Source organism: Nostoc sp. MS1 (genome assembly GCF_019976755.1).
In the GTDB taxonomy this organism is placed as follows: domain Bacteria; phylum Cyanobacteriota; class Cyanobacteriia; order Cyanobacteriales; family Nostocaceae; genus Trichormus.
In genome coordinates, this window is record NZ_AP023441.1 from 692,056 (window position 1) to 1,153,428 (window position 461,373).

The 461,373-nt window shown below is 40.6% G+C and carries 393 protein-coding genes, 3 tRNA genes, 9 pseudogenes and 1 riboswitch (1 of these 406 only partly in view); of the genes and pseudogenes, 189 read left to right on the forward strand and 216 right to left on the reverse strand.

Annotated features, from left to right (window positions below; all coding sequences use genetic code 11):
- Positions 1 to 431: 431 nt before the first annotated feature.
- Together NSMS1_RS02995 and NSMS1_RS03000 are read left to right on the forward strand one after the other, a co-directional pair.
- A complete protein-coding gene (locus tag NSMS1_RS02995) occupies positions 432 to 1,703 on the forward strand; it encodes a type IV pilus twitching motility protein PilT (protein WP_224090860.1) in 1,272 nt (423 codons plus the stop codon).
- Positions 1,704 to 1,970: 267 nt separating this feature from the next.
- Positions 1,971 to 2,735 carry a circadian clock KaiB family protein gene (locus NSMS1_RS03000; RefSeq protein WP_224090862.1) on the forward strand — a complete coding sequence of 255 codons (765 nt, stop codon included), beginning with the start codon at positions 1,971 to 1,973 and terminating at the stop codon, positions 2,733 to 2,735.
- A gap of 61 nt (positions 2,736 to 2,796) precedes the next feature.
- Here the strand turns inward: NSMS1_RS03000 and NSMS1_RS03005 are convergent, their stop codons facing one another.
- The 3 genes from NSMS1_RS03005 to NSMS1_RS03015 all read right to left on the reverse strand — a co-directional run bounded on the left by NSMS1_RS03005 (position 2,797) and on the right by NSMS1_RS03015 (position 4,152).
- Complete coding sequence (locus tag NSMS1_RS03005) at positions 2,797 to 3,009, reverse strand: hypothetical protein (RefSeq protein WP_224090864.1); 213 nt, start codon at positions 3,007 to 3,009, stop codon at positions 2,797 to 2,799.
- Positions 3,010 to 3,148: 139 nt separating this feature from the next.
- Entirely contained in the window at positions 3,149 to 3,367 is a 219-nt protein-coding gene (locus tag NSMS1_RS03010) for a hypothetical protein (protein ID WP_224090867.1), read from the reverse strand.
- A 77-nt stretch (positions 3,368 to 3,444) separates the two neighbouring features.
- Positions 3,445 to 4,152: a Coq4 family protein gene (locus tag NSMS1_RS03015; RefSeq protein WP_224090869.1), complete on the reverse strand. Its 708-nt coding sequence runs from the start codon at positions 4,150 to 4,152 to the stop codon at positions 3,445 to 3,447.
- Between the two features lie 106 nt (positions 4,153 to 4,258).
- Between NSMS1_RS03015 and NSMS1_RS03020 the strand changes: the two genes are divergently transcribed.
- The gene (locus NSMS1_RS03020) at positions 4,259 to 4,903 is read left to right on the forward strand and encodes a TetR/AcrR family transcriptional regulator (RefSeq protein WP_224090871.1); all 645 of its coding nucleotides are present in this window, start codon (positions 4,259 to 4,261) and stop codon (positions 4,901 to 4,903) included.
- A 61-nt stretch (positions 4,904 to 4,964) separates the two neighbouring features.
- Here NSMS1_RS03020 and NSMS1_RS03025 read toward each other — a convergent pair whose 3' ends face one another.
- Positions 4,965 to 5,393, reverse strand: a complete 429-nt coding sequence (locus NSMS1_RS03025) for a hypothetical protein (protein WP_224090873.1) — start codon at positions 5,391 to 5,393, stop codon at positions 4,965 to 4,967.
- Between the two features lie 227 nt (positions 5,394 to 5,620).
- A complete protein-coding gene (locus NSMS1_RS03030; RefSeq protein WP_224090875.1) occupies positions 5,621 to 6,166 on the reverse strand; it encodes a PadR family transcriptional regulator in 546 nt (181 codons plus the stop codon).
- A 336-nt stretch (positions 6,167 to 6,502) separates the two neighbouring features.
- On the opposite strand from NSMS1_RS03030, the gene NSMS1_RS03035 reads away from it, so the two are divergent.
- Positions 6,503 to 6,913: a hypothetical protein gene (locus NSMS1_RS03035; protein ID WP_224090877.1), complete on the forward strand. Its 411-nt coding sequence runs from the start codon at positions 6,503 to 6,505 to the stop codon at positions 6,911 to 6,913.
- A 191-nt stretch (positions 6,914 to 7,104) separates the two neighbouring features.
- Here the strand turns inward: NSMS1_RS03035 and NSMS1_RS03040 are convergent, their stop codons facing one another.
- From NSMS1_RS03040 to NSMS1_RS03055, 4 genes are all read right to left on the reverse strand, one after another.
- Positions 7,105 to 7,398: a hypothetical protein gene (locus tag NSMS1_RS03040; RefSeq protein WP_224090879.1), complete on the reverse strand. Its 294-nt coding sequence runs from the start codon at positions 7,396 to 7,398 to the stop codon at positions 7,105 to 7,107.
- Between the two features lie 356 nt (positions 7,399 to 7,754).
- Positions 7,755 to 8,186, reverse strand: coding sequence for an NUDIX hydrolase (locus NSMS1_RS03045; RefSeq protein ID WP_224090881.1), 432 nt, complete (start codon positions 8,184 to 8,186; stop codon positions 7,755 to 7,757).
- Between the two features lie 7 nt (positions 8,187 to 8,193).
- Positions 8,194 to 8,646 (reverse strand): DUF3531 family protein, encoded by a 453-nt coding sequence (locus tag NSMS1_RS03050; protein ID WP_224090882.1) that lies wholly within the window; start codon positions 8,644 to 8,646, stop codon positions 8,194 to 8,196.
- A gap of 95 nt (positions 8,647 to 8,741) precedes the next feature.
- Complete coding sequence (locus NSMS1_RS03055; RefSeq protein WP_224090883.1) at positions 8,742 to 9,680, reverse strand: Sll0314/Alr1548 family TPR repeat-containing protein; 939 nt, start codon at positions 9,678 to 9,680, stop codon at positions 8,742 to 8,744.
- 295 nt (positions 9,681 to 9,975) lie between these two features.
- Here NSMS1_RS03055 and NSMS1_RS03060 point away from each other — a divergent pair, with 295 nt between their 5' ends.
- Positions 9,976 to 10,650, forward strand: coding sequence for an ABC transporter ATP-binding protein (locus tag NSMS1_RS03060; protein ID WP_224090884.1), 675 nt, complete (start codon positions 9,976 to 9,978; stop codon positions 10,648 to 10,650).
- Positions 10,651 to 10,790: 140 nt separating this feature from the next.
- On the forward strand, positions 10,791 to 11,528 hold the full coding sequence (gene rsmG, locus NSMS1_RS03065; protein ID WP_224090885.1) for a 16S rRNA (guanine(527)-N(7))-methyltransferase RsmG: 738 nt from the start codon (positions 10,791 to 10,793) through the stop codon (positions 11,526 to 11,528).
- Between the two features lie 209 nt (positions 11,529 to 11,737).
- Here the strand turns inward: rsmG and NSMS1_RS03070 are convergent, their stop codons facing one another.
- From NSMS1_RS03070 to NSMS1_RS03085, 4 genes are all read right to left on the reverse strand, one after another.
- Positions 11,738 to 12,166: a hypothetical protein gene (locus tag NSMS1_RS03070; RefSeq protein ID WP_224095046.1), complete on the reverse strand. Its 429-nt coding sequence runs from the start codon at positions 12,164 to 12,166 to the stop codon at positions 11,738 to 11,740.
- A 618-nt stretch (positions 12,167 to 12,784) separates the two neighbouring features.
- The gene (locus NSMS1_RS03075) at positions 12,785 to 14,794 is read right to left on the reverse strand and encodes a S9 family peptidase (RefSeq protein WP_224090891.1); all 2,010 of its coding nucleotides are present in this window, start codon (positions 14,792 to 14,794) and stop codon (positions 12,785 to 12,787) included.
- Between the two features lie 126 nt (positions 14,795 to 14,920).
- Positions 14,921 to 16,651, reverse strand: coding sequence for a DNA mismatch repair endonuclease MutL (mutL, locus tag NSMS1_RS03080; RefSeq protein WP_224090893.1), 1,731 nt, complete (start codon positions 16,649 to 16,651; stop codon positions 14,921 to 14,923).
- Positions 16,652 to 16,729: 78 nt separating this feature from the next.
- Entirely contained in the window at positions 16,730 to 18,370 is a 1,641-nt protein-coding gene (locus NSMS1_RS03085; protein ID WP_224090895.1) for a DUF6798 domain-containing protein, read from the reverse strand.
- Between the two features lie 606 nt (positions 18,371 to 18,976).
- Here NSMS1_RS03085 and NSMS1_RS03090 point away from each other — a divergent pair.
- Together NSMS1_RS03090 and NSMS1_RS03095 are read left to right on the forward strand one after the other, a co-directional pair.
- Positions 18,977 to 19,114, forward strand: a complete 138-nt coding sequence (locus tag NSMS1_RS03090) for a hypothetical protein (protein WP_224090897.1) — start codon at positions 18,977 to 18,979, stop codon at positions 19,112 to 19,114.
- Positions 19,059 to 22,049: a DUF4912 domain-containing protein gene (locus NSMS1_RS03095; RefSeq protein WP_224090902.1), complete on the forward strand. Its 2,991-nt coding sequence runs from the start codon at positions 19,059 to 19,061 to the stop codon at positions 22,047 to 22,049. Before NSMS1_RS03090 ends, NSMS1_RS03095 begins: the two co-directional genes overlap by 56 nt.
- A 59-nt stretch (positions 22,050 to 22,108) precedes the next feature.
- Here the strand turns inward: NSMS1_RS03095 and NSMS1_RS03100 are convergent, their stop codons facing one another.
- From NSMS1_RS03100 to NSMS1_RS03120, 5 genes are all read right to left on the reverse strand, one after another.
- The gene (locus NSMS1_RS03100) at positions 22,109 to 22,555 is read right to left on the reverse strand and encodes a hypothetical protein (RefSeq protein WP_224090903.1); all 447 of its coding nucleotides are present in this window, start codon (positions 22,553 to 22,555) and stop codon (positions 22,109 to 22,111) included.
- A gap of 11 nt (positions 22,556 to 22,566) precedes the next feature.
- Entirely contained in the window at positions 22,567 to 23,460 is an 894-nt protein-coding gene (locus tag NSMS1_RS03105) for an ABC transporter ATP-binding protein (protein ID WP_224090904.1), read from the reverse strand.
- Between the two features lie 60 nt (positions 23,461 to 23,520).
- Positions 23,521 to 24,294, reverse strand: a complete 774-nt coding sequence (locus tag NSMS1_RS03110; RefSeq protein ID WP_224090905.1) for an ABC transporter permease — start codon at positions 24,292 to 24,294, stop codon at positions 23,521 to 23,523.
- A gap of 108 nt (positions 24,295 to 24,402) precedes the next feature.
- Positions 24,403 to 25,851, reverse strand: coding sequence for a BamA/TamA family outer membrane protein (locus tag NSMS1_RS03115; RefSeq protein WP_224090906.1), 1,449 nt, complete (start codon positions 25,849 to 25,851; stop codon positions 24,403 to 24,405).
- Between the two features lie 167 nt (positions 25,852 to 26,018).
- Positions 26,019 to 26,771, reverse strand: a complete 753-nt coding sequence (locus NSMS1_RS03120; protein WP_224090910.1) for an ABC transporter ATP-binding protein — start codon at positions 26,769 to 26,771, stop codon at positions 26,019 to 26,021.
- Positions 26,772 to 27,007: 236 nt separating this feature from the next.
- Between NSMS1_RS03120 and NSMS1_RS03125 the strand changes: the two genes are divergently transcribed.
- Positions 27,008 to 28,699 carry a potassium channel family protein gene (locus NSMS1_RS03125; protein WP_224090912.1) on the forward strand — a complete coding sequence of 564 codons (1,692 nt, stop codon included), beginning with the start codon at positions 27,008 to 27,010 and terminating at the stop codon, positions 28,697 to 28,699.
- Positions 28,700 to 28,889: 190 nt separating this feature from the next.
- Here NSMS1_RS03125 and NSMS1_RS03130 read toward each other — a convergent pair whose 3' ends face one another.
- The 7 genes from NSMS1_RS03130 to hisF all read right to left on the reverse strand — a co-directional run bounded on the left by NSMS1_RS03130 (position 28,890) and on the right by hisF (position 38,017).
- Positions 28,890 to 31,730 carry a BPTD_3080 family restriction endonuclease gene (locus NSMS1_RS03130; RefSeq protein WP_224090914.1) on the reverse strand — a complete coding sequence of 947 codons (2,841 nt, stop codon included), beginning with the start codon at positions 31,728 to 31,730 and terminating at the stop codon, positions 28,890 to 28,892.
- 13 nt (positions 31,731 to 31,743) lie between these two features.
- A complete protein-coding gene (locus tag NSMS1_RS03135; protein WP_224090916.1) occupies positions 31,744 to 32,259 on the reverse strand; it encodes a PIN domain-containing protein in 516 nt (171 codons plus the stop codon).
- 10 nt (positions 32,260 to 32,269) lie between these two features.
- Positions 32,270 to 33,628: an AAA family ATPase gene (locus tag NSMS1_RS03140; protein WP_224090917.1), complete on the reverse strand. Its 1,359-nt coding sequence runs from the start codon at positions 33,626 to 33,628 to the stop codon at positions 32,270 to 32,272.
- A 13-nt stretch (positions 33,629 to 33,641) separates the two neighbouring features.
- On the reverse strand, positions 33,642 to 36,278 hold the full coding sequence (locus tag NSMS1_RS03145; RefSeq protein ID WP_224090918.1) for a site-specific DNA-methyltransferase: 2,637 nt from the start codon (positions 36,276 to 36,278) through the stop codon (positions 33,642 to 33,644).
- A gap of 504 nt (positions 36,279 to 36,782) precedes the next feature.
- Positions 36,783 to 36,855: transfer RNA gene (locus NSMS1_RS03150), tRNA-Ala, on the reverse strand.
- 91 nt (positions 36,856 to 36,946) lie between these two features.
- On the reverse strand, positions 36,947 to 37,138 hold the full coding sequence (locus NSMS1_RS03155; protein WP_067768637.1) for a hypothetical protein: 192 nt from the start codon (positions 37,136 to 37,138) through the stop codon (positions 36,947 to 36,949).
- 105 nt (positions 37,139 to 37,243) lie between these two features.
- Positions 37,244 to 38,017 carry an imidazole glycerol phosphate synthase subunit HisF gene (gene hisF, locus NSMS1_RS03160; RefSeq protein WP_224090923.1) on the reverse strand — a complete coding sequence of 258 codons (774 nt, stop codon included), beginning with the start codon at positions 38,015 to 38,017 and terminating at the stop codon, positions 37,244 to 37,246.
- Between the two features lie 154 nt (positions 38,018 to 38,171).
- On the opposite strand from hisF, the gene ruvB reads away from it, so the two are divergent.
- From ruvB to NSMS1_RS03185, 5 genes are all read left to right on the forward strand, one after another.
- Positions 38,172 to 39,272: a Holliday junction branch migration DNA helicase RuvB gene (ruvB, locus tag NSMS1_RS03165; RefSeq protein ID WP_224090925.1), complete on the forward strand. Its 1,101-nt coding sequence runs from the start codon at positions 38,172 to 38,174 to the stop codon at positions 39,270 to 39,272.
- 105 nt (positions 39,273 to 39,377) lie between these two features.
- On the forward strand, positions 39,378 to 40,184 hold the full coding sequence (locus tag NSMS1_RS03170) for a tetratricopeptide repeat protein (protein WP_224090927.1): 807 nt from the start codon (positions 39,378 to 39,380) through the stop codon (positions 40,182 to 40,184).
- A gap of 316 nt (positions 40,185 to 40,500) precedes the next feature.
- A complete protein-coding gene (locus tag NSMS1_RS03175) occupies positions 40,501 to 42,018 on the forward strand; it encodes a hypothetical protein (RefSeq protein ID WP_317986571.1) in 1,518 nt (505 codons plus the stop codon).
- Between the two features lie 39 nt (positions 42,019 to 42,057).
- Positions 42,058 to 43,104, forward strand: coding sequence for a DUF1822 family protein (locus NSMS1_RS03180; protein ID WP_224090929.1), 1,047 nt, complete (start codon positions 42,058 to 42,060; stop codon positions 43,102 to 43,104).
- 684 nt (positions 43,105 to 43,788) lie between these two features.
- Complete coding sequence (locus tag NSMS1_RS03185; protein ID WP_224090931.1) at positions 43,789 to 48,438, forward strand: eIF2A-related protein; 4,650 nt, start codon at positions 43,789 to 43,791, stop codon at positions 48,436 to 48,438.
- Between the two features lie 48 nt (positions 48,439 to 48,486).
- Here the strand turns inward: NSMS1_RS03185 and NSMS1_RS03190 are convergent, their stop codons facing one another.
- From NSMS1_RS03190 to NSMS1_RS03210, 5 genes are all read right to left on the reverse strand, one after another.
- Entirely contained in the window at positions 48,487 to 50,352 is a 1,866-nt protein-coding gene (locus tag NSMS1_RS03190) for an alpha-amylase family glycosyl hydrolase (RefSeq protein WP_224090933.1), read from the reverse strand.
- Positions 50,353 to 50,505: 153 nt separating this feature from the next.
- Entirely contained in the window at positions 50,506 to 51,411 is a 906-nt protein-coding gene (locus tag NSMS1_RS03195; RefSeq protein WP_224090935.1) for an ABC transporter permease, read from the reverse strand.
- Positions 51,412 to 51,531: 120 nt separating this feature from the next.
- Positions 51,532 to 52,614, reverse strand: a complete 1,083-nt coding sequence (locus NSMS1_RS03200) for a spermidine/putrescine ABC transporter substrate-binding protein (protein WP_224090937.1) — start codon at positions 52,612 to 52,614, stop codon at positions 51,532 to 51,534.
- A 45-nt stretch (positions 52,615 to 52,659) separates the two neighbouring features.
- The gene (locus tag NSMS1_RS03205; protein ID WP_224090938.1) at positions 52,660 to 53,034 is read right to left on the reverse strand and encodes a four helix bundle protein; all 375 of its coding nucleotides are present in this window, start codon (positions 53,032 to 53,034) and stop codon (positions 52,660 to 52,662) included.
- 45 nt (positions 53,035 to 53,079) lie between these two features.
- Entirely contained in the window at positions 53,080 to 54,213 is a 1,134-nt protein-coding gene (locus tag NSMS1_RS03210; RefSeq protein ID WP_224090939.1) for an ABC transporter ATP-binding protein, read from the reverse strand.
- A gap of 245 nt (positions 54,214 to 54,458) precedes the next feature.
- On the opposite strand from NSMS1_RS03210, the gene mrdA (NSMS1_RS03215) reads away from it, so the two are divergent.
- Together mrdA (NSMS1_RS03215) and mrdA (NSMS1_RS03220) are read left to right on the forward strand one after the other, a co-directional pair.
- Positions 54,459 to 56,291, forward strand: coding sequence for a penicillin-binding protein 2 (mrdA, locus tag NSMS1_RS03215; protein WP_224090943.1), 1,833 nt, complete (start codon positions 54,459 to 54,461; stop codon positions 56,289 to 56,291).
- 206 nt (positions 56,292 to 56,497) lie between these two features.
- On the forward strand, positions 56,498 to 58,309 hold the full coding sequence (mrdA, locus tag NSMS1_RS03220) for a penicillin-binding protein 2 (RefSeq protein WP_224090945.1): 1,812 nt from the start codon (positions 56,498 to 56,500) through the stop codon (positions 58,307 to 58,309).
- A gap of 11 nt (positions 58,310 to 58,320) precedes the next feature.
- On the opposite strand, the pseudogene NSMS1_RS03225 reads toward mrdA (NSMS1_RS03220), so the two are convergent.
- From NSMS1_RS03225 to NSMS1_RS35305, 4 genes and pseudogenes are all read right to left on the reverse strand, one after another.
- Positions 58,321 to 58,731, reverse strand: a pseudogene (locus tag NSMS1_RS03225) (four helix bundle protein).
- Between the two features lie 53 nt (positions 58,732 to 58,784).
- On the reverse strand, positions 58,785 to 60,308 hold the full coding sequence (locus NSMS1_RS35295; protein WP_317986572.1) for an ATP-binding protein: 1,524 nt from the start codon (positions 60,306 to 60,308) through the stop codon (positions 58,785 to 58,787).
- On the reverse strand, positions 60,268 to 62,043 hold the full coding sequence (locus NSMS1_RS35300; protein WP_317986573.1) for a CheR family methyltransferase: 1,776 nt from the start codon (positions 62,041 to 62,043) through the stop codon (positions 60,268 to 60,270). The genes NSMS1_RS35295 and NSMS1_RS35300 overlap by 41 nt, the downstream gene beginning before the upstream one ends.
- Positions 62,044 to 62,062: 19 nt before the next feature.
- Complete coding sequence (locus NSMS1_RS35305) at positions 62,063 to 62,434, reverse strand: chemotaxis protein CheB (protein ID WP_317986574.1); 372 nt, start codon at positions 62,432 to 62,434, stop codon at positions 62,063 to 62,065.
- Between the two features lie 224 nt (positions 62,435 to 62,658).
- Between NSMS1_RS35305 and NSMS1_RS03235 the strand changes: the two genes are divergently transcribed.
- From NSMS1_RS03235 to NSMS1_RS03250, 4 genes are all read left to right on the forward strand, one after another.
- The gene (locus tag NSMS1_RS03235) at positions 62,659 to 64,002 is read left to right on the forward strand and encodes an adenylosuccinate synthase (RefSeq protein WP_224090946.1); all 1,344 of its coding nucleotides are present in this window, start codon (positions 62,659 to 62,661) and stop codon (positions 64,000 to 64,002) included.
- 96 nt (positions 64,003 to 64,098) lie between these two features.
- The gene (gene rplY / locus NSMS1_RS03240; RefSeq protein WP_224090955.1) at positions 64,099 to 64,398 is read left to right on the forward strand and encodes a 50S ribosomal protein L25; all 300 of its coding nucleotides are present in this window, start codon (positions 64,099 to 64,101) and stop codon (positions 64,396 to 64,398) included.
- 142 nt (positions 64,399 to 64,540) lie between these two features.
- Positions 64,541 to 66,088, forward strand: a complete 1,548-nt coding sequence (locus NSMS1_RS03245; RefSeq protein WP_224090957.1) for an AAA family ATPase — start codon at positions 64,541 to 64,543, stop codon at positions 66,086 to 66,088.
- Positions 66,089 to 66,311: 223 nt separating this feature from the next.
- Complete coding sequence (locus NSMS1_RS03250) at positions 66,312 to 66,830, forward strand: hypothetical protein (RefSeq protein ID WP_224090960.1); 519 nt, start codon at positions 66,312 to 66,314, stop codon at positions 66,828 to 66,830.
- A gap of 272 nt (positions 66,831 to 67,102) precedes the next feature.
- On the opposite strand, the gene NSMS1_RS03255 is transcribed toward NSMS1_RS03250, so the two are convergent.
- Together NSMS1_RS03255 and NSMS1_RS03260 are read right to left on the reverse strand one after the other, a co-directional pair.
- On the reverse strand, positions 67,103 to 67,507 hold the full coding sequence (locus tag NSMS1_RS03255; RefSeq protein ID WP_224090962.1) for an ExbD/TolR family protein: 405 nt from the start codon (positions 67,505 to 67,507) through the stop codon (positions 67,103 to 67,105).
- Entirely contained in the window at positions 67,491 to 68,144 is a 654-nt protein-coding gene (locus NSMS1_RS03260) for a MotA/TolQ/ExbB proton channel family protein (RefSeq protein WP_224090963.1), read from the reverse strand. The genes NSMS1_RS03255 and NSMS1_RS03260 overlap by 17 nt, the downstream gene beginning before the upstream one ends.
- Positions 68,145 to 68,591: 447 nt before the next feature.
- Here NSMS1_RS03260 and NSMS1_RS03265 point away from each other — a divergent pair, with 447 nt between their 5' ends.
- From NSMS1_RS03265 to NSMS1_RS03275, 3 genes are all read left to right on the forward strand, one after another.
- Positions 68,592 to 68,942: an AMIN domain-containing protein gene (locus NSMS1_RS03265; RefSeq protein WP_224090964.1), complete on the forward strand. Its 351-nt coding sequence runs from the start codon at positions 68,592 to 68,594 to the stop codon at positions 68,940 to 68,942.
- 26 nt (positions 68,943 to 68,968) lie between these two features.
- Complete coding sequence (locus NSMS1_RS03270; protein WP_224090965.1) at positions 68,969 to 70,108, forward strand: PepSY-associated TM helix domain-containing protein; 1,140 nt, start codon at positions 68,969 to 68,971, stop codon at positions 70,106 to 70,108.
- 83 nt (positions 70,109 to 70,191) lie between these two features.
- Entirely contained in the window at positions 70,192 to 72,762 is a 2,571-nt protein-coding gene (locus tag NSMS1_RS03275; RefSeq protein WP_224090966.1) for a TonB-dependent siderophore receptor, read from the forward strand.
- On the opposite strand, the pseudogene NSMS1_RS03280 reads toward NSMS1_RS03275, so the two are convergent.
- Positions 72,759 to 73,025: pseudogene (locus NSMS1_RS03280) on the reverse strand (response regulator); the annotation flags it as partial. The gene NSMS1_RS03275 and the pseudogene NSMS1_RS03280 sit on opposite strands and share 4 nt — an antisense overlap.
- Before the next feature lie 160 nt (positions 73,026 to 73,185).
- Here NSMS1_RS03280 and NSMS1_RS03285 point away from each other — a divergent pair.
- Entirely contained in the window at positions 73,186 to 74,871 is a 1,686-nt protein-coding gene (locus tag NSMS1_RS03285) for an NAD(P)H-quinone oxidoreductase subunit 4 (RefSeq protein WP_224095057.1), read from the forward strand.
- Between the two features lie 151 nt (positions 74,872 to 75,022).
- Here NSMS1_RS03285 and NSMS1_RS03290 read toward each other — a convergent pair whose 3' ends face one another.
- From NSMS1_RS03290 to NSMS1_RS03300, 3 genes are all read right to left on the reverse strand, one after another.
- Positions 75,023 to 75,631: a DUF4276 family protein gene (locus NSMS1_RS03290; protein ID WP_224095059.1), complete on the reverse strand. Its 609-nt coding sequence runs from the start codon at positions 75,629 to 75,631 to the stop codon at positions 75,023 to 75,025.
- Complete coding sequence (locus NSMS1_RS03295; protein ID WP_224090968.1) at positions 75,628 to 76,776, reverse strand: AAA family ATPase; 1,149 nt, start codon at positions 76,774 to 76,776, stop codon at positions 75,628 to 75,630. Before NSMS1_RS03295 ends, NSMS1_RS03290 begins: the two co-directional genes overlap by 4 nt.
- Positions 76,777 to 76,977: 201 nt before the next feature.
- Positions 76,978 to 78,354, reverse strand: coding sequence for a 1-acyl-sn-glycerol-3-phosphate acyltransferase (locus tag NSMS1_RS03300; RefSeq protein ID WP_224090970.1), 1,377 nt, complete (start codon positions 78,352 to 78,354; stop codon positions 76,978 to 76,980).
- 181 nt (positions 78,355 to 78,535) lie between these two features.
- Between NSMS1_RS03300 and NSMS1_RS03305 the strand changes: the two genes are divergently transcribed.
- Both NSMS1_RS03305 and NSMS1_RS03310 read left to right on the forward strand, forming a co-directional pair.
- A complete protein-coding gene (locus NSMS1_RS03305) occupies positions 78,536 to 80,350 on the forward strand; it encodes a proline--tRNA ligase (protein ID WP_224090972.1) in 1,815 nt (604 codons plus the stop codon).
- 488 nt (positions 80,351 to 80,838) lie between these two features.
- A complete protein-coding gene (locus NSMS1_RS03310) occupies positions 80,839 to 81,456 on the forward strand; it encodes a GerMN domain-containing protein (RefSeq protein WP_224090974.1) in 618 nt (205 codons plus the stop codon).
- Between the two features lie 63 nt (positions 81,457 to 81,519).
- Here NSMS1_RS03310 and NSMS1_RS03315 read toward each other — a convergent pair whose 3' ends face one another.
- The 3 genes from NSMS1_RS03315 to efp all read right to left on the reverse strand — a co-directional run bounded on the left by NSMS1_RS03315 (position 81,520) and on the right by efp (position 83,329).
- Complete coding sequence (locus tag NSMS1_RS03315) at positions 81,520 to 81,864, reverse strand: ArsR/SmtB family transcription factor (RefSeq protein WP_224090976.1); 345 nt, start codon at positions 81,862 to 81,864, stop codon at positions 81,520 to 81,522.
- A 211-nt stretch (positions 81,865 to 82,075) separates the two neighbouring features.
- Positions 82,076 to 82,618: an acetyl-CoA carboxylase biotin carboxyl carrier protein gene (gene accB / locus NSMS1_RS03320; protein ID WP_224090978.1), complete on the reverse strand. Its 543-nt coding sequence runs from the start codon at positions 82,616 to 82,618 to the stop codon at positions 82,076 to 82,078.
- Positions 82,619 to 82,771: 153 nt separating this feature from the next.
- Positions 82,772 to 83,329, reverse strand: coding sequence for an elongation factor P (gene efp / locus NSMS1_RS03325; RefSeq protein ID WP_224090980.1), 558 nt, complete (start codon positions 83,327 to 83,329; stop codon positions 82,772 to 82,774).
- A 248-nt stretch (positions 83,330 to 83,577) separates the two neighbouring features.
- Here efp and NSMS1_RS03330 point away from each other — a divergent pair, with 248 nt between their 5' ends.
- Positions 83,578 to 84,684, forward strand: a complete 1,107-nt coding sequence (locus NSMS1_RS03330; RefSeq protein WP_224090982.1) for a peptidylprolyl isomerase — start codon at positions 83,578 to 83,580, stop codon at positions 84,682 to 84,684.
- Between the two features lie 63 nt (positions 84,685 to 84,747).
- On the opposite strand, the gene NSMS1_RS03335 is transcribed toward NSMS1_RS03330, so the two are convergent.
- The gene (locus tag NSMS1_RS03335) at positions 84,748 to 85,320 is read right to left on the reverse strand and encodes a Uma2 family endonuclease (RefSeq protein WP_224090984.1); all 573 of its coding nucleotides are present in this window, start codon (positions 85,318 to 85,320) and stop codon (positions 84,748 to 84,750) included.
- 123 nt (positions 85,321 to 85,443) lie between these two features.
- On the opposite strand from NSMS1_RS03335, the gene thiL reads away from it, so the two are divergent.
- Positions 85,444 to 86,427, forward strand: coding sequence for a thiamine-phosphate kinase (thiL, locus tag NSMS1_RS03340; RefSeq protein ID WP_224090990.1), 984 nt, complete (start codon positions 85,444 to 85,446; stop codon positions 86,425 to 86,427).
- Positions 86,428 to 86,474: 47 nt separating this feature from the next.
- Here the strand turns inward: thiL and NSMS1_RS03345 are convergent, their stop codons facing one another.
- Both NSMS1_RS03345 and nadD read right to left on the reverse strand, forming a co-directional pair.
- Entirely contained in the window at positions 86,475 to 87,488 is a 1,014-nt protein-coding gene (locus tag NSMS1_RS03345; protein WP_224090998.1) for a type I glyceraldehyde-3-phosphate dehydrogenase, read from the reverse strand.
- Positions 87,489 to 87,603: 115 nt separating this feature from the next.
- On the reverse strand, positions 87,604 to 88,230 hold the full coding sequence (gene nadD, locus NSMS1_RS03350; protein ID WP_224091000.1) for a nicotinate (nicotinamide) nucleotide adenylyltransferase: 627 nt from the start codon (positions 88,228 to 88,230) through the stop codon (positions 87,604 to 87,606).
- A gap of 395 nt (positions 88,231 to 88,625) precedes the next feature.
- Here nadD and murC point away from each other — a divergent pair, with 395 nt between their 5' ends.
- From murC to NSMS1_RS03370, 4 genes are all read left to right on the forward strand, one after another.
- The gene (gene murC, locus NSMS1_RS03355) at positions 88,626 to 90,086 is read left to right on the forward strand and encodes a UDP-N-acetylmuramate--L-alanine ligase (protein ID WP_224091004.1); all 1,461 of its coding nucleotides are present in this window, start codon (positions 88,626 to 88,628) and stop codon (positions 90,084 to 90,086) included.
- A 96-nt stretch (positions 90,087 to 90,182) separates the two neighbouring features.
- Positions 90,183 to 91,178 carry a UDP-N-acetylmuramate dehydrogenase gene (gene murB / locus NSMS1_RS03360; RefSeq protein ID WP_224091010.1) on the forward strand — a complete coding sequence of 332 codons (996 nt, stop codon included), beginning with the start codon at positions 90,183 to 90,185 and terminating at the stop codon, positions 91,176 to 91,178.
- 171 nt (positions 91,179 to 91,349) lie between these two features.
- Entirely contained in the window at positions 91,350 to 91,694 is a 345-nt protein-coding gene (locus NSMS1_RS03365; protein WP_224091013.1) for a YbaB/EbfC family nucleoid-associated protein, read from the forward strand.
- Between the two features lie 166 nt (positions 91,695 to 91,860).
- Positions 91,861 to 92,346, forward strand: a complete 486-nt coding sequence (locus NSMS1_RS03370) for a low molecular weight protein-tyrosine-phosphatase (protein WP_224091015.1) — start codon at positions 91,861 to 91,863, stop codon at positions 92,344 to 92,346.
- Between the two features lies 1 nt (position 92,347).
- Here the strand turns inward: NSMS1_RS03370 and NSMS1_RS03375 are convergent, their stop codons facing one another.
- Positions 92,348 to 93,601, reverse strand: coding sequence for an ABC transporter substrate-binding protein (locus NSMS1_RS03375; RefSeq protein ID WP_224091018.1), 1,254 nt, complete (start codon positions 93,599 to 93,601; stop codon positions 92,348 to 92,350).
- 15 nt (positions 93,602 to 93,616) lie between these two features.
- On the reverse strand, positions 93,617 to 94,300 hold the full coding sequence (locus tag NSMS1_RS03380; RefSeq protein WP_224091021.1) for a response regulator transcription factor: 684 nt from the start codon (positions 94,298 to 94,300) through the stop codon (positions 93,617 to 93,619).
- A gap of 539 nt (positions 94,301 to 94,839) precedes the next feature.
- Between NSMS1_RS03380 and smpB the strand changes: the two genes are divergently transcribed.
- Complete coding sequence (gene smpB, locus NSMS1_RS03385; protein ID WP_224091024.1) at positions 94,840 to 95,307, forward strand: SsrA-binding protein SmpB; 468 nt, start codon at positions 94,840 to 94,842, stop codon at positions 95,305 to 95,307.
- Positions 95,308 to 95,483: 176 nt separating this feature from the next.
- Positions 95,484 to 95,783 carry a WGxxGxxG family protein gene (locus NSMS1_RS03390; protein WP_224091026.1) on the forward strand — a complete coding sequence of 100 codons (300 nt, stop codon included), beginning with the start codon at positions 95,484 to 95,486 and terminating at the stop codon, positions 95,781 to 95,783.
- 177 nt (positions 95,784 to 95,960) lie between these two features.
- Here the strand turns inward: NSMS1_RS03390 and NSMS1_RS03395 are convergent, their stop codons facing one another.
- The 4 genes from NSMS1_RS03395 to NSMS1_RS03410 form a co-directional block, all read right to left on the reverse strand.
- On the reverse strand, positions 95,961 to 97,394 hold the full coding sequence (locus tag NSMS1_RS03395) for an IctB family putative bicarbonate transporter (RefSeq protein ID WP_224091027.1): 1,434 nt from the start codon (positions 97,392 to 97,394) through the stop codon (positions 95,961 to 95,963).
- A 162-nt stretch (positions 97,395 to 97,556) separates the two neighbouring features.
- Positions 97,557 to 98,558: an aspartate carbamoyltransferase catalytic subunit gene (locus tag NSMS1_RS03400; protein ID WP_224091028.1), complete on the reverse strand. Its 1,002-nt coding sequence runs from the start codon at positions 98,556 to 98,558 to the stop codon at positions 97,557 to 97,559.
- 145 nt (positions 98,559 to 98,703) lie between these two features.
- Positions 98,704 to 100,053, reverse strand: a complete 1,350-nt coding sequence (gene mgtE, locus NSMS1_RS03405; protein ID WP_224091029.1) for a magnesium transporter — start codon at positions 100,051 to 100,053, stop codon at positions 98,704 to 98,706.
- 481 nt (positions 100,054 to 100,534) lie between these two features.
- Positions 100,535 to 101,398: a DUF6671 family protein gene (locus tag NSMS1_RS03410; RefSeq protein ID WP_224091032.1), complete on the reverse strand. Its 864-nt coding sequence runs from the start codon at positions 101,396 to 101,398 to the stop codon at positions 100,535 to 100,537.
- 393 nt (positions 101,399 to 101,791) lie between these two features.
- Here NSMS1_RS03410 and NSMS1_RS03415 point away from each other — a divergent pair, with 393 nt between their 5' ends.
- From NSMS1_RS03415 to NSMS1_RS03435, 5 genes are all read left to right on the forward strand, one after another.
- Complete coding sequence (locus NSMS1_RS03415) at positions 101,792 to 102,592, forward strand: SDR family oxidoreductase (RefSeq protein ID WP_224091035.1); 801 nt, start codon at positions 101,792 to 101,794, stop codon at positions 102,590 to 102,592.
- A gap of 103 nt (positions 102,593 to 102,695) precedes the next feature.
- A complete protein-coding gene (locus NSMS1_RS03420; RefSeq protein ID WP_224091038.1) occupies positions 102,696 to 103,616 on the forward strand; it encodes a TauD/TfdA dioxygenase family protein in 921 nt (306 codons plus the stop codon).
- 102 nt (positions 103,617 to 103,718) lie between these two features.
- Complete coding sequence (locus NSMS1_RS03425) at positions 103,719 to 104,315, forward strand: glutathione S-transferase family protein (protein WP_224091047.1); 597 nt, start codon at positions 103,719 to 103,721, stop codon at positions 104,313 to 104,315.
- An 84-nt stretch (positions 104,316 to 104,399) separates the two neighbouring features.
- A complete protein-coding gene (locus tag NSMS1_RS03430; protein ID WP_224091049.1) occupies positions 104,400 to 105,353 on the forward strand; it encodes a DMT family transporter in 954 nt (317 codons plus the stop codon).
- 178 nt (positions 105,354 to 105,531) lie between these two features.
- Positions 105,532 to 106,182, forward strand: coding sequence for an HAD family hydrolase (locus NSMS1_RS03435; RefSeq protein ID WP_224091054.1), 651 nt, complete (start codon positions 105,532 to 105,534; stop codon positions 106,180 to 106,182).
- 110 nt (positions 106,183 to 106,292) lie between these two features.
- Here NSMS1_RS03435 and NSMS1_RS03440 read toward each other — a convergent pair whose 3' ends face one another.
- Positions 106,293 to 106,463, reverse strand: a complete 171-nt coding sequence (locus NSMS1_RS03440; protein ID WP_224091055.1) for a hypothetical protein — start codon at positions 106,461 to 106,463, stop codon at positions 106,293 to 106,295.
- Positions 106,464 to 106,816: 353 nt separating this feature from the next.
- Between NSMS1_RS03440 and NSMS1_RS03445 the strand changes: the two genes are divergently transcribed.
- A protein-coding gene (locus NSMS1_RS03445) for an IS630 family transposase (RefSeq protein WP_411908649.1) occupies positions 106,817 to 107,928 on the forward strand; the annotation gives its coding sequence in 2 pieces (ribosomal slippage) (positions 106,817 to 107,237 and positions 107,237 to 107,928; 1,113 coding nt in all).
- Between the two features lie 109 nt (positions 107,929 to 108,037).
- Here the strand turns inward: NSMS1_RS03445 and NSMS1_RS03450 are convergent.
- From NSMS1_RS03450 to NSMS1_RS03480, 7 genes are all read right to left on the reverse strand, one after another.
- On the reverse strand, positions 108,038 to 109,420 hold the full coding sequence (locus NSMS1_RS03450) for a transposase (RefSeq protein ID WP_224091059.1): 1,383 nt from the start codon (positions 109,418 to 109,420) through the stop codon (positions 108,038 to 108,040).
- Between the two features lie 95 nt (positions 109,421 to 109,515).
- Positions 109,516 to 109,725, reverse strand: coding sequence for a hypothetical protein (locus NSMS1_RS03455; RefSeq protein WP_224091061.1), 210 nt, complete (start codon positions 109,723 to 109,725; stop codon positions 109,516 to 109,518).
- Positions 109,709 to 109,945 (reverse strand): hypothetical protein, encoded by a 237-nt coding sequence (locus tag NSMS1_RS03460; protein ID WP_224091064.1) that lies wholly within the window; start codon positions 109,943 to 109,945, stop codon positions 109,709 to 109,711. Before NSMS1_RS03460 ends, NSMS1_RS03455 begins: the two co-directional genes overlap by 17 nt.
- Positions 109,945 to 110,187, reverse strand: a complete 243-nt coding sequence (locus tag NSMS1_RS03465; RefSeq protein ID WP_224091065.1) for a hypothetical protein — start codon at positions 110,185 to 110,187, stop codon at positions 109,945 to 109,947. The genes NSMS1_RS03460 and NSMS1_RS03465 overlap by 1 nt, the downstream gene beginning before the upstream one ends.
- Before the next feature lie 24 nt (positions 110,188 to 110,211).
- Complete coding sequence (locus NSMS1_RS03470; RefSeq protein WP_224091067.1) at positions 110,212 to 110,670, reverse strand: hypothetical protein; 459 nt, start codon at positions 110,668 to 110,670, stop codon at positions 110,212 to 110,214.
- Entirely contained in the window at positions 110,667 to 110,891 is a 225-nt protein-coding gene (locus NSMS1_RS03475; RefSeq protein ID WP_224091068.1) for a hypothetical protein, read from the reverse strand. The genes NSMS1_RS03470 and NSMS1_RS03475 overlap by 4 nt, the downstream gene beginning before the upstream one ends.
- A gap of 186 nt (positions 110,892 to 111,077) precedes the next feature.
- The gene (locus NSMS1_RS03480) at positions 111,078 to 111,257 is read right to left on the reverse strand and encodes a hypothetical protein (RefSeq protein ID WP_224091069.1); all 180 of its coding nucleotides are present in this window, start codon (positions 111,255 to 111,257) and stop codon (positions 111,078 to 111,080) included.
- A 617-nt stretch (positions 111,258 to 111,874) separates the two neighbouring features.
- Between NSMS1_RS03480 and NSMS1_RS03485 the strand changes: the two genes are divergently transcribed.
- The 4 genes from NSMS1_RS03485 to NSMS1_RS03500 all read left to right on the forward strand — a co-directional run bounded on the left by NSMS1_RS03485 (position 111,875) and on the right by NSMS1_RS03500 (position 113,780).
- A complete protein-coding gene (locus NSMS1_RS03485; protein ID WP_224091070.1) occupies positions 111,875 to 112,297 on the forward strand; it encodes a hypothetical protein in 423 nt (140 codons plus the stop codon).
- A gap of 126 nt (positions 112,298 to 112,423) precedes the next feature.
- Positions 112,424 to 113,074 carry a hypothetical protein gene (locus tag NSMS1_RS03490; RefSeq protein WP_224091071.1) on the forward strand — a complete coding sequence of 217 codons (651 nt, stop codon included), beginning with the start codon at positions 112,424 to 112,426 and terminating at the stop codon, positions 113,072 to 113,074.
- Positions 113,071 to 113,484 carry a hypothetical protein gene (locus tag NSMS1_RS03495; protein ID WP_224091072.1) on the forward strand — a complete coding sequence of 138 codons (414 nt, stop codon included), beginning with the start codon at positions 113,071 to 113,073 and terminating at the stop codon, positions 113,482 to 113,484. The genes NSMS1_RS03490 and NSMS1_RS03495 overlap by 4 nt, the downstream gene beginning before the upstream one ends.
- 56 nt (positions 113,485 to 113,540) lie before the next feature.
- On the forward strand, positions 113,541 to 113,780 hold the full coding sequence (locus NSMS1_RS03500; protein WP_224091074.1) for a hypothetical protein: 240 nt from the start codon (positions 113,541 to 113,543) through the stop codon (positions 113,778 to 113,780).
- A gap of 210 nt (positions 113,781 to 113,990) precedes the next feature.
- Here the strand turns inward: NSMS1_RS03500 and NSMS1_RS03505 are convergent, their stop codons facing one another.
- The 3 genes from NSMS1_RS03505 to NSMS1_RS03515 all read right to left on the reverse strand — a co-directional run bounded on the left by NSMS1_RS03505 (position 113,991) and on the right by NSMS1_RS03515 (position 115,383).
- Positions 113,991 to 114,140, reverse strand: a complete 150-nt coding sequence (locus NSMS1_RS03505) for a hypothetical protein (protein ID WP_224091076.1) — start codon at positions 114,138 to 114,140, stop codon at positions 113,991 to 113,993.
- A gap of 166 nt (positions 114,141 to 114,306) precedes the next feature.
- On the reverse strand, positions 114,307 to 115,005 hold the full coding sequence (locus NSMS1_RS03510; RefSeq protein WP_224091079.1) for a tyrosine-type recombinase/integrase: 699 nt from the start codon (positions 115,003 to 115,005) through the stop codon (positions 114,307 to 114,309).
- A 90-nt stretch (positions 115,006 to 115,095) separates the two neighbouring features.
- Positions 115,096 to 115,383, reverse strand: coding sequence for a hypothetical protein (locus NSMS1_RS03515; protein ID WP_224091081.1), 288 nt, complete (start codon positions 115,381 to 115,383; stop codon positions 115,096 to 115,098).
- A 155-nt stretch (positions 115,384 to 115,538) separates the two neighbouring features.
- Between NSMS1_RS03515 and NSMS1_RS03520 the strand changes: the two genes are divergently transcribed.
- From NSMS1_RS03520 to NSMS1_RS03545, 6 genes are all read left to right on the forward strand, one after another.
- Positions 115,539 to 115,844, forward strand: a complete 306-nt coding sequence (locus tag NSMS1_RS03520) for a glucose-6-phosphate dehydrogenase (RefSeq protein ID WP_224091082.1) — start codon at positions 115,539 to 115,541, stop codon at positions 115,842 to 115,844.
- 16 nt (positions 115,845 to 115,860) lie between these two features.
- A complete protein-coding gene (locus NSMS1_RS03525) occupies positions 115,861 to 118,191 on the forward strand; it encodes a hypothetical protein (protein WP_224091088.1) in 2,331 nt (776 codons plus the stop codon).
- A 113-nt stretch (positions 118,192 to 118,304) separates the two neighbouring features.
- Entirely contained in the window at positions 118,305 to 118,634 is a 330-nt protein-coding gene (locus NSMS1_RS03530) for a hypothetical protein (RefSeq protein WP_224091090.1), read from the forward strand.
- 9 nt (positions 118,635 to 118,643) lie between these two features.
- A complete protein-coding gene (locus tag NSMS1_RS03535; protein WP_224091092.1) occupies positions 118,644 to 119,021 on the forward strand; it encodes a hypothetical protein in 378 nt (125 codons plus the stop codon).
- Positions 119,022 to 119,070: 49 nt separating this feature from the next.
- Positions 119,071 to 119,346 (forward strand): hypothetical protein, encoded by a 276-nt coding sequence (locus NSMS1_RS03540; RefSeq protein ID WP_224091095.1) that lies wholly within the window; start codon positions 119,071 to 119,073, stop codon positions 119,344 to 119,346.
- A 13-nt stretch (positions 119,347 to 119,359) separates the two neighbouring features.
- A complete protein-coding gene (locus tag NSMS1_RS03545; protein ID WP_224091097.1) occupies positions 119,360 to 120,208 on the forward strand; it encodes a hypothetical protein in 849 nt (282 codons plus the stop codon).
- On the opposite strand, the gene NSMS1_RS03550 is transcribed toward NSMS1_RS03545, so the two are convergent.
- Positions 120,200 to 120,349 carry a hypothetical protein gene (locus NSMS1_RS03550; RefSeq protein WP_224091098.1) on the reverse strand — a complete coding sequence of 50 codons (150 nt, stop codon included), beginning with the start codon at positions 120,347 to 120,349 and terminating at the stop codon, positions 120,200 to 120,202. The two genes, NSMS1_RS03545 and NSMS1_RS03550, sit on opposite strands and share 9 nt — an antisense overlap.
- A 189-nt stretch (positions 120,350 to 120,538) precedes the next feature.
- Between NSMS1_RS03550 and NSMS1_RS03555 the strand changes: the two genes are divergently transcribed.
- The 4 genes from NSMS1_RS03555 to NSMS1_RS03570 all read left to right on the forward strand — a co-directional run bounded on the left by NSMS1_RS03555 (position 120,539) and on the right by NSMS1_RS03570 (position 124,683).
- Positions 120,539 to 121,387: a hypothetical protein gene (locus NSMS1_RS03555; RefSeq protein ID WP_224091100.1), complete on the forward strand. Its 849-nt coding sequence runs from the start codon at positions 120,539 to 120,541 to the stop codon at positions 121,385 to 121,387.
- Positions 121,388 to 121,401: 14 nt separating this feature from the next.
- A complete protein-coding gene (locus tag NSMS1_RS03560; protein WP_224091102.1) occupies positions 121,402 to 122,094 on the forward strand; it encodes a hypothetical protein in 693 nt (230 codons plus the stop codon).
- A gap of 204 nt (positions 122,095 to 122,298) precedes the next feature.
- Positions 122,299 to 123,282: a RimK family alpha-L-glutamate ligase gene (locus tag NSMS1_RS03565; protein ID WP_224091103.1), complete on the forward strand. Its 984-nt coding sequence runs from the start codon at positions 122,299 to 122,301 to the stop codon at positions 123,280 to 123,282.
- A 21-nt stretch (positions 123,283 to 123,303) separates the two neighbouring features.
- On the forward strand, positions 123,304 to 124,683 hold the full coding sequence (locus tag NSMS1_RS03570; RefSeq protein WP_224091105.1) for a collagen-like protein: 1,380 nt from the start codon (positions 123,304 to 123,306) through the stop codon (positions 124,681 to 124,683).
- A gap of 70 nt (positions 124,684 to 124,753) precedes the next feature.
- Here NSMS1_RS03570 and NSMS1_RS03575 read toward each other — a convergent pair whose 3' ends face one another.
- The 4 genes from NSMS1_RS03575 to NSMS1_RS03590 form a co-directional block, all read right to left on the reverse strand.
- Positions 124,754 to 125,326 carry a nitrate transporter gene (locus tag NSMS1_RS03575; protein WP_224091107.1) on the reverse strand — a complete coding sequence of 191 codons (573 nt, stop codon included), beginning with the start codon at positions 125,324 to 125,326 and terminating at the stop codon, positions 124,754 to 124,756.
- A 287-nt stretch (positions 125,327 to 125,613) separates the two neighbouring features.
- On the reverse strand, positions 125,614 to 126,186 hold the full coding sequence (locus NSMS1_RS03580; RefSeq protein WP_224091109.1) for a TIGR04376 family protein: 573 nt from the start codon (positions 126,184 to 126,186) through the stop codon (positions 125,614 to 125,616).
- Between the two features lie 155 nt (positions 126,187 to 126,341).
- The gene (locus NSMS1_RS03585; RefSeq protein ID WP_224091112.1) at positions 126,342 to 127,790 is read right to left on the reverse strand and encodes an NYN domain-containing protein; all 1,449 of its coding nucleotides are present in this window, start codon (positions 127,788 to 127,790) and stop codon (positions 126,342 to 126,344) included.
- A 63-nt stretch (positions 127,791 to 127,853) separates the two neighbouring features.
- Positions 127,854 to 128,693: a D-alanyl-D-alanine carboxypeptidase family protein gene (locus NSMS1_RS03590; RefSeq protein ID WP_224091114.1), complete on the reverse strand. Its 840-nt coding sequence runs from the start codon at positions 128,691 to 128,693 to the stop codon at positions 127,854 to 127,856.
- 247 nt (positions 128,694 to 128,940) lie between these two features.
- Between NSMS1_RS03590 and mnmG the strand changes: the two genes are divergently transcribed.
- The 4 genes from mnmG (at position 128,941) to NSMS1_RS03610 (ending at position 134,690) form a co-directional block, all read left to right on the forward strand.
- Positions 128,941 to 130,863: a tRNA uridine-5-carboxymethylaminomethyl(34) synthesis enzyme MnmG gene (gene mnmG, locus NSMS1_RS03595; RefSeq protein WP_224091117.1), complete on the forward strand. Its 1,923-nt coding sequence runs from the start codon at positions 128,941 to 128,943 to the stop codon at positions 130,861 to 130,863.
- Positions 130,864 to 131,183: 320 nt separating this feature from the next.
- On the forward strand, positions 131,184 to 132,560 hold the full coding sequence (locus NSMS1_RS03600) for a hypothetical protein (protein ID WP_224091120.1): 1,377 nt from the start codon (positions 131,184 to 131,186) through the stop codon (positions 132,558 to 132,560).
- Between the two features lie 229 nt (positions 132,561 to 132,789).
- Entirely contained in the window at positions 132,790 to 133,326 is a 537-nt protein-coding gene (locus NSMS1_RS03605; RefSeq protein ID WP_224091122.1) for a methanogen output domain 1-containing protein, read from the forward strand.
- Positions 133,327 to 133,349: 23 nt separating this feature from the next.
- Entirely contained in the window at positions 133,350 to 134,690 is a 1,341-nt protein-coding gene (locus NSMS1_RS03610; protein ID WP_224091127.1) for an ATP-binding protein, read from the forward strand.
- 63 nt (positions 134,691 to 134,753) lie between these two features.
- On the opposite strand, the gene NSMS1_RS03615 is transcribed toward NSMS1_RS03610, so the two are convergent.
- Positions 134,754 to 136,559 carry a PAS domain-containing sensor histidine kinase gene (locus tag NSMS1_RS03615; RefSeq protein ID WP_224091130.1) on the reverse strand — a complete coding sequence of 602 codons (1,806 nt, stop codon included), beginning with the start codon at positions 136,557 to 136,559 and terminating at the stop codon, positions 134,754 to 134,756.
- A 726-nt stretch (positions 136,560 to 137,285) separates the two neighbouring features.
- On the opposite strand from NSMS1_RS03615, the gene NSMS1_RS03620 reads away from it, so the two are divergent.
- Positions 137,286 to 138,734, forward strand: coding sequence for a S8 family peptidase (locus NSMS1_RS03620; protein ID WP_224091135.1), 1,449 nt, complete (start codon positions 137,286 to 137,288; stop codon positions 138,732 to 138,734).
- Between the two features lie 116 nt (positions 138,735 to 138,850).
- Here the strand turns inward: NSMS1_RS03620 and NSMS1_RS03625 are convergent, their stop codons facing one another.
- The 3 genes from NSMS1_RS03625 to NSMS1_RS03635 form a co-directional block, all read right to left on the reverse strand.
- Positions 138,851 to 140,617: a serine/threonine protein kinase gene (locus NSMS1_RS03625; RefSeq protein WP_224091138.1), complete on the reverse strand. Its 1,767-nt coding sequence runs from the start codon at positions 140,615 to 140,617 to the stop codon at positions 138,851 to 138,853.
- 156 nt (positions 140,618 to 140,773) lie between these two features.
- Entirely contained in the window at positions 140,774 to 141,484 is a 711-nt protein-coding gene (locus NSMS1_RS03630; RefSeq protein ID WP_224091140.1) for a D-alanyl-D-alanine carboxypeptidase family protein, read from the reverse strand.
- A 98-nt stretch (positions 141,485 to 141,582) separates the two neighbouring features.
- Positions 141,583 to 143,313 carry a protein kinase domain-containing protein gene (locus NSMS1_RS03635; protein WP_224091148.1) on the reverse strand — a complete coding sequence of 577 codons (1,731 nt, stop codon included), beginning with the start codon at positions 143,311 to 143,313 and terminating at the stop codon, positions 141,583 to 141,585.
- 164 nt (positions 143,314 to 143,477) lie between these two features.
- Between NSMS1_RS03635 and NSMS1_RS03640 the strand changes: the two genes are divergently transcribed.
- Positions 143,478 to 145,844, forward strand: coding sequence for an ATP-binding cassette domain-containing protein (locus NSMS1_RS03640; protein WP_224091149.1), 2,367 nt, complete (start codon positions 143,478 to 143,480; stop codon positions 145,842 to 145,844).
- A 151-nt stretch (positions 145,845 to 145,995) separates the two neighbouring features.
- Here NSMS1_RS03640 and NSMS1_RS03645 read toward each other — a convergent pair.
- From NSMS1_RS03645 to psbZ, 11 genes and pseudogenes are all read right to left on the reverse strand, one after another.
- Positions 145,996 to 147,602 (reverse strand): annotated as a pseudogene (locus NSMS1_RS03645) (protein kinase domain-containing protein).
- A gap of 208 nt (positions 147,603 to 147,810) precedes the next feature.
- Positions 147,811 to 149,595, reverse strand: a complete 1,785-nt coding sequence (locus NSMS1_RS03650; protein WP_411908659.1) for a protein kinase domain-containing protein — start codon at positions 149,593 to 149,595, stop codon at positions 147,811 to 147,813.
- Positions 149,596 to 149,753: 158 nt separating this feature from the next.
- A complete protein-coding gene (locus tag NSMS1_RS03655; protein WP_224091153.1) occupies positions 149,754 to 150,299 on the reverse strand; it encodes a GIY-YIG nuclease family protein in 546 nt (181 codons plus the stop codon).
- Between the two features lie 17 nt (positions 150,300 to 150,316).
- Entirely contained in the window at positions 150,317 to 150,835 is a 519-nt protein-coding gene (locus tag NSMS1_RS03660; protein ID WP_224091155.1) for a hypothetical protein, read from the reverse strand.
- 28 nt (positions 150,836 to 150,863) lie between these two features.
- Entirely contained in the window at positions 150,864 to 151,451 is a 588-nt protein-coding gene (locus NSMS1_RS03665; protein WP_224091158.1) for a hypothetical protein, read from the reverse strand.
- Positions 151,448 to 152,608, reverse strand: a complete 1,161-nt coding sequence (locus tag NSMS1_RS03670; RefSeq protein ID WP_224091160.1) for a hypothetical protein — start codon at positions 152,606 to 152,608, stop codon at positions 151,448 to 151,450. The genes NSMS1_RS03665 and NSMS1_RS03670 overlap by 4 nt, the downstream gene beginning before the upstream one ends.
- 141 nt (positions 152,609 to 152,749) lie before the next feature.
- Positions 152,750 to 154,015, reverse strand: a complete 1,266-nt coding sequence (locus NSMS1_RS03675) for a glutamate-5-semialdehyde dehydrogenase (RefSeq protein WP_224091162.1) — start codon at positions 154,013 to 154,015, stop codon at positions 152,750 to 152,752.
- 4 nt (positions 154,016 to 154,019) lie between these two features.
- Positions 154,020 to 154,427, reverse strand: a complete 408-nt coding sequence (locus tag NSMS1_RS03680; protein ID WP_224091164.1) for a hypothetical protein — start codon at positions 154,425 to 154,427, stop codon at positions 154,020 to 154,022.
- Positions 154,428 to 155,081: 654 nt separating this feature from the next.
- A tRNA-Gly gene (locus NSMS1_RS03685) sits at positions 155,082 to 155,153 on the reverse strand.
- Between the two features lie 300 nt (positions 155,154 to 155,453).
- Positions 155,454 to 156,023 (reverse strand): 6,7-dimethyl-8-ribityllumazine synthase, encoded by a 570-nt coding sequence (ribH, locus tag NSMS1_RS03690; protein WP_224091167.1) that lies wholly within the window; start codon positions 156,021 to 156,023, stop codon positions 155,454 to 155,456.
- Between the two features lie 195 nt (positions 156,024 to 156,218).
- The gene (psbZ, locus tag NSMS1_RS03695; protein WP_067769496.1) at positions 156,219 to 156,407 is read right to left on the reverse strand and encodes a photosystem II reaction center protein PsbZ; all 189 of its coding nucleotides are present in this window, start codon (positions 156,405 to 156,407) and stop codon (positions 156,219 to 156,221) included.
- 182 nt (positions 156,408 to 156,589) lie between these two features.
- Here psbZ and NSMS1_RS03700 point away from each other — a divergent pair, with 182 nt between their 5' ends.
- Positions 156,590 to 159,295 carry a CBS domain-containing protein gene (locus NSMS1_RS03700; RefSeq protein WP_224091177.1) on the forward strand — a complete coding sequence of 902 codons (2,706 nt, stop codon included), beginning with the start codon at positions 156,590 to 156,592 and terminating at the stop codon, positions 159,293 to 159,295.
- On the opposite strand, the gene NSMS1_RS03705 is transcribed toward NSMS1_RS03700, so the two are convergent.
- Entirely contained in the window at positions 159,296 to 160,018 is a 723-nt protein-coding gene (locus NSMS1_RS03705; protein WP_224095061.1) for a Uma2 family endonuclease, read from the reverse strand.
- A 375-nt stretch (positions 160,019 to 160,393) separates the two neighbouring features.
- Between NSMS1_RS03705 and abc-f the strand changes: the two genes are divergently transcribed.
- The 5 genes from abc-f to NSMS1_RS03730 all read left to right on the forward strand — a co-directional run bounded on the left by abc-f (position 160,394) and on the right by NSMS1_RS03730 (position 165,949).
- Positions 160,394 to 161,992: a ribosomal protection-like ABC-F family protein gene (gene abc-f, locus NSMS1_RS03710; protein ID WP_224091180.1), complete on the forward strand. Its 1,599-nt coding sequence runs from the start codon at positions 160,394 to 160,396 to the stop codon at positions 161,990 to 161,992.
- 240 nt (positions 161,993 to 162,232) lie between these two features.
- Positions 162,233 to 162,559 carry a DUF6825 family protein gene (locus NSMS1_RS03715; protein WP_224091182.1) on the forward strand — a complete coding sequence of 109 codons (327 nt, stop codon included), beginning with the start codon at positions 162,233 to 162,235 and terminating at the stop codon, positions 162,557 to 162,559.
- A 122-nt stretch (positions 162,560 to 162,681) separates the two neighbouring features.
- Positions 162,682 to 164,367 carry an ABC1 kinase family protein gene (locus tag NSMS1_RS03720; RefSeq protein ID WP_224091187.1) on the forward strand — a complete coding sequence of 562 codons (1,686 nt, stop codon included), beginning with the start codon at positions 162,682 to 162,684 and terminating at the stop codon, positions 164,365 to 164,367.
- Positions 164,368 to 164,389: 22 nt separating this feature from the next.
- Positions 164,390 to 165,109 carry a Stp1/IreP family PP2C-type Ser/Thr phosphatase gene (locus NSMS1_RS03725; protein ID WP_224091193.1) on the forward strand — a complete coding sequence of 240 codons (720 nt, stop codon included), beginning with the start codon at positions 164,390 to 164,392 and terminating at the stop codon, positions 165,107 to 165,109.
- Between the two features lie 642 nt (positions 165,110 to 165,751).
- Positions 165,752 to 165,949 carry an NblA/ycf18 family protein gene (locus NSMS1_RS03730; protein WP_067769502.1) on the forward strand — a complete coding sequence of 66 codons (198 nt, stop codon included), beginning with the start codon at positions 165,752 to 165,754 and terminating at the stop codon, positions 165,947 to 165,949.
- A gap of 469 nt (positions 165,950 to 166,418) precedes the next feature.
- On the opposite strand, the gene NSMS1_RS03735 is transcribed toward NSMS1_RS03730, so the two are convergent.
- The 3 genes from NSMS1_RS03735 to NSMS1_RS03745 all read right to left on the reverse strand — a co-directional run bounded on the left by NSMS1_RS03735 (position 166,419) and on the right by NSMS1_RS03745 (position 170,317).
- Positions 166,419 to 167,981 (reverse strand): serine/threonine protein kinase, encoded by a 1,563-nt coding sequence (locus NSMS1_RS03735; RefSeq protein ID WP_224091196.1) that lies wholly within the window; start codon positions 167,979 to 167,981, stop codon positions 166,419 to 166,421.
- Positions 167,982 to 168,329: 348 nt separating this feature from the next.
- Positions 168,330 to 168,770 carry a hypothetical protein gene (locus NSMS1_RS03740; RefSeq protein ID WP_224091198.1) on the reverse strand — a complete coding sequence of 147 codons (441 nt, stop codon included), beginning with the start codon at positions 168,768 to 168,770 and terminating at the stop codon, positions 168,330 to 168,332.
- Positions 168,771 to 169,138: 368 nt separating this feature from the next.
- Positions 169,139 to 170,317 (reverse strand): anhydro-N-acetylmuramic acid kinase, encoded by a 1,179-nt coding sequence (locus tag NSMS1_RS03745; protein ID WP_224091201.1) that lies wholly within the window; start codon positions 170,315 to 170,317, stop codon positions 169,139 to 169,141.
- Positions 170,318 to 170,784: 467 nt separating this feature from the next.
- Here NSMS1_RS03745 and NSMS1_RS03750 point away from each other — a divergent pair, with 467 nt between their 5' ends.
- Positions 170,785 to 175,824 (forward strand): choice-of-anchor I family protein, encoded by a 5,040-nt coding sequence (locus NSMS1_RS03750; protein WP_224091211.1) that lies wholly within the window; start codon positions 170,785 to 170,787, stop codon positions 175,822 to 175,824.
- A gap of 294 nt (positions 175,825 to 176,118) precedes the next feature.
- Here the strand turns inward: NSMS1_RS03750 and NSMS1_RS03755 are convergent, their stop codons facing one another.
- Both NSMS1_RS03755 and NSMS1_RS03760 read right to left on the reverse strand, forming a co-directional pair.
- Complete coding sequence (locus NSMS1_RS03755) at positions 176,119 to 176,718, reverse strand: MBL fold metallo-hydrolase (protein ID WP_224091213.1); 600 nt, start codon at positions 176,716 to 176,718, stop codon at positions 176,119 to 176,121.
- 243 nt (positions 176,719 to 176,961) lie between these two features.
- Positions 176,962 to 181,191, reverse strand: a complete 4,230-nt coding sequence (locus NSMS1_RS03760; RefSeq protein ID WP_224091214.1) for a hypothetical protein — start codon at positions 181,189 to 181,191, stop codon at positions 176,962 to 176,964.
- 655 nt (positions 181,192 to 181,846) lie between these two features.
- On the opposite strand from NSMS1_RS03760, the gene NSMS1_RS03765 reads away from it, so the two are divergent.
- From NSMS1_RS03765 to NSMS1_RS03775, 3 genes are all read left to right on the forward strand, one after another.
- A complete protein-coding gene (locus tag NSMS1_RS03765; RefSeq protein ID WP_224091215.1) occupies positions 181,847 to 182,545 on the forward strand; it encodes a Crp/Fnr family transcriptional regulator in 699 nt (232 codons plus the stop codon).
- Between the two features lie 12 nt (positions 182,546 to 182,557).
- Positions 182,558 to 183,301, forward strand: coding sequence for a DUF2232 domain-containing protein (locus NSMS1_RS03770; RefSeq protein ID WP_224091216.1), 744 nt, complete (start codon positions 182,558 to 182,560; stop codon positions 183,299 to 183,301).
- A gap of 70 nt (positions 183,302 to 183,371) precedes the next feature.
- On the forward strand, positions 183,372 to 184,631 hold the full coding sequence (locus NSMS1_RS03775; RefSeq protein WP_224091217.1) for a nicotinate-nucleotide--dimethylbenzimidazole phosphoribosyltransferase: 1,260 nt from the start codon (positions 183,372 to 183,374) through the stop codon (positions 184,629 to 184,631).
- Positions 184,632 to 184,746: 115 nt separating this feature from the next.
- On the opposite strand, the gene NSMS1_RS03780 is transcribed toward NSMS1_RS03775, so the two are convergent.
- The gene (locus NSMS1_RS03780) at positions 184,747 to 185,121 is read right to left on the reverse strand and encodes a hypothetical protein (protein WP_224091222.1); all 375 of its coding nucleotides are present in this window, start codon (positions 185,119 to 185,121) and stop codon (positions 184,747 to 184,749) included.
- 721 nt (positions 185,122 to 185,842) lie between these two features.
- On the opposite strand from NSMS1_RS03780, the gene NSMS1_RS03785 reads away from it, so the two are divergent.
- Both NSMS1_RS03785 and NSMS1_RS03790 read left to right on the forward strand, forming a co-directional pair.
- Positions 185,843 to 186,991, forward strand: a complete 1,149-nt coding sequence (locus NSMS1_RS03785) for an extracellular solute-binding protein (protein ID WP_224091224.1) — start codon at positions 185,843 to 185,845, stop codon at positions 186,989 to 186,991.
- Between the two features lie 79 nt (positions 186,992 to 187,070).
- A complete protein-coding gene (locus NSMS1_RS03790) occupies positions 187,071 to 188,051 on the forward strand; it encodes an aldo/keto reductase (RefSeq protein WP_224091226.1) in 981 nt (326 codons plus the stop codon).
- A gap of 89 nt (positions 188,052 to 188,140) precedes the next feature.
- Here the strand turns inward: NSMS1_RS03790 and NSMS1_RS03795 are convergent, their stop codons facing one another.
- Both NSMS1_RS03795 and NSMS1_RS03800 read right to left on the reverse strand, forming a co-directional pair.
- Positions 188,141 to 188,911, reverse strand: a complete 771-nt coding sequence (locus tag NSMS1_RS03795; protein WP_224091228.1) for a LemA family protein — start codon at positions 188,909 to 188,911, stop codon at positions 188,141 to 188,143.
- Positions 188,912 to 188,920: 9 nt separating this feature from the next.
- Positions 188,921 to 190,162: a TPM domain-containing protein gene (locus NSMS1_RS03800; RefSeq protein WP_224091230.1), complete on the reverse strand. Its 1,242-nt coding sequence runs from the start codon at positions 190,160 to 190,162 to the stop codon at positions 188,921 to 188,923.
- A 306-nt stretch (positions 190,163 to 190,468) separates the two neighbouring features.
- Between NSMS1_RS03800 and NSMS1_RS03805 the strand changes: the two genes are divergently transcribed.
- A complete protein-coding gene (locus NSMS1_RS03805; RefSeq protein WP_411908660.1) occupies positions 190,469 to 191,683 on the forward strand; it encodes a DUF4336 domain-containing protein in 1,215 nt (404 codons plus the stop codon).
- Between the two features lie 62 nt (positions 191,684 to 191,745).
- Here the strand turns inward: NSMS1_RS03805 and NSMS1_RS03810 are convergent, their stop codons facing one another.
- The 6 genes from NSMS1_RS03810 to NSMS1_RS03835 all read right to left on the reverse strand — a co-directional run bounded on the left by NSMS1_RS03810 (position 191,746) and on the right by NSMS1_RS03835 (position 197,413).
- Positions 191,746 to 192,420, reverse strand: coding sequence for an ABC transporter ATP-binding protein (locus NSMS1_RS03810; protein ID WP_317986575.1), 675 nt, complete (start codon positions 192,418 to 192,420; stop codon positions 191,746 to 191,748).
- 28 nt (positions 192,421 to 192,448) lie between these two features.
- Entirely contained in the window at positions 192,449 to 193,717 is a 1,269-nt protein-coding gene (locus NSMS1_RS03815) for an ABC transporter permease (protein WP_224091234.1), read from the reverse strand.
- Between the two features lie 95 nt (positions 193,718 to 193,812).
- A complete protein-coding gene (locus tag NSMS1_RS03820) occupies positions 193,813 to 195,360 on the reverse strand; it encodes an efflux RND transporter periplasmic adaptor subunit (RefSeq protein ID WP_224091236.1) in 1,548 nt (515 codons plus the stop codon).
- 217 nt (positions 195,361 to 195,577) lie between these two features.
- On the reverse strand, positions 195,578 to 195,940 hold the full coding sequence (locus NSMS1_RS03825) for a hypothetical protein (protein WP_224091246.1): 363 nt from the start codon (positions 195,938 to 195,940) through the stop codon (positions 195,578 to 195,580).
- Positions 195,941 to 196,207: 267 nt separating this feature from the next.
- Entirely contained in the window at positions 196,208 to 196,705 is a 498-nt protein-coding gene (locus NSMS1_RS03830) for a Spy/CpxP family protein refolding chaperone (protein WP_224091248.1), read from the reverse strand.
- Positions 196,706 to 196,783: 78 nt separating this feature from the next.
- Complete coding sequence (locus NSMS1_RS03835) at positions 196,784 to 197,413, reverse strand: TetR/AcrR family transcriptional regulator (RefSeq protein WP_224091250.1); 630 nt, start codon at positions 197,411 to 197,413, stop codon at positions 196,784 to 196,786.
- Positions 197,414 to 197,644: 231 nt separating this feature from the next.
- Here NSMS1_RS03835 and NSMS1_RS03840 point away from each other — a divergent pair, with 231 nt between their 5' ends.
- A complete protein-coding gene (locus tag NSMS1_RS03840) occupies positions 197,645 to 198,523 on the forward strand; it encodes a tetratricopeptide repeat protein (RefSeq protein WP_224091252.1) in 879 nt (292 codons plus the stop codon).
- Positions 198,524 to 198,793: 270 nt separating this feature from the next.
- Here the strand turns inward: NSMS1_RS03840 and NSMS1_RS03845 are convergent, their stop codons facing one another.
- The gene (locus NSMS1_RS03845) at positions 198,794 to 199,195 is read right to left on the reverse strand and encodes a response regulator (RefSeq protein WP_224095065.1); all 402 of its coding nucleotides are present in this window, start codon (positions 199,193 to 199,195) and stop codon (positions 198,794 to 198,796) included.
- Between the two features lie 227 nt (positions 199,196 to 199,422).
- Here NSMS1_RS03845 and gyrA point away from each other — a divergent pair, with 227 nt between their 5' ends.
- Both gyrA and NSMS1_RS03855 read left to right on the forward strand, forming a co-directional pair.
- The gene (gyrA, locus tag NSMS1_RS03850) at positions 199,423 to 201,927 is read left to right on the forward strand and encodes a DNA gyrase subunit A (RefSeq protein WP_224091254.1); all 2,505 of its coding nucleotides are present in this window, start codon (positions 199,423 to 199,425) and stop codon (positions 201,925 to 201,927) included.
- A 93-nt stretch (positions 201,928 to 202,020) separates the two neighbouring features.
- Positions 202,021 to 202,683: a Uma2 family endonuclease gene (locus NSMS1_RS03855; RefSeq protein ID WP_224095067.1), complete on the forward strand. Its 663-nt coding sequence runs from the start codon at positions 202,021 to 202,023 to the stop codon at positions 202,681 to 202,683.
- Positions 202,684 to 202,841: 158 nt separating this feature from the next.
- Here the strand turns inward: NSMS1_RS03855 and NSMS1_RS03860 are convergent, their stop codons facing one another.
- The 7 genes from NSMS1_RS03860 to NSMS1_RS03890 form a co-directional block, all read right to left on the reverse strand.
- A complete protein-coding gene (locus tag NSMS1_RS03860) occupies positions 202,842 to 203,675 on the reverse strand; it encodes a class I SAM-dependent methyltransferase (RefSeq protein WP_224091258.1) in 834 nt (277 codons plus the stop codon).
- Positions 203,676 to 203,790: 115 nt separating this feature from the next.
- The gene (locus NSMS1_RS03865) at positions 203,791 to 206,709 is read right to left on the reverse strand and encodes a hybrid sensor histidine kinase/response regulator (RefSeq protein WP_224091259.1); all 2,919 of its coding nucleotides are present in this window, start codon (positions 206,707 to 206,709) and stop codon (positions 203,791 to 203,793) included.
- Between the two features lie 104 nt (positions 206,710 to 206,813).
- A complete protein-coding gene (locus tag NSMS1_RS03870) occupies positions 206,814 to 209,072 on the reverse strand; it encodes a methyl-accepting chemotaxis protein (RefSeq protein WP_224091260.1) in 2,259 nt (752 codons plus the stop codon).
- Between the two features lie 55 nt (positions 209,073 to 209,127).
- Positions 209,128 to 209,625 (reverse strand): chemotaxis protein CheW, encoded by a 498-nt coding sequence (locus tag NSMS1_RS03875; RefSeq protein ID WP_224091262.1) that lies wholly within the window; start codon positions 209,623 to 209,625, stop codon positions 209,128 to 209,130.
- Positions 209,626 to 209,641: 16 nt separating this feature from the next.
- On the reverse strand, positions 209,642 to 210,028 hold the full coding sequence (locus NSMS1_RS03880; RefSeq protein WP_224095069.1) for a response regulator transcription factor: 387 nt from the start codon (positions 210,026 to 210,028) through the stop codon (positions 209,642 to 209,644).
- A 12-nt stretch (positions 210,029 to 210,040) separates the two neighbouring features.
- Complete coding sequence (locus NSMS1_RS03885) at positions 210,041 to 211,081, reverse strand: response regulator (protein WP_224091264.1); 1,041 nt, start codon at positions 211,079 to 211,081, stop codon at positions 210,041 to 210,043.
- A gap of 672 nt (positions 211,082 to 211,753) precedes the next feature.
- On the reverse strand, positions 211,754 to 213,058 hold the full coding sequence (locus tag NSMS1_RS03890) for a glutamate-5-semialdehyde dehydrogenase (protein WP_224095071.1): 1,305 nt from the start codon (positions 213,056 to 213,058) through the stop codon (positions 211,754 to 211,756).
- A 159-nt stretch (positions 213,059 to 213,217) separates the two neighbouring features.
- On the opposite strand from NSMS1_RS03890, the gene NSMS1_RS03895 reads away from it, so the two are divergent.
- From NSMS1_RS03895 to NSMS1_RS03905, 3 genes are all read left to right on the forward strand, one after another.
- Entirely contained in the window at positions 213,218 to 215,245 is a 2,028-nt protein-coding gene (locus tag NSMS1_RS03895; protein ID WP_224091267.1) for an FAD-dependent oxidoreductase, read from the forward strand.
- 163 nt (positions 215,246 to 215,408) lie between these two features.
- Complete coding sequence (gene clpS / locus NSMS1_RS03900; protein ID WP_224091269.1) at positions 215,409 to 215,735, forward strand: ATP-dependent Clp protease adapter ClpS; 327 nt, start codon at positions 215,409 to 215,411, stop codon at positions 215,733 to 215,735.
- Positions 215,736 to 215,740: 5 nt separating this feature from the next.
- A complete protein-coding gene (locus NSMS1_RS03905) occupies positions 215,741 to 216,064 on the forward strand; it encodes a DUF2103 domain-containing protein (RefSeq protein ID WP_224091271.1) in 324 nt (107 codons plus the stop codon).
- 58 nt (positions 216,065 to 216,122) lie between these two features.
- On the opposite strand, the gene NSMS1_RS03910 is transcribed toward NSMS1_RS03905, so the two are convergent.
- The gene (locus tag NSMS1_RS03910; protein WP_224091273.1) at positions 216,123 to 216,455 is read right to left on the reverse strand and encodes a hypothetical protein; all 333 of its coding nucleotides are present in this window, start codon (positions 216,453 to 216,455) and stop codon (positions 216,123 to 216,125) included.
- Between the two features lie 702 nt (positions 216,456 to 217,157).
- On the opposite strand from NSMS1_RS03910, the gene NSMS1_RS35310 reads away from it, so the two are divergent.
- From NSMS1_RS35310 to NSMS1_RS03930, 3 genes are all read left to right on the forward strand, one after another.
- A complete protein-coding gene (locus NSMS1_RS35310) occupies positions 217,158 to 218,624 on the forward strand; it encodes a protein kinase domain-containing protein (protein WP_317986576.1) in 1,467 nt (488 codons plus the stop codon).
- A 121-nt stretch (positions 218,625 to 218,745) separates the two neighbouring features.
- Positions 218,746 to 219,471, forward strand: a complete 726-nt coding sequence (locus NSMS1_RS03925; RefSeq protein ID WP_224091277.1) for a hypothetical protein — start codon at positions 218,746 to 218,748, stop codon at positions 219,469 to 219,471.
- 186 nt (positions 219,472 to 219,657) lie between these two features.
- Positions 219,658 to 220,344 (forward strand): L,D-transpeptidase, encoded by a 687-nt coding sequence (locus NSMS1_RS03930; RefSeq protein WP_224091278.1) that lies wholly within the window; start codon positions 219,658 to 219,660, stop codon positions 220,342 to 220,344.
- Positions 220,345 to 220,698: 354 nt separating this feature from the next.
- Here NSMS1_RS03930 and NSMS1_RS03935 read toward each other — a convergent pair whose 3' ends face one another.
- The 4 genes from NSMS1_RS03935 to NSMS1_RS03950 form a co-directional block, all read right to left on the reverse strand.
- Positions 220,699 to 221,151 carry a DUF3592 domain-containing protein gene (locus NSMS1_RS03935; protein ID WP_224091280.1) on the reverse strand — a complete coding sequence of 151 codons (453 nt, stop codon included), beginning with the start codon at positions 221,149 to 221,151 and terminating at the stop codon, positions 220,699 to 220,701.
- A 295-nt stretch (positions 221,152 to 221,446) separates the two neighbouring features.
- Positions 221,447 to 222,874, reverse strand: a complete 1,428-nt coding sequence (locus NSMS1_RS03940; RefSeq protein WP_224091282.1) for a 1-acyl-sn-glycerol-3-phosphate acyltransferase — start codon at positions 222,872 to 222,874, stop codon at positions 221,447 to 221,449.
- Between the two features lie 65 nt (positions 222,875 to 222,939).
- Complete coding sequence (locus tag NSMS1_RS03945) at positions 222,940 to 223,398, reverse strand: DUF2127 domain-containing protein (protein WP_224091284.1); 459 nt, start codon at positions 223,396 to 223,398, stop codon at positions 222,940 to 222,942.
- 79 nt (positions 223,399 to 223,477) lie between these two features.
- Positions 223,478 to 223,550 (reverse strand) — tRNA-Ala (locus tag NSMS1_RS03950).
- A gap of 59 nt (positions 223,551 to 223,609) precedes the next feature.
- On the opposite strand from NSMS1_RS03950, the gene NSMS1_RS03955 reads away from it, so the two are divergent.
- From NSMS1_RS03955 to NSMS1_RS03985, 7 genes are all read left to right on the forward strand, one after another.
- The gene (locus NSMS1_RS03955) at positions 223,610 to 224,512 is read left to right on the forward strand and encodes a rhodanese-related sulfurtransferase (RefSeq protein ID WP_224091286.1); all 903 of its coding nucleotides are present in this window, start codon (positions 223,610 to 223,612) and stop codon (positions 224,510 to 224,512) included.
- Positions 224,513 to 225,049: 537 nt separating this feature from the next.
- A complete protein-coding gene (locus tag NSMS1_RS03960) occupies positions 225,050 to 225,481 on the forward strand; it encodes an ester cyclase (RefSeq protein WP_224091289.1) in 432 nt (143 codons plus the stop codon).
- 55 nt (positions 225,482 to 225,536) lie between these two features.
- Positions 225,537 to 225,767, forward strand: a complete 231-nt coding sequence (locus NSMS1_RS03965; RefSeq protein WP_317986577.1) for a hypothetical protein — start codon at positions 225,537 to 225,539, stop codon at positions 225,765 to 225,767.
- Positions 225,768 to 225,929: 162 nt separating this feature from the next.
- Positions 225,930 to 227,999, forward strand: a complete 2,070-nt coding sequence (locus NSMS1_RS03970; RefSeq protein ID WP_224091290.1) for a flotillin family protein — start codon at positions 225,930 to 225,932, stop codon at positions 227,997 to 227,999.
- A gap of 525 nt (positions 228,000 to 228,524) precedes the next feature.
- A complete protein-coding gene (locus tag NSMS1_RS03975) occupies positions 228,525 to 230,693 on the forward strand; it encodes a PAS domain S-box protein (RefSeq protein ID WP_224091292.1) in 2,169 nt (722 codons plus the stop codon).
- A gap of 85 nt (positions 230,694 to 230,778) precedes the next feature.
- On the forward strand, positions 230,779 to 231,024 hold the full coding sequence (locus NSMS1_RS03980) for an AbrB/MazE/SpoVT family DNA-binding domain-containing protein (RefSeq protein WP_224091294.1): 246 nt from the start codon (positions 230,779 to 230,781) through the stop codon (positions 231,022 to 231,024).
- On the forward strand, positions 231,011 to 231,400 hold the full coding sequence (locus NSMS1_RS03985) for a PIN domain-containing protein (RefSeq protein WP_224095075.1): 390 nt from the start codon (positions 231,011 to 231,013) through the stop codon (positions 231,398 to 231,400). Before NSMS1_RS03980 ends, NSMS1_RS03985 begins: the two co-directional genes overlap by 14 nt.
- 28 nt (positions 231,401 to 231,428) lie before the next feature.
- Here the strand turns inward: NSMS1_RS03985 and NSMS1_RS03990 are convergent, their stop codons facing one another.
- The gene (locus tag NSMS1_RS03990) at positions 231,429 to 233,438 is read right to left on the reverse strand and encodes an outer membrane protein assembly factor (RefSeq protein ID WP_224091296.1); all 2,010 of its coding nucleotides are present in this window, start codon (positions 233,436 to 233,438) and stop codon (positions 231,429 to 231,431) included.
- Positions 233,439 to 233,621: 183 nt separating this feature from the next.
- Here NSMS1_RS03990 and NSMS1_RS03995 point away from each other — a divergent pair, with 183 nt between their 5' ends.
- Positions 233,622 to 235,001: a lipid-A-disaccharide synthase-related protein gene (locus tag NSMS1_RS03995; protein WP_224091307.1), complete on the forward strand. Its 1,380-nt coding sequence runs from the start codon at positions 233,622 to 233,624 to the stop codon at positions 234,999 to 235,001.
- A gap of 169 nt (positions 235,002 to 235,170) precedes the next feature.
- Here NSMS1_RS03995 and NSMS1_RS04000 read toward each other — a convergent pair whose 3' ends face one another.
- From NSMS1_RS04000 to NSMS1_RS04010, 3 genes are all read right to left on the reverse strand, one after another.
- Positions 235,171 to 235,845 carry a carbonic anhydrase gene (locus NSMS1_RS04000; RefSeq protein ID WP_224091309.1) on the reverse strand — a complete coding sequence of 225 codons (675 nt, stop codon included), beginning with the start codon at positions 235,843 to 235,845 and terminating at the stop codon, positions 235,171 to 235,173.
- 247 nt (positions 235,846 to 236,092) lie between these two features.
- Positions 236,093 to 236,386 carry a P-II family nitrogen regulator gene (locus tag NSMS1_RS04005; RefSeq protein WP_224091312.1) on the reverse strand — a complete coding sequence of 98 codons (294 nt, stop codon included), beginning with the start codon at positions 236,384 to 236,386 and terminating at the stop codon, positions 236,093 to 236,095.
- Between the two features lie 2 nt (positions 236,387 to 236,388).
- On the reverse strand, positions 236,389 to 237,369 hold the full coding sequence (locus tag NSMS1_RS04010) for a sodium-dependent bicarbonate transport family permease (RefSeq protein ID WP_224091313.1): 981 nt from the start codon (positions 237,367 to 237,369) through the stop codon (positions 236,389 to 236,391).
- Positions 237,370 to 237,635: 266 nt separating this feature from the next.
- Here NSMS1_RS04010 and NSMS1_RS04015 point away from each other — a divergent pair, with 266 nt between their 5' ends.
- Positions 237,636 to 238,823: a tetratricopeptide repeat protein gene (locus NSMS1_RS04015; protein ID WP_224091315.1), complete on the forward strand. Its 1,188-nt coding sequence runs from the start codon at positions 237,636 to 237,638 to the stop codon at positions 238,821 to 238,823.
- 121 nt (positions 238,824 to 238,944) lie between these two features.
- Here the strand turns inward: NSMS1_RS04015 and NSMS1_RS04020 are convergent, their stop codons facing one another.
- Both NSMS1_RS04020 and NSMS1_RS04025 read right to left on the reverse strand, forming a co-directional pair.
- Positions 238,945 to 240,111 (reverse strand): pyridoxal phosphate-dependent aminotransferase, encoded by a 1,167-nt coding sequence (locus NSMS1_RS04020; protein ID WP_224091320.1) that lies wholly within the window; start codon positions 240,109 to 240,111, stop codon positions 238,945 to 238,947.
- 105 nt (positions 240,112 to 240,216) lie between these two features.
- The gene (locus tag NSMS1_RS04025; RefSeq protein ID WP_224091322.1) at positions 240,217 to 240,837 is read right to left on the reverse strand and encodes a Uma2 family endonuclease; all 621 of its coding nucleotides are present in this window, start codon (positions 240,835 to 240,837) and stop codon (positions 240,217 to 240,219) included.
- Between the two features lie 168 nt (positions 240,838 to 241,005).
- On the opposite strand from NSMS1_RS04025, the gene NSMS1_RS04030 reads away from it, so the two are divergent.
- Positions 241,006 to 242,604 carry an acyl--CoA ligase family protein gene (locus NSMS1_RS04030; protein WP_224091324.1) on the forward strand — a complete coding sequence of 533 codons (1,599 nt, stop codon included), beginning with the start codon at positions 241,006 to 241,008 and terminating at the stop codon, positions 242,602 to 242,604.
- A gap of 197 nt (positions 242,605 to 242,801) precedes the next feature.
- Here NSMS1_RS04030 and secA read toward each other — a convergent pair whose 3' ends face one another.
- The 7 genes from secA to NSMS1_RS04065 all read right to left on the reverse strand — a co-directional run bounded on the left by secA (position 242,802) and on the right by NSMS1_RS04065 (position 251,230).
- A complete protein-coding gene (secA, locus tag NSMS1_RS04035) occupies positions 242,802 to 245,594 on the reverse strand; it encodes a preprotein translocase subunit SecA (protein ID WP_224091326.1) in 2,793 nt (930 codons plus the stop codon).
- 342 nt (positions 245,595 to 245,936) lie between these two features.
- Complete coding sequence (locus NSMS1_RS04040) at positions 245,937 to 246,479, reverse strand: cytochrome C (protein WP_224091327.1); 543 nt, start codon at positions 246,477 to 246,479, stop codon at positions 245,937 to 245,939.
- 56 nt (positions 246,480 to 246,535) lie between these two features.
- The gene (locus NSMS1_RS35420; RefSeq protein WP_411908683.1) at positions 246,536 to 246,874 is read right to left on the reverse strand and encodes a type II toxin-antitoxin system RelE/ParE family toxin; all 339 of its coding nucleotides are present in this window, start codon (positions 246,872 to 246,874) and stop codon (positions 246,536 to 246,538) included.
- A 16-nt stretch (positions 246,875 to 246,890) separates the two neighbouring features.
- Positions 246,891 to 247,148 (reverse strand): hypothetical protein, encoded by a 258-nt coding sequence (locus tag NSMS1_RS04050; RefSeq protein WP_224091330.1) that lies wholly within the window; start codon positions 247,146 to 247,148, stop codon positions 246,891 to 246,893.
- A 35-nt stretch (positions 247,149 to 247,183) separates the two neighbouring features.
- Entirely contained in the window at positions 247,184 to 248,092 is a 909-nt protein-coding gene (locus tag NSMS1_RS04055; RefSeq protein ID WP_224091331.1) for an AAA family ATPase, read from the reverse strand.
- 123 nt (positions 248,093 to 248,215) lie between these two features.
- Complete coding sequence (locus NSMS1_RS04060; protein WP_224091332.1) at positions 248,216 to 249,706, reverse strand: FAD-dependent oxidoreductase; 1,491 nt, start codon at positions 249,704 to 249,706, stop codon at positions 248,216 to 248,218.
- A gap of 162 nt (positions 249,707 to 249,868) precedes the next feature.
- Positions 249,869 to 251,230: a cysteine desulfurase-like protein gene (locus NSMS1_RS04065; RefSeq protein WP_224091333.1), complete on the reverse strand. Its 1,362-nt coding sequence runs from the start codon at positions 251,228 to 251,230 to the stop codon at positions 249,869 to 249,871.
- Positions 251,231 to 251,456: 226 nt separating this feature from the next.
- On the opposite strand from NSMS1_RS04065, the gene NSMS1_RS04070 reads away from it, so the two are divergent.
- Both NSMS1_RS04070 and moaA read left to right on the forward strand, forming a co-directional pair.
- Positions 251,457 to 252,530, forward strand: coding sequence for a Rieske 2Fe-2S domain-containing protein (locus NSMS1_RS04070; protein WP_411908661.1), 1,074 nt, complete (start codon positions 251,457 to 251,459; stop codon positions 252,528 to 252,530).
- A 228-nt stretch (positions 252,531 to 252,758) separates the two neighbouring features.
- The gene (gene moaA / locus NSMS1_RS04075) at positions 252,759 to 253,745 is read left to right on the forward strand and encodes a GTP 3',8-cyclase MoaA (protein WP_224091334.1); all 987 of its coding nucleotides are present in this window, start codon (positions 252,759 to 252,761) and stop codon (positions 253,743 to 253,745) included.
- A gap of 35 nt (positions 253,746 to 253,780) precedes the next feature.
- On the opposite strand, the gene NSMS1_RS04080 is transcribed toward moaA, so the two are convergent.
- The 4 genes from NSMS1_RS04080 to NSMS1_RS04095 all read right to left on the reverse strand — a co-directional run bounded on the left by NSMS1_RS04080 (position 253,781) and on the right by NSMS1_RS04095 (position 257,883).
- Entirely contained in the window at positions 253,781 to 255,034 is a 1,254-nt protein-coding gene (locus NSMS1_RS04080) for a DNA double-strand break repair nuclease NurA (RefSeq protein WP_224091335.1), read from the reverse strand.
- Positions 255,035 to 255,160: 126 nt separating this feature from the next.
- Positions 255,161 to 255,946 carry an HAD family hydrolase gene (locus NSMS1_RS04085; RefSeq protein WP_224091336.1) on the reverse strand — a complete coding sequence of 262 codons (786 nt, stop codon included), beginning with the start codon at positions 255,944 to 255,946 and terminating at the stop codon, positions 255,161 to 255,163.
- A 158-nt stretch (positions 255,947 to 256,104) separates the two neighbouring features.
- Positions 256,105 to 256,950: a metal ABC transporter permease gene (locus NSMS1_RS04090; protein ID WP_224091337.1), complete on the reverse strand. Its 846-nt coding sequence runs from the start codon at positions 256,948 to 256,950 to the stop codon at positions 256,105 to 256,107.
- Between the two features lie 135 nt (positions 256,951 to 257,085).
- On the reverse strand, positions 257,086 to 257,883 hold the full coding sequence (locus NSMS1_RS04095) for a metal ABC transporter ATP-binding protein (RefSeq protein WP_224091339.1): 798 nt from the start codon (positions 257,881 to 257,883) through the stop codon (positions 257,086 to 257,088).
- Between the two features lie 93 nt (positions 257,884 to 257,976).
- Here NSMS1_RS04095 and NSMS1_RS04100 point away from each other — a divergent pair, with 93 nt between their 5' ends.
- The 3 genes from NSMS1_RS04100 (at position 257,977) to NSMS1_RS04110 (ending at position 260,288) form a co-directional block, all read left to right on the forward strand.
- Positions 257,977 to 258,954 (forward strand): metal ABC transporter substrate-binding protein, encoded by a 978-nt coding sequence (locus NSMS1_RS04100; protein ID WP_224091341.1) that lies wholly within the window; start codon positions 257,977 to 257,979, stop codon positions 258,952 to 258,954.
- A 181-nt stretch (positions 258,955 to 259,135) separates the two neighbouring features.
- On the forward strand, positions 259,136 to 259,483 hold the full coding sequence (locus NSMS1_RS04105; protein WP_224091343.1) for a hypothetical protein: 348 nt from the start codon (positions 259,136 to 259,138) through the stop codon (positions 259,481 to 259,483).
- 67 nt (positions 259,484 to 259,550) lie between these two features.
- On the forward strand, positions 259,551 to 260,288 hold the full coding sequence (locus tag NSMS1_RS04110) for a hypothetical protein (RefSeq protein WP_224091349.1): 738 nt from the start codon (positions 259,551 to 259,553) through the stop codon (positions 260,286 to 260,288).
- A 288-nt stretch (positions 260,289 to 260,576) separates the two neighbouring features.
- On the opposite strand, the gene NSMS1_RS04115 is transcribed toward NSMS1_RS04110, so the two are convergent.
- Entirely contained in the window at positions 260,577 to 261,653 is a 1,077-nt protein-coding gene (locus NSMS1_RS04115; RefSeq protein ID WP_224091353.1) for a YhcG family protein, read from the reverse strand.
- Positions 261,654 to 261,780: 127 nt separating this feature from the next.
- Between NSMS1_RS04115 and NSMS1_RS04120 the strand changes: the two genes are divergently transcribed.
- Entirely contained in the window at positions 261,781 to 263,127 is a 1,347-nt protein-coding gene (locus NSMS1_RS04120) for a GTP-binding protein (protein ID WP_224095086.1), read from the forward strand.
- Positions 263,128 to 263,457: 330 nt separating this feature from the next.
- Entirely contained in the window at positions 263,458 to 263,736 is a 279-nt protein-coding gene (locus NSMS1_RS04125; RefSeq protein WP_224091355.1) for a Calvin cycle protein CP12, read from the forward strand.
- Positions 263,737 to 263,846: 110 nt separating this feature from the next.
- Here NSMS1_RS04125 and NSMS1_RS04130 read toward each other — a convergent pair whose 3' ends face one another.
- The gene (locus tag NSMS1_RS04130) at positions 263,847 to 264,566 is read right to left on the reverse strand and encodes a hypothetical protein (protein ID WP_224091357.1); all 720 of its coding nucleotides are present in this window, start codon (positions 264,564 to 264,566) and stop codon (positions 263,847 to 263,849) included.
- Between the two features lie 320 nt (positions 264,567 to 264,886).
- Between NSMS1_RS04130 and NSMS1_RS04135 the strand changes: the two are divergent.
- Positions 264,887 to 265,180, forward strand: a pseudogene (locus NSMS1_RS04135) (transposase); the annotation flags it as partial.
- A gap of 284 nt (positions 265,181 to 265,464) precedes the next feature.
- Here NSMS1_RS04135 and NSMS1_RS04140 read toward each other — a convergent pair.
- Entirely contained in the window at positions 265,465 to 266,280 is an 816-nt protein-coding gene (locus NSMS1_RS04140) for a TlyA family RNA methyltransferase (RefSeq protein WP_224091358.1), read from the reverse strand.
- Between the two features lie 90 nt (positions 266,281 to 266,370).
- Here NSMS1_RS04140 and NSMS1_RS04145 point away from each other — a divergent pair, with 90 nt between their 5' ends.
- On the forward strand, positions 266,371 to 266,715 hold the full coding sequence (locus NSMS1_RS04145; protein ID WP_224091361.1) for a hypothetical protein: 345 nt from the start codon (positions 266,371 to 266,373) through the stop codon (positions 266,713 to 266,715).
- Positions 266,703 to 266,993, forward strand: coding sequence for a type II toxin-antitoxin system RelE/ParE family toxin (locus tag NSMS1_RS04150; RefSeq protein WP_224091363.1), 291 nt, complete (start codon positions 266,703 to 266,705; stop codon positions 266,991 to 266,993). Before NSMS1_RS04145 ends, NSMS1_RS04150 begins: the two co-directional genes overlap by 13 nt.
- A gap of 54 nt (positions 266,994 to 267,047) precedes the next feature.
- Here NSMS1_RS04150 and NSMS1_RS04155 read toward each other — a convergent pair.
- From NSMS1_RS04155 to apcB, 3 genes and pseudogenes are all read right to left on the reverse strand, one after another.
- Positions 267,048 to 267,215: pseudogene (locus NSMS1_RS04155) on the reverse strand (S4 domain-containing protein); the annotation flags it as partial.
- 40 nt (positions 267,216 to 267,255) lie between these two features.
- Positions 267,256 to 271,590, reverse strand: a complete 4,335-nt coding sequence (locus NSMS1_RS04160) for a pentapeptide repeat-containing protein (protein ID WP_224091364.1) — start codon at positions 271,588 to 271,590, stop codon at positions 267,256 to 267,258.
- A 645-nt stretch (positions 271,591 to 272,235) separates the two neighbouring features.
- Complete coding sequence (gene apcB / locus NSMS1_RS04165; RefSeq protein WP_224091366.1) at positions 272,236 to 272,745, reverse strand: allophycocyanin subunit beta; 510 nt, start codon at positions 272,743 to 272,745, stop codon at positions 272,236 to 272,238.
- 360 nt (positions 272,746 to 273,105) lie between these two features.
- Between apcB and glnA the strand changes: the two genes are divergently transcribed.
- Positions 273,106 to 274,530 carry a type I glutamate--ammonia ligase gene (gene glnA, locus NSMS1_RS04170; protein ID WP_224091368.1) on the forward strand — a complete coding sequence of 475 codons (1,425 nt, stop codon included), beginning with the start codon at positions 273,106 to 273,108 and terminating at the stop codon, positions 274,528 to 274,530.
- A 472-nt stretch (positions 274,531 to 275,002) separates the two neighbouring features.
- Positions 275,003 to 275,842: a hypothetical protein gene (locus tag NSMS1_RS04175; RefSeq protein ID WP_224091370.1), complete on the forward strand. Its 840-nt coding sequence runs from the start codon at positions 275,003 to 275,005 to the stop codon at positions 275,840 to 275,842.
- 129 nt (positions 275,843 to 275,971) lie between these two features.
- Here NSMS1_RS04175 and NSMS1_RS04180 read toward each other — a convergent pair whose 3' ends face one another.
- Positions 275,972 to 276,175 carry a hypothetical protein gene (locus NSMS1_RS04180; protein WP_190465743.1) on the reverse strand — a complete coding sequence of 68 codons (204 nt, stop codon included), beginning with the start codon at positions 276,173 to 276,175 and terminating at the stop codon, positions 275,972 to 275,974.
- A gap of 358 nt (positions 276,176 to 276,533) precedes the next feature.
- Between NSMS1_RS04180 and NSMS1_RS04185 the strand changes: the two genes are divergently transcribed.
- Positions 276,534 to 277,433, forward strand: coding sequence for a ferritin-like domain-containing protein (locus tag NSMS1_RS04185; protein ID WP_224091372.1), 900 nt, complete (start codon positions 276,534 to 276,536; stop codon positions 277,431 to 277,433).
- 473 nt (positions 277,434 to 277,906) lie between these two features.
- Here the strand turns inward: NSMS1_RS04185 and patX are convergent, their stop codons facing one another.
- Both patX and NSMS1_RS04195 read right to left on the reverse strand, forming a co-directional pair.
- On the reverse strand, positions 277,907 to 278,122 hold the full coding sequence (gene patX, locus NSMS1_RS04190) for a heterocyst-inhibiting protein PatX (protein WP_224091374.1): 216 nt from the start codon (positions 278,120 to 278,122) through the stop codon (positions 277,907 to 277,909).
- Positions 278,123 to 278,236: 114 nt separating this feature from the next.
- A complete protein-coding gene (locus NSMS1_RS04195) occupies positions 278,237 to 279,997 on the reverse strand; it encodes an FAD-dependent oxidoreductase (RefSeq protein WP_224091376.1) in 1,761 nt (586 codons plus the stop codon).
- Positions 279,998 to 280,280: 283 nt separating this feature from the next.
- Between NSMS1_RS04195 and NSMS1_RS04200 the strand changes: the two genes are divergently transcribed.
- On the forward strand, positions 280,281 to 281,321 hold the full coding sequence (locus NSMS1_RS04200; protein WP_224091378.1) for a M50 family metallopeptidase: 1,041 nt from the start codon (positions 280,281 to 280,283) through the stop codon (positions 281,319 to 281,321).
- 1 nt (position 281,322) lies between these two features.
- Here NSMS1_RS04200 and NSMS1_RS04205 read toward each other — a convergent pair whose 3' ends face one another.
- Entirely contained in the window at positions 281,323 to 282,816 is a 1,494-nt protein-coding gene (locus NSMS1_RS04205) for a serine/threonine-protein kinase (RefSeq protein WP_224091379.1), read from the reverse strand.
- Between the two features lie 158 nt (positions 282,817 to 282,974).
- Here NSMS1_RS04205 and NSMS1_RS04210 point away from each other — a divergent pair, with 158 nt between their 5' ends.
- From NSMS1_RS04210 to NSMS1_RS04225, 4 genes are all read left to right on the forward strand, one after another.
- Complete coding sequence (locus tag NSMS1_RS04210) at positions 282,975 to 283,427, forward strand: helix-turn-helix domain-containing protein (RefSeq protein WP_224091381.1); 453 nt, start codon at positions 282,975 to 282,977, stop codon at positions 283,425 to 283,427.
- A 59-nt stretch (positions 283,428 to 283,486) separates the two neighbouring features.
- On the forward strand, positions 283,487 to 284,053 hold the full coding sequence (locus NSMS1_RS04215; RefSeq protein WP_224091383.1) for a PIN domain-containing protein: 567 nt from the start codon (positions 283,487 to 283,489) through the stop codon (positions 284,051 to 284,053).
- A 55-nt stretch (positions 284,054 to 284,108) separates the two neighbouring features.
- Entirely contained in the window at positions 284,109 to 285,155 is a 1,047-nt protein-coding gene (locus NSMS1_RS04220) for a zinc-dependent dehydrogenase (protein WP_224091385.1), read from the forward strand.
- A 109-nt stretch (positions 285,156 to 285,264) separates the two neighbouring features.
- Positions 285,265 to 286,545, forward strand: a complete 1,281-nt coding sequence (locus tag NSMS1_RS04225; RefSeq protein ID WP_411908662.1) for an inorganic phosphate transporter — start codon at positions 285,265 to 285,267, stop codon at positions 286,543 to 286,545.
- A gap of 168 nt (positions 286,546 to 286,713) precedes the next feature.
- On the opposite strand, the gene NSMS1_RS35010 is transcribed toward NSMS1_RS04225, so the two are convergent.
- The gene (locus tag NSMS1_RS35010; protein ID WP_317986579.1) at positions 286,714 to 288,138 is read right to left on the reverse strand and encodes a calcium-binding protein; all 1,425 of its coding nucleotides are present in this window, start codon (positions 288,136 to 288,138) and stop codon (positions 286,714 to 286,716) included.
- 1,018 nt (positions 288,139 to 289,156) lie between these two features.
- Between NSMS1_RS35010 and NSMS1_RS04245 the strand changes: the two genes are divergently transcribed.
- Together NSMS1_RS04245 and hetR are read left to right on the forward strand one after the other, a co-directional pair.
- Complete coding sequence (locus NSMS1_RS04245; protein WP_224091393.1) at positions 289,157 to 291,487, forward strand: EamA family transporter; 2,331 nt, start codon at positions 289,157 to 289,159, stop codon at positions 291,485 to 291,487.
- A gap of 1,151 nt (positions 291,488 to 292,638) precedes the next feature.
- Entirely contained in the window at positions 292,639 to 293,538 is a 900-nt protein-coding gene (hetR, locus tag NSMS1_RS04250) for a heterocyst differentiation master regulator HetR (RefSeq protein ID WP_224091396.1), read from the forward strand.
- Between the two features lie 512 nt (positions 293,539 to 294,050).
- Here hetR and NSMS1_RS04255 read toward each other — a convergent pair.
- From NSMS1_RS04255 to NSMS1_RS35015, 6 genes are all read right to left on the reverse strand, one after another.
- Complete coding sequence (locus NSMS1_RS04255) at positions 294,051 to 295,253, reverse strand: LL-diaminopimelate aminotransferase (RefSeq protein WP_224091398.1); 1,203 nt, start codon at positions 295,251 to 295,253, stop codon at positions 294,051 to 294,053.
- 88 nt (positions 295,254 to 295,341) lie between these two features.
- Complete coding sequence (locus NSMS1_RS04260; protein ID WP_224091400.1) at positions 295,342 to 295,677, reverse strand: thioredoxin family protein; 336 nt, start codon at positions 295,675 to 295,677, stop codon at positions 295,342 to 295,344.
- 137 nt (positions 295,678 to 295,814) lie between these two features.
- Positions 295,815 to 296,594 (reverse strand): PspA/IM30 family protein, encoded by a 780-nt coding sequence (locus NSMS1_RS04265; protein WP_224091402.1) that lies wholly within the window; start codon positions 296,592 to 296,594, stop codon positions 295,815 to 295,817.
- 160 nt (positions 296,595 to 296,754) lie between these two features.
- Positions 296,755 to 297,459 (reverse strand): PspA/IM30 family protein, encoded by a 705-nt coding sequence (locus NSMS1_RS04270; RefSeq protein WP_224091404.1) that lies wholly within the window; start codon positions 297,457 to 297,459, stop codon positions 296,755 to 296,757.
- A 234-nt stretch (positions 297,460 to 297,693) separates the two neighbouring features.
- A complete protein-coding gene (locus tag NSMS1_RS04275) occupies positions 297,694 to 299,046 on the reverse strand; it encodes a hypothetical protein (protein ID WP_224091406.1) in 1,353 nt (450 codons plus the stop codon).
- Positions 299,046 to 299,177 carry a hypothetical protein gene (locus NSMS1_RS35015; protein WP_263432558.1) on the reverse strand — a complete coding sequence of 44 codons (132 nt, stop codon included), beginning with the start codon at positions 299,175 to 299,177 and terminating at the stop codon, positions 299,046 to 299,048. Before NSMS1_RS35015 ends, NSMS1_RS04275 begins: the two co-directional genes overlap by 1 nt.
- Positions 299,178 to 299,236: 59 nt before the next feature.
- On the opposite strand from NSMS1_RS35015, the gene NSMS1_RS04280 reads away from it, so the two are divergent.
- Both NSMS1_RS04280 and NSMS1_RS04285 read left to right on the forward strand, forming a co-directional pair.
- Entirely contained in the window at positions 299,237 to 299,806 is a 570-nt protein-coding gene (locus NSMS1_RS04280) for a DUF721 domain-containing protein (protein ID WP_224091408.1), read from the forward strand.
- A 357-nt stretch (positions 299,807 to 300,163) separates the two neighbouring features.
- Complete coding sequence (locus tag NSMS1_RS04285) at positions 300,164 to 300,478, forward strand: hypothetical protein (protein ID WP_224091410.1); 315 nt, start codon at positions 300,164 to 300,166, stop codon at positions 300,476 to 300,478.
- 173 nt (positions 300,479 to 300,651) lie between these two features.
- On the opposite strand, the gene menB is transcribed toward NSMS1_RS04285, so the two are convergent.
- Both menB and NSMS1_RS04295 read right to left on the reverse strand, forming a co-directional pair.
- Positions 300,652 to 301,485, reverse strand: coding sequence for a 1,4-dihydroxy-2-naphthoyl-CoA synthase (gene menB / locus NSMS1_RS04290; protein ID WP_224091412.1), 834 nt, complete (start codon positions 301,483 to 301,485; stop codon positions 300,652 to 300,654).
- Positions 301,486 to 301,691: 206 nt separating this feature from the next.
- The gene (locus NSMS1_RS04295; RefSeq protein ID WP_224091414.1) at positions 301,692 to 303,293 is read right to left on the reverse strand and encodes a peptide ligase PGM1-related protein; all 1,602 of its coding nucleotides are present in this window, start codon (positions 303,291 to 303,293) and stop codon (positions 301,692 to 301,694) included.
- A gap of 540 nt (positions 303,294 to 303,833) precedes the next feature.
- On the opposite strand from NSMS1_RS04295, the gene NSMS1_RS04300 reads away from it, so the two are divergent.
- Positions 303,834 to 304,772, forward strand: a complete 939-nt coding sequence (locus NSMS1_RS04300; protein WP_224095091.1) for a phosphoribulokinase — start codon at positions 303,834 to 303,836, stop codon at positions 304,770 to 304,772.
- Positions 304,773 to 304,894: 122 nt separating this feature from the next.
- Positions 304,895 to 305,626: a RadC family protein gene (gene radC, locus NSMS1_RS04305; protein ID WP_224091416.1), complete on the forward strand. Its 732-nt coding sequence runs from the start codon at positions 304,895 to 304,897 to the stop codon at positions 305,624 to 305,626.
- A gap of 556 nt (positions 305,627 to 306,182) precedes the next feature.
- Here radC and NSMS1_RS04315 read toward each other — a convergent pair.
- The 3 genes from NSMS1_RS04315 to NSMS1_RS04325 all read right to left on the reverse strand — a co-directional run bounded on the left by NSMS1_RS04315 (position 306,183) and on the right by NSMS1_RS04325 (position 308,224).
- The gene (locus NSMS1_RS04315) at positions 306,183 to 307,256 is read right to left on the reverse strand and encodes a WD40 repeat domain-containing protein (RefSeq protein ID WP_224091417.1); all 1,074 of its coding nucleotides are present in this window, start codon (positions 307,254 to 307,256) and stop codon (positions 306,183 to 306,185) included.
- 93 nt (positions 307,257 to 307,349) lie between these two features.
- Positions 307,350 to 307,646, reverse strand: a complete 297-nt coding sequence (locus NSMS1_RS04320; protein WP_224091418.1) for a hypothetical protein — start codon at positions 307,644 to 307,646, stop codon at positions 307,350 to 307,352.
- A gap of 407 nt (positions 307,647 to 308,053) precedes the next feature.
- Positions 308,054 to 308,224 carry a chlorophyll a/b-binding protein gene (locus tag NSMS1_RS04325; protein WP_224091419.1) on the reverse strand — a complete coding sequence of 57 codons (171 nt, stop codon included), beginning with the start codon at positions 308,222 to 308,224 and terminating at the stop codon, positions 308,054 to 308,056.
- A gap of 314 nt (positions 308,225 to 308,538) precedes the next feature.
- On the opposite strand from NSMS1_RS04325, the gene ald reads away from it, so the two are divergent.
- Complete coding sequence (gene ald, locus NSMS1_RS04330) at positions 308,539 to 309,630, forward strand: alanine dehydrogenase (RefSeq protein ID WP_224095092.1); 1,092 nt, start codon at positions 308,539 to 308,541, stop codon at positions 309,628 to 309,630.
- Positions 309,631 to 309,706: 76 nt separating this feature from the next.
- Here the strand turns inward: ald and phnE are convergent, their stop codons facing one another.
- The 3 genes from phnE to NSMS1_RS04345 form a co-directional block, all read right to left on the reverse strand.
- Positions 309,707 to 310,489 carry a phosphonate ABC transporter, permease protein PhnE gene (gene phnE / locus NSMS1_RS04335; RefSeq protein ID WP_224091427.1) on the reverse strand — a complete coding sequence of 261 codons (783 nt, stop codon included), beginning with the start codon at positions 310,487 to 310,489 and terminating at the stop codon, positions 309,707 to 309,709.
- Between the two features lie 63 nt (positions 310,490 to 310,552).
- Positions 310,553 to 311,278, reverse strand: coding sequence for a phosphonate ABC transporter ATP-binding protein (locus NSMS1_RS04340; RefSeq protein ID WP_224091428.1), 726 nt, complete (start codon positions 311,276 to 311,278; stop codon positions 310,553 to 310,555).
- Positions 311,279 to 311,433: 155 nt separating this feature from the next.
- Positions 311,434 to 312,408: a phosphate/phosphite/phosphonate ABC transporter substrate-binding protein gene (locus NSMS1_RS04345; RefSeq protein WP_224091429.1), complete on the reverse strand. Its 975-nt coding sequence runs from the start codon at positions 312,406 to 312,408 to the stop codon at positions 311,434 to 311,436.
- Between the two features lie 474 nt (positions 312,409 to 312,882).
- Between NSMS1_RS04345 and NSMS1_RS04350 the strand changes: the two genes are divergently transcribed.
- Positions 312,883 to 313,293 carry a hypothetical protein gene (locus tag NSMS1_RS04350; RefSeq protein ID WP_224091430.1) on the forward strand — a complete coding sequence of 137 codons (411 nt, stop codon included), beginning with the start codon at positions 312,883 to 312,885 and terminating at the stop codon, positions 313,291 to 313,293.
- A gap of 195 nt (positions 313,294 to 313,488) precedes the next feature.
- Here NSMS1_RS04350 and NSMS1_RS04355 read toward each other — a convergent pair whose 3' ends face one another.
- Positions 313,489 to 313,686: a hypothetical protein gene (locus NSMS1_RS04355; RefSeq protein ID WP_224091434.1), complete on the reverse strand. Its 198-nt coding sequence runs from the start codon at positions 313,684 to 313,686 to the stop codon at positions 313,489 to 313,491.
- A 651-nt stretch (positions 313,687 to 314,337) separates the two neighbouring features.
- Here NSMS1_RS04355 and NSMS1_RS04360 point away from each other — a divergent pair.
- From NSMS1_RS04360 to NSMS1_RS04375, 4 genes and pseudogenes are all read left to right on the forward strand, one after another.
- Entirely contained in the window at positions 314,338 to 316,866 is a 2,529-nt protein-coding gene (locus NSMS1_RS04360; RefSeq protein ID WP_224091435.1) for a mannose-1-phosphate guanyltransferase, read from the forward strand.
- Positions 316,867 to 317,092: 226 nt separating this feature from the next.
- Complete coding sequence (locus NSMS1_RS04365; protein WP_224091436.1) at positions 317,093 to 318,694, forward strand: PAS domain S-box protein; 1,602 nt, start codon at positions 317,093 to 317,095, stop codon at positions 318,692 to 318,694.
- Between the two features lie 37 nt (positions 318,695 to 318,731).
- Positions 318,732 to 319,524 (forward strand): annotated as a pseudogene (locus tag NSMS1_RS04370) (IS5 family transposase).
- A 32-nt stretch (positions 319,525 to 319,556) separates the two neighbouring features.
- Positions 319,557 to 319,778, forward strand: a pseudogene (locus NSMS1_RS04375) (sensor histidine kinase); the annotation flags it as partial.
- A gap of 94 nt (positions 319,779 to 319,872) precedes the next feature.
- Here the strand turns inward: NSMS1_RS04375 and thiC are convergent.
- Both thiC and NSMS1_RS04385 read right to left on the reverse strand, forming a co-directional pair.
- Positions 319,873 to 321,246 (reverse strand): phosphomethylpyrimidine synthase, encoded by a 1,374-nt coding sequence (gene thiC / locus NSMS1_RS04380; protein WP_224091437.1) that lies wholly within the window; start codon positions 321,244 to 321,246, stop codon positions 319,873 to 319,875.
- A 6-nt stretch (positions 321,247 to 321,252) separates the two neighbouring features.
- Positions 321,253 to 321,349: riboswitch (TPP riboswitch) on the reverse strand.
- Between the two features lie 195 nt (positions 321,350 to 321,544).
- Entirely contained in the window at positions 321,545 to 322,312 is a 768-nt protein-coding gene (locus tag NSMS1_RS04385; RefSeq protein ID WP_224091438.1) for a Uma2 family endonuclease, read from the reverse strand.
- Positions 322,313 to 322,448: 136 nt separating this feature from the next.
- On the opposite strand from NSMS1_RS04385, the gene NSMS1_RS04390 reads away from it, so the two are divergent.
- The 6 genes from NSMS1_RS04390 to NSMS1_RS04415 all read left to right on the forward strand — a co-directional run bounded on the left by NSMS1_RS04390 (position 322,449) and on the right by NSMS1_RS04415 (position 331,106).
- Entirely contained in the window at positions 322,449 to 323,039 is a 591-nt protein-coding gene (locus NSMS1_RS04390) for an rRNA large subunit pseudouridine synthase E (protein ID WP_224091439.1), read from the forward strand.
- A 252-nt stretch (positions 323,040 to 323,291) separates the two neighbouring features.
- Positions 323,292 to 325,217 (forward strand): serine/threonine phosphatase, encoded by a 1,926-nt coding sequence (locus NSMS1_RS04395; RefSeq protein ID WP_224091440.1) that lies wholly within the window; start codon positions 323,292 to 323,294, stop codon positions 325,215 to 325,217.
- Positions 325,218 to 325,373: 156 nt separating this feature from the next.
- Positions 325,374 to 326,639, forward strand: a complete 1,266-nt coding sequence (locus NSMS1_RS04400; RefSeq protein ID WP_224091445.1) for an FHA domain-containing serine/threonine-protein kinase — start codon at positions 325,374 to 325,376, stop codon at positions 326,637 to 326,639.
- A gap of 119 nt (positions 326,640 to 326,758) precedes the next feature.
- Positions 326,759 to 329,437, forward strand: coding sequence for a DEAD/DEAH box helicase (locus tag NSMS1_RS04405; RefSeq protein ID WP_224091447.1), 2,679 nt, complete (start codon positions 326,759 to 326,761; stop codon positions 329,435 to 329,437).
- A gap of 33 nt (positions 329,438 to 329,470) precedes the next feature.
- On the forward strand, positions 329,471 to 330,214 hold the full coding sequence (locus NSMS1_RS04410; RefSeq protein ID WP_224091449.1) for a hypothetical protein: 744 nt from the start codon (positions 329,471 to 329,473) through the stop codon (positions 330,212 to 330,214).
- Between the two features lie 46 nt (positions 330,215 to 330,260).
- Complete coding sequence (locus NSMS1_RS04415) at positions 330,261 to 331,106, forward strand: Rpn family recombination-promoting nuclease/putative transposase (protein WP_224091451.1); 846 nt, start codon at positions 330,261 to 330,263, stop codon at positions 331,104 to 331,106.
- A 92-nt stretch (positions 331,107 to 331,198) separates the two neighbouring features.
- Here the strand turns inward: NSMS1_RS04415 and NSMS1_RS04420 are convergent, their stop codons facing one another.
- From NSMS1_RS04420 to NSMS1_RS04430, 3 genes are all read right to left on the reverse strand, one after another.
- The gene (locus NSMS1_RS04420) at positions 331,199 to 331,966 is read right to left on the reverse strand and encodes a ChaB family protein (RefSeq protein ID WP_224091453.1); all 768 of its coding nucleotides are present in this window, start codon (positions 331,964 to 331,966) and stop codon (positions 331,199 to 331,201) included.
- A 130-nt stretch (positions 331,967 to 332,096) separates the two neighbouring features.
- Positions 332,097 to 332,636 carry a Dps family protein gene (locus tag NSMS1_RS04425; RefSeq protein WP_224091455.1) on the reverse strand — a complete coding sequence of 180 codons (540 nt, stop codon included), beginning with the start codon at positions 332,634 to 332,636 and terminating at the stop codon, positions 332,097 to 332,099.
- A 255-nt stretch (positions 332,637 to 332,891) separates the two neighbouring features.
- Positions 332,892 to 333,251: a hypothetical protein gene (locus tag NSMS1_RS04430; RefSeq protein ID WP_224091457.1), complete on the reverse strand. Its 360-nt coding sequence runs from the start codon at positions 333,249 to 333,251 to the stop codon at positions 332,892 to 332,894.
- Between the two features lie 941 nt (positions 333,252 to 334,192).
- Between NSMS1_RS04430 and NSMS1_RS04435 the strand changes: the two genes are divergently transcribed.
- Positions 334,193 to 334,438, forward strand: coding sequence for a hypothetical protein (locus NSMS1_RS04435; RefSeq protein WP_224091459.1), 246 nt, complete (start codon positions 334,193 to 334,195; stop codon positions 334,436 to 334,438).
- Complete coding sequence (locus NSMS1_RS04440; RefSeq protein ID WP_224091461.1) at positions 334,419 to 334,709, forward strand: hypothetical protein; 291 nt, start codon at positions 334,419 to 334,421, stop codon at positions 334,707 to 334,709. The genes NSMS1_RS04435 and NSMS1_RS04440 overlap by 20 nt, the downstream gene beginning before the upstream one ends.
- Before the next feature lie 267 nt (positions 334,710 to 334,976).
- Here the strand turns inward: NSMS1_RS04440 and NSMS1_RS04445 are convergent, their stop codons facing one another.
- Entirely contained in the window at positions 334,977 to 340,529 is a 5,553-nt protein-coding gene (locus NSMS1_RS04445; protein WP_224091462.1) for a translocation/assembly module TamB domain-containing protein, read from the reverse strand.
- A 575-nt stretch (positions 340,530 to 341,104) separates the two neighbouring features.
- Here NSMS1_RS04445 and NSMS1_RS04450 point away from each other — a divergent pair.
- From NSMS1_RS04450 to NSMS1_RS04465, 4 genes are all read left to right on the forward strand, one after another.
- Positions 341,105 to 341,800 (forward strand): hypothetical protein, encoded by a 696-nt coding sequence (locus NSMS1_RS04450; protein WP_224091465.1) that lies wholly within the window; start codon positions 341,105 to 341,107, stop codon positions 341,798 to 341,800.
- A gap of 41 nt (positions 341,801 to 341,841) precedes the next feature.
- Positions 341,842 to 342,576, forward strand: coding sequence for a class I SAM-dependent methyltransferase (locus NSMS1_RS04455; RefSeq protein WP_224091467.1), 735 nt, complete (start codon positions 341,842 to 341,844; stop codon positions 342,574 to 342,576).
- A 23-nt stretch (positions 342,577 to 342,599) separates the two neighbouring features.
- Positions 342,600 to 343,967: an FAD-binding oxidoreductase gene (locus NSMS1_RS04460; RefSeq protein ID WP_224091473.1), complete on the forward strand. Its 1,368-nt coding sequence runs from the start codon at positions 342,600 to 342,602 to the stop codon at positions 343,965 to 343,967.
- A 219-nt stretch (positions 343,968 to 344,186) separates the two neighbouring features.
- Entirely contained in the window at positions 344,187 to 349,562 is a 5,376-nt protein-coding gene (locus NSMS1_RS04465; protein WP_224091474.1) for an ATP-binding sensor histidine kinase, read from the forward strand.
- Positions 349,563 to 349,672: 110 nt separating this feature from the next.
- On the opposite strand, the gene NSMS1_RS04470 is transcribed toward NSMS1_RS04465, so the two are convergent.
- The 10 genes from NSMS1_RS04470 to NSMS1_RS04515 form a co-directional block, all read right to left on the reverse strand.
- On the reverse strand, positions 349,673 to 350,212 hold the full coding sequence (locus NSMS1_RS04470) for a hypothetical protein (protein ID WP_224091475.1): 540 nt from the start codon (positions 350,210 to 350,212) through the stop codon (positions 349,673 to 349,675).
- A gap of 71 nt (positions 350,213 to 350,283) precedes the next feature.
- Entirely contained in the window at positions 350,284 to 351,801 is a 1,518-nt protein-coding gene (locus NSMS1_RS04475) for a TrbI/VirB10 family protein (protein ID WP_224091476.1), read from the reverse strand.
- A 150-nt stretch (positions 351,802 to 351,951) separates the two neighbouring features.
- Positions 351,952 to 352,647 (reverse strand): hypothetical protein, encoded by a 696-nt coding sequence (locus NSMS1_RS04480; RefSeq protein WP_224095096.1) that lies wholly within the window; start codon positions 352,645 to 352,647, stop codon positions 351,952 to 351,954.
- A gap of 119 nt (positions 352,648 to 352,766) precedes the next feature.
- Entirely contained in the window at positions 352,767 to 353,582 is an 816-nt protein-coding gene (locus tag NSMS1_RS04485) for a hypothetical protein (RefSeq protein ID WP_224091478.1), read from the reverse strand.
- A gap of 61 nt (positions 353,583 to 353,643) precedes the next feature.
- A complete protein-coding gene (locus NSMS1_RS04490) occupies positions 353,644 to 354,687 on the reverse strand; it encodes a hypothetical protein (protein WP_224091480.1) in 1,044 nt (347 codons plus the stop codon).
- 73 nt (positions 354,688 to 354,760) lie between these two features.
- On the reverse strand, positions 354,761 to 355,540 hold the full coding sequence (locus tag NSMS1_RS04495) for a hypothetical protein (protein ID WP_224091482.1): 780 nt from the start codon (positions 355,538 to 355,540) through the stop codon (positions 354,761 to 354,763).
- An 18-nt stretch (positions 355,541 to 355,558) separates the two neighbouring features.
- Positions 355,559 to 358,306 carry a hypothetical protein gene (locus tag NSMS1_RS04500; RefSeq protein WP_224091484.1) on the reverse strand — a complete coding sequence of 916 codons (2,748 nt, stop codon included), beginning with the start codon at positions 358,304 to 358,306 and terminating at the stop codon, positions 355,559 to 355,561.
- The gene (locus NSMS1_RS04505) at positions 358,254 to 358,631 is read right to left on the reverse strand and encodes a hypothetical protein (RefSeq protein ID WP_224091486.1); all 378 of its coding nucleotides are present in this window, start codon (positions 358,629 to 358,631) and stop codon (positions 358,254 to 358,256) included. The genes NSMS1_RS04500 and NSMS1_RS04505 overlap by 53 nt, the downstream gene beginning before the upstream one ends.
- 79 nt (positions 358,632 to 358,710) lie before the next feature.
- On the reverse strand, positions 358,711 to 359,256 hold the full coding sequence (locus NSMS1_RS04510; protein ID WP_224091489.1) for a hypothetical protein: 546 nt from the start codon (positions 359,254 to 359,256) through the stop codon (positions 358,711 to 358,713).
- A 1,094-nt stretch (positions 359,257 to 360,350) separates the two neighbouring features.
- Entirely contained in the window at positions 360,351 to 361,733 is a 1,383-nt protein-coding gene (locus tag NSMS1_RS04515; RefSeq protein WP_224091491.1) for a DUF642 domain-containing protein, read from the reverse strand.
- A gap of 554 nt (positions 361,734 to 362,287) precedes the next feature.
- Between NSMS1_RS04515 and NSMS1_RS04520 the strand changes: the two genes are divergently transcribed.
- Entirely contained in the window at positions 362,288 to 362,839 is a 552-nt protein-coding gene (locus tag NSMS1_RS04520) for a nucleotidyltransferase family protein (protein WP_224091493.1), read from the forward strand.
- 51 nt (positions 362,840 to 362,890) lie between these two features.
- Here NSMS1_RS04520 and NSMS1_RS04525 read toward each other — a convergent pair whose 3' ends face one another.
- Together NSMS1_RS04525 and NSMS1_RS04530 are read right to left on the reverse strand one after the other, a co-directional pair.
- Positions 362,891 to 363,664: an SDR family oxidoreductase gene (locus NSMS1_RS04525; RefSeq protein ID WP_224091495.1), complete on the reverse strand. Its 774-nt coding sequence runs from the start codon at positions 363,662 to 363,664 to the stop codon at positions 362,891 to 362,893.
- 98 nt (positions 363,665 to 363,762) lie between these two features.
- Complete coding sequence (locus NSMS1_RS04530) at positions 363,763 to 364,581, reverse strand: nuclear transport factor 2 family protein (protein WP_224091504.1); 819 nt, start codon at positions 364,579 to 364,581, stop codon at positions 363,763 to 363,765.
- Between the two features lie 83 nt (positions 364,582 to 364,664).
- Between NSMS1_RS04530 and murG the strand changes: the two genes are divergently transcribed.
- Positions 364,665 to 365,738, forward strand: coding sequence for an undecaprenyldiphospho-muramoylpentapeptide beta-N-acetylglucosaminyltransferase (gene murG / locus NSMS1_RS04535; RefSeq protein ID WP_224091505.1), 1,074 nt, complete (start codon positions 364,665 to 364,667; stop codon positions 365,736 to 365,738).
- 311 nt (positions 365,739 to 366,049) lie between these two features.
- Positions 366,050 to 366,925 (forward strand): PEP-CTERM sorting domain-containing protein, encoded by an 876-nt coding sequence (locus NSMS1_RS04540; protein WP_224091507.1) that lies wholly within the window; start codon positions 366,050 to 366,052, stop codon positions 366,923 to 366,925.
- Between the two features lie 221 nt (positions 366,926 to 367,146).
- Here the strand turns inward: NSMS1_RS04540 and NSMS1_RS04545 are convergent, their stop codons facing one another.
- A complete protein-coding gene (locus NSMS1_RS04545) occupies positions 367,147 to 367,914 on the reverse strand; it encodes a D-Ala-D-Ala carboxypeptidase family metallohydrolase (RefSeq protein WP_224091508.1) in 768 nt (255 codons plus the stop codon).
- 356 nt (positions 367,915 to 368,270) lie between these two features.
- Here NSMS1_RS04545 and NSMS1_RS04550 point away from each other — a divergent pair, with 356 nt between their 5' ends.
- Both NSMS1_RS04550 and NSMS1_RS04555 read left to right on the forward strand, forming a co-directional pair.
- Entirely contained in the window at positions 368,271 to 368,711 is a 441-nt protein-coding gene (locus NSMS1_RS04550; protein WP_224091510.1) for a hypothetical protein, read from the forward strand.
- A 124-nt stretch (positions 368,712 to 368,835) separates the two neighbouring features.
- Positions 368,836 to 369,078 (forward strand): DUF6737 family protein, encoded by a 243-nt coding sequence (locus NSMS1_RS04555; RefSeq protein WP_224091513.1) that lies wholly within the window; start codon positions 368,836 to 368,838, stop codon positions 369,076 to 369,078.
- Here NSMS1_RS04555 and NSMS1_RS04560 read toward each other — a convergent pair.
- Together NSMS1_RS04560 and NSMS1_RS04565 are read right to left on the reverse strand one after the other, a co-directional pair.
- The gene (locus NSMS1_RS04560) at positions 369,067 to 369,732 is read right to left on the reverse strand and encodes a response regulator transcription factor (protein ID WP_224091514.1); all 666 of its coding nucleotides are present in this window, start codon (positions 369,730 to 369,732) and stop codon (positions 369,067 to 369,069) included. The genes NSMS1_RS04555 and NSMS1_RS04560 overlap by 12 nt on opposite strands.
- Positions 369,638 to 371,200, reverse strand: coding sequence for a sensor histidine kinase (locus NSMS1_RS04565; RefSeq protein WP_224091516.1), 1,563 nt, complete (start codon positions 371,198 to 371,200; stop codon positions 369,638 to 369,640). The genes NSMS1_RS04560 and NSMS1_RS04565 overlap by 95 nt, the downstream gene beginning before the upstream one ends.
- Positions 371,201 to 371,550: 350 nt before the next feature.
- Between NSMS1_RS04565 and NSMS1_RS04570 the strand changes: the two genes are divergently transcribed.
- From NSMS1_RS04570 to ptsP, 6 genes are all read left to right on the forward strand, one after another.
- Entirely contained in the window at positions 371,551 to 373,218 is a 1,668-nt protein-coding gene (locus NSMS1_RS04570) for an alpha-amylase family glycosyl hydrolase (protein ID WP_224091523.1), read from the forward strand.
- A gap of 272 nt (positions 373,219 to 373,490) precedes the next feature.
- Positions 373,491 to 374,024: a translation initiation factor IF-3 gene (gene infC, locus NSMS1_RS04575; protein ID WP_067769129.1), complete on the forward strand. Its 534-nt coding sequence runs from the start codon at positions 373,491 to 373,493 to the stop codon at positions 374,022 to 374,024.
- A 282-nt stretch (positions 374,025 to 374,306) separates the two neighbouring features.
- Positions 374,307 to 377,336 carry an MFS transporter gene (locus tag NSMS1_RS04580; protein ID WP_224091524.1) on the forward strand — a complete coding sequence of 1,010 codons (3,030 nt, stop codon included), beginning with the start codon at positions 374,307 to 374,309 and terminating at the stop codon, positions 377,334 to 377,336.
- A 265-nt stretch (positions 377,337 to 377,601) separates the two neighbouring features.
- Positions 377,602 to 378,675, forward strand: coding sequence for a dihydroxyacetone kinase subunit DhaK (gene dhaK / locus NSMS1_RS04585; RefSeq protein WP_224091525.1), 1,074 nt, complete (start codon positions 377,602 to 377,604; stop codon positions 378,673 to 378,675).
- 1 nt (position 378,676) lies between these two features.
- The gene (dhaL, locus tag NSMS1_RS04590) at positions 378,677 to 379,324 is read left to right on the forward strand and encodes a dihydroxyacetone kinase subunit DhaL (protein WP_224095098.1); all 648 of its coding nucleotides are present in this window, start codon (positions 378,677 to 378,679) and stop codon (positions 379,322 to 379,324) included.
- 197 nt (positions 379,325 to 379,521) lie between these two features.
- Positions 379,522 to 382,002 carry a phosphoenolpyruvate--protein phosphotransferase gene (ptsP, locus tag NSMS1_RS04595; RefSeq protein WP_224091530.1) on the forward strand — a complete coding sequence of 827 codons (2,481 nt, stop codon included), beginning with the start codon at positions 379,522 to 379,524 and terminating at the stop codon, positions 382,000 to 382,002.
- A gap of 139 nt (positions 382,003 to 382,141) precedes the next feature.
- Here ptsP and NSMS1_RS04600 read toward each other — a convergent pair whose 3' ends face one another.
- Positions 382,142 to 382,492, reverse strand: a complete 351-nt coding sequence (locus NSMS1_RS04600) for a hypothetical protein (protein WP_224091534.1) — start codon at positions 382,490 to 382,492, stop codon at positions 382,142 to 382,144.
- A 249-nt stretch (positions 382,493 to 382,741) separates the two neighbouring features.
- Between NSMS1_RS04600 and NSMS1_RS04605 the strand changes: the two genes are divergently transcribed.
- The gene (locus NSMS1_RS04605) at positions 382,742 to 383,644 is read left to right on the forward strand and encodes a DMT family transporter (protein ID WP_224091536.1); all 903 of its coding nucleotides are present in this window, start codon (positions 382,742 to 382,744) and stop codon (positions 383,642 to 383,644) included.
- Positions 383,645 to 383,708: 64 nt separating this feature from the next.
- On the opposite strand, the gene NSMS1_RS04610 is transcribed toward NSMS1_RS04605, so the two are convergent.
- The 4 genes from NSMS1_RS04610 to NSMS1_RS04625 form a co-directional block, all read right to left on the reverse strand.
- Entirely contained in the window at positions 383,709 to 385,451 is a 1,743-nt protein-coding gene (locus NSMS1_RS04610; protein ID WP_224091538.1) for a WD40 repeat domain-containing protein, read from the reverse strand.
- Between the two features lie 105 nt (positions 385,452 to 385,556).
- Positions 385,557 to 386,501, reverse strand: a complete 945-nt coding sequence (locus NSMS1_RS04615; RefSeq protein ID WP_224091540.1) for a hypothetical protein — start codon at positions 386,499 to 386,501, stop codon at positions 385,557 to 385,559.
- Positions 386,502 to 386,689: 188 nt separating this feature from the next.
- Positions 386,690 to 387,223 carry a dual specificity protein phosphatase family protein gene (locus tag NSMS1_RS04620; protein WP_224091542.1) on the reverse strand — a complete coding sequence of 178 codons (534 nt, stop codon included), beginning with the start codon at positions 387,221 to 387,223 and terminating at the stop codon, positions 386,690 to 386,692.
- Positions 387,224 to 387,399: 176 nt separating this feature from the next.
- Positions 387,400 to 388,233: a dienelactone hydrolase family protein gene (locus NSMS1_RS04625; protein WP_224091543.1), complete on the reverse strand. Its 834-nt coding sequence runs from the start codon at positions 388,231 to 388,233 to the stop codon at positions 387,400 to 387,402.
- Between the two features lie 466 nt (positions 388,234 to 388,699).
- On the opposite strand from NSMS1_RS04625, the gene NSMS1_RS04630 reads away from it, so the two are divergent.
- Positions 388,700 to 392,269, forward strand: a complete 3,570-nt coding sequence (locus NSMS1_RS04630) for a CHAT domain-containing tetratricopeptide repeat protein (RefSeq protein ID WP_224091544.1) — start codon at positions 388,700 to 388,702, stop codon at positions 392,267 to 392,269.
- Here the strand turns inward: NSMS1_RS04630 and NSMS1_RS35020 are convergent, their stop codons facing one another.
- Both NSMS1_RS35020 and NSMS1_RS04635 read right to left on the reverse strand, forming a co-directional pair.
- Positions 392,270 to 392,398 carry a hypothetical protein gene (locus NSMS1_RS35020; protein WP_263432559.1) on the reverse strand — a complete coding sequence of 43 codons (129 nt, stop codon included), beginning with the start codon at positions 392,396 to 392,398 and terminating at the stop codon, positions 392,270 to 392,272.
- Between the two features lie 1,215 nt (positions 392,399 to 393,613).
- Positions 393,614 to 393,919 (reverse strand): hypothetical protein, encoded by a 306-nt coding sequence (locus NSMS1_RS04635; protein ID WP_224091545.1) that lies wholly within the window; start codon positions 393,917 to 393,919, stop codon positions 393,614 to 393,616.
- On the opposite strand from NSMS1_RS04635, the gene nifB reads away from it, so the two are divergent.
- On the forward strand, positions 393,913 to 395,349 hold the full coding sequence (nifB, locus tag NSMS1_RS04640; RefSeq protein WP_224091546.1) for a nitrogenase cofactor biosynthesis protein NifB: 1,437 nt from the start codon (positions 393,913 to 393,915) through the stop codon (positions 395,347 to 395,349). The genes NSMS1_RS04635 and nifB overlap by 7 nt on opposite strands.
- Positions 395,350 to 395,452: 103 nt before the next feature.
- Complete coding sequence (locus tag NSMS1_RS04645; RefSeq protein ID WP_224091547.1) at positions 395,453 to 395,761, forward strand: ATP-binding protein; 309 nt, start codon at positions 395,453 to 395,455, stop codon at positions 395,759 to 395,761.
- A gap of 124 nt (positions 395,762 to 395,885) precedes the next feature.
- On the opposite strand, the gene NSMS1_RS04650 is transcribed toward NSMS1_RS04645, so the two are convergent.
- The 5 genes and pseudogenes from NSMS1_RS04650 to NSMS1_RS04670 form a co-directional block, all read right to left on the reverse strand.
- Positions 395,886 to 398,480 (reverse strand): tetratricopeptide repeat protein, encoded by a 2,595-nt coding sequence (locus NSMS1_RS04650; protein ID WP_224091548.1) that lies wholly within the window; start codon positions 398,478 to 398,480, stop codon positions 395,886 to 395,888.
- An 86-nt stretch (positions 398,481 to 398,566) separates the two neighbouring features.
- Positions 398,567 to 398,989 carry a hypothetical protein gene (locus NSMS1_RS04655; protein WP_224091550.1) on the reverse strand — a complete coding sequence of 141 codons (423 nt, stop codon included), beginning with the start codon at positions 398,987 to 398,989 and terminating at the stop codon, positions 398,567 to 398,569.
- Between the two features lie 14 nt (positions 398,990 to 399,003).
- On the reverse strand, positions 399,004 to 400,044 hold the full coding sequence (locus NSMS1_RS04660) for an effector-associated domain EAD1-containing protein (RefSeq protein ID WP_224091551.1): 1,041 nt from the start codon (positions 400,042 to 400,044) through the stop codon (positions 399,004 to 399,006).
- Between the two features lie 302 nt (positions 400,045 to 400,346).
- Positions 400,347 to 401,424 (reverse strand): annotated as a pseudogene (cas6, locus tag NSMS1_RS04665) (CRISPR-associated endoribonuclease Cas6).
- A 188-nt stretch (positions 401,425 to 401,612) separates the two neighbouring features.
- Positions 401,613 to 402,674 carry a DMT family transporter gene (locus tag NSMS1_RS04670; RefSeq protein ID WP_224091553.1) on the reverse strand — a complete coding sequence of 354 codons (1,062 nt, stop codon included), beginning with the start codon at positions 402,672 to 402,674 and terminating at the stop codon, positions 401,613 to 401,615.
- A 330-nt stretch (positions 402,675 to 403,004) separates the two neighbouring features.
- Here NSMS1_RS04670 and NSMS1_RS04675 point away from each other — a divergent pair, with 330 nt between their 5' ends.
- From NSMS1_RS04675 to NSMS1_RS04685, 3 genes are all read left to right on the forward strand, one after another.
- Entirely contained in the window at positions 403,005 to 403,364 is a 360-nt protein-coding gene (locus NSMS1_RS04675; protein WP_224091555.1) for a hypothetical protein, read from the forward strand.
- A gap of 226 nt (positions 403,365 to 403,590) precedes the next feature.
- A complete protein-coding gene (locus NSMS1_RS04680) occupies positions 403,591 to 405,006 on the forward strand; it encodes an NAD(P)/FAD-dependent oxidoreductase (RefSeq protein ID WP_224091557.1) in 1,416 nt (471 codons plus the stop codon).
- Between the two features lie 33 nt (positions 405,007 to 405,039).
- Positions 405,040 to 405,555 (forward strand): DoxX family membrane protein, encoded by a 516-nt coding sequence (locus tag NSMS1_RS04685; RefSeq protein ID WP_224091558.1) that lies wholly within the window; start codon positions 405,040 to 405,042, stop codon positions 405,553 to 405,555.
- A gap of 296 nt (positions 405,556 to 405,851) precedes the next feature.
- Here the strand turns inward: NSMS1_RS04685 and NSMS1_RS04690 are convergent, their stop codons facing one another.
- The 3 genes from NSMS1_RS04690 to NSMS1_RS04700 form a co-directional block, all read right to left on the reverse strand.
- Entirely contained in the window at positions 405,852 to 406,313 is a 462-nt protein-coding gene (locus NSMS1_RS04690; protein WP_224091562.1) for a GNAT family N-acetyltransferase, read from the reverse strand.
- A 41-nt stretch (positions 406,314 to 406,354) separates the two neighbouring features.
- Positions 406,355 to 407,029 (reverse strand): response regulator transcription factor, encoded by a 675-nt coding sequence (locus tag NSMS1_RS04695; protein ID WP_224091563.1) that lies wholly within the window; start codon positions 407,027 to 407,029, stop codon positions 406,355 to 406,357.
- A gap of 118 nt (positions 407,030 to 407,147) precedes the next feature.
- On the reverse strand, positions 407,148 to 408,275 hold the full coding sequence (locus NSMS1_RS04700) for a sensor histidine kinase (protein ID WP_224091564.1): 1,128 nt from the start codon (positions 408,273 to 408,275) through the stop codon (positions 407,148 to 407,150).
- Between the two features lie 276 nt (positions 408,276 to 408,551).
- Here NSMS1_RS04700 and NSMS1_RS04705 point away from each other — a divergent pair, with 276 nt between their 5' ends.
- From NSMS1_RS04705 to NSMS1_RS04730, 6 genes are all read left to right on the forward strand, one after another.
- The gene (locus tag NSMS1_RS04705) at positions 408,552 to 409,043 is read left to right on the forward strand and encodes a DUF2808 domain-containing protein (protein WP_224091565.1); all 492 of its coding nucleotides are present in this window, start codon (positions 408,552 to 408,554) and stop codon (positions 409,041 to 409,043) included.
- Positions 409,044 to 409,255: 212 nt separating this feature from the next.
- Positions 409,256 to 409,825 (forward strand): hypothetical protein, encoded by a 570-nt coding sequence (locus NSMS1_RS04710; protein ID WP_224091566.1) that lies wholly within the window; start codon positions 409,256 to 409,258, stop codon positions 409,823 to 409,825.
- Entirely contained in the window at positions 409,809 to 411,023 is a 1,215-nt protein-coding gene (locus NSMS1_RS04715) for an NRAMP family divalent metal transporter (RefSeq protein ID WP_224091567.1), read from the forward strand. The genes NSMS1_RS04710 and NSMS1_RS04715 overlap by 17 nt, the downstream gene beginning before the upstream one ends.
- A gap of 57 nt (positions 411,024 to 411,080) precedes the next feature.
- Positions 411,081 to 411,440: a hypothetical protein gene (locus NSMS1_RS04720; protein ID WP_224091568.1), complete on the forward strand. Its 360-nt coding sequence runs from the start codon at positions 411,081 to 411,083 to the stop codon at positions 411,438 to 411,440.
- Complete coding sequence (locus tag NSMS1_RS04725; protein WP_224091569.1) at positions 411,440 to 411,766, forward strand: hypothetical protein; 327 nt, start codon at positions 411,440 to 411,442, stop codon at positions 411,764 to 411,766. Before NSMS1_RS04720 ends, NSMS1_RS04725 begins: the two co-directional genes overlap by 1 nt.
- 289 nt (positions 411,767 to 412,055) lie before the next feature.
- On the forward strand, positions 412,056 to 412,862 hold the full coding sequence (locus NSMS1_RS04730) for a hypothetical protein (RefSeq protein WP_224091570.1): 807 nt from the start codon (positions 412,056 to 412,058) through the stop codon (positions 412,860 to 412,862).
- Between the two features lie 19 nt (positions 412,863 to 412,881).
- Here the strand turns inward: NSMS1_RS04730 and NSMS1_RS04735 are convergent, their stop codons facing one another.
- The 5 genes from NSMS1_RS04735 to NSMS1_RS04755 form a co-directional block, all read right to left on the reverse strand.
- A complete protein-coding gene (locus tag NSMS1_RS04735; protein WP_224091572.1) occupies positions 412,882 to 414,180 on the reverse strand; it encodes a DNA cytosine methyltransferase in 1,299 nt (432 codons plus the stop codon).
- Positions 414,181 to 414,286: 106 nt separating this feature from the next.
- Positions 414,287 to 416,269: an amylo-alpha-1,6-glucosidase gene (locus NSMS1_RS04740; protein ID WP_224091573.1), complete on the reverse strand. Its 1,983-nt coding sequence runs from the start codon at positions 416,267 to 416,269 to the stop codon at positions 414,287 to 414,289.
- 79 nt (positions 416,270 to 416,348) lie between these two features.
- Positions 416,349 to 416,843 carry an NADPH-dependent FMN reductase gene (locus NSMS1_RS04745; protein WP_224091574.1) on the reverse strand — a complete coding sequence of 165 codons (495 nt, stop codon included), beginning with the start codon at positions 416,841 to 416,843 and terminating at the stop codon, positions 416,349 to 416,351.
- Complete coding sequence (locus tag NSMS1_RS35425; RefSeq protein WP_411908663.1) at positions 416,824 to 417,084, reverse strand: SDR family NAD(P)-dependent oxidoreductase; 261 nt, start codon at positions 417,082 to 417,084, stop codon at positions 416,824 to 416,826. The genes NSMS1_RS04745 and NSMS1_RS35425 overlap by 20 nt, the downstream gene beginning before the upstream one ends.
- Positions 417,085 to 417,126: 42 nt before the next feature.
- Entirely contained in the window at positions 417,127 to 417,654 is a 528-nt protein-coding gene (locus NSMS1_RS04755; RefSeq protein ID WP_224091576.1) for a DM13 domain-containing protein, read from the reverse strand.
- Positions 417,655 to 417,860: 206 nt separating this feature from the next.
- Here NSMS1_RS04755 and NSMS1_RS04760 point away from each other — a divergent pair, with 206 nt between their 5' ends.
- Positions 417,861 to 419,141 carry a GAF domain-containing sensor histidine kinase gene (locus NSMS1_RS04760; RefSeq protein ID WP_224091577.1) on the forward strand — a complete coding sequence of 427 codons (1,281 nt, stop codon included), beginning with the start codon at positions 417,861 to 417,863 and terminating at the stop codon, positions 419,139 to 419,141.
- Between the two features lie 14 nt (positions 419,142 to 419,155).
- Here the strand turns inward: NSMS1_RS04760 and NSMS1_RS04765 are convergent, their stop codons facing one another.
- Positions 419,156 to 419,758 carry a Crp/Fnr family transcriptional regulator gene (locus NSMS1_RS04765; protein WP_224091578.1) on the reverse strand — a complete coding sequence of 201 codons (603 nt, stop codon included), beginning with the start codon at positions 419,756 to 419,758 and terminating at the stop codon, positions 419,156 to 419,158.
- Between the two features lie 372 nt (positions 419,759 to 420,130).
- Here NSMS1_RS04765 and NSMS1_RS04770 point away from each other — a divergent pair, with 372 nt between their 5' ends.
- Complete coding sequence (locus NSMS1_RS04770) at positions 420,131 to 421,171, forward strand: ATP-binding protein (protein WP_224091579.1); 1,041 nt, start codon at positions 420,131 to 420,133, stop codon at positions 421,169 to 421,171.
- A gap of 31 nt (positions 421,172 to 421,202) precedes the next feature.
- Complete coding sequence (locus tag NSMS1_RS04775) at positions 421,203 to 421,736, forward strand: DsbA family protein (protein WP_224091580.1); 534 nt, start codon at positions 421,203 to 421,205, stop codon at positions 421,734 to 421,736.
- A gap of 27 nt (positions 421,737 to 421,763) precedes the next feature.
- Here the strand turns inward: NSMS1_RS04775 and NSMS1_RS04780 are convergent, their stop codons facing one another.
- Complete coding sequence (locus NSMS1_RS04780) at positions 421,764 to 422,498, reverse strand: SDR family oxidoreductase (protein ID WP_224091582.1); 735 nt, start codon at positions 422,496 to 422,498, stop codon at positions 421,764 to 421,766.
- Positions 422,499 to 422,620: 122 nt separating this feature from the next.
- On the opposite strand from NSMS1_RS04780, the gene NSMS1_RS04785 reads away from it, so the two are divergent.
- From NSMS1_RS04785 to NSMS1_RS35025, 3 genes are all read left to right on the forward strand, one after another.
- Positions 422,621 to 423,544 carry a LysR family transcriptional regulator gene (locus NSMS1_RS04785; protein ID WP_224091584.1) on the forward strand — a complete coding sequence of 308 codons (924 nt, stop codon included), beginning with the start codon at positions 422,621 to 422,623 and terminating at the stop codon, positions 423,542 to 423,544.
- Between the two features lie 302 nt (positions 423,545 to 423,846).
- Positions 423,847 to 424,476 (forward strand): response regulator, encoded by a 630-nt coding sequence (locus NSMS1_RS04790; protein ID WP_224091586.1) that lies wholly within the window; start codon positions 423,847 to 423,849, stop codon positions 424,474 to 424,476.
- Positions 424,477 to 424,790: 314 nt separating this feature from the next.
- Positions 424,791 to 424,919 (forward strand): hypothetical protein, encoded by a 129-nt coding sequence (locus tag NSMS1_RS35025; protein ID WP_263432560.1) that lies wholly within the window; start codon positions 424,791 to 424,793, stop codon positions 424,917 to 424,919.
- On the opposite strand, the gene xisF is transcribed toward NSMS1_RS35025, so the two are convergent.
- The gene (gene xisF, locus NSMS1_RS04795; protein ID WP_224095107.1) at positions 424,916 to 426,460 is read right to left on the reverse strand and encodes a fdxN element excision recombinase XisF; all 1,545 of its coding nucleotides are present in this window, start codon (positions 426,458 to 426,460) and stop codon (positions 424,916 to 424,918) included. The genes NSMS1_RS35025 and xisF overlap by 4 nt on opposite strands.
- A 105-nt stretch (positions 426,461 to 426,565) precedes the next feature.
- Between xisF and nifS the strand changes: the two genes are divergently transcribed.
- The 4 genes from nifS to nifD all read left to right on the forward strand — a co-directional run bounded on the left by nifS (position 426,566) and on the right by nifD (position 431,588).
- The gene (gene nifS, locus NSMS1_RS04800; RefSeq protein WP_224091587.1) at positions 426,566 to 427,768 is read left to right on the forward strand and encodes a cysteine desulfurase NifS; all 1,203 of its coding nucleotides are present in this window, start codon (positions 426,566 to 426,568) and stop codon (positions 427,766 to 427,768) included.
- Between the two features lie 196 nt (positions 427,769 to 427,964).
- Complete coding sequence (gene nifU, locus NSMS1_RS04805; RefSeq protein WP_224091590.1) at positions 427,965 to 428,867, forward strand: Fe-S cluster assembly protein NifU; 903 nt, start codon at positions 427,965 to 427,967, stop codon at positions 428,865 to 428,867.
- Between the two features lie 260 nt (positions 428,868 to 429,127).
- Positions 429,128 to 430,015, forward strand: coding sequence for a nitrogenase iron protein (gene nifH, locus NSMS1_RS04810; protein ID WP_224091592.1), 888 nt, complete (start codon positions 429,128 to 429,130; stop codon positions 430,013 to 430,015).
- 130 nt (positions 430,016 to 430,145) lie between these two features.
- A complete protein-coding gene (gene nifD, locus NSMS1_RS04815) occupies positions 430,146 to 431,588 on the forward strand; it encodes a nitrogenase molybdenum-iron protein alpha chain (protein WP_224091597.1) in 1,443 nt (480 codons plus the stop codon).
- Between the two features lie 200 nt (positions 431,589 to 431,788).
- Here the strand turns inward: nifD and NSMS1_RS04820 are convergent, their stop codons facing one another.
- From NSMS1_RS04820 to NSMS1_RS04860, 9 genes are all read right to left on the reverse strand, one after another.
- Entirely contained in the window at positions 431,789 to 432,883 is a 1,095-nt protein-coding gene (locus NSMS1_RS04820) for a HEPN domain-containing protein (protein WP_224091598.1), read from the reverse strand.
- A gap of 190 nt (positions 432,884 to 433,073) precedes the next feature.
- Positions 433,074 to 433,322: a hypothetical protein gene (locus tag NSMS1_RS04825; RefSeq protein WP_224091599.1), complete on the reverse strand. Its 249-nt coding sequence runs from the start codon at positions 433,320 to 433,322 to the stop codon at positions 433,074 to 433,076.
- Between the two features lie 125 nt (positions 433,323 to 433,447).
- The gene (locus tag NSMS1_RS04830) at positions 433,448 to 433,612 is read right to left on the reverse strand and encodes a hypothetical protein (RefSeq protein ID WP_224091600.1); all 165 of its coding nucleotides are present in this window, start codon (positions 433,610 to 433,612) and stop codon (positions 433,448 to 433,450) included.
- The gene (locus NSMS1_RS04835; protein ID WP_224091602.1) at positions 433,596 to 434,084 is read right to left on the reverse strand and encodes a type II toxin-antitoxin system VapC family toxin; all 489 of its coding nucleotides are present in this window, start codon (positions 434,082 to 434,084) and stop codon (positions 433,596 to 433,598) included. Before NSMS1_RS04835 ends, NSMS1_RS04830 begins: the two co-directional genes overlap by 17 nt.
- A 71-nt stretch (positions 434,085 to 434,155) precedes the next feature.
- Positions 434,156 to 434,404, reverse strand: a complete 249-nt coding sequence (locus tag NSMS1_RS04840) for a hypothetical protein (protein ID WP_224091604.1) — start codon at positions 434,402 to 434,404, stop codon at positions 434,156 to 434,158.
- A 143-nt stretch (positions 434,405 to 434,547) separates the two neighbouring features.
- Positions 434,548 to 436,734 (reverse strand): DNA methyltransferase, encoded by a 2,187-nt coding sequence (locus NSMS1_RS04845; protein WP_224091606.1) that lies wholly within the window; start codon positions 436,732 to 436,734, stop codon positions 434,548 to 434,550.
- A gap of 129 nt (positions 436,735 to 436,863) precedes the next feature.
- Positions 436,864 to 438,207, reverse strand: a complete 1,344-nt coding sequence (locus NSMS1_RS04850; RefSeq protein ID WP_224091607.1) for a cytochrome P450 — start codon at positions 438,205 to 438,207, stop codon at positions 436,864 to 436,866.
- A 67-nt stretch (positions 438,208 to 438,274) separates the two neighbouring features.
- Positions 438,275 to 438,853, reverse strand: a complete 579-nt coding sequence (locus NSMS1_RS04855) for a hypothetical protein (RefSeq protein ID WP_224091608.1) — start codon at positions 438,851 to 438,853, stop codon at positions 438,275 to 438,277.
- A 114-nt stretch (positions 438,854 to 438,967) separates the two neighbouring features.
- Positions 438,968 to 439,345 carry a hypothetical protein gene (locus tag NSMS1_RS04860; RefSeq protein ID WP_224091609.1) on the reverse strand — a complete coding sequence of 126 codons (378 nt, stop codon included), beginning with the start codon at positions 439,343 to 439,345 and terminating at the stop codon, positions 438,968 to 438,970.
- Between the two features lie 164 nt (positions 439,346 to 439,509).
- Here NSMS1_RS04860 and NSMS1_RS04865 point away from each other — a divergent pair, with 164 nt between their 5' ends.
- Entirely contained in the window at positions 439,510 to 440,109 is a 600-nt protein-coding gene (locus NSMS1_RS04865; protein ID WP_224091610.1) for a hypothetical protein, read from the forward strand.
- A 108-nt stretch (positions 440,110 to 440,217) separates the two neighbouring features.
- On the opposite strand, the gene NSMS1_RS04870 is transcribed toward NSMS1_RS04865, so the two are convergent.
- Positions 440,218 to 440,778, reverse strand: coding sequence for a Uma2 family endonuclease (locus tag NSMS1_RS04870; RefSeq protein ID WP_224091611.1), 561 nt, complete (start codon positions 440,776 to 440,778; stop codon positions 440,218 to 440,220).
- Positions 440,779 to 441,088: 310 nt separating this feature from the next.
- Here NSMS1_RS04870 and NSMS1_RS04875 point away from each other — a divergent pair, with 310 nt between their 5' ends.
- Positions 441,089 to 441,751 (forward strand): hypothetical protein, encoded by a 663-nt coding sequence (locus tag NSMS1_RS04875; protein WP_224091612.1) that lies wholly within the window; start codon positions 441,089 to 441,091, stop codon positions 441,749 to 441,751.
- A 1-nt stretch (position 441,752) separates the two neighbouring features.
- Here the strand turns inward: NSMS1_RS04875 and NSMS1_RS04880 are convergent, their stop codons facing one another.
- Genes NSMS1_RS04880 through NSMS1_RS04890 form a run of 3 tightly spaced genes read right to left on the reverse strand, consistent with a single transcriptional unit; the run spans position 441,753 to position 443,951 of the window.
- Positions 441,753 to 442,226, reverse strand: coding sequence for a DUF3368 domain-containing protein (locus NSMS1_RS04880; protein WP_224091613.1), 474 nt, complete (start codon positions 442,224 to 442,226; stop codon positions 441,753 to 441,755).
- Positions 442,223 to 442,492 carry a UPF0175 family protein gene (locus tag NSMS1_RS04885; RefSeq protein WP_224091614.1) on the reverse strand — a complete coding sequence of 90 codons (270 nt, stop codon included), beginning with the start codon at positions 442,490 to 442,492 and terminating at the stop codon, positions 442,223 to 442,225. Before NSMS1_RS04885 ends, NSMS1_RS04880 begins: the two co-directional genes overlap by 4 nt.
- Before the next feature lie 40 nt (positions 442,493 to 442,532).
- Positions 442,533 to 443,951: a site-specific integrase gene (locus NSMS1_RS04890; RefSeq protein ID WP_224091616.1), complete on the reverse strand. Its 1,419-nt coding sequence runs from the start codon at positions 443,949 to 443,951 to the stop codon at positions 442,533 to 442,535.
- Between the two features lie 110 nt (positions 443,952 to 444,061).
- Between NSMS1_RS04890 and NSMS1_RS35430 the strand changes: the two are divergent.
- From NSMS1_RS35430 to NSMS1_RS04950, 13 genes and pseudogenes are all read left to right on the forward strand, one after another.
- Positions 444,062 to 444,211: pseudogene (locus NSMS1_RS35430) on the forward strand (nitrogenase molybdenum-iron protein subunit alpha); the annotation flags it as partial.
- 200 nt (positions 444,212 to 444,411) lie between these two features.
- The gene (gene nifK / locus NSMS1_RS04895) at positions 444,412 to 445,950 is read left to right on the forward strand and encodes a nitrogenase molybdenum-iron protein subunit beta (RefSeq protein WP_224091626.1); all 1,539 of its coding nucleotides are present in this window, start codon (positions 444,412 to 444,414) and stop codon (positions 445,948 to 445,950) included.
- A gap of 113 nt (positions 445,951 to 446,063) precedes the next feature.
- Positions 446,064 to 446,393 carry a Mo-dependent nitrogenase C-terminal domain-containing protein gene (locus NSMS1_RS04900; RefSeq protein WP_224091628.1) on the forward strand — a complete coding sequence of 110 codons (330 nt, stop codon included), beginning with the start codon at positions 446,064 to 446,066 and terminating at the stop codon, positions 446,391 to 446,393.
- Positions 446,394 to 446,728: 335 nt separating this feature from the next.
- Positions 446,729 to 448,171, forward strand: coding sequence for a nitrogenase iron-molybdenum cofactor biosynthesis protein NifE (gene nifE, locus NSMS1_RS04905; RefSeq protein WP_224091630.1), 1,443 nt, complete (start codon positions 446,729 to 446,731; stop codon positions 448,169 to 448,171).
- The gene (nifN, locus tag NSMS1_RS04910) at positions 448,171 to 449,514 is read left to right on the forward strand and encodes a nitrogenase iron-molybdenum cofactor biosynthesis protein NifN (protein ID WP_224091632.1); all 1,344 of its coding nucleotides are present in this window, start codon (positions 448,171 to 448,173) and stop codon (positions 449,512 to 449,514) included. Before nifE ends, nifN begins: the two co-directional genes overlap by 1 nt.
- Positions 449,515 to 449,548: 34 nt before the next feature.
- Positions 449,549 to 449,962, forward strand: a complete 414-nt coding sequence (nifX, locus tag NSMS1_RS04915; RefSeq protein WP_224091634.1) for a nitrogen fixation protein NifX — start codon at positions 449,549 to 449,551, stop codon at positions 449,960 to 449,962.
- Positions 449,959 to 450,435 carry a NifX-associated nitrogen fixation protein gene (locus NSMS1_RS04920; protein WP_224091636.1) on the forward strand — a complete coding sequence of 159 codons (477 nt, stop codon included), beginning with the start codon at positions 449,959 to 449,961 and terminating at the stop codon, positions 450,433 to 450,435. The genes nifX and NSMS1_RS04920 overlap by 4 nt, the downstream gene beginning before the upstream one ends.
- Before the next feature lie 151 nt (positions 450,436 to 450,586).
- Entirely contained in the window at positions 450,587 to 450,802 is a 216-nt protein-coding gene (locus tag NSMS1_RS04925) for a CCE_0567 family metalloprotein (protein ID WP_224091638.1), read from the forward strand.
- Complete coding sequence (gene nifW, locus NSMS1_RS04930; RefSeq protein ID WP_224091640.1) at positions 450,799 to 451,116, forward strand: nitrogenase-stabilizing/protective protein NifW; 318 nt, start codon at positions 450,799 to 450,801, stop codon at positions 451,114 to 451,116. Before NSMS1_RS04925 ends, nifW begins: the two co-directional genes overlap by 4 nt.
- Positions 451,117 to 451,126: 10 nt before the next feature.
- Complete coding sequence (locus NSMS1_RS04935) at positions 451,127 to 451,930, forward strand: HesA/MoeB/ThiF family protein (protein WP_224091646.1); 804 nt, start codon at positions 451,127 to 451,129, stop codon at positions 451,928 to 451,930.
- Between the two features lie 215 nt (positions 451,931 to 452,145).
- Entirely contained in the window at positions 452,146 to 452,517 is a 372-nt protein-coding gene (locus NSMS1_RS04940) for a HesB/IscA family protein (protein WP_224091647.1), read from the forward strand.
- Positions 452,518 to 452,732: 215 nt separating this feature from the next.
- Positions 452,733 to 453,032: a 2Fe-2S iron-sulfur cluster-binding protein gene (locus tag NSMS1_RS04945; protein WP_224091648.1), complete on the forward strand. Its 300-nt coding sequence runs from the start codon at positions 452,733 to 452,735 to the stop codon at positions 453,030 to 453,032.
- Between the two features lie 115 nt (positions 453,033 to 453,147).
- Positions 453,148 to 453,399 (forward strand): FeoA family protein, encoded by a 252-nt coding sequence (locus NSMS1_RS04950; protein ID WP_224091649.1) that lies wholly within the window; start codon positions 453,148 to 453,150, stop codon positions 453,397 to 453,399.
- 122 nt (positions 453,400 to 453,521) lie between these two features.
- Here NSMS1_RS04950 and NSMS1_RS04955 read toward each other — a convergent pair whose 3' ends face one another.
- Entirely contained in the window at positions 453,522 to 453,731 is a 210-nt protein-coding gene (locus tag NSMS1_RS04955) for a molybdopterin-binding protein (protein WP_224091651.1), read from the reverse strand.
- Between the two features lie 699 nt (positions 453,732 to 454,430).
- On the opposite strand from NSMS1_RS04955, the gene NSMS1_RS04960 reads away from it, so the two are divergent.
- The 4 genes from NSMS1_RS04960 to NSMS1_RS04975 all read left to right on the forward strand — a co-directional run bounded on the left by NSMS1_RS04960 (position 454,431) and on the right by NSMS1_RS04975 (position 457,417).
- Positions 454,431 to 455,027 carry a CBS domain-containing protein gene (locus NSMS1_RS04960; RefSeq protein WP_224091652.1) on the forward strand — a complete coding sequence of 199 codons (597 nt, stop codon included), beginning with the start codon at positions 454,431 to 454,433 and terminating at the stop codon, positions 455,025 to 455,027.
- Between the two features lie 262 nt (positions 455,028 to 455,289).
- On the forward strand, positions 455,290 to 455,754 hold the full coding sequence (locus NSMS1_RS04965; protein ID WP_224091653.1) for an ankyrin repeat domain-containing protein: 465 nt from the start codon (positions 455,290 to 455,292) through the stop codon (positions 455,752 to 455,754).
- Entirely contained in the window at positions 455,741 to 457,027 is a 1,287-nt protein-coding gene (locus tag NSMS1_RS04970; RefSeq protein ID WP_224091654.1) for a nitroreductase family protein, read from the forward strand. The genes NSMS1_RS04965 and NSMS1_RS04970 overlap by 14 nt, the downstream gene beginning before the upstream one ends.
- 15 nt (positions 457,028 to 457,042) lie before the next feature.
- Entirely contained in the window at positions 457,043 to 457,417 is a 375-nt protein-coding gene (locus NSMS1_RS04975) for a hypothetical protein (RefSeq protein WP_224091655.1), read from the forward strand.
- An 86-nt stretch (positions 457,418 to 457,503) separates the two neighbouring features.
- On the opposite strand, the gene NSMS1_RS04980 is transcribed toward NSMS1_RS04975, so the two are convergent.
- Positions 457,504 to 457,968 carry a hydrogenase maturation protease gene (locus NSMS1_RS04980; RefSeq protein WP_224091656.1) on the reverse strand — a complete coding sequence of 155 codons (465 nt, stop codon included), beginning with the start codon at positions 457,966 to 457,968 and terminating at the stop codon, positions 457,504 to 457,506.
- Between the two features lie 44 nt (positions 457,969 to 458,012).
- Here NSMS1_RS04980 and NSMS1_RS04985 point away from each other — a divergent pair, with 44 nt between their 5' ends.
- Positions 458,013 to 458,465: a hypothetical protein gene (locus tag NSMS1_RS04985; protein WP_224091657.1), complete on the forward strand. Its 453-nt coding sequence runs from the start codon at positions 458,013 to 458,015 to the stop codon at positions 458,463 to 458,465.
- A 96-nt stretch (positions 458,466 to 458,561) separates the two neighbouring features.
- On the opposite strand, the gene NSMS1_RS04990 is transcribed toward NSMS1_RS04985, so the two are convergent.
- The 3 genes from NSMS1_RS04990 to NSMS1_RS05000 all read right to left on the reverse strand — a co-directional run bounded on the left by NSMS1_RS04990 (position 458,562) and on the right by NSMS1_RS05000 (position 460,026).
- The gene (locus NSMS1_RS04990; protein WP_224091659.1) at positions 458,562 to 458,786 is read right to left on the reverse strand and encodes a DUF433 domain-containing protein; all 225 of its coding nucleotides are present in this window, start codon (positions 458,784 to 458,786) and stop codon (positions 458,562 to 458,564) included.
- Positions 458,787 to 458,891: 105 nt separating this feature from the next.
- The gene (locus tag NSMS1_RS04995; protein ID WP_224091660.1) at positions 458,892 to 459,464 is read right to left on the reverse strand and encodes a Uma2 family endonuclease; all 573 of its coding nucleotides are present in this window, start codon (positions 459,462 to 459,464) and stop codon (positions 458,892 to 458,894) included.
- Positions 459,465 to 459,603: 139 nt separating this feature from the next.
- Positions 459,604 to 460,026, reverse strand: a complete 423-nt coding sequence (locus tag NSMS1_RS05000) for a hypothetical protein (protein ID WP_224091661.1) — start codon at positions 460,024 to 460,026, stop codon at positions 459,604 to 459,606.
- A gap of 312 nt (positions 460,027 to 460,338) precedes the next feature.
- Between NSMS1_RS05000 and NSMS1_RS05005 the strand changes: the two genes are divergently transcribed.
- On the forward strand, positions 460,339 to 461,373 hold the 5' end (the start) of the coding sequence (locus tag NSMS1_RS05005; RefSeq protein WP_224091662.1) for a filamentous hemagglutinin N-terminal domain-containing protein. Its footprint extends 1,371 nt past the window's final position; 1,035 of the gene's 2,406 nt are visible here — the first part of the coding sequence; it begins with the start codon at positions 460,339 to 460,341; the stop codon falls past the right edge of the window.

Sequence of the window (461,373 nt, forward strand, 5' to 3'; positions counted from 1 at the left end):
TGCTTAACATTTCTTATGGAAAATCTCCTTGTCTCTCATAATTTACTGGTGACGCTACACAAGTTATGCACAGATAATTTTGCTGTTATTTGCTAGCGATTTATGGCGAACTCAGCTAAAAATCTCTCATTTACAGTAATTTAACTTATCTCGTTAAAACTGAAAGCATAAAAAATGACGTGCCTATCTACACATATTTGCTGATGCTGTGAGTAGAAAGCTTAGGTTAAACAAGTCTATATGGCTATATAATTTCTTTTTCCTATTTCATGGTTAAAAAAAATACACAAGCAAAAAGAATATTGTAAAGAAATGTAACTTAGAGATTTTCAGCAAGTCGGCTTCTTTAATGCCGCTTTCCAAAGCTATTAGCATCTCTAAGGGAATTTTTTTGTTGTTTTTAGTCGATAAATCCCAAAACGTAAAGATATATGACAGAAACCGATTCTTCATCCACTTCCAATGCTGTGACTGCACGTAACGTAGTGCCAGTACCACCGCCACCCCCACCACCATCATTAATCACCCAACGCCAATATACACAAACGTTGGATATGTCACCGGCAAATAGGGGTGCTACACCTCCTCCACCTGTTGATGCACATCGTCCAGGCTCATCAATTTCTATGCCAGAGGAAGATACACCTCTAACTTTGGCACGGATTATTAGAGAAGCTTTTGATAATGGTTATTCTGATATTCATTTGGGAGTTGGTGAAACACCCCGATTTCGTAACCGAGGTGAAATAGCGCCTACTGATTATCCAGAAACTGATAAAGAGACTTTCATTGGTTGGTTACGGGAGGTGATGAGTGAGTCAGAAATTCAACGCTTCCAAGAACATTTAGAATTTGATGGTGCAACTCAGTACGAATTTGCCCGTGTACGGATTAATGTCTTTGATACTCTTAGAGGCTATGCAATGGTACTGCGGTTGATTCCGCTCAAAATTTTATCTATTGATCAGTTGAGATTACCGGCAATATTCCGGGATATCTGCCACTATCACAAGGGTTTAATTTTGGTGACAGGGCCTACTGGTTCTGGTAAATCAACTACAATGGCGGCGATGATTGATTATATCAATCGTGAAATGCCCAAACACATCATTACAATTGAAGACCCCATAGAATTTGTTCACCAAAGTCGCAAGTCGTTGGTGAAGCAACGGGAAGTAGGAATGCACACCCGTAAGTTTGATAATGCTTTAAAGGCAGCTTTGCGGGAAGACCCAGATTTGATTCTGGTGGGGGAAATGCGGGATAAGGAAACGGTGAACACTGCATTAAAGGCGGCGCAAACTGGTCACTTGGTAATGGGAACTCTGCATACTAATAGTGCGGTGAAAACGATTGAACGTATTCTCAATTTGTATTCTGGTGAAGAACAGGATGCAATGCGAGTGGCGTTAGCCGAGTCTTTGGTAGCAGTTATTGCTCAAGGCTTGTGTCGGACAACTGATGGTAAGCGGGCTGCGTTCCACGATATCCTGATTAATACGGAAGCGATTAAGGAATGGATTAAAGACGGTAAATACGACGAAATTTCCGAATTGATGAAGCAAGCCAGCTTTGATGGCATGATTACCATGAATCAGTCGTTGTACAATCTCTATCAAGAAGGTCGCATCACTGAAGAAACCGCTTTGGAAATGTCACCAACTCCTAACGAAATGGCTCAGTTCCTCCGGGGTCGGGTTTAAGAACTAGGGGAAGAAGAGAAAAGGGAGAAGCCTTTCCCTTTTTTCTTTCTGGGCAAATTGTTTTCAGGACATACGCAACTGGCACAGCGATCGCTTTTAATAGTTCTCAGGATGCTCTTACACAAATTAGTAATAATATAGGACTGACCCAGCCAGTCCATTAGTTATTAGTTATGGGTCATAAGTTCAGCTTTTTTACTATGAACTGTTGACTGTTGACTATGGACTGTGGACTATTGACTATGGACTGTTGAATTTTGGGATATTGTGACTAAATCGACTCTAGAAAATTTATCCACACCTCAGTTATATAAAGGTATTGCCCTGTTTACGCCTGGAGGCGATTTAATTTACTGCATCGATCCTCATAAACAAGGTCGATGGCATTCTCATTTGTGTGCAGCTTTGCAGGAAATTTTAGATTTATCCGAACCGCCTCATTTTTTAGCGCCTTGCTATACGGCAACAGTTGACCATTGGTTAGATCCTAAAACTCAGCAGGTAAAAATATTTGCTGAAGCTTCTTTGGCTGTGCTGAAACATCAAGCTGTTTTGAACGCTATTTTTAATACAGGTGATTTGGTTTGGCAACCTGCTCCTTGGCAAGAGGGTTTGTGCGATCGCCTGGTATTATCAACTTATCGCTCCTCATTTCCCCAACTCTGGGAAGACCATGATTTAATTGTTAACTTAGACCTTTCTCAACAGGCTCCCAAATATCATCCACCAGTAATGACAGTACAAAAAACGCAGATAAAAACATACGTTCTGCGTTTGTTTGTGGCTGGACATAGCGCGAACACAGAACGTATATTGAAAAATCTGCATGAATTGTTGGAGCGATCGCTAGGTTATCCTTACACAATGAAGGTGATTGATGTTTTAACTAATCCCGAACAAGCAGAAATTGACCAAGTTAGCGCAACTCCCACCTTAGTAAAAGTGTGGCCTCTTCCTATTCGGCGGATGGTTGGTGATTTAGACAACGCCGGCAAAATTTTACAGATGTTAGGTGCGATCGAGCAAGTGTAGATTGCTTAAGTCATAGTTAAATAAATACAGCAAGGCTCTGAAGTCTGTAAAGGGTAACATTTTAGCCTTTACCATCTTTCCACGAACTCTGCTTTTGTGTCACATATTCGTTAATTTCTGTCTGACTTAGCCGTCTAATCTTTGCTTGCGGTCTAATTTTTTGTAGGAAACCATTCTGACTGCAATAGGAAGCACTGATTTTTCTATATATGTAAGCAGTAGTCATACCGGAGAAGCAAAAGTATTCTCCTGTACGAAGTTGTTGAAATGTCATAAAGGCATTTTGAGCTACTAACCTATTTTATACGTATTCTCTCTATTTGTCTTGAATGACGACCTTTGAGCTTTTACGTAAATTAATTTTACATTCAGATAATTGATAAACAACTCAAAATGCCAGTATACAGTTATTTCTAAACCCAAAATTCTGGTTGAGCTAATTCAAGGGCGATCGCCAAAATTTTAGCAAAATCTACTTGATAAAATAGCCACCAAAAGCGCAGTTTTTGCCGTACCTTCTCATCACCACAAGATAAGATTACTCGCCTAGCCTGTCTGAATAAAGATAACCAAGGATAGGTATTACGTAGAATACGAAACCAAATATAGAAACACTTATCGGTATTATTCATAATCTAAATATTTGTATTTAAGTGACAAATAAAAGCCTAAAAATTCCCCTGAAGAGATAATTCTTCAATATTATTAATTACGAGTTAGCCTTAAAGGGTTGAATATTTAATTCTTTCTGCCACTGTGATAAGGGTTTCTCCCAAGATTCTTCCCATTTCTGTGCAAATAAAGGTTTGGCTTGTAATCCCATCATCCAACCTTTTTCAATAGTCTTTAAAAGTTGAGGTAAATCTTCTGGTGTTAGCAAGGTTGTGCTAATTAAAGCGTTAGCAATTAACATACTGGCTAATGGTAGCCGAAATTGCGCTAGATAAAATGCTTGCAATCCAATTTCTTCAAGAGGACTAGCGCTAAATCCTGTAATGAGATGCCAAATATCATGAGTTTGTTGCCAACGATACTCAATGTAGGCTGTGTCTGAATTGATAATAATCTCCGGATCAATACGTTCAAAGCCCGATTGTTTGAGTGTGGAAGCATAACAATAACCTAAAGAATCAACAGGATATTGCAAAAGTTGCTCTAAATCATGAACTGGTGGTTGGTAACGTTCTTGAATCAAATTAGCTATATCAGGATTGATCTGCATTGTTTCTGCTGCCAGTTCAAAAGCCCGACTGTGAATTAAGATGCTACTAAGTTCATCAACTGCATTTAAGTCACCTTCTGTTGTCAGTAAGCTAATAAAGCCTTTCATCGCCGTCAAAAACTGAAAATTCATCTGGCGTTGTATTTCTGAGTCCACTTTTACTGGCTGAACTACGCAAGAATTTATGGCTTGCATGGCAAAAACTCCTAGTTGATTGAAAATTGAATGTTAATATGAACAATGCTCATGTTTATAAAATACGAACAATGTTCATGTTTTGTCAAGAGTGAAATTAAACTTTATGACAGATAATCAATCCAGTAACTCTAAGATGCGCCGTAAACCCCAGCAAGCGCGGAGTCAAGAGCGAGTGAATGACATCCTAAGTGCAGCTGAGGAGTTATTTATTGAGATGGGATACGAGCAAACGACGACAAGAGTGATCGCAACTCGTGCTAAAGTACCTATCGGTTCGCTGTATCAATTCTTTCCTGATAAAGAGGCAATTCTGAAAGCCTTGGCTGTGCAATATTTTCAACAGGAGTATCAGTTGTTTGCCAAACTGCACACCAAAGAGGCAGAAAGTTTACCTGTGGCTGTTTATGTTGATCGGGTGATTGATGCGTTCGATCACTTCATGAACAGCCATCCTGGATACCGTGCTGTATATGAACAACTGCTGAACTTGATGACATATTCAGCAATTGAAGCAATGGAGAATTATGAATATCGGATTGTGGATGAGCTGGCTGCTTTCTTTGCCAGACTCAATCCTAAGTTAGATGGGGAAAAATGCCAAGCGATCGCTTTAGTAGTAGTGAAAGTAGTGGGTGACTTACTATGGCTGGCTACAAGTCAGCACCCAGAAAAGCGTCAATTACTGTTAGCGGAAACCAAGATATTAATGTTAGGTTATCTAAACAATTATTTAGACAATTCTATTTGAATTTATATGTGTTTAGCAACAGAGAATTTGCTTAAACACGATTTTGAATATTGAATCATTCTTAGTATCTGCTACTGGGTAAAAGAAGAATATCTACAAGTTCTCCTACTGTCAAACCCCAGCCAGCTAAAACAGTCAATATCCAGAATGAATCTATTTTTTTAAAGCCAGCAAAGCGTAGTTCTAAATCGGCTAGAAGGGTCGTTGTTATAGGTATGAGAAACAAGCTCAATAACATAGACCAAGTGGCAATTAGAGCAATAGATGCGCTTAATGATATGACTACTACTAGAGTGCGAGAGCCAAAAGAAACTAAACCTTCCAACCAAACAATACTTCTACGAACTAAAGCTATAGCAACAGTAGCAATGAAAGCTCCTACTAACCAAATAATGTGATGTACTGCCAAATACCACCCCAGAACAGCATAAGCTAACCATAGAAGCACTAAAGGCATCAGAGGGATTTTGTGAGAGTAACCGATATTCATAAGCTGGGATAATTGTAAAAATAATAGACTTTGATTTAATATGTTAATCAAATTAAACCTAATATATGAATGGCTAAAAGGAGGATTTTTTTATAAAAAATCTTCTAACTTTAGAGAAATTCAGAAAATTCATTAAATTGCAACATATAATAACATTTGTTTACGAGGCAATTTTTATTTCTAGAATAATGGCTATGTCAATCAAACAAAATATATAAGCAAAAAATTTAGTTATCAAGATTTTCGGTAAGCGTAGCAATGGCCGACTTGAGCCAGTCAATATAAACTTGCTCACGACGCATAACTAATTCCCACAGTAGTTGATGTATTAATTGCTCACGAGTAGCAGGCTCATTGTCAACAGATAGTAACTTAATTGCTTCATAATCGTTAATTTTTTCATAATGCGCAGCTAGTTGTTGTGCTAGAAGATTAGCGATCGCTGCATTAGGTAACTCAGCCGCAAAGAATAATTGTACAAGTAAAGTATCTCTAACCGTGGGTAACGGCTGGGGAGATTTTAGCCAGCGCACAAGCTCTGTTTTGCCCAATTCTGTGAGAGTATAGACTTTACGGTTAGGGCGATCGCACTGAATCTCCACATGATAATTAATCCAACCCTGCTCAAATAGCTTATCGAGGGTTTTATAAATCTGTGCTTGATCTGCTGGCCATAGGTGCGCGATACATTGATCAAAACAACTAGTTTTGAGATCGTAACCTGTCATATCTTGCTTTTGCAGGAAACCGAGAATTACATATGCGAGGGACATAAACGGTTTTCCGAAAATAAAGTAGTGAAAACTATAATTGATAGCTCCTATATTGATTATGCTAATATATGAATATTCATATATAAAAAACAAATGACTAAACAAAAGCATTCTCAACGTTAAGATTTACTTTATTAAGTGCAGGCAATGCGTCTAGGCGAGATGGAGAGGTGTACAGAAGGTAAATCCATCAGATAAAAACCACCTTTGTTAACTGGACTATTAATTTATGACATTGCACTGAATAAAGTATTGATAGAGATGAGAAGTTGTTTGTCATGTAACCCTGAACAGAATTGCAGCTATTAAAAATATCGTAGTGGAGGATAAATCCCCTTGACTTCCAACACACTTTTACAACGAATAAATCAACATCAGCACCTGAAGAATTTACGCAATAAATTACTCAAGTTGCACAAAGTTTTACTAGACGCTGAACGTATTACATACGAACAAGCAAGCGGAAGAATATCAAGTGGCGAGTTTCTGCAACTAGTAATTAACCATGAACAATTTGCTTGGCTGCATAGCATTTCTGAAGTGATTGTTCAAATTGATGAAATACTCACCGCAGATGAACCGATATCACCAGATAACATCAAAAATTTGCTGGTTGATATCCGCACCTTACTCTCACCCTCAGAATATGGAAACACATTTGCTCGAAAATACTATACGGCACTCCAAGGTGAGCCAGGAGTAATCTTAGCACACGCAGAAGTGTCAGAGTTGCTTGCTTCTGCTTGATCAAGGGGAAACCAGATGGGGGAGATGGGGAAGTAGAAAAAACTATGGACTAATGACTATTGACTAATAAGCAAATTAAAAAGCACTATCAAATTTTTGATAGTGCTTTTCTCTATCTATAGGAAGAGTACATTAAACCAGTCTGCTGTGTAAGATATCCATGATTGAGTATCTATGTCATCTCAAACAATTTAAGGATTATCGTGTCCTTGATGATTATTTGAGTGTCTGTCGGTTTCCAGTAGTCGAGAGATAAATACATCTGGTTTTCTGCTGATCACAGAAACGACTTTATCAATCGCAACTACTTCACTGATTTTGACAACCATTTCCCACAAAGTATCTTCCTCTGTATCTTTGTTGTGGGTTCTGTGTTTGAACCACAACAAGTCATCCCAAACCCCAATAATGGTTGCGTAATACCATTTATCGCGTATCAATATCCAGATATCTTTCTCTAGGTAGGTTTGTAGAATAGATTTCACAATTACTCTAGTAGTAGTAAAACGATGAGCTAAATAGTATTTGGCTATGCAAGGGTAGCGCAATAGTAAAATTGCGTAATTATTAACATATTTGACTAACAATAATACCCACTACGGACTCTGTTGATGGCAGTTCAACAAAAAATATAAAGTAGAGAATTGACTTAAAAGCTATTATCCATCAGGGTTGTAAAATTACTCTATACTTTATCTATCTACTAACTTGCAGATAAGCTTACGTAGGAACTTATAAATTTTTGCTTGAAGTGGTAATTATACTTTTTTGTTGCTTATCACTATTTATGTATAAGCATAAATAAACAGTATATTAAACAATATTATGCGTAATAGCGTGCTTATAAATAATTAAAAAATGCTTCCGGTACTAATCTGAGTTCACCGGATTTGAAACGAGCAATATCTATCCACATGGCTCTATGTTTGTGATTTTCCGATTCATGAAATACCAAGCTCTGCAATTGATAAAACTTGGGATCAACAAAATCACATTGGTAAAGTTGGATAATTTCATGTCCCTTTCTGCCATTAAATATAAACAGGTTTTCTATACAACCTAAATAGCGAATATTCGTTAATTCTGCCTGAATTTCTTCGTAAAATTCTCTTTTTAAGGCTGCTAAACTGGTTTCGCCAAAATCTATACCACCGCCTAAAGCACGATAAAATGTTGAATGCTTTGCTGGGTCGTATCCTTCAGAAACAAAAATGCGATCGCCATGTTGAATCAGCCCTAAGACTATTACCCGAATTTCGCCATGTCTATTCATTTTTAAATCAATTATCGTAGATGGAGTAAGAGCTACTGTCACTATCTTCGACAGGCCAATCTTCATTTTCGCCGCCAACGTAGAATTGTTCAATAGTGACGTATTCTTGACTAAGCTGAGTCAGAGCGTTGATTAAGATATCTAGTGCGATCGCATCACTAGTTCCCAAATCAAACCAACATCGCGCCCATTGTCCTTGATACTCAAACTCACCCATGTTGTGCATCAGCGCCAGTAAGCTTCTGTCATAACCTTGGGAGTCATAAGTCATGTAATTTAAATCAACCCCAGTCTCCTGTACCTGAAGATTTTCAGCATTAAATGCGCCTAATTTCCCCAGATAAAACCAAGAATTAAACACCTCCTCTATATACTGTCTTTCCCGTTGAGAAGGGATAGTGCTAAATTTTAGCCACATCCACACACTAAATTGGTCAAATTCACGAAACTGGATCTGCATCTTGATTAATATTCAACTCACTTCAAATAAGCATATCAGGGGAGAAATCAATTCAAAATTCAAAATTAAGAATCTATCTCCTGTTCCTTGCTCAATTATCGGGCTGAACCATTGAGGCTATTAACAGCACCATTGCGTTCGCTTTCGATTTGTTGTACTAATTTTTTGGGTAGTTGTGACCTTTTGGTTAAGGCTTTGTCAAAATTGGCGATCGCATCTTGAAGTAGTTGTTGGCTTTTTTCTCGTCTACCCTGTTCCTTGAGGATTTGGGCTTTAAGATAGTATAATTCTGGGTTTTCGGGTGCTGCTTTGATGGCTCGATTAACATAATCTAAAGCTTGGGGATACTGTTTTAAATCACGGTAAGCAACAGCAATCCCGCGATTAGTTAAATACTCAGGCGCAGCATTTGTTTGGAGGCGATTAATTGCCTCATCTGGGTTGGCAAAGGGTAAGCTAACAGATAGCATCAAGTCCATATAACCCCTGAGCAAATTCAGTTCGGGATCTCTGGGAGAAATGGCTTCTGCTTGATCCAGATGATCATAAACCAACCTTAGCCGACTCAAAGCTTGGGGTGCGCCTCTGAGGGTTCCTTCACGGGTAATAATTGCGGCCCCTTCTAAAAAATGCCCTACACCTGTGTATATATTGCCGCGTAATTCGTCAGTTTTGACTAACTTCTGCCCAGCTTCTAAAGTTCTTCTCCCATAATTATCCAGCCCTGCCAAATCTCCATTAACGTATGCTAAAGATGCTTTCATCGCATATGCTAGAGGTTCATCTGAGGCGCTGGATATTGCTTGGCTGAGGTATCGCTCTGCGGTAGGATAATCACCTTGTTGGAACACCGCTTTAAAAGCAGCTTCTGTTTTGTCGTCAATGTTACGTGGATTTTGACTACGGAAGGGATCGCCAGCCCATGAAGGATTGATTGCCAAAGTTAAGGCGATCGCTACACCAAAACTTGCCTGAGCTACTCTAGTTAATCGGGATAATATGATTGGATAAGGGGAGGAAAAATTCTTTGTCATGGTCAGCCTCAGAATAATTGCGGTTGAAAAAGTTGTATATGTTACTTAAAATACAAAACAATTTAGTTATAATTTGCGTAAATTGCCGTTAAAATACCCCTTAAACTTAGACTTTAGTAATAATATCAAGTTCCCAAAATTACTATAGTTATCGTTTTTGGGAAATCTGTCACAATGGAACAATCAGGATAATTCTTGCCACGAAATAAAATCTTGCCGAATTTTCCAGTAGTTGTTCTAGTTGTAGTTAATCTTAATTAGTGAGTTCCTTGCCAACTTTTGGTAATCTTAATAAATGCTCTATCTCCGAAATTTGATTTACCATCCCACAGCTTGCCCAACAGCGATTCTCAAATCCATCAACTTAGAACTACCTCCGCAAAAACTGGGTTTGATTATCGGCCCAAGTGGTTCTGGTAAAAGTACCTTATTAGAAATTTTATCTGGACTAGCTGAACCTACATCTGGCGCAGCCTTTTGGCGAGAACAAGAACTCATAGCCGAACAACTTCAACAATTAGCGGGAATAGTATTTCAGTTTCCTGAACGACACTTTTGTGGTGGGACGATTTTAGAAGAATTACGTTTAGGACATCCTGAACTGGGTACAGAGCGAGTTAGGCAAGCATTAAGCGAAGTAGGATTAGATCATTTATCTCTGTCTGCTGCACCTTACGCTTTAAGTGGTGGTCAACAAAGGCGACTAGCCTTAGCAGTACAATTAATTCGCCAACCCAATTTATTATTACTAGATGAACCAACAGCCGGCTTAGACTGGTCAATGCGTCGGCAGTTAGTAAACTTACTAGCCAAACTCAAACAAGACTGGACACTACTAGTAGTAACACACGATGCCGGTGATTTGCTGGCGATCGCAGATTATTGTTGGACACTCAACCACGGCGAACTACAATCAGTAGACCCCGCAACGCTAGAGTCTAAGGCAAAGGAACCACAGCCTGCGGCGTAGGTGGGGAGTGGGGAGTAGGGAGTGGGGAGTGGGGGAAGAAAAGGTAGACAAGGTAGACAAGGGAGTAACCCACCCCTAGCCCCTCCCAGGAGGGGAACAGGGAGCAGAACTATGGACTGTTGACTATTGACTATGGACTAATGACTAACTTATTGCCAGAAATGGCACAAATTTGGCAGCAAACTCTTAATTGGCAACCGACTGACTCACAGCAGGCGCAATTTCAGCAGCTTTATGAGTTAATTTTGGCAGGGAATAGCCAGTTAAATTTAACTCGCATTACTGAACCTCAAGAGTTTTGGGAAAAACATTTGTGGGATTCGCTGCGAGGAATAGCGCCACAGCAACAATTTATCTCCTCTCTCCAAGCGGATGCGTCTGTAATTGATATTGGTACAGGTGCGGGGTTTCCTGGTGTTCCTGTGGCAATTATTGCACCTAACTCTACAATTACCTTGGTAGATTCAACGCGCAAGAAGATTAATTTTATCGATAAAATATTGAGTGAACTGGCTCTTAGTAATGCCAACACTCTTGTTGCTAGAGCAGAAGAAATTGGTCAACAACCACAGCATCGCCAAAAATATGATATTGCTTTAATTCGTGCAGTTGGTACTGCCTCAGCCTGTGCAGAATATACTTTACCTTTATTAAAGCAAGGCGGTTTGGCTGTAATTTATCGCGGTACTTGGACGGAAGAAGAAACGACAGCTTTAGAAAATGCAGTCAAGCAGTTGGGTGGAAAAGTTGAATCAATCGAAAACTTCACAACTCCCTTAACTAACAGCATCCGCCACTGTCTGTATTTGCGTAAAGTAGGAACCACACCAGCTAGTTTTCCTCGCACTGTTGGTATACCCACTCAAAAGCCACTGTGAGCTTAAAATGCCCCCATTTTAAAAATTGCTAATAAATCTTTTGTACTCATATGCGCTCGCTCTTTTGATGATGGGGTGGATGTAGACAATCGCAAATAAGATTCATAGTTAAATTATCTAGAAAATTAACTGCGATCGCCAAGCGTATAATTACAAATTCTCTCATCAAAGCGATGGCGTTCCGCCCAGCGTAGCTGATCGCATGGTTTTTAGCTAGTCACTGCTTGTTTATTTCCATTTCCGTTACTGTCTATACTGGCAACAAATGAGGGTTGCTGTGAACTAGAACTTGGTGACTCGCCTCGGAGTCTCTTGCGGCGTTGATTTTTGGGAACTCCTCCCGCCATGCCATACTCTACACTGCTTCTACCATATTTAACGCCCACTCCCATCAGCATATGCTCTGTCATATCTCCTAATTCACGCTCTGTTTCCAGCATTTCCCGGTACAACTTATCCAGGTTAGCAAGAGCGCTGTTGTATGCGTTTTCTTTAGCTTGCATTGTATTAATTAGTTTTGAGAAGGCAGATAGGGTAAGTCCATTACCTAAATCTAAATTTAGATCAATTGAGTTCATCCCAGATGCACGCCGTACTGCTTTTTTTAATATTGGAGAGCTTCTTTGTCTACGCATGATACACACTGTGTAAGATATTACGGTTGATATTATTTACTTTAAAAAATCTCCGTATCGATCAGCCTGAGAAGATTTTGGCAAATCTGCAACAGCTTTTGCTACAAGCGATAGTATTTATAAATACGCGAATTACTGAAATGAGAAGGTAATTTAACTAAATGAATAAACAAACTGCGGTTTGCTTGCGGAAAACACCAAAATGAGAAAGTATTTTAACTAAATGAATAAACAAACTGCGGTTTGCTTGCGGAAAACACCAAAACGAAAAAGTATTTTAGCCAAATGAGTTAATAAACTGCGGTTTGCTAACTGAATTTATAGAAATGAGAAAGTAATTAGATATCTTGAGAAAGATACAACGATATTTTTACCTATTCTATTAAGAAACACCAAAAAATAAATTATCTCAAATTGATGGTTTGCTAGGGTGCGTCAGTATGAATAATATTTGAGTGCATATAGTTTGGCTCAAAAATAAGAGATGTAAGTGGAAGGACTAAATTAAACCTAACTTGAGATTATCGGGTTTCGACTTCGCTCAACCCTCGTCTAGTCAGCTTATCGAGCATTGAGCGGAGTCGAAATGCGTCTTATAAATAATTATGTCCATCTACTTAGTTAAGGTGTGAGATATTTATCGTACCAAGCTAAATAACGCTCTAGGACATCACGTTGATAACTTGGTTTGCTGATACCGTGAGACTGTTCAGGATAAACTACTAATTGAGTATCAATTCCTAGACTTTTGAGTGCTTGATACATCTGTTCAGAGTTATGTAGGGGTACAGAAAAATCTCTATCACCTCCCATAAATAGTGTTGGTGTAACAATGCGGTCAGCGTGAAGAAAAGGGAAAGAAATTCGTAGCCATACTTCAAGGTTCTTCCACGGTACACCAAGCTCTTGTTCATAGTCATCAATATACTCATCAGTACCATAGGTTGCTAAAATATTTGATTCACCAGCCCCACTGACTGCGGCTTGAAAGCGGTTATCTTGAGCAATAGTGTAATTGGTCAACATTGCGCCGTAACTCCAGCCACCAATTCCTAAGCGTGATGGTGCAGCAATTCCAGTAGTAATGGCATAATCCGCACCAGCAATAATATCTTGAGCGTCTTTGTTTCCCCAGTCTGCATAAATTGCTTTGGAAAAGGCTTCTCCTCTACCTGAACTACCCCGTGGGTTAACACCCACAACGACATAGCCGTGAGCTGCAAACAGTTGCCAATTAAACATAAACTGGTTTGTAAACTGACCGACAGGCCCACCGTGCAGCATTAGCAGTGTTGGGTATTTCTTCCCTGGCTGATAATTAGGTGGCTTGACAAGAAAGCCATGAATTTCTGTACCATCTTTACTTCTAAAGCTGATTTCATCTGTAGCTGCTAAATTTAACTGCGCTAGTAACTGATCGTTTTGGTGTGATATTAAACGCAAATTTTTACCCTTAAAGGCAAAGACTGCATTTGGTTGTTGTGGCGTTGAGGAAAGTAAAGCAATTTTGCCGTCGCGTCCTAAATCAAATTTACTAATCTCTCGTCTTCCTGCAAAGAATCGCTCAATTTTGCCACCAGTTACAGGTATTTTTGCTAGATGAACATTGCCATCATCTTCGATTAAAAATAGTATTGATTTACCATCTGTAGTAAAGCGTGGCTTGGCAACATTGCGATCAAGGTTGGTAGTCAGTAGACGAGGAGTACCACCCTTGGCGGGGATAATTGCAAGATGGTGAATTGCGTACTCAATAAGTTTGGGTGAACCTCCTTGCAAATAAGCAATTGACTTACCATCTGGACTCCAAACCGGACGACTATCCCAATCAGGAGCGGAGTCAGGGCCAATAAAGGTAGTTAGCTGACGGGCTTTGGCTCCCGATTGGGCAGCGATTGCATACAGATCCCAATTGTTATTGCGATCGCTCTCTTGACTACGGTTGCTCACAAAAGCAATATTTTTGCTATCAGGTGACCAAGCAGGTAAATACTCATTAAATGAACCTGGAGTGAGAATATCTGCTTTGCGAGTTGCTAAGTCCAATACATAAAGATGTTCACGACTTTTACCGATAAAACCCGCACCGTCTTCTAAGAAGTGAAATTGATCAATAACAATCGGTGGTGGGGTTTTCTCCTGAGAAGGTGTTTCTGGATCTGGTTTCTCAGCAATTACCGCTAGTTGCCGACTGTCAGGAGACCAGACAAAATCAGTAACATCACCAGCAAAGTTTGATATTTTCTCGGCTTCACCACCTGCTAAGTTGAGCAACCAAATTTGCTGTATTCCCGATTGACGGCTGGAGCGAAAAGCCAGATATTTCCCATCTGGGCTAAACCGAGGATTGTATTCACCATCGTTACTGTTAGTTAACTGTAATGTTTGAGAGCCATCCCAAGAAGTCATGTAAATATGGCTATCTCTGGTATCATTTTTCAGATCGGTGTTAGTTACGGTATAAACAATCCAGTCTCCAGAGGGAGAAAGTTGGGGATCGCTAATTTGGCGAAAGGCAAATTGATCGTCGAGTGTTAACAGGCGTTTTTCTTGGGCTTGAACCTGAATATTAATAGCGCTCATCGTTACTAAAACACTGCAAGCCAAAGCAATATTTGTGAGCTTTTTCATTATATTTTTGGGACAGATACCTAATTTCTTGTTAATGTCATTACCATATGCGGGGGCAATGACGTATTTAATAATACATTGCCATGCTCTATTTTTTATGGCTGGAATTTTTAGTATTCTTTTGGCTCAAATACCGTGGCTTTTACCTATCACCCAATGACGGCGGAAAAACCGCGATAAGGCAGACTCATCTAAGGATAGATAAATTGGGCGACCATGTGGGCAGGTACGGGGGTTGCGGGTGCGCTGCCAATCGTCTAGGAGTTTTTGCATTTCTGGTAAACTCATGGGTGTACCGTTGCGGATGGCACTGCGACAAGCGACGGCAACTAAGGCAGTTTGTAAATCGCCTCCCCAACTGAGTTCTAAAATGGCTTCGGCGCAGTCTTCACGTTGTTGTAACATTGCTGGTAAGTTCCGCACTGCCCAGAGTTGTTCACCGAAAGGTTCGATATCTAAGCCTATGCGTTGTAATTGGCAAACTTGCGCTGGGGATAATTGATAAAGAATAATTGGTGGTTCTACGGAAACTAATTGCCAATTATCAGACAATTGTTCGTATAACACTCGCTCATGGGCAATGTGTTGTTCTACTAGCCACATTCCCCCAGGATGTTCCGCAACTATGTAAGTGTTGCTGACTTGGGCGACGGCTTTTAAGTAGTTCTGAGTGTTGTCTGCTGTATCTGAGTTTTGGGGTGTGAAGTTGTAATTCCCTTTCTCTTCCGCAGCTTTGAGTAGTTGACTTACTCGCGTTGTATGCACAGATTCTTTGATGTTGGCAGAACTAATACGCAAGGCTTGGTTAATTGCTTGAGTAATTTGTTCTTGCCAGTAGCTTAAATCGTTGAGATAAATTTCTGTTTTGGCTGGGTTGCGGTTCCAGTTGATTTGGTCGGGGGAAATGGTGAGATGAAGAAAACAAACAGGATAGCGATCGCGTGGTAATGTTCTATGAAACGCTGCCAAAATTGTTTGTTCTATTTCCGGCGACTTAACCATTCTACCGTTCATTGCAACCCGCACCCAGTCTGGACGATGGCGATGGCAACGATCTGGTAATCCTACTACTAAGGAGACTGTTGACTGTTGACTGTTGACTATTGACTGTTGACTGTTGACTGTTGACTGTTGACTATTGACTGTTGACTGTTGACTATTGACTGTTAAGGGTATTTCTAATTTGACTTCTTGTAAGTCGCCTGGGCGTATTTGGTTGAGGAATTGGGGGATTAATTGTCCTAGAGAGGTGGCGGGGGAAATAGTGAACCAGATGCGGTCATTTTGCCAAACTTGCCAAGTGGTTTGAGGATGACAAAGGGCGATTTGTTGAATTGTGGCTTGTACAGCTTTCATTTGCTGTGTTGTTGGGGGTAAGCCTTGACGACGCGCTGCACAATTAGCAAACAAGTTTGATACTGTGACTACTGTACCAGGTGCGATCGCTGTCGCTTCTACTTGTAAAGCTTTCCCATCATCGCCATAAACTACCCGCCAACCTACACTTTCTGGAGCGCGACTAATAATTTCTAAATCTGCTAAGGTCGTTAAACTATGTAACGCTTCTCCACGAAATCCCAAGCTGTTGATTTTCCACAAGTCTGCACTAGAACGAATTTTACTGGTGCTATGGGCTGAAGCAGCTTGTTGTAAATCATCTAGATTCATGCCGCAACCATTATCTGCGACACGGATACGCCACTGTTGTGGCCATAAATAAACTACAATTCTTGTCGCCCCTGCATCTAAGGAATTTTCTACCAATTCTCGCACCACGGATGCAAAGGAGTCGATTACCTCGCCTGCTGTGATGAGATATACAACTTCTTGGGGTAGAGCTTGGATAGTAGATGCCATAAGTTATAGTTTATAACTTTTGGTGCAGTAGTTTGGGTAATTCGTAATTCGTAATTGAGTTTCTCTAGGCTTGAGTTACTAAACTCTATCACTCTGTTTATAAATTACGTAAGATTGATTACGGTAAGCAACTGGCAGATTTAGTTGGTGTTGAACTTTAGTTACTATGTATGGGGATTTATATTTAACCATTAAAGCTTTTACTTGGTCGGTAGTTAGGCGCTCATAAGCTTCAGTAAGCGTTTCTGGACTGGTGGATGTTAATTTATCAACGCCAACTAAATCACATATTCGTGCATACCATTCTTGGATACCAGATGCAGTTTGAGGCAGAAATTTCCATTTAGCGATGATAGGGCGTTCTGCAAGCCAAGTAAAGTTGAGTAAATCTACAGGTGATGAGATAACAGTAGCATCTTTGGCGGTATTATTTTTTACCCAAGCGTATATATCTTGTGATTCTGGAGTTTCTTCAGTTAATTTACTAGGAAACTGCTTTACATAGTTAATATGCGTTGGTAAGGGCAGAGATAGAGAAACAACATTTATAGATAAAAGCAAACAGCAGATAATGAAAAACTCTTTTTGTTTTGTTTTAACTGTAAAAAAGTGTTGCACAGCACGAGTAAATAATAAACAAGTAAACAGGGGTAACATAATGTCCCCTAAGCGAAAAGGGTAATACTGTAAAAAACGTCCTTGAGAGTCAAAGGGTGCGATCGCCAATCCTAAAACAAAAGGAATCAGACTAATCAAAGTAAACTCAAGCAGTTCTATACAAGCGTTTCTCTGTGTTGATCGCTCCTTGGATGGGCGATAAAGGCAGATAAAAGCAACGCTAATTGGTAGTATCAATAGATAGCCTATCAGCATCAGCCACCAGACTTTATACCAGTGCTGAGGATTTAAGTGATGGGGCAAACGCAGAAATACATATATATAAGATGATGCTAAATTCCCTGTGGGTTTGGGAGTCAACAATTGTTGAATCACAGCCGGCAACACAAATATACTGCCTGTGAAGTACATCAATAGCATCCATCCCCATTCCTTCATCCTGGGAAAACGGGTTTTATATCTAACACAGAACCAACCAATTGCTGTGAGGAATGTATAACCACCTACCAAAACATGAAATGAAGTTGCTAACCCCAGTAGTAAGGCCATCAAGCTATAACGCCGCTTTAGCAGCAATGCGATCGCTAACATGACTAAACCATAAGCGACTGCTTTAGTTTCAAATCCTCCTACTAACCATTCACCAGCTATAGCACCTTGGTTGTCTGTCAGAAATAGTGGCAACGCCAGAAGTAACGCCACCAAATGTAACCCTATCTGCCGCGCTATTAGTACCAATCCCCAAGCAACTAAGCCATAGCAAATTAGCCTTCCTACTATGGAAGTGGTGAGGAATCCCCAACTAACTATTAGCCTGCCGAACAAACTTTGAAATAGCACCCTATAACTAGGGGATTGGTTTAAGTACCAATCCCCCGGAATCCATGTTGGTTCAACATATTGTTTTGCTAGAGGTAATACGTCTACTTCATTCCATGCACTCATATTGTCGCCTAGCAAGAGCCTGAGACAAAGGAATGTCAGCACAATGATAGTGCTTAAGCCTATTGGTAATAAACTTTGCCGATACCAGGATTTTTTTGAGCCTAGTCCTATGAGGTTTTCCCCATACCGAGGCTTTTGTAAATTTTGTTGACTCATGGCTAATATTTTGCTGTTCAACAACAATATAGGTTTTATACTACATAACACCATTGCAGAGAAACTATTTTTCCGTGTATAAGTTTTTATTTATTTTTGCTTTCAATCAATAGTTTTTAACTAACATGAATTATTTCGTCTTAATAACTATGTCTTTAGTTAGATGTAAATATTGTTTAATTAATGTAAATTTAGAGGTTTTTGTTTTTTCAAGCTAAATAAGTAGTTTAGTTACACTAATCAACATGACAGCAAATTATTAGCGTTCTCATCAAGGTAGATTTAATTCAAACATTTTTAATACTTAAAAAGCAAAACTTTTGCTGTTGTAATTACTGAATAATTGACACTATAAATAGTATTTTTTTAGTAAAAAAAATTTTTTAATATTTAATTTTATTTATTTTATTTAATTCAATACTTGGCTATTTCTCGTCTACATTGTGCAAATATTTAAAACTTTATGTATATTAATACACCAAGTAACCAAACAACCTGAGAATAAATATTGACACCAGATGTATAATTAGCGCGAGTTGTCCTGTATAACAAGATAAATTTAAAACTTATCGGTTTTGCGTTCCCCGTACCTGGATAGGAGCATATGTGGCAAAAAGAAAAAAAAGACACTGGCATAGTGAATCTAGTATTATTGTTGACCTTAACGACCGCGCCGATCGCAACAAATATGTTATTGTCAGCGCCGATGCTGGCACAATCGGCAAAAGAAACACCAGCTTTTAAGCTACCGCAAACCGTGGAAAACGGTACGACACTGCGGATTGATGGCTCAACTAGCTTAATAGCAGTCAATCAAAGCCTGAAACAGAGTTTTGAGCAACAGTTCGCTGGAACTAGAGTAGACTTAGCTACTAATGGTACTGAATCTGCGCTCAAAGGCGTGTTAGATGGCAGCATTGATGTAGCGGCTCTTGCTCGTGGTTTGACTCCACAAGAAAAAGCCCAAGGTTTGGAACAGGTGAGATTGCACCGTGAAAAGATTGCCATCATTGTGGGCGAAGAAAACCCCTTCAAAGGCAGCTTAACAGATAGGCAATTCGCCAGAATTTTTCGGGGACGCATTACCAATTGGTCAGAAGTAGAAGCGCCAGCAGGAAAGATTCGCTTTATAGACCGACCAGACACCAGCGACACCCGCCAAACCCTAAGCAGCTACCCAGTGTTTAAAGCAGCTAAATTTGCCACAGGCTCTACTGCTACTCAGGTGAGTGAAGATAGCACTGCCGAAATCGTCAAGCAATTGGGTAAGGACGGGATCAGCTATGCCAGAGCCAATCAGGTATTAAAATTGCCTGGAGTGCGGGTTCTCCAGTTACACGAAACTACACCTGATGACCCAAAATATCCCTTTTCCCAACCGCTAGTATATGTTTATAAAAAAAGTCCTAAGCCATCTGTAGCGGCTTTTCTTGGCTTTGCTTTAGCATCACCTGGGCAAAAGGCGATAGAAACAGCAAGAGTAGCTGAAGCCGAAGCGATCGCCAAAGGTGAAACTCAAGCACCGCTAACAGCAACTAATCCCACTAGCACACCTGGGGCTACAACTTCTCCCGTAGCCGGAACTGAACCGTTCCTCAATTCTTCTCCTAATGCTAATGTTTTTCCTAATGCGGGTACAACTAACAATAATGCAGGTACAACTAATAACCTCACACAGCCTGGTGTAGTTGCTCCTCCAGAAGCGCCTCAATTGGATCGTTCGTTGTTGTGGTGGTTATTGTTACCTGTAGGTGCGATCGGTGGATTATTCTTATGGTTTATTAAGCGTCCATCCGCAACCACAGCATTAGAGAGTACCCCAGAACCCAGTGAGGCGGAAACTCAGAGTGATGCTGCATCTATATCTGAGCCATTAGTAGAAGTTCAAGACAATACCAACAACACCATAATTCAAAACCACAACCCAACGGTAATTCAATCCACAAATACCACGACGATTCAAGAGCCGAACAACCCAACTTTCATTCAAGCCGCAAATACCACGACGATTCAGGAGTCAGACAACAACCCAACTTTCATTCAAACTACTGCTCAAGAGTCGAATAAAATCAATTTAGGTAGTTCCCAAATGACAATTCCGCCTGAACTGGAACAATCACCTTGGGATATGGAAGCACCGGCGGCTGTTGTCAATACTTCCTATCCTCAAATGATTGAAGTACCAAAAACTCCTACTCATGTAGAGCAGCAAACAGCAGATGTCGTCACTCAGATTCAGGAAACACCACCTGTTGAGGAGAACCATCAGCAATTAATAGCAGAAGAATTACCGCAAGCACCAGCAAATTCAGATAACGAAGAAACTGAACTGGCTCCTGTAGCTAACGAAGATACAGAGATCGTAGACTCTCTCCCAGATTTGCCAGATTTCCACGCTATTTTCGCTGATGCAGTAGATGAGGATACGGTAGAACAGACGGTTTATCAGGAACTAATTGATGAAAATGGACAATTAGCAGCTATATTGCCGACATTTAACGATATTCCCGAAGATGCGCTCAATTCAGTAGCAGATGCAGCCGAAATTCATGAAAATGGCATGTTGGATGAAGGAGAATATCTAACTCCATCTAGTGTAGGAACTTTAACCAGTGGCGCAGTCTTAGCAGGCGTAGGAGCGCAAGCTTGGGTAGGAAGCAATCACATTGAGGAAGTTGTGACATCCCAGGTGTCAGCAAATGCTAACGTTCCTGATACAAGTCTACCCACGATATCACCAACAACTGAGTTGGAAAATGGGGAAGAACCAAGTAGCGTTGTCCTTAAACCCCGGAATTCTGAGTGGGCTTACGTTTCTTGGTACGTTTCACCTCATGATCAGCAAAAGCTGCACAATCAAGGCATCTCAGAATTAGCACTACGACTTTATGATGTGACTGAGATTGATTTGAGTTATCAACAACCCCAGCAGGTACAGCAGTATCAATGTGAGCCGGGAACAAGCGATCGCTATGTTCAGATTCCCGCAGGCGATCGCGACTATATAATAGACCTGGGTTACGTTATCCGGGGAGAGTGGGCGAATATCGCTCGTTCTGGTAGCGTTCGTGTCTTCAATAGTCCCTATACAGATCCCCTATTGGCTAATTTGCCAGGATTAGATGCAGCTAGTAGCGTTGTCTTCACGCCTCGTTCTCCCAAATGGGCTTATGTAAGTTGGGATATTTCCCCAGGACATCAGCAATTACTCAGAGAACATGGAATTACTCAGTTAGCACTACGGCTTTATGATGCCACTAATATTGACCTGAGTTACCAACATCCTCAGTTAGTGCAGCAGTATGAGTTTGATGAAATCACCTGCGATCGCTACGTGTCAATTCCTCATAGCGATCATGATTACATGACAGAAGTGGGTTATGTAACCACAAACGGGGATTGGGTAACTATAGCTCGTTCTGCGATCGTGCGTATTTACAATAATCCTCAAGGAGATTTTTGGTTTGTAGCCGATAGCGAATTAATTATTCACGGAGCTACAGATCCCGATGCGACTGTAACTATTGCAGGTAAGCCTGTCACTCTCAAGTCTGATGGAACGTTCCATTTGCGCGTTCCCTTCTCAGAAGACTTGCTAGATTATCTCATTACAGTAACTAATGGAGAACAAAGAAAAACCATCCACAAGAAATTTACTCAAGAAACCTCAGAAAGCTAAAACTTGAGAATATCGTAGGGTGTGTTACGTCCCAGACTAACGCACCCAGATTTTTCTATCTATGCAGCTATTCTAAAAAACCACTTCCTCCCCACCAAACATACAAATAAATTGAGAACAAAAGGTGGAAGCAAAACTATCAAACAATAACCAATAGCATTCCATCCAAACTCTGTAAATTGCCAGCCAGAAGTATTGGTGTAAAGTAAAGTATTCTTCCCTTGCGGTAAGGTTAATACATATTTAGTAATATATACAATTCCCCAACTCCAAACTAAGCAAAAAACTATTCCTCCCATCAATGAACAGATAATACACCGCACCAAAGAAGCGTTTCGCCAAAGTGGGATAAGACATAATACATAACAAAATGCGGCAAACGAGAATGGCACATTTAAAAAAGGAAGTATAACATCATCAGGAGATGTGAGCGCCACAAACATTTCTTGAGAAAGCTTGAGAAAAAAGACATTTAAGAAAGCAAATAAGGCTATTTTTAAATACATTACAAATATTACTAATTTCGTTGTGTGATTTCCAAATAAATATACTCTAATCGCACAGGTTGCCGAGAGATAGCATCGATATGTATACCTTCAAAACGATCAATTATTTCTTTTAAATCTAAAGATTCTGGTAGCCAGAAAGCCAATTCTTTATCATAATATCTATGTGTAAAACCGTAGGTTTGAGCGCGAGCGATCGCCTCTGTCTGTTGTGTAGTTTGCATCAGTAAAACTTCCTGCGCAGGAATTAAATTACGTAACTCTGCTAAACTACCTTCAATTAAAATTCGCCCTTGTTTGAGAATGCCAATTTTTTGACAAAGCCTTTCTGCTTCATCTAGTAAATGAGTTGTCAATAAAACTGTAATACCTTGAGATTTGAGTTGTCTAATTAACTCCCAGACTTCATACCGTGATTCAATATCTAAGCCTGTAGTTGGTTCATCAAGTATTACTAATTTTGGTTGATGTATCAACGCAACAGCAATATTTAATCGCCGTTGCATTCCTCCACTTAAAGTTTCTACCGGGCTTTTTGCCCTATCTAATAAATTGACAGATGCTAGAACTTCCTTAATTTGTTTCTCAGTAGTATTCTTATTTAAACCATAAATCTCTGCAAAAAATCGGAGATTTTCAGCACAGGTTAACGTTTTATATAATAAATTTTCTTGAGGTGCAATACCAATTAGCTTTTTAGTTGATTCAGAAATTGGTTGACCATCAATTTTGACATTGCCACTATCGGCTTTAAGTAAATTACAAATAATATTAATTGTTGTAGTTTTACCTGCGCCATTTGCACCTAATAAACCGTAAATCTCTCCATTAGAAACATTCAAATTCAGATTTTGTAAAACCTGACGTTTCCCGTAAGATTTATTTAAATTACTAATTTTTAGCATTTTTATAAACTGATACTAAATTTTAAAGTAATATTTAATAAATATATTAATTACGAATTATTATAGTCTTTTTTCTACAATTAACATTCTTTGATAGGATAACCAACCACCTATAACCATAACCACAGCAAAGAGTAAAAGGAAATTAAAATGTGAGGTAATTTTATCAAGTGCTACGTTCTGAGATGATACAGCAACAAGAGCCTCATTCATGTGATATATAGGATTAAATCTAGCAATATTTAACAGACTTTGTGGAAACAATGTTGTTGGTAAAAACGCCCCACCTAAAATTAGCAAAGGAACGCCAAAAGCTGCTACTAAAGAATTGACATCTTCAATTCGCCTAGCCAATTGCGTACCCAAAATAAAACCCAAACCAACGTAAGCAGCAATACTTAGAAAAATAATGCTCAAACCTAATAAAATTGAACCCTTGAAAGTTGCACCCCAAAAAGCTGCGATCGCATAAATTAATAAAGCCTGACCGATACCAATGCAACTATGCGCTAGAAAAATACCCAGAAAATAGGATATTCCACTCAAAGGAGAGATAAAAAGACGTTTGAGAGTTTGCTGTTCCCTTTCCGCAACCACAGTAGACACCGTACCACCCAAGCAACTAAAAAACAAAGCTGCACCCACCAAAGTTGAGGGAGCAGCATAAGAAAAAGCATCAGCAAGAGATAATTGCGCTCGTTCGGCTAAAATAAACCCGCTCAAAGTCAGCACAGAAATTGGGAAGATACTCCAAAAAATCAAACTGCGCCTACGGCGTAATAGTTCAATTAAAATGCGTTTGCTAACTGCGATCGTTTCACGCCAGTATTTCATAGGGAGTGGGGAGTAGGGAGTGGGGAAGATGGGGGAGATGGGGGAGATGAGGAACAGGGGAGAAGAAACTAATGACTAATGACTAATGACTAATGACAACTGACCAATTTAAAACTTTTGTCCAGTAGTAAGTTCAAATCTGATTTCTCCTTGGTCGTTCACTCCTAAGTCGCCGCGAAATAAGCCGAAGGAGGAGTTGAGGCGAACTCCTACGCCGTAGCCAAAGCCGCTTCCTGGTTTATTTCTGACTTCACCCGGTTCTCCGATAACTGTTTTACCTGAACCAAAATCTGAGGCGAAATCAGTAAACACAACTCCGCCAAGTGACTCCACTATAGGGAAACGATACTCTACAGAAGCTAAACCATAACTGCGACCACTGGCGAGTTTTCCTGAACTGTAACCACGTACAGAATTGATTCCACCTAAGTTAAAAGCATCAGCCGGGGGGAAATCTCCAAAAATTGTCCCTAGTTGCAAATTGACTGCCACCATTTCTGGATTATCTATGTAATTCTGTTTACCTAACCATGTGACTGGGAGATATTGAATATAGTTTCCCTGGATGCGATTACTAAAAATGTTACCCAGACCTAAAGGTATGGCTTGTTCTGTGCTGAGGGTGAGAATAGAACCTTGTGTCGGGTTGGAGCGGCGATCGCGTAAATCTCTAGTCACAGCAAAGGATAATGTAAATAGGTCATCAATCCCTTTACCACTTACAGAAAGAGGATTACCAAATTCATCAACCTGAGCGACATTGTAATCTTTATCACGTAAGCTAATGCGAGTATAGTTAAGCCCTAAAGCTGCATCCCACTCATCAAAAGAACGCAGTACAGCCACAGAACCACCAAATCTACCTTCCCTGGTTCTGTCGCCGTTAGGTAGTTTCACTTCATCATCAAATGTAGCGGATATGCGGCGATCGCGGAAAGCCCTGACACTATAACCTAAACGTTCTGGTTCCCCCGGACGATAAGGACTAATAAATTGGCTACTAAATTGCACATCCTTACCGCTAACTTGTATATTTGTCGCCAGTTGGTCATTCAAACCACTAATATTGGCATCCCTATAACCTACCTGACCATATAAGCCGATATCATCATTAATACCAGCGCCAAAATTCCAACTAGGATAGCGGCGTTCTTTAATATCATAAATAACACTCACCCCAAAAGGACTGTCTTCTCGATAAGCCCTAACATCAGTGAATGATTCTAGCTTCCTCAATCGTTGCAAATCCGCCTGTAGTGCTTGATCACTATATATCTGACCAGGCTGGAGTTTTAACAAACTCAAAATAAAATCTTTTTGAGTGCGTCCTTCTACAGGTTGTCCTTGGTCATCAACTGACTGGTTGTTGTCATTAAGAAAGCGAATTTGCACATCCTTAACAATTATTTGAGAAAATTCATCCGCTTCAGGAACGCCCACATAATCCCCATATTTGGCATATCCATCAATAAATACAGGAACATTAGCCAGTACTGGCTGGCATTCCCAACTCACTAATAGCCCCACCACCAAAATTACAACTATTGGAACACGCATATTGGCAACTAATTAGTGTTATTAATTTTGCCTCATTTTGGTCGGTATAAGCAACTAATTAGTCATTAGTCCATAGTCAACAGTCATTAGTTTTTCTCCTCTGTTCCTCTGCTCCCCTACTCCCCCCTCTTCCTCATCTTTCGGCTTTAGCCGCAGGCGATGACGAACTATTCTGTTAATTCTTCTGGAGTCAAGTGAGAGTTGACAACTTGTCCGTCTTTAAACCAGACGATGCGCTTAGTTTGACGAGCAACTTCTGGTTCGTGTGTCACCATAACTACAGTAATGCCACCATCATTCAATTCTGTGAAAATATTTAAAACTTCTTGGGTGGTGCGCGAATCGAGTGCGCCTGTGGGTTCGTCTGCTAAAAGGACTACAGGACGATTAACAATAGCACGGGCGATCGCAACTCTTTGTTGTTGTCCCCCCGATAGTTGAGTGGGTTTGTTGTTGAGGCGTTTTTCTAAGCCTACACGAATCAAGGCTTCCGTAGCGCGATCGCGTCTTTCATTTGGGTTGACATCAGCATATACCATCGGTAGCATGACGTTTTCTAAAGCTGAGAGTTGCGGTAGAAGATGGAATTGTTGAAATACAAACCCTAATTTTCTATTGCGGATATGTGCCAAATCTGCATCATTCATTTGCGCCACATCCACATTATCTAAATAATAATGTCCTCCCGTTGGACGATCTAAACAGCCAATAATATTCATCGCTGTAGATTTACCAGAACCAGAAGGCCCCATAATCGAACAATACTCACCCTCATTGATCACCAAATTCACATCATTTAAAGCTTTGACTTCTGTTTCGCCAGTACCATAAATTTTAAAGATGTTTTCTAAACGAATAATTGCTGATTTTGGTACAGGATTAGGAACTAAGGAGTCAGTGAAGGAAATAGTCTTTGCCATAATCATTCAGTTATTAATTTAAGGATAAATATTTATCAGCTATTAAACATTTATTATGTTTATCTTGTCTAACCTACATCAGCCAAAAATAGTGCTTGTGTTTCCACTATAGCTTGGATAAAATCAACCATCTTTCCAAACACTTTTCCTCAAGTGTTTTCAGTTACAGTTCTGTCAACCATCATTAAGCCACAATGTTTTGAAAGCCTGTTTCTGTCAGATGTTCCCTGCTATACATGAAACCCCGAATTATTGTTTGTGGCTTAGGACGAACTGGATATAAAATCTTCCGTTTGCTGAGACAGCAGGGTGCGTTTGTCGTCGGTATTCATCACAAACCCATTCCTGGCGAAGCTGGAGGAGATGTAATTGTTGGTAATCTACATACGGTTGCTACTCTTAGTGCCGCAGGTATTAATCAAGCAAATACTTTAGTGATTGCTGGCTCGGATGATGAAGTGAACTTAGCAATTATGATGCAGGCCAGGGTGTTAAACCCGCATATTCGGATTATTAACCGCTTTTACAATACTAATTTAGGCGATCGCTTAGATCAAACTCTGAGCGATCACTTGAGTATGAGTGTAGTGGGTTTAGCTGCACCGTTATTGACTTTCGCCGCTTTAGGAAATCAAGCGATCGGGCAAATTAAGTTATATGAGCAGACTTGGCCTGTTCAAGAAGAATATATTGATGAAAATCATCCGTGGTGTGGTCGTAAGTTAAGTGATTTATGGGAAAATCCAGCACGAGTAGCAATTTATTATTTACCCATAGAAGGGGAGATAAATTTGGTAGAGGCTGTACTAGGTGAACAATACTTAAAAGTAGGCGATCGCTTAATTGTTGCTATCCAACCCCGTATCCGTTCTACCCGCAAATCCCTAATTAAAAAATTTCTCAAAGTTATCACCAGCCTACGGCAATTTCAACAGCATGGGCAATCAGTCATCGTAGGTGCAATTCTCTTACTAGCAATAGTTATGATTGCCACTATCACCTATATGTCTACTGAATTGAGCCTATCTATAGTAGATGCTCTCTATTTTTCTGTAGGCATGATTACTGGTGCTGGTGGTAATGACAAAGTTGCAGAAAATGCTCCCAACAGTATCAAATTATTCACCATCGTCATGATGCTAGTTGGGGCGGTAGTGATTGGTATTTGGTATGCCATGCTCACCGATTTTGTTTTAGGTACACGTTTTAAGCAATTTTGGGATGCAGCTAGGATTCCTCAACGTCATCATTATATTGTCTGTGGTTTGAGTGGTATCGGTAGCAAAATCGTTCAGCAACTCCATACCAGTGGTTATGAAGTAATAGTCATTGAAACTGACTCCAACAACAAATATGTTAACTCTGTGCGTGGGCTAGGGATTCCTGTCATTCAAGGTGATGCCAGCTTCCGCACCATACTTAAAACCAGTAATGTAGATAGTGCCGCCGCCGTGCTGGCTGTGACTACAAATGATGCTACTAATATAGAAATTGCCCTCAAAGCTAAAGGTTTAGCCCCCAAAATCCCTGTAATTGTCCACTATGCTGATCCTGATTTTGCAGGTATGGCAAAACAATTATTTGACTTTGAGGCTGTGTTAAGTTCAGCCGAATTAGCAGCCCCGGCGTTTGCAGCTGCGGCTTTAGGCGGACGCATCCTGGGTAATGGCATCACAGCCGATAAACTGTGGGTAGCCTTTGCTACTTTAATTACACCTTCACATCCCTTCTGTGGTCATTTAGTTAAAGATATAGCTATGGTCGCTGACTTTGTGCCTTTGTATGTAGAAACAAATGGTATAAGGATTCAGGGTTGGGATTTACTAGCGACCTATCTTAGTGAAGGTGATGTTTTATATTTAACAATGCCAGCAAATCAGTTATATAAACTGTGGCGTGATGAACGGGCTTGTGGAGTTGGAGATTAGGAATTGGAGCCAAGGAACAACTGATGAATTTTCTTAGCACCTTCTTAACAAAAAGTTAGATAATTTTTTCTTTAAAGTAATCACTTCATAGGTGAATAGGTGGTGTTAATATGTCTTAATTCATTTTTACTGAAATGGAACATTTTATACAATACATTCACTTAATTATATTCAGGCTAAAGAGTGAATCTCATTTTGATAAAGAAACTGCCCTATCTAAAATCATTTTAATGTCAGATGGATGTCTTGATATATCTTGTTGCCAAAAACCAAAGCCACCATGCTGATTAACTGCTTGAATCCACTGTTTTAAAGATGAAGTTAAAACTTCATCTTTTACTGTATACTTACCTTTAGTTTCTAGAATTAAGAAACTTCCAGTTCTTAAGCGAATAATAAAATCTGGTCTATACTTATGAACCGCTCCTTCAAATATGTAGAAGATTTCAAATCCAAGATGGTCATTTTTAACCCAAGCTTCAACATTAAAGTTTCTATCTAATTCAAATGCTTGACTAGCTTCCCATGTACTATCGAAAACACAGCAATTTATGTGTGATTTTTGCGTATATTCACATGGCTTACCTGTATACCATGAGCGCATATCACCCGTAGAGCGAATTGGATGAATTGGGTCAAAAACAGGTTCAACTACTTCTGTATTTTCTAAATATATAGCATTCCATATATGTTTAATTATTTTACTTAAATTAAGAGTAATAATAATCCGCCGTCGAATTTCATCTAAATTCAATAAAGGTGGATTAATTCTGATTAAATCTGATTGAACAACGTCTTCAACTAATCTAATCAACTTGCCTAGTAAATATTCTCGATTACCTTTCCATCCAGGTTTCATCTGATCAAAAATATCGCTGGCAGTCTTAAAGACAACTGTCTGCATCCGAAATTCGCGATTTGAATCTTCCAGATTAATATCCTTAATTTTTGTAACATCTGGTTTACCATCAACAAGTGGCGCTAAATCTGCTCTTGTACTCGTGTCAGAAGCCTCTAACTCTAAAGGCTCAACTTGACTTAAATCCAGCTTAAGTTCAGGTTTAAAAATGTATTCAACTCGGATGATATTGGGAAAGCGAATTTCAAATTGTTGCTTTTCTGGATCAGGTTTTATTTCTGTTTTAGGTTTAGGAGGTAAAGGTGTTTTTTCTTGACTTGATTCATGGGGAATAAATGTAAAGGGAACGCCAAAAATATTGACATACTCCGGTTCAAGTAAGTTTGTTTCTGGGTTAAGATCGTAAGCTGTTCTTCTCAAGCCTCTACCTACAACTTGTTCGCAAAGAAGTTGGCTGGTGAATGCTCTAATACCCATAATGTGAGTTACATTTTTAGCATCCCATCCTTCAGATAGCATTCCCACTGAAATAACATTCTGAATTTGTTCTCCTAGTTTACCAACTTGACCAACCGTATCAACCTTTATTCTTAAAAGCTCTGCTTGTTGCTGTTTAGTTAACTTGAGCGTACTCTCTTCATTAGATGTATCATCTTCATTAATATCTAAAGTAATATATTGTATTTCATAACTTTCTTCTTGAGACTCTGCCATTTTCAAAACACTAGAATCTATTTGGAGAGTACGTTCTGGAATGCAAAGTTCTTCTATTTGAATTTTATGATGATTGAAGGCATACCTAATCCGGGCTGCTGTTTCAGTACGATTAGCAACCGAAATCATTACTGGTGGAACTTTATGTCCAGCTTGCTCCCAAGCTTTAGCTGTTTCTAACCAGTCCTTACCTAATAAATAGTAAGCATTAGTGAGTAGATCAGGTAAAGGTTCATTTGGTTTTGCTTTGCGATTCAAATCGTCTTTAACTTCAATATCATTATATATATGATAGTAACGTGATTTATAATCTTTCAAATTAAGTCTACCATCATCACGAATTACAACACGAGGAGTCTTAACTAAGCCTGACTCGATAGCGTCATTTAACCCGAAATCACTAACAATCCAGCCGAACAAAGTTTCCTCCAAACTTTTCTTCCCAGAAGGTACAAAGGGTGTAGCAGAGAAATCAAAACAGGTGAGTATTCCTCTAGCTCTATGGATGCGATCAAGCCCACCAATCCATTTCGTTGCTTCCTCAATATCCTCTTTGCTAATACCCTTTATTTTGGATTCAGCAGCAATACGCCAAGCATGATGTGCTTCATCATTAATTACTAAAATATTTCTAAAACTAGCAAGTTCACCTAAAACATCTCTAACATAAGCCTCGTCACTTTTTGCTCCACGCTTATCTACACTCTTTTTCTTAGCAATTTGTTCGTTAGTTTCCCACTTGAGAGCGTGCCAATTCTGAACTAAGACCTTACCCTGACGCAGCTTATCATACATACCAAGAGGAACAATGTTAAAAATCTCATAATAATTGGTTTTGCTAGATGGAATGATAACTTGTAGGCGATTCTTAACCGTGAGTCCGGGGGCGACAATAAAGATAGCTTTGGAAAAACGAGGATCTCTTGTATAGGTGACTTTATTGAGGATTTGCCAGGCAATTAGCATTGCCATAACAGTAGTTTTTCCTGAACCTGTTGCCATTTTGCAGCAGAGACGTTGAAATTCTCCACCATCAGAGGGAATATCAATACCAACCTTTTCAGATGCTGGAGATTCCACTAACCAGATTAAGGTTTTTATTGCTTCTAATTGGCAAAAGAAGAACGGAAAGTCACGTTCTTCTAAATTGTTCCAATGTTCTAATAAACGCTTCGTAACACCTGTAACACCAGGATGTCCATTCTCACACCAATTTTTGACACGCTGACGTATTTGGTTAACTAAAGGTATTTCAACAAATTTACCAGGATCATCAAAATATTTTGAGTTTTCCGAAGCTATGGTGTAACCTGCGGGTCTTCTACCTTCTATAAGTTGAAACAGACGAGTTTGGTAATTATATTGCAAATACTTTTTTGGCTCCTCGTAAGGGGAATTTATAATAAGCGGGCGAATTTCTGATCGGGTTAACATAGCTTTTTCAATAATCCCTAACAAGGACTCATCATCTTTAATTCGTATTTATACAGTAAGTAGTATGTGCTGTTTGAGAATTCATTAAGTTAATTTTTTTAAGACGATTTCTTTTAATTTCTTTATTTATAGCTGTCGCATTATTCAAAATATCTACTTCATCATTAGTAATTAAATCAGCAGTAGTTAAAGCAGCGGTTGCTACAAGGCAACGATCAACACTCTTGGTTTTATCATTAATAATTTTGGCTATGCCGGTTCTTAATTGCTCTGATGGTTCAATATCTATTATATTTTTTTGTTTGATTAAAATCCAGAACTCAAGGGTATGTTTCTCAAACCTTTGCTCGTCCATATTTTCGATTACTTCTATAAGCTTCCTTTTATACTCAATATCGATTTTACCTGCTTTGTCAATTTGCAGTTGATGTGTAAATGCAAGTCTAGCAAGTAGTATGTCAATATGCCTACCTGTATTCCTTTCTGGATTTAGTATATGTATAAATACACTAGTGTCGATTACAATTGGTATTAATTTAGTATTATTTGTCATTTTTTCCTAATTATATAATATCAATGCTGAGAGCTTCTAAAATATCTGCTCCAAAAAACTTCATAGGAAGTCCTTTTTCAATACTTCCATCTGAGTTAATATCTAAATTTTTTATTTGCACAGAATTATCTTTGATATAAAAATATGCAACTGTGACATCTTTTGAATCCAATTCTCCTGTTGCAATCAGCTTACGCAACCTAATAATGATATTTTCACTATGAGTTTCAATTATGGACGGAACACCTCTTTGTGTCCATAATTCGGCAAAAAAAGAACCCATTTCGAGTTGTGCAGTGGGGTGAATTTGAGCTTCCGGTTGTTCGACAATTAGTAACTGTCCTCGGCTTAGTAAAGCTCCTTGTACAAATATTGGTATACATTGACTAACACCAAAGCCAAAATCAACTAGATAAGATTCTGCACCAGTTAGCTTATTTTTGGCTCGGAATTCAGGAATAAAACCCTTTACTTGAGATTTAAATTTAACTTCCTCAATATCAACAACAGATTCAATATGTCGTAAAACAAAAGCTGCTCTTTCTCCACCCTCTGTAAGCAAACGTTGTAAATGAGGCATAGCGTATTCACCTCTATGTCCAACATCATCCAGGGGGGGACTACCTAATATGACACTTCTTTCTGATTCTTCACGAACAGGTGATAAATGCCGCATGGATATAATTTCATTTCTTATACCATCCAGATAGAGATTATCAAAGGCAGATTTGAGTATCTCTACGGGATCATTTGGAAGAGGAAAGTTAAGAAACCTAGTGCGCCTAATATTTGTTTCTTCTTTATAGATAACTTTTTTTCCACCAATTTTACAACTAACAGTGTGTTGAGCTTGTTTACCAGTATATGGAATACTTCCGTAAATGCAAAAGTCAGCCATTAGATCATTTGTAGTTATTTGTGAATCAACTTTTATACTAGTTACTTTACCTGGAATTTCTTCAGTTTTAAAAGTTAAATTTGTGTTTAAATTAATTGATAGATTAATGCTATTATCTTCTAATTGTGGTATGGCTTTACTTTCTTGGAGTTTTTCTCTAATTTGTTGGATTCTAATATCAGGTAAGTAATTTGTTTTGATATTTAAAGTAAATTGCATTACCTTACTACGAGTCTTTGTATTTTTTAAATCTTTAAAAGTTCCTAGACTAACATGCCGACCCTCAGTAGAAAAAAACTCACCTTCATTAGATTCACTAGATTCTAGAGTCTGCTGGAGCATAAGCAAAAACTTAATAAGTGTGGATTTACCAGCACTATTACGTCCAATTAAAATTGTAATTGGTCTGATATGAACATCTATATCTTCTTGAAATGCTCGGAAATTTTTTAGTTTAATATTGGTTAGCATATGTAAAATTAAACTAGTTACTATTTGTAAATCTAATTATTTTTAGCGATTCGATTCCTCTATCATCAACTATTTTCACGGCAACACGTTGATATGTGCCTATCTCAAAAGGTAATGAAATAGTTCCTCGATATGACTCAATTAAATCTTCATCAATCTCGGCTTTAAGATTCCTAGCAAGACGTGACCAGCCATCTTTCTCTCCTGCCATTGGAAAGAAAACCTGACTAGGAAAAACACTTCTGCCGTCATAATCAGTATCAAGCATCCACATGGCAATTTTTTCGACATTACCAGATTCAATATTTCCAGTTCTGGTATTGTAGTAATCGAAGCCATGAATTTCTACTTCCCATTTACCTGTATCTTCTCCTCGATGAATACGACGAAGTGCAACATCGGGTTGACCAATTAGCCAAAAACTCTCGTTACTAGCACGTTTTTTCTTTAGGTCTTGTGTTAGTAAATCCGCGTTCATTTGTACCTTGAGCAGAGTGACACCAGACCAGTCAGTTTCATCAATTTCTTTTGCAGCTTCGGGGTCAAATTGAAAGGCAGCAAAAATAACTAACTTGGGTTTGGGACGCAGAGTTTCCGCTTCTTGAAGTGCCATTTCTACTTGGCGTTGATCTAGAGGAGCAAATTCTGGGCCAAATGAAATTACAGCACGCATAGGTTTCTCTTCACTACTACTGATGCTTTGGGATGTATTATCTTCTTGATAAATAGGTTTAGTTTCAGCATCAGCATGGAGCCAGCGCTTACCTGAGAAAGGCTCTACAGTTGAAAAGAAAATATATTGACCGTTTTTGCCTCGAATTCCAGTTTTTAATAGCTCATCTCGCCATTCTGCCTGTCTTATGGTTTCCCCAGAACGAGCAATAGATTGATCGGCAATTGGAGTATCGGCTAACCCTTCAATATCATCCAGGGGTTTAACAGTTGGTGCAGGAACAGACTCAACTGTAAATAAACCTGTAATTCTTACTTTTGATTTATCTACTAGAGGTTGGTCGTAAAGAGTTACTTTGGCAGCGTGTTTTTGAATCACTTCCTCAATTTCTTTCCTTGCCATTTCTTCTTTGATTTCTGGGTTGTTGGCAATGGATTTCAGCGTAATACGTGATACTGTTTTATATTTAAAATCTTCGCCTGAACCTTCTTTGATATCCGCTAATTCATAATAATCAAAAATTCCAGTCATCAACCTTTGTTTTGCAAGAGTAATAGATACACGAGAAGTATCGCAAGTAATCCAACGTCTTCCCCAGCGTTCTGCAACATATGCTGTAGTACCGCTACCACAGGTTGGATCTAATACCAAGTCTCCTGGATCAGTTGTCATCAAAAGACAACGTTCTATTGCTCTATAATCAGTCTGTAAAACATAAATTCTCTGTTCGCCAAATCCACCTGGTCTTAAATCTAACCAAGTACTATTTAAAGTTTTGTATGGAAATTCATCATGATAGACTTTCCATCTTAGTGATTTCCCAATAGGATGTAATCTTCCAGCAGCCGCTAAACGATTTAAACCTGTGATATTGGTTTGCCAGCCATATCTTGCAGGTGGCTCATACTCAACATTATTAAAAGTGTATTTAAATGAATTATCGCTGCCACGTCTTTGAGAAAATGTTGGCCATAGTCTACAAATACGACCTTTTGGTAATTCTTGTTTCCCCGTTTTTTGTGCTAAAGAAAGGTCAATAAGTTCTCCATTTTCTGTCTCAACGCAAATATATCGCTCGTTGGGATTTTCTATAGCCTCACTTTCTGTAAATAATTCTTTATACTTTACCTTGCTGATATCTTTTGCATACCATAGCAAGAAATCATTGACACCTGGCAATAATTTAGATGACTGATTGCTTGCTTTCATCAAAACAATTTCCATACAAAAGTTATCACTGCCAAATACTTCATCCATTAAGCACCTAACTCGATGGACATTTGTATCACCTATTTGCACAAAAATAGAACCTTCTTCAAGAAGTAAATCCTTTGCCAGTAATAAACGATCGCGTAAATAAGTTAAATAAGAATGAATGTTGAACTCCCAAGTATCTCTAAATGCTTTGATAGTCTCTGGTTCTTGGGTTAGATCCTCATCATTGCCATCTTTTACGTCTCGTTTATTTACAAATGGTTGAAAATTTGAATTATATTGACTTCCATAGGGCGGGTCGATATAAATCATTTGCACCTGCCCTGCCATGCCTTCCTTTTCTAATAGTGAATTCATCACTAAAAGGGAGTCTCCAGCAATTAAGCGGTTTGTCCAGTTATGTTTGTGTTTATAAAACTCAATAGCTTGTCGAATTGGTAGATTTTCTTCTGGGGTTTGAAATAAGGACAGTTGTTTAACCTTTTCATCCTTGCGCTTTCGCACTGCTTCAATAATCGTGCGTGGGTCTATACGTTCATGGACGTGCAGCGAAACTGTAGGCACTTCAAAACTAGTATGCTCTGCTTTCCCAGCCCAATCTAGCTGAGGATCAATGTGAGGATCGTAGGCATACTTTTTAGCACTCTCTTCTGGGTCAGTGTCTGGGTTCACTAGCCCAACTGGGGGATTATTTGCTCGTTCCTTATTTTCGTGCTTATATTGCTCAATTTCTCTCTGCTCTGATTTCCTCTGCCTTGCCATATCGATTTCCTTGCCTCAGAGCTTCTAATTTACAATTTAATTGCCTTGTTATACCAGTTCTTTAAAATTTTTACGATTTAACTTTTCTATTAGTTTACTGTGTTAATGAATTTTTCCAACCAAATGCGTATTATGGGTGCATATTACGACTATTGCTATTTCTAACAAATCAGTTTCCAAGTAATGAAATCATAAGAACTTTACTTGTATTGCTGATTATAGTTATAAATATCCTTCTTTCTGTTAATACCTAAGTTAGCTAAGTTTACAACCTGTAATTTTAAAACCTTATGATTAGTGCAACGCGACAGGAGGTAAGTGTAAATTTCTGATGTATAAGATTAATTTAATTAAATTAATAACTAAAAGTAAAACGACAAATATCTTTTTACAATATTTCTGCCAACTTTAAAAAATTGCAGTCCAAATATTGCCGATTTACAATTGAAGCATAAGATTTCCTTTAAAAAGTTTGATACTTTTAGACACACAATAAGTAATAAATGGAGTTAAGCGGATTCGAACCGCTGACCCCTTCAATGCCATTGAAGTGCTCTACCAACTGAGCTATAACCCCTTACAGTCCGTCATCTATACTAATTTATATTTTATATTTTGTCAAGTTACCTCGACATGATTAAATCATAATAGTCATTTATGGCTACGGTTTACCTGACTTGTAACAGATAGCTCATACAATGACCCATCAAAAAATAAACGACTAGCATAGCCGCAGCAGCAAGCGCAACTAATGTCCCTGCCAACATGAGAGAAAATTCTTTGTTGGCTACTGCCTTCTCCATCAGGTGCAGCGACCAAGCCACGAGTGCTACATCAAATAATAATATAGGTATCAACATGTTTTTTAATATTTATTCATACTTATAAATCAATCTTAACATCCTTTTAGAGAACTGTATCTAACCTTAGATAGATGTGGTCTTATTTCAATAATGTCTTCAGAATTAGGCAAACAAGCGGACGGGAACTTGACGATCGCGCAAATAATTCTTGATTTCTTCTACGCTGAGTTGCCCGTAATGTAGAAGTGAAGCCAATAAAGCCGCTTCTGCTTTCCCCTCGGTTAATGCGGTATATATATGTTCACAGTTACCAGCACCACCGGAAGCAATAACTGGTATTTCTACAGACTCAGCAATTGCCCTTGTTAACTCAATATCATAACCAGCTTGCGTACCATCCGCATCCATACTGGTTACTAATAACTCCCCTGCACCACGTTTTGCGACTTCCTTAGCCCATGATAAGGCATCCAAGCCCGTATTTTCCCTACCCCCTCGCACGTAAACATCCCAACCAGGATTATTAGGATCGAGCCTTCGTCTAGCATCAATTGCCACAACTATGCACTGATTACCAAAGCGATCGCTTGCTCGATCAATTAAGTCTGGGTCACGTACAGCCGCAGAGTTAATACTAACCTTATCAGCCCCGGCGCGTAACAAAGCTTTAACATTTTCTAAGGATTGAATCCCACCGCCTACAGTCAGGGGAATAAACACTTGTTCAGCTGTGCGGTAAACCACATCGATGATAGTATCCCGGTCTTCATGAGTAGCTGTAATATCAAGAAACACTAACTCATCCGCCCCAGCTTCGTTGTAAACCTTCGCCAGTTCTACGGGATCACCGGCATCCTTGAGGTTAACAAAGTTAACTCCTTTAACAACCCGTCCCGCCTTAACATCTAAACAAGGTAAGATTCTTTTAGATAACATAATTATTTTTTTACGTTTGAGTAATTGTCCGAAACCTAAATTTTAAATTGACGTGTGTATTTCCTCACCAAAATCTTCGCCCCAGTTTCTACTAGCACTAATACGGCGGGCATTGAGCGTAAACAGTTCTAAACTTAAAGTTGCAAGCTAAATTATGGCGATAATCTCCTCAAAAAAACAGCCTCCAGAACCAAACGGACAACCAAACAAACGCCGGGAGTCAGCACCAGCAGCCTCCAAAGAAAATATTTTGCAGCCAGAAGCGGCTATTGATGAACAGGATAAGCAAGAAGAAAGCATTCGTCCCCAGAAATTTGCCGACTACATCGGGCAGAAAGACCTCAAAGATGTACTGGACATAGCCATCAAAGCAGCCAAGTCCCGTGGTGAAGTTTTGGATCACTTGCTACTGTACGGCCCGCCAGGATTGGGTAAAACAACAATGGCAATGATATTAGCTTCGGAGATGGGAGTCAATTACAAAATCACCAGTGCGCCAGCTTTAGAACGTCCAAGGGATATTGTGGGGTTATTAGTGAACTTAAAACCCGGTGATATTCTATTTATTGATGAAATCCATAGACTATCGCGGATGACAGAAGAAATTCTTTATCCGGCAATGGAAGACTATCGCTTAGATATTACTGTAGGTAAAGGTTCTAGCGCCCGGATTCGCAGTATACCCTTGTCCAAGTTTACCTTAGTGGGGGCTACAACCCGTGTCGGTGCATTGACCTCACCATTGCGCGATCGCTTCGGCTTAATTCAAAAACTCCGCTTCTACGAAGTTGACGAACTCAGTAAAATAGTCCTACGTAGCGCCAAACTACTGCAAACCAACGTCAGCGAAGATGGTGCAGTAGAAATCGCCCGGCGATCGCGGGGAACACCACGGATTGCCAATCGGTTACTTAAGCGTGTCCGTGATTATGCCCAAGTCAAATTATGTCCAGAAATTACCCAACCCATCGCCGCCGAAGCATTACAGTTATTTCAAGTAGATCCCTGCGGCTTAGATTGGACAGACCGCCGTATGTTAAGTGTAATTATTGAACAATTTAACGGCGGCCCCGTAGGCTTAGAAACCATAGCCGCCGCCACAGGTGAAGATACTCAAACCATTGAGGAAGTATACGAACCCTATCTTATGCAAATCGGCTACCTCAGTAGAACCCCACGCGGCCGCATAGCGACGAAAGCCGCATACAAACATATGGGTTTTACACCACCTAATGAACAGTTATCTTTACTGTAGTCATTAGTCATTAGTCAAAAGGCAGGAGGCAGAAGACAGTTGTTTTTTCTCTTCTGCTTCCTTCTCTCCCACAACTCTCCACTCCCCATTCACTACTCCCTAATAATGATGAAGTTAATTAGTGTTGTTCTGTGTTTGTTACTTGTATTTGGCTGGGTTAAACCAGTCATGGCACAATCTCAACAACCCTTGATTACTCAGGAACAAATAGAACAAGGTGAGGAATGGAAAAATCAAGCATTCGCCGCTACAAATAAGGGTGATTTTGTCACTGCGGAACAATATTGGACAAAAATTATTGACAATTTCCCGACAAATCCTGGTGCTTGGAGTAACCGGGGTAATTCACGAGTGAGTCAGAATAAGCTACAAGCTGCACTCACAGATTACAACAAAGCCATAGAACTAGCGCCGAATGTCACTGATCCTTTTTTGAATCGTGGTACAGCTTTGGAAGGTTTGGGAAAATGGGAAGAAGCGATCGCCGATTATAATCATGTGTTAGAACTCGACCCTAATGATGCAATGGCTTATAACAATCGGGGAAATGCCAAAGCTGGTTTAGGAAAATGGGAAGATGCGATCACTGATTATAAAAAATCTTTTGAAATAGCGCCTAACTTTGCCTTTGCCCGTGCTAATTATGCCATTGCTCTGTATGAAATTGGGCAAAAAGACGAGGCAATTCATGAAATGCGGAATATTCTTCGCAAATACCCCAGTTTTGCTGATGTACGTGCTGCTTTGACAGCTGCTTATTGGGTGAATGGACAACAAGGGGAAGCAGAAAGTAATTGGGTTGCGGCTTATGGTTTGGATAGTCGCTATAAGGATATGAACTGGGTGAAAAATGTGCGTCGCTGGCCTCCGAGTCTGGTGGCTGCTTTGGATAGGTTTTTGCGGTTGGAATGAGAGTAGAGTTTGAACCACAGAGACACAGAGGAACAGAGGGTTTAAAGGATTAGTCTTTGGATTCCTTGTTTGATGAGAGAGACGTTGAAGTTATTGGTCATTAGTCAACTGCATAAGTTGAAACGCCTTGCTTGTATTCATGACTGAACAAAAAATTCCTCTGATTAAAGATTATGAAATCTGATTGAGCCTAGACTTTTATCTTTTAACTTCTCGTTTGGTGTTGTGGTTCTACAGCAGTTAGCGGATTAAAAAGCAACAGCCTTTTAGCCTGTTACCTGCTATGTAAACCACAATTTGAGCGCATGAGTTCAAAATGCTGACATTTAGTTATTTAATGCAAGTATGTGACTCAAAATTTCAGCAAATGCGAGGCGAAGCAGTAACTATGAATGCTGCATCAATGTCAAGGTATTGGACGATTTGGCGAATCAATCTTGCTAACCCGCAGGTAGGATATAAACTGTTCGACTTGTCTTTAGCGCGAGATTTTTTTCAGCAACTAGTTAATCATCGCCCAAATGATGATATCCAATGTACTTTGCTAGGTGATTTCTACGCTCATCATCCGACTGGAGGGGATGTAATTCATCGTGGTTTGGCTGGTTTGTGTTTACGGTGTTATGTTTCCTACCCTATCGTTAAAGCCTGTCAAAAAATTGATAGCCTTTTCAGTGGGGAAAAATCATTCAGTTATCAAGATTTATTAAGCTGTGTGCTGGATGATGACGGTAACAAGTTAGTGATTTTGGATAGCGATCGCAAAATTCAATTAGTATTAGATGAACGTGGAGTTCCACAAATCACAACTTATAAGTTGTTTACGGTGGAAATTTTACGTAAATTTAAGCATGACTCGCAGTTAAGCATGAGCCTAGATAATTGGGCATATTTGCAAACAAAACAAAACCCAGAACTGAGGAAATTTTTATCAGAATTTGGTTTTCAATCTCATAGTGATTGGTCATTATTAAATAGGGTCAGAGCTAAACAGCTAGAACGCACAACCGTGCGATCGCGCCAATTAATTGCCGCATTTCATGCAGTTTATCGGCGAGATAGACGGGAGAGAAAACAGATAGAAATGGGTAAATGTCCAGACCCTACTAATGCTCAGTTGCAGGAAATGATATCTTGCTTACAACAAGAAAATATTATTTTCAATACTACAGATGAGTTAAAAACTGAACTGAAACAAGTAGCCAGCCAACTACGACAATATGATATTTGGAGTTGTCGAGAACCTTTAGAAATTCCAGACTATGATACTGGTGTATACACCTTAAGAAAAGATTTACCTACAGTTTCTTACGATGAATCGAATTTAGAACAACAAGAAGTTCTAGAATTTTTACATCAACAATTCCAAGTGATTGTATCTGAGGCGATCAGTCAAGAAATTATTAATACAATTACTAAATTACAAAATAGTAAAAGTTATGCTCCCTTTGCTCAGAAATATCTGTCTGGGTTACAACTATATTATTGTGATTATAAATCCTTGAAAGAAATTGCCCCACTTTTAGGGATGACAAGCTGGGATCAAACACGACGCATCTTAAATCCCGGCGAACTGTTGAATAAGGTACGTGCATTAACAGTGCAGAAGCTACTTGATATTATCTTACAAAAAGCCCATGCTAAAGGTTTAACCACAATTCCCCCTGAACCTGAATATCTTAAAACCTTGGTTGAGGAAATTGAAAATTTTGTTGATGTAGAAGTTTTTATTGAAGCAGGAGAAGAAATTAGAGCAGGAAAAAACCGTTCTTTAAATAGCTTGTATGCTCAAAAACTCCGGTGTTATTTGTCAAGCCTATTAATTGCTAGCTAGCAAACTTAACATATTTCAGTGATTGTGAGGATGAAACTAATGATGACAACCCATGAAAGTTCAAACAACTTAAGATTTTTATTACCGGAATTAATCTGGTTAGAATCAGAACACTTTGACGTAGCCAGAAACCTGAGTCAGCAGGTAATAGGTGAATTTCAACAGTGGCAAGCTTACCTTAATGTACTAGCAACATTAGGATTTTCTCAATGGCTGCATCAACATCTACCAGAGCAAAATATTCATCAAGATAATCAAATTATTGATAATTTTAATCATCTTCAATTGGGCGAGTTTAAGTTTTATTTAATTGTCACAGAACATCTACTAGATGAATTAGTGATTATCCCTGAAGATAGGATTATTAAACCGAGTTCAGTTGCTCATATATATGTAATTATCGAAGTTTTAGAAGAACAAGCGGGAATAATTATTAGAGGTATTCTTCGTTACGACCAGCTGATCAGTTATCGAGATAGGATGAATTTGCCACCCAGGAATAGTTGTTATCAAATTCCCCTAGTAGAATTTGACACAGAACCTAATCATATTTTATTCTACTGTCGTTTTTTGTCCGCTCAAATGATTCCTTTGCCGCAAACTGAAACTATCAACAACACAGAAAATTTGCCACAATTATTAGCTAACGCTAAAACTAAATTAAGCCAATGGCTACAAGGCATTTTCCCAGATGAGTGGCAGTTAATTGATACACTAATTAATCCTGAAGTTAATTTAGCTTTGAGTACCAGAACTAACGTCGAGACTATCAAGCGAGGTAAAATTCTTAATTTAGGAATGCAACTCGGTAGCTATCCTGTGGTTATGTTAGTTAATATTCAAGCACAACCGGAAGAAAAACTACGTGTATCAATTCAGTTACATCCAACAGCCGGGGCAAAATTTTTAAGACCTAACCTCAAACTAACTTTATTATCAAAAGCAGGAAAATTGCTATGTGAAGTGACATCCAGAAGTCACGACAGTTATATCCAGCTAAATCCTTTTCATGGAGATAAAGGAAAACAGTTTAGCGTTGAAGTTAGTTTAGATATTATCAAAATCAGAGAATCTTTTGAATTATAGTATAGCAGAGAATAGGAAACAAGTCTAAATCTTTTTGCTTTCGGAGTTCTTCGCCTAGACGGTTAAGATAAGAATAATTAACCGCAGATAAACACCGATAAAACAAGATATTTAATCCATACAAATCAATATTATTTCCCAAAATTAAATATAACTTTTCTTAATCTACTAGGGGACTATAGCAATTCCCAAGCACATTAAATACACCCCACCCGCGCTATCGCGCACCCTCACGCCACTTGCTACAACGGGGGGAACCCCACGCCAGTTTGCTCTCTGCGAGACGCTGCGCGAACAAGTCGGGAAACCCGCCCACGCAACTGGCTCCGCAACGCAGTGGCTCCCCTTGGCAAGGGGAGGGTTAGGGAGGGGTGATTTTGTACCTCACCAGAATGGGAAACGCTATAAGTAAGTAGCCGTAATGAACTGGGTAAACCTCTGCGTTACCCTGCGCTTTCCTCTACGTTTTAAAATACTTGTTCTGTACCTCATTCAAGTAAGAATTTATATGAATATGGTATTTATACTTAATTTCTAAAAGCACTGCGTTAGCCAAGTCAAAATGGGCAGCAGGAGAAAATAACTGATAAATGCTCATAAAGGTATCTAGCGTAAATACCCAAAAAGTTATAAATTCAGCTTGTAGGTAAAAGCCCTTATATACGTCATCATAAATAAATATATATGAGCAAGACAGTTGTCATAAATTTAGGCAATGGTGACTTGCACGCTGGATTTCCTTGTGTGACAGCTCAAATTTGGTCAGCAAGTCATTATGCACCAGAACAGTTTCTTGGTAGCCTACCATCTGCGCCAGACTTGGTGGAACTATATAGAGACTGGCACGCAAATTATCAAGCATTGTGTACTCGTCAACCTATGCGTTCTGCCGAGTTAGAAGAAGATGACCTACTAGAAATAGAATTAGGAGCAATCACTAACGTTTCTCTATTCGATTTTGGCGAATTGTGCAGACAGTTACGAGATAATATTAATACATGGCTAAAGTCCGTAGAATTTCTGGAAATTGAAAGACAATTGCGATCGCAACTGAGTCGCCATGAAGAAATTCGCGTCATTCTAGAAACCAACGATGACAGCTTGCGGCGGCTACCTTGGCATTACTGGGATTTTATTCGTGATTATCCCAAAGCAGAACCAGCACTTTCCAGACCAGATTACCATCGTCGAGACACAGCCCAACCCCTGTGTAATAGAAATCGGGTGAGAATTTTGGCTATTCTCGGCAGTAGTGAAGGCATTGACTTACAAGCAGAAGCCGATTTCTTACGGAACTTAGAAAATATTGCCGAAGTTGTCCAGCTACACCAACCCTCACGGCAAGAGTTTAACAAACAACTGTGGGATGCTTCAGGTTGGGACATCTTATTTTTTGCAGGTCATAGTCAAAGCGAAGGTAACACAGGCAGAATTTACCTTAATGACGCTCCCACCAATAATAGTCTCACAATTGCCCAATTAGAAGAAGCCCTCAAAGCTGCGATCGCCAGAGGATTAAAGTTAGCAATTTTCAACTCCTGCGATGGACTAGGTTTAGCGAATGCTTTGGGAGAACTGCACATTCCCCAAGTAATTGTCATGCGAGAACCAGTGCCAAATTTTGTTGCCCAAAAATTTTTTCAAAATTTCCTAGAAGCTTTCGCCATCGAAGGACAACCTTTATACTTAGCAGTGCAACAGGCACGCAGACAATTACAAGGGTTAGAAGATAATTTCCCCTGTGCTTCGTGGCTACCTGTAATTGTCCAGAACCCATCAATAGAACCACCGACATGGGTGCATTTAGGCGGTATTCCCCCTTGTCCTTATCGGGGTTTATTTGCCTTCCGCGAAGAAGATGCAGATTTATTTTTTGGTAGAGAAGACTTTACCGCAAATTTGGTTAAGGCAGTAAAAAGAAAGCGGCTGGTAGCTGTAGTAGGTGCGAGTGGTAGTGGTAAATCGAGTTTAGTATTTGCTGGGTTAACTCCCCAATTGCGCCAAGACTTGAACGTCCATATCATTTCCTTCCGTCCAGGGAAAAATCCCTTTGCCGCCTTGGCAACTGCATTAGTGAATTTACAACAACTCTGTCCCTACATTTCCTTAGAAAATATACTAGGGTTGCCAGAGGATAATACTAATACTCGCCTAGTAGAATTAGATTTAGCGATCGCCTTAGAACAAAATCCCGAATTACTACACACCATCCTAGAAAAGTTTGTCCAGCATCAATTCGGGGCGCGGATCATCCTCATTGCCGACCAGTTTGAAGAACTTTACACCCTCTGCCCAGAGGAACAGCGTCATCTTTTCCTAGATTTATTACTCAGTGCTTATAACTTCACACCCGCTTTCACCATCGTCTTAACTTTACGGGCTGACTTTTACAGCTATGCCCTATCTTACCGCCCCTTCAGCGACGCTTTGCAAGGAGCATTGTACAACCTGGGGCCGATGAACCAAGAAGAATTACGTCAAGTAATTGAACAGCCTGCCCAACAAATGCAGGTAGGGCTAGAAACAGGATTAACCAATAAATTAATCAGCGAAATCGATAAACAGCCAGGACATTTGCCCTTACTGGAGTTTGCCCTTACTCAGTTATGGTCAAAACAGCAAAATCGGCTCTTAACTCATCAAGCTTATGAAGAAATTGGCGGTGTAGAAGCAGCCTTAGCCAACCATGCTGAGTCTGTGTTCGCCCAATTACCCAAAGCCGACAGGAAAAGGGCGCAACAAATATTTATTCAATTGGTGCGCTTAGGAGACGAAACAGAGGCTACCCGGCGCTTGGCAACTCGTGAAGAAATCAAGCCGGAAAACTGGGATTTAGTTACACATCTGGCTTCTTCCCGGTTAGTAGTTACTAACTGCAACGAGTCCACAGACGAAGAAACCGTAGAAATCGTCCATGAAGCGTTAATTAGAAACTGGCAACGATTAGAACATTGGCTCATAGTCGATAGTGACTTTCTGCGCTGGCGAGAACAATTGCGTTTAGCAATTCGCCAATGGGAAAATACTGGACATGATCAAGGTACATTATTACGGGGTAAACCCTTGATAGATGCCCAAGAATGGCAGGTGCAACGCTGGCAAGAACTCAGTATCCACGAAATCAAGTTCATTGAATTGAGTTTAGAACTGCGGGAACTAGAGTTTAAACAGCAGCAACACCGACGTAAACTGACGGTATCCTCTCTATTTGCTGGCTTAATTTTAGCCATCAGTCTAGCAGGCTTTGCTTGGTGGCAAGAACAAAAGGCACGTATCAGCGAAATTAAAGCTATTACAGCATCAGCCGAATCTTTACTAAGTGCTAATCGAGAGTTTGATGGTTTAATTGCCAGTATCAAAGCTGGTAGCCGCCTTAAAAACACTGTAGGAATTGATGCCAACACACGCACGCAAATTACGGAAACTCTACTCCACGCTATCAACTTTGTCAGAGAGAAAAACCGTCTAGTAAAACATCAAGGGATACTAGAAAGTGTCAGCTTTAGCCCTGATGGTAATGTCCTTGCTACCGCCAGCAGAGATAGAACCGTCAGAATTTGGAATCGAGAGGGTAAACAACAGTCAGTCACATTACAAGAATCTCAAGGAGAGGGTTTCAATAGTGTGGCTTTCAGCCCTGATAGTAAACTCATAGTTACAGGCAGTTGGGACAAAACAGCGAAAATCTGGAGTCGAGATGGTAAAATCTTACACACCCTAAAGGGGCATAACAAAGGGGTATTGGAAGTAGCCTTTAGTCCTGATAGTCAGTTAATTGCCACAGCTAGTTGGGACAACACTGTGAGACTCTGGAGTCGAGACGGGAAACTCCTACATATTCTCAAAGGACATACGAATAAAGTCAACAGTGTCACTTTTAGCCCTGATGGTAAGTTAATTGCCAGTGTCGGCTGGGACAAAACCGTGAGACTGTGGAATCTTGAGGGCAAAGAATTAAGCAGCTTCCCCGCCCATGAAGATATGATTTGGAGCGTCGCCTTTAGCCCAGATGGGAAAGAAATTGCTACCGCCAGTGGTGATAAAACTGCCAAAATTTGGAGTTTGGCTGGTAAAGAACTGCAAACCCTCAAAGGTCATCAAAATGGCGTGAACAGTGTAGCATTCAGCCCAGATGGTAAAATGATTGCTACAGGCAGTGGTGATAAAACTGTCAAACTGTGGAACCGTAACGGTCAAGAAATACAAACCCTCTACGGCCACAATGATGCCGTCAATAGCGTCGCCTTCAGCCCAGACGGTACATCCATCGCCACAGCTAGTAATGACAAAACAGCTAAAATCTGGCAACTCAATAGCCCCCACAGTATAATTTTTCGGGGTCATCAAGATGAAGTCTTTGACCTAGTATTTAGCCCGGATGGTAAGTCCATAGCTACCGCTAGTTGGGATAACACCGCCAAACTTTGGAGTGTGGGCAAAGATAAACTTCAACAACTGCACACATTTAAAGGGCATCAAGGCAAGGTCAATAAGCTGAGTTTCAGTCCAGATGGAAAGTTAATTGCTACGACTAGTTGGGATAAAACTGCCAAACTCTGGAATCGAGACGGTAAATTATTGAAAACTCTATTAGGACACAAAGATACAGTCTGGAGTGTCAACTTCAGCCCCGATGGTCAATTAATTGCCACAGCCAGCGAAGATAAAACTGTCAAAATCTGGAATCGAGACGGGACATTGCGGCGAACTCTCACAGGACATACGGCTGTGGTTAATAGTGCAGTGTTCAGCCCTGACGGTCAGCGCATTGCTACGGCTGGTTGGGACAAAACAATCAAAATTTGGAGTATTGACGGCAAAGAACTGCAAACTTTATATGGGCATACAAGTGGTATCAACAACGTCACCTTCAGCCCGGATGGTAAGTTAATTGCCAGCGCCAGTTGGGATAATACTGTAAAAATCTGGAGTGTTGACGGTAAACTTCTGCATACATTAATAGGGCATAACAATGTAGTTCATAATGTTACCTTCAGCCCCAATGGTAAATTAATAGCTACTGCTAGTGGTGATAATACTGTAAAAATCTGGAGCGTTGACGGTACTCTCTTGCGTACCATACAAGGCTACCAAGATAAAGTCTGGAGCGTGCGCTTTAGTCCTGATGGCAAGATGTTAGCCAGTAGCAGCAGATATGACATTTTCGTATTGTATTTATACTTGGATGATTTAGACCATCTACTTGGGCGCGGTTGTAGTTGGGTGCGAGGTTATTTAGATAATAATCCTCATGTCAAACCCGATGAAAAAAGTTTTTGCGATCGCCAGGGTACAGTTAGCTATTTATCACCCCAAGCGATCGCAAAGCCATAATGCAAGTAACATATTTAAGACTCTCAAATAGTGGGAGTCTCAAATATGTTATTTCACCAAAATTTGGACTTCCATCGGTTGTAGTGTCACTTTCATCGCTCTAATTGGCCCATAACTCTTTTGACCATTAGGTTCTGTGATGTTGACACCGCTTTGCTCTGTGACTTTTTCTGGTTGAGTAAATGTAGTTTTATTGCTATATAAAACCTTGTAAGTCGGGTTTTGTGAATTGAGATTGTAATCAACAATCACATAGATAGACTGTTGAGTTTCTGTGTGCGTATTCGCCACTACAACCACTTCTTGCTCATTGAGAATGCGTGTGAAAGCCACCACACCAGATTTGAAGGGTGAAACGCCATAATTAATGCGATCGCCAGATATAGGACGAAAATATTGCCGTCCATAACGCAGTGCTGGATGGGTTTTACGGTACTGAGTTATTTCAGCAATTGCTTTATAGAAGGGATGGTCAGTATTAAAGCCGCCTCCTGGCTTACCCCATAAAGCTTGACGTACCACCAAATCACCAAATGGGATATTATCAACCGCACCATTGAGTCCCTGCTCTGTGCCGTAGTATATACAGGGTATACCTTGCAAAGCAAACAAACAAGCGATCGCTAAAGTTACTTGGTCATCAAACTTTTGTGGTTCGTCTGGGTTGCTGTAATAAAAGCGACTCTTCAAATCATGATTATCGAAGAAGGTGACAAAAAATCTACTTACCTCTCCGTTAGAGCTGATAATACCTCGCAGACTTTCTCTGCGTCTGATATACACATCAGCCAATGCTTTTGGTTCTTTAAGTCCTTTAAACACACCGGGTAATTGGAAGAATAAAGGAAAATCCAGCGCCGCATCAATACCCAATAAATCACCAGGTTCGGCTGCATTGCGACCCACAAAGCGAGTAATTTTTTCCTCTGTATTGTCCTCATTCGCCCAGATTTCACCATAGGTAAAGAAATTTCTCTTACCTAAACTTAAAGCAAATTCGTGCATCGCATTACCAAAAACTCTCGCAAAATCTGGCTCAATAAACCTCAAGGTATCAATACGAAACCCATCAATATCAAACTTGGCAATCAAATATTGATGAATACGGATGAGAATATTCTGTACTTCTGGATTAGCAGTTACGAACTCTCGCAAGTCACTAAAATCGCCACCTTGTTCAGTATCATCTCTAGTTCCTCTCCTGCGGAAAAACTCAAGCTGGCGAAGTTCCTTGGGCCATACAGCCGCATCGGGATTAAGTTCTTGAACGTCATTAACCTCGGCATTTCTCCATTCTGGCGTGCCTTCTTGATCATGCCAGATCACATCATAGGGCTTATTTGGTTCATCAATAAAGGAAAATGATTCCACCTTTTGCTCATTAATTAAATAGGTGAAAACATTACCAGCATGATTAAGTACAATATCAAAAATTACATAAATTCCGCGTGCATGAGCCTCATCAACTAATCTTTGTAATTCCGCTTCTGGGTTATTTTTATCAGAAGCAAATCGCGGATCAATTTGTAAGAAATCTTGAATACCGTAACCGTGATAACTACGTTTATATTGACAATTTTTCAAAGGAGGAGTTATCCAAATTGCTCCCACTCCTAACTTTTCTAAATAATCTAATTGCTGACGAATACCTTCAAAAGTCCCACCTTGGAAAACCAAACCTTCATCACCTAAAGCATTCCAAGCTTTCTTGGGTGGACTGGATGGATTATTAAAGCGGTCTACCATAATAAAATAAATCCAAGTATCCCGCCAATCTGCTGGTGATGGAAAAGGGGTAGGAATTTCTTTTACCTGATCACCAACTTGCACAGATTTTTTACCATTCCTCAGTGCCTGATCTCTAACTTGACTGAAGATATCATCAATTTCTTGAGAGTAGATTGATTGAAGCATACTCTTTCCTTAAGTATCCAAGATACTATTTCTGTCAATCAATAGGTATAAGTATCTTGAAGTTATGCACTTAAGTAGTCATTAGTTATTAGTCATTAGTCCATAGTCCATAGTGATTCTCTCCTACTCCTCTGCTCCCTCATCTCCCCACTCTCACTGCTTAGGTGTAGCTTCGCCAAATTTGAGCAAGAGAGCGATCGCAATACTCACAGCTAAAATTAATGTCATACTCAAAGCTGAACCAAAACCCCAATTTTGGGTAACGCCGAGGAATTGGTTATAAACTAGCCGCGCAGCCGTCATACTGGAAGCACCACCTAGCAACTCAGGATTGATAAAATCGCCCAAGGCAGTAATAAAAACCAGTAAAGAAGCAGCCATAATACCTGGAGATATCTGCGGAACTGTGACTTTCCAAAATGTTTGCACAGGATTTGCACCCAAATCTGCGGCTGCTTCTAGTAACCGCTTATCCAATTTTTCTAGGGAAGCGTAGAGAATCAACACCATGTAAGGCAGTAAGCTGTAACTCATGCCAATTAAAACAGCTGGTGTACGGTTGAGTAAGTCTAAAGGGGGTAAACCTACGCTAGTAAGCAAGCTGTTTAATAAGCCAGTGGGACGGAGAATAGTTATCCAAGCGTAAGAACGGAGTAGAGAAGAAGTCCATAAGGGTAGAACAAAGCCCAATACCAGAAAATTTCGCCAACGCTTGGGGGCAATTTGGGCAATCCAATATGCCACAGGAAAACCTAAAATCAGACAGATGGCCATAGTCCCAAGTGATAACCATAGCGATCGCAATATAACGTGCAAATATAGTGGATCAACTATACGAATGTAGTTATCAAAGCCTCTAGGATTAACAATATCCCCAGGTCGAATATTCGGTACTAAACTCAACTGAAAAATTATCAAAGTTGGCAGTACCAATAAAAGTAATAACCAAATACCAGACGGTGCTAACAACACCAAAGGTTGAATAAAGTTGAACCTGGGACGGTTTAATTTACTCAGTCTGGCAATATCATCAGGAACATCACTAATTTCTGTAGTCATACCAATTCAAAATTCAAAATTCAAAATTCAAAATTAAATCAATATCATGCTTTTAGTAGACAATACCCACCCTAATTAATTCTTTACTCTGCCTCCTGCCTCCTGCCTTCTGTCAACTGACTAACCACTAGTCAATTGCGTCCAATAACGTTCATAAACGTCTTCAAATTCTCCCACAGGGCTAATGCGTTCGCATTTTTCTAAAATTGCGGACGGGGGATAGAAATTTTCGTTATCTTTTATTTGTTTAGGTAATTGTTCAAAAGCTGCACTATTAGGGGTGGCTATTTTTAATCTTTCGCTAACATTAGCTGCTACTTCTGGTTGTAAAATAAAATTTATCCAGGCATAAGCCCCATTTACATTAGGCGCAGATTTAGGAATAACAATTGTATCAGTCCATAGAGAAGAACCACTGCGAGGAATCACGTATTTCAACTTAGAATTTTCTTTGATAACTTTGATAGCATCGGCTGAATAACACATCGCTAATACTAAATCACCCGCCAATATTTGATTTCTCCAAGCATCAGTATCAAAAGCTGCGATCGCGGGTTTGAGAACAGTTAACTTTTCATAAGCTTGTTTAATTTCATTCTCATTTTTCGAGTTATAAGAATAACCCAACATCCGCAAAACTGCACCCATGACTTCCCGCACATCATTTAATAAAGTCATGCGCTTATTGAGGAACTTTTGATTTTGCCAGAGATAATCCCAATCTTTGGGCGGTTCTTTAATAACTTCCGAATTATAAATTAACCCTGTAGTACCCCAACTAAAAGGTATGCTATAACGATTTTTAGGGTCATAGCTAGGGTTTTGGAATTGTGGTAATAAATTATTTAACCCAATTAGGCGATCGTGTTTTAATTCTATTAATAAACCTTTTTCTACCATCTTCTGTACCATATAGTCTGATGGATAAATCAGACTATAACTACCACCCCCGCCAGCTAAGAGTTTAGCCAGCATCACCTCATTAGAATCATAAACATCTACCAGCGCCTTCAACCCAGTTTGAGAGCTAAAAGTTTGTAATAATTTTTGGTCAGAATATTGTGTCCAAGTATAAAGATATAATTGATCGCTACGCCCGGAACCCGCAGCCGCACGCACATCTGCCAATCTCCAGCCACAACCCGCTAAAGATAAACTAGAAAGTGCTGTTATTCCTTGTAAAAATTTTCTTCTATTAGTCATTGGTTATTAGTCATTAGTCATTAGTCATTAGTCATTAGTCATTAGTTAAGAATCTTCTGGATAATTGCCGATTGATTTTAGATAAGCATTCAATTGTGGTGCTAATTCATTGATAATCAGTTTTAGTGTATTTACCTGTTCATTAGTTAACAAACTACGTTTATATGCTCGTCTTAACAAGTGCTGAGTTTCATATAGAGAACCTCTTGCTATTTTGATAAATCTTCGATTTTCTTGATAACTTCCTCTGCCCACACCCTCTGCTATATTCGCACCAATACTATCTGCTGAACGGATAATCTGTCTACCTACTGTTTCTCTAGGTAAATATTCCCACTTCTCCACAATTTTCCATATATCATCAGCTAATCTCTCTGCGGATTTATAGACACGTAATTCTTGAAACCTCCTACTAGACATATTTCTCTCACTAATAACTAATGACCAATGACCAATGACCAATGACTATTGACTAATAGCCAAACAATCATTCTCTCCCCACCAAGCATAAATTGGTGTGTCATAGCCTGGTAAATTGCCTAGAGTATTAGGTTGTAAAACATTAATATTAATACCGTTAGTTAACTCCACAACATAATTAACGTGCGTCCCTAAATACATGATATTTACTAATCTTCCCTCAAAGCAGTTATTGACTAAACTGGGTTGATAAAGGGAAAGTTGAATTTTTTCTGGTCGAACACTGACGACTACAGATTTTAATAATTCAGTTGGTGTGTCCTCATTACGGGCGACAACAATTGTCAGTCCGGTTTTCGTGACAATTTGCACATACTCTGCTTCTAATGCTGTGATTTCGCCACTGAATAAATTGGTATCACCAATGAAGTCAGCGACAAAAGCGGTTTTGGGGTGTTCATAAATTTCGCTGGGTGTGCCAATTTGTTCAATTTTCCCCTGATTCATTACCGCGATGCGATCGCTTAACGATAACGCCTCCTCTTGGTCATGCGTCACCATGATAAAAGTTAACCCCAGGTCTTTGTGTAAATTCGATAACTCGACCTGCATTTCTTTACGTAGTTTCAAATCCAACGCCCCTAATGGTTCATCCAGCAACACCACAGCCGGACGATTTACCAAAGCCCTAGCCAAAGCCACACGCTGCTGCTGACCACCAGAAAGCTGACTAGGAAAACGCGATCGCAAACTTTCCATTTTCACCAGTTTTAAAGCTTCCTTAACCCGGCTTTCAATTTCCGATTTACGGAATTTTTTTAAACGTAATCCAAAAGCGATATTGTCCCAAACGTTAAGATGATTAAACAGGGCATAGCTTTGAAACACAGTATTTACTGGCCGCCGATACGGGGGAACATTAATCATCGGTTGACCCTGAATCAATAACTTGCCAGCATCAACCTGTTCAAATCCGGCAATCAAACGTAACGTTGTGGTCTTGCCGCAACCAGACGGGCCTAAAATACTAAAAAACTCCCCTTGCCTGACATCCAAATCTATTCCATGCACTGCTGGTTCTTGGTTAAAAAACTTGAACACATTACGCAGTTCAACATCAAGCGGTTGAAGCGTTTTCATGCCCTTAAGATTCTGCGTCACAGTTTGAGCCATATTCATTAGTAGAATGCCGTGATATTCAATAATCTTGTGATTAATGTATTCTATTCAACACTTATTGTCTGTGGTTTATTTTAGTCTGCCCAAAACAATAGTTTAGTCATTGGTCATTGGTCATTAGTCATTAGTCCATAGTCAACAGTCAACAGTCATACATACCAAATTGTTACAAACTCAATAGCTCAAGTATTTTTCGGGAATTATTATAGACATCATCCCTATATTCTTAAATTTTTATTTAACTTATGGCTTTATTACCCTCATTTCTACCGAACCACAAAAAAGATACACGTACAGTAGGGCGTGGTTCTCAGTCTATATTTTTGATTGGATTTACTTTTCTTGCCCTTGCCGGAATCGAGGCTCGTCTGGCATATTTACAAATTGTCGATGGGCATGACTTTCACCAACGCGCTGAAGCTAACCGGATTCGGATGATTCCCAAGCATCCAGAAAGGGGTAATATTTTTGACCGTAATGGTAAATTACTCGCTAGTACACGTTATCCTCGGTCTGTGTATTTGTGGCCGATGGCCCATACTAAACCTTCATGGTCAGTTGTCGGCCCACGCCTATCTAAGATTTTGGACATTCCTCAAGAAGAGATGGAAAAGAAACTACAAGAGGCTGGCCCCAACTCTTCTTCACTCATCCGTATTGCCCGTGACTTAAATGAAGCACAAGTGACGGCTTTAAAAGAATATGAAAGCGAATTACCAGGAGTAGAAATTAACACTGAGGCAGTGCGTTATTACCCACAAGGACAGGAACTAGCCCATGTACTGGGTTATACGCGAGAGTTAACGGCTGAACAGTTGCAAAAAAGGAAAGATGAAGGCTATCGCCTGGGTGATGTCATTGGTCAAATGGGAGTGGAAAAAGCCTATGAATCAATGCTGCGGGGTGAATGGGGTGGTCAGCAGGTGGAAGTAGATGGTGCGGGTCGACCGATTCGGGTTTTAGGAGAAAAAGAAGCAAAAGCAGGCAAAGACCTACATTTAACTATAGATTTGGATTTACAGATAGCCGCCGACAAAGCTTTAGGAAATCGTCGGGGTGCAATTGTCGCCCTTGATCCTAATAATGGTGCAGTCTTAGCAATGGTGTCTCATCCTACCTTTGACCCAAATATTTTCTCTAAGCAGAAACTATCTCAGAAAGATTGGGAAAGCGTCCAAGGTAAAGACCATCCTCTAGTAAATCGTGCTTTGAGTGCCTTCCCTCCTGCTAGTACTTTTAAAATTGTCACTACAACCGCCGGACTAGAATCGGGCAAATTTTCGCCTGACTCCATCTTGCAAACCTACGGTTCTATTAATATAGGTGGTGTGAATTTTGGCGAGTGGAATCATGCAGGATTTGGCCCCTTGGGTTTCCCTCGTGCGATCGCCATGAGTAGTGATACATTCTTCTATCAAGTTGGCAGAAAAGTCGGCGGCCCCACCTTAATCGAATGGACTCGCAAATATGGCTTTGGTCAAAAAACAGGGTTAGAGTTTGTCAACGAAGAATCCAGAGGTTTAGTTCCCGATGAAAATTGGAAGCAAAAAGTCTGGAAAATGCCTTGGACTATAGGCGACACAATTAATATGTCAATTGGTCAAGGTGCTTTACAAGTGACTCCCTTGCAATCAGCAATTATGTTTTCAGTTCCCGCCAATGGAGGCTATCGAGTCAAGCCGCACTTACTCAAAGACAACGAACAAGCCAAAAGCTGGCGAGAATCTCTCAATATGAAATCAGCCACCATTTCAGTTCTGCGTGACGGACTGCGGAAAGTGATAAGTGAAGGTACAGGTAAACGTCTAGATGTACCCTCAATTCCCCCCGCATCAGGTAAAAGCGGTACGGCAGAAGCTGGCATTGGTCGCCCCAACCATACATGGTTCGGCGCTTATGCACCCAGTAATAAACCAGAAATTGTAGTAGTCGCTTTTGGTGAAAATTCTGGTGATCATGGTGGCACAGTTTGCGGGCCGATGGTCTTACAAGTTTTAGAAGCTTATTTTCAGCACTACCATCCAGGCCAATACGCCAAACCCCAACAGCAATCAGAACAGAAAACTACTGGGGATTAGTTAGTTGACAGTTGACAGTTGACAGGAGTAACAATTCTTTAATTTTGAATTGATTACTCCCTCATCTCCCATCAATGGTATCCATTGAAAATAACTTATCAACATTAACTGGGCTTAGGTGCAATTACTCTGAATACCTGCATGGCGATGTAGGACAATAAGTGGCATACAAATCTTATTATTATTTGAGCAAGTAATTTAGTTTTATGACTTTATTGCAACCATCTCCACTTTTAGGTAAAAAAGACACCCGGACTGTAGGCCAGGGCTTTCAACCAATATTTTTAATTATATTTACTCTGGTGATGACGGCTGGAATCAGCGCCCGTTTAGTATACTTACAAATTATTGAAGGTTCTAAGTTTAAGCAAAAAGCCGAGTCGAATCGGGTGCGGGTGATTCCTAAACAACCAGAAAGAGGTAATATTTTTGACCGTAATGGTCAACTTTTGGCTAGCACCCGCTATCCTCGGTCTATTTACCTTTGGCCGATGGCGCATACCAAACCCTCGTGGTCGGTTGTTGGGCCGCGTCTGGCGCAGATTTTGGACATTCCCCAAGAAGATATTGAGGAGAAATTAGAAGAAGCTGGTGCTAACTCTTCTTCTCTTATTCGGATTGCCCGTAATCTTGATGAAGCCCAAATCACAGCCGTCAAGGAATATGAAAATGAATTGAAAGATGTAGAAATCCATACGGAAGCTGTGCGCTATTATCCCCACGGTAGGGAATTAGCTCATGTGTTGGGTTATACAAGGGAATTAACGGCTGAACAGTTACAAGATAGAAAAGCTGAGGGTTATCGTCTGGGTGATGTCATTGGCCAAATGGGCGTGGAAAAGGCTTATGAGAAGCTATTACGGGGTGAATGGGGTGGTCAACAAGTGGAAGTAGATGGGGCTGGTAGACCACTACGTGTTTTAGGGGAGAAGCAAGCTAAGGCTGGTGATGATATACACTTGACGATAGATTTGGATATGCAGAAGGCGGCGGAGAAAGCTTTAGGCGATCGCAATGGTACTATCATTGCCATTGACCCTAAAAATGGTGCAGTCTTAGCAATGGTGTCGCACCCCACCTTCGACCCAAATATCTTTTCTAAGCAAAAACTCACGCAAAAAGACTGGGAATCTGTACAAGGTGAGGAACACCCCCTAGTAAATCGCGCCTTGAGTGCTTTCCCCCCCGCCAGTACCTTCAAAATTGTCACTAAGACGGCTGGGTTAGAATCTGGTAAATTTGCACCAAATACCATATTACCTACCTACGGTTCCTTAACTATTGGTGGCACTACATTTGGTGAATGGAATCACGCAGGCTTCGGCCCATTGGGTTTTGTCGGGGCGATGCAGTGGAGTAGTGATACATTCTTCTATCAAATTGGTAGGGGAGTTGGCGGCCCCACCTTAATCGAATGGACTCGCAAATATGGCTTTGGTCAAAGAACAGGTTTTGAATTTGTTTCTGAGGAATCTAGAGGTTTAGTACCCGATGAGAAATGGAAGCAGAAAGCTTGGAAGATGCCCTGGACTATAGGCGACACAATTAATATGTCGATTGGTCAAGGTGCATTATTAGCCACTCCCTTGCAAGTTGCTGTTATGTTTGCCGTACCCGCCAATGGTGGCTACCGTGTCCAACCACATTTACTCAAAGATAACGAGGAAGCTAAAAGCTGGCGAGAATCTGTACACCTAAAGCCAACAACTATCAAACTTTTACGCGAAGGCTTACGTAAGGTAGTATCTGACGGTACAGGTAAAGTCTTAAATCAACCTACAATTCCCCCAGTCGCAGGCAAAAGCGGCACAGCCGAAGCCTGGAAGCGCAAAGTCAAACAAAATCATGCTTGGTTCGGTGCTTATGCGCCTGCTGACAAACCAGAAATTCTCATTGTTGCCTTCGCCGAACATTCTGGCGGCGGCGGTGGTAGCATTGCCGCACCCATGATTCTGAAAGTAATGGAAGACTATTTCCAACGCAAATATCCCGGCAAATATCAAAAACCAGGTAAATAATTAGTAAGAATTCAGGAGTCAGAATTCAGAATAGAATTAGCATAGCTTGTTAGTAGCCTACTAACTTCCTCAAGTTGAAGCATTGATCCTGAAGTGTCACCGGCAGTCGCTCATGGGGGAAACCCCCAAGACTGCGCTGCCTCACCATAGTCAAGGTCTTTTGAAAGAATTAGATAGTAGCGACATTCTTCTAAAGAACCTTGTGCAATGTTCAGAAACCGTACTTTATCTGCTGCTCCCTTTTTCTTAAATCCTTCTGCTATATTTGCTGCAATAGAGATTGCTGCTCGTCTAAATTGGGAAACAAGCCCATATATTTCCGATTTAGGGAACTGACCAGTAAATTGATATACAAATAAAACAAACTGGTGTGCTTTTTGCCAAACTATCAAATCTTGAAATGTTTTGGCTGGTTGTCTCATTTATTCTGACTCCTGAATTCTGACTCCTGAATCCTTACAATAATTATTATCTTTTACGTATTTTTACTTCGTCTAGCTAAATTAGCAACCATAAATACCAATTGGGTTAGCTTAACGGGTTTAGGAATGTGCGTTTGAAAACCTGCTCTCCTACACTCTTGGATATCAATACTACTGGTATACCCTGTCATTGCTGCTGCGGGAATTTGTCCCCCAGCCTCAGCACTAAGAGAGCGCACTCGCCGGATCAAGCTATAGCCATCTTGGTTCGACATCCCAATGTCAGACAATAGCACATCATACATCTCTGGTTGGCTTGTGAGTACTGAGAATGCTTCATCAGCAGATGCGACAGCCGTTACTTCAGCCCCGTGATTTTGTAGCATTATCTTCGTTAACTGACGTATAAAGGCATCGTCATCTACAACAAGTACATGCAAACCTTCTAGGGAAGGAATGTTATCAACAGAGCTTTCCGCGTCGCCGGAAATATCTATTACCTCTGGATCACAAGAGCTAAAATCCCCTTCAAGATTGATGTTTAGTGGTAGCCTAACGATAATAATTGTCCCTAAGCTTACACCTGGACTTTCCGCCTGAACCGTGCCACCATGAAGTTCCACTAGATAACGGACAAGGGACAGCCCTATGCCCAATCCTTGATTAGCACGAGTTTTGCTACTGTCAGCCTGGCGAAACCGCTCAAAGACATAAGGGAGAAAGTCATTAGGTATGCCAATACCTGTGTCACTAACTCGAATCTGGGCTTGGGAATTAACTTGCTCTAGTGTGACAACCACACTTCCCCCAGAAGGAGTAAATTTGATGGCATTAGAAAGCAAATTCCAGATTACCTGCTGCAATCGCACCCCATCCCCCAGTACTTGTCCAATTAGGGGTTGCAGGTGGCATTCAATTTGAATATTTTTCGCTTCTGCCGATAATCTGACTATCTCAAGGGCTGTCTCAATTACAGACCGTAGATCAATTGGACAAATATTCAGACGGAGTTTGCCAGTCGCAATACGGGAGATATCTAGAAGATCCTCAATCAATTGGACTTGCGCTTTAGCACTTCGCTGGATCATGTCAAGTCCATAATTTATTTGAGCGGTATCAAAGTTTTTTTTCTGGAGTAAATCAGACCATCCCAGAATATTGTGGAGGGGGTTGCGAACTTCGTGGGATAGAGTAGATAAAAACTCATCCTTAATTCGGTTAGATGCCTCTGCTTCCAAGCGGGCTGACTGCTCTTTAGCCAATAGTTGGGCGCGTTCTTCCTCAAACAACTTCTGCTGTGTAATGTCATGAAGTGCCAGCAGAATCATCTGCCCATTTCCTTCTCGTAAGATTTTATAACCATTGAGCAATATAGTTTTTTGCCCAATTTTTTCAAAGACTTGTTGTACTTCAAAACCTTCAATCTGAGTATTATGGGTGAGAATGTCTTCTAGGAGCGATCGCAGTTGGGGAATGTTCCACTCACCGTTTCCTAACTCAAAAATCAGTTGCTGTTCTGTATAAGCGGGCGTTACCTTAAACGTTCGATAAAACATTGCTGGAAAGGATTTCTTCATTTGCCACTTTCAGGTGTTGAGTAGTGGCTTCATACTCCTGACTAATCAATTGCAAATATTCTTGAGTGGCAGCAAGCTCTTGCTTAGTTGCTGCCAGTTCTTGTTGAAGTCGCAGTATCTCCTCTGTATCTGCTGGTTCTACATTTCCAGGTTTGATGCTCAGTTGTTGATTTAATAGAGCAGGTACATCTTCAAATAAAACAACAAAGCAGCAACTATCCACTGAATCAGGCTGAAATGGAATTACTTCAACATTAACTTTCCTGGATGGCTCACTCCCTTGCATCTGTATCTGTTCCTTTCTCACAGAAACATTCTGCCTTTTTGCCTGATGAATCGCAGTCCGCAACTCTTCCAGCAGTCCTTTTCGTGCCATTTTGAACAAATTAAAACTGGGATTTCCAAGGGCAGGTTTCAGATAGGGACTGGTTTCCCCTCGAAATTGCAGAATGTCCATGTTGTCGTTAATCATCACGCCAACTGGGGCATAACGATTCAAAAGAATTTGGTCAGCCTGTTTATTTAAGTCAGCAATATCCCAATTCTTATAACTCATGGACTTATCAGCAGCTATTTTCGCTACAGGATAGTTGCTGGTTGCAAAGTTAAAGTTAAGGGGAGTGGATATTAATTTTTTGGTATAAATATTGTTTTTTCTGTCTACTAAAGTAAATGAGTTGGAAAATTCTCCTGCACTCTCGGCGATACCTAACATCAAAAACCCTGTGGGCTTGAGGCTGTAATGAAAAATTGGCATCACCTGCTTTTGCAAAACAGATTCAAAGTAAATCAGTACATTACGACAACTAATAAGATCCAGATTGGAAAATGGCGGTTCACTGATGAGGTTTTGTTTAGCAAAAACACAAAGTTCCCGAATCGGCTTGCTGATTTGATAACCGCTCTCTACTTGATTAAAAAAGCGTCTTAGCCGTTCTGGTGAGACATCAACTATTTGGCTGGGTTTGTAGATACCTAAGCGGGCTTTGTCAATTACTATCTCATTAATGTCTGTAGCAAAAATTTGAATAGTCGGTTTGGGAAACACATTCTCCAAAAATTCCATTAGAGAAATTGCAATTGAATAAACCTCTTCCCCCGTTGCACAGCATGATATCCAGACTCTAATTGGTTCATTAACTGACTTGCCCTTAGATATTACCGGAAATACCCGCTCTTTCAAAGCTTGATAAGCTTCTGGATCACGGAAAAAACTGGTGACACTGATTAATATTTCGTAATACAGTGCTTGCACTTCGTCTGGATGATTTTGCAGATACTGCACGTAATCTTCTAAACTTTGCAGGTTATACAGCACCATCCGTCGAGCAATTCGTCGCTTTAAAGTCGTTTGCTTATAATGCGTAAAGTCAACACCAGTGGATGTTAAAACCATTGCAAAGATTGCCGACAAAGCAGTCTCACTTTTAGAAAGTGGCTCAACTGTTTGTGAAGATATCGGGCGGGTAACGTTGGGATGACGAGCAATCTTTGCTAGTTCCTCAGCAATTTTTTGTGGTGGTAAAATGAAGTCGACATCACCAGTAGCGATCGCAGTATTCGGCATACTACTAAATTGTGCCGATGCTTCACACTGAGCAAAGGTAATACCGCCAGCCGCCTTAATTGCTTCTGATCCTTGTGCGCCGTCTCCATCACTCCCAGATAGGACAACACTGATGGCTTTGCTTCCTAGTTCTGCTGCCAACGAAGCAAAAAAAGCATCAGCAGGCATATATTTCCCATGAATTTTCTCACGGGGGCATGAGTTGCAACACCCCTTGAGCCAATGTCATCTTTGTGTTCGGCGGAATGATATGTACTTGGTTCGGTTCGACAAACATCCCATTCTGCACTTCACGGACGGGCATCTGAGTCGTCTTCGCCAAAATCTCAGTTAACAGGCTCTTCTGATTTGGATCTAAGTGCTGAATCAGCACAAATGCCATCCCAGTATCGATAGGCAAGTGATGCAGTAGCTGTGTAAATGCTTCTAACCCTCCCGCAGAAGCCGCAATTCCGACTATAGGAAATAATTCATTGCCTTTATCTTGCTGCTTCTTTACCAATGGTTCAACAGCAATAGAATCCGATGGTGATGACTCAGAAGATTGGTTAGAGTTCATTGTATTAGCGAATACAGTAGAACATTTAGATTTCTACGGTATTCAATAGTTGTACACTCAGTGTAGCAAAGTTTTTTGCCTAACTTACATCTGTAATAGTATTAGCCCTATTAACTGTTGTGTATTAGGAAACTGTTATCAACTGTCAGCAAACTCTTGACATTCGTCGCCAATTATGTTGATAATGGTTCTTTGTGGAAACTTTACCTCAATAAAATAAACACTTGGCTAACGTCATTGTAATAGGCGCTCAATGGGGCGATGAAGGAAAAGGTAAAATAACTGACTTACTCAGCCGCTCCGCAGATGTGGTAGTACGCTATCAGGGGGGTGTCAATGCTGGACACACAATTGTAGTCAAAGGTCAGACCTTTAAACTGCACTTGATTCCCTCTGGAATTTTGTACCCCGAAACGGAATGTATGATCGGCTGTGGTACAGTCATCGATCCACAAGTTTTGATAAAAGAACTCGACCAATTAGAAAGTTTAAATATTTCTACTAAAAATCTGCTCATTTCTGAGACAGCCCATGTCACTATGCCATATCATCGGCTAATTGACAAGGCATCAGAGGAGCGGCGCGGCAGCCATAAAATTGGAACCACTGGTCGAGGGATTGGCCCTACCTACGCCGATAAATCTGAGCGTACAGGGATTAGGGTTTTAGACTTGATGGACTCGGCAGCGCTGCGCGACCAGTTGGAATGGACAATCAATTATAAGAATGTCATTTTAGAAAAGCTGTACAATCTGCCACCCCTAGATCCTGAAGAGGTAATCAAAGAATATCTAGGGTATGCAGAACGCTTACGTCCTCATGTTGTTGATACATCGTTAAAAATATACGATGCCATTCAACGGCGGCGCAACATATTATTTGAAGGCGCACAAGGTACACTCCTAGACTTGGATCATGGGACTTATCCCTATGTCACCTCCTCCAACCCGGTAGCTGGGGGGGCTTGCGTAGGTACAGGGCTAGGCCCGACAATGATAGATAGGGTAATTGGAGTGTCAAAAGCCTACACAACGCGAGTTGGTGAAGGGCCATTCCCCACAGAATTAGATGGGGAAATAGGCGAATTACTTTGCGATCGCGGTGCGGAATTTGGCACTACCACCGGACGTAAACGGCGCTGCGGTTGGTTTGATGCAGTTATCGGTCGCTATGCTGTGAGAATCAACGGCATGGACTGTATGGCTATCACCAAACTAGATGTCCTGGACGAATTAGAGGAAATCCAAGTTTGTGTAGCTTATGAAATCGACGGTGTACGCTGCGATCATTTTCCCACTAGCGCCCGTCAATTTGCTAGATGTCGTCCCATCTACAAAACCGTTCCAGGCTGGCAAGTGCCAACAAGCCATTGCCGCACCCTGGAAGACTTGCCTCAGCAAGCACTAGACTATCTCAAATTCCTAGCAGAGTTGATGGAAGTTCCGATCGCGATCGTCTCATTAGGCGCAAGCCGCGATCAAACCATCATCGTTGAAGACCCCATTCACGGGCCAAAACGCGCTTTATTGCACCCCGACGGCACACCAGCTTCCTTACTAAGTGCCTAGTCAAAAGTCCAGAGTCCAGAGTCCAGAGTTTTGTGACTAATGACTATTGACTAATGACTATTGACTAATGACTAAAAACAACTGACAACTAAAACTATGCCTTTGACAGTCGAAACAAAAAAACGCCCAGAAGGCAGCAAACCAAACGCTTTGCGCCGCTCTGGACTCATCCCCGCTAACCTTTACGGACACAACGGTAGAGAATCAATTTCTTTGGTAGTTGATGCCAAAGTAGTTGAAAGATTACTTAAATCTGCTGCTGTGAGAAAAACCGAAATTGAACTCAACATCCCCGAACTACAGTGGACTGGTAAAACAGTTCTACAAGAAGTTCAGGTGCATCCAGCCAAGGGTACACCATATCACATCAGCTTTCTTGCCACTGCCAAAGGCTAAAGCAAGTACAAAATTTGTGATAATTGCTGATGAACCAGGGCTTAAACCCTGGTTTTTTGTTTTGTAGTGAGGACTTTAGTCCTCTCTGCATCATCAGGACTAAAGCCCTTACTACGAACTTACTACAAACTTAAAAATTCCCATGACAGAAACAAATCTTCCAGCCTTCATCCAGCAGATGTTACAACCTGGATTCTACCCCCATGAAGTAACACAACCAATTCAACTAATCCAAACTCACGTTTCCTACGTCCTCATCACCGGGGAATATGCTTATAAACTGAAAAAGCCAGTAAATTTTGGCTTCTTAGATTTTTCCACCTTAGAAAAACGCAAACATTTTTGTGAGGAAGAACTGCGCCTAAATAAACGCGGTGCAGCCGAACTATATTTAGAAGTTTTACCCATCACCTTGTCGGATGACCAATACATATTAGGCGGAACGGGTGAGGCTGTCGAGTATGTGGTAAAAATGCGCCAGTTTCCCCAAGAAGGTTTATTCAGTGAACTTTTTGCCCAAGGTAAGCTAACCGAGTCCCACCTAGAAGAATTAGGCAAGATAGTTGCTCAGTACCATGCTAAAACTGAGACTAACGATTATATTCGTAGTTTTGGTGAAGTACCTCAAGTTAGAGAGGCGTTTGATGAAAATCACGAGCAAACCGAGAAATATATTGGTGGCCCTCAGACGCAGTTACAATTTGACGAAACTAAAGCATATACAGAGAAATTTTTTGCCGAGAGACAAGAATTATTCCAGCGCCGAATGCAGAATAACTATATTCGGGAATGTCATGGAGACTTACATCTGAGAAATATCTGTCTATGGGGCGATAAAATTCTCCTGTTTGATTGTATTGAATTTAACGAGCCTTTCCGGTTTGTGGATACCATGTTCGATGTCGCTTATGCTGTGATGGATTTGGAAGCACAGCAACGTCCAGACTTGAGTAATGCTTATTTGAATACATATCTAGAACAGACTGGCGACTGGGAAGGCTTAGAAATTCTGCCTATTTACCTAATTCGTCAATCCTACGTCCGGGCTAAGGTGACTTCATTTTTATTAGATGATCCTGGTGTGCCAGCGAATGTAAAGGAGGAAGCAAGCAAAACAGCCTCCATATATTACAAGCTGGCATGGGAATACACCAAACCCAAACAAGGAAAACTTATTTTAATGTCGGGGTTATCTGGTTCTGGGAAAAGTACGACGGCAAAATATTTAGCCCGTCAACTCAACGCAATTCAGATTCGCTCAGATGCAGTCCGTAAGCATTTGGGGGGCATTTCTTTATCAGAACGTGGCGGTGATGATTTATATACGCCAGAAATGACCCAAAAGACCTATGCGCGGTTATTGAACTTGGGGATTATACTAGCTAAACAAGGCTATACAGTAATTTTGGATGCTAAATATGATAAGCAAAGTTCACGTGAGGAGGCGATCGCCCAAGCCAAAGAATATCAACTGCCTCTGCAAATAGTTTACTGCACCGCACCCTTAGATGTTGTGGAAGAAAGGCTTACTAAGCGTACTGGCGATATTGCTGATGCTACAGTTGATTTATTAACTTCCCAACTCAAGCAAACTGAACCCTTTACTGGTGTAGAACTATCCTACGTGAAAACTTGGGACACGACTCAACCACCACAGACACAATTGGAACAGGTAATTCGTAATTCGTAATTCGTAGTTCGTAATTCGTAGTTCGTAATTCGTAATTTACCGAGAGTGCATTTACGGGGAGAACTGTAGGACAAAAATTTTCTATCACTTCTCCCAAACAACGCAACAGATAACTCTCAGAAAAGTCTTGCTAAACCTGAGTTTCTTAATTACGTTAGCGGAGCGGGGCGTTAGCCCATTACGAATTACGAATTAGTATTACTCCTACCCCTTTAGTTCATTTATGGCTAAAAACAACAACCTATTTAACTTCACTCCCGAATTTATTTCTCAACTTATATTCGGAGCATTTTTAATATTTATTTTAATCTCCACAGGTTCGCCAGTATCCTTAAGCATTTTTCTGGGAATCATGGGTGGTTTCGCTTTAGGCTGGTTTACTAATTCTAGTAAGAATAGCCCCCAAGCACCCGTAGTTGCTTCTTCGGATGGTATTGATGCTGGTTTAAAATATTGGTTATTTTTATTACTTGGGTTTTCAATGATGGGATATTCTGCACCCATGAGTATCTTACTAGGTGGTATAGGTGCTATCGGTGGAGGCTGGATTATTGCTTGGTGGAGAAGTAAGGAAGAAACTAGAACGCAGTTACCTGCTGATGCTAACCAAGAAGCCGACAGTGATGAACCTAGTGACAGAACCACTAGGCGACAAAGAATATCAGTCCGACGCTATCGTCGCAGGCCTGGAGGTTTCAGCATCCCATTTTTCGGTAATAATCGCAACAATAATGGTGAATAATATCAAGTTCGCTTAAATACTGATCATATCTTGAGAATTGGTAATTGGTAATTGGGGATTGGGGATTGGTGATGGTTTAAAACAATTACCTCTTAGCTATTGCGCAAAGTCTGAACAGAGGAAACCTCCGCTCAGAACTTTGTAATAGAACCAATAACCCAACAAAACAACCATGTTATGGGTAATTAGCCGAACTTGATATAAATTGTGTGTGTAAGCGGATGGGGTGTTGTAGGGGCGCACAGCTTGCGCCTCTAGATGACAAATTATATTTATTGTTTTTGAGTAGCGATCGCTAATTTTGCTCCCGGTACTTGACGCACCTGATCCATCACTGCCACTACTTTACCGTGTGCCACTTTTTCATCAGCATTAATAATTACTAAGGCTTCTTGGTTCACACCAACCAAATTACGCAACTGTTGAGCCAGAGAATCTATGAGAATTGGTTGACGATTTAAACTTACTGCTCCTTGTTGGTCTACAGTGATAGTAATTTTTGCGGGTACTTGCTGTTGTTTTGCTGTTGCAGCTTTGGGTAAATTGACTGGTAAACCTTCTGAGCGAGTTAAGAACAATGTTGACATGATAAAAAATGTCAATATCGCAAAAATCACATCAATCATCGGCACAATGTTAATCTGTGCGGGAATATCTGGTTCATCTTGTAGGCGCATAGGTTCTTTCTCCTCTCTCGTAGCGTCGGCGATAAAGCAATTCTAATTGACCACCATACTCTTGAAATAGTGCCATTTGCCGGGAGTAAAGTCCACGAAAGGTATTAGCGAAGAAAAGTGTAAAGATAGCTACTATCAATCCTGCTGCTGTAGATACTAGCGCCTCACTAATCCCGGCTGTTACACCTGCTGTCTTTGTACCACCCACATCACCAATATCTAAGGAAGCAAAGGAATTAATTAAACCTAATACTGTACCCAGCAAACCGAGTAGGGGTGCTAAACCGATAATTGTATCGAAAATATTTTGAAAGCGTTTGAGTAGAGGTATTTCTGCTTGGGCTTCGCTTTCTAGTGCTAGTCGAAATTCTTCTGGTGTAGGTTCTTCTAGTTCTAACGCTGACAAAAATATCCGTGCTAGTGGTAAGTCTATATTCTTCTTGAGTTTCTCAATGGCTCCAACTACATTCTCTAGTCGATACAGATTCAAAACTTCTCTAACCACACGCTGTTGACGGTTGCTAACTTTCAGCCAAAACTTAACTCGTTCCGCAATCAGTGCGATCGCCAACACAGAAAAGCCCAACAACGGCCACATTACCACGCCGCCTGCTGCAAACAGATTTTGTAGTCCCATAACGCCTCATCATTAATCAAAAACCAGATTAGCAGAATCCTCTAGCAAATTGATACTCTTTGTCAAGAGAAGATCAAATATAACGATAATTTCTATCAACTTAATGGTATTGTAATTATCATCAATTCAATCACAAGTCGCAGCAATGCTTATCTCCAGAGTACTTTAAACAGCTACCTGCATACTTTTTATGCTTATTGGCATTTTAAGATTATTGTAATAGTGAGAATAGCTAGCAATAAATTTCTAGCATTCTCTAGCACAAGCTTAGATTCTGTGAACACTCAAGTATTCAAGGCTTCGCACTTCATCTAAGTTGGAAATTTTTTTCAAAATTAATTGATAATCTTTAGTTTTTAGCTGTTAAATCCAATCACACTATTGACAATAACAAATCTGAAAAAATCACCATTTGAGAGATAAAGCACGGACAAGTCATAGAAATTTATGAGGAATTATTTTTATCAAGTGATATTAATTACTAACACCGTCATGCTATTAACAGCACAGTCCATAAAGGCTCAAGAAATCCCAGTAACGCAAGTCAGGCTACAAAATACAGCTTCTGGCATTGAGTTATTTTTGCAAACCTCAAAACCGGAGTTGTTGCAAATAAATGGCAAAACCGAAGGTAACACATACATCGCTGATATTCCCAATGCACAACTGCGTCTCTCATCTGGTAGTGTATTTCGCCAAGAAAACCCAATTCCAGGAATCAGTGCGATCGCAATTACTAATCAAGATGCCAACACTATCCGTATCACTGTCATAGGTTCAGTTTCTGTCAACGTCTGATTTAGTTTCAGGTAGGAGAATTAGCTATGAACAAGAAACAACTTCGTGATGCTACATTCTATATCCACCGATATATGGGTTTGGTTGTCGGTTTGATATTGGTTGTGATTGGGTTGACTGGTAGTTTGCTAGTTTTTGAACCAGAAATAGAAGACTTTTTAGTCGCACAGAAATATGGTCATATAGTTCCCCAAGGACAACCTGTGTCCATTGACGAGGTTGTGACAACTATCAATAAGGAAATTACTAAACAACCCGGCATGAAAATAGGCTCGATAATCATGCCTCAAAATGCCACTTCTCCTTATCACGGCAGACTTTGGGATAAAAATGATAAGCTCACTCAGATGTTTATCCATCCCTACAAAAATGAGGTGATGGGTGTGATTCATCAAGATGCCAATATTCTGCGTTTGGCTCTACATCTGCATTATGAGTTGTTCGCAGGGAAACTAGGGCAAATCATTGTCGGTTTGACTGGACTGTTTTTATTCTTGTTGAGTGTGACAGGCATCATTCTTTGGCCTGGTTGGAGAAGGCTGATTTCTGGTTTCAAAATCAAATGGAAAGCTCATCCTAAACGAGTCAATTTTGACATTCATAAAGTAACTGGGATTGTTGTTGCGGTATTTTTTAGTTTGACAGGAATTACTGGCTTTGCTTGGAACTTTTATGATTTCTCTGTGCCATTTATCTATGCAACTACTTTCACCCCTCAACCACCAGAATTAATATCTAAACCTGTTCCTGGTAAAAGTCCTGTGGCTTTATCAAAGGTGCTTGCAAATGCAGATGCAGCCATACCCAACGCTCAGACAATTTATATAGGTTTGCCAAGTAAACTAGAGGGGATTATTAGAGTTGGGAAACGACAAGCTCATGAAACCTCTTATTACGGTGAAAGTGAAATTACCTTAGATCAATACACCGGTGAGGTTTTGAGAGTTGTTGATAGTCGTAAAGTAGGCTTAGGCGATCGCATTCTCATCTGGTTTACTCCCCTCCACTTTGGTACATATTGGGGAATTTATAGCCGCATCCTCTATGTATTTGTTGGGCTTGCACCCTTAATTCTGTTCGTGACTGGTTTCGTGATGTGGTGGTATCGCCATCGTGTTAAGGCAAACAACTCTATAGATACATCGAAAGCCTTGCAACGATATTAAAAGTTTTCTTCATTTAAACAGCTAAACAGCAAATAGTATTTGATTTTCGTGTGAGTGTGAAGTTACCCAAAAAGGCATTAACCATGAATAAGAGAAAATTTACAAATTCTGTATTTTGTATTCATTTATTATCAGTTGCTAGTTTATTAGTGGTACTGAATACACCATCAGTATCCGCTAAAGAACTCAAACAATCTTCACTTCGTCAACTTCGTGTAAATACCACACATTTACTAGCACAAACACCAACTCCAGCAGTAGTTATTCAAATTACCGGAGTCAAGATAAATTCAACTACTACAGGCTTTGAAATAATTCTCGAAACTAAAGAGGGCAAAAAACTACAAATTAATAGCAATACTGAAGGTAATAGTTATATTGCCAATATTGCTAATGCACAGTTGCAAGGTGATAGTTTCCGTCAAGAAAAACCAGCGCCAGGAATAGCAGAAATAACTGTATTCAATCAGGATGCAAACACAATTCGCGTTACACTTGTAGGTATAGCAACTGCACCAACTGTAGAATTATTTGACAGCGATGAAGGTTTAATTATTGGCTTTACAAATGTTGCATCTACCACCAAACCACAACAGCAAACTCAAGCTACACCAGAACAACCCACAACTGAAACTATACCCAAGGAACCAACGGCTGAAAATCAAAAACCTATTGAATTGGTCGTCACAGGAGAACAAGATAACTATCGTGTAGAAGAATCATCAACCGCGACTAAAATTGATGCGCCATTGCGTGATATTCCCGCATCTGTACAAGTCATACCTAGACAAGTTATCGAAGACCGTCAGGTAGTAAGGTTAAATGAGTTAGCCAATAACGTTAGTGGTGTGCAGTTGCAATCAGGATATGGTGGTCTTTCTTCTCAAGGCTACTTTATCCGTGGTTTTGAATCAGGTTTTGAAACTCTGCGTAATGGTTTTAGAGATTTTGGTTTCCTCAGCCCTCGTGATGTTGCCAATGTGGAGCGAGTAGAGTTTCTCAAAGGCCCTGCATCAGTATTGTATGGTAGTGCTAACAATCCTGGCGGTGTCGTCAATACTATTACCAAAAAACCCTTGCCAGAGCCTTTTTATCGGGCAGGTATGACTATCGGTAGTTACGATTTTTACCGCCCTACTCTTGATCTAACTGGGCCTCTGACAGAGGATAAATCTGTACTTTATCGGTTAAATGCAGCTTACGAAAATGCTGGTAGTTTTAGAGACTTTAATGAGAATGAAAGTGTTTTTATTTCTCCTGTAATCAGTGTGAATATTAGCGAGCGAACCAATATCACATTTGAATACGAGTACCAAAACTATCAATACATTTTTGATCGCGGTTTACCTCCTAACAGAATCTCTTTTGATGTTCCTATCAGCCGTTCTCTTGTTGAACCAGATTTACCACGTTCAGAATTAAGGTCTTCATCATTCACTTACAATTTTGAACATCAATTTAGTGATGACTGGAAATTTCGCCAAGGTTTTAGCCTGATCAGTGTCAATGGGGTGACGCAAACGATACAAGATACAGGCTTAGAACCAGATGGTCAAACATTTCGACGTAGGTATCGCAAGGTTAACGAAGACCAAGAAAACATCTCTTGGCAAAATGAAATTAGCGGTAAGTTTAATACTGGTTCTATTAGCCACAACTTTTTAGTTGGTTTAGAACTAGCTAGTTACGATTTCTCTTACGAGTTCTTTCGTGCTTCTATTGCTCCACTAAATATCATCAATCCAGTTTATGGCGCTCAAAGAGGAGATTTAACACCAGATTTTTTTGAAGGTTATGGTGGCGATAATGTGGCTGTTTATTTTCAGGATTTAATTACGCTGACACCAAATATCAAACTGTTAGCGGGTGGTCGTTTTGATTGGGTAGATTCTACTTATCAAGATTTGTCCGCTAATAGTTTTGATTTAAAAACATCAGATTCAGAATTTTCTCCGCGTGTTGGCATTGTTTACCAACCCAGTGATACTACTTCAATTTATGCAAGTTGGACAAATTCGTTTAATCCACAATTTTTTGGGCGCAGTCGTACAGGTGAACAATTTAAACCAGAGACGGCAGAACAATTTGAGGTGGGAATTAAACAAGAATTGTTCAACAAACGTCTTTCTGCAACTTTGGCATATTTTGATATTACAAAACAGAATGTTTTGGTAACTGACCCTAATGATGTTGATTTTCAAATTCAGACTGGTGAACAAAAAAGCCGTGGTATTGAGTTAGATGTTGCAGGTGAAATTATCCCTGGATGGAAAGTGATTGCTACCTATGCTTATATAGATGCCTATGTTAGTAAGGATCGGGATCAAGATTTAGTTAACGATCGCCTACAAGCTGTACCCTACAATAGCGCTAGTTTGTGGACAACCTACGAGTTCCAAAAAGGGAGTTTACAAGGCTTAGGATTTGGGCTGGGATTAGTTTACGTTGATGAGCGCGAAGCAACCCTGCCAAATTCCCTCAAAATTCCTTCCTATATCCGCACCGATGCTAGTATCTTCTATCGCCGAGATAACTGGCGTGCAGCAATTAACATCAAAAATCTATTTGATACGGAATACTACGAGTCGCAACGGTTCTACTTAGTTCCTGGTGCGCCGTTGACTGTTTTGGGAACAGTATCTTTTGATTTTTAGTTGTGTCGGGTAAGATTAGCGATCGCCGCAATTAAAATGTCTGCGTCTACAGGTTTGGAGATATGCTGTTGAAAGCCTGCTTTTAGGGCTTGTTTCTGGTTGATTTCTCGCGCATAGGCAGTAAGGGCGATCGCTTGAATCTGCCCTCCTTGTTCTGGTGCTAAGGCTCTCACTTTTTGCATCAGCATATAACCATCCATATCTGACATCCCAATGTCGCTAATGAGTACATCGGGCTGATGATTGATTAAACTAGTCAATGCCTTCTTTTTGACCGTCAACAGCTTATCTATGATACTCATTACTTTTTTACTATTGGATAACTTAGACTCAATGCAAACCTGCGGTAAATATTTATAAAAAAAAGTTAACAAAGTTTAATACAATATATTCATTCACCAATAAGTATTTTTGCTCAATAACATGATAGCGGATGGATTTCCTTGGCTGACCGCGATTATATTGCTACCACTCGTTGCTGCTGGATTTATTCCCCTGCTGCCTGACAAAGAAGGCAAGCTCGTGCGATGGTACGCCCTTGGTGTAGGAATCGCGGACTTTATATTGATGTGTTACACCTTTTGGCAGCATTACGATGCCAGCAATGCAACGTTTCAACTAGTGGAGAAATATGATTGGGTTCCTCAGTTAGGTTTTAGCTGGGCAGTCTCAGTTGATGGAATTTCCATGCCACTCGTGTTGCTGGCTGGGTTTGTGACGACGCTTGCGATGTTTGCTGCATGGCAAGTTAATCTTAAACCACGTCTATTTTATTTCTTAATGTTGGTGCTGTATTCTGCCCAAATTGGGGTGTTTGTAGCCCAAGACTTGTTACTTTTCTTTATCATGTGGGAACTGGAACTGGTTCCGGTTTACCTGCTTGTCTCAATTTGGGGCGGTCAAAAACGCCGCTATGCTGCAACAAAATTCTTACTCTACACAGCCGCAGCTTCTATTTTCATCTTAATTGCAGGGCTGGCAATGGCTTTGTATGGCGACAACACTACCTTCGATATCGTCGAACTGGGTGCAAAAAATTATCCTCTGGCGTTAGAGTTGCCACTTTATGCGGGATTATTAATTGCCTTTGGCGTAAAACTAGCGATTTTCCCCCTACACACTTGGTTGCCTGATGCCCACGGTGAAGCTTCAGCCCCCGTATCGATGATTTTGGCCGGTGTGTTGTTAAAAATGGGTGGATATGGTCTAATCCGCCTGAATATGGGTTTGTTGCCTGATGCACATATTTACTTCGCCCCAGTCCTGGCAACTTTAGGTGTTATCAATATTATTTACGGTGCTTTGAACTCCTTTGCTCAAACCCACATGAAGCGCCGCCTCGCCTACTCTTCCGTTTCCCATATGGGATTTGTATTGCTGGGTATTGCTTCCTTTACCGATGTAGGTGTGAGTGGGGCAATGTTGCAAATGCTTTCTCACGGTTTGATTGCGGCTGTACTATTCTTCCTGGCTGGTGTTACCTATGATCGCACCCATACAATGGCTATGGATAGTTTGGGTGGTATCGGTCAAGCTATGCCCAAAGTGTTCGCTTTGTTTACCGCCAGCGCAATGGCATCGTTGGCACTCCCTGGAATGAGTGGCTTTGTCAGCGAACTGAAGGTATTTATTGGTGTCACCTCCAGCGACGTTTACAGTCCCACATTCTGCACTGTGATGGTGTTCCTGGCCGCAGTTGGTGTTATCCTCACACCAATCTATTTGTTATCTATGTTGCGACAAGTATTTTACGGCACTGGTGCAGAACTCAGTTGCAACATTAACAATCAAGCTTACGAAAATTTAGAGGATGAAGGTACAGCTTGTTTTGGTACAGACTGTCTCTTACCTGGAGAAGCTGTATATAGAGACGCTAGCCCACGGGAAGTATTCATTGCTCTCAGCTTCTTGGTATTAATTATTGGTGTGGGTGTATATCCCAAGATTGCTACTCAGATGTACGATGTGAAAACTGTAGCGGTGAATAATCAAGTGCGGCAATCATATACACAAATCGCCCAAAGTAACTCCAAAATTTATGCGAAAAGTTTCTTCGCTCCTAAAATCGCCGAGCCTGAATTAATGGCTGTTTCCGGCATCGTTAAGTAACGTCATTAATTCTCAATCGTAGCAAAAATTAGGCGATCGCTTCTTTGTGAGGCGATCGTTTTTTTTGCATTGACCAATTACCCATCCCCACAAAAAAGTTCGTAGAGAGGACTTTAGTCCTCTCTAAAAACTTGATGGTTAACATTAAAAATTAGGGAATTTTTTCACTCTCATCACAAAGACAAATTATCTGATTCACAAAAGCTTTTAATTCTGGACAAGCCTGGATAGCAATCATCAGATTGTTGTCCTTCAAAATTTTTCTTCCATGAATAGGTTTGTTATAATCTTCGCGACTTCCTAATTTAAAAATCTCCTTAATCCAGTAAGAAGGAGGTTTTTGATGATTCACAGTCTCCGGGGAACCACTTGGAGCAGAGCGATTATGTTTTGCTAAGGATTGGATAGTATTCCAGTATGGAAGAAGCCATGCTTCAAAATCGTGTAATGCTGTGTGTGCGTAAAATTGAGGGTTATTACCTACCCAATTGATCATTTTAGCTTTAGCATCAGCCGCATCTTGAAAATCATTAGTTCCTGTGTAAACATCTGTTAGGGCAATTACAGCATCATAAGCATCTTTACCAGTTAATAAATTTTCAACTACACGCCTAAGTTTTTCTTCTTTAGGAATCCTACCATTTTGGGAAATAAATTTAAGTCTTGGCATTCTTTGCCCTAGACGAGTTTGAAGAAACTCACGCAGTTTTTCTCTAAAAGCTATCTCCGTAGCCCCTTCAACTAAAATAGCAATCTTCATGGACGACCACCGATCAAATTCATTTTCCAAACTTCATCAAGGCTGTAATCTGCCAACCACTTATCCAAATCAAGCGTATCCGCCCAAGTCATCCTTGCTTCACCTTCTTCAAGGTCACAAATTAAAACCTCATGTGGCTCAAGAAATCCAATCAACCGATCTGAATGCGTTGCTACTATCAGCTGCGTGTGTTTTGAAGCTTCTCTCATTAAATATACTAAATGCCTCAGAAGTTCAGGATGTAAACTGACTTCTGGTTCATCAAGTAGCGTGATTGTTGTTAAGCTTTGGCTTTGTAAAAGAGTAACTAACCACAGAAAGCGCAGTGTTCCCTCTGATAACTCATGCAGATACATGGGCTGAGAAAAATTTCTATCTGTCCAAGTCATGGATATAGTTCCTGCGGCAACAGGTGGAAAGTTTAATCGCTTAAAATCTGGAAATGCTGTAGAAAGAACATCTTCAAGCATTTCAAAGCGCTCTCTATCAGTTTCTCGAAGGTCATACAGACAGGAAACTAAATCCTCACCACTTGCACCAGGAAGCTTTGCAGGACGCATTGCTTGAGGTAAACGAATAGGACTTTTATTTGAAACATCTAGTGACCCATAATAAGTACAAGAAGCAAGGCTTTTTCTCAAGTTTTCTGGTTCACGATACATCTTAGGAACTTGGGAAAGTGATGTTTCCAGATAATTATGTTCCCAGTTTGGTCTTAAAAGCCTGTTATCTTCTTGACTAAAATACTTAATATCTAAACCATAAGATTCAATATATTTGAATGGCTCTTGTGCAAATGGATTGCGTTGCTGTGTTAAAGTTTCTTCACTAATGTCATAGGACAATCCTTTGGGAGATAGGGTTAAACTATACTTGAGAGGTTCTCTCTCTGGTACGCTCATTGAAACTGAAATTTTGAGTAACTGTGCTTTGCCTCTAGTCAAAATTTCGTTTAATCCACCTTTATCCTGCAAAGTCTGTTGTAACTTACCATTAGCTGAAGCAGCCAGTGTTGAAAGAACATCCAAGAAAGAAGTTTTTCCTGCACCATTTGCACCAATCATAACAGTCAGATTTCTCATTTCCATTTCGACTTGCCGAAGGCGACGGAAACCGCTTATCGATATATTTTCAAATCTATCCATATATCTAACCACTAAAATTGACAGTAATTAAACTTATTTAAGATTAACTAACATTTGAGCTATGCTCAGTATATACAGTAAGAGCTTAAAAAAGCGGATATTTCTATATTTAAGTGCAGTTGATAGTACATACTGATTAGTATTTTACTAGCCGCAGTTATGGTGTGTTTGATCTAAATTTAAAAGATTAAAATTTGTTAATTAAATTAAACTTTCCATTGCTTGTTGTAAATCGTTGGTTAAATCAGCAACGGCTTGTCTTGCACCTAAGCGACTCTCTTTATATTTAGGATACAATTCTGTAACAGATAGCGGTTCACCGATGGTAAGTTTGACTTTTTGCTTGCCTAGTTTGGGACGATTGAAAGATTTTCCACCTTTAATCTTTGCTAACATCTGCCAGACAATTAAAACAGTTTCGGCAAATCTTTCTACTGTGGGTTTTTCGCGGATATAATTACCAGAAACTGCTACAAAACTTTCCACTAATCTCATGTGCCACATTCTCGCATTAGCTTCTTCCGCAACACGATCGCCTAATGCTCTCTCAACAGCAGATAATCCTTTTGTATCCTTATAATCATCCCTAAATATATAATTCCACCCAGCCTGTTCTACCCGACGACAGCGATCGCTAAAACCTCCCTTAGATTGTAAGTTAAAATGCTGTTCGGCTATTTGTAGGGCTGCATTTAACAAAGCTTGTAACCGCAATTTTAACGCTTCGTTGCGATCGCCATTTACCTCCTCTGTGGCTGGAGACAGCTTGAGATGATAAAATTTGGTGTAAAACTCTTCCATCAAAGAAAGTAAGTGTTCAGCCAAAGTTAACAGGCGCGGATATAGTGACTCTAAATCAGGAACTTGGGTGTTAGCTGTTGTATCTACAGGTAAACCACTAGCTATAGATAACTCATCTAGAAGTTGAGCGATCGCATTCCAAGGTGCATCAACGTAACTATATTTAATCCCAACTGGTACAATTAAAACCTGTTCAGTGCGTCCAGCTTTTTGCAAGTCTTCAGCACACCAAAAACCCATTTGAGCAATTCCTGGTTCTAATGGGCTAATCTTCTCCGATAAACCATTAGTAGCACCTTCTGGTGCAGCCGCCATCGGAAATCTACCATTGGCGAACAAATCCCGCGCCGAACGTAACCCAGTCCAGTCAGCCTTACCCCGTTGTATAGGAGTTCCCCCCAATTGTGACGCAATCCAGCCAACATATTCACCCGCCCAAAGCGGAATACCGCGATCGTAAATAAAATGAGCGTGAATAGGAGATTCTAGTGCTATACTTTGCTGTCGTGCTACCCTTGGTACGATTTGTGAAAGCAAATAAACCAAAGAAAATGGATCTTCTGTCTGCGGATGGCGAAACGCCAATAAAAAGCGGATTTTCTTCTCTTGAAACTCCCGATAGAGCTTCACTAAAACCTCAACATTGTCTGCTTCAATGTGGTTAATGGCTGTTTGAGTACGTATCCACGTTGGTAAAAACAGATGAACAAACCGCAGAAATAGAGGATTAAAAGCTGGGGGGATAAATTCGAGAGGTGGTTGTGCTTGGTAAATCATGGGAGATGAGGGAGTGGCGAGTGGGGAGTAGGGAGTAGGGGGAGATGTGGAAGTGGGGGGAGATGAGGGAGAATTGCTTTGGACTGTTGACTATGGACTAATGACTAATGACTATGGACTAAATTCATACTTTATACTCGAAATTTCGTAATTTTATAACTAGGAGAAAAGGAATATAACGATGCGACTGTCACAAATGTTATTCGTTACACTGCGGGATGATCCGGCTGATGCGGAAATTCCTAGCCATAAGCTGTTATTGCGTGCAGGATATATTCGTCGCATCGGTAGCGGTATTTATGCTTATCTCCCTCTGATGTGGCGGGTGTTGCAAAAGGTTTCCCAAATTGTGCGGGAAGAAATGAACGCTACAGGCGCACAAGAATGTCTCCTACCTCAATTACAACCCTCAGAATTGTGGAAGGAATCAGGACGTTGGGATACTTATACTAAAGCTGAGGGGATTATGTTCTCCCTAATTGACCGTCGTGAACAAGAATTAGGGTTAGGACCGACGCATGAGGAAGTAATTACGACAATTGCTCGTGATATGATTCGCTCTTACCGTCAGCTACCGCTAAATCTATATCAGCTACAAACCAAATTCCGCGATGAAATTCGTCCCCGGTTTGGTTTGATGCGCGGACGAGAATTTATCATGAAGGACGGCTATTCTTTCCACACCGATGAGGAAAGCCTGAAGAAAACCTATCAGGATATGTACCAAGCCTACAGCAATATGCTACGGCGTGCAGGTTTAGCGTTTCGTCCTGTAGAAGCTGACTCTGGTGCAATTGGTGGTTCCGGTTCAACAGAATTTATGGTGTTGGCGGAAGCCGGGGAAGATGAAGTTCTCTACACCTATGATGGAAAATACGCCGCTAACGTGGAAAAAGCCGTTTCCTTACCTGCGGATGCTGAGACATCACAATTTACAAGTTTTGAAAAGAGAGAAACACCAGGAACAGAAACAATTGAAAAAGTTACTCAATTCTTGAAGGCTTCTCCTACTCAAGTAGTAAAAAATGTTCTCTATCAAGCTGTTTACGACAATGGTTTAACAGTTTTGGTATTGATAAGTATCCGTGGTGATCAGGAAGTTAATGAAGTTAAATTACAGAACGAACTAACTAAATTAACTCCTAATTATGGTGCTAAAACTATCATTAGTTTAACTGTACCCAGTGCAGAAACTCAGCAAACCTGGACGAGTAAATCTTTACCATTAGGTTATATTGCACCAGATATTGCTGATGATTATATTGCTGGAAATAAACAGATTCATCCAAAATTTGTCCGGTTCGTTGATAAAACAGTCGTTGATTTAAAAAACTTCATCACTGGCGCAAATGAATCTGGTTATCACGTTGTTGGTGCGAATTGGGGAGAACAATTTACACTACCAGAAATTGTTGTAGATGTGCGCAAAGCAAGACCAGGCGATCGCGCTGTTCATGACTCAACACAACTCCTAAAAAGCGCTAGAGGAATTGAAGCCGGTCACATCTTCCAATTAGGTACAAAATACTCCGAAGTTTTAGGCGCAACTTATACCAATGAACAAGGAGAAGAAAAACCCCTCGTTATGGGTTGCTATGGTGTCGGAGTATCCCGATTAGCCCAATCAGCCGTAGAACAGTCTTATGATAAAGATGGCATTATCTGGCCAGTCGCGATCGCTCCTTATCATGCAATCGTGACAATTCCTAACATTAACGATGCTCAACAAGTAGAAATTGCCGAGAAGCTTTACACCCAACTGAATCAAGCAGGAGTAGAAACCTTATTAGATGACCGCGATGAACGCGCCGGGGTAAAATTTAAAGATGCCGATCTAATTGGCATTCCTTATAGAATTGTTACAGGACGAGCGATCGCTAACGGTAAAGTTGAAGTTGTAGAAAGGGCTACTCGCCAATCTCAAGAAATACCCATTGATGAAGTTATTACTACACTCAAGCAATGGATTAGAGCAGCGACAGAAAACAAAAGTTAAATACTGATGGATGCAAATTAATCAATAGGCTATTATGCTTTGTTGACTGCTGACTGTTAACTGTCAACCATCAACAGTTAACAGTCCACTTTTGTTCTATATTTCCTGTATTTCTAATTTAATTGTTAAGAATCTCCAGAAAAAACTAAGATTTCCAGATTTACATAATTTGACAGGTGACGAATCCAAATGCAAATTCTAGAATTAAGAATAAAGTTTCTAGAATGAGAAAGCGCAGCATTTGGATTTACAGAGCTATCCTTTAGGTTTTTTGGGAAACTCTCCATTTATTAGCATCGTCCTTAATCAGGCTACTCTTCATCACAAGACTATCATTAGGAATTATCGGTGAAGAAAAGCTATGGTTGAGGTAAAGGGTATAAGGGTGTAGGGGTGTATGTTTCTCAATTTTTATACTCTTATACCCTGAACTTAAAAAATTATTGTGTAAATCCTGTTTTAGCCCACAGTCAGGAAGGTTTTAAATTATGAATAACCAACAAGGATCAAATCGTATATCTTCAGGTGTGATTGCAGCAGTCTCAGCAGCAGTTATAGCAGTCGGTGGTGGTGTAGCTTGGATGACTTCCAAGACACCAGATTCTTCCACATCATCAAATCCATCCCAAAGCGTCCAGCAACCGAATCAACCAACAAACAGACAGCCAACTAACAATAATGAGCAAACAGCTAATGTTTACTGGCTGCAATCAAAAGGTAACAACATTGACTTAGTACCCCAGCAAGTGAGAGTAGCTGCTGTGCAACCAAACCAAGTCTTAGAAAAAGCTTTCGAGAATCTATTAGCAGGCCCAACAGAAGGCTCAGATTCTACTACCATTCCTAAAGGAACCAAGCTGTTAGGGCTAAAAGTAGAGAATAACGAGGTACACGTTAATTTATCAGAAGACTTTACCAGTGGTGGTGGTAGTACCTCAATGATGGCTCGTGTAGGTCAAGTGGTTTATACTGCTACAACATTAAACCCCAATGCTAAAGTTTACATTGATATCAATGGAAAACGATTAGATACACTAGGTGGTGAAGGTGTAGTATTAGACCAACCCCTCACCCGCGACGGCTTCAAGAAAGATTATCCAATTTAGTCAACAGTCAACATTTTTTGACTATGGACTATGGACTATGGACTATGGACTATAGACCATAAACTAATTTTTATTTAACACCCTAAAGTTACGGGCTTGCTGTTCTAACCTTGTAGCTAGGCGATCGCAAACCCGATTACATAACTCAAAAATCATCTGGTCTTCTACCCTGTAGTAAGCGCTAGTCCCTTCGCTACGACGGCTAAGGATGCCTGCTTGCCACATTACTTTCAGGTGTTTAGAAACATTAGCCTGCGAAGTCTGGGTTGCCTCTACCAACTCTTGTACACATTTTTCTTCATCCCGTAATAAGTGCAACAGCCGCAGACGCATCGGCTCACTTAACAGGCTGAAGTATTCGGCTACTTGTTGCACCACTTCTTGAGATACATGCAAGGCTTGTTTCATCAGGATTGACCCGCAGGACTGACTGTTTTACAAATGATTCATTGCTATAGGTCAGTTGTTAGTTATCAATTTCAGGGCTGGTAATGGGTAATGGGTAATAGGTTAATATTTCTTTCCAATTACCCATTACCAATGACCAATTACCAAATCCAACAACCATACATAACTAGCAACTTAGTTTTAGTAATGACTCACTTATATAGATTAATACTTAATCAGGTTTAATTCTCATTAATGGCTGGTTATATTCTACAGGTTCGCCATTTTGGATAAGAATTTCGACAACTTGTCCAGAAACGTCAGTCTCAATTTCATTCATCAGCTTCATGGCTTCGATAATGCAGACCGTTTGCCCTTGACGCACGCGATCGCCCACCTCCACAAATGGCGATTCACCCGGAGCCGGAGCGCGGTAGAATGTTCCCACCATTGGCGAAGGCACTTCCAGCAATTTCGGGTCATTTATTTTGGCACTTGGTGGTGTGCCAGCACCCCCATTATCTGAAGTACGGCTTGTCCCCACCTCCAATGCTGGAGTTGGGGCAGCCTGAGTGACAATCGGTGCTACCGATGGCAATCCCGAACCAACCACACCGCTTAATGTTGCTGGAGCAACCGGCACAATTTGATTGGTAACACTAACACCTTTACGAACTGTTAGTTCAAAGTCATCACTTTTAAGAGTTACTTCTGCAATATCTGTTTGTGCAATAGTTGTCAGCAGTTGACGGATTTCATTAAAGTCCAATGGCACAGTTTTTATTACCTCGACCAGTCCGTAAATTAAGAATTTTTAATACCAATCACTCAAAATTCAGAAAATGAATTTTGAATTGGCTCAGTGTGGCAGGGATTTAATCCCTAAATAGGGATTGAAATCGGGAGTTGTTCTCGGATGAGATTAAACCTATTCCCTGCCTAAATATTTATCTTCCCGTGTATCAATTTTGATACGTTCACCTTGAGAAATAAACAAAGGAACCATCACAATTGCACCAGTCTCTACAGTTGCAGGTTTAGTACCACCTGTAGCTGTGTCGCCTTTAACACCTGGGTCTGTTTGTATAACTTCCAAAACTACAGAGTTAGGAAGTTCAACTTCCAGCACTTGCTCACCCCAGCGAATCACGTTTACTTCCATACCTTCCTTGAGGTATTTGACGCGATCGCCAATTTGTGTAGCACTGAGTCGTCCTTCTTCATAGCTTTCCATATCCATAAAGACGAACTCATCGCCCTCTTTATAGGTATGCTGCATCGTAATTTTTTCCAAAGTAGCTTGTGGAACAGTTTCCCCTGCCCGGAAAGTTCTTTCTAAAACCTTGCCAGATTGCACATTTTTAAGAGTTGTCCGCACAAAGGCAGAACCCTTACCAGGCTTAACGTGAAGGAAATCAATCACTCGCCATACAGACCCATCGAGGACAATGGATACACCGGGTCGAAAATCGTTACTAGAAATCATGAAGCTTTCAAGTTTTGGAAGACAATCGGCATTTATTGTACCCTTCAAAAGGAGTCATTAGTCCATAGTCATTAGTCATTAGTCATTAGTCCATAGTTATTATTTTTCTTCTCTACTACCCCTACTACCTACTCACCACTCCCTACTCCCTACTCCCTACTCCCTACTCAGCACTCATGCTCGTACTGTGGGAAGATGATTGATGGGTTACGCCTAGTTAACAATCTAATGCTACATTGAGCTATTCCATGTTGAATTTATTAAAATCCTGGCTGAAGAACAGCCTCATGGCAATACTGCTAGTAACAATATTTTTAGGCATAAGTACAGCTGGCTGGACTCCCTCCAGTAACGCTGCTTTACCATCGGGAAATGCAATTACTGACGGTAGAGCTTTGTTGCGGTATGCACTCCCGATAGATAACAAGCCGGTACGCGAACTGCAAGCCAGTTTAGAAGACATTTCTAACCAACTGCGTGCCAATAAACGCTGGGGTGCTGTCTCCAAAGACCTGAGTAAAGCATCCCGCATTCTTGATAAACCTTCACAAATCCTAACAAGCGTTCCGGAAGAACGCCAACCCCAAGCCGAAACTTGGCTAAATGAATTAAAATCTGGTGTAGCCAAAGTTCAAGAACTTGCTCAGACAAAAAATAAAGAACAAGTTCTCATAGAGAGAGGGAAACTGTTAAATTTAGTCTCTCTCTTGGAAGAATCAATGGTCAAGGAATTTCCCTTTGAAGTTCCCGAAGAATACAGCAACCTTCCCCAACTCAAAGGACGCGCCACTATAGCCATTAAAACCAACAAAGGCGATTTAACCGTTGTTGTAGATGGTTACAGCGCCCCTGTCACGGCTGGGAATTTTGTAGATTTAGTACAACGAGGATTTTATAACGGTTTAGAGTTTACCCGTTCTGAAGAATCTTATGTTTTGCAAACAGGAGATCCCCCAGGAAAAGAACAGGGTTTCATTGACCCCAAAACTGGTAAATATCGAGCTATTCCTTTAGAAATTCTTGTAGAGGGTGAGAAAAAGCCAACTTACGGCATTACCTTAGAAGATGCTGGCCGTTACCTAGATATGCCAGTATTACCATTCTCTTCCTTTGGTGCGTTAGCTATGGCTCGTCCTGAAAGCGAAGTTGATGGCGGTTCTTCTCAAGTCTTCTTCTTCCTATTTGAACCAGAACTCACCCCAGCCGGACGCAATTTATTAGATGGTCGCTACTCAGTTTTTGGCTATCTCATTGAAGGTAAAGACATCTTAGATACACTCAAAGCCGGCGACAGAATCGAATCAACTACCGTAGTTCAGGGTATAGAAAACCTAGTACAACCCCAATCAGCCTAATATATCAAGTTCGTAGTAAGCACTTTAGCGCTAATACCCAACTAAAGGCTTACTACACCTACCCTAACCAAGCTTCCCCGCATTCAAAACTTGCTCGACAGTTATCGTTAAGTCTGGAAAAATCCGCGATACAATCTTCTGGTCAGCAGTCAACACAGTCTCCTCGTAAAACCCTTCTTCCAGCAACAATACAGAAATTTTCGCGTCTAGTGGGTCAACAACCCAATATTCTAGAACTCCAACCGCCGCATACTCAGACCGCTTATGGCGATAGTCCCGCTTGATTGAATCTGGACTGACAACCTCTACAATCAGTAATGGTGGTGTCTCAAACACGGCTGAAACCTTGAGCAATTCTCTTGCTTGCTCTTGTGTTACCACACACAAATCAGTCAACCGAGATTTATTTCTACCTGTCCTCACCCCAGTTTCTCTGAAAGCTAACCAAGGCAAAGTCAACCTTCTAATTTCTGCTTTGAGAACAGTATCCAAAAAATCAACAATTAAGAAATGTTCAATCGTCGCGGGATTCATTAATTCCAGCTTGCCATCCACCAGTTCATAGTGAAAACCACTGCCATCATCATAAGTTAAATACTCTTCAAATGTGAGATTTGTTACTGGTGTAGTGAGCATCCCAACAGACCCTAGACGATACCATTATCGTAACTTGAGGGAGTGGGGAGTGGGGGCAAAGACAAGGGAGACAAGGGAGAAAGAACTACTAACGACTGTCAACTGTCAACTGTCAACTGACCAATGACCAAAGTAAAAGATATTGGCGAACAAGGACTACTAGAAAGATTACAAAGCTTCTGTCCACCAGATGTTATTGGCGATGATGCGGCGGTATTGGTGACAGAAGCCGGACAATCTTTGGTAGTTACCACAGATATGCTCGTTGATGGTGTGCATTTTAGCGATGCTACAACTTCCCCAGAAGATGCGGGATGGCGAGCGGCGGCGGCAAATTTGTCAGATTTGGCAGCAATGGGTGCAACTCCCTTGGGGATCACTGTTGCACTGGGGCTTCCAGGGGATTTGAGCGTTAGTTGGGTAGAGAGTTTATACCAGGGGATGACACAGTGTCTGCAACAATACCATACCCCGATTGTGGGTGGGGATATTGTGCGATCGCCTATCACCAGTTTATCCATTACTGCTTTCGGTCAAGTCCAACCCAATAGGATTATCCGCCGTTCTGCCGCTCAAGTCGGAGATGCGATCGTAGTCACAGGTGTTCATGGAGCCTCCCACGCGGGCTTAAAACTGCTGTTAGACCCCCAAATAGGTAAAGACCTCTCCATCCCAGAAAAGGCAGCTTTAATCAAGGCACACCAGCGTCCCCAGCCACGATTAGATGTCCTCCCTCATCTTCCCCTAATCCCTATCGCTGGTATGGATAGTAGCGATGGTTTAGCAGATGCGGTACTACAAATTTGTCGAGCCAGTGGGGTTGGTGCTGTGCTAGAAAGCTCCCAAATTACCTTACCAACAGCTTTTGACCATTGGCTAACACCAGAACAAGCCCTGAACTATGCTTTCTACGGTGGCGAAGACTTTGAACTAGTGCTGTGTTTGCCACCGGACGCAGCCACCACTCTAGTAAAAAAGTTGGGTCAAGGCGCAACCATCATCGGCACGATTACATCAAGTACCGATGTACTAATACATCATCAAAACACAAAAATCCCTGACCAAGTTCTCAGTCTTAGCCAGGGATTTCAACACTTTAGTCAATAGTCCAAAGTCCATAGTCAATAGTCAAAAACTGTTGACTGTTGACTAACTTAAACCCATTTCTCAGCCACTAATTCTGCCAAGTCGAGAACGCGCTGGCTATAACCCCACTCGTTGTCATACCAAGCCATAACTTTTACTAAGTCGTTGCCCATAACTAGGGTCAAGCTGGCATCAATGATGGAGGAAGCGTCTGTTCCTTGATAGTCGGAGGATACTAATTGCAGTTCGCTGTAGTCGAGAATGCCTTTAAGTGGGCCTTCAGAAGCATCCTTAAGAGCTTGGTTAACTTCTTCAGTAATAGTACGCTTCTCAACCTGAACTACGAAATCTACCATTGAGACGTTCGGGGTAGGTACGCGCAAGGCAACACCATTGAGTTTGCCTTTGAGTTCTGGAATAACTAATGCTACTGCTTTCGCCGCACCGGTGGAGGTAGGAACGATGTTGATGGCCGCAGCTCTTGCCCGGCGTACATCACGGTGAGAAGCGTCTAGTAAGCGCTGATCACCTGTGTAGCTGTGGGTGGTGGTCATTGTGCCTTTGATAATCCCGAATTTATCGTTGATTACCTTAGCAATGGGAGCTAGACAGTTAGTTGTACAGCTGGCATTACTAATAACGTTGTGTACGTTGTGATCATACTCATGATGGTTTACACCCATTACAAAAGTTCCATCCTCGTTTTTACCGGGGGCTGTGATCAGAACTTTCTTGGCTCCAGCATTAACGTGCTTTAATGCACCTTCTTTGCTAGTAAATACGCCTGTTGCTTCGATAATTAAATCAATTTCCCATTCTTTCCAGGGCAAGTTTTCTGGATTGCGATCAGATACGCATTTAATGGTTTTACCGTTAACGATGATAGAGTTGTCATCAGCCGTAATGTCAACATCCTTTAACTTCCCAAGCATGGAATCATACTTTAGGAGGTGAGCATTAGTTCTTGGATCTGATGTGTCATTAATAGCTACAAGGTCGATATTGGTATTTTGTCTTCCCAGCCAGCAACGTGCAAAGTTACGTCCGATGCGCCCGAACCCGTTGATTGCGACTCTAATCACAGTGTCTTGCCCTCTGTATTTATGCCTATAAGTTGATATCTTTGACCCCAATCATATCGCAAAGGGGGAAGGTATTTATAACCATAAAGTGTTAAATCCAAAAAAAAACACATTTTTATTCACAATCTTCTGAGTAGAGGTCGTGACTCATGATGTAGGAGCGCACATTTTCTGGGACTAAATAACGAATTGACTTACCTGAGCGATAAAGTTTACGAATTAGGCTTGACGAAACTCCCATTAAAGGGATATTCAATAAGTGCCAGTGAATAGCAATTGACTGCTCCCCTAGTTTTTGCTTCACTTGCTTGCAGATTAACTCACTTTGAGCTATATTCTCACCACCTAGCAATCGGGGTGCGATTAACCAATCACACATTTGCGCTAGTTCGTGTCCACGGTACCAACGCGGTAAGGTTTGGAAGGTATCCAAGCCTACTATCCAGTACCAGTGAGTATTTGGGAAACAAGCAGATAAGTCGATCAAGGTATTGATCGCATAGGAAACGCCTGGGCGATTTTTCTCCACACAGGAGACAGTAAACGCCGGGTGATCTTGTGTAGCTAATTGCAGCATTTCCCAGCGATGTTTAAAATAAGATGCTTTTTTATGAGGAGGATTTGATGAAGGAACCCAAATTAATTTTTCAATTGGGATTTGTTGCAAAGCTGTTTCGGCTATGAGTAAATGTCCCCAATGAATAGGGTCAAATGTACCGCCAAAAATTGCCAGATGCTGCATAGTGATATCTTGGCTGGGTGCAATTGAAAATGATTTTCATCGGCAACATCATAATTTTAATAAAATTCATGCCGTAGCTCGATGGAATATTAAAAGCAATTTCGCTAGGAATATGGTTATGTAGGCTATACCAGTAAGGAACGGAATAGTATGTATTTCACATTACAAGAATTTCTTTCCCGATGTGACAAAAATTTACTGAATAATCATAAAAACAGTATAGAAATAGCAAAAACCTCTAACCAAGGTAAAATCATTCTCAATTTTACAACTCCTATAGAAAATCATCCTTGAAAAACCTATCGGAGTAGTTACAGTAAAAATACAAATCCTGTTATGATACCCGTGTTATTTGTGATGTATGGTGTGGTGTGGTGTTAAGAGGAGTAATCTAAATGAGTAATAGTGTAGATTTTGCTGGTAGACCGTTTCATTTCATCGGAATTGGCGGGATAGGAATGTCGGCTCTGGCATACGTTTTAGCTAAACGTCACTTGCCAGTATCAGGTTCTGACCTCCGACCGAATCATATTACGCGCAAATTAGAATCTATCGGCGCACATATTTTTAGTAGACAAGAAGCTAGTAATCTTGAGTTCTTTGGGACTAAAGTTGAATCTAAGGAAGTAGAATTAAATTCACAAGAAAAGTTTCCTGGTGGCAATTCAACATTGCCCCAAGTAATTTGTTCAACCGCAATTAACTCTAATAATTTAGAATATCAAGCAGCAATAAAATTAGGATGTCCGATTTTCCATCGCTCAGATGTACTGGCTGCTCTAATTGCCGAGCATCATAGCATTGCTGTAGCAGGAACTCACGGTAAAACGACAACTAGTAGCATGATTGGGTATATGTTACTAGCAGCAGGTTTAGACCCGACAATCATTGTCGGTGGAGAAGTCAACGCCTGGGAAGGTAACGCCAGAATTGGTCAAAGTCCCTATTTGGTGGCTGAGGCAGATGAATCTGATGGTTCTTTGGTAAAACACTCTCCAGAGATTGGCATTATCACTAATATTGAATTAGACCATCCTGACCATTACGACACTTTAGAAGAAGTAGTTGCTACTTTTCAGCAATTTGCCAACGGCTGCAAAGTTCTCATTGGCAGTATCGATTGTGCGACAGTAAAAGACCGCCTAAAACCTACAATTACTTACAGCCTCCATCAAGATACAGAAGCTGACTACAGCGTTACCAATATCGACTACCGTGCTGATGGCACTACGGCTTTAGTCTGGGAAAAAGGCAAAGCTTTAGGTGTGCTGAACTTAAAATTACTAAGTCGCCATAACCTGAGTAATGCTTTAGCTGCCGTAGCTGTTGGTCGTCACCTGGGTTTAGAATTTGGCGAAATCGCTAAAGGTATCGCCAGTTTTGAAGGTGCAAGACGACGCTTCGAGTTTCGCGGCGAAGTTGATGGTATCACCTTCATTGATGATTACGCACACCACCCTAGCGAAATTCGGGCTACCTTAGCCGCAGCCCGTCTCCAAGCTAGACCAGGACAAAGAGTGGTTGCTATCTTCCAACCTCATCGCTATAGTCGTACCCTGACTTTTTTAGAAGAATTTGCCGAGTCCTTCGGTCATGCTGATTTAGTAGTCCTGACCGATATTTACAGTGCAGGCGAACCCAATTTAGGACAAATCAGTGGTGAACAGTTGGCAGAGAAAATTGCTCAACAGCATCCGCAGGTAGTTTATCAACCAACTATCTCCACAGTGTGCGAGTACTTAATCAAGACTCTGCGCCCTGGTGATTTAGCCCTATTTCTGGGTGCAGGAAATCTCAATCAAGCAATTCCAGAAATTATTACCACACTTTGCACACCTGCAACAGCCACGTTGTAAGGATACTCACAAGTGTCTGTTTAGTAACAGTTTTATCAAAAAAGCCGTATAAATACGGCAGATAAATGTAAAAATTTCACAAATAATTGACGTAAGATGAAAATTTCCCAGGCAGTTGGAAACGCCTGCACAGTTGATGCTTCCAATGTAGAGACACAGGATAGCGATCGCGCAACAAATAGTAAAATTATTTACTTACCCGGTACTAATTGCGAGATTAAATCCCAAGCTTTGTTATCTGCATATACTTCCTATCGGGTTGGGGGAGCGGCTGAACTATATGTCGCCCCTCGTGATGTAGAAGGGTTGCAAGCCAGCCTCCAGTATGCAAAAGAACATGATTTAAGAGTAACAACTTTAGGTGCTGGTTCTAATTTGTTAGTGAGCGATCGCGGTATCTCTGGTTTAGTCATTGCTACCAGACATCTGCGTTACAGCCACTTTGACCACCAAACTGGTCGGATAACCGTAGCTGCTGGAGAATCAATTCCCAGCCTCGCATGGGAAGCGGCAAAACACGGTTGGCAAGGCTTAGAGTGGGCTGTAGGTATTCCTGGTAGCGTTGGTGGTGCGGTAGTTATGAACGCCGGAGCGCATAATAGCTGCATCGCAGATATATTAGTGAGCGCTCAGGTACTTTCACCAGACGGCACAATAGAGACACTGACACCAGAAGAATTAGGCTATACATATCGTACTTCGTTATTACAAGGTAGCGATCGTGTAGTTACCCAGGCGACCCTCCAATTGCAACCAGGCTTTGACCCCGCCTTTGTCACAGCCACAACCAGACAACATAAACAGCATCGGTTAAGCACCCAACCTTACAACTTCCCCAGTTGTGGTAGTGTGTTCCGCAACCCCAAACCTTATGCGGCTGGTTGGTTAATTGAACAATCTGGCTTAAAAGGCTACCAAATCGGCGGCGCACAAGTAGCTAATCTCCATGCCAATTTTATTGTCAATCGTGGAGGAGCCAAAGCCAATGACATCTTCAGCCTCATTCGCCATATTCAGCAAGAAGTCCAAGAACGCTGGTCAATCTTGCTAGAACCAGAAGTCAAAATGCTGGGCGAATTTCAGGCGGCTTAGGATGTTAGGTACTCAATCAGTGAACAGCCCATGTTAGCTGTTCACTGCTAACTGATAACTAATAACTGATACATCTATTCCCTAAGATTTTGGTAAAAAAATAAGCAAATTGCCTACCGCATCTATAATTGAATTTGATTTGTTATTGAACGCACACGCGGACTATTAATTATGACAGGAAAAGGATTTGGTGGCTTTGGCCTGGGAAAAATGAAAGAACTGGCCGATGCTTTCAAGAAAGCGCAGCAAGTTCAAGAAGGCGCAAAGCGACTCCAAGAAGAATTGGAGCAAATGGAAATTCAGGGAGAATCTGGTGGTGGTCTAGTCAAAGTAATCGTCAGTGGCAACCAGGAACCAAAGCGGGTAGAAATTTCCCCAGATGCTTTAGCACAAGGGGCAGATTTACTTTCCGATTTGGTAACGGCTGCAATGAAAGATGCTTACAACAAGTCTACAGCCACAATGCGGGAGCGCATGGAAGATTTAACCAGTGGCTTAGAATTACCTGGATTTTAGATATTTAGTCATTAGTCATTAGTCATTAGTCATTAGTCCACAGCTTTGTAGACTAAGAGTTGCGACTATTGACTTTTGACATTTTTAGGGTAAATTTTTACACTATTTTTTGTATAGAAACTTAATTAAAGATTTTGTTTTAATTAGGAATTACGAATTATTACTTATGCCTTACAAACTATTATTTGTCTGTCTGGGAAATATTTGTCGCTCACCCTCGGCAGAAAATATTATGAATCATCAAATTGAGCAAGCAGGTTTGAGCGACAAAATTGTTTGTGACTCTGCTGGTACTTCTAGCTATCACATCGGTAGCTCTCCTGATCGACGAATGAGTGCAGCCGCAGTGGCGAAGTTAGGAATTACATTGCGTGGTCGGGCTAGGCAATTTATTAAGTCTGATTTTCAAGACTTTGATCTGATCCTCGCAATGGATCGAGATAATTATGATGATATTATCGCACTTGATCCAACAGGGCAATATCACCATAAGGTGCGTTTGATGTGTGAGTTTTGCTCACGCCACGAATTAAAGGAAGTTCCAGATCCCTATTATGGTGGAACGGAAGGATTTAATCAGGTAATTGATTTGCTGGTTGATGCTTGTGAGGGTTTGCTGCAATACGTCACCAGTCAAGAATTAGAAACTTGATTTATTTGATATTTAAAAAAGCAAATTTGCCATTAACACCGTTTGCATCCATCTTCAATTGGGCTACGTAAAACTCTTTTTGAATTACCTCACCTACTGGCGTAAAAGCTATTTCACCTAGAGGAGTTTGATAGGTTAATTTAAGTAGTTCTTGATTTAATTCTTTACGCAACTCAGGTAAGGTTAAATCATTAATCTGCCTTTTTTTGTTTAAAGATTGTAGTGCTTCTACATATACTTGTAAAGCAGCGAAAGATTGGGCGCTGACTTGGGATGGTTCTTTACGGTACTGCTCGATGTAGGCTTTGCGAAATGCTGTGTTAATTTCATTTTTGTATTCTGGACTATAAGCTTGGGCAATAATTACGCCATCACATAGCTTTCCACATACTGAAAATATATGTGATGTATTGAATCCATTGCCACCGATAATTGTGCCTTTATAGCCAAGTTCTCGTAATTGTTTGACTAAATTACCCCCATCAACAGCCAGCCCAGAAATAATCGCTAAATCTGGTTTTAAATTAATTGCGCTACTAGCTTGAGTTTGGAAATCGGTATCTGTAGTTTGAAATTTTTGGACTGTAATTAAATCTAACCCTAAATCTTTAACTGTCTTCTGAAATATTTCTGTTTCTGACTTATTAAACGCATCATTTTGTGCGTAAAATACCGCTACTCTTTTGATATTAGGGTTTTGTTTGAGTGCTGCTTTCACTGCATAAGGGGCGACGACAGCAACCGAAGAAGAAATACGGGCAACATAATCACCAATTTCGGGAATACCTTTAGCTGTATTTGATGCACCAATGACTGGAACTTGATTACGTTCTGCTATGGGGTCAGCGCTAAATGCTTGTTGTGATAGGGTAGGACCAATAATGCCTACAACGTTATTTTGATTAATTAATGTTTGGAAGGCATTAATCGCGCCGACTTCATCACCACCAGTATCTTGAAATATTAATTTAATTTGTTTACCGTTAATACCACCTTTATTATTAAAATACTTTTCAGCAATTTTTACTCCGTCAGTTCCCTCTTGACCAAGTAAAGCTACGTTACTTGTTTGGGCAAAGGCGATACCAATAGGAATAGTGTTAGCTTGAGTTGTTTTAGATGTGGGATTATTTGCTGACTGTACATTAGTACTATTACTTCTACCACAAGCTGTTAATAGTACAGAGCAAATAACTAATAATGGTATGTAATGAGAGATACTAACGCGGGACTTAAGGGCGATCGCATTTTTCATAGCAATTCAATTTGATTACTCTACTAAACCGTGGGTCATAGCAAAGCGTACCAGTTCAGCTCGATTACTGGTAGCAGTTTTTCTCAATAAACTACTAACGTACTTTTCCACGGTTCTGGAACTTAGGTGTAATTGATTGCCAATTTCAATATTAGATAAACCGTGAGTTAGCATCTCTAATACTTCCTGTTCTCTTACAGTCAAAGACGAGAGTAATTGCGATTTGTCTACATGGGTAAATACAGAGTGATGATTCTCGACAGTTTTTGTGGGGAGGGCATTGGCTGAACTGTCTTTATGAGAAAATCTGTATTCAGATTGGATGATTTGCGATCGCTCTAATAAATTCCGAATTGCTGCTGCTAACTCCTCTAACTCAAAAGGTTTAGGTAAATATAAATCACATCCCGACTGATAACCGAGAATCCTTTCCTGAGTTCTGGTACGTGCTGTTAATAAAATTACAGGTAGTAAACGGAATGGGGGTTGTTGACGTACCTGACGTACCAACTCATAACCATTCATTCTCGGCATCACAATGTCGGTAACAATCAAATCAGGATGGTATGTTTCTACCATCGCTAAAGCTTCTTGACCGTCATTAGCCGTAATTACTGAGTAGCCAGACAGTTCTAAATAGTCACTAATAGACAGACGAGTGCCCAGATCGTCATCCACCACAAGGATCGTCAAGGGCATGGAACGTACACCCCTAGCATTATTTTTTACTGAGATTATCTCTACAAGCTCCATCTATGAACACCCACAACATAGTGTTCTCATGTTTCATACTATGACAGGATTAACAGCTAATGAATACTATAAGAGTAATTTATAAAGAAAATATTAAATCAATATTCAGGATAACGAATTTAAGTGCTGCTTTCATCCCTCGCCAAGCAAAACTACAGACTAATATGGATAAATCAATCTTCGTAGCCATAGTATAAATTATAACTTATTTTTATAGCATTCATAATTTAAGGGAAATTTTTGTTGGCAAGGGAGAAACGCTAAATTATGTAGATATTACTCAGACTTAGTTCAACATTTATTATATTGGTTTAATATGCCCTGGCGAATCCACCATAAAATCCTATTTAATTTCTGAAAACTCTTAGTCGTTGTTGAGTGTCAACTACCAAGAGAAACAGTTATAACTCATTTAGGTTGACTATGGCTGATTCACCAAAATTATTTTTGCAGTAAGTTTAATTTTAAAAGCGGTCTGATTTTCAATGAGCGATAAGAGCGAAAGTTACAAAGTTATTAGCGATAACCGACAAGCCCGTTACTTGTACGAAATTCTGGAAACGTATGAGGCTGGTATTCAGTTGACGGGAACAGAAGTTAAATCAATTCGTGCAGGGAAAGTAAATCTACAAGATGGCTATGCTATATTGCGGGATGGTGAACTATGGCTAATTAACGTTCATATCTCTCCCTATAACGCTAGTGGGCAGTATTTTAATCACGAACCACGCCGGACACGCAAGCTACTATTACACCGTCAGGAAATTCGTAAGCTGATAGGCAAAGTAGAACAGCAGGGTTTGACATTAGTACCTTTGAAAATGTACCTCAAACGCGGCTGGGTGAAAATTAGTATTGCTCTTGGTAAAGGTAAGAAGCTCCACGATAAGCGAGACGACCTCAAACGCCGCCAGGATCAGCGCGACATGCAAAGAGCCATGAAAAATTACTAGTTTTTCTTGTGGCTTGATTACTACAGTAGAGTTAGATGGCGATCGCAATTAGCGAAAGATTGTATATCTTCAGGTGAATTAACAAAACCCCCACTTTATAGCCCCAGGTTGATTCGACTTAATTGCAGACCCGATACATTGGTGAGTAACTTTGGAAGCAACAAGGAACTCTCACCATGAAAAACGCTTTAACCAAGACACTTGGCGCTGCTGTACTGAGTTTAGGTATGGCCTTACCTTTAAGTTTACCTGCAAACGCGCAAACAAGCACATCCCCTAGCACAGATGGCGGTACAACCGGTACAACCACAACCACAACCTATGACCGCACTGCAAATAACGATGGTTTTGACTGGGGTTGGTTAGGTCTACTCGGTTTACTAGGTTTAGCTGGTTTAGCTGGTAAAAAACGTGATGATGAACCCACCCGTTACCGCGATCCTAGTGCGCCTGGTGCTAGTACCTACCGTGAGTAGATAGTTAGAACATACAAGATAGTTGACAAAGTTTGCCGTACATATAGGCACGGCGGTAGATAAGTACCGCGTTGACACTGATAAATCATGCCGTGCCTCATTATTTCGATTCAAAATTAAGAGATTTAAGCTCAACCTCAGATTTTCGGGAATTTCATGTTGCTCTACTTCTCTTAATTACGAATTGTTATCTGTAATTTGCTCGTTCTGTGTCAAATAACTTTCTTGATTGTTATCAACTAAAGGTGTCCAGTAACTAGCAATTAAAGCAACCACTAGCCACCAGAGGGTATTAACTTCAGGACGAAACCAAATGGTGTCTACTGTACCGTGAGCCAGCATTCCTAACAAAGCGGCTAATGCACCGATTAACCAAAAGCCCTGGATATTGGCTGATTGACGTAATCGGTTTAACTGCACAAGCGCTGTGTTGACGGTGACTATAATTAACCAAAGAAAACAGGCTATACCAATAAAACCCATCTCTACAGTTACTTCCAGGAAAATGGAATAGGCACTCAAAGCAGTATAACGAGGGCGCTGATAAAGAGGGTAGATTTTATTAAAAGAATTGTGACCAGGGCCGATACCAATAATGGGGCGATCGCGGATCATCTCAAATACAGCATCCCACACATTGCGACGGAAATTATTACTACTATCGGCGCGATCGGCAAAGATACTTAAAACCCGTAAGCGAACTGGCTCAACAAATATGAAGGCTAACACCAATACCCCAAGTAAACTTCCCAAAAGTATGGGTATTGACCAAATTCGCCAAAAAGTCGGCATTCGCAAACCCCACCAATAAATTAGCAACACAGTTGCCGTTAAAATTGCTACTACTAGTGCAATCCAACCACCACGGCTATAAGTAAAAATCAGGCAAGCAGCGTTAATACCTAGCATTGTCAATGCCAAAGCTTTTTTCATCCAGCCTTGCCAAACAAAAATTGCCATGAGGCTAAAAACTACCGCAGGTAACAGATACCCAGCTAATAAATTCGGGTTGCCTAAATAACTGTAAACCCTGGTTGTTTTAGAAAGTGTAGACTCAGGATCTACCCAAGTAGCTAGAGGTGGCGCACCAAAACGCCATTGTCGCATCCCATAGAAACTGACAACAAGCGAAGTGCCTAAGTATATATTAATAATCCACGATCGCAGGCGAGGCGATCTTAGCACCCTAGCACAAAGGGCAAATAGCAGTAAGTATAGCGTCAAAGTGAACAAGTCATTTAACGCTGCTTTTTTTACTGGTGATAATGCCGTTGCTGTAGCCGCAACTCCCCAATAGAGCAACACTAACAGGTGTATGGGAGTGACTAGGGTATTATTGCCAGTAGCAGGTTCATCGGATAAAGTTAACAGTAACCAAAATGCTATACAAGCTATAAGCAAGACCCCGATCAAGGTACTAGAGACAAAAGGGGCTAGGAGATATACCAAGCTGAGTAACACAGCTGCTATGGCATCTCCCCACCGCAGCAAGAAGCTGGTTTGTCTCCAAGAGGATAACAGTCCCACCAGAGAACGGTATAGGTAACTTGTACCGAGAAACTGTTTGACGGGTACAGAGGATAAAGTAAATCGTTGCCAGACTAAATTCATAAAACAAGCTGCACTTGATGCAAGTTCTTAGGGAACCTGGACTTAATCTTAATGCGGCTCATTATAACTAACAACAATGTCATGTCCGCTTGAGGACTTATCATATCTGTGAAGGGCGGTAATGGGTAATGGGGAAGAAATATAATTTAGCGTAAGTTCTGGTTAAGTTTTACCGCTACCTATGAGGTACAACAAAGCCATGCGTACAGCTACGCCACTCGTTACTTGAGATTGAATTAAACTAAATTCTGGATCATCCATCAAATCGGAACTAATTTCTACACCACGGTTAACTGGGCCAGGATGTAAAACTTTCACATGTGGCTGAGATAGTTCTAGTTTGCTGCGGGTGATGCCGAATAATTGATGGTACTCGCGTAAGCTGGGCAGTAAATGGGCAGTCATCCGCTCTTTTTGCAGACGTAGCGTCATGACAAAATCAGCATCTTGTAAAGCTGGTTCTAATTGCCAATGAATAAATAATTTACCGGGTGGTACTGTTTCTTGCTCAAAAATATAGTCGGCAAATAACTTGGGTAATAAAGTAGGTGGTGCAGCTAGATGTACTTGAGCGCCGCTTGCAACTAAACTCCAAATATTCGACCTTGCTACGCGCGAATGAAGGATATCACCAACGATCGCAATTTTTTTCCCCTGTAAAAGTTCTAGCCGAGGATTAGCAGGGTCAATTAAACTACATATAGTAAATAAATCTAGCAATCCTTGGGATGGGTGTTCATGTTGACCATCACCTGCATTGAGGACGCTAACACGGACACCTAAACGATCCATTTCTTGTGCGATCGCATTTGGTACTCCTGCTTCCTTATGGCGGATCACCATAATATCAGTACCCATCGCTAAATATGTCTTGGCTGTATCTAAAATTGTCTCTCCCTTAGTCATGGAAGAAGTAGATGCAGCAAAGTTCAGAGTATCCGCGCTTAGGCGTTTAGCAGCAAGTTCAAAACTGCTACGAGTGCGGGTAGATGGTTCAAAAAATAGATTCGCCACTACCTGTCCTTGCAAAGCTGGTACTTTCTTCGTGCGTCGTGATAACACTTCTTGAAAACTAGCCGCAGTTTGTAAGACGGTATCGTATTCAGCCGCAGTGAAGTCAGCTAAAGAAAGGACGTGATGGCGATTCCAATTCGAGGTAGGCATAAATCAATTGACAGTTGACAGTTGACAGTTGACAGTTGACAGGTTATTTCCACGGTTCACTGTCCACTGACAATTGTCAATTGTCCACTGTTCACTGTTCACTGTCCATTGTCAATTGTCCATTTTCAATTGTCCATTGTCCCCATCAAGTTGTGAAATGAAAGACATTCAAGGCTGTGGAAATTAGGGTGAGGAAGGTTAAGAAGCCGATGGTGTCTAGCAATGTGGTGACTAGGGGGCCGCTAACTAGGGCGGGGTCTAGTTTCAGGCGTTTTAATGCCATTGGTAATAAAGTACCAAGGGTAACAGCTACCATTGTGTTAGTTGCCATGACTCCTCCGGCGACTACAGCCACCCAACGGTCTTGAGGTTTTGCCCAAATTAGGGACAATGCAAACATTGTTATACCTAAAACTACCGCCGTGCCTAAACCTGCAATAAGTTCTTTTCGCAGGATTTTCATGGTGTCTTTGGGTGTGACTTCACCTATGCCTAAGCCACGAATGGTAACTGTTAATGCTTGAATGCCAACTGTACCGCCTGTATTGGAAAATATGGGCATGATTACGGCTAGTAATGGTACGGCAGAAATGATTGGCTGAAAGGGAGCGATCGCACTGGCTGCGCCAATATACAATGCCATAATCCCTAATAACCAGGGTAAGCGGTTACGGATGGTGAGTAGTGGCGGAGATAAGGCGGCTTCATCACCGCCTACACCTGCTAATTTTTGAATATCTTCTGTAGCTTCTTCTTCTAAAATATCAACTACGTCATCAATGGTAATGATACCGACTAATCGCTCTTCCCTATCAACTACAGGGATGGCGATTAAGTCGTAGCGTTTCATGACTTGCGCTACTTCTTCTTGGGGTGTATCGGTTTTGACTTTAACTACGCGATCGCTAGATATATCACGAATCCGCACTTCGGGAAAGGTGAATAATAGTTGCCGCAAGGAAACCACTCGCACTAGTTTGCGGTTGTCGTCGGTAACGTAGGCGTAGTAAATCGTTTCTTTATCTTCGTCTTGGCGGCGAATTTTGCTCAGGGCTTCTCCTACTGTCAAGCCTTCGCGCAACCGGACGTATTCTGTAGTCATCACCCGCCCGGCTGTACCTTCGGGATAGCCGAGAATGGTGGCGGTAGCTTGTCTTTGTTCTGGACTTAGTTCCTTTAATAAGCGCTTAATTACCCCAGCCGGCAGTTCATCGAATAGTTCTGCCCGTTCATCAGGACTCATATCCTCTACAAGTTGGACTACTTGCGCGTCATGTAGGGAGTTAATTAATTCTTCTTGAATTTCTGTTGGTAAATACTCAAATACATCAATTGCTTGATCTTTGTTAAGTAGCCGAAAAGCGATCGCTCTTTGCTTTTCTGGCAACTCAGCAATATAGTCTCCTACATCTACGGGTTGTAACTGATTTAGGTCGCATTTAAGCTGGTTTAAGTCAGCAACATCTAACGCATTGCGAACATCCTGTGTGAGCATGATTCTACTTACCTCCTATTGTCTCCCCCGCGCTGGGAGACTAGCTCGCCAAGCTCAGAGGAGGATAATACTGCCGTCTTGTGGACTTTTGTCCATAAAAATTTCAAAAATTGAACTCGATAGTAAATTAGGGCATTACTTAAGCCTTCATCCTAACTCGGAATTTGACTTTCCGATAGTTAGCTTGTGAAATTGTGCAAAATCTTGGAAGTTCCACACAATATTTAGCCAATTATTACCCTAAAGCTTGCTAGTTATTGTAAATTTTACTACTGTTACAATTTGTGTCAAGTCGTTCCCAAGATTTACTTTCAAACTTCATAAAAACCAAACATTTATCACTTAAGTAATAAGCATTTTTTCGCAAGGCTGAGAACTTTCAAAGCCATACTTCAGTAACTATACTGAACCCGGTTCTAGTAATTTCTGTAAACGTTAGAATCACTGAAATATGAATTTAATATCAAGCTAAATTATAGATTTAAGGATTGCAGTACATACACTGAGCCGGATCAGCAAATTCTTGACCATTAGGAAACAGCTTGTCTTGCCTAAAACCGCACTTTTTACATTGGTAAATTACTCTGAGCGTGAGGTTAGTAGGCGTTTGACACAGTTCACATGGTAAGCCTGGGATTCTTTCTGTAATTTCAAATCCAGGTGTATTACATTGCGGGCAACAACTACTGATTTTCTTGAGTAAACTATGGGTTGCTTTTGCAATATTTTTCATGCGGGTGGGGTTGTACATTGCCCGCATATCTGTCTCAATATTTACCTTACCATCGGCTGAGTTATGCAAGGCAAAAGTAACAGCCTCTATTAAATCTATCTCTTTAAGAATACCTTTAATTATCTCATTACATCTTTTTTCTGGGCTTTCAAACCAAACAACTAACCCATGTTCAGGAAAACCACTTTTTTGAGCAAAAACAAATGCTTCATCGAGATTTTTTATAACTTGGTGGTTAAAATTAGTATCTGTTGAAAATTCTTCACCAATAATTTCTAGGTTATGAATTTTATCTATGAGAATTACGATTTCTCGATTAGAAGAAATATAAGGAACTAATGGATGAGGGGCGAAACTACCTTCACTGGCGATCGCTAAACTTTCGCCTGTTAATTCTAAAGCTTTCTCGGCTTTTATTCTTGCTGCTTCTATTTGCGTACCTGGGCGTTTAACTTCTCTGGTAAACGTGCCGAAAATATCTGTATTAAAATTTTGCGGTACTAAAGTTTTTACACCTAATGTCTGTTCTAATAGGGGAGCAATTACTTTTTCTTTTTGGTGCATTGTCGCCAATACAGCTAGGCGATCGCTAAATAATTGCTGATAATTCATCCTCTGTTTATCCCTGTTAGTTATAGATACATTCTCATCATTCTAAAACAGTTAATTATTCTAATTTTATAAAAATTTTGGTTCTTTTCACCGCTTGATTATAGATGTGCTTGTGTCAGAGTAAATATTCAATAAGTGAAGCAATAAGCGGTGTAAGTCTTCCTCCTACCTCCTGTATAGCCTACGGCAAAGCTTCCGCAAACTGACTTCTTAAGATACAAACGACACAAATCTTTGATGAGGGTGCTTGCTTCCTCATGGTTATCTATGATAGTTTCTTATAACCTTTAAGTACTATAAATCGACTAAGTTACCGTAGTTAATGAATTAAAAGTCTAAGGGGAAAGCAAATGTCAGATTTCCAATCCCTAATTTATTGGAGTGTAGTTACCTATGAGCTTAGAACTAAACCTAACAGGTAAAACAGCGATAGTTACAGGAGGAAGTGCGGGGATTGGATTGGCGATCGCCAAAGCTCTTTATAGTGAAGGTGTGAATGTAGCGATCGCAGCTCGTAACCCAGAGAGGCTAGAGAATGCCGTTAGTGCTATCCAATCCTTACCCACACCAGGGGCAAAAGTAATTTCTATCAATGCTGATTTAACTCAAGCAGAGAGTGTTAATCAAGTCGTATCAACCACCTTGGCTCAGTTTGGGCAAATTGATATCTTGATTAACAACGCAGGTTCGGCTCGTGCTGGCTCATTCCTCGAACTGAGCGATGATGTATTTCTAGATACTTGGAACCTAAAGTTACTCGGCTACATTCGTTTGGTTAAAGCCGTTGTTCCCCATCAAAAAGACCGCCGTGATGGACGCATCGTCAATATTATCGGTGGTGCTGGACGTACACCCCGCCCCAGCTTTCTTCCTGGTGGCACAACCAACGCCGCCCTCCTCAACTTTACGCGGGGCATTTCCAAAGAACTAGCCGAGTACAACATTCGCATCAATGCCATATCCCCAGGCGCTACAGCTACAGAACGGGCTGAACATTTAGCCGAACAAAACGCCCAAGCCCGTGGTATCACGGTTGAGCAAGCCAAGGCAGAAACCTTACAAAGCATTCCCCTCAAGAGAATCGCCCAGCCAGAAGAAATTGCTGCACTGGCATTATTTTTAGTGTCCGACCTCGCGGCATCGATTACAGGTGCAGAGATTCTTGTTGATGGTGGAAGTACACCGGGGGTTTAAAAATTCAAAATTCAAAATTCAAAATTCAAAATTTTTTAAGTTTTGAGTTTTTACTCTCCCATATATATGACCTAGTAGTACGAAAAATTGGAGAAATAAAAACATGGGTTCACAATATTTTGATATCAAACCAATTGCTGGACGTATCGGTGCAAAAATTATTGGTGTTGATTTGAGTAGCAATCTCAGCGATGAAATCATCAGCGATATTCGCAAGGCTTTAGTTCAATATAAAGTCATCTTCTTCAGAGGACAAAACCTTGATGCTAAGGGACAAGTAGCGTTTGCGCGTCGGTTTGGGGAAGTGACGACAGCACACCCCACCGTCCCTTCTCTTGCGGATAACCCAGAAGTTCTTGACCTGAACTACGGCAAAACGGTGGCTCGTGCGAATAACTGGCACACTGATGTTACTTTTGTAGACCGTCCACCTTTGGGTTCGGTGTTACGGGCGCTAGTTATTCCTCCGGCTGGCGGTGATACCATCTGGGCAAACTCTGTAACTGCATACGAAGATTTACCAACTCATCTGCGTAATCTTGCTGATCAACTCTGGGCAGTACATAGCAATGCCTACGACTATGCGGCCGCCGTAGTTGATCTACCAGAAGAAATCAGAGCTTACCGGGCTGTCTTTACCTCAACTGTGTACGAAACCTTACACCCGGTTGTGCGCGTGCATCCTGAGTCTGGCGAACGTGGCTTATTTATCGGTGGTTTTGTTCGCCGGATTCGTGGGTTATCTCAGGATGAGTCCAACGAAATTATCAAACTACTGCAAGCTTATGTGACTCGTCCAGAAAATACAGTGCGGTGGCGTTGGCAAGAGGGGGATGTAGCTTTTTGGGATAACAGAGCTACACAACATTATGCGATCGCTGATTACGGCAACCAAGCGCGTCACGTCCAGCGTGTGACCATCGTTGGCGATATCCCAGTGGGTATTGATGGGAAACAGAGTGAAGCCATCAAGGGAGATTCTTCTGCATATAATCGCCGGGAAGCAGAACCAGCTTTAGTTTAAAGGCTAGTGTCTGAGTGCTGAGTGTGAGAGAGTATTTAAGTAAATTTTCTCCTCTGCTTTTATACTCTCTACTCTTCACTTTCACAATTACAAGTTGCCTTTATGAAACTTCTTTACACAGAAAAATCTCAATACGCTCGCATAGTCAGGGTTGCAATTATTGAACTAAATTTAGCTGACCGAATAGAATTGCAGAAAGTCACAGTACGCGACCCCAAAAGCGAAATACTCAATTACAACCCAGCAGGTAAAGTACCAACTTTAGTGACTGATGACGGATTTATCTTGAGCGAAACGCGAATTATCGTCAATTATCTCAATCAATTGAATCCAGAAATTAGAATTGTCTCAGATTATTCTGATGGATTTTACCAGCAGCTTGAAGGCTTTACCACCGCATTCATTGATGGTATTAGTATTTGGACAAGAGAACGTTTATTTCGTGCCGAGAATGAGCAATCGCCTAATGTAATAGAGTTAGAGCGATCGCGTGCTTTAAAAATTCTAGATTACTTTGAGAAAATTGCCGATAAACTTGACCAAACTCCCAAACTAGCTCATATCACTCTCGCCTCTGCATTAGGATTAGAAATTCGTCTACCTGAACTGCAATGGCGAACAAATTATCCCAAAGTCGCCCAGTGGTATGATGAATTTTCTCAGCGACCATCCCTACAAGCAACAAAGCCAGAGTCATAATGATAATTAGTAATTCGTAGTTAAAATTCCAATTACGAGTTATTTCCATTTGGGATAATAATTACGGATTATTAATTACAAATCATGCTGACAGTTTTACTATCTTCCTTTGTGTTGACGTTTCATAACGTCACTGTGCGAGTTTTGTTTTCCGAACATCTCGTATTAGGTCTATTTGTATTAGGTGGATACGTAAAACCAGATTTACAAAATTCCTTCCTGTTAATGTTTATGCGAATGCTGCTAGTGGTTCCTCTCATGGCGGCTTTAGCATTTAAGTTATATCCATCTGCTGGGAAGGAATTTCAAGAGTTATTTTCCAGGGAACGCTTCGATGTTCTTATCCAAGCGCTTGGTTGTGGGATATTAATGTTTATTTATATTGCTGCGCTCTATGTTGCTATTGGTTTGATTCCCACAGGAATTGCTTTGACATTATTCTTTACCTATCCTGTATTTACGGCGCTGCTGGCTTGGAAATTTTTTGGCGATCGCCCTAGTGTGTTCCGTTGGCTAGTCATGGGGATTATTCTTATCGGTGGTGTGTTGACAATTCCCCAATCCTCTAGTAGTTACAGCAGTAATAATATTGCGATCGGCACTTTCGCCAGCCTTAGTGCTGGGGTGGTTTACGCCTTCTATAATGTCATCGCTCAAAAATGTATGGAACGATTTCATCCAGTTCCATTTACTTGGATTAGTTTTGCCTCTACTTTGCTGCTTTCTGGTGTTAGTTTACTGCTTTTTTCTCCGGCTGATTCTCAATTTGACTGGACTCCCCTTTGGATTGGAAGTATTTTTTCTGGTATCGTTAGTTTTATAGGACACACTCTAAATAATTCAGGGATTCGCATGATTGGGGCAACAAAAGCTTCTATCGTCGGTTCTAGTAGTCCAGCTTTGACAGCGTTAGTTGCATGGGCAACCATTAGCGAGACTTTAAGCCTGATTCAGAGTTTAGGAATTGTTGTAGTCACCTTGGGAATTGCATTGTTAAGCGGAGAAGGTTTTTTCCGTAATCTAAAAAATGGTAGTTAATTATTGACAAGTCGGGGATCTAAGAATATATTTCTTAATTACGAATTAAGTAGAAAGACTAAATTAAACTTAACTTGATAGCGCCGGGTTTCGACTGCGCTCAACCCTCTTCTAATAAGGTTAACGAGCATTGAGCGTAGTCGAAATGCGTCTTATAAATAATTGTGTCCAGCTATTTATGTCCGTTTCCGCTATTTTATTTGATTTAGATGGTACTTTAACTGACCCAAAACTGGGAATCACTCGTTGTTTTCAGTATGCGCTTTCAGAATTAGGTTATAAACCACCGGATGCTGATGAATTGCTTTGGTGTATTGGCCCTCCTATTCAAGAGAGTTTTGCTCAACTACTAAATACTGCTGATCCTATTGTATTGAAGGAAGCGATCGCACTTTATCGGAGGCGTTATTCCACAATAGGTTTGTTAGAAAATACTCTGTATCCTCAGATTACCGAAACACTCAAGGATATTCATAGTTCTGGTTATAAAACTTTTGTAGCTACTTCTAAACCTTATATTTATGCTAATCAAATTATTGAATATTTTGGTTTATCGTCGCTCTTTGATGAGGTTTATGGTAGTGAACTTGATGGAACAAGGGCTATAAAAGGTGAGTTAATTCATCATATTTTACTCACAGAAAATCTGGCATTTGCTGATGTTGTGATGGTAGGCGATCGCAAACACGACATGATAGGAGCCAAACTGCATAATATAAGTGCGATCGGTGTCACCTACGGTTATGGAACTGAGGAAGAATTAAGGACTTATGGTGCTGATGAAATTGCTCATTCTCCAGCAGAAATTACCGAATTAATTATTTGTTGATCGCTGAGAAAAATTGCTTTTTATCAACAGATGTAGAGTTTGTATATAATCCAAAATTAGATGAAACAGAGCAAATTAATGTAGTCATTATTTTCTCTTGTCTGCTATATTTAGGCTCTATATTCTGCAATTACTTCAATTAGACCAACAATATTTTCGTTCAACTGTTCGAGTTCTTCTGCTGGAATCCACCATTCTGTATGATATGAAGCTCCTACTTGATGGACTTCATATTTATCCATAAATTCTTTCTTGACTTGAAAGCGTGTTACATAACCCACACCACTATCTCGAATATTCCATTTAGTAGCAATCTCTTTGGCATATTCTTCACTCTAGTCCAGTTAGTGATGTTAAATAACTCCCCGTGAGGGGAGTCATTATGATCATGAATTATTAGTCATAAGTCGTTAGTTATTAGCCCCAAAAGTCTGGGTATTCTCTTGGATCTTGGTAATCAAGGTCACAGTAGTCTGGACTTGTCAACCAATCGATACATTGATGAGCAACATCAAAAGCATCTTCCATAGTGTTCCAGCCGGATTCGCAAGGCGGGCTATCCCTAGTAGTCTGCCAAGGTAACTTTGCTAAGTAAAACCTCTAATTGGTAAAATAGCCAAAAACGGGGTGTAACATGGCGAAAAAGTACATTGTTGACTTGAATGAAGAGGAAGTTTCTCAGCTACAAGCAATAATTAAAAAAGGTAAACACAAAGCAAGAACCATAACCCGTGCAAACATTCTTCTAATGGCTTCTGAAGGAGAAACGGATCAAGCGATCGCTAGCATAGTTAGAGCGCATGTTGCAACAGTGCAACGAATACGAGAAAAATTTGTCATTGGGGGGTTAGATTTTGCTTTAAAGGATGAAGTTCATCCACCAAAACCTAAAAAGTTAGATGAAAAACAAGAAGCATTTTTAATTGCCACTGCTTGTTCCAATCCACCAGTTGGAAGAGTACGTTGGACAATGCAATTATTAGCGGATCATTTAGTGAACGTTGGTATCATAGATTCAATTTCGGACGAAACAGTGCGTCAAACTTTAAAAAAAATGAAATCAAACCGTGGTTAAAACAACAGTGGTGCATTCCTGAAGTTAACGCAGAATATGTTTTCCGAATGGAAGATGTGTTGGATTTATACAATGAGCCTTATGATCCTAAACGTCCTGTAGTCTGCTTTGATGAACGTCCCTACCAACTAGTAGAAGAAGTAAGACTTCCTTTGCCACCAGAGCCGGAGCAGCCTGAACGTTATGATTTCGAGTATAAACGTAACGGGACAGTAAATTTATTTGCGTGTTTTCAACCCTTGGCAGGTTGGCGGCATATCGAAGTTACAGAACGTCGAACTAAAGTCGATTTTGCTAAACAGATGAAAAATTTAGTAGATGTTTGCTACCAAGATGCTGATGTTATTCGTTTGGTAGTTGATAACCTGAATATTCATACTCCCAGCGCATTATATGAAGTTTTTCCACCAGAAGAAGCACGTCGAATTATTCAAAAATTAGAGTTTCACTATACTCCTAAGCACGCTTCTTGGTTGAATCAAGTAGAAATTGAATTATCTGTTTTATCCCGCCAATGTTTAGAACGGCGTATTCCTAATGCAGAAACATTAACTTCTGAGATTGCCGCTTGGGAGAAACAACGTAATCAGCAAAAAGCCAGTGTCTATTGGGGTTTCCAAACCAAAGATGCTCGCCGAAAAATGCAGCGTTTATATCCAACTCTAACCTAGCAAAGTTGTCTTGGCAGACTACTAGCTGAATAATAAATGCGGAAGTTCCAAGTATCTGTTAAAGGTTCGTAATCAACCTCAATTTTGTAACCCTTATAAACTTGGCTTATCATACAGTCCGCTTCAGTTCCTTAAATAGCAGTCGTAGACCGTAAGCAGCAGTTTGACTAATAACTAAATTGCCAAAACCACGTTTAATTTCACGCTCCTTAACATCTGAAGTTTTATCAGCAAGTGACCCCTCAAGTGATAGCTGCATATTTTGCAGTGTCAGGTTGAGGATAGCCTCAATCTGTGGTTGCTGGTCTTTGGGCAGCATGGGCAATAATGATTCTTTGAGCGATCGCCGCAGTTCATCCATTGCTTTTTTCTGAGTTCTAGCCAAAGCTTTGGCTTTCCACAGTTCGGGGTTGTCTTGAAACTGGGATTTACGCTGATCGTAAAATTCACCCAATTTTTGACCAACATCATTCTGTGGTCTAGCGTGAGCCGGGGCAATGCGGTTATAAACCCATAAGTACAGCTGTGAGCGACAAAGTTGTGACCCGCCGGTCTTGTGAGATTCCTTATCACCAGATGATTCCTCATCTTTGGCCATGCCCAGCCGCCTTTTAAATCTCCCCAGTGATTCAAATTTGGTGATGGGGTAAATTTGGGAAATAAAAAGTGCTTGTTGCCTGTCACCTATTCCGAAGCGAGTCATGACTTTACGATAGTTCATAAACTCTGGAACGCTTAGTAGTTGCCCAATTTCAGCTTCTATCTTATTTTCCCAATCACGCAGGTCACACAACAGATTTGCTAGGGTACGGGAGAAGTCGGAAATATTGACCCCGTATTTTGGGGCGATGGATTTGGCGTAAAGTCGGTCGTAATACTGGGATTTACGCTTAGTGTTTCTTTCTTGGCCGGCGAGCCATGCCCACAAAGGAACCATACCATCATCAGCGACTTTACTAGCTGATAGTGCAGCTTCGGGGAACTCTTTAGCTAACTGTTGGCGAACTCGGTTAATTGGGGCTGATTGGATACGATTGATTGACTGAAGCTGTAACCATAGTTCTCTCAATCGCGCCACATTTCCAGCATTGAAATGTAAGAAGAACTCGTCATTATGCCAATGGGTGAAGGCATAAAGAGCGAGGGCTGCTGCATCAGCTTGGTCATTCTTGTCGGGAAGTTTATTTTGTTTGCGGAAATGTTTAACTTCCGCATGACCTACCCAGCGAACTTCTATCTTTTCAATGCTGCAAATGTGCGCCCAAATCCAACTGTAATGTATACCTGTTGGTTCTAGGATAATGGCATCAGGTTTTAATTCAATTAGTTGAGTTACACCTGTAATATTCGCGCTGAATGTTAACGGGTCATTATCCTTCGGTCGGCGGTTTTTTCTGAAGTATTCCCGAAAACTTTTCGGGAGGGTTTCTTCAGTATCAAGCAACCAACCAACGACGCTACTCTTGCAAACGTCTAAGCCTAGTATTCTCATTTCAAGGTTCTGTTAATGGGTATTTTTGCAGCATAAACCGTGCTAAAATGAGTCACGAATCACCCAAATTAGTGTTTAACAATTCACTCTTAAACTCAAGCACGGAGGAAATATTTAACAGCAGTGGATTCATGAAGAATAGAAACCTTTGGGGTCATTTCATTTGAAAAATCCGTGCTGCTGCTAACATTTCCACTCTGATTTCTCAGAGACGAATTGAGTTGCGCGACCCAATCCGCGACTAGGGCAATTGCCCTAGTTTCGGCTACGGGGTCAAGGTAGCCATCATCAGGCAGTTTCTTCATCCTCCTCTTGTGGAAAGATTAACTCTTCATCAAGAGTTTCTGTAATTCTTGCTTGTGCTGGTTCAAGTATTTTTTTAATTGCTTGATCAGCATCGTAATTGCCATACTCTTCTTGCACCATTCTTTCTAAAGCCTCTTCAATTTTGGCTTTAGCTTGTAGTAGTAAGTGGTAGGCAATGTAGTAATCCCATGTTGCAATTTCTGTGCGATTTTCAGTCATTATTCGTAAATTTCCTCATCGTTAAAGCGTTCGGCTTTGTGTTCTAAATAATCTTTAATAGTTAACTCGATTTGCTCAGGAGTTAACTGATCGCATTGAATATTAGCTTCTTTTATCAGTCTTAGCGCCCAATATTCAACTGTTTGATTAGTAGCTTGCGCTAAGTACCTAACAGCAGCACCTAATGCCAGAGTATTAGTTACGTAATCCTCTTTTCTCATTAAAAAGTCTTGGTCATTCATGTAAATAATTCCAAATGTTTATAATCAATATCTGCTCAGAAAATCATCAAGTTCACCATTAGTTACTTGCTCATAAGTGGCAATGACAATAGATGGTTTATCGTCTCCTACTGCCTGCACCCTAGCTGTGATGTTTCTTGCTTGTAATGCTGCTTGTACTTCGGGCGATGCCAGGGCTGATTGTGCATCAATGTAGTCACGCGCAGGACAGGGAAAGACAATTTCACTTACATCAGATGGTGCATCATTAATAAATTGCAACATCCATTTTTTGGCTTGTTCAATTGGTGCTTCGGGAATGTAAAACTCGACGGTGAGATTTCGCTGTATCAGCATTCGCTGTATATCAAAACTCCTCAGTGCTTGCTCAAATAAAGTTAAATTTGCTTGGTCTGCTGCTGGGATTCGGACTACTTCACCCGGCTGCGCGAGTCTAATTTGCTGTTTGATGATTTCTTTACCGCGTTCAATGGGTTGGCTCATGTTACGCTCCTGTGAAAACGTTGGGCTGCTTCTAGCCATGTGGATCTAATGGCTGTGGCATTGTCACCAAAAAAACTTTGAGTGTCGCCATTGTGCCAAGTGATAACAGCGATGGGGTTAGGTAAGTCCTCAAACTGCACTTGGCGGACTTGAGCTAGGTTTAACCAGCCGGCTGTAGGGGTTTTACAAGTAAACACTGTGGGAACTGATATGATTTGCATAGAATCTACGTCGCTGTGGATTCGGAAATTTTGCGATCGCCTAACTTCTCCTAGTCAGCGATCGCTTTAAAATACCAAAAGTGCTATTTTTTACATTGGTAGTTGAACGATTTTATTTAAGCGATCGCACTCCCACCGGAACTGCGTAGGCGCAGCCCGCCGGAGGCATCGCTTCAAAATTTTGGGCTATTTTTGGTTAACCACCGGATGGTCAAACATGACCTGATATTTTCCTCCACCCTGGCGGAGTAGACTGGCGTAAGCATCAGCATCAGTTCGTGATCGTAATCGAGCAACACAGATATTCTCGCCAGTATGCAGACATTGAAAAATTGCCCACGGTCTTATTTCGTCGCGGTAAGTCATAATATTTGTTTTCCTTTTTCAAGAAATGACCAGCACAAGCTACCAGCAAGTGCTGGTTTTGTTTATCTACCTAAAAAGCGTTTATAGAGGGCTACTAAATGGGAGGAAACGCCGGAAGGGTGTTTAAGCATCCGGCGAAAACTTCATTTACCAATTAAAAATGCTGTAGTAACTCTTTGGGGAACCTCCTTACTAAGGGTGATGGGAGAAAAGCCGGCGGGTCTAGTCACCGGCCATGACTATCAAAATAGACCTTAGAAAGCATCAATCGATTCAGTTAGTGTTGTACCTCCATTACTAAACGGCATAACTGTACTGGCGCAGTGGTGAAGCGGGACTACGCCGAATTGCTGTGTACACTGCACATTGGTCACTCAGCACTAATGACTAATGACCATTGACTATTGACTTTTAGGTTGTTTCCGCACCGGGGGCAGTTCGCCTAGTGGCGCGGTGGTGGCTCCTGAATATGCCCTCACGGGCCCGTAGGCAATTGGGTGAGGGGGGAGCTTTTAATACGTGAAAAATATACTCTTTTATTTTTCACGTATGATATATTCTTGTCAAGAGGTAACAGCAATAAATCACGTACAGAAAATAAATCACGTATAATTGACATGAAAAATAAAGTATCAACCGATGGGAAGAGCCAGAAAAGTAGACCAGTCCGAGGACTTGGTAAACGCAACAGTCCGCATTCCTCTAAGGGAATGGGAGAAAATAGACCAGAAGGCCAAACAGATGGGTATGACCAGAACGGATCTGCTGAGGGCTATAGCTCAGGAGAAAATTTATTTAGTAGAATCGAATCCCTTATCGGAGGAGGAGATTTCGATCCTGGAAAAGTGTTAGAAGCCGTTCGCATGATCAGGGATGCACATTTATCTTATGTACGCGCACACAAGCAACGGCTGAAAACAAGACTTGATGAGGCTGAACATAACGAAACTGATTTCATGAAAGCCTGCGACCTAGTAGAGCAGAAAATCCAGGGTTTCATAAAAACGGAAACAACTTCTGAAACTGAAGAAAATTCTTAAACCGTCCTGCCTATAAGGGTAAGGACGGTTTTGATTTTTTGCGATCGCAATCACTACACCGCGATTCACAGTTAAAAAGTTAAGACCACCCATAGCGATGGGTGGTGTCTAGCATCTATTCGGATTATGACAGGAAATAGGAAATTACAAAACCAGGGAAGCTGGACACAGCAGCACGATGCTTACTGTCTAGAACATAAACTCACCCCAGCCGCCAAACTGTTGTGGCAATGGCTAGTCCGCCAGGGCATCGGCGACGAAACAGAACCAGACCTAGCAGAATTTAACAAGTTTGTAGAAAAACACCGGGGCAAAGGTTACACCAGACCAACGCTCAAAGATGCCCTAGCCCAACTTGTTGAGTGTCGAGTGGTGCAGCTAGTTAAACAATTTACGTGGCGACTTGTACGAATAATCACAAGACCCCTTGATTGGCTACAACCGAAAAAAAATTTACGCTCTTCAAAAGAAACTTTCACTTCACAGCCCTCAAACCCTACTAACGCCGACGAAACCCCTAACAGCAGCAGCAATTCTTCTACTAATGGCGCTTCCCGTGAGGAGATTCTCGCAGTCTGTAACGAAGCTGGTATCTTTTATCACCCAGATAAACCAGCCAAAATATTCAACTACAGCATCGAGGATATACAGTTAGCCATCGGTGTCTACAAATTGCGATCGCTAGAGGAGCGAATATTTAACCCGCCAGGATGGTTAATTCAGTGCCTAGAGTGGCGGTACTGGGAGGATATGAATCTTGTGTGGGGTGGGGTATGAAAGAACAACTCACATTATTTGATTTGCAACAGTACACCACACCAGTAATTAATAGTGCTTACGATAACGCTTGGTATAAACCGGATTCAGTAACTAACACTGTTCTGGAGCAAACTAACGACGGCTGTAAACCTGATTGCAATGTTCTGGAGCAAGCAACAACTAACACAAACAAATCTGCTCCAGAACAGTCTCATTGGGTAGAAAAGTATACTGTAGTTCGTTATGGGAGTGAGCATTATTATTACCGTTACCTGTGGATGGAGGGCCGGAAGCTGCACCATGTTCATATCCCCGGCGGGAATGTTAGGAGTGCGATCGCAATTGGCAGGAAGGAGAAAGTTGAGAGTGCGATCGCGGACGGTGAAACCCCCCAGACAATAGAAAAACTCATTCGCTCCTGGCGGTAATTAGTCATTAGTCAACAGTCAACAGTCTATAGTCCCTACACCCTTACACCCCTAACATGGAAAATAATCAACAGGATGAATTATCGCTTGCTATCGCCGCAGGGTATGAGTTGGGAAAATTTGCAGATTTTCTTAGAACAATCAACCCAGAGTTAACCACAACTGAAGCTTTATTTATAACTATTCAGTTCACCAAAGAATTGCCGGCGCTCGTCAAAGCCAACCCATCTGTATATGCCATTCTGGAAAAAGCAGCGTGGAATGTGACGATGGCTCGTAAGAAAGAGAATAATTAATTACATAACTTTGTATAGTTAACGCTCGAAGTTATATAACCAATGCTCGGAGTTATGTAATTAGTCATTAGTCCATACTCCCCAATCCCTACTCCCCTATCTCCCTCATCTCCCCCCACTCCCCTAGTGTCAGGTATTCTCAATAATGTGATTTTGGGCGATCGCCGTTTTATGGGCCTGCGCGACGAGGGTAAAAGTATTAATTTTTCGTTAGTTAATCAATGAAAAGTGTTTAAAAGCAAAATTATTGTTGAGACTGACTGTTAATAAAGTGGTGAAAATGAAAAATGCGATCGCAATCCATCGCGCGATGGCGTAACCGCCCGCCGGAGGCGATCGCAAATTGTTCTCAGATTGCATTAAGGCTCAATCTTAATTGAGGGCGGGTAAATTTGGTCAACTTCATCCCAAGCATTGTTAGCCAGTGCCTCAAGTGCTTTGGCCAAATCTATAGGATGGTCAAAAGCTCCGGCTTGGAACTTCTGATAAAAAACTTGGATTTTTCAAAAAAGTAATTCTTCGCTGCTCATAGTGTGGCGATCGCTCCTTTAACCTCATCGATGTCAATGTCAATGTATGGGTCTAAACCCTTGTCGTCGCGGTGTCCGGTAATTTTGCGAATCACAGATTTAGATGTGCCATTCTTCCGCAGCCGATTAACCAAACTTCGGCGGGTGCTGTGGGTGCTAATTCCCTTGGCACTCATACCAGACCGTTCCACAGCCCGTTTGAGAATGTCATAGGCATTGCGTAAACAGATAGGTTTAGTCCCGCACCTGGAAGGGAACAACCACTCAGACTCCCCAGGCTCAAACCGTTCTAAAGATTCGCGTAAATTGTCATGTACAGGAATTTCCACAGATTCAGCTGTACCGTCTGGCCTGTGCTTCCTAATGATGGAGGGAAAAATCAGTATTGCCTTGGGCCGTCCCCGGCTGTCGTAGACATCGCTAACCTTCAGCTTGATTAATGCCCCCCAACGTTCACCCGTGTACCAAGCTAGGTCAAGAAGCAATTTATATTTTTGAGTTTTAATCTGTTTACGCAATTTTGAATATTCATCATTAGAGATGACAGCAGCTTTTCCTTTTCTGTTAATCTTGGGCATATCAAAACCGAACTTTGAATATTCCGCTTTTACCCAGAAAATAGGTAAAAGCGGAATTTTGTAGATATTCACTAATAGTAAATATTTGGCTAATCCTAGTTGTAGTAATAGTTTCACGTCATCAGTGAATATTCCACTTCTACATAAAACTGGAAGAGTCACACAACTAGAAAAATTGTGTGACTCTCAAAATCATCAATTATATTTTTAGGCTCTATCGCGTATTAAATCTGAGTATACTTTTTCCCAATACCAACTTTCATCTTTACCAGAAAACCTAGTCCTGGCTGAACTGATTAAGCGATTGCATATATCTTTATCACCATTCACCAAGTTTAATACCTTTTGTTTAAGAGCTTCGTTTACTGTTTGTTGTGGTTGTGGTTGTGCTTGCGCTTGTGATTGCGGTTGAGGTTTTCTAACCGTTTTAGAAGGTTCGGCTTTGTAGTTGTTTGTCAAGCCCCAAAACTGAGGCGGAGTTGTCCGATATTGCATAAAATTTAGCAGTCAACATTAAATCTATAATGCAGGATGTATCCTATTAGCTAAATCAGGATACACCCTGATTTTTTGTGAACTTTTGATGAAAATACTGATTTTTATTCTTAATTTTAGAGGTTATAAAAAATCAGCAATTTAATTTAATTGAAATGACTGCTATTAATATCGCTACAGACATACCTTCAAACATCAACACATTAGAAAAATTAGCTGTATGGTGTGGTTTAGCACTTGCCAATATCAATCCTTCTTTAACAAGTGTTGAAGGCGTTGGATATACGGAAAGATGCGCTCAAGCTGGAGTATTTTACATACAAGCTGATAATAAATATCGCGCCCTCATCCGTAATTCTGTGCAAATGTCGCCTGATTATTTGGCAGGCGGCGCGAAATTGTGGACTTATGCACAAGAGCTTAGTAACACAGCACTTCCAGCTACATTCAAATCAAATTAATTTCTAAACTACTGCTGTGGAATTTCAATATCAAGAAGTAAATCAGGGTTATACATCCCCTGATTTTTTATTTAATTTTGAACCTGGCGGGCAGGTTTCCCCACGATACAACGCACCTCCACCACCTGGGTCTGTTGAAAATCTGACGGCTGAATATTTATTAAAACAACAACAATTAAGTGATGCGGTAAGAAATCAACATAAAATTGATAATCTCTACGAGCGCATCATGAATGAAGCGCCGCGCCGAGATGTTGAGGTACTGCCACCAGAAACGCCGGGCGAGTTCTTCGACCCCAACCGGACAAGAATGAAGAATATAACTCCGGTGGATCAGGCTCAAGAAATTGCCGAACTGCTAGAGCGACAAACTAAGCGCCCGGCTACTGTTCCCACAACTGCCGAACCTCCAGCCGTACCCAACTATAAAACCATTCCGTTAACAGACCCGCTTGCTACACCTCCAACTTACACGCCACGAACACCAGTAGGAGGAGGCAACCCAGCACCGACCGCCAAACCTAGAGGACTGCCAACCCCGGCTGGCAGATTCGCCGCGCCTCTAGTTGGCGGTGCGATTGATGCAGGATTTAGACTTGCAGCCGGACAACCAGCTGGACAAGCCTTAGCTGGTGCTGCTGCTTCTACTGCTGGTTCCCTCGTTGGTGCAACACTTGGTGCTGGTCTAGGGCCTGTTGGTATGTTTGTGGGTGGCATAGTCGGCGGATTTGTCGGCGGTGCAATTGCAGATGTAGTGTACAACGCAGCTTTCCCCACACCAGCGCAACCTCAACCTGTTCCCTACAGCGCACCAGCGCCATTTTACGGCGGTCAAGAACCCGACAGAATGTATTCTGTCAATGGGGCTTATATTTCTAGTAGTGGTAATTTAGTTGATTTAGGTGATTCACCCTGGTTGCCCGGCCCGATTGGGGGAATGTTTAAGGGCATCGCTGATAATAAATTTGGTATTGGTGTATATCATGGCAACAGTGTATATTTCTTTACATCACTAGATTTAAACGAAACATCACTACCGACAGCACAGCAATATTATGAAAGTTATGTTTCACCCCTGATACTGGACATCACCCCACAAGACGGATTACCAGACCCAGGCAACCCACCAGCACCAGCGCCGCCGCCAGATAACCGACCTTATGAATTTCAAAGTGGCGGCGAATCTGACCTAGCACCACCTACCGGAACACCAGGAGCGCCAAAACCGCCCACTAATTACGCTCCAGGCTCAACAACTCCTAAAGGTACACCCAGAGGAGATAGTAGTAACTTTGTCCCTCATGGATTTCCTGCGCCCAAGCTCAACCCTAACCCTAACTTTACACCTAGTAACTTAGGTGGTAACTTTCCTGGTTTAAACCCTAACCCAGCGCCCACACCTAACCCACCAGGACTAGAGCCATTTAACTTTAAACTTTTAGGTCCACCAAGCAACCCTACACCCGGAGGAAGTGGAACACCGACCCCACTTACACCGCCGCAATCTACACCCGGCGGTTTTCCCCAACCAATCCCGAACCCTTCACCACCAGATAAAAATAAAGATTTACCACCAACAGTCCCAATCGGAACTGGCAACCCTAACCCACCAACACCAACCCCCACCACATCACCAACAACTGGAACACCAATATCAACTGATATTTGTGAATCACCTTGCATCAAATCGCTTGAAGCAGCTTCTATATTTTGGGTGGATCTGCAAGTACCTGTTATTAGCTGTGAGCAAGATGAAACTGGTATATGGACACCCAAAACAAGCAGTCAAACTATTAAAGTTATTGCCACTTTTCAAGGCAATGAAATACTTAAAAGTCAGACGCAATTTCAAGAACTTGCAAAAATTAATACTGAACTTTGCAACGCTAAGAACGGATCTGACAATGCTATTCTTACATTGCCCGAACGCTATCAAATACCTGTGGATGGTCACATTCCACAAATTATTTATGTATTTCGAGAAGTGCGTGACGATGGCACGTGGGGCGAAAGAATGTACCCGATGACTGTACCACATCCTAAAAGTATAAATCCGCCTGAGCAGCGACCACTGCCCGATTACAAAAAAGGTTCTTGGGAACTCATCTTAACTTTAAAAGATAATACTAAGGTCTTCATCAATGCTTTATCAATGGAAGAGTGCCAAACGATGATTGACCAAGTTAAACCGCTAATTGCAGATGCTTTTCTAGAAAGTTCATCACAAAAAATCGGACAGCGTAAGGGACAGCAGCTATTAGAGATTAAAGTCCGTATTTTCAAGGTTGACTACTTTGAAAAAGGAACCAAGAATGCAAAACCAAAATGGTCTAAATATTTTAGGTAAATGTTTTACAAACACTTCCGTAAAACATCAGACTTCCCAGGGGCTTAACCCCCCCTGTGAAAAAACATCCAAAAACTAGTTTAGTTTAGATTAGCAGGAATTAATACAATTTTATGCCAAAGATACCGCACATTATTACAATTGATGGTCAGAAATACGCTGCCCTTTTACCAGATATTTACGGGGATATCAAAACAGTAGTAGGAATTGAAGCAGCACCAAAACCTGATAATACGGTGTATGCAGGTAAAGCTAAAATCAGTGAGTTTATTCAGTCTGGTGATTTAGTACGGATTAAATGCCGTTTAGAAAACAAAAAATACAAAACTGTCCTTTGTGTAGCTCCAAAATTAGCATCAGCGATGGGTGGATTGCTGCCTAAGAAAGTTGGCGGACAGGATGTTCGCTCAACTAATATTCAACGACGCATGAGATTAGGATAATTTTAAAATATGCCATTACCTGTATTACATAAGGTTACATTTGGCGCAGGAGCTAGCGATTTTTACTATATCAAAACTTCTGACGCTTACGAAGGGATTAAAAATCAAACTGGAATTGAAAAAGTTGCCGACCCTACAGGAACAGAAGAGGTTATACCAGTTAAAGAATTAATGCGAACTGGCATTATTTGGCGGATTGGTATCCGTTATAAAGATTCAAACGGAAAGCGAAAATCTAGCCATCTATTAGTTGTTCGTGGCAAACTTCAAGGAATATTTGCTGATGAAGCAGCAGGCAAGCTTGAAGATAAAGATTACAAGGTGTCTGGAGTTGTTAAAGGCAAAATTGAACAAGTAGCAGGCATTCGTAAAGCTTCATTCTCTTAATTAGCTCTCTATTATCCCTACTAATTAGTTTAGTAGGGCTATACATTTTATGAAAGTTGATACTTTATTAGCCATCGGCGGGTTTATTCTCGCTCTTGGAGGAAATATCACCTGGGCAATTATTATGATTGCAAATGCCCAGAAGAAAGCATACGCAGCAGAACGAGACTTCAACCATCTTAAGAATAATCAAAAAGATATTTCTGATGGAATTGCAATGGGATTTGACGAGATAGAACGCCGATTTGATTATGTTGATAAAGAGTTAATTGAACTGAAATCATGGTTAATTCGTGGCTTTCCTACAAATCAAAATCATCAATAATTAAACATTGTTTATGGCTTGGCTAGAATCTATTCATTTAAGTTCTGTTCCCGGTCAATGGGTCACAACACCAGTTATTGTTGATGATTTAGTAAAAATCAATCACAATACATCAGGACTGAATAACTCATTTTTTACTGGCACAATTGCACAATGCGAATTAGATGAAAATAACGAATTAATCGTCTATGACGAGCGCATTATTAAAGCTGATAGTGATACCCATCTTTTCAAATTTGAGAAACCAGAAGCACTTACTAACAGACGGATTGCCTTCAAAGCTGACCCCTACGCATTACTCGCAGCCGGTCAAGTTTGGAACTGGAATTTAGAAATATCTGAATACTTTGAGCCAGTCGTTTTAAATTGGGCTTCTAACGGTGATACGAATGGCATCTTGTATTATCTTGGGACAAATGCTAAAACCCAGGATTGGGTAAATCCCCATGTTTCAGGTAAAGTTGTTTGTTCTATTTCTAGTGGCGGAAATGGAAACATTGCAACTTTAGCTGATAGACAACTGCAAGGAAACTATACTCCTGATGTTGCTAATTCTTGGGTAGGGGTCAATTTAAAAGATGTCAAATTAAAATTGACTCGCTACGCATTTAGACATGATGTAAACACTGGATATTATGCCCGTTCGTGGCGCTTGGATGGTAGTAACAATGGCATTGACTGGATTACATTAGATAATCAAACCAACAATACCCAGATAAATGCTGCTGGTGCGTGGGCGAGTATTCCTATAAATATCACCACTGCTTACCAGCAATTTAGAATCACCATGACAGACCGCAATAGCTCATCGTCTTATGAGTTTTGCTGTAGCGAACTTGAATTTTATGGCGAACTAGCGTAAACGCTCTGGGGATTCATTTGTGACTGGGTAGAAAATTGGTTGTTCTGCTAGTCGCGGGGGCCATTTAGTATATCCACTTTGTTCTACCAGTGCTAACTCTTTTGGGCCTGTGGGACGATATAAAGTAACTGTTTTTTCCATTTTGTAGTATTTATGTAATACATTGTCATATTATAGTCGCTAGTTGCTGGTTTGTAATCTGTAAAGAAGAAACTGGGGAGTTAAGGCGATCGCAAAATCACCATTCACAATATCACCCTGGAGGGTACTGTCTACCTATAGTTATCAGAAGTTAGCTTAGATATGTAATTTCCCAGGTAGATAAACACCATGACAGATAGTATTGATGTATCCCCAGTTCTCGGCAGACCAAGATTTAATCTTGTTTCTACATTTGAACTATTAGTTAAACCAATTACGCCTGTTACTGCTCCAGGTTTTGAAGCTGTAGCTAGAACAATTGTTCAAGGTTATTTCTTGACTATTGCTAATACCAGCAGTACTGATATTAGAATCAGATTACAATTTGCTGCAACTACTCCAGAATTAAATTTAGCAGACACAGTAACTATCAAAGATGTTACAGGTAAAGATGAATTTCAAGAACTAATTCCTACTAGTAATCCTAAAAAATACATTTACGATCTTAGTATTCCTGCCCATGACACAGCGTTAGTTACTCTACTACCTGATGTCACCAAACCAGAGATATTAAAAGCCAAAAATCTGGAAATTCGTGGTTATGTAGAAATTGCTCTAGTTTCCTCGACCGCATCTCCTATCGATTTGTTATTAACACCTGAACATCGTGGCACATTCGTACCCGATAGCCTCAAACCTCCCGTTCCTGATTTTGACCAGTTAGCGTATGCTTTGCCTACTGCAAATGGTAGTAGCAAGTTTACTTTGACTGGCCCAGCTAAACTTAACAAAGAATTTAAGAACGAAGTCAAGGAAATTAAAGAGCTTGAGAAGGCTGCTGAAAACAAACTCCCTGAAACAGGGCCAGTTGAATCTCCAACTGTTCCCAGTGAACTACAACGGGTACTCGGTATGATGGCTCAACGCCTTGATGAAATAGAACAACGCACAACAGGTAATGGAAATGGGAACGGACGCTCATTTATTGAGGCACAAGAACGTCCTAACGTTGGTCAGCGAGTAGTTAATCATCAATAGGGGAAGTAAGCATAGTGTTAGTAATTGTCGCCAGTCGTCACGACAAAGCCGCCGAGGCACTGGCAGTTAGTTGGGCGGCTCACGATGCTACCCTGTTGACAGCCGAAGATTTGTCAGTGGCGGGATGGCGGCATTACTTGAGTTCTTCTGTTGATTCTACAGTAGTGGTTGGTGGGCAGGCGATCGCCACTGCCAAAATTACCGGGGTTCTCATCCGCCTGCCTTACCTTCCTGAACAGGAGCTACTACACATCGTCCCAGAAGACCGCGCTTATGTAGCGACAGAAATGAATGCTTTTCTCGTCTCCTGGTTATCAGGGTTGCAATGTCCAGTTTTAAACCGACCAACGCCAACATATTTATTAGGGCCTAACTGGCGACAGCAGCAATGGGTGTATGCAGCAGCGCAAATTGGTATACCCGTGCGTCCCGTGCAGAGAAAAGCTGTATTATCTACTCCTATCCAAACTCAGGTTTTAGAAAAACCACCCGTAAGCGTGACAGTTGTTGGTAATCGTTGTGTAGGTCAAGTAGATGATAAACTGGCAACTCATGCCAAACGCCTCGCTCGTACAGCAAATGTTGAATTATTAACTGTGCAGTTTACCAGCCGTGAAGCCAATGCAGAGTTGATAAATGCTGAGTTGTGGGCTGATATTTCTCACCCAGAAATAGCTGATGCGATTTTGGAGTGTTTTGGTGATTAGTCATTAGTCATTAGTCCATAGTCATTAGTTATTCTCCTCTGCTCCTCTGCTTCCCTATCTCCCCTCTTCCTCATCTCCCCCTCATCTCCCCTTTCTCCCTCATCTTCCCCCTCTCCCACCCTATGGGTTCGCGTAGCGTCTCGTAAGAGAAGCAAGCGACATCTCTCCTCACTCCCCCATCCCCAAATGGAGCATATCTGTGAAATGCTAATTTTATTATGGGGTCTTCCTGAAGACTCACCTTTGGCGGCTGTTTACTCAGAATTGATGAGTCTGGGTGTGCCTACGGTACTGCTTAACCAACGAGATATTTTAGATACGGAAATTGAGATGTCTGTGGGGGAAACAGTCCAAGGAGTAATTCGGACTCGACAGCACACAATTGACTTAAGTACAGTCACGGCTGCTTATATTCGCCCTTATGACTCGCGCCGCTTACCGCAAATAGAGCAAGCTGGTGTTAATAGTTTGGCTTGGCAACATGCGATCGCCTTTGATGATACTTTTTTATGTTGGACGGAAATTACACCCGCTTTAGTAATTAACCGTCCCAGCGCGATGGCTCCCAACGGTTCAAAGCCTTACCAATTAGCGCAAATTCGCCAGCTAGGTTTTCCAGTACCGGAAACTTTAGTCACGACAGACCCCGATGCGGTGCAGGCTTTTTGGCAAGAACATGGCAATATTATCTATAAATCAATCAGTGGTGTTCGCAGTAAGGTATCACGCCTCAACCCTGAACATTTAGAGCGGTTGGCTAACGTTGCTTGGTGTCCAACTCAGTTCCAGCAGTATATCCCAGGTCAAGATTATCGGGTTCATGTTGTAGGTACAGAAGTTTTTGCCAGTGAAATCATTTCCCAAGCAGATGATTATAGATATGCCACGCAAGATAATGAGTCTACAGATATCCTTGCTTACGAGTTGCCCCAAGAGATAGAGGAGAAATGTAGAGTATTGGCAAAAGCGATAAACTTGCCTCTGTGTGGTATTGATTTACGCCGCACACTGGATAGTAAATGGTATTGCTTTGAAGTTAATCCTTCCCCTGGTTTTACCTATTATGAGTATGCTACCAATCAACCGATTAGTAGAGCGATCGCTAATTTACTCGCATTTGGTATAGACAGGGCAATTACTGAGAACAATGGGAGCAAATCACCACTAATCACCGTCAGCAATACTTAGATACAATCTCGATTAATTCCCATGCTCAAAGGTTTGAGAAGTCAATTACCACTGCTATTAACATTCTGCTTATTTACTAGCTTATTGCCTGCTTCTGGCTCAGTGTTATGTTCTGCTGTTGCCTACGAGAAATATGAGACATCTGGTAGTAACGGCACTGATGGACGAAGTGGCAGAAATGGCCGTGATGGCGATAACCGAACTGTGTTTATTGATGGTTCATCAGTAAAGCTTGACTTAGCTGGTGAAGATGGCGAAGATGGTGAAGACGGTGAACGAGGTAGCAGACCTTATTGCGGCAACCAACCCAATAACCCCAACCATGATATTTATGCACCTAATGGTGGCGCTGGTGGGAATGGTGGTAGGGGTGGAAATGGCGGTAATGGTGGTTTAGTGACTGTCTACTATACAAATTTGGCAGACTTACGCAAGATTTTCGTCCGTGCAACCCCTGGAGATGGTGGACGAGGTGGCCGGGGTGGCAATGGTACATCCGGTTGTAATTGTCGGCGGCGGAGTTGGGAAATAGAAACCTGTAAAGGAACTCCGGGTAGTGCTGACTATAAATGTACAAAGAAACGCTACAGGTGTCACGATGGGAAAGATGGGGCTGATGGTAGCGATGGGGGAGATGGCAAAAATGGCAGCTTAGGAACCCTAAGTATTATTAACAGTAAGGAACCTTTAGCAGCCGAAACTCCCAGTGTGACTATAAATTTAGCTGAACTTGCGGATAAAAAGCTAAATCTTTCCAAAAATAAATGGAATGTCCGCCAAGGTGCGACTGCTTTACTTGCCCCAGGTTCTGTCATTGCTGATGAGTATCGAGAATTTACCCAACGTTTAGAAGAATCTTTTCAGATAGTTTGGCAAGAGAAGCAGCCCATCACTAGTTTTGCTAATCAAACTTTGACAGTCACTTTAAACGACAATAAACAAGTAGAAGTCAATTTTCCTGAAGATTTATGGCTTGCAGGTAGCACAAGTAGCCAAGGTAATTTGACTACATTTACTGTAAACAATGCCATTCCCAGAAAAGATGTAACAAGATTAGCAGTAGCAGAATTTGCCGATGCTGGACAAAATCTCAACTTAAAAATAGTAGATTTAGCTGCAAAATCCGATGCGCTTCAGACTCAGTTTCGCGTCAAATTCCGAGCAAGAGATAATTCTGGTGGCTTTTCTGACTACAGAACTGTCTACGACGGAGATATTCCTAGTGAATTAGTAACGCGCGACTATAACCGTTTTATTCTGGCTTTAGGCAAGCTAAAAATTCCCACCGAAACCCTCAGTCCTGGAGTAAATGTTGACGTAGAAGTAATTGCCACCCGTTCTCTAGGAAATCGTTCTGCCAAGCAAACAATTAGTTGGCAAGGAGCGATTCGGAAAAGATAATTACGAATTAAGTAGGCGTTAGCCTTCTCTACGAGACGCTACGCGAACCGGCAGGGTATTACGAATTATCTTATGATTGCTTTTTATTATCTGTTACCATCTGAGCTAGAAGATAACCTGTGTAGTCAATAAATTGGTCTAGTAAAAATGCAATAATGCCAATGTAAATTATTACCTCAATTATGTAATTGGTATTACCTGATTTATAATTATTCCACAGGAAACCACCTAGCCCTTTAGAAGCTAGTAACATTTCTATGGCAATAACTGTAAACCATGCAACCCAAATACCAACTTTCAACGCATGAGTTGTATGGAATATAACTGCGCGAAAGTTATTATTTTGTCTACGAAAATGTTGTATACCTATAGCAGTATTGATAATAATCGTCCACAGGCTGGCAAAAAAAATTACTACTGATACTGCTGATTCATTCTCTTGAAAAACTAAGAGTGTAATAGGTAATAGCGCAATAGGAGGTATACTATTTGGTATCTGAAATATCCGCCGCATGAATTGATATACAGTAGCATTGATACCTATTAGATAGCCAATGAAACTGCCGAATATAGCGGCTGGAATGTAACCTACAAATAGTCTCTGTAGGCTAGTTAAAACATCTAAAAATATACTTTGATCCATGCCTCAGTTCTTATTTGAAACGTCTAGAAAATACTGTGGCAAGCAAAAAAAGGCAAATAAATTGACAATCAAGATAAATTAAAGAGGTAACTTAAATATATCAGGAAATAGAATTTTTTATAAAAAAATAAATAAAATCTAAATATTTAATTTTTTAGAAGTAAAAATGTATTTAATGAACATTTATATTTGTTAAATTTGTTCTTTAATATACATAATTAGTTAAAAATAAAATTGGTAATAGATTCTTACCTATTACCAACCCTAAAGATCATTGTTAGTGAAACTTATTTTCCTAAATTACGCTTTATTTGCTCTAATTCGTCTTGTGTTTCCCAACGGCGGAACTTTTCTTCTAAGTCATCAAAGCTACTGCTAGAACTGGTGGTATTCGACCAACCATTAGTTTCTATACGCTGTTGGGTTTGGGCTTTAGCGCGTGCTGTTTGCGCTTGTGCAGCTTTTGTTTGCACTTCCTGTCGTCTAGCTTGTATCTTACCTAGTAATTCTTTGGATTGCTGTATGCGTTCTTTTAGCCCTTGCATCTGTCCCCAACGCTGATTACCTTCGCGCAAAAGGGCAGCTTCTCTCTCTTGTGCTGGCCCGACTAAATCTTGCCTACCAGCGTTTTTGGCTTTTTCGACGCGGATGTGCCAACGCTGGATTTCTTGGGCTGTGGCGAGAATGTCTTCTTGCGATCGCTTCTCTTGTAACTGTAAATCTGCTATCAGTTTTAAAGTATCTTCCTCTTGCTGACGCAGTTGTTCTAACAGCGCCTCCAACTCCAAATGCGGATTATTACGCAAGAACTCCTCTAAACGGTTTTCTAGAAACCGACTCAAATCATCAAATAAGCCCACTGTCAGAACTCCAGAGGTTAGATGCGTTACTACTATATTGTAGTCTTATCATCGTTGGAGAAAAAGAAAATCGTGTAAATAGTATTTACAGTGTTGTATCTGTTACTTAATTTACCTCATCTATATATAGATATAAATTTTAGTAGATTTATTGCCTATCGACCGTTTTTAGTTCGTCCAACAGTATCAGCAGGTAGATTTGTTTTCAACATTAGCTTATTGTTATTACCAGCTACGCATATCTCTGTTCCCTCAACTACCTTTTTAAAGAAAGTTGACAACTTTTTACAATTTTCCTCTTGTGATCTTTTTTCATCAAAGTCAGGAATTTCCGCTTTTAACAAGCTATGAACTTGAGCGATAGGTATACCATCTTTCCCAATTTTATTTTCTTTTTTCAACCTCTGTAAAATCAATTTCGTTTTAAGGAAAATGTCATCATTTGTATTTTTGACAAACTCATTGGAATTAGTAATCGGCAATTCATCAGTTTTCCCTTGCAGAGAAGGTAAAACTATAAAATAGTCACAGATAGACTGAAAAAATCTGTTAATCTTTCCTTCGTAAGCACAGCCAATTACTGTTTTTCCATATTCATGTAGCTTTTTAGCTAAAGAAGCAAACCCACCGTCACCTGAGACAATCACAAATACTTGTATATAAGGACGTAAAATTACTAATTCCATCACATCAATAGAGAGTTGGATATCTGCGGCATTTTTGTTATGTCCAAAATCGAAAATTTGAATTGCTGCAACACCAAGTTGTTGAATTTCATCTTTTAGAGGCTTCAGCCTGCTCTCGCTCCAATCTGCGTAAGCACATTGAATTGCCACTTTTTTGAAAATATCAATTTTCTTTAACTTATCTCGCATCTCTTTAAAAGAAAAATTTATTTGAGAATTGTTTTTACTAAAACTTAGATTCTCGATATCATAAAATATAGCTGTATTAAACTCGCTATTATTGGATGAATTAGCAAATTGAAGACTACTAGTATTAATTTTACTCTGTTTTATTTTTTGCAACTCAATCATTAAAGATGGGATTTCATCTGTTTTCATAAACTTAGTCTCTTGCTGTTTTAACTCTATTAGTTCGTTTCTCAAAATTTCTATTTGTAGTTCAGCTTGTTTTATTTCCTCTGGGGATTTCTCAAATATAGTGTTGAAATAACTTATGCTTTGATGAGCTTCCTGTTTTAGTTCAGCGATGCTTATAGACAAAAGCTGCTGACGTTGTTGATAAGCTGCTAATAAAGATTGCTGTATGTGATACCAATCTTGAGGAAAATTTTCATAAGTATAAACCTGTAAAGAAGTTTCATAACCAGCGATCGCAATCTCTAAATTAGTAGTAGGATTACCATGCTTAAAAGAGTGAATAGTCTTACTAAATTCATAAATAATCTTAGCTATATTTATAGCTGTATTTGGTCGCTGCTTAAACTGTTCGATAGCCCATTTTCGTAATGTTAAAGCCAAATTTTCATTAATTTTATCTATGTGTTGAGATAAAAGTGTGTATAAGCTCTGTTTCTGATGGGTTGTCTTTAACAGTTCAATTAATAAAGCTTGATACTGGTTATTAACTTCATTTGACATAGCTATATTCCTTGACAATACAATTTTGATTTAGTATTCCCAAGTTTGCATCATCTTTAACACTTAAATAGGTGTTAACCAATAGCTAATTCCGCGAACAACTTTATTTTTTAACCCCAAATCTGATAACTTATCTGCACTGACACCAAGATAAGTCCAGTGTGGGACATCATTTTCTACAGTTTGAAACCAGCCGTTATCATTAAGAGCTTGTCTTTGTTTTGCATTAGATACTCGTAAATCAATTGCTAATCCCCACAAATGTTGTGATGCTCCTGGTGGCGCGACTACTCCAAGAATTGCTGTTTCTTTGCCTTCGCGGACTTTATCTAAAGTATTTTGATTAGCATATTTGCGCCAAAATCTTAAATTGGTAGCATAATTACGAGTACAATCACTAGCACCATAGCCAGATTTGAGGGGAATATTTTGTTGTGAACGTGCTTTATTTAAAGCATTTGCTGCTGCTTTCTGGAGATAACAATTGTTAGTTCCGGTAACTTTATCTATTTCTAATGTATTTTGATATGCTTGCGTTTCCTGATCATTATTGAAAACTACAGTAGGTGGAAATTTAACGGTTGGTTCTGGATCTATAAAAGCTGCACCGTAGGCGCGGAGTAAGATATATTCATAACTCCCAGGTTGGGGAAGTGTGGGAAAATGAGTAGCGATCGCACTTAAATAACGTTCTTGATCAGTCTGCGGAATATTAGGGCTAGGCGTGGGTAAAATTGGTTGGTTATGTAGTTCAAGACAAGCTACGGAAGCATTAATCTCACAAGCATTCAATGTTTGATTATTTAAACTACTAAAATGATTAATTGAGCTACTTGCAACTAATGTAAAAACTATTAAAATGCTAAGACAAATAAATTTTATTTTTTTATTTCGTCGCTTCATGGTATTACCAATATTAGATAAAGATAAAAAAACGCATAACTTTATTTATAACAAAAACATTTATACAATGCTGTTAAAGTTAGAGAATGATCTATTATGTAACTCATTCCATCAATAATTAATATGCAATCAGAAACAAAAAGTTGATGAACTAGATTAAGTTTTATCTAAAAATATCACCTCCATAAAATTACTGGCTAGATAGGTTAAAATCGAAAATAACTCTCAGCTTGTTAATCCTGTACGTATGACCATGCACAATTCAATAGAATTTCAAGACGCTTTTGATGTCATTGTCGTCGGTGCAGGTCACTCCGGTTGCGAAGCAGCACTTGCTACTGCCCGTCTCGGTTGTCGTACCCTGTTACTGACACTCAACTTGGATAAAATTGCTTGGCAACCCTGTAACCCGGCTGTGGGTGGGCCTGCCAAATCCCAGTTGACCCATGAGGTGGATGCTTTGGGTGGGGAAATCGGCAAGATGGCAGACCGTACATACCTGCAAAAGCGTATCCTCAACTCTTCACGGGGGCCAGCTGTGTGGGCATTACGCGCCCAAACTGACAAGCGGGAATATGCGGCTGTGATGAAAAATATTGTCGAGAACCAAGAGAATTTGAGCATCCGGGAAGCGATGGTGACGGACTTGGTGCTGGGTAAAAATGATGAAGTTATTGGTGTTGAAACTTATTTTGGCGTAGCTTTTGAGTGTAAAGCCGTAATTTTGACTACGGGTACATTCTTGGGTGGAAAAATTTGGGTGGGTAATAAATCCATGCCAGCCGGACGCGCCGGGGAATTTGCGGCTGAGGGATTAACCGAAACTCTTAACCGTTTGGGATTTGAAACCGGGAGGTTAAAGACTGGGACACCCGCACGGGTAGACAAGCGGTCTGTTGATTACAGCAAAATGCAACTCCAACCAGGTGATGCAGAGGTGCGTTGGTTTAGCTTCGACCCAGAGGTTTGGGTGGAACGGGAACAAATACCTTGTTATATGACCCGTACCACAGCCGAAACCCATCGCTTAATTCGGGAAAACTTGCACCTATCGCCTGTGTATGGTGGTTGGGTAGATGCTAAAGGCCCCCGTTACTGTCCAAGTATTGAAGATAAGATTGTCCGCTTTGTTGATAAAGATAGCCATCAAATCTTTATTGAACCAGAAGGGCGAGATATTCCCGAATTATATATCCAAGGGTTTTCCACAGGGTTGCCGGAAAATTTGCAACTACAGATGTTACGTAGTCTCCCTGGTATGGAAAAATGCGTAATGTTACGGCCTGCTTATGCGGTGGAATATGATTACTTGCCTGCAACTCAGTGTTATCCCACACTGATGACGAAGAAGATTGCAGGCCTGTTTTGTGCTGGGCAGGTCAACGGAACTACAGGTTATGAAGAAGCTGCTGCCCAAGGAATTGTGGCAGGTATTAATGCAGCACGATATGTACGGAATCAGGAAATGATTGTGTTTGCCCGTGAGCAAAGTTACTTGGGTACTTTGGTGGATGACCTGTGTACAAAGGATTTACGCGAACCTTACCGGATGCTGACTAGCCGTTCCGAGTATCGCCTGCTGCTGCGTTCTGATAATGCTGACCAGCGCCTAACACCTTTAGGTCGAGAAATTGGCTTGGTAGACGATCGCCGTTGGGAACTATTTACTCGCAAACAAGCCCAAATCACCGCCGAGAAAGAACGGCTGTATGCTACTAGGGTGAAGGAAAATGATGAAGTAGGTAAAGCGATCGCCTCTGATACCCAACAAGCAATCAAAGGTTCGATTACCTTGGCTGACTTGTTGCGTCGTCCTGGCTTCCATTATGTAGACCTTGATAAATACGGGCTAGGAAACCCCACCCTCACCCAAGCTGAACGAGAAGGCGCTGAAATCGATATCAAATATTCCGGCTATCTCGCCAGACAACAAAGCCAAATCGAACAGATTGCCCGTCAAGCGCAACGCCCGTTACCAGGGGATTTGGACTACACAAAAATTGACACTCTTTCTAAAGAAGCAAGGGAAAAACTCAGCAAGGTTAAGCCTTTGACCATTGGTCAAGCTGCCCGGATTGGTGGGGTGAATCCAGCTGATATTAACGCTTTGTTAATTTATTTAGAATTGCGTCAAACTAAGAACCAGTCAGGATTAGCAGCTTTAACTTAACTTCATCTTCATTAAGGGTGAGTATAGTAGAAGGGGGGATGGGTATGATAGATGACAAGCGATTAAAACTGGCATCATCAACTGATCCCCGTTTTACGTTGGATTTAATACACTGAGGGCTTTTGCATCAGCATGAGAAATCAACGATTGGAAGGGTACAAATCAGTGAACTGTGAAAGTAACCTGACAACTGACAACTGTCACACCCCTTCCAAAGCAAAAATTCTCATCGCTTAAGTCCTAACTCATTTAAAAAATCCTAATTTCCAGGTAGTAGGGGCAACGTTGCCCCATCCTGGCTACTACCACCCAAAATGCTTATGTTACAAAAAGTTAGTAACCATCTGATTATTCCAGACGCTTCAGAAGACTTAATTGTCAATGAGCCTTGGTCAATAGAATTTTACGCTGATGGCTTGATGGATGAGCTTTTTGCTGATATTGATGAGATTCTGGATGTAAACTTGCCTCACCTCACTAACACCAGAGGTAGACAAATACGCCAAGCATCTTCAGTCAGCAGGACGAAAGAAACTGCCGCCAGCGATTGGTTCCTTAGTTCCAGCAACCCGTCCCATCAACAAACTTTAGAATATGAAAATTTGCGTACAGTGGATGTACCGCAGATTGTTTTGCCAACTACCCTCAACCGGATGCAGACAGTATCCCCCGTCCTGAGTAAAGGGGGTAAGGTTGTAGTTGATAGTCAAACTGCCAAACCACTAGCAAAAATCCGTCAGTCATCTCAATTTGGTTTGAGCAAACTTTTGATTGTCGGGACAACGATTGGTGTAGCGATCGCAGGTGTACTATACATAGTGCAATCTGGACTTTTATTGCGCCTCACCTCCAGACTCACCCAACCAGATGTTTATGTTTCCTCATCACAATTAGCTCCACAAGTAGATGTAGAGGGCGACTTAGCTCAGTATATGCTGGGAGCGTTGGCAGTTATAGACAAATCCGATGTGGGGAATCAACAACCAGCGCGTGCAGAAATGGGCAACAGGATAGCTTATAACCCTACAGCCTTGGCTTTAAATAACACTCAGCCACCTGTTGGTAATCTCCCAACACCCCTTACCGCTAACAATACACTCCCAGCACCCAGCCGCCCCAACGTTGTTGAGCGGATTTATATCCCCGTGTATCAAGCGCCCTTACCAATGCGCTATGCTCCACCACCAATTCCCGGTACTCCTTTATCACCTATTGCAAATAATTTGGGAACAACCCAACCTAATGTAGTGAAAAATACTTTAAATCAAGTACAACCAACAAGTAAGCCTGCAAGCGTCAATATGTTAGCTTCGGCTGTGCGTTCAGAACTGAAACCTGTACCTGTACGCAATGCTCCAATCAATGTGCAAACATCACCTAAATTACTACCTACATTGCCCGTTGTGCCATTTGGTGCAAGCTTACCAACACAGCCTAATACTGGTGGAGACGCTGTACCCGTAGCCGCGCTGACAGTGAACGCTCCTACTCCAGCCCCCAGCCATACCTTAGAAGGTTTATTAGAGTTAGGCAATAAATCTGTCGCGTTGTTTCAAATTAATGGTGCTAGTCGTCGTGTCAGTATTGGTGAAACCATAGGTACTAGCGGTTGGACTTTAGTTGAGGTGAACAACGGCGAAGCTATTGTGCGGCGTAATGGTGAAGTGCGATCAATTTATGCAGGACAGAAATTGTAGGAGGCAGTAGGAGGAGTTTTCAACAGGGTGAACCATATATATTTACTTGTTTGATTTTGTTTAAGTCCCGATATTAGCCTAAATTGATGTGAGTTTTGCAGTTAGTAGGGGAAAACTAAACTTAGCTAGGTGTCAATAGTACTTAAGGAAGAGATTTCGAGTTGTTGCTGACTTTTCTTTTACCAAATGCTATTGATTAGCTTCTATGTAAGTTTTCAGGAACTCCACTATGATTCAAACATCTTCGCTCGACCATCAAGTACAATCTTTAGAATTGCCAATTGAGCGCGATCAATTTCTCCGCACTATCATTCGAGAATTGGCTGGAACTTTACAAGATGTTGTTGGTATTGAAGAAGCAGCAGGATTTTTGAATGTAGTCGGCTATCGGACAGGACAGCATGTTAATCAGATATATCATAACGGGTTGCAACTATCTAATCTTTCGCGTGAGCAGGTAACGGCTGTCCTTGTAGATTGGAAACGCCGGATTCAAGGTGACTTTTACGTAATTGAAGAAAGTGATGAGAAGATAGTTTTAGGCAATCGCAAATGCCCCTTTGCCGAACAGGTACAAGGGCGCGAAGCTATGTGTGTCATGACATCTAATATTTTCGGTGCGATCGCAGCTGATAATCTCGGCTATGCCAGAGTTGAGTTACAAGACACAATCGCTAGAGGCGCAAAGGAATGCACAGTCGTTATTCATCTTCAACCTAACGAATCATTAGATGGGTTTGCAGGACAAGAATACTTCAAAGCATAATAGCGCTGCCGTACTTCAAACTCATGACACCCGATCAATTTTTAACCTTTGCTCAGGTTTTGCCAGAACCTCTGCTGCTTGTAACTAGTGCAGGGGAAATTCTTGCAGTCAATCAAGCTGCTACTAAACTGTTTAGCAAAACCAGTAAAGCACTGATTGGTCAGCATTTGAGTGAATTTGTCACTGAATGTCCAAATAAGGTGAACGAATATCTTCGAGTTTGCGCCCAAAGTCGGCAAATGATTTGGGGCGCTTTTACAATTCACCAAGCTGTGGGAGAAGGAATTGCTTGTCGTACTCAAGGCGCAGTAGTCCAACCGCGATCGCCAGACAGTCCAGCTATTAATTTACTACGGTTAGAAAAGCGCAAAAGTAATGAATTTGTTGTGCTGAACCAAAAAATTCATGCTTTGAGTCAGGAGATTCAACAGCGTCAGCGCATTCAGCTAGAACTGGCGCAATCAAATGAAACCTTAAAACACACTCTAATTAAATTACAAAACGCTCTTGAAGCTGTCCAAAAAGAAAAGATGTCTGGTTTAGGACAGTTAGTTGCAGGAATTGCCCATGAAATTAATAATCCAATTAGCTTTATTCATGGGAATCTAACATACGCCAGTGAATACTATGATGATTTACTAAACTTAATTCACCTTTACCAGCAAGAATATCCCCATTCCAGCAAAGTTATTCAAGAGGCGATTGAAGCAATGGAACTTGATTTTCTTCAACAAGATATCAAAAATTTACTCTGTTCCATGAAAATGGGTTCCCAACGTATTGCTGAGATTGTAAAATCCTTGCGAAACTTTTCTCGTTTAGACGAAGCAACTTTCAAACTAGTTGATATTCATGAGGGTTTAGAGGCGACATTGATGATTTTACAAAGCCGTCTCAACCCCTGCACTCAGTATTCTCATATTGAAGTGATCAAAGAATATGGTGAATTGCCTTTAGTGTTTTGTTCTCCTGGGCAAATCAATCAAGTATTTATGAATATTTTGAATAATGCGATTGATGCTTTAGAAGAAGCTGAACAATTGCGATCGCAGCATAGCCCATTGTCAGAATTAACACGAAATTATTCTAGTCGGATCTGGATTCGCACAGAAAAACTCAGCGATCGCAACATTGTCATTCGCATCAAGGATAATGGTAATGGTATTCCCGCCGAGATTCATCATCAAATATTTAACCCCTTCTTTACTACTAAGCCCGTTGGTAAAGGAACAGGGTTAGGATTATCAATTAGTTACCAAATCATCGAAAGCCATAATGGGCGAATCAATATGATGTCCAATCCAACTTGGGGAACGGAATTTAGTATTGAGTTGCCTATTATTGAGGAATCCGAACCTATGTAAATTTACGTAACTATTACAAATTACCAATTACCAATCCCTTGGAAATAGAAGTGATATATCAACCTACCCATCTAATATTGGCAAAGTAAACCAGAATGTTGCTCCTTTGTCTAAATCACTTTTGACACCAATTTCGCCACCGTGAGCAGTAATAATTTGTTTACATAGATATAAACCCAAGCCTAAACTTAATGAATTACGATTACTTCCACCACGATAGTAAAGGTCAAATAAGCGATCGCTCTGTTGTTGACTAATGCCGATACCATTATCCTTGACGGTACAGTAAATCATTTCGCCTTGGGGGATGGCATTAATAGTTATCTCTAAACCAGGGGGATTGTGTTTGATCGCATTGACAATGAAGTTAGAAAATACACGCCATACTTGCGTAGGATCGGCATTTACTAATGGTATATCTGCGGTGATTAAATTTATGAGCGTGGTTTGATTATTTACTAGCATTGGCTCTAAATCTGCGATCGCCCCTTCTACCACTTCCCGTAATTGTACAGGCTGACATTGCAAACTCAAACCTTGTATCTCGCCAATATGGGCTTCTAGTAAAGAGTTAATCAGATTTAACTGGCGATCGCTACTTTGCAGCATCCTCTCTAAAATAGAGCGAGGTACAGCAATTGAGGACTGAGAATTAGTAACAATATCTGTCTTCTCCTCATCTTCCTCATTCAACAAATTCCTCAACACCATCACAGTCCCCAACACCGGGTTACGTAAATCATGGGAAACGGCATGGAAAAATACTCTCAGGGCTTCTTGGGCTTGTTTGCGTTGAGTAATATCTTCAACTAAACCTTCGTAGTAAAGTAATTTCCCTTGTTCATCACAGACAGCATAGGCTTTCTCGGAAATCCAAACAATGCTACCATCTTGCCGATAAATCTGCGACTCAAATTCCGGTACTAGTCCAGACTCTTCCATTAACCGGACAAACTCGGCACGACGTTTCGGGTCAACATATAATTGATGTTCGATATCTGTAAAATTTGCCGTCACTTCATCAGGGGAATTATAACCATATATACGGGCTAAAGCTGGATTGGCTGTAATGTAACGTCCATCAGGGCTACTTTGGAAAATACCTTCAATTGCATTTTCAAAAATGCTACGGTATTTAGCTTCCGCTAACCTTAACTTATCATTGGCTAATTCTAATTCTTTACGGGCATAAAACTCTGAACGTTGCAGGCGATCGTATAGATAAACACCAAGGTCACATATAATACAAAACCAAAAGATATAGAGAATAAAGGTGACATTGTATATTTCTGGATGTTCAGGTAGAGGAGTATTCAGCCTAAGAACCGTATTTACACCAAAATAGTAAGCTAAAATTCCTAGCTGGCAGACTAAATGGAGACTCCAGCGCACAGGCATGAAGGTAGCTTGGCTCAAAAATAATAATGACCAGCCTGCGGTATCGGGTAGGGCAAAACCTTTAAGAGTGGCGAATAATTGTGATGCCAAACTCAGCGACCAAGATGAGCCTAAAAATAGTACCCCTGGATGACGATGACCAAACCTGGTTTTACGCAGGGCAAAACAAACCAGTAAACTCAACAACATTGCTGCATTGATGATTAACCTTTGAGTTCTCATCACCTGGGGGAGTAAATGAAACTCTTGGAGAGGAAAGAACAAGTCGTAGATATCCCTAAGAGTAAACGACAATAGGCAGCCTAGCACTAGCCATAGCCACAGATGTAACCTCTGCCATAAAAAACGATGCCTAATTACCTGCCACTCTTGTTGTTGAGAGTGTAGGTCAACAGCTTGAATTTCACCCGTACTAGGTGCAGAAATAGTTTCTCTCCACCGCCGTTGCAACTTTCTCAACAAGGTAGTCATTAGAGTTTTGCTAACCTCACCCATAGCGTTGTAGGTTTTTCCTGCTTCCAGACAGTAATAATACCAATTGGTAATACGTAATGCGTAATGGGCTACGCCCTGCTACGCTAACGTAATTCGTAATTAACAAACTTCAGTAGGTGAAAATCAATAATTTTATTGAACTCAAGTAAGGAGCAGAAGTATATAAGGTTTCCTTCTGACACAGAGGCTTTAATCATCACTATTTAACCGGAATTGATATTATCCATAGGATGGTGTGTATTCAAAACAGCTACATCTATACGTAGGTTATATTTTTAGAGTTTTCCAAGGTAAATGCGATGACCTCCGGTCGGTCGGAGACCATCGCACCAATTTTCATGCGTAAAACCATCAATATTTAATACTAATTACGCCCATTTATCCATTCTGATATTTATTGTTTACAAAGTTGAGTCAAACAATAAATGAGTTGATATTTGCCGCCCATTTTATTGTCATGAAAAACTCAAAATCTAGATTTTAATTTTAATTAGACAAGCTTTTAATGACTAGGTTTTAGGAAAAATTTAAAAAATCATAAAAAATATTTTGTTGGTTTTTGTAAAACACAAAGCAATTTAATAGATTAACTCATAGTAATTATTGACTAGGAGGGCAAAATCATGCGTGTAAATATTAATTGTCCAGAATTAACAATTAAAACCACAAAAAACATTAACGTTAGTTGAGGAGCAAATACCTATGCCCATAAATAAGAATAATCACAATCCACTTACAAATGACGGGCTAAATTCTCTTTCTTTCTCCTCATCTGATGCTTTTAGTACAGAAAATAATTATGTTTCCAACTTAGGAAGTCGTAGTAGTAGCTACACATCAAATGATGCTACTTCTAATGCTACTAGTACCTATAATTCTAGTAACGGTTATGGCTTAATTAATGCAGCCACAGCCGTATCTGAAGCAGCTGGTCAAAGTCCATACAGTGATGTTCCTGCCCTTGGTGGTAATAGTTGGGGATTAGATATGATTAAAGCCCCAGAAGTTTGGGCGCATGGTTATACAGGTCAGGGCGTAACTGTGGCTGTGATAGATACTGGCGTAGACTATAATCATCAAGATTTAAAAAACAATATATGGACGAATACTAAAGAAATTGCCGGAAATGGTATAGATGATGATGGCAATGGTTATGTAGACGATACTAACGGTTGGAATTTTAACGACAACAATAATAATACCCTCGATAATAATGGGCATGGAACTCATGTTTCTGGAATTATTTCAGGGGCAAATGATGGAGTCGGTGTAACTGGTGTTGCTTACAATGCCAAGATTATGCCAGTCAAAGTTTTAGATGAATCTGGAGAGGGTTCTTATAATTCGATCGCTAATGGAATCCGCTACGCCGCAGATAATGGAGCTAGAGTAATTAATCTGAGTTTAGGTGGTGATTACTCTAATCAGAATCTCCAATCTGCTCTTGAATATGCCGATAGTAAAGGGGCAATTGTTGTCATGGCATCTGGTAATGATGGTAAATCACAACCAGGTTATCCTGCCCGCTATGCAGATAAATTAGGTATTGCCGTTGGCGCTGTAAATAGCGAAGGTGACTTAACCGATTTCTCTAATCGTTCTGGTAGCAATGAACTGTCTTATGTTACAGCCCCTGGACAGAACATTTATTCGTCTATACCAAATAATGAGTATGCCAATTATAGTGGTACATCTATGGCTACTCCCTACGTTTCCGGTGTAGTAGCTCTGATGTTGAGTGCTAATCCTAATTTGACTGTAGCCCAAGTGCGTGAAATTATTACCAGCACAGCAGGTAACACTGAAACCAACGCCACACCAACCACACCTACAACCAGCCCTGGCTTTGGTTTTAATCCTAGTGATTTCTTAGGACTTATTGGCTCTCCAAGCAATAATAAACCCACACCTACACCAAATACACCTACAAGCAGTCCTGGTAGTGGCTTTAATTTTGTCTCTATCATTGGTGGCTTATTGACAGGTTCACCGTCAAATAACACATCAACTAACACTTCTAGCTATAGCCAGAAATCTTTCTCACAAAGCAATGCTTACACTACAGATTCCCCAATTCTCTCTACATCATCAAATAGTTACGTAAGCACCGACGAGCTTGACAGTCTAGTTAAAAAATTGGTTATTAGTTAATTAGTCCATAGTCCATAGGCAGGAGTTAATGATCATTTCCCTTCCTTCCTTGTCTTCCTTGTCCCCCTCACTCAGCACGCGCTAAACGCGCCGCTTTCGCTAATAGCACTCATTACTCAACACTGCTTCGCTGACGCAGGACTAACAAAATCGTGTAAGTCAGTTTCCCAAACGCTGATGTAAATTAAATCACAGCTCTGACGGACAATTTGCCCTTTAACGCCGCCTACGGTAAAAGTGAAATTATCTGACTGACGTTGTTGTATTTGTTGTAAACCTTGCCTAATTCTGGCGTTAGATTGACCGCTTAACATACCATCTAACGTAGTTTGCATCACTTCGGGGTCTACGGACTGGGCAAAAGCTACTTCAGTTTGACGTAACGCTCCAGAGTTACGATCAAATAAATAGCCTAAGTCAACTTGGTTTGGTACTAAGCGATAGACTACAGCACGGGTATTGCGCCACACGCCTCTTAAATCTCTATTTGGTTTTCCGAGTGCGGCTTCTACCCTGCTTCTTGCTGTACCTGTAGGAAAGGCGGGAACGTTGGGACTGTTTGTATTTGCTTTTTTTCTTGGTAAATCAGCTTGGGGTGTCGGTTCTGGAACGGGCTGATTTTCTATTTGTGGTGTTGGGGTGGGTTGTGGTGCGGGAGTATTTGCAGTTGTAGGTGTGTTTTCGGGGATGGGTGCAAATACTTCTGGTGGGTTAGAGTTTGTTTGACGGTTTTCTGTTGGCGTTGGTGTATCAAAAGCCACTGGTTGCTGAGTAGAATCAGGCGAAGAAAAGGATGGGGTTGGTTGGGGTGAAACAGATGGTGTATCAGGTAGGGAAGTTGGGGCGGAAGAAGGTTCGTTGACGATCCGTGTATCTGATTGTGGCTGGCGTGAGAGAGTAGAAATAGCTACGCCTGCTATTAAACCACCCACTACCAAGCTACCAACTATCCAAGCAGACTTTTGACGACTACGCTGCTGAGGTTGGATAGCCGGAACAGCTAGATGTCGGGTTTGTTGGGTTGGTATTGTGGTGGGAGTTACAGTATGTTCAGATGTCAGATGAGGCGATAAAGCATACAGCATTTTACTAGCGGTACTGTAGCGATCGCCTGCTTGTGGTTTAATGGCTTGATTTAGCACCTCTACTAATTGTGGCGAAATATGAGGTGCAAAGTTCTGCCATACAATCTCCCCAGTTTGGGGGTTAGTTGGCAATTCATCAGGACTTTTACCAGTTAACAAATAAATTGCTGTCAAACCCAAGCTGTAAATATCTGTAGCGTAAACTGGCCTACCTACGGCTTGTTCGCTGGGCATATATCCGGGTGTACCTATGACGAGTGATCGCGTCACATATCCTGGAGAACCAACAACTGAACGAATCGTTTCTTTAACTGCACCAAAGTCAATCAACACAGGCTTTTGGTCAACAGTCCGCAGAATAATGTTATCTGGTTTGATATCTCTATGAATAATGCCTTTGCTGTGGACGTAATCTAAAACTTTTAGCAGACTCAACAATATAGCTCTAACAGTTGCCTCACTTTGAGTTCCTGTGTCTGCAACTAGATTTCTCAGAGTTTGTCCATGAATCCATTCTTGCACCAAGTAAAACTGCCCATTCTCCAAAAAGTAAGCGTAGAGTCTGGGAATTTGATCACTATGTTCGCCTAAATACTCTAGAGTTGCTGCTTCCCGCTCAAACCGTTGTTGAATTATTTGATAGGTTGGAGGGTCATTGCTGACCGGCTTGAGTTGCTTAATCACACAACGACGGCGAGAAGGCATATGGGTATCTTCCGCCAATAAGGTTTCCCCAAACCCCCCAGCACCGAGTACCTGAATAACTTGATAGCGATTGTTCAGCAGAATAGATGTCATGCGAATTTTAAATTGTCCGCCCTTTCTCAATGTACATCACGATGTGGCGATAGGTTATGTTCCTATTTGGGGGTATGGCAGGAGGAGGGAGATGAGGGAGACAAGGGAGAAAATACTTCCTTACTCACTCCCAACTCAGAACTCAAGATTGATCATCTATTTTCTGGCATTAGCAAATAGTGCTGCTGCATTTGTTGAACCTACATAACGCCAATGCCAAGGCTCAAAACTTACTCCTTGGGGATTATTTGCTGGGAAAGACAACTCAAAGCCAAATTGACGAGCATGAACAGTTAACCAACGATAAGCTTCTGTTTTTTCAAATGCCAAAGTCAAATCCTGTTTGGGCAGTTTTCCATCTGCTACATCTACAGCAAAACCTGTATGATGTTCGCTATGTCCAGGAGGTGCGCTGATTTTAGCTGCTTTTTCAACAGAACCAAGGCGTTTAATTTGGTTGTCAAATAATTTTTGTTGTTGTTCTATGGTGCGGAAACCAGAAACAGGAATTATCCATACACCTTCTTCTCTAGCAGCATAAATCATCTTCATCAATGCTTGAGCCGCTTCTGGATGAAGTGATTCAAATCTTTGTTCTGTTCCCGTAGCGTAGCTACCGACAATTATCATTTGATTGACATCAGCTTGTGCGTAACTCAAGTGACCATAACTAGGCTGGTTGTTGAGTGGTCTTTGATTGTTAGCTGGTGATAGTTTGTCTATACTAATTGGTTGAGAGTTAGTGGTGATACTAACACTTGGTAATTGTGGTGAAATAGGCTGGGAATTAGAAGTAATTACAGTGGGTGTAGGAGGATTTGTAGTGGGTTGTACCGCAGGATTCGGACTTGATGATCGAATTAGCATAGCTCCAGAAACTACAATAATAAATGAAACTACTGCGGCAATCCCCATCATACGGAGAAGATAGGAATTTTTACTGTTTCTTCTCATAATTAATATATTTAGTCTGTAAAATTAGTTTTGGAAGCTATCTTCCATTTGTTATCTACAAGTTGCAAATTATAGCGAACTACCCTAGTTTTAAAATCTGTCTGGCTAGGAACAACGTTTCCATTTTTATCATAAAGTGTTCTATCTTCAGTTACCTTGACTGTAATTGCTGCTTGGTTAGCATTGGCGGAAAATTCATCTACACTATCAATTCTTTGCAGACCATATTTATAGTAATGACCATCATTTTTTAGAGAATTAATCGAACCATCTGCTCCGGCAATATTTTCATATTCTTCGCCTGTGGTTAATTCATTAGCTGGTTGCGGGTCGTATGGCGGAGCAAACATTACTCGCTTGGCAATTAACCATTTATTAATTAGTTCTTTTGCGTCTTCTTGGGTAATTGTTGTTTCTTCAACCGCAGTCTTTGTAGGAGTAATTACAGGGGTATTTTCCTGCTGTTTAGGAGAATTAGAAACAATTGGTTCGGAAGAATTACTTACTGATGGGGTGGGTGAAGGTTGAATATTATTGGGAGTATTTGTTGAAGAATTTGGTTCGGTTTGACTAGAATTTGCTTGGGTATTTGAACTTGGTAGAGTTGATGCAGATGGTGTTGGTGAAGGAGTAGATTGGGTAACAGTTGTTGTAGAATCTTGTGGCTGAGATAACTGTCCTCTAATTAACCACAAACCACTAACAACAAATGTACCAATAACACTACCTATAATCACTGCTTTTTGCCAATCCCTCATTCCTTGCTTGGGTTGAGTTGGGGGTTGAGAATAGCTGTGCTGATGTGGTACTGGTGCTGGTGGTTGGGTGACAACAGTAGGTTGTTGCGGTGGTACGGGTGCGGGTGGTTGAGAAACTACTGTAGGAGTCGCTACAGGAATTGTTGGGGGAATTGGTGTAGCACTATGCTGTAAGGACTCTAACATTTCTTTGGCGCTGGCGAAGCGATCGCGTGCGTGTGAGGCGATCGCTTTATCTAAAAAAGTTGCGAAACTGGGAGTTACGCTTAAAGCATACTGTCGCCACAATAAATCCCCTGTAGCCGGATCGATTTCTAGTTGCTGCGGAAATTTTCCAGTCAACAGATAAATTGCTGTTAGTCCCAAACTATAGATATCACTAGAAAATACTGGTCTTCCTGCCAATTGTTCACTCGGCATAAATCCTGGTGTACCAATTACAATTGATCTGTCAGAGTTACCAGAAGCAGTCATTACTGTTCCCATTGTCTCTTTGACTGCACCAAAGTCAATTAACACAGGTTTACCATCACTGTGGCGAATCAAAATATTGTCCGGCTTGATATCTCTATGAACTATCCGCTTACTGTGGACGTAATCAAGAATCGGTAGAATACTGATGATAATTTCTTTGACAGAAGCTTCACTCAACAATCCTTGTTGTAACTTCTGTTGTAGAGTTTCGCCTTCGATATATTCTTGGATTAAGAAAAACTCGTCATTTTCTACAAAGTAGGCGTATAGCTTAGGTATCTGATTACATCCATCACCTAATTCTTCTAAAATTGCTGCTTCCCGCCGAAACCGTTCTTGTACCAACTGATAAATCTGCGGGTTATTAGCCACAGGTTTGAGCTTTTTAATTAAGCACCTGCGTCCTGATGGCATTTGTGTATCTTCTGCCAAAAATGTTTCGCCAAATCCACCAGCAGCTAAGACGCGAATGACTCGGTAGCGATTGTTTAATACAGTTGGTGTTTGCATTCCGTTCACACCGGATTAATTGATTTCTTCGGATGATTGATTATATACTTCATTGCAGAGTATTTATATTTCGCATATTTGTTAGTAAATATTTATATTTATCACAAAAATATATTTAAGTAGCTTGCCAAAAAGTCAATAAATATTTACAAAATGAAAATTTAATGAATATTAATAAAACTAGTAACAAAATTAATCCTTATTTAATTTTAGAAAAACAAGGTAGTACAGTTAACTTTGAACTAGAACAACCACAGCATAGAATTGGACGCGATCGCACTATTGCGGATCTACTTGTGCCAGAGGAATGGCAAGTAGTAGGGCGATGTCACGCTATCCTGAAAAAAGATGGGCAAGACTACCGTATTTATGATGGCGATGGAACAAAACCTAGCACCAATGGGTTATATATCAATCAAATTCGTATCACTCCTGATTCTGGTTATTCCCTTAAGGATGGGACAGAAATTCGCATTGGTCAAAATCCCCAAAACCAAGTTTTATTGAAATACCATAATCCAGGTGCAAAGGTAGCAAATACTACAGGGAAACCACAGAATATTACCTTAAAAAATCGCTCAGTTTTGCTAGGACGCGACCACGACGCTACCCTCACCTTAGATGCACCAACGGTTTCTCGTCGCCATGCCACAATTGATACAGACCCTCAAGGACGCTACATTCTCCGCGACTATAGTACCAATGGAGTCTTCGTCAATGGTAAACGAGTCAACACTTCTGTAGTATTACAGTCGGGTGCGATGATTCGTATTGGGCCATTTACCTTGGTTTTGCGTGGCGATGAATTGCAAATTCTCGATCAAGGTAATCAAATTCGCTTAGATGCTTGCGACTTAGTTATTCAAGACAAAGACAAGCGGCGTTTAGATGATATCTCTCTAGCCATTGAACCAGGACAGTTTGTGGCTTTGGTGGGTGGTAGCGGTGCTGGGAAGTCAACCTTAATGCGGACATTATTAGGAATTGAGCAAACAACCGCAGGTGTAGTGTATTTGAATGGGGAAAATCTGCGGAAGAATTTTCACCTCTACCGCACCAATATTGGTTATGTACCCCAAGACGATATTATTCATCCAGAACTAAAAGTGGCTGAAGTGCTTACCTACGCCGCCAAGCTACGACTACCACCAGATACTGATGTGGCTAAGGTAGTGGAAAAGACTTTACAAGATGTGGAAATGTCGCATCGTCGTCATGCCAAGGTATCACAACTGAGTGGCGGACAACGTAAGCGGGTAAGCATAGGGGTAGAATTACTAGCCGATCCTAAGTTATTTTTCTTGGATGAACCGACATCAGGACTTGATCCGGGGTTGGATAAAAAGATGATGCAGTTGTTACGGAAATTAGCCGACCAAGGAAGAACGGTGATTTTAGTGACACACGCAACAGCTAATATTAAATTGTGCGATCGCGTGGTATTTTTAGGACAAGGTGGCAGGTTATGTTATTTCGGTCCTCCCCAGGAATGCTTACAGTTCTTTGGCGTTAGAGAAGACTTTGCAGATATTTACAATCAACTAGAAAAGCCAGAAAATGTTATTGACCAAGCCACCAAATTTCATAAATCAGATGATTATCGCCGTTATATTGAAAATCACCTGAGTCGTGGCAACCCAACATCACCATTACATACTTCTTCTCAACAAAAGCATCGGGTTTCTTGGTGGAAACAGTTTAGTATTTTGACCCAACGTTATTTTCAAATTCAAAAGCGAGACATCATTAACCTAGCCTTAGCACTGTTAACTGCACCAATCGGTATTAGTTTAATGACACTCGCTATTAGAAATAAAAACCCATTAATTCTAGGAAATGAACCAGATGCTAGTTTAGCTCCATTAGCTTTACGGGTATTATTTGTTTTCACCTGCGCCGCCTTGTGGGTAGGTCTTTCCAGTTCCTTACAAGAAATTGTCAAAGAATCAGCAATATATCTCCGAGAACGGCTGGTGAACTTGAGTTTATTTGCTTATCTGACTTCCAAAGTTGCTATTCTTTCTACCCTAGCGGTATTACAAACATTATTAATAACAACTATCATTGTGCTTGCTTTTAAATCCCCACAACCAGAACTTATTTCTTGGCAAATAGGTTTGGCAATTACTACATTTCTCACTCTTTTTACTAGCATTAATCTCGGTTTACTTGTTTCCACATTTGTAAAAAATAGTAGTCAAGCAAATAGTTCTCTGCCATTACTTTTACTACCACAAATCATATTTTCTGGCGTTCTATTTAAAATGGAGGGTGCAGGCCGGATAGTTTCTTGGTTAATGCTCAGTCGTTGGTCAGTAGGAGCTTACGGCGCTTTAGTCAATATCAATTCTCTAGTTCCTGAACCGATTAAATTACCAGATGGTAGCACCGTACCCCAACCATTTGAGCCAACACCAATTTATGATGCCACATGGTCTAATTTAGGTTTAAATTGGGGATTTTTATGTTTGCATAGCATTATTTATTTAACGTTGACATTTTGTTTACAAAAACGCAAAGATATTTTTTGATAACCAATCAGCTAATTAATTACGATATGGTTGGTTTAGTTGGTAATGGGTAATCGGTAATAGGTAATAGAAAATCCGAAATGATATAACTTGCTTTTGCATAGCAAAACTACGAATTACGAATTACGAATTACGAATTACGAATCACGAATTATTTAGCTCCACTCACAACCCATCTATTATTTTCTCCATCCCATAATAAGGAGAAACGCACAGAACTAGGCGTTTGTTTGCCATTTTTCAAAAAATATCGCAACTTAGCGTTAACTGTGGCTGTGTCTGCATTAGCTTCTTCTGTCGTTACTTGTTCAACCTCTACATTTTCCACTTGTCCACCCCACCAGTCGAGGTAAGAAAGATAACCATTCGGGTGCAGTCGGCGATTATTTTGAAAGCTGGGGGTTAGTAAATTCCACGCCGCACTATATTCACCCCGGTTAATAGTTGCATAATAGTTCTGTACCGCCGCGTCTGGTGAAGGTCGATTGACTTCTGGTTGGTTTGTTGCTTCTGGTTGGCTTGCATTAGGGGTTTCTTGTGGTGTGGTTTCCTGGGGAACTGATGTATTAGGTTCTGTATTGCTTGAAGATGGCGACTCTGTGGGTGTGGCTGAGGGTGTTAAATTTATAGGAAATGGCACACTTGTTGGTCGTGTGGGGTTTTGGCTGACATCTCTGTTTGTGGTTGTGTCAGGTGTGGTAGTTGGTGAAGCACTGGGTGATGGTTCCGCAGTTGGGGTTGTGGTGCTGGCTGTAGTTTCGGTAGGCGTAGATGTTGACTGAGTTACTTGTTCATTTGGTCTTGTGAGGGCAAAACCAAGGACAACAGAAGCACCAATTAAACCACCAGCAATTAAACTACCAAGGAGGACACCTTTATTACCGTTGTGGCGATTTACAGGTTGGGGTGTGGGTGCACTGTAGCGGGAAAGTTAACCACGCCTAATTGCAAGGCTTCTAACATTTCTCTAGCGGTAGCAAAACGTTCTCGCGGATGGTAGGCGATCGCGCGGTCAATCACACCTGCTAAAGTAGGACTTATGCTCAAGGCGTATCTATGCCAGACAATTTCACCAGTACGGGGGTCGGTTTCTAATTCCTGCGGCTGTTTCCCCGTCAGCAAATAAATTGCTGTCATCCCTAAACTATACAAATCACTTGAATAAACTGGTCTTCCAGCTGCTTGTTCGCTCGGCATATAGCCGGGTGTACCAATGACAATCGAGCTGGTAGGATTACCTTGAGAATTAACAACTGTTCCCATTGATTCCCGTACTGCACCAAAATCAATCAATACAGGTTTACCGTCACGATGACGCAGAATAATATTGTCTGGTTTGATGTCGCGGTGAATGATGCGTTTTGAGTGGACGTATTCGAGAACAGGTAATAAATTGACTAAGATTTCTTTTACAGCACTTTCGCTAAATATCCCTTGCTGCTGGACTTTGGCTGTGAGTGTATCGCCTTCTACCCATTCTTGCACTACATAAAATTGGGTATTCGATTGAAAATAAGCATACAGAGTAGGGATTTGGTCTATATGACTACCCAAATCTTCTAAAATTGCGGCTTCTCGTTGAAAACGCTCTTGTACTAGCTGGTATACTTGTGGATTATTATGAATCGGTCTTAGCAATTTGACTACACAGCGACGGTTAGAAGGCATTTGGCTATCTTCAGCTAAGAAAGTTTCGCCAAAACCACCACTACCCAAAGTCCGAATCACCCGATAACGATTGTCAAGCAGCGTTTCCATAAATTAGCACAGAGCAGAACAAGTAATAATTGTTATATAGTTTAGTTTTATCTGTTGTCAGTAATTACTTCAAAAATATTATTTAAAATAATTTGAGCCTTTTTTCAGCAGTTAACTAAATCAGCATTATTTCATTATTAATTCACTACACATTTATGGAAATTGATTACGTAAATTCCCCCTAGTTATATAATTATTAGTACAGCAATTAATTCTGTATGCGTGCTTTCATCGCTTTGGTTTGTAGCTGTTTTAACTTTTGTTGGGCTTCTTCTTTGGTTTTGACTGTAGCCAGATAGATTAATGTGCTGTTGCGTGATAGATAAGCATCACGGACTACTTGGCGTGCCTCAGTTAAGGAGTTAGGGTTTTGATTGTCTATAACTATATGATATAGCCCATCTGCTGAGGGAGTTATTTCCTTATTAGACAAGGACAAGTCATTACCTGCGGTAGTTTTGTCTATATTCAACGAGTCTGTAAAGTATCGACGGTTATACCGATTTTGATATGCCGCAATATAATCTACATTCTGCTGCTCTAATTTTGTTAATAATTCTATTGGAAATTCTTTAGGCGAATAAATTGGTTTATACCAAGGTTGATTATTAAAATAGTCTTGTAAACCCTGGTTATCAAAACGGCGACCGTGGCGAGCAAAAATACTATTTCGCATAATATCTAAGGTGTAACCGTCTTTACCAATTAAATCTGCATCAGTTACACTCCTTTCAGAAAGCCAGAAATAATTATTATCCGTTGTATTTATATCTGTTGATGGGGAATTAACAAAAGGAGTAGGAGCAGAATCAATATTTTGCGTGTCAGATGCAGAGGGAACAACAGGTGTTGGGGTTACTGGAGGTTGTGAAACGATATTTGTGGGAGAGGGTGTAGTTACTGGCGTTGACGTAACTGGTGTCTGAGTTACAGATTTTACCGACTCACTAGTGTTTTTCTCGGCTATTGGTTGGGATGGTCTTGTAAAAATAAATCCCACAATTACCGATACACCAATTAACCCACCTGCAATTAGACTACCAAAGAGGATGCCTTTCTGATTATTGCCGGAAACCTCTACTTTGGGAGCTATGGGAAGCGTTGGTGTTGGTGGTTTAGCTACTACTGGTGGAGGTGCAAAATAAGGTTGTGTGGGTGGAATAGGATTACTCTGACTCTGTAAATCATCTAACATTGCTCTAGCTGTCGAATAGCGATCGCGGGGATGATAGGCGATCGCTCGATCAAGTACACTAGCTAAAACCGGACTAATATGACTGGCGTAGTCTCGCCACATAATTTCACCTGTTTGGGAGTCTGTTTCTAATTGTTGTGGCTGTCTCCCAGTTAAGAGATAAATTGCTGTTAGACCTAAACTATATAAATCACTCGAATAAACTGGTCTTCCGGCTGCTTGTTCGCTCGGCATATATCCGGGTGTACCAATTACAATTGAACTGGTAACATTACCTTGAGAATTGACAACTGTTCCCATCGACTCGCGTACCGCACCAAAATCGATTAGTACAGCTTTGCCGTCACGATGACGCAGAATAATATTGTCTGGTTTAATATCACGGTGAACAATCCGCTTAGAATGGACATATTCCAACACTGGTAACAAATTTACTAAAATCTCTTGCACAGCAGTTTCCGACAATAACCCCTGCTGTTGTAATTTAGCTGTGAGTGTATCCCCCTCAACCCATTCTTGCACTAAATAAAATTGACCATCTGCGACAAAATAAGCGTACAATGCGGGAATTTGGTCAGTTGCACCGCCTAACTCTTCTAAAATCGCTGCTTCCCGTTGAAACCTTTCTTGGACTATCTGGTAAATCTGCGGGTTATTTTGTATTGGTCGTAGCTGTTTTACCACACACCGCCGCTTAGAAGGCATATAAGTATCTTCAGCCAGATAGGTTTCTCCAAACCCACCAGCACCCAATGTGCGGATAACTTGATAGCGATCATTCAACAGCTGTATTGTCATAACAGGCTTAAAAGACTAGCTAGTCTAATATAGCTGTTGTCATTAGTCATTAGTCCATAGTCAACAGTCCATAGTTATTAATTTTCATCTCTTGTTTCCTGTTCCCCTCCTGGGAGGGGTTAGGGGTGGGTTACTCCCTCATATCCCCACAGCAAATATTATTTCAAATCTAGTAAACCTTCTTCTTTTAATTTCGGATTAAACCGCAATTGAGTTTTTAATCCGCGTAATTCTAAAGTTTCTAAAATATCTGTTTCTACTCGTCGAGCTACATTTTTGATAATTTTAGTTTGTGTGAGTTCATCATTGGTAGGTTTGTGATAATTTGCCTGTTCTTCATCTGTCATGAAGGTTTTCACATCTACAGGCTGCGTCCATTTCTCTTTGTCTTCTCCATTCCCCGCCGGCGTATCAACATTTTCAGCTATCCAAGCCTTTTCAATATTTTCCAAAACTGTACGGCTAGGACGTTCAATAGTTTGTACTTTCACCCAATAGCATTGTTGTGGCTGTCGTACTAAATGCTGTCTCAAACTCAGGTAAACATCACGAGAATAGCCAACAAATTGCAGGGATTTTTCTTGATTAAAAACTGCATATACTCCAATCTTCCCCTGATAAATTTCAGGTAATTGGCCATTTTCATCAATATAAGGAATATATTCAATATTAGCTAAATTAGTAATATTAATTTCGGTAGTCATAAAATAGTGTGTCTTTGCTAAGAACTACGAGGACGTTGAGGAGTATCTAAACCATATAGAAATAAGTGGATAATTTCCAACGGTGACATTGGAGGACTAGGAACCATGAAATCATCACTACCAGGATGTAGATGAAATCTCATCTCTCTGCCTTCATTGTTATGTTCAGGAAGATTCAAGTCAAATCTTAAGAATTGTATTGGTTTCTCATCTAAAAACCGGATTTCACAAGTAAATCCAATAATCTCAGCAGGTTTATAATTTTCGTCAACTAGAATTGCAAAATCAAACCAACATCCATCAATTATTTCAAAATGAGGAATAGTTTTATCACGGTGAAAATTTCGCTCTCCTCCAGTAATTTCAATAATTCCTTTACTTGGCGGGGTGATTTTTAGAAGCTTATGAATTTGATACAGTTCCGTTCTAAGACGACCCTCATCTTGTGCTGTGTTTAAACATTTGAAAATTTCAGTTCGCAATGCTTTAGCGCTTTTTACTTGGAAGGGAGCAGTATTAGATAAACGTTCTTGCACCTGGTAACAGATTTGCTCCCAATTATTTTTATTGCTCAATTAAATCCCCCCGTTCAAGAAGGACAAGCCATTCAGCATATTCAGGATCAAGTGGCAGAGTTTGCGCTTCAGCCATTTCAATTACTTGAGTGTCAGTTAAACCTGACCATTCTCGCAGACTTTCTAATCTTGCTTGACGTTCTTTAATGCTGAGTAATTCTGTGTCTTTTAAGAAATTAAATACTCTAAAACCAAGCCAACTAGCAATATTAGGAGCATAAGAAAACATGGCTTTTGCTGATTCTGGAGATAGAACCAAAACTACTCCACGTTTTCTCATCAGTTTGCTTCTCTGACAATCCAATTGAAACCATTGATGATTATCCCACGATTCAAAAGTACCAAGAATTAAATAATCTTCATTTTTATTAACTATTTGCTCTACTAAATCATTAGCAAAAATCTTGCCGGAAATGCAGCCTACTTCACATTCTGCAAAAATAGTAAGTGAGTCATTTAAATCATCGACTAATTGCTGATAATCTGGTTGAGGAAAAATAATTGCCGACCAAGTATTTCCTTCTGGTTGTGAAGCAACTCGCTGTAGAAACTCATCAATAGAAACTGATTTGCTCATGAAACTATAGATTTATCGGCGTTATTTTCAATTACTGTCCGAATAGCCGGATGAACGCTGTGGCGTAATTTAGGATATCTATACTCTAGAATTATGCGTCTTACTAATAAACGTAAATCTTCATTAGTTCTAGGGATAAAATTTTCTGTATTCATAGTCTGTTCAATAATTTTTAATTCATTATCAGAAATTCCTAATAGCTGTTGTCTACTAAAAGAATCAACTGCACTTAAAACATGATTTGCTATTACATTATCGTTACCTGATAAATATGCTTCTTCGATTGATATTTGGATCAGATTAATAAAGTCACGTAAGACACCACCAGAAAAATGAATAAGTGCTTTAATAGCTGATGCTTCTATAAAATTTTCAGATGAACGATTATGAATAATTTTTTCAAAAAATTTATAAGCATTTGCATCATTATCTACATCAAAAAAGGGCTGATAATAAAAGTAATCTAAGGTCTTCTCTATTTTTTCTCGATAATCAATATAAATTGCCGTTAAAGGCCCTACTAATACTAGACCAATTCCCATAGATGATATTGCTTTTGCATCTGAAGACACAATTCGTATAAATGTTTCAGTATCATCCAGTCTATCCAATCCATCAAATATAAAAACGATATTTCCATATTTTAAGGATGCAGCTTTAGCTAAATCACGTACTGCGTTTACTAAATATATATTTATTCCATAACCCTGTGATTTCTTAGGAAGAATACCTTCTATTTTGATTGAAGATGGATAGACATCAATATTATAATCATAGCATTCATAACCATATGCTAAGTCACGAATTAACTTAATATTGGCTAAGATACTTTTATCTTTACTATCTTGCATAAGTTTTGCAAGTTCCAGACCAACAATCGCAGTCAGAACGCCAATAGATATTTTAGATATATCTGTGTATAAGCTGATATCAATATAAATAGCATGAATATCTTCTATTTCATTAATTTTTTGACAAGCAACTAATAATTGAGTTGTTTTGCCAGAACCAATACCTCCTATCAAAAGATGGGAAGAAAAGGGACGTAAAGCTACTCTCGCAGAGATATCATCTACAAGTAAATTTACTGGCGCTTGTACATAATAACCACTTTCAATAGCTTTTGATGGCTCTGCTGCTCCTTCAAAAGCCGCCATTCTTTTTCTAAAAAGCTGGAGTCGATTGGACATATCATCTAAACTCTCGGTTGGTAAAGTTTGACCTAGTATTTACAGTCACTTAAATATATTGAATTATGATTGTAAATCTAGATAAATTCTAATTGTTAATTACAAGTTTTAAAACCTGCCATTCCCCTGAATAATATGCTTGAGGGTAGTCAGAGTTTCTAAGCTAATAAATCCTCTACGATGTCCTTTTTGATTGGACATTCCTAAAAAGACTGAATCACCCCGTGATGGGTTACGGGAGAAGCGGGGAGAGGTGTTGATATAGGTGGCGGCGCTGTTAACTCCTAAAGCAAATTGGCGACTTTCTTGATAGGATTCAGTGGCGATCGCATCAGCATGACCGCTACTGTATCGATTTATCCAGGCGATCGCATTCTCTAAGCTATCTACCAGTTTAAATGCTACTGTCTTAGTTAAATACGGGTTGCCCCATTCGTTATCTTTGGCTAGTTGCAATTGGGGAAAGGCTTCTACTAATTCTGCATCACCTCTAATCTCGAAACCTTTTTCTTTGAGGCTATTCCACAATACTGCTAACGATGAAGGCATGGCTTGGCGATGAATTAACACCTTTTCGATGGCGTTGACGGGATCTGGTTCACTTTCATGGCTATCAAGGATCATCCAACGCACTATTTCTAAGCTGCTATTTAACGACCAATACAGATAACAGTTACCCATCGCTGACTTTAACACCGGACAAGTAGCCTGACGCACTACCTGCTGTATCAAACTAGAACGTCCGTAGGGAATGACTAAGTTGATATATTGGTCTTGGGTAATTAAATCGCGCAGAGAACCGCCGTGTTCTGTGGTTACTAGTTCCACACAGCCGGCTGGTAGTCCAACTTCGACAATGGCGTTTTGCAATGCTTCAGCGATCGCCGCGTTGGAATGACTCGCTTCTGTACTACCCTTAAGGATGATACTATTGCCAGTTTTAATACACAACCCGGCGGCGATCGCCCCTAAATCGGGAAAGGCTTCATAAATAAAGGCAATTACTCCCAATGGCATTAATTGGGAATAACTTTGAGAGTCTTCTGGTTGATAGTCGGCGTTTCTCACCCGTCGTAATGGGTCAGATATTTCTCCTAACCTTTGGAGAATTTCTACTGTTGTCTCCAACCTACTGGGAGTTAGCTTTAACCAATCTAAAATCAACTCTGGCACAGCCATTTCCCGGCTTGCTTCTAGATCCAAGGTATTTGCTTCTAAGATGTCATCAAATGCCTGTTCTAGTGCTTGTGCCATCGCCAGAACAGCGCGACTACGGTCTATCCCCTTAGTAGTGCCTAACTTCAGGGAGGCGTGAAAAGCACGCTTGGCGCTTTTCATGGGTTCGGGACAATCATCTACGGCTGCAATGGTCATTTAATTATCGTCTGTAAGTAAGCCAGACCATGAGTGCCGGCAAAAGAACCAACAATAGCGCCACCATTGCCCAAGCGATGAGACTAGAACCATTGGCCATTCGCAGTGCTAATGGTAGCCATATAATCACTAGCACGAAAATACTGCCCAAGGCTATAGGTAAGTATCTTTCTCCCAATTTCGAGTGGACGAGGTTCCAACTACTGCCATTCCAGCGCCAAGCGCGTTTGTAGGGATATGTGCTAGAAAGTTCTTCTAACACATGACCATTATCTTCTACTACAAAGATGCGCTGACAGCGATCGCAACCAAAAGCTTCTGTCAGCGTAATCGGCACTAATTTGCCTCGACGACGGCAAGGACAAGGATATTCACTATTTAAGTCGATTTTTTCGGGTTTTTTAGATTGCACAAGCGTTTTTAGCAATTAAAAATATAAAAATTTTTTTGGGCATTTGGGAACTTAGCACTCATAACTTTTCCAGTTAATTGGGAATGTATGAGCGTGCAGATAAAAACCAAGTGAATTGCTTGTTTAACAATTTCTGTATTTTCATATCTAAAATTACAAAAATAATGTATTGATATCTGATTAGTTATTGATGGTGCAAGCATAGAGGGTACATTTTTAGCTTACGTGGCGGACTCTCCCAAGACAACCCATTTGAGATGTATTTATTCTAAAAAAACAGGTTTGAGTAACACTTAACAGGGCTAAGAGCCTTTTCAAGTAAGGATTTGATGATTGATGCCCTTATCTATCAGCCGACTGCCATAACTTAATTTTTTTTAAGTTGTGCGTTCACTGCCATGAACTAAGTCCGGCTATCGGCGATCAGCCACCTGTTGCTAGCGCTGCTTACCCCATTAAAGGCGATCGCTAGAAGAAAACCTTCTGTTCCCCTAACTAGTCTTCAACATGCCCAACTTTTACGATGCACCCGATAATACTGCTACCTACTTAAGTATTATCTTCTAGTTTAATCTACTATCTATAATAAACTGCTAGTCTACCCTGATAAACACAGCAGTCAATTGACGTAATATTATGTTTAATTTTCTTAAAAGCGGGTAACGCGATTCGAACGCGCGACATTCACCTTGGCAAGGTGACGCTCTACCACTGAGCTATACCCGCAAACCTCACATATACAAATATGGCAGATTAATTTTTATTTGTCAACTGTTTAAACTTGTAAATTTTTCTGGTTGAAGGGTGGAGATGGCAGTTGACAGTGGACAGTTGACAGCGCTGCACTGAGCTTGCCGTTCTCTACGTTCTCTGCGAGACGCTTACGCGAACGCGGAGCGTGTCGTAGACAGAGGCTGCGCCAACGCGTAGCGTCTCTGTTCGCGCAGCTTTCCGAAGGGAAAGAGAAGTGTTGACATGACAGGTTAAGTTCACTGTCCAGTCCACTGTCCATTGTCCATTGTCCACTTACTCAGAAGACTCTGCGGTCAAGTTACCGATGTTAGCATTGGGAAAAGCGGCTGGTAGAGATTGGGTGCGGGAATATGGATCTGTTAGGTTAGAACGTAGCTGACGCATGAGGCTAGCCATTTCTAGAGCATTCATGGCATAATCCCAGCCGTGATTAGCTTTAATGCCTGCTCTTTCTAAAGCTTGCTGCATCGTATCTACCGTTAAAATGCCAAAAATCACAGGTACTCCTGTCTGGAAACTCGCAGCCGCGATCCCCTTTGCTACTTCTGAGGATACGTAATCGAAATGGGGTGTTTGTCCGCGAATGACTGCACCAAGACAAATTACCGCGTCATAACGATGAGTAAGGGCTAATTGACGAGCAACCAAAGGCACTTCAAAACTACCAGGAACCCAAACATAATCTACCTGATTACCTTCGGGATCAGGGTCTACACCGTGGCGTTTCAAGCAATCTTGGCATCCTTGCACCAGCTTTGTGGTTACAAGGTCATTGAATCGACCAATCACTATTGCTAAACGCAAAGGTTCTGTTTGGGTAAAGGTTCCCTCGAAAACTGCCATGTCTCTACCTGAAATCTACTATACTTCTTGTCAATATACATTTGTTCTTTAAAGATGGAAGAGCAGAAGAACACAATTAGGTAAGGACAACAAGAAAAATTAGCCAATTTCTCTTGTATCTGATACCTGTGATAGTGGATCTTCTGCTCTTGTAGTCTTAATATTGTTTAACTAAATCCTAGACAAATTATTTGCCTAGACCACGAAAAAGTTTAATAGCCCTACTAGTAACACTAGAGCAATCCAAACACCAGAACCAACCCAGAGGAGCTTTTTCGATTCAACCCAGTTTTGTGGGGTAGCATAAGCAACAGGTACGCCTATAACCAGCACAAAAGATAGTAAAACAAGTGATACCAGGGCAAATTGGAATATTATGGTCATTTTGACTTCTCCCAAGACAGCGACATACTAAAAGGAAGCACTAAAAATAGAATATCGTAACTGGCGACACTGACAGTTTTTCTTTATTTGTAAGCTAGCAGAAATTGCGACAATTAGTTAATAGTCCATAGTCAATAGTTCATTGTTGACTGTTGACTGTTGACTGTTGACTAATAACTCTTATGGATTTAATTCTTTGCCACACTACAGCAGATTTTGATACCTTGGGCGCAGCCGTAGGGTTAACTTGTCTATTGCCGGGAAGTAAGATTGTGTTGAGTGGTGGCGCACATCCACCTGTACGCGATTTTTTAGCGCTGCATCGGGATGAGTATCCGTTAATTGAAAGACGTTCGGTAAATGCTGAAAAAATTCGATCGCTAACGGTGGTGGATGCACAACAGCGCGATCGCCTGGGTAAACCTGCTGAGTGGTTGGATTTACCTCAAGTCAAAACGATTACCGTTTACGACCACCACATGGGACAGGATTCAGATATTCCTGCTACCCAATTTCATATTGCCCCAGTAGGTGCAACGACGACATTGATTGTGGAGGAGTTACAGCAACAGCAAATCAACCTTAACCCCTCCCAAGCCACAGTCATGGCTTTGGGTATTCATGTCGATACGGGTTCTTTGACCTATGACCAATCAACCCCACGGGATGCGATGGCTTTGGCTTGGTTGATGGAACAAGGCGCTAGTTTATCGGTAATTTCCAGTTACCGCGACCCTGGTTTATCTCCTCAATTGCAGAAATTGTTAACCGAAGCCTTGGAAAAATTGGAGTATCTTTGCTTGCGTGGTTATACTATTGCTTGGGTGACTTTACAAACTGAGGGATATGTCCCAGGATTATCGAGTCTGGCATCGCAACTGATAGAGTTAACAGAAATTGATGCTTTGCTTTTGGCAAACGAACACCCCTTAAATAAGGATGATGTGCGGTTGACTGTGATTGGGCGATCGCAAATTCCTGGTCTACACCTTGACAAATTATTCCAATCGTTCGGCGGTGGCGGTCATTCCCAAGCTGCATCACTCAATTTACGCGGTGTCGATAGCCAAGATATTCTGCAACAACTTCTTAAAGGTGTCAAAGCTGGTATTCCTCATCCGCCTACAGCTAGGGACTTGATGTCCTCCCCAGTTCGCACAATTCGCCCAGAAACTACCATTGCCGAGGCACAACGAATATTATTACGTTACGGTCACTCTGGCTTATCTGTGGTCGATTCCCAAGGGGAACTGATAGGTGTGATTTCTCGCCGCGATTTAGATATTGCCCTACACCACGGATTTAATCATGCGCCAGTCAAAGGCTACATGACCACCAATGTCAAAACAATTGCCCCAGACACGACATTGCCACAAATTGAGTCGTTAATGGTGACTTATGATATTGGTCGCTTACCAGTGTTAGAGAACGAGCAGTTAGTAGGTATTGTCACTCGGACTGATGTGTTGCGGGAACTGCATCAAGGAGAAGGCGGAGAGGCAGAAGGGCAGAGGGGCAAAGGAGAAAATATTGTTAAGTTTTCTAGCTTGGAACAATTACGCGATCGCCTCAATCCCCAACTCTGGCAATTACTCACCACCGCTTCCCAAGCAGCCGAGAAAAGGGGTTGGCATCTTTATTTAGTGGGTGGTGCAGTGCGAGACTTACTGTTGGCAGAAGCCGCAGCCAACAGTCTTATGATTACAGATATTGATTTGGTAGTTGATGGTTTTCACAAATCGGCCGATGTGGGTGCAGGTGTGGAACTAGCAAAAGCACTGCAAGAAATTTACCCAGCCGCCCGTTTAGAAATTCACGGCGCTTTCCAAACGGCTGCCTTGTTGTGGCACAAAGACCCCGAATTAGATTCATTATGGGTAGATATTGCCACCGCTAGAACAGAGTTTTATCCTTACCCAGCAGCCAATCCCGAAGTTGAAGCCAGTTCTATTCGCCAAGATTTATACCGCCGCGACTTTACTGTCAACGCCCTCGCCTTGCGCCTCACCCCTCCCCGCGCTGGCGATTTACTCGATTTCTTCGGCGGATTACTAGATTTAAAAGCCAAGCAAATCCGAGTCCTCCACGCCAACAGCTTTATCGAAGACCCCACCCGCATCTATCGGGGTGTGCGCTTTGCGGTGCGTTTTGGCTTTACTCTTGAACCACGTACCGAAGAATACATCCGCTATGCCATTAATAGTGGCGTTTACGATCGCACCGCCCAAACCAACACCAAAACCCCAGCCCTACAAACTCGCCTCAAAGCTGAATTAAAGCACATCTTAGAAGCCCCCTACTGGAGATCGGCTTTACAGTTACTCGATAATTTAGGGGCTTTGCAGTGCATCCATCCCACCCTCAGTTTAGATGATGAACTTAAACGTCAACTGCGTTTACTAGAAAGCTATTTGAGGCGATTTGATCCGCAACAAAATTTAATTCACTGGCAAATGCGCTTAGAAGCCATCATTGCCCACCTCTCACCACAGTATCGCGGTAAAGTCGCCAAAAATCTACAATTACAAGAAGATAGTATTAAGCACTTACAAAACCTAGCTAAAGCGAAAAGCGAGATTGAAGAATCTTTACCTAATTATCAACGTCCCAGCCAAATAGTGCAATTACTCCGCAAATATAACCTAGAAATATTGATTTTAATTGCCTTACAAAGTCAGCGAAAAATTAGGCGGCAGATATGGCATTACTTAACTGTTTGGGCTAATGTCCAGCCAATATTAAATGGTAATGACCTGAAGAAATTAGGTTATAGTCCAGGGCCGCAATATAAACAAATGCTAGAGGATTTATTAGCCGCTACATTGGATGGACATATGAAAAATCAACTAGAAGCACAAGAGTTTTTAGCCAAGCACTATCCTCGATAATTAAATTGTGTCTGGATCAATATTCAACTCCCGCAACTTTGCCGCCAAACGTTCAGCTTTTTGTTGTGCTTGTTGTGCTTGTAGCTGTGCTTGCTGTACTTGTAGGTGTGCCTGTTGTGCTTCTTCTTCTGGTGTGGGTACTAATTCACCATCCACTGTAAAAAACCGTACTAATCCTTGATGAACTCCTAGATATAACTCTAACTGCTGACTCCACAAATACCCTTGCTCATTTGCTTGTAAAGGTTCATATTTTCCATCTAATATATGAAACCCGGCAAATTCTTGTGTATAAGGATCAAACCAAAAATAATCTGGTGTACGAAAGGTATCTTGATAGATGGTTTTTTTTAAACCTCTATCTGTTTTAGCTGTTGAGTCAGACAATATTTCTAAAATCACGTTGGGATATTTACCATCTTCTTCCCACACAACCCAACTTTTGCGAGTTTTACGTTCAGTTCCCAACACGACAAAAAAGTCCGGGCCTCGAAAGTATTCTGATTTAAGTTGACGTGGACTATAGTAAATAGTCAGGTTTCCCGCCGCATAGAAATCATTTCTATCTCGCCATAACCATTCTAGACATTGTAAAAGTAAGATTATTTGTCGTAAATGTAGTTCCGTTTCCAAGGGCGGTTCGTCACTCCATAAGTCACCAGGGGGAAATATTACATCTTGCGAGATGTCTTTTTGTGATTCTAATTCGTGGGCAATGGTCATAGAATCAATTGGCATCAATTATTGGTGCGATTATTTTAGCATTTATCATCATGTTGATTAACCATAGAGAGAATATGTTGACTTTGCGAAATCCTCTTGTGCTACACTGTAGTTTATAATCAAACCTCCAATGAGATAGCTGCAATGAAGTAGTCATGAAGTAATGTTGCGTCTCGGCAACAAATGTCAAAACCGAATCAGCAAAACATATTTGACAGGTTACTTCCCCATAGTCATGAGCTAACAGACTTTTTATAACTGATATCTACATTTAGCCGCTTGTTGAGTTTTTGCGGCTGGATTTTTTGTTTGCCTAATCTACCCGTGATTTATTACAGAGACGGGTGGTATTTCGCCAATTGAGGTTTGAGAATAATGCAGAAAAAATCAATATTAATAGCTGAAAATTTAGCTCACGAACTCAGCTTAGAAAGGACTTTGTTTCAAGGGATAAATATAAGTATTGAGCAAGGTAATCGCATTGCTTTAGTTGGGAACAATGGTGTCGGTAAATCAACACTTTTGAAAATACTTGCAGGTCAAGTTCATACCCAAAGAGGTTCTGTAAAGAAATATGGTTCTGTCTACTATTTACCTCAAATTAGTACTATTAAAGAAGCAATCAATACAGATACATTGTTAAATTTTTTAAGTACTATTTCTGATGAATGGTGGCAGATTCAAGATATTTTTCAGACGAGGTTTAATACCGAGATTGACCTACAGCTACCAGTGAATAATTTAAGTGGTGGTGAACTAACAAAGTTATTTTTGGCGATTGGTTTATCTAAGGAACCCGATTTATTATTACTTGATGAACCAACCAATCACATGGATTTACAAGCATTAGAAAGCTTGAGGCAATTTCTAGTAAATTTCTCTGGTTCATTTGTGATTGTTTCTCACAAGCCGTTTTTCCTCGACCAAGTTACAGATGTTACTTGGGAACTAACACCAGATGGCTTAAAAGTTTACGGTGGTAATTTTTCTTACTACCGAGAACAGATGCAGATAGAATTAGATGCAGCCATGCGATCGCACGAAGTAGCTAGGAAGGAACTCAAGCGTGTCCAAACTACGGCGATGCAGGAACAGCAGCGTGCAGCACAAGCTCAACGCAATGGTAGAGCTAAGTTACTCAATGGTAGTATCGACAGAATGGCAGCCGGACTAATTAAAAGTAAAGCCGAGTCTTCCGCCGGAACAGCTAAAACCAAACATGAGGCGGCTGTAGCTAAAGCTACTCAAAAAGTTGCAGAGACTAAGATTAAAACCCACAAGGTAACGAGTATCCAATTAGAGGAGAAAAATCACAAACGCAGAAACTTAGTTAACATTGAAGGTGCGAATCTTTGGGTATCAGAACGCCTACTGATTGAGAATATACTATTAAATATAGTCACTGGCGATCGCATTTCCATTATCGGTGCAAATGGTTCTGGAAAATCCTCGCTTATCAAGGCAATTCTAGGAACAGACAACACAACTGTCCTAAAATCTGGTGAGGTTTTCCTTGCACCCAGTCTCAAGGCTGTGTATCTTGACCAAACTTACCAATTAGTCAACCGCCAGCAGACAATTTTGGAAAATATGCAGACTGCTAACCCCAGTCTCAACTATCAGCAGCTACGCCAACAGCTAGGACACTTCTTGTTCAAATACGATGATGTCCACAAAAGTGCTTCCGTATTGAGTGGTGGTGAATTAGCTAGACTAGTGATCGCAATTATTAGTATTTCAGAAATTGACCTATTAATTCTCGATGAGCCAACCAACAACCTGGATATAGAAACCACTGAGCAAATGATATCAGCCCTTAACGAATATCAAGGTGCAATTTTGGTTATCTCCCACGATATCGACTTCCTGAGCCGCATTAATATCACCCAAAGTTTTCAACTAAAAGCACAAACCTTGCAGATGACAACATATCTACCCAGTCAAGCAGAGCAATACTACCACGAATTACTGTAGTGTTTGTAGTAAGGACTTTAGTCCTTCTCCCCTAAAAACTAAAGTTTTTACTACAAACAAAAATTTTAGATTTTTTTCATACTTGACCCAGTATTTATAATTAGATAATTATATGTCTATATAGTTACAATTATTTAGATGTCCAAACGGCTAAATCAACATAACTACACCAGAAAGAAGGAAGCCGTAAAGCATACAGGCAAGTTATAATTCTCTTGCGGATAAGCGTAACAAAAATTTATGAGTAATCCTCTCGTACAAGCATTTTTCGTGGGTAGAGCTGTAGCCGAAGTGATCAACGAGCGTCTAGAAGTCGCTTTTACTGATGCTTTGAGTGAAATCGGTAAATTTGATGCGGAAGCTAGAGAGCAACTACGTCAATTCACTGACGAAGTATTAGAAAGGGCAAACCGAGCCTCTGCTGCGACTGGCGCAGGACAAACAACTACAGGTAGCGGACAAACTGTCTCTGAATCAGTTGACTTACAAGCCAACATTGACGAGTTAAGAGCAGAAATCGCCCTATTGCGTAATGAGTTACAACGTTACCGCAGCAGTTCAGTATAGATTTAGTCATGAGTCATTAGTCAAGACTTACAGACAAATGACATTTTACAAAAAACGGTTTAGGGATCAGAGTGTCTTTTCTTCCAGGTGATTCAGTAACAAACCAACGGTACGCGCAAGATATGGAAACTACTTATTCAGATAAGGCTTACCGTTGGAATCGAGAAAACTACTCTAGCAAGCGGCGCTTTGTGGACATTTGGTCTTTTGTCTTGACCTTAATGTTCAAGCTTTGGCGATACAACAAATCTTGGAGTTATCCTGGCGGTGTTACGGAAGCAAAACAGGCTGCGCGGCGTAAGGCTCAAGCAGTCTGGATTCGTAATACTCTATTAGATTTGGGGCCGACTTTTATTAAAGTCGGGCAGTTATTTTCTACCCGTGCAGATATATTTCCTAGCGAATACGTAGATGAGTTAGCCAAGCTACAAGACAAAGTACCGGCATTTAGCTATGAGCAAGTAGAAAAAACTATTGAGCAAGAATTAGGTAAAAAAATTCCCGAACTATTCCACAGTTTTGAGCCGATACCTCTAGCAGCCGCTAGTTTAGGTCAGGTACACAAGGCTGTGTTACATAGTGGGGAATCTGTGGTTGTGAAAATACAGCGACCCGGATTAAAAAAGTTATTTGAGATAGATTTACAAATTCTTAAAGGTATTGCCCGATACTTCCAAAGTCATCCTAAATGGGGCAAGGGACGCGACTGGATAGGGATTTACGAAGAATGTTGTCGCATTCTTTGGGAAGAAATTGATTACCTTAATGAAGGGCGTAATGCGGACACTTTTCGGCGGAATTTTCGAGGTCACGACTGGGTAAAAGTGCCTAAAGTTTATTGGCGTTATGCTTCGCCGCGCGTCCTAACGTTGGAATACTTGCCAGGAATTAAAATTAGTCAATACGAAGCCATAGAGGCCGCAGGGTTAGATAGAAAAGTACTAGCTCGTCAAGGCGCTCAAGCCTACCTCATGCAGCTACTAAATAACGGCTTTTTCCATGCCGATCCCCACCCAGGAAATATTGCCGTTAGTGCCGATGGCGCGTTGATTTTCTACGATTTCGGCATGATGGGGCAGATTAAATCCAATATCCGCGAAGGGCTAATGCAAACGCTGTTTGGCATCGCTCAGAAAGATGGCGATCGCGTAGTCCAGTCTCTCGTAGATTTAGGCGCGATCGCTCCCGTAGAAGATATGGGGCCTGTGCGGCGTTCGGTGCAGTATATGCTCGACCACTTCATGGATAAGCCCTTTGAGAATCAATCCGTCGCGGCGATTAGTGATGATTTATACGAAATAGCTTATAATCAACCATTTAGATTTCCTGCAACTTTCACCTTTGTGATGCGTGCTTTTTCCACCCTAGAAGGGGTAGGCAAAGGCTTAGATCCAGAGTTTAACTTTATGGAAGTTGCCCAACCTTATGCAATGCAGATTATGACCGATATGAATGGTTCAGACGGCAATAGTTTCCTGAATGAATTAAGCCGCCAAGCAGTCCAAGTTAGTACCACTGCTTTTGGATTACCACGCAGATTAGAAGATACCCTAGAAAAATTAGAACGCGGGGATATGCGAGTGCGTGTGCGTTCTATAGAATCAGAAAGGCTCCTGCGGCGACAGGGAAATATTCAAATTGGCATCACTTACGCTTTGATAATCAGTGGATTTACGCTTTCAGCTACTATTTTGTTAGTAAATCATTATGTATGGTTAGCAGTGGTAGCTGGTTTAATTGCCGCAGCCGTTTCAGTAACACTGATTCGCCTGCTTCTGCGCCTCGACCGTTACGACCGTATGTATTAATCTTTGTTAGCAGTAAAAATTTATGAAACTGATCTTCACGGGTCTAAGTGATCCGGGGCTTATTCGTTCCAATAATCAAGATTATTACTATATCGACCCGGAAGGGCGATTTTTCATTGTTGCTGATGGTATGGGGGGTCATGCAGGGGGTGAAGAAGCCAGTCGCATCGCTACAACCGAAATTCAAGCATATTTGACATCTAATTGGGATGCTCCTGAGCCATCGCCTAAATTACTAGAACAAGCTTTATGGCGTGCTAACACAGCCATTGTCCAGGATCAGCAAAATCATCCTGAACGGGCTGATATGGGTACTACAGTCGTCGTGGTCATGTTCCGTGGCGAGCCTTGGTGCGGTCATGTTGGTGACTCCCGCCTGTATCGCTTCCGCCAGACACAGCTAGAGCAAGTTACAGAAGACCATACCTGGGTAGCAAGAGCCATCCAAGTCGGCGACATCACCGCCGAGGAAGCCAGAGTGCATCCATTCCGCCATGTGTTATCCCGTTGTTTGGGTCGAGAAGACCTACATCAGGTCGATGTACAACCCCTAGATGTGAAAGCAGGCGATCGCTTACTCTTGTGTAGTGATGGTCTCACAGAAGAATTAGCCGATAATGCGATCGCCGATCAGCTGCAACACACCTCCATCCTAGAAAAATCCGCCCACTCCCTAGTAGAAGCAGCCAAAGAACAAGGCGGTCACGACAATATCACCGTCGTCCTAGTCGCCCTTGAATAGTCAACAGTCACCACAGTTACGGTCTAATGACCAATGACCAATGACTAATAACAAATTTAGTAAATATACTCAGCAATTTGTTCAACCTGAGCATTTTTCCTATTTACAACTTGATACAAATACTTTTAGTCCCCAAAATTCCCAATTGGCGGCTTAGTTTACCTAAAATTTGTTGGTTGACATCTTGCGCATAATAAAGTATGGCGCATATAATGCGATCTTAATACTAAATGATTTCTTATCCTGCCGTTAACTTTCTCATTCACAGAAGTTTACGGCTGGAGGAATCATCTTAGGTAAACATTACGCTTTTACGTTACATATTCTCTTATGAGTTTTGTTGATAGTTAACTGTTAACTGTTAACAACCCAGTAAAGAAGGATATGTAAAGTTAGAGTCGTAAAAAACAAGGTAAACTTACCCGAAATCTGTCAAAACAGACTTGGGTACTATATCACTAGGCTCAAGCACAGAGCCAAAAACAGCAGAAAATTACCCATTAAGGATGTAGGCAATCTGTCAAATAATTGTTATCTTTCTTAATACAGAGGAACAATTAGGGCAGGTACTATCACAAGTCCTATTCCTGTGGGACTTCTGTAACCGACATAACTTCTACACTTGTCTATTAGGAGTCTGTTATGAACCAACCTATTGAACTGTCCTTGGAACAACAATTCAGCATTCGCTCATTCGCAACTCAAGTACAAAACATGAGCCATGACCAAGCTAAAGATTTTTTAGTCAAGCTTTATGAGCAAATGGTTGTCCGCGAAGCCACCTATCAAGAATTACTCAAACATCAGTGGGGCTTAGATTCTGGCTCCACTATGGCATAGAGAAATTTGTGTCGCAGTGGGCGACCTCCTTCTCTTGCTCAGTTCCCAGGAGGAAAGGAGCTGGGGATGCTGGGGCGTCAACTTTCGACAAAATCAACTCAACACTGAAACTAATAACCCAAAGCTAAAAGCGGCAATTACTTTAGCCGTTGTGTAGTATTTAAACTTAATCTCGTTTGACGCTTCGTGTATTAATTTTGTTTGTGCTAGTAAATTTTATCTATGGACATGATTGTTAGTCATTGTGTACTTACAGGCATTAAACTTTCAAACGCCTTAAGTAAATAAAACCTGCTTAACGTTTAATCAGGAGTTTTTGATTTACTAACACTGTTGATTATTATATTTATTACCAATAAGGCTTACAACCTAAATATATATATATTTCATAAAAGTTTACATATTGCGTAATAATTTGCAATATTACTGATGTAGGGTCTAAACATAAGAGCAACGTAATTCATCTACCTTAACCGTACAGGTTAACTGGAGTATCTGTATTAATAGCCGCCAACTTAGCTAATACTTGGGGCTTAATCTTTTGATATTCTCCTTTAAGCAGGTTTTTACTCATTCGGGGATCACCAGATGACACAAATGTTCTTGCCACAGCTAACCACTGTTGCAGTCGTTGACGTTGAATCGGCGCAACAGTGGCTGTTAAAACATGAGAACAACGGTTTGGTGATTCCCTGGCAAAGAATAGTAACCGATAGTCACCAGTTTTAATTAACAAACTGACTATTTCTTGAGCCATAGTAGTTTTGAGGTCAAGATAGTAGGGCAACCATTTAGCTCCATATTGACGGTTATGGATTACTGTGATCCATAACAGCATAGGATGAGGCGCTGTGATAAATAAAAATTGATTGTAACGGGTACAACTGAGGCGTTTATAGATTTCAGCTTCCGATAGCATTATCCACAAAGCTGGTACAGTTTCGCCGTTGACGTTGATAGGCTGAGGAAAAACTATATCAGCGATTGGTTTATTTTGAGGCCAAGAAGTATTATGAGTAACTTTTTCTTTAGGTAAAGATGGCTGGGAATCTACATTTACCTCTGGTTGAGCCGCAGCGTTAAGAGTTAAGGTAGCGGTGGGTTGATACTCGTTTTGATTATCCTGCCTAAATGAGTATTTACTCAGTTGCTGTTCCACAGAATCTAAAACTTGCAAAATCTCACCGATATTCTGAGGACGTTCTTTCGCTGTCTTAGCTAAACATCGCATAACTAAACTTTCTAGTACTTGGGGAATTGCTAACTCAGAACTAATATCAGCAATAGTACGTGGCGGTTGCAGGTGATGAGTTTTGTACCACGCACCAAAAGAATGGGTAGGTGCGACTAGCGGCATTTTGCTTGTGAGCATTTCAAACATCATCACACCTAAACTGTAGATATCCGATCGATTATCTAATTCTTTGCCCTCCATCTGTTCGGGCGAAGAATAAGCCAATGTTCCCAGATAAAATTTTGTTTGGTCGCCATTAGACTGTAATAATTTAGCAATACCAAAATCTAAAACTTTAACCAATTCTCCAAAACTGGGGTCTTGAATTACCAAAATATTACTAGGCTTGATATCACGATGGATAATTGGGTAAACCTTGCCATCAACAGGAATACCATCATGAGCGGACTGTAAACCCAAGCAAATTTGTCGCGTAATACTTACAAACCTGGATAAAGATAGATTTTGTTTGCGAATTACTTGGCTGAGGCTTTGCCCTTGTAGATATTCCATGACATAGAAAGGTACTTTATTTTCATCTACGCCATAGTCCATCACTCGCACAACATGAATACTTCTTTGCCCAAGTAAAGCACAGGTTTTCGCTTCTTGCTCGAAGCGTTCTTGCAAACGCATTTTCTCATTGTGCATCGATAAGGCAAGAAATTTTACCGCAACAGGAACACCTCCCAACAAAACATCCTTAGCACAATAAACTTTACCCATCGCTCCAGAACCAATTAACTCCTGAAGCTGGTATCTATTGCCAAGAACACGATTTATGTTGGGGTCTGACATATAAATTTGACTCCAATATTTAACAAAGGGAAAGGGAAGGCGGAAGGATTTTTACCTTAATTATTTTTAAACTTGATTGTTATGTAACTTATTACACAACAATTAAGCTACCTCTTTTTTAGTCTTTAGGCAGTAGCTTCTAACCCCTATGTTCAACTTAGAGAAATAGCGGTAGATGTATCCTGATATTTTTTCATAGGATTTTTATTTACTTTTAGTCTTCCCAAATTTAAGTAATTAAATAACTTAAACTACACAAAAACTTTAAGAAAATACGGGAGATGAGGGAGTGGGGGGAGATGAGGGAGAATAACTATGGACTATGGACTATGGACTATGGACTATGGACTAATGACGCTCCAAACTGGCTTCCATTGTGTTGCTTAAAAAATGACCAGACATAACACCACTACTTAAGTAGTAAGAGTCTTCGGATATGCGGTGCAGGGTTTCAAATCCGCTACGACGTTGCCGATCGCTCATTACCCAATAACGCTGTACAATTGTCTCGACCCCAATCCAGCCTTCACCCTCAACCTGCCCCAAAATACTGTGTTGGAGTAAAAAAGTATATTGGCGTTCTCCTTGATGCAAACGCCCCTTATACTGTAAGGACATCTCTGGGCGATCGCTACCTGGAAATACAAGTTTGGCTGCCATAGTAAACCAATTATCCCGATTCCAAGCCACCAAGATCATGCCCTTAACATTGATGGGCAGACCATTCCGTTCTAACCAACTGCCTTGGATTGTCCAACGTCCTGGTTCCAATAAAAAAGTATGACCCACCTTGTATCTTCCTCGCCTTGATCGAGTAGTCCTTAGACTATCAACCATATATTCTGGAAGGGGAAAATGTCATTAGTCATTAGTCATTGGTCATTAGTCCATAGTCCATAGTCAACAGTCATTAGTTTTTCTCCCCCACTCCCGGTTGGTGAATCTCGACTCCGCTCGATTATCGCGTAGCCGTTCGCGTTAGCGCCTCGCAGAGAACCACATCTCCCCCAATACGGTTCGGATAAGCATTTTGAACTAATAATTAATTGGTTTGGGGAAAAGGTTAAAGGGTAAGGGTTAAAGGTTTTTTCTTCCCTTTTCCCCTTCGCCTTTCCCCTTTAACCGAACCGTATTGCATCTCCCCCCACTCCCCGACTTCACGCTAGATGAATTTCTCCCAACAAAACTTCTGCTGGTGCGCCTGTGGCTGTGGGTAGGTTGCCGGGAAGACCTAGTTGTCGCCAGTAGGCTAAAATGGCGAAGGCGATCGCTTCTTTAAAGTCTGCGTTTAAGCCTGCTTCGTCTGTGGTGAGGACGGGAATTGTGTCTAAGGCTAGTTGTAGTCTTTGTTTTAAGTACAGGTTACGGCTACCACCACCACATAAATATACACGTTGTGGCATTTGAGGTAAAAAGGTGCGGTAACTGTGAACAATGGACGCTACCGTTAGTTCTGTGATTGTTGCTAACATATCTGCTGGGCTGAGTTGGTATGGTTCCGCGTCTTGGAAACATTGATTTAGGTAAGCTACACCAAACAACTCCCGACCTGTAGATTTAGGTGGTGGTAAATGAAAGTATTCTTGAGTCAGCCATTGTTCTACTAGGGAATAACATGGAGTTCCACTGGCTGCCCATTTACCGCCTTCATCATAAGTTTTAGTACCACTACTGAGACGTTCTACTGCTAAATCTAATAGGCTATTGCTTGGGCCAGTATCCCAAGCGCGAATTTTTGAAAGCCAGTTATCGGTACGAGGTGGGATGTAAGCGACATTACCGATGCCACCTAAATTTTGAATACAACGACTCTCATGAGGATGGCTTAGTAAAAAGGCATCAACTCTGGGAACAAGGGGCGCACCATGACCACCAATGGCAATATCTGCAACACGGAAATTACTGACAGTGGTAATTCCTGTTAAATAAGCAATTAAATCACCCCGGCCAAGCTGGAGGGTGTAGCCAAGATTCTTTTTCCCTACTTCCCTTGCTTGTGGTGGTCTATGATACACAGTTTGACCGTGAGAACCGATTAAAACTGCTGGCTGATGACCTTCTTGAATTTTTTGGGCAGCTTGGGCAAAAGCTTGGGCGATCGCATCATCTATTTGCGCTAATTCCAACATAGAAATAGCTTCACCTGCACAAATTGCTAATATGCGTTCTCTTAAATCCGCAGGGTAAGGATATGTTTCTCCTGCTAACAACTCGACTTTAATATCTAAATCTGTACCAGAAATCTCTACTAGGGCTGCATCTATACCATCTACAGATGTGCCACTGATTAAACCTATAACGCGCTGGGGAAGGGCAGATGCTTCAGTGAGAGACATGAGACTATTTATAAGTGTTGCTAATAGCAAGCTGTAGTTTAAGAGATGCTTGTCTTTTTGTCAAAATAAGTGGGGAGTGGTGATTAGAGAATTTTTATTTTTCTCATATCTCATCACCTTCATTTTGCCCATCCCTTTCATCTCTCCTTATACCATCACCTATATAATTAGGTTTTTGTAAAGATTCAGTATATCTCCTTACAATTAATTCCTTTTAAATCTTTTATTAACTTTTTCTTAATTTTAATATGTAAACTTCTTTAAAGAAAACAACTAAAAAATACATCAACTATTTGTAATTCTACATAAATATCCTCAGTACACAGGGAAATCTGCTGTGCTGTCTTTTCATGCGCAATTTCTTTTTACAGCGATCGCCTCTACTTCATCCTTTTTACTTGCGATTTATGTAGGGTTACACATCACACCACCAAATACAAATACCAATCTTTAACGGAGAATTATTCATGGCCTTAACAGTGGGAAGCATTGCCTTTGTTGGGTTTAACGCAGATGGCAATGACAATCTTGCGTTTGTGGCACTAACCGACATTAATCCAGGTGAGGTGCTGATTTTTGAGGACAACGAGTGGAACGGTACTAGCTTTAATGATACTAACGAAGGTGCATTTAGCTGGACGGCAACAAGTCTAGTTGCGGCTGGTACGATTGTGCGGATTGACAATATTGGCTCAGGTACTATTACCGCCAGCACTGGGACTGTTGTCACACCTGTATCTGGACGGGGAAGTAATCGCGGGATTGCTGCTGATAACGAAGTGATTTATGTTTATCAAGGCAGCGCTACATCTCCCACCTTTATTACTGCGATCGCCAACAGTGGATTTACGGCTACAACAGGACTGTTGACGAATACAGGGTTAACTGCGGGAGTCAATGCCCTTGATTTATCGACAGTTGACACAGGGGCAGATATTGCCGCTTACGTAGGGACTCGCAGTGGAGAAGCTAGCTTTAGTAGCTATCTGTCACTCATCAATAATGCGGCAAATTGGGTTACTCAAGATGCGTCCGGTGATCAGAGTTTTGATAATATTACCCCAGATTTGACTTTTAGCGCCGTTGCCTTTACTGTTGGTTCTACTACCCCCTCAGTTAATCTTTCAGTCAGTGGGAATACAGGCTCGGAAGCTGGTCAAACGGTAATTACTATCACAGTTACCGCTTCTAGTGCTGTGGTAGATGATCAAACTATAACCCTTGGGGTGTCAGGAACTGGAATTACCGCAGGTGACTACAGCCTTAGCAACACAATCATCACAATTCCTAATGGACAAACTTCGGGTGCTGTGACCTTTACTGTTGTGGATGATGCGTTGGTTGAAGGCCCGGAAACGGCTTTGCTGACAATTAGCAATCCCTCTGGGGGTATTGTTCTGGGAAATACCACAACTCAAAACATCACAATTACAGATAATGATACCCCAGTAGTACCTACGGTAAGTATTACCGCAACTGATGCTAGCGCCGCAGAATCTAGCACCACTGTTAACACGGGTAGCTTTACCCTCACCCGCACTGGAGACACCACTGCCGCCTTGACTGTGACTTACACAGTTAGCGGTACAGCTACTAATGGTATAGATTATAACGGGTTGACAGGTTCATTAGTCATTCCCGCAGGTCAAGCATCTGCCACCATTACTATTACTCCGGTTAACGATGCCACAACCGAAGGGAATGAAACGGTTATCCTTTCTTTAGTGGATGGAGTCAGTTATGACTTGGGTGCAGTTAACAATGCTACTGTTACCATTGCCGATAATACCACAGGTACATTAAGGAAGGTTGGTAGCTTTACTAGTGCCAATGGGGCGGAGATTCCCGCCTTTGATCCGGCAAGCGATCGCCTATTCGTGGTAGCAGGTAGCACCGTCGAAATCTACAGCATCAGTAATACAGGAGCTTTGACAGCATCAGGTAGTTTAAATCCTGGGTTTACTGTACCTGCTGATAACGAAATTATTCCCAACAGCGTGGCAGTTAAGAATGGGACGGTAGCTGTAGCCTATGCCATTCGTAATACTACAAATAACGCTCAACTTCTTGGAAGAGTTAGCTTCTTTAATGCGGCTGATGGTACTTTCTTGAACTCCGTGGAAGTGGGCTACCTACCAGATATGCTCACCTTTACCCCCGATGGTACGAAGGTGTTAACTGCCAATGAAGGGGAACCCAATAGTTACGGACAAGCCAATTCTTTTGATCCAGAAGGGTCAGTTAGTATTATTAACTTGGCGAATGGGGTTGCTAATGCCACTGTACAAACTGCTGGCTTCACTGCCTTTAATAGTCAAATTGATGCTTTGAAGGCAGCAGGGGTGCGGATTTTTGGGCCAGGTGCTACCGTCGCTCAAGATGTGGAACCAGAATACATCGCTTTTTCTGGAGATGGGACAAAAGCTTATGTGACATTGCAAGAAAACAACGCCCTAGCAATTGTCGATATAGCCACGGCAACGGTGACACAGATTATACCTTTGGGGAGAAAAGACTACAGCCTGCCAGGAAATGGCATAGACCCCAGCGATCGCGATAATGGGATTAATATTCGTCAGGTTCCAGTCTTTGGATTGTATCAACCGGATGCGATCGCCAGCTATACGGTCAATGGGCAAACCTACTACATCACTGCCAATGAAGGTGATTCCCGTGATTATACTGGTTTCAGTGAAGAGGTAAGGGTTGGTAGCAATAGTTATGTTCTCGATCCCACTATCTTTCCTGATGCGGCAACTTTGAAGCAAAATGCCAACTTGGGACGATTAACAGTGACGAATGCTACAGGAGATACCGATGGGGATGGGGATTTTGACCGGATTGAGGCATTTGGTGGGCGATCGTTCTCTATCAGGGACAGCAACGGCAATCTAGTGTTTGATAGTGGTGATCAGCTAGAGCGAATCACTGCTGCCCAAGTACCCAGTTTATTCAACTCTGATGGTAGCTTTACCTCTCCCAACTTCGATACCCGCAGCGACAATAAAGGCCCCGAACCTGAAGGAGTGGTTATTGGTGTAGTCAATAATCGCGTCTACGCCTTTATCGGACTTGAACGCACGGGAGATATCATTGTTTACGAAGTTACCGACCCAACTAGACCACAATTTATTGAGTACATCAATACACCAGAAGATATTGCTATTGAAGGTTTAACCTTTATTTCAGCTGCTGATAGCCCCACAGGCAAACCTTTGTTGGTGACAGCGAACGAAGTTAGTAGAACTGTAGGTGTATTTGAATTTACACCCCCCGTTCGTATCAGTGATATTCAAGGCACTACCCACATTTCCCCCTTCAATGGTCAGGCTGTAAGAAATGTTCAAGGTATTGTTACGGCGATCGCATCCAACGGTTTCTACATCCAAGACCCCAATCCCGACAACAATATAGCAACTTCCGAAGGGATTTTCGTCTTTACTAATAACTCTCTCATACTCAGCGCCCGGAGAGTGGGAGAAGCTGTCTTGGTGAGTGGTACGGTTTCCGAGTTTCGTCCTGGTGGTAGTGCTAACAACTTGACTGTTACCCAAATCGGCAATAACAACAGTGTGCAATCCTTGAGTGTGAGTGCTTGGACAACTGCACCTAACACCACTATTACCCCGACTATCTTAGGTAGTGGCGGACGGACGATACCAACTCAGGTAATTAACAACGACTTCACCACCCAAGGCAATGTGGAAACAGGGGGAGATTTCGATCCAATTAATGAAGGTATCGACTTCTACGAAAGCTTGGAAGGAATGTTAGTCCAAGTTAACAATCCAGTCGCTACTTCCCCGACAGCTAACTTTGGTTCCTCGGAAGAAATTTGGGTACTAGCCGATAATGGGATAAATGCCACTAGCCGCACTGCACGCGGTGGTAGCTTGATTACACCTAGCGATTTCAACCCAGAACGGATTCAAATTGATGATTTAATCAACGGGTCTACTACCTTGCCGAGTGTGAATGTAGGGTCGCAACTCAGCACGATTACAGGTGTAGTCAATTACGATTTCAACAATTATGAAGTATTAGTGCCATCTGCCCCAACAGTGGTACAGCCATCACCATTACAAAAAGAAGTCACAAACCTAACTGGTAGCACCACTCAATTAACAGTTGCTACCTTTAACGTAGAAAACCTCGACCCTGGTGATGATGGGGCAAAGTTTAACGCCCTAGCTGCTGCAATTGTCAACAATTTGCGATCGCCCGACATTATCAGTTTGGAGGAAATTCAGGACAACAACGGCCCCATCAACGATAGTGTAGTTGATGCCAGTGTCACATTCCAGAGATTGGTTGATGCCATTGTTGCGGCTGGCGGCCCCACCTACGAATATCGGCAAATCAACCCTGTTGATGACCAAGACGGCGGAGAACCAGGGGGTAACATTCGCGTCGGCTTCCTGTACAACCCTAACCGGGTTCGCTTTGTGGAACGTTCTTTACGACGGCTAACAGATACTAACTTGGAAGATGGAGATGCTTTCGCCAATAGCCGTAAACCATTGGTGGGTCAGTTCTTCTTTAATGGTGAAATAGTCACAGTTGTAGGGAATCACTTTAATTCCAAAGGCGGTGATCAACCCTTATTCGGCCCCAACCAACCCCCCGCCCTCAGCAGCGAAATTCAACGCAATCAACAAGCCACCATCGTCAGCAATTTTGTTCAGGGCATTCTCACCACTAATGCCAATGCTAATGTGATTGTGGCGGGTGACTTGAACGACTTTGAGTTTTCCCAACCAGTCAGCATTTTAGAAAGTGGTGGATTAAATACTCTGATTGAAACCTTACCAGAGAATGAGCGTTATACCTACAACTTCCAAGGCAACGCGCAAGCACTAGATCACGTCTTGGTGAGTGAGAATTTATTCTCCCTGTTGGATGGCTATGATGTGGTTCACATCAACTCTGAGTTTGCGGATCAAGTCAGTGACCATGATCCGGTGGTTGCCCAATTTAATATTGAGGCAGGTATCACTTTAAATGGTGGTAATGGTCAAGACACCCTTAATGGTAGAAGCGGCAACGACACGATTAACGGTGGTAATGGTAATGATGTCTTGTATGGCAACCGAGGAAACGATACCTTAATAGGTGGTAATGGTGATGATGTCTTGTGGGGTGGAGCTGGTGCTGATTCCCTCAACGGTGGCAATGGTAACGATGTCTTAATTGGGGGATTAGGTAAGGATATCCTAACGGGTGGTCATGGTAGCGATCGCTTTGTCTACAATGCCTGGAATGAAGGTACAGACACCATAACTGATTTCCAAACCAGCCAAGACATTCTGGATTTAAGGGTTGTGTTTCAATCCTTGGGTGTAACTTCCGTTACCAGCGACTTCCTGCAATTCTCTCAATCTGGTAGCAAGACTTTGGTACAGATTGACCAAAATGGCGCAGTTGGTGGGGCGATTTTTAGTACATTGGTAGTCTTAAATGGAGTGAGTGCGAATAATTTAGCGATCGGTACAAATGTGCTAGTGTAATACCACTTGGACGAATAATAGCTAAATATGTAGAGGAGTAAGGGTATAGGTGTTTAAACCCTTACTCCCCTACATCTAGTCTAAACAGATAATGTTGATGCGTAAGTAAGTCGGTGAGAAAAAACAAAACTAAGTTAAGAAAGGTAAACAAAGCTATAGCCCTCTTCCCTCCTGCCTTGTCTTCGACACGCTCCGCGAACTGCCTCCTGCCTTGCCATAGCGATAATCTTTAACACTGAGCTACTTAATCTTAATTACGTAATTACGAATTAGTAAAATTCCTAGTGAGTATCGTTACAACGTTGCTAATAATTCTTTTAAGCGATCGCGTCCATCTCTAAACACTGACCAACCATCGCCGACTAACACAGCTTCTACTTTTTCCAAAGCTGCTAATCTTCGCACCGATGCTACAGCTTCTTGCTTATTCTGCAACTTCTCATCAGCTAAAATTCCCAAACTACCTGCTTGATACGCCCGTACTAAATCGCCAGTAATTAAAGTTGTTTCTTCCAACAATAACGCCAACTCACCAGGAGTTTTAGAACCTTGAAGTTCGATGACTTTTAATCCGGGAACAATTTCATCGCCATCAGATAACCAGCGATCGCAATATATAGGAAAAAAATCTTTTTCGGCTGCTGGCCCGGCTACTTTGGCATATGTTTGATCGACAATTTCCTTGGCTGATCTAATATGGTCGGAGTTGGTGAGGATAATCCAATGCACACCACCAAGCGATTCTAAATGTTTCCAATCATGATTTGATAAGGCTACCGGGTCAATCAAAATGTTGCCATCGGGACGAATCCAGGCGAACCCATTAAAATCAATATTTCTTGCCGGGTTGAAAGTAGACCAGCCATAAAGATCAGGACGGTGCAGGGATTTCATAATAACTCTGGTTCTATACCTTCACTAATGATTGATTAGCCAGCATCATTAATTTATCAGTTAACAGTTGACAGTTGACAGTTGTCAGTTCGCGGAGCGTGTCGAAGACAAGGCAGGAGGTAAAAGACGGTAATTAAAGGCTTTTCCCTTTCTTTCCCATCTCCCTCATCTCCCTCATCTCCTTGTCTCCTCCCTCTCCTCATCTTCCCCCACTCCCAACTCCCAACTCCCCACTCCCTCTTTCTATACAGAAACAAAATTCACCGTATAAGGTTCTTCTAATGACTGTTGGGTGCTGGCTTTAATAGCATCAAGGTAACGGTAGAGTGATTTTAATTGTTGGGAATTGGGTCGGTAGGTGAGATTGCCTTGTTTTTCAAACAGAGGAATGTTAGCGATCGCGCGATAATCAAAATTGTCTAGAGATGTTTGAGTTAGCCAACTAGACTCAGGCTGTGCAGGGATTAAGCCAGGGGGTAGTTCTCCTTCTAGGAAAGCTAACAGTCTTTGCTGACAAATACTGGTATTAATACCACGTCCCTCAAATAAATGCAGCACTTCGCTAAAAGATAACGCCCTGTCTGGTAATAGTCGCAACAATTCTGTAAACAGGAAGTAGTCGGTGTATTGATGTCGAGAATCTTCCAAGACTTGGGAATGTAAGGGTAGTAAAGCTAAACCACAAGCTACACGGCTACAGTTAGGCGCACCGTTTTCTCCCAGGTATGAGTCTTGAATAATTTTGGCATTGGGGAGTTTTTGCCTCAGCCATAGGTTGACAACCCCTAAATTAGCCACGCCACCAGTGATAATGGCTTGATTAATGGCTTCGGTGGGAATACCACGGGCTACTAATAGTTTGTTGAGTTCGCGGTTCAAGCGCCGGGCAAAGGGGATAAAGACTTGGCTTTCTAATTCTCGACGCTGTAATGTCCACCTTTGGTCTGCTAATTCTAGGGTGAAAGATTCTTGATGCTGCAAAATCAACTTTAATGCCAAGGCTGCATCAAGGACGGCTTGACCTAAAAGAGAACTTTCTAAATGCTGCTGGAGGCGAATCCGGGCGGGAATATCGGGTTCTCCCAATCGGGGCAATTCTAATTCTTCCAAGCCCAGACTTTGCCACTGCATCCGGTCTAAACCAGGGACAGAAGGTTGCCATTGCCAAGGGTTACTGGTTATTTTCTGGCTATCTTCTGGGTTTTCCCAGCGAGATTTGCGGTATTTGGGTGATAAAAGTAACTGACAAATAATATCCTGCTCCAGTCCTTTGCTCGCGTAGGCAAAACTGTGAAGCATAAAATTGTTATAGCTCAGTTGCGACAGATTCTCAGGAATATCTACCAGAGCCATTTCTGTGGCAGTAGCGCCAATATTCATGATTAAGGTATTACCCACCAGGGAGTGGTCGCTAGTTTTGGCTGGAGATAAACCTTGGGGAGTGCTTAATTTAACAGCTTCTCCATTACTACCATCAATGAAACTGAGAAGACTAGCGATCGCTTCTTCTACAAAGAATACTTGTTGCGGGTGTTGGACTAATTTACTTGTGAGTAAAGCTTCCCGCACATTGAAGCGATATTGTTCTGACCAACTGGAAGGACAGTTACAAATAATCCCCGCAATATTACTGACGATATTATGAAAAGTGCGTTGATTAAGACCGACAGCCGTAGCAATTAAGCCTTGGGTGGTACTGTAGCGGTCGGCTTTGAGGGTCAAGAGTAATTTAGAGAGCGATCGCACCACCCAAATTAAAGGCCCAGCCGAAGATTCATTAAATTGCAGTACAGGTTCCCATTTTTGCTGTTCATTCTTATAAGGGATAGCTACCTGTAAATAAGGCTTCAATTGGACTGAATAAAGATGATTCTTGGTATCAGCAGCCTCTTTATCTGGGGTAGTCTGAGTTACAGAAGCAGTCGGTAAGTAAACTTCTGCTGGTAGTCGGAAAGATTGTTGGAAGGAATTTGCTCCTGGTTGAGTTTCCGTTGACCAAAAGATAGGATAAACCACACCAGTAGAGCGATTTAACAAAGCCGCAGAAATTCCTGTAGTTCCTAAATCAATGCCCAAATACCAAGATGAATCGGAACTACGGGATGTAGTCTCAGTGTGATTATTTACCGTGTTAGTTGGTGCAACAGCAGCAGTTTGACCAGAGTTGGATACTTCTGCTTTTTTTTCAGTGTGGGAAGTAAAAGTTAAAACACTGTTTACCTGGGGTTTAGAGGCTGTCTGTGAAGCAACAACATTACTTTTTTCAGTAATTTTCTGTTCAGGTGGTGATTGTTGAGTTTCAAATAAAGCCTCTACAGAATCGGAAACAGGTGTTTTTTCCGTAATTTTTGGTTCAGGCGGTAGTTGTTGAGTTTCAAATAAAGCCTCTACAGAATCGGAAACAGGTGTTTTTTCCGTAATTTTTGGTTCAAGTGGCAATTGTTGAGGCGTAAATAAAGCCTCTAAAGAATCTGAGTTAGTTGCTGATTCTGGCTCATCAAATTTAGCTAAATCTTGATGTAATTTTAGCCACTGCTCCTGATTAAGAGAAATATCCGGTGGACTTGCTAATTGAGTTACTTCCGTAGAAAGTAAATTTTCCTGTGGTGAAGCGGGAATATAATTATCTGATGACTGCTCAGGCTCCGTATGGGGAGGAGAAACTTCTGGCTTTGGCGTAATTACAGTTACACTTAGTTTTTCCGTATCTGTTAACAACAAAGAAACATCAGATGGCTGTTCTTCCTCTGTAAAATCTATGTCCACCAATGATGTAACTGTATCGGTGATAGTTGGTTGTGCAGTCACAATTCCAGTAGTTCCAACTGGCGATATAGTAGCACTCGGTTGAGTTTCTGGAGTTAAGTCGGTAGAGATTGGTGGCGAAGCTTGGGGTTCTGGCGTTACATCAGTAGGTAATGGCGGCGCTTGGGTTTCTGGTTTTGGCGTTACATCAGTAGGTAATGGCGAAATCTGGGTTTCTGGTTCTAGCGTTACATCAGTAGGTAATGGCGAAATCTGGGTTTCCGACTCGGAAGTATCATTAAAATCGAACAGATTTGTCTGAGATTCATCAAACAATAACGAAGTTATTGCTGAGTCTGTCGATGAGTCAGTAACTTGTGGTGACAAAACTGATATTTCTTGAGGATCGGTAAAATCAAACAAATCATCTGATTGATCAAACCATGCCTCCGGCATAATTGCTGCTGTATCTTGCTCTGTTAGAGAGTTACTTGTGTTTACTGGGGGATGATCATCAACATTCAGATCCAGTAAATCAGGGGTAATTAAATCTGGGTTGAGTTCAAGACTAGCATTAGTAAAATTATCACTACCAAACAAACTGGCGTAAATTAGATCAACTTCATCATTAGCCAATTCCCAACTATTAGGAAGCAAAGTAGTGAGGTTGTTAGGACTCTCTAAAGTGAAAGGTTCATCAACACCAAGCTGCATTAGCACTGCATCTAGCTCATCTGTATCGAGTTCTTCGCTTTCGGCTGGAGGAGCTAATTCTTGAGTTGGTGTGGTGCTGTTAGACTCTGCTGGTGGGGAAACTTCTATAACAGTTTGAGCCGGAGTTGGTGATGGCTGTGTAGCTGTAGGTGGGGTATCGGGTTGGGGAACAGGCGGCTGGAAATTGGCTAACTGTTGTAGATTCTGTGTCCAATTGTTGAGGAAACTAGCCATCAACTGTTCACTTTGTAATCCTGTGCTGTGCATTCTGGCGATCGCTTGCGACAGGGATTCGTGATAAGTATTAATATTACGCTGTAACGCTTCAAAAACAACGTTAACAGTACCATCAAGCGATAACAAGTGTTGATCTAACTCTTTGGTTAATTTTGATAACCTTTCTCCCTGTTCTGATGACTCCCAACTTGGCGCAACTGCGGGTGATAATTCCAATCTGCTGCCATTCACAGCATTAGTATAAGTCTCAGGATTAATCCCACCTTCAGCAATATGGACGTTCATAACTGGCACTAAGCGACTCATCAGGACTTGTAAAAAGTCTGTAATAATCTGCTCTTGGTTAGCTAACTGCTGACTTAAGGAGTAATTTTGTAATCGCTTCTGCTCTAGTTGTCTAATTTCTTGTGCTAAAATTGTCCGCTCTTGCAACAGTGCTGTAATTTCTCCTTGCAAGGGCTGGATTAATTCCGATAATTCACTTTTAAATTGTTGGAATACAAAATTATTATCTTCTTGGGGTTGATTATTTTGCAGTAAAGGCTGATTTTGACCTTGACCCACAAACTTTGTCACCAAAGGCGTATGACTGCTGGGTTCATTCTCCAATGTTTCAATATCTTGGAGACTGACCAAAAAATTGCGGACTCTTTCTAAAACCTCTTTTGGCTCTTGCGCCTGACCAGACAAAAGCCTAGACAGGCGCTTGCCATTGCTGTTGAGTAAATTGTCAATATCTGCAATCAGTTTTTGAATTTCATCAGTGCGGGAAGTCACTTTAAATTACCTTATCTAGAAATTTTAGGTTAACTGGTTTAGAAAATTAATTTACAATTACTTTGTCATTGGTCATTAGTCATTGGTCATTAGTCATTAGTCAAAAAAACTCTGGACTATAGACTATTGATTCAGCACTCAGCACCCAGCACGCGCTAAACGCGCCGCTACCGCTAACAGCACTCGAATGATGTTACAGTCTGTGGGACTTCATAGTATGAAAACATAAAAAAATCCAAACCGCCAAGAAACTGCTTAGTGTGTAACACTACTTTGCTTATCAAACAAAATGCCGGGGCAAAGACTAGAATTAGGAAATAACCAATATAGAACCCGATTACGAGTAGCGCAAAGAAAGCATCTGCTACCTTTTTAAAATATTTTTGCGATCGCTGGCTTATTCCTTTGATTTTTAATTTAGTTGGATTTTTTACCAATAACTGAGTTTTTAGTCCAAATTCGCTAATTTTAATATTATTTAGCTATTTCTCCGTCCGCAAGAAAGCGTAGCAGCCTCTAAAAGCGTGACTTAGTTTTCATCTATAGGATAAGATTTTAAAAACATTTATGTAATAACTAGTACTCAATAGCTTAGGCTAAGGTATAGCTCTTTAATTTTGTTTTCACATAGCAGCTTAATCATCATAGTGTCCTAATGGAAGACCGATATAGCTTGCAGTCCCCTACTAATCCCTGGATGATCTCGGCTCCCTTTTTTCAAGGGCTACCAGAAACTGCTGTAGAAATAGCTCTCAATCATATTGTTACACGTACACACCCAGCTAATCAGGTCATTCTACTAGAAAATGACTGGGGCGGAGCTGTATATTTTATAGTCGAAGGTTGGGTAAAAATCCGCACTTACAATCTAGAAGGAAAAGAGGTCACACTAAATATTCTTGGCACAGGAGAATTATTTGGGGAAATGGCTGCCCTAGATGAAGTACCCCGTTCTACGGATGTGATCACTCTAACTACTACAGTAATTGGTAGTATGCCTTCCCAAGATTTTATCAAACTGCTGCATACAGAACCTTTGGCGGGCGTGCGTTTATCACAGTTGATGGCTCGGCGCTTGCGTCAAGTAAATCGGCGGTTGCGCTTGCGAGAATCTGATAGTCAATCTAGAGTGGCAGATACTTTGCTATTTTTGGCAGAAGGTCAAGGAAAACGGGGGCAAACAGGAACCGAAATCCCTAATTTGCCGCATCGTGAACTGAGTAGTTTGAGTGGTCTGGCACGCGAAACTGTCACTAGGGTCTTGACAAGGCTGGAAAAAAAAGGCTTGATTAAGCGAGATCAAGACACTATTTGTATCCCTGATTTGTCAGCCTTAGAAAAGATGTTAATCTAATCAATTTTCCCGATGAGTATTTTAGATTCTCTGCCAGATGAGCCAGAGGAAGATACATCCCCTGAATCTCAAACCGAACATAACTCAAAATCAGATAACCCAGAACCAAAGCAAAACACCTTACTATCTCCCCAACTGAAAGTTGATGCTCCCTTAAGGATGGTAGAGACGGCTTTCTTAGCAAGTGCTTCTGGCTTAATTTGGTTTATCAATTTCTACTTTCCCCTTGGCCCGGTGTTGCGGATATTTTTCCCCGTGCCGATCGCTCTAGTTTACCTACGTTGGGGTAGACGAGCGGCATGGATGGCGGCTGTAACTTCTGGTTTACTGTTGTCTGTGCTGATGGGGCCAGTCCGTAGCTTGTTGTTTGTCATGCCTTTTGCCTTTATGGGTGTGCTACTCGGCGCAGCATGGTATCGTCGCACTCCTTGGATTATTTCAATTACTTTAGGTACGCTATTAGGTACTTTAGGTGTCTTTTTCCGATTGTGGTTATTATCGGTGTTGTCCGGGGAAGACCTATGGATTTACTTAATTACCCAAGTAACAGAACTGATAGAGTGGATATTCTTGAAGTTGGGATTGTTAAATACTCCTAGTGTATTTTTAATTCAGCTTGGGGCAGTAGCATTAATTGTCATCAATAACTTTATCTATCTGTTTGTTGTACATTTAGCTGCCTTGCTGCTTCTAGACCGTTTAGGAAATCCCATTCCCCGCCCTCCCCATTGGGTACAAGTTTTGATGGATTATTAAGGTTTAGTCAGTAGTCCATAGTCCATTGTTGACTGTTGACTGTTGACTAATGACTGTTGACTAATGACTAATGATCAACATTTATACTCAAATCGAACAGGGTGAGGCTTGGTTGCGACGATATAGCGATCGCTCACCCCTATTTACTTGTATTCTCGGTTTTACGGAAACTGGGTTAATTCCCGGCATTTCGGCGGCTGGCTTGACTCCAGAAGATCGAAAGTACACGGCTTGCGCTGATGCTGAGTTTTTATACTACGGTGCAGCACATCAGCCCCAATATCCTCTCCCACCCCTGACAGCAGGTGCATCACCTGTTCTCATTTCCCGTGCCGTAGTAGAAGAACTCAACATTCCTGTTTATTTATTTAATGCTGGGTTACTTCAGTCACCCGCTATACCAGTGATTGATTTAGATGGCTGTGCTGCCAAATGTTTAAGTACAGGCGCAGCAATGGATTTAACAACTGTACACCACCTGTTTGAGCAAGGTCTGCTTTGGGGCGATCGCTTGGCTACTCAAGTTCCCCAAGGATACGTAATTCTCAGCGAATGTGTTGTTGGTGGTACTACAACCGCTCTGGCAATTTTAACTGGCTTAGGGATAGAGGCAGCCGGCAAAGTCAACAGCAGTCATCCAGTCTGTAACCATGAGCAGAAGTGGCAAGTGGTGCAAGAGGGTTTGAGGAGATGGAGGAATGAGGGAGTAATCAATTCAAAATTCAAAATTCGTCTTGGAAAGTTTGCTCAACGGGGGGAACCCCCGCACCGCAACTTTCCGCAAAATTCAAAATTAAGAATTTCTCCCCACTTCCCACTCCCTACTCCCCCCTCCCAAGTTGACCCGTTAAAGCTAGTTGCCGCAGTTGGCGATCCTATGCAGGTGGTTGTGGCAGGAATGGCGATCGCGGCTAGTCGCAGTTGTGGTGTGATGTTGGCTGGGGGTACGCAAATGTTAGCGGTTTATGCGTTGGCGAGTGCGATCGCTCAAACCTATGATTTATTCTGGCAACCTACAGCCGTGGTCGTAGGCACAACTCGATGGGTAGCCGAAGACCCTACAGGCAGCACTGTAGAATTAGCCTTGAATATAGGTAAAAACAGCCAATATCCTCAAATGACAGTACCCCCACTCTTAGCCACCCAGTTGAGTTTTGCTGATTCTCGTTATCCCCAACTCCAAGCCTATGAAAAAGGCTTTGTCAAAGAAGGCGTAGGTGCTGGCGCTGCCTGTATAGCCGCTAATCTTTACAAGAATTGGCAACAAAATCAACTTCTACAAGCCATTGAAAGCCAAATTCAACGGTTAGAGAAGGGGAGTGGGGAGTAGAAAGTGGACAATGGACAGTGAACTTAACCTGTCAACTGTCAACTGACCTAACATCAAAAATACCGGACTCATTAAGACCCCGGTAAGATTGGAAGACTGATTTTTGACTAATTAGTTAATGGATTCTTTCTCTAAGTAATTGTTCTTCTAAAGCAGCAATACGATTGTAGGCTGCGGTTAATTGGGCTGTTAGTCGTTGTATTTGAATTTCTGGTGATAATATTTTTTCTCCACTTTGACGACTCATATCTAGATAAACGCCGTCAGTTAAAACGTCCTTATGCTCTAGTTCCTGATTAAAACCGATATGTCCTTTGAAATGGTAGTTGCTTGTCTCACTATTCTCCAGATAATTTTCTTTTGCTTCTGTTCTGGCTAAGGAACATTCCGAAAAAGCTTGAGCGACTTTTACGTCAAGCTGCTCAATAACCTGGTAGAGGGCATCCAGCTTATGACTCAAAGTCAGGATCTGTTGTTGTAATGGCTCCATTTAATACCCTCGTCCGCACATTTTCTCTATGTTATTCAATTTACTGCCGATGTTAAATATACTTATGAATTATTTAATGATTCCAATCTTCGTTTGAATCATTAAACATATTTATTAATTTATAAATACAATTCAATAATTTATATTACCTTTGCTCATTTTTTAATTAAAAAGTGTTAAGCACAAATCAATTTTTATCTCAAACGCTTTCTGTGTAAGGGTTATATCTATCGAATATAACAAGCTAAGTATCAAATAATTTAGATAAACAATTTTATCTAACCAATATTTATAGCTAGTATTGATGAAATTGTATTAATAAATACCTTATCGTGTTGATAATAAAGTTGAGCTATGAGGAAACTATAACAATGTTCCGTCTGCTAGTAATTGCATTTGTAGAAACTGCTTGAGAGGTGAGATAAGTCCGAGCAATTAATTGATATTTCCAGAAATGAAAAATAATATTCGACAATTAAGTAGCTATGGGTCTATGGTGACTAACTCAAGTAAATAAAATTCTTCCTATAAAAACAATCAATTTGGCTTTATATTCGTTGAATTTATCAAAATCAGGACTATTTCTGGGGTTTACTCTTGCCTATCTTCCTTTAATGTAGATACAGCACTTTTCATTTGTATGAGTACACTCTATTCTCTGCCCCGATAAAACTTGACGGTATCCACTGAAAAACGCTGTATTATGTATAAACTTAAAGTAATGAATCGTCGGTCTTTTTTGTTAAGCCTGGGTGGTATGACGCTATCACAACTACTCGTAGGCTGTGCTGGCAATAATCAAACAAAACTCAACGTTCAATTATTGAAAGGTTCTATTCCTAGTCAGGTAGTTGATCAATTTACCCGCAGTCTCAAAGAAAAAGCCAACTTAAAATTTGCGCCAGTTGAACGAATAGAAGCGTTATATAAACGATTATTAAGTTGGCAGCAAAACCCAAAAGCCACAGATGACCCAGAATGGTTGCGCTTTGTGCCATTTAGAAATTCTCAAAATTTTGCTGTGGCTGACTTGGTAACATTGGGGGATTATTGGTTAGAAACGGCAATTCAAAGGAAGCTGGTTAAACCATTAGAAGTAGCACAGTTAAAAAATTGGTCTAGTTTAGATCCCAAATGGCAGAACTTAGTTAAACGTAACGAACAGGGTATTCCCGATCCCAATGGGAAAATTTGGGCTGCGCCTTATCGTTGGGGTACTACAGTAATTATCTATAACCGCGATAAGTTCAAAGATTTGGGATGGACACCGCAAGATTGGAGCGATTTGTGGCGTAGTGAATTGCGATCGCGTATTTCTCTACTAGACCAACCAAGAGAAGTAATTGGTTTAGTCTTAAAGAAACTAGGAAAATCATACAACACCCAAGACCTAGCCACTGTTCCCGATTTAGAAAAAGAACTGCAAACATTAAATAAGCAGGTAAAACTCTACAGTTCCAACACTTACCTAGAAACACTCCTCATGGGCGATACTTGGCTGGCGGTTGGTTGGTCAAGTGATGTAGCGTCAGTATTGGCACGTTATCCCCAACTGAGTGTAATTGTTCCCCGTTCAGGCACAGCCATCTGGGCAGACTTGTGGGTCAGCCCTAAAGAAACCGCGAAGGATGCCTTATCATCACGATGGATTGATTTTTGTTTACAGCCAAAAACAGCCAAGGAAATTGCTTTGTTAACTAAAGCCAATTCACCAATTACCACTAATATTGCAGCGTCTGATATCCAAGAATCCTTTAGTAGTTTATTACTAAATAGCCAAGAAGTATTCGCCAAAGGTGAATTTTTACTCCCCCTACCACCAGAAGCAACCAAACAATACGAATCGTTTTTCACCAAAATGAAGGGGTAAACCAACAGTCAACAGTCAACAGTCAACTGTTAACCACAATTACCCGATAATGAACTGAGAAGGACATACGAGGGTGACAATGCAAACTAACCAAGAATTATCACTCCCCAAGATGGGTTGTGGAACTTGGGCATGGGGAAACCAACTGCTTTGGGGATATAACGAAAGCATGGACGGGCAATTACAAGCCGTCTTTAACCTCTGTGTAAACAATGGTGTTACCTTGTTTGATACGGGTGATTCTTACGGAACGGGAAGATTGAACGGTCGTAGTGAGTCGCTGCTGGGACAATTTTCTAAAGAGTACCAAGGTGTCAATCAAGAGAATATTTGCATTGCCACTAAACTGGCTGCTTATCCTTGGAGATGGACACGCCAGTCTATGATAAATGCTTGCAAGTCCTCTGCTGGTCGTCTGGGTAGAAATGTTGATTTAGTACAGATGCACTGGTCGACGGCAAATTATGCGCCTTGGCAGGAAGAAGGTTTATTAGATGGTTTAGCTGACTTATATGAACAAGGTTTAGTCAAAGGTGTAGGGCTATCTAATTACGGAACTAAGAGACTGCAAAGGGTACATCAAAAGTTTGCAGAGCGAGGAGTACCGATTAAAACTTTGCAAGTACAGTATTCATTATTATCTACATATCCTGTCACCGAATTGGGATTGAAAGATGTTTGTGATCAACTGGGTATACAATTAATTGCCTATAGCCCTTTGGCTTTGGGGATACTGACTGGCAAATATTCAGAGAAGGGGCCTTTCCCCCCTGGTGTGCGGGGTTTATTGTTTAGACAGTTGTTACCTGGGGTACGATCGCTCCTACAATGTTTAAGAGATGTGGCAGCATCGAGAAATAAAACCATGTCTCAAGTAGCGCTGAACTGGTGTATTGCTAAAGGAACTATCCCCATTCCCGGCGCAAAATCCATACAACAGGCGCAGGAGAATATCGGTGCTTTGGGTTGGGAATTAGACTTTGGTGAAGTCGCTGAGTTAGATAAAGCTGCTGCTAGTTCAGATAAGAAAATGGTGCAAAATATTTTTCAGACTAAATAGGATTTTTGTTGACTGTTGACTGTTTACCCTGAGCGTAGCCGTTCGCGGAGCGTCTCGCAGAGAAGGGTTGGCTGTTGATAGTAAATTAATTAAGGCAGGATTTTAGGAACTTGGGTATTATTAGCTTGGAAGAATTTATGCTTGTCAAAACCGAAAGTATTAGCTACCAATGAGTTAGGGAAATTTTGAATCTCTCGATTATATGCTTGTACTGCTTGGTTGTAACGCATCCGTTCTACAGCAATGCGATTTTCAGTCCCGGCTAGTTCGTATTGCAGATTGATAAACAACTGGCTGGAACTTAATTGATTATTAGCAGCAGCATAGTTTTGAAAAAGGGCGATCGCTTGATTAATTTGCGCGATCGCATTAGCTTTTTGTTCTGGGGTGGCTGCTTGCACATAAGCCTGTCGTGACTGCACCAATAAAGAGATTAAATCTTTCTCCTGTTTGGCGTAAGCTTGTGTCACATTGACTAAGTTGGGTATCAAATCAGCACGGCGCTGGAGTTGGTTTTCCACTTGCGCCCAAGCAGCTTCTACTCTGGTACTACTACTCTGTAGAGAATTATAAGTCCAAGCAGTCCAGACTGTTAAAGCGGCAACTATACCTGCACCAAAGATAAGTAGTCTTTGGCGTAGGTGGGCTAATTGCTTTTGTTTCTCAAGTTGTTGCTGATGTTTTGCTTGGACTTCTTGGATGGCTTGCTGAATCAACTCCGGCGGAATATTAACTTCTTTTCCGGCTGCTATTAATTCACCAGGGGAATAACTTTGACTTTGCTGCGCGTAGTAGCGTGAGGCTAACTCTAGCACCTCCGGGGCAATCTCTTCGGGGATTCTCTTGTCTGCATTATTCATTGTTTTTACCTACCAACTACCACCAGCACCACCGCCGCCGCTACTTCCACCACCAAAACCACCGCCGCCGCCTCCACTAAAACCACCACCACTAGAACTACCACCACCCCAGCTACCAGAACTAGGAGGTGGGGGAGGTGGTAAGCGCGGAATTACTTCCTCTATTTTTTTGTGATAGGCACAACTATGACATTTATCAGTTATTAATCTTTTGCCAACATTGTATTGTGTGGGGCTAACGACGGTTGTTTCAGTGCGGGTAACAGTCAGTTCCTCACAATGAGGACATCGCCTAAATCGAGATGAACGGGATTCTAAGGCAACTATATTAAAGCCTGTGTCTGTGAGTTTCTCGCTACAGCTTGGACATTTCCATCCGTTAAAGCTGACACTACCTAAATTTTGTGCTATTTTTTCGACTTTGTTCAGGTGTTCCTCAACTGTAGCTGCATCTACTTTTACCATTGGTTGTTGACAATCAGCACAGCAAAAGCTGTAATTGCCTTGTTTTCTCCTTGTACGTCCTGAAGGAGGAATGAGAATTTTCTTTTTCCTTCCTAAATAAGTAGCCGCACCGCCAACTCCTAGTATAGATGCGCCTACAACGGCTACGAATACCCAAGGGTTGGAGTTATTTTCCGGTTGAGAGGTTTGGGGGTTGGAGGTGAGTGGCGATCGCGTTTCGCTCACCGTAGGCGATGGCGAAACGCCCACCGTAGGTGATCGCTCAGATTCTAGAATAACTACTAAGGCTTTAGTTCCCGCCAGTGTACCACCTGCAAAATCCTTTTTTTTGAATCGCGGGATAATTTGACTATCAATAATATCGCCTACTTTCGCATCGGGTAAAATTGCTTCTACACCGTAACCTGTTTCAATTTCGACACGGCGATCGCTAACAGAAATTAAGAATAATACGCCATTATCTTTACCTTTCTTTCCAACTCCCCAATAATTGAACAGTTGGGTGGCAAATGCTTTGGGACTATCAGCCGGAGAAGTTTTTGGCACTGTTACCACTGTCATTTCTGTGCCGTTTTTCGCCTCAAGTTGAGAAATGAGTTGATTAATTTGGCTTTCAGTTTCATTATTGAGGATGCCTGCCATATCAGTTACCCAAACACCACGCTGTCGAGGATTGGGAACTTCTTGGACAGTCAAAGCCAAGCTAGAAAGAGGAGAAAGAAACAAGACAGAGGAGAATAAACCCACTGCCAAAATCTGTTTTGGTTTTAATAAATTAAATTGCATATCCTTCACCTTTAGCAAAAACTGTCTAGCCTCTAGAAGCAAAATCAGCTTTTGTTTTTAGGTTTTACTTTAGAGCGTTATGGTATATACTTTGATACTAATTCTTTGAACCCAATTTCCCAATTTTGTTAGGAAAATAAACAATAATCAAAGCAAAATTAACGCTAGTAAAGAATTTATTGTTGAGGGTGTATCTAGATCCTCACCTGAGATTACTCGTCTGTTGCCACCACAATTTGCTAAATTCCAAGTTTTGGAGTGCAATAAGAATAGTTTAAATTTGGCTCATTTAGGGGTGGTACAGTGGTGCGGAATGATACGTTGGAACAAATTAATTATAGAGACTGGTCATGGTCTTACTGGTTTACTTTGCCACTGTATCCATACGGTAAACGACGGACACTCAGACAAGAGGTAATTAAAAATACTATTTGGACTTTCGACCAGATACAGGGAGTTTTTTACGTAGTTGTCCCTATTCGCATGACTGTAGTCAAATTGGAGAAGGGAGGACTACTAGTATATGCACCTGTTGCGCCTACACCTGAATGTATTCGCTTGGTTAATGAGTTGGTAGCAGAACACGGTGATGTGAAATATATCATTCTGCCAACTATTTCTGGACTGGAACACAAGGTATTTGTCGGCCCCTTCGCTAGATGTTTTCCCCAAGCACAGGTATTTGTCTCCCCAAATCAATGGAGTTTTCCTCTTAATCTTCCCCTCAGTTGGTTGGGTTTACCTCGTAAACGCACTCATATACTCCCAGAGGATAGTAGCCTAGTTCCCTTTGCTGATGAGTTTGACTACGCAATTTTAGATACAATTGACCTTGGCCCTGGTAAGTTTGCAGAGGTAGCATTTTTCCATAAGCGATCGCATACTCTGCTTGTAACCGATTCTATCGTGTCTGTATCCGCAGATCCACCAGCGATTGTCCAGTTAGACCCCTATCCCTTACTATTCCACGCTAAAGATAAAGCCTCAGATATCGTTGCAGATAATCAAGCCAACCGTCGCAAGGGATGGGAACGTATAACATTATTTGCCTTATATTTCCGTCCCAGCGCCTTAGAAGTACCTAGTTGGGGCGAAGTATGGAAGGAAGCCTTAAAAGCGCCAGAACGCTCTTATAGAGCTTATTTTGGCTTATTTCCGTTTAAATGGCAACCAGATTGGCGGCGATCGTTTACAGCTTTGCATGGTGATGGACGCTTATTTGTCGCGCCAGTGCTTCAAACTTTGATTCTTAACCGCGCACCCAGAGAAACTATTAATTGGGCTGATAAGGTAGCAAGTTGGGATTTCCAATGGATTATTCCTTGCCATTTTGATGCCCCAATTAAAGCAGAACCCCATCAATTCCGCCAAGCATTCTCCTTTTTAGAAAAGCAGATGGCTGCGGGTAGCTTAAGTACTAGCACTTATCCTTTACCAGAAAAAGATTTTCAACTGTTGCAAGAAATTAATAGTGGTTTATCTAAAAGTAGGATTGTACCACCCGCGAAAGGGCAAGTATAATTGAATCAATACTTTAAATATAGAGTATAGTATTGATTCATTAATTAAAATTGATCTTGTAATCATGATGATACAATTAAACCATCTTGAACGCGAATAACTCTCTTCGTTTGAGCGGCAATATCTGGTTCATGAGTAACGATAACAATAGTAATCCCTTGCTCATTTAACTCTGTTAATAAATTCATTACCTCATAAGAAGTTTCAGTGTCCAAAGCGCCTGTAGGCTCATCTGCTAAAACTAAAGCTGGACGATTGACTAAAGCACGCGCGATCGCAACTCGTTGTTGTTGTCCCCCAGAAAGTTGACTGGGACGGTTGAGAACTCGTTCTCCTAATCCTACTCTTTTTAAAGCTTCTAATGCTCTTTGGCGGCGTTTACGTTTGGGTACGTTAGCGTACACCATCGGTAGCATGACATTTTCTAAGGCTGTGGCTCGTGATAATAAATTAAACTGTTGGAAAACAAAACCTATTCTTTGATTACGAATATAGGCTAATTCATCATCATCATAGGTAGTTAAATTTCTACCTTCAAAGATATAGTGTCCATCACTAGGACGATCCAAACATCCCATAATATTCATGAGTGTGGATTTACCCGAACCTGATGCACCCATTATGGATACATATTCACCTTCTTCGATACCTAGTTGAATACCTTTGAGTATGGGAACGCTAACTTCTCCTAATTGGTAGGTTTTAGTAATAGATTCCATCCAAATCATTGTTGTCATAATTTAAAAATAATACTCAATACTTTGATTAGTCACTGCGTAAGGCGTTGATTGGGTCTAGTTTAGCGGCATTTCTAGCAGGAATTACTCCAGCAACTAAGCCAACTGTTAGCGAAAGTCCAAAGCCGACAATGACTGAAATAATAGATATGACAAATGGAAATTTGAAAATAGTGGAGGCGGCGAAGGCAAGTAAAATGCCAGTTCCCATCCCGATACCACCGCCGACAATTGAAATAACGATCGCCTCAGCTAAAAATTGATTTAAAATGGCTGAATTGGTTGCACCTACAGCTTTACGAATGCCAATTTCCCGCGTTCGTTCAACCACAGAAACTAGCATAATATTGGCAATACCAATACCACCCACAACTAGAGAAATACCTGCGATCGCTACTACCAAAATCGTAAATAAACCCACTACATTTGTAAAGGTACTAACTATATCTGCTTGGTTAGTTAAGCGAAAATCATCAGCTTGTGGCGGATAAATCTCATGCCGCAGACGCAAAATATTAGTAACTTGAAATTGTGCGGCTTCTAACTGTTCTGGATTATTAGATTTAATTAAAATACCGCTTACAGATACGCCAGTTAGTGCATTGTTTCCCACCAGCCGTTTCGACATAGTGGTGAGAGGAATAAATATCTGGTCGTCTCTATCTAATGGACCTTGAGAACCCTTCGGTTCCGTAATGCCAATTACCTCATAAGCTTCTCCTTGAATACGAATTTTCTCACCTATAGGTTTACCACCCCGTCCGAAAAGTGTTCTTTGAACTGTCGGCCCCAGCACTGCTACTTGTGCAGATGAATCTAATTCTTCCTGAGTAAAAAATCGCCCTTCTTGGGGGTAAGTATTTCTCGCATCTGGGTAGTTTAAATCTGTACCGTAAATTGTGGTGGAAGTGTTTTCTCCACCGTAAACAACTTGAGCATTGCGTTGCAGGTATGCAGAAACGATTCCCGCCGATGGCGCTTGCCCAGCGATCGCTTTTGCATCCTCCCAAGTTAATGTGCTAGTAGAACCTAATCCCTGTCGGACATTTCCACTCCTGGCCGCACCTGCCAAAACTTGAATCACATTTGATCCCAAAGCCTGAATCTGTTGCTCCACACTCTTTTGTATTCCCTGACCCACGGAGGTTATAGCAATAACCGAAGCAATGCCAATAATCACACCCAACATAGTCAACCCCGTGCGTAACTTATTACTCCACAGGGTTTCAGCTGCCATCAATAAGATTTCTAAAAATGGAACGGTACGAGTATCTTTTTTCTTAAAAACCTTAAGCATAACGTTGAGAGAGAAGAGAGTGGGGAGATGTAGCTTGCTTCCCGTAGGGTGGGAGATGAGGAAGATGAGGAGAATAACTGTCAACTGTCAACTGACTAAGAACGACCGCCACCGGAACGGCGGCCACCACCTCCGCCTCCGCCTGCACCTGGGAAAATTCCGCCTCTTGGGGTAGACTGTGGCCTCATTCCTGGTGGGAAACTGAGCAATACTCTTTCGTTGCCTTTCAAGCCTGATTTAACTTCGGTAAATCTATTGACTGTTACTCCAGTCTCAATTGGAGTAAATACTGGCTGGCCATTTGCATTGGCGACAAATACACCTGTGGCATTTTCCCGGCGGACAACTGCGGCTGTGGGTACGACTAAAGCGTTTTCTAATTGACCGGCTTGGAAATCTGCTGATACATTCATCCCCGATCGCAGTAATCTTTTAGGGTCACTCAGCGATACTTTTACTTGGAAACTCGTAACGTTCTGCTCTACTGTGGCTTGTGCTGCAATCTGATTAACTTTACCCTCAAATGTGACACCAGGGTAAGCATCTGCTCTAATTGTGACTTTTTGACCTAAACTGATTTTGGCAATATTCGATTCAGATAAATTAGCTACAACTTCATTACGTGAAGCTAAAGCTAAAATTGATGAAGATGTGGCTGAAGAAACTGCGCTACCTGAAGTTGTAGGAGTCACGAAAGCACCAGGGTCAGCGAATTTTTGGGTTACAACGCCGTCAAAAGGCGCACGTAATACGGTGTCATTGATTTGGGCTTGGACATTTTGCAGTGAACCACGAGCAGAGGTGACTTGCGCCCGCGCTACTTCAATATCTTCTGAGCGGTTCCCTGCTTTTAGTAGTGCTAAAGCTTGCTGTCTTTGCTTGACTGTCGCCCTTGCTTGCTCAATGTCTTCTTGGCGTGAACCTGCTTGTTGTAAAGCCAGTGCTTGCTGCGCTTCATTTACCTGGGCTTGAGCGCTATCGCGTGCTGTAAGTTTTTGATTAACTGTTTGGAGTGCGATCGCACCAGCATTATACAGTTGTTGATTTCGGCGTAAATCGTCTTCTGCTTGAGTTAAGTTAGCTTGGGCGCTTTTTAAACGCGCTTGCGCTTGGGCAATATCTTGTGGACGATTACCTATTTCTATCTTACGTAAATTTGCTAATGCTTCATCTAACTGAGCTTGAGCTTGGCCGATATCTTGGGGACGATTTCCAGCTTGTGCTTTTTGCAAGTTGGCTTGGGCTTGTGCAAGTTGTCCCTGTGCTGAGATTAGTTGTCCTCGCAAGTTGGAATCATCCATATAGGCTAAAATTTGCCCTTGCTTGACAACATCGCCTTCCTTAACTAACAGTTGCCTGAGTATACCGGAGTTTTTGGGGCTGAGGTTAATTGACCGTTCAGGCTTGACTGTTCCATTGGCAGAAACCGTAATTGGTAGAGTCTGCCTTTGTAACGGCTGTGTTAGTACCTTACTTCGCGCTTCTTGACGAGGAACGACTGTCACTTGGTAATAAATTGCATAACCAATACCACCTAAAATCCCCAAGACAACCAGCCAAGACAGCCAATTAATCTTGGCTTTCTTCTTCGTTGGGGGAAGTAAAGCTGGTGAATCTACTGGATGTCTTGTCTCAGTTGTCATTTGCACTCCGTTGTAAAAAATCTAATACAGAACTAGCTATTAAATAACCAGTTCTGTAGTTTGGTAGCCCTGTATTTATTATGTCTAGTTACTTCAAGAAGAAACAAAATCATTGATTGTGTATCTTCTATGTTTCATCATGATGCTGGTTATAAAAATATCTCTTAGCTAGCCCTAGCAATTAAGATTTGCGCTAAAGTCCTGACTACGAACTGTTTTAAAGTCTAATAAGAACACCATTAGGTAGCCGAACCAGACCATTCCTTTGTCTAACTAGTCTTCTGCTAGGGACAATTTCTTGGCTAGGAAGAACGATATCACCGTTAGGTAATCTCCAGTAACCTGGATTACGTAGCCGGACTATTCTGTTAGCCGGAATAACTTGCCCATTAGGCAGTCTGTAAGCGCCATTACGCAGCCTGACTACTCGTTGATAAGCTACTTCCGTATAAACAGGTCTTCCTTGGTAGCCACGCCCATTGTTATATCTATTTTGAGCGTTAGCAGGATTAGCCAAAAGCATAGGTGCAAACATGACGGCAGCAGCTAAAAAGATAGTTGCACTATTCTTTTTCAACATAAAATAGATTCCTTGTTTGTGCTGATTTTGCTTTTTGTTGAGGTTACAGTTTTGGTAAACCGTCAACCTATGTCAACAATTATCTACCCAGTAACTAGACTTTCATAAGTGACCAAAGTCACTAATATTTAGTACGTAAGATATGACTATAGTCACAAGGATTTCTATTTATCCATCCATCATGAAAACATGCTCATCTTCATAACTAAAGTGAGATATTGTTCAATTAATTACAAAGTTAAGGAATAGTAACTTGAGCATTAATTATTATTGATAGCGAATTACTTGTAGTGTTGAATTGTTATCTTGCACTACATTATTAGGCCTATTAGAGAAATTATGCAGCTTTTCAAAAACTTGCTGGCGTTGTGTTGGAGTTAATAATTCTCTCATTACCAGCATACTTTCAAATCGCATATTTTCTATTGAATTAGATAACTGTTGTAATTGTGCATGTTTTTCCCGAATCTCATCTAATGTTGCTGTTCCTTCCATAAGTGCAACTAATTCCCAAGATACTTGATGCAGTGCTTGTTGATTTTTTTCTATCTCCCCTTGGTACTGATTGAGATTGTTTTGTAGCCTTTCTTGTTGTTCTGGTGTCAGATTAAGTAACTGATTTAGTTCAAATTGACGAACTTCTATATGAGAGTTTTGTTGTGACATTTGTGTAACTGATGATTGCAGTTGAGATTTAGCTAAAGCAAAATTAATACCACAAGAAACTAGGATTACTCCGAGTAAAGTACTACGACGTAGCCACATAAAGTTAATTCCTCAAAATTATAATGTAAGTACTCACTTATTAATTTTTGAAAAAAATATTTGGGGGAAATAGTTACATTAAACTTCAACAGGCGCAATTCCTGACCAAACGATTTCTACTAGATTCTCAATAAATACAGCTACCTTTTGTGGATATTTGTCTGATGTATTAGGTGGTATGAATGGTTGATTCATAGGGGGATGTCCTGACATCTGCTCTATGGCAATATAATTCATCAGCGAACCTATTAAGACATGAGCCACAGTTCGACAATCGCAAGGACGAAGCCGCCCCAGTTTCATCTCACTTTCTAGGAAAACTGCCAACAATCTCAATTCTTTAGCAGGTTTTGACTCTTGAGTGTTGAATTGTGGCAAAGGATTTCCAAAAGAGCGGATCATCATTATTCGAGGCATGATCTCACTAAAAAACTCCCATATTTGAAAGCAAAGTTGAGTTAAATTTTCTTTAAGGTTTCCTTTGCCGCACAAAATTTCTAATTCCTTTGCCCAAGGGGGTGTTTCTGGGATTCCCATAGCCGCAAAGAATAGTTCTTCTTTGGTCGTGAAGCGCTTGAAAATAGATGCTTCTGAAATTCCAGATCGTTGGGCAATTTCTAGAGTTGAACCACTAAAGCCTTTTTCCCAAAAGACTTCACGGGCTGCGTCTAAAATTTGCTCATTAGTAATTTTGGGTCTGCGAGCCATAAATAAGTAAATGCTTACTTATTAAAGTAAGTCTTTGTGGTGATAATGTCAAGAGGTAATTGAGGAGTGGGGAAGTGGGGGGAGAAATTCCAACTATCTTATCTCCTTCATCTCCCTCATCCTCCTCATCCCCTTCCGCGCAACTGACTGTAACAATTACCTGTCGCCTTAGCCGGAGATCGTTTAAGCTAGCTGAAAGATTATTTGAATTGTGGTTCAAGAGGCGGTAGTGTGCCTAAACACGTTAGTTTAATTTCTCTTCTGGTTGTCTGTGGTTTGTGGAGTATGCCCAAAGCAGTTCACGCACAGGCACTCGTTCCTCATACGCTGCAACTAGATACAGCAAAATTAGAAAGACAAGGGTTGAGTTTAGCCCAAGAAGCGGCTCAACTAGGACAGTTTCAACAGTTTGAGTTAGCTTTGCCAAGAGCGAGACTGGCTAGTCAGTTAGCGCCAGGAAATGATAAGGTATGGTTCCTTTTGGGTGGTTTGCAACTGCAAACTAAAAACTATGATGCAGCGATCGCATCTTTAAATCGAGCCAAAACCATCAATCCCAAGAATGCTGATGTGCTGTTTGCTATAGGTTCTGTTAATTTTCAACAGAAAAAATATCAAGCGGCTATTGAAAATTACCAAGCTGGTTTGAAGTTAAAACCCAATGAAGCAGACGGTTTGTTTGATTTGGGCAATGCTTACTATATGGTAGGAAGGCTACCTGATGCGATCGCTCAATACAATAAAGCCGTAGCTCAAGATAAAAAATTCTGGCCAGCAATTAATAACATCGGCTTAATCAGCTACGAACAAGGTAATGTGGATCAAGCGATTAAACAATGGCAAACTGCTGTGTCTATAGAGAAACAAGCCGCAGAACCATTACTAGCTCTAGCAGTCGCACTGTACACCAAAGGCGATCGCCAACAAGGTTTAACTTTAGGGGAAAACGCACTACGGATTGATCCGCGTTACGCCAATATAGATTTTCTCAAAGAAAATCTTTGGGGCAATCGCTTAGTTGCTGATACGCAAAAATTCCTAGAGTTACCGCGTATTCAAGCGGCTTTACAACAGCGACAAAACTCACCAACTAATAGAGAGCAAAATTAAGGGTGTAGGGGTATAGGACAAAAGAGGTAGGGGAGCAGGGGGTAGGGAGCAAGGGGGAGAATCTTTCCCCTTTACTCTTCGGCGATACCAGTAGATTCACTTAGTCAAATTTGTTGGGTTTGCCAAATAATTCTTCTTCCTGCATCCCTACACCCTTATTTTCCCTTACTACTTGCTTATTACTAATATTTCATAGTACGTTTATACTAAATAATTGGGAACCTTCGCCCAATCTTTTTTTTGAGCGAAGAGCCGTAAAAATATATTTTGTTAGTTGTCAGTAGGGAGAAGTGCCATGATTTGGTCAACAAACTGTTGGTGGTCTACCACAGGCTTAGAGATGTAACCATCAGCACCACTAAGTTTAAGGAAATTCTCGCGATCGCCTTCCATTGCGTGTGCTGTAACTAAAATTACAGGTAAATTAGCAGTCTGCGGATCAGATTTTAACATTTGTGTGATCTTGATACCGTCCACGGATTGACCTTGGTAGACGCTCCTAGAAAGAGAAACATCCATTAAAATTAAGTCTGCTTCTTTTGATTGAGCAATTTTGATAACTTCTTCTACATTTTCAGTATGTTTTACGCCCAAGCCGCCGCGCTTGGTCAAAATTTTGGAGAATACACGAGCATTAATCAGATCGTCTTCGACAATCAAAACGGTTTTCATGAGAATTTTATTTACAGAGGTGATAGGGATGACAACCCGAATAAACACAGTTGCCTAGATTCTTTTTAGTATCAATATACTTTTATGTCATCAAGGATAATACTACGGCTTTTTATCCTGTGATAATCAAGATTGTGTGATGAATCCCATTTCATCCGTTATGCTGTGTTTGCTGCCGTGTTTAGTGCTAGCGAAATTTATGTAGTTCAATCTCAGGGAAATAACTCATGGCAAAACAGTTAAACCTTCTCGCAACGGGACAGGTAATCACAACAGCCCTGCATACAGAAATGCAGAGGTCTTACCTTGAATATGCCATGAGTGTGATTGTAGGCCGAGCCTTACCTGACGTTCGAGATGGCTTAAAGCCAGTGCATCGGCGGATTTTGTACGCCATGCACGAACTCGGTTTGACCCCCGATAGACCATACCGGAAATGCGCTCGTGTGGTGGGGGATGTGCTGGGTAAATACCACCCTCATGGCGACCAATCTGTTTATGATGCTTTAGTGCGGCTAGTGCAAGATTTTTCCTGCCGTTACCCCCTCCTCGCCGGACATGGCAATTTTGGCAGCGTCGATAATGACCCTCCGGCGGCGATGCGTTACACAGAAACGCGCCTAGCTCCCATCAGCCATGAGGGAATGCTGACAGAAATCGGTGAGGAAACCGTAGAATTTATTGGTAACTTTGATAACTCGCAACAAGAACCGACAGTATTACCTGCACAGTTACCGTTTTTGCTGCTTAATGGTTGTGCGGGAATTGCTGTGGGGATGGCGACAAATATTCCCCCTCACAATTTAGGCGAAATCGTTGATGGTTTGATTGCTTTAATCGACCAACCAGATTTAACCGACGAAAAATTATTAGAGTTAATTCCGGGGCCAGATTTTCCCACGGGAGGGGAAATAGTTGGTGATGCCGGGATTCGGGAAGCCTATACCACAGGTAAAGGTGGTATCGTCTTACGGGGTGTGGCGACCGTTGAAGAAATCCCTGGAGGTAAGGGAAGCAAACGCCGGACGGCAATTATTATCACAGAATTGCCTTATCAGGTGAATAAGGCTGGTTGGATTGAGAAAGTCGCGGAATTGGTGAATCAAGGTCGTTTGCAAGGAATTTCTGATCTGCGAGATGAAAGCGATCGCGAAGGTATGCGCGTTGTGATTGAACTCAAACGCGATACCAATCCCCAGGAAGTTCTTCAGCATTTGTATCACCAAACAGCTTTACAAACTAACTTTGGGGCAATTCTTCTGGCCATAGTTGATGGACAACCCCGCCAGTTAAGCTTACGGCAATTGTTGCAGGAGTTTCTCAACTTCCGAGAACAAACCCTCAACCGTCGCTACAGTTACGAGTTGGGGAAGGCGCAAACCAGATTACATACGGTTGAAGGCTTGCTTAAAGCTTTATCTAACTTAGATGAAGTCATCGAAGTTTTGCGCCGTTCCCCCGATGGAAGTACAGCGAAAGTTACCTTATGTAGCCGCCTGGATTTGAGTGAAGACCAAGCAGATGCGATTTTAGCAATGCCATTGCGTCGCCTCACCAGCTTAGAACAGGAGAACTTACAACGAGAGTTTGGGGAACTAAGCGCACAGATAGCTTTACTTGAGAAGTTATTAAGCGATCGCAAAGAATTACTCAAGGCGTTGAAGAAAGATTTGCGATCGCTCAAAAAGAAATACAATGATCCTCGACGCACTAGGTTAAATGCTAACGCTCCAGAGGAACTACCCAAAGGTAAAAAAGCCGACAAACAAAACGGTTCTGCGACAACCGATGAGGAAGGAGAACCACAAACCTTAGAACCTGCGGAAGAAGCAATTTTAGAAGTTACCCACCGGGGATACCTCCGCCGCATTCAGCCAGGAAAAAAATCTAAGGTGGAAAATGGTCTGTTGGAGAGTGATTTTATTATTCAAACCAACCTCACCGACACCCACCAAGAGTTATTAGTCCTTACCAACGGCGGTAAACTTTATCCGGTGAAAGTAGGAGACATTCCCCCAACTACCGGACGTTCTCCACGGGGTACACCGTTGATTACCATGCTGACTACCACAGCACAAGGTAATCAAGAACCTGTAGTCAGCCGCTTCTTACTCCCCGAAAAGTTGGCTGCTCAACAATTAGTTCTTTTAACTAAGCAAGGTAGAATTAAGCGCCTAGCTTTGGAAGAATTAACTAACTTAACTCGGCGCGGAATCACGATTTTAAAACTCAAAGATGATGATGAGTTGTTATTAACTCAGTTCACCAAACCAGGAGAGCAAATCATCTTAGCAAGTTCTGGTGGACGATTGTTGAAATTCTCAGCCAATGATGAACAACTCCCAGTTATGGGGAGAACGGCGATGGGTTTACAAGCATTCCGACTGTTGAGAAATCAGCAGATGGTTGGCTGTGTCAGTTCTACACAAGCAGAGTATTTATTGTTAGTTACCGAACAAGGATATGCGAAACGCTTACCAGTCAATCAACTCAAGGCAGCAAATCGTGGCGACTTAGGCACACAAGCCATGAAATTTGACCCGAAAAACGATATTCTGGCGAGTATGGTAGGAGCAAAAGCTGGCAGTGAAGCGGTAATTATCACCAACAAAGAGCGAGTCATACGCATACCTACAGACTCAGTACCTATCTTGTCGAAGGATGGTAAAGGTGAAAGCATCCTCCAACTCAACCGCGATGAAAAAGTTATTGCTGTAGTTGAAGTTCGTTAGCTGATTCTGCAAGAAGCCTCTTACTCGTTGACTGTTAAACATGAAGCATCAGCCGTTAACAGTCAACCGTTAACAGTCAACCGCCAAAATGATATGTATAACTACAATCCCTTAGAATGCCTACCTTCATCGGCGGAATTGCCAGATTCTGATGATACTCCTGTGGATAACGAACTGCAAATATTAATTCCTAATTTATTGTTAGCCATCTTAGCTGCGATTTGGCAAAACCGTGATGACTGGTTTTTTGGTATCAACATGGGAGTTTATTATTCACCATTAAAACCTGCTATAGTTCCAGATGGATTTTTAAGTTTGGGTGTAGAACGTTTCGTAGGTGAAAATGGACGTTCTAGCTATGTTTTTTGGGAAGAAGATAGTATCCCACCAATTTTAGCTTTGGAAGTGGTTTCTCAAACTTATAACGGTGAATATGAACAGAAAAAAATTGATTATGCTGAATTAGGCATTTTGTATTATGTCATTTATGCACCAACGCGACTACGGCGTAAGCGTCAACGTTTAGAAGTTTATCGTTTAATTGAAGGTAAATACATCTTACAACCAGGGGATAAAATTTGGATGCCTGAAATTGGTTTAGGTATTGGACGCGAACAGGCAACTTATCAAGGAAGAACAAGAGAATGGCTATTTTGGTATGACGAAAATGGCAACAGATACCAAACCCCGGAAGAACAATTACAAGGTTTATTAGCCAAATTACAACAGCAAGGAATTGACCCAAATCAACTTTAATTTGGTTAAATGATGAAAGTGAATAAGAAATATTAGAAATTACAACTATACAAGCAAAGTCTGCCCAAGCTAACTTACAAATCAAGGATTTCGTTTGTGTAGAAGCGATTGCTAACTGTCCTAAACAAAGTCTTCTTCCCCTGTTTACCAATCCCTAACTATACTGCCTTACGACCAAAGGTATAAAAGATAGTAAGATCATTCCAAATACCTTGCTCTGTGACTAAAGCTTCTAACTCAACTTCAAATTGAGTTTTAACTTGCTCTAATTCCTCAGATGAGAGTTGCTGTAGGGGATTAGGAAATTGTCCTGGTGCAGGGCGTGAACTTCCAGCCCACATACTTTTTGCTTGTTCTAGGCTAATATAACCACCATCTTGTTCAGATTTAATTTCAATTGCCTCAAACCCAGCTTTTGCTAATAAATCATGGCATTTTTCTACTGTGCCTGTAGGTTTACTAAATGCTAGTGAAACACCATATTTTTCCGCAACTTTCTGCAAAATAACTCCCTCCACAAAAGCAGTCTCAGAAAATGCGTGAAAGCCTATAATTCCACCAGGTTTAAGTAATTTATACCAGAGGCGTAATGCAGAGGGAATGTCTGACATCCAAATCAAAGCTGAGGAACACAAGATAACATCAAAACTATTAGCTGGAAACGCCAAAGCTTCTGCATCTGCTAGTAGAAATTCAATATTAGTTAAACCTAAAGCATCTATTTTACTATTTGCCTGCTCAAGCATACCTGAAGAAATGTCTACGCCAACAACTCGACCTTGAGAACCAATAATTTGTGCAGCTTCTATGGCAACCATACCAGTACCAGTACAAATATCTAATACTTCTTGTCCTGGCTTAATTTGAGCAAGTTCTACTAAACGATGAGCAATTTTAGGATGCCAATCACCCTCATCATAAGTTTTGCTTCTGCGGCTATATAGTTCAGCAATTTCTTGCTTATATTGGGTCAAGTCAAGTTCTTGAGCCATAGTTTTGTGGCAAATGATTAGTGGTTATTAACTTGTACCACATTCTTATATATCTCTGTGGTTGAATAAATGATTTTTTACCACAGAGACACAAAGACACAAAGTCACAGAGTAATCAATTAGAAGTTGCTGTTACTACCACATTAGAAATAATTTCCTCCAACGTACCGAGTAATTCTTGCTCGTTATAAGGTTTAGAAAAATAAGCCCTAGCACCTAACTGCATCGCCAGTTGTCGATGTTTATTACTACTGCGAGAAGTCAGCATTGCAACTGGAATTTTTTTAGTATCAAAGTGAGAATTTATCCGGTCTAAAAAGCCATAACCATCAAGACGTGGCATTTCAATATCACAAATTACAGCTTGTACTTTCAAACCATGTTCTAATTTCTCCCAAGCATCTTCGCCATCTTTGGCTTGTTCTACCTGATACCCTCCTTTTTCTAAGGTTAATGCTAGGAAACGACGGACATTAATTGAGTCATCAATGATTAAAATTGTGCCTTTGTTGGAAGTAGGAGGTTGTGGTAGTTTGGCACTATCAAAAAAGAGGAATGGTGTTTTTAAGGTGGCTGATGATTGATGATTTTTGGCAGGGCGTTGATTTGTGGCAACTTTATACAGCAGTTCGTTGATATTAACTAATGCTACAACTCGACCATCACCTAAAATGGTGCAGTTATTAAAGCCTTGGGGTAAGGGAATATTGCCCTCCACTTGACGGATAGCTACTTCTTGTTCACCCCAACAACGGTCTACTAAGATGGCTACAGGTTGATTATTACCTTTAACTATGAGGACGCTGTGGGCGTTAATGGCTGGAGGTGTTTCTAGTTCGGGGCTATCGTAGCGGGGACAGTTAAATTCTAGGTGGCGACTCAAGCGAATTAGGGGTAACATGCTTCCTTGCCAATTGAGGACTTCGTTACCAGCCATTGGGAAAACTTGCTCGTTTTGTAGTATGAAGAGTTCTGTAACTACGTCGGTAGGAAATGCTAACAGCATTTTGTTAGTTTCTACTAACAAAACTCTGGCGATGGATAAGGTAAAGGGTACTGATAGGGTAAAGGTTGTTCCTACTCCTGGTTCAGTATCAACTGTGATGTCGCCACGCACCAGTTTGAGGTTATTACGAACTACATCCATCCCCACACCACGCCCAGACAAAGATGTAACTTTTTCTGAGGTGCTGAACCCTGGTTCAAAAATCAGTGATAGCAGTTCTTCGTCAGTAGCGTTAGTGAGTAGAGTTGCATCTATCCCCATTGCTTGGGCGCGGGTGCGAATTTTGTCTAAAGCAATGCCGCGACCGTCATCACGCATGGTAATAATGGTACGATTACTGCGGTGAGTGGCGGTAATTTCGATTAAGCCTTGTTCTGGTTTGCCTAATGCCTGACGGGTGGCTGGTTCTTCGATACCATGATCAAAAGCATTCCTTAAGAGGTGCATTAAAGGCTCATTTAATGCTTCTAAAATGCTGCGTTCAATTAAGGTGTTACCACCTGTAATTTTTAATTGTACACTTTTGCCATATTCTACATTTAAGTCGCGGATGGCTCTAGGAAAACGCTCAACTAAATCCGACATGGGGCGCATACGGATATGATTGAGCTTGGTTTGTAATTGTTTTGATGTTTTATTAAGTTTACGAGCGACATGATCTGTGTCGTCAAGACCAAGTTGAATATCTGTGGTGACTTCTTGGACTTGGACGATGGTTTCTGTGAGGGTTTGCGATCGCAAATTCAACTCATTATACCGATCCATCTCCAAGGCATCAAATTCGCTCTCTTTGGGGTACTCTCCACCACTATGAGCATTTACCAAAGTTTTGCTGATTTTTCTTTCATTAATTGTGCGTAATTCTTGATTTTCTCGCTCAAGTGTCTGCACTCGTTGATTTAAGTTCCGCACCAGTTTCCGCAATTTTTCTATTTGGGAGTTGAGTCCATTACGTTGGATAATTAACTCACCAAATAAATCGTTGATTTGCTCTAATTGCTTACTGGGAACTCGGACTGTATTTTCTTGATATTCCCGGTCTTTGTTATTAGTTAATGTATAATCTGTTATGGTATTTTCTTTAGCAAATTCCGTCAGAAAATCGGGAAATTCTATAATAGCTAAATCATGATTAATTTCTTGGTCTATGGCTGTGAAATCTTCAGCAATTAATTCATTTTCAATAAATATTTCTGGTGTTTCTTCTATCTCCTGTGGTGGTAGGGATAAAGTAGGTACAGGAAGATTAACCACTTCACCAAACTGAAGCTTTGTCGGTAAACTATCGCGTTGATTTGTTAAAACCAGAGCTTGCGATCGCCTCCATGTTTGTAAAGCTAACTGGGCAATTTCTGTAATGTTGCCGTTAGCATTTTCTATATGATATTTGATGGATTCACAAAGTTGGGTAAATGCTGTTAATTGCAACATTTCCCCCAACCCACCCAATTCAGCCGCCATGATGGCAACTTCTTCTTGTAAACAAGGTTGGTCTTTGTCTGCCAAAACCGACTCTAGACGCTGCAAACAGCCTTCCACCTCGGTTTCAAACAACAGAGGTACAATGTCTTGTCCCTCCTCTGGTGATAGCATAGTAGCAGCATCTTCAGGGCTAGGCTCACCCAGGCGATCGCGCAATTCATCGAAGACTGGGTGACAAAATGTAGTTAACCAATCTTCTTCTACAGCATTACCTTCTCCTAATAACTCCACAATTTGCCGCAACCAATCAACAGCAGAAAGTAATAAACTCTGTAATTGGGTATCAATTTCTAGAGAGTTTTTGCGAGTTTTTAAAACTTTAAAAGCGTCTTCCAAACGATGGGATAAATCACTCAAAGCGCGAAATCCCATCATTGCTGCCCCACCTTTAATTGAGTGGGCGGCACGCAACGCAGCGTTCATTTTCTCTAAGTCAATGCGGTGACTTGTATCGATTTCCAGCAATACCCCTTCTAGAGTATTAATGTAATCTGTGGCTTCTTCCAGAAATTGCATCTGGATTTCTAATTCTTTATCTTTTGACATGGTGGTTAGTCATTGGTCATTGGTCATTGGTCATTGGTCATTGGTTATTAGTCAACAGTCTTTTGACTATGGACTATGGACTATGGACTATGGACTATGGACTATTAACTCACTTTAAAAGTACCAACAGCTTTTTGTAGCTGATGAGAAATTTCTACAGTTTGTTTAAGAGATTGGGCTACTAGGCGGGAGGAGTCGCTGCTGCGTTTGGAGACAGAAGAGATATCCTGCATGAGTCGGCTGACGGTTTGTGATGTTTCTACTTGGGATACGGTGGCGGTGGAAATTGATTGGATTAATGAGTCGATTTGGCGGGATACATCTAATATTTGACTCAGGCTTTGTTTGGCTTCTTCGACAATTATTGTCCCTTCTACAACTTGGGTAGTTCCTACTTCCATCGCCTTAACTACTTCGCTGGTTTCCCGTTGAATGTTCTCGACAATTTGCTCGATTTCTTGGGTAGCTATGGCGCTTCTGGCAGCTAGTTCACCGATTTCTTCAGCTACTACACCAAAGCCTTCGCCATCTTCCCCAGCACGGGCGGCTTCAATACCGGCGTTGATGGCAAGGAGGTTGGTTTGGGTGGCGATTTGATTGATGATGGAGACGACGCGGGAAATTTGTTGGGAAGATTCTCCCAGGCGTTTGACTTTCTTGGCGGTTTCACCGACGGTTTCCCGCAAAGACAAGATGTTTTGTACAGTCAAGTCCATTGCTTGTCCACTCTTGGTAGCGGTGATAGCTGCATGGTTGGCGACTGTAGCGGCTTGTTGGGCGCTGTCGGCTACAGCCTGCATGGAGTGGGTCATTTTATCAACTGCGTCTAAGGTGCGGTTGATTTCGGCGGCTTGGGTGAGGGCTTCTTCTGCGAGTTGGCGTATTGCGCCTTCGTTGGAACCAATGGCAGTATTTAATTGACCTGCGGCTTGTTTAACTTGGGTAACGATATCGCGGAGGTTTTCGACTATGGAGTTGAAGAAGTCGGCGACTGTACCAATTTCCCCGGCTGTGACATCGGCGCGAACTGTTAAGTCACCTTTGGCTACGCCTTCAACGTTACTGAGGAGTTCTAAGAGTTGTAATTGTAAAGCGTCTTGGGGTTGCCATTCGTGGTCAGGGTTGGTAACTACAAAACCTCGGTGTTTGGAGACAATTTGTAAATGTTCGCCGACTTGATTAATATTTGTTGCCAATGTACCTAATTCATCTTCCCGATTAATTTCTACACGAGTAGTAAATTCCCCTTGACCGAGTTTTGCTAAGGCAGAGGTCGCATCTAATAGGGGTTGTGTGGTACGCTGTGCCAACCAAGCTGCGATCGCACCTACTCCACAAGCTGTTACTCCTGTACCTAAAAGAATTGTCCACAGCAGTTGTGTTTGTGATTGGAATAGCACATCTGCATCGGCAGTCATTAATACTTGCCAGTTTAAGTTAGGTAGTCCTGCTAAATTTTGCGGGGGTACGTAACTTAGTAATACTTGTTTTTGATTAGTTTTAGGAACCGTGACGAAACTAGCAACTTGTTTGCCATCTAAGCGTGTGGCTAATTTGGGATAATTGGCTTTGGCTTCTTTACCTATAAGTTCTTTTTCAGGACTGAGAAAAATTGTGCCTGAGTTATCCAGCAAACTATATGTATTCCCGTTAACAGTGTAGTTTTGCATCACTGTTTCTAAGGATTTAATGGGCATTTTGGCTAGTACTACAGCCACAATTTGATTGTTAATACTATCTTTAACTGGTACGGCTATGTAAATACTTGATATATCTACTTGTTGAATGAGTGGAGTTTCTTTTTGCAGAATCTCTTGAAAATAGCTTTGGTCTTTTTGATTATATAAAATCTCGCCTGTAGACTGGGCTATCACTTCCCCTTTAGTATCGAATACCGCAATACTTTCGTAATTTTGGTAAGTTTGCACAAGACTATCGAGGACAGCTTGTTTTTCTTCTTTACTTGTCTTATTACTCAGTTGAGTATTAGTAAAAAATGGAAGTTGGGAGATAAATTGAATATCTGCATAACGTTCCAACATGAAGCGATTAGCTGTGTCTGTTAATTTAATCGCTGCTGTTTGCTGGGTTTTGGTGATTTGTTGAGTAATTGATTTGTTGAGGAGATTATAGGCGATCGCGCCGACGGTTAAAATGGGGAGTGTACCGAGGGCGATCGCTAAAATTACAGCTTTTGTTTTTAGGCTCAAGCTTTGGTAATAAAATAGCCAATTTTTATAATTAACAAGTTGATTTAATTTACTAGAAATCTGTCCTATACCATCGGTAGATTTTACGGTAGAAATCAATGATGCTTTCTTTTGAGCATCACCACCTTTAGCTATGTCAGTTTTATTAATCATAATTGCAGTTTTACCAACGAGTTAATGAGAACAACAAAATACTTTAGAAATGATTTTAATTGCCAACAATTACAGAAGAATTTACAATCGCTTGAGCATCTAATACGAGTAGAGTTTCTTCCTGTTGGGTAACACAACCACGTAAATAAGGAACTAAACTAGATGCCACTTGCCCAATAGGTGAACGAATATCTTCAGGCATAAATTTAATTATGCCTTTAATCTCTTGTACTACTAAACCCAAGAGCATAGATTCAACTTTAATTACAATCACACTATATTGATGTAATCTGTTTTCTAAAGACTCCAGATTGAGCATTTTTGGTAAATCAACTGTCCAAATTATCCGACTACGCCAATTCATCAAACCTAAGACACAAGCAGGCATACTTGGCATTGCCGTAATAGATTCTACAGGAATAATCACTGCCTCTTGGGTATGATTCATCGCTAAAATAGCGGCAGTTTGTTGATTTAAGTAGAATTTAAGATAACCATCTTTTGATTTATTTTGAGGTGACTGAGTAGTCAATACAGTTTGAGAATTATCCATTTATCTCCATTATTAATTACGAATTACGAATTACAACTGATTTAATAGTACGCAACAAGTTTTCCTGAGTATATGGTTTTGTAATATAAGCATCAGCCCCTTGTTTCATCGCCCACAAACGGTCTATTTCTAAATTTTTAGAGCTGCAAATTACTATTGGCAATTTCTCTGTTTGTGGGTGTTTTTTCAAGGAACGGCATAATTCAAATCCACTCATTCCTGGCATCACGACATCAGTAACAATGGCATCAGGATTTTCTAATAAAGCCTTCTCCATTGCTTCTTTTGCACCAGCAGCTTTAATAACGTTATAACCACTATCTTGTAAATAACGACTCATCAGTTCTAATTCACTAGGTGAGTCTTCAACAATCAAGATTTTGCCAACCATTGTAATACTCATCATTAAACCTCTTTACCCAATATGTTTAAATACCATTTTCAGTAATTCTGACTGATCAAAAGGCTTAGTTAAATATCCTGAAGACCTGACCATTTTGGCTTTAGCCCTATCTATAAATCCCGTTCTTCCCGTCACCATAATAATAGGTGTATTTTTAAATGCTGAATGTCTCCGCAAAAGAGAACATAACTCATAACCATCTAAATTTGGCATTTCCACATCGAGTAAAATTAAGTCTGGTTTACTCCGCAGAATTTGCATTAAAGCTTTAACTGGATCATTAATAGTGACAACTGTAAATACATTCTCATCCAAAAAGCTTTTGATGGAATTTAAGACGGTGAGACTATCATCAATACAAGCAATAGTATATAAGGTTTTTCTAACTAAAGATGGCGGTGTTGTTTGTTGAGAATTGTCTTTTACTTCTTGATGATTGTTTTGAGATACAGGCGGTGATACAGGTCTAGTTGATGGTAGAACTTGCGAACCACCACCTGTATTAATAGCTGGAGTCCGATGACGATTTCGGAGTTGCTTTTGACAATGTTCAACTATTAAACGCAAATCTAAATGACAGAATTTGGGGAGTTCTTCCCAAGTCACATCAGGAAAAAATTCATAACTTCCCTCTTTGATGAGTAGAAAAGTTTCGATAACTTCTTTTGCTAATTCTTCTATAAGGACGGCTGCTTGTTTAGATGTAATATGATTTTGCTCAACTAACCAGCAAATGGCTTGATAATCTGCATAGATTATAGATTGATTTTCACTTTTAGGTTCAAACATCAACCGCATTTGAATACGAGTGGCGCTATTGAGAGTAGGGATTTTTTGACTTAAGCGCCGCAGTTGGTTATCCAAACGTTCAAACAGCTTATCTGAGTAAGAAGCATAGGTAAGCTTACCCCCATCTAAATTAATTGACCAAGATGTGGTATCTGTAAATACACGTAAGCAGCCTGTAGCATGGCGGCTGGTGAGTTGAGCCAAAAGAGATAGGGGATGTAGTTTATGATTTAACTTGTAGTTATTGATAGAAGATGTACCCATTTTGCTTTTACTTTAGATAAATTCTGAACGTGTCAACTGGGTTGATACCGAAGCTTTACCACAAGTCCTATCGTTATTCACTTAACTAAGCACTTAATTAAAATATAAATTTATCAATCAGGATTTGCGGCAAACCACAGACAGAGGCAATATTTGGTAATAATTCAATCCTCTATAGGGTATAAGTTTTAATTGATTTCTTTACTTTTTTACTGAGAGTGATATACCTTTTGGGAGATTCAATCAAAAAAGGGTAAAGTTGCAAAAAAGTAATATTTCTCTGAGTAATTTTTAATTCATAAAAACTAAATTAACAATGTTAATCTAACAGAATTTAACTTAATTCTTATCCGTGTTTCCACTTAAAAGAAAATCAGTTAACTTAATCTAGTCAGATTTTGCTTTTTTGTTAAGTATGACTACGCAAATTGTGATAACTCAGCTATGACAATTACCTCCACTGTTGCTAGTGCAATTGTCCATATAGTTCCCAATTTTTGACATATTATTCATAAAGTTGGAAAAGTTATTTAGTCATTGGTCATAGGTCATTAGTCAACAGTCAACAGTCAACAGTCCATAGTCCATAGAAAAGAGAAAGGGGAAAGGTTTTGTTCCTTTTCCCCTAACAGTTTTATATATTCTTCCTTGTCTCCCCCATCTCCCCTTACTCTAAAAATCCTTATGAGTAAATGGTTTAGCCTCTGCGCCTGTGTAGGTGGCGACGATGTGTCCTGCGCCTGTCATTTGATATTTATATGTGACTAGTCCTTCTAAACCTACGGGGCCACGGGGGGGCATTTGTTGAGTACTAATGCCTACTTCTGCACCAAAACCGTAGCGGAAACCATCGGCGAAGCGAGTAGAACAGTTGTGGAAGACTCCGGCTGAGTTGACTAAGCCAAAGAAGGTGGCGACGGCTGCATGATCTTCGGTGATAATGGCATCGGTATGGCGGGAACCGTATTGATTGATATGAGCGATCGCATCCGTTAATGAGTCTACAATCTTAATTGACAAGATAAAATCGCTGTACTCTGTTTCCCAGTCTAGGGCTGTGGCTGCGGCAATATCAGGTAATATTTCTAAGGTACGCTCATCGCCCCGCGATTCTACCTGACGTTGTGCCAATGCCTGGGCGACTTGTGGTAAGAATTGTGCGGCAATTGATTCATGTACGAGTAAAGTTTCAATGGCATTACAAGCAGCTGGATACTGTACTTTAGCATCAACAGTCACGGCAACTGCTTTCTCTAAATCGGCAGCCTTATCTATATATATATGACAAATACCGTCGGCGTGACCAAGTACAGGAATACGAGTATTTTCCTGCACGAACCGCACAAAGGAATTGGAACCTCTGGGAATAATTAAGTCTACATATTTATCTAGGCGCAAAAGTTCTAAGGTTTCTTCCCTAGTTGTGAGTAACTGCACCACATCAGGGTTAACATCTGTTGTAGATAACCCTTGTTTGACAGCTTTGACTATGGCCTCACAGGAACGCACAGCTTCCTTCCCACATTTGAGAATTACGCCATTCCCAGACTTAATAGCCAAGGAGATAATTTGGATGGCGGCTTCGGGACGCGCTTCAAAAATAATCCCCAACACACCCAAAGGACAAGTTATCCGTTTGAGAACTAACCCAGTATCCAGTTCGCGCTGAATTTGCACTTGTCCCACTGGATCTGCTAGTTTACCGACATCCCGCACCCCAGCGATCGCATCTCTTAATTTATGTTCATCCAATTGCAACCGCTTATATAGTGGTTTAGCAATACCAAGAGCCGTCGCCGCTTCACAATCAGCAATATTTGCCTGTAATATCTCATCCTTAGCCGATTCTAAAGCAGAAGCCACAGCCGCGATCGCACTATTTTTCGCCTCAGTAGACAACATCGCCAACAAACTCGCAGCCTGACGAGTTTTCTGGGCAATTTCATTCAGGGAAGATGCAGCTTGTAAAGTAGTCATATTAGTCATTAGTCATTAGTTATTAGTTATTAGTCCATAGTCAACAGTCCACAGTCAACTGACAACTGTCGACTTTTAATTGACAACTGACAAACTTGTACAGAACCTTTGTTAAATGGTAACGTCAACAAGTGGAACCGTAGAAAGAGTCCTCACATCATGAAGCGCAGACATCAAGTAGCCTTTCTCTACACATCACTCATCAGTCTCAGCTTAGTCTCCGGCTACCTCATACCTGCTACCATTGTCGCTGCACCACCAAGAACCCCAGATAAAACAGTAAGCTGTGACATTTTAGTTGTCGGTGGTGGACTTTCTGGTGTCGCCACAGCCTACGAGGGTTTACTCGCAGGGAGAAGGGTATGCTTGACGGAAATTACCGACTGGTTGGGAGGGCAAATTTCTTCTCAGGGAACCTCAGCTTTAGATGAACGCCCGACGCAAAGTCAACGTAAATTCTATTCTCGCGGTTATTTGGAACTGCGTAACCGGATTCAAAAAAAATATGGTGAACTCAACCCCGGAGACTGTTGGGTGAGTGAGTCCTGTTTTTTACCCCGTGATGCCCATACAATTATGGTGCAAATGCTGAGGGATGCAGAGAAGCGGGGTAAGGGGAAACTGGAATGGTTCCCAAACACGGTAATTAAGGATTTGGAAATTTCTCAGGGTAAGTTAATTAATAGCGCGATCGCCATTCAACATCAACCAGCCAAAGGCGCACCCCCCATTAACACCCTACCCTTATCACAAACAATTGAAGACGCTTATCACTACAGCAACTCATCCCGGTTTACCAAAACTATTATCCGCCTAGTTCCCCAACAAACTAAGGGCAATGCCCCGAAATGGTATGTAGTTGATACCAGCGAAACAGGCGAAATAATTGCCCTGGCTGATGTTCCCTACCGCTTAGGCATTGATGCCCGTTCCTATCTGGAACCTTCTTCTTCCAGTACCAAAAATGACCCCTATTGTACTCAAGGGTTTACTTACACCTTTGCAATGGAGGCTACTAAGGAACCGCAGCCGCAGAAAATGCCCCCCTATTATCTGCAATATTCACCCTATTTCAGCTATGAACTACCAAGGTTAGCAGATTTTGGCTTAGTTTTCACCTACCGCCGCATCTGGGATGTCGATAAAGGACAACAAGTTACTTTCAACGGTGTGAAATATACCGCCCCCACACCTGGGGATATTTCTATGCAGAACTGGACATGGGGTAACGACTATCGCCCAGGTACAGCCCAAGATAATCTAATTTATACGCGCCAACAACTACAAGGTACTGGACAGTTAAAACCAGGTGGTTGGATGGGAGGACTGCGAACCGAAAGCCTCCGCAAAGCTGAAGAAAAAGCCTATTCCTTCTATTACTGGTTAGTACAGGGAACCACCGACTCCCAATTAGGGGAAGGCGTAAAGCGTCCTCAAACAAATAACCGCTTTGTCTCAGGGTTAGACTCCCCAATGGGAACAGTGCATGGCTTATCAAAATACCCTTATATGCGCGAAGGTAGGCGCATCATCGGCCGCCCTAGTTGGGGACAACCCACAGGCTTTAGCATTTGGGAAATTGATATTTCTCGCCGCAACTACAACGACGAATACTACCGTAAAACCCTACCCGCCGATATGTATCGTCGCTTAAGAGCCGCATTAGCAGGTTTAGAAGCAACATCAGTTATTTCTGGGCAAGTTTCCCCAGATAAAGCCATGCGCCGTACTCGCTCTACCATTTTCCCCGATGCTATAGGCATTGGTCACTATGCAATAGACTTTCACCCCTGCATGGAGAAAAGCCCACCAGAAGCACCCGGTAATAGAGAACGCCCTGGAGAAAGACGCGGTGCAGGACAAGCCTATCCCTTCCAAATAGCGCTACGGGCGATGATTCCCCAAAAAATTGATAATTTAATAGTAGGTGGTAAAAGTATCGCCACCAGCCACATCGCTGCGGCGGCTTACAGAGTCCACTCCTTTGAATGGTCTGCTGGCGCGGCTGCGGGAACTGTAGCGGCTTTTTCTCTCAAAAATGGAGTCGCACCCTACCAATTAGTAGACGACTTACCCAAACCCGAACCCCAACTCCAAGCCCTCAAACGCCTTCTAGAAAAAAACGGCAACCCCACAGCCTTCCCTGATACTTCCATCTTTAACGAGAATTGGGAAGATTGGCGGTAGAAGTGGGGAGTGCTGTTAGCGGTAGCGGCGCGTTTAGCGCGTGCTGAGTAAGTATTTCTTATTCTGCCTGTTGACTAATGACTAATGACTAATGACCACTAACAATAGACTAAACTATTTAGTTGTAGTGTAGTTTTGTAAAATCTCTCTGGTTAACTGTTCTATGGTTACAAAACTTTCGATAGCTGTTTACGCTATGAGTACAGCGCCAACCATAGCCCCCGAACGGTCTAATCAAACTGTCCAAAAGCCTTATCCTAATTACAAGGTAATTGTGTTAAATGATGACTTTAATACTTTTCAACACGTTGCTGAGTGTTTGATGAAATATATTCCTGGTATGACTGGTGATTTAGCTTGGGATCTCACTAATCAAGTACATTTTGAGGGACAAGCGATCGTTTGGGTAGGGCCACAAGAACCAGCAGAATTGTATCATCAACAATTGCGTAGGGCAGGCCTGACAATGGCTCCCTTAGAGGCGGCTTAATTATCATGGGTAAACCTGCCGACAACCGTAAATCCGCTTCTCGCAAAGATGGTAGATTAGTTTGGAATCATTCTACCCATATACCTGGCCTGATCCCAATTTTAGAACGCCTGTGTCAACAAGATGGTATTCAAACCATTACACCAGGGGTTATTGGTAGGGTGAAAGGCCATTCCCCAAAAATGCAGTTACGTATATCTGTACCTATTCGTGGTGGTTATAAAGTAATTGCTAGACAAGGTAAAACGGTGCAAGAGGTGTTTATCTTAACACCTCTTTCTCAGGATACACTTGAAGAAATGATTGCGATCGCCTGTGGCAGAGTTTAGTTCCTAACTTAGCTCTAAAGTCCATAGTCCAAAATTACTCATAACTAATGACTGATGACTAATCTTGAACTTCTTGTCTGACTGCAAATCTATGTAGCGGCAAGCTCAATATACAAGAAAAAGTTAAAAAGTATGACAATGCTGTAGTTATTTTCAGTGTCATCATCATTGGTTCGTAGTTAGGAAAGACCATCTTCTCCAAACCAAACGCCACACAATAAACGAGCCAATAACTAAAGCTCATTCTAAATAAAATCTTCTCTGTTTCTTCTCGTTCATCATCCTTTGTACCCTTGCGATCCCACAGGAGCATCAAGCCCAGAATCGAAGCTACAAAGGACACAGCAACCACAGACCCATGACACAAAAAATTAACTTCGTGCATCTGCATTTATCCTAAATTTTGCCATTGAGATTCAGTCTAAAGGAATATTCCTTCAGTCGACACGAAATAGTAACAAACTGCAATATAAAGCTATGCTTTTTGTTAACAAATGCAACGATCAATATCTTTGCTTTGATTTTGTAAAACAACTTTTAGATAGTACTTACTTCGCAAAATTACATTCTCAAACCTTTATAAATTCAAGTTTTTATCAATAGCATCGCCATGCGTTTCTTTTAACCTATTCCCTGTATTTCTTAAAATATGAGCAGTTTTAACCTGCTAAGAGATTATTTATAAAGTAAAAATAAAATTCTTGTAGGGTGTGTTAGGCATAGACTTTGACTATAGGTTCTCATGAAAAATCTAATAGAAGCGCCTAACGCACCGTTAGATCAGATGGTGAGTTAGGCTGAAGCCATAAAGCACCCTACTTAAGTCTCTTAGATAAGATTTTCTTGAATGTAAGTACTATCGTAAACCTACTGACACTGCTAATATCTATATAAAGTTCTTTTACTTAAGTTCTTCAATCTCGTACAAAGCCACTTAGACTAGTCCCTAAGTGCCATAATAGTACAAATGTTCTTAAGGGCATTTGGATACCGTTAGCGCTTTGTATGGGTTAAAGGTCAATTACTGGTAATAAATACAATATAATCCTCTGCGTAATAAAGGATGACTAAATTACTCGGATGAGTCAAAAATATGCTAACAGGCAAAGTTCTGCGTAACCGCTATCGGATTTTACAGTTTTTGGGGGGTGGTGCATTTGGCGAAACTTATTTAGCCGAAGATTTAGATTTACCCAACCATCCTAAGTTTGTTGTTAAACAACTCAAGCCTAAAATCTCTCAAGCAGAAGTTTTACAAGTTGCTCGCAGATTATTTGAAAATGAAGCAAGGTATTTATATCAATTAGGAAATCTTAGTCCACAAATTCCTAAACTCTTAGCTCACTTTGAAGAAAATGGTGAGTTTTATCTAGTACAAGAATTTGTAGATGGGGATGACCTGAGTGCAGAAATAATTCCTGGTAAAAAATGGAGTGAACAAGCTGTCATTCTACTCTTACAGGAAATCTTAGAAGTTTTAGTAATAGTTCATCAACAAAATATTATTCACCGAGATATCAAGCCGAAAAATTTGATGCGGCGCAAAGAAGACGGCAAGATAGTGCTGATTGACTTTGGGGCTGTTAAAGAAGTTAAAGGTTTGGGAGTTGATACTCAAGGTCAAGTCACTTCAACTATTGTGATAGGCTCTAACGGTTATATGCCTAATGAGCAAGCTAATTCTAAACCAAAATTAGCTAGTGACATTTATGCAGTAGGCATAATTGGTATTCAAGCCTTACTAGGGAAACTTCCTCAAGAATTTCAAGAAGATCCTAAAACTGGTGAAATAATCTGGCAAACCGAAGTAAATGTAAGTAAGAAATTAGCTAACATTTTAAATAAAATGGTCAATTACCATTTTAGCCAAAGATATCAATCAGCAGATGAAGCTTTGCAAGCATTGAAATCAGTTTCATCTAAACCATTATCATTCCTACCTTTCACAGTCCAAAAATTAGGATCTACAAAAAAAATATTAATTTATAGTTGTTTGGGAGTTATTGTTTTTATTAGTTTAGGAAGCATATTAATCAATTCTGCAAATAGACCTAAAGCTGTACCTAGTAATAATACTTTAAATAATGTAGATATAAATATTTCTACCCAAACTCTCCCAGATGTAAAATTAGTTTGTCCAGAAACAACTTTACCATCTCTAGATAATAAAAAATATTGGGTTGTAGGTAGAACTAGATATTATGATTTACCAGAAAATAAATTCACTGGTAAAGGAATCCTCACCTTACCTAATAATCAATATAAGGGATGGGATAGGTATGATGGAGAGATTAAAAATAATAAATTTAATGGTTGTGGAACATACACATTTGCCAATGGTAATAGTTATGTAGGTCAGTTTGAAAATGGTTTTTATCAAGGAAAGGGGAAATTAGTTTGCAAAAACGGTCAAGAATTTATAGGAAACTTTAGAAAAGGTTTCTTTGATGGGGAAGGAATTTTTATTTCTAATAAAGGCTTGCGTAAAGGCGGAGTTTGGGAAGACGGAAAATTAAAAGGCGGCGAAAATATAACTGTGAGTTGTGATGCTATTTATTAACTAACAATAAATATAAATTATATTAATACAATTAGTCTAGAAATTAGAAACAAAAATCATACATTTACTGCGATGATGTAAGTATTCATGATGTTTTATCCCATGTGAGGATGTATATACAATGAATTACAATCAAACAAAACAAAATTCATCCGTAAAACTGGCATTATTCCTTTCTAGAACTTGTTTAATTCTTGTCAGCAGTTTGTTCTTCGCTCTAAAAACCTCGTTGCAAGTATCCTTAGCCCAACCTCAACCGTCGCAACCAGACCAGCCCTCATCAGGATCAACCACGCCATCAGAAACATCTACACCCCAACCATCACAACCAGATAAGCCCTCATCAGCAACGCCAACACGCCAACCATCACAACCAAATAAGCCCTCATCAGTAACGCCCACAACCCAACCATCACAACCAGATACACCCTCATCAGTAACGCCAACACCTCAACCATCACAACCAGATACACCCTCATCAGTAACGCCAACACCTCAACCATCACAACCAGATAAGCCCTCATCAGTAACGCCTACAACCCAACCATCACAACCAGATAAGCCCTCATCAGTAACGCCCACACCCACACGTCAACAATCGCAACCAGACCGTTCACCATCAGTCACACCCACACGCCAACAATCGCAACCAGACCGTTCACCATCAGTCACACCCACACGCCAACAATCGCAACCAGACCGTTCACCAACCGAAACAACCACACCTCAACAATCGCAACCAGACCGTTCACCAACCGAAACAACCACACCTCAACAATCACAACCAGACCAAATTCAACAAGAATCTCCAACTAATACAAACAGACCAATTAGAGGAAGAGGTTAAAACTCGGATAATTTATTATCAGTGAATGAAGATTCAGAACTTATAACTGGTTTTAATGTATAAGTTCTGAATGTTTATTCAGCGATAAAGAAACTAGTTAAAAAATCAAAAAAGTATCCTATAACCAAGACAATTTTTTGGTGAAAACTACTGAACTGAATAAATAATGCAAAATAGTAGATAGTAATGGAAAATAAAACTTATCAATTGAATCTTTTCAAGTTGGGTTTAACTACCATTTTGATTCTCTTTGCATGGCAATTGCGTGTTACAGCCCAAACCCAAGTTGAGCAAAGAGAAACTACTCAGGTAATTACTAATCAAGGAAGTTCTCTCTCTAGCGAAACGAATTATTCTCCAAAGTCGTCAACTGTTAATAGTGGTTCTGAGAGAGTAAGAACTTTACTAATGAGGCTTAAACTTACAGTACCAATAAATTCTTCTCAAACAAAGCCCAATCCTGTTAACACTTCTGAGCAAAATATTCATTTACTTCTTGTTCTTAAAGAACGAAAACTATATGTTTATCAGGGTAATGTTTTACAAGCCAGCTATCCAGTAGCAATTGGTAAACCAGGCTGGGACACGCCAACAGGTAAATTTGCAATTATGAATATGGTGGAACATCCAATTTGGGAAAATCCTTTTACTTCCGATAAGGAAATTGTTCCTCCCGGTCAACAAAATCCGTTAGGAGAACGCTGGATTGGATTTTGGACTGACGGCAAAGATGAGATTGGATTTCATGGCACTTACAAGCGAGATTCTGTAGGTAAAGCAATTTCTCATGGTTGTGTGAGGATGTACAATGAGGATGTACGGAAATTGTATAAACTTGTAAAAATAGGAACTATTGTAAATGTGGTTCCGTAATGATATCGAGTTGTACTTAAAGATAGTAATTTGGGTTAGGAATGGTGAGACAGCGCTGCGGGAGGGTTCCCTCTCTCCGTTCGCGGAGCGTATCGTAGACAGACGCTACGCGAACCGCAGGCGACTGCGTTCGCCCTTGGCGTGCGGGAGGCATACCCGAAGGGGGAGTAGGGAATAAGGAATATGAGATTTTATTTTTTGCTCAAAGTAGCGTTGGAAAAAATTAAATACAGATAAATGCCGATGTGTAAGGGACTTCCAGATAAAAAATATTTAAAATGTAGGGTGTGTCAGTACCAGATGTTTTAACCATACCAAAAAAATATTTATACTGACGCACGCTACTGACTCTCTCTACTTCAGTATCAGCAGACGTGGAAACGCCTTTAATAGTGCAATTCCCCCAATTAAAGCAAAAATTGAACCCATACCAGTAAACATCGTAGGTAGAAACCACAAATCAAACCAAGAATAAATCATGGCAGAACCTGGCTGTTGAGGGTTATAAACTATCTCTACTTGTTGACCCTTACCAAATGCTGGTGGGTAACTACCTGTATGAGATTCAAATGTAGTTGTTTTACCAGAACTGGGAGTAAAGCTAACTATCGGATAATAATACTCATATGAGTAACCTTCACTATCAACTGACTTTACTCGCTCAAAATCAATAACAGTTCCTTGTGTTTTTACTGTACCTACAGAAGAATTAATTCCTACTCCAATTAAGATACCTATGATAGCAAATATACTACCAATACCACCAAATATAGAACCAAACATCAGAAAAAACTGTTTATCATCCATAAAGATTAGAGAAAGCAAATAATTACTTTGAGCCTCCTCCTTATATTTCCCATGCAAAAGTAACTATTTCGTAAAACCTCTTAGTCCATAGTTTTAAGGAAGGTAAAACACTTCTCCCTTTCCTAGCTTTACCTGTCACCTTTTCTCTTCCTTATTCACAGCCTTCATTAATCAATATGAGTTCGACGGAACCCAACCCCAACCCCTTCCCTTGTAGGAAAGGCTGCTCAAAACCTAAAACTTAGTAGAAAAATATTAGCTTTTTAAGCCTCTCTCCGTGTTAGAGAGGGGTTTTTCAGTCTGTCGAACTCACGTTAATCAAGCTTTCTAAAGCAGCCTGTAAATCTTGAGTTAGATTACCTACAGCCTTTTTAGCAGCTTGGCGGTTATTTTGTACCTGTTCCCAGCGTTCTGTCACCGAAATGGGCTTACCTACCTTAATTAGCGCCTGTCGTAAACCTAACCTTGGCCTTCCTGGTAAGGTTGATTCTTGGATACGAGCCAGCATATCAAACATTAGTAAGGCCGTCTCTGCAAATCTGTCGGCGCTATACTTTTCTTGAATATAAGTAGCGTTTACAGCAACAAAACTTTCTACCAGACGCATATGTTGTATACGTAAGTCAGCTTCTTGAGCTACTAAGTCCGCCAGTCCGCGTTTGAAAGGAGGTAAATTATTGATATCTGGTAAATCATCACGATATATATAATTCCAACTTGCTTCCTCCAAACGACGACAACGGTCAATAAAATTACCTTGGGCGGGAATACCAAAATATTGTTCAGATACTTGTAAAGCTTTATCTAATAAGCGATGTAGTCTAGCAATTAATACCTCATTGGGAGTAGCCGTTTCTTCAGTAGCGATCGCTTTCGGGATATCTTGATGATAGAAGCGGCGATAAAATTCTTCCATCTCCGTAATTAAGTACTCACCCAAGCGGCAAATGCGCTGATAATAAATTTCTGGTTGATGCTGTGCAGACTCAGCAATTGCTTGCACTGGTAAACCGCTATCAGCTTCTAATTTACTCAACAACTCATCCAACTTTGACCAAGGCGGTGTGGCGTAACGGTACTGAATAGATACTGGCACAATCACAACAGCCTCAGTACGGTTAGCTTTGTGCAAATCTTCCACACACCAAAAACCCAATTGAGCAACACCAGGTTCTAAAGGGCTGACAATGCCACTGTGACCATTATTACCACCTTCTGGGGCAACAGCGATGGGGAATTGAGCATTAGCAAATAAATCTCGCGCTGTTTGAATAGCTTGTCTATCTAACCGTCGTCCGCGACGAATAGGTACACCCCCCAACTGGGAGAACAACCAACCCAACCAATTACCAGCCCATATTGTCATTCCCCGGTCGTAGACGAAGTGGCTATGCACCGGATATTGCAACTCGATACCTTTTTGACGCGCCACCTGTGGGACAATGCGAGAAATAAAGTACAACATGCACAAAGGGTCTTCCACTTCTGGGTGGCGAAACGCCAACAAGAAACGAATCTTCCCAGCTTGGAATTGTTGATAAAGTTGGGCTAGTACCTCAGCGTTCTCACCTTGAATATCGACAATACCAGCCGGTAGCCAAGGACGGGTGCGAAAACGCAACACAAAAGGTAGTAACCACTGCATCACGCGCAAGATGACCGGGTTAAAGCTGTAGGGGATAAATTTTAACGGCGGTTGGGTAGAGTTAATTAATTTAGGCAAATCGCTCTCCGATCACTTGAGATTTTTACTGTGGCGATCGCATAATTTTAGCTAAAAGTAATAATTCAATGACGAGAATGTTGTTTATGTTTGGGGAAATTGCGTAATAAGTATATAAAGACACCTACATTCACCACAAATACAGTCAGTTTGACGATAGATATACTACGAGTCAATTCATAAACTTCTGGAGGAATACTAATTCCCACCAGCCACAACACCAAAATATGCGCCCAACGCTGTTGATACCACAAGCCAATAGCTTCAATAGTAGTCAAAACTGCATAGATACCTGAACCTACACCACTAAATAATAAAGTTTTGGGGGTTAAATTCAAAATCTTCTCTAACAGCCAATCAATCAGCCTAGATTTACCTTCCAGCATATAATCATCAGACAAACTATCTAAAAATTGATAATTTTTTACAGCCAGCAATAAACCTATGCTCGTAACCATCAATAGTAGGGCAACAGCAGACTTATAGATAACGATAGCCACTAACCCAAGCGGACGCTTCTGCACATTACCACCTTACTAGCTACAGCCATCACAAGATGACTAATTTAACTAATTATTGGATGTGATAACCTGTAGAGTCAAGTGGAGATTAGCAGACTCGAACTGCTGACATCCTGCTTGCAAAGCAGGCGCTCTACCAACTGAGCTAAACCCCCGTAAAATTAAATTATCAACCATAGTTATCATAACCGAAGACTCTGCTTTTGACAAACGGATGAACCAAAAAAATACGCAAGTTGTAGCAACATTTTATAAATTCGTGAGTTTGCCGGATTTCACCGAGAAACAAGACCCCCTTCTGGCTTACTGTGTAGTCCAAGATATCAAAGGAACGATACTCTTAGCCAAAGAAGGAATAAACGGAACAATTGCAGGTTCGCGTCCAGCAGTTGACGCGGTATTATCCTATTTGCGTTCCGATCCCCGCTTACAAGACCTAGAACATAAAGAATCTACTGCCGAAGATCCACCATTCGAGCGGATGAAGGTACGGTTAAAAAAGGAAATTGTCACCTTGGGCTTACCAGAAGTTGATCCAAATGAACAAGTAGGTACTTATGTTACGCCGCAAGAATGGAATGACCTAATTTCTGACCCAGAAGTAACAGTAATTGACACTCGCAACGATTACGAAGTACATATTGGCACTTTCAAAGGCGCACAAAATCCCCAAACTAATTCCTTTCGTGATTTTCCTGAGTACGTGCGTCAAAACCTTGATCCTAGTAAACACAAAAAGGTTGCTATGTTTTGTACTGGAGGTATTCGCTGCGAAAAAGCTTCATCGTTTATGCTGTCTCAAGGTTTCGCGGAAGTTTATCACCTCAAGGGGGGGATACTCAAATATTTAGAAGAAGTCCAGCCGGACGAAAGTCTATGGGAAGGCGAATGTTTCGTCTTTGACGAACGTATTACCGTAGGTCATGGTTTAGAGCCGGGAAGTCATGAGTTATGCTTCTGTTGCGGACATCCTTTGACTGATGAGGATAAGGCTTCTGCAAAGTATGAGGCGGGTATTTCTTGTCCTTGGTGTTTTGATGGTTTGACTGAGGAGAAGAGATTAAGACAAAAGGAGAAATGGCGACAATTTCAATTAAATAAGTTGAGGGGAGTTTGAGGGTTTATTTTAAACGCAGAGGAACGCGGAGGTTTACGCAAAGGGGCGGGGAGGTTTAAGAAAGGAAGAAAATGGTAATGAGGTGGATTTTGAGATATTCAAACTTTTAAAAAAGTAAAATTTAGCTCATACTTATTATGTATAAGCACCAAGAGTCTTGGACTCAATCAAAATCAGATATAAAGACTGAAATTGAAGAGGGAAAAGCTGTTTTTCAAGCGTGCCATTCGTGACTTGATCAATTTCCAAGTCCGTAACCCCTCCGTCAAATAAGCGATTGCCCCTAGTACATTCTTCCAAAACCGCTTGACTGTGCGCTGAATCTCCGTGGTTAACCGAAATTGAGGAGTACACGGTATTTCTCCTGTTTTTAAGAAGAATAAGGCAATGGTGAGTATAGATTTGCATAAATCAACAGATAAACAAAGATAAATAAATATCATCTCTAACAACTATTTACAGCAATTCTTCATTAATTCAAGTGCAGAACTTATAGTCAGAGTTGATATTCAATTAATTAGTAAGTAAAAAGTAGCTATGTCTAAAACACAAGAGAACAAAAAAATTGCACAACGGTGGTTAGAGCTAATTACAGAGCATAAAATTGAGGAAATCTGTGAAATGACCACTTTAGATTGGCAGATGCACGGTGGTTTACCTGGACTCTCTTTAGGCCCGGATGGTGTACGTCAACTTTTTGCATCATTTGGAGATATTAAGCAGACATGGACAATTGAAGACATAATTGCTGAGGGAGATAAAGTTGTAGTACGTGCAACTAATACTTGTACCCAAGACAGTTTCTTTGGTATTCCTGCTCACAGTCGTCAGCAGACTTTTACAGCCATATTTATTCACACAATTATTAATGGGAAGATAGCAGAAACTTGGCGAAATGCTGATGATTTAGGGCGAGTTCTTCAACTTGGAGCGCTTATTCAGCCCGGAAATTCGGGACAGGAGCTTTAAAGTGTCGGTATTGACACCAAAATTTTTTTAGATTTTACCCCAATGTTATTCTGATTTGGCATGGCATGATAAGTATCTGGAACTGCCAAATTTAAAATCTCCTGGGCAAAAGTGGTGGAATACCGCAGCATCTATGTGGGGGTACGATGTATGCAATCAACTTGTGGCTGATGTTTTCTATGATGAAGGCACGGAATTTATCAAGTTCACCAATGGTAAAGAAATTACGATAGATGCTGGGTGGCTTACTGAAAGCAATCGATACAGCGATTCCACCTTATTATGATCGCAATGCGCAATGATTGGTATAGGCAATTTCACCTTTTCATTCCCAGTCAGCAGTTAACTGTCCACCGTCAACCAAAAAATTACACTAAGTTTAAGAAATCTTGCCTAATGAAGATGAAGTGTTAACTTAGATAATTAGTTGCCCAGAAGGGCGCAAGTTATGAAACTTTTTTCTTCCTCCTTTGGTAAGACTAAAAAAAATAAATTAGCTGGCTTTGCGACTACATTAATAGCGACACTGGCCTTAGCAGGCGGTATTAACTCTGCTAATGCGACTAATTTAAAAACATCCACTGCACAACAAATTACTTCCGCCTCAGTTCAGGTAGAACCAACAAAATCAACCTTTCCTCGATATCAAGCCGCAGCAGTTGAGCCTGTTGTACTCATCCCCATCGTGTTGGTTGGTGGTTTAGTGATATTTGTTCCCTTGTTCTTTGGTGGTTTGGTAGTTATTGGCGAACGTGAAGTTGGTATCGTCGTCAAGAAGTTTACGATTTCTGGTAAAGGTTTACCAGCCGGACAGTTAATTGCCCTCAATGGTGAAGCGGGTTTACAGGCTGATACTCTTGCCCCTGGTTGGCATTGGGGTTACTGGCCTTGGCAATACTCTGTGCGTAAAGAAACTGTAATTGTTGTACCGCAAAGTGAAATTGCCTTGATAGTTGCGGCTGATGGCGAATCTATCCCACCAGAGCGGATTTTAGGTAAAATTGTCGATTGTGATAACTTTCAAGATGCCCGAAAATTCCTAACTCATGGTGGGGAAAAAGGTCGGCAAATGGGCTTTTTAACAGCAGGTACTTACCGCATTAATACTGCTCTGTTTAAAGTTATTACAGCAGCTAATGCGTCCTCGCATGGCATGAGTATTGAACAGTTGCGTGTGCATACAGTAGCCTCTGACAAGGTGGGTATTGTTACAACCTTGGATGGTATGCCGATTTCGGCGGGTGAAATTGCTGGGGCAGTAATTTCTGGACATGATAATTTTCAAAATGGTCAGAAGTTTCTTGATGGTGGCGGACGCAGAGGTTTACAAGAACAGATTTTATTATCCGGTTCTTGGAACTTGAACCCCTGGTTTGTCAATGTTGAACAAGTACCAATGACGGAAATACCCATCGGTTATGTAGGTGTGGTAATTTCCTTCGTCGGTAAAGCCCAGGAAGATGTGAGTGGTGCAGCTTTCACCCACGGTAATTTAGTTAATCCTGGTCATAAGGGCGTATGGGTGGAACCGTTGTATCCAGGTAAGCACCCACTCAACACCCGCATTATGAAAGTGGAGTTAGTGCCGACTATTAATATAGTGTTGAACTGGTCGGGACGTACTGAACGCCATAAATATGATGCCAACTTAGAAGCCTTGACTGTGCGTTCTAAAGATGGTTTCGCGTTTGATTTGGAAGTGTCGCAAATCATCCACGTCGGGGCTTTGGATGCGCCTAAAGTGATTTCTCGCGTCGGTTCGATGCAGAACTTGGTGGATAACGTCCTGGAACCAAGTATTGGTAACTATTTCCGTAACTCGGCGCAAGATTACACCGTGTTGGACTTCTTGAATGCCCGGAGTGAACGCCAAGTAGAAGCTTCTGAGTATATCAAAGCAGCTTTACGAGCTTATGATGTCCAAGCAATTGATACTTTAATTGGTGATATCCAACCGCCAGCTACGTTGATGCAGACACAAACAGCCCGCAAAATTGCCGAAGAAGAACGCAAGACTTACGAAGTGCAGCAGATGGCGCAAACTCAACGCCAACAACTGGTACGGGAAACAGCTTTGGCTGATATCCAACAGGAGATGGTGAAATCAGAACAGAGTGTGCAAATTGCGGAACTAAAAGCCCAAGCGCAAATTAAGCAGGCGAATGGTGAAGCCGAGGCGACAAAACTCAAAGCAATGGCTGAAGCTGAAGGTATCCGCGCCACAGGTAACGCCAAAGCTGAGACTTATCGCACTGGTGTAGATGCGTTGGGTACACAAGGTTATACAGCAATGCAGATCATGCAGATTATAGGCGATCGCAATGTCCGCTTGATTCCCGATGTCCTAGTTGGTGGCAGCAATGGCAGTACCAATGGTTTAGTCGATGGCTTACTATCAATGATTCTGTGGAATCAAACCAACAAGACTGGTGAAATCACACCACCAATTCCCAACACTCCCCCAGTTGCACAAAATGGTAATTCTCAGTTACTTGTAGAACTGCCAAAAGATAAGTAGGTAGAAGACAGAAGGAGAAAGCTACTTTGTCTCTGATTGAAAACTTTTGTATTTCAATCTAACTAGGTCTACTTAATTAAATAGTCAATAAATTCTAGGGTAGTACGATATTGCTACCCTAGTTTTTTATATTCGTCTTTTGCCCACAATTATACATTGGCAAAAATCCTTATTATTCATTAAATAGAACAACTTCAATATTTTTATCTGGAATGATTAGGAAAAAATAGGTATGTGCAATTAATTATCTATCTTAAGATAGTTGTTTTTTTCTATAAAGTTTTAATTAAGGACTTGATTAATTTCCTGTTAACTTTTTAGCTTAAGTGGGCATTCTAAATATGAAGACTTAAGAAATCTTAACGGAAAAAATTTTTATAGTATGCGATTCAAATTAGATTCAATTCCTTTTAAAGCTTGTTTTCAAATTATTTAAAGGAATACTAAAGCTAGTATCAATCAATTAACTGCATTGATTAATACATAACTCTCTAAAGATTCAAAACTAAAAAACAGTTAATCAGCATGTCGATTGAAGAGTTAAACCAAGAGTTAACGAGCTTACAGCAACGCCTTAAAGAAGTAGAGACAGCTAATGCACAACTGTGCAACGAACTTTTAGAATGTAACATTCAATTACAGCAGGAAATTAACGAAAGGCAACAGGTAGAAGAGAAACTGCAAACGGCCCAACGTTTCATGTATTCTATTATTCAAACAATGCCTGTAGCGGTCTTTGTTAAAGATGCGACTGATCTACGATTTTTGCTATGTAATCGAGCGGCTGAAGAATTGGCAGGTGTTAGCGCAGAAGAAATTTTGGGTAAGAACGACTATGACTTATTTCCCAAAGAAGAAGCCGATTTTTTTACCCAGAGAGATCAAGAAGCACTGACTAGCAAAAAAGTTGTAGAGATTCCAGAAGAAGTAATTCACACAAAAAACGGCGAAACCCGTATTCTACATATTAAAAAAACTCCCATTTTCGATGCTCAAGGTCAGCCCCAATATTTGCTAGTAATTCGAGAAGATATCACAAAGCATAAACAAGCTCAAGCTGCTCTGGCAGCCAGTGAAGTAAAATTCCGTAGTTTGGTAGAAAACGCCAATGATGCAATTTATGCTCTGACATTAGAAGGTGTATTTACTTATCTTTCTCCCAACTTTACGGATATGTTTGGATATGAAGTATCAGAATTTTTGGGGCAATCTTTCGTACCAATTATTCATCCAGAAGATGTACCAACTTGTATAGCCTTCCTGAACAAAGTTGCTCAAACAGGTAAAAAACAAGCTGGACTTGAGGTAAGAGTTAAACGCAAAGATGGCACTTACGGTTGGATTACATCTAATAGCTCACCTGTGATAGATACTAATGGACAGGTGGCTGGTTTTCAAGGCATCACGCGAGACATTACTGAGCGCAAAAAAACAGAAGAAGCCTTACTACGCATTAGTAAAGCTGTTGAAAGTGTAAGTGATGCTATTGGTATAGCAGATCCAACAGGTAAGTCAATTTATCAGAATCCTGCCTTTATCCAATTATTTGGTTATACAGTTGATGAGCTTAATGTTGCTGGCGGCCCCGTAGCTATTTTTACGAATCCAGAGGAAACAAAAATCATCTTTAATACTATTAATAGCGGTCAATCATGGCGTGGTGAAGTCACCATGCAAAGCTCTACTGGCCGTATCATCCAAATTGATTTAAGGGCAGATGCTATTAAAGATGCTCAAAACAATATTATTGCTTTAGTTGGTATCCATACAGATATTACCGAGCGTAAACAAGCAGAAGCTAAACTCAAACAGCAAGCCATCGAACTAGAACAAACTCTTAAAAAACTGCAAAAAACTCAATCCCATCTCATCCAAAGCGAAAAAATGTCATCTTTGGGTCAGTTAGTAGCTGGAGTTGCCCACGAAATCAATAATCCAGTTAATTTTATTTACGGCAACCTTACTCACGCTACTAGTTATACCCGTGAACTACTAAATTTACTGGAACTTTACCAGGAAAACTACCCAAATCCTGTACTGAAAATTCAAAAAGAAATTAAGAATATTGACCTCGATTTTTTAATAGAGGACTTGCCAAAACTACTTTCTTCAATGGAATTAGGCGCAGAACGTATCCGTCAAATTGTAGCTTCTCTGCGTACTTTTTCGCGGTTAGATGAAGCTGAGTTAAAAGCAGTAGATATTCATCAAGGAATTGACAGTACTTTGATGATTTTAGAACATAGGTTAAAAAAGAAATCCGATCATCCGCAAATTAAAGTTATTAAAGATTATGGCAATTTACCTTTAGTTGAGTGTTATGCAGGACAGCTAAATCAAGTATTTATGAATATTTTGGCAAATGCGATCGATGCGTTGGAAGATTCATTAATTCAAGGAAAATTGACAAATGATCAACCACAAATTCGGATTTGTACTCAAGAACTAATTTCTCAACAAATAATGATTTGTATCAGCGATAATGGGCTAGGTATTCCAGAACAAGTTAAACAAAGATTATTTGACCCTTTTTTTACTACTAAACCTGTGGGTAAGGGTACAGGTTTAGGTTTATCGATTAGCTATCAAATTATTACTGAACGACATGGTGGTTCACTAAAGTGTATTTCATCTCCCAATCAAGGATCAGAATTTATCATTCAAATTCCTATTGAACAGTCTAATAAGAAGTAATTGTGATAGATGTGTAGCAGCCAATTCTATTTATGACTAACATACATTATAATTAGGTAAGGAGATAATGTAAGGAATATGAGCAATGCCTCGTTCAACGATCACGACTAAGGGACAAGTAACTATTCCTAAAGAAATCAGAGAGTACCTTAACTTGGATACAGGTAGCAAGGTTGATTTTGTCATTGATGAAAATGGAATAGTTAAACTAATTCCTCTGAATGTCCCTATCCAAAGCTTATCCGGTATCTTACATCGTCCGGGGATAAAAAGTGCAACCATAGAAGAAATGGAAACGGCAATTCAAGAAGGTGCAAGTGATTGGACTTGATACAAATATTTTAGTGCGCTACCTAACGAAAGATGATGAAAATCAGTGGATGCAGGCGACTGAAATTATCGAAGGAGGAGAGCAATGTTTTATTACTAATATAGTTCTGTGCGAATTAACTTGGGTTTTACGAAATAAACCTTATCAATTTAATAAAACAGAAATTACTCACACTATCGAGTTAATGCTACAATGTGAGATATTTGAGCTAGAGAATCGCTCTGTAGTTTATCAAGCATTACAAAGATTTAAACAAGGAAATGCGGATTTTTCTGATTATTTAATTGGGGCTATCGCTCAAAACTATAATTGTAGTTCAACAGCAACATTTGACAAAAAGTTACGCAATGAAAAAGGATTTAATTTATTTGAGTAATCCTGATTAGAATAGTATTGATTACGAATTAAAACTTTTGCCCTATCCCTAACTGTACTCGACTTTCCCCTTGATCGTTAATACCGTAGTCGGCGCGAATTAAACCCAAGGGTGAGTCTACACGCAAGCCTGCACCATAACCAAAACCAGAACCGGGTTTACCGCGTACACCAGCCGGATCTCCTAAAACGGTGTCGCCGGAACCTAAGTCAGAAGCAAAGTCTGCGAACAGCACACCCCCAACTACCGGAACTATGGGAAAGCGATATTCAGCCGAGGCTAATACATAACTGCGTCCACTACCTACACTCCCTGCATCATAGCCACGGACAGAGTTAGAACCACCCAAGTTAAAGGTTTCATAGGGTGGTAAAGTACCAAGGACTGTCCCAGCTTGTACATTTAAGGCAAATACTTGGGGTGTGGGAGTTTTGAAGATATTTACTGGTACATACTGGCTGTAATTTGCTTTAATGCGATTCATCGAAATATTGCCCTGTCCGATGGGTACAGACTGTTCTGTACTAACGCTAATTACTGACCCTTTTGTGGGGTTGATGGGGTTATCGCGTTGGTCTTTGGTTGCAGTAAAAGATACAGTAGTTAAGTCATCCACACCAGTACCACTAACAGATAAAGGATTTCCTTTTGCATCGGTGGGGGTGATATTACCTTGACGATCGCTAATACTCACACGGTTATAATTAAGTCCTAGAGAAGTATTCCAACCATCGATAGGTCTTTGTAAGCTGAAACCTGCGCCAATTTTACCTTCTCGCACTTTATCACCGTTGGCTAACCTCACATCACCGTCAAAGGTGTCGGAAATATCACGTTGTCGGAAAGCATTGATTGTGTAACCCAGGCGATCGCTATTTGTGTCACGATAAGGACTAACAAACTTAGTATCAAACTGCAAATCAGTCCGACTCAACCCCACATTCACACCCAAGGTATCATTTTTACCGCCGATATTTTGGTCTTGATAGTTCAAAGTACCAATTAATCCCACATCGCTGTTATAGCTACCGCCCAAATTAATCGCCCGTGCGCCATTTTCCTTAAGTTCATAAATCACATCTAGTTTTGTCGCATCTCCTTCAAAGGCAACATTCACACTTTGAAATAAGCCAGTACGATACAACTGCTGTACATCTTGCCTAACTACATTTTCTTGAAAGACTTGTCCGGTTTGGAGTTTGAGTTGTTGGCGTAAAAAATCTGGTTTAGTCCGTCCGTCTGTAGGCTTTCCCTCATCGTTGACAAAGCGGAATTTGATATCACTTACCAAACCTTCAGCGACGTTAACATTTAAAATACCTTCTCGGCTGGGTTCAATTGATAATATCCGCGCCAAATTATAACCATTATCGGCATACCATTTATTGATTTGCTGTACTGCTTGTTTGAGTGCTTCCGGGCTGATGGGTTTGCCAATTTGAGGCTGAAAACTGGGCTGTGCTACTGAGTAAGTCAAGGCTTTTGCACCATTGAGTTGAAGCGATCGCACAATTACAGGCTGCACCTGATACACTACATTTAATCCAGATAGTGTAGTGCGGCTGTTGACAGTTGCATTAGTAAATAAACCCGTCTGTAAAATTGCGGCTACATCTGTTTGTAATTGGTTTTGGCTAGTATCGCCACCAGTTTGAGTTTTAATTACTTGGCGGATAACTTGCTGTAATTCTGGCGTTGCACCTACTATTTGGACATCTATTGCTGTCACAACTAACTCGTTTACCATCGTTGCAGGTTTAGGCGCAGGCGGGACAACAGGACGAGGTGTAGAAGGAATGACAACGGGAGCATTTTGAGCAATAACTGGAGATTTTTGGGAAAATTGGGGAGTTACATCTGTTTCTGGTGATGCTACAGTTGGCAACTTAACAGGCGTTTCCTCCACTACAGGCACAACTAAGTTCTGATTTGCTGTAGCTGGTGTAGAATTTGTAGTAGGTGCAGCCGTAGCTTGTTGAGTAGCATTAGTAGCCGCTAAGGTAGTTAAAGTAAATATTGCCGCCGAAGAAATACGCATATTAATTCAAAATTCAAAATTCAAAATTCAAAATTGTTAACACTAGAAATTTAGGCAATGGGAATCAATCTTCCTTGCCCTGGTTGTGTAATTCTTATATAGATAAACAAATTACGTCCGCATAGCGGAATTACGAATTACTAATTACTTAACCAGACAGTTAATATTGATATTTTGTTTCTCATGAGTGATGTGTCTCGTTTATATCCAACTTCTAACTCACCCACCCGAACCTCTCGGTTACAATTACTAGTATTAAGTAATGGTCATGGTGAAGATATAATTGCTGTCCGCATTTTGCAGGAATTGCTGCAACAAGCGAACCCGGCAGATATTTATGCGTTACCCCTGGTAGGTGAAGGACGGGCTTACCAGAACTTAAATATCCCCCTGATTGGTGCAGTACGTACCATGCCTTCTGGTGGCTTTATCTATATGGATAGCCGACAATTGGCGCGGGATGTACGCGGGGGTTTATTGCAACTTACCTGGAGTCAAATTCAAGCGACGCGGCGTTGGGTAAGTTCGCAAAAAAAATTAGGTAACAAACACGCTGTTTTAGCGGTAGGCGATATTGTCCCTTTGCTGTTTGCCTATATCAGTGGTGCTAACTACGCTTTTGTTGGGACAGCGAAATCAGAATATTATGTGCGGGATGAGGTGGGGTTACTACCAAGGAAATCAAAAGCAGCACGTTGGGAAAACTTTTCTGGCTCAATTTATCATCCGTGGGAACGTTGGTTAATGAGTCGTCGCCGTTGTCGTGCGGTGTTTCCTAGAGATGGATTAACTACGCAAATATTAAAAAATTGGTCGATTCCGGCTGTTGATGTAGGTAATCCGATGATGGATGGTTTGGAACCAAGAGTTTCACCACAATTATTTTACATGGCGAATGCTCGTTATCAAGAGATGGATAGACCTTTGGTAATTACCCTCCTCCCAGGTTCCCGTGAACCAGAGGCTTATAATAATTGGCGGGTAATTATGACGGCTGTCTCTGCGTTAATGGCAAGTTTTCAAGAGCGAGACACATTTTTACCCAATTCTGGTAGTGTGGTATTTATGGGAGCGATCGCACCTGGGTTAGACTTAAATACACTCGCCCAAACTGTGCAATCTCAAGGTTGGCGCACTCATCCAGATTTACCACTACCGTTACAAGATGGGGATGCGTTGATATTTAAGCAAAGAAACGCCCATTTAGTCTTAACTCAACAATCATATAATGAATGTTTGCATTGGGGGGATGTGGCGATCGCTATGGCAGGTACGGCTACAGAACAGTTTATTGGCTTAGGTAAACCTGCGATCGCTATGCCTGGGGAGGGGCCACAATATAACCCTGGATTTGCCGAGGCTCAAAGTAGGTTATTAGGCTTATCCTTAATTCTAGTTGAGGAACCTGTGCAAGTTGCACAAGCAGTGCGATCGCTTTTCACCAATCCCGACAGCTTACACATCATCAGGGAAAATGGAGTACGTCGTATGGGAAAACCAGGTGCAGCAGGCCGTATCGCTGATTATTTAGTAGAAAAATTTGGACATTATATCAATTCATAATTACACATTAGCTAAATTCATAGCTATGAGAATTTGTTATTTAATATTATCAATTAGTTTATTTGTAGGGTGGGCAATGCCCACCAAAACTAAATTTCACAGCTAACCATAGATCCTATATATTTTCAACCTCAATGTTGATAGAACTACCAACTAATCAATACTGATACTAAGCTGAATGTGCAGCGATTAAGGGATTAGGCACAGGGAACGGACGATTTTCTATAACTCTAAATTTACCATCTTCTGCATCATATGCAAAGACTTCACCAGTTTCAATCTCATAAATCCAAGCATGAAGTGTTAATTGATTACTATGAAGTTTAGAACGAATTATAGGATAAGTTTCTAAGTGTTCTATCTGTGTGAGAACATTTTGTTCAATAGTAATTCTCAACAGTTTTTCATGGGGATAACCTTGATAGTTATCCATTACAAGCCGACGAGTAGGTTCAGCATGATATCTTAACCATTCATAAACTGAAGGCATTTGTTGAGCAAGATTTCCTATTTGTAGTAATCCTTTCATTGCCCCACAATGAGAATGTCCACAAATAACAACATCTCTTACACCTAAAGCCTCAACCGCATATTCTATTCCCGCAGCTTCACCATTATTCAACCTGCCATAAGGTGGGATAATATTCCCGACATTACGAATAACAAATAAATCACCCGGTTGGCTTTGTGTAATTAAAAATGGATCTATTCTTGAATCTGAGCAAGTTATAAACAAGACTTCTGGATTTTGTCCGTGGGACAAATGTTCAAATAACTCACGATGGGCAACAAAATAGTTATCATGAAACTCATTTAACCCAGCAATTATACGTTTAATCGGCACTGTTTAATTCTCCTCACAAGGATAAAAAATCACCACTACTGTTATTCTTCAGTATCATTAATCTATTTTACGCATTCAGAATTAGTAATGTGGATTGTGAAGCTAGAATGATGAAAGTTTTACCATCCCAACTTAAAGCTGAGAATAAGACAAGATTATTATTTCCTGCTGATTTTTCCATCATTCTAGACTTTTAGAATTTAATCCTGATTTTTGGCATTCCGTACCTATACAGGGAACACCTTATTCAATGAGCAATCCATTTGGCATCAGAAACAATACAGACACCGCCATATTTCTTAATTACAGGTTGAATTGCTTCTACTAATTCTTGTTCCTGTTTTTCCGTACAAATGCTCATAACATACCCATTCGTAAGTGTATGAGTTTCTAAATCGTTGATCACTCTACCTCTGTCTCCTTTTCCTGTAACAGTTTCAATTACTGTATACCCGGAAACACCAGTTTTATCTAGAATGTCCAAAACTTTGGGTAGTTCTAAAGAATTGGTGATAATTTCTATTTTTTTGACAGCTTCCACTACTAAATCCCTATTAATTTGATGATGTTGAAATACAGAGGAATCCCAATAATGATATTGAACGGGAACGTGAGCGCTAACGCCATTGAAACATACAAACTGGGGTTAGCTTGAGGGACTGTCATTCTCATGGCTGCGGGAACAGCAATATAAGAAGCGCTAGCACAAAGAACAGCAAACAATAGGGCATTACCTGCGGAAATACCTATCAGTTTGGCTAAAATAATGCCAAAAATTGCATTAGCGACAGGGATAAATACCGAAAACGCGATTAAAAAAGAGCCTGTATGACTCAAATCTTTAATCCGTCTTGCTGCTACCATACCCATATCCAATAAGAAGAAGGCGAGAACACCATAAAAGATATCTTGTGTAAAGGGGTGTAATTTTTCCCAGCCTTTTTCGCCTGTGAGAATACCAACTATCACGCTCCCAACTAAGAGGAATACAGAACCATTTAAAAAGGCTTCTCTGAGGACTTCACCCCAAGAAAATTCACTTTTTTCTTTTTCGTCTTGACTTTGACCGAACAGCCTTACAAGCACAATCCCGACTATAATAGCTGGAGATTCCATCAAGGCTAAAGCGGCTACCATGTGTCCGCCTGAAGGAATGTTGAGAATTTTCAGGAATGATTGTGCTGTGATAAAAGTGACAGCGCTAATCGAACCGTAAGTAGCAGCTATTGCAGCAGCATTATAACTATCGAGTTTGACTCTCAGTACAAAAAATGAATATATTGGCACGACAGAAGCCATAAATATTGCAGCCAACAGCGTCAATGCAATTTCTGGGTTAATGCCACTTTCATCAATCTCGTATCCCCCTTTAAACCCAATCGCCAGTAATAGGTATAGAGAGAATAACTTTGGTAACGGCTGGGGAATTTCTAAATCCGACTTCAAGAAAATTGCCAGCATTCCTAAAAAGAAGAACAGTACTGGCGGATTTAAAATATTGGATAAAATCAGGCTGGAACTCATCACACCTTCTCAACAGCAACAAGCAAAATTGGTATAGTAAGCTACCGTTACATCTTTTGTAACGAATCGTGAACTACAACCAGTTAATTTAATCAAGTATTGTGAATAAAGTATGTAGTTGATGTGTACTTGCTGTAACAAATGTAAAATTTATACTCTTATGGATAGTCAAAATTCCTTAACATGAGCATTAATATACGTCAAGAAAATAATCAATTAATGTGATGATTTAATAACTAAATTAAAAACTAAAGTTGTTTGCCAATATGAAACTGAGTTTATGTATGATTGTGAAAAATGAATCCAAAACACTACCGAAGTGCTTAAGTAGTGTTGTCAATGTAGTGGATGAAATGATCGTCCTAGATACAGGCTCTAGCGATCGCACTCCTCATATCGCCAAAGAATTTGGTGCAAAGGTTTATGATTTCGTTTGGTGCAATGATTTCAGTAAAGCCCGCAATGCTGCCTTAAAATATGTTACTGGTGATTGGGTATTAGTTTTAGATGCTGATGAAACCCTGACACCTACAATTGTCCCATATTTAAAAAAGGCACTCACCATAGAAGAATATTTACTCGTTAACCTAGTACGCCAAGAAGTTGGCGCAGAACAATCTCCCTATTCTTTAGTTTCTCGCCTATTTCGCAATCATCCAGAAATTCGCTTTGAGCGTCCCTATCATGCTTTAGTTGATGATAGCGTTGCTGCCATTCTGCAAAAGGAATCCCAGTGGCAAATCGGTTATTTAGAAGGAGTGGCGATTCTTCATGCAGGTTATCAAAAAACTGCCATTGTCGAAAATAACAAATACGCCAAAGCCCAAGCGACAATGGAAGGCTTTCTCGCTACCCATCCCCATGATCCCTATGTATGCAGTAAGTTAGGGGCGTTGTATGTGGAAGTTGGGAAAATTGATCAAGGAATGGAGTTATTAAAGCGCGGTATCGCTGCTTGTACAGAAGAATACGAGATTTTATACGAACTCAACTATCATTTAGGCATTGCTTACAGTCGCCTCAAGAATCCACAACAAGCGATTACCCACTATCAAACCGCGATCAAATTACCCATTTACCCCATGCTCAAGTTAGGAGCATATAACAATTTGGGTAGTTTACTCAAGGCGGCTGGAGATTTAACCGGGGCGAAAAAAATCTACGAAACCGCTTTAAAAATAGACTCTAACTTTGCCATAGGACATTATAACTTGGGGATGATCTGTAAAGCACTAGGTTTATTTACAGAAGCGATCGCCTGTTATCAAAAAGCCATAAAATTAAAGCCAGACTATGCGGAAGCTTATCAAAATTTAGGCGTAGTACAGTTAAAAGTTGGGAATGTCCAAGGCAGTATTACAGCTTTTAAAAATGCCATTATTCTCCATGAACAAAGCAACCCCGAAGAAGCCATGCGCCTGCGTCAAGGATTGCGAGAAATGGGCTTGGTTTAGGTTTATCGGAACCCATCAAGAATACGATAACGTAGATGCAGCAAGTATTTGAGATAGCTAAAATATAGGGCAGGCAAGATGCCCACCCCACAAGAGAATGTATGAAATTTTTAGTTGGGACTTAAATCCTGGAACGTACAAATTTATCCAATCTCTCCAAACCCTTCTCAATTGTCGCCAAATCGGTGGCGTAGGAAAGGCGGATGTTTTTATCAGCGCCAAAGGCTATCCCTGGAATGACTGCAACCTGATGTTCTTCAATCAACGCATCACAAAATTCTAGAGATTTCAACCCAGTTTTGCTGATATCGGGGAATAGATAAAATGCACCGTCTGGTTTGGCTGTACTCAAGCCAGGAATGGAGTTGAGTCCGTCTAGCATTACCTGACGACGTTTAGCGAAGGCTAGACGCATTTCTTCAACACAATCTTGGGAATCTTCCAAAGCGGCGATCGCTCCATATTGAGCAAAGGTACACACGTTTGATGTACTATGCCCTTGAATGGTGCTGGCGGCTTTGATAATTTCCAATGGCCCGGCTAAATAACCCAGTCGCCACCCTGTCATAGAATAAGCTTTAGCAAAGCCGTTACTAATCAAGGTACGGTCAAAAATTTCCTTCCCTAGCGAACCGATGCTGATATGCTGTGCGCCATCGTAGAGAATTTTTTCGTAAATCTCATCGGAGACAACATAGATATCTGCATCAACTACTACCTGTGCCAAAGCTTTGATTTCCTCTGGTGTGTACACCATCCCTGTGGGGTTAGATGGGGAGTTGAGGACGAATAGCTTGGTTTTGGGGGTGATGGCTTTTCGCAGTTGTTCAGGAGTGATTTTATAACCTGTGGACGCATCGGTGGGAACAATTACCGATTTCCCGCCTACCAAAGTCACCATTTCAGGGTAACTCAACCAGTAGGGAGAAGGAATAATTACCTCATCGCCTGGATCAATCAACGCCACAATTAAGTTATATAGCGAATGCTTACCGCCGTTGGTGACAATGACATTCTCCGGCTTGTAATCCAGATTATTATCTTTTTGCAACTTACGGGCGATCGCTTCTTTTAACTTTGGTTCTCCGGCTGCGGGGCCATACTTGGTTTTGCCTTCATCCAAAGCCTTAGCGGCTGCTGCTTTGATATGCGCTGGGGTATCAAAATCGGGTTCACCAGCGCTAAAACTACAAACGTCTATACCCTCTGCCTTCATCGCCTTAGCTTTCGCTGCGATCGCTAAGGTTAACGAAGGTGTTACCTGACTTACTCTTGCTGCCAGTTTCATTCTTACTTACTTCGGCAAATCTCTTACCTATTTAAGAATAGCCCAGAAACCCTACAGAGATTTGTTTTTTCACAATTACTTCTCGCTATTGTCCACCTTTAATTTTTATCGTCCCACCTGAAAAATGCGATCGGCAGTCAAATTTAGATCAGGGAATGTCGGTGATTGAATACTTTCCCCTTGGCGAAACTGATTAACTTGGTACTCACCTTCAATTAGTTGATTGACAGAGATAGTCGGCTGTTTAGGGTTGCCAATAAAAGCGCGTCCACCCAATGCGGCGTAGTCTACAATCCAGTATTCAGGGATACCCATCTCTTCATAGTCTGCGCGTTTCTTGTAGTAATCATCACGCCAGTTACTACTTACAACTTCCACAATTAACTTGACGCTGGCTGAATTTTCAATAATAGACTCAGCCTCCCATCGGGGTTCATTGCTTAAAGCCTCTTGATCCAAAACAATGATGTCAGGTTCGTAACCAGATTCACTTTTAGGCTTAACAATCGATTCTCTGGGAATAGTCCAAATACCACGTTTTCCTACTTGGATGATGCCAAGAACTAATTCTTCTATGAGGAAGCCTGTAACATTAGAATGCTTTCCCCTTGGCTTTGGCATCTCAACTATTACCCCATCATGCAGTTCGTAGCGTACCTGTGAGTTTTCCGGCAACCACTCAATAAATTTGTCAAAGGTGATTTGTTTGGTTAAGGCTTGAGTCATAAATTTAGGCTGATGCTGATTTGGCTAATTCGCTGATTGCCGTAGCCAACTTAATCATAAAACTTCGACAATAAAAGGTTTCTCAAGCTGTCCCCTATCCCTATTTGGATTTTTTCCGCTTTTTTGCTTAAATGCTTGTTATTAAGAATACTAACTTGCACGTAATCTATGAATCTTCAATCAGTTTACCATAGCATTCTCACTCCCTTAACATTCATTGAGCGTAACCGCCAAGTTTACCCGAATAAAACTGCGATTATTTATGGTGAACAACGTTTTACCTATAGTCAATTTGCAGCTAGGATTTATCGTTTAGCCGATGCTTTACGTGATACAGGAATAGAGAAAGGCGATCGCGTTGCCTTTTTTTGTTACAACATTCCCCCCATGCTAGAAGCCCATTTTGCTGTTCCCTTAGCTGGTGGTGTTTTAGTATCTATAAATACTCGTTTAACTTCGCAAGAAGTCGCTTATATTTTGAATGATTGTGGTGCAAAATTTTTGTTTGTAGATACAGAATTAGCCGACATTATTCGTCCCATTCAAGATAGTTTAGAAACAGTAAAATATATTATTAATATCGCAGATGTCCCAGGTTTTACACCAGTAGATGGTGAAGATTACGAAGCCTTTCTCAACACTGGTAGTCCCGAACCTCTACCTTGGGTAGTCACAGATGAATTAGAGACAATTACTATTAATTACACCAGTGGCACATCCGGCAAACCCAAAGGTGTAATGTATTCCCATCGCGGCGCATATCTCAACTCTTTAGGCGAAATTATTGAAACTAACTTAACACCTACATCAGTTTATCTTTGGACATTGCCCATGTTCCATTGTAACGGCTGGTGTTTTACCTGGGCTGTCACCGCTATTGGCGGAACTCATATATGTTTACGTAAATTCCATCCTGCGAAAGTTTGGCAGTTAGTTCAACAAGAAAGCGTAACTCACTTAAACGCCGCGCCTGTAATTTTAATTTCTCTCCTCAATTATGCTGACTGTCCGCAACAATTAACTACACCCCTGACAATTACCACCGCAGGCGCACCACCATCACCCACCCTGATAGAAAAAATCTCCAAAATTGGCGCAAAAATTATTCACGTTTACGGCTTAACAGAAGTTTACGGCCCCTATACAGTGTGTGAATATCAGTCAGAATGGGATGATTTAAGCATTGCCGAAAAATCCCGGCTCATCGCCCGCCAAGGTGTACCCTACATCACCGGAGATGGTTTACGGGTGGTAGATAAAAATATGGAGGATGTGCCAACGGATGGGCTAACGATGGGGGAAGTCGTAATGCGGGGCAATATGGTGATGACTGGGTATTATAATGACCCTGAATATACTACTAAAGCATTTCATGGCGGATGGTTTCACAGTGGAGACTTAGCCGTAGTCCATCCTGATGGTTATATTGAAGTACGCGATCGCATTAAAGATATCATCATTACCAACGGTGAAAACGTCTCCAGCATCGAAGTCGAACAATGCCTTTACCGCCACGAAGCAGTCCTAGAATGCGCCGTCATCGCCGTTCCCCACGACAAACGCGGTGAAGTCCCTAAAGCCTTCGTCACCCTCAAAGAAGGCGTAACAGCCACAGCACAAGAACTAATTACCTTTTGCCGTAGTCAAATTGCTGGCTTTAAATGTCCTCTTACCGTTGAATTTACCACCCTGCCCAAAACCAGTACAGGCAAAATTCAAAAATATCTCCTCCGCGCCAAAGAATGGGCGGGACATACTAGGTCTTAATTTTGCCTCACGCAAAGACGCATTCGCGCAGCGTCTCGTAGAGAAGACGCAAAGGATGTTTAAAGATTCTTGAAAGAACTCTATTCAACCCTCCGCGAACCTCAGCGCCCCTCTGCGTTAAAAAACACAAAGACGCTAAGAAAACTTTGCATCTTAGCGCCTTTGCGTGAAACATAAATTATCTCTGGTACTTAACCTTAAACCATCTCAGAAGAAGTTTGCACCACCGGCTGAGGCTGAGGCTGGAACATGAACAACGAATAAACCACATCCCGGCGGATATTCACCATCATATCCAGGAACAACTCATAACCCTCACTCTTATACTCAATAAGCGGGTCTTTCTGCCCATAACCACGCAAACCTACAGACTCACGCAAAGCATCCATCTGTTGCAAGTGTTCCCGCCACAAGGTATCAATACGCTGCAAGATGAAGAAACGTTCAGCTTGCCGCATCAACCCCGGCTGAATTTGGTCAATTTGGGCTTCCTTGAGGTCGTAAGCGATGCGTACCTGTTCATGGAGGAACGCCTTAATCTCACTCACACCCATATCCTCTAAATGACTCGCCTGCATATCCGATAACAGATAGACAAACTCTTTGACCTTCTCCACCAACTTATCTAATTCCCATTCTTCCGAGGGCAAATCAGCGTTAATGTAGTAGTCAACGATTTCATCCATCGTTTTCTCAGCATATTTAATTACCTGTTCCTTCAAGTCTTGACCTTCCAGAACCCGGCGACGTTCAGCGTAGATAGCGCGACGCTGGTTATTCATTACCTCGTCGTACTCAAATACTTGCTTACGGATATCGTAGTAGTAAGTTTCAACTTTCTTTTGTGCGCCTTCCAAACTGCGAGTTAACATACCCGACTCAATGGGCATATCATCCTCTACGTTGAAGGCTTCCATTAAACCTGCGACGCGATCGCCACCAAAAATCCGCAGTAAGTTATCCTCTAAACTGAGGAAGAATCTTGTGGAACCAGGGTCGCCTTGTCGTCCGGCGCGTCCCCGCAACTGGTTGTCTATCCGCCGTGACTCGTGACGTTCTGTACCAATTACGTGTAAACCACCCCGTGAAACTACCTCATCGTGTTCCCGGCTGGTAAATTCTTCATACTCTTGCTTAATGCGCTTGTAAGCATCCCGCAATTTTTGAATTACTGCATCGTCAGTGGGTGCTTTTTCGGCTGCTACTGCTACTTTATCTTCTGCGTCTAGTTCTGATAAAGAGCGCTCACCATACTCCCGCACCGCAAATTCGACTGCTTCTTTTAACAGTTGTTCTGCTTCCTTCGACAGTTGGGTGGGGAAGATTTCCGGTGAAGCCTTCCAAGTTTTGACTTTTCTCCCTGGAACAAAACCTTGACCAGCACCATGTCCTGCGGGTAAACCAGCCGCCCTTTGTACACCAAACACATCTTCATCCTCTGGGCTGACAATGCGGGGCATAAAGTATTCCCGCAACTTCAACCGCGCCATGTATTCAGAGTTACCACCCAGGATGATATCTGTACCCCGTCCCGCCATGTTAGTGGCGATGGTAACAGCACCCCTGCGTCCGGCTTGGGCAACAATTTCTGCTTCCCGTTCCACGTTTTCGGGACGGGCGTTGAGTAGTTCGTGGGGAATACCTTGTTCTCTCAGGAGTTGACTGAGATATTCAGATTTTTCCACACTGGTAGTACCAACTAACACAGGTCTACCGAGTTCGTGCATCTCCGCACATTCTCGCGCGATCGCCTGCCATTTGCCTACCTCTTTCTTAAATACCAAGTCAGATAAATCTTCCCGTCTTCTGACTCTGTTAGTAGGAATGATGCTTACTTCCAGCTTGTAGATTTTTTCAAACTCAGCTTCTTCTGTCTTTGCCGTTCCTGTCATCCCGCCTAACTTGGGATACAACAAGAACAAGTTTTGATAAGTAATTGTCGCTAGAGTTTGGGTTTCTGGTTGAATATCTACGTGTTCCTTCGCTTCAATGGCTTGGTGTAAACCATCACTCCACCGTCTTCCCGGTAACACCCGCCCAGTAAACTCATCCACAATTACCACTTCCCCATTGCGGACGATATAGTTAACGTCCTTGAGGAAAAGTTCTTTGGCTTTAATGGCATTGAAAATAAAGTGCGCCCAAGGGTCTTCCGGGTCAAATAAATCTTTTACACCTAACAGTTCTTCCGCTTCTGCAAAACCTTCATCACTCAACAGTACGTTACGAGCCTTTTCATCAACCTCGTAATGTTCATCTTTTTGCAGCGTCAGCGCAATTTCCGCAGCTTGGATATATTTTTCTGTAGGTCTTTCTACCTGACCAGAAATAATTAGTGGTGTCCGCGCTTCATCAACTAAAATTGAATCTACTTCGTCAATTACGCAATAGTTAAAGGGACGTTGTACCACCTCAGCCATTGAGGTAGCCATGTTATCCCGCAGGTAGTCAAAACCCACTTCACTATTAGTTACGTAAGTAATATCACATTCGTAATTTTTCTTACGTTCCGTGGGGGTCATGGTGGATTGAATCAAACCTACACTCAAACCCAAGAAACGATGCACCTGTCCCATCCATTCCGCGTCCCGACGAGCCAGGTAATCGTTCACAGTAATTACGTGTACACCCTTACCAGTTAGAGCATTAAGATAACTAGGTAAGGTAGCCACCAGGGTTTTACCTTCACCAGTTTTCATTTCTGCGATTTGCCCAGAGTGGAGAATGACACCACCCAACATCTGAACATCGAAGTGCCGCAACCCTAAGACTCTCCGTCCTGCCTCTCTTACCACAGCAAAGGCTTCTGGCAGGATATCATCTAAAGTTTCGCCTTTGGCAAGTCGCTGTTTAAACTCTGCTGTTTTACCTTTTAAATCTTCATCAGACAGAACTTTAATCTCCTCTTCCAAGAGATTAATTTCCGTAATGTACGGTTGGTATTTTTTGAGCTTACGAGCGTTGGGATCGCCCAACAAGAGTTTTAGCATGGCAAGTTATAGAACTAAATCGAGGGGATGGGAATAAGAGGGATTTGGCTATTGATATATAAGAATTTAACCCTATCCAAACATTTTGGTAATGGATGGGGATGAAATGAAAATTAACTCAACACCAGAAGGTTTATTTAGTCAGTTTACTAAACGAGCGCTTTTATTCGCAGTTTAAAATTGAGACTGTTCTAATAGTATCATTTCACCCCCCGATGAGGCAGAGAACGCCGATCCTTGGTAAGTAGCGATATCCGATAGGGGAGTGGGGGGAGTGGGGGAGTGGGGGAAGAAGCCTTTAACCTCTGTCAACTGTCAACTGTCAACTGTCACCTCATCTCCCTACTTCTCCCACTCTGCACTGAGGCGACGGTAATTATACTCACTCACGCCTGGATGGCAGGTAACACAACTATTTAGCTGTAAGGGGCGAGGTAATTTGACTTTGGGATGCAAAGCTTTAAAATAACGGGAATCTGTAACGCGATAGGGCGTTTCTTCGTCGGGTAGTTGGGAACGTGAAAAGGTGGAAAGATATTTCCAAACTAGGGCGCGTGGTGGGTCGATTAAAGGCTTGAGTTGTACGCCATAATGCTGTGAGTCTTGTAGGAGGTTGCGCCAAGTTTGGCTAGGTAAAACCGCAGGTGGGATACCAATGTGGCAAGTAGCACAATTTTCTAAATATAGTTCTTGTCCCAGTTGTTGTCCTGGGGGAATGACATCAACAGTGCCAATTTCTGCTGTGGGTGTAGCACTGTGGGCGCTTGTGGCTAAGGCTAACAACCAACCCATAGCTAAACTCCAGGTAAGAATGATGACAATTAAACCTAAAGGTCGGCGTTTGAGTGAGCGAGTACGAGATTTCCTTGTTAACAGATTTAACATTCCTCACGTTCCCAGATACGTACATACGGCACTTGTTGCTCTATCATAAGACGTACCTAAGTTTGCTCACCATAAAAGTCAGCCATAATCTCTCGCAGTTCATTTAAACCGATATCTTCTCTGTCAGACTTAGAATAAATTGCTAGTAGCAAGATACTTGTGGGGGACTCAACTTGATATATCAATCTGTAACCAGCACTTTTACCTTTTTGAATGTTACTGTTGCGGACTCTCACTTTGTAAACAACGTATTCCTCGCCAAAACCTGCAATTCTGTCTCCGGCAAAGTTCTCTTGTTGTAATTGCTCGATAATAGATTGAACATCAGAGCGAATATTGCGAAATCTTTTAGATAGTTCGTGTAAGCTTTTTTGATATTCAGGAGTTAAATCGATTCATACCAATGGCTGTTCATTCGGCATCAATTCCCTCCCACATTTGGGATAGGGGTATACGTTTTCCCTCTTTAGCTTGTTGTAAAGCCCTCCTCAAGCTGGCTTTAATTTCTTCAACCGGGGTATCATCAGGGTCAATCTCTTCTACTTCTTCCTGTTCGGGAACTAAGACAATTACCCGAACCTGATGAGGGTATGTTGTTCCTTGAATCGGCTCATCTAGAATGAGATTGCCCTGAGAATCAATTTTGCCAGTAACCTCGATCGCCTTCATTACCATCACCTCATTTTGTAGGCGATTTTAACAGATTAAGGAATGGGGAGCGATCGCAATAATCTATCAACTATACCTCTGGCGTTACGTCCACCTCTAGGAATTAAACGATGGCAAAGCACATAAGGCGCTAAAAATTTTACATCGTCGGGAATCGCATAATCACGCCCTAGTAAAAAGGCTAATGCTTGGGTAGCCTTTTGCAAGGCGACAGTTCCCCGTGGACTCACACCGAGAGTAATTTCTTCATCTTGGCGTGTGGCGCGTACTAATTCGAGGATGTATTGCTGTAAAACAGTTTCTACTTTGACTTGAGAACAAAGTTCTCGTAATTGGGCAATCTCAGCTAAGGTCATACAAGGTTGTAAATCAGCCAATTTGACACCATGTTGGAGATTTTGCAACATTTGTAATTCTTCATCCATACCCGGGTAACCCAAGCTTAAGGACAACATGAACCTGTCCATTTGGGCTTCTGGTAGAGGAAATGTACCTTGATACTCGACGGGGTTTTGGGTAGCAATGACGAAGAAAGGATAGGGAACTGGCCGAGAAACTCCATCAACTGTGACCTGATGTTCTTCCATCACTTCCAGCAAAGCCGACTGGGTGCGGGGTGTGGCGCGGTTGATTTCGTCTGCTAGTACAATATTGGCAAACACTGGCCCAGGCATGTAAGTAAATTCGCCGCTTTTAGGGTTCCAGATATTAGTACCAGTGATGTCTGTAGGTAGCAAATCAGGAGTACATTGCAGCCGTTGAAATGTACCATCAAGGGAACGGGCTAGGGACTTTGCTAAGAGGGTTTTGCCAACTCCGGGAACATCTTCTAGTAAGGCGTGACCACCGCCTAAGAGTGCTACCAGCACTAAGCGTATGGCTTCGGTTTTGCCAACAATGGTACGGTTGAGGTTTTGGGTTAAAGCGTCAATTTTTTCTCTCATGCACTCAACAGTCAGGGATGGAGGGGTGTAAGAAACTGGAATGGAGAATAACCTATGCCCTATTCCCCACTCCTGTATTTACAGTATTCCCACTTAGGCAATTGAAAATTCAAAATTCAAAATTTAAAATTCAGCAACCTCAATCTTGCAGGGTTGTTTAGGTAAATCAGAAAAAACATCTGGAGAATTTGACGGCTTGAGTGTTGATTTCCTGTTTAACAAAACCTGCATCATAATACTTGGGTGAAAAAATGCAGATGGTTTCTTGAGTAAATGTATTACTTCTAGAAAAACTTGGTATACCTGGGAATTATTACTAGCAGTTTGCATGACTTGATTAAGATAGCTGTGCATTAATCGGGTGACGAAGTTTGGTTTTCCGCCTTCAGTGGTTGGCCAGCGAAAATCATCACTAGTCGCCATCATCCAGGGAACTTCGTTAACTTTGGCTAACTGTTTTTGGAAACGTCGTGCTAAACCTGTTAAATCTTTGTGAGAACGCCACTGATGTTGTTGCTCAAGGCACTGATTTAGAGTTAAAGCACCCATAGTGGCAATAGTCATACCTTGACCGTAGACGGGATTGAAGGCACAGACAGCATCACCCAGTAGAACAAAATTTTCTGGTAACTTAGCTAGCTGTTCATAGTGACACCAGCGATTTTCTGTACGCTGATAGCCATAAATGGGGGATATTGATTGACCATTTTTAATTGCATCATAAACCACTGGACTAACTAAGCTTTGGGCAAATTCTAAAAAACCTGCTTCATCAGTAGGCGGGTAGTCTCGACCTACACCTAACAAACAAACCATCCAGCGATCGCCCTCAATTTGATAAAGCGAACCACCTCTAGTATGATTGGGAGCCTGGGGCATGAGATACAATGCTTTCAAATCTAAAGAATCGCTACTCAAGGACTGATATAGTCGCGTAGCATACCCCAAAAAAGAGTTGATTAATGTTTCTTTAGGCTTTTCATAACCCAAAGTTTGTAACCATTGGGGTGTTTTAGAACTACGTCCAGAAGCATCTACAATCAAATCAGCGTATAATTCTGCTTTTATGCGGTTAGTATCTTTAATTTGAACTCCTGTAATAGTTGTTTGGTTGGTATTACCCAGCAAACCTATAACTTGAGTCTTTTCAAGAAATTCCACAGCATCATTATTAGCTACACGTTGATGTAGCAAATTTTCTAGCATATTGCGGCTACAAGCACGGGTAGTAATCCCAGAAGCAAATCGCGGACTCCAACCACTAGGTAATAGCAATGGACAATCTGCTGTCCAATCAATTAAGGGTGATCCCATATCTGCTAATTCTGCTTTTAAACCCGGAAATAGCTGTTCTAAAATGCGTTGTCCTTGGGTTAGCAGCACATGGGTTTGATGGGATTGAGGTACACCTTGACGAGCTGCTGGTTCTTGAGGATAGCGTAAGCATAGCTCGCCGGAAGCATCACGTTCAATAACTATTACTTGATCAAAATGTTTGGTTAGTACCTGCGCTGTAACTAAGCCGGCAATCCCACTACCAATAACAACGGCGCGAGTTAGATTTTCATCAACTTTTAGCTGCTCAGTATTAATATCTATTTTGGAGACAGACATAAAAATTTTTAAAGAGTAAATACCGAATACATCGGTTTTACTCTTATGGTGGCATATTTGCTGGATAAGGGAATGGGGAGTAGGGGAAGATGAGGGAGAGAAAGAAGCAGGGGGAAAAATCCTGTGCTTTGCTTCTTCTACCTCCTGCTTTTTGACTGTGGACTATTGACTAATTTCCTTTAAAGCTTGTAATAATTGCAGAATTTCATCCCCTGAATTGTAGTGTACTAATCCCAGGCGCAATAAGCCGCCATCGGCTTCTACTCCCAGTTTCTCAGTCAGATTTAAGGCATAAAAGTTACCATGCCAGGAGAAGATACCGCGATCGCCTAATTCTTTGGCAATAGTTACAGGACTTTTGCTTTGCAGGCGAATTGCTACAGTTGGTGTCCGCCAAGCAAAGCGTTCTGGATTTGTAATGCCATATATAGTTAAGCCGGGAATTTCTAGTAACCCAGAAATCAGCTTATGGCTTAATTCTCTTTCATATTGCCCAATGGCTGACATCGCAGCAACTAAAGCAGCGCGACGGCTGTGATAAGCCGAAGCAATTTCATGTGCTGGTTTTTCCGGTGATGTTAAAAACCGAGGACAATGGAAATGCTCTAACCCTTCCCTATCAGCCTCAATCAAGGCAGAAACTAACTCTTGGTCAATTGTTGGCGACACATGACAACCCAATTTTGCCAAGTAGTTAACTGCCGCTACCACACCCGCCAATCCTTCAAAATTCAGGGTTCCAGTTTCCCAACGAGATGGAACCTCATCGGGTGCTGGTCTAACTTTATAAGGTTGCAAGTTGTCAAGATGTTCTCGCTTACCATACAAAATGCCTACGTGGGGGCCAAAGAATTTGTAGGCGGAACAGGCGAGAAAATCACACCCCAAACCATGAACATTAATCGGCCCGTGGGGCGCATAATGAACTGCATCGACAAATACCAACGCACCCACAGCATGAGCTAGTTTAACAATAGTGGCGATATCATTGATTGTACCTACAGCGTTAGAAGCATAAGTAACTGCGACTAACTTAGTGCGGGAATTAATTTGCTGCTCTAAATCGCTCATATCTAAGGTACAATCATCGACATTGATATCGACAACGCGAATAGTTGCACCTTGTTCTGCCAACGCAGACCAGGAAGAAATGTTAGCCGAATGGTCAAGTCTTGTCACAATTATTTCATCACCTGGTTGCAGTGTCCGCCCAATAGCACGGCTTAAACTGAAGGTGAGTGTGGTCATATTCGCACCAAAAACCACCTCATCACTGTCGCAACCTAAAAAATCAGCGATCGCAGTCCTAGCGGCGATAATTAAAGCATCAGTCCGCGCACTGGTCGCAAAATACCCGTGAGCATTAGCATTTGACCTGACTAAATAATCACTGATAGCATCTAGAACAGATCCCGGAACTTGCGTACCACCGGGGCCATCAAAAAATATTGCTGGTTGTCCGTTGATTTTTTGTGTAAGTGCAGGAAACTGAGCGCGTATCCATTTCAAGTCTAAAGCTTCCATGTCAGACTCCTTGGTCAAGGGTATTTACCTATACCTTGACCGACTGAGAAAAATTCATTCTAACTCACTTGTAATGACGGCAACAGATGTAATATTGTGTCTGGTTAAAGGGACTGGGGATTGGGGATTGGAGAGATGGGGGAGATGAGGGAGTAACCCACCCCTAACCCCTCCCAGGAGGGGAATAACTATGGACTATTGACTATGAACTAATGACCAATGACCAATGACTAATGATACTATGCAGCAACCAATTTTCTCTATGTCTCAAACCTTGTCTATTCGTGATGTTCGTCAGTTGGGTATTAACCTAAATCATTGGTATGTGGTCGCACGTAGTGATGAAGTCACTAATAAACCTTTGGGCGTGATACTTTGGCATCAGGCGATCGCACTTTATCGAGACAGTGAAGGACAAGTTCACGCTTTAGAAGACCGTTGTCCTCATCGGCAAGTTAAGCTCAGTCATGGTCAAGTTATTGGTAATGAGTTGGAATGTGCTTATCATGGTTGGCGCTTCAATCATCATGGTGAATGTGCAGCCGTTCCTTACTTAGCCGAAAATCAGAAGCTCCCAAACTGCACAATTCGCCGCTATCCAGTTAAGGAACAGGACGGTTTTATTTGGTTATTTCCTGGTGATGGAGAACCATCTATAGAACCATTGGGTCTACCAGAATGGGAGCATTTGAATTACATTGCTAGTGTGGCTATTATTAACTGCCAGGCTCATTATTCTTATTTAATTGAAAATCTGATGGATATGTATCATGGACATTTACATCAAGATTTACAAGCTTGGGCAGAAGCAGAATTACAAGATATTGATGAAACTGATAAGCGTGTAGATGCTCATTATCAAGCTCAAAGTTATTACAAAATAGATAAAATCTGGTCTATTTCCCAGTTATTTTTCCCGGCTTTGCGGCGCTTACATCCTGAACCTTTGGATGTCAGTTATATTTATCCTCACTGGAAGTCTACCTTGGGTAAGGATTTTGTAATTTACTGTCTATTGTGTCCGGTAAATGAGACACAAACCAAAGCCTATTTAATTCATTTCACATCTTTAAATTCCTTCTGGCGATTGCATAAATTACCTGTATGGTTCCGGCGTTTTGTTAAAGATAGTTTATTTAATGCAGCCAAGAAATTTCTTGATGGTTTAGTAATTAAAGATGTGCAGATGATAGAAGAAGAACAACAAGCTTATCTACAAAATCCCCAAAGACGCAACTATGAGTTAAATAGAGCTTTAGTTAGCGTGCAGAGGTTAATGAGAAATCAAGCATCATCATAATTCGTAATTCGTAATTCGTAATTAAAGACGGGTTAGAGACCCCGATCTCTCAAGTCGCCTACGTTTAGTCGAGGTATAAATTCCCTTCTGAACGTTACGAATTTTTAAAGGTGGAAATGACGTAGGAAAATGAAAAAACTGCATAGATTGTCTTTTAGTAATGCAAAACTGGGGAAATTTTCTATACTTAATGCGTGAGCAATCGCACAGAATAGAAATAAAACCCAAATGAACCAGGTAGACTACCTCCGCATTAGCTTAATTGATCGCTGCAATTTTCGTTGTCAATACTGTATGCCAGAGGGGTCTGAGCTAGACTATATCCTCAAGCAACAGTTATTGACTGATGAGGAATTGCTAACCTTAATTCAAGAAGTATTTATTCCCGTTGGTTTTAGCCGCTTTCGGTTGACGGGGGGAGAACCTTTACTGCGTCCGCGTGTTGTGGATTTGGTAAAAGCGATCGCCTCTTTACCGCAAACCCAAGACTTGTCAATGACAACTAACGGCTTTTTACTAGCTCCTCTAGCACAAAACCTCTACAATGCTGGTTTACGCCGGATCAATATCAGCTTAGATTCCCTCGATCAACATATATTTGACCAAATTATCGGCAGCCGTGGGCGTTCTCGCTGGCAACAAGTTTGGGATGGTATTCTAGAAGCTCACAGGGTAGGCTTTGATCCCTTAAAACTGAATGTAGTTGTAATTCCTGGTGTCAACGACCACGAAATCCTTGATTTAGCCGCTTTGACTATTGATAAACAATGGCATGTCCGGTTTATTGAGTTTATGCCCATTGGTAACGGTGAATTATTTGGCGATCGCGGCTGGGTATCTTCCGCCGAACTCCGCCACCAAATCCGCGATCGCTGGGGCTTGACAGATTCCCAAGTTCGTGGTGCTGGCCCGGCTGATGTCTTTCAAATCCCTGGAGCAAAAGGCACACTAGGATTTATTAGTCAGATGTCGGAGTGTTTTTGCGATCGCTGTAACCGAATGCGTCTAAGTGCCGATGGCTGGCTACGTCCTTGCTTATTAAACGAAACTGGTCAACTTGACTTAAAAACTTCTTTACGCACTGGTGTCAGCACAAATCACTTACGAGAGCAAGTGAGAGAATTATTAGTAATGAAACCAGAAATTAACTTTAAAGGACGCGATTCTGGTACGACAGGAACCTATACCCGCACCATGTCACAAATTGGGGGTTAGTTAGTTGACTGTTGACTGTTGACTGTTTGACTGTCCTACGCGATACTTCCTCGCTTCCTAGCTTCTTTATAAGATGTACCAACATTTTTCAAGCCAGCTTTAATCATTTGTTTTTCTAGTAGGGCGAAGAATCGGGTTTTATCGCCACCTCTGACTACAGCTTGGTTGTGGGCTTCGGCGATCGCCACTGGATAACCATATCCTTTCTGCACCTGTGCCAACATTAAGCCTAGAGCTTGGTCAAACATCTCTGTATCTTTAGCTACCCAGGCAGGAACTTCTATCCGAGCAATTTCTGTACCTACATGGACATAGCAAAAGTATATAGTATGGTCTTCGTATAGTTCTAAAATCCTGGCATTACTGCGCCATAAGGGGCCACGCTGTCCGGGTTGCAGTTGCGTTGTCCACAATGCTGTATCCCGTAAAGGGTCAAATACTTTACACGGAACCTTTTCTAACTGATTGGGGCAATAACTAGCACAATCAGGTGCAGTATGAGGACAAGCCATCAAACGCAAGAAATTCACCGCTTCCACATTACGAGAGGCGCTAACATAACCCATCAGAGGAATTTGAGCAGTACGCATTTGCTGCCAAGCTTCCAATACGGGGGGTAGGATATGATCTCGTGCATCTTGGGGTAACTGTTCCAAAAACCAGTATATTAAGGAACCATCCACCATTGCCAGAGTTGGGGGAATTGAGGGAGATGGGGAAGATGAGGAAGAATTATTTAGTTCTTTATCACTACTCCCTACTCCCCACTCACCACTCCCCTGATCATGTGCGCTACAAGCTAGTTCAGCTAGGACAATTGCTTCGCTAGCAGTGCGGCGGAAACTCATCCATTCCTCGGTTCTAATGCCCCATTTGCGGGACATATATAAATCTTCTTGGCGGTAAAATACCTCTGGCAAACTATCGAGTATGGGGTAGCGATTTTGTCCGTAGTGTAGAACTACCCTACCGATATTTAGTAGATAACAGTAAGCAATTTCGTGATGACTAGGGGCAATTTGTGAACCATCGGTAGCGATGACGGTATGCACCTTGGGAGGAGTGGGAATATCTAGACGAGTATTAAGCGGCTGAAGGGGTGTAGCATTAGCAAAGAGAATGCGATCGCGCCACTTTTCCTGACGTTCAATTAACTCTTGTTGAAAATCGATAGCCTTTCTTAGATGCTGTTGCGCCAACTCTAACCGTTGGCGACTAGCCACAGCTTCTAGGGATAGATGCTGGCTTAAACCCTGCATTTGTCGTGCTAATTTTGTCAGGTCAAGCATAATTTAGTCATTAGTCATTAGTCATTAGTCATTAGTCAACAGTTATTCTCCTTTTCCCTCCTGAGAGGGGCTAGGGGTAAGTTACTCCCTCATCCCCCCACTCACTACTCCCCACTCCCCATTTCTTCAAACCCACCCTGAAAAATCTTTAGCAAATTGAGACAGAGACAATAACTGGATTCGCGGATCGGTTTGAGCGGCTTTTCTCTCTGCTTGGGTATTATAGCCCCAGTCTGCCAAGAAAAGCTTGACATCTGCTAGGTCTGTTTGCTGTTGGACTAGCTGTAATGTCTTGAGTCTATCTTCTACAAACCATAAACTCACGGGTTTATGATCTGCTGCTTGAATTAACTCACGCAGAATTTCATATTTAGGACGCTTTACTTCTTTGCCAAAAATTGCGGATGGAGGTAAATCTATACCTTCTTGCTGCAATAGCTGTTTAACGAAACGTCCTTCTTTTGTAGTAACAATATACAACTTAACTTCACTGGCAAGGGTGATTTTAAGTTTCTCGATTATGCCCTGATAAAATCTATGCAGACTCAGCCAACCATCTAAATCGTTATCAATCCACTCATCACGCAAGCCATCCAATTTTGTCGCAATTTCTTTTGCTTGTAGCTTGCTATCTAACAAAATTTTTGGGGTAATGCTTGTCCATTCTTGAAGAATCTGCTCATCAGAATAGCCGTCTATTAAAGCTTTGATTAAAACAGGCATTTCCCAACCTGTTTCAATGACAGGACGGAGACGATAGAATCTTAAAGCTAAATCATCTGGTGGTGTGTCATTAGCTGATGACCAAATTTGACAATAAGTACGCCAGGCTACCTCAAAATACTCGATTAGTCCGTCGCAAATTACTCCATCAAAGTCCAGGGCTAAAATTGTAGGATTACTTGCGGTCATTGTTTAGAAAATGAATACTGCTGTTGTCAGCTTAACGTATTCATTAATTCTTTTCTGTATAAAAATTCCTAAATAAAGTTATTTAGGAATAAATATTTAACATATATATTTACTTTCCTAATAACTGTAATTCTGTAAATTAATAATTGTTATTAATTTTATTTTTGATATGTGCTTGGTATCAAAACTCCGTGTTTGGGACTAAATAATAATGCCAATACAAATAATCCTGAAACTACTAAAACAATTGCTGGGCCAGAGGGCAAATTATAAAAGTAGCTAAGATACATCCCGCTAATACTAGAAAATACGCCAATACCTGCACCTAAAATCATGACTTGATGCAGACGTTTAACTAATAGATAAGCGGTGGCTCCTGGTGTAATTAATAGTGATAAAACTAAGATTACGCCTACGGCTTTCATACTGGCGACAATTGTTAAGGCAATTAACAGCATTAAGCCAAAGTTGAGCTTATTTACTGGTAAGCCTGCGGCTTGAGCGCCTAATGGGTCAAAGGTGTAAAATAATAGCTCTTTGTATAACAAAAAAACTACTATTAAAACGATCGCAGCAATGATGGCAGTATCACGCACTTCATCCAAGGTAACGCCCAGAATATTACCAAATAAGAAGTGATTCAGGTCGATTTTATTATCTTTTTGAATAACCGTAATTAGGGTAACACCAAGGGCAAAGAAAGCAGAAAATACTATACCCATTGCAGCATCTTCTTTAATTGGCGATCGCGTTCTAATCCAAGCGATCGCAATGGTACTTATCACCCCAGCAATAAACGCACCCACAAATATATTAGCGCCGATCATAAAAGCGATCGCTAATCCCGGCAAAACCGAGTGGCTGATAGCATCACCCAACAGTGCCAATCTTTGCACCATCAAGTAACTACCCACAACCGCACATAATAAACCTACCAAAATCGCAATCACTAGCGATCGCTGCATAAAGCCATATTGCAAAGGCTCAATTAAAGCTTCTAGCATAATTTAGTCATTAGTCATTGGTCATTAGTCAACAGTCCATAGTCCATAGTCAACAGGCAGAAAGTAGTAATATTCTTTTCTCCCTCATCTCCCTCATCTCCCCCCACTCCCCACTCCCTACTCCCTACTCCCTTCTTATGCTGCATCGGCAAAATAGATAACTTTACCGCCGTAAGCATGACTGAGGTTTTCTTCTGTAAGAACTTGTTGACGGGAACCTGTGGCGATTAATTCTCGATTTAGTAAGATTAAATCATCAAAATGGCTGATAGATTCGCCTAAGTCGTGGTTCACTACTAGGACAATTTTGTTCTCAGCCGCTAGTTCATGGAAGACTTCAAAAATGACTGTTTGGGTTTTTTGATCAATACCTACAAACGGTTCATCAAAACAGAAGATGTCTGCTTGCTGTGCTAAAGCCCTAGCTAAGAATACTCTTTGCTGTTGTCCACCAGATAATTGTCCTATGGGGCGATCGCAATAATCAATCATTCCCACCCGTTCTAAAGCGTTTTTAGTAACTTGGCGACTCACAGCCGAGAAACTTCGCAACCAGCCTGTTTTCTTTACCCTTCCCATCATCACCACATCCCAAACGGTGGCGGGGTAAGTCCAGTCAATTTGGCTACGTTGGGGAACGTAAGCAACTTTTCCCAACTGCTGCATCAAGGGTTTGTCTTGATACAGTACCTTACCACTGCTGACGGGAACTAAACCTAACATTGCTTTCATCAGAGTGCTTTTACCTGCACCATTAGGGCCAAATATCCCTGTCAGCCGTCCCGGTTTGACTATACAGTTAACATCCCGCAAAGCTTCCTGGGTACGGTAATGTACACCAAGATGGGAGATATTAATTGCTGCTGTTGCTGTATGGGTATTAACTGATTCCAAGGGGGAACCAGTAGCTAAGGAAAAGTTCGCAATTCGCATAATGTCATTTCCGAGACGTAAAAAAATGAAAAGATTATGAAAATACTGTAACTTGAAAAATGAAAGAAATATGAGAATAAATATAACAGTCTGATGAATACAATCACTCACTCAAAAGCCAGATATTGCTGGAAGCCAGTATTGGCAGTAGTTTTAGCACTTTTGGTAGAAGGATGTGCCGCAGTTAACACTAACCGAAATACTCCAAATGCAGGGGGAAAACCGCGAGTAGTGGCAACTAGCACCATCATTGCTGATTTGGCACAGGAAGTTGGAGGGGAAGAAATCCAATTAACAGGCATCCTCAAACCTGGGGCTGATCCTCACGTTTACGAACCAGTACCAGCCGATAGCCGATTTTTGGAAGAAGCAGACTTGATTTTATACAACGGCTACAACTTAGAACCAGGGCTGATTAAGCTGATGAATGCGGCTGGGGGTAAAGTGCGGAAGTTAGCCGTGGGTGAAGTCGTTAAGCCATTACAGTTGGATAAAGGCAGAGGCGAGGTAGTTCCTGATCCTCATGTTTGGGGGAGTGCAGAAAACGCGGCTGCTATGGTTAATAGTATTCGAGATGGCTTAATTGAGTTATCCCCCAAAGACAGAGAGAAATATACTCAGAGGGCAGCACAACTTACGAATGAGTTAAAACAACTGCATACCTGGATTAATCAACAAATACAGACAATTCCGCCAGATAAACGTAAGCTAGTGACAACTCATGATGCTTTTCAATATTATGGACGAGCTTATGGGCTGGCGATCGCAGGTACATTAATCGGCATCAGCACAGAAGAACAACCAAGTGCCCAAACAGTCCAGAAATTAGTAGATTCGATTAAAAAAACGGGTGTGCCGGCCATTTTTGCTGAAACTACAATTAATCCTGCTTTAATTAAAACCGTTGCTCAAGAAGCTGGCATAGAATTAGCACCAAATCAACTTTATTCCGATTCCATTGGCGCTAAAGGTAGTAATGGTGATTCATATATTAAAATGATGGAAGCCAATACCCGCGCGATCGTTGAAGCGTTAGGGGGAAAATATACACCCTTTCAACTAAAGAAATAAACTTTAAATTTTTCCTGTATTTCTATAGTTAGAGGTTGTCCAAAAATATTATATATAAGATATAACCACAGGTATGTTATTCTCATTATAAGGGGAAACTCTAACTGAAGAAAGAATCAATTAAACATAGGATTTTCTAGATTGGTTTAGTAAACATAAGCTTTTAATTTCTGTACTAACCATGAGTAACGAAAAAATAGAAAATCAAAATAATCAATCAGAAGAAATTAGACAGCCAGTAAGTCAAGATTGGCATTCTCGTGAAGAACCCACTGCTAAAGAAAGAAACTTAACAGCAAACCCAGGCGATCAAATCGACGATAGCAAATCTCTTGAAGAAAAAGCCAAACAGATAGCTGTAGATTCTCCAGACATTACAGGCGACCACATCACAGTTCCTACATACTTCGTTGTAGACTACCCCGATGGTGAAAAGAAAGCACTTCACCATGTAAAAGACGCTGAAGAAATTTCTGATGTAATTCGTGAAGCTAGATTAGACGAAAACGGAAATCGTGTTTGGTGGTAGACCTCAATTCGGATTAATAGAGGCGTGAATTAATTCGCGTCTCTATATTAATTTTTAGAGGTTAATTATGGCTAATATTACAACTACCAAACAATTATCTGATTGGCATACACAAGAATTAAAAGATAAAATTTTAGAAATAGCTAAAGGACACGATACAGATTATTTAAAGATGAAAGTCAGCTTTTATCAGCAAGAATTAGCACCATATTTTGAAGAATTAAGCCGACGTAACCCATTTCCCCAAGTATCAGACCAAATACCTCTAGTTGTAGGTGTATGGATACCAGTTTGGTCAAATATTCCCTTTCAAGATATTGTTCCGGGGAGATTACATGCACAGTCTTACCAAATATTTCATGATGATGGCTACTACGCCAATGTCGCCCGTTACGCACCAGGGCAACAATCTAAATTATGGCAGAAATTTACATCAAAATTACCCGCCTTCGACTTAATGGTGTTGCAACAATACACTGTGCAAGATAATAATTGGCATATTCAAAATGTGGGAATCTTTCAGTCTATAAAAAATAGAGAAAAACCATTAACTATTGATGAAGCTGAGGAATGGTTTAACAACATAACTAAAACGAAATTACAATCACCTGATGCCAAAATCGATTTAAGACAAGAAGTTAAATTAGACAATATGGATAGAAATACTATCAAAAAGTTTGAAAAAGCCTATCGTGCTGTTTCTTACCTAGAACATCTATACATAGACCAAGATTTTCGACTGATTAAAAGCCGTAGAGAAGCTACACAGCGACAGAGTTATACTATTGCTATCCGCCAAAGGTAATCCAATTTAAAATTCAAAATTCAAAATTCAAAATTCAAAATTAATAAAAACAGGCGTAGCATAGGTTTGGGCATTTGGATCTGTATCATAATTTTTGTGAAATGTTATAAGGTGAAAAATCAGCCTATATTATGCTAGTAAAACGACTCATTGATGCAGAAATACATTAATCCTCAATTATATGAATGGTTTTTATAAAATCATAAGTTGATTCGTAATTAGTAATAGCCTCCGGCTTATCTACCAGAGGTGATCGCTTACGTAATTTATAATTAGCAGTTGTTTTAATTATAAATTACCAGTATCTTCTACTTTTAAAAAAATTGTTTCTAACTCAGCTTCCAACTGCTCAATAGTTGGTAAATTATTGTGTAATTGCTCAGGCAAAGTATCTTGTATTTGGTATGTAGAAACACCAATAGGTTTATAAATATCTCGTAGAGAATATTCTGCTATTATTTTATTTTTGCTCTTACATAAAATCAGCCCAATTGTAGGCTGATCATTTGTATGCCTCAATAAATCATCTACTGCACTTACATAGAAATTCATTTTGCCAGAAAATTCTGGTTTAAATTCTTCAATCTTTAAATCAATCACCACAAAACAGCGCAAACGCAGGTGATAAAACAACAAATCAATATAAAAATCCTCGCCACCTACTTCTAGATGATACTGACTACCAACAAAAGCAAAGCCAACGCCTAATTCTAGTAAAAAATCCCGAATGTGATTGATTAAAGCACGTTCTAAATCACGCTCTAAAAAATCTTTTCCTAAATTGAGGAAATCAAAGTTATAAGGGTCTTTTAATAACTGTTGTGCTAATTCTGATTGTGGCTGAGGTAGGGTGTTGTTAAAGTTAGTAGTTGCTTTACCTTGGCGTTGATACAATTTACTCTCAATCTGGTGAACTAAAACATTACGACTCCAGCCATGTTGGATAGTTTGCTGTGCGTACCAGAGACGTTCGTCTATGACTTTTAGCTTTTCGATTAGAGCGATATTATGATACCAACTAATTTGTGCAAGAGGTGCTTGCACAATTTGCTCATCGTGGTAAGCTTCAGCAAACGCCCGCATATACTTGAGGTTTCTAGGTGAAAAGCCTTTCATCTCTGGAAAAGCTTTACGTAAGTCAGCCGCCAGCCTATCAATAACTTTTGCGCCCCAACCTTGCTGCTGTTGCCGATGTATAATATCTCGTCCAATTTGCCAGTAAAGTAAGACTAATTCTTTGTTAACTGCAACTGCTGCCCTTAATTGGGCGGTGGAAATTCGCGTCTTTAATTCAGCTAGAAAATCTTCATAACCTACAATATCTGATTTACTGCTTTTAGAAAGTCTAGGTGTATTCTCTACCATAAATACTTTATACAACCAACCAACTCTAACTTTACTGTATGTTGGCTAAGGTCACAGAAGGCGTAAAAATTAGAGCAAAATAGAAATGTAGCCTGTCGTTGATCCAACCTTGAATCAAACTAATTCTGTGCGTAACTTGCAAGAAACTCACTTAAACCGCGCTCGTGCCAGCTTGAGACAAGCACTGTCTTGGTATGGATATCTTCGTAAATCGGGGCATTTATCATATAACCCAGAGTTAGCTGGTTTGGTGAAACCGGAAATAGAAGTATTAAATTCTACACTTAGCAAGCTGGACTCTAACATAATTAGAATCGCCGCCTTTGGTTTAGTTAGTCGTGGCAAGTCGGCGGTGTTAAATGCCTTATTGGGCAGTAAAATTTTGCAAACAGGCCCCCTCAACGGTGTGACTCAATGGCCGCGTTCTGTACGCTGGCAACCAGGGGGAAAGGTCATAGTAGAGTTAATTGATACACCAGGACTAGATGAAATTCAGGGTGAGTCACGCGCACAAATGGCGCGGGATGTGGTGCATCAAGCTGACTTAATTTTGTTTGTGGTGTCTGGGGATATTACCCGTACTGAATATCAAGCACTGCTAGAGTTACGCCAAGCACAAAAACCTTTAATTCTAGTCTTTAACAAAATCGACTTATACCCAGATACAGACAGAGCCGCAATTTATAAAAATTTACAACAATTAGGAGCAGGAAATCCTCAAGCCAAGCCGCTACTACCCGACGAAATTGTGATGATAGCGGCGGAACCTGCACCTATGGAAATACGGGTGGAATGGCCTGATGGACAGGTGAGTTATGAATGGGAAACACCACCGCCACAGGTAGACGAACTCAAGCAAACTATTCTTAACATTCTCAATCGGGAAGGCCGATCGCTCCTTGCTTTAAATGCACTTATTCAAGCACGGGACGCAGAAGCGGCGATCGCCCAAAAAACTATCGACATCCGCCAGCAAGAAGCGGAAAATATCATCTGGCAATATACCAAATACAAAGCCCTCGCTGTAGCCTTAAACCCCATCGCCTTTTTCGATATCATCGGCGGAACTGTGGCTGATTTGGCTTTAATTCGTTCCTTAGCGCGGCTGTACGGTTTACCTATGACTAGCTACGAAGCCGGGAAAATATTAAAAACTATCTTAATGAGTTGCGGTGGCTTATTGTTGGGAGAATTAGGCACTAACTTCGTGTTTGGTTTAGGTAAAAGTGCTGCTGCCTTAACCAGTGGCGATAATCCCACCAATATTACAGCTTTTGCAGGTAGTGCGATCGCTCAAGCTGGAATCGCTGGTTATGGTGCATATTCTGTAGGCAAAGCCGCACAAGTCTATCTAGAAAAAGGCTGCACTTGGGGACAATTAGGCGCTAGTACCGTAATTGCTGAAATCCTCTCACAAGTAGACCAAAATACAATTCTGTATCGGTTGCAACAAGAATTGAATATGAAATATTGAGAATAAATAAAAATATTGACTTAGTTATTACTATTGTTGAGAAATTGTCAACTTACATCAAATTCCTCTGATAATCGTGTCCAAATGCCATTTTCCGAGGCAATATAAAGGAGATGGCATTTATTTGCTATTAGTGCAATAAGCACAGCATATATACCCGATTTCCTTCAGGATGGAAAGAGAGGGATTCCCAATAATAATTGCTCAAAAAATGGCGGTGTTTACCACCATACTATTTGGGAAGCCTATCTACACTAGAAATATAAGTCCTGAAGACAGTTAACATTCACAACTAACGCGCATAGCGTCATCAACAGAGGCAACAATATCATGACAGCAATCTACAACGTAGCTCCCAACGCTTTTAACGCCGACAAAGAAGAAGCTACAAATTTAGAAAAAGCCATCCTCACTGCGATCGCAGAAGCACGTAATACTTGTGAACTAAACGGCGATGGTTCACCAAACTGTGCCGTAGCTTGGGACATTGTAGAAGAATTACAAGCTGAAAAATCTCACCAAGTACAAGCCAAAAAACACAAAAATTCTCTAGAAACCTTCTGTGATTTGCATCCAGAAGCATTAGAGTGTCTCATCTACGACGTTTAATTAATGCTACAAATAGGCAATTTTAGATTGGAAAAATTAAATTTTATATTGGTTTTCAATATAAAATCACCAATCTAAAATTTTTCTAAATCCCAGCAGTTTTATGAACATTAATTATGCTGCGAAGTTCCAAATTTTCTTTGCGATAAGAAGCCTAAGCCAAACAATAGCAGTCCCGCAATTGCGGTTGGCTCCGCAATATCTGCTATTGGTGGTTCTCCTTCCCGCAAAGTTAAACTAACAAATTCACCAACTAGTTGTTCACTTGGTGGTTCACATCCAATCACATCGTCAGGACATCTAAAAGTAGTAACTAAATTTAAACTATTTATAATATTTCCTGGGGTAGGTAAATTTGCAATAAAAATACCTTGCACCTGTTGCTGAATATCTACAAATATTGTTGGGAAATTCAAATTGAAAACAAATCCTCCAGGCAAGAGACTGGTAGTAGGAGGAGTTCCAGTAGGAATGTCTCCAAATGCAAAGCTGAGTGGAGATGCACTAGAAGTAACCAGATCGCTTAAATTATATATCCTGGGAATAAAGGTGGTTGGGATAGTATTAATTGGTTCAATAAAAGAAAAAGAAAAGTTTGTTAAAGGAAAAACTCGATCACCACTGGGAGTAGTGATAGGACTATCAGTGTCGTAACTGAAGAATCCACTGTAGGTATCTGGAAGTCCAGAGGGAATGGAAATAGTAGAAGGAAAAAGTCTGACAGTAAAGTCGTAAGTGACAGTTGCAGCTAAGACTGGTATTTCTAGGATAGTAGCACTGAAAACAGTACCAGTAACCGCACCTATTATTTTCCAGAGATTTTGATTCATAATTCATCTCCTTGTCAAATATTAAATATGAAACAAGTGGAAATCAGTAATGTCCAATAGTCAATCTTTTCACATCTTCTAAAATCAAAGGTACTTTAAGATTGATTAGCACTTTTTTATAGAAAAGATACTCATCTTTACGTAAACAGTCTAGTATTTGTACGGTTATTTCATCAAAAAAATATAAAGATGTGTACGTAGGGCTGGCTGAATAAGGGCGAAAGATAGCAGAATGAAGAGTTTCAGGGTCAGGAAAGAAAAATAAGGTGAAAAGAAAAAGGGTAAGATAAGTAAAAATCCTTGTAGCAAGTTGCGTTAAAATGTATCGAAGAGCGCAAAAGCAAGAAAAAGCAGCAGAAAACTTTGAACTACCCTTTGGGGGAAAACTAGCGTCAGATAACCGATGGGTAATCATGGCGAACATGATACCTTGGTCAAAATTTGAAGCAGAGTACGCAGAAATATTTTCAGCAAGAATGGGAGCGCCAGCCAAAACATTTAGAATGGCGTTGGGAGCATTAATAATTAAAGAAAAATTAGGAATAAGTGACAGAGAGACAGTAGAACAAATTCGGGAGAACCCGTATCTGCAATACATCTTTCTACTCTGCTATTACGGCTTTTTTGTGTATTTTTTTGCCTATTTTTCAAAACTGAGTCTTTTTTTACTTCTTCTATTATCGAAACTGATATTTCATTAAACCTTAAACAACAAAAACTTATCTTTTTTCTGGACTGACTACTTAATCAATTTTTCTCTTCCTTTGAAATGACTTTTTCAGCAAGCCCTACGTAGATGGAAAAATATAAAGATTACATGAATAGAATGCCTAAAAAAAAGCAAATCCTGTTAAGAACAGTCAAATAACATTAAACATTCTTTCTTTCTACGCCCTACCTAATTACTCAATTCATCCATAGCTAATTTAGTAATTTGTTGAATAGCAATTAAATCTGGCGGTGGTGTTTCGCTTTCCATTTTTAACCATAATAGGTATTCGACGTTTCCAGCCGGGCCAGTAATTGGCGACCAAGTTAAACCCTTGTATTTCCAGCCTAATTCCTCAGCCACCAGCCAAACTTGAAAAATAGCATCAGCTTGGTCGCGGGGATCGCGCACAACACCCTTTTTCCCCACACGAGATTTACCCACTTCAAACTGTGGCTTAACTAATAACACAGCTTCACGCGGAGATTGAGTTAGTCGCCACACAGCAGGCAAAATCTTGGTTAAGGAAATAAACGAAACATCCACCACCGCCAAATCTGGAACAATATCCCCCTCACCAAATAAATCCCCAGGTTGCAGTTGCCGTAAATTGGTACGTTCGCGCAAAACAACCTGGGGATTATTTCGTAAACCCCAATCAGTTTGTCCATAGCCAACATCAATTCCGTAAACTAATTTAGCGCCAGCTTGCAGTAGACAGTCAGTAAAACCGCCTGTAGAAATTCCCCCATCTAAGCAAATCCTGCCAGTGACGGGGATGGCGAATGATTCTAAAGCTTTAGCAAGTTTTTCACCACCACGGGAAACAAAACGCGATCGCTCTTTAATTTTAATCTCAGCCGCGACATCAACCTCAGTCCCAGGCTTATCAATTAGCTGTGCATTAACAGTTACTTCCCCCGCCTGAATTAGCCTTTGTGCCAAAGCGCGAGAATTACATAAATTTAACTCTACTAATAATATATCAAGTCGCTGCTTCACCAATGAATTTAATACTCCTGTGATTTGGTCACTACTGGGAATGTACAAATATTTATATAATGGTCTTATATAAGGCTGATAAAAACTACAGCTATGACAGATATATTGCAACAAATCGCTGCCCAACTTGATGCTTATAGCAATTTAGAAGCCTTGAAAGCAGCTTTTCAAGAATGGATTAACACATCAGACGGCAATTTGGATGCTTTAAAAAAAGCTTTAGAGGCTCATTTTAATGAGAATTACGACCTCAACAGCAACGACTTACAACAACTTCAAGAGCAAAATTTAACTTTTACTAGCGATGACGCAACCAAAGAAGAAGATATGCGTCGATTGCAGCGATACAAAGAGACAGGTTATGGTATCTCCCATGACGAAGTAGCTGCATGGTTAGCCAGTGTGGGAACAGATCATGAACCGCCATGTCCAAGGTAATTTGGCTACCAGAAGCACTTACTGACCTTGTACGGCTGTTCGATTTTTTGAAATTGAAAAATGAAAACACTGCTTTTCAAGCTGCACAAGTCATTCGAGAAGCAGGTTTTAGCCTAGCTGATAATCCCTACAAAGGAACTGTTTTGGAAGATGGTTCAGGACGACGCAAGCTAGTAGTTCCATTTGGCAAATACGGTTATGTAATTCACTACTATCTTGAAGACGAAACCGTTCTAATTTTGCGTGTTTATCATGGTCGAGAAAATCGTCCATTTTAGATTTTGCGTCTTGGCTGTGTTCAGAGGCGCGTAGGCGTAAGCCAGTCGTAGACATCGCTCCTTAATTTTAATCTCAGCCGCGACATCAACCTCAGTCCCAGGCTTATCAATCACCTGTTGATTAACAGTTACTTCTCCCGCCTGAATTAGCCTCTGTGCCAAAGCGCGAGAATTACATAAATTTAACTCTACCAATAATGTATCGAGTCGCTGCTTAACCAAGTCTTACCGTCCACAAGCATTATTGAAATACTATATCTCCTCAATGTCCCTCATCTTCCACAGCCCCCAACGCTTTCAAACTTAATATCTCTGCCTGGGTCAACCCCTTCACACCGTTAATCTTCAACCCTGCATATAACTGATGGCTAAAAGTAGCAATACAATCCCCAGTCCGCACATCCCACAGTTTGACTGTTTCATCATCACTACTACTAGCCAAAGTCAGACCATCCCCATTCCAAGCTACTGACCTAACCAAATCATTATGACCAGCCAGAGTCAGGCGACAATTCCCAGTCTGCACATCCCACAGTTTGACTGTTTTATCACGACTACTACTAGCAAGGGTCAGACCATCTCCACTCCAGGCTACTGAGTTAACCCAATCATTATGACCAGCCAGAGTCAGGAGACAATCCCCAGTCTGCACATCCCACAGTTTCACCATTTTATCCATACCCCCACTAGCAAGAGTCAGACCATCCCCACTCCAGGCTACTGAGTTAACCCAATCATTATGACCAGCCAGAGTCAGGAGACAATCCCCAGTCTGCACATCCCACAGTTTCACCATTTTATCAATACTCCCACTAGCCAAAGTTAGACCATCTCCACTCCAGGTTACTGAGAACACCCATTCATGATGATCAGCCAGAGTCAGGAGACAATTCCCAGTCTGCACATCCCACAGTTTCACCGTTTCATCAATACTCCCACTAGCCAAAGTTAGACCATCTCCACTCCAGGCTACTGACAAAACCGAACCTTTATGACCACCCAGAGTTAGACGACAATTCCCAGTCTGCACATCCCACAGTTTGACTGTTTTATCACCACTACCACTAGCCAAAGTCAGACCACTCCCACTCCAGGCTACTGACCTAACCCAATTGCCATGACCAGCCAGAGTTAGACGACAATTCCCAGTCTGCACATCCCATAGTTTGACTGTTTTATCACCACTACCACTAGCCAAAGTCAGACCATCCCCACTCCAGGCTACTGACAAAACAGAACCATTATGACCACCCAGAGTTAGACGACAATCCCCAGTCTGCACATCCCACAGTTTCACTGTTTTATCATCACTACCACTAGCCAAAGTCAGACCATCCCCACCCCAGGCTACTGAGTTAACAGGACTGTCATGACCAGCTAGAGTTAAGTGACAATCTCCAGTCTGCACATCCCACAGTTTGACTGTCTCATCATCACTACCACTAGCCAAAGTCAGACCGTCCCCACTCCATGCTACTGACAAAACAGAACCATTATGACCAGCTAGAGTTAAGTGACAATCTCCAGTCTGCACATCCCACAGTTTGACTGTCTCATCATCACTACCACTAGCCAAAGTCAGACCATCTCCACTCCATGCTACTGACAAAACAGAACCATTATGACCAGCTAGAGTTAAGTGACAATCTCCAGTCTGCACATCCCACAGTTTCACTGTCTCATCACCACTACCGCTAGCCAAAGTCAGACCATCCCCACTCCAGGCTACTGAGTTAACACGACTGTCATGACCAGCCAGAGTCAGGAGACAATCCCCAGTCTGCACATCCCACAGTTTCACTGTCTCATCACCACTACCGCTAGCCAAAGTCAGACCATCCCCACTCCAGGCTACTGAGTTAACACGACTGTCATGACCAGCCAGAGTCAGGAGACAATCCCCAGCCTGCACATCCCACAGTTTCACTGTCTCATCATCACTACCACTAGCCAAAGTCAGACCATCCCCACTCCAGGCTACTGAGTTAACCCCACTGCTATGACCTATTAACGTTAACAACTCCTTACCACTGTTGGCATTCCACAACCTTACCCTGCCATCTTCCTCACCTGTCGCCAACAATTTCCCATCAAGACTAAAAGCAACTGTACAAACAGTGGTCAACACCCTAGCAAAAACCGAATCCTGTAAATCTGCCCTAGTCAAGTCAACACTATGTAGACTTGCCTGACTAAAATCTACACTTGGAAGCACCGTCTGACTCAAATCCTGTTTTTCTAGTGCAAAACGATTACCTTTAATTAGTAACTGTACCGCATTACTACCACAGTAACCAACTTCTGTTTCAGTTTTGCCTTTAGTTCCTTTAACTACCTCTAACAAACGTTCATTAGCTGATGCAGACAACATCGGACACATCAAATCCAACACTGCTTTTGCTAACAGGGTTTTACCAAAAGTCTGAGTTAAATCAACCTCACTTATCCCCTGGTCATAGGGTATAACATCAACAATTTCTCGAAAATCATCAGCTAAAATCCCCAATTCCCTAGCAAATTTATAAGCAACAAAAAACTCTAGCAAAGACCGATGAGCCGGATAATAATCACCATCTGCATTACGAATTAACATGGTTTGCCCCATCATGTCATAATGCCAATGGTCTAAATCTTTTTGTTCCTGTACTTCTTGACCGAAACAACGCCGAATGCGGTCTGGAAACTCCTTATAATTGAGAGTCATCGTCTCAGTAGACAGCATTTCCCAAGATAATTCACACAGAAAATATAACTTCTGTGCCATTGTGGTAAAAGTGCGTACAGATTTAATATCCCGTTCCATCTTGTGACGCACTGCATAAAGATAAACACGGGAAATATCTACAGGTTTTCCCGCTTCAATCTCCGGTAAAGCCTCAATAATTAAATCAATCATCACCGGACGACGCGCCAAATCTAATAATTGTTGATTGTGAGTAATATATTCGACAATTTCCGGTTTAGCTTTAAAACTAATAATTTGCCTAATTTGCTCATCGTCCAACTTCTCTAATTCCAAAACTTCAAACTGCGGTGGTTCTCCCGTTAAATTAGCAGTAGAAGCTTTTAACTCAGCATTTAATAACCTGCGTCCCTCCAAAGCTTCAGGGAAATGTTCTGTGCGACAGGTTAAAATCGCCTTTGCACCAGGAACAACCACCTTAGCAAGCCGCCAAAAATTATTGATCATCTCTTGACGATCTATTCGCGCGGCCATTTCGTCAAAGCCATCAAAAATTAATAATAATTTACCCATACGGTTTAGCTGTTCAAAAACCGAATAATTTGCTAAACCAATTTGATGTTTGCGGAAAAAGAACTCAGAAAAGAGAGATTCAATTGTCACCGCTTTTGCATAATCCCGCAAAGGAACCACTACAGGAATACGCGGTAAAGGTGAACCCTCTTGTTTTGCTTGTCGATATTTTTTCAAAGCCTCCCAAGCGTAATGAAAAGCAAACCAAGTTTTACCAGTACCAAATTCCCCTAAAATTGATAAATGTTCCTTCACTGGATCAGCCAACCAGTTATTAACATAGCGGTCAATCCAACCATCTTCTCTACCATAGTGGCTAATGCCAATGCGCCCCTTCGTGGCTAAATCAACTTCCTCCTTAATACAAGCCAACGGCACATAATATTTATCAATTTCCTTTTCTATTACCTGTTGTTCCAACCATTCAAAATAACCAGTAAAATCAGCATCAGCCTCAATTAATTCATCTAACGTATAACAATAAACACCTGAGTCCTTAAATTTTTCACATTCCTTTCTAGCCAACTTACTGACTCTCCGAGGTGCAACCACCCACCCTTCATCAGTTTTGTACTTTTCTATCCCTTCCTTAACAGCATTCACATCATTAATATTTGCTTCTCCCTCAACTCCCCGAATCAAAATCCGGTCATAACCACGGCGTTTAGGGATATTAATAATCCATTCAAAATATTCAGCTTCTAAAACTTCAGGCTGTTCAAATTTATAACCAAGCGAATTAAACCAATCCCGCAAACTTCTAGCTAATTCTGTTTCTCTCGCTACTGGTGACGGTGGTAATAATTGCTGAGAACTTTGTAATAACTGGTTAACTTGTTCTTGAACGGCTGCTAAATTAAGGTGGCTTACCTGTTCCCGAATTTGATTTAAAGTACGTTGTAAACTATCGAGTTTATGGTCTTGTAAAATTTCTGTTGGTGTTCTAGCTCGTTTAGTAATTTCAATAAATAAACTAGCAAATTCAGCTAATTCCTGACGACAATCGATTTTCTGCCGTTTAATTTCATCACCAATAGCAAAACTCTCAATACAATTATCTAACTTTTTAAAATCAAAATTTTTATTTTGACTAAATGCCTTTTCAAACTCACTTTGAATCTCAGGTTCCCTGAATAACTCTAAAATAACCTTGGGTTTTCCAATCCCATATTCAATTAAAGTATAAACATAAACACCCTCAAAATCATTTGATGGGTCATCAGGCTTGAGGTTAAATTTTTGCAAAACTTGTAATACTTTTTCATTGTGCCAGAGCTTATCTTGCACATTCTCAACACCCTGACCAACTAATGCACTAATAATGTCATCAATGATAAACATACGTTTTATCAATATTTAGTAATACAACCCCGATCATGAAATGGTTATAACCTAGTATTACTTAGAAAATCCACAAGAAACTGATAATTTATACAAATTCAAAGCCTCTCATCCCGTGGGGGAGAGGTTTGGAGAAGGGTCAAAATCTCCGTCACAAAACGATAAATCATAACTTATGTATTTTTCTTTCTTCGTATGAAACAAACCTACTGCTTTTTAAGGAACATTTAAGATATTTAAAATATTTGATACATCACCAAACACTTTTAAAACATCAAATAACATAGACTGCAAAGATTTTTTATGTTTAATTTATATTGAATCATGTAAATAAATGTTTACAGGTTATTATTAATAATTAAAAAAAGTAAACGCACCTTGCCAATAAGGTCAAAGTGCGATATCTGCAATATTCTTATTTTAAGAATCAACTAGACACAGAAAACTAGACAAAAAGCAGATTGTAATTCTTACCTTCTGCCTCTGGTTGGTGAATCTCGACTTCGCTCGATTACCGCGCAGTCGTTCTCTACGTTCGCGGAGCGTGTCGTAGACAGAGGCTGCGCTAACGCCTTAGCGTCTCTGTTCTCTGCGAGAGGCTACACCAACGCGCAGCGTCCTGGAGGGAAAGAGAACCACTGCCTTTTACACATCTTGCTCGCTTAACTCGCGGGTGATGTGGTCAAAAGGTTCATCAACAAAAGCGGTGTTGGTAATACCTGCACCGACAACTTGAGACTTAACCAAATCCTTGAGAATTTGCACACCACGCACTGTAGGGCCAATGGGTACACCCAAAGAATTGTAGGTTTCCCGCAAGCCTTGTAGCACCCGCTCATCTAAAACATTGGTGTTACCTGCAACCAACGCATAAGTAGCGTAGCGCAAGTAGTAGTCCATATCTCTTAAACAAGCTGCCAAACGACGAGTAGTATAGGCATTACCACCGGGACGAATCAACTCTGGTAGTTCTTCAAACAACTTAGAGCCTGCTTGCTTGACAAGTGCTGCTGCATTAGAGTTAATTGCGGCGGCTGCTTGTACACGAGCAGTACCACTATCAAAATATTCTTTGAGGGTATCGATCGCATTCCGGTCAAAATACCGACCAGCAACGTCATAATTCTTAATTAAGCTTGTTACCGCATCGCGCATTCCTTCTTCTCCCAATCGTTGCTATCTATGATTTGATATTAATTTGGTTGCACTACGCACCAGTAATAAATTTTTGTGCTATTAAAAATAGATTCGGCACAAAAACGATCTATCTGTTACTTATGGATTCTATGCCAAAGTTGACCCCTATGTGATTAACTTTCCCCTTTTGTGTAGATATCGAAAGAAAGGTTAATATTACCTGTAATCCAGGCGTTCTGTAACAAAGGCTACAAAAATAACTAATGTTTAGAATCTAGGATATTTCAGGTGTGTCATCAACTTTGTTCCAATCAGTAGGGTTTAGATGCTTTGGCGATTCTGGTTTGAATTTAAGAAATTGGCAGAGAAGGAGTAAAAATGACAACTGCACAAGAAATCTTGAAAAAAATTCAAGATGAAAAAATTGAGCTGATTGACCTCAAGTTCATCGATACAGTAGGTACTTGGCAGCATCTCACCGTCTACCAAAATCAAATCGATGAAAGCTCCTTCACCGACGGCGTTCCCTTCGACGGTTCTAGCATCCGGGGTTGGAAAGCAATCAACGAATCCGACATGACAATGGTTCTCGATCCTAACACTGCGTGGATCGACCCATTCATGGAAGTTCCTACCCTCAGTATCACCTGTAGCATCAAAGAACCCCGTACAGGAGAATGGTATAATCGTTGTCCACGGGTTATCGCTCAAAAAGCTATCGACTACCTAGTTTCTACTGGTGTTGGTGATACAGCATTCTTTGGCCCAGAAGCTGAGTTCTTCATCTTCGACAGCGCCCGCTTTGCCCAAGGCGCTAACGAAGGCTTCTACTTCCTAGACTCTGTAGAAGGTATTTGGAACTCTGGTAAAGAAGGTACACCAGATAAACCCAACCTGGCTTACAAACCCCGGTTTAAAGAAGGTTACTTCCCTGTTGCACCAACAGATTCTTTCCAAGATATTCGGACAGAAATGCTGTTGACGATGGCGAAATTAGGCGTACCCATCGAAAAACATCACCACGAAGTAGCAACTGGTGGTCAGTGCGAATTAGGCTTCCGCTTCGGTAAATTAATCGAAGCTGCCGACTGGTTGATGATTTACAAATACGTCATCAAGAACGTTGCTAATAAGCATGGCAAAACTGTTACTTTCATGCCAAAACCAATTTTTGGCGATAACGGTTCTGGTATGCACTGTCACCAGTCTATCTGGAAAGATGGCAAGCCTCTATTCGCGGGTGATAAGTATGCAGGTTTGAGCGAAATGGCGTTGCATTACATTGGTGGTCTTCTCAAGCACGCACCAGCGCTGTTAGCAATTACCAACCCCAGCACCAACTCCTACAAGCGTCTAGTTCCTGGTTACGAAGCACCTGTTAACTTGGCTTACTCCCAAGGAAACCGTTCTGCTTCTATCCGTATTCCTCTGTCTGGGACTAACCCCAAAGCCAAGCGCCTAGAGTTCCGTTGTCCAGATGCTACTTCTAACCCCTACTTGGCATTTGCTGCCATGTTGTGTGCAGGTCTTGATGGCATCAAAAACAAAATTGACCCAGGCCAGCCCTTAGATAAGAATATCTATGAACTCTCTCCAGAAGAACTGGCGAAAGTTCCTTCCACACCCGGTTCTTTAGAACTTGCATTGGAAGCACTAGAAAACGACCACGCATTCTTAACAGAAACAGGCGTATTCACCGAAGACTTTATCGAAAACTGGATTGATTACAAACTGGCTAACGAAGTTAAACAGTTGCAATTACGTCCTCATCCTTACGAGTTTCATCTCTACTACGACGTTTAATTAATAAGCGTATCTACGAGTGTAAACTGCCACCCTTGCGGGTGGCTTTTTTTGACAATTCTTATGTGTTGGTTGTGGACTACTGACGTTTGACTGTCAACTGTTAAGTGTCAATGAACCTCATAACTCAATACGGTTCAGTTAAGCTTTTGATCCTCCCTAACCCCCTTTAAAAAGACTACGGTGTACACACAAGTCTGATAACCTAGTCCCACAATCTTTTGATCCCCCCTAACCCCCCTTTTTTAAGGGGGAAACAAGAATCAAAGTCCCCCTTTTTAAGGGGGATTTAGGGGGATCTAGAAGAATTGGGTTCTACTAACTGAACCGTATTGCCTTATAACTGTGTAATTTAAAGAAGTCATAGCTGACTATGAATATTTGACTATTAATATGCTCTTTACATATTGTACTTAGGTATTATGTTGTAATTTAAAACTAATAATCAAAAACTAACTTACTCTTCAAGACTATGGAAAAACAGAATAATTTCTGTTGCTGCACTATGGCTTTGGGTGAAAACTACTGCGCTTTAGCATTAGAACTAGCCAAAGACCTGGAAAAGCATTCGCCAGACATTCCTCTTGTCGTGTTGACAGATAGTCCTAAGTATTTTAAGTCTCAAAGTAACGTTTTGGCATTTAAACATCATCAAGTAAGCTTTGGTTGTTATCACGATAAGCGATTTGCGATCGCCAAAGCAATTTCGCTTTTCAACTCTTGCTTATTTCTGGATGCAGATATGCGTATCCTCGCTCCTATCCCCTTAAACATCAAATGGCAACCAGGAATTACAGCCAAAATCGTCTGGAAAGATATCACCAAACATAATAAAAATCCTTTTGAACTAAAACTTCTGCATCAGATGGCGAACAAGTTAAGCCTGAAGCTAGAGGATATCGATTTTGTTCATGAATGTTTATTTGTTGTCACAAGAGATTCAGGCCTTGAATTAGAATTTCTCAATTATTGGGGCAAAATTGCCCCCTATTTTGAACTGCGGGGTTTTTATAGAGGAGAAGGACACACAATAGGTTTAGCAGCAGCAAAAGTAGGATTACCTATTAGAAGAGATGCAATGAATGAGATTGTGTTTTTTAAAGACAAATTAGAACTACAGGCAATTAAACGTGGTGAAGCTAATCCTTTAGATACAGCCGAATATTTTGAGAAGCAACGCTCTTTAGAATACCCTACACGTTCAATTATCAATAAAGCTTTAAACAAGGTTAAAACCTCGTATTACAATCTCTACCGCTTACTCAACTTATTAACTATTACTATGATGGACTTGAGATTTTATGGTAGGTAGCTAAATTTTTAATTTAAAAATCTAAAAAGTATATTTTCAATAAACACTATCTATAAGTAGATTAGGGGAAATAGCTCGTTGTTTTAAATATTTCCCCTAATAAGATACAGATAGCAGCATTATCAAAACTTAGCTCATCGACGCATTGCTACTGCCATAAATCGCGCGTGTAGTTGGGTCGATTTTGCCTTGAGTGGGATTCCAATAATGGGATAGTTCTTCAGCAGGAAGACCGAGTTCTTGTGCTGCACGCATCAGCATGGATTGTTGACGGTTCTTAACTTGCTGATATTGGCGCATCATGATTGCACGAGACTTTTCTTGAATAGACATATCACAGTCCTCCTATTGAGTTTGAGTTCGTTTGACTTCTTTCCATAATCAATATATCAATAATTCTGTATCTTATGCTACGAAATTGCTAGTTTGTAATATTTTTTAATATTTGCTGTAATGGCGATGGCGTAACCGCCCAGCATAGCTGATCGCGGTTTTTTCCTCAAAAAGATAAGACGTTATCATTGAAATAAGGATGGTGTAAGAAATACCTTCCTCAAGAGTGATAGTTTATTTGTTACATTAGTTTACATTATTCTCATGTAGGAAATCTTCGCTGAGGCAGTGTGAGTACAGGTGTTGAGACAACCTCAATTACTGCCAGTCACCCAAGTTAACAAACTCACATAAAAGTATGACAGTTGTTTATCCAAAGAAATTTCAGAATAATTTGAGTGCGAGGGATGTTCTCAAGCAGGTAGTGCGCGATCGCGAAGTTCACCTGATTACCCTCAACCGTTATCGTTATAGTGAGCAACGCAGTTGTAAAGACCTGACTGATGTTATTGAAAAGCTAAATGGTAAGCCACCAGAACTAATTAAAGATTTATCTCACCACATTTCCGATGAAGCACGTCATGCGATGTGGTTAACTGATTTGTTGGTGGACTTGGGTGCAGATGTGGGAACTCCCCCAGGAAATTCCTACATTGATGAATTTGAAAGGTTACTAGATCAGGATGCCTACGTTGCTGCGGAGGATCTAGAAGATGGTATTATTGCTGCCTTAGCTGCGATTAACGTCACTGAGAAGCGTGGTTGTGAGTATTTCTCTGCCCACATTTACGCCCTTAAACAAGCACCCCAAACAGAGGAAAATATTAGAATCCGCGAAACCATTGAAAAAATTCTGCCAGAAGAAGCTGGACATGTTCGTTGGGGTAATCGTTGGTTAGCGCAGATAGCAGATAAAAGTGCAGAACATCGCCAAAAAGTCGAGCAAGCCAAGCTCAAGTATGCGGCTATTGAACAAGCAGCCTTTGAGTCAGGGATGGATATTACGCTAGGTGCAGAACTACGACGAGTTGCTAACTTAGTGGAAGTAGCAAATACTATGCCAATGTGGCAACGTCCCCAATATCTCATGGAACGCCTACCACAAACTTTGTTAGCACCCCAATTGCAGTTTACTAGACTTCAGCTTGCACAAAAAGCCTGGCAGCGTGACCCCCAAGCCTTTATGGAAAAGTTTGTGCCAATGTTTCTCAATGGTTTAAAAAAGCCGGAGAATAACTCTAAAACAGCAAAGGTCTAGAGAAAATCTGCACACATGGGGATGTTCGCGTATTGTGCATTAGACAAGCTTAATTAAAATTAAAGCTTGATGATGGGGTAAGCATTTTGTTTGCCCCATATTTTTTTATCAAAAAATCTTTAATACCAGTTGTCCAAAATTCAGCAAGAAAGACTTATGAACCTTTGCCAAATTTGGCTTTGTTAATTTTGAATTGATATAACTTTAGGTAGATGCACCAAATTGAAATGATTCACCTGAATGCCGCTTTAAAAAGCAATTCAGAAATATATCTCGTGTGAAAAGTACTGGTACTGTCAATTTGGACGACTAATTACATTATTTTTGTAATAGCGGGTTAAAAGCGACTGATAACTGCCGAAAAAGCTATTAAGAATGTTGCAAAGTCTTTAAATTTGCTGGTTATAAAACCAATGGTGATTGCCTGTTAAAGATAGTAGTGTGATAGGTTGATGAGCATACGCAGGCGATCGCTAGACAGCAATTTGGGTATTTTCTATGAAGCTTCTACGTCCTGTACCCCGATGAGGAACGGGATTTTCTGGTTGATTACGCTTGGGTCTATTGTTTAATGAAACCATATATTCTGTATTAGAAGAGTTTGAATTGCGATTAGCCATTTCCAGGCAATCAAAAATCAGGGAACCAAACACCAGACTTGTAACTAAAACTGGAACAGCAGCACGCATTTTAAAAGCCTCTTTGTAAATCTCTTATTTATTGCTACTGTGTTTTAGGTGACGAGTCCGGAAGATTTTGTGAAAAAGTAGTGCTTTTTACTGAAAACTTAAAAAAATGTGCATTCAACAAAGGTCATCCACTAACAACCAATGACCAGAATGATTAAGACGACCCCAAATTGTTAAATGTTGTTTATCTGACAAAGCTTGTAACTGCTCATCTATGTGCGATCGCAAAGTCACTAGCTGCCAAGACTGTTTCAGGTTAGCAGGTGGTGTGGCGATCTCGAATCTGTAATCTTGCTGATTTAAAATATGAATAATTCCTGTGAAACAGTCTGATCCCCGTGTAAATACCTGACCTTGTTTTCGGTGATCATACTTATCAACAGCAGCCGGACAATTACCACTTACTGGATATAGTTGAGGCTCCTTGATGTATGACAATTGCCATTGCAGCCATTCTGGATGGTCGGGTGGTAGATTAAATAGAGGTGCGATCGCCGCAGGAGAGCGATCGTCTTGTAATAATGCTTCCTGTAGTTCCTGTACAGGCAAATCTCTCGGCTGACAGCCTAATTCTACACATATAGCCGCCGCCATTCCCGCAGCTTGGCCGATACCCAACACTACAGGTTGTAATCTAGTCGCCCCATTGGCTATGTGCGAAACAGAGATATTCTTTTCACAAACCAAGAAACCATCTGTAGTAGTCGGAACTAAACAACGATAGGGAATCGTAAAAGGCGTACCAGTCCAACGTCCACCCCAACGGATGGATTTAGGTTGTAGTGGCAAGTTAAACCCCGGATAATGATGGTCATTAGCATAATTACCAATAGCAATAGTATCTGGAAACAGAGATGCTACTCTACCGCCTGGAACTGGCAAAATATCCTGTTCTGTAATCGTAGTCAGTCCTATCAAACGGCGACTTTCTCTGTAGTATGGATGCAATGCCAACGCCGATGAAGTGTCAGGAAAAACTTGTTCTGCCAAACCATAACGCCTACCTAGCTGCTTTTGGATGAAATGAGCAAAATTTTGGCTATGCCAACGAGATTCCTGGAAAAAATCATCCTTAGCTGCTGCTGATTCTATCAGTCTTCCTACCCCTTCACCGTAGTCATTGCCACAAATCGGCCAGTTAATCATAAATAGATTACCAGGCAAACGCCCATAGTTCAAGAATTGCTCTGCACCATAGTTTTTCCAAGCATCAGCAAACAGTGCCGGATCATAATTAGGCGCAGGAGGAATTTCTGGCGCAACTGGTTCTACAAAATCCTGCATCACTACTACCCAAGTAGGTGACTGCACGGGATATTTTTGGGTTATCTCATTAAAACTACTAGGGGCGCTTGGTTCTCCCCACTCAGACTGCAATTCCCAACCCCAACGATAAGGAATATCTGCTAAAGCTAGTAAATCTCCTAACTCTGTACCATCAATTGTGATTTTTGCTTGTACGGTAAAGTCGGCAAACCTCACACCAGTAACGCGATTTTCTTGACGCAAAACTTCTAATGGTACTTGTCCACAAATCCAATGCAGATTCGGTAATTCCTTCACCCAGTCAGCAAGAATTTCTGCACCAATACGGGGATCATAACTGAAAAAACTCACCCAACTATTATCTAAGCCCCCTGCTTGTCGCTGTCGCAACTCTTGTAAAAACGCACCCCATAACCCCGTTTGAAATGCCAATAATTCATTTCCATCAGGTGCAGATACCCCAGCCGCAGTTAACATTCCCCCTAACCAAGAAAATTCACTCACCAAAATAGTTTTTGCACCCCGTCGCGCCGCTTGAATAGCCGCAGCCGTTCCTCCAGTACCACCACCAACGACTAACACATCAGTTATATAAGTTTGATGAACCATTTTTCTAACCTCACTAAAATTTTGTTTAATACGATGGGTACAAAAATGCCAGCTTTACAGCATACTCAATGATCAGAAAAAGCGACCACGAGAACATATTATTGCTGATTTAAGTATTAATTATGTTAAAAGGGACTTTTCAAGGGAGCAAGAGATTTATTGAAATCAAATTGAATTAGGCTCTTAAACAGCGTATATATACTGATAAAAATCTTAAATATTTGGGAATTATAGGTAATAAAGATAGTTTGATTCTTTCATTTAATACACCAATTATTTCCCAATGGCACTTATATTAACTCTTTTATGGCTACATGTTTCGATATTTTGCCATGAGATGGGACATTTTATCGTAGCCAAAATTTTTGGATTTCAACCCTATTTAGTCATAGTTGGTAGTGGACATAAAATATTTAATGTTAAATTACTTAATTCTTTGTTTGAGTTTAGAATAATTCCTAGCGGCGGGATTACTTATACATCTAATTTAACCCTAGATAAAGTGAAAACTAAGCTGGCATTGATGTATCTAGCTGGCCCTATGGTTAACTTGTGCTTTTGTTTATTATTCAGCATAATTTATGCAAAATATATTTTACAAATAGCAGACCCAGGATATTTGATTAGCATACCTATTATCATCTGTATTGAGTTTTTGTTGTTTGTTGGTAGTATCCTACCAACGGATGTAAATTTATATGGTAATGTTTTCTCTAATGATGGTAAGCAACTAATTAATGCTTTAACAAAAACTGAGCAGCAATTTATTCAGAAACTTTTAGGTTTAGACAGGTATACAGATAAGAAAACTTCTGCACCAGATTTATTTAATAATAATTTAAAAGTCTTACAAATATTATATAAGGTACAAGCAGAATTTAATAAGAGGGACTTTGCACAAGTAATTGATTTATTAGAGCAAATATTACATTACCCCGGTCTACCTAAAAGGGATCAACTTTATATAATTGATATCTTAGCTTCAATTGTTATTAATTATGGAGAAATAAAATATTTAGATAAAGCTGATAAATGGTCTGCACAAGCAATAGCTTTATCTAGCGATATCAAAACTATTCAAGGAACTAGAGGAGCTATCCTGGTTGAGTTAGGTAGATATAGCGAAGGTAAGGAAATGCTATTACCGTTCACAGAAGAGGGTAATGAGGCAATTGATAAAGCGGTTAGTTGTTGTTACATTGCGAAAGCCGACTATTATTTGGGTAATGAAGATAAAGTCAACAATTGGTTAGAAAAGGCTGGGAAAGTTGGTGCAGCACCTCTAATTCTCCAGAGGATAAAAAAAGAGATTAATTATATTTGAATTAAACATCTTTGGAATTTTTTAAAAGTAAAATTAACGCTCCTCCCGAAACAATTCCACCAATCCAACCCAACAGACTATTTACTATAATCCACCAGCCAGCTTGCTTAACTACTGGTCGCATTATCCACCATTGAATTGTTCCCACTACAGGGCCAGCCCAAAATAAAGAATTTGCAGGGTCTTTTCCTGACAACATGAGGGAAAGACAAACGCCAAAAGTAGTACCCAGTATCCACTGCTTTTCAGATATGGGAATTTGTCGCCTTAATACTAATGCCTGCATATAGCCGATGGTTAAACCCATCGTTGCAGCTAGAACTTGCTCACTAATTATTCTACCTAGCGGTTGTACCAGCATTTGGGCGATCGCACCAATAAAAGTTCCGGCAATTAAACCTACAACATTGACTAACACCCACTGCAAATAAAAACCTAGTCCTACTTTCGCGGGTTTGGTAGTTACAGGTGGAGGTGCAGATACAGGCTGTTGGGGAATTTCTTGACGATACTGGGCAGGAACGTTTGGTGGTGGAGAATGCAAGGGAGGCTCGGCTAAGTATGGATTATCCCCTGAATGTGTCATCGGTAGAGTTGGTGTATATGCTGGTGTTGCCGATGTTTGCGTTGGTGCGTAGGCACTACCCAAATTCTGCACCGCCGCTAAAGCTTCCATAGCTGACTGATAACGTTGGCGAAAGTCGTAACGTATCATCCTATCCAATACATCCGCCAATGCTGGGCTTACGGAAACTAAATGTCGCCAGCGAATTTCTGCCGTCTGTATATCTTCTTCTAACTGATGCGGCATTAATCCTGTCAAGGCTTGAATCCCCATCATACCCACAGCATAAACATCGCTGCTTAATCTAGGGCTACCACGACTTTGTTCACTGGGCATATAGCCAGCCGTACCAATGCCTACAGTCATTTTAGTAATACCTTCACCATTAACTACCTGTGTACTAATCTGTTTCACTGCACCAAAATCAATTAGTACAACTTTGCCATCGCTATTACGACGAATCAGATTAGGTGGTTTGATATCCCGGTGAATCACATTATTTTGATGGACAAAGGCTAAAGGTTGGAGAATATTTTTTAATAAAGCGACAGTATAGTCTTGACTCAATCGTTTACCTGGAGTCAGTTCATCACTCAAAGGATGCCCATCGATAAATTGTTGGACAAGAAAAAATTCTTCGTGTTCTTCAAAGTGTGCCAGTAGTTGGGGAATTTGATCGTGGGTTCCTAACTTATGTAATAGCTGCGCTTCCGACTCAAATAAACGCCTAGCTACTTGCAACGTCATGGGATCGGTAGCCATCGGCTGGAGTTGCTTGACGACACAAAGATTATTGTAGAGTTTGATGTCTTCGGCGATGTAGGTTTTACCGAAACCACCCGCGCCCAAGACTTTGGTAATTTTATAGCGTCCGTCAAGCAACTGATTTAACATAAATGCGATCGCCTCCGATAGAGCGTACCCTACCACACACAATTAAAGAATGTTTGTATTTTAACCTCAGTCTGACAACTGCCAAGGGGGGAGTATTTGTTCTTAGTTTTAAGTTTTTTGATTATATATTTCGATTATTTCGTTTATGTAGTTTGATATATACTAGAGTTACACAATTATTAAAGTTCAGTACAATGGCTATTCAATCTGAGCATCATCAGTCTTTAGAGTCAGTCATCGCTCAAGAACAAGAAGCTTCAGATATTCAAGAAATCGAGCGCATACTTAACATAAAAGACTTTCAACCAAAACTATTAGGAGCTAATAAAGAAGCAATTACTATTCCTGAGTCGCTTTATCAAGTGTTGCGTCAAGTTGTCCATGCAATGTCCTTGGGTAAGGCTGTATCTATAGTTACTTATGGTCGAGAACTCACAACCCAACAAGCCGCCGACTTACTTAATGTCTCACGCCCTTATCTCATTAAATTACTAAAGCAAGGCGACATTCCTTATATCAAAGTAGGCGCACATCGGCGTGTGCGTTTTGACGATTTGTTGAAGTACAAACAGGAGCGAGATAGTAAGCGCAGACAATTACTAGATGAATTAATTGCAGAAAGTCAAGAACTAGGGTTTTATGAATGAGAACTTTGTTATTAAAATTTGATTCGATAGATTGGATGTAGCCTTTATACTACAAATCAATGTTACGTGCTGTGCTTGATTCCTGCGTACTGTTCCCAATGTATTTACGGGATATTTTATTACGTGCATCTGAAGCTGATTTTTACTTAGCTTTTTGGTCGCAAGAAATTCTTGATGGTGCAACTCGCAATTTGGTGTCCACAGGAAGAATTTCTTTAGAAAGAGCAGAAAGATTAGAAACCAGAATTAAAACAGCTTTTCCAGAAGCAATGGTTGAAGTACCAGATAACTTAAGTGAAAGGATGACAAATCATCCAAGCGATCGCCATGTTGTCGCGGCGGCTGTTATCGCTCAGGCTAATATAATTGTTACTTCAAATCTTAAGCACTTCAAAGAGAAGGACCTTTCTCCCTGGAACATACAAGCACAGTCTCCAGATGAATTTTTAGTTATGTTATGTGGATTAAATCAAGAAAAAATGATAGAAGTCTTGCAAAGACAGTCTCAAGGTCTAAAAAAGCCACCAATGACGCTCAAAGAATTATTAGAACTACTTAATAGAGAAGTACCAGGCTTCGTTAGCAATATTAGTAATATATTACCTGAGCAACCCAAAAACTTATAGCTCAACGTAGACTAATAATGTTAAATCTAGTATCGTTGAGCGGTGAAAAATCAGCGTGAAAGCACAGGTATTTAGAGGCGTAAATCAGCTATCTTACGAAGATATCCCCGTACCATCTTTGGAACCAGATGAAATACTGGTACAGGTGCGAGTCGTGGGTTTGTGTCAGTCGGATATTAAAAAAATTCGCTATCCTCTCTACGAACCACCGCGTATTTTCGGGCATGAAACAGCCGGGACTATTGCCGCAGTCGGTTCTCAAGTACAAGGGTGGCAGGTAGGACAACGGGTAGCAGTCATGCACCATATCCCTTGTATGCGTTGTGCCTACTGCTTGAATGATAATTTTTCCATGTGCAATGTTTACAAAAACATCTCCACCACAGCCGGATTTAACCCAAGTGGGGGTGGTTTTGCCGAATATGTCAAAGTCCCTGGCCATATTGTCGAAAATGGTGGTTTGATTCCGATCCCCGACAATATCAGTTTTGAAGAAGCGAGTTTTGTTGAACCAACCAACTGCTGCTTAAAAGCAGTCAAAAAAGCCCAAATTGCGCCAGGGCAAACCGTTCTGGTAACTGGGGCGGGGCCGATTGGGTTAATGTTTATCATGTTGGTTAAATATTTTGGGGCAAAAGCGATCGCCACTGATTTGTTACCCTCAAGAATAGAGAAAGCTCTCAACGTTGGTGCAGAAGCAGCATTCGATGCCCGTGATCCCGATTTAAGCGCAAAAATCCACGCCCTCACCGATGGCTTAGGTGTTGATGTCACACTGTTAGCTGTTCCCAGTGAAAAAGCCTTTTTCCAAGCCCTAGACTGTACTAGGAAGGGTGGAAAAATCCTGTTCTTTGCCGAATTTCCCGACGAATTAGAAATCCCCCTGAACCCCAACATTCTCTACCGCCGCGAAATCGACTTGATGGGTAGTTACAGTTCATCCTATCGCTTACAAAATCTCTCGGCGGATATCGTATTTAATCGCCGTATTGATGTGCAAGCATTAATTAGCGATCGCTATCCCCTAAAAGATTTATCAGCAGCCGTAGATCAAGCGATCGCACCGACACCAGAAACTTATAAAATCCTGATTTATCCGTAAATTAGGGGTGTTGACAGTTGACAGTTGACAGTTGATTAGGTAAATAAATTATTCTTCCCTACACCTTTACACCCGTTTACCGAGCGCAGCAGAAGTATATACCCCTAGTATGGAAATATCAATCATCCTAGTAATAGTTGCCCTATTAGCCTTCTATGTCGCCTGGAACTTAGGGGCTAACGATGTTGCCAACGCAATGGGAACTTCTGTCGGTTCTAAAGCAATTACTCTGAGACAAGCAATAATTATTGCTGGGGTGTTGGAGTTTAGTGGTGCTGTCTTGTTTGGAAATGAGGTAACAGAAACCCTAGCAACAAAAGTCGCTAACCCCGAATTATTTGCAGCTACACCGCAAATTTTAGTTATTGGCATGATGACAGTGCTAATTTCTTGTGGTGTATGGTTACAGATTGCCACATCTCGCGGTTTACCAGTATCTTCATCTCATGCAGTAGTAGGTGCGATCGCTGGTTTTAGTTGGGTAGCGTTAGGAATAGGTGCAATCGATTGGTCATCCATTGGCTTAATCACGATTGGTTGGATTTTAACCCCTGTGATCAGTGGTGCGATCGCGGCTTTATTTTACAGTCTAATTAAACACTGGATATTAGAACAACCAAATCAAATTTCCCAGTTAAAAGAATGGATTCCTTGGTTGAGTGCAGTTCTCTTAGGTGTATTTGGCGTAATCGTCCTACCTTCCCTCACTCAACCCTTAACTGATTACCTCATTAATCAACTCGGTATCAACATTCCCCCCCACGATATTCCCCTTGTAACAGGAACATTGGCCGCAGTCGGGCTATCTTTCATCAGTTGGCGACAGCTAGAAAAGAGGCAGGAGTTAATAATTTCTCCCTCATCTCCCTCCTCCCCCACTCCCATCGAATCCCTATTTGCTCGTTACCAAGTCCTCAGTGCTTGCTTTGTCGCCTTTGCACATGGTTCTAATGATGTGGGGAATGCGATCGCACCTTTAGCGGCGATCGTCTATATTAATCAAACTGGGCAAGTTCCTAGCGATGGTATTACCGTTCCCCTATGGATCTTAATTCTCGGTGGTGCGGGGATTGTTGGTGGTTTAGCGGTTTGGGGTGAAAAGGTAATTGCGACAATTGGGGAAAACATTATCGCCTTGCAACCTAGTAGTGGATTTTGTGCAGAACTAGCCACAGCGACCACTATTTTATTAGCCTCCCGTATGGGTTTACCTGTCTCTACATCCCACGCTTTAGTAGGTGGCGTAGTTGGTGTAGGACTGGTACAAAGCCTCAGCTCGGTAAAATTTCAAACTCTCCAAGGTATTGCCACTGCATGGTTAGTAACAGTCCCGATAAGTGCCATTCTGAGTGCTGCCATCTTTAGCATTGCGCGGATTTTATTTTTTTAAGATAATGAATTAGGATGGAGTGTTGCTTTCAGAAATAGTACTCTTCAGGTATGGCTTTGTTAATTTTGAATTGATATAGAGGCTAGGCTTATGTAGAGGAATAGCTTTAGCCTCTCAATCATCCCTGAAAACTGCCAACAAGAAGGCACAATACAGAATCTCAATAGATTAACCAGCAGGAGTGATCACAAAGTTGGCAGCACTCAAACTTAAACCTGTAGATAGTTGAGCAAATTGCACTTGATCCCTACCGCCTGCACCATCGTAATCGAAGAACAAAGCACCTGTATTACTGTCGTAGATAAATCTGTCGTTACTGTCAACTGCGGCAGAACCTAAGACAAAGCGATCGCTAGTTAAATCACCCCAAGCCATTCCAGAGCCGAAAACATCACTAAAGTATATCTTATCTTCCAAGACATTAAAGTCGGTAATAGTATCGATACCAGCCGTGGTTCTGTAATAGAACTTGAACATATCAGCGCCACTACCACCAGTTAAAGTATCATTACCATCTCCTCCCTCAAGGTAATCATTTCCCGCACCACCAATCAAAGTATCATTGCCGATTTGCCCTAAGAAATCGCCATATAGAGAATCGCTACCATCTCCACCATCTAGATAGTCATTACCCTCCTGTCCATATAAATAATCATTATCTTCTTGACCGTAAAGTCCGTCATCTCCTAAACCGCCATAGAGGGTATCGTAACCATAGCCTCCTAATAAAGTGTCAATACCAGCTTCACCATAGAGTTCGTCGTTGCCATTGCCACCATCTAAATAGTCGTTGTCGTTTCCTCCATAGAGTTTATCGTTGCCATTGCCACCATTTAAATAGTCATTACCGCTTGCACCATTTAACGTGTCATCACCGTCATAGCCGTAAAGGGAATTACCCGCTTCATTACCAGTAATTACATTGTTCAGTTGATTGCCATAACCATTAGCCGTCATACCTACTAATAATAGGTTCTCTACGTTTGCACCCAAAGCATAGTCAGAACTAGCACGGACAGTATCAATGCCCTCGTTAGCGTACTCTATAACCGTGTCATAGACAGGGCTATCAACAATATAAGTATCGTTGCCAACGCCTCCATAAAGGTTGTCGTACCCATCTCCTCCATCTAAGGTATCGTCACCAGAACCGCCATAGAGGGTATCATTATTGCCTTCACCGTAGAGGAAGTCATTACCATCGCCTCCATTGAGAGTATCGTTACCGTACCAACCAAACAAGCGATCGCTTCCTGCATCACCAAATAACTGGTCGTCTCCATTTTCGCCATCTAATACATCGTTATCTGCTCCTCCAGAAAGGATGTCGTTACCTTCGCCTCCATAGAGGGTGTCATTACCATTACCTCCACTAAGGTAATCGTTACCAGCTTCACCATAAAGAATGTCAAAACCATCACCGCCATAGAGGCTATCATCACCATTTCCTCCATAAAGCTGGTCATTTCCTCCATTGCCATTAAGGGTGTCGTTTCCTTCATAGCCGTAAATTTGATCGTCCTCAGAATTACCGTCTAAAACATCATTCCGAGTCCAAAATCGCCACCAAGGATCGCCTTTAATTACAGCCATACTATGTCTCCTTTTGAGAATTTGATTTGATATTTGTAAATGAGGGATCAATAATTTTTTGTATATTCATAGTGATTAATGCCATTATTTCTGAATTGAAAAAAGGCTTAAAGAATTAATCTTTTAGTTCAAATAATAAAAATTACGGCATTAATTACTTTTTTATAAAAGTATTGAATCCCTTTGCTCTTTCTAGGTTCTTATCAGGGATAGGCTCAGGAATTATGCAAATGACTATTAAAATTTTTTCAATAGACTATATGTATTGCTGTACTCTAGACGCTAGGAAGACATATCTATACACTTTTGTAAATATATTTACTCATTGTGACAAACCTAACCCTGTCCTCTAGCTCTACCTAAGACCTGGTAGAAGTTTTTTGGCAAAATGGCAATTAATTAATTAGGATATGTGCAGGGAATGATTTAAGTTTCAGTAAAAGATAGCAAATAAACCCCATCCAAAACTCTAAACTGTTAATCTAGCTACATTCTGCATAAATCTCAGATTAAATCTGACAACTCTACCAGTTTTTTTATTGACCAGTATCTAATTGCAGATCCTTATTAATTACTGTTGCCACAAAAATAATAAGTATTTATATTTAGTGAGTTATTGATTGAGGAATAAATCTTACTTGGGTATTGAGGACTGAAATCAGGCTGATAGATACAGCCATAAGATTGACAAAAGTCCACTTTAGTACACGACTTACACATGAAAACGAAAACTTAAGTAGTTATGTTATCTCAGAGATGTGTGTATGAGGGGTGTAGGTATTCAATGCTCTTACACCCAACAACAGCCAAGAGTCTCATTGTGTAAGTCACTAGTAGGTTGCCAGTCAAATTATATGCTTTGCCAACCTTGGGTTAGTCATGACAAAATGACTTTGATATCCGTAAGTCCTGTTAAGATTTTTAAGTTTATCTGACAAAATACAGGAAATTAGAGTTAGCGCGACGCAAATTTACAGGCAGCAGCTGTATCGTCAAGGTGTATAGAGGTTAGAAGCTAATGGGGCGATTTGAGAAGCGACCAGACAACGACCCGCGAGTCCGAGGTGAGTTATCCAGGGCAGCAGAAACAGCTCTATGGGCTGTTGTGGAGGATTTAGACAGTCTAAAGCAGAATGTCCTCAAATCATTTCAGGAAGAAATTAAAAAGTTACAGACGGAAAAAGAACGATTAAGTGAGGAAATTCAACAGTTAATCGAAGAAAAAGAGCATTTACAAGAGGTACGGCGAATTACTGAACAGCAAGTCCTAATTCGTCAATTATCAGAAGCTTTAGCCAAGCACATCTGTTCTCAACTGCAATCATCTTTAGCAAAAATCGCTAATCAAACAGAGAGTCAAATCGCCGCCCTCAAATCAGCCCAAATCATCGCACCCGCAGCAGAAAATAACGAGCAGGTGGAAAAAATGCTGGGGAGTTTAGATGATAACCTAACGATCGCCTTTAATTCTCTCCAACAAGAACTCAAAAACTACCAGAGTAATCTCTCTCAGCAGTTGTCTAGGATGTATAGTCAACAGCAGGAAGGAGAAACGATTGTAGAGGATTTAATTACTCGTCTACGCGGGGAACTGACTAAAGCCATCCAAGAAACATCACAAGCATCCGTCAAGTTATCCCCGCCAACAGTTTTACAGCCTTCAGAACCACAACCTCCAACCCCGCAGAAGGTGGTTATAAATTCGCCACCTACGGTTTTGCAAATAGAGCAACAATCGTCAACCCCTGCGCCAGTGGAGGAAGCCAAGGCTATTAAGCAATCGATTATTATTACTCCTGAAAATTCTACAACCGCACCCCAAGAAACTCCTCAAAAGCCGCAGTCTGTGACCCCCAAAGTCTCCCCAGAAAGTGAGACTAAATCACCACCATCTCCAGAAAAACCACCGGAACCACTTTCGGTAATTAGTAGAGAATTAGCTGCGACTGCGCCTAAATCTTCACCCACCACAGAAAAGCCACCAGAGTCAGTTTCTACAATCAAAACTCAACTTCCACCCACCACAGAAAAACCACCGGAGCCAGTTTCTACAATCAAAACTCAACTTCCACCAACTACAGAAAAACCACCAGAGTCAGTCTCCACAATCAAAACTCAACTTCCACCAACTACAGAAAAACCACCAGAGCCTGTTTCCACATCTAAGACTAAATTCTCACAGAGTACAGAAAAGCCACCAGAGCCTGTTTCTGTACTTAATCGAGATTCATCTGAGACAAGAACTCCTTCTCCTCCACCTGCACCAGTAGTAAGAAGGGGATCAACAAATTCCTCATCAAGATCACGAAGATCGTCAAATTTATCCCCTGTTCAAGTGGGTTTTTTGTTGGTTGTGTTATCTACGGTGTTGTCATCGTTATACAACGTGGTACTTAAGGGGATGTTCTATAAAAGTTCTCAACTCTCCTCTGCGTTGGAGGTAGCGGGTTTAATCTCGCCAACGTTGGGAAATATTATGTTAATCCTCACTTTGCGGTTGATGGTGGTTGTACCACTGATGATACTGTTGGCTCCGATTATGTATCCGCAAGTGTGGCAAGATTTGCAAAACCTCAAGCAATCGTTAGGTAATAATCAATCTGCAACTAATCCCAAGCCGCAAAAACTTGTCCAGTATGTGTTTGCTAGCGGCTGCTTTTTGTTTTTATCGCAGGTGCTAATTTATTTTGCCATTGGTCAAGTAGCCACAGGTGTAGCGATCGCTCTTTTCTTCGCCTACCCACTCATTAACGGCTTACTGTCTTGGTTACTATTTCGTGATCGCCCTGGTGTGTTTCGCATCAGTGCGATCGGGGCTATTTTCTGCGGTGAGGTACTAGTTTTTTCCGGCGTAACCAACACTAGTATTGTTAGCAATCCCTTTGCTACAATCACCGCCGTTCTTGCTGGTGCTGCTTTTGCTTGTTACCTCATCCTGACTCGTATATGTGCTACCAAAGTCCATCCTGTCTGTTTGTCTTTGATTAACTTCGTCACTATGTTGGGCTTGAGTTTCATCTTTTTGATGTTACCCCTACCCGAAAATTGGACTTTAGTAATTAACCGTTCTAACTTACTAGAAATAGTGTTAAGTGCTTTTATTTTGGGTGTTTTAACGCTGTTGAGCTATGTATTTAGCCACATTGGTGTCGGTAAACTAGGTGGATTGCGATCGGCAATTATTAGTGCAGGTGTACCAATTCTGACTGTAATTTTTGCTGGTTTGGTACTTCAAGAAACTTTAAATATTGTGCAAGTATTTGGGGTGTTGTTTGTAACTTTTGGTGCAGCAGCTTTTAGCGTTGGCAAAATCCCAAATCCCAATAAACCATCTAGTGCCGAAAACTGAAAACCTTAAACCAATTCAAAATGCAAAATTCAAAACACCAGACTTAGCATAGATTTGGGCGTTTTTATCTGTATCATCTTGTTTGTGAAATGGTATAAAGTCTTGTGGCCTTGCTATTAATACCACAAGTAAATAAGTAGCATTTTGGCAAAAATCCCCGAATGAACTGTAAATCAAGGTTTTAAATTCAAGATTATAAAACAGATGTACTATTGAATAATTACTAAGTATTGCCTAATGTCAGCAATCCTTGATTATTTTATTGACCAATCCTTGACTATTAATAAAGTCTCTAAAATATTTATAAAAAGAAAAGTTAAGAATAGATTAATTCATGAGATTTTAGTAATATGGCCTATAAATATGGAATATTATGTTGTGAGCAAATAAAAGCTATCGCTAAGTTGCAATAGTCTGTCTAAACTGCCGTAAAATGGTTTGTAAGAAGCCATTATTGGGTTGCAACATCAAGACGGATGAAAAAGGAATAGAGACTAGGGACTGAGCATTAGGAACTCAGCACGAGGCTTAAAGCCTCGCTCCCGCTAATAATCTTTTTCAGACATCTGGGTAGTTCAAAATGCCCTATTGATTCTATGGGCGTGAGTAAAACTAGTGTAGTTGCTAGGTTGTCTTCTCAAACAATCAGCCCCTTGATTTCTGAAAACATAGATTCAGCATCTAGTCGAAATTATTCAGCGATAGTATAGTCACCTCAAGGAGATATCTTCGGCTCACGATTTTCATCGTCATTTGTGACATAACTCTGTTGCAAATTCGGTCAGCAGCTAAAAGCGCTAAAAGTAGCTTTGCTACATAGGCAATGAAAGAGCAGAGAAGTTCCGGATAATGGAGAAAGTCCTTGTAGGTTACTTATTAGAACGATAAATTTCACTGCTTAGTTGACCGAACTATAAATGAGGAAATTCTGGCAGTTATTTTGTGATTTTTCGGTAAGATACAAGCACGTATATTAGCAGTAATTTTACTGAGAATACGTTATAAATTACGGAGGAATGAGCATCTTGACCAATAATCAACTCTTAGCTAAAACATCTTAAACATTACCAAAAGAAAATATCACCCCCCTTTGGGTGTAAACCAATTACTTTTTAATTTAAGTTAAGTGTGCTATTCAACTATTTTGTAATATGAGCAATGACATCGATCTGATCAAGCGTCTTGGCCCCAGTGCAATGGATCAGATCATGCTATACCTGGCTTTTAGTGCCATGAGGACAAGTGGGCATAGGCATGGAGCATTTCTAGATGCAGCAGCAACCGCAGCTAAGTGTGCAATTTACATGACTTATCTAGAGCAGGGGCAAAATCTTCGGATGACCGGGCATTTGCACCATCTAGAGCCGAAACGAGTCAAAATCATCGTCGAGGAAGTCAGACAAGCCCTAATGGAGGGCAAACTGCTCAAGACATTAGGTTCTCAAGAACCCCGCTACTTGATTCAGTTTCCTTATGTCTGGTTAGAAAAGTATCCTTGGATGCCAGGGCGATCGCGGATTCCGGGTACAAGTCTAACGAGCGAAGAAAAAAGACAAATTGAGCATAAGTTACCAAGCAATCTTCCCGATGCTCAGTTGGTTAGTTCCTTTGAGTTTTTGGAGTTAATTGAATTTCTCCATAAGCGATCGCAAGACGAATTGCCACCAGAACACCGCATGGAGTTGAGTGAAGCTTTAGCAGAGCATATCAAGCGTCGTCTGCTCTACTCTGGCACGGTGACAAGAATAGATTCGCCTTGGGGAATGCCCTTCTATGCCTTGACTCGTCCTTTTTATGCTCCAGCCGACGACCAAGAGCGTACTTACATCATGGTAGAAGATACCGCTCGGTATTTCCGCATGATGAAAGATTGGGCAGAAAAACGACCAAATGCGATGCGTGCCTTGGAAGAATTGGATGTGCCGCCAGAACGCTGGGATGAAGCCATGCAGGAATTAGATGAAATCGTCCGTGCTTGGGCTGATAAATATCACCAAGCAGGTGGTATCCCGATGATTTTGCAAATGGTGTTCGGCAGAAAAGAAGATTAATCAGCCAGGGTAAAGGGGATCACTAGTGATTTTTCGTGAAGAAATTTTCTCTAGTCACATTCAATTACTCATATCAATTCAAAATTTACAATTCACAATTAAGAAATCCAGCTTTACAAGGGTTTCTAAATTTGAATCTATTTCAGAATTGTAGTGAATTGGTATTAGCAAGTTAAAAGTAAATATCTACAGAGCAGCTGACAAAGCAGCGATGGGCGGTTTTTACTGCTTACATTCAGGATTTAACACTTAATGTAGCAGCGATTCAGCCAACGCTACGGGCGTATTATCGGGGAAGCTAAAAGCAGCCTATCGCGTGCAGATGTCTCCTGTGTGATTCGTAAAAGTGTTGATTAAGGTAAAGATTTTTAAATTCAAATTTACTACCCTATTTCTATCGACTAAGAAATTATCTTAGATTGTAGTAATTAAGATACTTAATATGTTTGGCAATGAGTAATTTATTTTAATACAAAATAATTACCCATGACCAATCAGACCATTTACATAAACTAGAGAAAACTGCTAATTCTTTCAACGGCGGTTTCTAATATACGTGGCTCATGTACTAGGGCAAAGCGGACGTATCCTTCGCCGGATTTGCCAAAGCCAGCACCAGGGGAAGCCGCGACACCTGTTTGCTTAACTAACTGTGTACAGAATTGTATGGAATTTTGACTCCACGGCGCTGGTAATTTTGCCCAGATGTACATGGTGGCTTTAGGCATAGGAACATACCAACCGATACGGTGTAGAGCATCAATAAAGGCATCACGACGTTGACGGAAGGTACTGACAGCCGATTGTACGCCAGCTTGGGGGCCAGTCAGAGCTGCGATCGCCCCATTTAAAATTCCCCGATACTGATTAAAATCGACAGCTGCTTTAATTTGTCGTAGTGCTTGAATTAACTGGGCATTACCAATGGCATAACCGATACGAAAACCGCCCATGTTATAAGACTTAGACAGCGTAAAAAATTCAATAGAAACGCTCTTTTCTGGATCAGCTTGCAGAATAGAAGGGGCTAAGGAACGGGTAAGACTTTGCTCCCCGTTTTCGCTTTCCGCAAAAACTAAATCCACGTAAGGAAAATCGTGAACCAAAGCAATGTTATGTTCCTGACAAAAAGCGACAGCTTCTTTAAAGAAAGATAGGGGTGCGATCGCTGATGTAGGATTATGGGGATAGCTTAACACCATCATCCGTGACTGCTCCACAACAGCAGCCGGGATATCAGCAAACACAGGTAAAAAATCGTTTTCTGCCTTCAACGGCATAGGGTAAATTTGCCCACTAGCTAAATAGACTCCCCCAGCATGAGAAGGGTAGCCGGGATCAAGTAGTAAAGCAAAATCCCCAGGATTGAGCAAGGCTAAGGGTAAATGTGCAGTGCCTTCCTGGGAACCAATTAAAGGCAGTACTTCTGTTTCGGGATCAACTTTCACCCCAAATTTTTGTTCGTACCAGTTAGCCGCAGCTTGGCGAAAATCTCGCGTACCATTAAACAGCAAGTAGCCGTGAGTACTGGGATCATGTAAAGATTTGGCGATCGCTTCAATTACGTGAGCTTCGGCTGGCAAATCAGAAGATCCCAGTGATAAATCAATTAAGTCTTTCCCTGCTGCTAAAGCCAAGGACTTAGCCTTGTCCATGTCCGCAAATACGTTAAATTGCAGGGGTTGTAAACGCTGTGAGAATTGCATATTAGTCATTAGTCATTAGTCAACAGTCAACAGTCAACAGTCAACAGTCACAATTTTTCCGACTATGAACTATGGACTATAGACTACTGACTATAGACTAATTATTATTCAAATGCGTATCTAACATATTGAGTAATTTATCTTTACTTATTACTCCTTCTGTTGATGCTAATAACTCACTACCTTTAAGTAATCGGAGGGCTGGTACACCTTCTACTTGATATTGTTTGACTGTTAGAGGGTTGGGATCGACTTCTAGTTTAACTACTTTCAGGCGATCGCTATAGGTATTAGCAGCTATATTAATCACTGGTGACATCAACTGGCACGGGCCACACCAAGAAGCCCAGAAGTAAACTAATACAGGCTGCTCGGCTTTTAATACTTCGCTTTCAAACTCAGCATCAGTTATGGTGATTACACCCTTACTCATCGCAGTCTCCATTAGTTGGCATCGATACAAAGTTGGCACACAGATTACTGTATCTTAAATCAGTTGACAGTTGACAGGTGATTAAAAATCCCACAACTATCATCAGCTGTGGGACTTGGCTGATTTACAAATTAAGATTACAACTGATCCAATTGCTTGCGTAGGCTTTCTAACTCAGAGTCAACAACTTCGTTAGATTTGGGTGCAGTGGATTGTTGATCTTGTTCTGCGGGTAGTAGGGGTTGATTGGGTGGGGTAGCGGGAGCCAAGGAGGCTTTTAGGGCTGCCAATTCGTCATCTACATCGCTGCTAGATTCTAACTTGGCAAATTGAGTTTCTAAGTCTGCTCCGGCTAGTTCTGCGGCTGATTGGGCGCGGGCTTCCTGCATTAAGACTTTTTCTTCCATCCGCTCAAAGGCAGCCATAGCACTGTTTGTATTCATCCCACGTACCATACCTTCGAGTTGCTCTTGGGCTTTGGCTGTGGTAATCCGCGCTTTGAGCATTTCTTTCTTAGTTTTGGCTTCAGAAATTTTGCTTTCTAGCTGGATTAGGTTACGTTTGAGGGTTTCAACTTGAGTGCTTTGTTGATCTAGGCTGGTTTTTAAGGCTGTGCCGGTTTCGGTATAGGTTTTTTTCCGCTCAAGCGCTTGTCTAGCTAAGTTTTCATCACCTTTTTGTAATGCTAATTGGGCGTTACGTTGCCACTTATTAATTTCGTTTTGAGCATCAGTATATTGTTTCTCTGTACGCTTTTGGGCGGCGATCGCTTGAGCTACACCCTGACGTAATTGCACCAAGTCTTCCTGCATTTCCAGGATGGCTTGCTCTAGCATTTTTTCTGGATCTTCAGCTTTATTGACTAAATCGTTAAGGTTAGCACTAACTACTCGCTTAATCCGATCAAATAATCCCATAACTTTTTTTCCTTTTGGAGTTTACGCGCTTGGTTGATAAGTTGGCTTTTTTACTATTTAATAGCTTCCATTTTCAATGTAATCTTTCCGGTTGGGTTAAGTACGTCCCAAGACCTGCTAATTGTTAAGATATATCTTAGTGTTGATAATTGACTAATTCTTAAGAGTTTTCACCTTGGGGTAGTTGTTGCTGTTGGGAACTTTCTGTACTTGGCAGTTGATTTTTCATTGCTGCTAACTGCTTATCAACATCATCACCGGCTTCTAGTGCGTCAAATTGTTTTTGCAAGTCGTCGCTACCGAGTTGATTAATGAGTTCTGATTTTGCCTCTACTTGTAAAACCTTTTCTTCCATGCGTTCAAAAGCATTCAAACTACTGGTAGCTGAACCTCCGCTTAACATTTCTTGCAGCTTATAGGATGCTTCTGCTGAACGAGCGCGAGCGATATACATATCTTTTTTAGTCTTCGCCTCCGCAAGTTTTAACTCCAGTGTCCGCATATCCTGTTTGAGCCTAGTTACTATCTCAACTTGTTCGGTAATTTGGCTAGAAAAATTTTCGGACGCTGCTACATAAGCTTTGCGTTTTGTCAAGGCTTCCCTGGCTAGAGGTTCGTTACCTTGTTGTAGTGCTAACTGGGCGCGACGATACCATTCTTCGGCGGTTGACTGGGCTGATGCAGCTTGGCGTTCAGTACGTTTTTGAGTAGCGATCGCTTGAGCTACCCCCTGTCGCAATTGCAGTAAATGTTGCTGCATTTCCATGACAGTTTGTTCCAGAATCTTTTCTGGATCTTCTCTACTGGCTACCGCACTATTGAAATTAGCGCTAATCACCCTTTGGATACGCTTAATCAATTCCATTTCGGCTCTCCATTCATTTTGTGCCAGTCAACCTTGGGGGAAATTTAAAATTCGTCTTGGAAAGTTTGCTCAACGGGGGGAACCCCCGCACGCAACTTTCCGCAAAATTCAAAAAAATAATTTGAGCCTGCTTTGAGACATAAGCTATGCTGGCGTTGAGAAATATAGTACCAGTTCACCTCATACCCTTTTTCCTGTCCCTTATTCCCTAATCCTATCGTAAATTTTTACAATCTATGGCTGCTGTAGGCGTGCTTTCATCCCTTTGGCTTGTAGCTGTTTTAACCTTTGTTGTGCTTCTTCTTTGGTTTTGACTGTAGCCAAATAGATTAGTGTGCTGTTACGTGATAGATAAGCATCACGAACTACTCGGCGTGCCTCATTTAAGGATTTAGGGTTTTGATTCTCTATAACTATATGATATAGCCCATCTGCTGACGGTTTGATTTCGGCGCTGGGTGTGGCTGGAGTTGTAGTAGTTGCTTCGGGTATGGGTTGTAAGCTGGGGCTTGGTGCAGACTGAGTTGTAGCTGCTTCAGGTATGGGCTGTAAGCTGGGGCTGGGAGTGGGATTGAGGGCTGGTAAAGGTTGCGTCTCTGGTAAGGGATTGGTAACTGGAGGGACAACTGGTGTTTGGATGGCGATAGGGTTGGCTGGTACGGTGGGGGTTGCTTGTACCTTCGGTTGTAAGCCAACTACATCAATTGGATCTCTTACTTGGGGAAATTCTTTGGCGGCTAAGTTGGGATACTTAGGTATGGGTGTGAGTTCTGGTTGTAATTCGGTTTGGGGATTACTAGCAGTTTGGGGGGGAGTTTGGGTGCTGGGAGATGAATTACCGTTGAATAATTTACTGAAATTCAACTGGGGTAAGGTTTTAGGATTGAAAACTACGTAACCCAAGGTAAGACTAGCTACTAATAGAAGCAACATGGAGCCGATGCCCAAGGGTGATAGGAGACTATCGTTAGAATTGTTGGCTTGGTTTTCTTCTGGTGCTTCATCTGTGAGGCTGCGCAACAAGGCTTCACTAGATTCTAAATAGTCATCTGGTTGGGCAGGAGTATCATCGGCTAAGAGCTTATCGCTTTGATTACCTTGGGCGATCGCAGGTACAATACTGCTATTTTCTGTAGGCGTGGCGGGAGGCAAAGGAATTTGTCTATTAGCTTCTGGTTGAGTTTTTGGTTGAGACTCTGGTGTTTTAGCAGCCGGAAGCTGGCGATTAGGAGCTAGGGAAGACGGATTTTCAATTTCTGATTGTGGGGTTTTTTCTGGGGTAGATGACTTAATAATGACTGGCGCTGGTTTTTCTGGAGGAGTTGGGGGTAAGGGTAGAGGTTTTGTTTGAGGTTTAATTTCTAATAGTGATGGCTGAGTATTTGCCAATGAGGCATTTTTATCACTCAAATCTTGAGCATAATTATTAGCGTAACTATTTACACGAGATTGACTGGTAGCCCTTATTCCCATACGGGTACGTCGATAACGAGCTAATTCTTGTTCTAGCTGTACTTCTAAACTGGCTAAAGCCGCCGCTAATGCTGGCTTCAACCCACTACCATCCATCAAGGGTTTTTGACTCATTACCTTCGTGCCTCAAACGTTAGACTACTTACTGCCAATGCTAGAGAAAATTGTTTATTAGTATAGACCCCAGAACTAAGCGGTACAGGGGTTTGGATACTTAAAACCTCTACACCCTCATACCCTGCCATAATAGAAATTCCTATTGTGTCATCCTGACTAAGCTCAATTGTGGCTGTTATTTGACAAGATGTCCTTTAAATCGGTTAATGATATTTTAGATGTCATAGAAAAGCAGGCGAAATGGCAACAACAACCATTCCAACAAGTATGCCAATTTTGGGCAGAAGTTGTAGGTAGTGCTATTGCTGCTCAAACTCAGCCTTTATCTATACAGCGCGATGTTTTACGAGTAGCAACTTCTAGTGCTGCTTGGGCGCAAAACTTGACATTTAGCCGTCAAACGTTGCTTTTCAAGTTAAATCAAAAACTATCTACGCCTTTGGTGGATTTGCGTTTCTCTACTGCCGGTTGGCAACGCCATCCCCCAAAGGAACAACCACAAGCAAAGGTTTTAGCAAATCAGCATCCTAGTTATCTAGGCGACATTAATGAACGGCGTGGGGCGACAGTTGTTAACCAAGATGTAAATCAGGTGTTTGACAATTGGGCTAAGACAAGACAGAGGCGATCGCAAAATTTACCCCTTTGCCCCCAGTGTCAATGTCCTACCCCACCCGGTGAACTCCAGCGTTGGGGGGTTTGTGGATTTTGTAGTGTGAAGCAGTTACCTAAAAATATTAAATATTTTTCTGTATAAATAAACTGGTGTAATCTAACTTTGGTTAGTTGTTAAATTTGTATTTTTACTGTTATGTGTTTGACTAATTTCATGCTTAAAATCAGAAATTATGTCTTAATTAAAAATTTCTCATACATCTAAAGTTTGACTTTTAGCGTTGATCCCCATTTGGTTAAAGGCAATAATTTATATGTAACCACTATAAGGAACATTGAAAAATATAACATAAATCTAAAAACATAATAAAGGTTATTTTAGCGATAAATGGGTTAAAACCTAGATGGGATCACGGGTTACGGGTTCTATACGTATTTCTATCTAGAAGGACAATAAAAAAACGAAATCAGCCATACACGGCATTAAAGATGAACCCAAATGAAATCTATTAATTCTTTGACATCTGCCTGTCGATATTGCCGCCACTATCAGCCAGAAGGTCGCCGGGGTGGGATGTGTCAACAGTTGGGAGCGCCTGTGCAAGCCTGTTGGAAAGCTTGCTCCTTAGCGCTACCACCTTTTGCGCCTTCTTGGGAGACTTTGGAGGATGCTTGGAGTTTACCTGATGCTGCACCAGTGTTAGTAGAATCAGAACTTCTGGTGTCTAATGTAGAGAATACTATTTTTGCTGTTAGTCAGGAGAAAACTGCCTCTACTTCTGAACAAGCAAAAGTTGAGACAGTACTTATTTAACCATTCATATATTACCTGACTGTGTTTACAGTCTGTTTACGATTTAGATTTACGTTTAAAGATTTGTCAGTTGTCAGGTGATATCCACTATTGACTGTTGAACGCCAGTTGCTTTAAGTCGGCAGAGCCGCCCAACGCACTGGCTCCTGTTGACTGATAACTGACACACCCAATTACGGTAGCCAAGGAAAGTCTCGAAAATTTGGTGTGCGTTTTTCTAAAAAGGCTTGTTTACCTTCAGAACCTTCTTCTGTCATGTAATAAAGTAGGGTTGCATTACCGGCTAGTTCTTGTAAACCAGCTTGTCCATCACAGTCAGCATTAAATGCGGCTTTGAGACAGCGAATAGCAATAGGGCTTTTTTCTAAAATTTCTCCTGCCCATTTAATTCCTTCTGCTTCCAGTTCGTCTACTGGGACAACACAATTTATTAAACCCATTTCTAAAGCTTGTTGGGCATCATATTGACGGCAGAGAAACCAAATTTCCCGCGCTTTTTTCTGCCCCACAATACGGGCAAGGTAGCTTGCGCCAAAACCACCATCGAAACTGCCGACTTTTGGCCCTGTTTGCCCAAAAATAGCATTATCAGCCGCGATTGTCAGGTCACAAATTAAGTGTAGAACGTGACCACCGCCGATTGCATATCCAGCTACTAATGCAATAACGACTTTGGGCATGGAACGAATTAGGCGTTGTAAATCAAGCACATTTAAGCGAGGGATGCCTGCATCATCTACATAGCCAGCTTGTCCCCGCACGCTTTGGTCGCCACCAGCACAAAAAGCATACTTGCCATCAGTATGGGGGCCAGCGCCAGTAAATAGAACTACACCGATGCGTGTATCCTCACGGGCATCCCAGAAAGCATCATAGAGTTCTACAACAGTTTTGGGACGAAAAGCATTGCGTTTATGTGGGCGGTTGATAGTGATTTTAGCTATCCCATCCGCTTTGTGATAGAGGATATCTTCGTAAGTTTTAACGGGTTGCCAGTCGATTTGCATGGGAATGAAGTATGCTGCTTGAGAATTTTATCGCAGAGGTGGGGCGTTGCGATCGCTAATATTTAACGTGAGTTCGACGGCACTAAAAAACAGCAGCAGCTAGAGACGTAATATATAACGTCTCTACATCATTTATTCGGCACAGCTTTCTAGAGAACTGGTATTAGAAACCATAAATTCCCTAATTTTATATTACGAATTACGAATTAACTATACCCATCCCAACCATTAGGAAAGGTGTAATCAGAGAACAGAGGAAAATTTTGATTATTAACGCGGGTTTCCTCATCCAGAACTTTGACAACCTTGTTATAAATATCTTCGGCTTGTTGGGGTGAGTCACCTATACTAGTTAGTCCTAATTTACCAAACTGGGAAAGACAACCCATCAAATGAAATACCGTTCCTGTTTCTGTGCAGCTATCGAAATGTAATCTATGATGGGCAATAATATCCATCAAATCGTTAGGTAATAATCCCCGATAACGGTCTTTTTGCAGGTTGTCTGTGGCGATGTAGTATTTAGGGCGGCCTTGTTGACTGTAAAATAACCCGGTAGATAAATCATAACGACCGTTGGTCAATAATTTTAAAGTCATAAAGGGATGGGTTGTCCCACCTTTACGCAGGTTAATTTCAATCGCCTGTATATCCCATTGAGCATTACCTTGGTCAACTGTAATAAAGTCTACACCAAATCTTTCCAACGCTCCTTTTTCTGCCAGCTTTCTCCCAACTTGTAAGCCTAATTGTTGTAACTGTAGGCGATAACGTTCATCTGCGGGAAAGCTACATCCTAAGTATATCTGTCCGTCTGGGCCGCCAAGGATTTGGTCGTGAGTCGAAAGGATTTCTACTTCACCTGTAGGTGTGATGCGTCCTTGCACACTAGGCGATCGCTTAATCTCACCTTCAACAAATGCTTCGACAATTGCCCCTAATTCTGTAATTCTACCAGAAAAGTTCGCCCAATTTTCTTGTTTGGCTTGAAAACGCAACGAGGAAAAGCGATCGCTAATTGCGGCTATTCTTTCAGCTTGAGTCGCTTTTGGTGGCGCAACATCTATTATGGGTTGCAAATCTAGTAGTGCGTTTCCTTCCCCAGAAATCCCTTCATTCAATTTCACTACCATCCGTTTTAGTGATGGTTGGCGTTCCCATAAATCATTCGCCGCCACAGCCAAATCTTGGTGAGTCCAAACTAATGGACTACCATCGGGATGGGGTACACCACTTTCTGCAAAAATTTGCCGACTACCGCTTTTTGTCCCCCAAATTTGCAAATCTGGTGCAGCCGCATACAAGGGTACATTTAATTGAAGTGATAATTCTGCTTCTAATTCTGTGGAGTTATAGCAAACTATAAATGATTTTTCTAACCTTAAAGCTTGCTTAATTCTCTCTACTAACCGAGGACGTTCTAAAATTTTTTGACTTAGAGGTTTAGGAGAAGAATCATAAGCCGAAAGTAGTAGCAAGCGATTACGCGCATGGGAAAAAGGAATACCCGGCAGCAGTTGTAAATAATAATCGATAATACTGGGATGTAGGGGAATTGATGTTACATAAATCAATCTAGTGCGGGGATTTCGTAACCGCATCAAGGCAAAAAGTAATCTTTCTTCATAATGTTCAAAACCCTCAACTTTTTGAATTTCACGCTGGTCAATACTTAAGGAAGGGATAACGACAATATCTGCTTCGCCAGTATCAAACTGCTCGATAGTTTTCCAGCGATCGCGTAAGGTATATTGTAGGCTGCGAAATTGATCAACCGATTCTAATTTTGCATGATTTAGCGTTACCATAGTCCCTTCCTCATTTGATCCCCAACACTAACTGATTAATCTTGTATAACCTAAATTAAGCGGCATCTTACTGTTCTGCAATAGTTCTTGACTGTCTCCCCTGCTGTCATATTAAGTAGTTTTGTGCTTGATAGGCTATTCTCCAAAAGTAAGATAATTTTTGTGTTTAGTGCTGATTTATATAGTCAAGTTTTAAGACTGAATGTTTATAACCTTCGATAATCCCAAGTTAGGAAATCATCATAAATGTACTGAGTTATAAATGCTGAACTATGGCAATAGGAATCTCACAAACTTATTTATAATGAATTGAATAATTTAAAGTTTAGACTTCTAGTTTACATGTATATAAAGACCATTAACCCTACTGGAATACAGAGGTAATTGTGTCAGAAATTAGGTAGAAATAATCTCTAAATGTATAGAGATGTTGCACAAAATGTCTTTAATTAAATCAACTGATACAATCGCCTCTAAAATAAAAAAACATTCTCTGCAAAATTTATTACTCAAGTTGCTGATATTAGGGAGGGGAGTATGATGAGCCGTCCAATAATTTTAGGTATTGTTGGTGATAGTGCTGCGGGTAAAACGACCCTAACTAGGGGAATCGCTCAGATACTAGGGCCGGAGAACGTCACACTCATCTGTACTGATGATTACCATCGGTATGACCGCAAGCAACGCGCAGAGATAGGAATTACAGCCCTCCACCCTCATTGTAACCATTTGGATATCATGCAGCAGCATCTATCGCTGCTACGCACAGGACAACCAATCCTCAAACCCGTTTATAGTCACAAAACTGGAACTTTTGAACCGCCTCAGTACATCAAACCTAATAAATTCGTCATTATCGAAGGATTGCTTGGTTACTCTACCCGTGCAGCCCGTGAATGCTACGATGTAAAAGTTTACCTCGCCCCTCCAGAAGACCTCCGCGCCACTTGGAAAGTCAAACGCGACACACAAAAACGTGGCTATACCCCCGAACAAGTATTAGCAGAATTAGAAAAACGCGAACCAGATTCAGAACAGTTTATTCGTCCCCAGAGACAATGGTCTGATATCGTTGTCAGCTTTTATCCACCATGTGATGATTATGATGAAAGCAACGGACACCTCAACGTACGTCTAGTATTGCGCCCCACTATTCCACACCCAGATTTTACGCCAATTCTCAATTTAACTAATGGTGATTCTGGTTCAGCAATTCGCCTGGGACTTGATAGGGATATGAGTAAACCAGTGGATGTATTAGAAGTTGATGGTCACGCCACTTTAGACCAGGTAAATAAGTTAGAGCATATTCTTTGTTCTGATATGCCCTATTTAATCAATGTATGCGATCGCGAAAGTAATCCAGAATTAGGTAAAGTCGCAGGTACAACAGGCGAAACCCTACAAAGTTACCCCCTTGCCCTCACTCAGTTAATCATCACCTACCATATGCTAAAGGCGACGCAAATCTATCAGTAAAAATTGTTTATTTTTACAGAAAAAAGATAGAAATTAAAGATTTCCTCAAGCTGGGTGAATCGGAACGCAAACAAGGGATAACTAAAGATAGCTGCATCTATGAGTTCTTCTTTAGTTGTTATATGACTTATTGCCTGAGAATTGCTGATATACCCACAAATGAGCGCCCCCGTGAACGGTTGATGACACATGGGCCAAAAGTTTTAGCCACAGCCGAGTTAATCGCAATTCTTTTAGGTACAGGTCAAGGGCCTGGCAAACTCTCAGCCGTCGGTTTAGGACAATATATATTACAGGAACTAAGTAAACATCAACGCGACCCATTAGCCGTTTTGCGAGAAGTTACGCCGGCTGAGTTAATGCAAATTCCCGGAATTGGCCCAGCAAAAGCCACAACTATCTTAGCGGCGATAGAATTGGGTAAACGTGCCTTTCAATCTCGTCCTCTAGATAGGACACCAATTGATAGCCCCGTGACGGCTGCGGCTGCACTGAGTCAGGATTTAATGTGGCAGAGTCAAGAACGGTTTGCTGTGTTATTGCTAGATGTAAAAAATCGCCTACTGGGAACACAGGTGATTACTATAGGTACGGCTACCGAAACTCTAGCTTCTCCACGGGAGATTTTTCGGGAAGTGATTCGCCAAGGTGCAACACGCACAATAGTTGCCCACAATCACCCTTCCGGTAACGTAGAACCTAGCCCAGAAGATATAGAGTTAACACGCCAACTTTTAGCAGGAGCGCAACTTTTAGGTATACCCTTGTTAGATCATTTAATTTTAGGTAATGGTAATCACCAGAGTTTACGGGAGATTACTAGTTTGTGGAATGATTATCCGCAAGGAGATTAATTAGGAGATGAGGGGGATGAGGGAGATAAGGGAGATAAATATGCAATTTAGACAAAATAAGTAGAGATTCTTCTATCCTACCTTCCGCACCCTAACTGTCACACATCAACAAAAAACCGATTAAGTAGTACATAAGAACTAAAGTAGATTCAAGAGTCAAGAGACTTAAGTAGCTCAGTGTTAAAAATTATCGCTATGGCAAGGCAGGAGGCAGTTCGCGGAGCGTGTCGAAGACAAGGCAGGAGGGAAGAGGGTTATAGCTTTATTTACCTTTCTTAACTTAGTTTTGTTTTTTCCCACCGACTTACTTATCTCATTCAAATCTATCTACCACCAGTTCTTATTGCTCGTTATTGACAATAGGCTTTGATGCCATTTTTGCTGATTCATGGCTGCTCAAATCTCTTTTTCGACTAAATATGTCTGTTTTAATTCCTCCTTCGCTTTTTGATCTCAGTAATTTCCCTCTGTGACACTTGGGGGTGAGGAAGGTGGGTTCTATCTCCTCCTACTTCCCCTACTCCCCCCACTCCCTCATCTACCCCACTCCGCATTTTTACTTACGGACTGTCATTGATGGATTACCCCAAATGATAACTTTACCGTCATAGCCGCCACTGGCGAGTATTTGACCGTCTGGACTAAAAGCGATCGCACTTACCCAATCACTATGTCCAATCAGTGTATTTAATAATTCACCTGTAGATATATCCCATAGCTTAATGCCATCTCTACCCGCACTAGCTAGAGTTTTACCATCGCGGTTAAGAGCGATCGCATATACCCAATTATTATGTCCTGTTAGGGTGCGGGTGAGTTGTTCTGAGGGGAGATTCCAAATTTTAATAGTGCGATCGCTACTACAACTAATTAAATTTTGTCCATCAGGTGTAAATGTAATATCTGTAACTGCACCAGAATGTCCGTTAAATGAGCGAATTAATTTACCTGTACTTAAATCCCACAGTTTAATCACACCTCTGGTATCGCCACTAGCTAGAGTTTGACCATCAGAACTCATCGCCAGAGTATCAATTCTATTATCAAAGCGTACTAGAGTCCCTAATGGGCGCTGTTGGAGTAAGTCCCACAATCGTATTCCATCCAAAGCGCCACTAACTAGAACTTTACCATCAGCAGACACAGCTAAGGATGTAACACTGGTGGTATGTCCGACAAAAGAACGTGTAAATTGATTACTTTTGAGATTCCACAGATTAATAGTACTATCACTACCGGAACTGGCGAGGGTTTGCCCATCTGGGGAGATTACCAAAGACTCTACCGTATTTTTTTGGGCTTTATTGATAGTAGCTACTTTTTTACCAGTTATTGGGTTCCATAAACGGATAATACCATCGTTGTAAGCACCCCCACTGACGAGAATCTGACCATTGGGACTAAAAGCTAAAGACTTTACTCTCCCTGGATGAGCGTTGAGGTTGTACAGGAGGCGGGGATTAGTAAAATCTCCAGTTGATTGTGTACTGGGCGTAACCTGAACCTTATCAGCCGCACTTACCCTTAACCCTTGCCCAATATTTAAAGACAGAGCGATGGTTGCTATAAATAAAAATATAAAATACGGACGTACTAGCGAGTACCCCCTTCCTGTTCCCTCACTCCTCACTGTTTTCCCTCACCTAGTTCAATACACCAATCAACTCAATCGTCGATAAAACTCAGCACGCGCTAAACGCGCCGCTACCGCTAACAGCACTCCTTAGTACGGTGGTTTTTTCTTCTGTACAGTCAGCATGGGTAGAGTCGAGCTAGATGAACGAGGGGGTAAGTAATGCTGTACTACAGGCTCCTCTACGACAGGGGGACGCTGCTGACTCATACGCCATAACTTAAAAGCAAGGCTTACACCTGCTGTACCCAAACCAACAGCAAACAATGACCAGCTATCATCCAACCCACCAATCAGTGCATCTACCACACCCATCGTGATTAATACGCTAATTACAGGTTCTTTTCTGTAGGCTGACTTTAAAAAACGAGGTAATACAACATTCATCACAGCTTGGTTTGTCCAGATAAGCTTTTATGTAAATTTAACAAGAATACCTCTCTTGAGGATTACCCATCTGAATCAAAGGCATCTTTAAAAAAGATTATAATTTTTTCAGTGGGGTTTAAGTGTAGTAATTGACTTTCCTATATGAAGACTTTGCAAGTTGAGAATATTACTAACTCTCTGGTGTGCTTCATATTTGATAGAAAGCAATTTGTGTGAGGTAGTTCACTATACATTAATAAAGTCAAAACCAGCTAGATGATCCAGCTGGTTCTAACTCTGCTAATTACTAGCTTACAACTTTAGCACTGCTTTCAGTTGGGGAGGCGGGAGGCAGTTGACAGGAGTTAGCTCATTTCCACTGTCAATTGTCAATTGTCAATTGTCCACTGCTCCTCTACTTCCCTTTACTTCAATCCCAGCCAAGATAAAACACCTTGATTGGTGACGTACTCAATCACTACTACCAAGAGAAAACCGATCATTGCAGCTCGACCGTTTAAGCGTTCTGCATATTCGTTAAAACCAAATTTTGGCTCTTCTAGTCTGGGTGTAACTGTTGGCTGTGTTTGAGTCATTGTGATAAACCTCTTTTTTTCGGCAAACGGGACTTAATAGCAATTTTTGAGTTAATTTCAGGCGGAAATGCCAGGTTTTAGTCGAAAAATCTAGTAGCTTCTATTTCAGAAGCCACTCTCAGACTTTTTAACAAATTGTAATTAATATTTATATATTGTAAAGGCAGTGAAGCAATAGTCAAGAGCAAGAGTTGAACGAAGCTTAGATATTACGATTGGGCAAACTAATGTGATAGATAGCTATCCATAATACGGAAGTGTCAGTCGAAGACTGGCAGGCTAAATTAAACAAAAAATTTATTCAGAGGCGTTACATGGAAATCGGTGTACCTAAAGAAACTAAAGATCAAGAATTTCGGGTAGGTTTAAGTCCTGCTAGTGTACGTGTATTAAAAGAAAATGGTCATAGTATCTTTGTACAGACTCAAGCTGGTAGTGGTGCTGGATTTACAGATGATGACTACCGTAGTTCTGGGGCGGAGATTGTTTCCACAGTAGAGGCAGTTTGGAACCGAGAGTTAGTAGTTAAAGTTAAAGAACCACTAGCAAGTGAGTACCAATTTTTACAAAAAGAGCAGATATTATTTACTTATCTGCATTTAGCAGCCGATCGCAAATTAACAGAACATTTAATTGATAGTGGCATTTGTGCGATCGCTTACGAAACCGTAGAACATCCAGGTGCAAACAGGCTACCGCTACTCACACCCATGAGTATTATTGCTGGACGGTTAGCTGTACAATTTGGCGCACGCTACTTAGAACGTCAACAAGGTGGTAGAGGTGTACTTTTAGGCGGTGTCCCTGGAGTTAAACCAGGGAAAGTAGTCATTCTCGGTGGTGGTGTAGTTGGTACAGAAGCCGCCCGAATTGCTGTAGGGATGGGTGCATCTGTACAGATTTTAGATGTCAATGTTGAACGCTTATCTTATTTAGAAACCTTGTTTGGTTCTAGAGTGGAATTACTTTACAGCAGTTCTGCCCACATCGAAGCCGCAGTTAAAGAAGCAGATTTACTTGTTGGTGCTGTGTTGGTATTGGGACGTAGAGCGCCAATTTTAGTACCTCGTGAATTGGTCAAACAAATGCACCCAGGTTCAGTAATAGTTGATGTGGCTGTAGACCAAGGCGGTTGTGTAGAAACCTTACATCCCACATCTCACACTAACCCAGTATATATTGAAGAGGGTGTAGTGCATTATGGCGTTCCCAATATGCCAGGTGCAGTACCTTGGACGGCAACCCAAGCCCTCAATAATAGTACACTGCCTTATGTTGTACAGTTGGCAAACCAAGGACTCAAAGCTTTAGAAGTTAACCAACCACTTGCTAAAGGTGTCAACGTGCAGAATCATCGGTTGGTACATCCGGCTGTGCAAGAGGTTTTCCCTGATTTGGTAAGTTAAATTTCACTAAGGTTTGTAGTAAGGACTTTAGTCCTAAAGAAAAGGCTAAAGCCTTTACTCCGAACCTCTAAAACTATTACATCGACTCAAGGCGGCGGCGTAATTGACTACTAAAACCATCAATTATTGTAACAACTACTAATAGTACCAGCATCATGGTTGTGGCTTTGTTGTACTCAAACCCATCAATATAACTTTTCAACTGAAAGCCAATACCACCTGCACCCACCACACCCAACACGGAAGCAGCACGGATATTATACTCAAACATCCATAAGGTATAACCCAAACTCAAGGGTATAACTTGAGGCATAATTCCATACTGAGCAATTTGCACTCTAGATGCACCAATAACTTGGAGAGATTCTAAAGAACGAGGTTCAACGGCTTCAATTGCTTGTTGATAAAATTTAGCTAGGTAGCCGATGGTGTATATGCTCAAAGCTAGAGTACCTGCGGGTGCGCCTAAGCCTGTGGCGGCGACAAAAATTAGCCCTAAAATAATTGAGGGAACAGAACGCACAGCATTTTGCAATAAATTAGCCAGCCATTGCAGCCAACTAGGTGCAATGTTACTAGCGCTAGCAACAGCAATTGGAACTGAGATAATCGCACCGATGGTTGTTCCCCACAAAGACATCTGTACAGTTTCAATCAGTGCCTTAATAGCGATATCAATAACTTTGAAATCGGGGGGAAATAACCGCGAGATAAAATCAGTAATATAAGGGGCGCTAGATGTCAGCAGGGCAAAATCAACTTTCAGTCCTTGCAAAGCCCAACCGTAAACTAGAACAGCAATTAATATGCTAACTAACGTACTTACCCAAGAGTAGCGGTGGAGAAATTTGGAAATCATATGTGAGATGAGTGAGAATAACTGTTGACTATGGACTGTTGACTATGGACTATGGACTATGGACTAATGACTAATGACTGCCTGCAAGTTATCGCAAGCACCTTCATAAACTATGCGTCCAGCATCTAAAACGATCGCACGTTGCGCGTATTTGGCGGCTATTCCCAGGTCGTGAAGAACTGTGACAATCGTTATGCCTTGCTGGCTGTGTAATTCTGCTAAAGTATCCATTACTTGTTGAGCTGCGATGACATCTAATCCTGTTGTGGGTTCATCGGCTAGAAGTATTTGCGGTGATTGAATTAATGCACGAGCGATCGCAACTCTTTGTTGCTGTCCACCACTGAGTCTCTTTGTTTTTTGATAGGCGAACTCTCTTAAGCCTAACTGTTCGAGTAATTCTAACGCTAATAGGCGATCGCGCTTTGGAAAGCCAAATATTGTCTGCCAAGTTGTTCTTGCGCCGAGTTTACCGCACAATACATTTTCTATTGCAGATAACTGGGGAATTAAGCCACCGCCTTGAAACAACATACCAACATTGCGGCGGATTTGGGGGAGTGTGCGGGTATTTGTTGCCACGCCGTTGATGTGAACTTCTCCCTTAACTAATGGCACTAACCCAACAAGCGATCGCAATAATGTAGATTTACCAGCACCATTAAGTCCTAGTAGTACAACAAATTCACCTTGCTTGATTTGACAGTTAATCTTGTTGAGGATAGGACGATACAAAGAGGCAACATAAGCTGTCTCTAAGTTGTGACATTCAATTATGTAATCACTCATCCTCTGCCTCGGTCAACTAATTTTAGATTTTAGATTTTAGATTTTAAATTTTAGATTTTTAATCCAAAATCTAAAATGCAAAATTTTCCGGTCAATTTCATCAATAATTTAATGTAGTTTGTTGACTGTTAGCGTTAACAGTCAACAAACTCGGATTATGGCTCGATACCCACGCGCTGGAGAGCCTGACGAACTGGTGCTAGGTGACGACCGTGATCAACTCTGACTAATTCGGTGGAGTTGTACAAGTTACGTAGCAGTTGGTTATTTTGCGGTTGATTTAACTTAAGTAGAGAGCTAATCAATCTTTCTCTTAAGCGTGGATCAACATCATCATCAATAGCGATGCCATGAGCTGGTACACCAGAGATTTTATATAGCACTCGCAACTGATTTCTTTCCTCTGGTGTAATGTAGGGGGGCAACAGAGCATATTCTGATACAGCTGCTACCTCTGCTTGGCCACGCACTACTGCTTGTAAGGCTTTGCTGTAGTTACCACCGTAAGAAACTTGACCAAAAAACCCATCCAAGCGATCGCGGTTGGGAACCAATCCCTGTCTCACTAACTCACTTACAGGGAAAATAAACCCTGAACCTGAAGTAGGAGATGTAAATGCCATCTTTTTGCCCCGTAATTGTTCGAGGGTGGTTTTGGCATTATTTCTAGCCTTGAGGGGGCTATCGTTGCGAACTACAAATACCGAGTTGTAAGTGAATCTACCAGAGTAGTTATCGCGTACCTCTGCTAGATACAAACGAGCATTCGCCAATTGTTCAGCTTTCAAAGCTGGACGACTGCTTAAAAATGCTACATCAGCGCGGTTTGCTCTTAAGGCTTCTACCGCAGCTGTATCATCACCTACCACTGCTTTAACACGTATTCCTAAGTCTTTGGATAAGAAAGCTGCTACAGCATCTGCTTTAGATTGCAAATCTGTTGAATCAGCACGAGTAGGAAATACTATAGTTAATTCTTTCGTCGTTTGGGCAAGTAAGCGTGGCGCTTGTTGACTAGAAATGGAATTTGCATTCGTTGCTTGGATTCCGCTAACAGTAGTCACCGCTACTCCCATCAGCGCTATCAAAGCCGCGCCAGCACCTAACAAGCCTTTTTGGCTTACACTCATTTGCACCTCTCCATCAAGAACTATTTGCAGTATTTTTGCAAATTACTTTCAACTATCCCGATAAAAGAATCTAGAGCTTTTAATAAAAAAAGTCAATAGTGAAATGTATAAAAACTATTTGTGACCATCAAGTTATCTAGGATAGATAATAAACTTCTAGAACTAAAAGCCTATCAAGCTTGTAATACATGAGTCTGTTAAAAATTATCTTAGGTATCAATCATTCTATGGTTAGAATAGGATATATACTATGTATAGTAAAGAACTAATTGCATAAGTATTTTTTCAATTAAGAATATTAAATATTACTGCTTTTAGGAGATAAATTCCCTAGTCTGTTAATGTAATTATGACGATAGTCATATAAAAAAATTGTTGCAGTTGTTTAAAATAGAGGTAAGTACATCTATTAAGACATCTGTAACAAGAATCCGTGCAATTAAGCTGTAGTTGTGGATGTTGGAGAGAAAAAACATGAAACAAATTCTAAAACGCACACTTCTACCTGGCCTCATGGCTGCAAGTTTAGCTGGTGTCTCCTTAGCACCTATGCAACCTGCTAGTGCTGACGACAGAGTATTAAGGGATGCAGCTATTGGAGCTGGTGCTGGTATAGTCACGGGAGCGATAACTGGATGTCGTTCTGTTGTTGGTAATGCTGCTACCGGTGTGGGCGCTGCTCTGGCTGTCAATGGTGCAAATGGCTTGAGAAAGAAGCCTAGATATCAACGAAGACCCAATCGCAGTATAGTCCAAGACGTAGGTGTAGGCGCTGGTGCGGGTGTAGTAACTGGTGCAATTACAGGCAATTGTAGAGGAAGAGTGCTTAACAATGCTGGTGCAGGTGCAGCCACAGGTGCGCTAATTAATATCCTTGGAAAATAACACCAGACACAGGAGATAGAAATTGGTTATTTGTCGTTTGCTTGCCATGAATTAGAGAGAATATTCTTCTGACTTAGCAAGTGAATTAAACAGTTAATCATTTTAGGGGCGCATATAATATATGCGCCCCTATATTTGTCAGGAAATTAAGTTATTTTAAGTCTATACAAGAATGCGATCGCCTATTCCCAAAGATTAATTTCTACCCTTTAAAGCCCTCTGAAAATTCCGACGATAGGAGGGGTTAACAATGAATAAAGCAGGCCAGAGTAAAGATAAACCGATGCGGTTGGGTAGAGACTGCGTAAAATTTGTTCTTGAGAAACCAGTCCAAAATTTCCAAGCCCCACCTATATAAATCACAATTAAGCCGAAAGTAATAAATTCGCCCATTACGATTAACTCCGTTAATATCTGACTAAATTTGGTAGAAATTGTACAAAATATGTCAGCGATTAATCACCCATATTAGTTTTAAGTATGACGCAAATTTTCGGCTTTGCATTTGTGTTACACAAGTTTACCTGCTGTATCATTTTGTCAGTGGTTTCTTAATACAATTTTTTAGAAAAGTTTCTTTTATCAAGATAGGGTAATTGATTAATACAGGATTCCTATTTAATTTTTGAATAAAACTCCTTACCCTTTAATCTTCTATAATCCTATTGCCTCTTGCCTGACTACGCAAATAATGTCAGATATCAAACCGGATTCCTATAGATAGTTGATAAGAGTAATCATTACGGATTATCTATTTAAAAACATTTTTATATTACTTTTTCCTACTGCCTAGTTGCCTCGATAGTCTTTGGTAGTTAGCATAAATAAACTGATTCAGTGCAGATCCCCCTAACTGATAGGCGCTTAATGAGTTGGCTGTTATGCCACTCGCTAAACTAGTATGATAAGTACTTTTGCTTATTTGTTATATGCTTCTTGCGGGGGTGTTTTAAGTATCAACATCCGTAGGAAACTAGATAAAAACCTAATATTCTCTGACAAATTTAAAAACAGCATCATCTACAAAAAAGTTAAGGAGGATTTATGCGTGCAGTGCTGATGGCAGGCGGTTCGGGAACGCGGCTTCGCCCGTTAACTTGCGATCTCCCCAAGCCAATGGTTCCAATTTTAAATCGCCCCATTGCTGAACATATTATTAATCTTCTCAAAAGACATCACATTACGGAAGTGATTGCTACTTTACATTATCTACCGGATGTGTTGCGAGACTATTTTCAAGACGGGAGCGATTTTGGTGTACAAATGACATACGCCGTCGAAGAAGACCAACCCTTGGGAACAGCAGGCTGTGTCAAAAATATTGCTGAACTTCTTGATGAAACTTTTTTAGTAATTAGTGGTGATAGTATTACAGATTTTGATTTAACACAAGCGATCGCTTTTCATAAACAAAAACAATCAAAAGCTACTTTAATTTTAACTAGGGTTCCTAACCCGATAGAATTTGGTGTAGTTATCACCGATGAAGAAGGCAAAATTAAACGCTTTTTAGAAAAACCTTCAACAAGCGAAATTTTTTCAGATACAGTTAATACTGGTACTTATATTCTTGAACCCGAAGTTTTAGAATATCTCCCATACAATACAGAGTCAGACTTTTCTAAAGATTTATTTCCCCTACTCTTAGCCAAAGATGAGCCAATGTATGGTTACATTGCTGATGGCTATTGGTGTGATGTAGGACACCTGGATGCTTATAGGGAGTCTCAGTACGATGCTTTAGAACAGAGAGTAAAACTAGACTTTGCTTATAGAGAAGATTCACCTGGTTTGTGGGTAGGACAAAATACTTATATTGACCCTTCTGCTGATATCGAACCGCCAGTAGTCATCGGGAATAATTGCCGTATCGGTGCAAGGGTACAAATAGAGGCGGGAACTGTTATCGGTGATAATGTCACTATTGGCGCTGATGCCAATCTTAAGCGTCCGATTGTCTGGAATGGGGCAATTATTGGGGAAGAAGCCCAATTAAGTGCTTGTGTTATTTCTCGCGGAACCCGTGTAGACCGCCGCGCCCATGTTTTAGAAGCCTCGGTTGTGGGTTCTTTGTCCACAGTAGGCGAAGAAGCACAAATTAGCCCTGGTGTTAGGGTTTGGCCGAGTAAGAAAATTGAATCAGGGGCAATTTTAAATATTAACCTGATTTGGGGTAACACCGCCCAGAGAAATCTATTTGGGCAACGGGGTGTGCAAGGCTTGGCAAATATCGACATCAGCGCCGAGTTTGCGGTAAAGCTAGGTGCAGCTTACGGTTCCACCTTAAAACCTGGGGCAAAAGTTGCAGTTTCCCGCGACCAACGCAACGTCTCTCGTATGGTGACGCGATCGCTCATTGCAGGTTTAATGTCTGTAGGTGTGGATATTCAAAACCTCGATGCTACAGCCATCCCCATCGCCCGGACAGTTATCCCCACAATGGGCGTAGCTGGCGGGATACATGTCCGGGTTCACCCCGACCGCGCCGACTATACCCTGATAGAGTTCATGGATAGCAAGGGAATTAATATTTCCAAAGCCCAAGAAAAGAAAATTGAAGGGGCTTATTTTAAGGAAGATATGCGCCGCGCCTTAACCCATGAAATTGGTGATGTCGCCTACCCCAGCCAAGTCATTGACCTTTACTGCACCGCCTTTGAGAAACTATTAAATGTTTCCACCTTGCACAACAGCCGGGCAAAAGTCGTCATCGACTACGTTTATGCTGTATCTGGCGCTGTTCTACCCCAAATGCTAGATAAATTTGGTGCTGATGCAGTCGTACTCAACGCCAGCTTGAATAAAAATGCTGTCACCACAACCGACAGAGAAGCACTGTTGACTCAATTAGGTCATGTGGTGGAAGCGTTAAAAGCTAATTTTGGTGTGCAGGTATCAGCCAACGGTGAACAGCTAATTTTAGTCGATGAATCAGGCTACCCCATTCGTGGCGAACTGTTAACCGCCCTGATGGTAGATATGATTTTGACCTCCAACCCCAGAGGGACGGTAGTTGTACCAGTTCATGCTTCTAGTGCAGTCGAACAAGTAGCCCGTCGCCACGATGGAAGGGTAATTCGTACCAAAGCCAACGCTACAGCCTTGATGGAAGCTTGCCAGAAAAACTCTAATGTAGTCTTAGGTGGTAGCGGTGAGACTGGCTTTATCTTCCCCCAACTACATCCTGGTTTTGATTCCATGTTCTGCATTGCCAAGATAATTGAAATGCTGACCATACAGGAGCGATCGCTTGCCACTGTAAGATCAGAATTACCCCGCGTCATCCACAGAACCCATACCATACGCTGTCCTTGGTCGGCTAAAGGTGCATTAATGCGTTACCTAGTAGAAACCCACCCAGCCCAAAATCTCGAACTCATCGATGGCGTAAAAATTCGTCAACCCTTTGATGACAGTTGGCTGTTAGTTTTACCCGATGCTAGTGAGCCATTAGTACATTTGTATGCTAATAGCAACGAACGCGACTGGGTAGATGAGACGGTGAGAGATTACCGTTACCGCGTCCAGAGTTTCGTGGAAAGGCAGCAAGAATATCACCCGGCGGAAGTGTAAATAACTTCTAAACGCAGAGGGAAACAAAGATTTCTCAGCGCCCCTCTGCGTTTCCACAGTTATTATTTGATTAAAATTAATATTTACTTTATAAGTCGTCTCTAAGTAATACAAGAAGTAATTTTTGGGGAATATTAATACAAAGAACATCAGAAACTAGAGTTCTAGCAGCACAGCTTCTGACAGTTGGATTTGTATGTTTTTTAATTCCCTGGCAAATTTCACTATGTTTCCTGAATCTGAGTATCAACAGTTGCAAGACTGTTTGCAACAGCGAAATCAGCTGATGGTTGATTTACAGAAGACACAACAAGCACTTCAAGAAACGCAGCATAAATTGCTGTTCTTGATGGAACGTAATCCTTTAGGCGTAATTCATTGGAATACAGCGTTCGAGGTGTCCGACTGGAATCCTGCGGCAGAATGTATCTTTGGTTACAGGAAACAAGAAGTTCTTAATCGTCATGGAGTAGGACTAATAGTACCTAGTAGATGTAGGGAGAATGTCAACCAATTAATTGCTGCATTACTCAAGCAAAAGGGAGTAACTCGCTGCACCAACGAGAATTTCAGGAAAGATGGCAAAATTATTACTTGTGAGTGGTATCACAGTCCTCTGATTGATGTTCAAGGAAATGTTACCGGGATTTTGTCAATTGTTGAAGACATTACAAATCACCAAAATAGCTGTAATACTGAAAGCCAACAAGTAGAAATAGCGCTAAGAAAATCTCTTAAAGAATTAGCAGATATAAAATTCGCTTTAGATCAGTCGTCAATTGTTGCTGTCACAAATCATCTTGGGATTATTGAATATGTTAACGATAAGTTTTGTCAAATATCACAGTATCAACCAGAAGAACTAATTGGTAAAACTCATAGAATTATTAATTCTCATTATCACTCTCAAGCATTTTTTCAAGATATGTGGCTGACAATTAGCCAAGGAAAAGTCTGGAAAGGAGAAATTAAAAATCTAGCGAAAGATGGCACATATTATTGGGTAGACACAACTATTGTTCCCTTGTTAGATGCTCAAGGTAAACCTCAACAATATGTGGCTATTCGTAATGATATTACTGCTTGCAAACAAGCAGAAGCACAACTCAGTAAGCAAGCAAAAGAACTGGAATACGCCCTGCAAGAACTGCAACATACTCAATTGCAGCTTATTCAAAGCGAAAAAATGTCTTCTCTAGGTCAACTAGTAGCAGGAGTAGCACATGAAATAAATAACCCAGTTAACTTTATTTTTGGTAATCTCAAACACGCCTACCAATATACTCAGAACTTATTGAAAATACTCAGCCTTTACCAAACCCATTACCCAGAACCAGCCGCAGAAATTCAAAAAGAAGCAGAAAATATTGACCTGGAATTTTTACTCGAAGACTTGCCAAAACTTTACTCTTCGATGACAGTTGGTGCAAACCGTATCAGCGAGATTGTTACGTCTCTACGTACCTTTTCCCGCTTGGATGAATCTGATTTAAAAGCTGCTGATATAAATGAGGGGATTGATAGCACTTTGATGATATTAGAACATCGACTAAAATCCCAAACAAATCGACCTCAAATTTTAGTTATCAAAGAATATGGTAATTTGCCTTTAGTTGAATGCTATCCTGGGCAACTTAACCAAGTTATTATGAATATTTTGCTTAATGCTATTGATGCTTTAGAAGAAAAATTTCAACACAAAAATCATGAGCAGGTAAAGCCTACTATCCATATAACTACAGAAATGCCAACTCCCAAACAAATCACTATCTGCATTAGAGGATGTTTGAAAAGTCGGGAAAGTAGTAAAAAAGCTCTCTCAGTATAAGCTGTAAATGAATAGTAAACAGCACCGAGAGAGCGACATGAGTAAAGCATACCCCAGCAATCTGACCCGTGACCAATATGAATTTCTCAGTGAGCTGATTCCAGAGGCAAAACCAGGAGGACGCAAGCGTGAAGTCGATACGTGGGAAGTTCTCAATGCAATTTTCTATATTTTGGTAGAAGGAGTGAGATGGCGAGGGCTACCAGGAGACTTTCCGCCCTGGCAGACAGTGTACACATATTTCCGTAATTGGCGCAAAGATGGGACGTGGCTGTTAATCCATGACAGTCTCAGGGAGTGGGTGCGAATAGACCAGGAACGACACAAGAATCCATCGGAAGCCATTATCGATAGTCAAAGTGTTAAAAGTGCGGCAATGGTGAGTCAAGACGTAGGTTTTGATTCAGGTAAGAAAATTAAAGGGCGTAAGCGATTTATCACAGTTGATACCTTGGGATTAGTGCTACGAGTCTTGGTCACAGCTAGCTGCCAATGTGGGTGAGCGCGCTGGCGGTCAACAAGTTCTCAAACGAGTCAAACAATCTCAGCCACAGTCTCGCTTAACAACCATCTGGGTTGATGGTGGGTTTGATGGAGAACCTTTCATGCAATGGGTTATGAATTTTTGTCGCTGGATTGTCCAGGTTGTGCTGCGACCAGAGCAAACTAAGGGCTTTGTTTTGCTCAAAAAACGTTGGGTGGTGGAACGCACTTTTGGTTGGTTTATGGGATGTCGCCGATTGGTCAGAGACTATGAATTATTGCCCGAAACATCAGAAACTTTTATCTACCTTGCAATGATCCGTATTATGCTGAAGCGACTGGCTTAATTTTTGACTTCCTAAAACTTTTCAAACATCCTCTTAGAGATAATGGGGTAGGTATGTCAGATGAAGTGCGACAAAAAATATTTGACCCCTTCTATACAAGTAAACCTGTAGGCAAAGGGACTGGTATGGGTTTATCTATTAGTTACCAAATTATTACTGATATGCACAGTGGGTCTTTACAATGTATTTCCTCTATGGGGAAAGGTGCTGAATTTATTATTCAAATTCCCATTCATCTAAAGAAAAACACCTAATACTGATTCTCTATGAAGTTCTGCCAGATAAATAATTTAGAGACGTTACACATAACGTCTCTACAGAAATTGTGCCTAATTAATTGTTAGTCAATTAAGCTTGTGTCACCTTCTCCTTCGCCAAGAACTTCTCTAGTTCCGTCAACGCATCAGCATCAACCTTAGTTTGCATAGGACAGAACTTAGGCCCACACATAGAACAGAACTCAGCAGTTTTGTAAATATCTGCTGGTAAAGTTTCATCGTGATATTCCTTAGCTCTTTCTGGGTCGAGGGATAATTCAAACTGACGGTTCCAGTCAAAGTTGTAACGGGCGCGGGAGAGTTCATCGTCTCTATCTCTCGCACCTGGGCGATGTCTAGCAATATCCGCAGCATGGGCGGCTATTTTGTAAGCAATTAACCCATTGCGGACATCTTCAGCGTTGGGTAAGCCTAAATGTTCTTTCGGTGTCACATAGCACAACATAGCAGTACCATACCAACCAGCCATCGCCGCACCAATAGCGGAGGTTATATGGTCATAACCAGGAGCAATATCTGTTACCAACGGCCCCAGCACATAGAAGGGTGCTTCCGAACATTCTTCCATCTGCTTTTTGACGTTAAACTCAATTTGATCCATTGGGACGTGTCCAGGCCCTTCTACCATTACCTGCACGTCATATTCCCAAGCCTTACGGGTGAGTTGTCCCAAAGTTTTGAGTTCGGCTAACTGGGCTTCATCAGAAGCATCGTGGGTACAACCAGGGCGGAGGGAATCACCTAAACTGAAGGAAACATCGTACTTTTTGAAAATCTCAATGATATCGCGGAAGTGGGTGTAAAGTGGGTTTTGTTTATGGTGATGCAGCATCCACCGCGCCAAAATACCACCGCCACGGGAAACAATACCAGTGAGGCGGCTTCTGACTAAGGGTAAATGTTCTATTAAAATTCCGGCGTGGATAGTTTGATAGTCTACCCCTTGCTGGGCGTGTTTTTCGATGATGTGGAGGAAGTCTTCGGCGGTGAGATTCTCAATTGTCCCGTGGACACTTTCTAAAGCTTGGTAGACGGGTACTGTACCGATGGGAACGGGGGAAGCGTTGATGATGGCGGTACGAATTTCATCTAAGTTACCGCCGCCGGTGGACAAGTCCATGACGGTATCCGCACCGTATTTCACGGCCAAGTTCAGCTTATCAACTTCTTCTTGAAGATTAGAAGAGTTGGGGGAAGCACCGATATTAGCATTTACTTTACATTTAGAAGCAATGCCGATCGCCATTGGCTCTAAGTTAATGTGATTAATATTTGCTGGGATAATCATTCTTCCCCGCGCTACTTCCTCACGAATGAGGTCAGCAGGTAGATTTTCCCTTTGGGCGACGTAGTGCATTTCCTCGGTGATGACACCACCACGGGCGTAGTGCATTTGAGTTACATTACTTTGCCCACGTCTTTTAGCAACCCATTCTTTCCGCATATTTAATTCCTCAATAAACAGCTTCCCTTCGCTGGTATTACCCAGTCTCAGGTGTTAAGGGTGTGATCTCAGCCTGTCGGTGCAAGCACCCCTAGCATGGATGTAGTTTAGCACCTTGTTTATGTTTGGGCGCAAGGGAGTTAACAATTTATGAGGTTTTAAGGTTGGTGGGTTGGTGGGTTGGTGTTTTGGATGTAAAATACTTTTTGGCTCACGCATTCGCGTAGCGTCTGTCTACGACACGCTGCACGAACGTAGAGAAGGCGCAAAGAAAAAGAAAAAAAGGAAGCGATCGCTTCTATAATTGTTCAGGGTCAATGCCTAGCTGGCGTAGCCGTTCTGCTAAGTGTTCTGCTCGTTGCTTTTCTTGTTCTAGCTGGAGTGTTAATTGGTGCGTTTGAGTAGTTAGCCGCAGGCATTGCTCTTCACTACTGAGTAACAAATTTCCTTGAGCATCCCACCAGCGTAACCAAGGGGCTGTCATATTATTATACTGACCTTGCCAAATACCTAATTCAACCCCCATCGCGGCAATAGAATAATGTCCCCGTTCATTTACTGGTAAGAGTTCATAGCGACCATCTACTAAGTGATAAACTTCTACAGTGGCTTTGCTTACTTCATAGATGCCATAAAATGGGACTCTAATCGCCTGCTCATACACCCAAAATTTTCCAGTCAAAGGGGTTTTGTCTCGTTCTTCTGAGCCACCACCAGAGGCAAATTCTAGTACAATCAATGGTGCAACGTACTCTTGCCATAACACATAAGAACGCCGAAACTTACCATTTAGCATAGGTGGTACATTCGGCACATAGAACCAATCTGGTGCTTCAGCGCCTCTTTCTGGGGGTTCGGTTAAACGCCAGTAAATACCACAATCTTGACCGATAGCATATTGACCATCGGGATGTAGTTGCTGTAATACGCTAGTAATTGAGTCGGTCAGTAGGATACTTTGAGGATGTTCTTGAAAATTTTTCACGAAAGTACCGTCTGACTCTGGTAACTCAGTGTGGTCGGGAAGATGAGTAATGCCTAGTTCAGAAGGTTTAGCAAGGGTCATAGAACTTGGGCGCGTTTAAAGACTCTATTATATTTTAGGCTGAAAGTGGGTAGATGAGCGAGAAGGGGCAGACAAGGGAGACAAGGGGGTAAATAATATTACTACTTCCTGCCTGTTGACTAATGACTAATGACCAATGACTAATGACTACCGATACATCATTTTTCACAAACCCTATGGTGTCTTGAGCCAGTTTACTCAAGAATCTCCTAAACACGTAACCCTAAAAGAGTATATTGATGTCCCTGATGTTTATGCTGTGGGTCGTTTGGATTGGGATAGTGAAGGGTTACTTTTATTAACAAATAATGGCAGGTTGCAGCATCGTCTATCTGACCCGCGTTTTGGTCATGAAAGAACGTACTGGGTGCAGGTAGAACGTATTCCTGATGAGGAGGCTATACACAAGTTACAAACAGGGGTAGAAATTCAAAATTATCGCACGCGACCAGCAAAGGTCAGGTTATTATCAGATGAGCCGAATGTAAGCGATCGCAATCCGCCAATTAGATTTCGGAAAAATGTTCCCACTGCTTGGTTAGAAATGACTTTGACTGAAGGTAAAAACCGTCAAGTCCGGCGGATGACTGCGGCTGTAGGGTTTCCGACTTTGCGGTTAATTCGGGTGAGTATAGGACATTTACATTTGGAAGGTCTGCCTTTAGGTGAGTGGCGTGACCTTACTTCCTTGGAACTAAAGCTACTACAAGATTCGTCTTTTAGGTAGGGGATAGTTGACAGTTGACAGTTGACAGAGGTTAAAGCCTTCTCCCATCTCCCCCCACTCCCTCATCCCCAAAACTCTCTTGCTGATATCTGCAATCTTTAGCTAATATGCGTCACAATTAATACTGCCACCAAAATTCACTGGTGAAACCACAATTTTTGTAAGTCTACTGTAGGCAGAGGCGGCCAATTGTGGCACTTTGGATATTAGTGGCTAGAAGCACCTCGGAACGGGAATTAAGGAACTTCCACTATGCTAATTTGCCCCCAGTGTGAATTTGAAAACCCTGATGCTAACAAGTTTTGCCAAAAATGTGGTGCTTCTTTGTCCCACAAAGTTTGCCCTCAATGTAGTGCTGAAGTGCCTGTGAATGATCAAAATTGTCATAATTGTGGTGCGGAGACTGGGACAATGTGGCGAGCAATTATTGGAATTGGAGAAGAGCAACAACAGAAGACGGAACTGTCTACATCATTTGTCTTGAGCGGTTCTTATCTAGACAAGGAACAGCGTTATCAAGTCTTGGAAGTGCTATCAACCGAAAAAAATGAGGTTAGCGCCAGGGTCTTGGACTGTCAACCATATCAAGTGTCACCAATCGAAGCAATATTAGCTCATCAGCAACAGGGGGTAGTCGCTTCCACAGTGGAAGGCGCTGGTATTCCTAGTTTGGCTAAGGCTTACATGGTCTTACAATCTCAAAAATACCCACAAATTCCGCAAATTCATGATGCTTGGCAGGACGGCGATGTGCAGATACTCCTCATTGAAGACCGTTCTCACTGGGAGCCTTTACTAAATCTTTGGCGTAAGGAAACGACCAGTTCGTTAGAAATTATCCACTGGTTTGCGCAAATGACTCAACTTTGGGCGCTACTAGAACCAGTGAGTTGTCAAGATAGTTTGTTAAAGCTGGAAAATTTATGTCTAGATGAAGACCAAACAATAGCTTTACAAAGATTGTATGTGAAACCAGCTAATGAAGATTCAGCAATTGCGGTTAAGGCGGAAACAGCAGAAGAAGACGATATAACCTTACCCTTATTAGGGCAACCTGCAAATGTACAGGCTTTAGGACAAGTTTGGCACGCACTATTTAGGGAATCTCAGCGCACTCAGTTTGGTTCTATTATCCAGATTTTAGGAGATTTAGAACAGGGTAAGATTCAAACGATCGCTCAATTGCGATCGCGTTTGCAAGCAGTCGCCACAGAACTAGAAGCAACCACAAACCCAGATTTTCAGCCAATGGAAGAACAACAAACAAATACGCCAACCTTCTTGCAATTGGATGATGTAGAAGATACATCCAGCAGAGGTGATGACGCACCGACGGTAGTTTTATCAGTACAGTTAAGCAGCTTGGAAGATGCAGGACGTACTGATGTTGGTCGTCAACGTAATCACAATGAAGACTACTTTGGCATTGAAACTAAAGTCGAGAAAGTAGAATTGCCTAGAAACCGCACTTTACAAGCTCATGGTTTATACATTCTTTGTGATGGGATGGGAGGACACGCAGGCGGTGAAGTGGCTAGTGAGTTAGCAGTATCTACCTTGCGCCAATACTTTCAGCAATCTTGGACTAATAATCAATTGCCAACGGAAGATAATATTCGTGAGGCAGTTTACCTTGCTAATGGGGCAATTTACGAGCAGAACCAACAAGAAGCCCGTTCCGGTGTAGGGCGTATGGGTACTACCTTGGTAATGCTACTAATTCAAAATAATCAAGCAGCCGTTGCTCATGTGGGTGATAGCCGTCTTTACCGTGTAACTCGTAAGCAGGGTTTAGAACAAGTAACGGTAGACCATGAAGTCGGTCAAAGGGAAATCAACAGAGGTGTAGAAGAAAGTATCGCTTATGCCCGTCCTGATGCTTATCAACTTACCCAAGCATTAGGTCCGCGTGATGAAACTGCAATTAACCCCGATGTGGAATTTTTTGAAATTAACGAAGATACTTTGCTTGTTCTCGCTTCCGATGGGCTATCTGATAATAACTTAGTAGAAACTAACTGGCAGACTCACCTACTGCCCTTATTAAGTTCCAGCGCTAACTTAGAGCAGGGCGTTACACAATTAATTGATTTAGCTAACCAATATAATGGTCATGACAACATTACTGCTATAGTTGTCCGGGCAAAAGTACGTCCGAATCTGGGGGATAATTCGTAATTCGTAATTCGTAATTAAAAATCAGAGTGTGGAAGATGAGGGAGAGTTGACAGTTGACTAGTTGCTTCCACTGTCCACTCTCTCCCCTCACTCCCCCATCTCCCCCTACTCTCTACTCCCCACTCCCTACTCCCTAACTCTTACACAGGTTGTATTGTGGTCACTCTGACGCTGCTAGAACCGCAACAAAAAACACCCCTAAAGCAGTGGTGCTTTGAAAATTCCACCGTGATTCGCATTGGTCGCGCGGCGGATAATCATGTAATTTTGACTGATAGCTTGGTTTCCCGACATCATCTGGAAATTCGGCAAATTAGTTCTGCTGGCGGCGGTTCATGGCAGGTGATCAGTAAGGGAACAAATGGTACTTTTCTTAATGGCGTTCTAGTAATTCAAGATTCTTTGCCCAATAATGCCCTCTTGCAACTGGCGCAGGGAGGGCCGATTATTCAATTCCAAACTCAGGAGACGATACCACCAGAATGGAAATCAGTTGCGGCTGGAGATAGCCCAATAGGAAAAAGTTCTCTAGAATTAAACAATCCGGCTGGTTTGGCTGTTACTTGTAGCCATGAAGGTAATTCGCCACAAAACTTATTTTGTATTCATTGTGGACAACCGCTTTCGGTCATCCAAACCATTCGCCATTACCAAGTGTTGCGAACCTTGGGTCAAGGCGGGATGGGAACTACCTACTTGGCTTGGGATGCAGCCGGGGTGATTGCTGGACACCCTAAACTGTTGGTATTGAAGCAAATGAATGCCGATATGGCAAGAATTGCCAAAGCTCAAGAATTATTTGAACGGGAAGCTTACACGCTCAAGTCTTTGAACCATCCAGGTATTCCCCAGTATTATGATTTTTTTGTGGAAGGTGGGAAAAAATATTTGGCGATGGAGTTAGTGCATGGGCAAGATTTGGAAAAACGCATCTACGCCACTGGCCCGGTGATTCCCAGCCAAGCGATCGCCTGGATGATCCAAACCTGCGAAATCCTAGATTATCTCCACAGCCAAGAACCGCCACTCATCCACCGCGATATTAAACCAGCGAACTTGATGGTGCGGACAGCCAATAATCAAATAGCAGTCCTAGATTTTGGTGCGGTGAAGGAAATCGGCACTACCCCAGGCACACGAATTGGTGCAGAGGGTTATTGCGCCCCAGAACAAGAACGAGGACAACCTTTAACCCAATCTGACCTATATGCGATCGGCCCCACGTTAATTTTTCTCATCACCGGCGATAGTCCTTTCAAGTTTTACCGCCAAAAAGGACGCGCTTTCCGCTTTGATGTCAGTAAAATTCCCACTGTCACGCCCAAGCTCAAAGATTTAATTGACCGCGTTACCGAACCCTTACCACGCGATCGCTTTCAGTCTGCCAAAGAACTAGCTGCGGCTTTAGCTGCTTGTAAGTAATACCAATTTTGAATTTTGAATTTTGAATTTTGAATTGATGTGCCTTAATTCCATCTCCTTGTCGAAGTTGACAAAAGACTCGTTAATATAGTAAACAGTCTGCTTGAAAAAATAATTGAGTGAATTATCCCGCGCCGTCTCCACAACTGGACTTAGGGTCGATATTTCCCTTTGATCTAGATCAGTTTCAAAAAGATGCGATCGCGTCCCTTAACGCGGGGCGCTCTGTTGTTGTGTGTGCGCCCACAGGTTCGGGCAAAACGTTAGTTGGAGAATATGCCATCTATCGTGCTTTGGCACGGGGGAAACGGGTATTTTATACCACTCCCCTCAAGGCGTTGTCTAACCAAAAATTACGTGATTTTCGAGAAAAATTTGGGTCTGATCTGGTTGGGCTGTTAACTGGCGATGCTTCCATTAACAGAGATGCGCCAATTTTGGTGATGACCACAGAGATTTTTCGGAATATGCTCTACGGTACACCAATCGGGCAAGTTGGCATTTCTCTCGTAGATGTAGAAGCAGTGGTGCTGGATGAGTGCCATTACATGAACGATCGCCAACGCGGTACAGTCTGGGAAGAGTCGATTATTTATTGTCCCCGCGAAGTGCAACTAGTAGCCCTGTCAGCCACCGTTGCTAATAGTGACCAACTCACCGACTGGCTAAATCGCGTCCACGGCCCCACCGACCTGATTTATTCCGATTTTCGCCCTGTTCCCCTAGAGTTTCACTACTGTAATCCCAAGGGGTTGTTTCCCCTGCTGAATGACAGCAAAACCAAAATTAACCCCCGCCTAGCCAATAGAGGTAAAAAGCGACAAGGGGATAGGGGAAAAAATGGCAGACCCGAAGCCCCCGGCATCATCTATACCCTGAGTCAGCTACAGCAACGGGATATGTTGCCAGCGATTTATTTTATCTTCAGTCGTCGGGGCTGTGATAAAGCTGTCGCAGAAGTAGGTGATTTATGGCTAGTTGATAATGACGAGTCGCAAATATTGCGGCGGCAAATCGATGACTTCTTAGCCAAAAACCCGGATGCTGGACGTTCTGGACAAATTGCCCCCCTATATCGGGGAATTGCTGCCCACCACGCCGGGATTTTACCAGCTTGGAAGGTGTTGGTAGAAGAATTATTCCAGCAAGGGCTAATTAAAGTTGTATTCGCCACGGAAACCTTAGCCGCAGGTATTAATATGCCTGCCAGGACGACAGTTATTTCCACCCTCTCCAAGCGTACCGACACCGGACACCGCCTCCTCAACGCTTCGGAATTTCTGCAAATGGCAGGACGGGCTGGTCGGCGGGGGATGGATAAGCAAGGTCATGTGGTTACAGTGCAGACTCCCTTTGAAGGATCTAAAGAAGCTGCTTATTTAGCCACATCCAAACCAGACCCCTTAGTTAGTCAGTTTACGCCTAGCTACGGTATGGTGTTGAACTTACTACAAACCCACACCATAGAACAAGCCAAAGAACTGATCGAACGCAGTTTTGGGCAGTACATGGCGACTTTGCATTTGCGCCCGGACTACGAGGAAATGGCCGCCTTAGAAGGCGAATTAGCCAAGCTACAGGAACTAATCAACTCCGTTGACGAGAATGATATAGCGATTTATGAAAAATTGCGGCAACGGTTGAAAGTAGAACGCCAGTTATTGAAGACTTTACAAGAGCAAGCCCAGGAGGAGCGACAAGAGCAAATTAAAATGCTTTTGGATTTTGCCGTTTCGGGAACACTGGTGAGTCTCAAGGGAAAAAATATTAATGTTTCCTCTCCCGTAACAGCCGTGTTAGTGGGTAAAACTTCAGGTTCTCAATCGCCTTGCTTGGTGTGCTTAGGACAAGATAATCGGTGGTATGTGGCTGCTAGTGAGGATGTAGTTGATTTATATGCCGAACTACCGCGCGTCGATGTGCCGCCAGACATCATACCACCACCAGAATTGATGCTAAAACCGGGTCAGTCGAGCCGTGGTGCGAAGGAAACATTTGCGATCGCCCAAAGTATCCCTGACCCAGATGGCACGCTACATCTCTCCCCAGAGGTAGCAGAACAACTCAGCCGCACCACCGCCATTCAAGCGCAATTAGAAGCCAATCCTCTGCATCAATCAGGTAGTGTGGCGACAATTTTCAAAGCCCGCGCCCGTTATGTGGAACTAGAAGCCGAACTCGAACAGATGCAGGCTGTAGTAGAGCAACAATCTCAGCGTTATTGGGAGGAGTTTCTCAACTTAATTACTATCTTGCAGCAATTCGATTGCTTAGATAACTTAGTACCCACCCAACTGGGTCAAATTGCCGCCGCCATTCGGGGAGAAAATGAACTATGGTTAGGGTTAGCTTTGGCTAGTGGAGAGTTAAATAATTTAGATCCCCACCACTTAGCCGCTACTATCGCCGCCTTAGTTACAGAAACCCCCCGCCCAGATAGCAGAGTTAACTTCAACCTTTCGCCAGAAATAGATGACGCTTGGTCGAGATTACAAAAAACCCGTCGCTCTGTCCTGAAGGTGCAATATCGGCATGGTGTAGCCTTACCTGTAGGTTTGGAGAATCGCTATATTGGCTTAATTGCTCTGGTGGAACAGTGGGCTTTAGGAACCGAATGGAGTGATCTTTGCCAAAACACTACCTTGGATGAAGGTGATGTAGTGCGAATTTTACGCCGGACTTTGGATTTGTTATCCCAAATCCCCCACGTTCCATATTTACCCGATGTATTACAGCGTAACGCCTACCGAGCAATGCAACTGATTGACCGATTCCCGGTGAATGAGGTTGTGGAGTAGGAGATTGTCACAAAACTTATTTCTTAGTGAGTGATGGGAAATGAGGATTGGGGAATTGTAGAAAGTAGTAAGAACGAACTATTTTCTCCATTGAGGTGCATTGTGAAGTCATCTGTTTCCAGCATTGCCGCCGCTACCCTAACTTTACTACTGGGTTTTGCCGCTAACCCAGTAGTGGCGCTACCAAACAATCAACCTCAAAGTCTAAGGGTTGCTCAAAGGTCGCAGTCAACAGATACCTTAATCGTACCTGGGGAAAGAGTCGGCCCAGTTACACGTACAACGACTAGAAAAGAATTAGCAAGAATTTTTGGTGCGTCCCGCTTGGTTGATAAAACCATTTCTGGTGCTGAAGGGATTGGTAGTTTTGCTGCTACTCAAGTAAATCTCAACAGCGATCGCTCATTTTTGATAGTCTGGACTGATACAACTCGCACTAAACCTTCAGAGGTGCGTGACTTAGGAACTGCATGGAAAACCCGCGAAGGTATAGGTGTAGGAACTCCTTGGAGTGAGTTACGCAATAAACTAGGCAACTTTAAACTATATGGGCTGGGTTGGGATTACTCCGGTACGATTTTGTTAGAAAGTAGCAAGTTATCACGCTACCAAGGCAAACTTATTTTACGGGCAGACGCGGCTCCTAACGCTGGTAATAAATATCCCAATGCTTATAAAGCCGTTTCAGGGGATGGTACTTTTTCCTCTAGCGATCGCCATTGGAAACCTTTAGGAATGAGGCTTGCACAAGTAATTGTTGTCCTTAACCCCAGTTAAATGGCAAGTTAATACATGGTAATTTTTACTATGATTACAACTCTTAATGCGTCGGGACTCAATTTTTTACAAACTCTTTCAACAATGTCCGACATTGCTATTTGAATTATTGACAAATCGCCCACCAAATGCAGATGCTTATCGATTTGATTCAGTAGCTGTCAAAGAACCAAAATTTGAAATTGATGGGGTGTTTCTCCCGCCAGAAAATGAGGGTGCTGGGGTTGTGTATTTCTGCGAGGTACAATTTCAAAAAGATGAACAGCTTTATGAGAGAGTATTCGCAGAATCGGCACTGTATTTTTACCGCAACCGTGCTAGGTTTAGCGATTGGCAAGCAGTAATCATCTACCCATCTCGTAATATTGAGCAAAATGATATTCATCCTCATCGCTCATTACTCAATGGTGGACAAGTGCTGAGAGTTTATTTGGATGAATTAGGGGATATTCGTCAACTTCCTTTATGGGTAGCAATAATGGTACTCACCACCCTTGAGGAAAGCCAAGCACCTCAAGAAGCTAGGTATTTGTTGACAAGGACTCGTCAAGAGGTAAGCGAATCAGCAAGTCGCGCCATAATGGAGATAGTTACAACAATTATGGTGTACAAATTTGAGCAATTAAGTAGAAGAGAGGTTGAGTCTATGCTTGATATAACAATAAAGCAAACGAGAGTTTATCGAGAAATAAAAGAAGAAGGACGAGAAGAAGCAACTCTTAATCTTGTAATCCGTCTGCTAACTAAGCGTTTTGGAGAACTATCTGAGGAAACGCGCTCCTTAATTTCTGGCTTACCTTTGCCTGTTCTGGAAGATTTGAGCGAAGCTTTATTAGATTTTACTAGTTTGGCTGATTTACAGGCTTGGTTAGAAAGACAAGAAATTAATTAACAATTATTGATTAATATCAAAACCCCCAGCTTATATAAAAAACTGGGGGTCAGCAATTTTTATTGATTTAAAAAACAGTGACAATTTTATTGTTAAACGCCGACTTTAACTTTTGACCAAACACCATTATCATCTTCGTCAAATTTTTGATGAACAGCTTCCCAAGCCGCTTGTTCTGCTGTGAACTCGTCAGTAGTTTCGTTTAGCACATTGTTATAGCGTTCAATAAAGGTGCTTTGTGCGTCTGGTGAAAGGTGAGAACGCACTTCTGGAGATAAGTCTTCTGGACTATTACAAGGGCCAGGACAAGGACGAGCCAGGGTTTTATCGATTGTGCTGATTTCCTCGCCGCCAGCACTTTCTAACAACAACTGAAATTCACCAGCGCGATCGCTTGGTACTTCTGCTAGTAACAAAAACTCACCAGCTTGTAAGCGGGTTTGATAAATTGCCGCTTTATCTTCAGGCATTCCCAAGGTGGTGAGAACGGAGACTAAACCAGCGCCAGCACTACCTGCGATCGCACCACTAGCCGCACCCAATAACAAGGCGCTAATGGGACCAGCCGCCACAATCGGCCCGACAAAGGGAATAAATAGTACGCCTACGCCTGTCAGCAAACTGAGGAAGGAACCAAACAAGGAACCAAAAATTGCACCTGTCCGCAAACCACCTAAGATTACATCTCTTTTGGTAATAAAACCTGCAATGCGAGTTTCTGATTGAAAGTTTCTACCCATGATCGAAATATGATCTCTGGGTACACCTCTATCTAACAAACGGCGAATTACATCATCAACTTGCTTCTGTTCTTTAAATACAGTAGAAATAGTACGTTCTGCTTGATAAACTTCTGGCACTTCAATACTCCTTAATTTTATTGCGCTGTTCGCGTGTCAGTGGTTTTGACATATTTACTAACTACTGGCTAGTGGCAAAAACTCCACCCACTGGAGGATGGAGTTTGTTAAAGGCGTAGAGAGAAAATATTTACACACCAATAGGAGTTTTGGTTTCTGTTGCTGGTTGTGTACCGCTTGGTTCAACTGATTCGCCTTCAATGAAAGAGCGTAGCATCCAAGCCATCTCTTCATGTTGTTCCATGAGTCCGGTAAGGAAGTCAGCAGTTCCTTGGTCTTGAAACTCTTCGCCACTGCGGTCTACGTGGTCTCTGATATTGCGAATCAACTGTTCATGGTCTTGAACGAGGTTAGCTACCATTCCTGTTGCGCTGGGGACATTACCTGCATGTTCCTTGAGGGTAGCGATTTGGAGAAATCCTTCTAAGGAGCCTACAGGATAACCGCCTAAAGTGCGAACTCGTTCTGCGATCGCATCAATGTTTTCTGTTAGTGTTTGGTAGTGTTCTTCCCACAGTTGATGCAGACTACGGAACTGAGGCCCAACTACATCCCAGTGGTATTTTTTCGTTTTCACCAAAAGTAAATAAGAATCTGCTAAATCTTGATTCAACAGATTAATTACCCCTTGACGTTGCTCGTCTGTCAAACCAATGTTTATTCTAGGCATTGCTTTTAATTCCCAGGTGAACTTATGTATTAACTTCTCAAAATATAGGTCACATCTACATCGGTCACTGGAAAGATTATATCTTGATAAATATTTACAACTAAAGGACTACTTTTATTCAGTGGCTCTATATTAATTAATAAAATTAAACTACAACTTGATAATAAATAATAGGTAACAGGTGTTTTTATCATCACCTATTACCTATTACTCAAGTCCTATCGTTTCAGGTAGAAACTTCTATTGTTCTACTACTTACTTTTTACCTGTAACTTTTTCTAGCAAGTTTTGGATTTCGCCTTCTACTGAGGATGAGTCTTGAGAATTTTCAGGACGCTTTTGCTTATCAATATCTGCGGCTCCCTGAACCTCATTTAGTCCTTCGTTAGATTTCTTCTGTACTTCTTTCAATCCAGGAGGTGCGGATCTACCAACTTCGTCAGTTGCTTTTTGAATCTCTAGAAGCTGATCGGTTTCTTCTGTATTGTCACTTTGGTAGCTGGTGATTGCCAAAGCTGGAACTGTGCTAGACAACAATAGCAATGCACAGGTAAAAGCAATAATTAGAAAACGTACAGGACGTAACATAGATAAAACTACACTAAAAATCTTCATTACAAACCTCGTTAACAATGAAAACAACATTTAACTCTTACTTTGGGAAAGAAGCATTTAATAAAACTAAATTATTTAGCTTCCTTTCTATAAGTTGTCGAGTTACTAGCTCTAGGAAGAATTATTTCTGATATACTTGCATTAACCCAAAAATACAGGGTTGCTAAGTGTATATCTTTATTAGCCTTCCGTGAGCTTCGCATGATAATTTTATATACTAAAAAAAATAAGCAATACATCGACCTGGGGAGTGAAATGTACTTTATTTTTATTTACAATTAAATCATTCTTTAGATAGAGTAGTAATAAAAAAATGTTTGAATACGTAATTAATTAAAATTCTTTTAGGGAAAAATCTAAAAAGTAGATAATATTTATTATCTAACCTTAATAATCTGAAGATACCAAGGCTTTTATAAAGTAATCATTATTTTAACAATAATTAGGATAAAGAAACTCGATAATCATTTATCATGAAAGGTAATCTTTTTTGTTGAATGTGGTTGTTTGATGAATATGAGCTTTATTCTTCACTCTCCCAAACCAAATATACAACTTCAACACATCATTTATTTGGTGTAACTTGATAGATTATTCGTATAAGTATGGGTACGTTAAAATTCGTAAGTACTAAATTAATTAGTAAAAACCCCATCGTGTACGGATTGAAGTTTTTAAGGTTGTTTTTTAGTTCTGTATTTTTTTGGTAAATCTCTGCGTAATAATTCTTGAAATACTCTTCAGTAACAGTTTTTACGTAGTTTAAATTGAGGAAGAAGAAACATTTAAACTTGTCTCACTGTAAGTAATCCCTTAAGCTAACGTTCCGCAAATGCGCTGATAGTTCTCTTAAACGTCTTCATAAATTCAGCAGAATCACGGTTACGTAAACCAGTACTTTTGATCAAAACTTCGATTATCAAGTTTATGAGAGTAAGTTGATGATTAGCCCTGTAACGAACGTTATCCGCGTCAATCAGGTGATGGCAAAAGAGGTTGCTCATGAGTGGGAAAGAGCCTCATCCAATGAACTAAGTGCTTATTGTTTACAGATTTTGCAGGAAATTGGTTGTTCTTACAACGAGCTACCAGACAACCTACAAACACGGGAAGAACAACTAAATTTAATTGCTGGCTTTGCATCTTATGCTTTTGGGAGAGTAGAAAATGTCCAAACTGCTAATTGAAGATAATTTTGAAGATAGCTTTGATAGTTCAGACTGGTCAGAAGCTGTAGCTGTACCCGCAACAGATGAAGATTTATTAATTTTGACTCAAAAGCTATCAAATTACCTAGTTCCGACTCAGGTATTTTTCCAAGCTGTAGCGATCGCTGCTTATGATGGTGCATCTGCTTTTCGCTATGCAGATAATTATCTAACTAGCGCCAAACATAAGAATAAACGAAGAAATGTATTTTTGTTAAGAAAACCTTTGACGAATTTTGATTATAACTAAAACTTTACACTTGTAGGTTTTTTACATCAGAGCCAGTCATAGCACTTTTGGATTTTAGATTTTGGATTTTGGATTGAAAACCTTTATTCATAAAGTTTATAGACATTGGCAACAAGACTAATTTTCCTAATTTGTTGTCAAAACTATAAGAAATCTCAAATTAGTCTCTCTGATGACTTGTTCAACAGTTTTGTAAAGAACCTACACATAATTCAAAATGTGCAATAAAGACATATCTCTTTTCTAACCACTAATAACTAATAACTGTTAAAAACGGGTTTCATATTCTACAAATAATTGACTATCATCCCCTAGATTGGTTGAGCCACGTACAAGAACATCATCATTGAGACGGTAGAGTACGTTGTAACGCAGAGAGGTAGTGGTAGACAGAGGACTTGATAAAGAAAGAGAGAAATTGCGATTGATATCAAATACACCCTCTGCTGACAAATCCAGCACTGAAGCTCTAGTTGATTCTCGACTAGTTCTAGGAGTGGGAAAGATACGAAATTCACTAAAACCGATAGATTGACCGATCGCTGTAATTGTGCCTTGCAAACTGCCTAAAATAGTAGAACTGGCAAAACTGGTCAATCCTTGTCCAGCGTCTCCTTGAGCAAAGTTATTTAAAATTGAACCACCTAACAAAGCAACAATTTCGCCTCGACTACGACTGGGTTCACTTGTTAGTTCTAGATTATTGGCTAATTGACTAGCTGGCCCTGTTGCTATAGCTCGGACGCGGACTGTACGTAATGTACCGAAGGTGGTAGGAGAAGCATCACTGATTTCCGCAGATGAAGGCGATTCTAAAATGCGATCGCTTGTATTCGATGCCTCTGGTACAATTGCCACTAGCCGCACATCTAAAGTAGGGTCAAGTCCTTGACTTGGTGTAAATGTTGCAGTTTGTTCATAGCCCCGCTCCAAGGTAAACTCAGTGGTAAATAAGCTAATTCGTCCCCCTGTCAAACGAATGACTCCTTGAGGACGAGGTTGAGCTAAAGTACCGTTAATAGTCAAGTCACCTTTAGCGTCAAACCTCAGTAGCGGCTGAATAAACTCTGCTCCCCCTGGTACAAAACTTAGTAGCGGCTGACTGGTAACACGCACGCCATTACCCAGATTTAAACGTAAATCTGCAAACTCTATCGGTAAATTAGGTCTAGTTGTTGCTGGTTGAGTAACTTGTGTTGCTGATTGATTTCCATTTAATTCAATAGTTGTAGGATTCGTTGCTGTTGTTGCTTGTTGTTGAGTAGCTGTTGCTGCTGGCTGATTTCGGTCTAATTGAATAGTTGTGGGATTATTTGTTGTAGTTGCTGTTTGTGACTTATTATTACTTGTGTTACCGATAGTAACTTGACCGTTACTGACTGTAATCTCACCACCAATTCTAGGTTTTAGGGCTGTTCCCCGAATCACCGCATTACCACTGACATCTCCTGTATATAAACCTGCAACTTGAAGATTTAGTTTATCTTGTATGGCTACTGTTAGGGGATTATTTACGTCCCCAGCCGTGAAAATTGGTAGGCTTCCTGACGCAGTTACTAACCCCTGATTATACGTAGCTTGAATTCCTTGGACATTCAGGGTATCGCCATTAAATTGTAGTGTGCCTGTGACGTTGGTGAGGGGATTGGTTAAGGCTTGGGCGCTAATAGTTGCATTGTTAATTGTGGCATTACCATTAATGATTGGCTGGTTGAAAGTACCTTGGACATTGACGTTGACTTGTCCTTGTCCATTCACCCAAGCAACTTGATTATTGGTTAACAGGTTCAACAGTGATAAACCTTCATTGCTGACATTGGCGTTAACATTAATATTGTTATTTGTTGGCTGAGTAGTAAAAGGTAAGGCGGCAGGTACACTACCGTTAATAGCAATGGGTTGTGTACCTGTCAGGAGTAAGGTACTGTCAAAGTTGAGACGGGCATTATTATAGTCAAAGTTGGCTTGACCTGTTTGCACAGGTTGTTTGTTTAAGGTGGCGTTGGCTAAAGTTACTTGCCCTGTAGCTGTAGGATTTTTTAAACTACCTGCTAAGTTAGCGATCGCATTTACTTGTCCGGTAATATCTATAGGATATCGAGCAATAAACGGATCTAACAGTGATAGCGGTAAACTGTTGACACTCAACTGTCCTGATAACTGCTCAGGATTTAACTTTCCGGCAAAAGCTACTAATCCCCCATTTATACCTACACGTAAAGGTGATAGGGTAAGAACACCATCCGCAAAATTGCCATCAGCAACGAGTTGACTGATTGAGTAATCACCCCATTGCCAGTTAGCACCCTGAAAGTTAAAGCCGACATTCAACCCAGTCCGTAAGGAACCACTGGCGGTTATATCCCCACTCAATGCACCTGTTAATTCTTTGAGGCTGGGTAAAGGTGGCTGTTGTTGTCTATCTTGTTGCTGTTGTTGTGCTACTTTTGTCTGAATTTGGCGGAAATAGTCCAACTGGGTTTGTAAATCTGCATTGGGTAAACGCACGGGTGTAGTGTTGAGTGCTTCCGCTCCCGCAAGGGTGGGTGCTTCTAAGCCACCGCCAAAATCTCGGAAGTCAAAAATATTGAATGCTTGTAATAAATTTTCTACCCGCGTTTGATTGAGGTTGGCTTGGACTTGAAATTTGGGGTCATTGCCTGCTTGCAAACTACCACTGACAGCAATGTTACTATCACCTACACGTAGTAATCCATTACTTAAACTAGCAGTACCACCCGCGTAGTTTATATTACCACGAAACTCATCGGCTGAGGCTCTAGCTATGCGGGGATTAGCGATCGCTACATCACCAGCTAAGGCATAATTATTGAGATTGACAGTTAAATTCCCTGATAATGTCCCACCTAACGGTCTGAGTTGATTATTAGGTAAAAAAGCACTCGCCAGAGCTATGGGGAACTGTTGGGCGTTGATAATTAAATTGTCTCCTTCGGTTCTGCCTGTGGTGACAGCGCCACCGCGTTGCACTAAAAACGAAGTGGGACGATAATTAGCATTTAAGTTCAGAGCTATCTTATCTTGTGTGCCTGCGAGTCGTAGGCTTCCCCCTTGTCCGCCTTGTAAATTGACGTTACCAGTTAAAACTGGGTCAAATGCCAAGTTACCAACATTAAAATTGCGTAGGCGGATATTACCAGTAGCTTGGGGAGTATTGAGAGTGCCTGTAACTCGGCCATTAAAATCGAGTAACCCAGCAACTGCTATATCGCCAGGGGTTTGAAAACCAGTCTTGCTGAGGTCAAAATTCTGGGCTTGGACATTCAAATTCAAGCCAGCGATTTGGGGTGTACCTGATTCTGGTAATTGTACTGCGATCGCACCATTCGCACTCAGTCCTGGGGTTGTCGCGCGTTGCACTATAATTTGCTGCCCATTCCACTGAAACTGAGCGTTAATTGGTTGGGCTAACTGTGCAATTCCTTGAGAAGCATTAATTTCTCCAGCAGCGCGAATATCTGCAAGTTGGAACGATGCTGTAGTTCCTGCCAACTGAACATTACTATTGAGTCGTCCGCGTAGTTGGGGTGAGAGGCGGTTGAGTTGAATTTGCGAAGCGTTAGCTACAGCTTGCCAACGCCCATTGTTGAGGTTGACATCTCTAACATTAACTGTACCACCTGCTACATTCAGGCTTGCCCGTCCGCTTGCTTGGATAGTTGAAGGTTGGAAAGAAGCCGTGTTGCCTGATAAATTGAAGGTGGCATTATTTAATACCCCTTGGAACTGGGGCGGTACTTGTGCCAAACGGTTGAATTGAATTTGCGAAGCGTTAGCTACAGCCTGCCATCTTCCATTGTTGAGGTTGACATCTCTGAGGTTAACTCTACCGCCTGCCACATTTAGGTTCGCCCGTCCGCTTGCTTGGATAGTTGAGGGTTGGAAAGAAGCCGTGCTGCCTGATAAATTGAACGTGGCATTGCTCAACACTCCCTGAAACTGCGGTGGTATCTGGGCAAAACGGTTGAGTTGAATTTGCGAGGCATTGACAGCCGCTTGCCAGCGTTGTTGAATAACCCGACCACTCGCCTTAACAGTACCACCAGCCACATTCAAGACTGCACTCGGTAAGAGAAGATTTCCTTGTTGTGCAACAACAATTTCCCCTGTCGTGGGATAGGTAGCCGTTGGTGCTTGCACCTGTGCCACCGCTCGTAAATTGCCCAAAGTGCCGGATACTCTGGCATTGGCGGAAACATTACCAACTTTAATATTGTTGTTGTTTGTTTTAGCTATTGCATCCCCTGGTAAATTTTGCGCTTGAATGTTAAATGAAACGTTACCTTGAGGAGCCAATTGGACTTGACCACGCCCGACAATTTGCCCCCCGGCTGGAGGTTGCACTTGCACACTAGCAACATTTAATGCTAGAGGCTGTTTTCCTAAAGAACCAGTAATTGCTGCTTTAGCTGAGACATTGCCAATATTTGTAGGTGGATTTATACCATAAGTCCGTGCCAGTATATCCCCTGAAATACCACCAGCTTCAATATTAAAGTTGACATTACCCCCTAGTTGACCTTGACCACTGCCGATAATTTGACCACCTGCGGCGGGAACCAATGTTAAATTAGGTATGGCAATTTGAGTAACCTTATCTGCTACACTCAAGCGAAAGTCAGTTTTTACACCTGTAAATAAAACACGGTCAACTTGGATAGGTTTGATATTACTAGCTGTCCCACTCAGGACTGGCTGCTGTAATGCACCTTGGACTTTGATAGCGGCTGTAACTTCTCCGGCTGCGGCGACTGGCGATTTTACCTTAAAAGTGTCTAAGAGTTGTTTGGCATTAACTGACTTCACCTGAGCCACAAGATTATAACCTGTTTGCAGATTAACAGTGCCATTCGCCAACAAGGGAACTTGGCCAAAGTTAGCACTGAGATTCTCTACAGTAATTGTCTGTCCTTGAAACGTTAATCTACCATTGGCGTTAGAAAACGGTTGCGGCAAGTTCTGCACTTTCGCCGTCACTTGAGTTGGCGTAGCCGTTCCCGTAATTGATATGTCCGACTGTTTGGGAGGAATTTGCACCGCCAAGTCAGCATCAACCCGTCCAGCTTGCAAGACAATTGGTAAGTTAGCTAAACGGCTGACCTCAGAGACTTGGACACTTTGTGCTGCTAGTTGAAGATTTGTTAGTTGTGCTTTTGGTTGTGTTTCACCAGAGATTTTAACTGCTCCCCCTCTGGTGAGTTGCCCATTGATTTGATAACCTATCCTCTGATTATCAGGTGAAAATCTGGCAATACCACCAACTTGTGTTAATACTACAGAACCTCTCGGTCTGGTTGGTGCTGTGGCTGGTAATAACTCAACATTTCCATCAACAAGCTCTAGTGACTGTAACTGCGTTTGAATTGGGCCTTTGCCCTCGCCAGTCTTGACTTGCGCCGTTACCCAACGACCATCTTGATCCTGTTGAATAAAAACATTGGGTTTGACTAAAGTGACGTTTAATACTAACGTCCGGGTAAAGAGAACTTGTAAGGGCGAAAACCGCACATCTACAGCTTGTGCAGCCACTCTATCAGGGTCTGTGGGGGTTGCTGGTATCGATAGCGAACTAAATCTCAGACTAGATAAGCTAAAACGTTCAACTTGCCCCAATTTGATAGAGCGTCCCAGCAATTGCTCTAAGTTAGTCTCGACTAAGGGAACTAAATCGTTATATACATAGTTTCTTACCCACAAAGTACCGATAGTAATTCCTGACAATGCTACAAATCCTACAACCAGACTAGTTTGTCTAAGAAGTTGTAGAGATAAACGGCGGTTATTGGGAGAGCGCGTCATTTTCGTGAATACTATCGTTAGTAAGTAACAATAAATCTATCACCCCACAACAACATAGTAGTTCTTCTGTTTTATAAAAACTTTTCTTAGATGGATTTATATCTACCTCTAATGGAGTATTGACATTACCCAATAATTTTGATTATACAATCATGATTAAAAAAGATAAATTGATACTATTTGTAGTATAAAATAGTAGTTTTTAAAGCCATTTTTTAATATTTAATCTTTATATATAAATATTTTACTGTTTTGTGTGAAACACTTACATAGCAATAGCTTGAAGACATATCAATACTATTTTAGTAGTAAATAATTTTAGAATAAATATTTTTCATTATGTACATTTTTGATTGTTATTAAACTATAGGTTAATCAACTAAAGTTTTTATAAAAAAGCGTTCTTCAAAACCAATGTAATAGTCACTTAAGTAAATACCGTATTGATCAAAGTCAGCAGTATATTCGTCTAAATATTTATTACCTATTTGTATTTCATAAAATATAAAATATCGGTGTTAACACCCATGTTCTCGTTTTAGTCAAAAAGTTATCTTAAAAAAAACGAGAAGAATATGATGATTACACAAGAATATCTCAAAGCCAAACAAAATACCTTAAAAAATAATCAGCTATTTCAGAAATTAAATAGTAGTCAATACAAATTGAATGAGTTTGCAGTAATAGCTCACAATATTAGTTTTTGGGTAATGTCTTTCCAAGACTTATTGAGAATAAATCTATCCCGAATTACCGATAGAGAATACTATCAAATTGTTCAACAGCATTTTATAGAAGATTTAGGTCACGAAAAATGGTTTTTACATGACTTAAAAATGATGGATCTAGAACAACCAAACTTGCAAGTTTTATATAGTAAACCTCATGCTGCTGTGAGAGATGCCACTTTTTCGCTCATGTCAGAAGTATTTCGAGCTAATTATGACTATGAAAGAATTATGATCATCCTGACGCTAGAATCAGCAGGTCATGTTTTTTTTGAATATATTGCTAATTTTGTTGAAAAACATAACTATCATCATGAGTTAAAGTATTTTTCTAATCATCATCTTGGTGTTGAGAAAAATCACGAACTGTTTGAGGAAGAAATTCAAGCCTGCTTAAATAATTTCCAGCTAAACTATGAGGAATTGAATAAGCTTTTCAATATGATTGATCGCATGTTTCAAGCTTTTGAATTAATGTTTGACGGATTAGCGATCGCGCTACCTAACACCCGTACATTGGAAGCTGCTATTAACCTTAGTTAGACAGTAAAAACATTTAGCATTAAAAGTGGAGGCATTTAACTATGGAAAAATTTACCATTAATGAGAAACCTAACATTAATGTTGCATCTGCCTGGGAAAAATATTGGCATAAAACTTTAGTTAACTCAACACCAATTTTGTGGGATGCTAACGTAGAAAGAGCCGCAGCGATTGATTTACCTCGCTTTCAATACTTAATTAATTCTCAATTACCACTGATTGATTTTGCTTGTGGTAATGGAACACAAACTAAGTTTCTTGCTCAATTTTTCCCACAGGTTCTTGGAGTTGATGTTTCTAAGAGTGCTTTAGAAATAGCTTTTCTTGAAAATAACGCGGCAAATATTACATATCACCTTCTTGATGGTTTAGAAACCCAACAAGCAGAACAACTTCATGCTCAAATTGGTGATGCCAATATTTATATGCGAACTGGATTTCATCACATTCCTACAGAAAAAAGGGAACTACTTGCTCAATCATTACGCATACTACTTGGTCAACAAGGGGTAATGTATTTGATTGAGTTGGGTGCTGGCTGTATTGACTTCTTCAATTCATTAGTAGAAATGTACGGAAATCTACCATACGAACTTTCATTAGTTACGGAACATGGTATATTACCAGGAATTGTCACATCAGAGGATATTAAATGTTATTTTCCTGATTTTAAAATTTTAGGCCAGGGTCAAGACTTATTCCAAAGTGTTCATAAGCTACCTGATGGTCGATATGTGACACCTCCTGCATTCTGGGCTGTAATTAAACACACATAACTGATATATAAAAAATAAAAACCTTGGATAAGCTGAATCTAGCAATCATGATTGAACAAGGAATTAATCTAGAAGGTGTACATATCATCCAAGATCATGAGAGTCTATCCAGTGTTACCAGTGATTTTGGTCATCTAGTTAAAGGTCATAGTCTAGGCATTATCCAACCTCGCACTATTGAAGAAGTCAGATTAACTGTCCAATTGGCCCAAAACCATCATTTACAACTTAAACCCCGTGGTAAAGGTTACACTCAAGGCGGACAGTCCATCGCTCAAAATGCTTATACTCTTGATTTGACACAACTCAACCACATCGGTGGAGTTGATCTCATCACCCAGACTATTACTTGTCAACCTGGAGCAACATGGCAAGATATAGTTGCTAAAACTGTTGCAGATGGGATGCTTCCCTGTGTCTTACCCCTAAACCTGGAACAAACTGTAGGTGGACTACTCTCCACGGGTGGTATTGGTACTACTTCCAAAACCTATGGCCCTGTAATTGCTAACGTGGTTGATTTAATCATCCTTACAGGCAATAGTGAGATGATTCCTTGTAGCCGTACACAAAATAGTGAGCTGTATGATGCTGTTTTAGGTGGTTTAGGAAGATGTGGTATTATTGTCGGTTCTACGTTAGCCTTACGTAAAGTAAAAAAATACACTCGTACTTTTCACTTACTTTACGATTCTCTTGATGCTTGGATGTATGACCAAGTATTGTTAGGTAAAAATCAACAAATAGATCATCTAGAAGGTTTTTGTTGGACTTCGGCTAAAGGTATTCGTAACAATACCAACGGTAAACAGTTCTTTGCCCATTGGCTTTACGGACTGCAAGTGGGAGTGGAGTATGAAGAAACTGCACCATCTGTGAGTGATGTATTGCCAAATGCTAATTATTGGCAGCTTATCCATACAGAAGACGAAGAAACTGTCAGCCATGTTTTTCGCTACCAACCTCGTTTTGAGATGATGCGAACTACTGGGGCATGGAACCAAACTCATCCCTGGATAGAATGCTTTGTTGATGCTCAAACTTTGGTGCAAGTCTTACCGGAAATTCTGGAGATGCTACCCCTCAGCTTGGGTGATGGACATAGAACGATGATGGTTGCATCAGATAATTTACCTAGTTTATTGATGATGCCGCCACAAGAGAATAACTTTTGTTTGGCAATTCTGCCTGTGGCTGTACCAATGGCAGATAGCAAAAGCCTTGATGTGCTAGAAAAAGTTAATCAACTACTACTCGATGTTGGTGCAAAACGTTACCTGTCTGGGTGGCTTGGCAGAGGTGATTTTCATTGGCAACAGCATTATGGGCAACTTTATAACACTTGGGAAAGTCTGAAACAAAAGTATGACCCTGATCATATCTTGGGTTAGTTGGTCTTGTTTACTGAACTGAAGCTTCAGGACTTGCGTAATAAGAATTAGTTTTGAGGCTGGTTATAAGGTTTTTATTCCTTGACTTCTAGTCAAGGGTTTTCAGTACATATTTTATAAAAAAATCATCATTAAATGAATTAGTCAGATAAATATGGGAATCCTATGTCATAGCCCTAATTTAAGTCTAGGACACATCCCTTGGTTATTTCTGATAATATGCAAATTGCGGATTACAAGATTATAGAACTGGCCCATTCAGGAGCAGTTACTAATATTTACCGTGCTACGCAAGTTACAAATAATACTTCTTTTATTCTCAAGGTATTGCCAGAAGAAAAGTTTTCTTTAGAAACAATTGCCAGATTTAAACACGAACATTCTATTTCTGCTAACCTAGACCATCCTCATATTGTCAAACTACTAAATTTAGAAACTTATAATCAACAATTAGTATTAATCTTTGAAGATTTTGATGGCGTTAGTCTCAAACAGTATATAGAATCTCATAAACCATGCCTGCAACTTACTTTACAAGTAGCGATCGCTATCACTCGTGCTTTAGTCTATATTCATGACAACCAGATTATTCATAAAGATATTAAACCTGCCAATATCATTATTAAAAATACAGAAAATTTAATTATTAAACTGACTGACTTCAGCATTGCTTCTAGGTTAGGAAAGGAAACGCCACAACTTGTCAACCCCAACCAGCTAGAAGGAACGCTGGACTATATGTCCCCAGAACAGACGGGACGCATGAACCGTAACTTAGACTACCGTACTGACTTCTATTCATTAGGCATCACGTTGTACGAAATGCTTACCGGACAATTGCCTTTTATTAGCGATGAACCAATAGAGTTAGTATATGCGCATATTGCCAAGGAAGCTAAACCTATTCAACAGTTAGTAGCAGATATTCCGCCTATCGTAGTTAGTATTGTCAACAAGTTAATGGCCAAAAATGCGGAAGATAGATATCAAAGTGCTAGAGGCTTATTAGCTGATTTAGAACAATGTTTATCACAGATCGATTCTACAGGAACGATAGTTGACTTTATACCAGGTCGTCTAGATGTTCTTTCTCAGCTACTTATTCCCCAAAAGTTATACGGACGAGAAAATCAAGTTGAACAACTACTCCAATCATTTACTAGAATCAGTCATGGTAATAGTGAATTAGTATTAGTATCTGGTTACTCAGGTATAGGTAAAACTTCTGTTATTAATGAAGTTAACAAGCTCATTACCAAATCCAAGGGATACTTTATTAGTGGTAAATGTGATCAATTCAAGCGTGACATCCCCTATTTATCTCTTGCTCAGGCATTTTCTTCTTTAGTCAGTCAACTGTTAACAGAATCAACAGAAAAACTAGAAGTATGGCGTAATCATATACTGCAAGCTGTATGTAGTGACGGACAAGTAATTATTGATATTATACCAGAAGTTGAATTAATTATTGGCAAACAACCACAAGTATCTGAATTGGGGTATAGTGAATCACAAAATAGATTTAATCGCGTATTTAAAAACTTTATTCAAGTATTCTACTCTTGTGAACATCCATTAGTAATATTTTTAGATGATTTACAATGGGCAGATGCAGCAACTTTAAAATTAATAGAGTTGTTGCTTTGTGATGTTAATATTAAATACTTATTAGTCATTGGAGCATATCGTGATAATGAGGTAAACACAGCCCATCCTTTGATGAACACGATTGCAGAAATTAATCAGTTTGGTGTAGTTATAAATAATATTGTCCTGCAACCATTAGAATTAAATGATGTGGTTAATTTGGTTGTAGATACATTAAATGAAGATACTAATCGTTGCTACCCCTTAGCTAAATTAATCTTCCAAAAGACTGCTGGTAATCCCTTTTTTATCACTCAATTAATCAAGGCATTACATCAAGAACTACTATTAGTATTTGATTTTAGTGAACAACAGTGGTACTGGGATATAGAAAAAATTATTACTGTTGGTATTTCTGATCAAAGTGTAGTTGAATTACTAGCAAAACGCCTCAAACGTTTACCATTAAATACACAAAAAGTTATCCAATTAGCAGCTTGTATAGGCGATAAGTTTAGCCTAGATGTTTTGTCATTAGTAAATGAAAAATCAGTATTTGATACAGCAAAGGAAATTGATGCAGCACTACAAACTGGACTGATTTTACCGCTTAATGAAGCATATCGCCTACCTTTGTTATTCCATCCTGAAGATAGTATTTCGTTTGATAGTAGACAGATTATTTACAAATTTCTCCATGACAGAGTACAGCAAGCAGCATATTCATTAATTCCCCATGAAGAAAAGAAATTTACTCATATTAAAATAGGACAATTATTGCTGGCTAATACACCAGATACAGAGATAGAAAGCCAGATATTTGATATTGTTAACCAATTAAATAAAAGTATTGATATTATTCAGGATGAATCACAAAAATCTCAGTTAGCTAAATTAAACTTAATTGCTGGGCGTAAAGCAAAAAAAGCAACAGCTTATGAACCAGCTTTCCATTACTTTCAAATTAGTATAAGTATTTTAGATAGAGAAGCATGGAAAAAAAACTATAATCTCACCTGTCAATTGTATCAAGAAGCAGCAGAAGTTGCCTATCTATGCGGTCAATTTGAAAAAATGCACTATTTAGTAGATAGCGTGATTGAAAATGCTCATCAATTAACTGAAAAAATAAAAGTTTATAACTTAAAAATTCTGACAGCTATAGCTCAAAAGCAGTTACAAAAAGCTGTGCAAATTGGCTTAGATTTACTTAATCGTATAGGCGTTAATTTACCTGAAGAACCTGCCGATGATTTTGTACATCAAACATTAATAGACACAAATTCCTTAATTCCTAGCAATAATATTCAAAGCTTGCTCCAGCTACCAGAAATGACTGATAGTAATGCTATAGCTGCTATGGAAATTTTGGATACTGTTTCTACGGCGGCTTATTCAGCTTCTCCCAAATTGATGTTACTGATCAATTTAACGCGAGTACAACTGTCTTTAAAGCATGGTAGATGTGTTTTTTCGCCTATTGCTTATGCAGCTTATGGGTTAATTTTGTGTGGTGTGCTGAATGATAGAGAAATGGGTTATGAGTTTGGTAAGCTAGCACTAAATTTAGCGAAAAATATTAATTCTACTATTCATGGAAAAGTATTATTTTATATAAGTAATTTCATTTTTCACTGGAAAATTCATTTACGAGAAACTCTACAATTTTCTAAATTGGGTTCAAAATGTAGTTTGGAAGGTGGTGACTTAGAATATACAGCATGGTCTTACCAATTTGAATGTCGTTCTTTATATTGGCAAGGTGAAGAATTAAGTAGTCTTAAACAGAAAATAGAAAATGATATTGATTTAATCTGCCAAACTAAGCAAGAACAACCATTAAGTCATCAGTACTTACTTTATCAAGTAGTTTTAAACTTAATGGATTATGCTGAAGATGCTTGTAGTTTAATAGGAAAAACTTATAATGAGCAAGAGTCTCTGACTCAATATCAAGATAGCAATGATGCTTTAGCAATCTTCTTTTTAAATTTATATAAACTTGTGCTTTATTACTTATTTGGCAAGTATGAAAAAGCGAGTTGTCATGCGGTTATTGTAAGTAAATATATAGATAGTGCTGTCGCACAGCTTGTTGTGCCTATATTCTATTTTTATGATTCGCTAACACAACTAGCAATTTATACTAATCATACAGATGCTCAACAGAAAAATATCCTTTTGCGAGTACAAAGTAATCAAGAGAAAATGCAGCAATGGGCAGAATTAGCCCCAATGAATTACTTACACAAGTATTATTTAGTAGCAGCAGAATTATATCGTCTTCAGGGGCAGACATATCAAGCAATGGATTATTATGACAGAGCGATCGCACTAGCTCAAGAACATGGTTATATCCAAGAAGCTGCTTTAGCTAATGAACTAACTGCATCATTTTACAGCCAATTGGGGAGAAAAAAATTAGCTAAAAATTATCTTGATGAAGCTTATTCTCACTACCTTTGCTGGGGAGCGATCGCCAAAGTAAAAGATTTAGAACAGCGTCATCCTCATTTATTGACGAGAATAGCAAAATCAACATCATCTTCTATTAGTATTACTAAAAGTTCTACTACTTCTACAAAATCACTATCTTTAGATATCTCTACAGTAGTGAAAGCTTCTCAGGCATTAAGTAGTGAAATTGTTATGGCTAGCTTCCTTGAAAAACTGATGTTTTTAGTTAAGGAAAATGCAGGCGCACAAAAAGTATTTTTTATTGCTCAAGAAAAGCAGCAATTACTCATTGAAGGCTCTCTCATAGAAGATGGTACTGTTACAACATTTCAATCTATACCTATTACAGAAAAACAGATATTACCAGCATCTCTAATTAATTATGTAGCCCGAACGCAAACAGCACTGGTAATAGATGATGTAACTCATGCAGATAACTTCCATAAAGACCCCTACATTGTTACTTATCAGCCAAAATCTATTCTTGTATCACCGATTATCTATCAAGGAAAGCTGAGTGGTATTTTATATTTAGAAAATAATCTCACAACTCATGCTTTTACTAAAAATAGACTAGAAGTCTTACAAATTTTATCGGCACAAGCTGCAATTTCCCTAGAAAATACTCGTTTTTATTCAACTCTAGAAACTCGTGTTAAAGAACGTACACAAGAACTAGAAGAAAAGAATCAGCAATTAAAAACTATTTTAGGAGAATTAAGGCGTACTCAAGCTCAACTAATTCATAATGAAAAAATGTCTTCATTAGGGCAATTAGTAGCAGGTGTAGCTCATGAAATTAATAATCCGATTAATTTTATTTATGGTAATGTAACGCACATCTCAGAGTATAGTCAGTGTTTACTAAATATTGTTGATTTTTATCAAGAAAAATATCCCGACTCTCAAGATGATTTACTAGAAATAACAGATGATAGTGACATAGATTTTATCAAAGATGATTTGCCAAAACTGCTTAGTTCTATCAGAACAGGTGCAGAACGTATACGTGATATAGTTAAATCTTTACGTAACTTCTCGCGCTTAGATGAAGCAGCTATCAAACAGGTAGATATTCACGAGGGTATTAATAATACCTGTATGATATTACAGCAAAAGCTTAATAATATTAAAATTATTAAACAATATGGAGAATTACCTAAAATTACTTGTGACGCTAGCCAAATAAATCAAGTTTTTCTACATTTGCTCAATAATTCTATAGATGCTGTATCAGAATTAGAGATTAGTCAGACAGCAAAAGGAAATCAAGATTTAGAATATAAGCCGACTATTTGGATAGATACATTTATAAATGAAAATCAACAAATAGTTGTTAAGATTACTGACAATGGTGTAGGGATAGATAATAAAATCAAAGATAAAGTTTTTGATCCATTTTTTACCACAAAACCAGTTGGTAAAGGTACAGGCTTAGGTTTATCGATTAGCTACCAAATTATGGAGAAACATCAGGGTAGCTTAGAATGTATATCCTCACCAGGAGTTGAGACAACTTTTGTGATGAAATTGCCAATATCTGGGAAATAATTTTGTCATATCCTCTCTGCTCAATACTTAAAAATCACTCACGGGAAAAACCACAATCAAAAATCAAAAAGTTTTTCCCGCCCCTCATTCCATACTCAGCATTCAGTATTTCAATTAGAACTTCTGGCGCAAGATGCTCCACCGGGATCAGCGAAAATGGCTAAGGTATGATATTCTGGCGGCGTGTCTTCGTAAAGAACTTTAAAGGTATAAAGTTTGCTTTGACCTTGACCTTCAGTAATGACTGTTAGGAGTGTATTTTGGGTACTCCGCACACCAGGAAGGTTGAGTTTGGGAATACGTCGTAGTTGAATGACGTTAGCGGATGAATTTTTGCAATCTTCACTATTACCGCTTTGTTGCCCAAACTGCATACACATGGGGCCATCAAAGTCTAGCGTTACTTGAGAAGGGTCATTTAACCAAACTTTTCTGATTTTTTCACCGGCGGGAATAAAGCTGAGGTTTGTTCCTTGTTCGTACCATACTTTGATAGTTGGTACTAATCCGCCCAAACCTTGTGCTTGACAGGAGAAGATAGAACGCAGAACAGCATTGTCAGCGATCGCACGACTTCCTAATAAGATGATTACACCTGAAAAAATCAAGATAGATAAAGGCAAGCGAGGAAAATAGTTTTTAGCCTTCATGAAACTAATTACGAACTTGTACTGAGCGTAGCCGTTCACGGAGTGTCTCGTAGAGAAGTATTACGAATTATTTAAAGCTGTACTGCTTGATTGACATAGATTTCTACTTGAGTTCCAGCGCCAAGTAGCCAAACATTGGTTTGCTGCATCATTTGGGCAACTGCTTGTTGATTGCGTTGGGAAATTTGCGGAACCACGGAGTTTAAACCACCTTCGACAACCCCAGCTACATAATTGCGTCGGTTATTGCCTGTAGTAACTGTAGTGCTACCACCATTCACCACAACTGAAGAATCTGTACGGTTAAATAATTCTGCGCCTTTAGCTATACCACCCAAAACAAACAAACCCGCATCCATCCCGGCAATTGATGAACCGCGATCGGGGTATTGCTTTGCTAATAAAGGAGAACCACCAGCACCACGAATTGTTAGTGCATTGTTGGGAATGTCTCTTTCTGAGAGAACGCCATTATTTTGGACAATCATTTTGGTGAGATTGAGCTGCATCACACCTTGTTCAGAAACTGATTTTAGCTCAGTTAATATCTCAGTATTTGCTGGTACGGCGATCGCTCCATCTGCGCCTTTGAGTGGTTCTGTTAAACGGATAACAAAAGTGTTCTTACTGTCGTTGTCATCATTGTTATTATTACCACTTCTATTTCTAGTAGTTTCCCCAAAGACAGCCGTCGCTAATACAGCTTTAGCACTTGTTCCTACCTTCAATGCTTGTGGATTGCGGGATTGCCCTTGACTCATGCCATAATTAGGAGGCTGTGGTGGCTGGTATTCGTTATTACTTAGCTGTGGTCTTGGTGCGGTAACTGGCTGCTGCTGAGAAACTGTCATGCTAGGTTGATCTACGGGATTAGCTTGGCCGTAACTCCCCACCTTAGATAGTCTTCTCCATTGCTCCCAAGGATTGAGCGGGGTTGGTGCAGGATTTGATACTACTACAGGAGGTGGTGGTACTTGGGGATTACTAGAACTGACTACAGGTATAGGTGGTGTGTAGGGGTAGGGATTGGGAGCATAACCCTCAACTCTACGTCGTGCTGATGTAGGTGTTGCTTGGGTAACTGTTACCCGTGGAACCGATGTATTAGTTTGCGGAGTTGCAGTAGCTATTACCCGTGGTGCGTTTCTAAGATTTTGCTGTGCTACTTTTACAGCCTGTGCTTGTTCAGCCAGAGCTAATTTAGTTTTTAAGGTTTCTACTTCCTGTTCAAGATTTTGCTGCGGCGCAAAATTTGTGGCTGGTGTTTCCGGCTGAGATGCAGTTGAACTCTTGGGTTTTGATTTTTGATTACCAGCACTCATTAACTGAGTTAAAAACACACCAGCTACCATAACCATAACTAAAGTAGCTGTACCTACCAAAGCTAACTTAGCAAAGGGGTTAGACGAGAGGGGTTGCTCAGTTTTGACTTCTTGTGGTGATGTTGGGGATGGCTGGATAGGCACTATATCCGGGGTATGATTAGCAGGTTCTGCTGCTAAACCGACTAATCTAGCCATTTGTGATTCCCAATCAGCAGGATCTACTTCTAAATGAGTTAAGGATTTTGGTTGGGTTTCGTAAGTCATGGTGTGTTACTTAGGGAGTAGGAAATCAGAAATTTTAGATTTTGCGGAAAGTTCTGTAGGCGGGTTTCTCGCCGTAAAAAACTTTCAAGACGGATTTTAGATTGAACAATCTCAAGTTCGATAGTTAGAGAAGAATTTATTGCTTGATATCTATTTATTAGGATTTCCAGTACAATTTGTATCATTTATATCGCAGATGTTATAAATTTCTAACCTAGCTTCCCCTAACCGGAAAGCGGCTAAATCCCAAGGTTGGGGTGCAGATGGTAGAGAAATAGCTGATTCATCCATAGCTCGAACTACTATTTGTTTATTAAAAGGAATTGTTTTACCTAAATTATCAGAACCATTAAAAATTAGTTGATTAGCAAACATTTCAACTTTCCATTGACCATTACCAACTGGCGTTGGTTGAGAAATTTTTTGGATTACTAATACATGATCGTCATTTCTAGTAGTATTACCAATTTGACTAGGAGATTTAAGATTATTAATTTCTGATAGAAACTTTGCCTGTAAATTATTACCTAACAAGCGTGAGCTAGCTTCCCAAATAGCTGTTGGCGGTTGCTTTGATGACCAAGTAAGCATAAGGCTCATAGTTTCACCCGCAAAGCGGCGCACTGCCTCTGGATGTCGCTCAAAACTTGGCTTGGGGTCTACTGTGATGGCATGACCGTCGATCAGTTGTACCAAACTCCGGGGAGTAAACTGGCGATTTAATTGCTGTAACATCGACCCATGAAACATCAAAAGCAGTAGCGTCAACAGGTTTAACCCGAATGTCCCTACAGCAAACAGGGGTAGAATACTGGTTTTTTTATTTTCTGGTTTGAGTAGCTGCATAAAAATGGGGAATGGGGAGTGGGGAGTGGGGAGTGGGGAGTGGGAGTTGGGGAAGATGAGGAAGTGGGGGAGAAAAAACAACTGTCAACTGTCAACTGTCAACTGTCAACTGTCACCTCTTATCTAATAAAACTTCCAGCTTCACAAGGATAGGCGGCGTTGGCATTGGTATTTTTATAGTCATCTAATAAACATAAATTACGCATTTCATAAATTTCTAATTTATCAATGCGACTGCTATAAATTGCTTTTTGGATATCAGTGCTATTTTCTCCTAAAGGAGAAGGGAAATAATCTACGGCACGTACTAATAAATCTTTATTAAAGGGAGTAATAGTTTTTCTATTATCACTACCTTTAGTTTGAACTAAGTCAGCGACTATGCCAACGCGCCATGCTCCAGGTGCGATCGCCACAGGTGGATAAACTCGTTTAATATTTAATTGTGCTGATATTGCTTGGGTGGGATTGTTAGCAAAAACCTCTGGTGGTGTCATATCAGCGATCGCACTTAAAAAGCCTTTACGAAAATCTTCTGATAAGGCAAAACTCGCAACCCAGCTACTCGTACTAACTTTTTGGCTACCTCCTTGTGGGGTTCTAATCAATATTCCCTGGTCTATTTGAGGTTTGGCGATATCTTCTACCCTTTGTGGTGGAAGATTTCCCGACCAGTTAAACATGGCTATCATCGTTTTGCTTACGAATTGTTGAATCGCCTGCGGATCTCTGGCTAAATCATCGGTAGCTACTACAGGTTTACCATCGATTGTTTGGACAAAGTTGGGGGGTTTGCGGATACTCAGTTGACGAATATTTAATCCTTGTACTAGGAATATAAGTAGAACTAATAAATGTAAACTAAAAGTAGCGATCGCAAAGGTTGTCAGAACACTAAATGTTTGCTTTTTTTTCTGTTGTAAGAAGTTGACCATTTCCCCCCCAATTTAATATATAGATATCCCCAATTACCTATTACCTATTACGCATTACCTCCTATATCCTATCCCTCACCATTGTCGCTGCATTACTAATACCATTAAACACCCCTAATCCTCCTAAGCCTGCCAAAACTAAAGATAAGAGTGGTGCTAAAACTCCCAAAAAAATCATAAACCACATCAAATCAGGATTAGCATTAGGGTCTTGCGCTGGGCCATTGACAATCACAGCAGCAGTTATGATGGCAATAATATTGAATGAAAGTTTAGCAATCCCTGCTGATATAAACCCTGTTAACCATAAGAAAAGCGGTTTACCTGCTACCGGAAGTAAGGAACCACCTACAGCTAAAGGCCCCAACACTGCAATTAGCAACATAGTTGCCTCTATTAAATTTTGAAAGGCATATTGTAAGGAGATGAGAAAGTTTTTAATACTTGTTTGAACTGTATTGCCTATTAAAGAATTAAAATCAGTTTCGGATATAATACCTGTACCAAATCTTATTTGATTAACTTGAGTTTCCAACCTCACTATCCAAGGTCTATTTCCATATAAATTTCTATATTCCCGCCAGAGATTATCAATTCTTTCACTAGCTTTTGTAAAACATTGGGTTTGTTGTTCACCAGTTAAAGCTTGACAGGGACGAAGTAAAGAACCTGCTACTTCTTCCGCAACACTCATATTTAATGCTTGCTGATAAACTTGATTAGCATCTGCTGTAGCCACTACTTGCTGATTGATAGTATTGATAAAATTCCTGACCCCTAATGTTAAAGTTGAAAGCAGACTGCCATTACCAGAATTGCTTAATAATACGACTACAACAAAAGGCCAAACAAGAGCCGATAGCGGACGCGAATACTCGCTGTGAATCATATCATTGAACCACTGGAGTACGAAAAATAGTAGAGTGCCAACAGCAAAAAATACTCCGAGATTTGTCAATGCTCCATATAAGTTATTGCTGGTATTATTTTGTAATAAATCCAACCATTGATTGTCCCAGCCTTCGGCAATACTGCGAGCCGTTGCTGTGCCACTATTAAGGGTATCTGTTAAGCCAATTTGAGCTAAAAATGGATAAATTTGCATATTTTATATATAGTTATATTCTCTGCATCTCTGTGCCTTTGTGGTTAATTATTAACTAAAGAGACACAGAGATTTATTTTTCAGATTTTCTCCCAAATAAATCGACTTGAGCAGTAGTTCGTAGAAGTCTTGCGGCTTCTGTTGATGTATCTACTCGCCGCGCTCTATTTGCTTCTTCCATCTGTTGAGAAATGTTTGCTAAATTCAGATTAGAATATTGTAGAGATTGATTTGCTAAAACTGTTTGATATAAATTTTCGCTAATAATTTTTGATTGCTCAGTCTGGATTCTAATACTTTGCAATTGTAAGTTGGCTTGATCTTTGGTAGCTCCCAATGTACTTTGAGTTGCTGCATCTTTAGCTGCATTCAATAACTGCTCAATAGATGATAGAAATCCATCAGCATCTCTAGAATATTGTTCAATATCTTTGATACTTGTTTCTGTATTCTCTAATTTTGCTTTCATTCTGATTTGTCCCTCTTTCCCCAGCATTCCTTGTACCGAACTCCGGGTGAGGTAACGATTAATTTCGTTAGTAACGGCGTTGGAACGTATGGCTTGATTATTCTCAAATTTGTCGGGTATGGAGTTAAAAAATGTGATATCCTTACGAACTTGATCACCAGCCGCAATAGGATTAGGTATATTTAAATCGCCTGTCGCACCACTGAGGGCATTTTGTGAACTAGTTTCTAGAGGTTTTAAGGTTTCACTTAAGTTATATCTTAAGTAATTTTGTAAGTCGGTGGAGTAGGATTGAAAGTCAGTCCAAACTCTGCCTAATTGTGCCATTGCTGGCACAGCTAATAGTCCTAAAAATCCTAATGTTAATAAAATAGTTTTTTTCATTTATTTATACCTTTACTATTAACTCCCGCGTAAACTAGCTAATAATTGACGAGCAAACACTGATATTGCTTCATATTTATTGCTGTAATGTTGCATTGCTTGTTGACGCGCTGTTTGTTCATGGGGGTTATTCGCAACTACGGCTAATTGTTCATAACCAGGGTAATAACGGCAGAAGGTGTAAATGCCGTTATCATCTAATAGCCATTGGCTGTAAACTCCTTCTTTCCGAGGGAAAAAGCTTTCTGAGGCGTTACGCGCGATAGTTTCTCTGGGATATTTAAGGATGCTGACGAAACTATCTACGGCTACTGGTTGGATACGACCAATTAATCTTGTAGTCAAGTTTTGTAATATCTTCGATGCGGCTCTAGATTTGGCGATTGTATCGGGGTCTTGGGCTGATAAAATTACCCTAATACCCGCTTTGGCTCCGTTAGCACACATTCTGCCTACTAGGTCGGAGATTTGGTCAAACTCGAATAAAATTGGTGCTTCGTCAATAAAGAAGATGGAGGCGGGACTACTCAAGGCGCGGCGTAAGGCGGCGGAATAAGCACTCAAGGAAAGTACGGCTGCATCTTCGTTATCTGAGAGGTTACGCAGCGCAAATACCAAAAGTTGCGCGTCGGTGGGAAAGCTGGAGGGTGCGGAAATGGCTTGTCCTACACGACTGGAAAGCCAAAAGCGCAAGCGCAGGTGAATTTGGCTGAGTGCGTCTTCCACTCGGCCGCTAACTGAGTCTAGTTGTAAATGTTCTGGAGAACAGAAGTGCAAAAAGTCGTTGAGGGTCGGGGTTTTTTGCCATTCTGGACTACCAAAACCACCTGCGATCGCCATTTTATATCTTTGTTGAATCCCTTCGTCAGCAAAGAAAGCACTCAAGGCTAAGTTGAGTAGGGAACGAACTGTCTGTGTTAGTAGTTGGTTATCAGCAGATGAGCCTAACACCATCGTCATCAGTGCTGATTCTAAGAAGGCGGTATAATCGAGGAGGCGATCGCGTTGTTGTTCTGGATCGAGCGATCGTAAGTCTGGCTGCTCAAATAAATTATTCGATTGTTTGGAAATATCAAAATATGCCCCGTTCCCTTCCATAAAATGGGCATAATCGGTAAAGGTAGACGTACCATCAGGTTTAGGAAAGTCTAAGGCTACCACTGGGATACCATGCGCCAAAGCCTGGGTTAAAATTCCTGACACCAAGACTGATTTCCCCGCACGGGTAGTCGCAAACAAGGCTAAGTTTTTATGTTGGTTAAACATATCCAACTGTACAGGTGTACCGCCTTCCTCCGCAATTAATTCAAAGCCATGTTTATCGCCAGCTTTGGTAATTACTAAAGGCATTAAACCAGGTACTTCACTGGTTAAATATAACTGGCGACGGTTAAAGGGTTTAACTAACAAACCCTCCCAAACTACAGGTAAAGATTGTAACCAAATCTTCCACGCATACTCAGTTTCCCTTACCACTCGCGCCGGACGCTGGAAGCAGTTTTCGATATACCTTGTGGCTTCATCCAATTTTTCTACAGTGGGACGATGGACGAAGATAGCCACACCAGCGTAAATTGGGACTGCGCCTTCAAATAGTTGTTCTTGTGCTGCAACTGATTTTCTTAACTTCAATTGCGCGTTAACGTCAATTGTTTTACTCTTTTCCTGCGCCATCATTGCTGTCACATTTGACTGCTTGAGGACTCTTTGTAGGGTAGTCTTTACCAAAGCTGGGTTTGCAGCCGTCAATTGACAGACAATTTCTGTATCTACTATTGATTCTCGCGCCAACAGTTCCCACAGATAACGCAGTTGGGCAAATTTATTTGGCCAGCCACCGGGTTTTTCTAGGAAAGTCATTGCCCCAATATAATTATTATTGACATTGACCCAACGGCGATCGGCACAAGGTACACCAGATTCCATCAACAGTGTTGTGCTGTGGACGTTTTCTATTAATAATTGGCTACTGGATAAATCTGAATGAGCCTGTTCGTAAAGTCCGGTTTCATCCAAAGTTACTAATTGGGGAACATCAATAGGTTGGGTATCGTTGAACCTCCGCCAAACTTCTTGCCAAAGTTCATCTGCATTTAAGGGTTTAATATCCAAACCCATTTTGTTAGATAAAAGTTGTTCCCAACGGCAAAACCCTTGCTGGTAAGCTTTAGCGATAACCCCTTCAATACGCTGGTTGGCAATTTCTGCCATGTCACCTTTAAATTTTAACCACCACGCCTCGACCCTGCCTAACAGTTTCTCAATCCAGTCATCAGCATTGGTAGAAGTAGGTTCAATTGTATAACTAACGTATATCTTTAAGAATTTCGGCTTACGAATCCCCGCCGCAGTTAATTCTTGCGTTCTCGCTCTTTCTGCCATTAACAGATATTTAATATCTCTTGAGGGAGAACGTTTAATTAAATCAGATAATTCCCCTTGGCGTTGCTGATCTGAACTAAAAGAACCCATGTGTAAAGTCATGTTTTCCCCTTCGGGGATGTCTTTTAATCCAGATTCAATGTTTTGAAAAATTGTGTCTATTTGCTCTTTTCTTAAGGTAGTATGAATCCCTTTGCATTCAAAACCAAAAACAAAGCAAAATTTATCTTTTTGAGTTCCCTTGGTTAATATATAAGCGCCAATATCACGCCCATCTAATGCTATTCTGAGCATGGTTGATAGATGTAGCGCATCCTCAAATGGCGTTAATCTACTTTCGCTGCCGGCGAGACCGATGCTTTGTTTTCCGATTTTTTGCTTCATGGTTAACTTCTAGCAAACTGTGATAACGAGCAAAGCCTCTTGTCCAAGTGGGAACTCCAATAAATTTACTTAAAAAGCGCCAACTTCTACCACCAGATAATATCCACCAAGTGGCCATCCCCCAACCAGCAATTAAAAAAGTCCATAGCCATCGTTGAAAATCATCGGCGAATACACCTCCAAAAATTCCATTGATGATGAAGTACGCTCCTAGACAAATTACTGTCCAAGGAAATATTTGATCGGCAGGAATTGGCCCTAGTGAGGGTTGAGAACCTAAAATTTGATTAACTGGGCGAAATTCTTGTGATCTTTCCTCAGACATATATTGTTTCTCTGCTAGATGCGGGATGGAGGTTAGAGACTAAAATGATTTAGCTCAATCTCAATGGATAGGAAAATAATTATTGTTTATTGGTATCACCAATTACAAAGCTTGTTAATACATCTGCAATAGTAACAGCAACGACTACTAATAGGGGAGTTCTCGCTACACTTTGCCAATCTTCGTCTTTACGAACTGCATTAATTACACCTACGAGAGATATAGCAATATAAAGTAAAAATATGCCTCGCAATACGTTAAAAATTAAGCTGACGGCTGCTTGGCTACCACCGCTATTTTCACTCCCCTGTGTTAATGTAGTTTTGAAAAAATTCTCTGCTTTGCCAAAAAATTGTGCCTGTGCGGGAAAGGCTAAACAATCTAGCCAAAATAAACTGAGAATCAAAGCTGCTGCTAATATTTGGCAAATGATTAACCATCTTTTTGGTAAATTTAATTGCTGTCCAGCTTGATGAATGACTATGGCAACTAAACTACCAAATAGCATACAAAAGAGTAGCAAGGGGCTTTTTAAGCTGATGACGCTAAGAAATACAGCACAAGCTAACAAGAATGGTACTGATTCTACTATTTTTAACCGTAATTGTCTGAGGATAAGTCTCATTTCCTTGAAATTTATAACTTGATTTATTGTAAAAGTGATATATTTTTTTTGTGCATGAATGTTTTTTTTCGGCATTTAGTCAGTTGTCCTACTATCTATTACAAACCCTGGTTGACGCGGTTGTTGAAACCTTGATAATTTATCATGCACTAACACCTTTTATTCAAAAACTATTAATTTTTAGGCGCATATCTATTTATGATATTATGTATGGTTAAAACTAAGTTAACTCCATCTTAATAATCTATTAAATAAATATCGTCAACTGCATATATCCTTAGTTAGGTCAATATTTTAAGACTTTTAAGTGGCTTAATCTTGATGCCAGCCTGGGAACTTGCCTAGTTGATGAATAAATGAGCTTTGTGTTGCATGACTATCAATTCTCCATCTTAATTTGATGAATTGGCACAAACTGCTATGATTAGCTAGGTTATTTAATTAGTCAAAAGCTTCAAATTACATGAGTTAATCTACAAAAAATCCTCAATCAAGTATCGAAGCTACAACATATTGACATCAGATTAAGCAAGACTGCTTCGCAAAAAGGTAGTAAATGGCTCTGGTAGACACAAATAAGCTTATTTTGAGAACACATACCTAAAACCTAGTCGCACATAGATTAGCTACTCAGGTACAGGCGATCGCCCATACATAACCTCTGCACTAAGTTACTGGATATAGGGACAAATGTCTAGTCTTAAACACTAACATCCTAGCAGTTTTTGCCAGACAATCATAACATCTGATGGGAAATGCTACCCTTTTATGTATTAATTTTATCTATGAATTAATATAACTCCCTTGTCTCTATCTGGGTAGAAAAATCATATTCTCATGAAAAAAATCAGTGTAATTACAGAGTTATATAGAAAGTGCGATCGCTAAAAACAAAGCACTATTTTTACTTATATTTATCGTGAGCCGAGTCAAGTTGGTTAAGCCTTCAAAGATACCTAAAAGCAACAGAAAACTGCTTACTGTCCCTCACCATAGACAGTACCTGTTCCCTGTTGCCCGTTAAATAACCAAGCTTGTCATATTGTAGGATGGACATTGCCCACCACTACTTCTTGTCTGAGTTTGACTTGCTCTTATCCTAACTGTTTTTTCTTACTTCTCATCCCCATCATCCCTAAAACAACAATTCCGCCAACAATTGAGGGTTCAGGTACAGAGGTAGCACTTGCATCAGAATCACTTACAGGAACCACACTGACATCATCCAACGTTAACCAATCATGGTTAACCCTGCCAAAGAATTTTAATTCTGTGGTGGGTGATGTAGCGACAAATTTATATTGATATTTCGTGAATCCTTGTCGCCAAGTAGAGTCTACTTTCTCATCAATCACATTACCATCTATATAAGTCCGAAAAATGTTACCAAGAAAAGGATTCCCTGGCGTGGACTCTTCAACGGATAAAAATTGATAACTCAGTAAATACTCTTGACCAACGACTGTATTAAGTTCCTGTGAAAAGAAGCCAGTTCCCCGTATATCTAAGCTCCGAAATCCAGTGTTGGGAGCATTTGACTGTCGAAATAAATAAGTCCCATCTCCGATAGCATCACTATCGTTTACCCATCCTGTAATAAAGGGGTTGGGCAAAGTCGGGTCTACAGGACTTACCAGTGGATCAGTTTCAAAACTACCATTGACGACAATATTTTTAGGGTCTACTGAATATTTAGGATCATCTTTAGGATCAAGAACAATGTAACGTGGGTCATTTTGAGGATAATCGGTACGACCAGTTGCGGGTACTGATGGGGGAATGTCCCCAGGTTGCACACCAGTAACCGTAATTGTTCCCCCAGTTGTTGGTGCTTCGTTTACAGCTTCGACACTCACATTATCCAGAAAGAAGAAGCCGTTGGGGTTTCTGTAAGCAAATTTTAGTTCTGTGTTTGTGTCTGTAGCCAGGAAGTTGTATGTATACTCTGTGTATGGATCGTAGGAGTTGGCAGTGAAGGAATTGGTAGGAATATTGTTGAGGTCATAAATCTTGTTGCCACCGATAAAAGCCTGGAATGTGTTATCGGTAAACTGTGGCAAGTCGTTACTTCTTAATCTATATTTGAGCTGATAGACCTGACCTGGGGTTGTAGCAAGATTTTGTGACAAGTAGCCATCATTTACGTATCCACCACCCCTAAAAGTGCTTTTACCAGTACCTAGTGAATCGGGGTAGCCAATAATTGCATCGTAATTCCCTTTAATAACACTAATCCATTGATCTGCGGGATTATTTCTAGTTGTAGTCCAGCCAGTAATATTAGGGTTATTAGTCCAGGTAGAAGGGTCATTAGGATTGTAGTTAGGATTATAGCTAGCGTCGAGTTCAAAATCTCCGTTAGACACAAGATTGGCTGCTTGTGCTGTGGGGATATAAGCACTAGTGACTGTTGCTGTGGTCGCTAACGTGATAGCCAGCCCATAAACGTTTACACTAAATTTTTTGCGTGATTGCATAGTATTTGGTTCCAAAATTTACTGCACGCTGAAAAACAACAAGTTGAATCGATGACAGAGGAAACCGAATATTTTCCATACTCGGTCTCATCTATCAATCGAAATGCACAGCTTTTTACTGCTATACGACTAATAGCTAAAGGTTTTTCCTGAGCTAAATTTTTTAGTGAACCCCAAGGCTACTATTCGGTAAAATGCGATCGCTATTTCTACCGCAACTCTTTTTCGCTCATTAAATAACACCTAAGAGAGATTACTTAAGTTTGAATCTATTGATAACAATACCAAAAATATTGGAAATTGTTACTTAATAAGTTGGTACTAATAAAATATATTTTATTAGTATTTATGTACTAAATGTGCTACAAGTTAGATAAAATAAGTGATTTGTACTATACAGAACCAAACAGGCTTTACCAATTGAGTTGGTATTTTTTAAGAAATCATCACCTAAAGCATCTAACTGGAGTCTAGAAATAACTACATACTCAAGGAAAAATTCCGTTTTATACTGGTTGCATGATTGCCTACGCTCAATATCTGCGTTTCTCTAGATGACCAACAGTTACACTCGCTTACAACAAATTTTGGCAGATTCACCTGTCAATGAAGTATTATCTGCCATAGCTCAACTTCATCTACCTAATTGGTGGTTAGCAGGGGGCGCAGTACGCAACACAGTCTGGCGTTCTCTATTTGGCGACAACTGTGCATTATTCATCAAAGATTATGATATTGCCTTCTTTGACGAAACAGGAAACCGTGAGCAAGAATTAACAGCTAAGGCTGATCTCACAAATCTATTTCCCCATCACCAGTTTGATGTGAAAAATCAAGCCAGTTTTGCTAGGTGGCGACCAGGCCGCAGAACCTATAGCAGCACCGAAGATGGTATACAAGATTGGCTACATACCGCCACGGCTGTAGGTGTGCGTGTAGATACTCAAGGACAATGGGAATTTTTCACACCCTACGGCTTGGATGATTTATTCACCGGGATTATTCGACCCACACCAGCCCATATTAATAACCCAGATGCGCATCATAAAGCTGCTGGGTTTGTGTCAAAATGTCCTTGTCTACAGTTAGCTGTAAATCATAAATGAAAATCGCAGACGTTTTGCCTGCGACAGAATATTTTATAAATTAATTTATTCTCAAGTTCGCCGATTAACCAATGTGGCGCTAGCTTGGTCAACAGGCATGAGAATCACTTCATTGATATTGACATGAGGCGATCGCGTGGCGCAAAAAAAGATTACATCAGCAATATCCTCTGCTGTGAGTGGTTGCACTCCTTGGTAAACCTTTTTCGCCCGTTCTGTATCACCATGAAAGCGGATTTGGCTAAATTCTGTGTCTACCATCCCAGGATCAACAGAAGTTACACGCACTGGAGTTCCTAAAAGGTCTTGTTTTAAACCTTCAGAAATTGCTTTCACGGCGGCTTTTGTTGCACAGTACACATTACCACCGGGATAGGTTTGATGCCCAGCGATAGAACCGAGATTGATCACATGACCCCGCCCACGCTGTACCATACCCGGAACAATATAACGGGTAAAATAAAGCAATCCCTTAATGTTGGTATCAATCATTTCCTCCCAGTCTTGGAAGTCGCCTTCATGCAGCTTATCCAAACCGCGACTTAGACCAGCGTTGTTGATCAGGATATCAACTTCTGACCAAGCTGGCGGTAAACTGGTAATAGCAGATTCGACTGCATGGCGATCGCGCACATCCAACTGTAATAGATGAGTCTCTACACCAAAATCTTTACTCAGTTCGTCAGCCAACTGCTGCAACCTTTCCAACCGTCGCGCCGCCAAGATAAGTTTTACACCCGCACCAGCAAAAATCCTAGCGCAAGCATTACCAATTCCACTACTTGCGCCAGTAATCAATACAGTTTGGTTCTTTAGGGAAATCATAGGTTAAGAGTCATTAGTCAACAGTCAACAGTCAACAGTCAACAGTCAACAGTCAAACCCTATGGACTATGGACTATTGACTATGGACTATTGAACCACTATTTCACCACTTGTAAACGCTGTGTTACCATCGTCATGCCGCCACCCCGGAGGATGACAGCAGAAACCCAGCGATTACCAGGAGTAGATGGGGCGCGTCCTACTTTAAAAAGACCACCTGAATTGAGTAATTGCAAATCTACAGGTGTACCTTTAAGATATTTGTCTGGTTGGATTGCTTCTTCTAAGGCAGTTCCTAAAATTAAATCATCGCCCAACGGCTCTTGTAAGATCGCATCAAAACTATACTGCTGTCCAACTTTTACCTGTTGTGGTAATTTAATATCTACTTGAGGTGGCTTGTTACCAGAAGTAATTAAAGTACGTTCTGATAAAATCTCCTGACGGGCAATTTTCCCCGCCGTTATACGTTGACGGGATTTAATGGTGGCATTGAGAGTGGAGTTATTATTGCCTGAACCTTTGATGTTAGTTACTGTTTCTGCAATAATGGCATTACCTTCAGACTTCCAAGATTGTAGCTGTGTGGTGTATTGCAATTTGGGGTAACGCTGCCAAAATGAAGCTAGGCTTTTTTCCAGAGTTTGGCGGTTTAATCCATCTCCATTGGTGAAGGTGGGACTATAAAACTGCAAAACTCCTTTTAAATCGCCTTTGCTAGCGGCTGTATCAACTTGTGTCAGCAGAGTTTTTAATTCAGCAGGCGCATTTTGAGTGGTGCTACTTTGTGCTAGTTCCGTGGCTTGGGTAGGTTGCCAAACATTGACTACACCCAAGGATAAAATACACAGAGTCAACCAGATACCGTAGGAAAATCGGCTTTGGCGTTTGAGTAGTAAAAAAATCATCTTAGTCATGGCGAAGAGTTTACGGATAGAGTGGAGAAGGTGAGGAAATTGTTTTATCTTAGTTAAGCTAGGCGCTAAACGGTAGAGTTTAAATGGTAAACGCACCAATAAAATTACTAATAGCTGCCAGTGGGACTGGTGGACACTTGTTTCCGGCGATCGCACTGGCAGAGAAACTACCAGATTATGATATTCAATGGCTGGGTGTCCCCAATCGGCTAGAGACTCAGCTAGTCCCGAAACAATATTCTTTGAATACTATTGCAGTTGAAGGGTTTCAGCAAGGGTTCGGTATTTCTTCTTTAATCATTTTAGGTAAACTGATCAATTCGATTTTCCAAGTCCGCAAACTCCTACGCCAAGGTAAGTTTCAAGGAGTTGTCACCACAGGCGGTTATATTGCTGGTCCGGCTGTCATTGCAGCGCGTTCTTTAGGTTTACCCGTGATTTTTCATGAGTCCAACGCCTTACCAGGGAAAGTTACCCGCTTTTTTGGCCCTTGGTGTAGTGTAGTCGCCTTGGGATTTGATGTAGCGGCGAAGTATTTACCCCGTGCGACAAATGTTTGTGTGGGTACGCCAGTTCGTTCACAATTCTTAAATTCAAGTAATAATTCTCAACTAGATTTACCCATACCTGAAGGCGCACCTTTAATAGTCGTGTTCGGTGGTAGCCAAGGCGCGGTGGCGGTGAATAAGTTAGTGCGCCAAGCGGCTAAGGCTTGGTTTGAGGCAGGCGCTTACGTGGTACATTTAACAGGCGATCGCGATCCCGATGTGGATATTCTCAAGCACCCGCAGTATATAGAGTTACCTTTTTACGACAACATGGCGGCTTTACTAGGCCGTGCTAATTTAGCCATCAGCCGTTCTGGTGCTGGTAGCTTAACAGAGTTAGCCGTGTGTGGCACACCAGCCATTTTAATTCCCTATCCCTTCGCGGCGGAAGACCATCAATCTTACAACGCTGAGGTATTTACCAAAGCTGGCGCAGCCTTAAGCTTTAAGCAATCAGAGTTAACAGCCGAGTTGTTGCAAACTCAAGTTTTAAATTTATTACAGTCGCCCGATGAGTTAAGGAAAATGGGAGAAAATGCTAAGGCGATCGCTGTTCCCGACAGTGCTGATAAGTTAGCCTCTTTAGTACGGGAAGTTGTGGAAAAATAAAGCCTGACAATATACAAATAATCAATATTTAATCAGCCAAATAGTGCAGTATGAGCTACATTAACCAAATAATTAATGAAGCTCTAGGACTCATATTTGATTTGGAGAAAAGCTTCGTACATATCAAAATAGTGAATATTTACATTTCTTATAACAAATTTTTAAGCATTTCAGTAATAATACTCATGTAGTTAAACAAAAAAGCTGATAGGAATTTAAGCCTAATTCAGCGATAGCTTCGGATATCTTTGACATCAATAAAAAACCATACCCCAACAAGGGCATAGAGTTGAACCATGTCAGGAACCAGAATGAATACCAATCTATTCAAACAATTAACTATTGCTTGTGCTGGATTTACCTTGAGCCTTGCTGCCATACCCGCTAACCCTGCTCAAGCTGCAAGCTTTTCCTTTAATACCGGTTCTCCCGATGGCAAAATTGCCACAGCTTCTCGTCCATCAAGCCCAGGAAAAGTTGAGATTGAAACAGGGGATGATTTCATTCTCTCACAACAAACAAAGATTACAAAAGCTACATTTACTGGCTTATTAACAAATGGTGCGACACTAGCCGACATTCAAAATGTCATAGTGGAAATTTATCGTGTTTTTCCTAAGGATTCTCAAAATCCCCCTGATGGAAAAGTGCCAACACGAGTTAACTCTCCTTCTGATGTAGCACTTGCATCCCGTGATTCATCAAGTGGACTCACATTTAATACTACCTTGATTAATTCCAATTTCACTGCTGCTAATTCAGTAATCAATGGAATTAACCCGATTCCCAACCAAACAACTGGTGGTGAAGGGTCTGTTAGCGGACAAGAAGTGCAATTTAATATTTCATTTGATGACCCCTTTTCCCTACCTGCCGATCATTACTTCTTCGTTCCTCAGGTAGCTGTTAGTGGAGGAGATTTTCTTTGGCTTTCCGCACCTAAACCAATTGTGTCACCAGGGACTCCCTTTAACCCAGATTTACAAACTTGGATTCGCAATGAGCCTTTACAACCAGATTGGTTGAGAATTGGTACTGATATTGTCGCTGCAGCCCCTTTTAACGCTTCGTTTTCTTTAGAAGGTACAACATCTGTACCCGAACCACAAAGCACATCAGGACTTATGCTGGTGGCTTTAGGTTTAGGTTGGATGATGCGTAATAAAAAGAAACTCCCAGTTTTGTAGAGAGAATTTTTTGTATCTTAAGTATTTACTATACCTGAGAGGACTACACTGACCCCAAAATCTACATTTTGCTAATAAATAAAAGTGACGCACTTTCAGGTGTGGGTATGTTGAAATTTCACTTCTGAAAGTGTATTAACTACTTGTATGAAAACTGAAGTTATGAGAGTAAAACCAATTCTCATAACTTCAGTTTAATTAATAGTTAAACACTGAATTTGTTAAGGATAATCAAACACAACTCGACCGCCTGAACGCCAGTCAACGTGAATAAAACCTCTGTGCATTCCTCTACCTAGTCCTGTGCAGTCGGAAGCGCGGCAAATTTGTAATAGTTTGCCAAAGTTGCCATCAACAGGGCAAATATCCAGAGCTAAACCATTAATATGCTGAGAATAACGTGCGCCACCTATGCGGCGATTTACAGCCTGTGTACGATAAGCGGAATTGATGGAAAGCGGACTATCGTATTTATCCCGAATTTTACCAAATCCCTTGGCTGCTTTAATAATGTTATTGATGATTGCTTTTGATTCTGGGTTTCTTTCCGGGTCACAACCCTTGGTGATTTCTCCCCAAGTCAAAGGAATATCTGGTACTACCAATTCATTTTCGTAAACTGTTTCCCCAGTAACTAGCTTTAAAGAACGTCCAGTTTTAGTTCCTACTGTTGATTTAGGTAAAGGTGTGAGTGTGCGAGTTTGTTCTTCAATAGTTTGATGGTCTTCTGCAATCTCTAGCAATGCAGCAGCCGTGGTCGGCCCTAATAAATCAGGAGCATCTAACCAAACGCTCTCTTTAAATTCGGCAAATGCTTTTTGGGTAAGATTTCCCACAACGCCATCTATATCATCTTTGTAAAGTCCCTTCTTTTTGAGTAGGGTTTGAATTTCTTTGACGATATCAGTATCAGCTTCGCTAATTTTAACAGTAGTATTAGTGGATTCAAATTTTTCTAGGTTAGAAAATTCTAAGGTAGATTCTGCCATTGATAAGTCTCCTTGGTATTGAGTTAAAGCCTATTGGTTGTAAAGTTTTTCTCTGGCTTTTCAGGAAATGACAAGCAACGCTGATAACAACTACAACTCCTATAGTGAAATTTCCAATAAAATTAGTAGTTAAATACTATTTTTTTATTAGTAGTTTTAACTAGCCATCTAGTATAACCTTGTAAAATAAATTCGCAACAAGTAGTGAAACGTATCTTAAACAGTTTTCTCTATTCAAATATTCTTGTTTTAGATATTACATATATACTTCAAGAATTTACTTATATTAAAATTGGTTAATAACGATATAGATATACAACTTTGTAATTAGTACAAACATACCCAAGGACATCTTTATGCAAAGAATAATTTGGTATCCCCTGATGAGTATTTTGCTAATAGGAGTTCCTGGACAAGCGATGTGGGGAGCCAACCTAGACGACTCTTATGCTTTTTACAAGCCAGCACACCCTATTGATGTGGCTCAGACGACTAGAGAGATGAATGAAGAAGCCGCTTTTAAGTTAGTCTGGAATCTACCGCAGGTACAATACAAAGCTAGAACAATACAAAGGCTATCTAGGGGAGCTATCAAAGTAGCAGCAATTGTTGACGGTCTTCCTACACCTGATGATCCTTACTATAAAGTCAGAGTGTATGAGGATCAGCCAGACCACAACAGTACAATTTATTGGTTTCGTGTGTCTAAGACTGGTGTGATTGAGGCTCTAGATGTTATAGAAAATAAATATGTTTCTTTAAAAGAATGGCAAGAACAAATTAGACGCAGACGTTGATATAGTAATTATCGGCAGAATCATAGAAGATTAACTGCCAAAGAAAAAATAAACATAGATATACACCCAGGAGTTTGTTAAAGCTAGAGCAAGATTTTTTAATTACGAATTACGAATTATTCTTATGTCTGAGCAGAAAACTCTCAATCCTTGGGATTATAAACCTTGGTGGTGTCAGCCTTGGTCGATATTACTCACGGGAGTAACGTTAATTGTTGGTAGTTGGTTGTTGTTAAAAATTATCTGGGTGACTGTAATAGTTGCGATTCCTGTATTAACCTGGATGGGCTTCTTTTTGCTGGTTTGGCCGCAACTGATGATTCGCAGTGGGATATTGGAATCTTATCAAAGTGATTCAAACTCTTAATCGATAACCAAAACCCCGGACTGTTTCAATGCGATCGCTTCCTAGTTTCTGCCGCAAATGTCCTACGTAAACGTTAACAATATTAGTACCTGGGTCATAATCGTAACCCCAAATTCGGTCTAGTAGTTGTTCCCTTGTTAATACCTGCATGGGGTGGCGTAAAAAGACTTCCGCTAAGAGAAACTCCCTAGCCGAGAGTTCGACTAAGCGATCGCCTACCCATACTTGGCGGGTTAATAAATCCAAGGTAATATCAGCAACTTGTATAGTTGTTTCCTGTTTAGTTCTCGGCGCACGATTCCGCAACTGTACCCTAATCCTGGCTAACAGTTCTTCAAAACGGAAGGGTTTGGTAATGTAATCGTCAGCACCACCTTCTAAACTAGAAACCGTACTTTCCACACCGTCCCGCGCAGTCAAGATAATGATGGGGATGGTTTCACCTTGTCCGCGCAGAGTTGTTAAAACCTCAGTTCCATCTCTGTCAGGTAATCCTAAATCTAGAACCAGCAGATCCACATCTCCAGCTTCCACTATTTGCATCGCTTCCCACGCTGTACTAACGACTATGGTTGTAAAACCGTGGGCTTGTAAGCCGATTTGCAAAAAACTGGTAATGCGAGGATTGTCTTCGGCGATGAGAATCCGGTTCATGGGTGCTAGCAACGTTGGGAGGAGAATTGAGGGGAAGAACCAGTGTAAAGGTTGAACCTTGACCTAATTGACTAACTAATTCCACCCAACCACTATGTGCTTGTGCGATCGCCTGGACAATCGATAGTCCTAGTCCATGTCCTTCCTCGTGATTACTTCCCCGGACAAACCTTTCAAAAATTCGTTGCTGATCCTCTGGTGCTATACCTGTACCAGTATCTCGCACCCAAATATAGGCGCGATCGCCTTGTACACTAGAGCCAAGGGTAATAGTATCACCTACTTGTGTATGGCGCACGGCGTTTTGAATCAGATTCATCACCGCCTGAGTCAACCTTTGCCGATCTACTACAATCGGACTCAAGCCTTTAGATTCTAACTTCCACTCTCGGTCTGCCAATAATCGCGCTTTTAAATAAAAGTCTTCTGTTAACCAGTCCAATTCTTCTGGTCTGAGGTTCAAGAAATCTGGATTTTCTGCCTTGGCTAACAATAATAAATCATTCACTAAACGACCCATGCGGTTGAGTTCATCCATCACCAAAGCTATCATTTGCGGCTGTTTCTCTGGACAATACTGCAACATTTCCAGATTTCCTTGAATGACGGTGATAGGGGTACGTAGCTCATGACCTACATCTTTAAGGAACTCTTGTTGACTGTTAAAGGCTAATTGTAGCCGATCCAACATGGCGTTAAACGTTGCTGTCAATTCGGCAATTTCATCTGAACCAGTCACAGGAATCCGTTGACTCATGTCTGATTCGGTAATGGACTGGGCAGTTTTTGTTAAAAGACTTAGGGGTGCTAACACCCGTTTAGTTGTTACCCAAGCGATGAGAGTAGCTATGCCTAAAACGGCTAAGTTTGCCTGAAGTACCAACAGCACCGCACCATCGACCATTTTATAGCCACTGTTGATACAGTGAATAACTACTAAAACACCACGAATTTTCCCATCCTGTACAACTGGCTCTGCTAAGTAGTATATATTACCCATACTTTGGGTTGATACTTTAGCTTGATCTGGTTCCTTCAGCATTGCCCAGTAACGAATTAGTCGGGTTTCATGGGTCAGAAGCCGTTCAGTAAATTCACTACTAGACTTGTAAACATGACCATCTATCAAAGCGATCGCATGATTATCTTTACCGATGGGGTGGTAACTAGATAAAAATGAGTCGAATAGTGTAGCCACATCTTGATTAGATAACTTTCTTGCCGCACTACGGTCGTTAGCAAGTTGACGAAACTCACTCACCTGCTGACGTACATAGACCTTAGCCTGCATACGGATGCGATCGTAAAAAATCTGATGGGTGACGAGAATCGATGTCACACTAGAGAACGCTGTTAATAAAACGTACCAAACTAAAATCCGGGGTCTTGCTCCTTTAAAAAACCGCCATCTTGATGATGAGGGTGTTTGTGTAGAGTTAGCGGAGCGCAATCCTGATAAAAGTTTCATGGTTAAAAACTAACATGAGTACTATCGTGACTACCCAGTTGCTAGGCGATCGTGTAATCACGTAATAGTCCTATCAAATCATACCGGGCTAGTTCATAGATGTCGGCATCAACACATTCTTCAACAGAAGAAATCAATTGTCAGTTGTTATGTCCACTGTTGACTGTTTAAAACATCCTCTAACAAGAGTGTAGGCATTCAAGACCCTCTCTTACCAGATAACCTTTTGTAAAAATATGCCTTTTTTACTCAACTATAGGAGTGAAAGCGGATGATTTATTCTTACTGAAGAAAGAAGTTTTTAGCAATTGCACATAATAGGATGAATGAGAATATATTTAATCACTAAAATGTCCAATTCCATTGAGTTTAAATTATTTGCTCCTCATAATAATCAAGTATCGTTAATTACCTATTTATCACCAGAAAAAGAAATAGAGATGCAAAAAGGTGATGATGGTTATTTTCGTACTTATTTAGAATTAAAAGACGGTATTTATCAATATAAATTTCGTGTTAAAAGTAACAGCCCCCATCATCAAGAGGAATGGATAGATATTATCGACCCTTACGCTACAGATGTAAATGATGAAAAAGGTTATGGGATAGTCAGAGTTAAAAACAGTAAACGTATTGTCGATGATTATGTTTGGCAATATGATAATGTGCCTTTACCACAAAATCATGAACTAGTTATATATGAAATGCACGTTGCCGACTTTACAGGTGATGAATCTGACCCTAATAAACGTGGTAAGTATTTAGGAGTAATTGAAAAGTTAGATTATCTGCATGATTTGGGAATCAATGCCATTGAATTGATGCCAGTCAATGAGTATCCTGGTGATTATAATTGGGGTTACAAAGTTCGTCACTTCTTTGCTACCGAATCTAGTTATGGTTCAACGGAAGATTTAAAAAGATTAATTGACGAGTGCCACAACAGAGGTATTCGAGTTTTTATGGATGGCATTTATAATCACACAGATGAACAATGCCCCTTAATGCTGATTGACCGCAATTATTGGTATTACGAATATATGCACTATCCAGAAGACCCTGATAATTACTGGGGGCCAGAGTTTAACTATAATAATTATGATGAAAAACTAGATATCAAACCCGCATGGAAATATGTTGGTGATGTGGTGCGGTATTGGGTAGGAGAATATCATCTTGATGGAATTAGGTTTGATGCAGTCCGTCAATTAGCTAACTTTGAGTTTTTAACTTGGCTGGCGCAAGAAGCACACAAAACTGCTGGTTCTAAACCCTTTTTTAATATTGCCGAACACATTCCTGATACTAGCACTGTAGTTAAACCAGATGGGCCATTAGACGCTTGTTGGCACGAAAGTTTCCGCTATTTTGTGGTTCCCCACATAACAGGCGAACAATTTGATTTAGAACAACTCAAACCTGCTTTAAACCCTAAACAACAAGGGTATGCAACGGCTACAAATGTGATTAATTATTTAACGACACACGATCGCCAACGCTTGATGCGAGAATTAGGCGATCGCGGTATATTTGACGAAGACGCATTTAGACGCGCCAAGTTAGCAGCCGTGATCCTGATGACGGCTGTGGGTTTACCTATGCTGTGGATGGGTGAGGAATTTGGCGAATATCAACGCAAAAGCGAAGACGTAACCCAACCCAAAAAAATTAATTGGTCATTATTAAACAACGAGCAAAATCAAGATTTACTCAACTACTACAAGCAACTCATCGCTTTACACAAACACACACCCGCCTTGCAAAGCGATAACATAGAGTTCTTCCACGAAAACGCAGCCGCCAGAATTTTGGCTTACGTTCGCTGGAATGACCAAGGTTCCCGCATTGTCGTTATTATCAACTTTTCGGCAAACAATCTCATTTGCTATCAAATTCCTCACTTCCCCACGGCTGACACTTGGCAAGATTTATTCACCGATGAGGAAATTACAATTACCGACGGCGCTTTAGTCACTGACTTACCTAGTTACGCGGCTAAGGTATTTGTTAGTCATTAGTCAACCAACATGAAAAAAATTTGTTACAATATTTAATCTTTCTCTAAGTTATGTGATTTAAGTTCACGATCGCAGAGAAATCCTCTCAGAATGAGTAGAATAACAAATACACGAGATAAACTCACTACTTTATGGATTAGCTACCCCAAAACTATAGACTCAATTTTAATTCTTCAGTTATTTTAGTATTGTGCTGCTAAAGCAGACCAATCAAAATCGAGCAATCAAGTCCACATTACATCAATTAAACAAAGAAGCTCCCACAAATCATAATGCCTGTGATTGAGAAAAAAAGAACTCGCGATTTACCCCAAATTAACGAGAGAATCCGCTTCCCAAAAATTCGGGTCATTGACACTGACGGCTCCCAGCTAGGAATACTGACTCCACAGGAAGCACTGCAAATGGCAGAAGAGAAAGAGCTGGATCTAGTGCTGCTCAGTGACAAGGCTGACCCGCCAGTATGTCGGATCATGGATTACGGGAAATACAAGTTTGAGCAGGAAAAGAAGGCAAGGGAAGCCCGCAAAAAGCAGCATACAGCTGACGTTAAGGAAGTGAAGATGCGCTACAAAATCGAAGAACACGACTATAATGTGCGTGTTAAGCAAGCAGAACGCTTCCTCAAAGATGGTGATAAGGTCAAAGCAACTGTTATGTTCCGGGGTCGGGAAATTCAACACAGTGACTTGGCAGAAGATTTACTCAAACGAATGGCGACAGATTTAGAACCATTCGGTGAAGTGCAACAAGCACCGAAAAAAGAAGGGCGAAACATGATGATGCTCATCTCGCCTAAGAAGTAATCATCTAGTCTAGTAATCCACCACTGAAAATAACAAAACGGCTTCACAGTCGTTGAATTTAATTGCAACTTGATAGTCCTGAACTCTGAGTGGGAAACATAATACTCAGTTGTTCAGGACTTTTGCCATTTTGGGGAATGGGAGTAGGGAGTAGGGAGTGGGGAGTGGGGGAGCAGAGGAGCAGAGGAGAAAAAACAACTGTCAACTGTCAACTGTCAACTGCCTCCTACCTCCTGCCTCCTGCCTTCTGCCTTCTGCCTCCTGCTATACCAGAAAATAAACATGGAATTGAAAAATTACTCGTTGACGGCAAATCCAATTTGGCTGGCACAACTTTTAAAATGGGTGAACCTACGACCAGAAGAAGGCGAACGGACTTGGATGATGTTCACCTTCTACACGATTGTTTCTATTGGGTTGCGATGGGCAGAGGATAGTACGGTTGCACTGTTTCTGGATGAATACGGTGCTGGGCCTCTCCCGTGGATGTATATTGCTAGCGCGTTTACGGGTATGGCGCTGGTTTTTGTCTATTCATGGCTACAAAAGGTTTTGCCTTTGCGTTGGGTAGTAGTGGCGATCGCACCTTGTATGGTCGTGCCATTAATGTTATTGGTCTTATTACGTTGGGGAGTTCATGTCTCGTACTTATCAGTTGTTGTGGTGTTTCTGCTGCGGCTGTGGGTAGATTCTCTGTATGTAGTCAACGACTTAAATACCTCCATCGTTGCCAACCAACTATTTAACATTCGGGAAATTAAGCGTACTTACCCACTAATTAGTAGTGGTTTGTTAGTAGCAGATGTAATTAGTGGTTTTAGTTTGCCTTGGTTATTAGAGTTCGCCAAACTCAACCGCGTCATCATGATTGCTTGTGGAGTAATCATTATAGGTTCAGCGATTCTCTGCTATTTAACTTATCAGTACCGTACCTGTTTTCCTGATCTACCACAGCGCCTTATGCCTCAAGAACAAGCTTCTCGGCATCGGCGGATTCAAGCACCACTCAAGCGTTATACATTACAGTTATTTGCCTTTGTCGGGCTTTTACAAGTCATTGGTTTATTAGTAGATTTTCAGTACCTCCAAGAACTCAAAACCAATTTGGGTGATCGCGAACTAGCGAGCTTTTTGGGTATATTTGGCGGTATCATCGGCTTGTGTGAATTGGCGACTCAATGGTTTTTCGCCAGCCGGCTGATTGAACGCTTTGGAGTCTTCTTTACGGCTGCCCTTTTACCTGCGGCTGTAGGCTTTGTTGTTCCTGGGTTAATTGGTTTACTCTATTCACTACCCACAGTCAAATCTTCAGCTTTCTTCTGGGGGTTAGTAGGGTTGAAATTCTTTGATGAATTGCTGCGTTATACCTTTGTCGTCAGTAGTAGCCCTGTCTTATATCAGCCAATTCCCGAACGCATTCGTAGTCACATGCAGGCGTTATCAGGAGGAACAGCAGAAGCGATCGCCACTGGTTCGGCTGGTATCATGATTGCTATGACCTTGTTTGTTTGCGGGTGGTTGATGCCGCCAGCAATGCAAAAGTGGGTACTTCTTGGTGAAACAATAGTGGTAGCCGTTGCCTGTTTGAAGGTAGTTTGGTTATTGCGATCGCGTTATGTTGATTTATTAGTTTTAAGTGCGGAACGTGGCGAACTGAGTGCCGCTAATGTGGGTTTGCGTGCCTTTCAACAAGGAGTAGTCAAAGCCTTAGAGGAAAAAGGCAACGCCACAGATAAACACTCTTGCATTGAATTATTAGCCCAAATTGACCCCAAAGGGGCAGTCGATGTCTTAGCACCAATATTATTCAAGCTACCACCAGATTTACAACGCCATAGTTTAGAAGTGATGTTGTCAACTGATACGACTCCAGCCCATGTATCAGAGGTGCGTTGGCTGTTAGAACGTCATCCAGACAATATTGATCCTGAAGTTTTTGCCTTAGCGTTGCGTTACGTCTGGTTAGCCGATCCCAACCCGAATTTAAGTCAAATAGAAGAATACCTCAACCAACGCCACCACTCATTAACCCGCGCTACGGCGGCCGCTTTGCTGTTGCGTCAGGGAACACCCATGCAAAAAGTTGCAGCAACCAAAACTTTACGCCGCATGTTAACCCATAAGCAAGAACGAGAACGGGTAAATGGGGTCAAAGCCCTGCGAGAAGTAGTGTATTTACAGGCTTTGCGGATTCATATTCCTAATTTATTACAGGATGAATCATTGAGGGTGCGTTGTGCGGTCTTAGAAATGATTGCCGCCACACGCATGGAAGAATATTATTCAGCTCTGTTAACAGCACTCTATTACAAATCAACCCGCGCCACTGCCATGCGTGCCTTAGTCAAAATGGAGAATGAAGCATTAGATATGCTGCTGCAAGTGGCGACAAATGCTCATAAACCAGAAGTCTTACGCATGTATGCTTGGCGTACAATAGCACAAATTTCCACAACAGAAGCACTAGAAACCTTATGGTTACAATTGGAATCTTCTTGGGGCGCTACCAGATATCATATTCTGCGTAGCTTATTAAAAATTCAGAAACAATCAGAAATTAGTAATTTAGTTGATAGATTTCAGCACAGTCGGGTAGAAAGTCTGATTGAGCAGGAATTACGATTTTTAGGAGAAATTTACGCTGGTTATTTAGATTTACAACCACAATCAATCCTAGAAGATCAGCAAACAAATAAAAGGGTCTTGATCATTCGTGATTTACTACAACGCGCCTTAAGTGAAATGGAATGGGATATTCGAGAAAGGATTTTATTACTATTAAAATTACTATATTCCCCTGAGAAAATGCAGGCTGCTGCCTTTAATTTGCGGTCTGAATCGGTGGTTAATTTAGCCAGGGGATTAGAGATATTAGAACATACAGTGAATTTGCCGACAAAATCATTATTGTTGAATATTTTAGATAAGCGATCGCACCAAGAAAAGCTGCATTATCTGGTAGAGGCTGAATTTACCGAATATCAAAAACTGCCAGTTAGCGAAAGGTTGCAGAAAATGCTAACTTTAGGCACTTTTCTCTCTGATTGGTGTTTGGCTTGCTGTTTCCATTATGCCCAAGCAAGCCGGATTCGCCTGACAATTAACGAAATATTGATGGCGTTACGTCATCCTACAGGCTTTGTCAGAGAAGCTGCGATCGCTTATTTAAGTGTAGTATCCCATCGCGTTCTCTTAGAGTTATTACCCAAATTACAAAAGGACTCCCACCCATTAGTAGCAGCTCAAATTCAAGAATTGATGAAGAAATATCAATATGGTAGGGAGCAGATGACAAAAGACAAAGTACCGTAGGCAATGTCCACCAAAACTATAATATGGTGGGCATAGCTGTGAATATTTAGTGTTGAGAGATTGGAGTCTTCTCAGCAAATTAAGTAGGTCGGCGTAAATAATTATTGTTGTAATAAGGCAGGGAGCAGGGGGAAGAAACAGTTGCGTTGAGTTTAAAAATTGGGATAATTTATTTTCTGGACTTCCCTAACAGATAATCTTGATGCGTAATACCTGATGATATAACTTATGCTGATTGTAGAATCTTCTCAACTCAAAAATGATCATGAAAAAACTGATCAATAAGCCAGAAGACTTTGTACGTGAAAGTTTGGCAGGTATGGCAGCAGCCCATGCCGATTTAATTAAAGTGGAATATGAGCCAACCTTTGTTTATCGTGCTGATGCACCTGTACAGGGAAAGGTGGCAATTATTTCTGGTGGCGGTAGTGGACATGAGCCGATGCACGCTGGTTTTGTGGGGCTGGGAATGCTGGATGCAGCTTGCCCAGGTGAGGTTTTTACTTCTCCTACGCCCGATCAAATGTTAGCAGCTACGCAAAAAGTAGATGGTGGTGCTGGTGTTCTTTACATCGTCAAGAATTACAGTGGCGATGTGATGAACTTTGAAATGGCAACGGAATTAGCTTGTAGTGAGGGTATCCGTGTGCTGAGTATTTTGATTGATGATGATGTGGCGGTGAAAGATAGCCTCTATACCCAAGGAAGGCGGGGTGTAGGCACAACGGTACTAGCAGAAAAAATTTGTGGCGCGGCCGCCCAGCAAGGGTATAATCTGTCACAAATAGCAGACTTGGGCAGACGAGTAACCACCAACGGGCGCAGTATGGGAATTGCCCTGACTTCTTGTACAGTACCAGCTAAAGGTAGTCCCACATTTGCATTAGGCGATCGCGAAATTGAAATTGGCATCGGAATTCATGGTGAACCCGGTAGAGAACGCATTGATGTCAAATCAGCAGACGAAATTACAGAAATATTGACGCAATCCATAATTGAAGATGCAGGCTATAGTCGCACAGTGCGAGAATGGAATGAAAATCAAGGCGATTGGGTGGATGTGGAACTTATCAATCAACCATTTCAATCAGGCGATCGCCTGTTAGCATTCGTTAATAGTATGGGTGGAACTCCACTTTCTGAACTGTATCTTGTCTACCGCCAACTAGTCGCCATCTGTGAACGGCAAGGACTACAAATTGTCCGCAATTTAATCGGGCCATATATCACATCTTTAGATATGCAAGGTTGCTCAATTACCTTGTTAAAGCTAGATGATGAGATGATTCGGCTATGGGATGCACCAGTTAAAACACCAAGCTGGCGCTGGGGGATTTAAGATGATTTCTCAAGCACAAATTTTGCAATGGTTACAACTTTTTGCCAGCAAGATAGCAGAAAATAAAGATTATTTAACCGAATTAGATGCGGCGATCGGGGATGCTGACCACGGTATTAATATGGATAGGGGTTGGAAAAAGGTCAGTACTCAGTTGCCAACGCTGGTAGATAAAGACATTAGTGGAATTTTCAAAACTGTCAGCATGACTTTGATTTCCAGCATCGGCGGTGCAAGTGGCCCCCTGTATGGTACTTGGTTTTTAAGAGCAAGTACGGCTGTAGCTGGTAAGCAAGAATTAACTGAACAGGATATTTTAGGGCTATTCCAAGCAGGTTTAGAAGGTGTTTTACAAAGGGGTAAGGCACAACTGGGAGACAAAACCATGATAGATGTCCTATCCCCGGCTTTAGAGAAGTTCGGGAAAGCTGTGGATGAGGGAAAAAATATCCCAGAAGCCTTACAACAGGCTGTAGCGGCGGCTGAACAGGGAATGAAGGAAACAGCGCCGATGTTGGCGAAGAAGGGACGAGCCAGTTATTTGGGTGAAAGAAGCATAGGACATCAAGATCCAGGGGCAACCTCTGCTTATTTGATGTTGCAGAGTTTGTTGGCAGTGGTGGAGGATGAGGCAGGAGGCAAAGTCTAACTATTTGCTGCATTCAAGCTTTGAAAATTTCCTAAAGGGTGTGGATATAGCTATAGATGGTTTTCTCCTAGTGAATTACTAAATTTGTAAATTTGTAATTCTTAAAAAAGTCGCGTTGGCTTTGACAGGCGAAAATGAAAACATTAACTGAGTAACTAACTTAGGAAAAACCTCTCAACAAGCTTGGCGGTGTTGTCGTGGTTGGAATTGTTATTGTTTCTCATAGTAAACAACTAGCCCTTGGTGTGCAAGAATTGGCGATGCAGATGGTTCAGGGTACAGTTGCCCTAGCGATCGCCGCAGGTATTGCTGATCCTGATCATCCATTGGGTACAGATCCTATCCAAGTACAGGAAGCGATCGCTTCTGTATTTAGTGATGATGGTGTCTTGGTATTGATGGATTTGGGTAGTGCTTTGATGAGTGCGGAAATGGCGCTGGAGTTTCTGCCAGAAGCACAAAGGCAAAAGATTCATCTGTGTGCTGCACCTCTGGTAGAAGGTGCGATCGCGGCTGTAGTTGCGGCGGCGGCTGGTAGGAATATTCACCAAGTTATAGCTGAAGCCCAAGGTGCATTAATAGCCAAAGCAAGTCAATTAGGCATAGATATCAATGCCAATGGCCATGTAACGAATCCTCAACCCCCAGCCAATAAAGAAATTCGCCTAACTATCAACAACCGCTTCGGTTTACACGCTCGTCCTGCTGCTCGATTTGTGGGTACATCTGCTCGATTTGGGGCGCAAATTTGGGTACAAAATTTAACCACAGGTTCGTCACCTGTACGCGGTGACAGTATTAATCAAGTAGCAACATTGGGGGTACGCCAAGGACACGAAATAGCGATTTCAGCTACTGGTAACGATGCAGATGCGGCACTAGCTGCCCTACAAGCTTTAATTACTAATAATTTTGGTGAAGATGATACTATTATCCCCCCACCATTAGTAAAAAACACAGTAACGCCCCAGTCTCCCAGTGAACTATCAGGAATTGCTGCTTCCCCAGGAGTAGCGATCGCTCCTATTGTCCATTATCAACCAAGTATTCTTACACCTACCCAATACCACGTAGATGATGTAGAGACAGAGTGGCAACGTTTACAAAATGCAATTCAAGCTGCCAAACAAGAAATTGAAACTTTGTTTTCTCACGCATCAGTGCAAATTGGTGATGCTGAAGCCGCTATTTTTGATGCCCATTTACTGTTTTTAGCAGATCCGGTACTGCTGGAAGCAGTTCACCACCGCATCAGCGAAGAACAAATTAATGCAGAAACAGCTTGGCAATTGGTAGTGGATGAAGTGGCTTCTCGTTACCGTACCCTTGAAGATGCCTACTTACAGGAACGAGTTGATGATGTGATAGATGTAGGGCAAAGGGTACTAAGACTGCTAACAGGCACAGTTGGTACAGTTTTGGATCTACAAGAACCAGCGATTTTAGTTGCCACTGATTTAACTCCTTCGGATACTGTAGGACTAGATCCGAAAAAGATTTTAGGCATTTGTACTACCTCTGGTAGTTCCACATCTCACAGTGCTATTATTGCCCGGACTCTTGGCATACCCGCAGTTTTAGGTATGGATGTCCAGGTGTTACAGGTGGAAGATGGTACACTCATGGGCTTGGATGGTGAAATCGGCAGGGCTTGGGTAGAACCTGAAGCGGATATTTTGGAATTGCTGGAAACCAAGCGGCAAGCATGGCAGACGGCGCAACTGTCAGCAAAAGCCAAAGCACAACAGCCAGCAATCACCCTTGATAACCGACAGGTAAGTGTATTTGCCAACATTGGTAGTATCGCCGATGTGCAAGCAGCCCTATCTAACGGTGCTGAGGGTGTGGGGTTGTTGCGTACTGAGTTTCTGTATTTGGGGAGGACAAGTCCGCCAACTGAGGAGGAACAACTAGCAGTATATCAAGCGATCGCCCAAGTATTAGAACAGCGTCCTTTAATTATTCGCACTCTGGATGTCGGCGGTGATAAGCCACTTCCTTACCTCCGTCCACAGCTTATAGAAGCGAATCCCTTTTTGGGTTGTCGAGGAATCCGTTTCTGTCTCCATCATGTAGAGTTATTTAAAACGCAGTTACGGGCAATTTTGCGTGCCAGCGTTGGGCAGAATATCAAAATTATGCTGCCCATGATTGCAACTGTGGGCGAAGTTAAAGCGGCTAAAGCTATCTTGAGTCAAGTACAGTCCGAACTGTGCCAAGCGGATATTCCCATTGCGGAGGCGATTTCTTTGGGAATTATGATAGAAGTTCCCGCAGCCGTGGCGATGGCTGATCAATTGGCGGCGGAAGTAGACTTTTTTAGTATTGGTACTAATGATCTGAGTCAGTATGTCATGGCAGGCGATCGCACTAATCCCCAAGTAACCAACTTAGTTGATGCTATGCACCCGGCTGTGTTACGCATGGTACAACAAACTGTGCAAGCTGCCCATCAGGCTGGTATTTGGGTAGGCTTATGTGGCGAACTAGCCGCCGATCCTTTAGCAACCCCAATTTTATTAGGTTTGGGGCTAGATGAGTTAAGCGTCAATCCTCCAGCTATACCCACACTCAAACAGTCAATCTCACAGTTAAGTGTAGTGGCATCTGAGGCGATCGCTATTATGGCATTGCAACAAGAGTCTGTAGAACAGGTAAAAGCGATCGTTTCTCATTAAAAGTCCGGCTAATTTCTTACGATATGCTTGCTTTGGTCGGTAATAGGTAATTAGTAATTCTTTTCTCCCATTACCTATTATCCATTACCCATTACCAACCCTCAAGATATGATAAGTGTTTAAACAGACATGATATTATCTACCAATTTTTATTCAATAAGGTTTCAAATTCGGCTTGTATAGCTGTAATATCCGCCAGCCTAGCCACGAGTATATTGTCATTACCAGCATCAGTTAATCTGGCTTTCCAATAACGTATACTCTCAGCGTTGTTCATCCAAAAGCTGACTACAGTATCTAATACTTGCTCTGTATTCCATCCCCATTTAATTGGTACTGGCTCGACTGTTTCTATCAATGCGTCAAGCGTACATTTATGGGTTCCTAAATATTCAATACCTTGAGGTTTTGGTTGTTGTTGACTCTGCTGTTGGTGATTAAAAAATTGCCAAACAGGGGATACACCGACAATATCAAAAGTATAATTCATTTTCGTCTTACCAATGATTAATCAGTTGTACGTAACATACATATTTGGAAATCAATTATGCTGGCAATAGTACTTACAACTCATCTAGAAAAAGAGTAATGTTTGCCTACATCTTAATGACTAAATTGTCTTAGACATTTAGCACTCTCTAGGTTTGAGTGCTAGAAATTAATAGATTATTTGAGGTATTATTAAAGAGTTTCGGGCATAATATTGGGGGAGTATTTTATTTTTAATAATTATTTAACTTTGTCGTTTACAAATGGAAAGGGTGAAATAGCAGCTTTATTAGCTGCTTGTTTGTGGGCGATCGCTTCGGTACTTTATGGGATTGTAGGGCAAAGGATTGCGCCGCTTCAGCTAAATTTGATTAAAGGAATTGTAGCGATCGCCTTTCTTTGCCTGACGATTTGGTTAACGGGCGAATCCTTATCTATCTCTACCCCTGCACCAATTCTGCTCTTGTGTTTAAGTGGAGTTGTAGGTATTGGTTTGGGAGATACAGCTTTCCTCGCTGCTATCAATAACTTAGGAGCGCGTCGCGTTTTACTTATAGGAACTTTAGCGCCTCCGATGACAGCGATCGCCGCAAATATTCTTCTACAAGAAAGGTTAAATTTTAATGCTTGGTGTGGTATTATATTAACTATTATGGGAGTGGCTTGGGTAGTTACAGAAAGAGTTCCCAATTCAGAAATTACTAATTCAAAATCATCAGTCAAAGGGATTATTTTCGCTGTACTAGCAGCTATTACTAACGCCGCCGGCACAGTAATTTCTCGCGCCGCCTTTACTAGTGGTAACGTTACACCTTTGTGGGCTGCTTTACTGAGGTTATCAGCAGCAGAGTTAATTCTGGTAATAGGAATTAGCTTAAGTTACAAACATCAAATATCATCCAATCCCCATAGACCATCGTGGCAAATTATTCTGATTGGTTGCTTTGCGTCTTTTTGCGGTACTTATTTAGGAATTTGGTTGCAACAAACAGCTATTAAACTTACGGCTGCGGGAATTGCCTCAACCATCATGCAAACAAGTCCGTTATTTGTCATCCCTCTTGCCATTGCCACAGGTGAAAAAGTCACTTGGAGAGCGATCGCAGGTGTGATAATTGCGATCGTAGGCATTGGAATTTTGAGTAGTCGTTAGTCAGTTGACAGTTGACAGTTGACAGTTGTTCTCCCCCCTCTCCCTCATCTCCCCCATCTCTCCACTAAGGCTGCCACACTTTGATGCTTTTATCCTTACTGGCACTGACTAAAATTTTCTTTGTAGGGTTTGTGGCGATACCTAAAATCCAGTCAGAATGACTGGAGAGAGTTTCAAGTAATTTACCCGTTTGCATATTCCAAATTTTGAGGTCATTATCAATACTGCCACTGACGAGAATGTTGTCATCAAATCCCAAACTGAGAGTTACTACTCGTGAGGTGTGTCCTGAGAGAGTGTGCAGCAATTGGCCTGTTTGCACATTCCAAAGTTTGATGCTTTGATCCCAACTAGCACTGGCGAGTGTCTTGCCGTCACGGCTGAAGATTAATGACCTCACAGCGTCCTGATGTCCGATTATGGTGCGGAGGAGTTGCCCTGTATACAAATTCCAAATATTGATGTTTTTGTCAAGACCTCCAGTAGCGAAAGTTTCACCATCTGGACTCATGGCTACAGAAAAAACCCGATCATCATGTCCTTTAATTGTGCGGAGCAATTGCCCTGTGGGAAAGTTCCAAATTTTGATAGTCCCATTTTCATGACCACTAACTAGAGTCTGTCCATCATTGCTGATAGCAAGTGACCAAACCGGGCCACTATTAGTCATGATTGTTCTTTTGATCTGGAATTTTTGCAGATCCCAAATTCTAATTGTATTGTCGCCACCTGCACTGATGAGAGTCTGGTCATCTGAACTTAATGCGATCGCTCTAACTGTATCAGTATGTCCTTCTAGTGTGGCTATAACTTTTCCTGTTTCTAAATTCCAAACTTTAATAGTTTTATCTGCGCTACCACTCACCAAAGTTTGTCCATCTTTACTTAAAGCAACGGCCCATACCGCATCTCCATGACCAAATAAAGTGTTACTCAGTGTAATGCTTTTCTCCTCTAAGGTGGGTATTGGGGTTGGGATAGGGTCTGGAGTTGTGGTTTTTGAGACACCAGGCGAGAAAGGTGCAACTTTGAAAAAAGCCAAAGTGAGTAGGGACGCAATTGTGGCGATAATCCCCAGTGCTACAGTTAATTTGCCAGAGAGGGAAAATTTTTTTCGACTATGTGTGAAGCTATCGGGGATCTCTGGTAACTGCTCACTATCTTGGGTTATTCTTTGGGCTACGGGCAATTCCTGCTGAATGATGCTTCCATTACGAGGAATAATTAGTGTTCTCAGCGTACTAGCAACAAATAATTCCTGGTCAGCAATTGTAGTATCTTTAATTTCCTCCTGAGATGCGGGGACAAACAAATTGAGCAGTTTTCCATGCTCAAAATGAATCTGGCTTTGCTCAATTATTCTTTTAGGAATCTTCACCCCAACGCGAGTAGGTCTGTAACTCCATAAGTTTTGTACTACCAAGCTTTCTAAATGATCTGGGGGATTTTCTCTATTGATCAGCGTTAATGGCCCTGTGCATAAGCTGATAAAAATATTTTCGAGTTGGCTAGACTGTAATTGACCCGCTAAATGATAGCAGTGGAAATAAGGCACATTACTACGACCCAAATCATCCAGTCCATCGTTGTACAACCAGCCAAACAGGGTATGCTCTGAATTTACCTGCAATAAATACGCTGCTCTATATCCAGCCCCAGGTGGATTATAAGCATCCCAGAACTGATAGACCAATTTCTCCAGGAAAATTTGTTGCATTTCCTTAGAAACGTCTTTACTCGCCACGGTTCTCAATCCCACGGTAGCAAAACTGGTGTATACAAGTTGACCTAAGACAAAAGGGGTCATACTAGGAGGGGAGTAGGGAGCGAGGAAAGATAAGGGAGATGAGGGAGATGAGGGAGTAGGGAAGCAGAGGAAAATAACTGTTGACTATGGACTATGGACCAATGACTAACTCGATTGTTGCTCTGTGGCTGGGGTTTGTTGGGGAGTAGGTGTAAAGGAATAGAAGGCTAAAAATATTGCAGCGATCGCCGCTAATAAAATAGCACTTAACGAATAAATAAGCAAAATATCATTGCGGTTTTTTGGCTGTAATATGTGACTAATTAATGATTGCTTACTTGGTTCATTAGGTAAATCCTCTTGTAGTAAGGGTTCAGAATTGTTGAGATGTGATAAGAGCCAGAGTAAGGGACTAGCCGCGCCACTTGCTTTAAGTCGGGAAACTCCATTTACAGTAACGATTGGTATTGCCGAATAAAATTTTTGATAAGTTAGTCTCAATAAATCAAGATAGGTGATGATTGGTTGTAGCCTTTGATCAATCTGTGCTTGGGTAGTTGAATTAAGTTCGATCAGGTCGCACTTAGTTAAAATTAAGGCAAAGCCATATTCTAGACTGTATTTATATACTACCGATGCGATCGCAGCTACTTGATTATAAATATCCTCTAGGACGCTGAGATAATCTTTATCTTCTATTAAGGCATGGGCATTAATAAATACACAGCAGCCATTGGACGTAAATATCATGTCCTGAAAGTCTGGATTGTGAATATTACATGACTCTCCTGGAATATCCCACCACCGGAAATTACAGACTGTTTCTATATCCGAGCGCAGCTGGCGCTTTAAACTGAAATCAAAATTAGTAATTTTAATTGTTGGCGGTGGGTATAAATTTGTACGAGCAACATGGTTTTTAATGTTTTCCAGGTTGGCTTGCACTTCCTCATCTTCACAATCAAACCACAACTGTTGAGTTCTATCTACTTGACTATCAGGATGGAGTTCTGTATAGCTACCTGCTAGAAAAACTGTTTTACCTACTCCTCGTTGACCAATACTTAAAAGACTAAATGTTTTAGGGGTAGTTGCGATCGCTAAGTTCATATCATCACCGTGACTGTAGTAGTAATTAATTGATATTTTTTTTGCTTTGTTAGGAAAATTTCAAATAATTAGTCAAAACGAAAAATTTGTTAACTTTAATGTCAAACCTAGATTTATCGATCAAATAAAAATACTCATAATTGCATATATTTATTAATTTTTATTTGTTGTAATTAATAACTCATCACTTAAATTAACATACGACATTGATTTAGTAATACATCAAGCTCTTTGACAAATTTTAAAGGATTTTTACCTTTAAATAAAGAAGCTATTGCACCTTCATGGGGATTTCTACCTGTACGTTTGACTGCTGCTATTGCATCTCGATTAGAAAATCCTCTACCATAAACTAACCACGCAGCTAATACATGACCAGTACGCCCAATACCACCAGAACAGTGAACTACAACTTTTTCATTGAGTCTGTCTGCTGTCATTAAAAATGGCAATATTTTCTGGGTAAGAGTATCTATATGTACTAGCTGAAAATCTGGAATTGCCGCCCAACACACTTGTTGATTGCCAAATTCTTGTTGATATGTATCTAAAAGATGGGAATAATAATTTATTTGTTGATCATCTAAAAGACAACATACCTTCTGAATATCTTGCTGCTTCATAAAATCTATCCAACGATAGAGTTCTTGATTTGAGTAACCAGGACGAGAAGCACCAAAGACAATTTTTTCTTGTTGAGAAGCTGGAGCGAATTTGTACATTGGTGCTATTTATTGACTGGCTGTATAATAAAGATTGGGGATATGTGACCAAATAAAAATAATCATATACTTCGTAACTCGTAGTCAGCATTTCTAACTACAAACTACGAATTACGAATTGCGGAAAGTCTGAGCGGCGGGAGCCGCCGCTCAGAACTTTCCAAGAGAACGAATTATCACGCACCATGTTGCTTAAACCAAGCCTGGAGACGTTGCCAGCCGTCCTTAGCCTCTTTTTCGCGGTAGGAAGGGCGATAATCGGCAAAGAAAGCATGGGGCGCGTCAGGATAAACAATAATTTCTGATTTACTGCTGCTACCTTTGAGGCGATCGCGCATTTGCTCGACAGTATTTAGAGGAATCCCCGTATCTTTACCGCCGTAAAGTCCGAGAACTGGGACTTTGAGTGTAGAAGCAATATCAACGGGATGCTTGGGTGTAACTGCGGTAGAATCACCTACCAATCGTCCATACCAAGCTACCCCAGCTTTCACACTGGGATTGTGTGCAGCATACAGCCAAGTAATCCTACCACCCCAACAAAAGCCTGTAATTGCCAATTTATTAATATTGCCTTTGCCTGACTTCCGCGCCCAGTTAACTGTAGCATCTAGGTCAGATAGTACCTGAGCATCTGGTACTTTAGCGACTATGGGGCGAATTTCATCTATACTGCTTAACTTCGATACATCACCTTGACGTACAAATAATTCAGGTGCGATCGCTAAATAACCTAATTTAGCAAAGCGACGGCAGATATCTTGGATATGTTCGTGTACGCCAAATATCTCTTGAATGACTAATACCACTGGGAAATTACGTCCAGTAGCAGGCAGCGCCCTATATGCAGGGATTGTACCATCTTTAACTGGAATCTTCACTGCACCAGCCACCAATCCTTGGCGATTGGTGGTGATGACTTGGGCAGAAATAGGTTCTACTGCTAAGGCAAAACCCGTTGCCAGAGAAGCAGTTGTGATAAATTTGCGCCTTGTAATTCTGTTAACCATCTTTACCTTCAGCTATTTAGTCTTTTAGAAAAATTGCCTCTACTGGCATTAGTTACAACTTCTGATCTCTACAGTAATATGACATTAATACTACTATTAGGATACCAACTTACCGTTGTATAGTTTCTTTGTCTAGATTGCATAAATTACCACTTGCAGCAACACTCTAAATAGCTATAGCAGTTTGGTTCGGGGTAAGTGTCCGGTTTGGCTTTCAACAGCGATCGTCAAGATTTAGTCATTGCCTAGAAAAAGAGAGAAGTAATTTTGAGTTTGCATCTTACCAGAGTGCAAACTAATAATATCATGCTAGAACTATTACAAAATTTTGAGATAGTTAATAATCAGGTTGACGCAATTTTATCAAAGGTTAAAATTCAAAAGATGGAAATTTAATCATTAATTTTTCACGACTAAATTGATTAATTTTTAAAACAAGACAAAATTAATAAATTAAATAACATAAATGGATATCTACTCAAAGTTTCAACCAAAACTCTTACTCCTTTTATTTTGCCTAATTTGGTGTTTTAACTCTAGCGGTATCAAAGCAAATGCAGAAAATATAAGACGGGTACAACTACCTATTTCTACAGATACTAAAGTCAATACTCAACGCCAGGAAGCTTACATCCAAGCTAAAAAATTATTGCAAGCAGCAAACCAATTATTAGCTCAAGGAACAAAAACATCTCGCCAACAAGCTCTTATTAACTATGAGAAAGCCTTGAAAATATGGGAGGAATTAGAGTTACGTCCAGAAAAAGCTACGACTCTATTAAGTATTGGTACTATCTACCATATAGAAAATAATCATCAAAAAGCCTTAGAATATTACCTGCAAGCATTGGCGATTAGACGGGAATTAAAAAATCGCTTTGAAGAAGCCATTGTACTAGGGTCTATTGCTAATGTCTACTTTAACTTAGATAATAACTTAAAAGCATTAGATTATTACAACCAAGCCTTATCATTATTTCGTATAGAGCAGAAAAATGAGGCTGTCTCAGATATATTGATGAGTATTGGTAGAGTGTATTTGAAGTTGGGCGAAACTCAAAAAGCACTGGATTTTTATAATCAGGCACTATTACTTCAACGTAATCAAAATAATTTGAACGCACAAAGTGACATTCTGCAAACTATAGGTCAAACTTATCTTCAATTAGGAGAAAATAAAAAGGCACTAGAAGCACTAAATCAAGCATTAGAGATTGAACGTAAAATTAAAAATGTATCTGGACAAATTGATACGCTCAATCTACTTGCTACACTTTATAATTCAATAGGAGAAACTCAAAAAGCTAGAGAATTTTTCGATTTAGTGTTGTTTTTGCAAAAAACAACGCCAGGAATTAGCATTAGTAGTCAAGTTCTGACTTTAATGGGGATAAGTGGAGTATATTCAACTACTGGTGAGTATGACAAGAGTTTGGGTTATTTGTATCAAGCACAATCACTCTTACAACAATCAGGAAATACATATGCTGAAGCTGAAGCTTTAGAACAAATGAGTTTTATTTATGACAAAATAGGACAAAAAAAGAAAGCTCTCGACTCATTAAACAAAGCCTTAATTATTCAAAGAATAAATAAGTATCCTGCTAGAGAAGCTTTTACATTAAGTAACATTGCAGCTATACATGAATCAACAGGAGATTATCAAAAAGCATTAGATTTTTATAATCAAGCACTAGCTTTGCAGCATCAAATTAAAGAACAAACAGGAGAAGCGAATACACTAACTTATATCGCTAAAGTTTATAGTTCATTAGGTGAATATCAATTAAGTGTACAAACATATAATCAAGCTTTAGATATATTCAGGACAATACAAGACCGTAGCAAAATAGCTCAAACTCTTGATAATATAGCTAGTGTTTACCGAGCAGAAGAAAGTTATCAAACAGCATTAGATTTTTATAAACAAGCTTTGCAATTGTGGCGAGAACAAGGCGCACAGTTTCAAGAATTTAGCACGCTTACAGGGATTATTCGGGTTTACGAGTCATTAAAAGATTACCCAAAAGCTTTAGACACAGCAGATCAAGCTTTGCTATTATCAAAAAAACAGCGAAATAGTTTTCTTGAGGCTTCTGCTTTAGCTTTTTTAGGCAGAGTACACCTATCAAAAGGAGACTTTTCTCAGGCATTAGATTTATTAACTCAATCATCTCAAAATTTTGAAAAACTCAGTATTAAAAGTGCCGAAGCTAATGTATTAACTAACATTGGTAAAGCTTACAATTCCTTAAAGCAACATCAACAGGCGATTCAAAATTATAATCGAGAGCTTGATTTACGCCAGCAATTGGGAGACTTGCCTGGGACAGCAGAAGCGCTTTACAATATGGCGATCGCACAACGTGATCAAGATAATCTTAATGCTTCTGTGAGCAATATAGAGAAAACAATTAAAATTGTTGAAGATATACGTACTAACCTGACAAGTCAAGAACTACGTACTTCTTACTTTGCTTCAGTACAAAAATATTACGAGTTCTATATTGATTTGTTGATGCGTTTGCACAAACAACAACCGTCTAAAGGATATGCTGTAAAAGCACTACAGATTAGTGAACAAGCTCGCGCTCGCAGCCTTGTGGATCTCCTCAAAGAAGCTAATGTAGATATTAGGCAAGGTGTAGACTCCAAGCTGCTAGAACAAGAACGCACATTGCAACAAGAAATTAGTGCTTCAGAAAAGTTAAGAATAGAGTTATTAACTAACAAACAAAATCAAACTCAAGCGCAAGCTTTAGAAAAGAAAATAGAAGAACTTTTAGAACAATATCAACAAATTCAAGCCAAAATTCGCACCCTCAGCCCAAGTTATGCAGCTTTGACTCAAGTAGAACCTATTGGGCTTGCACAAATTCAGTCTTCAATTCTTGATGATAAAACTCTACTTTTAGAATATTTCTTAGGAGAAGAGTGTAGTTATCTTTGGGCAGTTACGAAAAAAAGTATAACTGCCTATAAATTACCTAAACGTGCCGATATAGAAGCTGCCGCTCAAGATTTTCGACAAAATTTAACTAATCCCATTTACAGAGCAAGAACAGCAAAAGCAGCATCTAATTTATCTCAAATTATACTTGCCCCAGTCGCCAAACAATTAAAACATCAACGTCTAGCAATAGTTAGTGATGGAATTTTGCAGTATGTGCCATTTTCCGCGCTGAGTATACCAAGTTCACCAAACAGTAATATGAACCCTCAGCCATTGGCAACTAGTCATGAAGTAGTAAACTTGCCATCAGCATCTACAATCAAAATTCTTCGCCAACAACTAACTAGACGCAAAACGCCTACTAAAATATTAGCTGTAATTGCTGACCCAATATTCTCTCAAGATGATCAACGAATCGGACAAACTCATCAGCAACTTAGTAATAGCAATAAACTCATATCTCAACAGCAATTAACACGGTCTGCTGGAGAGTTAAATATTAATTTTGAACGTTTAACATTTACCCGTCAAGAAGCGGAACAAATTCTCAAATTGGTATCACCTAAACTGCGTAAACAAGCATTCGACTTTGCTGCTAATCGTAATACAGCAATGGATACCGATTTGAGCCAATACCGGATTGTACATTTTGCTACTCATGGCATCCTCAATAGTATACATCCAGAATTATCAGGATTAGTTTTGTCATTATTTGATAAAACAGGTAGCCCACAAAATGGCTTTTTGCGTCTGCATGATATTTTTAACCTCAAACTTTCATCTCAATTAGTTGTTTTAAGTGCGTGTCAGACTGGGCTAGGAAAACAAGTAAAAGGAGAAGGATTCATCGGCTTAAGCAGAGGTTTTATGTATGCAGGTAGCCCAACACTTGTAGTAAGTTTGTGGAATGTAGATGATGAAGCAACTGCTATTTTTATGCAGAGTTTTTATAAAAAAATGTTACAGGATGGGTTAAAACCGACAACAGCACTTCGAGCCGCACAGATGGAAATGTGGCAAAGTCAAAATTACTCAGAGCCTTATTATTGGGCAGCTTTCACTTTACAAGGAGAATGGCAGTAATCAACGATAAGTTGCTCTGTCTTCGGCTACAGCTTGTCCTTGTTTGTTCCCAGCGAAGTAGTTGAGAAGAATCTCATAATAGACTTGTCCGAAAACGCTAAAGCCAGACTGTTCAAAGCCTTGGGGCAAAACTTTCTGTCGTAAGTAAAATAAGCATAAACATACTTGCTCACTTATTAATAATTTTTCTGGGCGACTCCCACCAGCCGCATTAATTCTGATTTTTTGGCTTGACTGTTTGGCTATTGTAATTGTTCGTAACTAATCCCTAAAATTTGTTTTGTTCGTCGTGGATATTTACAGTAAACATCGGCACATTTCAACTGCGCGACTTTTAAACATCCATCACAATACTCAAAACAACAGCTAATATATTTCTGGTTTGAACTTCAATTTGCTGGAGAATAATTTCTCGCATTTTCATCTTTGCTTCAAACTGTTTTATGTCCTAGATCCTAGCCAGATTAATACTTTTACTGCTTCCCCTCTACTAGTTCATTTGTTCGCGTTGAAAGGGCTGGGTCGGCATTGCCCACCGGCTCATGGTTTTGCCGATGCACTGCCCAACGCCACTTGCTTTATGTCGGGAAACCCGCCCAACGCAGTGGCTCCCCTACGTATATTTCAAAAATCAAGTATGAGTTCTATATGTATGAAGTTTATTCATTTATTTTTTGAGATTAAAATGGTAATCAATGTTAACCGTATAACTAAAAACAAATTATTAAATAATAATTGTTCATTATATTCATAGAGTATATTTACACAACTAACTAATTGAATAATAGAAGTATTTAAACCTAGATTAAAAACAAAAGAAATATTAAAATTATTGAAAATGATCCTCATTAATTATCTACTTCACAAGAGCTTATATAGCTTATTAGCTAAGGGTTACAGGTTTAATTGAATATCATTTCAAACAAAATATAAAAAAAATATAAATTACATTTTTCTCTGAAAAAAAATGATATGTTGGATACAGAATTGAATTTCGCACGTATCTGGAGTAGTACAACGTAATCTACTCCAGTTTTTCCCACCAAAAACCCTTATAAATATTGGCTTTTAGCGATATTTAAAGAGGGGTTGAGTACAAAATTGTATAGTTAACAATTAGCTCAAACAGCCCTCAAATTGTTGCTGTGATTGAGTTACACATGAGTACAACTAGATCCTGAACCCCAGTCCATAAATACTCGTACCCCAACTAGAAAATACTAGAACCCCTACCTGGAAAAAAATTTAAAATTCTTAAAACATGCTCAAAATCATCGTTTTGAATTTTGAGTACATTGCTAATAAATCCAATAAATTCTATTCCAGCGATACAAAATTTAATAGTTAAAACCAACTGCTATAAATCTTATATCGCCAATCACTTAACGCTTCTACATAAAAAGAAAGCCAAAAGTGAGTGGAGGGATGAGATAGCACTATGCCTTCGTGAATGGAAGTCTCGGTTGTACCACACAATTCTACCAAGTTGACACACCAGCCAAAAGCCCAGGACTTCATACCTGCCCTACTTAGCGAAGCCGCTACAGATAATGTGGCAGCCGCGACTTCAATTCTTAGGGCAAAGATCATAGCAACGGCATCTCCCACAGTGGCAGCTAGTCCACCGACATTTGCGAAATTCAATGACACCACCAGTTACAGGACTCTCCGATTCCTTGGCTACTGAATCAACACCTACCATAGCAAAATCGGGTGGTTGCGGATGCGACAGCAGCACCACCGTGGAAGTAGACGAAAGGCTCAAAGAACGCATTGCTAAACATCCCTGCTATAGCGAAGAAGCTCACCACCATTACGCGAGAATGCACGTTGCAGTTGCACCAGCTTGCAACATCCAATGCAACTACTGCAACCGTAAATATGACTGCGCTAACGAAAGCCGTCCTGGGGTAGTAAGTGAATTACTCACACCAGAGGAAGCAGCACACAAAGTTTTAGTAATTGCTGGCAAAATTCCCCAAATGACAGTTTTGGGAGTTGCTGGCCCTGGCGATCCTTTAGCTAACCCAGAAAAGACTTTCCGCACCTTTGAGTTGATTGCAGATAAAGCACCAGATATCAAGTTGTGCTTATCAACTAACGGTTTGATGTTGCCCGAATATATCGATCGCATTAAACAACTAAATATTGATCACGTTACAATTACCCTGAACACAGTTGACCCAGAAATCGGCGCACAGATTTACTCTTGGGTTCACTACAACCGTAGACGTTATAGAGGCGTAGAAGGCGCAAAAATTCTCCTAGAGAAGCAACTAGAAGGTTTACAAGCTCTGAGAGAAGCTGATATACTGTGCAAAGTTAACTCCGTGATGATTCCCGGCATCAATGATCAACACCTAGTAGAAGTTAACAAGGTGATTCGGGAAAACGGTGCATTCCTGCATAACATCATGCCTCTGATTTCTGCACCAGAACACGGTACACACTTTGGCTTAACTGGACAACGCGGCCCCACACAGAAAGAACTCAAGTCAGTGCAAGACCAATGTGCGGGTAACATGAAAATGATGCGCCATTGCCGCCAGTGCCGCGCCGATGCTGTAGGCTTGTTAGGTGAAGACCGCAGCCAAGAATTTACCAAAGATAAATTCTTAGAAATGGCTCCCGAATACGACTTCGACAAACGTCAAGAAGTCCACGAAGGTATTGAGAAGTTCAGAGAAGAACTACAAATAGCCAGAGAAAAGGTAACAGCTGGTAAAACACCAACAGCTAATAATCCGAAAATTTTAGTTGCGATCGCCACCAAAGGCGGCGGCTTAGTTAACCAACACTTTGGTCATGTCAAAGAATTTCAGATTTACGAAGTAGACGGAACAGAAGTACGCTTTATCAGTCACCGCAAAGTAGACCATTATTGTCAAGGCGGATACGGCGAAGCAGCCACATTTGACAATATTGTGAAGACTATCGCAGATTGCAAAGCAGTTTTGGTTTCCAAAATTGGCGAATCTCCCAAAGAAAAACTGCTCCAAGCGGGAATACAGGCTGTTGAAGCTTACGACGTGATTGAGAAGGTTGCTTTAGAGTTTTACGAGCAATGGAATAAGGGCTAATGGGTAATGGGTAATGGGTAATAGATAAGAAACAAACATCAATTACCAATTACCAGTTACCAATTACCACTCCCTACTCACCCAATCAACAAGGAGCATAGTCATGGCTTATCAAATCACCAGCCAATGTATTTCCTGCAATATTTGTCAACCTGTATGTCCCACTGGTGCAATCAAAATTGAAGAAGATGGTCGCCACTGGATTGACCAAAAACTTTGTACAAACTGCGCTGATACAGTCTACACTGTTCCACAATGCCAAGCTGGTTGCCCTACCTGTAATGGTTGCGTTAAAGTACCTAGCGATTATTGGGAAGGCTGGTTCGAGAAATATAACCGAGTTATAGCGAAATTGACTAAAAAACAAGACTATTGGGAACGTTGGTTTAATTGTTATTCACAGAAGTATTAGCTATCAAACAAACCAAAATACTCATTTTCCAAGCTTTAATCAATATCTGCATCAATACCAATGTGTGATATGAACAGTTATAGTAGCAATGTAAATTACGTTCACCTCCGTTTTTAGAACAATATTAGCTTTTTAAAAGTTGCTTTTGTTGTTGTATAAAAGTTCTATTCTGACTATCTATAGCAAGCGCACGGTTGCAGTAATCAAGAGCTTCTTGTCTTTCTCCTAACTTGATGAGTGTTCTAATTAATTGGGGTAAAGTTTTTTCTAAGTCAGAAACATATTTTAATTTTTCTGCATATTCAAAACTTTGACGAAATTTAACAGCCGCTTCTTTAATTTTTCCTTGTTCTAAAAATATCCTTCCTATTGCATTATAAGGAATAGAAATTGTTTGTTTCTTCGATAGAACAATATTAAGCTCGAAATAATGTAAAGCATTATCAAACTCTTTTTTTTCAGTGTAATTAATAGCTAATTCATGATAAGTTTTTGCTAAACCTGGTTCGTCTTTTAATTGTTTACCAATAACAACACATTCTTCAAGAAGAATGATTGCATCATCATATCTTTCTAGTTTATTACATATTCTAGCTAATTCGTATAGCTGTATAGATAAAGACGTTAAATTATTATTCTCTCTTTCAAAATAAATACATTTTTTAAGAATTTCAACTGCATTATCATACTGTTTTAGTTTATTATATATCTGACTAATACTATTTAGTGCTATTATTATTCCTTCTTTATCTCCTATTTTCTCTTTAATTTTGAGGCTCTGTTGATACATTTTTAAAGCTTGATCCAAGTCACCCTTTTGCTTATACACTCCAGCTAAGGTATTTAGTGACATTGCCACACCTCTTTCATCATTTAATTCTTGATGGATTTCAAGACTGCGATTAATATATTCAATAGCTTCATCTAAATCTCCTTGTTTTTGAAAAATTCGTCCTCTTTGAATCAGCCAAGTTGCTTTATCTGCATAAATTTCAATATCATTCTTGTCTATTTTATCCAAAATACTTATAATTAAATCACTTTCTTGTTTAGCTTGTTTTTGTTCATCAAGCTTCAATAAATATTTAACTTTTTGAATAGATAATTTAACTATATTTTCTATATCTGAATTTTGATTTGCTAAAGAAATAAAGATAGAAATAATATCAATTGCTTCTCTTAGATTTCCATTTTTATTGAAAAACGGAATAAGGCAAAAAGCAAAATCATAATCAGCTATCCGCTCAGATTTTAACCATTGCGCGACCAAGACAATATTATTTAATTCTGATTTGAGGATTTTGTTAATTTCTTTATTTTTGAAGTTTTTATATTTAACAAAATTTTGATAAAAATGTGTATATCTTTTTTGTACTTGTTGTTCTAATTGATAATTTTTAGATAATAAATCTTGAGCAAATAGATAAATTAAAGGATGAAAGCTATATCTTTTTTGTGTATGTTGAGAACCCTCAATTAATGATAGTTGGCGTAAGTTTCTTAAGTGAGTATGGGTATCCTCCTTATCTAAACCACTTGCTGCTTTAGCTGTATGAAATGAAAAGCCATCTTTAGAACAAACACTTAAACAAGCAAAAAAGTTAATTGTATTTTCTTGGTTTCTTTTCTTCAGTAAATTTAAACTAAGCTCAAGTGAAGCTCTAACATTAATGTCTTTTTCACTGACTCGCTCATCTAATAGTCGCTGTTTTTCTTGACGCAACAAAGCTTCATATTCTGTAATGCTATCTTCGATGGTTAATATCTTACCGATAATGTTTAATGCTAATGGTAAATTACCTACAAGCTCAATAATCCTTTCAACGGCTGTTCGTTCATCTTCAAGACGTTGAGAACCCAAAAGGTTTTCTAGCAATTTCCAAGAGTCATTAGGCTCAAATGTACTAAGCACAAGCTGACCTTTATGGGGAATATTTAAAGCAGATATTAAAAGTTTATCTCTTGTAGTGACGATTAGTGAGTATTTATCTTGAAAAGGTTTAGGAAATAAGGCTTTAATATCTGAATCTTCAGCGTTATCAAAAATTAAAAGTGCTTTTTTAGTTTTAAAGATTTTTTGTATAATGTGAGATGCACCTCTGTTTTTGTCTCTATCGTCAATTTTTATGGGATAGTAACTAGCAAACTCCAGAGCAATCTCTGTCAAGCTTTTATCATCCACTCGTAAGCAAATAACACCATCATAAAAATGTTGTTGATAATTTATTTCTGCAAAATAACAAGCAAGTGCTGTTTTTCCAACACCACCTATACCAGATATTCCTACAACGCTACATCTTTGCTGACCTGTACTGTTAATAAGTAATCTTTCTAAATGTTCTAGCTCTGATGCTCTTGCAGTGAATGTCCGTATGATATCCTCTGATTTTAATTCGTATGGACTAGGATATGGACTTATTTCATACCTAACAAATGGCTTATTTTCTTTTCTAAAGTAAATTTCTAATAGTTCTCTAATATTGTCTTGTAAATGAGGGCGATCTTTATGAATTGCTTCCAATAAATCTTTCAATTTGTCTCTAGATTCTGCCCATTTAATTAAATTAAAACTATTTTCTTTAATTGTTTGACCTTGAGCAATTTCATCCAAATTCTCTTCTAGATTAAATCTCAACATTTGCTCTAAATCAATTTTATTTGGATAAGCTTTGACCATTAAGTCAACTAGTTTTTCATAATCACCACCCGATAATTGCATAAGTTGATTCCTTTATGGATTTTAATATATTCTAAACAAAATTATCTACAAAATTTTGGTAATATTTGATTGAGAATTGAAAAATACTATCTTCTAAGATCCTCTTCTACAGGATTAAGTAGAGGAATAGTTAAATTGTACAAAATTAACAAAATTGAACCATAAATAGGATTATAAAAATTTAAGGAATTAAAAGGTTCTCCTAAAGCAAATACCCAAACGATAAAAGCAATCGTAGAAATAATAGTTTGTTTAATTGCTAGAGGCTTTTTCGGCTCAGAAGTTTGCTTCAAAATATAAAGAGCAGTTAGCCCAGTAAAAATAACTAATAAAACCCATAGTATAATATTTGTTGGTATATTACTAACACTTTTAACTAATCCAATAATTGCGATCCATCCACCTACAATTTCGGAAGGAATATACTTGATTAGCTTATCAAAATAACCATCTATCTTTACTTCATTGCTTTTGGACTCTAGTTGGCTAGTAATAATTCTCCGTCCCATAATGAATCCTTAAATTAATCTAATAAATTTTTGATTTCTTGATAAATAGAAGTAAATAAAATACCCTCTCTAATTGAGCCAAAAGTTTTCGCTCTTTGGGCATGATGTAACGCTATCAGATACCAATTTTCATCAAAACAGGGTGAACCACTCGAACCTACAGCAGTTTTATTCACATATTGAACCAAACCTCGATGTTGATAAACTCCTGTAATACCATCTTGACTGACTGATAATTTCATTGAGTCCCCTTCAGGATGTTGTAAAACATTAATTCCAGTTTTTTCTAGAGGTAATATCCGGCTATCCCAACGAGCAGGCTTAATATCAGCTACTTGAAATATTTTTGCTTCCACTTGTAATAAAACATAATCTAATTCTTCAGTTACACTAAATTTTAAAATTGGCTTTTGCCTATCTAATTTAAAAGTTTTACCTTGACTTTCTAAACCATCATCAGAAGTTACGCAGCCAAAATTTAATATAGCATTTAAAGCATTACTTTCCATGTCATTGGTATCACTATTTCTTAATACATGATAGTTAGTTAATAATTTATTAGGTGTAATTAGAACACCAGTTCCCATAATCTTACAAGAGGGAATCTCAATACGACAAACTGAAGCTGATTGTTCAATTGCCCGTTTTAAAAAACCTACATCCCAATAATCTGGTTCAGATTTTAACCAACTTTGGAGTTGAATTTCATCGGTTTCCCCCTGCCAATTAATCTCTGGACCAAAATCTTGGCTTTTGATAGAAGAATGTACAATAAATCGTTTCTTGAGAACCACAGACTCATAAAATTCTTTGAGTTCAGGATTGTCAGGATTAGTTTGGTAGGCTGCTATAATGAGACGATAGGTTTTGCCTCTAGGAATTGCCCATTTTGTAACTAGATTAAACACTAACTGTGTCTGATTGCCACCTCCCGCGATCACATCTAAATTTTCTTCTAATTCAAACTGCACCATCATTGCCAAATCCTCTTTTATAGGATAAGCCTTAACAATGGCATTAACCATCCTTTTTAATTCGCTACCAGATAGATTCATGATATTTTAATCAATTCATGTCTGAAAAAGATTTATTACTACTAAATCATGGGCTTGCAAATATTTAGTTTAAATAAGATGAATAAGGGTTTGAGAAAAAAGTCAAGGTGATTTTTAATTTTTATTAGTTTAAATTTTTAATGTGTAATAATTAAACAAAAGTATAACAAACTACTCCTCACTTTTCAAAGCGCGTCGTGCCAACTTTACATAAGTTTTTAAGCTGTTCGGCATCTAGTTTTACAAGACAACCTAATGCAGCAAACGGGTTCAGGCACTAAATTATCAAATTTAGATGCGTGTCAGCTTACTGTTTCATAAGGCATTCCTAAATCTTCGGCTACTACTTGCAACGACTCTCCTATTTCTCGCCTTGCTAAGATTGTTGCCCATTTTGCGGCTATTTCATCTGCCCGTTCTCCTCCTGTCCGTTTACGTTGTGCTTTAAAAATATCTGTTAAATTTTCTATGCGTTTTGCTAACACTGTTTGCACATCAGGTAAATCTTGGGTGGTTTGAGATGACCATCCCAAACGTGTTTGTCCTAAACCAAAAGTAGTTTTGTGACCAGTAAGTACCACAGTAAGGAGCAAGTTTCCCTAAAGCATAAAATAACTGCCGAAATTCTGGCTGTTTAGCTCCATCCCTAGCTAAACTTAACTCAATTGCACCAGTGAATCCTGTAACTGCGCCTTTTTTTCCTGCTAGTACCTTGGCGGTGTTGATTTGACAACGGGTAATGAAGACATGATCATCTACCCAAGCCAAAAAAGCATCTTGGTCAACAGACATTCCCGAAAAATCATTCCAGCGACGCAGATAGCTATGGAACACATTTACTGGTACGGGTAAGGGAAAGTGATGACCTTTACGGCGAAAGCTGGTAGGACTGAGAAATTTTAAAGCAATAGTTTCACTGGGTTCTGATTCTAGCAGTTGGGTGTAAGTTGTGGCAGGATGGGCAATATTAACAGAGCGAATTTGTAAAGGTGCATTCTTTAAATCAACTACTTTAGGCAAATTTTCTAGCCACTGCACTAACCATTCTTGCACTCGACTAGATAAAGCTGTGACATACCAACGATAGGAAGTGTTTGCAGATAATTGTATTTGTCTACCGCTACTGATAATCTCTCCATTCAAAGCTGAGATAGTAAAAGGTTTCTCTGACTCACCATCATGGAGATAAGCTGAAAGTTGTGGGTTATAGGAACGTACTTGCTCAAGAAACCAAGCGTGGAGTCCAATCGTGTACTGAGGGAAAAGACCACAATCTTTTTCTGGGACTAACTCAAATTCCAGCCCGACTAACTCTGTATCCGATGACCATGTAAGCTGAGATGATGGGGTTGCTGGCTTTTTTTGAGAACGTCGAGGCATGGTATTATTTGAGCCACAGTCCTTGTATTTTATCTTGTTTTTATCCCCATATGGGGATGAAATTGTGAGTTTGTAGCTACTGCAAGATAAAACTAAAAAATACCCAACAATATGTATGAGCGATCGCTAGAATGTATCTTCAAAACCTATATTGATAGACTTGATATGAATTACGAATTACGAATTACTTAAATCCCCTTAAATCCCATATCCATTTCTATCTCTTTTGCTGCTTGAGCGGAAGTAATTTCTGAAGGCGTAACGTTTTTGCGAGATTTTTGAGATGTTTTGTTAATTCGGCTGAGGAATATACCTGCTAGTATTAAGCTCCCGCCTATATATTGAGCCATATTAGGAGCTTCTCCCAGGATTAAATAAGCTGCAATAATACCTACAATTGGGGTAAAAGAACCTACTAAAGTAGCTTTAGCTACGGTAGAGTTTTGCAAGCCTTTAGTCCACAATGACTGACCTACTACTACAATTAACCCACCATAGAGAAACATCCATTTCCACAAGAATGGTGAGAATATATCAGCAAAATGATATCTGCCATAGAGTATTAAAGCCGTAAAGAAAAAGATGATAGTTCCTAGTCCAGTACGAAAAATACTAGAAATTCCTAATGGTATTTGAGAGAAATATTTTTTGCTAATAATTGTAGAAATAGATACAGCTACAGAGCCAATTGCTACCAAAAGTTCGCCTAAACCCAAGTGAAAACCTCCCATACTAACCATGCTTATCTGTGGAGGTTGAAGCACAATAGTCAGGATAACACCAATAAAAGCAGCGATCGCACCCACAAATTGCCAAATACTGATCCGTTCTTTGAGCAACCACACCGATAAAGCTAGAGTCAGAGGTGGTTCTATGCGTCCTATCAAAATTACATTATTTACTTTTGTTAGTGCTAATGCTTGAAAAATTAAGCCAGGAGCTAACGCACCTGCTAAGATGGCTACGGCTGTAAGACTAATCCAATCTGGTTTTGACAATCGTTGCAAAGTGGCTTTGTTCCACTGTTTCCGATAAATCAGGCTCATCAGTATCAAAGCACACAAATTACCAACGAATAGAACATTACACAATGAAATTGGATTGCGTCCATCTACAAAGTGTTGAGCGCCAATCTCTGTAAGCTTACGAGTAACTGCACTAGATGCTCCAAAAATAAGAATTGCTAACCAGAGATATGTTTGTCCTGAAATTCGGGGAATTAGGGGATGTTGCTTTTTGCGTATAGTCACATTTACATCATCTTAATTAAAGCATCAGTCTTTATATTAAGTCGCCATATCTACCCAGAAATGAGGTTTTGCTGAGAGGAAACTTAATTTAGGCTGTGGCTTAATACCAATGCGTAATAGCGGCTATTGCTTTTGTATAAGATATCATGAGGTTAAGCGTCACTTGCTAGATTTTAGAAGGTTAGTAGATTTTCTGAGAAAATGCTGAGAATTTACTAAATATAAGAGACAGAAAAATTCATCAAAATCATGAAATAGCTTCAATAGACTCTCAGTTGCAGCTGGGATAGTTGAGTTGTTCGCAATCATTCCAAACATCTAGGAACTTATATGAAATTCGCACCTTTAGTTGCAACTTTTGCTTTGACTGGTTTTTTAACTGTTTGGGAAGCACCATTAAAAGTAATTAATCCTGCCTTAGTTCAAGCATCTGCTCAAGAATTATCTGTCACCCAAAAAATAGCAGCCATCACTAAAAATAAAGGTCAAATTGGGAGTGGTGATCAGTTGCGTCGTTTCTTCTATGGAGATTTAGAGCCAATTGGTATCCAAGTAGGTGGAGCAGGTCACGTAGTTAACCTTTATAACAAAGCCAACAATGTTACATTCTCTTACTGTTCAACTTATGATGTGATTGTTGCAGTCAAAAAAGGTAAGATAGCTAAGTTTGAACCTAATGAAGTGAAGTAGTAGCCCGATTAAAGAAATTTTGTATAGACTTCTTGCCGTATAGGGACAGGGAATAATGAGACAAGTTCCTTTGTCCCTTTAACTATAGTGAGTAGAAGGCAAGTATCTGCGGGTTTTTTAAGAGGTAATTACGTTTTAAAATTATCTATTACTAATTACTCATTACCAAGTAAAACAGCCATACTACTCAGTAATTAACCGATTACTAAAACAACACTTAACATATATGCAGCCAGCATCTCATCCAACAGTCATCCTGGGTGGTGGCTTTGCTGGGTTATTTACAGCTTTGCACTTAAGCCAGCAAAACTACTTTCAACCAATTATTTTAATTGAACAGCGCGATCGCTTCAGTTTTAAACCGTTGTTATATGAACTATTAAGCGGCGAACTGCACAGCGAACAAGTATATCCTCATTACCAAGAACTTTTAACTGGTAGCAGAGTTAACTTTGTACAAGACACTGTACAATCAATTGACCTACATCAACGCAGCGTTAACACAGCCTCCGGTCAGTCTTTCTACTACAGCAACTTAGTATTAGCACTGGGTAGCAAAACAACTTATTTTAACACCCCAGGCGCGGCAGAACACGCAATGCCATTTACATCAGGGGAACAGGCGATCGCACTGCGAAAACACTTACGCCATAGATTACATCAAGCCATCCAAACAACAAACCCAGAACGCCGTCGCCTACTGCTCACCGTCGCTATCATTGGTGCAGGCCCGGCTGGTGTTGAATTGGCTTGTACATTAGCTGATTTACTTCCCATTTGGTATGACGAGTTGGGTGGTGATGGTAGTGAAATTCACATTGTTTTAGTTAACCGCAGTCGGGAAATTCTCAAAGGTGATGTGAATAGCAGTTTGCGCTGTACCGTCCAGCGTGCGATGAAAAACCGGGTTATTCCTGTGGATTTTCTGTTTGATGCGGCTGTCACAAAGATTACATCTGATGGTGTAGAGTATCGGCAAAATGAAAAAACGCAGATGTTACAAGCGGGAACGATCGCTTGGACTGCGGGAACTGCACCTAATCCTTTGTTGATGGAGTTACCAGTTACTCAAAACCGAGGACGGTTACTGGTGAAACCCACATTGCAACTACCAGATTTTCCTGAAGTCTTTGCGGCTGGGGACTGTGCTATTGATAACGATAATCCCCAACCACCCACAGCCCAAGTTGCCTATCAACAAGGAATTGCGATCGCCCAAAATCTCAAGCGGCTGAGGGAAAATAAACCAACAATTCCCCTACAAATCCAAATGCGCGGTACGTTAATGAAATTAGGACTCAACGAAGGTGTTGCCAACCTTTTCAACAAATTACAAATCAAAGGACAACCCGGACATCTGATTCGGCAAGGAGCATATTTACAACTATTGCCTAACTCTGCCCATAACTTCAAAGTCACAAGTGAGTGGTTAACGGACGAATTATTCCAACGTCATCGCGCCGCTACACCTATGCAGTTGGGACAAACACCTTGGTTATCTGGAGTTGCCACAGCCGCAGCTGCATTAATTCTCGCCACTCCTCTGGTTTGGCGGGCTGCCCAACCGATGCAATTCCAGCAAAACTTGATATGGACGGGCGTTCCTGCATTACTCGATCAGCTTGCACCACCCTCTCGATAAAATTCTCTTTTTAAAATTACTTAGGAGTTCATCATGAATTACTTACTCAATCTCCGCACAGCCGTTATGGTTAATCGCGTAATCATTGGCTTGTTCTTCTTATGCTCTGGTATTGCTAACTACTTAAATTTCAGTGTCAACAACGGTTTTTACCAAACAGTTACAACCCTTAAATTGCAGATTATTGGCCCAGGAATCCCGCCCGGATGGGAAGGTGTGGGGCCACTACCTTTATTACTTGCAGTTCCTTATGCTTGGTTGTTACCTTTAGCAGAGATTGTCTTAGGTGCGTTATTTGCCCTTAACTATTGGGTGCGGTGGACAGGGTTACTATTGATTCTCATGACATTTAGCATCATTCTGGCATTTGGTATTATCCCCGCAGGTAGTCTATTTCCCAATGGGGCAGAAAGCTTTAACAAAAATATAATGTTTATGACTTTAATTTGGATATGTATTGCTTACGATGCTTACGAACAGAAAATGAGCCGTCGTCGTACCCAAGCAATGGCTGATTATAATGTAACTGCTGCCGGCGAAGATATGTAATATCAATTCATAATAAGTAAGTCAGCGTAAATATTTAATGTTGGTATAGGACTCATACTTAATTTTTGAAATATACGTAGGGGAGCCACTGCGTTGGGCGGGTTTCCCGACATAAAGCAAGTGGCGTTGGGCAATGCCCACCCTACAAATACTGAGATTTTTATGGCTACGCTCCCGTAAGGAATACAGAAATCAAATCGGATTCCTATATAAGGCTGAAGACAGGAGTTATAAACTTTTGATACGTGAGTTTCAATCTAGTCTTTTGTACCTTACTTATTCACAAATTGCTCTGTTTACGCCGACCTACTTAAATCTTTTGTCATCAGATAACGGTTATGCTCTGTAAATCCAACTTGACGGTAAAAGCCTTGAGCAGAAGTATTTTCCCTTTCTACTTCTAGATGTAATGCTCCAACATTGAGAGAGATACAAATCTCCTCTAAAAAGCTGATTGTTTGCTTGCCTATGCCCTTACCTTGGAAAGCTGGCTCAATATAAATTTCATCAATGAAAGCATCACGCCCTCCATATTCTAAGCTATAGCCTAGTGTGAGAGTGACATAACCAATACCTTGATTTTGAGATTGAATCAACCAGATTCGTCCCATTGACTCATCACTCAACAGTTGAATTATCGCTTGATGAGCAAAAACAATATTGAATAGGATACTACTATCTACTGCATATAGTTTTTGCATGAAGCTCAGAAGTATCTCAATGTCATTATTTTCTACAGATTTAAAATTAATTTGCACTATATATTTCCTTGTTGAAAATGTGAATAATTTTTCAATCTTCACTCCCGTAGTGCGTAACCGACACCACGCACTGTATGCACTAAACGCTTTTCGTTATTTTCTTCCAACTTGAGCCGTAAATAACGCACATAAACCTCAATAATATTAGAATCACCCATAAAATCGTAACCCCAAACTTTTTCTAAAATTTGGTCTCTAGTAAAAACTTGCCGGGGATGGGAAAGTAGATATTCTAACAAGTCAAACTCTTTTGCTGTTAAATCTATGGCACGTTTACCGCGAAATACTTCACGGGTGCGGCGGTTTAAACTTAAATCTTCAAACTGCAATAAATCATCATCTGTTTCTTGAGTACGCCGTAGATGGGCGCGGATTCTGGCTAATAGTTCTTCGATGCTGAAAGGCTTAACTACATAATCGTCGGCTCCTGCATCTAATCCTGCCACGCGATCGCTCACTTCATCTTTGGCTGTCAGCAATATTACTGGTACTTTGTTTCCTGTAGCCCGTAAGCGGCGACAAAGTTCTAAACCTGTTAATCCAGGCAACATCCAATCTAAAATAGCTAAATCTAGGTCTGATTCCCTCGCTAGGGTCAAACCTGTCATACCATCATGGGCTACACTCACTTTGTAGCCTTCGCTACTCAGTTCTAATTCCACAAATCGCGCTAGTTTAACTTCATCTTCCACAAGTAGAATATGTGCAGCCATAATTTATACCAATTTAGGAAAGATAGTATGTTTAGAAAGTAATTAAGATTTTTATAATATGTATCAATTGTGTTGACGTTAGCCCTTCGCTTGCAGTATTACAAATTACGAATTAGTATTATGCTCCTATTGCTGGTAATTTAAAAATAAAAGTACTGCCATAACCCGGTTCTGAACGAACTCCTACCTGTCCACCCATGCGTTCTACTAGACGTTTGACAATGGATAAACCTAAGCCTGTTCCTCCTGTGGCACGGTTGCGCGATGTATCTACTCGGTAAAATGGTTCAAAAATGCGCGACTGTTCCGCCAAAGGGATACCACAGCCGCGATCAATAACTTGAATAATTGCCCAACCATCAGCTTGAGTTAGCTGTAAAGTAATTGCCTCATCAATATCTGAGTGTTTGACTGCATTATCAATCAAATGATTTAATATCTGCATCAACTGGGTGCGATCGGCTTGAGCTTTGATAGGAAACGGGGCGAGTTCCAGCAAAATTTCTCGTCCTGCAAACTTTTCGCTCATCTGTGCCATATCTGCAATTACATCATTAAGAATCAGTTGTTCAGTTTGCAAGGGCATGGCAATACTACCAGCTCTTGCTAAATCAAGTAAATCTTGCAATATCTGATTCATGCGTTCGGCATCCGCAACTGCCATTGCTAAAGCTTCTTTTTGGGCATCGTTTAAATTATGGCTACGTTGCCAAGTTCTTTGCAGATAAGCATAAACCATACTTAGAGGTGAGCGTAACTCGTGGGCTAAGTCGTTGGTAAATTGTCGCTGCTGTTCTCTAACTTCCGTTAGCCTGACTAATAAATCATTCCAAGTTTTAGCGATCGCTTTTACTTCACTAGGTATACCAGTTAACCTTGGTTGATAGGGGCTGAGTTCTTGAGCGTAGGTAGTAGCCCATTGATTCATCTGGTGTAAGGGTAGTAGCGATCGCTTAACTAGGAAATTTGCAATTACTATAGTTATTGCTACTACCAGAATGCTTACAGTTCTTACGTTTTGCATCAGTCTTAACAGGTTGGGATCATTGAAGGAGATACCATGCTCTTGATAAGTAATCATGAAAAATTTCTTAATTTCCCAATCTAGCCAAATAGTAAAACCACTGTAAGCAACAATAAAAATAATAATGATTCCCACTGTCAAACGAAATTGTAGTGAAGAGGGGTTAATTCTTACTTGAGCAATTTTAGCTAGTGACCTCTTCAACAGGGTTAATAAATTCATGGGAATGACTCATCTCTACATAATTTAAGTAATCTTAGATTAAGGATTAAGTTATAAGCTTACATAATCTCACTCTAATATAAATTCTTGTCAGAAAAATGAGTTTTTCCTGAGATAATTCCAGTTTTGACTAAAAGCACTTTCCTGAAACGATTCGCATGGGTATCTCAGCAGAATTTAATTTTTATATCAATCTCATTTCATATTCATCCTTCAATCTATTCATTACAGGCACGTGAATCAAGGTATTGCCTGACCCAAAAGCGAGGTATGACAATGAAAGGTATAATTTGCAGTGGTTTATCGGCTTTAATACTCACTACAGCTTCTGTCGCCATAGCTGCACCTGCCAAATATGAATCACAGGATTTACAATCACCCCCTTCTATAGCTCTAAACTTTAACGTTCCTCATATTAGTAATTCTGGTATCAAGAATGACACCCACTTTATTGAAGTAGAAGTACTAGGAATGTCTTTACAAGACTTAATGATTTCTGTCCCTAGCCAAATGCAACGCTTTAGTGGAGTTCGAGTTAGAGATAAATCTGGTAGAGATATTGCGGCTCAGACAGAAATTAATCAAGGAAATTTATCAATTGTCTTTGAACAACCTCTTGCTCCTGGTAATACTGTAGAAGTTCAATTTACAGGCGTGAAAACAACAGTTCCGGCTGATAAAATTATTCTCTATGGAGTAACGGCTAGAAGAGTAGGGTTACAAGGAGAAATACCCATTGGTACAGCTAGAATTGACCTCCCTAACTGAAGCAAGAGTATCTGTGTGAGCAGAGATACTTTGAGTCAAGCTGATAAAATCTTTAGATACCTGACCTCTAAAAGAAGTCAGGTATATTTTATCTAATAACTTATACCAGTTTTAGATTGAAAATCTTGATTTATAACCTATTTCAGCAGTTTTAATCAATAGATAAAGAAAAAATTGTTTTCACCTTTTCTTGAATAATTGGTAAAAATACATTGCTTGAGATAGATGAATATGACTACCAATTATTTCGCAAGAGAGATATACATAATCATCATCAAAATGAAAAAATAGAAGATACAGTTGATTATACAAAGTTTCAGATGCCAGTAATTAACCAAAAAACATTTGTCAGTAATTGTCTATTAGTACTGACTTTACTGACATCATGTAACAATTCAAGTAGTAAAGAAGATTTAAAAAAAGAAATACAAAGTGTTACTTCTTGGGCAGCGACAACAGGCATGGTTGGAAATGCTTGGCTGCAAGGTAATATACCTAGTAAATATGCTCAACAAACATTAGATAAAGCTCAAACAGAGTTTATTCAAGAAAAAAATAAAATATCCCAAATTCAGGCACAAACAACCATAATTAAATCTTGCCAATCATTAATAATAAATAATGTCGCTCAGTTAGCAAATCAAACAGCTAAAATTTCTCAAGCGATTAAGCAAAATAATCATTTATTAGCTCAACAGGAATTAACAGAATTAGACAGTGAATTACAAAAATTGCATCAGCTAAGAACAAAACTAGAGGCAAGTTATGAAAAAATTTCTTGAAATTGCTTTGGGTATTGTTACTAGTATTGGTGGCTTTCTAGATGTGGGTGCGATCGCCACTAGTGCCGAAGCTGGCTCTATTTTTGGTTTTGAATTAATTTGGGTAATTATTCTCGGAACAATCTGTGTGATTGCTCTTGTAGAAATGTCAGGCAGATTAGCCGCAGTAAGTAAACATACATTAGCTGCCGCAGTCAGGGAAAGATTTGGCTTTAACTTTTTTATTATCCCTTTAGTGGCAGAAATTATTGTTGATTTTTTAGTGTTAGGGGCGGAAATTGGTGGGGTTTGTGTTGCTTTACAATTGCTCACAGGTATTAGCTTTCAATTCTACGCTTTACCTGTTGCTCTGGCGCTGTGGTTATTAATTTGGTATGGTAATTTTAGTGTTATTGAAAATGGGATTTCTTTACTTGGATTAGTTACACTAGTTTTTGTTGTGGTTACTAGCAAACTTCATCCTTCCATAACTGAAATTGGTAGTAGTTTATTACCAACTCTACCACAAGAAGATAAAACGCATTATCTATTTCTTGTTGTGAGTATTTTAGGTGCTTTAATTAGTCCTTATCTCTTTTATTTTTATTCGTCAGGTGCAGTTGAAGATAAATGGGATGAAGGCAACATCGGTGTAAATCGCGCTGTTGCTACTTTAGGTATGAGCTTTGGTAGCATTGTATCAATAGCAGTATTAATTGTTGCGGCAATGGTACTCAAACCGAAAGGTATTCAAGTTGATAGCTATGAACAAGCAGCTTTAATGTTAACAGAGTCTCTAGGTTATTGGGGCTTTGTACTTTTTGCCCTTTCATTGGGTATTGCTTGCTTTGGTGCAGCGCTGGAAATTAGTTTGGATACAGCCTATATTGTGGCACAAACTTTTGGTTGGAATTGGGGAGAAAATCTAAAACCCAAAGATGCCGCACGTTTTAGTTTGATATATACAATATTTATTTTCCTGGCTTCTCTATTAATGGTTGTAGGGATAGATCCTTTACAACTAACTTTATTTTCAATGGCAATTACAGCCGTAATTTTACCACCTGTGATTGTGCCATTTTTAGTATTAATGAACGATAAACTATATGTGGGTAAATACCGTAATGGTTGGATAAGCAATACAATAATAGTCTTGACGATTGGTCTAGCTTTTATATTGGCAATTATAGCTATTCCTCTAGAATTTATTGGAGGATAATATCTGTTTAAATTAAAATAATTGTATCTCTTTCACTAATAAAAGGAAAGAATAAAAATGAATTTAATTAGAGATGTCCTAGATAATCAATTGGTTGACCGCAACCAGCGTAGAATGGGTAAAGTTGATGGAATTATTATTCAGTTACGTGATGGACAACCACCAAGGCTGGCTTATATTGAAGTAGGAATGACGACCCTTGCTGAACGAATACATCCACGTTTAGCAAAATGGGTAGAGATTATTTCTCAGAAGTGGGGCGCGAAACAAAGTCAACCTTTAAGAATCCCTTGGTCAAAAGTGCAGGATGTAGGAATTGATGTGGATGTTGATATAGATGCAGAAGCAACATCAGCATTAGCTTATGAAAAATGGTTGCGCGATCGCATTATCACAAAAATTCCGGGGGTAAAATAATGGCTGCTCAGGAAATTCATTTAGAACTACTACTAGGCAAACAAGTTATAGATTCTACAGGTAAAGCTATTGGGCGTATTGAAGAAATCTGTGCTGAACAGCAAGGTGAGGAATGGGTAATTAAAGAATATCTCATAGGCTACGCCGCCATATTAGAAAGGTTGTCAGCCTGGAATATTGGCATGGCCATATTACATGTACTAGGGGCGCATAAAATCCACGGTGGTTACACAGTACCTTGGGATCAACTAGATTTGACAGACCCACAAAAGCCACGTTTACATTGTAGTTTAGAGGAATTAAAGTCATTAAATCAAAATTATTAAAAATTAAACTTATAATAATATATTTGATAAATTATTTAGGTTAAGTAATAGCAAAATCAACCTAAATTTACAGATTGTTTTACGTTAGAGCAACTTCTTGTTTATCTTCTTTACTATGATTCCCTTCATTAGATTTTTTAGATATTTCTGTGAAGCTAAATATAGAATAAACTTAGGAATAGGTTATGTTAATTTTTATAAGTCAACTAACCTTTTTTATATTGTGTAAAGACTAGAGCCAATACCTAATAGTAAACTAGCCTCAATATATACCTTTACATTGCAAATTATGCCATCAATCCAGGCTAGTCAACTCATACCACTGTCAATTACAGCTAGATCACAGTTGATCAAAGAATATGCGAACTTTGTTAATATCCCTCCTAACATTAGTTCTGAGTTACATCGTGCCTATCAACTTTCGACTGTACTCACATCGCTCTTACCTGAATTTATCCAGTACCAGATTCAAAAAGACATTTCTCATACTCATGGCTCAGTTTTTAAACTTCGCCGTCAGAGTAAGTCCATATCATCAATATGTAGACAGTTTGCCAGTAATTTTATTGTTTCCATGACAAGAAACTTGCGTTCTCCAGCACAAATGGAAGCCAGCCCGCGTAATCTTTATGAGATGTGCGGTGCAGGAGTCTTTGCCGAGAGCAATTCAATTTCTAGGAAATTGAGTACAGATATGGGTACTCTTTGGGAAAAAATTGCCAATATCAGTCCCCATGCTGTTGATCCAGAGAAAGATTTTGGAATCAAAATTACTGGTGTCGACTCTATTATTTTACCTGAAGGGAAGGGATCACTTATATTTGTACAAATCAAGACACAGCGTAACACTCTTACAGGAAGCCAAGCACCTAGATCAAAAAGTGAACTAGAGCTTCATCCGCACCGACTTTTTGCTGCTGCTTTCTGCACAGGAGATAGTTGGACATTTTCTAGCCCAAGTATTCCCCGTGTTTGTGGAGCCGAGTTTTGGTCTATGATTGGGCTTGATTATGAGTTATTAAAGTTTCATGTAAAGCAAATGGTACTGAAAATTCAATCTACCTACATAGCATTTCAACAGCAGCCTCCTATGTGATGAAAATAAAAAATTTATCTCACGTTGGAAATAAAGAAAGTTGCTTTGCATAAGTAGGATGAGACTTTCCTAAAATATCTAATTCCCAATTAACCTCATCAGTTTTTAAATATCGAGAATAGGGAAAGTTATGAAAAACTTTGGGTTCTATACCGTTTATATGATTTATTAACATTCTAGCGATCGCTCTACCAAGAGAGCAGGGTACAGCATTACCGACCTGTCGATATTGATCTAACAAATTTCCTTCTATAATCCAGCTATCAGGCAATTCCTGAATCCTTTTATATTCCTGAATACTCAGAGGTCTATCTTCTTCTGGGTGTGCTAAATCTGTTGCAGGCATTGCTGGATGTGTAACAAGAGTTGGCGAAGGTTTATTCCACGCTAACCTACGGTAGAAACCAGTTTTTCCGCCTCCTGCATGATAGGATGCGCCTAGTGCTTCTTGATGCAGTTCTACTGGTAAATCTCGCCAATACTGCCCAGGTTTTAATAGTCGGTAGTACTTAAGGCGTTTTTCTGGAAACTTAACGAAACAATGCCCATCTTTTGGCAGTTCCGCAAGCGCGTCTCTTAGCGTCCGCCATTGCGGTAGTCCATACAAACCTGTCTCTGAATGGGTAGGTGTAAGATAGGGAAGTTTCTCACCATCACGGCTGCAAGTGATGACAACCCTCTCCCGTTGCTGAGGAGTACCAAAATTAGCTGTATTATATAAGTTGAAGGAAACACCGTAGCCAGCTTCTTTCAGTTGACGAATAATATATAAAAGTGCGCCCCCTCTTTTCTCCTCATCAGACAATTGGGGATAGTTAGCTCCTCTCATTTCATGAGGTCGGTGCTTTAAAGGAGCAGACAATAGTCCTCTAACATTTTCGATCACCGCAAACTTAGGTCTAAGTTGAGTAATTAAATCAATAAACGTTAAGAAGACATTTCCCCGCTCATCATGAAATCCTTGCCGTTTACCCGCACTGCTAAAGGCTTGACATGGTGGCCCGCCAACAATCACATCAATATCTTCATGCAAACTCAACCCTGCTTTTTCTCTAATTTCATTAGCAGAGTAGTTTCTAATGTCACCAATAAGAGTGATATCAGGTCTATTTGTTTCTATTGTTTTTCGAGCAGCCGTATCTACTTCACAAGCTAGTAAAACCTCAATTCCTTCTTGCTCAAGCCCCAAATCAAGACCCATACAGCCTGAGAAAAAACTTAAAGCCTTGAGAGTAAGTTTACTAGAAGCTCTGGTAGGGTAATCTGGAATAACCTGTATTTCCAAGTTTTTTTTCACAGTGAGGGATTTACTAGACATAGGAGTTTCGCAACCGAAACCAAAACCAAGTAACCTATTTTAGAAGCAGTACATTTGTTTTGCAAGCCCAGCAAATTTCCGTATAAATTGTATAATTCTTGCTATATTACCCTTCCGCAGCCAACCAAGCACGCAAAACTTCCGCCACTGTCCAAGCTTGGGCAATACATCCCCGTGGGGTCATTGGTACATCGCCATCAAATATTTCACTAAGGCTGCCGATACCATGTGCTGTAAGATGATTTGCCATTGGTTCGAGAAATTGACGCGCCTGCTGAGGATTTTGGTAAACGCGCAGGTGTGCTTGAACAAATGCACCTAGCAACCAACCCCAAACAGTACCTTGGTGATAAGCTGCATCCCGGTGATATTGGTCGCCGCCGTAGGTTCCCTGATATTGTGGATCGTCAGGAGAAAGCGATCGCAATCCATGCGAAGTTAATAACATCCTTCCGCAAACATCCACGACTTTTCTCTGTTGATCTGATGTCAAAGGACTTTCTGGTAACGACACAGCAAAGATTTGGTTAGGACGTAAGGTCGAATCATCGCCATCAGGACTATCTAAAACGTCGTAGCAGTAACCTAACCCATCATGCCAAAACCGAGAAAATCTGGCTAAAGCTCGGTCTGCCATTGCTTGGTATTCTTGATGTGGTTTACCAAGCTGACGGGCAAAGGTAGCCATTGTGCGTAAAGCATTATACCAAAGTGCATTAACTTCAATTGGTTTACCAATTCGCGGTGTCACTACCCAATCTCCCACTTTGGCATCCATCCAAGTTAACTGCACACCTGCAACCCCAGCGTGAAGTAAACCATCGGCGGGATCTAAGTGAATGTTGTAGCGTGTACCGCGACAATGCCAACTAATAATATCCGCTAACACTCCAAAGAGTTCAGCTAATAAATGATCATCATCTGTAGCACTGTAGTAAGCTCGGACTGCTTCAAAATACCACAGCGTAGCATCTACTGTATTGTATTCTGGCTGCTCCCCCGCATCGGGAAAGCGATTAGGTAACATTCCTTCGTCTACATATTTGGCAAACGTACGCAGAATTGAACGTGCTACCTCTAAACGACCAGTGGAAATTGTCAAACCCGGTAGACTAATCATTGTGTCTCGTCCCCAGTCACTAAACCAGTGATAACCAGCAATGATAGTTTTGCCATCGGGTTCTTCTGGTAAGTTACGGTCTACAATAAACTGGTCAGCAGCGAGTACTAAATGGTTAATCCAAGTTGGTAATTCTCCACTATCAACTGGTCGATAAACTTTGGCAATTTCTATTAACTTTTGTTCTTGAGTACGTCGTAATTTGAGCGCGGTTTCTCCCTGTAAATTTGGTTGTTCTTCTGTACTGGCGACAAAAGTAAATGATTCCCCAGGATGAAGTGTAACTTCCCAAGTCGCGGCGTGGAGGTGGTCTTCTTTATCCTTCAATCCCCGATAGCGTTCAATCGCTAAATCAAAACCATAATACCAATTGTGGATAGGAGACACACTACCAGAGTCACTGAGTAGATAGAAAGGTGTAGCACCAGGATAAGCGGTAATACAAATTCCGTTGGCAAGGGTTGCTAAAAACATGTGCCAGTCATGACTCTGGGTATCGCCATGATAATCACGATAGTTAACTAATGCTTTAAGTTGTAGGTCAAGCGGTTGGGTAGCGCGAGATAAAGTATATTGAACATAGGTTGTATTAGCACCTTGCTGCATCCATACCCTTTTTTCTAACAAAGCATCAGCCACAGCAAATTGCCACACGGGAATTGTACCCTCCAAGGCAAAACGCTCAATATGTTGATAACCGTGAGGACTGACATTACCATCTGCCCAGCGATTAGTATTTAAGGGATAGGAGTGATGGTCATACAAAACGGTTTCATCTAGTTTCGCTAATAGTAAAGTGCGGCCTAATGGCGGTTGCAAAGCTGCTACCAATAAGCCGTGATAACGACGAGTAAGTAACCCTGCTACCGTACCAGAAGCATAACCCCCAATACCATTAGTAACTAACCATTCCCTCGATTCGGCGGTGTTGAGATAACCGCAGATTTCCCGCCCAAATTCCATACACATAAGTTAATACTCTTGCTGGGAAGCAACATCTGGATTATGAATGATAAAACCTAATTTCGTGCTGAGAATGGCATGAAAATTAATTAAATTCTTGTCGCCCATGTTTGAGGACAGTTGACATCCAAACTAACTCGTCCATAAACCTTTCCATCCGGCGAATGTAAGTTGGTTTGTCAATTAAATTACCTGAATCATCAAATAGTGTTTGTACATTACTAAAGTTGAGGTCATAAAAAATAGTTACTAAACCCAACTCGCGCATTACAGGTAATAGATTTTGAATTACTCTTGTACCACCAAACGGCCCTGCGGAAACACCGCAAAGTCCTACGGCTTTATGGATGTACTCTTTTAAGCAAGTATCAAGTACGTGCTTTAGCAAACCCGGATAACCGTGGTTATACTCTGGTACAACAATAATCAATCCATCTGCTCGCTCAATTGTGGTAGCAAACTCAGGATTTTTGAGTGTTTCGCCTGCATCATCTGTAGCGATCGCTATCTCTCTAATATCAATGAGTTCTGTTTCTAGTTTATCTCGTGCGGCAACTTGCTCAACAATAAATTTTGCCACGCACTTCCTCAACGCTACCTAAATCTGCTTGTAAGGTGTAACCTTGCGATTTAGGACAATTAGCCATGTGACAACTGCCACCAAATGCTTCTACCTTCGCTAAAGTTTCTTCTGCTCCTTCTGGGTGTGAGCGATAGTTAATTACAACATTAGCTCCTGCTTGAGCTAAACGTAAAACTATTCCTTGTCCAATTCCTTGACTACTACCAGTAACTAGGGCAACTTTACCTTCTAAATTCATATATTTTTTCCTTATAAATTAGAGTTACTTTTCAAGAAATCATTAACTACTCAAACTGGCAGCACCAAAAGTAGCATTAAACTGGCGACACCAAATAGCAACAGAGTTATATGCTGCTAAATTAATATTGTTGGGAATTAGATAATCTTGAGCGCCATTATATTTTTTTAAAGGAGCTATCACAATATAATCTCCTCGTTTTAAAGAATAAGCTGGTGGTTTAGTTGAGCCAATGACATTATCAGAGCGGTGAAGAACTATTACTAAGTCTGGGCCTGATGTGGAAGTTTTAAATGACTGATCAAGCTCAATAAAAGACCCATCTTCTTTTTGAGTAATTCTGACTGTGCCTTGAGTTGTCTGTTCTCCAGAAACGAATGTACCCGATTTAATAGTAGTCTTATCTGAAGCTTTACTAGATGGGGCTGAAGTATTGTCAGTAGATGCTATGGTTGTAGCTGCATCGGCAGTTGCAGAATTTGTAGTAAGTTGTTGATTTGATATTTGTCTGGCACAGCTAACAATAACTACAGACGCGAGTGAGAGTATTATTAACCGTTGAGCTTTCATAAATGAAAATTCCTTAAGACAGTGAGAAGCAAACTAAGTTTTAATTGGGGATTTAACCTGATTATTACTGTGATAACTAATTAAAAAATTATGAATATCTAAGGAATTGCATGTATAAGTCTGATATTGTGTTGAGAAAAATATCAAGCCTTTCTCAGCAAATTTTAAAGATTAATATCAGATTTTAAAGACATATCTTTTTATTTATGATCAAAACCATTGATAATAAAACTTTACAAAATCAAATGTGGCAACGTGAGCGTAGAGCGATCGCACTATTATCTTCCTTAAACTATCGAAATGGTGAGCTAAATAGCTATCTACATAATGTTGCCTGTGGAGTCAGTGAGTTACTTAATGTCGATTGGTCAGTAGTAACATTGTGTCAAAAGGGATTTGAGCAAGTGCTGGCCAGCAGTCTAGACATGGGTGAAGGCGAACATATTTATTCGCTGCATGGTTCACTGACAGGCACGGTTGTCGAAACTGGCCGTTCCTTAGCGGTGGAAGATGCCAACAAAAACCCAGAGTATGGCGAAGCGCCAGAAGGCTATTGTGCTTATTTAGGCATACCTTTACGGACTGCCGAAGGCGAAGTAATTGGTACTATTTGCTCTTTTCATCAGCAACCAAGGAATTTTACCCAAGATGAAATTCAATTTGTAGAATTATTTGCTGAACGTGCAGCTACAGCAATTGATAATTACCATTTGTATGAGCAACAGCGACAGTTTAATTATACCCTAGAAGCTGAAGTACAAAACCGCACAGCAGAATTACGGGCAGCGCAAGCCAAGCTTGTAGAACAAGAACGACTAGCCGCTATTGGTGAATTTGCGGCAATGATTGTGCATGAAATTCGTAATCCTTTAACTACCATGACTATGGGGTTGAAGTATTTCCAGAGAACTGTGACAACTGAATCTGCACAAGAGCGATTATCATTAGCCTTGGGCGAAGCCACTCGCTTAGAAAATCTGCTGAGTGAAATTTTGCTTTATGCCAAACTGCAGATGTTGCAACTATGCGAATTAGATGCAAATAAATTTATGAGTGAGTTGCTAAGTTACACCAGCGAGATGCCAGAAGCAGCCTCACGACAATTTGAATTTATTCCAGCCTCAGTTCCAGTGAAGATTTTAGGTGACAAAGATAAGCTCAAGCAAGTTTTTATTAATATTGTCCGTAATGCCTGTGAGGCAGTTTCACCAGGAGATGTAATTAAATGGGAAATAAATATTTCCTCTCCAAATCATGTCTGCATTAATATTTGCAATGGTGGTGAACCAATTCCTCCAGAAATCTTATCAAAGCTAACGCAGCCATTCTTTTCGACAAAACCTAGTGGTACGGGTTTGGGGCTACCCATTACTAAGCGTATCGTTAATGCTCACGGTGGAGAATTATCCATTCACTCTGATACAACAACAGGTACTATAGTAAGCGTACAGTTACCCAGAACATCAATTCAAAATTCAGCAATTTAGATTGAGTCTGGTTTTTAATCTCTAAGGATAATCCGACCAGGTTCACGGCTGATTATACCTTCTTCCTGCAACTGAGTGAGGGAGCGAGACAAACTTTCGGGTGTGAGATCCAGGTTGTAAGCAATTTCTTTGAGGGGGCGATCAACAATAATCGTTTTTGAGCCTTTGGGAACAATAATGCGTAAATAATTTAATACTCGTTCTGATGCGGAACGAATACTACGTATTTGCATCATCATTTTGGTCATGTGTAAGCGATAGGCAACCTCTCCTAAGAACGCTAACATAAGTGGTGGGTTTTGGGAGAGTGTATTCACAAAAGCTTTTTTAGGAATTACTAACGCCTGGGTAGGCTCCTCGACAATAGCTGTGCAGAGACATTTATCTGATACTACTAAAACCTCTGCTAAAAAGTCTCCTGACATAAGGGTGTAATGGTTTACGGTTTGCCCCGATTCTGTGTAGTGCAGCAAGCGAATTACACCGTATTCTATGTAATAGATATAATCGGCAGGATCACCATCAAGAAATAAGTACTCTTTACGAGCAAGCGATCGCCTACTAATTTGGCGAATCAAGTCTTCCGGCAAATCATCAATATTGAATCGTTGAAACATGGATTGTTTATAATAACAGCTAAATCCCAGCTTTTAAATAAATTAACATTTTTGCCTGAATTTATCATAAAAGAGAGATATTAATTTTAAATTATTTTAACTTAATGTGGGGAGTATTCCTGAACTTAAGTCTAGGAAATTTACTTACCTAAATAAGTGTTTTAGTTATTAACTCTGGCTCAGGTTGGAAACCTTTCCTGTGAAAAGGGACAGTAGGAAGAATTTCTTGTAAACTGAATCCAGTCCAATTCCAATTATTTTCTATATATCTTTTATTCGCTTCATAATTGTTAATTTTACTCAAATCGAAGATATATACAAGTCCGAATTTGTTATGGCGAAATTTAACTCAAATAGAAATGGAGATTTTCGATGCAATCAAATCAATCGATGGAGTTAGCTTCATCAATGATACCAAAGGACAAGGTTATTCATATCTCGAAACAAAGGATTATTGAAACGCAATATTCATCTGCTCTAAAACCAAATTCGACCAACCTAACAAGTTTGGTAGCAGTTGAACAGCAAACTGCCATGATTGTTCATGAGATGCGGAGTCCACTGTGCGTAATCTTAAATGTCTTACAAACATATCGAAATATGCCATTGGATCAACTTGAGCAAACTCGATTAACTCTGGCACTTGAGGAAGCGCAACGCCTGAAGCGAATGACGGATGAAATTTTAGCTCATACCTGTCTTCCTTCCCAACAGACAATTCTGTTACAAGAAATTCGATTAATTGACTTAATTCATGAAACTATACACTTATCTACAAATTTAACAATTGCATCAGGTCAGAAAATTATTTTTGCGCCTAATATTGGGGAGGTAATTGTTAAAGGCGATCGCGATAAACTCAAACAGGTTTTTCTTAATTTGTTGATGAATGCTTGTGAGGCAGTGCATTCAGGAGATGCGATCGCAGTCCACACTCACATAGACTCACACACCCAGCAAATCTTAATTGAAATTCATAATACTGGACAGCCAATTCCACCCCACTTAATCCCCATGTTGGGACATCAACCAATTACTACTAAATCTTCTGGTCACGGGTTAGGACTGATGATTGTTAAAGAAATTATTGATGCTCACATTGGCAATCTAGAAATTCAATCATCGGAAAGTAAAGGAACTACTGTTAGTGTTTGCCTACCAATTGTTAAACTTTGCAATAACTCCCAGCCTACTGTACCTGACAATAAGAACTCATCACCTACTTTATCAAACCGTGAAGTCGAGATTTTGCAATTACTTGTAGATGGTTGCAAAAATTCAGAAATTGCTCAAATCTTATCTATTTCTAAAAATACGGTTAAAACTTATATTAGTAGTTTGATGAATAAGTTAGGTGTAGAAGGACGTACTCAAGTTATTGTCAAAGCCCTACGGTTAGGAATAATTCAGTAGCAAAGTAATTATCAAAATTTTTGGATTTCTCATGAATACACTCACCTTACCCGTCAGCGATCGCGACCATATTCAAGGATTGCTAACAGCTCCTATTATTTTAGTTGAGTATGGAGATTATCAATGTCCTGATTGTGCCAAGTTTCACTTAGTTATCCAATCTCTACAACAGAAATTGAGTGAACAGTTATGTTTTGTTTACCGACATTTTCCTTGTCGCCACCTTCACTCTGACGCTCAACATGCAGCAGAAGCAGCAGAAGCAGCCGCTAACCAAGGTAAATTTTGGGAGATGCACAATTGCCTTTACACTAATCATCAAGAACTAGGTAATGGATATTTAGTTGAGTATGCGATCGCACTCAATTTAGATATTGAGAAATTCTTAAGTGAAGTCACTGGAGATTTATTTGTGAAGCGTGTTCAAGAGGATTTAGATAGTGGCAAGGCTAGTGGTGTGATTACAACTCCAACACTATTTATTAATGGCTTTGTTTATAGTGATGCGTTAGATCAGGATGCTCTTTTATATCGGATCAAGCTGACAAAGCAAACATGCCTATAAATAATTAATCCAAAATCTAAAATCCTTTTAAGGCAACATACTGGCAAATTGCTTTTCAACAGCCTTCGGATCTTGCTGAAATCCTGCAAATACTTGTTCAGAAACGGGATCAGGTTGTACATCTTCAATTTTCTGTTCTACTGCCTGCAAGGTAGCTTGAGCAATTTGAATGGGGGGTACTTTATCGAGGGGTACATTTTCCGCCATTGCCGTATCTACTGGGCCTGGGAAGACACCGACAACTAGCGTTCCTTGTTGAGCTAATTCTGCGCGAACTCCCTGTGTCAACGAATGTAATGCTGCTTTAGATGCGCTGTAAGAAGCGAGAAGCGGAACATTAACTAAAGATGCAATTGATAACAGATTGACAATTGCCCCACCACCATTTTGTTTGAGAATAGGAGCAAAAGCACGAATCATATTTAATGAACCAAAGTAATTGGTTTCCATTTCCCAACGCGCCGTTTCTAAACTGTCGCTGGCAAAAAAGCCACCCGCACCCGAAACTCCAGCATTATTAATTAGCAGATTTACGTCTTGTGCGTTTTGGGCGATCGCCGCAATTTGTTCAGGATTTGTTACATCCAGTGCTAGAGGTATAATCCTATCGGGAGCGATCGCTACCACTTGTTTTAAAGAATCTACATTACGCGCAGTGGCATAGATACGGCTTGCACCTGCTTGTACCAATGCCTGGATAAAAGCCTTACCAATTCCTCTATTTGCACCCGTAACCAATGCCACAGAACCATTGATATTCATAAAACCCTCTAGCGTTTGATGTACTATTTAGTGCTGACATCTTCATCATGATTGATGCCTAATTATTTGAGAAGACGGCAAAAAAGAATATGATTTATTCCAAATAAGAATGAAACTTAGCAATGGATCGTATTTCCTGCATGAAAACCTTTGTGCGGACAGTGGAAACGGGCAGTTTTTCCGCCGTAGCCAAAGAACTAAACACCACTCAACCCACTATTAGTAAGCAGATTGCCGCATTAGAGGAATATTTAGACGTTCAGTTACTTGTTCGCTCTACGCGCACTTTGAGTTTGACTGATGAAGGTTCCCGTTTCTACGAACACTGTCAACGGGTATTAGAGGCAGTGACAGAAGCCGAATCAAGTGTAGGGCAACGACAAAAACCTGGGGGAGTATTGCGGGTAGGTTGTCCTGTGGCTTTTGGTCAATTGCAAGTAGTACCACGGCTGAAAGCCTTTCTTGAGCGCTACCCAAATATCAAACTTGATTTGATGATGACAGATCACTTTGTAGACCTGATAGAAGAAGGATTGGATTTGGCAATTCGGATTGGCAAGGTGGAGGATACTTCACTGATTACACAACGCATTGGTATTACAAGGCGAGTCACAATTGGGCATCAATCATACTTTGAGCGAACAGGTGAACCGCAAACACCACAAGACTTAGTAAAACATAACTGTATTGTTTACACTCGCCTTGCTACAGGTAATGAATGGTACTTTCAAGGAACTCAAGGAGTCATCCAAGTCACAGTAAACGGTAACTTCCAAGCAAATAACTCTGCTGCTATTAGAGAAGCTGTGTTAGCTGGTTTAGGAATTGCTGTTTCTCCGGTTTGGTTATTCGGTGATGCACTACATGGCAGTAATCTGAAAATTATTCTCAAAGATTACCAACCTGTTCCACTACCCATTCACGCTGTCTACCGTCGAGGTCGATTTGTACCAGCTAAAGTGCGTTGTTTCATAGATTTTCTGGCTAATGAGTTTAGGCTTGACCCTTGGGTGTCAGATTACGGGCAATCTCCAGTGGTTGATTAACACAGCAGACTTTGCTTTTATTTTTTGTATAAATAAATACTATATTATTAAAAATTAATGGCTACAAAGGTCTTTTGAATATGAATAAATAAGGTTTGAAGTTACGTATACTGAGAACAAGTTAGTCAAAACTGTAAAAAAGCTTAAATTGATTTGAATCAAGAGGTTCTGGTAATTCTTTTGGTATCTTTATTTGCAATGCCTTCTGATTGAAGGATTTGGTTGACTCAGTGGGAGGAATGACTTCTTCGTATTCTACTTGCTTGCAATGCCTGCTTATCTAGCCTTTCACTCAAGTTTTTATGGTTTTAAATGTTCTCATTCGTCTCTTAATTGTAGATGAGCATCCTCCAATGCGAGAAGGATTATCAGCCTTATTAGAAAAGGAGGCAGACTTTCAGGTAGTTGGTTTGGCACAAAATGGAGTTGAAGCGATCGCTCAGTTCCGTAAGCACCAACCCGACGTATTGTTGATGGATCTACGAATGCCACAAATGGAAGGGGTAGATGTAATTAGTTCTCTACGGAGTGAGTTTTCCAATGCCCGTATTATCATTTTCACTACCTACGATGGTGACGAAGACATCTATCAAGCGTTACGTGCAGGAGCATATGGTTATTTGCTCAAAGATGCACCCTGCCAAGAATTATTTACAGCAATTCGCAAAGTATATCTTGGAGAAAAATATGTCATGTCATCGGTAGCACAAAAACTGACTCAACGCTTCTCTGAATCTGAATTGACAGAGCGAGAGTTAGAAGTGTTACGGCTGATGGTACAAGGTAAGAACAATCGTAAAATTAGTGAAGAACTGTGTATTGTCGAAGGAACAGTTAAGTTTCATGTACGAAACATTCTAGAAAAACTAGGAGCAAGCGATCGCACTCACGCGGTTACTATTGCTCTTAAGCGAGGTCTTGCTCGACTTTAATTTTCATCAATCGAATTAAATTTACCCATTTCTCACTAAATCAATTTAAGAATAGCTTTTGTAAATAATACTAGCCATTAGCTAGATATACAAAAAATAAAATTTCCAAACTGCTCTGAAAAATTAATTTCAGGGCAGTTTGTTTTAGAGGAAATTACATTTATAGAAAACAGACTTAATACTTTTTGTGAGTATATTATGATTCTTTTATACCTTTATGTTATCTCAAAACATTTCTACCTCAAACGATTGCTTGCAATGAACAAAAAGAAATTTTAATTTCGTTATTCTCAAAATAACGAACAATGGTGTTTATGGCTTACGAATCCTGGTCACAAGTTGTAATTCGCACAGTTCTAGAATGGGAAAAACGTAAAGCCGAGTTAAAATCCACCTTGGCTATCCCAGAGAAGAAAACAAAATCTAAAAGCAAAACTGCTTAATAACGATACTCAATGGTTGTAACAAAGTTGCCATCTACACATATTTTTTTAATGCAGCCATTGAGTATTAATTTTTTATCTTGGGCGTTAAGCTCTTGCCAATAACTTTTATTAGCAAAAGCCTGGATAATTCGCTCTTTAGCTATGAGTGATTGTTTGGTAGTATTATTGATTGTTCCTAGTGCGATCGCAATCTGTTCCTTCAGGTCATTTTTGATTTGTTCAATAGCTGAACTTGGTGGTAAAGTTTCCAAACTATTCAATGATGCGCGGAGCGTTTTCACTTCTGGTGGTTCCTCTACAACAGGTTGCTCATCTGTTTCCACCAAGTTTGCCAACCGTTCGGCTTCTTGTGCTAATAAATCAACTACCTGTATATCCAATACTTTTGATGAAATCATATTTTTATTGCTACAATTACCAGCTTTGTACAAACGGCACTGATAATAATAGATAGCTTGCCCATTCTTATCTACCCGTTTTGCATGGCGCGTCATTGAACCACCGCAATAACTACATTTAATTAACTTAGAAAATGGGTTCACTTCATTATCTTCTCTTGCAGCCCATCGATTATTACGATTTTCTCGGATAATCTGTTTTACCCTTTCGTGTTCTTCACAGGTAATTATTGCTTCATCATCATGAGTTCCCCATTTGACCTTCCACTCATCAAAATGTTTTCGCTTTCCCTTTGATTTAGCATAAGTATCAAAAGGCAAACCACCCGCATAAACAGGGTTGACTAATAATGCTTTTAAACCTGGAATTGACCATCTTAAACCAGACCAAGGATAACGCCAGGGATGATTAGTTTTATTGGGTGCAAAGACAATTTTATCTAAGTCATCATCACTGACGATTCGTGAAGATTGTTCCTGCTTGTGCCAATTTAAAGCTTTTGTTTCTATACCAAAATCTGAATGCAACTTACGAACAGTAGCCGCAACTGAACCACACTCAAAAAAAGTTTTGAAAATATATCTTGCTACGTCCGATACAGTTAATTCGATTTGTCCAGCTAACAAGCAAACGCATGGTGAATTATCGCGGACATATTTATCTTTATCGATACGGTATCCCAATGGAGCAATTCGGTGACTTTTTCCTTGGTTTACCCGATGACGGCGTTCACTTTTTAATCTCTCCGTTACCATTCTTACCTCAAATTTTGCAGCAGCAAGTAACATATCAATTGTTAATTCCCCACCAAGGCTGTCTGGGTCAACTCCTTGGTCTAGAGCTATCAGTTTAATTTCTTTGGAACGCAACACCTCCAATAATGAGTAAAACAACCGTGATGATGAGCCAATCCGGTCAATGCGGGTAAATTGCAGAGATTTTACCTTACCCTTTGCGGATGTCTGCAAATCATGAATTAATTGTTGTAGCCCTTCCCTGACCTCGGTAGTCCGCGATTGAATATCCCAATAGACTTTGGAACATCCCGCATTACGCAGACGTTCTACTTGCTTTCGCAAAGCACCTTTATCTGTTTGTTGTTCCTCACTGCTGACTCTGGCGTAACCCCATATTTCCATAGCAACACCACAACTTTCATCATCGTTTGATTGCATATACTTCTATTCACAGAAGTTTTCCGAACAACTGCAAAAACATCAGGGTGAAATCTTAGGGGTATAAAGATGAGTGTTATTTATCTTGATAATAATGCAACTACTAAGGTAGACCCAGCAGTTGTAGAGGCAATTATGCCTTACCTGACAGAGTTTTACGGTAATCCTTCCAGTATGCACACCTTCGGGGGGCAACTAGGGAAAGCAGTAAGAACAGCCAGAGAACAAGTTGCAGCCCTGTTGGGTGCGGATGAGTCAGAAATTGTTTTTACCAGTTGTGGAACGGAAGGTGATAATGCTGCAATTCGCGCCGCATTGTTAGCCCAACCCGAAAAGCGTCACATCATTACCACACAAGTAGAGCACCCCGCAGTCTTAAATGTCTGCAAACAATTAGAAACCCAAGGCTATACTGTTACCTATCTATCAGTCAATCGTCACGGTCAATTGGATCTAGATGAACTAGAAGCCTCCTTGACTGGTAACACCGCCTTGGTGACAATTATGTACGCCAATAACGAAACCGGGACTATCTTCCCTATCGAAGAAATTGGCAAACGTGTGAAAGAACGCGGCGCAATCTTCCACGTAGATGCGGTGCAAGCAGTAGGTAAGATACCTCTGAACATGAAGACCAGCACCATAGATATGTTAACTATGTCTGGTCACAAAATCCACGCACCCAAAGGCATCGGCGCTTTGTATGTGCGTCGAGGTGTGCGATTCCGTCCCTTACTGATTGGTGGACACCAAGAACGTGGTCGCCGTGCAGGGACAGAGAATGTACCCGGAATTGTTGGTTTAGGTAAAGCCGCAGAATTGGAACGGCTGCATATAGAAACAGCGATTAAGAGAGAGACAAGACTGCGCGATCGCCTAGAACAATCCTTACTCGCTAAAATCCCCGACTGCGAAGTTAACGGTGACATTACGCAGAGATTGCCCAACACCACCAATATCGGCTTCAAATACATAGAAGGCGAAGCTATTCTGCTCTTGTTAAACAAATATGGCATCTGTGCGTCGTCTGGTTCGGCTTGTACCTCTGGGTCGCTGGAACCATCCCACGTCCTCCGGGCAATGGGTTTACCATACACCACCCTCCACGGTTCGATTCGCTTCAGTCTTTGTCGCTACACTACAGAAGCTCAAATCGATCGCGTCATCGAAGTCATGCCCGAAATTGTCGAACGTCTCCGCGCCCTTTCCCCCTTCAAAAATGACGAAGCGGGTTGGTTGCAAGCCCAAGAACAAACATTGGCACATCGTTAATTAGATTAGGGAATGGGGAGTAGGGAGTAGGGAGTGGGGAAAGAGTTTACCAATTACCACTCTCCTTCCGAAAAGAATTAGGGGATGGGGAAAGAGTTGGTTAATTACATCTTTCCTTCTGTTCACCACTCCCCACTGCCAACTCCCTACTCCCCGCCCCCACTCAGCACTTATCACTCAGCACTCGGAACTAAATATGTGGGACTACACAGATAAAGTATTGGAACTGTTTTACGATCCCAAGAATCAGGGAGTTATTGAAGATAATGGCGAACCTGGCGTGAAGGTCGCTACAGGCGAAGTAGGAAGTATTGCTTGCGGTGATGCGCTGAGATTGCACATCAAGGTACAAGTAGAGTCTGATCAGATTGTTGATGCCCGTTTTCAAACCTTTGGCTGTACAAGTGCGATCGCATCTTCCAGCGCCTTGACCGAAATGGTTAAGGGTCTTACCTTGGATGAAGCCCTGAAAGTTTCCAATAAAGACATTGCTGATTATCTTGGTGGCTTGCCAGAAGCCAAAATGCACTGCTCCGTGATGGGGCAAGAAGCTCTGGAAGCTGCTATCTATAACTATCGTGGCATTCCTCGCGCTGCTCATGATGACGATGACGAAGGTGCATTAGTTTGTACTTGCTTCGGTGTCAGCGAAAATAAGGTGCGTCGCGTAGTTATCGAAAATAACCTTACTACTGCGGAACAGGTAACAAATTACATCAAAGCTGGTGGCGGTTGCGGTTCCTGTTTAGCTAAAATTGATGATATCATTAAAGATGTAAAGGAAAAGAACGCTGTAACGAATCTCAACACAAAAGGCGTAAACCTTACTAAAGAAATCGCTAATTCTGGGCAGAAACGACCATTAACCAACGTTCAAAAGATTGCCCTAATTCAAAAAGTATTAGATGAAGAAGTAAGACCCGTATTAATAGCCGACGGTGGAGATGTAGAACTCTACGACGTAGACGGCGATATTGTCAAAGTAGTATTACAAGGCGCGTGTGGCTCGTGTTCAAGCTCTACCGCAACATTAAAGATAGCAATTGAAGCGAGATTACGCGATCGCATTAACCCAAGCCTAGTAGTAGAAGCAGTTTAGTCATTAGTCAACATTCAATGGTCATTAGTCAACAGAGAAAAATCAATACTTTGGACTATGGACTATTGACTCTGGACTTCATCAAGAACTTTTACAACCACATAACGAACCCATCATGAGTACCAATTCTAATGTGTTTTTTGTAGAGCGATCGCCTCCATTCGGCGACGTTCTATAAAACCCTCACAGCCATAGCTCAACAGGCGTGAGAACCAACGTAAAAAGACCACCAACTAACCAACCACTAGCAGGAAAGAACAATGACTGACGAAAATATTAGACAGATAGCTTTCTACGGTAAAGGCGGTATCGGTAAGTCTACCACCTCCCAAAACACCCTTGCAGCTATGGCAGAAATGGGTCAACGCATCATGATCGTAGGATGTGACCCTAAAGCTGACTCCACCCGTTTGATGCTCCACGCCAAAGCACAAACCACCGTATTACACTTAGCTGCTGAACGTGGTGCAGTAGAAGACCTAGAACTCGAAGAAGTAATGCTCACCGGTTTCCGTGGCGTTAAGTGCGTAGAGTCTGGTGGTCCAGAACCCGGTGTAGGTTGCGCTGGTCGTGGTATCATCACAGCTATTAACTTCTTGGAAGAAAACGGTGCTTACCAAGACCTAGACTTCGTTTCCTACGACGTATTGGGTGACGTTGTGTGCGGTGGTTTCGCTATGCCTATCCGTGAAGGTAAAGCACAAGAAATCTACATCGTTACTTCTGGTGAAATGATGGCGATGTACGCTGCAAACAACATCGCTCGCGGTATTTTGAAATATGCTCACTCCGGCGGTGTACGCTTGGGTGGTTTGATCTGTAACAGCCGTAAAACAGACCGTGAAGCCGAATTGATCGAAAACTTGGCTGAACGTTTGAACACCCAAATGATTCACTTTGTACCTCGTGACAACATCGTTCAACACGCTGAATTGCGTCGTATGACCGTTAACGAGTACGCACCAGACAGCAACCAAGGTCAAGAATACCGTGCGTTAGCTAAGAAGATCATCAACAACGACAAACTCACCATTCCTACACCAATTGAAATGGATGAACTAGAAGCACTGTTGATCGAATACGGTATCCTTGATGACGATACCAAGCACGCAGATATTATTGGTAAGCCCGCAGAAGCTTCCAAATAGGTAATACCGTAACTAGGAGATACGGAGACAGGAAGATTAGGGAGTAATTCCTCTTCCACTCTCCTTTCCCCTTCTCCATCTCCTCAAATATCCTTCTATTTCCCATTCATAAGAGTCACCGAGGCAGAGTATGACACCTCCAGAAAACAAGAATCTTGTAGAAGAAAATAAGGAACTTATTCAAGAAGTTCTCAAAGCTTATCCTGAAAAATCTCGCAAAAAACGCGAAAAACACCTCAACGTTCACGAAGAAAACAAGTCTGATTGCGGCGTTAAGTCTAACATCAAATCTGTTCCTGGTGTAATGACCGCTCGTGGTTGTGCTTATGCAGGTTCTAAGGGTGTGGTTTGGGGTCCTATTAAGGACATGATCCACATCAGCCACGGGCCTGTAGGTTGCGGTTACTGGTCTTGGTCTGGTCGTCGTAACTACTACGTTGGTGTAACTGGTATCAACTCTTTTGGTACTATGCACTTCACCTCAGACTTCCAAGAACGCGACATCGTGTTCGGTGGTGACAAAAAACTCACTAAACTTATCGAAGAACTCGATGTTCTATTCCCTCTAAACCGTGGTGTTTCCATTCAATCTGAATGTCCCATCGGTCTAATTGGGGATGACATCGAAGCTGTAGCTAAGAAAACTTCTAAGCAAATTGGTAAGCCTGTTGTACCCCTACGTTGCGAAGGTTTCCGTGGTGTATCTCAGTCTTTAGGACACCACATCGCTAACGATGCTATCCGTGACTGGATTTTCCCAGAATACGACAAGCTGAAGAAGGAAAACAGACTTGACTTCGAGCCAAGCCCATACGACGTAGCATTAATCGGTGACTACAACATCGGTGGTGATGCTTGGGCAAGCCGGATGCTGTTGGAAGAAATGGGCTTACGTGTAGTAGCTCAGTGGTCTGGTGATGGTACACTCAACGAGTTGATCCAAGGCCCTGCTGCTAAGTTAGTCCTCATCCACTGCTACCGTTCTATGAACTACATCTGCCGTAGTTTGGAAGAACAATACGGTATGCCTTGGATGGAGTTCAACTTCTTCGGCCCCACCAAGATTGCTGCTTCTTTACGTGAAATCGCAGCTAAATTTGATTCCAAGATTCAAGAAAACGCTGAGAAGGTAATTGCTAAGTACACACCAGTAATGAACTCTGTACTTGAGAAGTACCGTCCTCGTTTGGAAGGCAACACCGTAATGCTGTACGTAGGTGGTCTACGTCCTCGTCACGTTGTTCCCGCTTTTGAAGACTTGGGTATCAAGGTTGTTGGTACAGGTTACGAGTTCGCTCACAACGACGACTACAAACGTACCACCCACTACATCGATAACGCTACCATCATTTACGATGACGTTACCGCTTACGAGTTCGAGGAGTTCGTAAAAGCTAAGAAGCCTGATTTAATCGCTTCTGGTATTAAAGAGAAGTACGTCTTCCAAAAGATGGGTCTTCCCTTCCGTCAAATGCACTCTTGGGATTACTCCGAACCTAGCGATGGGGTGCAGAGGTCAGGGAAGATAAGGGTTTTTGTTGATGGGAGAAAAATGAGTCTATTTTTAGCCTAAATGCAGTTTGTACGTTTGATTAGGAACAATAGATTATTGCTGCTTGAGATAATATAGCTCTTATTGGTTCTGGTTTATGGGTTTTTGTTAGGTTTTGTTGATATTAAAACTGTAAAGTGAAAGACTATTTTAACAGAGGTTTTTTAGATTAATTTAGGGTATTATCTTCTTAAATAAAGCTACATAACTCTGTTATAATTCTATTCTTCTTGCTGATTGTGTCGATTCAGCCTCTTAACCTCTTGCAAAAAGCAGTATTCTCTAGCATCACTGCGTATCAAATCTTGTAAAACAGCTAAGAGAACTGCAACTGCTTCGTCTATCGGCCCATAAAATTCTTCAATATACTCCTCAATAGATGGGTCATCCCAATGGTATAAATCATTAGGACGCAAAATAGCCGCACTGCCATGAGCAATTTGGCTTCTGCGGTTATAAAACTTACTAAACCAATTTTTATGAGATTGAGGTGTTCCAAGAACTAGCTCTAGACGTTGTTTTAAAGTGCTACCAATTCCTTCTTTTCCATCAACAAAAAGTGCTTCAAGTGCTTGTGCAATCAGCAAAATAGTATCTAATATATTTGTTTGTTTACTAGTGATTCTAAGAATTGTAAATAGAGCTTTATGGTGTGGTTTTTCTGCTAAATCTAAAGAGTATGGCAATTCTCCTTCTAACCAATTCCATACAGTTTTAAAAGGCATTTGTTGTAGCGGAGGCCAGCCTCTATCTAAAGCATGAATAAAGGCAGATTCTAGTATAGAGGCATTCATTTCAGGAGGTTTTGGAACAGCAGATTTGATACCTGGTATTTTGTATAGTAAAGAAGAGCTTTTTGATTCAAAAGCATTAGTTTCTATATATTCTGCTGAGTAAAGTGCAATGCTACCTGGAAGAGCAATATTCATTGCCAGAAAAAGCTGTTGTATAAATTTCCCGATAACAATCTGGAGTACATTTTCTTCTGTCTCGCTAAATTGGTCATATTTTAACTGAAGTTTAAGGATACTATTAAGCATATGATATCCTAACTTCATTTGTTCATTCATGCGTTGGTAAAAGACTTCTTGATCATGTTCACAAATCTCTACTGCTTTTAAATACGCAATTACATCTGAAGCATCAATTTCAATTGAATAACTTTTTTGCTCTTTTTTGTACGGTATTACAGTCACGCCTGATGTTGACAATACATTAACTACCTCTTCCCAAAACTCACGAATGGTTCGATCATCGGTGTTTACAAAACTAGGGCCTATATTAGTAATCTTTATTTCAATTAATTGAGATTGCATATTGTAATGGATTTTTTTATTAATAATGTTAATTATAAATAATAATATCTCTTAATTAAGAAATATCGGAACCTCATCCCTATTTTGCCCTTATAGATAGCAGATTTGACCATAATGTAAATGATGAGCAATGCGATCGCACCAAGCACCCACTGTAAGCGATCGCAATTCCATTCAAAACAAAACCTGATTAACTTGCTGTTGAAGATTTGGGTTTAACTTCAAACTCAAACTGGAAACGGTAAAAGCAAACATCGAACTCAAGAAAAAAGTTGGTTTGACCGAGAATTAGCGGGATATTTGGACTACGCACCCATGCAAATACTAACTTGACTGCTGCGAAGTCTGCAATTTCAGCAGATGCAGATAAAGGCATAGCTGGCTGATTGCCAAGGTTTCCTGTTAATTGAATAATAGCGGGAGCGATCGCTCTGGGCAATGCTGACGTTTGCGCTTTGTAGCTAGAGTAGTCGAGATGATACGAATTAGGCGATAGCCAAAGGCTTAAGCGAAGCTTACCGCTTTTAATTTCTATGCTTAGGCTTTCATGCTTTTCTGTGTTGCTTATTTTAATAGTTCTGTCTGCTGATTATTTTGTATAAGGTGGGGATATTGCTTTTGAAGTTCAATGTAATAATTCACCAAAGTCTGCGGGTTGTGTCCATTTTCTTGAGATATCAAGTGGCGAATTTTACGTATTTGACTGATTGCTTCATCCTTCTTCGTCATCTTGCGCTCCAATTAACTCTAACGGCGTGACTAACGTGGGAACGTATAAACCCAGCATAACGTTCAGCCGTCGGATATGCCCAAATTTGTTAGCATTTGCCAAGTGGCGACAATTCCAAGTCAAGAGAAAATCACATTTATGGTACGAAGCCAGCGCAAGATGTAGTGCATCTCCGAGAGGATCACTAGGCATGAGATGTTGCTGAATATACACTTCAACAATTTCAGCAATTACAGTTTCGATGGGAACAAATGACAAGCCACTAATCAGTTCTATTGCTTCCTTCTTTCTGGGAAAGTTACCTCGATTGAGTTCATCCAGCACTGCAACGCTAGTAACTAGCTCATAGTTATTATTTGCATTATGCCACCATTCCTGTGTCCACTCCCGCCGTGCCACCATATCAGCTTCAGTACGTACCTCGTAATAAAAACTAGGAATAGAGGTTTCAATATAAACTTTTGGCTTCATTAGGCTAAGAAGTGAGATGAACGAAGGGCTTGATTATGTTTGACCATATCAGATATCTCATCTTACCGCTTTTAATTTATCCTGATACTTTGCCTAAATCTTAATGATTGCGCCTTAATAATACTAATTGACGAGATAGAGTGACGCACCAAGCAAACATCGAACTCAAGAAAAAAGTTAGTTTGACCGAGAATTAGCGGTACATTTGGACTACGCACCCATGCAAATACTAAGTTGACTGCTGCAAAATCTGCAATTTCAGCAGATGCAGATAAAGGTATAGCTGGCTGGTTGCTAAGGTTTGCTGCTAATTGAATCATAGCTTGCGATCGCGCTTTGTAGCTAGAGTAGGCGAGATGATACGATTAGGCGATCGCTTTGATATGCTCCGCCAAAGTACCAAGCAACTATTGTAAGCGATACCTACGGTAAGCCACGCTAACGCATGGCTAACGAAACATACTTAACTTTCCAACTTCCTGAGAAAATCCGCTAGCACAGCCTTATTTTGAAAATTTCCTCTAATTGTGTCATTGTTACTGTAATCAACAATAACTTCAAATTTTTCGAATCTACCACCTGGTGTATCAATATCAACTTTATTATCTAACTCTATCAGAGCTTCATCAATACTCCCAAATTCATATCTCACTCCGAAAAGTGGAATAATAGCTATTTTGGTAATGTAACGCTCAAGACAATTTCTGAGTGTGGTCATAAAACTGTCTACTTCTTTTTGACAAACTTGCATGAGAGCTTGCCTCAATTTCTCTTTGTCTGCGTTAGTTATACTGGCTAATCTCTTTGATGCTGTTGTATAAATTTCATCAGCAGTTTCTTCATCAAATGCCACATCGAAATTAATAGTTTTAAATGCTGATACTACTTCTTGATAAGGAATATAAATAATTGCAAAGCCATTATTTCTCAATTGTTCTAAAGCTGGTTTCGTAAAGTCTCCCGCTAATACTACCCCATAAAATGGCGCTGATAGGTGATGAAGTTCAATAATTGGTAATATAGCCCCTTGTATTTCTTGAGCCTTGTTCTTGGAGTGTTTTGTATATCTACGCCATGCAGACTCAATAAATGCAACTGGTTTGCCAAGTTTCTCATCTGTACCATCAACTTCAATTACAAAATCTAAATCATGTTTATTGCCATATTTGTCTTCCCAAGTAACCTTTTTTCCTGGTCTTGCTGGACGCGATTTTTGTGAATCAAGATAATAGTTTTTTGTTTGAGCGAACTGCTGTAGTCGAGGTTTAAGGATATCATCTAGTACAATATCTTCCAGAAGTTTTCCTAATGATTGTCCAAATTTGTGTGATGGTGATTGTGCCATAATATTGCTTTCTATCCAAAGTCGTCCTTCATGTAGTGGAACATCATGTTTTCTATTTTTCCACTTGACATTTCGTTCTCTAATTTGCTCAAAACTCCAAAAATCAAAACCTGCTGCTAGAGCTAATTTACCAAGCCATTTTTCTACAGGAACATATACACCATAAGGAGCTGAATCTCCTACCACCATACAAATTTTGCAATTAGATGTAGTAACTCGACGTAGAGATTGGAATACAGATCCCATATCAGCAAAATATGCGGCAATCATAGTATGATATGCCTTATTACCACCCTTAGTCCCTCGAACAGTTTCTAACTCATTGCAGACAGGAATTAATTCATCTTTGATTGGTTCAGTAACAGATTCAGCTATAAGCGCATCTAAGCTCAGACGCTCTTTAGAAACGTGTTGCGAACTTGAGCGTATTAAGAATTTACGCACTGTCTCATGCAAATCTCCCCAAGAATTAACTTCACCCCAAAAAGTCATTTCTAGACGTGTAGCGTCTGCGTAATCATAGTTATTTGCGTAAGGTGGAGATGTGATAACTAAATCGATTAAATTATCTGGAATAGCTTGTAGGTTTCTTGCATCTCCTTGAATAAAATTAGCTCTACTAACTTTAGTAAGAGACTGCATATAAAGCATATCTCCTTGCATCATCAACATTTGTTTATCTAGAGCATCAAATGGTTCACAACTTTTGATTTTTCTTTTATTGGGGAGAATGTATTGCCATTGTGCCGTGCCTACATGGCTTGATGAGCGTAAGATAGCGCTGATGGTTAGGAAAACAAGAAATTGTAGTTCTTCAGATAAGTTTGGGGCGATTTCTAGATATGCTTGCCTGATTTTAAATAGGCTTATTAATGTCTCATCTGTATAACACTTGTTGAGTAAAGTAGGAATTTTTTCTGGCAATTCTAGTTTAAAATTTGTAGCCAACTGCTTAATGTCATTAATTACTGCTAAAAAATTATATATATCTTCATTCCATGAAATCTTTCCTTTGGCAAGCCGATAAACAAAAGGATGTGCTTCAACTCCGTAAGAACTAACGCCTAACTTATCAGCAGCAATACAAACAGTACCAGAGCCTGCAAATGGATCAAGAATAATTTGAGGCTCTAAATCTTTGATTAATTCTTCAACCCAAGCGGCGGAAAAACCAGCAGAATAACGAAACCATCTATGGATAGGTAGTTTCATATTGTCGATGAAACTACCTGTTCTTTCTCTAACAATTTTTGCACAATCATCAGAACTGGGGTTGAACAGTTGAAGCTGAAAGGAGTTAGTCATTAAGAAACAATACAATTTGTTTTTGTGGCTCAGTCTGGGAAAGCTAAACCAGTCCTTGGGTCACGGATGTACAAACCTAGTGTAAGCGATCGCACCTAACAATTATAATCACTTTTATGCGTAGCTATTTTATCTTTTTCCCGTCACCATCATCCGAACTCCACCCTTCGGCGCAAGGGTAAAACCACGTCGTTGCAGTTTAACTGGTTTATCCTCTGCTAAGGCTAGTTGATAATTGGATAAAACTGTTGCTAAGACTAATTTTATCTCTAACAAAGCTAGGGCATATCCTAAACACCTCCGACTTCCACCGCCAAAGGGAATGTATTCTGAAGGGGAATATTGTCTTCCGATAAAACGTTCTGGCTGAAATTTTTGAGGATGCGGATACAAGTCTTCTCTATAATGCAATAGGTAAATACTCGGCAATAAAATAGTATCAGGTTCAAATTGGTATCCTGCAATATTAATTGATGATTTGGTAATGCGTGGAAAAAGTGTTGGCAGGACTGGATACATACGCATTGTTTCTTGAACAACTGCTGTTAAGTAAGGAAGTTGTGCAATTTCCATCGGGTAAGGATTTGCTCCTAAGATATCCAGTTCTCGCTGCAATTTTTCCAGCACATCTGAATTTTTGTGAATTTGATAAAAAGCCCACGCTAGTATTGTTGCCGTAGTTTCATGCCCAGCAAATAAAATCGTTAGCAATTCATATTTTAATTCCTCATCTGTCATGGGTTGCCCATTTTCATCAAGTGCTGCCATCATCAAACTCAAAACATCATCCCCTTTCCCATTATTTTTTGTTCTTTTATCGTCAATTTCTGCTTGGAGTAAATCGAGAATACAACGTTGTCTGTGTTTCATCCGCCCCCAAGGACTCCAGGTTCCCCAATCTTTTTGTAGGGATTGCAAAAATAGCATACTGGAACGCAAGGGGGAATCAATCATATCCAACCAAGCGGTCAATAGAGATTTAATTTGTTGATAGCGTTGCCCTTCACTTAAACCAAAGACAATTTGTAAAATCACCTCTAGGCTTACTTTCTGCATAGTAGAGCGAGCTACAAAAGGTTGCTCAATCTGCCATTCGTTAGCAAATTTCTTGGTAATTATACTGATTTTCTGAGCATAAATATTTAGCTTCTCTCCATGAAACGGTGGCATTAATAATTTTCTTTCCCGTCGATGGCGATCGCCATCTAATAACATTACAGAAGTTCGCCCAATGAGAGGTTCTGCAAGTTTATTTGCACGACCTATATCAAATTTAGAATCTTGGCTGAAAATTTCTTGAATAGCTTGGGGATTACCTACAATTACAAAGGAGCCAAGCCCACCCAATTGCATAGAGAAAATATCTCCATATTTTTGTCTATATTTTTGCTGAAATCTAATTGGATCACCAATCCAATTGATAAGTTGCCACCACGAAGGACTGCCAATGTAATTTGGTAATTGATTCAACATAATGTTTACTTTTTCCTCAAATGAAATTACAGGCAATCTCTTAGTGAAGGCGATGGCACTTTATAGTTCAGTCTGGAAAGGCCAGACCAGTTCTTGGGTCACGGATGTACAAACCTAGTGTAAGCGATCGCATCACCTCATCCCAAACAGGTATCAACTGCTCTGCTTGATCCACCCAATAATCGAATGTAATTAAGCATTGCACATTTGATCCCAAACCAATGCAAACCCGCGAAAAAGCTTCTCTTGGTTCTTCTTGAGTGTCGATAAACTTAATCTCTGTCCAGACAATTCTGGCGGTTTGGCGCTTGAGGCTAATGATTTCTCCTTTCTCAATTACATCACGGCTGTCATCTTCTACTACTTTCTTTAAAGTAGCTTTGAGGGGAAATAGACTCCAGTCGTTGGGGGGAAGTTGATTAAAAGATACTTCCAGACAGCAATCATCGTTAGGCGGTTTTTTATCGCTGAATTTGAAGGATTTATCTTGCGGCTCAAAATGCCAATCTTCGGGGACATTGAAGCGAACAGCACCCCGATTAGCAACAAATATTTTGTAACCTGATGGTGATTCCCAACGATGGTCAGGTTTTAGGTCTAGCGTTTCTTTAATCCACTGGAGATTGCTTTTTTTACGCTTTGCCATAGTCTTTTTGCAAATCTGCTATCATTGCGATGGAATCTGACCAGAGGTTATCGCCTAGTTTGTAGGCAATTCCCAACTTTGTTTCATAGTAGCAAATTGTCTATTTAGGGATGACTAAGTTTTTTGACTTGTCTGCAACAGCCAGTAGATGAAAGCGATCGCAAAAAATAAATCAATGCACCCGGACAATGCAAAGGTAAAACCTAGTTCGCCAAGTGTCCAGAATACAAAGAAGAGAATGGCGATCGCAATTTTAGCTGCGGCGGCGACTGCAATAAACAACGGCTCAGGCTTATCTGCAAAAGCCAGCCACAAGTACGCTACACCGAATATGAAAACCCAAGATGATATGGTTCCCATGTATAGAGGATGAGCATTTTGAGGCAGTCCAGAGAGTTTTTGCTGACCGAATAAGGGTAATGCAAATATGACTGCTCCCAGCAAATTGAAGATTGCAGTCGATATCAACACGTACCGGAACCATGTTTCCATAATCTTTTGATTGTTATTGTCCTATACAATTGGCGAAAGATGGGCTAAAAGAGCGATCGCTCTTTTACCAAAGTTATTATAATTTTAGTTTGGATGGTTCAATATAAATACTATTTGTTTATATTTAATTTTAAGTTACAAATTTGCATCATGAGGTAATTCAAATGGCTTATAGTGATTTCACCTTAACTAAATTTAAAAGACAGTTTAATATTAATATTTATGAAGAAGTAGATTTATTTGCTAATTTTGAACCCATACAGATAAGCGAAAAACTAATAAATAGTTTGGCAGAAACAACAGAGTTAGCATTAGCAATTAATACAGAAAAAGCTCGCTCTGAAATGATTATTACGCCTATTCTGTTAGAAGTAAGGCGTAATGCTAATTATCAGATAAGTTTATTTTCAGGGACAGATTTTAATGTTGATGCGGAGAAGGGGCTTAATGGTTATTGTGATTTTGTTATCAGTCGTTCTAAAGAACAGTTAACAATTAATGCTCCTGTAATAATAATTGTTGAAGCAAAAAATGAAAACATTAAAGGTGGTTTGGGTCAATGTATGGCAGCAATGTTGGCAGCGCAGATATTTAATGAACGCGAAGGGAATGAAATTAAAACAATTTATGGAGCGGTAACAACAGGAGATATTTGGAAATTTTTAAAGCTAGAAGGCGCTAATTTGTTTGTCGATTTGAATAATTATTATATTAAGGAAATAAACAAAATTTTAGGGATTTTATCTCAAGGTATCCAAGGTTGAAAGTTAGCGATCGCCGAAATTTACCGTGGTATTGTTTTTGAATAAAACTGTTTTGGCTGCTACAAGATAACGTATTTTAACTCAAACAAATTATATTTTTAACTTCCACTACAGCAACCAAGCAAACAAATCTTTAATAGTCAGATGAAGTTCACTGATAAATGATGGTACAGGTATAACTGAATCTGGCTCATCAAATACTTCAGTTTCTTGTTTGGAACGATAAACAAACACAGTTTGCTCATCAGGGTCAATTAACCAACTCATTTGAGTTCCATATTTTAAGCAATGAAGAATATTTTTTGTTACTTTTGTCTGACTTTGATCGGGTGATAAAATTTCAATTGTCCAGTCAGGAGCAAGAGGAAAAGTGTTAGCAATTTCTCCATTGTCATCGCGTGGGATTCTTCCCCATGTAAACACAGATACATCTGGAACTATTGAACGTCCGCCGAATGTACAACGCAATTCTGAAAATGCCCGTCCAAGCTGTTGAGGCTTCAGTATTGCATTGACAGTAGTAGCAAACTCGGTTTGAATTGCGCTATGTTTTCCTTGTGGCATTGGTTTCTGGATAATTTGACCGTCTATATATTCACTGGCGGGTTTTGTTTCTGGTAGTTTGATAAACTCGTCTAATGTTATGGGTTTAGATGGGGTTTGTACCATTGAGACTGCTTCGTAAAAGGGAGTTTAATTGGCTTTGTCTGCATTATATATTGATACTAAGGCTTTTGGCGTAAGCGTTTTCATTGCTTAACGCAGGTATCGCCTGTGGAGATGCTTTTTACTCCGGTATCTATTGAGGCGATACTGGAGTTAGTTTACACTAACGATTCTTGAGCAGAAAATGATTCTGTAGGGTGCGTCACCTTGGGTATACTATTTCATCATGAACATTAATTAACGCTGACGCATCCTACTTACTGTAGTAACATGATACATTCATGGAGTAAAACTTATCTTCACATATAAATGTATGGATTGGGATTTAAGTAATTTTCAACAAATCACCCTTTCCAGAGGTTTACCAGATTCAAGTGTGTATTGCCAAGCTCTGTTTTATAAATACGGTAAGGCTTTAATACTGACTGATAAATATCAGGAGACATGGACAAATTTTTGGGATTTATATTCGCAAATAAGTAATGAACAACCTTATCTTAACGCTTTCATACAAGCTCAACTTGAATCTGAAACTTATATAGAAGCTGCTTTGCAGAACTTGCATTCTATAGCAGACATTTTATGTCAAATTATTAATGTAGTGATTTTGGAATCTACATTACACGAAGCTGAAGTAAATGTAGCTAAAACTATTCAGGAACTTAATAATAGAAATTTAGATAAGGTCAAGATTGCTCTTAATAATCTTTGTAACTCAAATGAGTTTAAATACATTGCTGCTTTTGTGAATACTATTAAACATCGTCGTCTTTTAGATACCGACTATCATGGAGAATTTGGTCGGGGTACGGAAAATACTATGGGTATCCGTTTTCACGCTTTCACGTATAATCGCCAAAACAAGCCTATCGAGAACTATCCTGTTATTTTAGCCAGCACTATAATTGAAGACTATATGCCGAACATAAAAGCTCTTATTGAGTCTTTAGGTATGGCAATAGAGGAAAGTATTTAAGTTAAGAATGCTTATCTAATAACTTTTGAAGCAAACTATCAGATGCCCAAAAAGATGTATTTTTAAGGTTTTGGATAGCGACGGGTAAATCGATGAGCTTCATCGTTGCTGCTTGATCCAAAATGCCTATGATACCTGTGATAGCTAAACCTCTTTCTTTAGCAATGCGTCTTGCTTTCATGTCGTCTAGAATGAGTAAGTCCGCATTAAGTTCTTGGGCTAGTAAGATAGCCTCAGTTTCACCAGGATCAAGCAAATTTGCAATTGCATCCGCAGTTTGGCTAACAGGTTGAATTTTTAGCCAGCTAGGTGGGTTTGCAATCCAGGCTTGAACAGGTGGTGGAGCAAATCTATCAGATAGCTCGGTGTAAACTGCTTCAGGAACGATAATTTGCTGAAATAGTTCAGGTAGGAGATTAATTTGCTCAATCAAAATTAGGTAGTTGATTGGAGAAGTGTTAGAGACAATAATCATTCATTACCTAGTATGTTACGAATTGCTTGAACATCTTCTTCTAGGTCTTCTTCAGTATAAGGCAAATAGGCTTGTTCACGTTTAAGAAATTCGTAAGTTTCCCATCGAGAAGAGAAATTTAGTATTCGGTGGACTTCGGCGGCTCCAATGCGACTACGGCGATAATTATCAGCTACAATGAGTTCCAAAACTCGGCGGGAAATATTAGCGGGTTGCACTTGTAATTGATTGGCTATATCATCGGGAAGTTCAATGATAATTTGCATGATGATGTTCCTTTATTAACTTAGATTTTAGGCACAAACTTTAACTCCGCTTATATACTAACTCCATCTTTAACTTTTCAATCTCCAATTTCAAGTTTTCATTCTCCATTCTCAATCTAGCATTCTCCTCTCTAATCAAATCAATCTCATTCCGCTTAGTCAACGCCTGATTAATCGCCAGTTTCCGCATATCTAAAGAGAACCAACGTTGATAAGTTTGCGTATGAACTTGCACACTATGACCTAAATTATCTGCCGCCGCTTTGATTGGTATGCCTAAAATATGAGCGCGAATTGCCCAGGCGTGACGTAAATCGTAAGGCTTAAAATCTAAGCAAATTTTGCGGAACCACCAACTTATTCGTTGTGTTAATGCTGTTATTTCTGCATGATTGTTATTATCTTTTTTACTAATTACCGTTGCCAGCATTTTTAAATATTTTGGGTTTTTTAAATCAAACTCATCAATCCATTCTTTGTGTAATGGTAATGCTTGTCTTTCCCCTGTTTTACACTCTTTATTTACCTTCCATGTCAAGTCTGAATTTTCCTTGCTTAACCACCAATCGATATCAGGGTTAATAAAAATTTCTCTGGGACGTAACCCAAATACGGCTAACATTCCATACGTCCAGCGCCACAGTTGCCAGCTATCTTTTACATCTTGGTTAACTTGATTACCTCTAGTAGTTAAATATTCTTCAAATTTACTAATTCCTGATAGTATTTCTGCATCTGTGGGGATGTTGCGCGAATTGCGATCGGGCATTTTTGCATATTTTGACAAATCAATTTCTATATTGAAGGTTTGGCAAAATGAAGATATAGCTCTGGCTGCGTTATATCTTGCCCATTCTTTATCGATTTGTTCAATTGAATTGATGAGATTTTCCGCCGTTGCTAAGTTTTGTGGATTTGTGTATCTTTGAGTGCGGGAAAAATAATAGAAAAATGTATGTTCGCTTTTTGTGGTGCGTTTATGGGTTTTGAAATATTCTTCCTCGAATTTTTCTAATAACTCACCTATAGTTGTTACATCTTTTTTAGTTGCTTCTTTACCTAAATACTTATCATTCCATTCAAAGGTTTTACGAGCAATTAATTTGCCTAATTCGTAAGCTTCTTCCTCAGCCGTTTTCAGTCCGTCTAAGTTTGCAGGGATATTTAAACTGAGATTGTACTGCTTTCTCCCAGTTCCCTTTGTGTCCTTGTCTCCGGGTTTAATTGGTAACGTTGCCCTCAATTGCAGACTTCCGTTTGATTCCCGGATTGATACTTTGGTCTTTGCAGACTTCAAACGCAGATTTACTTTATCTAATTCTTCTAGGACTTTGGCTCTCATGTGTTCTCTTTGCTGCTGTGCTTGCAGACTTGAACCGAGAAAACTGCCGTCGGTAGATGAAAGCGGCTCTAAGTCTGCAAAGGCTTGTTGATATTTGTCTTTACCCTGATTTTCCATCGCTGTGGTATTAGCCTATATTTAGCCTAAAAATTAATTTGTTCTGGGCAAACAATGTTCAGAACTAACACTGCTCAACATAAACATTAAGCCGCGTAGAGCTATTAAACCACAAAAAGGATTACTCCGGCCCTTATCACGGTTACGACGGATTCGCTATCTTCGCCCGTGACATGGATTTAGCGCTCAACAGCCCTACTTGGGACTTAATCGGCGCTCCTTGGAAGAAAGCTGCTACAAAAGCTAAGGCTGCTGCCTAGTTCCAGGTAAATAGAGGGATCGCCTGGGGTTATTGCCCCAGGAACTCAGGGAAGAATGGTGAATGCTGAATGCTGGATGAATATTTTTATTCAATATTCATGATTCATCTCTCGTTATTACCTTGAGGAAGGAGTAAACCCCCCAGGCTATCCCAACTCATCACTTACACACCAACCAGCAAGCGTAGAGAGATACTAAAATGCCTCAGAATCCAGAAAGAATTGTAGACCACGTTGATCTATTCAAACAGCCAGAATACACCGAGCTATTTGAAAACAAGAGAAAGAACTTTGAAGGCGCTCACCCTCCTGAAGAAGTTGAAAGAGTGTCTGAATGGACAAAATCTTGGGATTACCGCGAAAAGAACTTCGCTCGTGAAGCTCTAACCGTTAACCCCGCTAAAGGTTGTCAGCCAGTAGGCGCTATGTTCGCTGCTCTGGGTTTTGAAGGTACTCTACCTTTCGTACAAGGTTCTCAAGGTTGTGTTGCATACTTCCGTACACACCTCAGCCGTCACTACAAAGAGCCTTGCTCCGCAGTATCTTCTTCCATGACAGAAGACGCAGCAGTATTCGGTGGCTTGAACAACATGGTTGAAGGTATGCAGGTTGCGTACCAACTGTACAAGCCTAAGATGATTGCTGTTTGCACCACCTGTATGGCTGAGGTAATCGGTGACGACTTAGGCGCGTTCATCACTAACTCTAAGAACGCTGGTTCCATTCCTCAAGACTTCCCAGTTCCCTTTGCTCACACACCTAGTTTCGTTGGTTCTCACGTAACTGGTTACGACAACATGATGAAGGGTATTCTGTCTAACTTGACAGAAGGTAAGAAAGCAGCTACCAGCAATGGCAAAATCAACATCATCCCTGGTTTTGATACCTATGTAGGTAACAACCGCGAAGTTAAGCGGATGCTGGGTGTAATGGGTGTTGACTACACCATTCTGTCTGATAGCAGCGACTACTTCGATTCACCAAACACTGGTGAGTATGAAATGTACCCAGGTGGAACTAAGTTGGAAGATGCTGCTGATTCTATCAACGCTAAGGCAACAGTTGCTCTCCAAGCTTACACCACACCTAAGACCCGCGAATACATCGAAACCAAGTGGAAGCAAGAAACAAAAGTTCTACGTCCCTTCGGTGTTAAGGGTACTGACGAGTTCTTGACTGCTATCTCTGAATTGACTGGTAAAGCGATTCCTGAAGAGTTGGAAATCGAACGTGGTCGTTTAGTTGATGCTATCACTGACTCCTACGCTTGGATTCATGGTAAGAAGTTCGCTATCTACGGCGATCCTGACTTGATTATCTCCGTCACCAACTTCTTGTTAGAGATGGGTGCTGAACCTGTACACATCCTCTGCAACAATGGTGATGAAGCTTTCAAGAAAGAAATGGAAGCTATCCTCGCTGCTAGCCCCTTCGGTAAAGAAGCTAAAGTTTGGATTCAAAAAGACTTGTGGCACTTCCGTAGCTTGTTGTTCACCGAGCCTGTAGACTTCTTCGTCGGTAACTCCTACGGTAAATACCTGTGGCGCGATACCAATATCCCAATGGTACGTATTGGTTATCCTATCTTCGATCGCCATCACTTACACCGCTACGCTACCCTCGGCTACCAAGGTGGTCTAAACATCCTCAACTGGGTTGTTAACACTCTTCTGGATGAGATGGATCGCAACACCAACATCACTGGTAAAACCGATATCTCCTTCGACTTGATTCGCTAGAAATTGCTTACAGCTTGCCATTGACAGGTAGAACTTAGGGACTGGGGACTGGGATTAATACCCGCTCCCCAGTACCCAATATCTAATACTCTATTCACTTGAAATTCCTAAGTATGTCATCAACTCAAATTCATCACCATCACCCTAATTTACATCCACCAAACTATAAGAAACCAGGCGCATTTGATGTTGTGCTTCGCCCTTTGCGTGGTTGGATTGATAATTTTCCGGTTAAAAATGTTCGTTTCGCTCATCTTGTCTGTCAAGTAATTCCTTGTTGTTGTCCTTTCGAGCGAGACGTTAATTTATTTGGACGGACTATCCATATTCCAGCTTTGTGTAAACTCAATCCTCTGTATGACGAATTTGTCGGATTGCGTTTCCGCGCTTTATCTTATCTGGCTGATGACTGCGGAGTGGATGTGACAAAGTACATTTGCTAGAGGTTAGAGGTTAGGAGCTAGGGGCTAGGGAAAGAATTTCTCTTGCTTTTTGTGTTTCCTAATTAGCCGGATTTCTTGCAAAAGTCAAGTTTATTTTTATGAAAATGAAACCATTGATACATAATAATTAATTCTAGCAATTCGTAAACAAAAATACAAAGGTAATTCTACCTTCTTAATTACGAATTACGAATTATTTGGGTATCTGGTTTAAAGAAGATTTTTGCAAGAAGTTTATGAATAACGGTCATCAGTGAATTGATGGATAATTTTTCACTATTTGCTGATGACTGATAACTGAAAATCAACAATAGCGATCGCCTGCGAGAAGAGAGATGAAGAACACCCAAGGCAAAATCAACGAGCTACTAAATGAATCAGGATGCGAACACAACCAGCACAAACAAGGCGAGAAGAAGAATAAGTCTTGTACACAACAAGCACAACCAGGGGCGGCTCAAGGGGGCTGTGCTTTTGATGGGGCGATGATTGCTCTTGTACCCATCGTTGATGCTGCGCATTTGGTGCATGGGCCGATCGCCTGCGCTGGTAATTCCTGGGGTAGTCGCGGTAGTCTCTCTTCCGGCCCCCAGCTTTACAAAATGGGTTTCACTACCGATATGTCAGAGAATGATGTGATTTTCGGCGGTGAAAAGAAACTCTATAAGGCAATTCTAGAAATCCATAAACGTTACAAGCCATCGGCGGTATTTGTCTACGCTACTTGTGTCACAGCCTTGATTGGCGATGATATGGATGCTGTCTGCAAGACTGCGGCGGAGAAAATTGGCATTCCTGTTGTCCCTGTAATTGCTCCTGGGTTTATCGGCAGTAAGAACTTAGGCAACCGCTTTGGTGGTGAATCTTTATTAGAATATGTTGTCGGCACAGCAGAACCAGAGTACACCACACCCTATGATATAAACTTAATCGGCGAATATAACATCGCCGGGGAAATGTGGGGAGTCCTGCCGTTACTAGAAAAATTGGGTATTCGCGTTCTGTCGAAAATCACAGGCGATGCTCGATTTGATGAAATCCGCTATGCACACCGCGCCAAGCTGAATGTGATGATCTGTTCACGGGCGCTGCTCAATATGGCGAGAAAAATGGAGGAACAATACGGCATCCCCTACATTGAAGAGTCTTTTTATGGCATTGATGATATGAATCGATGTCTGCGTAATATTGCCGCTAAATTGGGCGACCCTGATTTACAAGCACGCACTGAAAAGCTGATTGCGGAAGAAACGGCGGCTCTAGATTTGGCGCTGGCTCCCTATCGCGCTCGTCTCAAGGGTAAGCGAGTCGTACTCTATACAGGCGGTGTGAAGAGTTGGTCAATTATCTCGGCGGCGAAGGATTTGGGTATAGAGGTTGTGGCTACCAGCACCAGAAAGAGTACAGAAGAAGATAAAGCTAAGATTAAACGGTTGTTGGGTACTGATGGCATTATGCTGGAAAAAGGCAACGCCAAGGAACTCTTACAACTGGTAAAAGATACACAAGCTGATATGTTAATTGCTGGTGGTCGTAACCAATACACCGCCTTGAAAGCTCGGATTCCTTTCCTTGATATCAACCAAGAACGTCATCATCCCTACGCTGGTTATGTCGGCATGATTGAGATGGCGCGGGAATTGTACGAAGCTCTCTACAGTCCGATTTGGGAACAAATTCGTAAGCCTGCGCCTTGGGATGAAGATATGGGGACACTGGCTCACGAATATGCAACAAGTCAACATCCTATTTTGGCATCTATCGAGGAGTTAATCTGATGGCGATCGTTACGCTCCCCAATAAATCACTTGCAGTCAATCCTCTCAAGCAGAGTCAAGCTTTGGGTGCTTCTCTCGCCTTCTTGGGATTGAAGGGGATGATTCCTCTATTCCACGGTTCTCAAGGTTGTACAGCCTTTGCCAAGGTGGTGTTAGTCCGCCATTTCCGGGAAGCTATTCCCTTGGCGACTACAGCGATGACGGAAGTAACTACCATTTTGGGTGGTGAGGATAATATTGAGCAGGCGATTTTGACTTTGGTGGAGAAGTCCAACCCAGACATTATTGGTTTGTGTAGCACTGGACTAACTGAAACCAGAGGCGATGATATTGAACGCTTCTTAAAGGATATCCGCGATCGCCATCCTGAAATATCCCACCTCCCAATTGTATTCGCGCCTACACCAGATTTTAAAGGGGCGTTGCAAGATGGATTTGCGGCGGCTGTGGAAAGCATCGTCAAGGAAATTCCCCAACCCGGTACAACCAGAAGCGAACAAGTGACAATTTTGGCTGGTTCCGCCTTCACCCCCGGAGATTTGCAAGAAATTAAAGAGATTGTCACCTCTTTCGGACTTGTACCGATATTCGTACCTGATATTGGTGCTTCTTTGGACGGACACCTAGAAGACGAATATACAGCGATAACAGCCAGTGGGACAACGGTAAAACAACTACAGGAAGTTGGTTGTTCTGCTTTTACCATCGCCTTGGGTGAGAGTATGCGCGGTGCGGCCAGGATTTTGGAAGAAAGGTTTAACATCCCTTACGAAGTCTTTACCGAACTCACAGGTTTGGAACCCGTAGACGAATTTATCCAAGCCTTAGCAATTCTCAGCAGCAACCCAGTACCAGAAAAGTATTGCCGTCAACGTCGCCAATTGCAAGACGCGATGTTAGACACACACTTTTACTTTGGTGCAAAACGCATATCCTTGGCGTTAGAACCGGATTTGCTGTGGTCGATGGTCAGATTTTTGCAATCGATGGGGACACAAATTCACGCAGCCGTTACCACCACACGCTCACCCCTATTAGAACAACTACCTATCAAGAGCGTTACTATTGGGGATTTAGAAGACTTTGAAGAATTGGCTGTAGGATCAGACCTGCTCATTGGTAATTCTAACTTAGGAGCGATCGCCAAACGTCTTTCCATCCCCCACTATCGTCTCGGTATCCCCATTTATGACCGTTTAGGTAATGGTCATTTCACCAAAGTCGGCTATCGCGGCTCAATGGAAGTCTTATTTGCGATCGGTAACTTATTCATAGATGCAGAAGAAGGACGAGTCAAGAACTTCCACGAGAATTTTGTAACGGGTAATGGGTCATATTCATAACTCATTATCAATCCCCAATACAGGAGTCATAAGAATGAAAATAGCCTTTACAACCAGTGACAGAGTTCATATTAATTCGCACTTCGGTTCTGCCAAAGAAATTGATGTCTACGAAATTAACGCAGAAGGATATCAATTCTTAGAAACATTGAACTTTGAAGGCGACCTACAACAAGATGGTAATGAGGATAAAGTTGCACCAAAACTTGCAGCATTAGCTGATTGTGCGATTGTTTATGTAGTTGCTATTGGTGGGACTGCTGCTGCCAAATTGATTAAAAAAGGTGTCACTCCTGTAAAGGCGCGTTCCGAAGAAGAAAAAATCAGTGAACTCCTGAATAAATTAGTGGAAACTCTCAAAGGTAATCCTCCACCTTGGTTGCGGAAAGCATTGCAACCTAAAACTAGAAATTTTGCTGATGAACTTGAAGACGAAGCAACAGTATGACAACCGAAAATAATTTAAACGGCACTGCTGCAAGTGTTGTTTCTACCTCTCCATTCCTGAAAACATTAGTCCTACAAATTCGTGGACAAGATGCTTACGGAGTTTATCGTAGTTGGTCTGATGATTTACTCCTTAAAGCCTTTGTTGTTACCAAACAAAAGAAACGGGAAATTTCTATTGAAGGCGAAGTTGACGCAGTAACCCAAGCGCGAATTATGTCATTCTTCCGCGCTGTAGCTGCCAGAATTGAACAAGAAACAGGCTTAATTTCTCAAGTTGTTATTGACTTAAGCCATGAAGGTTTCGGTTGGGCGTTAGTTTTCTCAGGTCGCTTATTACTGACTGTCAAAACCTTGAGAGATGCTCACCGTTTTGGTTTTGATTCTTTAGAGAAACTGGCGGAGGAAGGGGAGAAGTTTGTAGAGAAGGGGCTTGATTTGGCTAAAAAGTATCGAGAAGTGAGTAAGTTGTAAGAGGTTTTTAAACGCAGAGGGGCGCGGAGGTTAACGCAGAGGAACGCGGAGGTTTAATGGAGAGCTTCTTTTTTTCTTTTTTCTTCTTTCCTTCTGTCCTTCTTTGCGTCTTTGCGCCTTTGCGTGAGCCATTCCAAAACCATTCAACACCATGCAAATAGAAGAAACAAGCATCGAGGAAATCAAAACCAAGATTAAACGCCTCAACAGTAAAGCCGGGCAGATGAAAATGGATCTGCATGACTTAGCAGAAGGCTTGCCAACAGATTACACAAAAATAATGGAAGTTGCCGCCGCAACTTATGAGATTTATCGTCAGCTAGATGAACTCAAACAAGAGTTAAAGCAATTGGAGAACGCAAAATGACTAAGAGTTTAGCAGAATTTAAAAAGCTCGTAGATGCAGAAGAATATTTTAAATTCTTTGAGCTAGATTACGATGCAAAAATTGTCAATGTTAATCGTTTGCATATTTTGAAAAAGTTTTCGCAATTAATGAGCGAAATTGATACTAATCATCCAGAGTTAAGTGACGAAGAAAAGTTAAACCAATATTCATTAGCTTTACAATCAGCTTATCAAGTATTCCTAGAATCTTCACCACAAGAACAAAAGTTGTTCAAGGTGTTTAAGGATAAGCCAAAAAATGTAATTACGCTAACAGAACTATCGTCTGATTAGGAGGTATAAAGTGATCAACCTAACGCCTACCGAGTTAGAACGTTATAGCCGCCAAATGATGCTCCCTAATTTTGGCGAAGCAGCACAAAAACGTCTGAAGTCAGCGACGGTTTTAGTGACAGGTGTGGGGGGATTAGGCGGTACGGCGGCGCTTTACCTAGCAGTAGCGGGCGTTGGGCGACTAATCCTCGTCCGGGGCGGTGATTTGCGTCTGGATGATATGAATCGTCAAGTTCTGATGACTGATGATTGGGTAGGTAAGCCAAGGGTATTTAAGGCGAAAGAAACTCTACAAGCTATCAATCCTGATATCCAGATAGAAACAATTCACGACTATATTACCCCGGAAAATGTAGATTCATTGGTACAATCTGCGGATATGGCGCTGGATTGCGCTCACAATTTTACTGAGCGTGATTTGCTCAATGCAGCTTGTGTGCGCTGGCGGAAGCCAATGGTGGAAGCGGCGATGGACGGGATGGAGGCTTACCTGACAACGATTATTCCTGGTGTGACTCCTTGTTTGTCTTGTATCTTCCCGGAAAAACCAGAGTGGGATAGACGCGGCTTTTCTGTTCTCGGTGCTGTCTCTGGGACACTTGCTTGTCTAACAGCGTTGGAAGCAATTAAGTTGATCACTGGTTTTAGCCAGCCGCTATTGTCGCAATTACTCACCATTGACTTGAATCGGATGGAGTTTGCCAAGCGTAAATCATACCGCGATCGCTCTTGTCCAGTATGCGGTAATAATGCACCTTGGAGATATGGACAATCCAATTCATTAGAAACCAGCAGCAATTGCACACATAGCTAATACAAATGCAATCTAGCAGGTGATGGCTTGTATCAATTCGTAATTCGTAATTCGTAATTAATGAATTTTGAATTGGTATTACTTGTTTCCCTCAACCAATCAAACTACTGATTGTGTAGATGCAAGGTAGCGTGTCAGGAGACATGGCTTTGCTCATCACTACAAAAACCACACCTGAAAACACAACAACTATTCGCTACTAATCAGGAGATTTGATGACCGTTACTTTAACAGAAAAAGCTGAATTTCGTCTACGAGCCTTCCTTAGAGGTTCTGCTAAAGATGGTGACGAAACTACAAAAGGTATTCGCGTATCTGTCAAAGATGGTGGTTGCAGTGGCTATGAGTATGCAATGGATGTCACCAGCCAGCCTCAGCCAGATGATTTAGTAATTCAACAAGGTAGTGTATTGGTTTACGTCGATGCAAAAAGCGCTCCTTTGTTGGAAGGAATTGTCATCGACTTTGTAGAAGGGGTTGTAGAGAGTGGTTTTAAATTCTCTAACCCGAATGCAACCAGCACTTGTGGTTGTGGAAAGTCTTTCAAAGCAGGTGATTGCTCTCCCGAAGGCGTACCTTGCAGCTAAATAATTCGTAATTCGTAATGCGTAATTCGTAATTTAGAAAATTAACTACGAATTACGAATTAGTAATTACGAATTACTAAAGTCTTCCTGTAAACATAATGGATATTTGCTTCCCATCAATTGCAATATCCGCTTCCGCATCCCTTCTCGAAGATTTCAGGGAGATTTAACTTCGAGAAATCAATCGCATCCTATAAATTGAGGAGAATCGGAAAATGGCTACCTATCAAGTTAGATTGATCAACAAGAAAGAAAACCTCGACACCACAATCGAAATTGATGAAGATACTACAATTGTAGATGGTGCTGAAGAGGCTGGCATTGAGTTACCTTTCTCTTGTCATTCTGGTTCTTGTTCTAGCTGTGTAGGCAAAGTTGTCGAAGGCGAAATTGACCAATCTGAGCAAATCTTTTTAGATGATGAACAGATGGCTAAAGGTTTCGCTCTACTTTGTGTTACATACCCCCGCTCCAACTGCACAATTAAGACTCACCAAGAACCTTATCTTGCTTAATCAATTGCTGTAGTCGCTACTATTGACAGCTTTTGAAAAGCAAAAATTACTATCAGGATGAATAACATTGCTCATCCTGATTTTTTATATTTCTATTTTGAGTTGGATGCTACCAATGTATTCTCCCTTCACTGTAACTAGCAGTTCTTTGGAATTGCTGAAAGTTGGCGATCGCGGTATAGTCAAGTTTTGCAATATTCAAAATAAAAGTGTTCTTAAGAAGCTTAAGTCTCTTGGTTTAACAACAGGAGTAGTTATTACTGTACAACAAGACTTTCCAACTTTAATAATCACAGTAGGTAGTATCTTACTAGAGATAGACAAAGAACTCGCTCGTTCAATTTATGTTCGTGTACTTAAAAGTTAATTTTTTGATTTGCTTTTATATTATAGAGCTAAAAGCCATTATTAATCATTAATAAATAATAGAGACATTGCTATATAACGTCTCTATTTATAAGAACAGAGGAATTTACCTTTTAGATTTGTTTAATCAATAGCAACTATCACATCTGAAGATTTAATTAAAGCGTAAGCCTGCTTACCTTCAGTAAGTTGTAATTTATCTGCTGATGATTTTGTGATAATCGAAACGATCTCCACTCCTGGAGCTAGTTCTAAAGTTACTTCTGTGTTAACTGTACCAGGAACAACTTTTTTAACAGTGGTTTTTAAGAAATTACGAGCGCTAACTTCCATATCTCTTTTGTACTCATTATTTACGTTTAATAGAATACCAACCTTTGTGGTAAATTAAATCACACCTTTAGATTATTTTAATTATTTCGGTGGATATAAATTACAAATTCCCCAAGATAAATACTTATTTTATTTAGATGTTAAGTATATATATTAAACATTATCTAATTGATATTTCTAATAAAAGCTGTTATTAATTTATCTTTTGATAACCTAATAAATTAAATAGCTATTTTACAAGATAAATCATAAAATAACTACTTTTGTAGTAATTTTTAAGCGCTTTTAATTAATGTATATAACAATCGTTATATACATTAATCATCTAAACTTATCAGAGTGATAATATATAAGTAAGCTAAATTGTTGCTAGTGAACCACAACTCAACAAAAAGCGATTACAGGGTTATCTCAGACATTCCTACCTTAATAATGGTCAAAGTCAAAAATTGGGTAGAAGGTCATATATCTTCAAGATGATACTCTCGGAACGCTGCGTAGATATTCAGACAAAAATCACCAGATTTATTAAGGTGTGTAATAAGTTTAATACTTATAATCCGGCGTGTCTTATTACCTTAAACGTTTTTTAGTTGGCGTATTTTCAGTTAAATACGCAGGCTATACAAAAGCTGTTTGGGAAGAATTACAGCAGTTTAGAAATAATTTCCTTCCTTGCAAACATAAGGAGCAGTAATTATGAGAGCCAAACAAATCATGACTCAAGACGTAGCTACTATTCGCGGCTCCGCTAGTGTAGCTGAAGCGGTCAGACTAATGAGGCTCAAAGGACTGCGTGCTTTGATTGTCGAACCTCGTCATAGTGCTGATGCTTATGGTATTGTCACTGTGGCTGATATCGCAGGCAAGGTTATCGCTTATGGGAAAGATTCAGATAGTGTACGTGTCTATGAAATTATGAGCAAACCCTGCATCACCGTTGATCCCGACCTTGATGTAGAGTATGTAGCTCGTTTATTGTCAAACAATAATTTGTGGTGTGCGCCTGTAATTCGTGGTGAATTAATGGGTGTAATTTCTATTACTGATATTGTTAGCAAAGGTGACTTTATTGCTAAACCAAAACTAACTTTCTTGCGGAAAGAATTGCACAAAGCGATCTCCGATGCGCGGGGAATTTCTGCTAACTATGGTTCAGATTCTAAAAGAGCCGTTGAAGCTTGGGACTTAGTAGATGAACTAGAAACGGAAGCTTGCTTTTACGGCTTACCAAAACCAGATAAATCTGCTAGAGAATTATTTGCTGATAAGCCAGAGTTAGTTCCAGTTGGTTAGGAATAGGTAAAGGATGATAGTAATTTCTGTCATCCTGTAATCTTATTGCTATATAGAGTAACAACTCTAACCATAGACCTACATAGCATTGTTTTTAGTAATGGTGGGTTTGTCCCACCATTATATTTGCTTTGTAATATTGTTGCAGAGTAACAGTTTCGCATTAGTAAGTAAGTCATTGTAATTGAGTTCGTAGTAAGAACTTTAGTTCTTATTTGAGGACTAAAGTCCTTACTACAAACCATTAATACTACGGCTAATTATGAAAGATAAGAGTAAACTGGATTTGAGTGCTACCAGTAGAGAATGGTTGCTACAAAAAGGTTACAATCCTGAAGACTTAAATCAGCCTGGAGAAAATGGCGATACAGCTTTGATGAGAGCTACGCGAGAAGGTATTCATGATGTCGTTCAGGAGTTGATAGATTTAGGTGTGGATATCAACGCTAGAAACAACGACAATAATAACGCTTTGTGGTTTGCTTGTTTTGGAAACCACTACGATTTGATTCATCTGTTACTTGCAGCCAAAATCGACATTAATAACCAGAATGATAACGGTGCAACAGTTTTAATGTATGCTGCTTCGGCTGGGAAAACAGAAGTTGTAAAGTTACTTCTACAATACCATCCTAACCTATATTTAAAAAATTTGGATGATTATCAGGCTATAGATTTCGCTAGTAATGTAGAAGTTTTAAGGTTGCTGAAAAATGCGACAAAGTGATTTTTCAGGTAAAGCATACCATGAGACAACTAAGCATTCCTACTTGTCGGTGCAACTTGATCCAAATTATGTAGATGCGTCAACCCAACCATCGCCATATAAAGTTTATCCAAAATTCTATCGGAGAGTGAAATTAAATCTCAATAATCCAATTCACTCTTTTATCTGGTTAACCAGTGCTGTTACTTTTGAGAAGGTATATAACAGTATTTCCTACAAACTTAGAGTGAATCCTTCAGCTGGCGCACTGTACCCTACCGAGATATACGTACAGATTCGCGGTATGTCAGAAATTGTCGATGGTATATATCATTTAGAAATTGAGAATAATTGTCTAACTCTCATCTATGAATTAATTGATGATGGCTTAGAGAGTTATATTATACCGGGAAAAAGTATAAATGGAGTCATTTTTTTAGTTAGTTCTGTTTATTATAGGTCTAGCTGGAAATATAAACACAGGAGCTTGAGATATTGCTTGTTAGATAGCGGACACCATTTAGGTGCTGTTGCTGCTTCGGCATATCTGCATAAGCGAAATATTCAGCTAATTTTTGATTTTGATAAACTCTCTCTCAATACAGATTTAGGTTTTGAGAATAAAGAGTTTATTACTGGTTGTGCGATATCTGGCGAAGCTCAGGAAAAGCAAGTTAGAAAATTAAGGTTGAAACTTCCTTTTGTTTGCGGCACAGATTATTTTGAAGCTAATCAGTTAATTGAAGATAGCTATCAAGCGACGGCTGTGCAACCAAGTCGCCAGCAACGATTAAAACAACCTAACTTTAATTTTGAGCAGGATAAATTCTACCAAACTATCTGGAATAGACGCTCGATTAGGCGTTTCCGGAAAGAGTTCATTTTGCAAGAACATTATTTATATGTCTTGCAACTACTGCAACAGCCAATCCCAACAGAAAACGGTGAGGAGATAGAACTCTACTCGGTGATACATCGAGTTGAGGGGATGAAATCAGGGTTATATAAAGGCTTGAATTTGATAAAAGCAGGTAGCTTTAGTGAAAAAACTGGTTACTTGTGTGTGAATCAAGCACTAGCCAGAGATTGTGCTGTAATTTTCTTTTTTGTGTCTGAATATACCAGTTATCAAACTGCAATGCAGATAGCAGGTTTTCTCGCACAAAGAATTTATTTGGGTAGTAATTATGCAGGCATTCAATGTAGTGGCATTGGTGCTTTTTATGATGATGAAACCCAACAATTCTTAGGAACAACTAAAGATGTGCTTTATGCAACGGCAATAGGAATCTAAGTAGGATTGTAACAGATGAGTCGGCAAAGATTTTATTTTAGCGGTGATGATTTCCATCCAATGCAGCCAACTTCGGCTGATATTATGTTAAGACAGCAGTTAGAGTATTCTTTAAGTAAATACTTTTATGAAGGGTGCGATCGCACTTTGCAAAATCTCCTTTCTAATTGCAGATGGTATGTGACAACTCAAGCCAACGCGATGACGTTGGTAATTGAATGTCCAGATCAAGTCACAAATTGGCGGGTGTTGCAAAAACTCGTACCAATGGGTAAATTAATCAATCAAATGGTTAGCAGCGCCAAAATTCGCGTTTGTCCTCCAGAAAGCGAAGGCGTACCTTTTGAGATGAGGGTAGATGAACTCGCTGTATATCGAGACATGGCTTGATTAGGAGATGGAAAAGATGAGGGAGTGGGGGAAGATGGGGGAGTAAAATAATACCTAGTCTCCAGTCCCTACCCCCTAATTACGAATTACGAATTACGAATTATTTCTACAGTTTTCTCAAAAACTAAATCAGCAGCTTGTTGAACAACAGGACTTAAATTTAGTCCAAAATCAAGATTTGCCGCCTCAATTAAATAGACTGTTACATCTTGCGGAAAATCATCTTGAAAGATTTTCCTCCCGGCGGCTAAAGCATGATCCCAACGAAAATCATGTAAGTTATAACTAGGTTCCGGTAAAGCTTCCAATTCTTCACCAGGAACCTTAAACACTGCACCAGCTTCCGCACCAGTGAAACTTGCATCAATAATTACTAATTTTGTACTACCTCTAGCTTGAAACATTACCTCCATCCCTGCGGTTCCACAGTCGTAGACTTGCACGTTGGGGTAAGGATTTTCGGCTAGATATTTTTGTAAGCGTTGAGCGATAATTACACCTACTGCATCGTCACTGCGATTAAGATTTCCGCAACCGATAATAGTGAGCATAGATAATATATTTGAACAGGTACGCTAATTTAATAGACTTTGATATGTTCAACATTCCAGAAAAGCCTTTCGGACAATATGATATCCTTCTCAAGAATGGTAGTGGCCATTTATTTTCTGCATCTGTAGAACTTGCTTGTCGAGATTGGAATGATGAAAGAGGAAGGCGTACCGAATGTAGGATTACATTAAGATGGGATAATACTGAAATTCAATGTATCGATGGGCATTTTTTTGGTTCTTTTAAGCAGATTCGCCAACAACTAGCTTTGCAAGATATTTATCCTATATGTTACGGAGCAAGTCGTAAAATTATTGTTACTGGCATGGCATTAGAGATGGGTTTGGGATTGAAAGTTTATAAAGCAGCACTTGGTAGCTATCCTACTCGTAGTGATTTAGTACATATTTTTGCTACCGGAGAAGATGTCGAGCCTGTTACTGTTGAAGTGCAAGAGGAATTTCATCGTCAATGGTTGAAATCAGTGAAAATTTAGTAAATCTTTTTAAGTGCATTATAAAGTTTCAATTACTATAGATAGTAATCGTGTTTCATTGCTTAATAGTGGGTATATCAAGTAGTAATTTTATCATCAGGCAGATGCTAAACTAATATTTTCAGCAGCTACTAGCGCGATCGCATATTGTAAGCAAGCACGAATATCAGCAATTTGCAAGTCTGGATAGTAGTCTCGGATTATTTCATCAAAGGTAAGCCCTTCATTCAGCAATTCTAAAACACTTTGTACAGTAATACGTGTACCAGCTATGCAAGGTTTACCAAAGTGGATTTGAGAGTTAACTATAATTCTTTCCATAAGCTTTAAAACTTAACTATTCTTTTCACTTTGTATATAAAGAGAAGTCATTAGTATTATATGCGATCGCCATCTTAATCATATTGATATTATGGGCGCTATCGCCTAAATAATGCCCGCATGTGGAAAGATTTGTTCAGGCGTGATTTCTAAACCTATAAATAAAGAATCTGCTAAACTTTCTTTACCACGTTTGGTTTGGGGAATAGCATCTGGGTAAAAAATAGTCACAGTTTTTGCTCTAGAGTCAATAATCCAAACTCTCTTAACTTGAGCATTCAGATAATCAGTTGCTTTTTCTAGCATGTCCCCAAAAGTTTGTCCAGGTGAAATAATTTCAATTACTAATTCAGGAGGAACAGGACAAGCTTCATCTTGTAACCAATCAGCAGAAAGCATGTTGTAAGAAATATAGACTAAATCCGCTACAGGAACCCAATCTTGTTGATTTCGGGTTAGTTTAATACCCCATTCAATTACAACTCGCCCCTTTCCTTTCGCCCATGCTGATAATAGTATAAATAATGCACCTGTGATAGAACTATGAAAAAATTTTGGAGACATTTCAGAATTTTTAAATTTAGGAACAGCCTCTCCGTTAATTAGTTCGTAAATAATATCCCCGTCTGGCAACGCCAAAAAATCTTCTAGGGAGAGTTGATTTTTTAATTGAGTCATGGTTAATTCTGGCTGATAATGACTCTATGTGATGGAGTTTTCTATATTAACATATACTCATATCTAAGTATATTTAACTCCCTAGCTTCTCAAAGAAGTCAGGGAGCTTCATAATCAAAGGTAAAACCCTCTGAGATAATTAGAACTGTACATTATATTTATCTGCTAGTTCAGAAAGCTTTTCATACTGTTGAAGACCAGCTTCCACGATTAACTTTTTGGCTTCTTCTGGTGTATTACCATTTTCAGGAATTAAATACTTAACGTAAAGTGCAACAAAATCTACCATAACTGCGGAACCTATCAAGTTATGACTATCAGCTTCTTGTCCCGCCATTGCTGATACTAATCCTGCCTTGATGGGGTCTGCTTTTACTTTCATGAACTGGTCAATAATTTGCCAGATATATTCATTAGGAATTAATTTCTCTAACTTAGTCCTATCTGGTACAAACTCTATACCTGCGGCTCTTGATTGCTCTACAACACACCATTCTGTAAATTCTTGCAATGCTTCTTCGGGAAGTTTGGGGAGATATTTATGTAGTTCTAAATCAGACACAGGCTTACCTATATTTCTCAGTTTTGTTGAAGTGCAATAAGGCAAGCCTAACTTAATAGATATACAGGTTTTAGTGTGTTATGCTACGACTTTTAAATCTACCTATTTTGTTGAGCAAGTCTGTTCGTAAATGTACCGTTACATCTGACGAGATCCACAATTTACAATTGTATTTACCCATTGTGCGATCGCTAACTTAAATAGCCTTCTCTCAAACGGCTAAAAAAAATATAAATACTCATAAATTAAGTCCTACTTTTTAACGATTAAAAAAGATATTAATTTAATAGTCTTACAAAAAAGGATAACTCTTTGATTAGAACTGCATTATCTATATGGAGTTTTAGTATTTTATTTTGGCTATTCAATCTTAACCCTACAAAAGCCGATATTATTCCAGACAATACGCTCCCCACTAACTCAACCGTTAGAACTGTAGGGAATAGAAGAGTGATTGAGGGGGGTACTCAAAGAGGAGGAAATTTATTTCATAGTTTTCAGGAATTTTCTTTTTCCGCCTTAACTAGCAATACTACGGGCGATACTGCTATTTTTAACCATAATCTAGCAGTGCAGAATATTATTACCAGAGTAACAGGCGGCTCACCCTCTTATATTGATGGCCTGATTACAACGATTAGGGGAAGCCGAGCAAATCTGTTTTTTATTAATCCTCATGGAATAATTTTAGGAACTAATGCTAGTTTAAATATTGGTGGTTCTTTTATAGCCACTACAGCTAATAGTCTCAAGTTTGTTGATGGAACAGAATTTAGTGCGACTACCGCCAATAATACACCTTTATTAACTGTAAGTGTTCCTTTAGGGCTACAATTTGGTATTAACCCTGGAAAAATCGAACAACCAATTTCTATTGATTTACCTTTGGATTTGCAAGTTCCAAATGGCAAAACTTTAGCACTAATTGGCGGTGATTTATCACTGCAAAGTAGTATTTTACAAGCAGCAGGAGGCAGAATTGAGTTAGGTAGTGTAGCTAGAGATGGTTTTGTTAGTATCAGCGAAATCGATAAAGGTTATACTTTAGACTACTCAGGCGTAAAATACTTTGGAGATATCGAAATCGCTGCGGGAACTTTGATTAATACCGATAATCTACAAAGACAAGATAGAAGTGGTAGTATTCAAATTCAAGGAAGAAATATTACTATTGATGATTCGCTAATTTTTGCAATTAACTTTGGTGGACAGTCAGGCGATCGCCTAATAATTTCTGCCGCAGAATCGCTAAAATTAAATAGTGAATCTCAGATATTTACTGTGGCTCAAAATGAAGGTAAAGCCGGAGATATTTGGATTAAAGCCGGAAACTCTATAGAACTAGGA

Coding starts and splice junctions, on each gene's coding strand:
- NSMS1_RS02995 (WP_224090860.1), top strand. CDS start 432: ATGACAGAAACCGATTCTTCATCCACTTCCAATGCTGTGACTGCACGT.
- NSMS1_RS03005 (WP_224090864.1), bottom strand. CDS start 3,009: ATGACATTTCAACAACTTCGTACAGGAGAATACTTTTGCTTCTCCGGT.
- NSMS1_RS03010 (WP_224090867.1), bottom strand. CDS start 3,367: ATGAATAATACCGATAAGTGTTTCTATATTTGGTTTCGTATTCTACGT.
- NSMS1_RS03015 (WP_224090869.1), bottom strand. CDS start 4,152: ATGCAAGCCATAAATTCTTGCGTAGTTCAGCCAGTAAAAGTGGACTCA.
- NSMS1_RS03020 (WP_224090871.1), top strand. CDS start 4,259: ATGACAGATAATCAATCCAGTAACTCTAAGATGCGCCGTAAACCCCAG.
- NSMS1_RS03025 (WP_224090873.1), bottom strand. CDS start 5,393: ATGAATATCGGTTACTCTCACAAAATCCCTCTGATGCCTTTAGTGCTT.
- NSMS1_RS03030 (WP_224090875.1), bottom strand. CDS start 6,166: ATGTCCCTCGCATATGTAATTCTCGGTTTCCTGCAAAAGCAAGATATG.
- NSMS1_RS03045 (WP_224090881.1), bottom strand. CDS start 8,186: ATGAATAGACATGGCGAAATTCGGGTAATAGTCTTAGGGCTGATTCAA.
- NSMS1_RS03050 (WP_224090882.1), bottom strand. CDS start 8,646: ATGCAGATCCAGTTTCGTGAATTTGACCAATTTAGTGTGTGGATGTGG.
- NSMS1_RS03055 (WP_224090883.1), bottom strand. CDS start 9,680: ATGACAAAGAATTTTTCCTCCCCTTATCCAATCATATTATCCCGATTA.
- NSMS1_RS03060 (WP_224090884.1), top strand. CDS start 9,976: ATGCTCTATCTCCGAAATTTGATTTACCATCCCACAGCTTGCCCAACA.
- rsmG (WP_224090885.1), top strand. CDS start 10,791: ATGACTAACTTATTGCCAGAAATGGCACAAATTTGGCAGCAAACTCTT.
- NSMS1_RS03075 (WP_224090891.1), bottom strand. CDS start 14,794: ATGAAAAAGCTCACAAATATTGCTTTGGCTTGCAGTGTTTTAGTAACG.
- mutL (WP_224090893.1), bottom strand. CDS start 16,651: ATGGCATCTACTATCCAAGCTCTACCCCAAGAAGTTGTATATCTCATC.
- NSMS1_RS03085 (WP_224090895.1), bottom strand. CDS start 18,370: ATGAGTCAACAAAATTTACAAAAGCCTCGGTATGGGGAAAACCTCATA.
- NSMS1_RS03095 (WP_224090902.1), top strand. CDS start 19,059: ATGTTATTGTCAGCGCCGATGCTGGCACAATCGGCAAAAGAAACACCA.
- NSMS1_RS03100 (WP_224090903.1), bottom strand. CDS start 22,555: ATGTATTTAAAAATAGCCTTATTTGCTTTCTTAAATGTCTTTTTTCTC.
- NSMS1_RS03105 (WP_224090904.1), bottom strand. CDS start 23,460: ATGCTAAAAATTAGTAATTTAAATAAATCTTACGGGAAACGTCAGGTT.
- NSMS1_RS03110 (WP_224090905.1), bottom strand. CDS start 24,294: ATGAAATACTGGCGTGAAACGATCGCAGTTAGCAAACGCATTTTAATT.
- NSMS1_RS03115 (WP_224090906.1), bottom strand. CDS start 25,851: ATGCGTGTTCCAATAGTTGTAATTTTGGTGGTGGGGCTATTAGTGAGT.
- NSMS1_RS03120 (WP_224090910.1), bottom strand. CDS start 26,771: ATGGCAAAGACTATTTCCTTCACTGACTCCTTAGTTCCTAATCCTGTA.
- NSMS1_RS03125 (WP_224090912.1), top strand. CDS start 27,008: ATGAAACCCCGAATTATTGTTTGTGGCTTAGGACGAACTGGATATAAA.
- NSMS1_RS03135 (WP_224090916.1), bottom strand. CDS start 32,259: ATGACAAATAATACTAAATTAATACCAATTGTAATCGACACTAGTGTA.
- NSMS1_RS03140 (WP_224090917.1), bottom strand. CDS start 33,628: ATGCTAACCAATATTAAACTAAAAAATTTCCGAGCATTTCAAGAAGAT.
- NSMS1_RS03145 (WP_224090918.1), bottom strand. CDS start 36,278: ATGGCAAGGCAGAGGAAATCAGAGCAGAGAGAAATTGAGCAATATAAG.
- NSMS1_RS03155 (WP_067768637.1), bottom strand. CDS start 37,138: ATGTTGATACCTATATTATTATTTGATGTAGCACTCGTGGCTTGGTCG.
- hisF (WP_224090923.1), bottom strand. CDS start 38,017: ATGTTATCTAAAAGAATCTTACCTTGTTTAGATGTTAAGGCGGGACGG.
- ruvB (WP_224090925.1), top strand. CDS start 38,172: ATGGCGATAATCTCCTCAAAAAAACAGCCTCCAGAACCAAACGGACAA.
- NSMS1_RS03170 (WP_224090927.1), top strand. CDS start 39,378: ATGATGAAGTTAATTAGTGTTGTTCTGTGTTTGTTACTTGTATTTGGC.
- NSMS1_RS03175 (WP_317986571.1), top strand. CDS start 40,501: ATGCTGACATTTAGTTATTTAATGCAAGTATGTGACTCAAAATTTCAG.
- NSMS1_RS03180 (WP_224090929.1), top strand. CDS start 42,058: ATGATGACAACCCATGAAAGTTCAAACAACTTAAGATTTTTATTACCG.
- NSMS1_RS03185 (WP_224090931.1), top strand. CDS start 43,789: ATGAGCAAGACAGTTGTCATAAATTTAGGCAATGGTGACTTGCACGCT.
- NSMS1_RS03190 (WP_224090933.1), bottom strand. CDS start 50,352: ATGCTTCAATCAATCTACTCTCAAGAAATTGATGATATCTTCAGTCAA.
- NSMS1_RS03195 (WP_224090935.1), bottom strand. CDS start 51,411: ATGACTACAGAAATTAGTGATGTTCCTGATGATATTGCCAGACTGAGT.
- NSMS1_RS03200 (WP_224090937.1), bottom strand. CDS start 52,614: ATGACTAATAGAAGAAAATTTTTACAAGGAATAACAGCACTTTCTAGT.
- NSMS1_RS03205 (WP_224090938.1), bottom strand. CDS start 53,034: ATGTCTAGTAGGAGGTTTCAAGAATTACGTGTCTATAAATCCGCAGAG.
- NSMS1_RS03210 (WP_224090939.1), bottom strand. CDS start 54,213: ATGAATATGGCTCAAACTGTGACGCAGAATCTTAAGGGCATGAAAACG.
- mrdA (WP_224090943.1), top strand. CDS start 54,459: ATGGCTTTATTACCCTCATTTCTACCGAACCACAAAAAAGATACACGT.
- mrdA (WP_224090945.1), top strand. CDS start 56,498: ATGACTTTATTGCAACCATCTCCACTTTTAGGTAAAAAAGACACCCGG.
- NSMS1_RS35295 (WP_317986572.1), bottom strand. CDS start 60,308: ATGAAGAAATCCTTTCCAGCAATGTTTTATCGAACGTTTAAGGTAACG.
- NSMS1_RS35300 (WP_317986573.1), bottom strand. CDS start 62,043: ATGCCTGCTGATGCTTTTTTTGCTTCGTTGGCAGCAGAACTAGGAAGC.
- NSMS1_RS35305 (WP_317986574.1), bottom strand. CDS start 62,434: ATGAACTCTAACCAATCTTCTGAGTCATCACCATCGGATTCTATTGCT.
- rplY (WP_224090955.1), top strand. CDS start 64,099: ATGCCTTTGACAGTCGAAACAAAAAAACGCCCAGAAGGCAGCAAACCA.
- NSMS1_RS03245 (WP_224090957.1), top strand. CDS start 64,541: ATGACAGAAACAAATCTTCCAGCCTTCATCCAGCAGATGTTACAACCT.
- NSMS1_RS03250 (WP_224090960.1), top strand. CDS start 66,312: ATGGCTAAAAACAACAACCTATTTAACTTCACTCCCGAATTTATTTCT.
- NSMS1_RS03255 (WP_224090962.1), bottom strand. CDS start 67,507: ATGCGCCTACAAGATGAACCAGATATTCCCGCACAGATTAACATTGTG.
- NSMS1_RS03260 (WP_224090963.1), bottom strand. CDS start 68,144: ATGGGACTACAAAATCTGTTTGCAGCAGGCGGCGTGGTAATGTGGCCG.
- NSMS1_RS03265 (WP_224090964.1), top strand. CDS start 68,592: ATGAGGAATTATTTTTATCAAGTGATATTAATTACTAACACCGTCATG.
- NSMS1_RS03270 (WP_224090965.1), top strand. CDS start 68,969: ATGAACAAGAAACAACTTCGTGATGCTACATTCTATATCCACCGATAT.
- NSMS1_RS03275 (WP_224090966.1), top strand. CDS start 70,192: ATGAATAAGAGAAAATTTACAAATTCTGTATTTTGTATTCATTTATTA.
- NSMS1_RS03285 (WP_224095057.1), top strand. CDS start 73,186: ATGATAGCGGATGGATTTCCTTGGCTGACCGCGATTATATTGCTACCA.
- NSMS1_RS03290 (WP_224095059.1), bottom strand. CDS start 75,631: ATGAAGATTGCTATTTTAGTTGAAGGGGCTACGGAGATAGCTTTTAGA.
- NSMS1_RS03295 (WP_224090968.1), bottom strand. CDS start 76,776: ATGGATAGATTTGAAAATATATCGATAAGCGGTTTCCGTCGCCTTCGG.
- NSMS1_RS03300 (WP_224090970.1), bottom strand. CDS start 78,354: ATGATTTACCAAGCACAACCACCTCTCGAATTTATCCCCCCAGCTTTT.
- NSMS1_RS03305 (WP_224090972.1), top strand. CDS start 78,536: ATGCGACTGTCACAAATGTTATTCGTTACACTGCGGGATGATCCGGCT.
- NSMS1_RS03310 (WP_224090974.1), top strand. CDS start 80,839: ATGAATAACCAACAAGGATCAAATCGTATATCTTCAGGTGTGATTGCA.
- NSMS1_RS03315 (WP_224090976.1), bottom strand. CDS start 81,864: ATGAAACAAGCCTTGCATGTATCTCAAGAAGTGGTGCAACAAGTAGCC.
- efp (WP_224090980.1), bottom strand. CDS start 83,329: ATGATTTCTAGTAACGATTTTCGACCCGGTGTATCCATTGTCCTCGAT.
- NSMS1_RS03330 (WP_224090982.1), top strand. CDS start 83,578: ATGTTGAATTTATTAAAATCCTGGCTGAAGAACAGCCTCATGGCAATA.
- NSMS1_RS03335 (WP_224090984.1), bottom strand. CDS start 85,320: ATGCTCACTACACCAGTAACAAATCTCACATTTGAAGAGTATTTAACT.
- thiL (WP_224090990.1), top strand. CDS start 85,444: ATGACCAAAGTAAAAGATATTGGCGAACAAGGACTACTAGAAAGATTA.
- nadD (WP_224091000.1), bottom strand. CDS start 88,230: ATGCAGCATCTGGCAATTTTTGGCGGTACATTTGACCCTATTCATTGG.
- murC (WP_224091004.1), top strand. CDS start 88,626: ATGAGTAATAGTGTAGATTTTGCTGGTAGACCGTTTCATTTCATCGGA.
- murB (WP_224091010.1), top strand. CDS start 90,183: ATGAAAATTTCCCAGGCAGTTGGAAACGCCTGCACAGTTGATGCTTCC.
- NSMS1_RS03365 (WP_224091013.1), top strand. CDS start 91,350: ATGACAGGAAAAGGATTTGGTGGCTTTGGCCTGGGAAAAATGAAAGAA.
- NSMS1_RS03370 (WP_224091015.1), top strand. CDS start 91,861: ATGCCTTACAAACTATTATTTGTCTGTCTGGGAAATATTTGTCGCTCA.
- NSMS1_RS03375 (WP_224091018.1), bottom strand. CDS start 93,601: ATGAAAAATGCGATCGCCCTTAAGTCCCGCGTTAGTATCTCTCATTAC.
- NSMS1_RS03380 (WP_224091021.1), bottom strand. CDS start 94,300: ATGCCCTTGACGATCCTTGTGGTGGATGACGATCTGGGCACTCGTCTG.
- smpB (WP_224091024.1), top strand. CDS start 94,840: ATGAGCGATAAGAGCGAAAGTTACAAAGTTATTAGCGATAACCGACAA.
- NSMS1_RS03390 (WP_224091026.1), top strand. CDS start 95,484: ATGAAAAACGCTTTAACCAAGACACTTGGCGCTGCTGTACTGAGTTTA.
- NSMS1_RS03395 (WP_224091027.1), bottom strand. CDS start 97,394: ATGAATTTAGTCTGGCAACGATTTACTTTATCCTCTGTACCCGTCAAA.
- NSMS1_RS03400 (WP_224091028.1), bottom strand. CDS start 98,558: ATGCCTACCTCGAATTGGAATCGCCATCACGTCCTTTCTTTAGCTGAC.
- mgtE (WP_224091029.1), bottom strand. CDS start 100,053: ATGCTCACACAGGATGTTCGCAATGCGTTAGATGTTGCTGACTTAAAC.
- NSMS1_RS03410 (WP_224091032.1), bottom strand. CDS start 101,398: ATGAATTATCAGCAATTATTTAGCGATCGCCTAGCTGTATTGGCGACA.
- NSMS1_RS03415 (WP_224091035.1), top strand. CDS start 101,792: ATGAGCTTAGAACTAAACCTAACAGGTAAAACAGCGATAGTTACAGGA.
- NSMS1_RS03420 (WP_224091038.1), top strand. CDS start 102,696: ATGGGTTCACAATATTTTGATATCAAACCAATTGCTGGACGTATCGGT.
- NSMS1_RS03425 (WP_224091047.1), top strand. CDS start 103,719: ATGAAACTTCTTTACACAGAAAAATCTCAATACGCTCGCATAGTCAGG.
- NSMS1_RS03430 (WP_224091049.1), top strand. CDS start 104,400: ATGCTGACAGTTTTACTATCTTCCTTTGTGTTGACGTTTCATAACGTC.
- NSMS1_RS03435 (WP_224091054.1), top strand. CDS start 105,532: ATGTCCGTTTCCGCTATTTTATTTGATTTAGATGGTACTTTAACTGAC.
- NSMS1_RS03450 (WP_224091059.1), bottom strand. CDS start 109,420: ATGAGAATACTAGGCTTAGACGTTTGCAAGAGTAGCGTCGTTGGTTGG.
- NSMS1_RS03455 (WP_224091061.1), bottom strand. CDS start 109,725: ATGAAGAAACTGCCTGATGATGGCTACCTTGACCCCGTAGCCGAAACT.
- NSMS1_RS03460 (WP_224091064.1), bottom strand. CDS start 109,945: ATGACTGAAAATCGCACAGAAATTGCAACATGGGATTACTACATTGCC.
- NSMS1_RS03465 (WP_224091065.1), bottom strand. CDS start 110,187: ATGAATGACCAAGACTTTTTAATGAGAAAAGAGGATTACGTAACTAAT.
- NSMS1_RS03470 (WP_224091067.1), bottom strand. CDS start 110,670: ATGAGCCAACCCATTGAACGCGGTAAAGAAATCATCAAACAGCAAATT.
- NSMS1_RS03475 (WP_224091068.1), bottom strand. CDS start 110,891: ATGCAAATCATATCAGTTCCCACAGTGTTTACTTGTAAAACCCCTACA.
- NSMS1_RS03480 (WP_224091069.1), bottom strand. CDS start 111,257: ATGACTTACCGCGACGAAATAAGACCGTGGGCAATTTTTCAATGTCTG.
- NSMS1_RS03485 (WP_224091070.1), top strand. CDS start 111,875: ATGAAAAATAAAGTATCAACCGATGGGAAGAGCCAGAAAAGTAGACCA.
- NSMS1_RS03490 (WP_224091071.1), top strand. CDS start 112,424: ATGACAGGAAATAGGAAATTACAAAACCAGGGAAGCTGGACACAGCAG.
- NSMS1_RS03495 (WP_224091072.1), top strand. CDS start 113,071: ATGAAAGAACAACTCACATTATTTGATTTGCAACAGTACACCACACCA.
- NSMS1_RS03500 (WP_224091074.1), top strand. CDS start 113,541: ATGGAAAATAATCAACAGGATGAATTATCGCTTGCTATCGCCGCAGGG.
- NSMS1_RS03505 (WP_224091076.1), bottom strand. CDS start 114,140: ATGCAATCTGAGAACAATTTGCGATCGCCTCCGGCGGGCGGTTACGCC.
- NSMS1_RS03515 (WP_224091081.1), bottom strand. CDS start 115,383: ATGCAATATCGGACAACTCCGCCTCAGTTTTGGGGCTTGACAAACAAC.
- NSMS1_RS03520 (WP_224091082.1), top strand. CDS start 115,539: ATGACTGCTATTAATATCGCTACAGACATACCTTCAAACATCAACACA.
- NSMS1_RS03530 (WP_224091090.1), top strand. CDS start 118,305: ATGCCAAAGATACCGCACATTATTACAATTGATGGTCAGAAATACGCT.
- NSMS1_RS03535 (WP_224091092.1), top strand. CDS start 118,644: ATGCCATTACCTGTATTACATAAGGTTACATTTGGCGCAGGAGCTAGC.
- NSMS1_RS03540 (WP_224091095.1), top strand. CDS start 119,071: ATGAAAGTTGATACTTTATTAGCCATCGGCGGGTTTATTCTCGCTCTT.
- NSMS1_RS03545 (WP_224091097.1), top strand. CDS start 119,360: ATGGCTTGGCTAGAATCTATTCATTTAAGTTCTGTTCCCGGTCAATGG.
- NSMS1_RS03550 (WP_224091098.1), bottom strand. CDS start 120,349: ATGGAAAAAACAGTTACTTTATATCGTCCCACAGGCCCAAAAGAGTTA.
- NSMS1_RS03555 (WP_224091100.1), top strand. CDS start 120,539: ATGACAGATAGTATTGATGTATCCCCAGTTCTCGGCAGACCAAGATTT.
- NSMS1_RS03565 (WP_224091103.1), top strand. CDS start 122,299: ATGCTAATTTTATTATGGGGTCTTCCTGAAGACTCACCTTTGGCGGCT.
- NSMS1_RS03570 (WP_224091105.1), top strand. CDS start 123,304: ATGCTCAAAGGTTTGAGAAGTCAATTACCACTGCTATTAACATTCTGC.
- NSMS1_RS03575 (WP_224091107.1), bottom strand. CDS start 125,326: ATGGATCAAAGTATATTTTTAGATGTTTTAACTAGCCTACAGAGACTA.
- NSMS1_RS03585 (WP_224091112.1), bottom strand. CDS start 127,790: ATGTCAAATGAAGTTAATAACCAGTATCAAGCTTTATTAATTGAACTG.
- NSMS1_RS03590 (WP_224091114.1), bottom strand. CDS start 128,693: ATGAAGCGACGAAATAAAAAAATAAAATTTATTTGTCTTAGCATTTTA.
- mnmG (WP_224091117.1), top strand. CDS start 128,941: ATGACCATGCACAATTCAATAGAATTTCAAGACGCTTTTGATGTCATT.
- NSMS1_RS03600 (WP_224091120.1), top strand. CDS start 131,184: ATGTTACAAAAAGTTAGTAACCATCTGATTATTCCAGACGCTTCAGAA.
- NSMS1_RS03605 (WP_224091122.1), top strand. CDS start 132,790: ATGATTCAAACATCTTCGCTCGACCATCAAGTACAATCTTTAGAATTG.
- NSMS1_RS03610 (WP_224091127.1), top strand. CDS start 133,350: ATGACACCCGATCAATTTTTAACCTTTGCTCAGGTTTTGCCAGAACCT.
- NSMS1_RS03615 (WP_224091130.1), bottom strand. CDS start 136,559: ATGACTACCTTGTTGAGAAAGTTGCAACGGCGGTGGAGAGAAACTATT.
- NSMS1_RS03620 (WP_224091135.1), top strand. CDS start 137,286: ATGCCCATAAATAAGAATAATCACAATCCACTTACAAATGACGGGCTA.
- NSMS1_RS03625 (WP_224091138.1), bottom strand. CDS start 140,617: ATGACATCTATTCTGCTGAACAATCGCTATCAAGTTATTCAGGTACTC.
- NSMS1_RS03630 (WP_224091140.1), bottom strand. CDS start 141,484: ATGCTAATTCGATCATCAAGTCCGAATCCTGCGGTACAACCCACTACA.
- NSMS1_RS03635 (WP_224091148.1), bottom strand. CDS start 143,313: ATGCAAACACCAACTGTATTAAACAATCGCTACCGAGTCATTCGCGTC.
- NSMS1_RS03640 (WP_224091149.1), top strand. CDS start 143,478: ATGAATATTAATAAAACTAGTAACAAAATTAATCCTTATTTAATTTTA.
- NSMS1_RS03650 (WP_411908659.1), bottom strand. CDS start 149,595: ATGACAATACAGCTGTTGAATGATCGCTATCAAGTTATCCGCACATTG.
- NSMS1_RS03655 (WP_224091153.1), bottom strand. CDS start 150,299: ATGACTACCGAAATTAATATTACTAATTTAGCTAATATTGAATATATT.
- NSMS1_RS03665 (WP_224091158.1), bottom strand. CDS start 151,451: ATGAGCAAATCAGTTTCTATTGATGAGTTTCTACAGCGAGTTGCTTCA.
- NSMS1_RS03670 (WP_224091160.1), bottom strand. CDS start 152,608: ATGGCGGCTTTTGAAGGAGCAGCAGAGCCATCAAAAGCTATTGAAAGT.
- NSMS1_RS03675 (WP_224091162.1), bottom strand. CDS start 154,015: ATGACCATTGCAGCCGTAGATGATTGTCCCGAACCCATGAAAAGCGCC.
- ribH (WP_224091167.1), bottom strand. CDS start 156,023: ATGGCAGTTTTCGAGGGAACCTTTACCCAAACAGAACCTTTGCGTTTA.
- psbZ (WP_067769496.1), bottom strand. CDS start 156,407: ATGACCATAATATTCCAATTTGCCCTGGTATCACTTGTTTTACTATCT.
- NSMS1_RS03700 (WP_224091177.1), top strand. CDS start 156,590: ATGGATTTAATTCTTTGCCACACTACAGCAGATTTTGATACCTTGGGC.
- NSMS1_RS03705 (WP_224095061.1), bottom strand. CDS start 160,018: ATGACCATTGCCCACGAATTAGAATCACAAAAAGACATCTCGCAAGAT.
- abc-f (WP_224091180.1), top strand. CDS start 160,394: ATGCAGAAAAAATCAATATTAATAGCTGAAAATTTAGCTCACGAACTC.
- NSMS1_RS03715 (WP_224091182.1), top strand. CDS start 162,233: ATGAGTAATCCTCTCGTACAAGCATTTTTCGTGGGTAGAGCTGTAGCC.
- NSMS1_RS03720 (WP_224091187.1), top strand. CDS start 162,682: ATGGAAACTACTTATTCAGATAAGGCTTACCGTTGGAATCGAGAAAAC.
- NSMS1_RS03725 (WP_224091193.1), top strand. CDS start 164,390: ATGAAACTGATCTTCACGGGTCTAAGTGATCCGGGGCTTATTCGTTCC.
- NSMS1_RS03730 (WP_067769502.1), top strand. CDS start 165,752: ATGAACCAACCTATTGAACTGTCCTTGGAACAACAATTCAGCATTCGC.
- NSMS1_RS03735 (WP_224091196.1), bottom strand. CDS start 167,981: ATGTCAGACCCCAACATAAATCGTGTTCTTGGCAATAGATACCAGCTT.
- NSMS1_RS03745 (WP_224091201.1), bottom strand. CDS start 170,317: ATGTCTCTCACTGAAGCATCTGCCCTTCCCCAGCGCGTTATAGGTTTA.
- NSMS1_RS03750 (WP_224091211.1), top strand. CDS start 170,785: ATGGCCTTAACAGTGGGAAGCATTGCCTTTGTTGGGTTTAACGCAGAT.
- NSMS1_RS03755 (WP_224091213.1), bottom strand. CDS start 176,718: ATGAAATCCCTGCACCGTCCTGATCTTTATGGCTGGTCTACTTTCAAC.
- NSMS1_RS03765 (WP_224091215.1), top strand. CDS start 181,847: ATGGAAGACCGATATAGCTTGCAGTCCCCTACTAATCCCTGGATGATC.
- NSMS1_RS03770 (WP_224091216.1), top strand. CDS start 182,558: ATGAGTATTTTAGATTCTCTGCCAGATGAGCCAGAGGAAGATACATCC.
- NSMS1_RS03775 (WP_224091217.1), top strand. CDS start 183,372: ATGATCAACATTTATACTCAAATCGAACAGGGTGAGGCTTGGTTGCGA.
- NSMS1_RS03780 (WP_224091222.1), bottom strand. CDS start 185,121: ATGGAGCCATTACAACAACAGATCCTGACTTTGAGTCATAAGCTGGAT.
- NSMS1_RS03785 (WP_224091224.1), top strand. CDS start 185,843: ATGAATCGTCGGTCTTTTTTGTTAAGCCTGGGTGGTATGACGCTATCA.
- NSMS1_RS03790 (WP_224091226.1), top strand. CDS start 187,071: ATGCAAACTAACCAAGAATTATCACTCCCCAAGATGGGTTGTGGAACT.
- NSMS1_RS03795 (WP_224091228.1), bottom strand. CDS start 188,911: ATGAATAATGCAGACAAGAGAATCCCCGAAGAGATTGCCCCGGAGGTG.
- NSMS1_RS03800 (WP_224091230.1), bottom strand. CDS start 190,162: ATGCAATTTAATTTATTAAAACCAAAACAGATTTTGGCAGTGGGTTTA.
- NSMS1_RS03810 (WP_317986575.1), bottom strand. CDS start 192,420: ATGACAACAATGATTTGGATGGAATCTATTACTAAAACCTACCAATTA.
- NSMS1_RS03815 (WP_224091234.1), bottom strand. CDS start 193,717: ATGCTTAAGGTTTTTAAGAAAAAAGATACTCGTACCGTTCCATTTTTA.
- NSMS1_RS03820 (WP_224091236.1), bottom strand. CDS start 195,360: ATGACAACTGAGACAAGACATCCAGTAGATTCACCAGCTTTACTTCCC.
- NSMS1_RS03825 (WP_224091246.1), bottom strand. CDS start 195,940: ATGTTGAAAAAGAATAGTGCAACTATCTTTTTAGCTGCTGCCGTCATG.
- NSMS1_RS03830 (WP_224091248.1), bottom strand. CDS start 196,705: ATGTGGCTACGTCGTAGTACTTTACTCGGAGTAATCCTAGTTTCTTGT.
- NSMS1_RS03835 (WP_224091250.1), bottom strand. CDS start 197,413: ATGGCTCGCAGACCCAAAATTACTAATGAGCAAATTTTAGACGCAGCC.
- NSMS1_RS03845 (WP_224095065.1), bottom strand. CDS start 199,195: ATGAAAACCGTTTTGATTGTCGAAGACGATCTGATTAATGCTCGTGTA.
- gyrA (WP_224091254.1), top strand. CDS start 199,423: ATGGCAAAACAGTTAAACCTTCTCGCAACGGGACAGGTAATCACAACA.
- NSMS1_RS03855 (WP_224095067.1), top strand. CDS start 202,021: ATGTATAACTACAATCCCTTAGAATGCCTACCTTCATCGGCGGAATTG.
- NSMS1_RS03860 (WP_224091258.1), bottom strand. CDS start 203,675: ATGGCTCAAGAACTTGACTTGACCCAATATAAGCAAGAAATTGCTGAA.
- NSMS1_RS03865 (WP_224091259.1), bottom strand. CDS start 206,709: ATGTCAAAAGATAAAGAATTAGAAATCCAGATGCAATTTCTGGAAGAA.
- NSMS1_RS03870 (WP_224091260.1), bottom strand. CDS start 209,072: ATGATTAATAAAACTGACATAGCTAAAGGTGGTGATGCTCAAAAGAAA.
- NSMS1_RS03875 (WP_224091262.1), bottom strand. CDS start 209,625: ATGGATAATTCTCAAACTGTATTGACTACTCAGTCACCTCAAAATAAA.
- NSMS1_RS03880 (WP_224095069.1), bottom strand. CDS start 210,028: ATGAGTATTACAATGGTTGGCAAAATCTTGATTGTTGAAGACTCACCT.
- NSMS1_RS03885 (WP_224091264.1), bottom strand. CDS start 211,081: ATGGGTACATCTTCTATCAATAACTACAAGTTAAATCATAAACTACAT.
- NSMS1_RS03890 (WP_224095071.1), bottom strand. CDS start 213,058: ATGACTACTTTACAAGCTGCATCTTCCCTGAATGAAATTGCCCAGAAA.
- NSMS1_RS03895 (WP_224091267.1), top strand. CDS start 213,218: ATGAAGCGCAGACATCAAGTAGCCTTTCTCTACACATCACTCATCAGT.
- clpS (WP_224091269.1), top strand. CDS start 215,409: ATGGTTACAAAACTTTCGATAGCTGTTTACGCTATGAGTACAGCGCCA.
- NSMS1_RS03905 (WP_224091271.1), top strand. CDS start 215,741: ATGGGTAAACCTGCCGACAACCGTAAATCCGCTTCTCGCAAAGATGGT.
- NSMS1_RS03910 (WP_224091273.1), bottom strand. CDS start 216,455: ATGCAGATGCACGAAGTTAATTTTTTGTGTCATGGGTCTGTGGTTGCT.
- NSMS1_RS35310 (WP_317986576.1), top strand. CDS start 217,158: ATGCTAACAGGCAAAGTTCTGCGTAACCGCTATCGGATTTTACAGTTT.
- NSMS1_RS03925 (WP_224091277.1), top strand. CDS start 218,746: ATGAATTACAATCAAACAAAACAAAATTCATCCGTAAAACTGGCATTA.
- NSMS1_RS03930 (WP_224091278.1), top strand. CDS start 219,658: ATGGAAAATAAAACTTATCAATTGAATCTTTTCAAGTTGGGTTTAACT.
- NSMS1_RS03935 (WP_224091280.1), bottom strand. CDS start 221,151: ATGGATGATAAACAGTTTTTTCTGATGTTTGGTTCTATATTTGGTGGT.
- NSMS1_RS03955 (WP_224091286.1), top strand. CDS start 223,610: ATGAACCAAAAAAATACGCAAGTTGTAGCAACATTTTATAAATTCGTG.
- NSMS1_RS03960 (WP_224091289.1), top strand. CDS start 225,050: ATGTCTAAAACACAAGAGAACAAAAAAATTGCACAACGGTGGTTAGAG.
- NSMS1_RS03970 (WP_224091290.1), top strand. CDS start 225,930: ATGAAACTTTTTTCTTCCTCCTTTGGTAAGACTAAAAAAAATAAATTA.
- NSMS1_RS03975 (WP_224091292.1), top strand. CDS start 228,525: ATGTCGATTGAAGAGTTAAACCAAGAGTTAACGAGCTTACAGCAACGC.
- NSMS1_RS03980 (WP_224091294.1), top strand. CDS start 230,779: ATGCCTCGTTCAACGATCACGACTAAGGGACAAGTAACTATTCCTAAA.
- NSMS1_RS03990 (WP_224091296.1), bottom strand. CDS start 233,438: ATGCGTATTTCTTCGGCGGCAATATTTACTTTAACTACCTTAGCGGCT.
- NSMS1_RS03995 (WP_224091307.1), top strand. CDS start 233,622: ATGAGTGATGTGTCTCGTTTATATCCAACTTCTAACTCACCCACCCGA.
- NSMS1_RS04010 (WP_224091313.1), bottom strand. CDS start 237,369: ATGAGTTCCAGCCTGATTTTATCCAATATTTTAAATCCGCCAGTACTG.
- NSMS1_RS04015 (WP_224091315.1), top strand. CDS start 237,636: ATGAAACTGAGTTTATGTATGATTGTGAAAAATGAATCCAAAACACTA.
- NSMS1_RS04020 (WP_224091320.1), bottom strand. CDS start 240,111: ATGAAACTGGCAGCAAGAGTAAGTCAGGTAACACCTTCGTTAACCTTA.
- NSMS1_RS04025 (WP_224091322.1), bottom strand. CDS start 240,837: ATGACTCAAGCCTTAACCAAACAAATCACCTTTGACAAATTTATTGAG.
- NSMS1_RS04030 (WP_224091324.1), top strand. CDS start 241,006: ATGAATCTTCAATCAGTTTACCATAGCATTCTCACTCCCTTAACATTC.
- secA (WP_224091326.1), bottom strand. CDS start 245,594: ATGCTAAAACTCTTGTTGGGCGATCCCAACGCTCGTAAGCTCAAAAAA.
- NSMS1_RS04040 (WP_224091327.1), bottom strand. CDS start 246,479: ATGTTAAATCTGTTAACAAGGAAATCTCGTACTCGCTCACTCAAACGC.
- NSMS1_RS04050 (WP_224091330.1), bottom strand. CDS start 247,148: ATGAAGGCGATCGAGGTTACTGGCAAAATTGATTCTCAGGGCAATCTC.
- NSMS1_RS04055 (WP_224091331.1), bottom strand. CDS start 248,092: ATGAGAGAAAAAATTGACGCTTTAACCCAAAACCTCAACCGTACCATT.
- NSMS1_RS04060 (WP_224091332.1), bottom strand. CDS start 249,706: ATGTCTGTCTCCAAAATAGATATTAATACTGAGCAGCTAAAAGTTGAT.
- NSMS1_RS04065 (WP_224091333.1), bottom strand. CDS start 251,230: ATGGAAGCTTTAGACTTGAAATGGATACGCGCTCAGTTTCCTGCACTT.
- NSMS1_RS04070 (WP_411908661.1), top strand. CDS start 251,457: ATGACTAATGATACTATGCAGCAACCAATTTTCTCTATGTCTCAAACC.
- moaA (WP_224091334.1), top strand. CDS start 252,759: ATGAACCAGGTAGACTACCTCCGCATTAGCTTAATTGATCGCTGCAAT.
- NSMS1_RS04080 (WP_224091335.1), bottom strand. CDS start 255,034: ATGCTTGACCTGACAAAATTAGCACGACAAATGCAGGGTTTAAGCCAG.
- NSMS1_RS04085 (WP_224091336.1), bottom strand. CDS start 255,946: ATGACCGCAAGTAATCCTACAATTTTAGCCCTGGACTTTGATGGAGTA.
- NSMS1_RS04090 (WP_224091337.1), bottom strand. CDS start 256,950: ATGCTAGAAGCTTTAATTGAGCCTTTGCAATATGGCTTTATGCAGCGA.
- NSMS1_RS04095 (WP_224091339.1), bottom strand. CDS start 257,883: ATGCGAATTGCGAACTTTTCCTTAGCTACTGGTTCCCCCTTGGAATCA.
- NSMS1_RS04100 (WP_224091341.1), top strand. CDS start 257,977: ATGAATACAATCACTCACTCAAAAGCCAGATATTGCTGGAAGCCAGTA.
- NSMS1_RS04105 (WP_224091343.1), top strand. CDS start 259,136: ATGAGTAACGAAAAAATAGAAAATCAAAATAATCAATCAGAAGAAATT.
- NSMS1_RS04110 (WP_224091349.1), top strand. CDS start 259,551: ATGGCTAATATTACAACTACCAAACAATTATCTGATTGGCATACACAA.
- NSMS1_RS04115 (WP_224091353.1), bottom strand. CDS start 261,653: ATGGTAGAGAATACACCTAGACTTTCTAAAAGCAGTAAATCAGATATT.
- NSMS1_RS04125 (WP_224091355.1), top strand. CDS start 263,458: ATGACAGCAATCTACAACGTAGCTCCCAACGCTTTTAACGCCGACAAA.
- NSMS1_RS04130 (WP_224091357.1), bottom strand. CDS start 264,566: ATGAATCAAAATCTCTGGAAAATAATAGGTGCGGTTACTGGTACTGTT.
- NSMS1_RS04145 (WP_224091361.1), top strand. CDS start 266,371: ATGACAGATATATTGCAACAAATCGCTGCCCAACTTGATGCTTATAGC.
- NSMS1_RS04150 (WP_224091363.1), top strand. CDS start 266,703: ATGTCCAAGGTAATTTGGCTACCAGAAGCACTTACTGACCTTGTACGG.
- NSMS1_RS04160 (WP_224091364.1), bottom strand. CDS start 271,590: ATGTTTATCATTGATGACATTATTAGTGCATTAGTTGGTCAGGGTGTT.
- apcB (WP_224091366.1), bottom strand. CDS start 272,745: ATGCGCGATGCGGTAACAAGCTTAATTAAGAATTATGACGTTGCTGGT.
- glnA (WP_224091368.1), top strand. CDS start 273,106: ATGACAACTGCACAAGAAATCTTGAAAAAAATTCAAGATGAAAAAATT.
- NSMS1_RS04175 (WP_224091370.1), top strand. CDS start 275,003: ATGGAAAAACAGAATAATTTCTGTTGCTGCACTATGGCTTTGGGTGAA.
- NSMS1_RS04180 (WP_190465743.1), bottom strand. CDS start 276,175: ATGTCTATTCAAGAAAAGTCTCGTGCAATCATGATGCGCCAATATCAG.
- NSMS1_RS04185 (WP_224091372.1), top strand. CDS start 276,534: ATGACAGTTGTTTATCCAAAGAAATTTCAGAATAATTTGAGTGCGAGG.
- patX (WP_224091374.1), bottom strand. CDS start 278,122: ATGCGTGCTGCTGTTCCAGTTTTAGTTACAAGTCTGGTGTTTGGTTCC.
- NSMS1_RS04195 (WP_224091376.1), bottom strand. CDS start 279,997: ATGGTTCATCAAACTTATATAACTGATGTGTTAGTCGTTGGTGGTGGT.
- NSMS1_RS04200 (WP_224091378.1), top strand. CDS start 280,281: ATGGCACTTATATTAACTCTTTTATGGCTACATGTTTCGATATTTTGC.
- NSMS1_RS04210 (WP_224091381.1), top strand. CDS start 282,975: ATGGCTATTCAATCTGAGCATCATCAGTCTTTAGAGTCAGTCATCGCT.
- NSMS1_RS04215 (WP_224091383.1), top strand. CDS start 283,487: ATGTTACGTGCTGTGCTTGATTCCTGCGTACTGTTCCCAATGTATTTA.
- NSMS1_RS04225 (WP_411908662.1), top strand. CDS start 285,265: ATGGAAATATCAATCATCCTAGTAATAGTTGCCCTATTAGCCTTCTAT.
- NSMS1_RS35010 (WP_317986579.1), bottom strand. CDS start 288,138: ATGGCTGTAATTAAAGGCGATCCTTGGTGGCGATTTTGGACTCGGAAT.
- NSMS1_RS04245 (WP_224091393.1), top strand. CDS start 289,157: ATGGGGCGATTTGAGAAGCGACCAGACAACGACCCGCGAGTCCGAGGT.
- hetR (WP_224091396.1), top strand. CDS start 292,639: ATGAGCAATGACATCGATCTGATCAAGCGTCTTGGCCCCAGTGCAATG.
- NSMS1_RS04255 (WP_224091398.1), bottom strand. CDS start 295,253: ATGACTAATATGCAATTCTCACAGCGTTTACAACCCCTGCAATTTAAC.
- NSMS1_RS04260 (WP_224091400.1), bottom strand. CDS start 295,677: ATGAGTAAGGGTGTAATCACCATAACTGATGCTGAGTTTGAAAGCGAA.
- NSMS1_RS04265 (WP_224091402.1), bottom strand. CDS start 296,594: ATGGGATTATTTGATCGGATTAAGCGAGTAGTTAGTGCTAACCTTAAC.
- NSMS1_RS04270 (WP_224091404.1), bottom strand. CDS start 297,459: ATGGAATTGATTAAGCGTATCCAAAGGGTGATTAGCGCTAATTTCAAT.
- NSMS1_RS04275 (WP_224091406.1), bottom strand. CDS start 299,046: ATGAGTCAAAAACCCTTGATGGATGGTAGTGGGTTGAAGCCAGCATTA.
- NSMS1_RS35015 (WP_263432558.1), bottom strand. CDS start 299,177: ATGGCAGGGTATGAGGGTGTAGAGGTTTTAAGTATCCAAACCCCTGTA.
- NSMS1_RS04280 (WP_224091408.1), top strand. CDS start 299,237: ATGTCCTTTAAATCGGTTAATGATATTTTAGATGTCATAGAAAAGCAG.
- NSMS1_RS04285 (WP_224091410.1), top strand. CDS start 300,164: ATGAAATCTATTAATTCTTTGACATCTGCCTGTCGATATTGCCGCCAC.
- menB (WP_224091412.1), bottom strand. CDS start 301,485: ATGCAAATCGACTGGCAACCCGTTAAAACTTACGAAGATATCCTCTAT.
- NSMS1_RS04295 (WP_224091414.1), bottom strand. CDS start 303,293: ATGGTAACGCTAAATCATGCAAAATTAGAATCGGTTGATCAATTTCGC.
- NSMS1_RS04300 (WP_224095091.1), top strand. CDS start 303,834: ATGAGCCGTCCAATAATTTTAGGTATTGTTGGTGATAGTGCTGCGGGT.
- radC (WP_224091416.1), top strand. CDS start 304,895: ATGACTTATTGCCTGAGAATTGCTGATATACCCACAAATGAGCGCCCC.
- NSMS1_RS04320 (WP_224091418.1), bottom strand. CDS start 307,646: ATGAATGTTGTATTACCTCGTTTTTTAAAGTCAGCCTACAGAAAAGAA.
- NSMS1_RS04325 (WP_224091419.1), bottom strand. CDS start 308,224: ATGACTCAAACACAGCCAACAGTTACACCCAGACTAGAAGAGCCAAAA.
- ald (WP_224095092.1), top strand. CDS start 308,539: ATGGAAATCGGTGTACCTAAAGAAACTAAAGATCAAGAATTTCGGGTA.
- phnE (WP_224091427.1), bottom strand. CDS start 310,489: ATGATTTCCAAATTTCTCCACCGCTACTCTTGGGTAAGTACGTTAGTT.
- NSMS1_RS04340 (WP_224091428.1), bottom strand. CDS start 311,278: ATGAGTGATTACATAATTGAATGTCACAACTTAGAGACAGCTTATGTT.
- NSMS1_RS04345 (WP_224091429.1), bottom strand. CDS start 312,408: ATGAGTGTAAGCCAAAAAGGCTTGTTAGGTGCTGGCGCGGCTTTGATA.
- NSMS1_RS04350 (WP_224091430.1), top strand. CDS start 312,883: ATGAAACAAATTCTAAAACGCACACTTCTACCTGGCCTCATGGCTGCA.
- NSMS1_RS04355 (WP_224091434.1), bottom strand. CDS start 313,686: ATGGGCGAATTTATTACTTTCGGCTTAATTGTGATTTATATAGGTGGG.
- NSMS1_RS04360 (WP_224091435.1), top strand. CDS start 314,338: ATGCGTGCAGTGCTGATGGCAGGCGGTTCGGGAACGCGGCTTCGCCCG.
- NSMS1_RS04365 (WP_224091436.1), top strand. CDS start 317,093: ATGTTTCCTGAATCTGAGTATCAACAGTTGCAAGACTGTTTGCAACAG.
- thiC (WP_224091437.1), bottom strand. CDS start 321,246: ATGCGGAAAGAATGGGTTGCTAAAAGACGTGGGCAAAGTAATGTAACT.
- NSMS1_RS04385 (WP_224091438.1), bottom strand. CDS start 322,312: ATGACCCTTGCTAAACCTTCTGAACTAGGCATTACTCATCTTCCCGAC.
- NSMS1_RS04390 (WP_224091439.1), top strand. CDS start 322,449: ATGACTAATGACTACCGATACATCATTTTTCACAAACCCTATGGTGTC.
- NSMS1_RS04395 (WP_224091440.1), top strand. CDS start 323,292: ATGCTAATTTGCCCCCAGTGTGAATTTGAAAACCCTGATGCTAACAAG.
- NSMS1_RS04410 (WP_224091449.1), top strand. CDS start 329,471: ATGGGAAATGAGGATTGGGGAATTGTAGAAAGTAGTAAGAACGAACTA.
- NSMS1_RS04415 (WP_224091451.1), top strand. CDS start 330,261: ATGCGTCGGGACTCAATTTTTTACAAACTCTTTCAACAATGTCCGACA.
- NSMS1_RS04425 (WP_224091455.1), bottom strand. CDS start 332,636: ATGCCTAGAATAAACATTGGTTTGACAGACGAGCAACGTCAAGGGGTA.
- NSMS1_RS04430 (WP_224091457.1), bottom strand. CDS start 333,251: ATGAAGATTTTTAGTGTAGTTTTATCTATGTTACGTCCTGTACGTTTT.
- NSMS1_RS04435 (WP_224091459.1), top strand. CDS start 334,193: ATGATTAGCCCTGTAACGAACGTTATCCGCGTCAATCAGGTGATGGCA.
- NSMS1_RS04440 (WP_224091461.1), top strand. CDS start 334,419: ATGTCCAAACTGCTAATTGAAGATAATTTTGAAGATAGCTTTGATAGT.
- NSMS1_RS04445 (WP_224091462.1), bottom strand. CDS start 340,529: ATGACGCGCTCTCCCAATAACCGCCGTTTATCTCTACAACTTCTTAGA.
- NSMS1_RS04450 (WP_224091465.1), top strand. CDS start 341,105: ATGATGATTACACAAGAATATCTCAAAGCCAAACAAAATACCTTAAAA.
- NSMS1_RS04455 (WP_224091467.1), top strand. CDS start 341,842: ATGGAAAAATTTACCATTAATGAGAAACCTAACATTAATGTTGCATCT.
- NSMS1_RS04465 (WP_224091474.1), top strand. CDS start 344,187: ATGCAAATTGCGGATTACAAGATTATAGAACTGGCCCATTCAGGAGCA.
- NSMS1_RS04470 (WP_224091475.1), bottom strand. CDS start 350,212: ATGAAGGCTAAAAACTATTTTCCTCGCTTGCCTTTATCTATCTTGATT.
- NSMS1_RS04475 (WP_224091476.1), bottom strand. CDS start 351,801: ATGACTTACGAAACCCAACCAAAATCCTTAACTCATTTAGAAGTAGAT.
- NSMS1_RS04480 (WP_224095096.1), bottom strand. CDS start 352,647: ATGCAGCTACTCAAACCAGAAAATAAAAAAACCAGTATTCTACCCCTG.
- NSMS1_RS04485 (WP_224091478.1), bottom strand. CDS start 353,582: ATGGTCAACTTCTTACAACAGAAAAAAAAGCAAACATTTAGTGTTCTG.
- NSMS1_RS04490 (WP_224091480.1), bottom strand. CDS start 354,687: ATGCAAATTTATCCATTTTTAGCTCAAATTGGCTTAACAGATACCCTT.
- NSMS1_RS04495 (WP_224091482.1), bottom strand. CDS start 355,540: ATGAAAAAAACTATTTTATTAACATTAGGATTTTTAGGACTATTAGCT.
- NSMS1_RS04500 (WP_224091484.1), bottom strand. CDS start 358,306: ATGAAGCAAAAAATCGGAAAACAAAGCATCGGTCTCGCCGGCAGCGAA.
- NSMS1_RS04505 (WP_224091486.1), bottom strand. CDS start 358,631: ATGTCTGAGGAAAGATCACAAGAATTTCGCCCAGTTAATCAAATTTTA.
- NSMS1_RS04510 (WP_224091489.1), bottom strand. CDS start 359,256: ATGAGACTTATCCTCAGACAATTACGGTTAAAAATAGTAGAATCAGTA.
- NSMS1_RS04515 (WP_224091491.1), bottom strand. CDS start 361,733: ATGCAATCACGCAAAAAATTTAGTGTAAACGTTTATGGGCTGGCTATC.
- NSMS1_RS04520 (WP_224091493.1), top strand. CDS start 362,288: ATGACCAACAGTTACACTCGCTTACAACAAATTTTGGCAGATTCACCT.
- NSMS1_RS04525 (WP_224091495.1), bottom strand. CDS start 363,664: ATGATTTCCCTAAAGAACCAAACTGTATTGATTACTGGCGCAAGTAGT.
- NSMS1_RS04530 (WP_224091504.1), bottom strand. CDS start 364,581: ATGACTAAGATGATTTTTTTACTACTCAAACGCCAAAGCCGATTTTCC.
- murG (WP_224091505.1), top strand. CDS start 364,665: ATGGTAAACGCACCAATAAAATTACTAATAGCTGCCAGTGGGACTGGT.
- NSMS1_RS04540 (WP_224091507.1), top strand. CDS start 366,050: ATGAATACCAATCTATTCAAACAATTAACTATTGCTTGTGCTGGATTT.
- NSMS1_RS04545 (WP_224091508.1), bottom strand. CDS start 367,914: ATGGCAGAATCTACCTTAGAATTTTCTAACCTAGAAAAATTTGAATCC.
- NSMS1_RS04550 (WP_224091510.1), top strand. CDS start 368,271: ATGCAAAGAATAATTTGGTATCCCCTGATGAGTATTTTGCTAATAGGA.
- NSMS1_RS04555 (WP_224091513.1), top strand. CDS start 368,836: ATGTCTGAGCAGAAAACTCTCAATCCTTGGGATTATAAACCTTGGTGG.
- NSMS1_RS04560 (WP_224091514.1), bottom strand. CDS start 369,732: ATGAACCGGATTCTCATCGCCGAAGACAATCCTCGCATTACCAGTTTT.
- NSMS1_RS04565 (WP_224091516.1), bottom strand. CDS start 371,200: ATGAAACTTTTATCAGGATTGCGCTCCGCTAACTCTACACAAACACCC.
- NSMS1_RS04570 (WP_224091523.1), top strand. CDS start 371,551: ATGTCCAATTCCATTGAGTTTAAATTATTTGCTCCTCATAATAATCAA.
- infC (WP_067769129.1), top strand. CDS start 373,491: ATGCCTGTGATTGAGAAAAAAAGAACTCGCGATTTACCCCAAATTAAC.
- NSMS1_RS04580 (WP_224091524.1), top strand. CDS start 374,307: ATGGAATTGAAAAATTACTCGTTGACGGCAAATCCAATTTGGCTGGCA.
- dhaK (WP_224091525.1), top strand. CDS start 377,602: ATGAAAAAACTGATCAATAAGCCAGAAGACTTTGTACGTGAAAGTTTG.
- dhaL (WP_224095098.1), top strand. CDS start 378,677: ATGATTTCTCAAGCACAAATTTTGCAATGGTTACAACTTTTTGCCAGC.
- NSMS1_RS04600 (WP_224091534.1), bottom strand. CDS start 382,492: ATGAATTATACTTTTGATATTGTCGGTGTATCCCCTGTTTGGCAATTT.
- NSMS1_RS04610 (WP_224091538.1), bottom strand. CDS start 385,451: ATGACCCCTTTTGTCTTAGGTCAACTTGTATACACCAGTTTTGCTACC.
- NSMS1_RS04615 (WP_224091540.1), bottom strand. CDS start 386,501: ATGAACTTAGCGATCGCAACTACCCCTAAAACATTTAGTCTTTTAAGT.
- NSMS1_RS04620 (WP_224091542.1), bottom strand. CDS start 387,223: ATGTACAAATTCGCTCCAGCTTCTCAACAAGAAAAAATTGTCTTTGGT.
- NSMS1_RS04625 (WP_224091543.1), bottom strand. CDS start 388,233: ATGGTTAACAGAATTACAAGGCGCAAATTTATCACAACTGCTTCTCTG.
- NSMS1_RS04630 (WP_224091544.1), top strand. CDS start 388,700: ATGGATATCTACTCAAAGTTTCAACCAAAACTCTTACTCCTTTTATTT.
- nifB (WP_224091546.1), top strand. CDS start 393,913: ATGACACCACCAGTTACAGGACTCTCCGATTCCTTGGCTACTGAATCA.
- NSMS1_RS04645 (WP_224091547.1), top strand. CDS start 395,453: ATGGCTTATCAAATCACCAGCCAATGTATTTCCTGCAATATTTGTCAA.
- NSMS1_RS04650 (WP_224091548.1), bottom strand. CDS start 398,480: ATGCAATTATCGGGTGGTGATTATGAAAAACTAGTTGACTTAATGGTC.
- NSMS1_RS04655 (WP_224091550.1), bottom strand. CDS start 398,989: ATGGGACGGAGAATTATTACTAGCCAACTAGAGTCCAAAAGCAATGAA.
- NSMS1_RS04660 (WP_224091551.1), bottom strand. CDS start 400,044: ATGAATCTATCTGGTAGCGAATTAAAAAGGATGGTTAATGCCATTGTT.
- NSMS1_RS04675 (WP_224091555.1), top strand. CDS start 403,005: ATGAAATTCGCACCTTTAGTTGCAACTTTTGCTTTGACTGGTTTTTTA.
- NSMS1_RS04680 (WP_224091557.1), top strand. CDS start 403,591: ATGCAGCCAGCATCTCATCCAACAGTCATCCTGGGTGGTGGCTTTGCT.
- NSMS1_RS04685 (WP_224091558.1), top strand. CDS start 405,040: ATGAATTACTTACTCAATCTCCGCACAGCCGTTATGGTTAATCGCGTA.
- NSMS1_RS04695 (WP_224091563.1), bottom strand. CDS start 407,029: ATGGCTGCACATATTCTACTTGTGGAAGATGAAGTTAAACTAGCGCGA.
- NSMS1_RS04700 (WP_224091564.1), bottom strand. CDS start 408,275: ATGAATTTATTAACCCTGTTGAAGAGGTCACTAGCTAAAATTGCTCAA.
- NSMS1_RS04705 (WP_224091565.1), top strand. CDS start 408,552: ATGAAAGGTATAATTTGCAGTGGTTTATCGGCTTTAATACTCACTACA.
- NSMS1_RS04715 (WP_224091567.1), top strand. CDS start 409,809: ATGAAAAAATTTCTTGAAATTGCTTTGGGTATTGTTACTAGTATTGGT.
- NSMS1_RS04720 (WP_224091568.1), top strand. CDS start 411,081: ATGAATTTAATTAGAGATGTCCTAGATAATCAATTGGTTGACCGCAAC.
- NSMS1_RS04725 (WP_224091569.1), top strand. CDS start 411,440: ATGGCTGCTCAGGAAATTCATTTAGAACTACTACTAGGCAAACAAGTT.
- NSMS1_RS04730 (WP_224091570.1), top strand. CDS start 412,056: ATGCCATCAATCCAGGCTAGTCAACTCATACCACTGTCAATTACAGCT.
- NSMS1_RS04735 (WP_224091572.1), bottom strand. CDS start 414,180: ATGTCTAGTAAATCCCTCACTGTGAAAAAAAACTTGGAAATACAGGTT.
- NSMS1_RS04740 (WP_224091573.1), bottom strand. CDS start 416,269: ATGTGTATGGAATTTGGGCGGGAAATCTGCGGTTATCTCAACACCGCC.
- NSMS1_RS35425 (WP_411908663.1), bottom strand. CDS start 417,084: ATGAATTTAGAAGGTAAAGTTGCCCTAGTTACTGGTAGTAGTCAAGGA.
- NSMS1_RS04755 (WP_224091576.1), bottom strand. CDS start 417,654: ATGAAAGCTCAACGGTTAATAATACTCTCACTCGCGTCTGTAGTTATT.
- NSMS1_RS04760 (WP_224091577.1), top strand. CDS start 417,861: ATGATCAAAACCATTGATAATAAAACTTTACAAAATCAAATGTGGCAA.
- NSMS1_RS04765 (WP_224091578.1), bottom strand. CDS start 419,758: ATGTTTCAACGATTCAATATTGATGATTTGCCGGAAGACTTGATTCGC.
- NSMS1_RS04770 (WP_224091579.1), top strand. CDS start 420,131: ATGCAATCAAATCAATCGATGGAGTTAGCTTCATCAATGATACCAAAG.
- NSMS1_RS04775 (WP_224091580.1), top strand. CDS start 421,203: ATGAATACACTCACCTTACCCGTCAGCGATCGCGACCATATTCAAGGA.
- NSMS1_RS04780 (WP_224091582.1), bottom strand. CDS start 422,498: ATGAATATCAATGGTTCTGTGGCATTGGTTACGGGTGCAAATAGAGGA.
- NSMS1_RS04785 (WP_224091584.1), top strand. CDS start 422,621: ATGGATCGTATTTCCTGCATGAAAACCTTTGTGCGGACAGTGGAAACG.
- NSMS1_RS04790 (WP_224091586.1), top strand. CDS start 423,847: ATGGTTTTAAATGTTCTCATTCGTCTCTTAATTGTAGATGAGCATCCT.
- NSMS1_RS35025 (WP_263432560.1), top strand. CDS start 424,791: ATGGCTTACGAATCCTGGTCACAAGTTGTAATTCGCACAGTTCTAGAA.
- xisF (WP_224095107.1), bottom strand. CDS start 426,460: ATGGAAATATGGGGTTACGCCAGAGTCAGCAGTGAGGAACAACAAACA.
- nifS (WP_224091587.1), top strand. CDS start 426,566: ATGAGTGTTATTTATCTTGATAATAATGCAACTACTAAGGTAGACCCA.
- nifU (WP_224091590.1), top strand. CDS start 427,965: ATGTGGGACTACACAGATAAAGTATTGGAACTGTTTTACGATCCCAAG.
- nifH (WP_224091592.1), top strand. CDS start 429,128: ATGACTGACGAAAATATTAGACAGATAGCTTTCTACGGTAAAGGCGGT.
- nifD (WP_224091597.1), top strand. CDS start 430,146: ATGACACCTCCAGAAAACAAGAATCTTGTAGAAGAAAATAAGGAACTT.
- NSMS1_RS04820 (WP_224091598.1), bottom strand. CDS start 432,883: ATGCAATCTCAATTAATTGAAATAAAGATTACTAATATAGGCCCTAGT.
- NSMS1_RS04830 (WP_224091600.1), bottom strand. CDS start 433,612: ATGACGAAGAAGGATGAAGCAATCAGTCAAATACGTAAAATTCGCCAC.
- NSMS1_RS04835 (WP_224091602.1), bottom strand. CDS start 434,084: ATGAAGCCAAAAGTTTATATTGAAACCTCTATTCCTAGTTTTTATTAC.
- NSMS1_RS04840 (WP_224091604.1), bottom strand. CDS start 434,404: ATGATTCAATTAGCAGCAAACCTTAGCAACCAGCCAGCTATACCTTTA.
- NSMS1_RS04845 (WP_224091606.1), bottom strand. CDS start 436,734: ATGACTAACTCCTTTCAGCTTCAACTGTTCAACCCCAGTTCTGATGAT.
- NSMS1_RS04850 (WP_224091607.1), bottom strand. CDS start 438,207: ATGTTGAATCAATTACCAAATTACATTGGCAGTCCTTCGTGGTGGCAA.
- NSMS1_RS04855 (WP_224091608.1), bottom strand. CDS start 438,853: ATGGCAAAGCGTAAAAAAAGCAATCTCCAGTGGATTAAAGAAACGCTA.
- NSMS1_RS04860 (WP_224091609.1), bottom strand. CDS start 439,345: ATGGAAACATGGTTCCGGTACGTGTTGATATCGACTGCAATCTTCAAT.
- NSMS1_RS04865 (WP_224091610.1), top strand. CDS start 439,510: ATGGCTTATAGTGATTTCACCTTAACTAAATTTAAAAGACAGTTTAAT.
- NSMS1_RS04870 (WP_224091611.1), bottom strand. CDS start 440,778: ATGGTACAAACCCCATCTAAACCCATAACATTAGACGAGTTTATCAAA.
- NSMS1_RS04875 (WP_224091612.1), top strand. CDS start 441,089: ATGGATTGGGATTTAAGTAATTTTCAACAAATCACCCTTTCCAGAGGT.
- NSMS1_RS04880 (WP_224091613.1), bottom strand. CDS start 442,226: ATGATTATTGTCTCTAACACTTCTCCAATCAACTACCTAATTTTGATT.
- NSMS1_RS04885 (WP_224091614.1), bottom strand. CDS start 442,492: ATGCAAATTATCATTGAACTTCCCGATGATATAGCCAATCAATTACAA.
- NSMS1_RS04890 (WP_224091616.1), bottom strand. CDS start 443,951: ATGGAAAATCAGGGTAAAGACAAATATCAACAAGCCTTTGCAGACTTA.
- nifK (WP_224091626.1), top strand. CDS start 444,412: ATGCCTCAGAATCCAGAAAGAATTGTAGACCACGTTGATCTATTCAAA.
- NSMS1_RS04900 (WP_224091628.1), top strand. CDS start 446,064: ATGTCATCAACTCAAATTCATCACCATCACCCTAATTTACATCCACCA.
- nifE (WP_224091630.1), top strand. CDS start 446,729: ATGAAGAACACCCAAGGCAAAATCAACGAGCTACTAAATGAATCAGGA.
- nifN (WP_224091632.1), top strand. CDS start 448,171: ATGGCGATCGTTACGCTCCCCAATAAATCACTTGCAGTCAATCCTCTC.
- nifX (WP_224091634.1), top strand. CDS start 449,549: ATGAAAATAGCCTTTACAACCAGTGACAGAGTTCATATTAATTCGCAC.
- NSMS1_RS04920 (WP_224091636.1), top strand. CDS start 449,959: ATGACAACCGAAAATAATTTAAACGGCACTGCTGCAAGTGTTGTTTCT.
- NSMS1_RS04925 (WP_224091638.1), top strand. CDS start 450,587: ATGCAAATAGAAGAAACAAGCATCGAGGAAATCAAAACCAAGATTAAA.
- nifW (WP_224091640.1), top strand. CDS start 450,799: ATGACTAAGAGTTTAGCAGAATTTAAAAAGCTCGTAGATGCAGAAGAA.
- NSMS1_RS04940 (WP_224091647.1), top strand. CDS start 452,146: ATGACCGTTACTTTAACAGAAAAAGCTGAATTTCGTCTACGAGCCTTC.
- NSMS1_RS04945 (WP_224091648.1), top strand. CDS start 452,733: ATGGCTACCTATCAAGTTAGATTGATCAACAAGAAAGAAAACCTCGAC.
- NSMS1_RS04950 (WP_224091649.1), top strand. CDS start 453,148: ATGTATTCTCCCTTCACTGTAACTAGCAGTTCTTTGGAATTGCTGAAA.
- NSMS1_RS04955 (WP_224091651.1), bottom strand. CDS start 453,731: ATGGAAGTTAGCGCTCGTAATTTCTTAAAAACCACTGTTAAAAAAGTT.
- NSMS1_RS04960 (WP_224091652.1), top strand. CDS start 454,431: ATGAGAGCCAAACAAATCATGACTCAAGACGTAGCTACTATTCGCGGC.
- NSMS1_RS04965 (WP_224091653.1), top strand. CDS start 455,290: ATGAAAGATAAGAGTAAACTGGATTTGAGTGCTACCAGTAGAGAATGG.
- NSMS1_RS04970 (WP_224091654.1), top strand. CDS start 455,741: ATGCGACAAAGTGATTTTTCAGGTAAAGCATACCATGAGACAACTAAG.
- NSMS1_RS04975 (WP_224091655.1), top strand. CDS start 457,043: ATGAGTCGGCAAAGATTTTATTTTAGCGGTGATGATTTCCATCCAATG.
- NSMS1_RS04980 (WP_224091656.1), bottom strand. CDS start 457,968: ATGCTCACTATTATCGGTTGCGGAAATCTTAATCGCAGTGACGATGCA.
- NSMS1_RS04985 (WP_224091657.1), top strand. CDS start 458,013: ATGTTCAACATTCCAGAAAAGCCTTTCGGACAATATGATATCCTTCTC.
- NSMS1_RS04990 (WP_224091659.1), bottom strand. CDS start 458,786: ATGGAAAGAATTATAGTTAACTCTCAAATCCACTTTGGTAAACCTTGC.
- NSMS1_RS04995 (WP_224091660.1), bottom strand. CDS start 459,464: ATGACTCAATTAAAAAATCAACTCTCCCTAGAAGATTTTTTGGCGTTG.